A 455,134-nucleotide genomic window follows, 5' to 3' on the forward strand; every position below is an offset into this window, starting at 1 on the left:
CTTTGGCCGAGACCGTCAGCGCCCTGGCGCTGAGCTACGCCGACCTGGGCCTGGCGCCGCCCTCCTTCACCCCCATCGCCGCCGACGCCCTGCCCGACCGGGTGCGCCCGCGCCTGGACCATGTCGACGGCATGACGGCGGCCCTCGCCCGCCACGCGGGATGCGCGGTCAGCGTCAACGTCCAGGCCCGCACCCGGGACCAGGCCCCGGGCCTGGACCGTCTGCGCCGCCGGGTCATCCTGGCGGCCCAAGCCGACGGCAGGCCCTTGGCCCTGGGCCTGCTGAGTGTCGACCTGTTGGCCCTGCCCCCGTCCGTGGCGGCGGAGGCGCTGGCGGAGAAGACGCCCTTCGGCACGCTGCTGGCCAATGCCGGCCTGCCCTTCCTCAGCCGCCCCCAGCTGTTCTTCCAGTTGGCCGCCGACGCCACGCTGGCCCGTTTCCTGGGTGGGACGGAGGGGGCGCCGCTCTACGGCCGCCTGGCCCACCTGGCCCTCACCCTGCCCGGCGTCGAACGCCCCGCTGAACGCCCTGCGGCCCGGGTGGTGGAGATCCTGCGGCCCTGATTACAGCAAGGCCGGCAGTTCCCGCCGCAGCAACCCCAGGACCACCCTTACCCTGGCCCCGCCTCCAGCTGGCGCCGGGCTATTACGACTGACGCAAAAAACCGGCGATCAGGCCGGCGATGGCCGCCGGCGCGTCCTCCAGGCAGTAATGGCCGACGCCGGGCAGGCGGTGGATGGGCGCGCTGGGAAACAACTCGCTGAACAGCGGCAGGAAATGGTCGGCCTGAAGTGTGCCGTCGCCTCTCCCCAGATGGCCAGCGCCGGCCGGGCGCGGATGGCGCGGACGGCCGCCGCGTCCGGCACCTCGAAACGGTGCATGCCGGTGGCGAAGCCTTTGGCCCAGCCGATGGCGCCCAGGCAATCCGCCGGCCTGGCAAAGGGCGCGCCATAGGCCGCCAGCCAGGCATCGGTGATGATGCTGTGGTCCTCGAAGCCGTTGAGTTTCAGCGTGCTGAGGATGGTGTAGCCCAACTGGCCCAGCACCGTTTCCAGACTGCCGTCCGCCTGCGCCTTGAGTATCCACTGGAACCAGGGCGCCGTCGCGGCATTGGCCAGCAGCCGGTCAACCTGGTCGGCCTGGCCGAAGGACACGGGGCCGTTGGTCGAGATCACCCGCTTGATGCGATCCGGATGGCGGGCGGCCAGTCCCATGCCCATCGGCCCGCCGAAGTCATGCAGCACCAGGGTGATGTCGCGCAGATCCAGTGCCAGGACGAAGCGCTCCAGGTTGTCGATATGGTCCTGCAGCCAATAGCTGCGATCCGGCGGCGTGGCGCTTTTGCCGAAGCCCATATGGTCGGGCACCACCACGCGATACGTGGGGCTCAATGCCCTGATCAGGTGGCGGAACAGGTAGCCCCAGGTGGGTTCCCCATGCAGGCACAGCACCACCTCGCCCTTCCCCTCATCCACATAGTGCATGGGAAAGCCGGGGGCGTCGGTGACATGGGGGGTGAAGGGAAAGGTGCCGTCGAAGGTGGCGTCGGCGGGGATCATCGTGGTCTCCAAATTGGTTTCAAATTAAAACCAATCGAGACGTACCGCTTGAGGTTTTAATTTGCAACCGTTATATCCAGGCCGTCATCGGCATGAGGGGGAGACCGCCATGGTCAAGCGCACCAGCCACCAGGACTCGCTGTGCGGCGTCGCCCGGCCGCTGGACGCCATCGGCGACGGCTGGTCGCTGCTGATCATCCGCGACGCCTTCGACGGCCTGCGCCGCTTCGGGGAATTCCAGAAGAATTTGGGCTTGGCCAAGAACATCCTGGCCGCCCGCCTGCGCACCCTGCTAGCCCACGGCATCCTGCAGGCGGTGCCCGCATCCGATGGCGGTGCCCACCAGGACTATGTGCTGACGGCCAAGGGGCGCGGCCTCTTCCCCGTGCTGGTAGCCCTGCGCCAATGGGGCGAGGACCATTTCTTCAGGGCCGATGAGCCGCATGTGCGCCTGCTGGACAAGCGCACCGGACTACCCTTGCGCCGCATGGCCCCACTGGCCCAGGACGGCACCCCGCTGGCACCGGAAGACACCGTGGTGCGCTTTCCGGTGGAAAATCCTTAAACCCTGCATCGCTTCTGCAAAAAAGCCCGCTTAAGCTGGCGGCAACGATGAGGCGATGGGGTGGTTATGGCGACGGACGGCACAATGGCGGCGAGCGCACAGGCGGCGAGCGCGTCCCAAACGTTTTCCTCACCCGCCTGATGGTGGCCCTAATCCAGGCGGTGGGGCTTTACCTGCTGGCGGAGGCGGCGACCAAACCGGCGACCTGGCCCGCGACCGTGCCCGACCTGTTCACGCCCCTGGTCATGGTCGTGTCCCTGGTCCCCCTGCTGATCCTGCTGGGGGTGGGCCAGATCGCCCGGCGGCCGCTGGCGCTTTGGATCCTGGTCGCGACCGTGATCGTCGCCGGCCTCGGCTATCATGCCGCGGCGCGCTTGCAAAGTTCCCTGCCCGCGACAGGTATGTCCCAACTGCTCGGAAGCCACTTCGATTTGATGTACGTGGCCGGCGGTCTGTTTATCGCCCATACCTTGGTGGTGGACGCCATCATCGAGCGGCGTTGGCGCCCCAGCTATCCGCGCCATTTTGACACCGCCTGGAAGCAAGGGGTGCAGGCCGCCCTGACCGTGGTGTTCGTGGCTGTGTTCTGGGGAGTGCTTTATCTCGGCGCCGGCCTGTTCAATCTGCTGAAGATCACCTTCTTCGAGCGGCTGATCCAACACGACTGGTTCGCCATCCCCGCCACCACCCTGGCCATCGCCGGCGCCGTGCACATCACCGATGTGCAGCCCGCCCTGATCCGGGGTGCGCGCGCCCTGGCGCTCACCCTATTCTCCTGGTTGCTGCCGCTGCTGGTGATCATCGTCGTGGGTTTCCTTGGCAGCCTGCCCTTCCTGTCCCTGCAACCGTTATGGCAGACCCATTTCGCCACCCGTCTGCTCATCATGGCGGCGATACTGCTGATCTTCCTGATCAACTGCTGCTACCAGGATGGTGCGATGGAGCGCACCACCATCGCCGCCAAGCGCTGGGCCGGCACCGTGGGAGCGCTCGCGCTGCTGCCCCTGGTGGCGCTGGCCGCCTGGGGGCTGGGCTTGCGGGTCGGACAATACGGCTGGAGCGTGCAGCGCGTGGTGGCGGCGGCCTTCATCCTGGTCCTGGCCGTCTACACCGCCGGCTACGTCCTCGCCGTGGTGCGCGCGCCCAATCCACGCGGAGCCCAGTGGCTGCGTTTGCTGGAGATCACCAACCATGTCTCCGCCCATTTGGTATTGATCCTGCTGCTGGCCCTGCTGACGCCTGTCGCCGATCCCGCCCGGCTGATGGTGGCCGACCAGATGGCCCGCCTGCGGGCAGGCATCCTGCCCCCTGAGAAACTGGATCTGGTCGCCTTACGCTACGATGGTGCCCGTTGGGGCCAGGCGGCGGTGGAATCCTTGCGCACCGCGACCGACAGCCGCTGGAGCGCGGACCAACAGGCGACCTTGCATGCCAACGCTACCACCGTGCTGAGCAAGCAAAACCGCTACCAAACGCAGGCACCCCTACAGCAACCACGATCACCGGCCGACCTGATACGCACCCTGAAGGTCTATCCAGCGGGACGGCCCCTGCCCCCGGGATTCGTGGATGCTTACTTGGCAAGCGATCGCGCACGAAATGGCAATGGATGCACCCCCGCCGATAAAGAGCCCTGCAACGCTTTCCTGATCACGCTGCGGCCGGATCTGCCGGAAGCGATCATCATGCAGGACAGCAACTTCAGCGGCGTGCTGTATCAGCAGGATGAAGCCGGCGCTTGGCATCTCACCGGCCATCTCGACCTCGGCTCTTGGCCCGGCTGCGCGGCCGTGCGCGACGCCCTGCAGAAAGGCCAGATTACCACGACGCCGCACGCCTGGCCGGACCTCATCGCCGGCGGCGTCCGGCTGACCATCATGCCACCGAACGACCATTGCCCGGGGGAGCGGCCATAAAGGCCGAGCCCCTGGCCCCCCCGTCGCCGGCCCGCTTTTTGAATAAGGGACGGAAACCGAGGAGGCAACGCTGCGCAATATCGACTTCAGCTCCTGGCAGAACGTCATCGTCACCCTGCCGGGCCTGGCGCTGGTCACCCTGATCGGCGTGGGCATCCGGCTGGTGGGTTCGAATCCCACCCCATCCGCAACCTTCCATTTCCACGCCTCTCTATCCAGCCACCGTCGCGGAACATGCGGTGGCTCTCCAGGCCGTGGGCATTATATATCGGCGAGTTGCCCCTCATAACGCAGCGACCAATCCCGCAGCGCCGCGAACGTGGGCATGAGATCGACGCCGGCCTGGGACAGTTCATACTCCACGCGCGGCGGGACTTCGGCATGAGCATGGCGGATCACGATGCCATTTCGCTCAAGGTCGCGTAGCTGCTCGGTCAGCATGTGCTGCGTGATGCCCGGCAGCATGCGACGCAGTTCGCCAAACCGGCGTGGACCGATGATGAGACTGCACACGATCTCGATTTTCCACTTGCCGGTGATCGCCCGGATCGCGCGCTGGAAGCGCATGACGTCGATCGGCTCCGGCCCTGTGCATCCATCGCAGTCGTCCCCGTAGCTGCGTGGTCCAATAGTCTGTTTTTCCATACTAAGTCCTGAAATCCATCCTACTTGCCCTCCTGATGTTAGCACTCGAAATTCGTGTTCAGCGAAGCATCGGAAGGCAAGGCTAATAATATGGGCGTTGTATTGGTGACAGGTGGATCAGGATTTGTGGCAAGCCATGTGATTCTGAAACTCCTGAGCGATGGTCATGAGGTTCGTACGACGGTGCGCAGCGGCAGCCGGGAGCGGCTGGTGCGGGAGATGCTCCGAAACGGTGGGCAAGAGCCCGATGATCAGCTCCGGTTTTTCGAGGCTGATCTCACGCGGGACGAAGGATGGGCCACGGCGGTAGCCGATTGCGACTATGTGCTCCATGTCGCATCCCCTTTCCCGAGCGGAGTGCCAAAGGACGAAAACGAGCTGATCGTTCCCGCCCGGGACGGCACCTTGCGCGTCCTCCGCGCCGCACGCGACGCCGGTGTGCGCCGGGTCGTGATGACCTCGTCTTTCGCTGCGGTCGGCTACGGCAGACAGCATCGGGCGGGCGCATACACTGAAGAGGACTGGACCGAACCCGACGCGCCGAACCCACCCTACATCAAGTCCAAGGCCATTGCCGAACGCACCGCCTGGGACTTTATGGACCGTGAAGGCGGTGCGCTGGAACTCAGCGTCATCAATCCGGTCGGCATCTTCGGCCCGGCCCTCGGCCGCGACTATTCCTCGTCGATTGCGCTGATCAAAGCGATGCTGGATGGCGCTATGCCGGGTTTGCCCGACGTGTATTTCGGCGTGGTCGATGTGCGCGACGTGGCCGATCTGCACCTGCGCGCCATGACCCACCCGCAAGCCGCCGGGCAGCGCTTCATCGGCGTCGCCGGGCCATCGCTGGCGCTGGCGGATGTGGCCGATATCCTACGTGCGCGCCTTGGACCGGCGGCAAGCCGGGTGCCGACCCGAAAGCTCCCGAGTTGGAAGGTGCGATTACTCGCACCATTCAGCAAACAGGCGCGCGCGACGGTGCCCAACCTGGGCAAGCAGCGCCAGTCCAGCAATGCCAAGGCACGGCAGATGCTGGGTTGGTCGCCGCGCTCAAGCGAGGAAGCGATACTGGCTTCCGCACGGAGCCTGATCGATCTGCAGGAGGCGTCAAAATGAGCGACGCGATGCTTGCCCCGCTCGCGGAGAGTCCCGATGAACCTCGCTGGCACCGTGCCTAAGCGGGGATGCGGACGGCATCCCGATAGGCCTTGGGCGAGTTGCCCGTCACGCGCTTGAAGGCGGTGCTGAACGCGCTCTCGGAGGTGTAGCCCAGTGATTGGCCGATGACCGCCACGGGGGTGGCGCCCTCCCGCAAGGCCCGTTCGGCGAGACGCATGCGCCATTCCGTCAGGTAGGTCAGCGGCGCCACGCCCGCGACTGCCTTGAAATGGAAGGCGAACGTCGTTCGCGACATGGCGCACGCCTTGGCGAGATCATCCAGATGCCAGGCGCGGCAGGGATCGTCATGCATCAGCCGCAGGGCCGGCGCGATGCGCGGGTCGCCCAGCGCCCGCAGCCACCCGGCCGGCATCGAACCGGCCGTCTGGAGATGGGCCCGCAGGATCTGGATGAACAGCAACTGGGCCAGTTGCGCCGACACCAGCTGCGTGCCCGGCAAATCGGCGGCCCGCCGCTCTTCAACCAGCTGGTCCAGCAGCCAGCGGAAAGCCGTCGCCTGCGGTGACGCCGCCGGCACGTGGATCCACGGCGGCAGGACATCCGCCAGCAACCGGCCACTGGCCGGGTCAAGCAGGACGTGGCCACCGATATGGGCGAAATCGCCGCCGTCGCCCAATACCCACATCGGCCCGCCGGCGCCGGAAAACAGGCGCATGGCGTCGACAGGCGCAAGGTCCGGGTCGCTGGCCAGCACGAAGGACCGCTTCGCCGACAGGAGGCCCACGTCCCCGGTTTCAAAATGAATCGGCGCCGCCTCGCCCTCAATGCGGACCCAGCACCGGCCCTTCACGATAGCGAAGAATTTAACCTTGTCGGGTGCCGGAAAGCGGATGGCCCATGAGCCACCCGCCGTGAACCCCCCGGTCACCAGCAATTCCGCCTTCGTGAATTTCAGGATGTCGGAGAAGGGGTCGGCACTCATTTCCGTACTATCGCGAAAGCAATGCGGACTTTCAAGCATTCACAGTCCGGGAACCCCACCTTACTTTCAGGACACTTCATCAAATGGCCTGCACTCGGGGAATCGATATGAACGATCAATTGGTCCTTGTGACCGGCGGAACGGGTTTCATCGCGCAGCATTGCATCCTGGCGCTGCTGAATGCCGGATATCGCGTGCGAACCACCGTCCGGTCGCTGTCACGGGAAGCCGAGGTGCGCGCCAACCTCAAAACCGGGGGGGCTGAGCCGGGGGACCGCCTCTCCTTCGTCACCGCCGATCTCACCGCCGACCAGGGCTGGGCGCAGGCCGCCGCCGGCTGCACCTACGTCCTGCATGGCGCCTCACCGACACCGACGGGTGAGCAGGTCAGCGAGCAGGATTGGATCAAGCCGGCGGTCGAGGGCAATCTGCGGGTCCTGCGCGCCGCGCGGGACGCCGGGGTCAGGCGGGTGGTGCTGACCTCCGCCTTTGGCGCGATCTGCGCCGGTCATCCACGGATGACCAGGCCGTTCAACGAGACGGACTGGAGCGACCTGACGGGTACCGTCTGGCCGTACCAGAAATCGAAGACCCTGGCCGAACGGGCGGCCTGGGATTTCATCGCGCGGGAGGGGGGCGGCCTGGAACTGTCTGCCGTGAATCCGACCGCCGTCCTCGGCCCCGTGCTGGGCGCCGATTATTCCCACTCCATCGGCCTGATCCGGAACATGATGAACGGGCAGCCCGGATGCCCGAAGCTCAATTGCGGGGTCGTCGACGTGCGGGATGTGGCGGACCTGCACCTGCGCGCCATGACCCATGCCGCCGCCAACGGCGAGCGCTTCCTGGCGATATCCGGTGAAAGCCTGTGGATGATCGATATCGCCAGGGTGCTGCGGCGGCGCCTGGGGACCGCCGCCGTCAAGGTGCCGACACGGGTGCTGCCCAACTGGCTGGTCCGCCTGATCAGCCTGAAAAATCCGGTCATGAAGGGCGCGGTCACCCTGCTGGGCGTCAACCTGAACGCCACCAGTGAAAAGGCGATACGATTGTTGGGCTGGACGCCCCGCCCCGCTGAGGAAGCCATCGTCGCGACCGCCGAAAGCCTGATCCGGCTGGGCCTGCTTCCCGGATCGAAACAGGCGGCGTAGGGGTGGAAGCGGGCCGCCCCACCCCCGCGCCCTACCCGCGTCAGTGACCGGACAGTTCCAGCCGCTCCAGGTCGCTGGTCAGGCTGGGCCCGGCGGGGCGCCAGCCCAGCACCTCGCGCGTCCAGGCGCTGGAGGCCGGCATGTCGAGGCCGGCGAACATGGCCAGCCAGCCGAAATGGGCTGGCGCCTCCTCCCCGGGGATGGATTTGACGGGCAGGCCCAGCCGGCGGCCGATGGCCGACACGATGTCGCGTATCGCCACGCCCTCCTCCGCCACCGCGTGGTACTTCGCGTTGGGCTCGGCCCGCTCCACCACCAGCCGGTACAACCGCGCGACGTCCAGCACATGGGCGGACGGCCAACGGTTCAGGCCCTCACCGACATACACGCATTCCCCCTTCTGCCGGAACATGCCGATCAAGGGGGTGATCAGACCTTGGGTGACCGGGTCGTGCACCTGTGGCAGGCGCACCACCGACACGTTGATCCCCTCCGCCGCCAGGGCGGCGGCCGCTTCCTCCGACGCGGCGCGGGGGTGGACGTTCGAGCCGACGATGGCGTTGCCCTCCTTCGCCGGCTCGCCCGGCACGGTGTTGGCGATGGGGGTGCCGGAGGTGATGACCAGGGGATGGTCGGTGCCGGCCAGGGCCGAGCCCAGGGCCCGGATCACCCGGCGGTCATCCTCGCAGTTGGCCACGAAGCGGGAGAAGTCGTGGTTGAAGGCCAGATGGATGACGCCGTCGCATTGGGCGGCCCCCCGGATGAGACTGTCCTCATCCTCCAGTGATCCCCGATGGACCTCGGCGCCGGCCGCAGCCAGGGCGGCGGCCTTCTCCTCCGAACGGCAAAGGCCCAGCACCTGATGGCCGGCCGCGATCAAGTCCTTCACCACGGCCGAACCGATGTTGCCGGTAGCACCCGTCACGAAAACACGCATGATCTGATATCCCTGTTTCAAGCGGCGAAGTACGCCGGGTGGTCGAGGTCGGCCAGCAGGCCGGGCTGTGTCGGGGCCCAGCCCAGCAGCGCCCGGGTCGCGGTGCTGGAAGCGGGGCAATCGACGGCGGCGAAGCGGGCGAACCAGCCGAAATGCTCCGCCGCCGCCGCCTCCGTGTGCGAGACGACGGGCACGCCCAGGCGCCGGCCGATGATTTCGGCGATCGCCTTGAACGCCACCCCTTCATCCGCCACGGCGTGGAAGGGGCCGCCCTCGGCCCCCCGCTCCAGCGCCAGGCGGAAGACGCGGGCCGCATCGACGCGATGCACGGCCGGCCAACGGTTCAGGCCCTCGCCCACGTAGGGGGAGACGCCCTTTTCGCGCGCCAGCTGGATCAGGCGCGGAACGAAGCCATGATCGCCGTGGCCGTGGACCGAAGGGGCCAGCCGTACGGCCGTCACCCGCACGCCGCTGGCCCTCAGCGCCGCCGCGGCCGCCTCCGGATTGCGGGGGAAGGCCTCGGACTCCGGCCGGGTTGGGGTCTGCTCCGTGGCCAGGGTCCCCGGCGCCAGCAGGGCGACACCCGAGGTGACGACCAGTGGCCGGTCGCTGCCCACCAGCACCTCGCCGATGGCGGCGATGGCGCGCCGCTCATCCGCGCCATTCTGCGCGAAGTTGGTGAAGTCGTGGTTGAAGGCCAGGTGGATGACGCCGTCGGCCTGTTCGGCGCCGCGCTTCAGGCTTTCCAGGTCTTGCAGGCTGCCATGATGAACTTCGGCGCCGGCCGCGGCCAAGGCGGCCTCCTTGTCGGGCGCGCGGCATAGGCCCAGCACCTGGTGCCCCGCCGCAATCAGGTCGGCCACCACGGCGGCGCCGACCCATCCCGTGGCACCTGTCACGAATACACGCATCTGCGTCGTCTCCAAGTTTCGCTGAAGACAACTCTCGACGCCCGCTCTATCCTGGTAAAGTAGTGACCTTATCATAGTAAAATGGCTAACAGGATGAGCGAGCCACTGACCGCCGACAGTCCGGGTGACAACAAGCTGGGTGACTACCTGCGCGACCGGCGCACCAAGCTGGACCCCGCCGCCCTGGGCTTCCCGGCAGAGCGACGGCGCACCGCCGGCCTGCGGCGGGAGGAAGTGGCCCAGCGCGCCAACATCAGCCCCACCTGGTATACTTGGCTCGAGCAAGGCCGGGGCGGCGCCCCTTCCGCCGATGTGCTGGACCGCATCGCCCGCGCCCTGATGCTGACGGAGGCGGAGCGGGAGCATCTGTTCCTGCTGGGCCTGGGCCGCCCGCCCGAGGTGCGTTATCGCCGAAACGACAGCGTAACGCCCCGCCTGCAACGCGTGCTGAACGCGCTGGACCCCAGCCCCGCCCTGATCCGCACGGCCACCTGGGATGTGGTGGCCTGGAACCGGGCGGCCACCGTCATGCTGACGGATTACGGCGCGCTGCCGCCGGAGCGGCGCAACATCCTGCGCATCCTTTTCCTGGACCCGCGCGCCCGCGCCGTGCAGTACGACTGGGAAAGCGTGGCGCGTTTCGTCCTGGGCGCCTTCCGTATCGACGCCGCACGGGCGGGCGCCGCCGCCGAGGTGGAGCCGCTGGTGGAGGAACTGTGCCGCCTCAGCCCCGAGTTCGCCACCCTGTGGCGCGAGAATGGGGTTGTCAGCGCGCCGCATGAGGCGGTGAAGCACATCCGCCATCCCGTCATCGGCCCCCTCGCCTTCGAATACACGGCCTTTGCGGTGGATGGCCGGACGGACCTCACCATGACGGTCTACAACCCCGCCACGGCGGAGGACGCCCAGCGCATCCAATCGCTGATGCGGTCGTGATCACGCCGTCTCGGCCGTCCGCGCCCCGCGGAGGTTGAACGATAGGACGACCCCCACGCCCGCCGCGGCCGCCCCCACCAGGAAAACGCCGCCATAGCCAGCCCGGTCCGCCAAGAACCCGACCAGGGGGCCCGTCAGCCCGTAGGCCAGATCCTGGAAGGCGGTGAAGCCGCCCAGGGCCGTGCCGCGCAGGTGGGGCGGCACCAGGTGCGCCACCTCCCGCCCCATCGAGGGGAAGATCATGGAGCAACCCAGGCCGGTCATGAAAGCGCCGGCCAGGGCCAGGGCGGGGCCGTGCGCCCCCCACACCAGGATCTGGCCCGCCGCCTCGACGGCCAGCGAGCCGGTGGCCACCAGCAGGCCGCCGACGCGGTCGGGCAGATGGCCGAACAGCACGCGCATCAGGACGAAACCGCCACCGAAGGCCGTGAGGCCCAGGCCGGCATGGTCCCACATCCGGCTTAGGAAATAGAGGGCGAAGAAGGCGCCGATGGCGGCGAAGCCGATGCCCTGCAGGCAGACGATCAGCCCGTGCGGCCAGATGCGGCCCATGACGCTGAGGAAGGACGGCCGGACGGCGTGCGGATGCGGGGCGACGCCGGCCATGGGCTGGATCGCCACCAGCCCCAGACAGGGCAATGCAGCGCTGACCGCCATGGCGCCGGCGAAACCGGCACGGTCCAGCAGCGCCAGGCCGACAGGCCCACCCACGGCCAGCGCACCGTAGATGGCAGCACCGACAAGGGACAGGACCTTGCCCGTGCGCTGGGGACCGGCGATGCCGATCCCCCAGGCGACGACGCCAACCCCGGCGAAACTTTCCCCCAGGCCCAGCAGCACACGGCCGGCCAACAGGATCAGGAAGGCCGCCACCGGCCTGTGCTGCAGCAGGCCCGCGCCCAGGGACACCAGGCCGCCAGCCGCATAAAGGAGCAGGCCGCGCGCCACGGCCGCCTTGGCGCCCCGCCGGTCGGACAGGCCGCCCGCCGGCCCCCGGCTGAGGATGGCGGTGAGGAAGGTCATGCCGGTGCCGAGGCCGGCCCAGACATTGTCCAGGCCCAACGGCCCGGTGACATAGACGGGCACGGCCGGCAAGGGAATGGCGACACAGAGGTAGGAGAGGAATAGGACAGCGATCAGCAGCAGCAAGCGGCCCTGCGACGGGTCACGCGATGAAATGGATACCATGGGAATGCTCCGGGCTTTTGCCCCGGCCGGCGGCGCGTGCAAGGCAACGCACGCGCCCGCCCGGTCGGGGCGGTCGGTGCGTTGGTTGACGTTGAACGCTTACGGCCGCCTTGGGAGCGGCATCGGAATGGGCACGTCGCCGTGCCGTGGAGAAAATACGACGACTTCGTCACATTCCCTAGTCGCATTGGCGGCGCGCCCTAAACCTCCCCAGACAACCTGTTGTTTCCACTATTGAAAATGCTTCCACCGCACGGCTTCCCGATGCCCTGCCACACCTGTTACGCGGCTGGTGTTCAGCTTTTCGGAACGGACCCCTGAGCTTCTGCCTCAGGGGAGGCCCTACCCAAGCATCATCACGACGGTCCCTCATCAAAAATATCAAAAAATCTTCATATGTCATTATTATACAACGATATTTTTCATTCTTCTCATTCAATTCCTGAAGCACCCAAGGCCACCCGTCGACTGATGCCGATGGCTTCCAGGAAAGCGGGATCGTGGCTGACAACCAGCAGGGCGCCGTCATAGGCGCGCAAGCCCGCCTCCACCACCTCGATGGCGTCGATGTCCAGGTGGTTGGTGGGCTCGTCCAGAATCAACAAGGGTGGCGGCACCTCGCCCCCGAGCACGCAGGCGAGACCGGCACGCATCAACTCGCCGCCACTAAGGCTGGCCACCCCTTGCAAGGCGGCGTCAGCCCGGAAACGGAACCGAGCCAGGGCGGCACGGCAGATGTTCTCGGTGGCGCCGGGGTTCAGGCGGCGGAAGTTTTCCAGGATGGACGTGGCCGGATCCAGCACGCTGACCCGCTGATCCAGCAGGGCCAGGTCGGTATGGAGGCGCACGCCGCCGGACCACGGCGCCAGACGGCCGGTCAGCACCGCCAGCAGGGTGCTCTTGCCCGAGCCGTTAGGGCCCTCGACGGCCACCCGCTCCGGTCCCGTCACCGACAGGGACAAGCCATCCAGGACGGGGCGCCCCTCCGCATAGCCCGCCGTCACCTCCTCCAACGCCAGCACCACCTTCTGGGCCGGCAAGCGGGTGGAAGCCAGGGTGATGGACAGGGGCTGCAGCACCTCGATGCGGGCGCGGGCGGCGGCCGCGGCGTTCGCCGCCTGCCCGCCCCGGGCATCGGCCAGGCGGGCGCCGGCCCCGGCGCTGCGCTCGGCGTTGTCCTGCCGTTGCCCCAGCAAGATGCGCGGCATGTCGCCCTTGTCCGCCTTGCGCCGGCCGGCGCCATCGCGCCGCGCCTGGCGCTCCACCGCCTCCTGCGCCCGCCGGGCGGCATCGGCCACGCGCTTTTCCGCCTCGTCCAGGTCGTGCCGCGCCGCCGCCAGTTCCTGGGCCTTCAAGGCGCGATAGCGGCTCCAGCCCCCGCCGTAGCTTGTGGCGCCCAGGGAGGTCAGCTCGACGATAACGTCCATGCCCTCCAGCAGGGCGCGGTCATGGCTGACGACGATGGCGCCGGCCCTCCACCCGGCCAGCAACGCCGCCACGACGGCGCGGCCCTCGGCATCCAGGTTGTTGGTGGGCTCATCCAGCAGCAGGAAGTCCGGTTCGGCGAAGACCAGGGCGGCCAGCGCCACCCGCGTCCGCTGGCCGCCCGACAAGGTCGCCAGCGGCGTCTCGGGCGTCACGTCCAGGGCCAGGCGGGCCAACGCCGCCGCCAGCCGGGTCTCCAGGGTCCAGTCGGCCTCCGCCAACTCCTCCACGGTCGCGATACCCTGCTCCGCCCGCCGCAGCAGCGCCAGGCCGTCGGCCACGCCGAACAGGTCGGCCACCGCCTCATCGGCGCGCAGGTGCGCGCCTTGCCGCAACAGACCCAGCGTGCCCGACACGGTGACGGTACCACCCTGCGGCGGTGCCGCCCCGGCGATCAGCGCCAGTAATGTGGATTTGCCCACGCCATTACGCCCGACAATGCCGGTGCGCTGCGGCCCGAAACTGAGGGAAAGGCGGGAAAAAGCGGGCGCCCGTCAGGCGTGGCCCAGTTGAGATCGGCAAGCGTGATGGTGGCAGGCATGATGGATATCCCCGAAGACGGAACAAAGGCTCGTCGTGTTCGGGCGGAAATCCATGAAGCACCATCCAGCTGGTTTGCACTGGCCGCGAGTATGGGGATGTTGACGCGCCCATACAAGGTGCCAGGCCGTGCGATGCCACACCGGGCCTTGTGATATCCCCGAGATGGGATTATACGTCCCGCTCCAGGCCCTTTCGCCTGTCCGATCAGGAGTAAATGGATTGCTGGCCCACATGCCCTTCACAGGCGCGGCCGGCGGCATCCGCTCCCTTCCGTAAGGTCGCCTCGCATCTGAGGCGGCGATGCGGTGGGGCCTTGGATGCGCCGCCCGCAGCCCGAACCAAACGGATGGACCGTGACGCGCGTGTCGCCTTTGCGCCGACGCGCGCAGATCGCACGAGCGGACTTTGATGAACGAATGGACGATGGTCCGGAGCATGGCGCTCCGGATCGGCGTGGTGGGCGATGAACGCCTTCGCCGCGCCCTGGACGGTTGGGCTGATGCCCATGCCGAATGGCTCAACCTGGGTGACATGCGCGACTGGGCTTCAGCCCTGGCGGCGCTGGACGGCGCGCGGGACCCTGAATCCCAATCGCATGCCTTGGCCATCGTGGGCGTGCTGGCGTCAACCCTGGCGCTGGACACTTTCGATACCGCCCTGCTGCGCCTGCTGGTGGCGGTGGATCGCCTATCGCACGCCGCCGCTTTGGCCGAGGTGTGGAGCGAGCATGGCCGCGACTTGCCCGCCCTGCTGGGCGAAGCGGCTGGCGCGGCCTCCGCTGATGCCGACCGCGCCGTGCGCCGCAGCGCCGCGCTACGGCTGGGCCTCGCCAGCTTTCGCGCCAATCGCCGGGGCGTGATCGAGGTCCAACTGCGCTGGTCTCTGGAAAAGCTGCTGGATCGCGCCACCGCCGATCGCGCCTCCGTGATCGCGACCCTGATCGGCCCGCATCAGGAGGCGCGGCTGGCGCTGGCCGATTTCGCCCACGTCGCCGATACCGCCTTCCTGGTGCGCTTGCTGATGGGGGCCTGCCGTGACCGGGCGGCGGGCGTCAACATTCTGATCCATGGGCCGCCTGGTACCGGCAAAAGCGAACTGGCGCGTACCCTCGCCCAGGCGGCGGGCGTGGCCCTGTATGGCGTGGGCGAAGCCGACGACGACGGCGATGAGCCCAACCGTTGGGAACGCGTCTGCGCGCTGCAATTGGCACAGCGCATCATCGCCCCGGCGGGCGCCGTCGCGCTGTTGTTTGACGAGATGGAGGATCTGATCGGCGACGCCAGGCCATCGGACGGGGATTGGATGGCGGGGCGCCAGGGCAGCAAGGTCTTCATCAATCGCCTGCTGGAAACCAACGAAGTACCAGTGATCTGGACGACCAACGCGCTGGGCAACGTCGACGCGGCGATCTTGCGACGCATGAGCTTCGTCCTCAAACTCGACCTGCCCACCCCCAATGCGGCACGGCGAATGCTGAAGCGGATCGCCATGGAGGAAGGGGTCACCGCATCCTCAAGGCTGGAAGCCCTGTTGGACATGGCGCCCGAGACCGCCACCATTCTGCGCGTGGCGGCACGGGCGACGCGGTTGGCCGGCGAGGTCGAAGACGCCATTCGCCCCGCCACCGCGTTGGTGCGCGCCTTGCGGGGCGGCGAGGTGCCGGCGGCGGATGCGGAGCAGGTGGATCTCGATCTGTTCGAAAGCACCGTGCCGCTCTCGCCACTATTGGCGCGGCTGGGGGAAAATGCGGGCAACGGGGGTGAGGATCTGGATGTGTCGCTGCTGCTGACAGGGCCGCCGGGCACGGGCAAGACCGCGTTGGCGCATCATTTGGCCCGCGCGCTCGACCGCCCCTTGGTGGTCAAGCGCGCCTCCGATCTGCTGTCGCGCTGGGTGGGCGGTACCGAAGCGGCCATCGCCAGAGCCTTCGGCGAAGCGCGCGAGCGTGGCCATGTGCTGCTGTTCGATGAGGTGGATTCGCTGCTGTTCGATCGCGGCAGCGCGACCAATAGCTGGGAGGCGGGCCAGGTCAATGAAATGCTGACCTGGCTGGACCGTCATCCCCTGCCGGTGATCGCCGCCACCAACCACGCCCATCGGCTGGACACCGCCGCGCTGCGCCGCTTCGTGTTTAAGATCGACCTGGCGCCGCTGGGGCCGTCGCGCGCGGCCATGGCCTTCCAACGTTTCTTCGGCATGCCGTCCCCCGCCGGCATCGCGGAGCTGGGGCATCTCACGCCGGGTGATTTCGCGGCGGTGAGGCGGCAACTCCGCCACCACCCCGCCCGCGACGCCGACGACCTGCTTCAACGCCTGTCGAGCGAGGGCGCCTGGCGCCCCGCGCGGGCGAAAATGGGGTTTTGAAGGGACGTTGGCGGATGGGGTGGGATTCGAACCCACGGTGAGTTGCCCCACGGCGGTTTTCAAGACCGCTGCCTTAAACCACTCGGCCACCCATCCGTCTTCTTCGCCAATGGCTTATCGGACATCCCCCAGCCGAAGCGAGAGATTTTCCCATCCGATTCCCACCGGCGGCCCGGGGCCTGGGGGCACCGGAAGGCCCATCGTCTAGCATTCCCTCGCGGCCCGCGTCCACACGGTTGCGCGGCGTATCGGCATTATTCCTCGCCGGTGGTCCGCCATACCCGCACCAGGTTGCAGCACTCCTGCGCCAGCTGGGCGCGCCGCATTGGTTCGGCTGACAGCGCCGATGGGAACAGGTGCGCCACGGCCGGCGTGACATCCACGTCCAGAGCCAGGACCACCCGCTGCCCCGGCGTGGGGTTCTCGACCTGGTGGGGTAGGGAGAAGTCGCCCGCCCAGCCTTGCCCGGGGGGATAGGCCACCGCCTCGTGCCCGATCCAGGTGACGGCGGCCGGCGGCACGGCGATGGGAATGAGGATGCGCGCCTCCTCCAGGTGGAGGGCCTGGCCATCGTAATGCCATTTTAGAATCTCCCCCGGTCCCTGCCGCAGCAGGTGGCAGGCCCGCACCCGCCAGTCCACGCGCGCCAGCAGCGCGGCGACGGACGGCATCATGGCCAATCCGGGCATCACCACCGGCGCGGCATCCAGGCACCGGTCCAGCAGCGGCACGGACGTCCAACCGTTGGTGCCGCCGAAACTGCCGCGCGCCTCGGCCGGCAAATCCCGGTCCAAGGTGGCGAAGTCCGCCTGAAGCGCGGCCACGTCCATCGCCATGTTCAATGGACCGTGCAGTGCCAGCCCGCTGTCGCGCGTCAATTCCTGCCAAGGATGCAAGCCCGCCCCCGTCCCTTACGCCCGTGCGCCACGTTCCTGTTTAGCGGGTAAGCCGCCCGCCCGCCATGAGACAGGTCATCCGCCGGCACACCCCCGCGCCAGGCGATTTCCCCCTCGCGCCCCACACCGGGGCCGGGTACAAGCGGATCAGGCAGTTGCATACAATATCGGGAGCGAGACATGTCGGATATCAGCCGCCGCGCGTTGCTGGCGGGCGCCTCGGCCGTGGCCACCAGCCTGGCCCTGCCCTTCCCCGTCTGGGCCGCGGAGGCCACCCCTGCACCGGGCGACCCGGCGGCGGAAAAGCTGCTGGCCGGCATCGCCGAGCGGCTGCTGGCGGAATATCCGGAAAACGCCACGGCCCTCGGCATCGACAAGGACGCGCGCGCGGCGCTGCACGGCCGCTTGACCGACCGCTCCGCCGCTGCCGACCGCGCCCGCGCCGCCTGGGCGGGCGAGACGCTGAAGACCTTGCGGGCGGTCGACCGCGCCACCCTGTCCGCCCCCCAGGCCCTGAACGTGGACGTGACCGAGGAGGCCTTCCGCACCGCCATCGAGGGCTGGCGCTTCCCCTTCGGCGATGTGGGCACGCTGTCCGGCCAGAACAGCTTCCGCAACACCCCCTACTCGGTGACGCCCCTGGGCGGCGCCTATGTCGACATCCCCACCTTCCTCGACACCCAGCACGCGGTGGAGACCGCCGCCGACGCCGACGCCTATCTGGCCCGGGTGGAGGCCTATGCCGGCGAGTTGGCGGCCGAGGCCGAGCGCCTGGACCATGACCGCGGCGTGGGCATGGTGGCGCCGGACTTCGTGCTGGACATCATGCTGGGCCAGATGGTGCCGGCGCGGGCCGAACCCGTCGCCCAATGGGGCTTGGTGGAGTCGCTGCGCCAGCGCGCCGCCAAGGCCAGGCTGCCGGAACGCTACGCCAAGGAGGTGGAGGCGCTGTGCGCCGCCAAGGTGGCGCCGGCCCTGGACAAGCAGATCGCCGCGTTGAAGGCCCAGCGCGCCATGGCGGTGGCGGAGCCCGGGGTGTGGCAGCGGCCGCAGGGGGAGGAGTACTACGCCTGGGCGCTGAAGGCCGGCACCACCACCACCCGCACGGCGGAGGAGATGCACGCCCAGGGGCGGGAGCAGATCGCCCAGATCCAGGCGGAGATGGACACCCTGCTGAAGGCCCAGGGCCTGAGCCAAGGCACGGTGGGGGAGCGCATGACCGCGCTGAGCAAACGCCCGGACCTGCTGTTCGCCAACGACGATTCCGGCCGGGCCAAGCTGCTGGAATACCTGAACGGCCGCATCGCCGACATCCGCACCCGCCTGCCCCGCGCCTTCGCCACCCTGGTGCAGGGCAAGCTGGTCATCCGCCGCGTGCCGCCCGCCATCCAGGACGGTGCCCCCAACGGCTACGCCTCGGCCGGCAGCATCGACGGCAGCGTGCCCGGCTATTACTACATCAACCTCAAGGACACGGGCATCTGGCCACGCTATTCCCTGCCCACGCTGTGCTATCACGAGGGTATTCCCGGTCACATCTGGCAGGGCGAGTACGCCAACCAACTGCCCCTGATCCGCACCCACCTGGCCTTCAACGCCTATTCCGAGGGCTGGGCGCTATACGCCGAGCAGCTGGGCAACGAACTGGGCGCCTATGACGGCGACCCGCTGGGCAAGTTGGGCTTCCTGCAGTCCATCGGCTTCCGTGCCTGCCGCCTGGTGGTGGACACCGGCATCCACGCCAAGCGCTGGGGCTTCCAGCAGGCGCTGGACTGGTTCCACGCCAACACCGGCATGCCGGTGGCCCAGTTGCGCAGCGAGCTGAACCGCTACTGCGCCATGCCGGGCCAGGCCTGCGGCTACAAGATGGGCCACAACCAGATCAACATGCTGCGCAAGAAGGCCGAGGGCGCCCTGGGCCAGCGCTTCGACCTCAAGCGTTTCGACGACGCCCTGGTGCTGTCGGGCAACGTGCCCCTGACCCTGCTGGAACGCATCATCGACCAGCACATCGCGGCGATGAAAGGCTGAGGCTGGACGGGCGGCGGCTGGAGAAACCTGGCCGCCGTCCCAGCTAGGCACGCCATTGGCTCAAGTCACACGCACATGACCAAAGAACGAGCCGTGGGTGATTGAAAAAGTGATCCGAATAAGGGCTTCCTAGTCAGATTTATTGACGTCACGCACAAGATACAGATCCATGCAAATCTGAAAATAGTATCCAAGTATGGCCATGCGCGATCTGGCCGCCGTCTCATAATCCCCCGCTATTTCGACGTCATCCATCTCCATGACATGAGAGAGCATATCGTTCATGCTCATTTCCCTTGGATCGCACGTCCCTAGCGCACCTAACGCCCTCAACAGATCCTGATTGGCCCGACGATAGTCTTGGTGCCCGAACGACATTCTAGCCCAACTCCAGTACTGCATGATCCGCTTAAACTGGGCCGGATCTATCGTGGGAATGGTGGGATCATCTCCCCGATGTGCGTCCCCGTCAGCGCTGCAGCTTGGCCCACCGCCACCTGCCGACGCGCCGCCCGTTGGCTGGCAGATAAGGGGCAGGGCCATGATAGCAGACCACAAGGCTGCTTTAGCGGACTTCCGGATAGATGCGGCGCAAGACGCCATGATCACCCTCATAATAAGCAAGACCATAGTTTTTGGCAGCCTCAACATTCGCTATCCTATTGGCTGTATCACTAGGATATCCAAGCTCATTCATCAAATATTTTACTCTGTCATCTTGATATTTTATCACATTTTCATAACTATCAGATCGGCGCGTCTGTTTTGTTTTTAGGAACATGAACTGTTTGTCGCCACTTTGAACAAGGGAGAAATTGATCGGGTTGTCGAGAAGAACCTGCGTATCGCCGCCGCTGAATGATACCCCCACCCTTCCATCGTCATACGGGTGGGTATGGGTTGTTCCGAGAAGGCTGTAATGTGTCGGGTCCTTGACCTGAAGGTCTGGCCTGAAATCCCGACAAGTGACACCCTTCCCGTCCTTGTTCTGAAATTCCAGTGCTCCATCTTGCCGGGCCACCACAGTGGCGCCGTGCTCCCTGACCTTTTCGCCTGTTTCTAAACACCGCGGCGCATTTGGCTGTGACAGAGGCGCCAAGCTTTCCTGCCAAAGCGAATTGTTCGCCTGCTCAATGTCATCGGCGAATCTGAACACCGGCGGGGCGTGATACGGGTTCGCTGGAATGGCGAAATCGGACGCGGTCGAAACAGGCGGAAGCGCCTGTGCTTTGGGAATGTCCGCGTCCCTCTTCTTCGGCTTGGTTGCCGCTTCCCGCCCGCTCGACGCGGCTGGCTTTGCCTCGACCGGCCCACCCGCCTCCCGCTCCCCACCCTCGCCGTCCGCCCAGCGCCCATGCCAGTCGCGGGGTTGGTCGGGGCTGTACTTCGCCAGATTGTCATTGGCCCGGGCAAGGCGAACGGCGGCATCCCAGTCCAGTTCCGGCAGGCGCAAGTGCACCGCACGGATCATGGCCTGAACCAGGTCGCCCCGGTTCAGCGCGTCGGCGATCTTAACCAAACTGGGCAGCACGGCGGCGTGCGGCCCGATGCCGGCATAGGCACGCTTCAGGAGAACCGACACCTCCGCCACCGGGCGGGCCTGGAAGCCGCCGGCGCCCTTGGCCAGCAGGGGCACACCGGCCAGGGCGAGACCTTCCGCCGTGCAACTGACGCCCAGGCCACCCGGGCCGTTGCTCAGGCGGTACCGACGTTGCCAACCATCCATGCTCGCTCTCCCGGTTGATGGAAAAGCATCGTATGTTCCTATTTTGTTCATGTCAACCAGTGCGCGAGCGGACCGGAGAAAAACCGCCCGTCACGCCGCCGGTGGCAGCGCCATCTCCGCAGCCGCTTTGGCACGGATGGCATCGGACATCTCGGTCAGGAAGCGGCGGTCGCGCGCCTTCCTTTCCAGGATGACGAACTCCAGGGCGCCCAGGGACGGCAGGCGGGGATCGGGCGCACAGGCCTGCACGCCGGCCGGCAGCAAGCGGCTGGAATGGGCCATCATGCCCACCCCCATGGACGTGGCCGCCGCCAGGCCGTTCAGGTCGCCGCTGGTGCAGGCGATGCGCCAGGGCACGGCCGCCCGCTCCAGCGCCGTCAGGGCCATGAAACGGGTGATGCTGGGCGGTGGGTACAGCACCAGTTGCGCCTCGTCATGGCGAAACACCGGCTCCGCCGTGGCCGAGGCCCACACCACCTGGTCGCGGAACACCAGTTCCCCCGGTCGCCGTCCGGCCAGCGCTTGCACAGCACCATGTCCAGGGCGCCGTCGTCGAACATCTCCGTCAGCGTGCGGCTGAGGGCGATGGTGAAGTCCAAATCCACCTCGGGATGGCCGGCCATGAAGCAGCGGATGATGTCGCGCACCCAGCCCATGGCCAGATCCTCGCAGGCGCCGAAACGGAACAGCTGGCGCTTGGTCGACTGGGTGAAATGGCGCTTCGCCCGCTCGTTCACCTCCAGGATGGAACGGGCGAATTCCAGCATGGCGCGGCCATGCTCGGTCAGGGCGTTGGAATGGGTGTCGCGCTGGAACAGGCGCTGGCCGGCGAACTGCTCCAACCGCTTCACATGCTCACTGACGCTGGATTGCGACAGGCCCAGCTGGCGCCCCGCCTCCGAAAAGCTCTTCACCTCGGTGATTGCGACAAATGTACGCAGGTGAAGGGGGTCCAGCATGGCGCCTCATCGGGATTTTCGATCACCGTTATCTAATCATCAGAATTCCGATTTACCGCTCCCAAGTCAATAGTGAGGTCGCGAATACAAATCATCGCCTGGCGAATACCGGGCGTATGGTAACGGGAGGATATTGATGTCTACGAACCGGCGCGGTTTTCTGGGCGCCGCGGCCTTGGGCGCCAGCGGCATGGTGACGTTCCGCAGCGTGGCGGAGGCGGCGGACAAGTTCATGGCCAAACCCGGCGACGGCGGCTTCGGCCGCAACGCCGTGCCCCTGCCCCCGGGCGACACCGTGGCCTACCACGACCCGCAGGACGTGGGCGCCATGCCCGACTTCAAGTTCTCGCTGGACGGCAACAAGCCCAAGGTGACGACGGGCGGCTGGGCCAAAGAGGCCACCGTCCACCAGTTCCCCATATCCAAGGGCATCGCCGGCGTGCACATGTTCCTGCAGCCCGGCGCCTCGCGCGAGTTGCACTGGCACGCCATCGCGGCGGAATGGGCCTTTGTCATCGAGGGCCGCTGCCAGACGGTGGTGATCGATCCCTCCGGCGCCAGCGAGATCAACAATTTCGAGCCGGGCGACCTGTGGTACTTCGCCAAGGGTCACGGCCATTCCATCCAGTGCATCGGCGATAAGCCCTGCCACTTCATTCTGTCCTTCGACAACGGCGCCTTTTCCGAGCACGGCACCTTTTCCATCACCGACTGGGTGGACGTGACGCCCAAGGAAATGCTGGCCCTGAATTTCGGTCTGCCCAAGGACGTGTTCGACGCCTTCCCCAAGGGCGAGACCTACATCCAGTCCGGCCCCATCGTGCACGCGGCCGATGCGTTGGAGGCCCCCTGGCCCAAGGAATCCACCCACAAGTTCCGCCTGCTGAAGGACCCCAAGGCGGCGCGCGACTTCGACGGCGGCACCTTCCGCCTGGCTACGGTGGATGAGTTCCCCGCCTCCCACACCATGTCGGGCGGCTACATGACCCTGAAGCCCGGCGGCATCCGCAAGCTGCACTGGAACGTCAACGCCAACGAATGGCACTACTACCTGCGCGGCCGGGCCCAGGTGGCCCTGTTCGGCTCCGGCGGGCGCGGCAAGGTGGCGGAGTTCGGCCCCGGCGACGTCGCCTACATCCCCATGGGCTTCGGCCACGCCATCCAGAACGTGGGCACCGAGGACGTGGAGATGATCCAGACCTGGGACAACGGCAAGTTCGAGGAGATCGACCTGGACAAATGGGTCCAGTCCAGCCCGCGCTACCTGCTGTCCAACAACTTCACCGGCGTGCCGGACAAGACGCTGGGCCGCATGAAGCAGACCTGAGGATCGCGAGCGTTACGGGACCATGTAAGGCGGTGCGGTTCCGATGGAGCCGCACCTTCTTCTTTGGAATAGATGGCAACAAACAAAAATCCCGCGTCTCAAGCGCATCCGACTTCCTCGGAGAATACAAACCAGCGGCCGAACGCTTTTATTGTCCAAGAATGCCCACTACAATTCCATGATCCAACGCTAATTATTGCGACATTCCACATAGGCATAATGACAAAATTCGCAAAAATAAGAGGATATGGCGAACATTTTCTTGGGTTATCTAGAAATTCCACAGCACACTGCACATATCCATTTTCTTTCATTTCACTATATCTGTGGATGATCAATTTTGGATAGTGCTTCTTGAAGTATTCATTCACCTGATCATTGGCATCCGTTTCATTTATTTCCAGGTAAAAATCACCTTCTCCGACGCCGTCGCCATCACCAAGATAACTCCAAAGGGCGCTCAAAGATGAGCGCTCAAGATCAATGGGATACACCATTGGGGAGAACCGCCACATAATAAACAAGCAGAGGAGCAGAGATAGAGACAGACCTGCCACGATCCTGCACACGGGTATGCGTCTCATTACGTCAACGGCCCGCATTGCCACCCCCCATATGCTTGAGGGCATAGCTGTCCGCGCAGCACTCATTGTTCTTACATTGTCCGCCCTGTTGTTGATGCCCCCATTCGTGCAAAATGGTGAATCTCATTGTCTGTTCAGGTGTGGTTTTCCCGAGTCCAGGAATGTAAGTAGGCGCGGCCGCCGTTCGGAAAATTTGGCTGTAATTGCCCTTGGTGTATCCGCCAACGATTTTTCCATTATGCTCATCCGCGTCTTTTTTCGCTTCCTTCAGGGTGGAAAAAGGCAAGGCGCGATCCTCTGGCCGCAGAGAGCCAAACTGTGGAACTAATTCAAAATTGGGAAGTATTTTGTCCTCGAGGAATCCCTGCGTCGGCAAAAGCCCTTCATCCTGTAATTTCTTATATTCCTGGTTGAAAATCTCCTTCGCCTTACCCGGTGAGAGCAGATCTTTCTCTTGCACACTCAAAACGCCGCAAGCATGCGTCGCCGCTTGTGTCTGAGTGTTGGTCCGCAACGCGAAACCCGCTTGAGGCTTCGCCGCTCCCCCGCTGTCGGTCCAACACCCGTCACAGTCACGGGGCTGGTCGGGGCTGTACTTCGCCAGATTATCGTTGGCCCGCGCCAGACGAACAGCGGCGTCCCAGTCCAACTCCGGCAGGCGCAGGTGTACGGCGCGGATCATGGCCTGGGCCAGGTCGCCCCGGTTCAGGGCGCAAGCAATCTTGGTGAGGCCGGGCAAGACGGCGGTCCCCGGCTCCGCGCCGGCATAGGCGCGCTTCAGCAAGGTTTCCACGTCCGCCGCCGGGCGGACGTGGAAACCGCCGGCGCCCTTGGCCATTAAGGGGACACCGGCCAGGGCCAGGCCCTCGGCCGTGCAACTGACACCCAGGCCGCCCGGGCCGCCCGGGCCGTTGCTCAGGCGATACCGACGCTGCCAACCATCCATGCTCGCTCTCCCTGTTGCTGGAAGAGCAGCCTACGTTCTGTTTTTGTTCTTGTCAATCTAAAGGAGAAGGAGGCGGCTGTTCTCGCGTGTCGCCCCCTCTCCTCCTCCCGACGTTCCCCGCCCTGGAGCCGGGCTTATTTGCCCGCCGCGAACAGGTTCAGACCCAGCGCCTCGGCGATGGATTGCGCCGCCAGCTGGCCGCGCACGCTGTTGCCGGCGGCGTCCAGGCGGGAGGAATAGATTCCAATGGCCAGCTTGCCGGGCGCCACTGCCAGGATGCCGCCGCCCACGCCACTCTTGCCCGGCATGCCCACCTTGAACAGCCACTCGCCCGAGGTGTTGTAGAGGCCGGCGGTGGCCATGACGGCTAGCACGCGGGCGCTGGTGGCCGGGTCCACCACCGCCTTATGGCTCACCGGATTGGTGCCGCCGTTGGCCAGCGTGGCGCCCATGGTGGCCAGGTCCACGGCGCTGACGTTGTAGGAGCATTCGCGGGTGTAGAGGTCCACCGTCGCCGCCGGATCGGCGTACAGGTGGTCATAGCTTTGCAGCAGCAGGGCGATGGCCTGGTTGTGCTGGTTGCCCGCCATTTCCGACTGGTAGACGTCCTGGTTCAGGGCCAGCGACCGCCCGGCGAAGGCGGAGGCCGTGTCCAGCACCGTCTTCCAGCGGGCGGTCAGATCGGCGCCGGGCACCAGGCTGGCGGCGGCGATGGCGCCGGCGTTGACCAGGGGATTGCCGGCCGGCGGGCTGCCCGTCAGCTTGTCGTTGTTCAGCTCGATGGCCAGGACGGAGTTGAAGGGCTGGCCCGTGGCGTTCACGCCGATCTTGGCCATCACCGCGTCCGGTCCCTGGTCCTTCAGCACGCGGGCCAGCGTGAAGACCTTGGCGATCGATTCCACGGGGAACTCCTGGCCCGCGTCGCCGGCCTTGAACACCCGGCCGTCCGCCGTGACCACGGCGATACCGAACAGCTTGGGATCGGCCTTGGCGAGATAGGGGATGTAGCTGGCGTTCTCCCCCTCCATCACGCCTTTGAACTTGGCGTAGGCTTGGTCCACCGCCTGCTGGATGGCCTTGTCGCCGGGCGGCGCCTCGCGCGCCGGCGCGGCGCCGGTGCCAAGCAAGGTCAGCGACAGCGCGACGGCGGCGCCCCAGGCGCGCGCCCGCTGGGTCAAACCGGACTTCATCAAATGATCCCCCTCGTTCAGGCTGGCCGGCGTGCCGGCGCCGGTGTTTGGCGTCACTGTAGCGGGGGCGCCCGTCCGCCAAGAAGCCTTAATCGTGGGCGCATGAATCTTGGCCACATGATCTTGGCCGCATACTGGCATCCGCCCTTCCCCCTGGCCGTCCCGGCGGCTAGAACGGTGGCGGAATGATGCGTACTTCCGGGTGGCGCGGGGCGGTTGGTGTATCAGGAGGGTCGTTGGGTTGATCGTCGGCATCGATTTGGGCACCACCAATTCCGCGGTGGCCGTCTGGCGGGACGGCAAGGCGGAACTGATCCCCAACAGCCTGGGCCACCGGCTGACCCCCTCGGCCGTCAGCCTGGATGACCAGGGCACGGTGCTGGTGGGCCTGCCGGCGCGCGAACGCCAGGCCACCCACCCAACCCTGACCGCCACCGCGTTCAAGCGCCTGATGGGCTCGCAGCGCGTCACCCGCCTGGGGAAGCGCGATTTCCTGCCGGAGGAGCTGTCGGCCCTGGTGCTGAAGGCCCTGAAGGCCGACGCGGAGGCCTGGCTGGGCCAACCGGTGACCGAGGCCGTCATCACCGTGCCCGCCTATTTCAACGACAAGCAGCGCAAGGCCACGCGCCGGGCGGGCGAGCTGGCCGGCCTGAAGGTGGAACGGCTGCTGAACGAGCCCACGGCGGCGGCGCTGGCCTACGGCATCCACCAGCTGGAAGCGGAGACGCAGTTCCTGGTGTTCGACCTGGGCGGCGGCACCTTCGACGTGTCCATCCTGGAGATCTTCGAGGGCGTGATCGAGGTGCGGGCCACCAGCGGCGACAATCGCCTGGGCGGCGAGGACTTCAACGAGCTGATCGTGGACGACCTGCGCCAGCGTTTCGCCGCCGACTGGGGCCGCGACACGCGTGACAGCGATGCCCTGTACCAGCGCCTGCGCGCCGCCGCCGAACGCGCCCGCCGCGCCTTGAGCGAGCAGGCCGCCACGCCGGTGCGCGTGGTGTGGAAGGACAAGACCTATGAGTACGAGCTGACGGCGGAGGCCTTCGAGGCCAAGGCCGAAGGCCTGTTGAACCGCCTGCGCGAGCCGGTGCTGCGCGCGCTGCGCGACGGCCAACTGGAGGCGCGGTCGCTGCGCGAGATCGTGCTGGTGGGCGGGGCCACGCGCATGCCGGCGGTGCGCCGCGCCGTCACCCGCATGTTTGGCCGCTTCCCCGCCCATTCCGTGCACCCGGACGAGGCGGTGGCGCTGGGCGCCGCCGTCCAGGCCGGCCTGAAGGGCCGCGACGCCGCCCTGAACGAAGTGGTCATCACCGACGTCTGCCCCTATTCCCTGGGCGTGGACGTGGCGGAGCGCAACCCCGACGGCAGCCTGCGCACCGGCATCTTCTCCCCCATCCTGGAGCGCAACACCGTCATCCCCGCCAGCCGGGTCAGCAGCTTCCACACCCTGCAGGCCAACCAGAAGGCGGTGACCTTCACCATCTACCAGGGGGAGTCGCGCGACGTTCAGGACAACGTCGCCCTGGGTCAGGTCAGCATCCCCGTGCCGCCCCGCCCGGCCGGGGCCGTCAAGGTGGACTGCCGCTTCACCTACGACATCAATGGCCTGCTGGAGGTGGACGTCCACGTCCCGGAGACGGGGGAGCAGCGCAATCTGGTCATCACCGACGAGGAGGCCGCCAAGCCGGATGACCTGGAGGCCCGGCGCCAGGCGCTGGCGGCCCTGAAGGTCCACCCGCGCGACACCGAGGCCAACCGCGCCGTCCTGGCCCGCGCCAACCGCTGTTACGAGGACTTCCTGGGCGACAAGCGCGCCTATGTCGCCCACCTGCTGGCCCAGTTCGAAGGCATCCTGGAAGGCCAGGAGCCCCGCGCAATCGAGGCCGCCCGCCAATCCCTGAGCGAGGCGCTGGACCAGCTGGAAGGCGAGACCTACCTGTGAGCCCTTGGGACATCCTGGCGCTGGAGCCCACCGGCGACCAACTGGCCATCCGCCGCGCCTATGCCCGGCGCCTGAAGGTCACCAACCCGGAAGATGATCCGGACGGCTTCCAGGCGCTGCGCCAGGCCTATGAGCAGGCCCTGCTGCACGCCCGCCGGCAGGTGCCGGACGAAAGCCTGGCGCCGGTGGGGGGACGCCGGTGGAGGAGACGGCGGAGGCGCCGGCCCCCGCCGAGGTGACCGCTGAACCACCTCCGGCGGACGAGCCCCCCGCGGAACCCTCGGTGGATGAGGACGTCATCCGCCATGTGGCGCTGTGCAACCACCTGGGCAACCTCCTGTCCGCTCCGGCGCCCGCCGACCGGGCCGCGCTCAAGGACGCCCTGGCGGCCGTGCTGGCTTCCCCCGCCCTCACCCATATCGATGTGCAGAACGGGACGGAGGACTGGCTGGCCCGGCTGCTGCTGTCCACCGCACCCCGGTCCGACGCGCTGGTCCCCGTCGCCAGCGCCCATTTCCGCTGGGATGCGGCCAAGGCCGGCACGCAGACGCCGCTGCTGGCCGCCGTGCAGAAGCGGGGGCGCGACCTGGCCTTCCTGGCCAGGCTGCAGGGCCGGGACCACGCCTATGCCACGGCCTACCGCTTGCTGCAGGCGCCACCCAACCGGTACAGCCCGCGCCTGCGCCTGACCCTGCCGGACCTAGCCAAGGACGTGCGTGGCCTGATCACCCTGATCCGCAACGACTACCCCTCGCTGCGGGCCAATTTCGACCCAGAGGTGCTGGCGGCGTGGGAGGCCTATCTGGCGGCCGAGCCGGTCGGCGCCGGCCTGGCGTGGCTGCTGCTGGCCACGCCCCTGTTCCTGGCGGCATACGTGTCTCTGCAGGCCGGCCTGTCGCCGGAGGAGTTGGCGGCCTGGCCTGTGGGATTCCTGCTGATACCGCCCCTGCTGGCCGCCGCCGGCCTGGCCTACCGGCTGGGCGTGCGCATGCCGGCGCAATGGCTGCGGCGGCGCTGGGCCCGGGACGCCGGCCCGGCGGCCCGCCTGGGCTGGGCCCCGCTCAGCCTGGCGCTGATCCCCCTGTCATTGGTCCTGCCGCCGTCCGTCGGCATCCCCGTCGCAGCGGCGGCGGCCACCCTGGCCCTGTGGTGGGCCGGCCTGTTCCAGATGGTTTACGCCAACGACAACAGCCGCCAGGCGGTGCGCATCCTGCTGGCCAACAGCATCCCGCTGGTGTTCTGGCTGTTCTGGATCGGTTCCTTGCTGCCCCCGGCGCTGGTGCCGGCCTTCGCCGTTGCCGTCGCGGGCGCGCTGCTGGCCACCAGCATCGGCGCCGGCCTGCTGACCCGCTGGTGGTATGCCGAGGTCGGGCAGCCCCGGCGGCGCCGGGGCCTGATGGGCCTGGCGCTGGCCGGTGCCGTCACCATGGGCCTGCTGTTCGCCGCCGACACGACACCCGGCCTGTTGCCTTGGGCCGTTGCCGCCGTGACCCTGGTGCAGATCCTGGAGCGGGTGCCCGCCCTGGCCCTGTCGGGCGAGGCCGCCAAACGGCGTTACTACGCCATCTGGGGCACGGGCGTGGTGTTGCGGGTCGCCCACTCCATGGCCGGCGCGGTGACCACCCATGACGTCTTCCTGATCGGTGGCCTGGTGCTGATGGCCAGCGTGCTGGGCATGATCGCCTACCAGCTGAAACGCCCCCAGGCCGCCTGATCCGCTCGGCTGTTTCAGTCCTTCAGCGAGGCGCCCAGCCGGTCCATCAGGAAGCCGGTGCCGTGCTCGCGGGAGCCGTTGTCCTCATAGCCGTCCAGGAAGGCCCCCTGCTCGGTGATCTTCAGGGTGGTGCGGCCCTCGCCCGCCGGCGTCAGTTCCATGGTCGCCAGCGAGACGGAGATCTTCCGCGCGTCCAGATGCATGACATAGCTGTAGACGATGCGCTCGTTGGGGATGATGTCCAGGTAGTGGGCGTCGAAGGTGGAGGTGACGCCCCCCTGCCAGCGGCCCTTGGCCCGTTCCGTGCCGCCCACGCGGAAGTCCATGGTGCGCTCCAGCAATTCCCACTGGCCGGGATCGCCGCCGAACCACTTGGACTTGGCCTCCATATCCGACAGGGCGCGCCACACCCGGGCCGCCGGCGCGTCGTAGGTGCGCTGCAGGCTGAAGATGGCATGGACGGCGGAGCGCTGGGTGGGCTGCTCCCCCGTGCGGCCATCCATATGGGCGGTGTGCCTCGCCAGCTTGTCCAGGGTCTGGGACCAGCCCTCCGGCGCGCCGCCGATGGCGGCCAGCATCGCGGGATCGTAGACGGTGTAGGTCTGCACGATGTCCAACCGGGTGCCGCCCAGGGCGTCGGCGAAAGTCACCTCCGTCCAGGCGGTGAACAGCGCCTTGCCATTGCCGTCATCCACGCGCAGATCCAGCACCAGCCGGTCGGTGGGCGTGACCTCGGCGAAGCTGCCGCGCGTCCAGTGCCGCATGCCATCCGGGGCCTGCATGCACACCTCGAACGCACCCCCCACCCGCATCTCGACGGTGGCGTGGGGCACGATGAAATGCTCCGGCGCGAACCAATGTTTCACATGCTCCGCCGTGCTCCACGCCTTGAACACCGTCTCGCGCAGCGCCGGAATGGTGCGGGAGATGCACACCGGCTCGGGCCGCAGCACGTCGGCCGTCTCAACTTGGGTCATGATTCCTCTCCGTCTTCGTCTTTTAGCGTTTCGAGATACTGGCCCAGCCGATCCAGGCGACTGACCCATTCCATGCGCCGCTGATTGATCCATTGCTCCGCCAGGCTCAGCTGGGCGGCATCTATCCGGCAGGTCCGCACCCGCCCCACCTTTTCCGAGCGCACCAGGCCGGAACTCTCCAGCACGGCCAGATGCTGCATGACCGCCGGCAGGGACATTTGCAGCGGCTGCGCCAGCTCACTGACCGACGCCGGCCCGCGCACCAGCCGCTCCACCAAGGCGCGGCGGGTGGGGTCGGCAAGCGCCTGGAAGGTGAGGTCGAGGGGGGACGGTTGGTTAAGCATATGCTTTAGTAACGCGACGCAGATACTTAAGCAAGGGGTTTAGTGTCTAGGTGGCGAATTGAGGTGGGAAGCTTCCGAGATAGGAGCACTCAACCATTGAAGGCGGCGCATCACGGCGAGACATATCTAAAGCTCACCGCCATTTCCCATTTACGTCGCGACAAAAATGATCCATATTTATGTCGCGACGTAAATTGAGGTGTATCATGAATGGCTGGAAACGGTATCAGATGGGCCTGCATGGCGTTGGCCCGAATTGGGTGAGATTCTTTGGCGATGGTCTGAGCGGAACCGCATTCGAGGACTCGAATGCCGAAGGGCGCTTTGCTTGGTATGTAGCCGATAGTACTCGGCAGGGGATGAAGACGTTTAGGCATGGGCTCGCCCATAGCGTCGATGAGGCAAAGCTCGCAGCCGACGCCGCCGTCCTGGATAGGAAGCGTGGCCGGGCAGCCGCTGTGGAAGGCGAACAGACAAGCAGCACTGACCGGAACCGGCGGCGAGTTGACCGGCTATTGGCCTCGGAAACCTTGGCCCGCGGCCTAGTTGATGATCTCACCAATTTTCACAAAGAACTCGTGACAGCTGGCGATCTCAAAACGGCGGATCGAGTTGCAGCCTCGATACGGCGTGCAGCACTGGGCGCCCTGGCAGACTACATGCGGCGCACTGCGGCGTTTCGAGTTCGGTCAGGCGCCAACATGGCGTCGCCTGAAAGCATGAAAGCCGAGGAGGAGTTTGTTTTGGATATCGCGGACCAGCTCGATCAGATGGCAGACGATCCCCAAGCTACCGAACAGCTTTTCGAAGCGCTCACGGACAAGCTCCGCCAGTTGGGCGTGTTTCCTGATGGTGATCTGAATTCGGCCGTAGTGAACGGATTCTTCCTGGAGAGCCTTACAAAATCATCCGAATAGGCCTGGGACCATTTGACCGGCACTCCGACTATCTGACAGTCGCTGGTCGATAAACATAAACCCCGGCGGTGGCCCGCGCATGAAAAAGGGCCGGCGGCATGCGCCCCCGGCCCCTATCGTGTCCAGCCAACCCCAGCGGGGGAGCTTACTTGCCTTCCGGCGCCAGGCCTCGGTTCTGCAGCATGGGCCCGATGTCCGGGTCCTTGCCGTAGAAGGCGCGGAACATGGGGCCATAGTCCTCGGTGTGGCCCTTGGACAGGATCATCTGGCGGAAGCGCTCACCGTTCTCGCGCGTCAGGCCGCCATGGTCCTTGAACCAGGCGTAGCTGTCGTCATCCAGCATCTCCGTCCACAGGTAGGCGTAGTAGCCGGCGGCGTAGCCGTTGCCCCAGATGTGCAGGAAATAGCTGGAGCGGTAGCGCGGCGGCACATCGTCCACATCCAGGCCGGTCTTGGCCAGGGCGTCCTTCTCGAAGGCGTCCACGTCCTGCTTGGGCGCGTCGGCCGGCAGGCTGTGCCATTCCAGGTCCAGCAGGGCGGCGGCGACAAGCTCGCCCAGGGCGTAGCCCTGGTTGAAGGTGGCGGCCTTCTTGATCTTCTCCACCAGTTCGGCCGGCATGGCCTCGCCCGTCTGGTAATTCTTGGCGTAGTGGGCCAGGACCTTGGGGTCCAGCGCCCAGTGCTCGTTGAACTGCGACGGGAACTCGACGAAGTCGCGCGCCACGTTGGTGCCCGACAGCGTCTCATAGGTCTGGTTGGCGAACAGGCCGTGCAGGGCATGGCCGAATTCGTGGAACATGGTGGTGACGTCGCTGAAGCTGATCAGCGCCGGCTGGCCCGGGGCGGGTTTGGTGAAGTTGCAGACGTTGTAGACCACGGGCTTGGTGCCCAGCAGCTTGGACTGCTGGACGAAGTTGGACATCCAGGCCCCGCCCGACTTGTTGTCGCGCTTGAAGTAGTCGAAATACATCAGGCCCAATGCCGAGCCATCCTTGTCGATCACGTCGTAGACCAGCACGTCGGGCTGGTAGACGGGGATGTCGGTGCGGCGCTTGAAGGTCAGGCCGTACAGCTGGTTGGCGGCGTAGAACACGCCCTCCTCCAGCACGGTGTGGAGTTCGAAATAGGGCTTCAGCGCGCCCTCGTCCAGGTCGTACTTGGCCTTGCGCACCTGCTCGGCGTACTTGTCCCAGTCCCAGGGCTTCAGGGCGAAATCCTGGCCGTCCTTCTTGATCTGGTCCTGGATCTCCGCCGCCTCACGCTTCTGTTCCGCCGCCAGCGCCGGCACCATGCCCTTCATGAAGCCTTCCGCCGCCTCCGGCGTCACCGCCATCTGGTCGGCCAGGACGTAAGCCGCGTAGTTGGGGAAGCCCAGCAGCTTGGCCTTCCGCGCCCGCAGGTTGGCGATGTCGGAGATGGTGGCGCGGGTGTCGTTGGCGTCGCCCTTCTCGGCGCGGGTCCAGCCGCGCTCGAACAGGGCCTGGCGCGTGGCCCGGTCGTCGAGGGAGGACAGCGCCGGCTGCTGCGTGGTGTTCTGCAGCGGCACCAGGTACTTGCCCTCCAGCTTGCGGCCCTTGGCGGCCTCGGCGGCGGCGGCGATGGCGCCATCGCCCATGCCGGCCAGCTTGGCCTTGTCATCCACCACCAGGCCGCCGGCCTTGGCCGCCGCCACCAGCTTCTGCTGGAAGGCGGTCTCCAGCGACGACAGCTTGGTGTTGAGCGCGCGCAGCTTGACCTTGTCGGCGTCGCTCAGCTTGGCGCCGGCACGGATGAACTGCTGGTAATAGACCTTCAGCAGCTGGGCCTGCTCCGGGTTCAGGCCCAGGCGGTCACGCGCGTCGTACAGCGTCTTGACCCGCTGGAACAGCTTCGCGTTCAGGTAGATGGCGTCATTGTGCTGCGCCAGCAGGGGCGACACCGTGGTCTGCACCTTGTCCAGCGCGTCGTTGGTGTTGGCCTGCACCACGCCGAAGAAGACCTGGCTGACCCGGTCCAGCATGCGGCCGGATTTCTCCATCTCCACCAGGGTGTTGTCGAAGGTGGGGGCCGCCGGGTTGTCGGCGATCTTCTTGATCTCGGCCAGCTGGATCTTCATGCCCTGCTTGAAGGCGGGCAGGTAGTCGCTGTCCTTGATGAGGTCGAAGCGGGGCGCTTCGAGCGGCAGGGTGCTGGCGGTGGCGAAGGGATTGGCGCCGGGCGTGGCCGGCTTCGCCGCCAGCGCCGGGGCGGCGGCGAGCGTCGCGAGCGCCAGCGCGCCCACGGTTCCAAGCAGAACGGTACGTGTCATCGGGATCCCCTGACAGTCTCTTGTTTCGTTTCCCCGCCCATCGACGTCCGCCGATCGACGGGGTGGCCAGGCGGATCCCCCCGCAGGGTCCCGCCGAAGGGGGAGGTTGTATCACGTCTGGTGAAGGATCGTTGCCCCTTCCGTACCGGCACGGGGCCGGAACGTGCGGCATTTTCCGCGTCTGGACGGCCCCACGCCCCATCACGGGTGCATGCGGGCGCCCTTGGTGACCTTGTCCACCAGCTTCTTGTCGGCACGGATGCCGATGCCCACCACCCGCGCGTCCTCCGGCCCGAAGTCGGCGAAGACGGCGCGGTTGGCGGCGTCGTGGCCGGTGCTGAACATCTCCTCGATATACAGCGAGGCGCGCAGGCCCCGCTCCAGGGTGCGGCGGTGGATGGCGGCCATCGTCCCCGCGTCCGCCGCCAGCACGATGACCGGCTGCACCGACAGCGGATTGTAGACGGTGCCGGAACGGTCACGGTAGGCTTCGCCGATGATCTCCGGACATTGGGCGACGATGCCGCTGGTCAGGAAGGCGGTGACGTTCAGCGCCTGCCAGGCGGCCAGGTCTTCGCGCAGGACGAGGGCGATTTTGGTGTCGAACATCAAGACAGGATCCTTGTGGCCGGAGAAGGCCCCGACTGTGGCGGGCGCCCCCGGCCCCGGTCTTGGACGTTCGTGCGGGCCGACCGGCGGCGGTGTGGCTGACGGCATCACCGCCGCGCCCGCCTTCCCGGGCATCGAGCGCATCGAAGCGCGCTTTCATGGGGACGCCTTCAGTCCCCATCGCCATGACACCTATGGCCTGGGCGTCACCCTGCACGGCGTCCAGACCTTCCACTACCGGGGCCAGCGGCGCTACAGCCAGCCCGGCAACGTCATCATCCTGCACCCGGATGAGGAGCATGACGGCGGCGCCGGCACCGACGAGACGCTGCGCTACCGCATGCTGTACCTGGAGCCGTCGTTGTTGCGCCGCTGCCTGGACGCCGACGGCCAGTCGGGTGACGCCCTGCCCTTCGTCGGACAACCGGTACTGGCGGATGCCGAGTTGCGCCAGATTCTGCTGCCGGCGCTCAGTTCCCTGGATGAGGGGCTGGAGGATTTGGCGGTGAACGACCTGCTGGTCCGTCTGGCCGGCGCCCTGGCGCGCCACGCCGGCGCCAAGGCCAGGCGCCTGGGCCTGCTGGCCCAGCGCCAGGCCCATCAGGCGCGCGATTATCTCGAGGCCAACGCCCTCAACGCCGTCCGTTCGGAGGATTTGGAGGCGGTGACCGGCCTGGACCGCTATGCCCTGGCCCGCCACTTCCGCGCCCTGTTCGCCACCAGCCCGCACCGCTTCCTGGTGATGCGCCGGCTGCAGCACGCCCGCCGCATGATCACGGAGGGGGAGCCCTTGGCCGATGTGGCGGCCGCCACCGGCTTCGCCGACCAGAGCCACCTGAACCGCCATTTCAAGAAGGCCTACGGCATGACGCCGGGGCGCTGGGCCATCCTGGTCGGGCCAACGGAGCCAGGCCCGCGGATGCGGGCGCCCGGGAACTGAGGGCTCAGCCAACGGACAGCAGCGGCGCGGCGGGGCCCCAAACCGGCGTATCCTTGTCCTTCAACCGCCGCCCCTGATCCAGCAGGCGCTGGACGGCCGGCGTCATGATCAGGTCGAACCGGGACCGCGGGTGTAGCGGGTGGCCGACAGGGTGGCGGACACAGCGCTGATCTTCGTGTCCATGAAGCCGGTTGCCCGCATCCAGGCGCGCACCGGGGCCTCGCCGAAGGTGGTCTTGGGGCCCTTGCCGTGGATGATCCACAGGGCGTCCCCGGCCGGCAGGCTGGCGTGCGCCGCCACCGCCCGCTCCAGATCGGCCGCGTTTTCCACCATCGCCAGCGCCAGGCGGGCCTCCGCCGGGGTGGCGGCAACCGCCCCCTCCAACGCCTCCACCAAGGCGGGGTCGTCCACCCTGCCGATGACCAGGACGGGCGCCGCCGGGCCCACGCCCAGCTTCTGCGCCAGACTGGGCGGCGGGGTGGTCAGTTTCTTGGCCCAGCGGGCGGCGGCGACACCCAGGGTCAGGATCAGCCGGCCATCCGGCGTGGCCAGAACCAGATCATCGCCCTCGACCGCCACGGCGGTAATCGCAGCCAGCGGCAAGGTGCGCCGCACTTCACCGCGCAGGATCAGTTCCCGGCTTTCCAGCAGGGCCTTCACCTCACCGGCGCCACCGTTCCAGGTGGCGTGACAGACAGCCTCAAGTCCCATGACAAGCCCCCGTTTGGTCGGCGGCGGAACGGCTCAGCGCTGGGCCGTCGCCAGTTTGATCGCCAGCCCGACGAAGACCAGGCCGGCGACGCGGTTCAGGATGGTTTGCGCGTTGCTGGACCGGGCCAGCCAGCGGTTCAAGCCGCCCGCCAGAACGGCGATGGTGGAGAAGCACACCAGCGCCACGGCGGCGAACACGGCCCCCAGCAGGAAGATTTGCGCGGTGACGCCGCCCCGCTCGGGCGACGCGAACTGCGGCAGGAAGGCAAGGAAGAAGATGGCCACCTTGGGGTTGGTCACGTTCATGACGATGCCCCGGCCATAAAGGGCAAGGGGGCGTTGCGCCCCGCCTTGGCGCCGCCCAGCGCCTCCGGCGACGCGCGGAAGGACTTGTAGGCCAGGTACAGCAGGTAGGCGGCACCGGCGGCCTTCAGCAGGGTGAAGGCCAACTGCGACTGCTGGAAGATGACGGCCACGCCCAGCGCCACGGCGGTCGTGTGCACCACCAGGCCGGTGCACAGGCCCAGCGTCACCATCACCCCGGCCCGCCAGCCCCGCGCCGCCGACAGGGTCAGCACGAACAGATTATCCGGCCCCGGCACGAAGGCCAGGATGGCGGCGGCCGTGATGAAGGTGAGCAGGATTTCCAAGGGCAGCATGGGCGCGATCTCAAGGTCTTGGCGGAAAAAGTGTTCAATCACCGATCCTTCCAGACTTTTACCGTCCCGGCCACTGTCCTTATCGCGTCCGGCCGGTATACTGCCCGGACCTTACCCGCATCGAGAGCCGCCTTGCCCGCTCCTCCCCACCTGACGGTCTGGTACAACACCAAATGCCCCGTCTGTAACGCGGGCATCGACTGGCAGACCAACCGCCTGGTACGGGCCGCCCGCGCCGGTGTCATCGCCTTCCGCGACATCAATCTTGAGCCGGAGGCGCTGGCCCGCTTCGGCGCGGATGTGGAGGCCGTGCGCCGCCGCCTGCACGGGACCGACGCCGACGGCCGCCTGCTGGTGGGTGCGGACTGCGCCATCGCCATCTGGCGCCACACGCCGGGCGACGCCTGGCTGGCCACCCTGCTGGGCAACCGCGTGATCCGCCCCCTCACCCGCCTCGCCTACGACCGCTTCGCCGATGTGCTGTACGCCTGGAACCGGCGCAAGGGGCACTGGTGACCGGTTCGGGTCATCCTTCGACGCTGTTGTCGGCCACCCACTGGCGAAACGCGCTTTCCGACAAGTCGCCAGCAGCGACGGACTGAATCATATCGGTGGCTTCCCGCTCGCTCACGTCCAAGAAAAGTCCATTCAGGATCAAGGTGGTTCCCAACGCGACGAAGCCGGCGCGTTTGTTGCCATCGACGAAGGGGTGGTTGCGCAGAATACTGACGCATACCGCCGCCGCCAGATCGAACACCGTGACCGGGTTCTCGGCATACGCGACGATTTGATGGGCGCGGGCCAGTGACGCCTCCAGCGCCCCACGATCCCGCAGGCCCGGCGCGCCGCCGTGTTCCGCCAGCAGTTCCGTGTGCAGGTCAATGATCGCTTCGATAGGCGGGAAAACAAGTCCCGTCACTTGGCCAGCACCGCCATGGCGCGGCGGTACCGGGTGGAAAATGCCCGGCCAGCCTCCATGGCTTTGCTGTAATCGTCGCTGGACTTGGCGATCTCAATGCGCCCGTCGCGCACTGACAGCGTGACCTCATCACCCCGATCCAGGCGCGCCTCCGTCAGCACATCGCGGGGGATGGTGATGCCCGTTGAGTTTCCAACCTTGGTCAACTTGGTGGTGTGCATGGGCGCGCTCCTTACATCGCCGCACACTATGTAATAACAAATGTTCCTACGTCAATGTCCCCATTACTTGGCTACTCCGCCGCCTGCACCGCCGGCAGCGGCGCCGGTTCCAGCGTCACGGCCACACCGCTCAGCACAGCGTTGCCGGACAGCGGGTCGCGCAGGATCTCGTCCAGCAGGGCGTTCAGGTTGGCGCCCGGGCGCTGGCTGGCCAGGCCCAGGCGGGCGCCGTCGGCGTCGTGGCCCCAGCCGTGGGGCAGGCTGACGACGCCGGGCATCATGTCGGCGCTGACGGCAACCTGCACCTCAATGGCCCGGCCGGCGCGGGACAGGCGAGCCCTGCCGCCGTGCACCACGCCGTGGCGGCGGGCGTCGTCCGGGTGCACCAGCACCGTGCAGCGGAACGGTCCCTTGGCCAGGATGGGCAGGTTGTGCATCCAGCTGTTGTTGGAGCGCAGGTCGCGTCGTCCGATGATGACCAGATCCGGTGCCGGCTGGTCCAGCGCCGCCACGGCGCGGGCCAGGTCCGCCACCAGGATGGCGGGCGCCAGCTCGATGCGGCCGCTGGGGGTGCGCAGCACCTCCGGAATGCGGGGCTGCAGGGCGCCCAGGTCGATGCCGCCGACGCTGTCCGATACGGCGGCCAAGGTCAGGCCACTCGGCTTGCGGCCGAAGCCGTCGCCATAGGGGCCCGCGCGCAGCGCCAGGTCCAGCAGGCGCTCTGGCCCCGTCCAGCGCGAGACGGCGGCCAGGACGGCAGCGGCATGGTCGCCCGCCCAGCGCGCCACCTCCGCCGCCACCATGGCATCATCCAGGGCCGCCGGGTCGGCATCGGCCCCCTTGCCTTCCGCGATGGCCGCCAGCTTCAGCAGCACCTGCCATTCCGCCAAAACGCCCTCGCCCCGGGGAAGCAGAGCCGGGCTGTAGCGGGCGTGGTTGCGGTAGGACAGCTGGGGGAAGGCGACGTCGTAGTGGCTGTCCTGGAAGGGCGACACGCCGGGCAGGACGACGTCGGCATGCCGCGTCGTCTCGTTCAGGTAGATGTCGACACTGACCATCAGGTCCAGCTGGTCCAGCGCCCGGGCCAGGCGGTCGCCGTTGGGGGATGACAGCACGGGATTGCCGGCCACTGTGAACAGGGCCCGTACCTGGCCCTCGCCCGGCGTCTCGATCTCCTCCGCCAGGCAGCCCACGGGCAGCTCGCCATACACCTCCGGCGCGTTCGACACACGGGAGCGGCGGCGGCCCAGCGGCACGCCGCGCCCCGTGCCGCCCTTCCCCACCGTGTTGGCGGCGAAGGCGGCTGCCTTGGGGAACAGGGCGCCGCCCGGCGCGTCCAAATTGCCGGTCAGGACGTTGACGGCGTCCACCAGCCAGCTGGCCAGGGTGCCGAAAGCCTGGGTGCAGGTGCCGATGCGGCCGTACAGCACCGCCGGCACCGAGCCCGCCAGGTCCCGCGCCAGGCCGCGGATGGTGTCGGCGGGGATGGCGGTGTGGGCGGCGGCCCGTTCCGGGGTGAATGGGGCGATGGCGGCGCGCAGTTCCTCAACACCCGTCACGTGGTCCGCCAGGCGGTCCAGCCGCACCAGCTTCTCCTCGAACAGGATGTGGACCAGGGCCGCCAGCAGGAAGACGTCGCTACCCGGGCGGATGAAGTGATGCTCATCGGCCAGGGCCGCCGTCTCCGTCCGCCGTGGGTCTATCACCACCAGCCGGCCGCCCCGCGCCTTAAGGTCCAGCGCCTTGCCCCGGAAGTCGGGCACCGTCCACAGGCTGCCGTTGGACGCCATGGGGTTGCCGCCCAGGATGACCATCAGCTTGGTGCGCTCGATATCCGGCACGGGAATGCTCAGCCAATGGCCGAACATCAGGCCGCTGGACAACTGCTTGGGCATCTGGTCCAGGGTGGAGGCGGAATAGATGTTGCGCGTCCCCAGCGCCCGCGCCAGCACCGGCGTGTACAGCAGCAGGCCCATCTTGTGGGCGGCGGGGTTACCGATGTAGGTCGCCGCCGCATCGCGGCCGTGGGTTTCCAGCAGGGGCGTCAGCCGCCGCTCGATCTCGGCGAAGGCTTCCTCATACGTCGCCTCGACGAAGCGGCCGTCGCGCTTGATCAGCGGCGTGCGCAGCCGGTCGGGATCCTCGTGCAAATCCTTGAGCGCGACACCCTTGGGGCAGATGTAGCCGTGGCTGAAAACATCGGCGTCATGCCCCCGGATGCGGGTGACGGCGCCGTCCACCAGCGTGACCTCCAGGCCGCAGCACGCCTCGCACAGCGGGCAGATGCGGTGGGCGATGGTTTCAGTACCAGTCACGGGCGGGCCTCCCAAGTTTATTGTGGCCCAACTATCGCGGGTGCAAGGGGCGGCTGTCCAGTATGGACGCTAGCGGTCGCTAGCCCGTCCCTCAGCCGTCCATCCATTCCGGCGCGTACTGCACCATGCCCTCCACGCCGCTCAGGCCATCCGGCGTCAGCGCCAGGACCATGCAGTTCCGCGCCGGCACCGTGAAGGGCACGGCGATGGCATGGTCCGCCATGGGCCGGTAGCCGAAGCGGGGATAATACTCCGGGATGCCGACCAGGACGACGGAGCCATAGCCCAAATCCCACGCCCGCTGGTGCGCCGCCCTCACCAGGCGACCACCCACGCCCCGCCCCTGCCATTCCGGCACGACCGACAGGGGCGCCAGGGCCAAGGTCGGAGTGGAGCCTCGGGCCCCGCATATGGCAGCCCGGGTCAGCAAGATGTGCCCCACCACCCGGCCGTCCTCCTCCGCCAGCAGCGACAGCGCCGGTATCCAGGCGGCGCTGCCGCGCAGGCGGGCGATCATCAGATGCTCACGATGATCGCTGTGGGGCACGTCGGCGTAGGCCCGCCGCACCGCCGCCGCGATGGCGGCGGCGTCATCCGGGCCCTCCTGCCTGACGGTCAGCGCCATGCCCCGCGCCAGCCTTACGGCGCCAACGAGGCCGTGGCGCTGATCTCCACCAGCAGGTCGGGGGAGATCAGGGGCCCCACCTGCACGATGGTGGTGGCGGGCTTGGCCCCGCCGAAGACGGCGCCGTGGGCGCGACCCACATCCTGCCAGGTGGCCATGTCGGTCAGGTAGATGCGGGTCTCCACCACATGCTCGGGCCCGGCGCCCAGCTCGGCCAGGGCGGCCACGATGCGCTCCAGGATCACCTTGGCCTGGCCGCCGGCATCGCCGGGGTGGAAGGCCTTGCCGTCCGGGCCGCCGCTGGCGGTGGTGCCGGACACGAAAATCAGGTCGCCGGCCTTGACCGCCCGCGAATAGCCGATGGCCTCGCCCCACGCGGACGCCACCTCAACCTTCTGCCTACCCATGCTCTCAGTCCCCCATCATTCGCCGGACTTGTGCCCGCGCAGTTTAATTACGCCGACACCATAGCGGCTGTTGGTTTGTTATCCAGAGACGGGAAAGCAGGGCTGGTCCGCTTCAGGGATCCAACGGATCGCCGGCGTCCAGCGCCAGGGCCGACAGGGTGGGCAGATAGGCCACGTCGAAGGGCGACACCCGCTCCAGCCCGATGAAGGGGACATAGCCCAGGTCCTCCTGGTTGCGGGTGGCGAAGCGGTCCTCGGTGATGTAGCCGCTCTGCCCCAGGTCAGTAACCACCAGGGCCTTGCGGTCCATGGGCATGCCATAGCGATAGATCAGGCGGTCGGCGTTGCGCAGGTTGGTGGTGGTGTGGCGGGCGTGCGGCTCCACCAGGATGGCGTCGGCCGGTATGTCATAGTCCTGGACCAGGGCCTTCTTCATTTCCAGCGCCTCATTATATGGGGTCTGGTTGGGGTGGACGTTGCCGCCGCTGACGATGATGACCGGCGCCTTCCCGTCATGCCAGCGCTTGGCCGCCAGTTGCACCCGCAGCAGGCCGGGGGCGGACAGGGGCACGCCCGCCGTCTCCGGCCCATAGCCCGGCACCACCAGTGCCGTGTAGGGATACTTGGCCCAGTTGACGGTCTTCAGGTGCGCCACCGCCGCCTTGTTCTCCCCCGCTTCCATGGGTTCGAACCGGCCGGCCTCGTCCCGCCGGTTGATCTGCAGCAGCAGCAGGGCGAAGGCCTCCGTCGGCTCGAAGAATGGGTTGTCGTCGGCCAGGCCGTCCGCCAGGACGGAAGCCGCGCTCTTCACCAGCGTGCCATAGGCGGGGGCGGCCACGTCATAGGCGGGGCCGTCGATGGCGGGACCGCGCGGCTTCTCTCCGCCGCCATAGACCGCCAGGATGCGGTGGGCGGTGGCGGCGGCCTGGGTCCAAGTGCGGACCACCACGTCGGGATCCTGGCCCGGCGCGGCCGGATAGAGGCCGCTGGCGTCCAGCGCGGCCGTCAGCCGCCGGGCGGCGTCGGGGCGGGCCTTCAGGGCGGCGGTCAACGCTTGGCCGGCCGCAGCCACCTCCGCGTCCGACCAGTCGAAGCCGCGCACGTAGCAGCCGGTGTCGCCGCCGCAGTCCTCCACCGCCCTCCGCGCCCGGGCGCGACGCTCCGCCGCCAGGCGGCTCAGCTCCGGCGCGGTCGCCACGGCGGCCAGCGCCTGCGGATCACGGGACAGCAGGCTCAAGCCGTAGAAAAGCTTGTCGCGCAACGGCTGCTTATAGACCAAGGGCTTGGGCACCGGAACCGGGGGCTCCGCCGCGCGCGCCGCTCCCGTCACCCCGATACCGGTCATCACCACAATCGCCGCCACCCGCGCCCAGCACCGCATATTCCCGCGCCCTCGGTCCGTTAAAGGGACGACACCCTACACGGGAACGGCGCCGCTTGCATGACGATGCGCGCCCGCCGCCCCCCGTGTCCAAAGTCCTAGCCGCATCGGGTCGTTGCGTGCGGTGGAACCTCACCGTCATAGTGCGCGACACTTGACTATCGCCCGACCAGGAACCCCGACCGCCTTGCCCGCCCCGCCCCGCCTCACGGTCCTGCTCCTGGCCCTGGTCCTCGCGGCCCTGCTACCGCCCCTGGCGGGCGCCTGGGCGGCGAAGCCCAAGCCCGCCAAGGCGCGGGCCGATACGGAGGAGACGGTACCCACCGTCCGCCTGCCGGACACGGCCCGCCCCCTGCGCTATCGCCTGAACCTCGCCATCGACCCGGACCAGAGCGAATATTCCGGACAGGTTGAGATCAGGATCGCGCTGACCAAGGCGGTGGACCATATCTGGCTGAACGGCCGCGATCTGGACATGGCCTCGGCCGAGGTGGTGACGGCGGCGGGGGAACACCTGCCCGCCACCTGGGACCAGGTGACGCCGGACGGGGTGGCCCGCATGGGTTTCCCCCGCCCGCTGCCGCCGCAGACCCTGACCCTGCGATTCGCCTACACCGCCTCCTTCGACCCCTCGCTGGACGGTCTCTACCGTGTCAGTGAGAAAGGGCTGAACTACGCCTTCAGTCAGTTCGAGGCCATCAGCGCCCGCCAGGCCTGGCCCTGCTTCGACGAACCGCGCTTCAAGACGCCCTACGACATCAGCCTGACGGTGAAGGCGGGGGACGAGGCGGTGACGAACACCCTGCCCGTGCGCGAAGAGGCGCTGCCCGGCGGCAGCCGGCGCCTGACCTTCGCGCCCACCCGGCCCCTGCCCACTTACCTGCTGGCCTTCGCCGTGGGGCCGCTGGACATCGTGAAGGGCCCGACCATTCCGCCCAGCGGCGCCCGGCGCAAGCCCATCCCCCTGCGCGGCGTGGCCCTCCACGGCAAGGGCCCGCGCCTGGCCTATGCCCTGTCGGTCACGCCGGGCCTGTTCCTGACGATGGAACGCTACTTCGGCATCCCCTACGCCTACGGGAAGCTGGACCTGATCGCGGCTCCCGACTTCGACGCCGTGGGCATGGAGAACGCTGGCACCATCCTCTACAGCGAGCAGCGCCTGCTCGTGCCGGCGGACGACACGGTGGACGCCCGCCGCCGATTCCTGGTGCTGCACGCCCATGAGATCGCCCACCAATGGTTCGGCGACCTGGTGACGCCGGCGGGCTGGGACGACATCTGGCTGAACGAGGCGTTCGCGAGTTGGCTGGCGCCCAAGGCGGTGGACGCCTGGCAGCCCCGCATGCTGACCGCCCGCGTGGTGGAGCAGGAGGCGCTGGAGGCCATGGATCTGGACTCCCTGGGTTCCACCCGCACCATCCACCAGCCCATCACCACCACCAGCGACATCGAAACCGCCTTCGACAACATCACCTACCGCAAGGGGGCTGGCGTGCTGTCCATGGTGGAGGGCTATATCGGCCCCGCCGCCTTCCGCAAGGCGGTGACCACCCATCTGCGGCGCCACATCGATGGCGTCGCCACGGCCCAGGATTTCTTCGGCGCCTTGGCGGACACGGTGCGCGACCCCGTTCTGGTCGATTCCCTGCGTTCCTATATCAACATTCCGGGCGTACCCCGCCTGTCGCTGGGCTGGACCTGCCCGCGCACCGGGCTGCAGGTCTTGACGGCCCAGCGCCGATACCGGCCCTTGGGCTCCGACGCCGCCACGGCGGCGCACTGGACCCTGCCCCTGTGCGTGCGGCCGGGCGCGGCCGGCCCCTCCACCTGCATGATGGTGACGGCGGCGCGCCAGGCCTTCCCCCTTAGCCAGTCCGCCTGCCCGGCGGCGCTGATCCCCAACGCCACCGGCAGCGGCTATTTCCGCCTGTCGCTGACGACCGAGCATTGGCGCCGGCTGCTGGCCGTGCTGCCGCGCCTCCCGGCGGCGGAGCAGCTGGCCCTGCTGGAAAGCCTATGGGGGGAGGTCGCGGCCGGCCACCAGCCCCAGTCGCTGTACCTCACGGCCGCCGTCAGCCTGGCCACCGTGCCGGCGTGGGACGTGGCCTCCGCCCCCTTTCCCCGGCTGAAGCAGTTGCTGGAACAGGCGCCGACCGACAGCGATCGGGCCGCCCTCCGCCTGTTCCTGCTGCAGGCCTGGCGGCCGGTGCTGGCCCGCGTGGGCCTGACGCCGGGCAAGCTGGACCGGGTGGCGCCGGAAAACACGGCCCTGCTGCGCGACCGGCTGGTGGCGTTCCTGGCGCTGGAGCTGCGCGACGAGGATGTGCGGGCTCGCCTGCTGGCCCTGATGCGGGCGCCCGACGCCCAGCCGCCGGCGGAGACGGGACCCCAGGCGCCGGCGGAGGTGCGGGCGACGGGCATGGCGGTCATGGCCCAGGAGCTGGGCCGTCCCTACGTCAGCGGTCTGGTCGACCAACTGCGATCCTCCACCGACGCGGAGGGTCGGGAAATGGCGCTGGACGCCCTGAACCGCGTGACCGACCCCACCCTGGCGGCGGAGGTGCGCGACATGGTGTTCGTGCCCTGGCTGAAGCTGAACGAGGTCAACATGCTGATTCGCGGCCAGGGGCGGGAATCCAGCCATGTGCCCGCCTATTGGGCCTGGGTGCAGGCCAACATGGCCCACCTGCGCGCCCGCGGCTCCTCCGCCACCCTGGGCGCGCTGACCCTGCCGCTGGAAGGGCTGTGCAGCGCCACGGCGGCGGATCAGGTGGAGGCCTTTTTTCGCCCCATGGCCAGCGAGCTGGAGGGCGGCGGGCGCACCGTGGACCAGGCGGTGGAGCGCATCCGCCTGTGCGCCGCCCAACGGGCGGGCCCCCCGCCGTCGTCGGAAACGCAAACACCGACGCAAAGGCAATAACCCCTAAAGTTTAGTCCCGAAAGTTTCGGTCATCTGGCTGAATTGTTTAGGCCCATGGCTTGCTGTACCTACTGAAGGAACAGTGCTGAAATGGGCTCCGCTGGCCCTTGGCATTCGAGGGCACGCGTGGGGCGCACGCCGGGGGGCGGCTTCCACGAGGCATCGCGTTAGGGATGACCAATCAGGGGAAGCATGAGTCAGGTAGAAATCAGCCGGGACGCCGACAACGGCGATGACGCCGCGGTCCGTTTGATGATTGTCGAAGACGACGCCCTGGTGGCCTTGGGCATCCGCCTGACGGTCGAGGATTTGGGCTATTACGTCTGCGGCATCGCCGCGTCCGAACCCGAGGCCATCGCGCTGGCCGCCAGCAGCCATCCCGACTTGGCGCTGATGGACATCCGCCTGAAAGGCACGGTCGACGGAATCGACACCGCCCGACAACTCAGGAACGAATTCAGCCTGCGATCGGTCTTCCTATCGGCCTACACGGACGAGCAGACCATGGCCCGGGCCAGCCTGACCTATCCATTGGGCTTCGTGCAAAAGCCATATTCCGCAGGACAGTTGAAGTCGGCCCTGGACTTGGCGTTGCGGCGGCTTGCCGCACCCAAGGACTAGACGGAAATCCCCGTTGAGTGGCGCCCGCCCCCGGGTCAAAAAGGCTTAGGACGAATTCCTGCTTGGAATGACGTCCGGACTGGCGTGTTATCAAGGCGGTAGCGTTCCGTCGTGGTTAACGCGCTGGCAGGGTTTCACGCATTGGCCGGCCGCATTGCCTTAATTCCGCCGGAAGATGCTGCAAAATCATTGTCGTGGTCCGGGAGCCTCGGGCCACGACGTCAAGACGTGCGGAACCAATCCGCGCGTAAAGACGCATAGAAGGAGAGGAATATGCGCTTTAAAGCCCTGATGCTCGCCCCGGTTCTGTTGGTTGGCCTGGCTGCCTGCGACAAGCACGACGCCCCGGCCCCTGCCAAGACCGAAGCCCCGGCTGCCGCCCCCGCGGCGCCCGCCGCCGAACCCCCGGCCACCCCCGCCCCGGCTGACAACTCCGCCACCCCGGCGCCGGCCCCGTCCGACGCCACCCCGGCCCCCGCCACGCCGGAGCCCTCCACGACCGAACCCCCGAAGGGCAACTAACCACTTCGTCGGGGCTTTGGCCTAGCGTTTGCGGGCCCGTTCCTCATCGGAGCGGGCCCGTTTTCGTTTGCCTCAGGCGCCGCCGGGGCATCCGCCCCTTGGCGATCCTCGCTGCGCCCTGCGGTACTCGCTGCGGCGGCCCCAGTCGGGGCCTTGGGTGCTTTTGCTGGGGGGCTTTTGCTGGGAGTGCTTTTGCTGCCCGGGAGTTAAATCACTCCACATCAACCGGGCGGGGACGGCCGTCCTCGCCGATGGCGACGTAGGTGAAGACGCCCTCCGTCACCTGCACCGCCTCGCCCGTGGCGCCCCGGCGCACCCAGGTGTCGATGCGCACGCGGATGGAGGTGCGCCCCACCGCCAGGATCTCGGTATAGCAGTTCAGTTCATCGCCCACCGCCACCGGGCGGTAGAACTTCATGGCCTCGATCCCCACCGTCGCCACTTTGCCCCGCGCCCGGCGCACGGCCTTGGCGGCGCCCGCCAAGTCCATCTGCGACAGCACCCAGCCGCCGAAGATGTCGCCGTTGGCGTTGGTGTCCGCCGGCATGGCGAAGGTGCGCAGCGCCGGCGCCGTGGAGAAATCGGGGGCGGGGGGCTGATCGTTCATGGGTCCGTGCTCCAGGCCGGACACCCCTGATTTGGGAGGGTGCCGCGTCCATCCTTACAAAATGTGGTGGTTATCGGGGCTGTTCCGCCGCCCCGGTCCTTGAACTGCGGCGACGCCCACTCCTATAATGGGGTATGAGCGACCTGTTTCAGAATACCGCCCGCAAGCAAGACAGCTATTCCGCCCAGGACATCGAGGTCCTGGAGGGGCTGGAGCCTGTCCGCCGCCGCCCTGGCATGTACATCGGCGGCACGGACGAACGCGCCCTGCACCATCTGGTGGCCGAGGTGCTGGACAACGCCATGGACGAGGCGGTGGCCGGCCACGCCACCCGCATCGACCTGGAACTGGCGGCCGACGGCACCGTGTCCGTCCGCGACAACGGCCGCGGCATCCCGGTGGACGACCATCCGAAATATCCGGGCAAGTCGGCGCTGGAGGTCATCCTCACCACCCTGCATTCCGGCGGCAAGTTCAGCGGCAAGGTCTACGCCACCTCCGGCGGCCTGCACGGCGTGGGCCTGTCCGTCGTCACCGCGCTGACCGACCAGCTGACGGTGGAGGTGGCGCGCGACCGCACGCTCTACACGCAAAGCTACAGCCGGGGCGTGCCCCTGACGCCGCTGGTGAACGCCGGCCCGGTCAACAACCGGCGCGGCACCCTGGTGCGCTTCCACCCCGACGCCCAGATCTTCGGCGAGGGCGCGCACTTCAAGGCGGAGCGGCTGTACCGCATGGCGCGGTCCAAGGCCTATCTGTTCCGGGGCGTGGAAATCCGGTGGAGCTGCGATCCCTCGCTGCTGGCCGACGACAGCCCCATCCCGGCGGCCGAAACCCTGCACTTCCCCAACGGGCTGCTGGACTATCTGGTCTCGGCCCTGAAGGACCGGCGCACGGTGACCCCCACCGCCTTCGCCGGCCAGGCCGATTTCCCCAACCAGGCCGGCCGCGTGGAGTGGGCCGTGGCCTGGCCCGAGGATGACGAGGGCTTCAGCCACACCTACTGCAACACCATCCCCACCCCCCAGGGCGGCACCCATGACCAGGGCCTGCGCCAGGCGCTGACGCGCGGCCTGAAGGGCTATGGCGAGCTGGTGGGCAACCGCAAGGGCCCGTCCCTGACGGCCGAGGATGTGGTGGACGGCGCCACCATTCTGCTGTCCGTCTTCATCCGCGACCCGCAATTCCAGGGCCAGACCAAGGAAAAGCTGGTGAGCGCCGAGGCCGTGCGCCTGACCGAGGCGGCCATCAAGGACCATTTCGACCACTGGCTGTCGGCCGCCCCCGACGCCGCCAAGGTGCTGTTGGACCGTCTGGTGGAAAAGGCGGAGGAGCGGGCGCGGCGCCGCGCCGCCAAGGACATGGCGCGCAAGGCCCCCACCCGCCGCCTGCGCCTGCCCGGCAAGCTGGCCGACTGCTCGCGCCAGAGTTCCGAAGGCACCGAGATCTTCATCGTCGAGGGTGACAGCGCCGGCGGCAGCGCCAAGCAGGCGCGCAACCGCGAGACCCAGGCCATCCTGCCCCTGCGCGGCAAGATCCTGAACGTGGCCTCCGCCAGCACCGACAAGCTGCGCGGCAACCAGGAACTGAGCGACCTGGTGCAGGCCCTGGGCTGCGGTGCCGGCAAGGAGTTCTCGGCCGATCGGCTGCGCTATGAGCGCATCGTCATCATGACGGACGCGGACGTCGACGGCGCCCACATCGCCTCGCTGCTGATGACCTTCTTCTACCGTGAGATGCCGTCGCTGATCGAGAACGGCAACCTGTTCCTCGCCCTGCCGCCCCTGTACCGCCTGTCCCAGGGCAGCAATGTCCGCTACGCCCGCGACGACGCCCACAAGGACGAGCTGCTGGCCAGCGTGTTCAAGGCCAACCAGAAGGTGGAGATCAGCCGCTTCAAGGGCCTGGGCGAGATGCAGCCCAGCCAGCTGAAGGAAACCACCATGGACCCGGCCCGCCGCACCCTGCTGCGCGTGACCGTGCCGGACGTCCGCGACCCGGAGCAGAAGGACGACGCGGAGAACACGGCCAGCCTGGTGGAAAGCCTGATGGGCCGCAAGCCGGAGCTGCGCTTCAAATTCATCCAGGAAAACGCCAAGTTCGCGCAGGATCTCGACGTTTAAGCGCCGGCTGAAAGCTTAGGCGGACGCTCGGACGGAAGTCGCCGTCCGGGCGTTTTGGTTTTCAGCCTGTGGAGGATTGGCGGCCCTCAGACATCGCGGGGAGCCGCCCAACCGTCAGGACTTCCAGGAGCTGAGCAGCACGCTGTCGCTGGCCCCGGTGTGAGAGGTGCTGAACAAATTGGTGATGCTTGCGCTGGATAGCGTGACGCCGTCGCTGGCCTTGATCGTGGCGACCTGATGATCATAGGTCCCACCAGGACTCTGAAGGAACCAGTCCTTCAATGTCACGTCCTGGGTTCCATTAACTTGATCAATAATCAGGTCATTGCCCGACTGCTGCAGCCAGACTTGATCATGGGTCACAAACAGATCCAGTTCACCGCTGGGGCCGACGCCGTTGGTGGAAAGGGCAACGGAGGTGTTGGCGCCTACGGTGGAGATGACCTCATTCTTACCACTTACCGTCGCGCCAACGCCCGCGTAGAGCGTGATGGTATTGTTATCCCCGTTGACCGCCGTCTGTGAGCCGCCCACAAAGACAGAGCCATTGCTGATATTGGCGGTGTTGTTGGCACCACTGATCCAGAGTCCGTCACCAGAACCCGTAGCCGCCAGAACGTTATTGCCGCCATCCACACCGAAATTGTCATTGCTCCCCAACGTCACATGGTTGCTGGACCCATTCAGTCCGACCCGTGAATGATCCTCCATGATCAACATGCCGTTGGACAAGGTAACGGCATTGGCATCCGCATACTCCCCCTCACCAGTGACGTGTAGCGTATTGCCGGACACCATGCTGACGCTGTTGCCACTGCCATTCAGCGTGGTGACAGAGCTGCTAGCGGACACCGTGACAGCAAGGTTATTGCTGTTAATTTGGGTTTTGGCGCTATCGCTTGCGACAATGACCGTGTCATTAGTGCCGGTGATCCAAAATCCATTGCCGGAGCCCGTGGCAGTCAAAGTGTTGTTGTCACCCGACACACCGATATTGTTATTGGTCTGCAACTCCACATGGTTACCGGAGCCCGTGAAATTGACACGCGCGTCCGCAATCAAAACGAGGCTGCCGCTACCGCTGATAAAGGATACGGCATTGGCCGTATTGGCTTTGCCGCCCCCAGTGACCTTCAGCGTGCTGCCGGACGCCATGCTGACGCTGTTGCCATTGCCATTGAGCGTCAGACTTGCGCTGGTGGAGGACAGCGTAATGGTCGCGCTGTTGCCCGTAATCTGCGTCCCGGTTCCAGTGATCCAAAATCCATTGCCGGAGCCCGTGGCGGTCAGCGCGTTGTTGTCACCTGCCACACCGATATTGTTATTGGTCTGCAACTCCACGTGGTTGCCGGAGCCCGTGAAATTGACACGCGCGTCCGCAATCAAAACGAGGCTGCCGCTACCGCTGACAAATGATACGTCATTGGCCGTATTGGCTTTGCCGCCCCCAATGACCTTCAACGTGCTATCGGACGCCATGCTGACGCTGTTGCCATTGCCATTGAGCGTCAGACTTGCACTGGTGGAGGACAGCGTAATGGTCGCGCTGTTGCCCGTAATCTGCGTCCCGGTTCCAGTGATCCAAATCCCATCGCCGGTCCCGGTGGCAATCAGGGTGTTGTTATTCCCCCCTATGCCTATATTGTCACTGGCGCCCAACGTCACATGGTTGCCGTCACCCGCCAGACTGACCCGGGCATCCACGGCCAAGGTAACGGTACCGCTGACAAGGTTCACCATATTGGCGGCTTTGCCTTTGCCGCCACCGTTAATTGTCACTGCACTGCCGGATGTCATACTGACGGTGTTACCGCTACCGGTGATCCAAAATCCATCGCCGCTGCCCGTGGCGATCAGCGTGTTGTTGTCACCTGTCACACCGAGGTTGTCATTGCTGCCCGAGGTCACATGGTTGCCGGAGCCCGTAAGATTGGCCCGCGCATCCACAGTCAGAACGACGCTGCCGCTGGAAAGCGTCACCTCATTGGCCGTGTTCTGATAGCCACCCCCGGCAATCGTAATGTTGGCGCCATTTGCCGCGCTGACTGAGTTGCCACTACCAGAGAGGGTAGCCGACTGGCCGGCGCCCAGAGTAATGGTGTCGGTGCCACCATTTACGATCACACTGCTGATGCCGATGAGGCTATCTGACAGGGACGAACCCGAGGCTGTCGCATAGCCGCTGGCCAAATTGATGTTCATATTGCTAGCGGTGTAGCTAGCCACCGCCGTCCCGCCCGCGGCCCATAGCGTGCTGCCGGTCCCAGTGCCCACCAGGGTGGCGCTGCCACCGGTGCTCTTCAGCGTCGCGCTGCCGTTGGTCGCGATCAGCGTGTTATTGGTGCCGCTGGAGATCGCGACATCCGCGCTGCTGTTCAGGGTCACGCTGTCATTCGATCCCGTCACGGTAATCGTGGTGTGATCGGCCCGAACATTGACCGCGCTATTGCTGATGCTAATGGTTTCCGTGATGCTGGTCGCTGAAATCGACGATGAGACCACCACGGACGCGCTGCTGTTATTCGTGCTTTTAACCGTGTCGCCACTGGCGCCCAGGATGATAGTATCGCCCGTGGCCTGAACGTCGATGACGCAGCTGGCAGTGTTGATCGTTTCCATGCTGCTGATGGCGGTGACGACGACCGACGCGCTGTTGCCGGTCGTGCTCTTCACCGTGTTGCCGCCACCGCTCAAGATCACCGTGGCGCCCGACGTCTGGACGTCCACCACGCTGTTGGTGATGTTGATTGTTTGGCTGCTATTGATGGTCGTGATAGCAATCGACGCGGCGTTGCCCGTGGTGCTCTTCACCGTGTCGCCGCTGGCACCCAGGATGATGGTATCGCCCGTGGCCTGAACGTCGATGACGCTGCTGGCGGTGTTGATCGTCTCGGTGCTGCTGGCCGCCGTGATGACAACCGACGCGCTCTTCCCGGTCGTGCTTTTCACGGTGCTGCCGGCACCGCCCACGATAATGGTATCGCCCATGGCCTGAACGTCGATGACGCTACTGGCGGTGTTGATCGTTTCGGTGCTGCTGATGGCGGTGACGATGACCGACGCGCTGTTGCCGCTCGTGCTCTTCACCGTGTTGCCGGTGCCGCCCAAGGTCACCGTGGCGCCTGACGCCTGAACGTCCACCGTGCTGTTGGTGATGTTGATCGTCTGGCTGCTGTTGATGGTCGTGACAGCAATCGACGCGGCATTCCCCGTGGTGCTCTTCACCGTGTCGCCGCTGGCACCCAGGATGATGGTATCGCCCGTGGCCTGAACGTCGATGACGCTGCTGGAGGTGTTGATCGTCTCGGTGCTGCTGGCCGCCGTGATGACAACCGACGCGCTCTTCCCGGTCGTGCTTTTCACGGTGCTGCCGGCGCCACCCATGACGATGGTATCGCCCGCGACCTGAACGTCGATGACACTGCTGGCGGTATTAATCGTCTCCGTGCTGCTGGCAGCCGTGACGACAACCGAAGCGCTGTTGCTGGTCGTGCTCTTCACCGTGTTGCCAGCGCCACTCAAGGTCACCGTGGCGCCCGATGTCTGGACGTCCACCGCACTGTTGGTGATGTTGATCGTCTGGCTGCTGTTGATGGTCGTGATAGCGATCGACGCGGCGTTGCCTGTCGTGCTTTTCACCGTATCTCCGGCGGCACCCAGAATGATCGTGTCCCCGCTGGCGCGCACGTCAATCATGCTGCTGGCGGTATTGATCGTTTCGGTGCTGCTGATGGCCGTAATCGTAATGGTCGCGCTATTGCCAGTGCTGCTGCTTATTGTACTCCCCCCACCACCCAAGGTGATGGTATCCCCGCTGGTGCGCACGTCGATCGTGCTGCTGGCGGCGTTGATCGTCTGGGTGCTGTTGACCGCCGTGACCGAGACACTCGCACTGCCGGTGCCGCTGATGATGTTGCCGGAACCGGTCAGGGTTATGACGTCGCCGCTTCCGGCGATGGACAGCGAGGCGCTACCGCCGGCCACGATGATATCGTTGTTGCCCAAGGCCTGAAGGCTGCTGATGCCCACCAAGGTATCGTAGATGGAGGCCCCAGCCAGGGTCGCCTTGCCCGTCGTCAGATCGATCGACGCGCCATCGCCGGTGTAACGGACGGAGGTGCCGGCCGTTCCGGTCAAACTAGCTCCGCCGCCGCTGCCCACCAGGACGGAGGTGCCCGCCGAGGCGATCAGGGTGGCGTTGCCGTTGGCGGTCACCGTGTTGCCAGTGCCGGAAATCGTGGCTTTGGCACCCGCGCTCACGCCGACCGTGGCGCTGGTGCCGACAATGGCGACGTTGCCCGTGGTCACGGCCAGCGTCTCACTGGTGGCCTTGAAGGCGCCTGAGCCGCCAACATTGACCTGGGTGCTCCCATAGCCACTCAGGGTGGCATTGGCCCCATTACCCAAAAGGACGGTGCCGGCATCATTGACAACCAGAGTCCCTCCGCTGTTCACGATGGTGGCGCCGCCGCTGACCGAGGTTCCTGAAGTGGCATAGCCGACGCGGATGGTGTCCGCCGTGGAGCCGCTGCTGGCGATGGTGACGGTGCTGGTGGCGCCCCCGTCCCCCGTCGTCACATAGATGGCGTCGCCGCTGGCGAAAACCTGTTGGTTGGCGCCACTGACGAAGAGGGTGCTGGCCGCCGTGACGTAAATGCTGCTGCCGCTGCCACCCACGGCCTCAATGAGGCTGCTGGTACCGCCGTATGTCACGGTGGCATTGGCTGCGGTGATTTTGTTGGGCCCACCGCTGGTGGTCAGGTAAGAACCCGCATTCACAACAATGTTGTTGCCCGAGCCACTGACCGTCGCCTCAGCCCGTACAGCACCGGAGGCCGCCGCCAGCGTGATCCCGTTGGCGTTGCCGGTCAATGTGTTGCCGGAAGTTCCGGCAGCCAATGTCACAAAATCCCCAGATCCCGTCAGGGTGTCGTTATTGCCCGTTACATAATTACTATTGCTTCCATCCAAAGCGACAATAGCATTACTCTGCGTAATATTATTCGTCATGACAAACACCATCTTTTATGGTAGAAATTCAAGATCTTATTGGAAGAAGCGCCCCAACCCGGAGGCCTGACCTTACATCTCCAGGATCCGTGTCCGCAGGGTCAGCTCCAGCGAGGCGCGGTCGAAGACGTGGTCCCAGTCGCCCTCGGCGCGGGGACGGAACAGGCGCATGGTCGGGTACCAGGGGCAGTCCGTGCGATCCAGCAACCACAGCCAGTGGGCGACGTCGCCCAGCAGGACCCACACCTCCTTGCCCAGGGCGCCGGTCAGGTGGGCGACGGCGCTGTCGGTCATGATGACCAGGTCCATCTGTTCCACGAAGGCGGCGGTGTCGGCGAAATCGCCCAGGTGGGGGGCCAGGTCGATGATGGGTCCGCCCCGGGGCAACTCGCCCAGCGCCTTCTCCGGCGTCCCCTTCTGCAGGCTGTAGAGCTGGACACCCGGCAGGGCGAAGGCCTGGAAGAAGCGCATCAGGGGCTGGGCCCGTTCATGGTTGCGCTTGAAGCTGGTGTTGCCCGACCATACGACGCCAACCCGGAGGCGGCCATCGCGTGGCCCCAGTATCTGGGCAGCCTTGCCCCGGCGGTCCGCCGGCGCCCGCAGATAGGGCTGCGCCGGGATGGTGGCCAGGTCCTGGGTGAACAGGCCGGGCAGGCTGCACCAATGGGCATGGAGATCGGCCTCGGGCAGCGGCTCGCCCCAGGGGATCAGGCGATCCGCGATCCCCAGATCCGCCAGCAGGGGAATGAGCTCCCGCTGGCACTCAACGGTTAGTTCACCGCCCAACGCCTTCACACGGGACAGGTAACGCGCCGCCCATAGCGTGTCGCCGAACCCTTGTTCACAGAGCAGCAGCAAGCGCCGGCCGGCGTAGGGCCGCCCATCCCACTTGGTGCTGGCCAGGTCACGGCCGGGGACCTGGCCACTGATCAGCCGCACCTCATAATCAGGCCAGGCTTGGCGATAGTTGGCGAGATAGAGATAGCTGCGCCCCCGGTCCCAGCGCGCCTTGTGGAATTCCGGATTGAGTTCCAGCGCGCGACTGAAGGCCATGACAGCCTCGCCATGATTGCCAGCCTCAGCCAGCGAGGTCCCTAAATTGTGATGGAGAAGCACGTCGTTCGGCGCCAGCTCGATGGCCCTGCGGTGGGCGTTCACCGCGCTCTCCAGGTATTTCAGCTTGGTCAAGGCATTGCCCAGATTGGTCCAGATACCCGACCCGCGCGGGTTGGCCGCCACGGCGTCGCGATAGCACCACAGTGCGTCCAGGTGACGCTCCATCTGGGCGAACATGACGCCCCGGGCGTTCAACAGGTCGGCGTTGCCGGGGTCGCGGCGCAGGGCGCCCTGGAGAAGTTCCTCCGCCTCGGCGTACTTCGCCTGCTCATGCAGGACGGTCGACCGGCGCAGGACCTCGGCACTTGTGGGAGACAAGGTGACTAGACCGGTTGCCGACACGGGAATCTCTCCACCACTGAGGGACCAACTCGTCGCGCAGCCGCAGAAAGCGTGTTGGATACACGGACCTCACCCAGTGGGCGCGGAATCACAGCACGTCCTAGTGCCCCGCATACTCGAGAGCCGCCTCATCTAAGAAGGTTCCGCACCGGCCCGCAAATTATTTTTGCGAGTATTTTTCCAACAATCACATAACTTTTCTTGCACTTATATAATGAACACTGATATGGGCCGCCCAGGCGCGGCATGGGCTTTCATCCGCCATGCTTGGCGCATCCAACAAAAAAGGCCGCATCGCTGCGGCCTTTTTCGGGCGGACCAGGGTGAGCGACCACGCTGCTAGCCCAGCGCCGCCCGGTACCCCGGAAATCGGAGAGGGAATGGCTTAGTGGCCGTGGCCGCCGTGACCGTGGTCGTCATGGCCGTGGCCGCCGTGCCCATGGTGGGCATTCGCTTCGGCCGGCTTCACGGCGGCGATGGACAACGCGGCGAGCAGGCTGAGGCCGAGGAAAGCAGCGATGCCGATGGTGACCATGATGTCGTCCTTTAAAGCAAGGTGGCCAAATCGAATGGCGCTAGGTCATGGGACGGTTGCGCCGACAACGGAAGCCTAGACCAGTTTTCTCAAGATGCGCAACCGGCCAGGTGACAAAGCGGTGTCATCTCCTGAGATGATGGGGCGTCCGGCGGCTAAAACAAGGGTCGTTGGGGCCACAGCAAACGTCCCGGCGGTGCGTCACGCCGTCCGCAGCCATTCCCGCAAGAGGCTTGTCGTCTCTCCCGGCCGTTCCATGGGCGGCAGGTGGCCGCACCGATCCAGCACCGCCAGGCGGGCGCCGGGAATGATCCCGGCCATCTCCTCGGCGCACTCCAGGGGCGTCACCTGGTCCTCCCGCCCCACCGCCACCAGGGTGGGGCAGTGGATGGAGGCCAGGTCGCCCCGGCTGTCGGGCCTGCCCAGGATGGCGGTCTGCTGCCGGATGAAGGCGTCGCGGCCCACCCGGTCGGCCATGGCCATGACCTCGCCGGCGATGGCGGGATCGGCCTGGTGGTCGGGATGCAGCAGTTGCGGCAGCAGGCGCGGCGTCACCCCCTGGAACCTGCCCGTCCTGGCCAGCGCCAGCAGCCCCTGGCGCCGGCGGCGCTGCTCCGGGCCGTCCGGCCGGGCGGAGGTGTCGATCAGGGCCAGACGCTCCACCCGGTGACCGGCTTGCCGCATGATCTCCAGCGCCACGTAACCACCCATGGACAAGGCCGCCAGGCTGAAACGCGCGGGCGCGTCGGTCAGCACGCCGGCGGCCAGTTCCACCATCGACTCGGCCCCCGTCAGATCGGGCACCCTCACCTCGACCTGGCCGGCCAGGTCGCGCATCTGGTGGCGCCACAGGGCCGCGTCGCACAGCAAACCGGGCAACAGGATCAGAACCGGCTTCCCTCCCACCCCGGAAAGGGGCCCGGAAGGTGACACAACAGTTGACATTAAAGGAAATCCTTGCCCTTGCGGGCTGGAATTGATATCGAACGCGCGACCCTAGACCATGCCGCGACTTCCGCCAAGTCGCGCATGGTTCCGGTATGGGCGGCGCCGGGCCGCCGTGTGCAGGCCCGGACGCGGTCCCGATCCCGTTGACGACGGGTTTGGCGCGGGATGGCGGCCCCGCCGGCCTGACGCCTGGTTCAAGGGGGGCGCGGCAGTCCTGCCGGGTCCCGTCCTTTTAACGACGCACACCATACAGATACAAGGTCGCATGCTTTTCTCGGAAATTGGGCTAGGCCCGGAAGTCCTTCGCGCGGTTGAAGACGCGGGCTATAGCCAGCCGACCCCGATTCAGGAAAAGGCGATCCCCTGGGTGCTGCAGGGTCGCGACGTGCTGGGCTGCGCCCAGACCGGCACCGGCAAGACGGCGTCGTTCACCCTGCCCATGATCGACATCCTGGCATCGGGCCGTGCCCGCGCCCGCATGCCGCGCTCGCTGATCCTGGAGCCGACGCGCGAGCTGGCGGCCCAGGTGGCCGAGAACTTCGAGGTCTACGGCAAGTACCATAAGCTGAACATGGCGCTGCTGATCGGCGGCGAATCCTTCGGCGACCAGATCAAGAAGCTGGAGCGTGGCGTTGACGTCCTGATCGCCACCCCCGGCCGCATGATGGACCTGTTCGACCGCGGCAACATCCTGCTGTCGGACATCAAGATCCTGGTGATCGACGAAGCCGACCGCATGCTGGACATGGGCTTCATCCCGGACATCGAGCGCATCGTCGGCCTGCTGCCCAAGATGCGCCAGACGTTGTTCTTCTCGGCCACCATGCCACCGGAGATCCGCCGCCTCGCCGACGCCTTCCTGATGAACCCGCGCGAGATCACGGTGGCCCCGCCGGCCTCCCCCGCCGCCACGGTCACCCAGGCGGTGGCGATGGTGCGGGGCGAGGACAAGCGCGAGGCCCTGCGCCACCTGCTGCGGACGGAGGACGTGAAGAACGCCTTCATCTTCTGCAACCGCAAGCGTGACGTCGCCCTCCTGCACCAATCGCTGACCAAGCACGGCTTCAACGCCGGCGCGCTGCATGGGGACATGGTGCAGTCCAAGCGCACCGAGACGCTGGAGCAGTTCCGCCAGGGTGAAATCTCGCTGCTGTGCTGCAGCGACGTGGCCGCCCGCGGTATCGACATCGCCGGCGTCAGCCATGTGTTCAATTTCGACGTGCCCCACCACGCCGACGACTACGTCCACCGCATCGGCCGCACCGGCCGCGCCGGCAAGACCGGCCGCGCCTTCATGCTGGCGACGCCCGACGACAGCCGCACGCTGGGCGCCATCGAAAAGCTGATCGGCCGGGAAATCCCGCGCATCATGATCGATGGCCTGGAGACCCCGGACATGTCCGAGGGCGAGAGCGACGGCGGACGCCGCCGTCGCGGCGGCCGAAGCGATGGCGCCGCCAAGGGTGGCAGCCGTCGCCGTGGTGGCAGCCGGACGGACGCCGCCCCCGAAGCCGCGCGCGAGGCTCAGGCCGATGCCACGCCCGTGGCGGAGGAGACGGTGGAGGCTCGCCGGCCGGAGCGCCAGGAGCGGCCCGAGCGTCAGGACCGTCCGGATCGTGGCGGTCGTGATCGCGACCGCAACCGGAACCGTGATAACCGGAGCGAGGCCCCCCGCGAAGGCAATCGGGGGGACAGCGGCCGCAACGACACGCGTCCCCCGCGCCAGGACGACCGGGGCGAGCCGCGCCGCCGCTGGCGTGACGAGGATGACGGCCCGACGGTGGTCGGCTTCGGCGACGACGTGCCGGCGTTCATGCTGCGCGTGGCCCGTCCCGTGGCCCGCGCCGTCCCGCCGGAAACTTTTGACGGTTCCGACACGCCCGAGGCGTGACGGAGCGAACGCCGGAGGCTTGGAAGCACCCCATGCAGACCATCTTCGTGCAGATCAAGTGCGAGCTGGGCAAGGCGTACGACGTGGCCAATTCGGCCGTCGAGACCTTGGAAGAGGTTTCCGAGGTCCATTCCATCTCCGGTCAGTACGACCTGATGATGAAGTGCTATCTGGGTGACGAGGCCGACATCGGCCATTTCGTCACCCAGCGCCTGCAGACCCTCCCCGGCGTCAAGGACACCTTCACCATCATCACCTTCAAGGCCTTCACCTGACCCCTCCGCCAGCCCCTTCGCGGGGCTGGTGCCTCAGCGGCCTTTCCCAGGGTGGCGTTTCTGGGCCAGGCGCCGACGATATCGGGGGATGAACCCGTGGAACGGGCCAGCCGTGTTGACTTGGCCCACGGCATGGGCAAGAAGGTGATCCATGAAGCGGAGCAAGGACATCGGCCACATGGCCCGGAACGGCGGCATCTCCACCCTCGCCCAATGCGAGCACCTGGGCGAGTTGATGGGGAGTGCGGCCCGTTGATCCCCCGTCCCCTGACTCAAGGGCGCCCCACGGCCGCCACGCGCCGGCATGCCGCCATCACCGCCGCCCTGATGGTGGGGCTGATGTCCAGCACGGCCCTGGCGCAACAGCAGCCCGCCCCTTCTTCCGCCACGCCCCCCGCCGGGCCCCAGGCGGCTCCGGCCGCCACGCCTCCCGCCCCGCCGGCGGCGCCGAAGAAGGACCAGCCGCCCGTCCTGCTGGAGGCGGACCAGGTCGACACCGACAACGAGCTGGGCATCACCACCGCGACCGGCAACGTGCAGCTGTCGCAGGGCGGCCACGTCGTGCTGGCCGACACCATCAGCTATAGCGAGCGCTCCAACGTCATCACCGCCAGCGGTCACGTCGTCATGATCCAGCCGGACGGCGAGGTGATGTTCGGCGACTATGCGGAATTGACCGAAGACCAGAAGCAGGCCTTCGTCGACCAATCGCGCATGCTGTTGCAGGACAACAGTCGCCTGGCGGGTTACCAGGCGGAGCGCATCGACGGCCGCTACACCCGCGTCACCCGTGGCACCTACAGCCCCTGCAAGCTGTGCGAGGACGATCCGACGCGGCCCCCCACCTGGCAGATCCGCGCCAAGCAGGTGACGCACGACAACGCGTCGCACGACATCTACTTTCGTGACGCCACCATCGAGGTGGCGGGCGTGCCCATCACCTACATGCCCGCCTTTTCCATGCCCGACCCCACGGTGGACCGGCGCAGCGGCTTCCTGACGCCCACCATCGGCTACAACAGCAATTTGGGCACGTTCGCCCGGGTGAAGTATTATTACGACATCTCGCCGGACAAGGATCTGCTGTTCGACCTGACGCCCAGCGCCAATGACGGCCTGCTGATCGGTACCAAGTACCGCGAGCGCTTCACCAACGGCTATCTCGAGCTGCAGGGCGCCGCGACCTACGCGGAGAACACCCAGAACTCCAGCAACGGCATCATCAGCCCCAAGGAATTGCGCGGCTGGGTGCAGGGCGTCGGGCGGTTCGACATCGATGACTCCTGGCGCTGGGGCTTCGACCTGAACCGCGTCACGGACGACAATTTCCTGCTGCGCTACAGCTACAGCTCCGAACAGCTGCTGACCAGCCGCCTCTACACCGAGCATTTCGCCGGCCGCGACTATTTCAACGCCGGCATCTACGGCTTCCAGGATCTGCGCCCGTCCAACACGCTGGAAGAGCCGGTGGCCCTGCCGCTGGTCACCTACAGCGCCCTGGGCGAGCCGGGCGAGACGCTGGGCGGTCGCTGGTCCTACGACGCGCAGTACCTGGACCTGTGGCGTGAACAGGGCGTGCGCTCGCGCCGGGCCTCGCAGGTGGCGGGCTGGCAGGGCGATTACACCAACAGCCTGGGCATGGTCACCACCGTGAACGCCCTGTTACGCACCGACGCCTACGCCATCGGGAACCTGAAGGACGCCGCCAACGGCGGCCCCAGGGATGATTTCACCCGCGTCCGCATCTTCCCCCAGGGCCAGATCATGACCCGCCTGCCCTTCGTGCGCGAGGACGGCACGGTGTCGGAGATGATCGAGCCCATCGTGGCCTTCACCGCGGCCCCTAATTATCATAACAGCCGCGACCTGCCGAACGAGGACAGCGAGGACATCGAGTTCGATTCCACCAACCTGTTCCGGCTCAGCCGCTATCCCGGCGTCGACCTTCTGGATGGCGGCCAGCGCGTGACCTACGGTGTCCGCGCCGGCGTCTACGGCAATGGCGGCGGCAGCAGCACCCTGTTCTTCGGCCAGAGCTACCGCCTGCAGCACAACACCGACTTCGCCGTCAATTCGGGCCTGTACAGCCGCCAGTCCGACTATGTCGGTCGCCTGGAGATGACCCCCAGCCCGTGGATGGACCTCAGCTACGGCTTCCGCCTGGATCCGACCACCGGCGCCCAGCGCATGCACGACTTCACCGGGTCGTTCGGTCCGTCCATCTTCCGTGTGTCGGGCAGCTACCTCTACATCAACAAGCTCGAACTGCAGAACGGCACCACCGCCGACACCACCGCCAACCTGCAGGAAGTCAGCGGCGGCGTGACCTCGTCCTTCCTGAAGTACTATACGGTGGGCATTTCCACCCGGTACAACCTGGCCGAAGGCGGCGGCCCTGTGTCCACCAGCCTGACCACCACCTACCAGGATGACTGCTACACCTTCTCGCTGATCATGGAGCGCGATTACGCCCAGCGCGTCGGCCTGGCGTCAGGCAACCGCATTTACTTCCGCATGATCTTCAACAAGCTGGGCATGTTCGTCAGCCCCGCCTTCACCGGCACCTCACATTAGTTTTGCAGGTAACTCGGTTACGGGGCCTATACTCCCCCATCGCGACCAGGCGGCGCCCCAGGCAGAAGGGGCCCGCCGCCGATACCCGAGGAAGAACCCCATGCCCGCTTCCCTGCTGAACCGCCGCGCCCTGTGCCGGGGCCTTGCCATCGCCGCCGTGGCCGTCGCGGGCCTCGCGACGACCCGTCCCGTCGATGCCGCCGGCGCCCCCTCCACGTCGAGCTTGCCTAGTTCCGCCGCGGGCTCGGCCTACGATTACAAGTTCACCTCCATCGACGGTGATCCGCTGCCACTCAGCCAGTTCAGAGGCAAGGCCATCCTGGTGGTGAACACCGCCTCGCTCTGCGGCTTCACCCCGCAGTACAAGGGCCTGGAAGCCCTCTACACCGCCTACAAGGACAAGGGCCTGGTGGTGCTGGGCGTGCCCGCCAACGACTTCCACGACCAGGAGCCGGGCAGCAACCAGGAGATCAAGCATTTCTGCGACGCCAATTTCGCCGTCGACTTCCCCATGACGGAGAAGGAAACGGTGACCGGCGACAAGGCCCACCCCTTCTACAAGTGGGTCAGCGCCGCCAAGGGCGCGCCGAAGTGGAACTTCCACAAGTACCTGATCAGCCCGGAAGGCGCGCTGATCGCCGCCTTCCCCAGCAAGGTGGAACCGGAATCGCCGGAATTGAAGGCCGCCGTCGACGCGGCCCTTCCCCACAGCAGCTAAAGGGGCGCCACCGGGCCGGCCACCGCCCCGGCCATCGGCCCGCCCACGAGCCCGGATTGCGTATAGGCCGACAGCCGCTTGAGTTTGGGAAGCGGCCCCGCTAGGGTCAGGCCCGGGAGACGTCGTTTCCCGGGCTTACTAATTCCTTGTTCTCCCTGACCTATCTGCTGGGTGTTGGCGCCACCATGAGTTATGGCCTCTATGATCACAGCCGCCGGGCCCGCCGCCGCTTCTGGGGGCGTCTGGGCAAGTTCCTGCTGCTGGCCGGTGTCGTCGGCGTGGCCTGCGCCTTCAGTTACGAGGTGGGCCAGGAACAGCTGATCCGGCGGGAACAGAGCTTGCAGACGCAATTGAGCCAGGCTCAGTCCGCCAAGGAGGAGACGGAGCGCAAGGTCGCCCAGCTGCAGGCGGCGCTGCAGACCGCCGAGGTGCGCGTCAGCGAGCTGCAGGTGCGCTATGACCGCGACGTGCCCACGGGCGACCTGGGCCGGCTGAAGGACCTGCTGGCCAAGAAGATGGTGGAGGGCGTGGACGCCGGCCGCCTGGCCTTGATCATCGAGCAGACGGGCACACCCCGGTCCTGCGGTAAGGCGGAAACCAAGCGCTTCGTCCTATCGACCTCGCTGTACAAGGGTCCCAACACCTCGGCCGGCTTCGCCGATGGCGCCATCACCGTCTCTGGCGAAGGCGCCACCTCGCGCAGCCCGGACGGCGCGCCGCAGTCCTGGTTCGATCCGGCCAAGCCGGTGACCCTGAAGTTCACCGACAAGAACGGCAAGGAAACCCAGACCACGGGCATGCTGCCGCTGCAGCATTCGGTGATCATCGACGACACCGAATACCGCTTCAAGATCAGCCCCGGCTCACGCTCCTTCGTGGATGTGGTGGGCGACCATTGCCCGTTTCCCTGAATGAGCGGGCAAAGCCCACATCGCTGACTTGGGTTTTGCCTCTTCACGGGCGCCTTTCCGGCGCGCCGGTGGCCGACAGGTCGCCGGCGTCCAGTTCCAGGTCCAGGTCGACCGGATAACCGCCGTAGAATCCCGATTCACGCCGCGCAGCAGCAGGCGGGCGCGGGGATCGGTCAGGATGGGTCCCTTGGGCTCCAGCGTCAGCGCCTGATAGTCGTAATCGGCCAGCGCCCGGGTCACCAGCGCCACCTTGCCGTTGCGGTCGGGGTTCAGCACCACCGGCACGCCGGCGCCGGTGGGGTCGCCCCCATAGGCGTCAGGATAGCCGATGTGGCCGGGCGCCTCCGCCTGCAGACCGCCATAGGCCAGCACCGGCGCCATGCCGTCGAAGCGTCCCAGCAGGCGACCGCTCAACTTCCCCTGCAGACGATATCCCGCCGCCGTCCACGCCGGCAGCGCCTGGGCCAGGTCCACCTCCGCCACCGTGGCGCTGAAGCCACCGCCCTCATCCGGGGCCAAGTGCACATGGCCTCCGGCCCAAGCCAAGTCGCCGCCCTGCAGCAGGACCCGGCCATCCGCCAGCTGGAAATCCATTCCCACATCCGCCACCGCGAGGGCGGCCCGCACGGCCTTGGCCTCGATATGCTGTGACGGCGGGCTGTGCAGCGGGACCAGCCCGTCCAACACCACCGCTCCCTTGAGGCCGTCGATGGCCAGTGTCGGACCGACAAGGTTGACGGATTCCGCCCGCACCTCCCCCGACCCGGTCAGACGCCCCTGGTCCCAGGATAGGCGGGCCCGGCCCGCCACCGTGCCCAGTCCCTGGATTGGTCCCGCCAAGCCGGCACCGGGCAGCAAGCGGGTGAGGTCTGGCACGTTGGACAGGGTCAACGGTTCCAGCACCGCCGCCGCCTCCCCCCGTTTTTCCGCCCCGATCCAATGGCCGCTGAGCCCCAGGATCAGGGGAGTGCCCAGTCCCCGAGCCTGGCCGGCCAGGGTCATGGTGGCGGCCGGGTCGCCGGACAGTGTGACGGCCAGCGCCAGGGGCGGCAGCACCGTGCCCTGCACACGGCCGCCATCCAGGGTGATCTGCCAGGGATTGGCACGGTTGGCGTGATCGAAGCCGGCGGACAGATGGGCGCCTTCCAGCGTGCCGCCCAGCAGCACCGGCGCCTCCACCGACGCGGCGGAAGCCTCCAGGGCGCCCAGCCCTCCGGCATCCCAGTCGGCGGTGACGTGCAGGCCGGTGGTGCCCCCGGCGATCAACGGGGTGGCTGCCGGGCCCAGGCGCCCCACCAGGGCGCCCTGCGCCTCGGCATGCCCCCGGCGTTCCTTGCCCCAGCCGCCGCGCCAGGTCACGGCGAAGCGGCCATCGGCGCCAGGGTCCCAGCCCAGGCTGACCGGCGTTCCCCGCCCGTCCCGCAAACGCCCGCCCAGCTGCGCCGGGCGGGTCAGGTCCAGATGCCAGGCGCCGTCGCCCTCCGACTTCAGGGTTCCGCCGCCATTGAGGAAAGCCGCCATCAGCGGCAGCTCCGGCGCCGTCAGGTCCTCCGCCGTCACGGTCACGGCCAGGGTGCCGGCATCGGCGGCGCCGGCCACGGTCAACAGGCCTTCTCCGGTCCAGTCCCCGGCCCCCCGGACCCGCAGGGTCACCCCCCAGGGGGCGGTCGTCATGGCGGCCTGCGTGCCGGTCCAGGGCTCGGCGCCCTCCAAGGCCAGGTGCGCGTTGGGCGTCTCGGCGGTGGCGCTCACGCTCCAGCTTCCCCCGTCCCCTTGCGCGGCCATATGGGCCGAAAGGGGGCCGGGCCAATCGCGCACGCGCAAGTCCTTCACCGTCACTTCCGCCTTGGCCGTGCCCTTGGCCCCAGCCACCAGGGTGGCTGACACCATGGGGGTGGCGCCTGGGGCCGCGTCCAATCGCAGCGCGGGGCCCGCCGCCGTCTTGGCCAGGTTGATGGTGACGGCCAGCGACGGCCAGCCGGCCGCCGGTTCCATCACCGCCTGCCCCTGCCAGGCGCCGACTTCCGCCGCGTCTTCCGTCTTGTGGTCCAGTGTGGCATGCAGGGCCAAGGGCAGCGACCAGTCGCGGTGGATCAGCTGGACCGAACCGATATCCACATGATCGATGGGCAGGTCGATCAGTCGGGTCAGTGCTGGGCCGTTCAGATGGCCCATGTCCAGGCTGATGCCGGTCAAGGCCAGACGCGCGGGCTCCCCCCAAGGCAGCAGGCCGGCGAAGGTCACCAGCGCCGTGTCGGCCTCCAGCCCGGGTTGCAGGCGCACGCCCGCCTCCAGCCAGCCCCAGCCGGCATGCCGCACCGTCACCTGGGCGTCGGGAAAACCGGCCCCGGCCAGGGCCGCTTTCAAGCGCTGTTCCGCCGTGCCTGGCAAAATCAGCCGCCCGGCCAGGATCATCCCCGTGATGGCAAGGATCACCGGCACCAAGCCCCATAGCCAGCGCATCCCCAGCGGCGGCAACCGTCCAGGAAACGGGACCGGCACGCGCCACAGGCGAAGCGGCCTGGCGCGCTTGGCCTTGGGACCCCGCAGGTCGGGAGGCCGCATTCCGGGCGGCGGCCGTAACGGCGGCATGGACATGGGGTGTACAGATCCCTTCCCGGCCCCGGCGGCACCCGGAACCGTGGTGGAGAGTGGCAAGACCGGCGGCGGACCACAAGCGGCACCACAGCCCCCTGTGTGCGGCAGGAAGGTCCGGCCCCCGACGCTTCACCGCCCCCTCATGCAAACGGCTTGCCGGTTTTGATCATCCCTCCCACGAATTTTGCCGCAGGCGGGGGGCGGCTGCGCCACAAGGGCGGTTCAAATCGGCCGGCGGGGGCGCTATGGTCCGCCGACCGGCAAAGCCGGATACGGACGCGCCCACCACAAGAACGAGCTTCCCAAAATGGATCTTGAGAACACCCTGTATCTCGACCTGCCGGCCGGCCGCGTCGTCATCGCGCTCCGCCCTGACCTCGCCCCCAACCACGTCGCCCGCATCAAGGAACTGGCCCGCGACGGCTTCTACGACGGCCTGAACTTCCACCGCGTCATCGAGGGCTTCATGGCCCAGGGCGGCTGCCCCCTCGGCGACGGCACCGGCGGTTCGGGCAAGAAGCTGAAGGCGGAATTCTCGGCCGAGCCGCACGTGCGCGGCGTCTGCTCCATGGCCCGCGCCATGAACCCGGACAGCGCCGACAGCCAGTTCTTCATCTGCTTCGATGACGCCACCTTCCTGGACCGCCAGTACACCGTCTGGGGCAAGGTCACCGAGGGCATGGAATTCGTCGACGCCCTGAAGAAGGGCAGCCGCCGCGACAACGGCAGCGTCACCGACCCCGACAAGATCGTGAAGATGCAGGTCGCGGCCGACGCCGCCTGACCCTGACATCCCGCGTTCCGGTTCAAGTTCGACCGCCCGCCCCCTAGGGGGCGGGCGGTCGCTTTTCGGGCTGGGGCAAGGTCAGGGGGTAAAAACGGCCACCCGGGACGGGTTTGGCCCCCCTGGTCCGGCAGAAACTGCCGCGAGGGGAACCCCCTGCCACCCTTGCCTACCCCCTTCCGAGCTAAGCGATTGATTTTAATCGATCTCGAATGTTGGCACGCCCCCTGCATATAGGGAGGCGACTAACAAGCGGCCGGCATCGACCGGTAGCGACGTTCGAGGCGAAAATGGAAAACCCGATTTACGTGGCGCTGTCCCGTCAGGAGGCGCTGTCCCGGCAGCTGGATGTGGTGGCGAACAACATCGCCAACATGAACACGACGGGCTACAAGCAGCAGCGCATGCTGTTCCAGGAATACCTGGAGAAGCCGGCCCGCGGCGAACGGGTCTCCTTCGTCCAGGACTATGGCCTGATGCGTGACACCCGCGCCGGCGCCCTGCAGGTGACCAACAACACCCTGGACCTGGCGCTGAAGGGCGATGGGTACTTCACGGTGGAGACGTTGTCCGGCCCGCGCTACACCCGCGCCGGCAATTTCCAGCTGAACGACCGCCGTGAGATCGTGGACCAGAACGGCCTGCCCGTGCTGGACACCAACGACAACCGCATCACCGTCCCCGACGGCACCACCGACCTGAAGATCCAGGGCGACGGTACTGTGATGGCCGACCGCGCCCAGCTGGGCAAGCTGAAGATCGTCAGCTTCGACGACCAACAGCAGATGCAGACCCTGGGCGGCGGCCTGATGACCACCACCCAGACGCCACGCCCATCGGCCAACCCGCAGCTGACGCAGGGCGCGGTCGAAGCCTCCAACGTGCAGGCCATCGTCGAATCCACCGTGATGATCGACGTGCTGCGCCAATACCAGATGACCCAGAAGCTGGTGGACGAGGAACACGATCGCATCCGCAACGCGATCACCCACCTCGCCAAAGCCCAATAACGCCCCCGTGACGCCGAAGAAGTAGGAGAAACAGATCATGCGCAGCCTCTCCATCGCCGCCACGGGCATGCAGGCCCAGCAGACCAACGTCGAAGTCATCTCGAACAACATCGCGAACATGACGACGACCGGATTCAAGCGGCAGCGCGCCGAATTCCAGGACCTGCTCTACCAGAACATGCGGCGCGTCGGTTCCAACTCGTCAGACGCCGGCACCATCGTCCCCACCGGCATCCAGATCGGCGCCGGCGTGAAGACGGCGGCCGTGTACCGCATCAACGAGCAGGGCAACATCACCACCACCGGCAACAGCCTGGACCTGGCCATCAACGGCAACGGCTTCTTCCAGGTGACGCTGCCCAGCGGCCAGATCGCCTACACCCGCGCCGGTTCCTTCTCGCTGAACGCCAACAGCCAGGTCGTCACCTCCGACGGCTATCTGCTGAACCCCGGCTTCACCCTTCCCCAGAACGCGGTGGACATCTCGGTGGACGCCTCGGGCCAGGTGCAGGCCAAGATCGACGGCCAGGTGAACCCGGCCATCGTCGGCCAGCTGACCCTGGCGAACTTTCCCAACGCGGCCGGCCTGGAAGCCATCGGTGACAACCTGCTGCTGGAAACCCCGGCCTCGGGCCAACCGGTCACCGCCGTCCCCGGCTCCACCGGCTTCGGCCGCATCACCCAGAACGCGCTGGAAACCTCCAACGTCAACGTCGTGACCGAGATCACCAACCTGATCCAGGCGCAGCGCGCCTACGAGATGAACTCGCGCGTCGTGACCACGACGGACCAGATGCTGCAGTCCATCACGAACATGAAGTGACGGCGGCGGGAAGCGGAGAACAGTCATGAAAGCCTTGGCCACCATCCTGCTGGGCACCAGCATCCTGTTCAGCGCCGGCGCCGCCGTGGCCGCCGACCTGCACGGCGACGTGGACGTCAACGCCGACACCATCCACCTGGGCGACCTGTTCGACGCGCTGGGCCCCAACCAGGCCACCATCGTCATCGGCCAGGCCCCGGCGCCCGGCCACCGCATCACCTACGACGCCTCGGTGCTGGACCGCATCGCCGCCGCGAATGGTGTGAATTGGAAGTCCACCGGCAATGAACGGGTGATCGTCAGCCGCCCGTCGGTGGATGTCACCGCCGACCAGATCCAGGCCGCCTTCACCAAGGCTCTGGCCGACGCCGGCGCGCCGGCCGGCATGGAAGTGCAGCTGGACAACCCCGGCACCGTCCTGCGCCTGCCGGCCAACAGCGACAGCAGCATCGGCTTCGCCAACGTGAACTACGACGCGGCCCGCGGCCGCGCCACCGGCGACCTGGTGATCCCCGCCAAGGGCGAGCCCGTCATCCGCCAGAGCTTCGGCGCCCGTGTGGCCGTCATGGTCACCCTGCCGGTGCTGAACCGCCGCGTCGCCCCGGGCGAGACCATCGCCGCCAGCGACGTGGAATGGAGCAAGGTGCCGCGCACCCGCATCAGCGGCGACGTGGTGACCGAGGCCCGCGACCTGATCGGCCTGACCGTGCGCCACGGCGCCAGCCCCTACCAGCCGGTGCGCATCGATGAGGTGCGGGCGCCGGTGGTGGTCACCCGCGGCGCCCTGGTCACCATGATGCTGCAGTCGGGCAACATGACCCTGACGGTCCAGGGCCGCGCCCAGACCGAAGGCGGCATCAACGAGATCATCCGCGTCACCAACACCGCCAGCAACCGGACCATCGACGCCCGCGTCGCCGGTCCCGATCTTGTCATGGTGCAGCCCACGGCCCAGGCCCCCCAGGCGCAGTTCAACACCGCCGCCCGCGCCACCCGCACCGCCCTGAATTGAGGAGAGACATCATGCCTGTGCCTTCCACCATCCGTGCTCTCCTCATCGCCACCGTCGCCACCGTGGCGCTCAGCGGCTGCGGCGCCGTCGACCGCATCAACAACATCGGCAAGGCGCCGGACATGAGCACCCTGTCCGATCCCACGGCGCAGAAGGGCTATCAGCCGGTGCGCATGCCCATGCCCACCCCGCCGGTGCTGGAGCGTCAGGCCAACTCGCTGTGGCGCCCGGGTGCCCGCGCCTTCTTCAAGGACCAGCGCGCCAGCCAGACCGGCGACATCCTGACCATCGCCATCTCCATCAACGACAGCGCCGACGTCTCCAACGAGACCAAGCGGTCCCGCGCCAATTCCGACAGCATGGGCATCCCCAACTTCTTCGGCCTGGAGGCGCAGATCCCCAAGGTGCTGAATTCCGCCACCTCGGCCTCCAGCCTGGTGTCCACCACCAGCGCCAAGGCCTCGGACGGCAAGGGCACGGTCGCCCGGTCCGAAAAGATCGACCTGAAGATCGCCGCCCTGATCACCCAGGTCCTGCCCAACGGCAACCTGGTCATCCAGGGCAAGCAGGAAGTGCGCGTGAACTACGAACTGCGCGAGCTGACCATCCAGGGCATCATCCGGCCCGAGGACATCGACAACACCAACGCCATCTCGTACGAGAAGATCGCCGAAGCCCGCATCTCCTACGGCGGCCGAGGCCAGATCACCGACGTGCAGCAGGAACGCTACGGCCAGCAGTTGCTGGATGTCCTCCTACCCTTCTGATGACCCTCTGACCATCATCCCCGACAAGCGGCCTGGCGGTGCCCCCGCCGCCGGGCTTCCCTCCACCCGGCCGGCGCGGCCGACACGAAATCGTCCGAGTTCCATTTTCACCTGTTAGTCCCCCCCGTGTCCACGGGGCCTCTGTGGACCTTTGTTGACCTCGAACAAACTAAAAAGGGCCGGTGTCGCGTGCACCGGCCCTTCTTTTATCCAGGGACTGGCTGGTCGATCAGGATCAACGGGCCAGGACGCGCGCGGCCTCCTTGGTCCGTCCCACCGCCTGGCCCACCTGCTGATTGGCGGCCGATATGCTGGACAGGCTGCGGGTCACCGTTTCGACGGCACCGGCCGTCCTCTGCATGTTCGACGACATGTCACGGGTGACGGCGCTTTGCTCCTCCACGGCGCTGGCGGTCGACGTCACGAACTCCCGCACCGCGCTTATGGAGTGGCGGATGGCATCCAGGGAAGCGACCACGTCGCTGGACACGGCCTGCATGCCCTCGATCTCCTCCGAGATCTTTTGAGTGGCCTTGGCGGACTGGTCGGCCAGATTCTTGACCTCCGTCGCCACCACGGCGAATCCCTTGCCGGCGTCCCCCGCCCGCGCGGCCTCGATGGTGGCGTTCAACGCCAGCAAATTGATCTGGCCGGCAATGGTGCGGATGACGTCCACCACCCCCTCCATGGATTTGGCGACCGCCGCCAGACGTTGGGTCGCCGTGTCGGCACGCACCGCCAGCTCGGCGGTATTTTCAGTCGCCGACCGGGACTGGGTCATGCTCTGCGCGATTTCCCGGATGGAGGCGGCCAACTCCTCCGCGCTCGATGCCATCGTCTGCACCACACCGGACGTTTCGCCTGCGGCTTGGGCGGCGTCCTCCGACTGCCGCGTCGACTGCGTCACGGCCTGATCGATCTCACCGAAGTTTCGGTCGATGAGGATCTTCAGGTCAGCCATCGTCTGGATCTGCGAAGTGATGTCGGTCGCATACTTCACCACTTTGAATGGCTTGCCGTTAAGGTCGAGAATGGGATTGTAGGACGCTTCGATCCAGATCTCCTTCCCGCCTTTGCCGAGACGTTTGAATTGCGCCGCACGGAATTCACCGCGCCGCAAATCCCGCCAGAAGGCTTGGTAGGCGCCACTGTCCCGCATCTCCGGTTCAACGAATAAACTGTGGTGGCACCCCCGTATTTCATCGAGGGAATACCCCATGGTCCGAAGGAAATTCCCATTCGCGGTCAGGATGGTGCCATCCATCGCGAACTCGATGACCGCCAATGATTTGTTGATCGCCTCGACCTGACCACGCATGTCCACGTATTCCATCTTCCGCGCCGTCACATCGGTAGCGAATTTGACCACCTTGAAAGGACGTCCCCTCCGGTCGCAGATCGGGTTGTAGCTCGCCTCGATCCAGACTTCCTTTCCACCCTTGCCAATGCGCTTGAATTGCGCCGCCTGGAATTCGCCCCTTCGCAGGGCATCCCAAAACTGCGCGTACTCGGCGCTTTCCTTGATCAAGGGCTCCACGAACAGGCTGTGATGCCGGCCTTTGATCTCGCCCCAGGCATAGCCCATGACTGTCAGGAAATTGGCGTTGGCCGCCAGGATCGTGCCATCGAGGGCGAACTCAATGATGGCCTGGGACTTGTCCAAGGCCGCCAACTTCCCGGCCATTTCACGGGTGCGACGCGTTTCGAACATCGGGCCTCTCCACATATTTATGGCTGATCTGGCGGCTTCAGAGGCGTATAGCCGTCGTGAATATTTTATAGCCGCGCTCACGGGCAAAAATTTGAAGCAAAATTCGTTAATGATCCGTTGATCTTATTTAATAAATGACGATAAAAAGGTTATATATCGGCCCGACCGCGCCTATGTTACAATGTTTTATATTTCTATTTCGGTTTATACAAATTTGGCAATGCGGCATTTTATTCTATATTATTTCGGGTATTTTGCTTGTTTATACCTGACATGATTTGGCAAACAGCGCCATATCTTTAGCTCATCAGGTTAGGTTGACCACCGCTGAGTGGCTTGATCGACGTGCCGATGATATGAGTTGGTCCTGGTTGCATGCACCACCAGCCACCTGGATGCGAGGACGTTAGGACGTTGGCCACCGACCACGCGGATACCGAAACGGCGTCCCTACCGCTGTCCAATCATCTGTCCCTCAACACGTCGAAGGCTGACGAGGCTGTGGCGTTCGTTGAAAGCCGCCTTTCCGTGACGGCCCTGCGGGGCCCCTCGTCCACCGCGGCGGGCCACACCCGGATCAGTCATTGTCATCTGCCTGGAAGCGACCTTTGGTATTGCGCCTACGGCTTCCCGGTCACCCTGGGCTTCCCCGAAGGGGCGTATTTGAGGCTGCAAATACCTTGGACAGGACGTGGTTTGACCAGCACAAACGGTAGCGATGTCGCGCTTGCCCCCACCATGGCCTGCGTCTCCTCCGCCGACGCCAAGATCGACTTCCATCAAGGTTTCCAGCAATTCGCCTGGCGCGTGCCCATCGCCGGCCTGACACGCAAGCTGGCGAGCCTTACTGGCGAGGCAATTAGCGGCCCCCTGCGTTTTGAGGCCGCGCTGGACCTCAGGGCGCCGAAGGGGCGCGCTTTGAAAGAGATCTTTTCCAGTTTGGCCAGCGCCGCGAACAATTTACCGGGGCCAGGCGGTCGCCTGGTCCTGACCGAGCTGGAACAGGCGTTGACAACCGCGTTGCTGGTCACCGGCGTCCATAGCCACCGCCACATCCTGGAAGGTCCCGTCCAAGGGATCGCTCCCTGGCAAGTGCGGCGCGCGGAAGACTTTATCCAAGCCCACGCCGAAGAGCCGCTGACAATCGAGGACATCGTCGCGGTGACGGGGGCAAGCGCGCGTAGCGTCTTTCGCGCCTTCGCCCAATGCCGCGGCTATTCACCCATGGAGTTTGTGAAGCGCACCCGGCTTCAGAAGGCGCGGCGCTTGGCCGAGAGCGGGCAACCGGCACTGACGGTAACCGACATCGCCCTCTCATGCGGCTACGGCGACCTGAGCCGCTTCAGCAAGGACTTCCTGAACGCCTTTGGCGAGCCCCCCTCCACCGTCTTGCGCCGCCATCGCGGGCCGGCTGGAAGATGACGCGGCCACCTCTGAACGGCCGCGCCTCGTTGGAGCTTCGACCACCCGCGCCCCCGTGCGGGTGGTCGAATAGATCGGCCTGAACGCCAGTGGCGGGAATGCGCGGCGGCTTCAAAGGCCTGCTGTAAACTGCGTCAATCGTCGCGCTGCGTGCGCTCCATCCGCTCATGCCGCTCCTGGGCCTCCACCGACAGGGTGGCGATGGGGCGGGCCTCCAGGCGGCGGACGCCGATGGGCTCCCCCGTCTCTTCGCAATAACCGTACTCGCCGAGTTCGATTCGTTCGATGGCCTCGTCGATCTTGCTGATCAGCTTGCGCTCACGGTCCCGCGTGCGCAGTTCCAGGGAACGGTCGGTTTCCGCCGAGGCGCGGTCGGCGATGTCCGGTTCCTGAATGCCGCCATCCTGCAGATTGACCAGGGTTTCGGTGGACTCTTTCAAAAGCTCCGCGCGCCATTGCAGCAGCTTCTGACGGAAATACTCCGTCATCACGGGGCTCATGTACGGCTCATCCTCGGACGGGCGGTAATCCGGGGGAAGTATCGGAGACGACATATGTTTTAGTCCGAATCCAGTGTGATCGAGACGGCGCGGAGTATAGGGAGACGGAACGCAACCCGCAATACTGTGCGCAGCACCGGCACACGTTGTTTAAGTCACTGAAACGGATGGTAATTGTGCATCCTCTCACCCAAAGCGAGAGGGCGACCCGCCATTCGGGTTAAGGGCATAAGCATATAAGAATAGGAGGGGCGCCCAGGCCGGGGCGCGGGCTTCAGCGCGAGGCCGATTCGAACTTGGCCAGTTCCACCTGCGCCCGCAGGTCGATCTCATCGAGCACTTCCTGCAGGCGGGGATCGCCCACGGTCTCACGCCGGCTCTGCACCATACGCACCAGGTCCTGCAGCCGTTCGCGCGGAAAGGTGCCGGCCAGCAGGCCCAACCGCAACTCGTCCAGCTTGTCCAGCAAGGTCTCCGCCCGCTGGCGGGCCTTGCGCTTGGAGTTCAGCGCGTCGTCGACTTCCTGCAGGGCCAGCAGCGGCGTGATGGCCATGGCGGTCTGCGCGCCGGTCACGGACTTCGCGCCCTCATCACCCTCGCCTTCCGACACCTGGGTGCGGAAGCTGTCGCCGCCGGCCCGTTGCGTTTTGCGCGTCTGGCTGGAGGGAAGGGAGGAACCGGGACCTTGGATCTTCATATCGTGCCGCCACCGCAATCTGGGCCAGCCGCCCGGAACACCCGGACCATGTCACCCGTCCCCGCCCGGACAAGAACCGGAAAAGGGGGCGATTCCGCCGGTTTGGCGGGCCTGCGGCCTGTCTTATTGTTACCATCCGCAGGGAAGACGCGCATAGGGCAATTTTTGCCGGGGATATTCGGCCGCCCATGGCCTTAACCGCGGGCCGACGGCCCTTGTTCCGGCGGCGGCACCTGGGAAACCGGCGGATTTGGGCGCATGCTGCGGTTGGCACGAAGTTCGCTAGAGGACCGGCATCTGTTGCAGGGAGTATCCCCCCGTGTTCACGAACGCCCACCTCCGTTCCGCCACCGCCCTGGGCCGCGTCCTCAAGCGCGCCACTGTCGTGATGGCCGCCGTCCTGGCCCTGGGCGCCGCCCAGCCGGCCGGCGCCCAGTCGCGCCTGAAGGACATCGTGGATGTGGAAGGCGTGCGCGATAACGTGCTGGTGGGCTACGGCCTGGTCGTCGGCTTGAACGGCACGGGCGACACCATCAACAACGCGCCGTTCACGCAGCAGAGCCTGTACGGCATGCTGGAGCGCCTGGGCGTGAACATCCGCGGCACCACGCTGACCACCAAGAACGTGGCGGCGGTGATGGTGACCGCCACCCTGCCCCCCTTCGCGGCGCAGGGCACCCGCATCGACGTCCAGGTCGGCACACTGGGCGACGCCAAGAGTTTGCAGGGCGGCATCCTGGTGGGCACGCCCCTGCTGGCGCCCGACGGTGACGTCTACGCCGTGGCACAGGGTCCCGTGGCCATTTCCGGCTTCACCGCGCAAGGTGCCGCCGCCAGCGTCACGCGTGGCGTCCCCACCGCCGGCCGCATCGCCGCCGGCGCCCTGGTGGAACGCACGGTCGACTTCCGGATGTCCGACATGCAGGCCCTGCACCTGGCCCTGCACAACCCCGACTTCACCACCGCCAAGCGCATCGCCGACGCCATCAACGCCGCCATCGGCATGGGTACCGCCATGGCCATGGACCCATCCAACGTGACGGTCAACGTACCGGCCGGCCGCAAGACCGATCTGGTGGGCTTCATGCGCGACATCGAGCAACTGAAGGTGGCCCCCGACAACCCCGCCACCGTGGTCATCGACGAGGCGTCGGGCGTGATCGTGATGGGCGAGAACGTCCGCATCAACACCGTCGCCATCGCCCAGGGCAACCTGACCATCAAGATCACCGAGACGCCGCAGGTGTCCCAGCCCGGCCCTTTGAGCAACGGCACCACCACCACCGTGCCCCGGACCAACATCCAGGTGGACGATGGACAAGGCAAGAAGCTGGCCATCCTGCCCTCCGGCGTGTCCCTGCAGGATCTGGTGCAGAGCCTGAACGCCCTGGGCGTCAGCCCCCGCGACATGATCTCCATCCTGCAGTCGATCAAGGCCGCCGGCGCCCTGCAGGCCGAACTGAAGGTGATGTGATGAGCGACGACGTGAAGCTGTCGCCCCCCGGCTACGATGCCAAGGCGCTCATGGACGCAAAGGGGACGCCCAAGCCGCAGGCCGGCCCCGGAAGCGGCATGAAGGACGACGCGGCCATCGAGAAGGCGGCCAAGGAGTTTGAATCCGTCTTCATCAGCCAGATGCTGCAGCACATGTGGGAAGGCGTCAAAGTCGACGAGAACTTCGGCGGCGGCCACGCGGAGGAGATGTTCCGCGGCATGATGATCGAAGAGCAGGCCAAAGCCATCACCAAGGGCGGCGGCCTGGGCATCGCCGACGAGATCAAGAAGGAAATGATGCGCATGCAGGAGAAGGCCGCCGGCGCCGACCCGCTGCATCGTTCCCAGAACGCCGCCGCACCGAAGAACGCCTACGCCCAGGCGCAGGCCTCGCTGGCCCAGCACATGCCGCTGGACGCCGCCAGCGCCCCCGACGCCGCATCGGATGACACGCCATGACCCCCGCCATGCCCTCCAGCGACGCCCCGTCCCCGCCGTCTCCCGTCCTGGCCAGCCCCGCCGAAGCCCGCGCCCTGTCGCTGATCGCCGCCATGGAGCGGCTGATGGCGCTGTACCAGGAAGAGACGGCGCTTCTGAAGAAGCGCGACATCAAGGCCATGCTGGCCCTGGTGGAGCGCAAGCACCTGCTGACCAAAAGCTACGAGGACGCCGTGCGCGTCATCAGCCTGGATATGGCGGGATTGCGCGCCCTTGATCCGGATCTGAAGGCGCGCATGAAAAGCCTGGCCGAACTGTTCCACAAGGAATCCATGGAGAACGCGACCACGCTGCGCGCCGCGGCGGCCGTGGCACAATCCGTGGTGAACATCATGGTCAACACCATCAACAAGCAGCGCAACCAGGAACAGGGCTACGTCGCCAAGCACGGCGCCGCGCGGCCGGCCGGCTATCGCCGGGCCGGCATCCCGCCCCTGGCCGTGAACCAGTGCCTCTGATCCCACACCTTTAGCATTCATCTCCGCCCATCGCCGGGCCTCAGCCCCCCGCCCTGGCTCCCGCGCCGGTGGCGGGCGCCGGCGCGTGGGCGCCACCCCTTCGGGCGGCAGATTCTGCCCCCTGCGGCAAGAAGCTCCCACCCCCGGCGGCCTTCTTCCCCACCGACCAGTCGCCCCCGACGGAAACCCTTGGAAAAGCTGGGCCCCGAGTAATCCAGGTCCTGGCACGTCGATTGCTTTCCCAGGCGATGGGCACCTTTGCCCGACATCGTCCCCGCCGTCCGGCGTAGGCCCGAGGAAGCGACACATGACCGGTTTCCAGTCCGTTCAGAGCCTGTTCCCTACCCAGGGGAATTCCGCGTCCGGGATTCTGGGCAACGGAGCGGGCGCGAACGGTGGCGGTGCGACGGACCTGTTCACCCAGCTGCTGAGCGGCATGGTCGACACCAACACGGCCACCAGCCAATCCGTGGGCCAGAACAGCGCCTTCCTCAGCGGTGGTCAGAGCGCGGACGCGGTCTCCCCCTTCGCGACCTCCACGCTGCCCTTTGCCTCCACCAAGGGTGCGGCGACCGCCAAGAGCGGCCTGGTTCCGGCCAGCGCCACCACCGGCACCGCCGTGACGGCGCTGATGACCGGCATCACCGCCAACTCGCCGTCAGCCCTGCAGCCCGCAACCGGCTGGACGCAGACCCATTGGTCGGCCAAGGCCACCGTGGCCGACATGGCCGACAGCGCCACCGACGACCGGGGGGCCATCGCCCCCCGACGCAGGATGGCGCGGCCGCCGACACCGCGCTGGCGACGCTGGCCGCCGCCATGGGCGCGCAGCAACAGCCCACCCCGCCCGCCCCGGCCGCGCCCGCCGCCGGCCAGGCCCAGCCCGATACGGCCAAGGCCACGGACGCGACGGCCACCGTGGCGCCGGGCGCGACCCTGTCGGCCGCCGGCCAGACAGCGGCTGCCCGGATCGCCGCCACCCAGGCCGATACCAGCCAGGCCTCTGCCACCCAGGTCTCTGCCGCTCCGGCCGGCGCGACGCGAGCCGGCCCGACTCAGACCGACATCCCTCAAGCCAACGCCGCCCAGACGGGGATGGCCCTGGCCGGCATGACCCCGGTCAATGAGCCCACCGCCGCCGACACGGCGCTGGCGGCCCAGGCCCTGGCCGCGCAAGCGGCCATCCAGGCGACCCCGGCCGCTCCCACCAAGGGCAGCGCCGCCGCCGCCGCGGCCACCAGCCTGGCCGTCGCCGACCAGAAGGCCGCCGCGCTGGCCGCAGGCGCGCCGTCGCCCTCCCCCCGGACACCCGCGCCCACCCCGGCGACCGATGTCGCGGCCCAGGCCGCCATGGTCCAGTCCGGCCAGGGCGGCAAGACCCAGGCCGGCACCGCCGCCGATGCCACCGCGCTGGCCGCCACGGCGGCCGTCACCGTCGCGGCGGATGGCGCCGCCAAGGCGGGCAAGACCGATGGCGTCGCTGCCTCCGGCTCCGGTCTCAAGACCGGCACGCCCAAAGGGGGCGCCAAGGGCGACGTGGCGAAGCAGCAGGGCGCCACCGTGACCGCCACAACCACGTCCGACCAGAAGTCCGGGACCGCCACGGCCGACCAGGCGCGCCGGCAGGCGGGCGACAGCGCCACCGACGACAATGGCAGCAACGGCATCCTGGCCGCGCCGGCCAACGACGGCATGATCTACGCCGACGCCCATGCCGCCGCCGCGGCCCCCCTGGCCAAGGTGGGCGATGCCGCCACGCCGGCGACCACGGCGCCCATGGCGGCCTTGGCCAACGCCGCCACCAGCGCCGTATCCGGCAGCCCCGCGACCTCGGCCCAGGCCACCCTGCAGGCCCTGCTGCAACAGCAGCAGGCCGGCCGGACCAACACCGCCAGCAACGGCCTGCTGACCACGACGGAGAATGGCCTGCTGCCGGCCGCGGCGGACACGGGCGGCGGCGCGGCCTCGGCCAGCGACGCGGCGTTGAACGCCAGCGGCTTCATGGGCCTGGTCGACGGCCAGCACACCTTCCCCACCGGCTTCGCCGCCCAGATGGCCGGCACCGGCCAGGCGGCCCGCCCGGCGCAGTACCCGCCGGTGCTGCAGCAGGTGACCATGGGCTTCCAGAAGGCCGCCAGCAACGGCATGGACAGCGTCACCATCCAGCTGACCCCGGACGACATGGGCAGCATCGACGTGAAGCTGGACTTCCACAAGGACGGCAAGGTGCGGGCCAGCGTGACGGCGGACAACGCCAAGACACTGGATCTGCTGCAGCGCAATTCCGACGACCTGAAGACCGCCCTTCAGGACGCCGGGCTGCAGACCGACAACGACAGCCTGTCCTTCAACCTGAAGGACGACAGCCAGGCCCAGCAGCAGCAGGAACGCCGCGGCGGGCAGAACGGCACCCAATTCTCCATGGACGACACGGCCGCCCCTGAGGAGGCCGCGTCAGAAGACACCATCATCCCGTCGCTCGGCCGCGTCGACGTGCGGATCTGACGATAGATTTGAGGGAGTAGCGATCATGACCGATGCCGTCAGCGGTTCCAGCAACAACACCACGCCCACCTCGTCCGGCACCAAGACCAGCAACCCGCTGAGCGACCTGACGAACAACTACACGACGTTCCTGACGCTGCTGACCACGCAGTTGAAGAACCAGGACCCGACGTCGCCCATGGACACCAACCAGATGACCTCGCAGCTGGTGCAGATGAGCTCGGTCGAGCAGCAGATCGAAGCCAACAACCAGCTGAAGTCCATCCAGTCGACGCTGGCCGGGGGCCAGTCCAGCCAGGCGCTCAACTACCTGGGCAAGTATGTGGAGATGGAAGGCGACAAGTTCCCGCTGCAGAACAGCACCGCCAACGTCTCCGTCACCTATGGCGGCACCGCCGCCACCGCCACCATGTCGGTCTATGACAGCAGCGGCGCGCTGGTCAGCACCACCAACGTGGCGGGCGCCGCCGGCACCCACAACTATTCCTGGGACGGCAAGGACAGCTCCGGCAAGGTTCTGCCGGACGGCACCTACAGCGTGAAGGTCAGCGCCTTCGACAGTAGCGGCAAGGCCGTGAACACCACCGTGAAGGTGGCTGGCAAGGTGACCGGCGTTGACATGTCCGGCACCACCCCCACCCTGCAGATGGGTGACATGACCGTGAACATGAGCGATGTCACCACCGTGCTGGCGGGTGCGTAGGCGCGAAATGAGCTGCCCGAAAGTGATAGGGCTGTTCAGTTCTTCTTAACGCCCCCGCCCTTATGGTGCTGCAGGCCCTGGTGGACTCCAGGGTCCTCAGGCACCGTATGAGGTAAGGCATGTCGGCACACGAAGCCGGACGCGGCCCCCGCGCGCTGTTGAACGGGGGGATGGGTCGCAACACGGCCAAGGCCGCCGGGCAGGGCAGAGCCTTGACCCTGGACGACCTTCCGCCACCCGATACCAAGCGGTGGGTGATGCGGCGCAAGGCGCAGGTGGTGGACGGGGTACGCGGCGGCCTGCTGACCATGCAGGAGGCCTGCGCGCGCTACACCCTATCGGAGGAGGAGTTCCTGTCCTGGCAGCGGCTGATCGACGCGCACGGGCCCCGGGCCCTGCGCACCACCCGCCTACAGGACTACCGCCGTGGCATGAGCCACGACGACGACCAGGACCCCCTGGCCGCCGTGGGCTGAGCCGCCTTCCCGGGGCGCCCTTTCCAGTCGCCCCTTCCGCCCATTCCGACGCTTTCGTCAGTCTGGCTTGAGGCTGTCGGCGATCATGTGCAGGCCCTCGCCGCGCAGGGTCTGCTGGCGCTGGATCAGCCGGCGCGCCGCCAGGGCCTGTTCCACGACCTCCCCCCCGACGATGGCGCCATTGGCCGTCAGCGCCACGGCGACCCGGGTGAGTTCGCCGCCCTCGCTCTTGGGATCATGGCGGTTCAGCGGATGATCGCTGGCCAACTCGGTGCTCAGCCATTCCAGCAGCACTTCCCGCCCCTCGGGCAACCGGTCGTCGGCCAGCAGCCGCGCCAACAGCCCCATGGGCGTGGGCACCTTGCTTTCCGCCTCGGCCTTCGCCGCCATGGCGGACGGGTCGCGCAACAGGTCGATCAGCGCGATCAGGAAATCGGACAGGCAGCGCTGGTTGCCGAACAGGTCCTGGATGACATCGGAGAAACGCAGAAGGTCGGCGGCGATGCCACCCAGCATCTCCTGCAATCGCCACGGCGTTTCCGGCGTCGCCAGCCGCATCACCTCCTCCAGCTTGCCACCCAGGGTGCGGATGCCCGCCAGGCGCACGGTCAGCAGGCTGTAGAAGGCGTGGTCGTGGCCTTCCGGCCCCACCAGCCGTTCCACCGCGGCACTGAGCTCCGCCGCGCCGCCGTTCAGGGGCACGGACCATTTGCGGCTGTTCGCCTGGAAGTCGCGGGCCCTCTGGGCGACGACGTCGACATAGCGGTCCAGGTCGGCGATACGGGCACGGGTATTCTGGCCCGTCACCTTGGACTGTACCGTGGCCGCCTTGTGCAGGGCCGCCTGCAGCATGGCGCCGGTGTCCTGCAACCGACGGAGGTGGGTGGCACCATGCAACAACTCTGTCGGGCTGATCTGCTGGCGCGTCAGGTAATCCCGCAGGATCAGCGCGATGGCGCGGCGCGACTGGCGGCCGTACAGATCCTCCGGCGCTGAGCAGAGTGGCGTGCCATCCGGCGCCTCGCGCAGCACGGCGGGCTTCACCACCTCGGGCGCGGTCTTCTCGAACACCAGGGTGCCGGTGGGAAAGGCGTTCATGACCGTGCGTACGGCCATGACGCGCACAGCCTTCAGCTTGCCCTGGGCTAGCCGGCGATTGGCCTCGGTCACCGCTATTTCCTCGGTATCGCCAATGAAAAGGATGGTCCAGCGGCCCTCTTCCAGGCCCATCAGCTCAAACTTGCAGCTGCGGAATTTCAATCCCATGTCCCAACCCTGCGTCCCCAGCCTCGCGACCCGGTGGCCCGGAATCGGCTCCCAACCACACTATAGGCGATCCCCCCATCGCCAGAAGGAAATAGAAAGCCGGCTTCCCAGCCTTTATCCCAACAAAAAAGGGAAGCGGATGACCGCTCCCCTCCTTGCGACAGGCAATCAATGCGAAGAACTTGGCGCGATCCCGTCAGTCGAACGGGTTGTCGCTGCCCTTGCGCAACAGAAAGCGCAGGGGAACCGCTGGCAGCTTGAACGTCTCGCGCAGGCCGTTGATCAGATACCGCGTGTAGTGCTCCGGAATTTCCACCGGTCGGCTGCTGAACAGGGCGAAGGTCGGCGGTCGCGCCTTCACCTGGGTCATGTAGCGGATCTTCAGGCGGCGGCCATCCACCAGAGGCGGCGGGTGGGATTCCAGCATGCCCTGCAGCCAGCGGTTCAGCTGGGCCGTCGGGATACGGCGGTTCCATAGGCGGTAAACCTCGAACGCCGCGTCCAGCAGGACGTCCAGCTTCTGCTGCTTCAGGGCTGAAATGGTGATGGTGGGGATGCCCCGCACCTGCGGCAGCGAGGTTTCCAGCCGGTCGCTCAGCTGCTGCAGGGCCTCGGCGCGGTTGGCCACCGCGTCCCACTTGTTGACGGCGATGACCAGGCCGCGGCCTTCCTCGATCACCTGGCGGGCAATGGTCAGATCCTGCTTGTCCAGGATGGCGTCGGCATCCAGCACCAACACCACCACGTGGGCCATGCGCACGACCCGCAGGGTGTCGGCCACCGCCAGCTTTTCCAGCTTGTCTTCCACGCGGGCGCGGCGGCGCAGTCCGGCGGTGTCGACCAGCTTCACCGGGCGGTCACGCCAGGTCCACTCCGCGGCGATGGCGTCGCGGGTCATGCCGGCCTCGGGGCCGGTCAGCACGCGCTCCTCCCCCAGCAGGCTGTTCAGCAGGGTGGACTTACCCACGTTGGGCCGGCCGACGATGGCCAGTTGCAGGGGCTTGGCGTTGTCCCGGGCCTCGGCCGCCTCGTCGTCCAGGGGGCCCTCGGCCTCCTCCTGCTCTTCCTCCGGCTCGTCGGGGGGCAGGTAGGGGGTCAGGGCCTCCACCAGATCGGCCATGCCCTCGCCATGCTCGGCGGACAGCGGCACGGGATCGCCCAGGCCCAGCTCATAGCACTCCATGAGCCCGGGCTTGCCCGCGTTGCCCTCGCACTTGTTGGCGACCAGGATGATGGGCGTCTTGCCCTTGCGCAGCCAGGCGGCGAAATGCCGGTCCATCGGCGTGATGCCGGCCCGGGCGTCCACGATGAAGAGGCCGACGTCGGCCCGCTCGATCGCGCGTTCCGTCTGGCGGCGCATGCGCGCCTCCAGGCTGTCGTCGAACGCCTCTTCCAGGCCGGCGGTGTCCACCACCGTCAGCTCGATGCCGGCCAGATGGCCATCGGCGGATCGCCAGTCCCGGGTGACGCCCGGGGTATCGTCGACAATGGCCAGCTTCTTACCGGCAAGTCGATTGAACAGAGTCGACTTGCCGACATTGGGCCGGCCGATGATAGCGACCGTCAAGCGGCGGGGACTCGCCATAACCAAAACGCCTTATCGATACGCGAAGAGATCGCCGTCGTCCGTCAGCACAAACAGGGTGTTGTTGACCACAATGGGGGCCACGCTGATGGGGTCGTCGAACTCAATCTTGTTGAGGATGTCGCCGTTGGTGGGCGACGCTTCCACAACCTGCCCCAGGCTGTTGGCCATAATCAAGCGTCCACCGGCCGCGATAGGGCCAACCCAGTTAATCGGATCCTTGCGCTTCTCCGGGTTTTCCCAGCGTTCCAGCTGCTTGATCCAGCGGACGCGGCCCGTGTCGCGGGTCAAGGCCACCAGCTGGGCCTCGTTGTTCAGGACGAAGACCCAGTCGCCGACGACGGCGGGCTGGTTCTGGCCGCCCACGTCCTGTTCCCAGACGTGCTGGCCGGTGCGCTGGTCGATGGCGACCATGCGGCCGGAATAGCTGACGGCATAGACTTGGCCGCGATCCACCACCGGCAGGCCCTTGATGTCCGCCAGGTTGGCCAGGTTGGCGCCGCGGCGCGAGGACGCCAGGTTGTCGCTCCACGCCGGATGGCCGTTGTCGACGCGCAGCGCGTACAGCTCGCCCGAGGAATAGGGGATGATGGTGACGTCGTTCTCGACCGCCGCGCTGGCGCCACCCAGCAGGGCCGCGGGCTCGGGGAAACCGGCGTGCGTCCACTGCAGCACGCGGTTGTTGGAGGCCAGGACGATGCACTGGTTGTCGATGGTCACGACGAACACGCGGCCGCCGGCCACGGTGGGGCCGGAACGGATGGGGGCGGCGATGCGCTGGCGCCACGCGACCTTGCCGTCCTTGGGATCGACCTTGATGGCCTCGCCGTAGCCGGTGGTGACGAACACGGCGCCATCCCCCACGGCGACGCCGCCGCCCATGGCCGACCCTTCCTGGTCTGGCCGCTTCATCTCGCTTTCCCAAACCTTCTTGCCGGTGGCCTCATCGAAGGCGTGCAGCACGAAGTCCGTATCCAGCAGATACACCTTGCCATCGGCGACCACAGGCCCGTCCAGCAGGCGGTTGTCGCTGGAGGACCCCTCGATGCTGACCTTCCAGGCCTCTTTCAGGGTCTTGGGCAGCGTGACGTGGCCCGGATTATGGGCCGCGTTGCCGCCGGGCTGGGCCCAGTCGGCGTTGGTCACCGCGTCCGGCAGCGTCACCTGCTTGGACTGGGCCTGGCTGTCCGGCTCGATCTGCTGGTCCAACTGCAGCACCGAGATGCGGTTGCCGGCCAGCTTTTCCTTCGGCTTGTTGTCATCGCCGAAACCCAGCCAGTCGAACATGCCGCAGCCGGTCAGCAGCATGCAGGCCACCAGCGCGGTGCTGAGGCCGACGGCGCGGCGGACGCGCATGGGGCGGCCGCCGGTGAGGCGCACGGGCGCGATCCGGGCGGCGGGGGCGCGGACGGCAACCTCGGCGGAGGGCAGGCCGGTGACGGCGGTCTTGTTGGTCATTTCTGCTCGGCGTAGAGGGCGACGAGATCGGCGGCGCGGGCGCGGACGCCCTGGGGTGCGGCCGGATCGGCGGACAGGGACTGGAAAATCTCCCTGGCCTTGGCCAGGTCGTTGGCACGCAGATACAGCAAGCCCGACAGCTCCTGCGCGGTGTAACGCCAGGGACCCTTGGTCAGGCCCGAGATGCGGGACTGCAACTGCGCCGGATTGCCGGTGTCCACCTGCTGCATCACGGCCAGGATCTGGGCCAGGTCGCGGAACAGGGGGTCGTTGTCGGCGCTGCCGGCGATCTGGTCATAGATGGCGATGGCGCCGGCGGCATCGCCGCTGGCGGCCTTCAGCCCGGCTTCCTGCAGGCGGGCCAGGGTGGCCGGCGCGCCGCCCAGCTTGGGCGTCACCGCCGCCAGGGCGGCCAGCGCGTCCTTGGCGTTGCCGCTCTCGATCGCGGGGGACACCTTTTCCGTGGCGGAGATCAGGGCGCTGGTGCGCTCGACCGCCTGGCGGGTGCGGTACTGGTCCCAGGCCACGTAGGCGGCCGTACCGGCCAGGATGGCCACAGCCCCCGCCAGCAGGTAAGGCCCCACCTGGCGCCACAGTTTTTCCAGTCGTTCACGGCGAAGGTCGTCATCGACCTCGCGAAAAATATCGCTCATCAGCTCACTCTTCGACACCGAGGCCGGCACCATAACAGCAATCCGCGCCGATACCAGAGGGGCGCGTGACGGTCAAGGAAAGTCCGGATCGAATGTAGCCCATTCCCCCTGGCGTCCCCCGCCCGCCGTACCCTGAAGGCAAGCGTCGTTGCCCCACCGATTGCGGCCGGGCGGGCAGCATAGATTAAATCAACCGCCCTTGGCACGGCCGGAGAGGCCGTTTCCTATCGGTCGGATGTTTTTGCCGCGCGAAATATTCGCCCCCTGTGGATAAGTCTGTGGAGCGACACACGGAAAAACGTCCCTCCCCTGTCCGAAAGAGCAAGACACGGCGGGGCGGCGCCCTAGGAATAGTGCCCAAGCCCAATGGACAGCCAGGGGTGGTGGCTGGACGAGCAGCCCGATTCTCCTGCCCGAAAGGTGGATAATCCCCCTCCCAAGGGAATAGGCGCAGCAAAGACTGGCGATCCCCGCCGCGTCGCGGTAATGAGCCTGGGCCTCCACCGGGGGCGACCGTCCTTGCCACCACGCCTGATCCATAGCCGCCATGACCGATACCGCGCGCCGCATCGTCGGCCTTATCGCCACCGAACTTTCCGCCCGCCCCGAACAGGTGGCGGCGGCGGTCGCCCTGTTGGACGAAGGCTCGACCGTGCCCTTCATCGCCCGCTACCGCAAGGAGGCGACCGGCGGCCTGGATGATACGCAACTGCGCACCCTGGATGAACGCCTGCGCTACCTGCGTGAGATGGAGGAGCGGCGCGCCACCATCCTCAAGTCCATCGAGGAGCAGGGCAAGCTGACGCCCGAGCTGCAGACCCAGATCGCCACCGCCGACACCAAGACGCGGCTGGAGGATCTGTACCTGCCCTACAAGCCCAAGCGCCGGACCAAGGCCATGATCGCGCGGGAAGCGGGGCTGGAACCGCTGGCCGACCTGCTGCTGAACGACCCGTCGCACGACCCGGAGGCCGGCGCCGCCGCCTTCGTGGATGCCGAGAAGGGTGTGGCCGACACCAAGGCGGCCCTGGACGGCGCCCGCGCCATCCTGGTGGAGCGCATGGGCGAGAACGCGGAACTGCTGGGCTTCCTGCGCGGCTATTGCCAGGAACACGGCCGCGTCGTCTCCACCGTCGTGGAGGGCAAGGCCGAGGAAGGCGCCAAGTTCTCCGACTATTTCGACAAGGCGGAGCCGCTGGCCGGCCTGCCCTCGCATCGCGCGCTGGCCCTGTTCCGCGGCCGCGCCGGCGGCATCCTGGACCTGGCCATGAAGGTGGGCGAGGATCCGGCACCGGGCCAGCAGCACCCCTGCGAGGCGGCCATCGCCAACCAATTCGGCATCCAGGATCAGGGCCGACCTGCCGACCGCTGGCTGCTGGACACCTGCCGCTGGGCCTGGCGCACCAAGATCGCCCTGCACCTGGAACTGGATCTTATGGGCACGGTGCGCGACCGGGCGGAAGATGAGGCCATCGCCGTCTTCGGCCGCAATCTAAAGGGCCTGCTGCTGGCCCCGCCCGCCGGCCAGCGCGCCACCCTGGGGCTGGACCCGGGCATCCGCACCGGTGTGAAGGTCGCCGTGGTGGACGCCACCGGCAAGCTGCTGGAGACCACCACCATCTATCCGCACGAGCCGCGCCGCGACTGGGCGGGCTCGGTCGCCACGCTGGCGGCCCTGGCCGGCCGGCACAATGTCGGCCTGATCGCCATCGGCAACGGCACGGCGTCGCGCGAGACGGACAAGCTGGCCGCGGACGTCATGGCCCAGTTCCCGCAGCTGAAGCTGACCAAGATCATGGTGTCGGAGGCCGGCGCCTCTGTCTATTCCGCCTCGGAAGTGGCGGCCAAGGAGTTCCCCAACCTGGACGTCAGCCTGCGGGGCGCCGTCTCCATCGCGCGCCGCCTGCAGGACCCGCTGGCGGAACTGGTGAAGATCGACCCCAAGTCCATCGGGGTCGGCCAGTACCAGCACGATGTCAGCCCCACCAAGCTGGCCCGCACCCTGGACGCCGTGGTCGAGGACTGCGTGAACGGCGTGGGCGTGGACCTCAACACCGCGTCGGTGCCCCTGCTGGCCCGCGTGTCGGGCCTGAGCGACAGCATCGCCCGCAACATCGTCGACTACCGCGACACGCACGGCGCCTTCCGCAACCGCCGCCAGCTGCTGGACGTGTCGCGCCTGGGCCCCAAGGCCTTCGAACAGGCGGCGGGCTTCCTGCGCATCCGCGACGGCGACACCGCCCTGGACGGCTCGGCCGTGCACCCGGAATCCTACGCCGTGGTGGAGCGCATCCTGGCCAAGACAGGCCGCACCCTGGCCACCTTGATCGGCGACGTCCCCTTCCTGCGCAGCCTAGACCCGGCGGACTATGCCGACGATCGTTTCGGTATCCCAACAGTCGAGGATATCCTCAAAGAACTGGAGAAGCCCGGTCGCGACCCGCGCCCCGAATTCAAGACGGCCGCCTTCAAGGAGGGCGTTGAGGAACTGAAGGACCTCCAGCCCGGCATGGTGCTGGAGGGCGTGGTCACCAACGTCACCGCCTTCGGCGCCTTCGTCGACGTGGGCGTGCACCAGGACGGCCTGGTCCACATCAGCCAGTTGGCCGGCAAGTTCGTGAAGGACCCGCACGCCGTCGTCACCGCCGGCGACATCGTCAAGGTCAAGGTGCTGGAAGTGGACCTGAAGCGCCGCCGGGTGGCCCTGACCATGCGGCTGGAGGAGCAGGCGGCGCGCCCTGCCGGCAATGGCCCCCGCCAGGACGACGCCCGCCCCGGGAACCGCAACGACAACCGCGCCCCGGGCGGCAACCGTGCCCAGAACAGCCCCCAAAGCGGCCCCAAGGGCGGTGACCGCGACCGCAAGCCCGGCGGCGCCCCCCGACCCAACCAAGGTGGTGGTGGCAAGGCCCAGGAGTTGCGCGGCGGCAGCTTCGGCAATGCTTTCGGCGGCGCCCTGGCCGACGCCTTCGCCCGCGCCCGCAAGGACAAGTAAGCAAGAGACCGGCCAGGCATAAAGCAGCCGCATGGGGCCAATCCTCATGCGGCTGTAGCCCGCGATCACGGCCGCCGGACCTTTTCGGGCAGCGCCAGCGGCCTGAAGCAAAGGACAGGGCACGGGCGCGGATGCGCCCGCGCGGCGCTTGAGGGCCCCTTCAACGCTTATAAATCAGCTTGGCGCGGGCCAGGGCCAGGGACTTGGTCAGGGCCTGGCCCAGCTCACCGCCATCGCCCTTGATGTCGTCGCGCACCACCACATGCATGGCATCGATGTGCAGGCCCACCACGGTCAGCAGCGCGTCCGTGGGGTTTTCCAGATCCACCAGGAAGTGGTTCATGGAATTGGCGAAGTCGGACAGCAGATTGTAACCGAAGGTCCGGCCCAGGGTCATGATGCCGTCGGAAATCTTATAAACCTTGCGCAGGTGCTGGACCCGATGGTCCGCGTCGCGCTTGGCCTGTTCGAAGGCGGCCTGCAGCGTGGTCAGGTCGATGCGGGTCTGGGCCTGATGCGCCTCGGCCATGCGGGCGACGTGGCGGCCGGCGCGCTCGATGGCGGCCGGGTCGATCTGCCCGGGCTTGCCCGCCGCCCCGCCAACCTTGGCGCGCAACTTGTTCGGCAACTCGATGATCTCGACCACCCGGGTGCCCTTCCCGGGCAGGCCTTTATCGGACTTGTCCGTCATTCCCGTCCCTCCTGTAAGGGATCACAACTTTCCAAGGACCGGTCGGCATATCCCACCATTGGTGTTAATCCACAGTTTCCGATGAGGCGGGCGCTGCTTCCGCTCCGACGGCGCCATCGGTCCCGGCGTCCAACCCGTCCCGGGGGGCGCCTCCCCGGCCGCGACCTGGGGCACGGCCTGGCCGACAGGTGGAAGCGCCTCTTCCTCAAGGGGCGCCTGGGGCCCGTCAAGGGTCACGCGATGGCCGGCCATGACACGGCGGTCCTCCCCATCATAAGGCAAGGTCTGCCGCCGCCGGTCGGGCCCGATATAGCCGGGCGCCCGAATGAAGGGCCGGGGCTTGTCAACGATGGCCACCAGACGCGAGGCGACGTTAGCCACCGACATGGGCTTGGCCAGGTATTCGGTGACGCCGCCATCGCGCGCCATGCGCACGGCGTTCTCGTCCGCCTCGCCGCTCATCATGATGTAGGGGATGAACTTCAGCTTATCGTGGTCGTGCTCGCGCACCCACTTCAGCAGCTCCAATCCGTCCACCGGGGCCATGAGGTGATCGGCGAAGACGATGTCGATGTCGCTGGCCCCCTGGATCTGGGTGGACACATCCAGGATGGCGGTGGCCTCCTCGCCACTCTCCGCCTGAAGCACACGGCCGACGCCCAGGCCACGCAGCACCGTGACCAGGATGGTACGCACAAAGCGGTTGTCGTCGGCCACCAGGACGCTCAACCCGTCCAGGCGGTAGTATTTTCCGGACTTTGCTGATGCCATATCGCTGATGCCAGCCGGCCCCTGTTGGGCCGTCAGTGTAGCCCCTTCCGTCGCCCCGCGCGCGGGTTAATGCGGCAGGCACCATACCGCGCGCCACGCCGGATCTTAACCCTATCCCCTTGCACAGTCCGGCGTGCGCGCCGTTCGCGCGCAGTTAACGGTTTGGTGACGAGCCGCGTCCTATGGTTCCCACATCCCCGGATGGCCCCGCCGCACGCGGTCCCCACACCGGGCAGGTGTTGATAAGGAGCGCCAGTCCCATGTCCCGGCCTATCCCCCAGAACAATCTCATCGAACGCACGTCCGTCCTGACCTACACGTTGATGGAACAGCTGCACGACGTGCTGAACACTCCCAGCGCTCCGGACGATGTGACCCTGGGCATGCTGATGGGCCTATCCATGTTCCTGGATGATCAGATCGGCCCTTTCCGCATGACTCAGCTGCTGCAGGCGGCGCCGGACATCATCCTGCGCACCGACGCCCACGTCACCCGCGACCAGATCGACCGGTTCCTGCCGGTTCTGCGCGCCTTCGGCGACAAGCTGGCGGCCCTCACCCCGGAAACCGTGGCCGAGCCCACGACCAGCCTGTCCTGACCGCCAGCCGCATACGCGGCCTTTTCACCAGACGGTGCCACGCTTATTTGTAGAAGAGGTCACCGCCCCCCTTCGACCGCCGCCCTGAAGCGCGGCAGCCATGGTTGAACGCAGATGCTTTCGCAGTTGGATAACGCCCACCCCGCCCTGTTCCTGGTCTTCGCCTGCGTGGCCGTGCTGGCCGCCGCCGGCATGACCGTCGGCTATGTCTGGCGCCGCCTGGGCCGGCTGGCCGTGCGCCAGTCCAACCTGGCCCGCACCGCCTCGGATCACCTGACCCGGCTGCAGCGCGACCTGACGGACTTGGCCGGCCAGGTCGAGCGGCTGGGCGAATTCAACCAGCGCCTGACGGAAGAGGTGGACATGCTGCGCCATCGCCTGGCCGACGGCGGGTATGAACCGCAGGACCAGTATCCCCGGGTTCTGCATTGAGCGGCGGCGGCCCCACGGCCGCCCCCTTCGATCCCGTCCGCGAACGGGAAATCCGCCGCTGGCATGACAGCGGCCAGGCCTGGGACCGCTGGGCCGACAGCATGGCCGATCCGGCCGACCGGCTGAACCGGCCGCTGCTGGCCGCGCTCGCCCTTCAGCCCCACCACGTCCTTCTCGATCTCGCCAGCGGTGCCGGTGAACCGGCGATCACCGCCGCCAAGAGCATGGGGCCGGCCCAGGGTTCCGAAGGCGGCCGCGTGCTGGCCAGCGACCTGGTCCCGGCCATGCTGGCTGGCGCCCGCCGGCGCGGCGCCGGTATCGACGCCCTGTCCTTCTTGGCGGCCGACATGACCGCCCTGCCCCTGGGGTCCGCCAGCGTGGACCGGATCAGCTGCCGCTTCGGATTGATGTTCGTGCCGGACGCCCTGGGTGCGGCGGCGGAGATGCGCCGGGTCCTGCGCCCCGGTGGCATCGCGGCCCTGCTGTGCTGGGGCCCGCAGGCCGACAACACCCTGTTCCGTCTGTTGGATGACGTGCTGGGCGGCGTGCCGGAGCTGGCGGCGCTGTTCCGCTTCGCCGAGGAAGGCACCCTGGGCCGCTTGTTCCTGGATGCCGGCTTCAGCGGCGTGTCGGAAACCTCGCTGGAGCAATCGGTCCTGGCCGACGCCGCCAAGCCCTTCTGGCGCCCCACCCTGGACATGGCCTTCACGCCGGCCCTGGCCCGGCTGCCGGCGCAAGACCGCGCGACCTTGGAGGATCGCATCACCGCCGCCGTGGCGCATGAGACAGGAGCGGACGGGAAAATGCCCGTCCATCTCCACGCCCGGCTGCTGGTAGCCCACAAATAGGGCGGTCAGGACCGCGGCGACGCCCCGTCCTGGGGCTGCACAGACGGTTCTACCGCCGGCTCCTCCCCCGCCCCTTCCGGCGCCCCCTCGGGCGCCGCAACACCCTCCGTCTCCTCCGGCCCGGCGCCCACCAGCAATTCCGCCTGCGCCATCAGGCGCTGGTACTGGCGCACGCTGAAGGGCAGCGTTACGAGGTAACCGACGCCCAGGATCAGCAATGTGGTCCAGGGCGCGCTGACCACGCCGGCCGCCAGCAGCACCAAGCCCAGGAAGATGAAGACGACGTAGCGCGGGTGGATGCGCAGGCCCTTCAGCGAGAAGGTGGGGATGGCGCTGATCATCAGCGCCGCCATGCCCACGGTCCACACCACGACGAAGGCCGGGTGGCCCACGACCGCGCGCCCCATCTCGAAACTGGCGACGATGGGGATCAGGGCCAGGCCGGCGCCGGCCGGGGCCGGCACACCGGTGAAGTAATTGTAGGCCCATACCGGCTTCTGCGCGGCCGAGCCCAGGGCGGTGTTGAACCGGGCCAGGCGCAGCGCGGCGCAGGCCCCGAACAGCAGGCAGGCGATCCAGCCGAAGCTGCGCGCCTCGTTCAAGCCCCACATGTACAGGATCATGGCGGGAGCCACGCCGAAGCTGACCACGTCGGACAGGCTGTCCAATTCCGCCCCGAACTTGCTCTGCGCGTTCAGCAGCCGGGCGATGCGGCCGTCCAGCGCGTCCAGCACGGCCGCCACCACGATGGCGACGACCGCGTGTTCCCAGCGCTGTTCGGTGGCGAAGCGGATGCCCGTCATGCCGGCCGACAGGGCCAGCACCGTCAGCATGTTGGGCAGCAGCTTGTTGATGGTGAGGCCGCCCAGGCGCGGCGGCCGGATGGCCCGCCGCCGCCGTCCCAGCGCGCCCCCGCCCACCCTGGGGGACGCTGCGCCATCAGCGCACCACGCCCTGGCGCTGCGGCTCCGCACTGGTCAGGTCGGCCAGGATGGTCTCGCCCCCCAGGGCCTTCTGGCCCACGACCACCAGGGGCTGCACGCCGTCCGGCAGGTAGACGTCGGTGCGGCTGCCGAAGCGGATCAGGCCGTAGCGTTCCCCGGTCGACACGCTCTGCCCCGGCTTCAGGGTGCAGATGATGCGCCGGGCCACCAGGCCCGCGATCTGCACGAAGGCGATCTCACGGCCGTCGGGCATGGCCAGGCGGATGCTCATGCGTTCGTTCAGGTCGCTGGCCTTGTCCAGGGCGGCGTTCAGGAACTTGCCCGGATGGTATTCGGCGCGGGTCACCGTGCCCTCGATGGGCGTGCGGTTGATGTGCACGTTGAACACGTTCAGGAAAATGCTGATGCGGGTCAGCGGCTCGGGCCCCATGCCCAGCTCGGGCGGGGGCACCGCCTTGGTGATCATCTGCACCAAGCCGTCGGCCGGGCTGACCATCAGGCCGGGACGGGTGGGGACCACACGGTCGGGATCGCGGAAGAAGTAGGCGCACCAGGCCGTCAGGATCACGCCGATCCAGCCCAGGAAGGTAGAGAGCCAGAACAGGATGAGGGTGACCACGGCGAAGCCCAGGATGAAGGGCCAACCGGCGCGGTTGATCGGCACGATGACGGTGCTGAGAGCGGACATTTGCACTTTCCAAAAGGCAGGGCCCCAGACAGGCCCCGAACGGCGGGCCCCAGGGACATAGGTGGATGGGCGCAGTGTAGACAGGGCCGTCCCGGATTTTAAGTGCCATTGCATGTCCTTCGGGTTAAGGCCGGTCGTGTCTTGGCTGTTCAAGGCCTTTTTTGGCAGTACCTCCAGTTCCATGGCTGCTCACACCGCTCCACCCTGTGAACTATGACAGGTTGCCTACCGGTCTCTTCCTCAAGGGCGGATACCCTTTCACGTCGGTTTGCGGAAAAATGTAGCCAATCTGGGTCAGCCTCCGGCGACGGCGCGTCCTGGTGACTTTCGTGACGTTGAAGGTTGTTGTCCCGTGCGTGCCGAACAGACAATCGATCGGGAATTGACCCAGCGGTCCTCCACGGCCCGCCATCCCCGGTATCGCATTGTGGTCGTCGAGGATGAGGCGCTGATCGCCCTTGGCCTTCAGCAGATCCTGCTGCAGCAGGGCCATGAGGTCTGCGCCCTGGCCGCATCGGTGGATGAGGCGGTGGAAGCGGTGGACAACCACCGTCCCGACCTGGTGCTGATGGACGTCATGCTGCGCGGCGGCGATGACGGGGTGGAAGCGGCGGAGCGCATCTGGAAGCGCTTCGGCATCCGGAGCCTGTTCACCAGCGCCGTCGACGCCAACACCCTGCGCAGCCGCGTGCCCTCGGTTTCGCTGGGCTTCATCACCAAGCCCTACCGGCCGGAAGACTTCCAGCGCAGCCTGGAAGCCTTAAGTTTGGCCTGAAGCCCGCCCCTCACGCGTCAGCGAGCCCCCATGGTGGGCGGCGTCCTCCAAGTGGGGGTCATTCCCGCCCCACGACATGCAACGGACTGAAGCAGCCGTAGATCAGCCGCTTGGCGTCGAACGGCATGTCACCCGGAATATCAAAGCGCGGGTCGTCGTGCATCTTGGCCTCGACGGCGTCCAGGGTTTCCTTGTCCGGCCACACCTGCCAGGAAAAGACGATCTTCTCCCCCGGCTGGGCCGCGACCGCCCGGCGCATGTCGGTCTGTTTGCCGTCGGGAACGTTGTCCTCCCACGACTCCACGACCTCCAGGCAGCCATATTCCTTGAATAGCGCCGCGCTGTTCTCCGACCAGGCGCGGTAGGCGTCCTTTTTGTCCCCAGGCACGGGTATCACGATGCCGACGATGTACATGGTCCAGCCCTTCCCTTCGGATGAGACGCGGACCCGCATCATAGCAAAGCGTCGCTAGGGGTGGCAGCGGGCACGGCCGCGCGCTATGACGGCACCATGCCGCCCATCGACCAGACCGCCCTTCCCATCGATGCCGTGCTGCCGGACCTGCTGCGGGTCCTGGCCGGCACGCCCAACGCCGTGCTGCAGGCCGCCCCCGGCGCCGGCAAGACCACGCGCGTGCCCCTGGCCCTGCTGGACCAGCCCTGGCTGGCCGGCCGGAAGATCATCATGCTGGAACCCCGGCGCCTGGCCGCCCGCGCCGCCGCCAAGCGCATGGCCGACACCCTGGGTGAGACGGTGGGCGGGACGGTGGGCTACCGCGTCCGCCTGGATACCCGCGTCGGCCCCGCCACCCGCATCGAGGTGGTGACGGAAGGCCTCTTCCTGCGCCGGTTGCAGGGCGACCCGTCGCTGGACGGCGTGGGCGCCGTGCTGTTCGACGAGTTCCATGAGCGCAGCCTGGACGCCGACCTGGCCCTGGCCTTCTGCCTGCAGGCCCAGGGCCTGCTGCGTGAGGATTTGCGCCTGCTGGTCATGTCCGCCACCCTGGACGGTGCCGCCGTGGCCAGGCTGTTGGCCAAGGGGGAAGAGGACGCCGCGCCCATGGTGACCAGCGAGGGCCGCGCGTTCCCGGTGGAGACCCGCTGGGTGGAGCCCGCCGCCACCGACCGGCTGGAGACGGCCGTGGCCCGCGTGGTCAAGCGCGCGTTGATGGAGGAAGCGGGCAGCGCCCTGGTCTTCCTGCCCGGCACCGGTGAAATCCGCCGCACGGAAAAGGCCCTGGCCGACCTGGGCCTGCCGCGCGACGCCGTGATCGCCCCCCTCTACGGCGACCTGGCGCTGGACCAGCAGGAGGCCGCCATCCGCCCGGCGCCGGCCGGCCAGCGCAAGGTGGTGCTGGCCACCGCCATCGCCGAAACCAGCCTGACCATCGACGGCATCCGCATCGTGGTCGACGCCGGCCAGGCCCGCCTGGGCCGCTTCGATCCCGGCAGCGGCATGAACCGGCTGGAGACCACCCGCGTTTCCCGCGCGTCCGCCGACCAGCGCCGGGGCCGCGCCGGCCGCTTGCAGCCGGGCATCTGCTATCGGCTATGGAGCGAGCAGGCCGACCGGGCGCTGGTCCCCTATGCCCCGCCGGAAATCCTGCGCGCCGACTTGGCGCCCCTGGCGCTGGAGCTGGCGGCCTGGGGCGTGGACGACGTGAGCGTCCTGCCCTGGCTGGACCTGCCGCCGCCGGCTCCCCTGGCCCAGGCCCGCACCCTGCTGGGCCAGTTGGGTGCCCTGGACGACGCGGCCAGGATCACTTCCCACGGCCGGCGCATGGCCACGCTGGGCATGCATCCCCGCCTGGCCCACATGGTGCTGGTGGGCATGGATCTGGGCTTGGGCGCCGCGGCCGCCCATCTGGCGGCCCTGCTGGAGGAGCGGGATCCCCTGCGTGGCATTTCCCGGGACGCCGACCTGCGCCGCCGGCTGGATTTGCTGTCCGGCCAGGACGATGGGGCCGCCGATCGCAATGCCTTGCGCCAGATCCGGGAAAGCGCCCGCCAGACCATGCGCCAGTTGCGCATCACCGACCGGTCGTTCACGGGTGAGGATGCCGGCCGCCTGCTGGCGCTGGCCTACCCCGACCGCCTGGCGCAGAAACGCCCCGGCGGCCAGGGCCAGTACCGCCTGGCCAACGGCAAGGGCGCTGCGCTGGACAGCGCCGACGCCCTGTCGCGCCAGGACTGGCTGGCGGTGGGCGACTTGGACGGCGACGCGCGCGAGGCCCGCATCTACCTGGCCGCCCCCATCACACGGGAGGAGATCGAGGAGGTTTACGCCGACCGCGTCGTGACGGAGGAACTGGTGAGCTGGGATGGTCGGGAACAGGCCGTGCTGGCCCGCCGCCGCCGCCGCCTGTTCGGCCTAGTGCTGAAGGATGAGGCGCTGAGCCAGCCTTCGGGCGAGGCCATGGCCGCCGCCATGATGGCCGGCATTCGCGAGATGGGCCTGGCGGTCCTGCCCTGGACCAAGGCGTTGGAGGCGTGGCGGGAGCGCGTGCGCTTCCTGCACCGCTCCGGCGCCGCGGGCGCCTGGCCCGACCTGTCGGACGAGGCGCTGCTGGCCGACATGGAGACTTGGCTCGCCCCCTACCTGCCCGGCATCAGCCGCGTGGGCCACCTGCCGCGCCTGGACCTGCACGGCGCGCTGACCGGCATGCTGGACTGGGCCCAGGGCCAGGAGTTGGAGCGCCAGGCGCCCACCCACATCGACGTGCCCAGCGGATCGCGCCTGCCCATCGACTACTCCGGCGAAATCCCCACCTTGGCGGTGCGCCTGCAGGAGCTGTTCGGCCTGCCGCAGACGCCGACGGTGGCGGGCGTGCCGGTGCTGCTGCACCTGCTGTCGCCCGCCCATCGCCCCATCCAGGTCACCCGCGACCTGGCCTCCTTCTGGGCCAACACCTACCGGGACGTGAAGAAGGATCTGGCGGGCCGCTACCCCCGCCACTACTGGCCCGACAACCCGCTGGAAGCGGAGCCGACGGCGCGGGCGAAGCGGCGGGGAACCTGAGGTCCCGCCATTAGTCGGGAGTCCAGGAGTCCACCACGGCCCGGGCCACATCGGCGATGAAGGCGTCCGCCTTCTCACGGGGGCCCTGCACGCTGGCGACATAGACCGCCACGGCATAACGGCCGCCATCCGGCGCGGTCATCAGGCCCACGTCGTTGTTGGCCAGGGTCACGCCTTCGACAGAAGGTCCCGCCCCCGGCTTGTGCGCCACCGTCCAGCCGGCGCCCAGGCCGGCCTTCAGGCGGTGGGGCTGGGTGGTGGTATGGTCCAGGACGTCCAGCAGGCGGCGGGTGCCGGCGGGGCTCAGCAGCTCGCCCTTGTCCAGCCGGTCCAGCAGCAAGGCCATGGCGGCCGGCTTGGCCGTGTCACGGGGATCGTTCAGGTAGGCCTCGCGCTTGGCGAGACGGGTGGCGGCCGGTACGGAATCGGCCGCGGCCTGGAACGCCGCCGGCTCGACATAGGCGTCCTTCCAGGTCAGGCCCAGGATGTCGCTTTGCAGATGGCGCTCATCCCGGTCCACCCGGATGCCATCCAGGCCCCGGGCCGTCAGGGCCGCCTGCACCACCGCCGGCCCGCCGATCAGGCGCAGCATCGTGTCGGCGGCGATGTTGTCGCTGTCAGCCACCATGCGGGCCATCAGGTCGTCCAGGGTGGTGGTCCAGCCGGCGGGCGTAATGTTCTTGGCCAGCGGCTGCCAGTAGACGGAACGGTCCTTGGGGTAGAGCGTGACCTTTTGCGTCAGGTCCATGCGTCCGTGATCCACCAGGTCCAGCAGGGCGATGGCCACGGTCAGCTTGAACACGCTCTGCTCCGGAAAGCGCTCCTGCGCCCTCACCCCCACCTCGGCGCCGGTGGCGCCATCGCGCACGGCGACGCCGGCGCGGCCGGGGAAGTCGTGGGTCAGCCGGTCCAGGCGCGCCTGAAGCGCCGGCATATCCAGGGAACCGGCGCCGGCGGGCGCCGTGCAGGCAAGGCTAAGCACAGCGGCGGCGCAGGCCGCGCGCAGCATGGCAATCAGCATCCAGGTGGTCCCCATCCGATGTTGGCCGCCAAGGACTGGCGGCCACGGAGCGATGCCCGCAAACCGTGGTCGAGGCGTGGCCCGTCAGACCTTCGTGGTCAGGTCGGTCAGCTTGCTCAGCAGATAATCCAGGTCGTCGCTGGCCATTTCCTCGAACTGGGTGAGGATGCGTTCCAGCATCTTGCGGCGATGGCGCTCCACGTCATGCTCGCCGCCATCGAATTCCGTCTCGCTGGCGACGTCCAGCGCCACCTTGATGGCCGGGTAGATCGACTGGGGCATGCCCGTGCGATCGAACAGCGCCTTCATGCCCAGCTTGCCGGCGTCATGGATCAGCATGCGGGCGTTGGGCGTGGGAATGCGGGCCAGCTGGGCCAGCGCCACCTCGAAGAAGGCCACGTCGCCCATGCACAGCGACCGCAGCAGCAGCGACGGCGACAAGCGGCCGTTGCGATAGAGCTGCTCCACCAGCGTTTCCAGCTGGGCGTCGGTCGCGACGCCCACCAGCTCGTACGTCGCCTTCTCGCGGCCCTGCAGGACGATGTCGCTGGCGACGTCGGCCGGCAGCTCGTGCCGTTCCACCAGCCGCTCGCGCAGCTGTTCCGACACCATGGTCACCAGCCGCTCGGCGATGGTGACCGGCAGACTGCCTCGCTCGATCAGGGGGGCGTGGACGGCGTCGCTCTTGGGGAAGCGGTTCAGCACGCGGGTCAGCGCCACTTCCGTCACCTTGGCGGCCTCATTGGCCATCAGGGTGGCGACGGCGGTCTCGGCGCCATTGTCCACCAGCGCGTCGGCCACGCCCTCCGACACGTCGGGACGCTTGGCCACGGCCGATTGTTTGGCTTCCGAACCGGTCTTGATCAGCTCGATCAGGTCGGCGTCGGTCAACACCGACGACAGTTCGATGAAGGGCAGCGATACCTCTTCCACATCGCGCGCCAATTGCAGGGCGACGTCGCGGGGTATCGCGGGATAGGTCTTCAGGCTCTCCGACAGGGCGGAACGGACGCGCACGGCGGCGTCGCGGGCCATCAAGCGCACGATGTCCTCGGCCAGGGCCCGTTCCGAGGGGGAGAGCTGATCGGCGCCGAACTGGGCGGCAACCTTGGTGGCCATTTCGGCCCGGGTCGTGGCGGACGGATCGGCCAGAAGCCGTTGCACGTCCTCATGCGTCAAGGTCTCGGACATTGGCAGGGCAACCCGCTCCCTTCGATACCGACCGGTCACCTGGCTTGTCATCCCCACCCAGGGCCGTCACACGCCGCCGGACCGGGGGTACCAGGTTTCACCACCATTAAGATCCCCGACGCACGTCGGGTGACCATTGCCCATTAATAATACAGCCTTCCCCGTCTTGGCCAACGCCATTTGGGTGATATTCCCTGCCGGCCGCCCAAGGCTGCTACGCGGGATCCGCCATGGGGGATTGCTGACGGTTGCGCCGGCGCAACGCCCGCTCCAGTTCCTGGATGCGGCCCTCCACGTCGACCATCCGTTCCGACGTCACCTCCAGCGCGCGGTCGTCATAGACGTAACTACCGGGGTGCTCCGCCTGCCAGTGGCCGACAACCGCATCCCTCTCTTGCAAAAGTTCAACGATTTCATCGCGATACAGGCTGACCAGGGCGGTGATCCAACAATTCAGCGGCCAGGACGGCCGGGCGTGGTCGACCTGGAAACCGTCCAGCATGCGCACGACGTCGGCCGCGGCGTACCAGGTTTCGCCCGTCACCCAGCGGTTGGTGGTGAACAGCCGCGTCACCCGGCCCATGCCGTTGACGGAAATCCCCACCAGATGGCTAAGCGCCGCGTTGCCGTCGGGGTCGGGCCGGAGATCGGGCAAGGGCGCCGGCGCCACGCCCTCCGGCATGCCCAGGGGCCGCATAAACGTGTGAAAGTGCCCCACCTCCTCCCCAACCAGTTCCAACTCCGGGTGGGCATGGAAGTAGAATTGGGCGTGGTATTCGCTGTCGTAAACGTCGCCCGGCGGGTGGTGGTGCCAGGCCTCCAGCGGCGGGGTGGCGTCGCGCAGGACCTCGCTCAGCACCGTGTCGCCCGTCTTGGCCAAGGCCCGCGTGCACAAGCTGACCTCGCGCGCGGCGTCGACCAGCCGGACCAGCGTCTCATACGGCAGGCCATCGACAACGGAACTGCCGCGCGCGGGGCCCCGGAGGAAGGGCATGGCCGTCCCCTTCCCTTAAACGCCGCCGCCCGCGCGCCGCCCAGGCTGCAGGGCCCATTCGGCGACCTGCCGGGCCAGCGTGTGGAAAGCCTCGTCATAGGCCGCCAGCACGGCGGGGAAACCCGTGGACTTGGCCGGCATCCGGATTTCGAAGCCCTGGCTTTCCTGGATGGTGCGGCGTGGCAGCGTCACCATCTTGCACTGGACACGGACATGCACGGTGGGCACGTCCTCCACCGTCGCGTGGGGATACTCCGCCTGGAAATCACGGACGTCGGTCAGCAGGACATAGTCGGCGCGCAGGCCGGAGCCTTCTCGTCCCACGCCCGAGACACGGCCGGAATACTCGAAGGACTCGATCAACAGGCCCTGCACCATCTCCGGCATCGGGTCCTGCCACTCGGCATCGAAATAACCGAAGTCCCCCTCCAGGCGGCTCAACGCGATCCGCGTGGTGTTCAGCACCGACGTGGTGGTGGGCACCCCCACCAGCAGTTGCCAGCCCACCGGCGGCGCCGGCGAGAACTCGCGCGCGGCCGTCAGCCGCACCACGTGCGGCGGGCTGTCGAACACGGAACAGGCGGGCAGCGACCCCAGCGCCAGGCCGCCACCCATCACCCCCATCCCGCGCGCCAGCAGGCGGCGGCGGCTCATCGCACCCTTGTGGGTCCCCCTCATTTCACCTCCACCCCACGCTGCCGGCCACCGAACAGGAAGCCGGACGGATCGTTCTCGATGCGGTTGGTCACCCGCGACAGGTTGTTGCTGAGCGTGCGCAGGTCACCGATCAGCTGGGTCAGGTCGTAAAGGCCGCTGGAGGTGAAGTCGCGAATGGGGCCGCAATTCTCCTCCACCATGCCGCGCAGCTGTTCCACCGTCTGGTTCAGGTTGCGGGTCAGGACCTTCACGTCCTCCGCCGACTGGTTCAGGTTGCCGCTGATACGCTTGGCGTCGCTGCCCACCGTGGTCACGGTGGTGCGGGTGTCGACCAGCAGCGCCTCGGTCTGCTTGCTGATCTCGCGCACGCTGCCGCGCAGCTCGTTCACCAGGTGGCCGGCATCCTGCACCGTGCCGTTGGCCGCGCCGGCGGTGGAGGCCAGGTTGGCCAGCATGGAGGCGAAGGCCTTCTGGTTGTCGGGCGTCATGAAGCCCGCCAAGCTATCCGACAGCTTGATCAGGTTTTCCAGCAGGTGCGGCGCCTCCTGCAACAGCGAGGCGATGTTGCTGGGGCGCGACGGGATGACGGGCACGTCCACGTCGTTCTGCGTCTCACGCAGCAGCGGCGCCTCCTGGCTGCCGCCGGCGATCTCGACATAGACGCCGCCGGTCACGCCCACCGGTTCCAGCGAGGCCACGGCGTCGGACTTGATGGGGGTGTCCTTCGGCACCTCCACCTTCACCTCGATGCGTTCCACGTTGCCGGGATCGATGCGGATGTCGGTGACCCGGCCCACGGCCACGCCGCGATAGCGCACGGGGCTGCCCGCCACCAGGCCGGTGACGGAGCCGGAGAAATAGATGCGGTAAGGGGTCGACGCCTTGTCGAACTGGACCTTGGCCAGCCAGACGATGGCGATGAACAGGGCCGCCGTCAGTGCCAGGATGAACCCGCCGACGAGCGCGTAGCTGGCGCGCGTTTCCATGTGAATTCAGCCCCTAACTGCTCAGCTCTTCACGGCCGCGCGGCCGCGCGGTCCATGGAAGTAGTCATGGATCCAGGGATGCGTGTCCGCCAGCAACATGTCAATGGTTCCCACCCTCATCTTACGGTCGACCAGCACCGCGATGCGATCGCAAATGGCATAAAGGCTGTCCAAATCATGGGTAACCATGACGACGGTCAGGCCCAAGCTGCGCTGTAATGTCCCGATCAGCTCATCGAAGGCGGCGGCGCCGATGGGGTCCAGGCCGGCCGTTGGCTCATCCAGGAACAGGATTTCCGGATCCAGCGCCAGGGCGCGGGCCAGGCCGGCGCGCTTGCGCATGCCGCCCGAAAGCTGGGACGGGTATTTGGAGCAGCTGTCCGGCGGCAGGCCCACCATGGAAATCTTGATGCGGGCCAGTTCCTGGATCAGGCAGTCCTCAAGATCCGTGTGTTCCTTCAACGCCACCATGACGTTCTCCGCCACGGTCATGGAGCTGAACAGGGCGCCGTCCTGGAACAGCACGCCCCAGCGGCTCTGGATAGTGCGACGGGCGGCGCTGTCGGCCGTCCACATGTTGGTGCCCAGCACCTCCACCCGGCCGGCGGTGGGGCGCAACAGGCCGATGATCTCCTTGAGCAGCACCGACTTGCCGGTGCCCGAGCCGCCGACCACGCCCATGACCTCGCCCCGGCGCACGTCCAGGTCCACGCCGTCGTGCACCGTCTGGCGGCCGAAGCGCGTGACCAGGCCCCGCACCTGGATGACCGGCGCGACGTTGTCTCCCACCGGGTCTCCCACCGGGCCGCCCCCCTCTGAGTTGCCAAGGCTCATCGGCGCCTCTCAGATCTTGAGATAGGAGAAGAGGATGGAGAACAGCGCGTCGAGCACGATCACCAGGAAGATGGATTCGACCACCGAGCGGGTGGTCAGCTTGCCCACGCTTTCGGCGCTGCCGGTCACGTTCAGGCCCTCGAAACAGCCGACCAGCGAGATGACCATGGCGAAGACCGGCGCCTTGATCAGGCCCACCAGCATGGTGGTCGGGCTGACGGCCACCTGCAACTGCCGCAGGAACTGGCCCAGCGTGATGTCCAGGGTGCCGTAGGACATGACGGCGCCGCCGAACAGCCCCACCACATCAGCGTAGAAGCTGACCAGCGGCAGGGCCACGAACAGGGCCGCCAGGCGGGGCAGCACCAGCATCTCGATGGGATCCAGCCCCAGCACCTGCATGGCGTCCACCTCCTGGTTCACCTTCATGGTGCCGATTTGCGCGGTGAAGGCGGAACCGGAGCGGCCGGCGACGATGATGGAGGTGATCAGCACCCCCAGTTCGCGCAGGATGCCGATGCCCAACAGGTTGACGACGAAGATTTCAGCACCGAATCGGCGCAGCTGGTCGGCGCTCTGATAGGCCAGCACGACGCCGATCAGGAAGGTCAGCAGGCCGATGATGGGCAGGGCGTTCAGGCCCACCTGCTCCAGATGAAAGAAGAAGGCTGTCCAGCGGAAACGGCGCGGATCGCGGGCCACGCGGGCGATGGTGATGAACACCAGCCCGAAGAAGCTCAGCAACTGGAACGCGTCCTGGGCCAGGCTGAAGGCGCCCTTGCCCACCCGTTCCAGCAAATCATGGAAAGGCCGATGCGGCGTGGTGACCTCGGGATGGCGCACCACGGCGCGGCGCACGTCGCGCAGCAGGGTGCACTGGGCCATCGTCGCACCGACCACGGCCACCGTCTCCCCCTCCGCGCGCAGGCGTTCGATCAGGCGATCCAGCACCAGGGCGCCGGCGGTGTCCATGCCCGACAGGCCGGAGAGGTCCAGCAGCACCTGGCCCGGCTTGCGCTCCGGCTTCAGGCGCGTCAGCGCCATGTCCAGGCGCTCCGCCCCCGCCAGGTCCCAACGGCCAAGGGCGGCCAGCAACCAATGGTCGCCGTCCCATGCCGTCTTGATCACGCCGCCGCCTGCCGCCGCCATCTCGCCCCTTCGCCGGCCCGCCCCTTTACTGGGCCGGCCCCTGCCGGCCCCCGCCCCCATCCTGACAGGGGCGCCGGGCGGCCTTGCTCGTCCTTCACTTGACAGAAAGGCCCGCTGCGGGTCAACAGCAGCGGCCGCGAGATGCCCATCCGGACCATCCGGACGGGGCGGCGCGGCTTGGCGCTGGCATGCCGGACCAGCCTCCCCTATGATTTCGCGCCCCGGCACCGGGGCGCATCCGTTTTCCCCGAGGCCTTCCCCCATGGACCTGAAAAGCCACATCCGCGGCGTCCCGGACTATCCCAAGCCCGGTATCCTGTTCTACGACATCTCGCCGCTGCTGGCCCATTCCGATGCCTGGGCGGTCGCCATGGGCCGCATGGCGCGGTTGATCCAGGAGACGGGCGTCGACTTCCTGGTGGGCATCGAGTCCCGCGGCTTCCTGATGGCCGCCCCCCTGGCGCTGAAGCTGGGCTTGGGCTTCGCCATGGTGCGCAAGAAGGGCAAGCTGCCGGGCGACGTGGTCCGCCACTCCTACGATCTGGAGTACGGCAGCGACACGGTGGAAATCCAGGCCGACCTGGTGAAGCCCGGTCAGCGCGTGGTGGTGGTGGACGACCTGCTGGCCACCGGCGGCACCATGAGCGCCGCCATCAAGCTGCTGCGTGACGTGGGCGCCGACGTGCGCGCCGCCGGCTTCCTGATCGAGCTGGACTTCCTGGAAGGCCGCAAAAAGCTGGATGTGCCTGTTTTGTCGCTGCTGAACTACGACAAATAGTTGGTTTAGTTCGCCCTCGTCGGGCGCGGCCATCCGGCCGCTTCGCTTCCTCGCTGCGCCCCCCTTTACACTAACTGGGCGGTGCTCGGCATCCGGCGGACGCGGTCGCGTCCTACAACGGCATGAGTTAAAGCTCATGCCGTTGACTGGGACTCATCGGTTTGCGGCCTCGCTGTCGTGCCAGCGCCGGAGCGCCAGGCGCTGCATCAGCGACAGCAGGGCGAAGATCGCGATGCCCAGCAGGGACAAGAGCGCCAGGGCCGCGAACATGCGCGGGGTGTTCAAACGGTTGCTGGCATCCACGATGCGCCAGGCCAGGCCGCTGCCCGTCCCCGAGCCCGCCACGAATTCCGCCACCACCGCGCCGATGAGCGCCAGCCCGCCCGAGATCTTCATGCCGGCCAGCAGGTAAGGCAAGGCCGAGGGCAGCTCCAGCCGCCACAGCACCTGCCATTTGCTGGCGCCATAGAGGCGGAACAGGTCGCGCAGGCCCGTGTCGGCGGAGCGCAGGCCCAGGGTGGTGTTGCCCAGGATGGGAAAGAAGGCGACGATCCACGCCAGGATCAGCTGCGCCAGATCCACCCGCTCATACCCCACCCAGACCAGCAGCAGGGGCGCTATGGCCATTACCGGCGTCACCTGCAGAATGACGGCGTAGGGATAGAGGGCGGAGGCCAGCAGCGGCGACCGGGTGAACAGGATGGCCAGCGCCACCCCGCCCGTCACCGCCAGGGCGAAGGCCTGCAAGGTCACGGTCAGCGTGAACCACAGCGACAGGCCCAGCGTCTCAGGATCAGCCAGCAGAGCCGCCACCACGGCGCTGGGGGGCGGCAGGACGAAGGCAGGCACGGCCAGCAGGCGCACCAACCCCTCCCACCCCGCCAGGACGATCACACCCAGGATGACCGGCGCCAAGCGGCGCAGCGCGCTCATGCCGCCCCCCGCATGGCGTCGGCCAGAGCCAGGGATACCGTGCGGCACGCGGCGGCGTATCGGGCGTTGGTGCGCAGGGACTCGTCCCGGGGATAGGGCAGATCCAGCGGGATGTCGGCATGGATGCGTCCCGGCCGGGGGGCCATGACGATGGCGCGGTTGGCCAGGTACACGCCTTCATAGACGCTGTGGGTCACGAACATGGCGGTGAAGCGCTGCTCCCGCCACAGGGCCAGCAGGTCGTCGTTCAGCTTCTGACGGGTGATCTCATCCAGCGCCGCGAACGGCTCATCCATCAGCAGCAGGCGCGGACGGGTGACCAAGGCGCGGGCGATGGCGGCGCGCATCTTCATGCCGCCCGACAGTTCGCGGGGATAGGCCTGGGCGAAATCGGCCAGCCCCACCTGGGCCAGCAGGGCGCTGACGCGGGCGTCGGCCACGGCGCGCGGCACCTTGGCCAGATCCAGCGGCAGGCGGACATTGTCCTGGATGCGGGCCCAAGGCATGAGTGTCGGCTCTTGAAAGACCATGCCAATACCACCGGCGGCGGGTGGCTGGGACCAGGTGATGCGGCCGGCCGTGGGCGCCACCAGGCCGGCCACATGGCGCAGGATGGTGCTCTTGCCGCAGCCGCTGGCCCCGACGATGGCCAGGAATTCCCCGTCACCCACGGCCAGCGAGATGTCGGTCAGCGCCAACGTCCCGTTGGGATAGCGCTTGGTCACGCCCTGCAGTTCCAGGAAGGGTGCCGGCCCCTGCCCCATCATGTGATCCCGTCTCCAGCCGATGCGGCTTTAACCTTTACCCATGCCGAGAGCGGCGCGCCACCCTTGCTAGACCGGCCGGGGTAGCCGATCATGGTAAAAGCCTTCTGTCACGGGCGGGTTGAATGGGGCGGCGAATCCCGCTACCTGATAAGGGTGGGTGGATGGGCCGCCGGTCTGGCCCCCGCCTTGTTCGTTCCCAAGGAGATCCTGGTGACCCTGCCGATCCGCTTCGACGACGAAGAACCCGACGCCCCCGAGTCCGCTCCGGAAGGCGGCAAGGAGGAGAAGTCCAAAGGCGCGCCCTTCTCCCCCGTGGCCCAAAGCCTGTTCAAGAGCCGCACCATCCTGCTTTTCGGTGAGATCAACCAGAAGATCGCCGAGAGCACGGTCGCCCAGCTGCTCGCCATGGCGGCCGAGAGCGACGACCCCATCCGCCTGGTGATCAACTCCCAAGGCGGCCATGTCGAAAGCGGCGACAGCATCCACGACGTGCTGCAGTTCATCCGCCCGCGCGTCCTGGTCCTGGGCACCGGCTGGGTGGCCAGCGCCGGCGCGCACATCTTCCTGGGTGCGGCCAAGGAAAACCGCTACTGCCTGCCCAACACCCGCTTCCTGATCCATCAGCCGATGGGCGGCACCGGCGGCCAGGCCACCGACATCGCCATCGAGGCGCGCGAGATCGTGAAGATGCGCAAGCGTCTGAACAGCATCATCGCCCGCGAGACCGGCCAGCCGCTCGAGAAGATCGAGCAGGACACGGATCGTAACTTCTGGATGTCGGCGGAAGAGGCCAAGGACTATGGCATCGTCACCCACATCATCAGCAAGGCCGACGATCTGAAGTAAACCCTTGAGCTTCAGAGGCCCGATGCCTTGAGACGTCGATAAAAGCCGCCTTCGCCCCCCGGCGCCGGCGGCTTTTTCTTGGCCCCGATTTCCGGGTCTGGAGTTCCGCGCATGTCCGACACCGCCGCCTTCCCCCTATTTTATCCCACCTACCAGCCCTTCACGGGGGAACGGTGGGAGCTGCGGCTGGCGGCATTGGTCATCTGCCCCGGCTATTGGTCGGGACCGCGCATGGTGGAAAACATGGCGGCGCTGATCCGCCACGACAGCGGCAATACCCGCGCCTGGATGTCGATGACGCCCATGGAAACGGAAAGCCAGGAAATCGGCTGCCAGCTGGCCAGTGGTCGTACGGTGGTGATGGGCATGGGCATGGGCTGGGCCGCCGCCAACGCCGCCCTGAACCCCGCCGTCACCGCCGTCACGGTGGTCGAGTTCGACGCGGAAGTGCTGACGGCGGTGGAACAGTCCGGCATCTTCCGCCAACTGCCGCCCGAGGCCGCCGCCAAGATCACCATCCACCAGGGCGACGCCCACACCTGGACGCCGGTGGACGGCCGGCCCTTCGACACCCTGCTGGCCGACATCTGGCTGCCGCTGCATGGCCTGGACCGTGAGGCCCAGGTGCGGACCATGGCCGCCAACACCGGCGCCACCCGGATCTATTTCTGGGGCCAGGAGATGAACATGGCCTGGCGTCTGAAGGAGCTGGGCCTGCTGGTGGACGCCGCCGGCATCGCCCGCGTGGTGGCGGAATGGGGCCTGCCTCTGCTGGGCCCCGACCAGCCCAACTATGCGGAACGGGCGGCGGCGGCGGCCGAACGCTGGCTGCGCGCGCCCGAATAAACCTAAAGCGAAAGGTCATCCCGTGGCGTCATGGCTCCTGCTGCAACGCAGCATGACAGCGCTTACCTATTTTCGGCGATGCTAGGGGCATCCAGACAGCGCCCGCCGATCCGGAGTGGTTCCAGTGCCCTTGCCCCTGCTCGCCCTCGCCATCGCCTCCTTCGGTATCGGCACGACCGAGTTCGTGATCATGGGCATGCTGCCGGACTTGGCGCAGGACCTGCGCGTCACCATCCCGCAGGCCGGCATGCTGGTCACCGCCTATGCCTTGAGCGTGGTGGTGGGCGCCCCCATCCTGGCGGTATCGACCGCGCGGCTGCCGCGCAAGAGCGCGCTGATCGGCCTGATGGGCATCTTCATCTTCGGCAACTTCTGCTGCGCCGTGGCGCCCACGTACGGACTGCTGATGACAGCGCGCATCATCACCGCCCTGTCGCACGGCACCTTCTTCGGCATTGGCGCCGTGGTGGCGGCCGGCCTGGTGCCGCGACACAAGCGGGGCCAGGCCATATCCCTGATGTTTTCCGGCCTGACGCTGGCCAACGTGCTGGGCGTGCCCCTGGGTACGGCGCTGGGCCATGAGCTGGGCTGGCGCGCCACCTTCTGGGCCGTGGTCGCCATCGGCGTCATCGCCGCCGCCGCCCTGACCCTGTGGCTGCCGCGCGGCCTGCCCGGCAGCAGCGGCGGCAGCCTGCTGGGCGAGTTCCGCGTGCTGGGCCGCCCCCAGGTCGCCATGGCCATGATGATCAGCGTCATCTCCTCCGCCAGTCTGTTCAGCGTGCTGACCTACATCACCCCGCTGCTGGAGCGTGTCACGGGCTTCACCCCCGACCAGGTCACCTATGTCCTGCTGCTGTTCGGCGTGGGCCTGACGGTGGGCAACCTGGTGGGCGGACGCCTGGCCGACTGGAAGATGATGCCCGTGGTCATGACCACCTTCGGCATCATCACCCTGATCCTGGTGGCCTTGGTGTGGACCAGCGCCACGCCCCTGGGCGTGGTGCCCACCCTGGTGCTGTGGGGCATCGCCGCCTTTTCCGTCGGCTCCCCCTTGCAGATGCGGGTGGTGGATCAGGCGCGCGGCGCGCCCAACCTGGCGTCCACCCTGAACCAAGGCGCCTTCAACATGGGCAACGCGCTCGGCGCCTGGTTCGGCGGCATCGCCATCGACCATGGCGTCGCCTACGGCCATCTACCCTGGCTGGGCGCCGGCCTGGCCGTCTGTGCCCTCAGCCTGACCGCCATCGCCGCCGCCACGGACAAGGGCGGCACGCGTGCGGATGGCGTGCAGGACGACGACGCCTGCCCCGGCTTCGCGCATTGACGTCGCTTCGGTAAAAAATTTTAGCCCCGCCTGGAATAATCCACCGGCGGCGGCGTCAATGGGGGGTGCGGCCCCCTTGGGGGCCCGTTTCCATGGCCGAAAGGGACCCCGCCCATGCCTGGCTACCGAGTTCAGGACATCCTCAGCCGCCGCAGCCTGGTGTCGCTGCTGGCCATCGCCGCCGTCGCGGGCGGGGCCACCGCCGCCTTCGCCTATGCTGGCGGTTGGCTCGACCCTGGCCGGCTGCAGCCCGCCAAGATCGTGAACGCGCTGGAGGGCCATGACGGCAAACACGAGGGCTTCCGCCGCGCCCATGCCAAAGGCCTGTGCGTGGTCGGCCATTTCGAGGGCAACGGCCAGGGCCTGACGCTCAGCAAGGCCAGCCTGTTCCGCCAAGCCACCACCCCGGTCATCGGCCGCTTCTCGCTGGCCGGCGGCGTGCCCAACGCCGGTGACGGCCGCGTCACCTTCCATAGCCTGGCGCTGAAGTTCGACCTGCCGCGGGGCGAGCAGTGGCGCATGGCGCTGAACCATGTGCCCGTCTTCCCCGTAGCCACGCCGCAGGCCTTCCTGGACTTCCAGCTGGCGACCACGCCCGACCCCGCCACCGGCAAGCCCGACCCGGCCAAGGTGCAGGCCTATATGGCCCAGCATCCGGAGACCAAGGCCTTCGCCGACTATATGGCCAAGGCGCCCCTGCCCTCCAGCCTCGCCAATGCCAACTACAACAGCGTCAACGCCTTCCGCTTCACCAACGACCAGGGCCAGACCCGGCTGGCGCGCTGGATCTTCACGCCCGAGGCCGCGTTCGAGGAGCTGGACAAGACCACGCTGGCCGATCGGCCGCGCGACTTCCTGTTCGACGAGGTGGCCGGCCGCCTGGCCCAAGGCCCGCTGGTCTGGCACCTGTCCATCATCCTGCCCAATGCCGGCGACCCCACCGACGACGCCACCAAACCCTGGCCGGACGACCGCCAGCGGGTGGAGGTGGGCACCCTGACCATCGACCGGGCGGTGACCGAGGAGGACGGCCCCTGCCGCGACGTGAACTTCGACCCCACCATCCTGCCGGCGGGCGTGGCGCCCTCCGACGATCCGCTGCTGGCCACACGCTCCTCCGTCTACGCCGTGGGCTACACCCGCCGCACGGGTGAGCCGGCGGCGGCCAGCGCGCTTGCCGCCGACAAGGCTTTCCCCGCCCCTGCTTCCAGCCAGCCCGCCGCGAAGGAGTCCGCGCAATGAAGTCGACCACGTTCAGCGCCGCCGCCCGGCTGTTGCACTGGCTGATGGCCGTCCTGATCATCGCCATGCTGTTCATCGGCGTGGGCATGGTCTCCACCGTCGGGGTTAGCCACAACTGGCTGGTGCCGCTGCACAAGTCGGTGGGCGCCACCCTGCTGCTGCTGGTGCTGATCCGCCTGGTCGTGCGCGCCACGAAGGGCACGCCCCCCCTGCCGGTCGACATGCCGGCGCCGCAGAAGGCCATCGCCCACCTGTCGCACCTGGTGCTGTATGCCCTGATGATCGCCCTGCCGCTGGTGGGCTGGTCCATGCTGTCGGCCGGCGGCTATCCCATCACCGTCTGGGGTGCTGTGCACCTGCCGCCGCTGCTGTCGCCGGACAGGGGACTGTACGCGTCCTTGCGCCACCTGCACACCTACCTGGCGTACGCCTTGTTCCTCACCGTGATCGCCCACTTGTCCGCCGCCTTGATGCATGCCTTCATTTTCAAGGATGGCGTGTTCCAGAGCATGGCGGCTTGGCGCACCCGTCGCTGACGGCGGAACCCGGGAACCAAGGGGCGCGGGCCATGAAGGACATGATGCTGCTGATCGAGCCGCAGATCCCGCCGCTGCGGCGCTACGCCCGGGCGCTGGTGAAGGATCACGCCACGGCCGACGACCTGGTGCAGGACTGTCTGGAACGGGCCATCACCCGCTGGCACCAGCGGCGGGAGGATGGTGACGCCCGCACCTGGCTGTTCACCATCCTGCACAACCTGGCCGTCAGCCACATGCGTCAGAACCGGAGGCGCGGCGGCCATGTCACCCTGGACGACGGGGTGGACGAGGCCATGATCGCCCGACCGGCCACACAGGAGGACGCGCTGCACCACGCGGACGTGATGCAGGCCCTGCAAACCCTGCCCGAGGAGCAGCGCAGCGTGCTGCTGCTGGTGTCGGTGGAAGACCTGACCTATGCCGAGGCGGCGCGGGTGCTGGACATTCCCATCGGCACCGTCATGTCCCGCCTGGCCCGGGCGCGGGAGAAGCTGTTGCAGAAGATGGAAGGGACATCGGCCCCGGCACCCCCGAAAGGCGCCACCATCCATCGGCCCGTTTTTGGCGCTGGAATTTTCAGGAGAGTGAAATGAAGGCCGGCCGCCCCATCACCGAGGAAGACTTTCAGGCCTATGTCGACCACGCCTTGGACGAACAGCGCCGGGCGGAGGTGGAGGAGTACCTGTCCACCCGCCCCGACGCCGCCCGGCGCGTGGCCGCCTATACCGCCCAGGGCGAGGCCTTGCGCGCGGCCCTGGCCCCCACCGCGGAGGAGCCGGTGCCTGACCGGTTGAACCTGGCCCGCCTGATAGAGGCGCGACAGCGCCGGCAGGCGCGCTCCTGGCAGTCGGGCCCCTGGCGCAATATCGCCGCCGCCGTGGCGCTGGTGCTGGTGGGCGGGGCCGGCGGCTGGTCCATGCATGGCATGACCGTCGGCAAGGCGTCGATGAACCCGGAAAACATGCTGACGCAGGAGGCCATGGACAACTACCGCGTCTATGCCGCCGACGCGGTGCGGCCGGTGGAGATGCACGCCGGCGAGCAGGAACAACTGCTGCGCTGGGTGTCGCAGCGGCTGGACCGCAAGGTGGCCGTGCCCGACCTGTCGGCCTCCGGCTATCGCTTCATGGGCGGCCGCCTGGTTGCCACCGCCCATGGGCCGGGCGCCATGTTCTTCTACGACGACAGCAGCGGCAACCGCATCGCCATGCTGGTGCGGCCCATGAAGCACGATGGCGACGCCCCCATGACGGAGCACCAGAAGGACGAGGTGGGGGGCGTCACCTGGTGCAACCGCGGCATGGGCTACAGCCTGGTGGCCGACGCCTCCGCCCAGGCGCTGCACCCCCTGGCGGATGAGGCGCGACGGCAGCTGCGCACCAAGATTTGAGCTTTCGCGGGAATGGTGGCGAACCAAACGCCACCTTCGTGCTTGTACAGATCGGTTAGTGGACCGCAACGGCAACCATACGGTTGCTGTTTCCGTCTCGGCAGGCTATAAAACAGCAACCAGGAGGTTGCGCAAATGTCCGATCATATTCGCAAGCATATCGAGCTGAAGGCCCCCATCGAACGGGTGTGGCGGGCCCTGACGGATCATGAGGAGTTCGGCACCTGGTTCCGGGTGAAGCTGGACGGGCCCTTCGTCCCGGGGCGGGAGGCGACGGGCCTGATCACCCACCCCGGCTATGAGCATGTGAAGTGGCGGGCCACCGTGGTGCGGATGGAGAAACCGCACCTGTTCTCCTACACTTGGCATCCCTATGCCGTGGATCCGGAGAAGGACTACTCGGGCGAAACACCGACCCTGGTGGAATTCAAGCTGGAGGAACGCCTTGGGGACGACGGGACGGACGGCACCTTGCTGACCATCACCGAAAGCGGCTTCGACACCCTGCCCGACAACCGCCGGGTGGAGGCGCTGCGCATGAACGAGGGCGGCTGGACGGCCCAGGCCCACAACATCCGCGCCCACATCGAGGGGCCGCTGAATGACTGAGGCCGTCGCGGCGGCCAATCCCGCCGCCGTCTTCGCCGCCTTGGGCGATCCCACCCGCCTGTCCCTGCTGTCCCGGCTCAGCGATGGGCACGCGCGGTCCATCGCCGCCCTGTCGGCCGATACCACCCTGACCCGCCAGGCGGTGACCAAGCATCTGCATGTGCTGCAGGATGCCGGCCTGGTGGCCAGCGTGCGGGTGGGCCGGGAAAGCCGCTTCGCCTTCCGTCCGGAACCGGTGGCGGCGGCGCGCGGTTATCTCGACACCGTGTCGGCGCAATGGGACGACGCCCTGTCCCGCCTGCGCGCCTTCGTGGAAGGCTGACCTACAGCGCCGCCCAGAAGGCCTCGGCGGTAGCGGAGCGGTGGCGTGTGGGGCGGAACAGGCGGATCTCCACCTCGATGGCGAACGCGTCGGCACCGGCGTCCACCAGGCGGCCCGCCGCCAGGTCGTCCACCACCAGGGAAGCCGGCAGCCAGGCCAAGCCCTGGCCTTGCCGCGCCATGGTCTGCAAGGTGGCCGCCAAGGGCGCCGCGAACACCGGCGCCAGCGCCAACAGATCTCCATGCGTCGCCGTCAAGATGCGGGCTAGGCCAGAGGCCTCGCTGTAGGCCAGCAAAGGCACCGCCGCTTCACCCGGCAACGTCCAGCGGGGCGTGCCCGTGGCGTCGGGCGCGCAGACGGGCACCAGCCGGTCGGTCCCCACCACCCGGCTGTCGAAGGCGCCGGGCGTCAGGCCTGTGGGAACGCCCGGCCGGGTGTGGCACAGCAGGAAATCGGCGTCACCCGCCAGCAGGATGCGCTCGCAGGCCGCCATGGTGTCAGACATCAAACTCAAGGTGCCCAGGCTTCCCAGGTCCGCCATCGACCGGATCCAGCCGGGGAAAAAGGTGAAGGACAGGGCATGGGTGGCGGCGATGGCCAGGGCCGTCCCCTCCCGCCCCGCGGCCTTCAGGGCGTCGCGCCGCATCTGGTGCAGGTCGCGCGTCAGGCCGGCCGCCTGGGCGTGCACCACCTCCCCCGCCGCGGTCAGGGACAGGCCCTGGGGTGCGCGCACCACCAGGGGGACGCCCACCCACTGCTCCAGCGCCTGGATGCGGCGGCTGAAGGCCGGCTGGGTGACGTTGCGGGCCATCGCCGCGCGGGAGAAATTGCGCCGCTCCGCCAGGGCCAGCAAATCCTCCAGCCAGGTGAGTTCCATGGATGATGCCGATCCTGCATGGGGAGAACCACTCTTGGCATTGGCCAAGCGACTCCATCAGAGCTTATCTCATCGAAGGATTTCAGCAAAATCGAGCACCGTCAGGATCAGGGGAGTGATGCTGAATGCGCATCGTTGACGTTCGTGAGATCACCCAGCCGATCGCGTCGCCCATCCGCAACGCCTACATCGACTTCAGCAAGATGACGACCAGCCTGGTGGCGGTGGTCACCGACGTGGTGCGCGACGGCCGGCCAGTGATCGGCTATGGCTTCAACTCCAATGGCCGCTACGGCCAGGGCGGCCTGATCCGGGAGCGGTTCCGCGACCGCATCCTGCAGGCCGACCCCGCCAGCCTGCGGGATGACACCCGCGACAACATCGACCCGGCCAAGGTCTGGGCCGCGATGATGACCAATGAAAAGCCGGGCGGGCACGGCGAGCGCTCCGTCGCCGTGGGCACGGTGGACATGGCGGTGTGGGACGCCGTGGCCAAGATCGAGGGCAAGCCCCTGTTCCGGCTGCTGGCCGAGCGGCACGGGCGCGTGGCCGCCCCCCGCGTCTTCGTCTACGCCGCCGGCGGTTATTATTATCCCGGCAAGGACACCACCGCGCTGCGCGCCGAGATGCGCGGCTATGTCGACCGTGGCTACACCGTCGTGAAGATGAAGATCGGCGGCGCCTCCATCGCGGAGGACCGCGCGCGCATCGAGGCGGTGCTGGCGGAGATCGGGTCGCAGGCCCAGTTGGCCGTGGACGCCAACGGCCGCTTCGACCTGGAGACCGCCATCGCCTACGCCAAGATGCTGCGGGACTATCCGCTGTTCTGGTACGAAGAGGCGGGCGACCCGCTGGACTACAGCCTGCAAGCAGCATTGTCGGAGTTCTACCCCGGCGCCATGGCGACGGGGGAGAACCTGTTCTCCCACCAGGATGCGCGCAACCTGCTGCGCCACGGCGGCATGCGGCCTGATCGCGACTGGTTGCAGTTCGACTGCGCCCTATCCTACGGCTTGGTGGAATACCTGCGCACGCTGGACGTTCTGGCGCAGTTCGGCTGGTCGCCGTCGCGCTGCATCCCCCACGGCGGGCACCAAATGTCGCTGATGATCGCGGCCGGCCTGGGCCTGGGCGGCAATGAAAGCTACCCCGACCTGTTCCAGCCCTATGGCGGCTTCCCCGATGGCGTGCGGGTGGAGGATGGGCATGTGGTGCTGCCTGAACTCCCGGGCATCGGCTTCGAGGGCAAGTCCGACCTGATCACGGTGATGCGCGGGCTGGCGGCCTGACCCCAGCATCCCGGAGGAAGGCCGGCCAGGGCGGCGAAAGCCCTGGCCGGCCCCCCTTTTTCGGGCGCCCTCAAAAAAAGTTCAAAAAATGTTGGGGGGCCGGGAATAAAGCCCGTCGGCCGGCGTCTTATTGGCATCCCCAGCGCGGGAAAGACCAAACTCCCTCAACGCGATGCCAAATTAAAGGAGCTTAGGCCATGAACACCCGGACTCTGTCTGCGTCGATCAAGACCACCGTCGCCGCCGCCCTGATGGGCGCCGCCGCCTGCGCCGCCCCCGCCTTCGCCACGCCGGCGGCCGCCCCGCAAGCCGCCACCATCCAGCACACCTGCGAACAGACCCTAGGCCTGACCGTCAACGACAGCGGCTACGCCGCCTGCGTCGCCGCCTTGACCCAGGCGAGCGCCGCCAGCACCCAGCCCCAGACCCCCGCCAACATCGCCTGCGCCGACGTGGGCCTGGCCCCGGGCGGCGCCGACTACGGCCGTTGCGTCGCCAACCTGGATGGTGCCCTGACCCAAGCCCAGCTGTCCGCCAACTGAGCTTCCGCCGGCGCCTGAGGCCGGCGACCTTTTAAAAATCCGCCCTTGAAACCCGACCCTTTCAACATGGAGTAAAGGCCATGAACACCTGGACTTTGCCGATGTTTATTAAAACCGGCGTTGTCGCCGCCCTGATGGGTGCGGTCGCCGTCACCGCCCCGGCCTTCGCCGCTGCCCCGCTGACGGTCACCGTCACGGCCGTCAACGCCGCCACCGTCCAGCACGCCTGTCAGACGACCCTGGGCTTGACCGTCAACAACACCGATTACACCGCCTGCGTCGCCACGCTGACCCAAGCCGTGGCCGCCACCCTGCCCCAGGCCCAGCACCCCTCGCCCACCGGCAGCGCCTGCGCCGAAGTGGGCCTCGCGCCCGGCACCAACGACTTCGAGCGTTGTGTCGCCAACCTGGACGGCGTCCTGAACCAGGTCCTGCTGGCCCCGAACTGACCGCCTCCTTCGGCCCGGCGCCCATCGCAGGGGCGCGGGCCGCCGGCCCTCACATCAGCACGTGGCCCTTGGGCCGCGGCAGGGGCGGCAGATCCGTCTCGCCCAGCGCTTCCCGCAGGTTGATCTCCATGGTGTCGGCCAGCGCCTCGATGGGCAGGGCGTTGGGCCGGGCTCCGAACGGTTCCTCCAGCTCATCCCCCAGGGCGTCCAGGCCGAAGAAGGTGTAGGCGACCAGCCCGGTGATGAAGGGCGTGCCCCAATGCAGCACGTCGGCGAAACCGAAAGGCAGCAGGAAGCAGAACAGATAGGCCGTGCGATGCAGCAGCAGGGTATAGCCAAAGGGCACCGGCGTGTTGCGGATGCGCTCACACGCCGCCAACACCGCCGACAGGCGGCCCAGCGTCCCTTCCAGTACCGTGTACTGGATGTCGGTGACATGGCCGCCGGCCAGCAGCTCCGCCAGCGCCTGCCCCATCTGGCGCAGCAGGAAATCAGGCCGGTTGCGGCTGGCCTCGAAGCCCGCCAACTGTCCGGCCGACAGGAAGCGGCGGGGCTTGGTCGCGTCGCCGCCCGGCCGCAGATGGCAGACGAGGGCGTGGCCGAAGGCCATGGCCAGGCGCAGCAGCTGGCGCCGCGCGGCCCCCGGCTCGCCGCCCCGATCCAGCATCAGCGTCTGCCGGCCCAGGTCGCGCACGGCATAAAGCAGCTGCCCCCAATCCTTGCGCGCTTCCCACCAGCGGTCGTAGCAGGCGTTGTTGCGGAAGCCCAGAAACACCGACAGGGCGATGCCCAGCAGGGCGAAGGGCGCACCGTTGAACGCGGGCGCCCAGCCAGGATGGGCGATGCGCGCCCACACCACGCCCACCGACAGCACGAAGATGACCAACACCTGCGGCAGGATGCGCAGGACGATGGAGCCACGCAGGATGAAGAACAGCCGCAGCAGGCCGGGCCGGTCCCGGACGATCATGATGAAAGCTTCCGTCTGACAAAGACCGCCGGCCTCGTGAGGTTAAGGAGACCGGCGGCGTTCCGGACGATGCGCCCGCCGCCGCCCCAAATCCAAACGCAAAATCAGGCGGCTGCCATCCGCTTGAAGACCTCGGCCTTCACGTCCGGCGCCGTTGTGGCGCAAAAGTAAAAATACGGCCGAATTCTACAAGTATTCACAAAAATAACATCGTCGATTGTTCTATAAACAACTGATTTATTCAATCCAGAAAAGCCCCATACCCCTACAAAAGATACACACGCCGTTGGTGCGTCAAACACTCACGTCCCCAGCCTTGAAGGAGATCATGCTATGTTGAAGTCTTCCGTCGCCATCGTGGCCGCCCTATTCGCCTTGGCCGCCCAGCCGGTCCTGGCCGCCGACGCCATGCCGACCGTCACCGTGCATCCGTCCATAGACCGCGCCTGCCAGGACGCCCTGCACGTCAGCCCCGCCGACACCCAGTACGCCGCCTGCGTCGCCAGCCTGACGCAGACCCTGTCGATGACCAAGAAGATGCATGAGCAGCGCAGCCAGACCGCCTGCGGGGAAGCCGGCCTGACCGCCGGCACGGAAGCCTACGACCGTTGCGTCACCAACCTGAGTGGGGCGCTGCAGCAGGCCCAGACGACCGTCAATTGATGAGCGACCGCACCCACGCCGCAGCCGCCACCCTCAGGGGCGCGGCTGCTGCTGGGTGATGCAATGGATGCCGCCGCCGCCGCGCACGATGTCCAGCGCCGGGACCTGCACGATCTGGCGATCGGGATAGAGGCGGCTGAACAGCTTGGCGGCCTCCGCATCCATGGGGTCTTCGAAGGCGGGCAGGACCACGCCGCCGTTGGCCAGGTAGAAGTTGGTGTAGGATAGGGTCAGGCGCACGCCCGCCTGTTCCTGGCGCGCCGGCGTGCGCAGGGTGACGATGTCCAACTCCCGTCCCTGGGCGTCGGTCGCCATGGACAGCCGCTCGATATTGTCCTGGAAGGTGTCGAAGTTGGGATCGTCGGGATCGTCCGTGGTCATGGCCAGCACCAGGCCCGGACGGATGAAGCAGGCGATCTCGTCGATGTGGCCGTCGGTCTCGTCCTGCTCATACCCCCGGCCCAGCCAGATGACCTGGCGAATCCCCAAAAAGTCGCGCAAGTGCCCCTCGATCTCCCCCCGCGTCAGGCCGGGGTTGCGGTTGGGGTTCAGCAGGCATTCCTCGGTGGTGAGCAGCGTGCCCTCGCCATCCACATGGAAGGAACCGCCCTCCATGATCAGCGGCGCCTTGAAGCGGGGAAGTCCCAAGCCCTTCAGGATTTCCGCCGCCACCTGGGTATCGGCCTCGAAATCATCGTAGTTGCGGCCCCAGGCGTTGAAATCCCAGTCCACCCCGCCGATGCTGTCCTTGCCGTCGATGACGAAACTGGGGCCGTTGTCGCGGATCCAGCTGTCGGACAGCGGCACCGGGATGACGCTGACCGGCGCGCCCGAGCACAGGATGGAGGCGTCGGCCACCTCCCCCGGCGGGGCCACGATGGTCACCGGTTCGAACTGCGCGATGGCCTTGGCCACGGCGGCATAGGCCCGGCGGGCGGCGTCCAGCCCGTTGGGGAAGGTCTCCGCCCGGTTGGGCCAGGCCATCCAGCAGCGGTCGTGCGGATGCCACTCACCGGGCATGACGAAGCCCGCCGCAGCGGGGGAACCGGGGGTGTAGGTCATGGCGTCCGATCCTCCACCGCCCCGGATCGGGGCGGTTGCAAAGAATAGTATTCCGCCTGGGCTACAGGCTGGCAATCAGCGCTTTGGATGAGAGGGTTAGACCCGTCCCGCCTGGCTTTCCTCACGCTCGCGGATGCGGGCGCGGCGGGCCTCAAGGAAACCCGCCAGGCCGATGCCGGTGGCGACCACCGCCACCACGATGGTGGCCAGCGCGTTGATCTCCGGCTTCAGGCCCAGACGGATGGAGGAGAAGACGATCATCGGCAGGGTGGTGGAACCCGGGCCGGAGACGAAGCTGGTGATGACCAGATCGTCCAGCGACAGGGTGAAGGCCAGCAGCCAGCCCGAGACGATGGCGGGCGCGATGATGGGCAGGGTGATGACGAAGAACACCTTGGCCGGCCGCGCGCCCAGATCCATCGCCGCCTCTTCCAGCGAGGCGTCCATGCTGACCAGGCGCGACTGGATGACCACGGCCACGAAGGACATGGTGAAGGTGATGTGCGCCAGGATGATGGTCAGCACGCCGCGTCCCGCCGGCCAGCCGATCAGCTGCTCCGCGCTGACGAACAGCAGCAGCAGCGCCAGGCCCATGATGACCTCGGGCATGACCAGGGGGGCGGAGATCATGCCGGCGAACAGGGCACGGCCGCGGAAGGCGCCGAAGCGGGCCAGCATCAGCCCCGCCAGCGTGCCCAGCACCACGGCGCCGCAGGCGGTGGCGAAGGCGATGCGCAAGGACAGCCACGCCGCCTCCAGCATCTGCCCGTCCTGGATAAGCTCGTGGTACCAGCGCAGAGAGGCACCGGTCCACACCGTCAACGAGCGGTTGTCGTTGAAGGAATAGACCACGAGAAGGACGATGGGCAGGTACAGGAAGGCCAGGCCCACGCCCAGCAGCACCATCGGCAGGCGGGACTTTTTCATCGGGCGGCTCCCTTGTCCTGCTCGCGGCCCTGGAAGTGCTGGAAGATCATGATGGGGCCCACCAGGAAGGCCAGCAGGGCGATGGCGACCGCCGAGGCCGAGGGCCAGTCACGGCTGTTGAAGAACAGGTTCCACAGCTCACGCCCGATCATGAGCGTATCGGACCCGCCCAGCAGCGAGGGGATGACGAACTCACCCACCGCCGGGATGAACACCAGCAGCGAGCCCGCCACGATGCCCGGCAGCGACAGCGGCAGGGTGATGGTCAGGAACGCCTTCCAGGGCTTGGCACCCAGGTCGGCCGCCGCCTCCAGCAGCGTGTGGTCCATCTTCTCCAGCGTCGCGTACAGCGGCAGGATCATGAACGGCAGGTAGGAATAGGTGATGCCGATATAGACCGCGAGGTCCGTGTACAGGATCTTCAGAGGTTCATGGATGATGCCAAGGCTGAGCAGCAGGTTGTTCAGCAGCCCCTCATCCTTCAAGATGCTCATCCACGCGTAGACGCGGATGAGGAAGCTGGTCCAGAACGGCAGGATGATCAGCATCAGCAGCGGCCCGCGCCGCTTCTCGGGCGCCGTGGCGATGGCGTAGGCCATGGGGTAGCCGATGAAGAGGCAGCACAGCGTCGAGACGAAGGCGATCTTCAGCGAGTTCAGATAGGCCAGCACGTACAGGTCGTCGTCGAACAGCGCCTGGAAGCCGCTGAAGCGGATGTGCACGTCCAGCCCGCCGTCCACCCACTCGATCAGCTTGGTGAAGGGCGGAATGCCCACCGCCGGTTCCGCCACGCTGATCTTGAGCACGATCAGGAAGGGGATGAAGAAGAACAGGACCAGCCAGGCGTAGGGGCCCAGGATCACGCCACCCCGGCCGGTGAGGCCCAGGCGTCGGGTGGCGCGCAGCACGCGGTCCTTAAGGGTGCGCGGCGCCACGGACGGCGGGACGGCGGACGGCTGCGGTGCGGCGGAAGGCGGAGGTACGGCCAAGGCGGGTCCCCTCCCCTCAGTCCGTCAAGACGACGCCGGCGAACGGGCGCCAGCTCAGCCAGACCTCATCGTCCCAGGTGATGGGCAGCTCGGTGCGGCGGGTCACGTTGGGCGCCGTCGCCCGCACGCGCTTACCGGAGGCCAAGTCGATCTGGTAGATGGAGATGTCGCCCAGATAGGCGATCTCGCGCACCACGCCGCGCGTGACGTTGCGGCCGCCGTCGGCCTCCGCCGGCTTTTCCTTGGTGATGCTGACCTTCTCCGGCCGGATGGCGACCCAGCAGTGGCTGCCCGCGGCCAGATGGGCGGTGTGGGTGACATAGAGGTCGCAGCCAGCCTCCGCCGAGCGGATGAGGGAGTGGTCAGGCTCCGACTCCACGATGTTGCCCTCGAACATGTTCACCGACCCGATGAACTCCGCCGTGAAGCGGCTGTTGGGGTATTCGTAGATCTCGGTGGGCGTGCCCACCTGGGCGATGGCGCCATGGTCCATGACCGCGATGCGGGTGGACATGGTCATGGCCTCCTCCTGGTCGTGGGTCACAACCACGAAGGTGACGCCCAGCTTTTCCTGGATGTTCACCAGCTCGAACTGGGTCTGCTCGCGCAGGCGTTTGTCCAGGGCGCCCAACGGCTCATCCAGCAGCAGCAGCTTGGGCTTCTTGACCAGGGAGCGGGCCAGCGCCACGCGCTGCCGCTGGCCGCCGGACAGTTGGTGCGGCTTGCGCTTGGCGAAGGGGGTGAGCTTCACCAGTTCCAGCATCTCCGCCACGCGGGTGCGGATTTCATCCTTGGGCACACCGTCCTGGCGCAGGCCGAAGGCCACGTTGTTCTCCACCGTCATGTGGGGGAACAGGGCGTAGGACTGGAACATCATGTTGACCGGTCGGTCGTAGGGCGGGATGCCCGCCATGTCGACGCCGTCGATGAAGATGCGGCCCTCGGTCGGCTGCTCGAACCCCGCCAGCATGCGCAGCAGCGTCGTCTTGCCCGACCCCGACCCACCCAGCAGCGAGAAGAACTCCCCCCGGTAGATCGACAGGCTGACATTGTCCACGGCCGTGAAGTCGCCGAAGCGCTTCGTCACCTTCTCGATCCGGATGTACGGCTTGGCGGCCGGATCATGCCAGGGCTCGAACTTGAGGGCCGGGCTTTTGCCGGCGGGGCCGGCGGCGGCCGGCCGGGGGCGAGGGTCGGGGGCGTCGGACATGAGGCGGCGGATCACGATGCTGGAAGTGGGCCCGATGGCGGACGTCCGATAGGCGCTTCCTGAATGAGGGAACCGCCTGCCCGGAATAGCGTTCCGAACCTGCTGAATGCCAGGGCGCGCCCCCGCTGTCCATAGGAACTATGGGGTCCGCGGCCCTGGGCCGCGCGTTTTTTCGCAGGTGCGATTTCGCGCAAAAATGCCAAGGATGCGAGAGCGCCGAAGGCTCAAGAGAAAGGGGCGCCCCGACGGGCGGCGCCCCTGTTCCCTTGGCCCCCGGAAACCGGCTCAGCGGCCGGTCTTGACGCGGGTCCAGGTGCGGTTGCGCTCCTGCTCCGCCCGCTGGGCCAACTGCTTGATGGTGAACAGCTTGTCCATCACGTCCTTGGGCGGGTAGATGCGGGGGTTGTCCTTGATCTCCGGCTTCAGCAGGGGCAGCGAGGCCGGCACGGCGTTGGCGTAGGAGACGGCGTTGCTGATGCCCGCCATCACCTTGGGGTCCAGCATGTAGTTGATGTAGGCGTAGGCCTCGGCGACGTTCGGCGCCCCGGCCGGAATGGCCAGGGTGTCGAACCACAGCTGGGCGCCTTCCTTGGGGATGGCGTAGTCGATCCTGACCTTGCCGCCGGAGCGGGCCTGGGCCTGCAGCACGTCGCCGGAATAGCCGATGGCGACACAGGCGTCGCCGCTGGCCAGCGGGTCGATGACGGAGGGGACGAAGGTCTTGATGTACGGGCGGATGCTGGACATCAGCTCGCCCGCCTTCTTCACGTCGTCCGACTTCTCGCTGCTGGGCGGCAGGCCGAGATAGTTCAGGACGGAGGGCAGGATGTCGGCCGGGCTGTCCAGCACGACGATGCCGCAGCTGGCCAGCTTCTTGGCGCTTTCCGGATCGAACACCTGCTTCCAACTGTCGATGGTGGCGGTGCCCAAGGCGGCCTTCACCTTGTCCGGGTTGTAGCCGATGCCGACGGTCCCCCACTGGTAGATGGCGGCGTACTCGTTGCCCGGGTCCACCTCCGCCAGGCGGGCCATCAGGACGGGGTCCAGGTTCTTCAGGTTGGGGATCTTGGACTTGTCCAGCTTCTGCACCGCCTGCGCCTGGATGAACTTGCGCAGGGTGGGCTGGGCCGTGGGGACAATGACGTCGTAGCCGGAATTGCCCGTCAGCAGCTTGGCTTCCAGCGTCTCCAGGTCGGTGTAGACGTCGTACTTGGTCTGGATGCCGGTGGCCTTGGTGAAATCGGCCAGCGTGGTTTCGCCGATATAGTCGGTCCAGTTATAGACGTGGACCGTCTTGCTCTGTGCCCAGGCGGCACCGGTCACCGCCACCACCAATCCCGCCAGCAGCGGCACCAGCTTCTTTTTCATCCACGTCCCCGTTCTTGGAAATCGGCCGGGCCCCATCGGACATCCCGTTGCAGGCCCTGGTCGGCGGCATTTGCACCCCATGCGACAGGCCCTGTCAAGCAGCGGGGACGGCCTGTCGCCTATTTGTACTACACCCTGTGAGCAGGCTAGTGCCCCATGGGACAAGCTGCGGAAAATACTGGCCCCTTTGGGGATCTCGGCGGCGATCAGGTCGGCGTGCCCCGCGCCGCGATCTCCCGCGTTTCAGGCGTGAGCGGCCGCGCCTCCTTGCCGGCCTGGAACAGGGGCATGGGCTTGGGCTCCTTGGGCCGGAACTGGTTGAAGCCGGTCAGTTTGCCGCTGGCCTGTTCCAAGGCCACACGCTCCTGATCACGCCGCCGCACCTCATCCGCCGTCTCGCGCGCTTCTTCCTCGGACAACCCCAGGAACTCCAGCGCGCCCTGGCCGAAGGCTAGCGCCAATTCCAGGGTTTCGCGCACCTGCAGGTCCACGCCTGCCGCGATCAGGTGCAGGGTGTGGCGGCGGTCGTAGGCGCGCACCAGCAGGCCGGCGTGGGGGAAGCTCGACTTCACCAGGTCCACGATCTTGTTGGCGGTGTCCTTGCCGTCCACGCACACCGCCACCGCCCGGGCCCGCCCGGCGCCGGACGCGTGCAGCACGTCCAGGTTGGTGCCGTCGCCGTAATAGATCTGGAAGCCGAAGCTGGCGGCCGCCTGGATCATCTCCACATCCGTGTCGATGATGGTGACATCCAGTCCGCGCGCCAGCAGCGTCTGGCTGACCACCTGGCCGAAACGGCCGAAGCCGATGATCAGCACCGCGCCGTCGAGGCCATCCGGCCGCGCCAGGCCGGCGGTGTCCGGCGCCGGTTCGGGCAGCAGGCTCCACACCAGGCGCACGGTCATGGGCGTCAGCACCATGGACAGGATGACCGTGGCGGTCATGACGGCATTGACCTGCCCGTCCAGCACGCCGACGCCCATGCCAGCGCCGTAGAGCACGAAGGCGAACTCACCCCCTTGCGCGAACAGGGTGGTGCGCTGGATGGACTCCCGGCCATCGGCGCCGGAGATGCGGGCCACGGCATAGATGCCGGCCGCCTTGGTGACGACGCAGCCCGCCAGCACCAGCAGCACCATGCGCCACTCCGCCGCCACCACGGAGAGATCCAGCGACATGCCCACCGCCATGAAGAACAGGCCCAGCAGCAGGCCGCGGAAGGGCTCGATATCCGCCTCCAGCTGATGGCGGAAGCCGGAGCCGGACAGCAGCACCCCGGCCAGGAAGGCGCCCATGGCCATGGACAGGCCGCTGCTTTCCATCAGCAGGGCCGCCCCCAGCACCACGGCCAGCGCCGCCGCCGTCATCGCCTCACGCACCCGGGACCCGGCCAGCAGGCCGAACAGCGGGTTCAGCACCCAGCGCCCGGCGACGATGACCACGGCCACGGCGGCGGCGGCCACCGCCACGCCCACCCAGCTGCCGCGCAGATCGTGGCTGGCCTCCGGCGCCAGGAGCGCCACGACGGCCAGCAGCGGCACCACCGACAAATCCTCCAGCAGCAGGATGGACATGGCGCGCTGGCCGAAGGGGGTCGACATCTCCCCCTTCTCCTCCAGCGTCTGGATGATGGCGGCGGTGGAGGATTGGGCGAAGCCCATGGCGGCGACGAAGGCCACCGCGGGCGGAAAGCCGGCCAGCACGCCGGCGATGGTCATGAGCGCGCCGCAGACGGCCGCCTGCGCCACGCCCAGGCCGAAGATCTGGCGCCGCAGGGTCCACAGCTTGGCCGGCCGCATCTCCAGCCCGATGAGGAACAGGAACATGACGACGCCCAGCTCGGCGAAGTGCAGCACCGCCGCCGGATCGGCCAGGATGCGGAAGCCGAAGGGGCCGATGGCCAGGCCGGCGGCCAGATACCCCAGGATGGAGCCGAAGCCCAGCCGCTTGAACAACGGCGCGGCCACCACGCCGGCGCCCAGCACGGCCACGATCTGCATCAGGTCGACGCCGGACGACGTGTCGGTCACGCGGGATACCCCCAAGCTTGCCCCAAAAAGGTCCCCGCCCGAATGGTTCGGGGCCCGATGGCTGGACCCTAACAAGGATGCGACGCACCCAGCAAGGAAAGGGGCAGCAGGGATGGGCGGGGCCACCACCCCGCCCGCCCCTTCCTAGCGGAAGTAATGCGGCAGGAAGCGTGAGGCGCCGGTGATGATGGGGCCCGCACCCTCGCGGACGCACAGGCCGGCGGCCTCGTCCCCTACCATCCAGGCGCCCAGCACGACATGCCGCCCGCCGTCGCGGGCGAGATCCACCGCGCGCTGGTACACCACTGGCCCCTGGCCGTAGGCGCCGGCGGTGCGCACCACCACCCGTCCGTCGCGCACCAGGCGGATGTTGGCGCCCTCTCGCGCCTGCATGGGCTTGGCGATCCAATCGGGCCCCACGGCCTCGGCGGAAAAACCGGCCGGCAGCAGATTGGGGTGGCCAGGGAACAGATCCCACAGCACGGTCAGGATGGCCTTGTGCGACAGCAGCATCTTCCACGGCGGCTCCACCACCATCAGGTTGGCGGTCGGGAGGTGGGCGCCGAAGCGTTCCGCCGCCAGCCATTCCCAGGGGTAGAGCTTGAACCACAGCGCCAGCGGTCGGCGCGCCTCGTCGACGAAGCGCGCCGTGTCCCGGTCCCAGCCCATCTGGGTGATGGGCAGGTGGGCGGAGTCCAGACCCGCCTGGCGCGCCGTGTCCACCAGATACTCCACCGTCCGCAATTCCTCCTCATAGTCGGCGTAGGACGACAGGTGGACGGACGCGCCCGGCGGCAGACGCCCACCGATGTCCCGCCAGCGCGCGATCAGTCGTTCATGGATGGAATTGAACTGGTCGGCGTCAGGCAGGACGTCGCGCAGCCAGAACCATTGCACCACCGCGGATTCGATCAGGGTGGTGGGTGTGTCGGCGTTGTATTCCAGCATCTTGGGCTCAGCCAGTTCTTCCCGGTCCGGGTTGAAAGCCAGGTCGAAGCGGCCATAGAGGGCAGGATCGCCCCGCCGCCAACTGTCGATGACATAGGCGCGGTAGGCCGAGCTGAGGCCGAAGCGGTCCATCAGGCGCGGGGTCGCCACCACCGCCGCCACCGCCCGCAGGCACAGCTGGTGCAGCGTGTTGGTCGCAGCCTCCAGCCTATCAATTTCCCCTACGGTGAAGGCGTAGGCGGCGGACTCGTCCCACCACAGGCCGTCAGCCTCGCTGCCAGGTAGCAGGCCCAATGAATGATAGGTCAGGCCCTGGGATTCGATGCGGGCGATCCAGTCGGGCCGGGGGGTGAAGCGGACGCGTTCCACGGCTATGACCCCCTTATTCGCCACCCCCGCCGCCGTGACCGCCGCCCTCACCGCCACCGCCATGGGCGGCGGCGCTTTCGCCGAAGCCGCCGGTTTCAACGCCGCCGGACTTGGAACCGGCGACATAGCTCGCGCCCCCACCATGGCCACCGCCGCCACCGGAGCGGCAGTCCGCCTGCTGGTTCGCCTGGCAATCCTGATCGTGCTTTGAATCACACCCGCTCAACGACAGCGTCGTCGCGGCGGCCAGGGCCGCCAACGTGATGTGGTGACTGCGTTTCATGGATTTGGTTCCCAAAGGGTTGGCACCGGGGGTGCACCCGATCAGTCGGCTCCACTCTGAAAGCCCCTACTCCACGGGGGCATCCCCGCGCAGCGAAGGGTGCGCCGGCGCCGGTCCCGGCACCAATGGCGCCGCAACATGTCAGGCCATGCATAATTGTGCGAGACAGCGGTTTGGACGCGCGTGCCGGGTGGCGCGCGCACCGCCCCTTGACGCTGCGGCGCCCATGACGCACATGGCATTCCCATTCCTGTCCCACCCGGTGCCCATCCCATGCCCTGGCGTCCCATGACGGTGGCCGACCTGCCCCCCGTCTTTACCCTGGCCTGCGCCATCCATGTCGACTTCTTCGAAGCGCTGGAGGTCATGGCCGACAAGCTGGCGGCCTATCCCGCCGGCTGCCTGACGCTGGAAACGGCCAATGGGGACATCTCCGGCTATGCGGTCAGCCACCCTTATGCGCGGGGGCGGGTGCCCACGCTGAACCATCCACTGGGCGGCCTGCCGGCGGACGCTGACATCTATTACATCCACGACATCGCCATCGACACCGCCGCCCGCGGCCAGCGTCATGCCGAGGCGGTGGTGGAACTGCTGGCGGCGCGTGCACGCGCTGCCGGCTTCCGCGAAATGCGGCTGCTGTCCGTCAATAATTCGGGGACCTTCTGGTCGCGGCGTGGGTTTGGTCGCGTGCACGATGAACTAGTTGACGTGTCATCTTACGGGCAGGACGCCACTTATATGCGACGGTTTCTTTAAATAATTCGCCCACTGCGCGATGGCAACGATGTCAATATAGCAACGGTGCCTTGCCTAAGGTCCGGGTATAGCCAGCTGTTAGAGCGGCGGCATTAAGCCGCACCCCTTTCCTGGTTGGTGGTAACCGATGTCATTCCTGAAATCGCTGCGCGGCATCAGCGGCCGCATCCTGCTCATCCCCCTGCTGGCCGTCATCGCGCTGGCGGCGCTGGGTGCCGTCACTGTCGTCACCTCCAGCCGGACCCTGATGGAGGAGCGGCAGGCCCGCGCCCGCGTGGCGGTGGAGGCCGCGATATCGCAAATCCAGACCTTGGAAGCCAAGGCCAAGGGCGGGGAATTGCCTGAGGACAAGGCCAAGGAACTGGCCTTGGACCTGGCCCGCGCGTTCCGCTACGACGGCGACCACTACCTGATCATCCACGATGACACGGGCCTGACGCTGGCCAGCGGGCAAAGCCGCGCGCTGGAAGGCAAGCGCAACATGGACAGCGTCGACGCCAACGGGGTCCACTACGCCCAGGACCAGCTGCAGCGCGCCAAGGAGGGCGGCGGGTTCAGCTATTACGTCTGGCCGCCCAAGACGGGCGCGCCGCCGGCGCCCAAGGCCACCTACAACAAGCTGACCAGCGGCTGGGGCTGGGTCGTATCCTCCGGCATCTACATCGACGACGTGGACGCGGCCGCCCGGGCCAGTGGTTATCGCACCGCCGGCACGGTGGGGCTGCTGGCGCTGGCGACCTTCGGCCTGGCCCTGTGGCTCAGCCGGGGCATCACCGGCCCCCTGCTGCGCCTGACCAACACCACCAACCGCCTTGCCGACGGCGATCTCAGCGTCACCGTGCCGGGCACCAGCCGCACGGATGAGATCGGCACCCTTGCCCAAGCGGTCAACGTGCTGCGCGACCGTTCGGCCGAGGCCGTGCACCTGCGCGAGCGCCAGGAAGGAATGAAGGAAGAGGCGGAGCGGGAGCGCAAGGCCGCCCTGGCCCGCCTGGCCGACGAGTTCGAGGGCAGCGTGAAGACGGTGGTGGACGGCATCGCCGCCGCCACGACCGAGATGGCGGCCAGCGCAGACGCGGCCACAACGGCCGCCGCCCGAGCGGAAGACCAGACCACCTCGGCCGCCGCCGCCGCGGAGCAGACCAGCGCCAATGTCGCCACCGTGGCCGCCGCGACGGATGAGTTGAGTGCCTCCATCCATGAGATCGCCCGCCAGATCACCCAGTCGTCGGAGATCGCGGCCGGCGCCGTGGCCGAAGTCGGCCGCACCAGCACCGCCATGGGCGACCTGGCGGCCTCGGCCGCGCGGGTGGGCGATATCGTGGCGCTGATCACCGGCATCGCCGGGCAGACCAACCTGCTGGCGCTGAACGCCACCATCGAGGCGGCGCGGGCGGGTGAGGCTGGCAAGGGCTTCGCCGTGGTGGCGTCGGAGGTGAAGAACCTCGCGACCCAGACCGCCAAGGCGACGGAGGAAATCCAGGCCAAGGTGGCGGAAATCCAGGGCATGACGGACGCCGCCGTGGACGCCATCGCCGGCATCGGCCAGACCGTGAACCGCATGAACGAGATCACCGCCGCCGTGGCTGCGGCCGTGGAGGAACAGGGTGCCGCCACGGCGGAGATCGCCGGCAACGTCCAGCAGGCTGCCACCGGCACACAGCAGGTCTCCGGCAACGTGACCGCCGCCCGCCAGGCGGTGACCGAAACCGGCCAAGTCGCCCACACCGTGCGCACCGCCGCCGGCGAACTGTCGGTGGAAGCCGAGCGCCTGCGCGGCCAAGTGCACGGATTCCTGGCCAATATCCGCTAAGTCACCCGGGACAAATCCAGGGGCACCTGCCCCTGGTGGCCCGCGACTGCGGGCGCCGGAGATTTCCGGGGAGCGTCAGCGGACCGGAAGTCGAGGATGGCAAGCCGGCGGATGCCGGCGCCCGCAGGGCATCAAACATTGAGCAATAAATTCTCCCGCTCCCAGCTGGAGATCACCTGCTGGTAGGCGGCGTCCTCGGCTTGTTTCACCGCCGTGACGCAGGCGACGAAGCGCTCGCCGAAAATCTCCCGCAAGGGACGGCTGGCGTTCAGCTTGGCCAGGGCGTCGCCCTGGTGGCGGGGCAAGGTGAAGGCCAGGCGATGGGCGGTGCCCTTCACCGGCTCCGTGGGTTCCAGTTCCTGCACCATACCCAGATAGCCGCAGGCCAGACTGGCGGCGATGGCGAGGTAGGGGTTGGCGTCGGCGCCGGCCACGCGGTTTTCCACCCGGCGGGCCTCCGGCTGGCTCAAGGGCACGCGGAAACCGGTGGTGCGGTTGTCCCGCCCCCAATGGACGTTGATGGGCGCGTCCGACCCCTGCACCAGCCGGCGATAGCTGTTCACGTTGGGCGCCAGCAGGGGCATGGCGCTGGGCAGGTATTTCTGCAGGCCGGCGATGTGGCTCATGAACAGGGGCGTGTCGCCGCCGTCCGGATGGCCGAACAGGTTGCGGCCCGTTTCCGCGTCCACCAGCGACTGATGGATGTGCATGGCGCTGCCCGGCTCGTTCTGCATGGGCTTGGCCATGAAGGTGGCGTAGATGCCGTGGCGGATGGCCGCCTCGCGCACCGTGCGTTTGAACAGGAAAACCTGGTCGGCCAGACTCAGCGCGTCGCCGTGGTTGAAGTTGATCTCGATCTGGGCGGCGCCGGCCTCATGGCTCATGGTGTCGACGTCGATGTCCTGCTGCTCGCAGTAATCGTAGACCGCCTCGAAAATCGGATCGAACTCGTTGACCGCGTCGATGCCGAAGGCCTGGCGCCCGCTCTCCTGCCGGCCGGAGCGGCCGACGGGCGGGATCAGGGGATAGTCCGGGTCCTTGTTCACCGCCACCAGGAAGAATTCCAGCTCCGGCGCCACCAGCGGCTTCCAGCCGCGTTCCGCATATAGCTCCAGCACGCGCTTCAGCACCCAGCGCGGGCTGATGTCCACGCTGGCGCCGTCGGCATAGACGCAATCGCAGATGACGGCGGCGGTGGGCGCCTCATACCAGGGAACGAAGCGCACGCTGCCGGGGTCGGGCAGCATGTAGACGTCGGAGTTCTCCGGGTTGGTGACGCTGTTGGGCGGCGTGTCGCCCGTCACGGTCTGGATGAACACGCTTTCGGGCAGGCGCAAGCCGCGATCCCGCAGGATGCGCAGGAACTTTTCCGCCGGGACGATCTTGCCCCGGGCGATGCCCGACAGGTCGGGCACCAGGCACTCCACCTCGGTGATGCGGTTGCTGCGGATGAATTCTTCCAGGACGGCCATGGGGTCGTACACCTCGATATCGGGGATGGGAACGCCGCTCTCGGGGCGATCCGAACCGGACAAAATCGACAGGGACCGTCCCATCATATCGGGGCGGGAATGCGGCATGGCAGCGGCCAAAGCTGGCGGGGACCCTAGCGCTTGCGGCCTAGGCCGGGTGCCCCGGAAGGACAGGGCCGGCGTGCCGGCGGGGTGACACCGCCCCCGCCCGGTGGTATGTGCGGACAAGACCCCTTCCCCACGGACCGCCTGCCGCGATGACCCTTCCTACCACTCCACGGGCGTTGACCTTCCTGACACTGGCCGGCCTTGCGGCCCTGCTGGTCCATCTGGTGCTCGACCCCACCCTGGACCTGACCATCGCCGGCTGGTTCTGGTCGGCGCAGGGCGGCTTCGTCTGGCGGACGGACCCGGTGGCCAATGTGCTGCACGAGGCGGTGCAGGTGGGCGCCCGGGTGATGGCCGGCGCGCTGGTGCTGGGAACGGCCTGGACCGCCTGGCGCCGCCGGCCGCTGCTGGGGGCGGATGCGCGCGCCTGGGGCTTCCTGCTGCTGTCGCTGGCCATCGGGCCCGGCCTCCTCGGCAATGCCGTGCTGAAGGACCATTGGCACCGCGCCCGCCCCGTCCAGGTGGTGGAGTTTGGCGGGACCGCCCCCTTCACCCCGCCCGTGCTGCCGGCGCCCAAAGCCAATTGCGGCCGTAATTGCTCCTTCGTGTCAGGGGACGCCGTGCTGGCCTTCTTCCTGCACAGCTTCGCCTATACCGCGCGGCGGCGGCAGCGCCTGTGGCTCTATGGCGGGCTGGGCGTCGGGGCCGGCGCCGGCCTGCTGCGCATCGGCATGGGCGGCCACTTCTTCAGCGACGTGATGTATGCCGGCCTGCTGACCGTCTTGACCAGCGCCCTGCTGTATGCCGCCGTCAACGGCCGCAAGGCCACGCTGGCGCTGTGGTGCCGCTGGCTGCCCGGCTGAGATGAGCACCTCATGGCCCGAAAGCTGGTACGTCCATTCCGCCCCGCCCGGCCCGGCGGCCCCGGCCCTGGCCGGCGACACGGATTGCGACGCCTGCGTCGTCGGCGCCGGCTATACCGGCCTGTCCGCCGCGCTGACCCTGGCGGAGCGCGGCTACGACGTGGTGGTGGTGGAGGCGGAACGGGCGGGCTGGGGCGCCTCCGGCCGCAACGGCGGCCAGTTGATCAGCGGCTACAACAAGCCCGTCAGCGGCATCGCGCGGCTGAGCGGCACCGCTGACGCCCGGCGCCTGTGGGACCTGGCGGAGGAGGCCAAGGCCCTGCTGGTCCGCCGGGTGGAACGGCATGGCATCGACTGCGCCCTGCGCTGGGGCTACATCAACGCCGCCGCCAAGCCCCACCACCGCGCTGATTTGCTGACCCAGCTGCGCGACGCCGAAGCCGTGGGATACGACCGCCTGCGCCTGGTGGAGGGCGCGGCGTTGCGCGCCCTGCTGGCCAGCCCGTGCTACGGGGCGGGGCTGGAGGATGCGGGCAGCGGCCACCTGCATCCGCTGGCCTACGCCCAGGGCCTGGCCCGCGCCGCGCGGGAGGCCGGGGCGCGCCTCTACGAAAACACGCCTGCGCTGGCCATCACCACCGGCGCCCCCGCGGTGGTGACGACGCCGCATGGCCGCGTGCGGTCCCGCTTCCTGGTGCTGGCCGGCAACGCCTACCTGGGCGACCTGGCGCCGACGCTGACGCGCACCCTGGTGCCCATCCTCACCTACATGCTGGCGACGGCCCCCCTCGGCGCGGAGCGGGCGGCGGCCCTGCTGCCGGGCGATCACGCGGTATCGGACACCAACGTCGGCCTGCACTATTTCCGCCGCAGCGCCGATCACCGCCTGCTGTTCGGCGGCGGGGTCAACTTCGCCAACCGGGCGGCGCCGGACGCAAAGGCCAAGCTGACGCGCCGCCTGCATCACTGCTTTCCGCAGTTGGCGGGCGTGGACATCGACCACTTCTGGCACGGGAGCGTGGGCATGACCGTCAGCCGCCTGCCCCAGCTGGGCCGCCTGTCGCCCACCACGTATTACGCCCATGGCTACAGCGGCCACGGCGTCGCCCTGACCGGCATCTGCGGCCACTTGCTGGCGGAGGCCATCATGGGCCAGGCCGAACGCTACGACGTGTTCGCCCGCCTGCCCCAGCAAACCTTCGTGGGCCCGCCCTGGCGCGTCCCGCTGCTGAGGCTGGCCGGCCTCTGGTACCGACTGCGGGACTTGCTCTGACGTTCAGGGAACAGGGTGGCCAGACCTGCCGGCGTTTGAGACATCAGAAAAACGGCAGCTCGGCCTCCTCGGGCTCCTGCAGCGGTGCCTTGGGCATTTCCGACAAGGGGATGTCGAAGGTGACGACGTCGGCCGGGATGCCGATCAGCAGCAGCGGGCATGGGTTGCCCACGCCCCGGTGCACCCGGTCCTCCAGCTTACGCCAATGGGTGGTGGCCGCCCCATACTTGTCCTGGCAGAAGGAAGCCGCCCAGGCCTCGGCGAAGGACGGGGCGCCGCCGGACATGCGACGGGCCACGTCCTCCTGCTGGCGGGTGGTTGGGCGCAGTCCCAGGGCCAGCACGTCGGCGTCGCAGGTCAGGCTGCGGCTTTGGGCGAAGCGGCGCACCACGGGCACCATCTCATCCTGCAGGCTGCGGCCGCGGGTCACGATGACGCCCACCGAGATGACACCCTCCGCATGCAGGCGCTTGAAGTTCTCCAGGTCCCGGTCGAAGAACGGATCCTTGTTGTTCCATTCGATCTCCAGCGCGACGACGCCCACCCCGGGCACGTCGCGGACATGGTCGACCTCGTGGCTGATGGACTCGCGGCGCTTGCCGTTCACTCGCTTCTCGATGGTGAAGTGCGCCTTCTCCCAGCCATGCTCGGCCAGGGAGCGGCGCAGGCGCTGGGTGATCTTGGCCTCCCCGCCGCCGGAACCGACGATTTCGGTGACGGGGATGGAGAGGGCGCCAATGACGGCGTCCAGCTCGGCCATGGCGTCGGGGAAGTCCACGCCCAGGATGGCCCGGGCGTGGGAATGGAACTCAACCTGGAAGCCGCGCTGAAGCAGGGTTGGAAACATCTGGCAGGAACGTCCGCTGGCGAAAACCGAGGCCGGGACCCTACCCGATCCAGGGGCGCTGTCGATACCGGATCGAACACGTCCCTTTCCCGTGTCCAAGCGCCCTCCCACAATGCCGGCCCGCAATCCCGGCGGCAATCGGCGCCGTGGATACGTCGGTAGGCATCTATCTCCATTGGCCATACCGCTTCCGGCCCCGGACTGTCCAGGAGATGCGTAGTGCCGCGCGGTGGGCGTCGTCTAAGGTCTGCCGCGCGAACAGGGCCGTGCGGGCAACTCGGGAACACGACCCGCCGAGCGCGAGGCCCCTTCCCTGGTCGCTGAGGTGAAGGTGACGCCAGGATGATCATGCCTGATCCGTTCAACCAGGAAATGACCTGAGAGGCGATTGTGAGCGCGCAGCAAGATTTCACAACAACTCTGCAATTGAACTCCGCCGGTGACATGGACAAGGCCGAAGACTGGATCCGGGCCAATATTCGAGGTCGCTGGGCGGTTGAATTCCTCGGCATGGAAGAGAAACTGGATCCGGGCCTGAACCGCCGCTCCCAAGTCTTGCATGTTTCCTTCCGTTTCGGCCTGCGGGAGGATCTGGACCGGTTCAAGCGCGACTATGCTGGTATTAAGACGCCGGGCGCGTCGGCCGGCGCCAAGCGCCCCGCCGGGAAAACCGCCGCGGTGGCAAAGCCCAAGAACAAAGGGCTTTTCGCGTGGCTGCGTTCGTGACCACGCACCCCTGACCCATCCGATTATCGCTTCCTTTCTAATCGGAAAGACCTATTTTCCCAGCGCTGCGGGTCTCTAAATTCCCAAGGGATTCATGCTTCTGATCACTTCCCTCCCGACCCCTTCGGGAGTAGCGCTAAGGGACGTTGATGACTGGCCATCCACTTGTCGGCCGATGGCTGATTCAGCGGCCAGTGCGGGATTAGGAAAAACTGCCTGCCTAATGGAGTAGGCATATACCCCGCCAATCCTTTTTCGCACTTGCAGCAGAGTATCGGATGATGTCAGGATCGCGTCAGATGTTTAGAAATACACACCCGCATCTGCAATTCCAGTGTCTCCGTCACGCGCTGTTAATCGCCCATAAACAATCAACCGCAGGCTGGAGCCATGCGTAAATTAAAAGAAACTTTCAGGCTGCCGCTTGTTTTTGATCGGCGCTTCCTTGCATACTTTCATGACATTTTGGTTGCCGGGGTTTCGTTTATTGTCTCGCTATACCTGCGGGTTGGGGATGGTATCACCCATTATACCCAAGCCCTGGTTCCCGGCGTCGCCCTCTTCACTGTAATCGCCGCGGCCGCCTACCGCCTGTTCGGCATGAACTCAGGCGTCTGGCGCTACGCTTCGTTGCGCGATCTGATGGCCATCGCCAGGGCCGTCACCACCACCATCCTGGTTTTCCTGCTGTTGATGTTCCTGGTGACCCGGCTGGACGCCTTGCCGCGTTCCGTCCCCCTCATCAACTGGTTCGTGCTGGTGGTGCTGCTGGGGGGACCGCGCCTGCTGTACCGCCTGGCCAAGGACCGCCGCTTGGCCGGCATCCTGGAGAGCAACGCCCGCGACCGCATCCCCGTGCTGCTGGTCGGCGCCGGCGACGAGGCCGAGATTTTCATCCGTGCCATGGCCACCGACCGTGACGCCGCCTACCGCGTCGTCGGCATCCTGGACGACAAGGGTGGCCGCATCGGCCGAGAGATTCACGGCGTGAAGGTGCTGGGCCGCCTAGCTGAGCTGTCGTCCGTGGTCGGTGACCTGGCCGCTGGTGGCCAGTGCCCCCGCCGCCTGATCCTGACCCGTCCCCGCGCCCGACTGTCGGGCACCAGGCTGGGCGCGCTGGTGGAAAAGTGCGAGGCGCTGAACCTGGTGCTGGCCCGCCTGCCCGACCTCACCGACTTCCGCGACGCCGTGAACGAGGGGCCCATGACGGTGCGCCCCATCGTCATCGAGGACTTGCTGGGTCGCCCCCAGGTCGCCCTGGACAAGGGCGCCATCGACGGCCTGGTGGCCGGCCGCACCGTGCTGGTCACGGGTGCCGGCGGCACCATCGGGTCGGAACTGACCCGCCAGATCGCGCAGCTGAAGCCGCGCCGCCTGATCCTGCTGGATCATGGCGAGTTCAATCTCTACTCCATCGAGATGGAGATGCGGGAGAATTGCCCGGACCTGGACTGCCGCGCGGTGCTGGCCAACGTCCGCGACCGCAACCGCCTCATGGACGTCTTCCATGAGGAGAAGCCGGAACTGGTGTTCCACGCCGCCGCCCTGAAGCACGTGCCGATGGTGGAGCTGAACCCGGTCGAAGGCGTGCTGACCAACGTCATGGGCACCCGCAACGTCGCCGACGCCGCCATCGCCGCGGGCGCGGCCGCCATGGTGCTGATCTCCACCGACAAGGCGGTGCGCTCCACCAACGTCATGGGTGCCACCAAGCGCATCGCCGAATGCTATTGCCAGGCCCTGGACATCGTCGCGTCCAGCGGCGCCGGCAAGGGCTGGCAGACCCGTTTCATGACCGTGCGTTTCGGCAATGTGCTGGGCTCCACCGGCTCGGTGGTGCCGCTGTTCAGCCGCCAGCTGCGTGCCGGCGGCCCGCTGACCGTGACCCATCCCGAGGTCTGCCGCTACTTCATGACGGTGCGCGAGGCGGTGGAACTCGTGCTGCAGGCCTCCGCCTACGGCATGAACGCCGGCCGGGATGATCGTGGCCGCATCTTCGTGCTGGACATGGGCCAACCGGTGAAGATCGTCGACTTGGCTCGCCAGATGATCCGCTTGGCGGGACTGCGGCCGGATAAGGACATCAAGATCACCTTCACCGGCCTGCGTCCCGGCGAAAAGCTGTACGAAGAGATGTTCGCCGCCGCCGAACCGCCGGAGCAGACCTCGGCCGAGGGCGTGCTGGTGGCGTCTCCCCGCGCGGTGGACCTGGCCATCCTGCGCCGCTCGCTGGATGAGTTGGACGCGGCCTGCGCCACCGCCGACGCCGTCCGCCTGCAAGCCCTGCTGCACCATATCGTGCCCGACTACAGCCAGTTGGACCCGGTCCCCCTGCCGTCGGAAACCGTGCTGCCGCACCAAGCGTAATGCACGGCGGTTTGGAAGAAGCGAAGGCCCGGAAACGCCAAGTTCCGGGCCTTTTGCCTTTTCCAGGCGCCCAGCGGTCGCAAAGCCACAGTGGCCCCGACCGGAGGCCGCCGGGCGCCCGAGGAAAACGGCGTCAGGGCACCCGGGCGAAGCGCACCGGCGCGTCCGACCAGTCCACCAGGACGATGGCGTAAGGACTGGTCAGGCTGCCCGTGGCGGTGTTGCGTGAGGATTGGTCGAACTCGTGATATTCAACCACCAGGCGGTCGCGCATGCCCTCCCGGTGCTCCACCCGGGTGTTGACCACCTCCACCCCGGCGCCCGAGGAGTTGCGGGACCCGAGGAAGACCCCCAGCGCCATCAGCCGTTCCGGCAGGGTGCCGGGGATGCGCATGCCCACCAAGTCCCACAGCGACTGCCATTCGGCGGCGTTGCGGGCAACCAGATACGTTGTGCTCTGCGCCCGGCTGAGCGCGCCGTGCCATTCGCCCCGGCCCACGAGGCTGGGGGAGACGGCGGGCGGCAGCGCGTTATCGTCAGGCGGCGGCTCGCCACCCAGCCACGCCATGCTGCTGGAACACCCGGTCAAGACGGCACTCATGCCCAGGGCCAAGCCCAGGGCGGCCCAGCGGCGCGCCGGCGCCGCATGGCGACGACGGTGCGCATCCCCCGCCCGGCCGTCACGGCGGGCGGAAACCTCGATCCGGGAACCCTCCCGGTGGATGGGCCGGGGCCGGATCATGCCACCCGGGGTAGAACGGCTTCCACCAGCGTCGCCCAGTAGCTGGCGCCCAGCGGCAGAACATCGTCGTTGAAATCATAGCGCGGATTGTGCAGGGAGCAGCCCAGCGCGCTGCCGCCCTGCCCCAGCCACACGTAAGAACCGGGGCGGGCGTTCAGCATGTAGGCGAAATCCTCCGCCCCCATGCTGGGGCCCATGTCGCCCAGCACGTTCTCCGCCCCCGCCACCTTGGCGGCCACGGCGGCGGCGATGACCGAGGGCTCGGCGTGGTTGATGGTGGGTGGGTAGCCCAGGTGGTAGACCAGCTCGCCCGTGGCGCCGAACACCGGCGGCAGGGTCTGCACCAGGTTGCGCAGGCCGTCTTCCAGCTGCTGGCGGATTTCCGGCGTCAGCGCGCGGACGGTCCCGGCCAGCCTCACCTCGTTGGGGATGATGTTGAAGGCCGTGCCGGCGTGGATGCGGGTGATGCTGACCACGCCGCATTCGACGGGCGAGAGGGTGCGGCTGACCAGGGTCTGCGCCGCGACCACCAGCTGGGCCGCCACCACCACCGGGTCCACCCCCAGGTGCGGCTGGGCGGCGTGGCCGCCGCGCCCGTGGATGGTGATCTCGAACCGGTCGGCGCCGGCCATGACCGGGCCGGGGCGCACGCCCATCTTGCCCGGCGGCAGTTCGGGCCAATTATGCATGCCGAAGACCATGTCGCAGGGGAACCGGTCGAACAGCCCCTCCTCCACCATGCGCTTGCCACCGCCGGCCCCTTCCTCGGCCGGCTGGAAGATGAAGTTCACGGTGCCGGAGAAGTTGCGGGTTTCCGCCAGGTAGCGGGCGGCGCCCAGCAGCATGGTGGTGTGGCCGTCGTGGCCGCAGGCATGCATCTTCCCCGCCACCTTGGAGGCGTGGGCGAAGGTGTTCTCCTCCTGCATGGGAAGGGCGTCCATGTCGGCGCGCAGGCCGATGGTCTTGCCGGTATCACGGCCCTCGCCCTGCAGCACACCCACCAGACCGGTGCCCGCCAGGCCCCGATGCACCTCGATCCCGAATTCGCTCAGCTTCTCGGCCACGAAGGCGGAGGTCCGCGTCTCTTCGAACGCCACCTCGGGGTTTTCGTGGATGTGATGCCGCCAGGCCGTCATGTCGGCGTGGAAATCGGCGATGCGGTTCTGAATGGCCATAACGGGGTCTCGGAGGCACGCGAAGGCGAAGCGCACAACGGAAAATGAAACGCGAAAGGCCCCGCCCCAACGGGACGGTGCCAACCGCGCGGGCTTGATTAACGCATCATAGCCATGCCTGGGGGGTGGCCGCCAGGGCTTTGCCCGTCTCTTGACGCGCCCTCGGCCCCATGGGACGTCCGACAGCCCCGGGCGTCCCGCGGCGAAGGCATTGGCCCCGCCTGCCAGCCTGTGCTGTTTTACCGCGCCCGCTTCCAGCGGGGCCATTCTACCGTGCCGCTTCCAGCGGCAGGTGCAGGATGACCCTCAAGCCACCCTCCGCCCGGTTCTCAAGCCGGATTTCGCCACCGTGGGCGCGGACCACGTCGTTGGCGACGGACAGGCCCAGGCCCGTGCCGCCGGTGTCGCGGGACCGTGACGCCTCCAGCCGGTAGAAGGGACGGAAGACGTTGTCCCATTCCGCCTCCGGGATGCCGGGCCCCTGGTCGGTGACGGAGACGGCCACCGTCTCCCCCATCACCGCCACGGCCACATCGGCGCTGGCGCCATATTTCAAGGCGTTTTCCACCACGTTGGTGAAAGCGCGCTTCAGCGCCGTGCGGCGGCCGACCACGCGCACCGGGCCCGGCGCCGGACTGAAGCCCACGGGCTTGCCGGCGTCACGATAATCCTCGGCCGCGCGGGATAGCAGCAGGTTGAGGTCCAGGGGCTCCAGCGTCTCCTGCGCCGCCTCGTCCCGGGCGAAGGCCAGCGTGGCGCCGATCATCGACTCCATCTCGCCCAGATCCTCCAGCATCTTCTCGCGCACGCCGTCGTCGTCCACGAACTCGGCGCGCAGGCGCATGCGGGTCAGCGGCGTCCGCAGGTCGTGCGACACGGCGGCCAGCATGCGCGTGCGGTCCTCCACGAAGGCGCGCAGGCGGCGCTGCATCTTGTTGAAGGCGGCGGCGGCCAGCCGCACCTCACGCGGGCCGGTCTCATCCAGCGAGGGGGCGTTCATGTCCACGCCCAGCCGGTCGGCGGCGGCCGCGAAGCGGCGCAACGGCCGGGTGGTGAAGCCCAGCACCCAGGCGGACAGCAGGATGGCCACGGCGGCGCTGCCGGCCAGCGAGGCCAGGAAGCCCGGTTCCGACAGGGCATCAGCCCCGGCCATGGGGATGTGCACGTTCAGCCAGCTGCCATCGGCCAGCTGGTGGCTGGCCATGACGTACTTAGGTTCCGGCGGGGGGGTGGTGATCGTGCCGAAGGGCGGCAGGGCGATCATGTCCGTGTGACGGGGCCCGGGTGGATTCACCTTGGGCTTCTCATACACGTCCAGCGACACGTCCTGGGTGGTGCCGGCGACGTTGACCTTGAAATTGCCGTCGCGCAGACCCGCCAGCATCTTGTCACGGATGTCGGCCGGCTGATGGTCCACCACGCCGGCGATGCTGGCCAGGCAGCCGGCCAACTGCCCGCTCTGCGCCGCGGCCACGGCCTCGGCCCGGTCGGTGCGGTAAAGCCCCAGCGCGATGGCCTGGCTCAGCAGGATGCCGCCGACCAGCACGGCGAAGATGGAATATGACATGCGGTCGGTGACGGCCCTCATGGCGTGCCGACCTCGGCGGAGAAGATGTAGCCGCCGGACCGCACCGTCTTGATGATGGCGGGGTCGGCGGGATCGGTCTCGATCTTGCGGCGCAGGCGGCTGATCTGCACGTCGATGGACCGGTCGAAGGGGCCGGCGGCGCGGCCGCGGGTGATTTCCAGCAGGTCGTCGCGCGACAGCACGCGGCGCGGCCGCTGCACCAGGGCCAGCAGCAGCTCATACTCCCCGGCGGTCAGCGCGATCTCCTCCCCCGAGGCGGCGCTCAGGCGGCGCTGGGCGGGATCCAGCATATAGCCGGCGAAGCTGAAGGCCCCCGCCGCCGGGCTGCCCCCCACGTTGGCCGCCTGTGACCGGCGCAGCACCGCCTTGATGCGCGCCACCAGCTCACGGGGGTTGAAGGGTTTGGGCAGATAGTCGTCGGCCCCGATCTCCAGGCCCAGGATGCGGTCGGCATCCTCGCCCATGGCGGACAGCATGACCACCGGCGGGCCGGATTCCGCGCGGATGGCGCGGCAGAGGGCCAAGCCGTCCTCGCCGGGCAGCATCAGGTCCAGGACGATCAGGTCGATGTTCCGGTCGGCCAGGAATTTGCGCATCTCCTGCCCGTCGCGGGCGGCGGTGACGCGGTAGCCGTGACGCGTCAGGTAGCGGGTCAGCAGGTCGCGGATTTCCCGGTCGTCATCGACCACCAGCAGATGAATGTTCTCAGACATCTCTCGTCCCATATGCGGGCCCGAACCCAACCGATGGGCAATGCCTCCAAGAGGCGCTTCCCAAAGGGCGTATCCGGGCATGGACAACTGTACCGGCAATCCCCGCCGCGTCCGACGGTGATGTTGTAACGACACTGTAAATGCCCGCAAGGCCGGTTACGCATTGTTTCATTCGACCCGCCTGGCGGAAATCTCGGCGAAACAGGGCCATGGTCAGATGGGACCGTCAACGAAAACAGGAAAGCCTGAGGCCCCCGGGGAAGCCGAACTTCGCCAAACCCCACCCCGGTGGCCCCGCTAAAAGCCCCAACCGAGGAGAACCACCATGAACCGCTTCGCCGCCCTGATGACCGCCACCGCCCTGCTGGTGGGCGCCGCCGCCCCAGCCTTCGCCGACGACGCCATGGTCAGCAGCTCTGATGCCCGCAAGGCCGTCCAGGCCTATCTGCAGGCCCATGACAAGGCCAACCTGCGTGTCGGCAGCGCCACCCGCAAGGACGAGTACTACAACGTCCCCGTCGTCACCGCCGAAGGCATCCCCGTGAAGTCCTTCCGCGTCGACGCCGCCAGCGGCAAGGTCCTGGACCGCTAACCGTCCCCCCTTTTGCGAGAGGGCCGCCGCCGGCCCTCCGCGCCGATGCGAGGCCGGTGGTGGTGGCGCCCCTTCCCCACCGCCGGTTCGAAACGGGATGGCCTGATGGTCGTGTGGCCATCCCTGATCGCACCCGGCGGACGGCGAACGCGTAGCGCCGTCCGCCGGTTTCCCCTCCGGCCAACGGTTCCCGCTTTCCCCCTGCCTCCCAATTCGGAGACGCCCCCCATGAAAAGCCGACGCGGGCCCCTGCTCACGCTGACGGACGGCGGCGAAGGCGGCTCCCTGCAACAACGCCTGTTCGACCGCCTGCGGCACGCCATCGCCACCGGCGTCGTGGCGCCCGGCGAGCGCCTGCCCTCCACCCGCACCCTGGCCCGCGACATGGGGCTGTCACGCAACACCGCCGTGGCCGCCATCGAGCGCCTGACGGCCGAGGGTTATCTAGAATCCCGGGTGGGTTCCGGCACCTTCGTGGTAGAGAACCTGCCCCCCGATTACGCTCCCACCGAGGTTCGGGCCCCCGCCCCGCGCGCCCAAGGCTCGGCGCCGGCGGACGCGGCCCTGCCATCGCCCACCCTGCCCTTCCGCCCCGGCATCGCCGCCGGTGACCAACTGGACATCGAAGCCTGGCGCCGGGTGCTCAGCCGTTCCTGGCGCAGCCTGTCGACCCGCGCGCTGGAGCGGGACAGCGCGCCCGGCTGGCGCCCTCTGCGCGTGGCGCTGGCCAGCTTCCTGGAGGCCAGTCGCGGCCTGCGCTGCCATCCCGACCAGGTCCTGATCCTGCCCGGCCGCGCCGCCGCCTTGGACCTGGCCGTCGGCCTGGCCGCCAGCCCGGGCGACCGGGTGTGGACCGAGGACCCCGGCTGCCCCCTGACGCAAGCGCTGGTGCGCCGCCTGGGCATGAGGCCCGTGCCCGTGCCGGCCGATGCCGACGGGCTGGACCCGGCCAAGGGCGAGGCGCTGGCGCCGGACGCCCGGCTGGCCGTGGTCACCGCCAACTGCCAGATGCCGCTGGGCACGGTCATGAGCCTGGAACGCCGCCAGGCCCTGCTGGACTGGGCCGCGCGCGCCGACGCCCACATCATCGAGGATGACGGCGACGGCGGCTTCACCTTCGAGACCCGCCCGCCGGCCACCCTCATGAGCCTGGACCGCACCGCCCAACGGAACGGCCGGGTCCTGCATGTCGGCGGTTTCGAGCGCATCCTCTACCCGGGCCTGCGCATCGCCTATCTGGTGGTGCCGGACAACCTGCTGGATCGGGCGCTGGAGATGCGCGCCCTGTTCGAACTGCACGCCCCCGTGGTGGAGCAGAGCGCCCTGGCCGAATTCATCGATGAAGGCCATCTGGCCTCACACCTGCGCCGCGCCCGGCTGACCTACCAGGAACGTCGGGAGACGCTGATCGACGCCGCCCGGCGCCTGTGGGCCGGCGCCCTGACCCTGACGCCCGCGGCCGCCGGCCTGCAGATGGCGGCCAGGTTGACCGACGGGCTGACGCTGAAGACGATGCCCGGCCTGTCCCCTCATCTGGCGCCCGATATGGCCCTGCGCCAGGCCGCCCGCGCCCGATCCATCGACGTGACGCCGCTCAGCAGCTTCCATGCCGACCGTGGCGGCACCCAGGGCCTGGTCCTGGGCTACGCCGCCTTCCCCCCGCCCCTGATCCTGAAGGCGGCGCAGCGGTTGGCGGAGACGCTGGAGGCGCATGCCAGCGGCACCGCCTGCGCCTATTGATTACCCATCATCCCGCTCCATGGAAAATATCGTTGCGGCCGCCTGGCTGGGCGATGTCCGACCAAAGACGGATTGCTTGGGCAATTTGTCCAGCGCATCCGGGCTTTTCACCCCGGGATTTCGGGGTTAAGGTCCATTTGCCCGCCGAATTGATCAACATCAAAGCTGATGGCTCCAGTCCACTGGCATGGTACATCTGCTCGGTCGCGGCCTGCCGGCACTTGCCAGCGGTGATTTCGCTGCCCACTATGTGAGGACAGCGAACCCATGGTCGGTGTGGTTGACGTGTCGACCGGTAGCTTGCCGCCGGTCTTCTAGGATTAGAGGACCGCTCCACGAAGGAGCCATCGGACAGATGGATTACGAAGCCTTTTTCCGCTCCCAGATCGATGGCCTTCGCCGCGAGGGCCGCTATCGCGTGTTCGCTGATCTGGAACGCCGCGTGGGTGAGTTTCCGATCGCCTCCTACTACCCATCCCCGGATGAGCCGCCGCGCGACGTGACCGTGTGGTGCAGCAACGACTATCTGGGCCAGGGCCAGAACCCGGTGGTGCTGGCGGCCATGCGCGAGGCGCTGGCCAAGTCCGGCGCCGGCGCCGGCGGCACCCGCAACATCTCCGGCACCAATCACTACCATGTGTTGCTGGAGCGGGAGCTGGCGGACCTGCACCGCAAGGAAGCCGCGCTGCTGTTCACCTCGGGCTACATCTCCAACGAGGCGTCGCTGTCGACGCTGCCCAAGCTGCTGCCCAACTGCGTCGTCTTCTCCGACGCGCTGAACCACGCCTCGATGATCGAGGGCATCCGGCACAGCGGCGCCGAGAAGCACATCTTCCGCCATAACGACCCCGAACATCTGGACCAGTTGCTGAGCCGCTATCCGGCCGACCGCCCCAAGCTGGTGGCGTTCGAGAGCGTCTATTCCATGGACGGCGACATCGCCCCCATCGCCGAAATCTGCGACGTGGCCGACAAGCACGGCGCCATGACCTATCTGGATGAGGTCCACGCCGTGGGCATGTACGGCCCCCGGGGCGCCGGCGTGGCCGAGCGGGACGGCGTGCTGGACCGCCTGACGGTCATCGAGGGCACGCTGGGCAAGGCCTTCGGCCTGATGGGCGGCTATATCACCGGTTCGGCCGCCCTGGTCGACTGCGTGCGCAGCTTCGCCTCCAGCTTCATCTTCACCACCTCCATCGCGCCGGTCATCGCCGCCGGCGCCGCCGCCTCCGTCCGCTACCTGAAGGAGCATGACGAGCTGCGCGTGCTGCACCAGGAACGGGCGGCCACGCTGAAGCGTCTGCTGACGGAGGCCGGGCTGCCGGTCATGCCGTCGGTCAGCCATATCGTGCCGGTGCTGGTGGGCGACCCGCGCCTGTGCAAGCAGGCCAGCGACGATTTGCTGACCAGGCACGACATCTACGTCCAGCCCATCAACTACCCCACCGTGCCCCGTGGCACGGAGCGGCTGCGCATAACGCCCACGCCTTTCCACGACGACCATCACATGGCCCGCCTGGTGGACGCCTTGCTGGACGTGTGGAGCCGGCTGGAACTGCGCAAGGCGGCATGAGGCCAGCCTGCCGAATGAAAGGCCGCCCACCCGGGCGGCCTTTTTCATTGAAACTCATGAACCGATACCAATGCACTGGAGCGCCGCGACGGTCCGCGTCTTGCGCTCCAACGTGCCCGCGGGCTAAATCCACGGGATATGTTTGAGGGGCGCCATGGTTGAGCAGACCGATTTCGACGATCTTGTTGAACAGCTCAAGGTCGAGTTCCGCGACGACGTCCATGATCGCCTGGGCGCGCTGTATGAGACGCTGAAGGCCGTTTCGCTGGGCCGTATCCCCACCGCCGACGGGCTGCTGGCCATCCGCCGTGACGCCCACAGCCTGCGCGGCTCCGGCACCTCCTTCGGCTTCCCCCTGGTCAGCCTGATCGCCCAGCGCCTGGAGGCCTATCTGACAGGTCTGAAGGATCTGACGGAAAATCAGATCGTCGACCTGCACACTTTCGCCGACCGCATCGCCGAGGCGGCGGACCGTGACGACACGCCGGACCTGGCGGCCACCAACGCCGTCATCCGCGCCCTGCCCTCGCGCTATGAGTTCGACATCGCCGACGTGGAAGTCCACGACGTCGACATCATGCTGGTCAGCCCCAACAAGATCGTGGCCCGCCGGGTGGCGGCGGAACTGGCGGCCTGCGGCTTCAAGGTCAACACCCTGGCCGACCCCATCGAGGCGCTGGCCGTGGCCGTGCGTGTGCCGCCGGACATGATCATCGCGTCCGCCGTCATGGACGGGCTGGGCGGGGTGGACCTGATCCGCGCGCTGAAGGCCATCTCCCTCACCGAGGGGGTGCCCATGGCCTTGCTGACCAGCCTGGACGCCGCCAGCCTGAAGGGCGTGCCCGGCGAGGTGGCGACGGTGCGGCTGGGCCCCAGCTTCGGCGACGACATCGCCGCCGCCATCACCCATTTCAACCTGGGCTGAGGCGGTCCACCCCCAGACGCGCCGCGCCGGTGGAAGAGGCCTTGCCGCCAATGGCCTCTTCACACCGGCCAAAGCCGGGCATGCTTCATCCGCCCGGGAAGGATGCCGTCAAGACCTGATGAATGAGAGCAGATCGGGGTTGAGGACATCCGCATGTGTGGTCAGCATGCCATGGGGGTAGCCCGGATAGGTCTTCAGCGACCCGTTCTTGAGCAGATCGACCGCGCGCGGCACGGAACTCGCGAAGGGGACGACCTGATCGGCCTCGCCATGCATCACCAGCACCGGCACGGTGATCTTCTTGAGGTCTTCGGTATAATCCTCCAGCCAAGTGTCGACAGTCGCGTAGTGGGCCAGCGCACCGCCGGCCATGCCCTGGCGCCACCAGTTCGCGATGATCGCCTCCGAGGGCTCGGCCCCGTCAAGGTTGTAACCGTAGAACGGATTCTCAGGAACGAACCGGTAGAACTGCGACCGGTTGCCCAGCACGCCCGCGCGGATCGCTTCGAACCACTCCGGCGGCTGACCGGATGGGTTGTCCTCGCTCCGGTACATGTTCGGCGTCAGGGAAGCGACCAGTACCGCCTTCGCGACGCGCTGCGGGTGGCGGGCGACATAGCGAGCCACCTCACCGCCGCCTGTGGAGTGGCCAATGTGGATCGCGTCGCGCAGGTTGAGGTGCTCGGTCAGGGCCGCGAGGTCGGCGACCCAGTGGTCCATGTCGTTGCCGGTGCTCGGCTGGTCGGACCGGCCGTGGCCACGCCGGTCGTGGGCGATCACCCGATAGCCGTGGCGAAGGAAGAAGGTCATCTGGGCGTCCCAATCGTCCGCCGTAAGCGGCCAGCCGTGGCTGAAAACGATCGGCTGGCCTGAGCCCCAATCCTTGTAGAAGATGGTTACGTCGTCCGTGGTGGTAATGGTCGGCATCAAAGTCTCTCCCTCTGCGTTGTTAAACATTACCTTGAAGATTCGAGCCATCAGCCAGATGCCGTGGCGGAACACTTGGTGGGTTTGGGTGTCGTCGCCATTTTTCCTTCTCCGTCTCAATCACAGTGTGAGTTCTGACTTCGGGGCGAGCGTAAATGGCCCTTCCGCCGGCGACAAAGACCTTGTACGTTCAAGCTATGCCTCGAAAGCATAGCGGGGGATTCGATGGAACTGCGGCATCTCCGGTATTTCGTCGCCGTTGCGGAGGAAGGCGGCCTGCTGACCGCCGCCCAGCGGCGGCTGAACACCTCGCAGCCGTCCCTGAGCCGGCAAATTCGCGACCTGGAAGCGGAGGTCGGCGTGACGCTGCTGGAGCGGCAGGCGCGCGGCGTGACACTGACCCCCGCAGGGCGCGTTTTTCTCGATCATGCGCGGCTGGCGCTTCTGCAGGTCGAGGCTGCGACCGACGCCGCCCGCCGGATAGCCCAGCCTCAGAGGCCGGCGCTTGCCATGGGATTCATGGTCGGGCTGGAGGTCACATGGCTGCCCCACCTGCTACGCATCATCCGCGAGGAAGCGCCGGAGACCGAGGTCACCCTGTGCAGCCTGTCCTCCCCCGAACTCGCCCTCGCCCTGATGCGCGGGAAGCTGGATATGGCCTTCCTTCGCCCAGAGAAACAACGCCTGGGCCTGTCCTTCAAATTATTGGCGAAGGAACCTCTGATCGTCGTGCTGCCGGCAGGTCATCATCTGGCGTCGCGGAAAAAGATTCGGCCGCAAGAGCTTGCCCGTGAGATTTACGTCAGCTCGTCGAGAACGTCTCCGGTATTGCAGTCCGTGATTGAGGATTACGCGGCAGGGGTCGGAATCACCCTCAAGCCGAAGTATGAGGGCGAAAACATTTCGTCGGCGATGTCGCTCGTCGCGTCCACGGGTGGGGTCACCCTGGTCCCGCTTTACGCGCAGAACATCCTGAGTCCGAATGTTGTCGCCAGAGCGCTCGAGGGGGAACCGCCGACCGTCGATCTCACCTTGGGATACAACGAGGCGAATTCATCGCCCTTGCTCCGTCGACTGCTGTCCCGCACGGATGAATTGGTCGAAGGTGTCCGGAATCAGAGCATAATCCGGTACGTTGAAACCCCTTCGTAAACCCCATGCGAGGACTTGGGTGACCCGGTCCCGACCTCGGGGTCAGACGCCACCGTCCATCATGGCGGGACCGGCGCCGCGCAGCCAGGCCAGCGCCTTGCCCCGGTCGCCGAACACAGCCTCCGCCAGGGCCAGCACGCCAGCGGTGCGGAAGGCTTGCTCGCTGGCCTCCATCGCTGACAGGCCAGGCGGCCGGCGCGGCCTGGGCATCAGCCGGCCCTGGTGGGCGGCGGTGGCATGATAACGACGGACGGCATGATCGGTTCGCGGTGACGGCTTGGTCATGGAGAATCCTCCGCCAGGTCACGGTGTTTATGCGCGGGGGACGCCCAGACGGCTTATCGATGCCGCGTCCCCACGCGAAATGGTCAACGCGCCTCCCATTATGCTACGCGCGACCCGGCTGACCATGACTTAAATCAGTCCGTCCGGCAACCCGTCCCGGCTCACCCTATCTCGTCGAGGTACTGCCGGGAGAGACGGACATAGTGCGGGACGGTCAGGGGCAACGTGGCCTTGTCCTGCTCCGTCAGGGGGCGCAGCAGGCGCGCCGGGCTGCCGCCCCACAATTCCCCCGCCTTGACCCGCTTGCCCGGCGTGACCAGGGCGCCGGCGGCCACCATGGCGCCGCTTTCCACCACAGCGCCGTCCATGACGCAGGCTTTCATGCCGATGAAGGCGCCATCCTCAATGACGCAGCCGTGCAGCAGGGCCATGTGGCCCACCGTCACGTCATCGCCGAGGACGGTGGCGAAGCGCTGGTGGGTGCAGTGGACGGTGGTGCCGTCCTGGATGTTGGTGCGCTTGCCGATGCGGATCTGGTTCACGTCGCCGCGCACGACCACGTTGTACCACAGGCTGGCCTCCTCCCCGATCTCCACGTCGCCGATGACGACGGCGTTGGCCAGGAAGGCGCTGGCGTGGATGCGGGGCAGCACGCCCTTGTAGGGCAGCACCGTGGGCCGCACGGTGGTCAAAGCTTGGCTAACGTCAGTCATCGTAAGCTCCCGCACACAAGACAGGAAAAGGCCCGGACAACGCGCCCGGGCCCTTCATACATAAGGCCGTTCCCCGATCACGGGAAGCCGATCACGGGAACAGGGGCGCCTGTTCCAGGCCGCGATCCTCGGGATAGCCCATCATCAGGTTCATGTTCTGGATGGCTTGGCCCGAGGCGCCCTTCACCAGGTTGTCGATGACCGACAGCAGGATGGCGCGGCCGGGGACGCGGTCGGGGAAGACGCCGATCAGGCAGTGGTTGCTGCCCTTCACGTGGCGGGTCTGCGGCGCCACGCCGGCGGGCAGCACGCGCACGAAGGTCTCACCCTTGTAGGCCGCCACCAGGGCGGCGCGCAGATCGTCCGCCGTCTTACCCGGCGCCAGCTTCACATAGATGCTGGAATGGATGCCACGGCTCATGGGCATCAGGTGGGGCGTGAAGTTCAGCACCACCGGCTTGCCGGCGGCCTCGCTGACACCCTGCTCGATCTCCGGCGCGTGGCGGTGGCCGGCGACGCCGTAGGCGTGCACGCCCTCCGCCACCTCACCGTACAGGTTGGCCTGTTTGGCGTCACGGCCGGCGCCGGACACGCCCGACTTGGCGTCGATGATGATGTCGTCGGCCAGGATCAGGCCCTGGCGCAGCAGCGGCAGCAGCGGCAGCTGCGACGCCGTCGGGTAGCAGCCGGGGTTGGCCACCAGGCGCGCGGCCTTCACCGCCGCGCGGTTGGCCTCCACCAGGCCGTACACCGCCTCGGCTTGCAGCTCCGGCGCCTTGTGGGCGTGGCCATACCAGGTGGCGTAGGTCTCGACGTCGTGCAGGCGGAAGTCGGCGGACAGGTCCACCACCTTCAGGCGCGACGGCAGGCTGGCGATGACCTCCTGCGTCGTGCCGTGCGGCAGGGCGCAGAACACGAAGTCGACGCCGTCCCAGTCCACCTGGTCGATCTTCACCAGGTCCGGCAGATCATATCCGCCCAGGTGCGGGAAGACCTCGGTCAAGGGCTTGCCGGCCTGTCGCTCCGCCGTCAGGGCCACCAGGCGGACGTCGGGATGACGGACCAGCAGGCGGACCAGTTCGGCGCCGGTGTAACCGGAAGCACCGAGGATGGCGACGCGCAGGGCGGTGGACATGGGATGTGCTCTCCTGAAAGCGGACGGGTGGGACGGTGGCTGTAAGGCCACATAATCAATCGCACCCGATACTGCAACCAAGGGCACCACATGGCCAAGGACACCTCGTCCCCTCAGCCATGCGTTATTGTCCGCCTCCCCTGATCAAAGCGTCGTCAAAGCGTCACGCCGGCCTTTTTCAGGGCCTGCTGCATCATGTTCATGCTGTCCTCGTTCATGCGGAACTGGATGCGCACGACGCCATCCACGATGCTGGCCACACGGCCGGGGATGGCGTGGTCGCCCAGGCCGCCCACCAGCAGGTCGTCGCCGGGCTTGTTGGCCATCTGGCCGATGCGGGCGGACAAGCCGGCGGCCGACAGGTCGATGGTGCGGCCCGGATAGGTGGGGCCCGGCTTGCCCGTGGCCATGCACTGCACGCTGATGGGCAGGTCGGCGGGAATGCGTTCGAACTGGCGGCGGTCTCCCGCCCGCTCCATGGCGCCCAGGAACTCCTCCACCTCCATCTGCAGCTGTTCCGCCTGGTTGGACAGCTCACCCGCCGCGGCGTGCAGCTGGCTGGAGGCGCTGAGGGTGAACTGGGCGCTTTCCTCCACCGTGTTCATGTTGCCCGCCACCTCCGCCGTGCGGGCCGCCGCCTCCTGCACGTTGCGGCTGATCTCCGTCGTCGCCGCCCCCTGCTCGGTGACGGCCGAGGCGATGGTGGCGGAGTTGCCGCCCATCTGCTCGATGACGTCGGTGATGTAGGTGATGATGGACACGGCGTCGGCCGCGGCCGTCTGCACCGCCATGGCGCGGCTGGCGATGTCCTCCGTCGCCTTGGCCGTCTGCCCGGCCAGCGACTTGACCTCATGCGCCACGACGGCGAAGCCCTTGCCGGCCTCACCCGCCCGCGCCGCCTCGATGGTGGCGTTCAAGGCCAGCAGGTTGGTCTGGCCGGCGATGTCGTTGATCAGTTGCACCACCGTCTGCACGCCGGCCGCCACCTCCGACAGCTCCGCCATCACGGTGCTGGCCTTGCGCGCCTCTTCCACCGCGCGGGCGGTGGTGGCGGCGGTGAATTCCACCTGGCGGCCGATTTCCGAACTGGAAACCGTCAGCTCCTCCGTCGCGGCGGCCACGGTCTGGGCGTTCTGGTTGGCGGCGGTGGCGCCGGTGGCCACGGTCACCGCCAGGCCGCTGGTGATCTCCGCCTGTTCGCGCAGACCGCCGGAGGTCGCCTCCAGCTCCGTCGCGGCGGCGGCGACCGAGCGCAGCTTGCCCGCCACCATGGCCTTGAAGTCGCGCACCAGCACCTCCAGCGCGTCATGCCGGCGCTGCTGCGCCTCACGCGCCGCCGCCTGCTCCTCTTCCAGCCGGCGGTTGGCCAGGGCGTTGTCGCGGAACACCTGCAGCGCGCGGGCCATCTCGCCCAGCTCGTTGGGCGCCTCCGTGCCGGTGATGGTGACGGTCAGGTCGCCCTGGGCCAGCCGGCGCATGTCGCCCGTCAGTTCCCCCAGGCTGCGCGACAGGCTGCGGGCGATGAGGAAGGACAGCGATCCCACCAGCAGCAGGGCGATGACACCCTCCACCACGCCGCCCGCGACCAGCGCGCGGCCTTGCGCCTGCACGTCGTCCAGATAGACGCCGGAGCCCAGGACCCAGCCCCAAGCCGGCACCAGGGTGACGTAGGACAGCTTGTCCACCGGCTCCGTCTGGCCCGGGCGCGGCCATTTGTAGGGCACGAAACCCTGGCCCTGCGGCCCCGTCGCCATGGCGACGAAGTCGCGGAACATGTAGGTCCCGGCGGGGTCCTTGAAGTCGGTCATGTCCTTGCCCTCCAGATCCGGACGGCTCGGATTCATGACCAGGACACCCTTGGTGTCGTTCACGAAGACGTATTCGCCGGCGAAGCGCACGGCCCTGAGGGCCGCCAGCGCCGCCGCCTGGGCGTCGGCCTTGGGCAGGGCGCCCTGCTTTTCCTTCTGGATGTAGGCTTCGACGATGGTCTGCGCGGCCCCCACCGCGTCCCGCGCCATGTCGCGGCGATCTTCGTAGAGCTGCATGCGCTGCTGCGCCACGCCGATGCCGATGTAGACCAGGGCCGCCAGCACGGCGACGCCCACCAGGACCCAAAGCCGCTGATTGATCGTCCGGTCATTGAACCAGCGCATCTATCAGACCCCCTTCAATAGATGTACATCCATACGATGCTTATTCTTGATGGAATATCTGAGGCGCCGCCGTTCTTCAACCGTCGGCCGGTTACGCTTTCGCTGGGGCGTCAGACGAGTGGACGCGCAGGCCGAGGCCTGGAAAATCAACCATCAATCAACGACCGGGTATTACACCGCCGCCTCAAAAGCCGAGACATATTAACCGGCCGTGAATCCGCCCCCCGCCCCGGAGGCCGGCCAGCACAGGCAAATGGCGGCTGTTCCTGTTCTTATGGAATGTCTATGAAACTAGCCTTGAGGTTAGCTTTTATCCAAATTAAAGTGGTTCGGTATATCCAGGTTGGATAAGGCGGCGTCGGATCAATACTCGCGCACCCCCGGGTGCAGGCGGCCCTAGAACGGGGCGCCATCCCCAGGGTCAAAGTACTTCCGTTGTTTCCATAAAGGGCGCGGCGGGGGGTTGAAGACCCACGTGGCTGTGGGTGCGCCCAGAAGGGGCGTGGTGGTGCCGAGTGTGAAGCATCTCAAAGAGATGTGATCGGAGAGGGTGATGGTTTCGTCTATCGGTACTGTACCGCCATCGCAGATCGCGGCCTATTCGACGGCGGCTATTCAGGCCCTGACCACGCAAGACGTTGCGGCCCTTACCACTGCCCAGATCGCTGTTCTTTCCAGCACGCAGGTCACGGCCTTCACGGCCAGCCAGATGGTGTTCAGCGCCCAGCAGCTGCAGGCGTTCAGCGATGAGGACATCGCCGCCTTCAGCCCCGCCGATCTCGAGGCGCTGAAGTCCAACCAGATCCAGGCCCTGACCTCCAGCCAGGTGGAGGCCATCACCGTCAGCCAGCTGGCCGGCCTGTCCACCGCCGCCATCCGCGATTTCAGCCGCGCCCAGGTGGGCTACCTGACCACCGGCCAGCTGAACGCCTTGTCCACCAGCCAGATCCAGGCCATCAGCACGGCGCAGGTGCCTGGGTTGACGGCCGACCAGATTTCGGGCCTCAGCACGGCCAACCTGTCGGCGCTCAGCAGCAGCCAGGTGGCGCTGCTGACCACCGCCGAGGTCCGGGCGCTGACCACCGATCAGCTGAACGCCCTGACCACCGCGGACATGCGGGAATTCTCCGGCATACAGTTGGCGGCACTCAGCACCGACCAGGTGGCGGCGCTCAGCACCCGCAACCTCGCGGCCCTGACCGCCACCCAGATCTTGAACCTGACGGCAGCCCAGGTTAACGTCTTCACCACCGGCCAGATGGCGGGCCTGACCACCCAGCAGGTGTCGACGCTGACCGCCAATCAGCTACGCGTCCTGGACAGCGGCCAGCTGAACGCGCTGAACACCGCCGACATCCGCGCCCTGACCACGGCGCAGATTTCCGTCCTGACCACGGACCAGGTGGCCGGCCTCAGCATCAGCAACCTGTCGGCGCTCAACAGCGCCCAGGTGACCAGGCTGACCAGCGCCCAGCTGCGGGCGCTGACCACCACCCAGCTGAACGGCCTGACCTCCGCCGACGTGCGGGAACTGTCCCCGTCGCAGATCCAGCAGCTGACCACCGACCAGGTCAGCGGGCTGAGCACGGCGGGCCTCTCGGCGCTGACGACCAGCCAGGCCCAGCAGCTGTCGGCGGCACAGCTGCGCGCGCTCAGCACCGATCAATTGAACGCCCTCGGCACCGCGGACGTGCGCCTGTTCACCGGGCTGCAGCTGACGGCCCTGACCACCGACCAGATGGCCGGCCTGTCCACCGCCAACCTGGCGGCGCTGAACGCCAGCCAGGTGGTGCAGTTGTCGACGGCGCAGGTCGGCGCCCTGACCTCCAGCCAGGTGCAGGCCCTGTCCACGGCGCAACTGGCGGCCCTGAGCACGGGGCAGATCCGGGCGCTGGACACCGACAACGTGGCCGCCCTGACCACGGCCCAGGTCTCGTATCTGACGTCCACCCAAATCCGCGCGCTCAGCACGGACCAGGTGAACGCCCTGCCCACGGCCGATTTCCAGGCATTGACCTCCAGCCAGCTGGCGGCGCTGACCACGGCGCAACTGGCCAACCTGGAAACCGACAGCCTGGCCGCGCTGTCCACCACCCAGGTGACGCAGTTGGCCGTCACCCAGGTCAAGGGCTTGACCAGTGATCAGCTGAACGCGCTGGGCACCGCCGACATCCGCGCCCTGACCACGGCGCAGATCGCCAACCTGACGACCGACCAGGTCAGCAACCTGACCACGCCCAACGTGGCGGCACTGTCCTCCACCCAAGTGGCGCAACTGACGTCGGCGCAGATCAAGGTGCTGACCACCGACCAGCTGGGCGCCCTGCCCTCCGCCGACGTCCGCGCCCTGACCTCAGGCCAGCTGCGGGCGCTGACCACCGACCAGCTGTCGGCGCTGAGCGGCAGCGCCATATCGGGCTTCACCACCACGCAGCTGAACGGTTTCACCTCCGACCAGCTGTCGGCCCTGACCACCGACCAGATGGCGGGCCTGACCACCCAGCAGGTGGCGGGCTTCGGCTCCGCCCAGGTCCGGGGCCTGACCAGCGACCAGTTGAACGCCTTCACCACCGCCGACATCGCGGCGCTGACCACGGCGCAGCTGTCGGCGCTGAGCACCGGCCAGCTGTCCAACCTGACCACTGTGAACGTGGCGGCCCTGACCAGCGTCCAGGTCTCGCGCCTGACCAGCACGCAGCTGAAGTCGCTGACCACCGACCAGATCAACGCCTTCGGCACGGCCGACGCCCGGGCGTTGACCTCCACCCAGCTGAAGGCGCTGACCACCGACCAGGTCGCGGGCCTCAGCACCGCCAACCTGGCCGCCCTGACCTCCGCCCAGATCGCGAGCCTGACAATCGACCAAGTGGGCGCGCTCAGCACCAGCCAAGTGGCGAACCTGGCCACCAACCAGGTGACGGGCCTGTCCAGCCTGCAGCTGAAGGCGCTCAACAGCGATCAGATCAACGCGCTCAGCACCGGCGACGTGCGCGTCCTGGCCACCGCCCTGACCGCAGCGCTGACCACCGACCAGGTGGCGGGCCTGAACACCGACAGCCTGGCGGCGCTCAGCACCGCGCAGGTGGCCGCGCTGTCCAGCGGCCAAGTCCGGGCCCTGGACAGCGACCAGCTGAACGCCCTGTCCACGGCCGACATCCGCGCCTTGACCACCGCCCAGATCGGGGTGCTGACCACCGACCAGCTGTCCACCCTCAGTACCGCCACCCTATCCGCCCTCAGCAGCACGCAGATCAACCGCCTGTCGGCCGCTCAGGTGCGATCGCTGGGCAGCGACCAGCTGAACGCGCTGAACAGCGCCGATCTGCGGGAATTCACTTCCACCCAGATCGGACAGCTGACCACCGACCAGCTGTCGGGCCTGACCACGGCCAGCCTATCCAGCCTTTCCAGCACGCAAATGCTGGGCCTGACCACGACCCAGGTGACGGCGCTCACCACCGACCAGGTGGCGGGCCTGTCCACCAGCCAGGTTGCGGGCCTGACCACCGTCCAGGTGCAGGCGCTGAACAGCGACCAGCTGAACGCGCTGCCCACCGCCGATATCCGCGCCCTGTCCACCGCCCAGATCGGGGTGCTCAGCACCCTCCAGATCACCAACCTGGGCACCGACGCCCTGACCGCCCTGTCCACGACCCAGGTCGCGCGCCTTACCAGCGCGCAGTTGCGGACGCTGAACAGCGACCAGCTGGGCGCCCTGTCCACCGCCGACGTACGGGCGCTCAGCAGTACGCAACTGGCGGCCCTGACCACGGACCAACTGTCGACCCTCAGCACCGCCAACCTGTCGGCGCTCAGCAGCGCCCAAGTCGTGGGCCTGTCCAGTGCCCAACTGCGGGCGCTGACCAGCGACCAGTTGAACGCGCTGTCCACCGCCGATGTCCGGGAATTCACCTCGGCCCAGATCGGGCAGCTGACGACCGACCAGATTTCCACACTGTCCTCGGACACGCTGTCGGCGCTCGGCACCAACCAGGTGGCCGGCCTGTCCAGCACGCAGCTGCGCGCATTCACCAGCGACCAGCTGAATTCCCTGGGCACCGCCGACATACGGGAGTTCAGCTCGGCCCAGCTGGCCACCCTGACGACCGACCAGATCTCCGCCCTCGGCACCGGCGCCGTGGCGGCGCTGTCGACCACCCAGCTGGCCGGCCTGGGCACGGCCCAGGTGGGGTCGCTGACCACCGACCAGGTGGGCGCGCTCACCACCCTGCAGGTGTCCAAGCTCAGCACCGCTCAGTTCCGGGCGCTCAGCAGCGACCAGCTGAACGCGCTGAACAGCGCCGACGTGCGCATCCTGACCACGGCGCAGGTGGGCGCGCTGACCAGCGACCAGCTGTTGTCCTTCAGCAGCGACACGATGGCCGCCCTCAGCACCGCCCAGGTGGCCAGCTTGTCGGCCGGCATTCTGAACGCGCTGACCAGCGACCAGTTGAACGCGCTGAACACGGCCGACATCCGCGCCCTGACCACCGCCCAGGTGGCGGCCCTGAGCACCGGCCAACTCGCCACGCTCAGCACCGACAACACCGCGGCCCTCACCACCGCCCAGGTGGCCAAGCTCTCGACCGCCCAGGTGGGTGCGCTGACCAGCGACCAGCTGAACGCGCTGTCCACCACCGACGTGCGGACGCTCAGCAGCGCGCAGCTGCGGGCGCTGAGCACGGACCAGATCGCCGCGCTGAACTCCACCAACCTGTCAGCCCTCGGCAGCGCCCAGGTCACTAGCCTGTCCAGTACCCAGGTCCGGGCGCTGACCAGCGACCAGCTGAACACCCTGACCACCGCCGACATCCGCGAGTTCTCATCGGCCCAGGTGGCGCAGCTGACCACGGACCAGGTATCGGCCCTGGCCACCGCCAACCTGTCGGCGCTGACGACCCAGCAGCTGGCAGGGCTCGGCACCGATCAGCTGGCGACGCTGACCAGTGACCAGGTCACGGGCCTGACGACCCAGCAGGTGGCGGGTCTCAGCACCAGCCAAGTGCGGTCGCTGACCACCGACCAGCTGAGCGCCTTCTCCACCGCCGACGTGCGCGCGCTGACCACGGCCCAGCTGGCGGTGCTGTCGTCCGACCAGTTGGCGGCCCTCGGCACCACCGCCACCAGCGTGCTGACCACCGCCCAGGTGGCGCAGCTGACCACGGCGCAGGTCCGCGCCCTGACCAGCGATCAGCTGAACGCCCTGTCCACGGCGGACATCCGCGCGCTGACGACCGCACAGGTCGCGATTTTGACCACCGACCAGCTGTCGACCTTGAGCTCCACCAACCTGTCGGCGCTCAGCAGCACGCAGGTGGGCAAGCTGTCCAGCGCCCAGGTGCAGGCGCTGACCACCGATCAGCTGAACACCCTGACCACCGCCGACCTGCGGGAATTCACGTCGGCCCAGCTGGGGGTGCTGACTAGCGACCAGGTGTCCAACCTCAGCTCCACCAACCTGTCGGCCCTGACCAGCAACCAGGTGGTGGGTTTCACCAGCGCCCAGGTGCAGGCGCTGACCACCGATCAGCTGAACGCGCTGTCGACCGCCGACATTCGGGAGTTCACCTCGTCCCAGGTGGGCACCCTGACCACCGATCAGCTGGCGGGCCTTTCCACCGGCGTGGTGACGGCCCTCAGCACCACCCAGCTGGCCGGCCTGACCACCGCGCAGCTCGGGGCCGTCACCAGCGACCAGGTGGCGGTGCTGTCCACGCTGCAGGTGGCGAACCTGGCCACCGCCCAGGTGCGGGCGCTGAACAGCGACCAGCTGGGCGCGCTGAACAGCGCCGACGTGCGCGCCCTGACCTCCGGCCAGCTGGCGGCCCTCTCGACCGACCAGATCATCACCCTCGGCACCGGCACGGTCGCGGCACTCAGCACCCTGCAGGTGACACGCCTGTCCACAGCGCAGGTGCAGGCGCTGAACAGCGATCAGCTGAACGCCCTGACCACCGCCGACATCCGCGCGCTGACCTCCACCCAGGTTGCGGCGCTGACGACGGAGCAGCTGTCCACCCTAGGTTCGGATAACCTGTCGGCGCTGGGCAGCGCCCAGATCAACAGACTGTCCAGCATCCAAATCCAGGCGCTGAACAGCGACCAGTTGAACGCCCTGACCACCGCCGACATGCGGGAATTCACGTCGGCCCAGCTGTCGGCCCTGACCACCAACCAGCTGTCCAACCTCAGCTCCGACAACCTGTCGGCCCTGGCCAGCGCCCAGGTGGTGGGCCTGACCAGCGCCCAGGTGCGTATTCTGACCACCGACCAGCTGGGCGCCTTGACCTCCGCCGATATGCGCGAGTTCACCTCCACCCAGGTGCAGGCCCTGACGACGGAGCAGATCGCGGGCCTCAGCACGGCGGCGGTCTCCGCCCTGACGACGACGGAACTGGGCGGCCTGACCTCGGGGCAGCTGACGGCGCTGACCACCGACCAGGTGGCCGCCCTCAACACCCTGCAGGTGTCCAAGCTTTCCACCGACCAGATCCAGGCGCTGAACAGCGACCAGCTGAACGCGTTGAACAGCGCCGACGTGCGCGCCCTGACCACAGCGCAGCTGCTGGCGCTGACCACCAGCCAGGTGTCCACGTTGGGCAGCGACACGGTGGCGGCCCTCAGCACCCTGCAGGTGGGCAAGCTCTCCACCGACCAGGTGCGGGCGCTGACCAGCGACCAGCTGAACGCGCTGACCACGGCCGATGTGCGGGCCCTGACCTCCACCCAGGTGGCGGTGCTGACGACGGACCAGCTGTCCACCCTCAGCTCCACCAACTTGTCGGCGCTCGGCAGCGCCCAGATCAACAAGCTGTCCAGCACCCAGGTGCAGGCCCTGACCAGCGACCAGCTGGACGCGCTGACCACGGCCGACATGCGGGAGTTCACCTCCACCCAGCTGTCCGCCCTGACGACGGACCAGCTGTCCAACCTGACCTCCACCAACCTGAACGCCCTGGCCAGCAACCAGATCGTGGGCCTGACCAGCAGCCAGGTGCGGGCCATCGGCAGTGACCAGCTGAACACGCTGACGACATCCGACATCCGCGAGTTCACCTCGGCTCAGCTGTCGGCGCTGAACACGGACCAGCTGTCCAACCTCACCACCGGCAACTTCTCGGCCCTCACCACCACGCAGCTGGCGGGCCTGACGGGCGCGCAGATATCGGCCCTGACCACCGATCAGACCCGCGCCCTCAGCACCTTGCAGGTGGCCAAGCTCAGCACGATGCAGACCCAGGCGCTGACCAGCGACCAGCTGAACACCCTGGGCAGCGCGGACGTGCGGGCGCTGACCACGGCGCAGCTGGCGACCCTCACCACCGACCAGCTGTCCAAACTGGGCACGAACCCGGTGTCGGCCCTCAGCAGCGCCCAAGTCGCCACGTTGTCGACCGACCAAATTCAAATCCTGAACAGCGACCAGCTGAACGCGCTGACCACGGCCGATGTACGCAACCTGACCACCGCCCAGGTCGCGGCTCTGTCCACCGCCCAGCTGGCCGCCCTGGGCTCGGATAATCTCTCCGCACTCGGCAGTATGCAGATCGCCCGGCTGTCCAGCGACCAGCTGCGGGCGCTGACCAGCGACCAGCTGAACGCCCTGACCACCGCCGACATGCGGGAGTTCACGTCGGCCCAGCTGGCGACGCTGACCACCAGCCAGTTGACGGCCCTCACCACCGACAACTTCACGGCGCTGACCACCGCCCAGCTGGGTGGACTCGGCAGCGCCCAGGTGGCGGCGCTGACGACGGACCAGACCGGGGCCCTCAGCACGCTGCAGGTGGCGAAACTGACCACCACGCAGGTGCAGGCGCTGACCAGCGACCAGCTGAACACGCTGAACAGCGCCGACGTGCGCGCGCTGACCACCGCGCAGTTGGGCGCGCTCAGCACCGGCCAGCTGTCCAGCTTGGGCAGCGACACCGTGGCCGCCCTCACCACCCAGCAGGTGGCGAAGCTGACCACCGATCAGGTGCGGGTGCTGAACACCGACCAGCTGAACGCGCTCAACACCGCCGATATCCGCGCGCTCACGACAGCGCAGCTGCAGGCGCTCAGCACCGGCCAGCTGTCCAGCCTGAACACCGACAGCACGGCGGCGCTGACCAGCGCCCAGGTGTCCAGGCTGACCAGCGACCAGATCGCGGCGCTGACCACCGACCAGCTGAACGCGCTCGACACGGCCGACATCCGCGCCCTGAACACGGCCCAGGTCACCGCCCTGACCACGGCGCAGCTGGCGGCGCTGAGCACCGACAACGCCGGCGCGCTGACCAGCGCCCAGGTCTCCAAGCTCGGCACCGACCAGGTCCGGGCACTGACCAGCGACCAGTTGAACGCCCTCACCACCATCGACATCCGCACCCTGGCCACGGCACAGGTGGCGGCCCTGACCACCGACCAGCTGTCGGCGCTGGGCACCGCCAACCTGGCGGCGCTGAGCACCGCCCAGCTGGGCGTGCTGACCACCGATGAGGTGCAGGTCCTGACCACCGACCAGCTGCCGGGACTGACCACCCAGCAGGTGGCGGGCCTGAGCACCGCGCAGCTGCGGGCGCTGGGCAGCCACCAGCTGAACGCGCTCACCACCGCCGAGGTTCGGGCGCTGAACAGCCAGCAGGTGGCGGCCCTGACCACCGACCAGGTGTCGACGCTCAGCACGGACAATGTGGCGGCGCTCACCAGCGCCCAAGTGATCCGCCTGACCACCGACCAGGTACGGGCGCTGACCACCGATCAGCTGAACGCGCTGACCACCCTGGACGTTCGGTCACTGACCACGGCCCAGATCACGGTGTTGGGCACGGCCCAGCTGTCGGCGTTGAACAGCGGCAGCGTGGCGGCCCTGACCACCGCCCAGGTGGCGAAGCTCACCACCGACCAAGTGGGGGCGTTGACCACCGACCAGCTGAACGCGCTGACCACCGCGGACGTACGGGCCCTGTCAACGGCGCAGCTCAACAGCCTATCGACCGACCAGGTGGTGGCGCTGAACACCGGCAGCGTGGCGGCGCTGTCCAGCACACAGGTATCCCAGCTGGGCACCGGACAGATCCATGTGCTGACCAGCGATCAGCTGGTGGCCCTGCCCACCGCCGACATCCGCAGCCTGACCTCGGCCCAGATCGGAGCGCTGACCACCGATCAGCTGGCCAACCTGGGCACGGCCAACCTGGCCGCCTTCACCACCGGCCAGCTGGTGGGCCTGACCAGCGACCAGTTGAACGCGCTGACCACCGACCAGCTGGGAGCACTGACCACGGCCCAGGTGACGGGCCTGAGCACCTCCCAGATCCAGACCCTGACGACGGCCCAGCTGAACGCCCTGGCGACGGCCGACGTGCGGGTGCTGAACACCGCCCAGGTGGCTGCCCTGACGACGGACCAGCTGTCGGCGCTGAACAGCGACAGCGTGGCGGCGCTGACCAGCAGCCAAGTGTCCAGGCTGACTACCGACCAGGTGCGGGCGCTGAACAGCGATCAGCTGAATGCCTTGCCCTCCGCCGACCTGCGCGCCTTGACCACGGCCCAGATCCGGGTGCTGGGCACGGCGCAGCTGGATGGTCTGACCACGGACGCGGTGCAGCAACTGACCACCACCCAGGTCGCGGCGCTGGCGACCAGCCAGCTGGCGGGCCTGACAACCGGGAACCTGTCGGCCCTGACCTCCGCCCAGGTGCAGCGGCTGTCCAGCGCCCAGGTCCAGGCGCTGACCACGGCCCAAGTGCACGCGCTGACCACCGACGACGTGCGGGAGTTCAGCACCAGCCAGGTCGCGGCCCTGACCACCGCCCAGGCGCGGGCGCTGACCACCGATCAGCTGTCCACCATGGGCCAGAGGCTGGCCCTGGCCGTCACCGGCGCTCAGGTCGCCGCCTTCTCCAGTGACCAGGTGAACGCCTGGATGAACAGCATCCTGGGCACCTCCGGCTAAGCCGCGTGCCAGGTAAAGGGGGCATCATTCCGCCAGCGGTATGATGCCCGCCCCTCTTTTCCCATGACATTTGGATAGTCGCGCGCCGCCGTGGGATACCCTCGTCGCGCCCGTCTTTTGATGACGCGAAAAGAAACGGCCGCCCCGGGTGGGGCGGCCGCTCTTGCACTCTCTGCCTTTGAAATCAGGCTCAGGCGGCCTTGCCGCTCTTCGCGATGATTTCGTCGGCCACGTTCTTCGGCACCGGGTCGTAGTGCGAGAACTCCATGGTGTAGGAGCCGCGACCCGAGGTCATGCCGCGCAGCTGACCGATGTAACCGAACATTTCGGACAGCGGCACGTGGGATTCGACGGCGATGTTGTGGCCACGCTCCAGCTGGCCCAGCACCGTGCCGCGACGACGGTTGATGTCGCCGATCACGTCGCCCAGGTAGTCGTCCGGAACCACCACTTCGACCTTCATCACCGGCTCCAGCAGGATCGGACCAGCGGTCCGGATGCCTTCGCGGAAGCAGGCCTTGGCGGCGATTTCGAACGTCAGGGCGTTCGAGTTCACTTCGTGGTACTTACCGTCCAGCAGGGTGGCTTCGAAGTCCACGGTCGGGTAGCCGGCGAGGACGCCGTCTTCCTTCTGGACTTCCAGGCCCTTGCCCACCGACGGGATGTATTCGCGCGGCACGGTGCCGCCGACGACCTTGTCGACGAAGCTGAAGCCGGCGCCGCGTTCCTTCGGCTCGAAGCGGACCTTCACTTCGGCGAACTGGCCCGAACCACCGGTCTGCTTCTTGTGGGTGTAGGTGTACTCGACGGTCTTGGTGATCGTCTCGCGGTAGGCCACCTGCGGACGGCCCATCACACCTTCCACGCCGAACTCGGTACGCATGCGGTCGAGCGTCACTTCCAGGTGCAGCTCACCCATGCCGCGCAGCAGGGTCTGGCCGGTGTCGCGGTCCGTTTCCAGGCGCAGGGACGGATCGGCGCGGACCATCTTGCCGATGGCGGCGCCGAACTTGTCCTGGTCGGCACGATTCTTCGGCTCCACCGACACACTGATGACGGGGTCGGGGAAGCGCATGCGCTCCAGCACCACCGGGGCGGTGGCATCGCACAGGGTGTCACCGGTATCCGTCTCGGCCAGCGAGACGAAGGCCACGATGTCGCCCGCGCGGGCTTCTTCCAGGTCGTTCGCCTCCTTGGCGAACATTTCCACGATACGGCCGATGCGCTCACGCTTGCCGCGGGTGGTGTTCAGCAGGGAAGTGCCCTTGGAAACGACGCCCGAGTAGACGCGCACGAAGGTCAGCGAACCGTACTTGTCGTTGATGACCTTGAAGGCCAGGCCGGCGAAGGGCTCGTCGTCCGACGACTTGCGCTCGCCGTTCGGGTTGCCGTCCGGGTCCACGGTCTTGATGGCCTCGACGTCCGTCGGCGACGGCAGGAAGGCGACGACCGCGTCCAGCAGCTGCTGCACGCCCTTGTTCTTGTACGAGGAACCGCACAGAACCGGGGTGAAGTCGCCCTTCAGGGTGCCGAGACGCAGGCATTCCTTCAGCACGGCGGGGGACGGCTCTTCACCGGACTCCAGGTACTGCTCCATGGCCGCGTCGTCCTGCATCAGGCAGGTGTCGATCAGCTCGGCGCGGTACTCGCCAACCTTGCTCAGCAGCTCACGGTCGTAGGCATTGGTGATCTTCAGCTTGTCGGCCAGGTCGTCGGTGACGTCCCAGATCTCCCACTGGCTGTCCTTTTCCTCGGAGAACCAGACGTAAGCCTTCATCTCGACGAGGTCGATCATGCCCTGGAAGTTGTCTTCCGAGCCCAGCGGCAGCTGGATGACAGCCGGGGTGGCGCCCAAGCGCTTGCGGATCATGTCCACGCAGCGGCTGAAGCTGGCGCCGGAACGGTCCATCTTGTTGACGTAGCACATACGCGGAACGTTGTAGTTGTCCGCCAGGCGCCAGTTGGTCTCGGTCTGGGGCTCCACACCGGCCACACCGTCGAACACCACCACGGCGCCGTCGAGCACGCGCAGGGAACGGTTCACCTCGATGGTGAAGTCCACGTGGCCTGGGGTGTCGATCAGGTTGATCTTCTTGTCCTTCCAGAAGCAGGACACGGCAGCGGACTGAATGGTGATGCCGCGCTTCTGTTCCTGTTCCAGATAGTCGGTCGTGGTCGACGACTTCAGGTCCTTGGTGTCATGAATGTCGACGATCGTGTGCTTGCGACCCGTGTAGTACAGGATGCGCTCAGTGGTCGTCGTCTTGCCGGCATCGACGTGGGCGATGATGCCGATGTTGCGAATGTCGTCCAGCGGTGTGCTGCGGGGCATTAGAGGGCTCCGTCGTCCAACGTCCGGTGCAAAAGAATGAAGCCGGCGCGGGGGATGTTCAAAAACGAGCGCGGGCCCTGAAAGGACCCGCATGAAAAAAGGCCGGGGGGTCGACGGCACGCCGCAATACCTCCCGGGCGGGCGGATATCTAGCGCGTTCCGCCACCTTTTCCAAGGGCTCATGCGGCATGTCACCCCTGAGCAGCAGAGATTCAGGCGCATGGCGGGGGCCCTTTTCCCGCGTCCCGCCCAATTCCCCGCGGCGCCCCGGCGGATCAGGCCGGGATACGGTCCCGATCCGGCAAGGCATAGGGCCAAAGTACCCCCCGGCGCGCGAAATCCTGACCGAATGCCCCCTTGGTGATCGCGCGCGAACGGCGTGGAATTGATCTTCGGCATTGGGCGGCCCCACCCCCGTGGGCCACCACCCCGACTATCCGCAATGGGTGCCTCCATAGAGGCAATATATTAACGATTGGGCGGCAAGCCTGTCTGTCAGCCGCACCCATGACCCGGGTGCCCCCGGACGGCAAGACGAAAGCGGATGATCCTGGACCTCAACGCCCCCGCCGACAGAACCGCTCACGGCGGCGCCGGCAGAACCTATCCGCAGGAAACCGCCCGGCCCGCCCCGGACGCGACCATCACCGACGCGCACGCCGTCGGTGCCGACATCCCCATACCACCTGACGACACCCGCGCCAGCCCCTTGCACGGCCTGTCCATTCCCCGCCGCCTGTTCCTGGCCTTCACGCTGCTGTTCGTCCTGGCGGCTGCTTTCAGCCTGTGGGGCATGCGCAAGATCGACGTCATCGTCGCCACCACGCGCGACAGCCAACAGGCCTTGGCCGTCATCCAGGCGGTGGAGACGGTGCGCACCGCCATGCTGGACCAGGAGACGGGCCTGCGCGGCTACATCGTGGCGGGCGACCCCACCTTCTTGGAACCGGCCCGCCAGGCCATGCAGTCGCAGGAAAGCCGCCTGGCCCGGCTGGAAGCGCTGACCCAAGGCCAGACCGAGCAGCAGCGGCGGGTGGACGCCCTGCGCGCCGAGGTGCGCGATTGGCAGAACGGTTATGCCAACCCCACCCTGGCCATGGCGGGGGACCCGGCCACCCGGGCGCTGAGCCGCGACCAGGCCCGCGCCTTGGGCGGCAAGCGTGCCATGGACGCGGTGCGCACCACGCTGGACGCCATCGCGACGGCGGAGCGCGAAATGCTGGACCAGGATCTGGTGCGCCAACGGAACGCGCAATCGGAAGGCTTGCGAGGCATCCTGGTGGGCAGCCTGCTGATCGTCGCCACCGCCATCGGCATCTGGGTGTTGCTGTCGCGCAGCCTGGTGCTGCCCATCGTGGCCCTGACCACGGCGTTGCGCGGCATCGCCCGGGGCGACCTCACGGTAGCCATCAGCGGTGCGGGCCGCGGTGACGAGTTGGGCACCATGGCCCGTGCCCTGCAATCACTGAAAGAGCAGAAGCAGGCGCGCGAACGCCAGCGGGCGGAACGCCAGGCCCTGGAGCGCCGCATGCTGGCCACCGTCCAGGAAAGCCGTGAGCGGCTGGACAGCATCCTGAACAGTCTGGGGGACGGCGTCCTGACCATCAACGAGACGGGCGTCATCCTGTCCGCCAACCGCGCCGCCTCCGCCATGCTGGGCCGCGACGTGCGCCAGCTGCTGGGCCTTCAGGTGGACGATTTCCTGACCCTGCCCAGCCTCGTGGGCGCCAGCGCCGCCGCCAGCGCCGTGCTGGAAAAGGCGGCCGGCACCCTGTGGCTACCCTTGGCGCTGGAGGGCAACAGCCCCCGGGAGGTGGAGGTGCGGGGCGGGGAACGCCGCTTCCCGGCGGAATTGACCGTCACCACCACACAGCTGGAGGACCATCCGCTTTACACCCTGGTGCTGCGCGACATCACGCACCGCAAGGAGGTGGAGCGCATGAAGGACGCCTTCATCTCCACCGTCAGCCACGAGTTGCGCACGCCGCTGACCTCCATCCACGGATCCATCCGCCTGGCCCTGGGTATGCCCGATGCCCTGTCCGTCCAGGCGCAGAACCTGCTGCGCATCGCCGGCCGCAACAGCGAGCGGCTGATCGCCATCGTCAACGACCTGCTGGATATCGAGCGCATCGAATCCGGCACCCTGGACCTGAAGGCCGATAGGCTGGATCTGTCGGAACTGGCGGCCGAGACGGTGGCGACGTTGCGCCCCATGGCGGAGGAGCACACGGTCACCCTGCGCTATACCACCAGCGGCCCCCTGCCGGTGGTGGGCGACCCGCGGCGCCTGCGCCAGGTGCTGGCCAACCTGATCTCCAACGCCATCAAATATTCCAACCCGGGCGGCGCCGTCACCGTGCTGGGCGGGGCGGAGGAAGGCCGCGTCCGCCTGTCCGTGCACGACAACGGCCCCGGCGTGCCCGACTGGTTCAAGCCCCGCCTGTTTCAGAAGTTCGCCCAGGCGGACTCATCGGACAGCCGGCAAAAGGGCGGCAACGGCCTGGGCCTGTCCATCGTCAAGGCCATCGTGGAGCGTCATGGAGGCCATGTGACCTTGAACAGCCACCCGGGCGACACGGAATTCGTGCTGACGCTGCCGTCCGGGCGCCCCGGCGCCCGGTCCGACGCTCCCACCGCCGCCCCCTCTGTCGCCCCCTCTGCCGCCCCATCGGCCGCTGGCATCCGCCTGCCCTCTTGAGCGGCCCCTTTGGCGGTTGGAAACCGAACTCCATTTGCGCCCGCCCGCCCTGGCGGCTACCCTGGTGTGGATCGTAGCGCCCCCGGGTTATCCACCGCCCCAAGACCATCGCACCCAAGTCCATCGCACAAGATCCACGCGAGGCAGCATGGCCGAGTCACTGAACCGCATCCTCTACGTCGATGACGAGCCCGATATCCGGGCCATCGTCGAACTCAGCCTGCGCCATGTCGGCGGCTTTGATGTGCGGATGGCGGAATCCGGCGCCCGCGCCCTGGAAATCCTGGACGGCTGGGCGCCGCAGCTGATCCTGCTGGATGCCATGATGCCGGGCATGGACGGCCCCGCCACGCTGGCCGCCATCCGCCAACGCCCGGCCCTGGCCGCCGTGCCCATCGCCTTCATGACGGCCAAGGTGCAGCCGTCGGAGGTCGAGCGGTTCAAGGAACTGGGCGCCGTTGGCGTCATCGCCAAGCCCTTCGACCCCATAGGCCTGCCCAACACCGTGCGTGAACTATGGGGCGGCGCCGGTCCGACATGACCCGGGACACTCCGCCCACCATGCCCACCCTGCCGGCGGAGCTGCTGGCGCGGGTGCAGAAAATCCGTCAGGACTTCATGGCGGGCCTGCCGAACCGCCTGGCGCAAATCCGCCACGCGGCCGAGACGTTGGAAGGCCTGGATGGCGATGACGCCGCCACCGCCCGCGCCGATCTGGCGCGCCATGCCCATTCCCTGGCCGGCTCCGGCGCGACCTTCGGCTTGCCGGACCTGAGCGTCGCCGCCCGCGCGCTGGAGGGCGTGGTCAACCAGACGGGCGCCATCGCCCCACCGGCGCTGCGGGCCGCCATCGACGAACTGGAACAGGCCGTCCCGTCCACCATCCCTGCGGCATCGGCCGCAGTCCTGCCCATAGTCCCCACCCCGTCCACCGAGGCGCCCTGCCGCGCCGTCTACTTGTTGCAGGCCGATGGCGCCGGGGCGGAGGATTTGGCTGACATCCTGGCCGCCTACGGCTACGAGCTGAGCGTCTTCCCCGACGCGCCGGCCCTGGCCGCCGCCGTGGCCAAGGCGGTGCCGGAGGCGGTCATCCTGGACGTAAATCCGCACGACATGGTGCCCGGTGCCGCCCAGGTGACGGACGCCAAGGGGCGCAAGATACCAGCCGTGGCCCTGTCCTCCGCCACCGGCTTCGCCGCGCGGCTGGCGGCGGCGCGGGCCGGCTGCGACGCTTATGTGGTGAAGCCGCCGGACGCCAACGCCCTGGTCGACCATCTCGACCGCCTGACGGAACGCGATCCCGACCAGCCGCTGCGCATCCTCATCGTGGACGACGACGCCACGCTGGGCGCCTATTACGAGATGGCGCTGCAGTCCACCGGCATGCACACGCGGCTGGTGACCGACCCGCTGCAGGCGGTTGAAGCGCTGTATGACCATAACGCCGACCTGATGGTCACCGACCTCATCATGCCCCAATGCACGGGCTTCGAGCTGGCGTCGGTGCTGCGCCAGTACGACGGCCTGCTGGCCCTGCCCATCGTCTTCCTGACGGCGGACCTGGATGCGGAGACGTACCGTTCCGCCGTGCGCACGGGCGTCGACGCCTATCTGACCAAGCCCGTCGACCTGGGCGACCTGTCGGAAACCGTGCGCGCACGCGCGCGCCGCGCGCGCCAACTGAAGGCGCTGATGGTGCGTGACGGCCTGACCGGCGCCTACAACCATCCCATGATCCAGGATTTGCTGGTGACCGAGGTGGCGCGCGCCCAGCGCGACGGGACGGAGCTGTCCTTCGCCATGCTGGACATCGACCATTTCAAGAAGGTCAACGACCGTTACGGCCACGGTGCCGGCGACCGCGTCATCAAGGGCCTGTCCCGCCTGTTGCAGCAACGGCTGCGGCGCAGCGACATGATCGGGCGCTACGGCGGTGAGGAGTTCGCCGTGCTGATGCCCCGGACATCACCCAAGGACGCGGCGGACCGGCTGAACGTGCTGCGCCAGCAGTTCAGCGAAATCCCCTATGTGCACGGCGACACCCAGTTCCAGGTGACCTTCTCCGGCGGCGTGGTGGGGCTGAAGCCTGGGCTGGACGCCAAGGCCCTGAACCTGGCGGCCGACGCCGCGCTGTATCGCGCGAAGAACGCTGGCCGCGACAGGATCGAACTGGGGTAAACCCAGAGGTATGAGCATTTCACTCATGCCTTTTAGGATGCGACCGCGTCCGCCGGATGCCGAGCCCTGCAGGGCGCAGCGAGGATAGTCAAGCCAGCGGATGCTGGCGCCGGCGCTTGGGGAATACTTAACGGACAGGCGCGGTGACGACCTTGGCCGTCGTGCTGACCGCCGTGCCGGCCACATCGGCCGCCGTGCCCACGGCCGTGCCGGCGGCATCGACCACGACGCAGCCGCTGAGGGCGCCCAGCGCCAAGCCCAGCACCAGCACGCTTCTGCCCACCCGGTAAATCTTTCCCTGGAAGAACGACACGCCCGACATGGCGGAACCCCTTGGCTAATCTGGTTCCCCGCCTCACGGGGGAAACCGGGGGGCCGGCCGCCGGCCCCCTTCGCTTTATACGGAAGCAAAGGGCGGGCCAGGGTGGTCTCTCTTAGGCTATGCCGTCTGGGGCGGTCATGTCGAAGCCCAGCGGCGTGACCGACACCAGGCCATGCTTCAAGGCGCCGGCATCGGTGTCCGGGCCCAGGATGGGCATGTGACGGCGAAAGGCCATCCAGTAATAGGTGCCGCCGCGCATGTCGGCGCGCGGTTCGACGTCGATGCGGTCCAGGGTGCCCCGGCTCTGCCGCGTCAGCACCACGTCGCCCACGTCGGCCGCGTCCACGTCGGGAAAATTCACGTTCAGCACGGCGTTGGCGGCGACACGCAGGCCCAGCGCATGGTCCAGGGACCGGGCGAAGACGGCCCGCGCCGTGTCCCAGCGCACCGGCGTCCCCCTGGCGAAGGCCTGGCTGAAGGCGATGGCCGGAACGCCAAGCAGGCGCGCCGTCAGGGCCGCCGCCACGGTGCCGGAATACGGCACCTCATCCCCCACATTGGCGCCCCGGTTGATGCCCGACAGCACGATGTCCGGCGGATTGTCCTTCAGCAGATGGCGCAGGCCGAAGATGGCGCAGTCGCTGGGCGTGCCCGTCAGGGCGTAGCGGCGTTCCCCCCGCTCCTCCACCCGCAGGGGCGTGGTCAGGGTGACGGCACGGGACATGCCGCTCTGATCCTTCTCCGGCGCCACCACCCAGACCTCCTCCGCCGCCTCCGCCACCAGCTCGGCCAGCAGGGCCAGACCCGGCGCGTTGATGCCGTCGTCGTTGGTGAGCAGGACGCGGCCCAGGCGGCGGGCGGGTGGAACGGTCGTCATGAATCTGGCCTCTGGAGCGGTGGAACCCTATAGATACGGGCGCACCTTTCCGGGCGGCGGCGCGGATGGCAAGCCGCAATGTGGCGCCCCCGTCCCCTTCGGCCGCTTTTCCCATTCAATTCTTCAGGAACCTGGGACCATGTCCGACGACCGGCTGTCCACCGCCCTCTGGGTCCAGTTGCACCTGCGCCGTTGCGCCGCCGACAGCATCCCCGTCTACGTCCTGCGCAAGGGCGAGGCGGAGAGCGGGCTGATCCTGCTGAAGGTCGTCATCCCCTTCCAGGGCGCCAAGGTCTACACCCAGAGCCGCGACATCGACGGTAGGCTGGGCTGGTTCCCGGGGCTGAATGGCGCCCAGGTGCCGGAATCGGAGGCCGACGCCTTCATCGAACGCGCCACCCGCCGCGACCCCGACCTGTGGGTGATCGAGGTGGAAAGCCGCGACGGGTCCCACCCGTTCGAGGGCAAGGTCATCTGAGTTACAGCAGGCAGGCGCCCGGCCACTGGGGCCTCAGGGTCCAGCTGTACTCGACCATAGGCGCCCCGGCGGTGGGAAAACTGAACAGCCGCGGCCTGCCCTCGCGCTCCACCACGATATTCACGGTCGGCCCTACGATCACGTTGGCTGCACTATGAGCCACGCGCGGGGTGACGCCGGTGAAAGAAACGATGGCGTCGCCCTCCTTCAAGCCGGCACGAGCGGCGGCGGAGTCCGGCGCCAGGCCGGTCACCGTATAGGGCGCCACCAGGAAGCTGTCTTCGGACATGCCCAACTCTGGCCGGGGATGCGTGGCGGCATGCCGGGTGAAGCAGGCGCCAAACGCACCCTCGGGTGGCACGATCAACTCCCCCCGCAGCATGCGGTCGAAATCCCCCTCACCGGCGGCACCCAGCTCCTTCCGCAACAAGGCACGCCACGCGCCCTGATCATAGGACAGTCCTGGACCGGCGGCGTTCCAGCATCGCCAGCACCAGGTTGTCCAGCGACCGGCGGCCGCCCGACTTGGCACGGATCTGGGCGTCCAGGTTGGTGAAGTACAGAAAGCCGCGGTTATACGGCACCACCTGGGCCTCACCCCCGGCCCAGCGCTGCCTGCCCACCTCGGCATAGGGCGTGGTCACCAGGGGGCTGGAATAATAGGCGTTGGTCATGACACCGATTTCGCGCGCGACCTCCACGATGTGTACCAGGCCCTCACGCAGCGGCAGGCGCACCTTGTAGAACTCCGCCAGTCCCTCGCCGTACCAGGCGTTGGCGCTGCTGTCGCCCTCCAGCATGCCCACGAAGTGATGGACCATCTCGTGGGTGAACATGATGCGACGGGCCGCATCGTCCAGGGCGCCAACACCGTATTCCAGCATGAAGCCACCCCGGGCGGCACCGCCGCCGTCACGGGGCCGCAGATAGGGCCGCATCAGCAGGGTGTAGGGCTTCGCCTCCGCGTCCTGGAAGAAACGCTGCAGGACGGTGAAGGATTTGCGCGACCAGTCGACCATGGTGTCGGCCCTGAACGGTGGCGTGCCGATCCAATAAGCCTGGAACGGCGAATCCGGGGTGGTCAACCCATGGACCCGGCCCACCAGGAAGAAGGTGGAATAGACCTCCATGGGCGCCACCCGGGCGGTGTAGTCGCCGCCGCCAGCGGTCGAAACGACGGCCCCGCCCGGCACGCCGGTCATGTCCCAAGCCAGATGGACGTCCACCTGCGGCGCCTGCAAGGGCATGAGCAAGAAGGAAAAATAGGCGCCGCCGACACCGCCGTCGATCCCGCGCAAGTCATAGGACGGGCCGAGCTTGCGCGGGGTCAGCGCGGGCGTGACCTTCGCCACATAGGTGACGGTAACGGGCCCGGTGATGGCGCGCAGCGGCGTAAAGCTGCGCATCTGCAAGGGCATACCCGGCGGCGGCTGATCCACACCCATGCGGATGGGCAGCAGGCCGGCGGCATCAGCGAACACCACCTCCTCGGCGGTATAGGCCTGGCCCGGGGTCAGGGCGATGCGCGCCGGAACGGAGACCAGGGGCCGGTCCGGCCCGCCTTCCAGCCCCGTCAGCGTTTCGGTCACCCGCACGGTGGTGACGCTGCCGTCGGACACGACGGGAATGAGCTTCACGTCCACCTGGGGCAAAGACTGCGCCGGGGCGGGCACCGCTCCGCACATGAGACTGCCCACCGCGATAAGCGCCCTACCCGTCCGCCGCATCATGCCCTCCGTTTGAGTTGCAATCAGCCTAGGGCAATCTCCCCGGATTCATTTTGCGACTTGGCCGGGTTTCCAAACGGGCACGCATTGTTTATGCGCCCACCCTACTCCGCCGCGTTGGCCCGGCCGTCGGTGTTGGCGGGGACCAGGCGGCGGGCGGCGCGGCGGGCCTTACCGCGATGCAGCTGCCGGTCGATCCAGCGGCTGAAATCCTCCATGTAGAGGTACAGCACCGGGGTGATGTAGAGCGTCAGCATCTGCGACACCACCAGGCCGCCGACCACGGCCACACCCAGGGGCTGGCGCAGCTCGGCGCTGGCGCCGGAGGCGAGCGCTATGGGCAGCGTGCCCATGAGGGCAGCCATGGTGGTCATCATGATGGGGCGGAAGCGCAGCAGGCAGGCGCGGTAGATGGCGTCCTGCGGCGCAGCACCCTCGCGCCGGGCCTCCAGCGCGAAGTCGATCATCATGATCGCGTTCTTCTTCACGATGCCGATCAGCATCAGCACGCCGATGATGGCGATGACGCTGAGGTCGAAGCCGAACAGCATGAGCGAGCCCACCGCCCCCACCGCCGCCGATGGCAGGCCGGACAGGATGGTCAGCGGGTGGATGAAGCTTTCATACAGCACGCCCAGAACGACGTAGATGACCAGCACCGCCGTCAGCAGCAGCAGGCCCTGGTTGGCCAGCGCCTGCTGGAACACCTGGGCCGTACCCTGGAAACTGCCGGAAATGCTGTCCGGCATGCCGATGTCGCGCTGCACGCCCTCGATGGCCGTCACGGCGGCCCCCAGCGAGACGCCAGGCGTCAGGTTGAACGACAGGGTGACGGCCGGCAGCTGCCCCTGGTGGTTCACGCTGATGGGGCCGGAGGTGCGGTCGATGCGGGCCACGGCGCCCAGGGGGATCAGCTTGCCGCTGTCGGAACGGATGTAGATGCGGTTCAGCACATCCGCCGACTTCTGCGCCTCCGGCGACAGCTCCAGGATCACCTCGTAATCGTTGGTCGGCGTATAGATGGTGGAGATCTGGCGCGTGCCGAAGGCGCTGTAGAGGCTGGAACGCAGGTTTTCCGCCGTCAGGCCCAACATATAGGCCTTGTCCAGGTCGATATGGATGGAGGCGTTCTGGCCGGACAGCTGCAGGTCGCTGGTCACGTCCTGCAACTGCGGCATCTGCGCCATCTTCTGCATCAGCCGGTCCGACCATTGGTACAGCTGCGGCTGGTCCAGGCCCTGCAGCGTGTACTGGTACAGGCTCTTGGACTGGCGGCCGGAGACGTTCAGGTTCTGCACCGGCTGGAAGAAGACGTTGATGCCGGGGATGTCGGCCACGTCCCGGCGTAAACTCTGCAGCACCGCCTCCATCTTGGGGCGGTGGGCGCGGTCCTTCAGCGACATGAAGACACGGCCGGCGTTGGTGACGTTGCCGCCGCCGCCAACGGAGGAGATGAAGGTCTCGACATAGGGGTTCTTGGCCACCGCCGCCGCCACCTGCTGCTGCAGGGCGATCATGGCGTCGAAGGAGATGTCCTGGCGGGCTTCCGTCTGGGCGAAGATCTGACCGTTGTCCTCGGTGGGGAAGAAGCCCTTCTGCACCTGCTGGAACAGCACCACGGTGCCTACCAGGGTGGCGAAGAACACGGCCACCACCACGCGGCGGTGGGCCAGGCACCAGGTCAGGGTGCGGTCATAGCCCCTGAGCCACGCTTGAAACCCCGCCTCCGTCACCCGCTCGAACCGGTTGGGCTTGGCATGGTGGTCATGGTTGATGAAGCGGCTGCACAGCATGGGCGTCAGCGTCAGCGACGTGATGGCCGAGGCCGCGATGGCCAGGGTCACGGTCACGGCGAACTCATGGAACAGCCGGCCCACCACGCCGCCCATCATGAAGATGGGGATGAACACCGCCACCAGCGACAGGGTGATGGACACGATGGTGAAGCCGATTTCCCGGCTGCCCTTCACCGCCGCCTCGAACGGGCTCATGCCCTCCTCGATGTAGCGGACGATGTTCTCCAGCATGACGATGGCGTCGTCCACCACCAGCCCCACCGACAGGGTCAGCGCCAGGAGCGAGATGTTGTCGATGGAAAAGCCGAAGGCCTTCATGGCGCCGGCGGCGCCGATGAGGGAAATGGGCACGGCGATGCCGGGGATCAGCGTGGCGCTGACCTTGCGCAGGAACAGGAAGATGACCATGACCACCAGCCCGATGGTCAGGATCAGCGTGAACTGCACATCCTCCACCGCCGCGCGGATGGACAAGGATCGGTCAATCAGCACGCTGATGTTGATGGACGGCGGCAGGCTGGCCTTGAAGGTGGGGATGACCCGCTTCACGGCGTCCACCACCTCCACCGTGTTGGCGTCCGGCTGGCGCTGGATGGCCAGGACGATGGTGCGGGTGCCGTTGAACCAGCTGGCGGTCCGGTCGTTCTCCACCCCGTCGATGACGCTGGCAACGTCGCCCAGGCGCACCGGGGCGCCGTTGCGGGTGGCGATGACCAGGTGGGAGAAGCTCTGGGCGTCGAACAGCTGGGTGTTGGTCTCCAGGATCAACTGCTGGGCCGAGCCGGAGACGACACCGACGGGAGAGCTGGAATTGGCGGCGACGATGGCGTTCTGCACCTCGTCCACGCCGATGCCGCGGGCGGTCAGCGCCTCCGGGTTCAGGCGGATGCGCACCGCGAACTTCTGCGCCCCCCAGACCTGCACCTGCGCCACGCCGCTGAGGGTGGACAGGGCGGGGCTCAGCAGGGTTTCGGCATATTCGTCCACCTGGCTCAGCGGCAGGGTGGCGCTGCTGAGCGCGAGCAGCAGCACCGGCTGGTCGGCTGGGTTCACCTTGCGGTAGCTGGGCGGGGTCGTCATTTCGATGGGCAGGCGCCGCTGCACCCGCGACAGGGCCGCCTGCACGTCCAGGGCGGCACTGTCGATGTCGCGGTCGAGATTGAACTGGATGTTGACGTTGGTGCTGCCCTGGACGCTGCTGGAGGTGATGCTTTCGATGCCGGCGATGGTGGAGAACTCACGCTCCAGCTGGATGGCGACGGAGGACGCCATGGTGTCCGGGCTGGCGCCCGGCAGGCTGGCCGACACGCTGATGACGGGGAAGTCCACGCGCGGCAGGGCCGCAACAGGCAGGTATTTATAGGCCAGCACACCGCTGAGGATCAGGGCCGCCGTCAGCAGGACGGTCATCACTGGCCGGCGGATGCAAAGCTCAGAAATGTTCACGTGCGCGCCTTTCCGCTGGCCTGCGCGGCGCCTGCGCTGGGATTGGCGCTGTCTGCCTCGACCCCGCCCCCTTGGGTGGCCGGGCGTTCCACGATCTTGGCACCAGGCACCAGGCGCAGCTGGCCTTCGACCACCACCCGCTCACCCGCCTCGACACCGCTGGCGATGACGGCGCCCTGCTCGGCAAAGCGCCCCACCGTCACCGGGCGCATGTCCACCGTGTCGTCGGCCTTGACCACGAACACGTAAGGGCCGGCCTGACCGCGCTGTACCGCCACCGCCGGCACGGACAGCACGTCGGCCTCCATGCCCAGGTGCAGGGTGACGTCCACGAACTGGCCCGGCCACAGGGCACGGTCCTTGTTGTCGTACAGGCCCTTCAGCTGAATGGTGCCGGACTGGGCGTCCACGCTGTTGTCGATGAAGACCAGGCGGCCCGTGGCGGCGACCAGGCCGTCGGCGGTCTTGGCCGAGACCAGGGGCGGCCGGCCGGACCGCAGGGCCTGGCGCACCGCCGTCACATGCTTCTCCGGCACGGTGAAGGCGACGTTGATGGGCGCCACCTGCACCAGGGTGGTGAGGGTGGAGCCGCTGTCGCTGCCCTTCACCAGGTTGCCGGGGCGCAGCTGGATGCTGCCCACCACCCCGTCGATGGGGGAGCGGATTTCGGTGAAGGCCACGGTCAGGCGCGCCTGATCCACCGCCGCCTGGTCGGCCAGCACCGTGGCCTCCTGCGCCTTGGCGGTGGCCGACGCCTGCTCGTTCTGCTGCAGGGAGACGGCACCCCGCGCGAACAGGTCGGCGTTGCGCTTGGCGTCGGACCTGCGCCTGGCCCAGGTTGGCCTGGTCACGGGCCAGGTTGGCCTCCGCCTGCATCAGGGCGGCCTTGGCCGGGCGCTGGTCCAGCAGGAACAGCAGGTCACCGGACTTGACCTCCTGCCCCTCCTCCACCTTCGCTGCCATCAGCTGGCTGTCGATGCGGGCGCGCACCTGCACGGTGGAGATGGGCTGCACCGTGCCCACGGCGGCCACATCGATGGGCATGGCGCCGCGCCGTACGCGCGCCGTCACCACCGGCACCGGATCACTGTTGTTAGTGCCAGGACCACGCTTGCCCGGCGCGGCCGAGGCCTCCGCCCCAATCCCGGATGCCCCCGCCCCGGGCGCCCCGGACTTGGCGGCCCACACGCGGTAACCGCCGTAGCCGGCGACCAGGACCAGGGCCAGCGCGGCGGCGGCCGTGCGACGATTCATCGGGACTTCTCCGGGAGCGAACGGGTACAGGCGACATCGGGACCGGTGGCATCATGGGGCAAAACGGTGACAGTTGCCTTAACGCGGCTGAAAACTGCCTTAACGCGGCTGAAAACCACGCCAGCCGCCGCCCGTCGGACGGCGGGCATCACGCCCAACCCTATCAGCCCACCCGTCGGCATCTGCGACCCAACCCCACGCCTCGTCCGCACAACCGCCAGCCCCCGGGCCCCATACCCAAGCAGGCAAAACGTCGCGGATCCCGGTTTTGCAGTCTTATAGGATATACATCGGCCCCAGGCATTATCCTTAAAGTCTGAGGCCCACCCCAGGGCGTGAAGCGGCCTGCACAGGCGACGGGACAAGGGGTGCCCGGCGCCGTCCCCTTTGGCGGGACATACCGCCCATCTCCGGCCACGGCGCGTTCATGCCTTCGCAGCCTGCGACGGATAGGGTACACCGGCGCCGTTTTCCCACATTTCCGCATTCAAAGACCTGAGGAGGCTTCTGAAACGATGCGCCGTCTGCTGCTGCTGTCCACCATCCTGGCGGGTTCGCCCGTCCTCTCGGCTTCGGCCGCCCTGGCCGCAGACGTTTCGTCCTCCTATACCGCCGACCATACCACCGGCCGACATACCGACGACCCCCATACCACCGGCGGGCAGACACCCGCCTCCGTGGCCCCCGCCGCTGACAGCGATTCCCCGCTGGACCAGATCATCGTCACCGCCACCCGCCGGGCCGAGGCCCTGCGCGACGTGCCCGCCAGCGTGTCCACCGTGTCGCGCGACGAGTTCGAACAGAAGGGCGTGCTGTTCATCGGCGACGAACTGACGGACCTGCCGGGCGTGCTGGTGTCCAAGAACGACATGGGCACCTACACCTCGATCACCCTGCGCGGCGTGCCCAGCAAGGTGCACAACGACACGCTGGTGGTGATGATGGACGGCATCCCCTACGTCACCGGGGATGACGAGGTCGACCTGGAACAGCTGCCCTACGCCGCGGTGGGCCGGGTGGACGTGGTGCGCGGCCCCATGTCGGCCCTGTACGGCCGGGGCGCCATCAGCGGCACCATCAACTACCTGACCCGCGAAGTCACCGACGAGACCAAGGGCGAGGTCACCCTGCAGGCCGGCAGCGACGGCTGGCTGCACGGCGACGCCCTGCTGCAGACGCCCACCGTGAAGGGCGGCGCCCTGCTGCTGGATGTGGGGCATGAGCGGGGCGACGGCTGGCGCGACCGCACCGGCCGCAACGAGACCAACCTGTTCCTGAAGCACCAGCTGGACATGGGTGACGCCGGCCGCCTGACCGTCACCGCCACCTGGGTGGACACCCGCCAACAGCTGGCTGGCGAGCTGCCGGTGGACAGCCGGGGTGAGCTGGTCGCCCTGCCGGGCGGCCGCGAGGCCAACTGGAACGAGGACAACGCCGGTTTCTACAAGCGCATGGCCACGGCCACGGCGACGTACGAGCGTGACCTGGCCGAGGGCCTGGTGGCCACCACCAAGCTGCACGTCCGCCAGGCCCTGACCTCCGCCCTGCAGGGCTTCGCCAACGAGTACGATCCCAACGCCGGCTCGGTCACCTTCACCGGCTTCCGTGTGGACGGCAACACCATCACCGGCTACGGCGAGCAGCAGCTGTCCTGGACCCACGGGCCCTGGCAGGTGCTGGGCGGCGTCAGCGCGGAGCAGGTGCGCGCCCATCATACCGAGCATTGGACCGGCCAGCTGGACGACACCTACTACTACGGTGAACAGCGCAGCATCCTGACCGGCCAAAACATCGACACGGATGAGTGGGTGACGGACACCCAGCTGAACGCCTATGGCCGCGAGCGCGCCTACGCCGCCTATCTGCAGGTGGACCGGACCTTCGGGCCCGTCACCCTGGACGTTGGCGGCCGCTATGACTACTTCGAGCGCCATGTCGTCTATGGCGACACCACCAGCGGCGGGCCCAACGGCACCATCACGCCGGGCGGCAACGCCTATGACGACAACGCCCACTTCAGCCCCAAGGCGTCGGTCACCTGGAAGGTGACGCCGGAGGTCAGCGCCTATGTCGCCTACGGCCAGGGCTTCTCCGCCGCCTTCGGGCCGCTGTGGTCCTTCCGCACCCGCCAGACCGGCCTGAACCCGGAACTGGCGGACAATGTGGAGGCCGGCGTGAAGGGCGACGCCTTCGGCGGCCTGCTGTCGGGCGGCGTCACCGTCTATCGCTTGCAGCGCCATGACCTGCTGCAGGTGGTGGAGGTCAATGGCGTGCCGCAGACCTTCAACACCGGGGAACAGTTGTCCCAAGGCGTGGAACTGGCGGGCAGCGCCAAGCTGGACGCCCTGGTGCCCCACCTGTCGGCCGACGTCACCTACGGCTATACCGAGGCCTACTGGCTGGACGACCGCTTCGTGGAAAGCGACACGCTGATCCAGCGCGACTTCACCGGCAAGCGGGTGCAGGGCGTGCCCCGGCATACGGGCAGCATCGCCCTGAACCAGGGCATCCCGGCCTGGGGCCTATCGGGCAAGCTGTGGGTGGAGATGTTCGGCGACTACGCCTACGACAGCCAGAACAGCCGCATCAGCGGCGGTTACGCCCTGTGGAACACCACCTGGACGTGGACGCCGCCGCATCAGGACACCGTGGATTTGAGCCTGACGGTGCGCAACCTGTTCGACCGCAAAGTGAACCTGATCGAGGCCGACGACAACGGCCCGCTGGGCGCCTTCCCCCAGCCGCCGCGCCAAGTCCTGGGCACGGTCAAGGTGCGGTTCTAGGCAGCCAAGTCCTACACAACATTCAAAGACCGGCGCGCGGGACCCTTCTCGCGCGCCGTTCCTTTATGGCCATCGGCCTAACCGTGTGATCAGGCTTCCCGTCATCCTGAAAAGCCGTAGCCTGTGCATGACGCTTCCCGACGCGACGGATGGCCATGACAAGCAGCATCGCCCTGTACTTCCCCATGCTGGTCCTGTTCCTGTTCACCCTGCTGGTGGGCCTGCGGCTGTTCATCATGCGGGTGCGGGCGGTGAGGCGGGGGAATGTTCGGCTGTCCTACTTCCGCAATTTCACGGCGGGCACCCAGACGGACGGCTGCGCCACAGCCCAGCGCGCCTTCAACAACCTGCTGGAGGTGCCGCCGCTGTTCTACGTCATCTGCGTGGTGCTGATGGTGCTGCGCCAGGGCGACCATCTCTATGAGGCGCTGGCCTGGATCTTCGTGGCGCTGCGGATCATCCAGAGCGCCATCCACCTGACCTACAACAACGTGCTGCACCGGGCGGCGGTGTTCATCGTATCCATGGCCGTGCTGGCGGCGATGTGGGTGCGGTTGGGCCTGACGCTGCTGACCTTTCCCGCCTGACGCTCAGCGATTGGGCCGGACGCGCCAGTAGAGGTAGGAGCGGACCCACGCGATGGCGGCGACGGTCATGACCACGCTGAAGGTCAGGCTGGGGCCGCGCAGGACGCCGGGCGGCAGGAACACGGCCAACACCATCAACACCAGGCCGCCGATAACGGACAGCCAGCCGCCGAAGCGATGGGTCCTGTCCCAAACCCATTCGTCGGCCCGCGTCCAGGGCGTGCGGATGCCGAGCAGATGATTGGGGCGCACCTTGCCCAGGACGTTGCCCACAACCGCCATGGACATGCCCAGGGCGAAGGCGTGCAGGCGCCGCATGTCCACCGAATGGCCCAGGGCGGTCGCGATCAGGCCGAGGTGGGTCACCATAAGCACGCCCAGCACGGACAGGCGCGCGGTGTGCCAGGCGGTGGCCGACCGCTCCAGATTCTCCGTCAGCGGCATGATGCGCGCCAGCAGGGGCAGCGCCACCGACAGGGCCACGGCCATCAGCGGCCCGATGCCGAGCGCCCAGGGAGCGTGGGCGTAGTGGTTGGGCTGGCCCGATGCGTCGAAGTGGATGGGCAGCATGACCTCCCCACCCACCCGCCACAGCGTGTAGAGGCTTGCCGCCACCATGACGGCGATCCCCTGGACAGTGATGATCCAACAAGCGCGCGCGGACATGGATTTACTTTCCCCGCTGGCCCAGGCCACCCGCGGGATGGGCGCGGCTATCGGCCCGGGACTCCCCCTGCCCTATCCCCATGCTGTCCATGAGGCCCGACAGCGCCTCTTCCAGCACCGACAGGTTCAGGCGGTAGTAGATGGTGGTGCCCTGGCGGTCCTGGTCCACCAGGTCGGCCTCGCGCAGCACGGCGAAATGGCCGGACAGGGTGGGCTTGGCCAGGTCGAAATGACGGGCGATGTCGCCGGCCGACAAGGGGCCTTCGCGCAGCAATTGAAGGATGCGGCGGCGGCTGGGATCGGCCAGGGCTTTAAAGACGCGATTCATGATGTCGCTATTTAGCTAATTACCAAATTAAAGTCAAGGCCATCCCCTGAGGGCCCGTTGAACTGTTGCATTTTGCAGTTTTTGCCCCTGAAGGGGCTCTTGTTGAATGCAACACTTTGCGAACTAGCAAAATGCGTGACGCAAATGACACACTTTGCGGTGTGTAGGAAATTTTTGCCGACCACCCCCTATTTCAGCCCCTGAACATTCCCAGAATCCTGGCAAACGCGGAGTCGACGCTATAGACTCCCTTGTGATTTTTCGGTGACCGCCGGCCCGGGAGCGGACCTTGGAAAACCTGTTGCAGACCCTGCGTAATCTGGGGCCGGTGCGGCTGGGCGCCATCGGTGGCGTCGCGCTGCTGATCCTGGCCCTGTTCGGCTTCCTGCTGTTCAACGGCTCCTCGCCAAACATGGCCCTGCTGTACAGCGACCTGTCGCCCAGCGACGGCGGCGCCATCGTGCAGCAGCTGGACCAGATGCAGCCCAAGGTGCCCTACCAGGTCAGTCAGGACAGCACCCGCATCGAGGTGCCGGCCGACCAGGTGGGCCGCGTCCGCATGCTGATGGCCCAGCAGGGCCTGCCCACCGGCGGCAACGTCGGCTACGAAATCTTCAACCAGGCGGAAAGCCTGGGCACCACCAGCTTCATGCAGTCCGTCCAGCAGCTGCGCGCGCTGGAGGGGGAGCTGTCGCGCACGGTGAACACCCTGGCCCCGGTGCAGCAGTCGCGCATCCACCTGGTGCTGCCCAAGCGTGAGCTTTTCAGCCGTGAGACGCAGAAGGCCACGGCCAGCGTCGTCCTGCGCCTGCGCCCCGGCCAGCAGTTGAAGAAGGAACAGGTCGCCAGCATCCAGCACCTGATCGCGGCCTCGGTGCCGGGATTGCAGCCCGACATGGTGTCGGTGGTGGATGACAAGGGCAACTTGCTGGCCCGGGGCATGGGCTCCGACAGCAAGGAAGCCATGATGGCGACGGCGGAGGAAAAGCGCCTCGCCTACCAGCAGCGCCTGACCGACAAGGTCGAGGAGATCGTGGGCCGCACCGTGGGCATGGGCAAGGTGCGCGCCGAGGTGACGGTCGACATGGATTTCGACCGCATCACGACGAACAGCGAGATCTTCGACCCCGACAGCCAGGTCGTGCGCTCCACCGAGACCAACAACGAGAACTCGGAAGACATCAACAAGGAGGGGCAGGACCCGGTGACGGTGGCGAACAACCTGCCCTCCGCCAACGCCGAGAACACCACCAACGGCTCCTCCAGCTCCAAGACCACCAAGACCAACGAGCGCATCAATTACGAGATCAGCAAGACCGTGAAGGTCCATGAGCGCGAGGCCGGCCAGGTGCGCCGCCTGTCGGTCGCCGTGCTGGTCGACGGCAATTACCTGCCGGATGACAAGGGTGTCGCCCAGTACCAGCCGCGCTCGGATGACGAACTGCAGAAACTGGGGTCCCTGGTCAAATCATCCATCGGCTTCGACGGGTCGCGCGGCGACACGGTGGACGTGATCAGCATGAAGTTCGCCACCCCCGAGGGCGAGCTGGAGGCCAAGGAAGAGACGCTGTTCGGCCTGCCCAAGCAGGACGTGTTCCGCATCGCCGAGACCATCGTGCTGGCCATTGTCGCCATCCTGGTCATCCTGCTGGTCATCCGGCCGCTGGTGGCCCGCGCCCTGGACCGCACGCCGCAGCTGGATGAGGAGCCGGACCTGCTGTCCGACAGCGGCGGCGTGCCCCAGCTGGCCGGCCCCGGCGGCGGCGCCCTGGCCCGCGAACTGGCGCTGGAGGCGGCGCAGGCCAACGAGGAACTGGAACAGATGATCGACATCAACCGGGTCGACGGCCGCGTGCGCGCGTCCTCGCTGCGCAAGGTGGGCGAAATCGTCGAGAAGCACCCGGAAGAGGCCGTGTCCATCATCCGGAACTGGCTGTACCAGGAAAATTGAGCGCGGACGTAGCCGATGACCAACATCCGCAGGTTCCTGTTCGACAATTCCTTCGATCCCGAAGGCCGCCGCGTCGAGGTGCCGGAGGAACAGCTTCCGCCCGTGCCGGAGCCGGCGCCGGAACCGCCGCCCCCGCCACCGCCACCGCCGGAACCGACCTTCAGCCTGGCCGATCTGCAGCAGCAGGTGCGCATGGCGCGCGAGGCCGCCTACGCGCAAGGCCACGCCGAAGGCATGGCCGCCGGGGCCGACCAGTCGGCCCTGGCGCTGGCCAACGTGCTGGCCCAGTTGCAGGGCAGCGTCGGGCAGCTGATCCAGGCGGAGGCGCAGGGCCGGGCGCAACGGTCGCAGAACGCCATCCGCATGGCGCTGGCCATCGTGCGCAAGCTGTTCCCCGCCATGGTCAAGCGCCACGGTCTGGTGGAGGTGGAGGCCTCGGTCAACGCCTTCCTGGCGGAACTTTCGGACGAGCCGCGGCTGCTGGTCCGTGTGCATGAGAACTGGCTGGCCCCCATCAAGGAGAAGATCGAGGACATGGCCGCGCGCCAGGGCTTCGCCGGCTCCGTCGCCGTGGTGGCCGACCCGCGGGCCGGGGAGCTGGACTGCAAGGCCGACTGGGGCGACGGCGGCGCCGAGCGCGACGTGGCGGCCCTGTGGGCCGAGATCGACCGCATCGCCGGCAACCTGGGCCGCCCCCTGGAAGATGGCCGCGAGGCGGCGGAATGAGCGTATAGGCCGTGATAGGCCACCATGGTATGGGCCAGTGTTGTTAGGATGCGTGACCGGGCGGCGCCCCGGCGGTGAGAAACGAGGGAAACGATGAGCCTGGACGATTTCGACGGCCAAGCAGGCATGGACGCGGATGGCGCCCCTATCGTGAAGGACCTGGAGGCCGTCTACGACATCCCGGTTCAGATTTCCGCCGTGCTGGGCAAATGCACCATGCAGGTGAGCCAGCTGCTGAAGCTGGGTCGCGGCGCGGTGGTGGAACTGGACCGCAAGGTGGGCGAGGCCATCGACATCTACGTCAACAACCGCTTGGTGGCGCGCGGCGAGGTGGTGGTGGTGGAAGACCGCCTGGGCGTGACCATGACGGAAATCATCAAGTCCGAACGCACCTGATCCCTATAGTCGAGAAACGAGACACCGTTGAACAGCCGCCCCCCCTCCCCGACCTTGCGCGCCGCCGGCACCGCTGCCGGCCGGACGGCTGCGGCCGCCCCGGCGCCGGAGGCGGCGAACGAGGCCAAGGGGCCGGCCCATCCCATGGGCCCCCAGGCGCCGACGCCGGCCCCCCTGCCGGAGCCGGTGCGGGTGCGCCACGGGCTGGATCTGACCACGGTGCTGGGCCTGGCGGCCGGCTTCGCGCTGGTGTTCTCGGCCTTGGCCTTTGGCGGGCATGCGCGGGCCTTCATCAACGTGCCCTCGCTCATGATCGTGGTGGGCGGCACCATCGCCGTCACCATCGTGTCCTTCGCGCGGGAGGATTTGGCGGCCTGCCGGCGACAGCTGACGCGGGCCCTGATGCGGCCGGTGGCCGACATCGCCGACGTCTCCGGCTATGTCCTGCAGATGGCGGAGGCGGCGCGGCGCAACGGTCCCCTGACCCTGCAGCCGTTGATGAAGGACAAGGGGGTCGAGCCCCTGCAGGCCCGCGCCATCGAGCTGGTGGTGGACGGCATCGCGGCGGAGGATGTGGAGCGCATCCTGCGCACAGAGATCGAGGCGCAACAGGCCCGATCCCGCCATGGCGCCGCCGTGCTGCGCCGCGCCTCGGAAGTGGCGCCGGCCATGGGCCTGATCGGTACCCTGGTGGGCTTGGTGCAGATGTTGGGCAACCTGCAGGACCCGGCGGCCATCGGCCCGGCCATGGCCATCGCCCTGCTGACGACCTTCTACGGCGCGCTGGTGGGCAACATGGCCCTGGCGCCGCTGGCCGGAAAGCTGGAACGCAACACCGACGCCCAGGCCATCGTGGACACGCTGTTCATGCTGGGCGCCATCTCCATCGCCCGGCAGGAAAATCCGCGCCGGCTGGAGATGATGATGAACACGGTTCTGCCGCCGGAGCTGCGGCTGAACCATTACGATTGATGCTTGGACGACGGCCGCGCCCCGGGTGGGGCGGCCTGGTTTGAAAGGGTTGTGAGCGATGCGGTTGCTGATCGTAGGAACGCTGGAAGGCTACATCACGGCGGCGGGCAAGATCGCGCTCCAGAAGGGCGCGAAGGTCGCCCACACCGACAGCATAGGCGGCGCGCTCAACGCCCTGCGCGGCGGCCAGGGCGCCGACCTGGTGATGATCGACGTCAAGCTGGACGTCGCCATGCTGATCGAGGCGCTGAAGGCCGAACGCATCACCGTGCCGGTGGTGGCCTGCGGTGTCGCGACCGACGCGCAGGCGGCGGTGAAGGCCATCCGCGCCGGCGCCAAGGAATACATCCCCCTGCCCCCGGACGCGCAGCTGATCGCCGCGGTGCTGGAGGCGGTGGCGGAGGAGAGCCACGCCATCGTCAGCCGCGATCCCTCCATGGGTGGCGTGCTGCGCCTGGCCGACCAGATCGCCCCCAGCGACGCCAGCGTGCTGATCACCGGCGAGTCCGGCACCGGCAAGGAACTGATGGCCCGCTACATCCACCGCAAGAGCCGCCGGGCCAACGCGGTGTTCGTGTCCGTCAACTGCGCCGCCATCCCGGAAAACCTGCTGGAATCGGAACTGTTCGGCCATGAGAAGGGCGCCTTCACCGGCGCCGTGGCGCGCCGCGTGGGCAAGTTCGAGGAAGCCAACGGCGGCACGCTGCTGCTGGACGAAATCTCGGAGATGGACATCCGCCTTCAGGCCAAGCTGCTGCGCGCCATCCAGGAACGGGAGATCGACCGGGTGGGTGGGACCCAGCCGGTGAAGGTGGACATCCGCGTGCTGGCCACCAGCAACCGCTTCCTGGAGGAGGAGGTGCGGGCCGGCCGTTTCCGCGAGGACTTGTTCTTCCGCCTGAACGTGGTGAACCTGGCCCTGCCGCCCCTGCGCGAACGCCCGGCGGACATCGCCATCCTGTCCCAGCACTTCGCCACCAAATATTCCGAGGCCAACGGCCTGCCGGAACGCAGGGTAAGCCCGGAGGCGCTGGCCATGCTGCAGGCCCATCGCTTCCGCGGCAACGTGCGTGAGCTGGAGAACACCATGCACCGCGCCGTGCTGCTGTCGCGCGGGACGGAGATCGGCACCGACGCCATCCTGCTGACCGGCGCGGAACCGGCGGCGCCGGCGCAAGGCTACAGCGCGGTGGCCCCGGTGGCCGCCCGCGCCACCGCCGTCGCCCAACCCCCGACCGCCCCGGCTGGCGAGCCCGGCGCCTCGGGCACCGCCGGCCTGGTGGGGCGCAGCGTGGCGGACGTGGAGCGCGACCTGATCATCGACACGCTCAGCCATTGCCTGGGCAACCGGACGCATGCCGCCAACATCCTGGGCATCTCCATCCGCACCCTGCGCAACAAGCTGAAGCAGTACAGCGACGAGGGCGTGGCCGTGCCGCCGCCGGCGGGTGGCGAGCTGGACCGGGCGGCGATGTAAGGCGAGGGAACGGACACCTGACAGGCACCGGGAAGAGAGACCATGGCTGACCAGACCGCGGCCTCCGGCGGCAACATGCTGCAGTCCCTGTTCGGCAACGCGCGGACGGCCGGTCCGGCACTGCTGAAGCGGACGGAGATTCTGTTCGCGCTGGGCATCGTGACCATCCTGGTCATGCTGGTCATCCCGCTGCCCACCTTCCTGCTGGATTTCGGCCTCGCCGTCTCCTTCACCTTCTCCGTCCTCATCCTGATGACGGTGCTCAGCATCCAGAAGCCGCTGGAGATGAGCTCCTTCCCCACCATCCTGCTGGTGTCCACCATGTTGCGCCTGGCGCTGAACATGGCGTCCACCCGCCTGATCCTGGGCCACGGACATGAAGGCACCCAGGCCGCCGGCCACGTCATCCAGGCGTTCGGCGGCTTCATCATGGGCGGCAATTTCATCATCGGCGTGACGGTGTTCGCCATCCTGGTGATGGTGAACTTCACCGTCATCACCAAGGGTTCCGGCCGTATCGCCGAAGTGGCGGCGCGCTTCACCCTGGACGGCATGCCCGGCAAGCAGATGGCCATCGACGCCGACCTGTCGGCCGGCCTGATCGACGAGGGCGAGGCCAAGAAGCGCCGGCGCGAACTGGAAGAGGAAAGCCAGTTCTTCGGCGCCATGGACGGCGCGTCCAAGTTCGTGCGCGGCGACGCCGTGGCCGGCATGGTCATCACCTTCATCAACGTCGTCGTCGGCATGATCATCGGCGTCGGCCAGAAGAACATGTCGTTCCTGAAGGCGGGCGCCACCTACACCCAGCTGACCATCGGCGACGGCCTGGTCAGCCAGATCCCGGCGCTGATCGTCTCGCTGGCCGCCGGTCTCATGGTGTCGAAGTCGGGCCAGACGGGCTCGGCCGACAAGGCGCTGTTCGGGCAGCTGAGCTTCTACCCCTCGGCCATGGGCCTCAGCGCCTTCCTGCTGTGCGCCCTGGCCTTGCTGCCGGGCCTGCCCTTCCTGCCCTTCGTCTCGCTGGCCATCGCCCTGTTCGCCGGCGCCTATTACCTGCCGCGCCTGCGGAAAGCACGGACGGACCAGATGGTGGGGGCGGAGGCGGGCGGCGCGCCCGGTGGCCCGGCCGGTCCCGGCGGCGCGCCCCTGCCGGCACCGGAGGAGCCCATCTCCTCCGCCCTGGCTATCGACCTCATCCGCCTGGAACTGGGGTACGGCCTGCTGTCGCTGATCAACACCGACGCCGGCCACCGCCTGACCGACCAGATCAAAGGCCTGCGCCGCCAGCTGGCCAGCGAGATCGGCATCATCATGCCGGCCGTGCGCATCCAGGACAATCTGCAGCTACCACCCAACAGCTACGTCATCCGCATCAAGGAGATCGAGGCCGGCCGCGGCGACGTGCGCCCCAACATGCTGCTCTGCATGGACCCGCGTGGCGAGCCCATCCAGCTGCCGGGCGAGGTGACGACGGAGCCGACCTTCGGCCTGCCCGCCATGTGGATCGAGCCGGCCTATCGCGAAGAGGCGCTGTTCAAGGGCTTCACCGTGGTGGACCCGCCCACCGTGCTGACCACCCACCTGACCGAGGTGGTGCGCGACAACATGGCGGATCTGCTGTCCTACGCCGAAACCCAGAAGCTGCTGGATGAGCTGAACAAGGAACAGCAGAAGCTGGTGGCCGACGTCATCCCCGGCCAGATCGGCGTGGGCGCGCTGCAGCGCGTCCTGCAAAGCCTGCTGGCCGAGCGCATCTCCATCCGCGACCTGCCGGCCATCCTGGAGGGCGTGTCGGAGGCGACGGGCTACACCCGCAACATCACCCAGATCACGGAGCATGTGCGCGCCCGCCTGTCGCGCCAAATCTCCGACAGCCATACCAACGACCAGGGCTACATCCCCCTCATCACCCTGTCACCGGAGTGGGAGCAGGCCTTCGCCGAATCCGTCGTGGGCGAAGGCGACGAGCGCAACCTGGCCATGGCGCCGTCGCGCCTGCAGCAATTCATCACCGCCGTGCGCCAGACCTACGACCGCCACGCCATGATGGGGGAATTGCCGGTGCTGCTGACCAGCCCGGGCATACGGCCCTTCGTCCGTTCCATCATCGAGCGGTTCCGGCCGGCCACCGCCGTCATGTCGCAGAACGAAATCCATCCCAAGGCCAAGATCAAGACCTTGGGACAAGTGTAAGAGCCGCAGGGGCGGCCGGGGGTATAGAAATAGCGGGGCGGCGGCAGGACGAAGCGGTCTTCCGCCCGGATGATGTGGGGCGTCACCGAACATGGCTAACGCAAAATTAAGCAAGCGCGGTGTAAATGACACGGCGGGCCGGAAGCTGCGCCCGCACGCCCTTATCGCTGATGCAACGGTCCGAATAAGATGCCATCCTTGGGTCCTTGACGTATTTGTCCTTTTGACGGCAGACAAGCCGGGTTAATGCCCGCATACGCGCAAATGACCTGGCGCAGCGCCCATCATGGGGTGCCGCGCCAGGATGGCCGAACCGGGAAGCGTTCGGCCGCTTCGGCGCAGGGTTGAGGTTGGGGTTTCAGATGCCGTGGGCGGCGGGTGCAGCCGCGGCGGTTCCGGTGGCAGGGTCCCGCGGGGGTGGGTCCCTGTGGGGAGGTGGAGTGGATATGGCCCCTAGGGCAGGACAATCATGCGGCTGAAGTCCTTTCATGCCCCAACCATGGGCGAGGCGATGCGCCTTGTCCGGGAGGTGCTGGGGGATGACGCCATCATCGTCGCCACCCGCGAGGAAGAGGGCGTCGGCGTCCGGGTGACGGCGGCGGTGGAGGAGTCCATCCCCGTTCCGGGCATGCCCGCCATCAACGACCGCTATCCCGACCCGCTGGCCCCCGACCCCGCCGACCAGGTGACGGACATCCTGTTCCGCCACGGCCTGCCGGCCGACCTGAACCAGCGGCTGATGGATAGCATCGCCGATTTCGACGCCAAGGACGCCCAGACCTTGCTGGCCGCCGCCCTGGAGTCCGTCTTCACCTTCCAGCCCCTGCCCGAGGGCCGCTTCCCCAAGCCCCTGATGCTGGTGGGCCCGCCCGGCGCGGGCAAGACGCTGACGGTGGCCAAGCTGTGCGCCCGCGCGGCCCTGAAGGGGCGGCCGGTGGGTGTCATCTCCACCGACACGGTGCGTGCCGGCGGCATCGACCAGCTGGCCGCCTTCACCCGCGTGTTGAAGCTGCGGCTGATGACGGTGGAGGATCCGTTGGCCCTGGCCGACGCGCTGGATGTGCAGCGGGGGGCGGAGCAGGTGCTGGTCGACAGCGCCGGCCGCAATCCCTACAGCCAGGCCGACCTGAACGACCTGCGCGATTTCCTGGTGGCCGCCGACATCGAGCCGGTGCTGGTGCTGCCCGCCGGCTTGGACCCGGTGGAGGCGTCGGAGATGGCCCGCGCCTTCCGCGCCCTGGGGGCCCGCCGCCTGCTGACCACCCGCCTGGACATGGCCCGGCGGCTGGGCAGCATGCTGACCGCCGCGCACGAGGCCGGCCTGGCCCTGTGCGACGCCAGCACCAGTCCGCGCGCGGCCGAAGGCCTGACACCCCTCTCACCCACATCGCTCGCCCGCCTGATGATGCCCGGCTCTGAAACCAGCGAACGCCGCGCCAAGCAAACGGGGACCCACGCATGAACGACCTTCTTTCCCCGACCGGCGCTCCGGCGGCCCTCGCCACCGCTGACAACGTCATGCCCCTGCGGCGCCAGAACATCCTGGCCGTGGCCAGCGGCAAGGGCGGCGTGGGCAAGACCTTCTTCTCCGTCACGCTGGCCCACGCGCTGGCGCGCAGCGGCAAGCGTATCCTGCTGTTCGACGGCGACCTGGGCCTGGCCAACGTGGACATCCAGCTGGGCCTGATGCCCAAGCGCGACCTGGGCCAGGTGATCGACGGCATGGTGACCCTGCAGGGGGCGGCCCAGCGCTTCCCTGAAGGCGGGTTCGACATCATCGCCGGCCGCAGCGGCTCCGGCAGCCTGGCCAACCTGCCACCGGCGCGGCTGACGCAGTTGCGCACCGAACTGGCGGACGTGGCCAAGAGCTATGACTGGGTGGTGATCGACCTGGGTGCGGGCGTGGACCGTATGGTGCGCACCTTCTCCGGCCCGGCCGGCACCACCCTGGTGGTGACGACGGACGAGCCCACCTCCATCACCGACGCCTATGCCTTCCTGAAGCTCAGCTACCAGGCCAACCCCATGGCCGACCTGCGGGTGGTCATCAACATGGCCGACAGCAAGGCGCTGGGCGAGAAGACGTACGAGAAGCTGCTGACCGTCTGTCAGCGCTATCTGAAGATGTCGCCCAAGCTGGGCGGCATCGTGCGGCGTGACGCCAAGGTGCGTGAGGCCATCCGCAACCAGTCGCCCCTGTTCATGCGCTTCCCCACCTCCGATGCCGCCCATGACATCGAGATGGTGGCCAACCGCCTGAACCAAGGGGGCTGATCCGGCGTGGCCCCCGGCTGGACGGCGCTGATCGGACTGGGGCCGCCCCCTGAGGAGCGGAGTGAGGGACGGAGCCTTCGGCCATGAGCGGCGTCCAGACCCCGTCCATCATCACCCAGACGGCCGGTGCCGGGGCCGGCGCGGCCCCCACGGTCCTGGGCCAGGTGACGGTGACCCAACTGCCGGACAAGCTGACCGGCCTGGCCCGGGCCCTGGCCATCAGCGGCATGGTCACGGAGCAGCAGGGCGACCAGGCCACCCTGCGCACCGCCGCCGGCGACGTGCAGGTCCGCACCGAAACATCCCTGCCCACCGACCGCCCCGTCACCCTGCAAATCCCGGCGCAGACCACAGGCGCCGCCCTGACCGCCACCGTGGTGGCGCAGGCGGCGACGCAAGCCGCGGCCCAGGCCGGCGGCGGTGGCCAAGCCGCTTCGGCGACGCAGACCCCGCCGGCGCTCCTCCCCCAGGTCCTCAACCCCGCCGCCAGCCTGCCGGCCCTGCAGGTGGGCACCACCCTGGCCGCCGTCCTGCTGAACCCCGCGCCCGCCGCCAATACCGGTACGCCCGGGCCTGACACCCCGGCGCCGGTGTCCGACATCAACCAGGGCCAGGGGCTGGGCCTGATCGTCGGCGCCCGGGGCGACACCGGCGACCAGCCCGACCTGACGGACGATTCCCCGCAGCAACCGCCCAGCCAGCCGGCGCTCACCCCATCATCCTCCACTTCCGCCACCGCCCCGGCCAGCGGCGGCACCGCCCCACCGCAGGCGCCTCCCTCGGACACCGGTGCCGGTGACGCGACCACAACCGGCACCGGTCAGCCGTCATCCGCCCCCCCACCCTGGACGCGCCCGCCACCAGCGACGGCAAAGCCCCCTCGGTGCCCACGGGCGCGCCCACTCCCGCGCCGGCCACCGGCTCGCTGGCGGAACCGCCGTTCGCGCAGACATCGATCGGCACGCCGGGCGCCGGCGCCTATCCGCCCTCGCTGGCCGACTTGTTGCCCGACATCGCACCACCGCCTTCCTCGGCACCCCAGGCACCGCCACTCGCCGGCGCCGGCGCCGGCGCCGGCGCACCAGCCCCGACACCTGATGCCCGGCCGTCACCAGGCCCATCCTCAGCCCAGCCCGCCCTGACGACGGCCACCGCGCCGGCAACGGCGGACACCGCCGCGCCAAGCGGCAACCCACCCCCCACGCCGGCCGCCGGGGCGCCCCCCTTCCCACACCGTCGCCACAGCCCGCCACGCCGGTGGCCGCCCAACCGGCGGCGTCTCCGCCGCTCAGCCGTGCCGCCACCCTGCTGGCGACCTTGAGCGTGCCGGAATTCCTGCCCGACCTGGGGACGTCCAAGGCATCGCCCACCCAATCCGGTGGTCCGGCACCGCGATCCGGCACCGCTCCATCCCCCAGCGCCGTGCCCCCGGTGGCGGACGAGGCGCCCTTCGTCAGCGGCGGCCTGTTCCTGAGCGCGACGCGGCCTGGTTTCGTGCGCACCGGCTTGCCCTCCGGCACCGCCGGCCCCTTTTCGCCCCTGCCCGCCGGCATGCTGACGCAAGGTCAGCCAGCCACGACACCAGCGGAGGCGCCCACCCCAAGCACCCCCGCACTCCAAACCACGGTCACCCAGACCGTGGCCCCCCAAGCCGCCCCCGTCGCGGCGGCCCCCCTCGCCAGCCTCCTGGCCCAAACCACGACGGCACCCACTGGGCAACCGCAGGCGCCACGGCCGCCGGCCGGCGCCCCAGCCCCGGTCCTGGCCGTACCGGCCGGCCAGGCCGGACCGTCGGCGGCCATGGGCGGGGGCGTCCCGGCCTCGCCCTTGGGCGCGCCATCGCAGCCCATAGGCATGGCGCCCGCCGCGCCCCTGTTGCCCGGCGCCCTGACGCCGCAGGCCGCGGCGGCGCCCGGCACCCCGGCGGCGGCCGGCGCCTACGCGTCGCCCCTGCACACCCCCGCCGGCCCCAGCCCGGGGCAGACGCTCAGCTTCACCCTGCTGTCCGTGCAGCGGCCGGGCATGGCCGTGGAAACCGCCGCCGACGCCGAGCCTGGCATCCTGCCGCCCGAGGACCCGGCGGCCCCCTCGCCTTCCGCCAGCCCGACGCGGCCCGGCGCCCTGCCGCCCCTCACCGGCACGGTGGTCGGGCTGACCCGTGCCGGCCAGCCGGTGGTGGAGACGCCCCGCGGCACCTTCCTGCTGCAGGCCCGCACCGATCTGCCCGTGGGCACCAAGGTACACCTGGCCCCCGCCGCCGCCCCGGCGCCGGAACTGGACACCGCGCCGCCACCCATCGACCCGGCGCGGGGCCGCGACTGGCCGGCCCTGCGCGAGGCGCTGTCGGTCATCGCCGCCAGCGACCCGGCCCTGGCGCACCAGTTGATCAACAGCGTCCTGCCCCGCCCCACGCCACAGCTGACCAAGACCCTGGTGATCTTCCTGGCGGCCCTGCGCGGCGGCGACGCCAGCGGCTGGCTGGGGTCGGAGGCCATGTCGACGCTGAGCAAGGCGGGGCGCGGCCGCCTGTCCGCCCGCCTGTCGGATGATTTCAACAGCATCGCCACCCAGGCGGCGGAACCCAACAAGGACGGCTGGCGCACCTACGCCGTGCCCTTCGGCGATGAGGTCGGCCGCCTCCAGGTGCACGTCCGCGCCATCAACGAGGAAGAGGGCGAGGAGGAGGGAGGCCCCGCCCGCGCGGCCCGTAACCGCCCGCTGCGCCGCTTCCTGATCGACCTGCAGCTGTCGCAGCTGGGCCCCATGCAGCTGGATGGCCTGATCTGGACGGGCCGCTTCGATCTGGTGATCCGCACCCGCCAACTGCTGCCCGGCAGCCTTACGCGGGAACTGCACGGCATCTACAGCAACAGCCTGGCGGCCGTGGGCTACAGCGGCGGGCTAGCCTTCCAGACCGGCGCCCATGGCTGGATCGATCACGCCGCCAACACGGCCGGTGGCGGCGTGGTCTCCGCCACGCGTATTTAGCGCCCCCTTGTTTCAATCTCCCCGCCGTCCCACCTTGGTTAACGCCCTCGGACGTGAACAAGCGGGACCTGCCCCATGGACAACCAGCCCACCCTCACCCTGAACGACGGCCGCGCCATGCCCCAGCTGGGCCTGGGCGTCTGGCAGACCCCGGACAGCCAAGCCGCCCCCGTGGTGGGTGCCGCGCTGGAGGCCGGGTACCGGCTGGTGGACACCGCCGCCATCTACGGCAATGAGGCCGGCGTGGGCCGGGGCCTGCGCGGCACCGGCATCACCGCCCGCAGCCTATTCGTGACCACCAAGCTATGGAACGACAGCCACGGCACGGAGGCGCCGGTGGCGGCGCTGGACCAAAGCCTGTCGCGGCTGGGCCTGCCCGCCGTGGACCTCTATCTCATCCACTGGCCGACGCCGGCCCGCGCCCGCTATCTGGAAACGTGGCGGGCGCTGATCGCCCTGCGGGAAATGGGCAAGGCCCGCTCCATCGGCGTATCCAACTTCACCGCCCCGCAGCTGGCCCAGTTGATCGAGGAAACGGGCGTGATGCCGGCCGTGAACCAGGTCGAACTGCATCCCCGGTTCCAGCAGCGTGAGCTGCGCGCCTTCCATGAGGAACACGGCATCGTCACCCAGTCGTGGAGCCCGTTGGGCCAGGGCAAGCTGCTGGATCACCCGGTGCTGGTGGAGATGGCGCGCAAGCATGAACGGACGGTGGCGCAGATCATCATCCGCTGGCACCTGGACCTGGGCCTGGGTGTCATCCCCAAGTCCGCCACCCCCCACCGCATCCGCGAGAACATCGCCGTCTTCGACTTCCGCCTGGATGAGGCGGACAAGGCCCGCATCGCCGGCCTGGACGACCCGCGCGGCCGCCTGGGCCCGCACCCCGATGATTTCAACTGAAAGCTATTCGGCGAAGGGCAGCTCCGGCCCCGACAGGTAGGTCGAGACGGTGTCGGAGACCTTGACCTGCCCCCGGCCGGAGCGGTCCAGGTCCCAGGTGTAGGTCTTGCCGTCCGCCGTGGTCAGCGTGCCCTTGGCGAAGCACTGGGTCCAATCCAGCTCCTCCCGCCAGGCATGCTCCGTCACCTCCTTGGCCTTGGCGAACCAGCGCGTGGCCGCCTTGTCGCTCAGATGGAAACGGGCGCACCTCTCCCTGGTCTCGTCGCCGTCCAGCTTTTCCTGCCAGATGCCGGCCTGCTCGACATGCACCCGCGTGATGATGAAGGAGGTGGGCTTGGCCTGGGCCGAGGCCTGCGCGACCAGCAGCGCGAACAAGACGGCAAACGCCCGCCGCATCATTCCTCCCCCATCCCGCCCTCTTCCTGCTGGCGCAAGTGGCGCTGGGCGGCGACCTCATCCAGCATCATGGCCTCCTTGCGGGCCAGTTCCGCCTTCTCCTTGCGGATGCGCTCCTCCTCCGCCAGTTCGAAGCGCTTCAGCTCCTGGAAGGCCTGGGCCAGGTCATCCTCCGCCCGCCGCATGGCGATCATCAACTGCTGGCGCGCCGTCTCCATGGCGTTGCGGCGCAGCTTGATCTGGGGAAGGTAGCTGGCGAACGCCATCGCCATGTCGACGGAGGTGCCGGACAGCTGGCGCTCCATCTCCACCTGCGCCTCGAACTGCTGACGTTCCAGGGTCAGCCGATCCTCCTGGTCACGCAGTTGGGTCAGGTAGCGCCGCTTGTCGTCCACTTGGTTCTTGTGCAGCCGGATCAGGGCCTTCAGGCTTTTCATGGGTTAGGGTGATCCCGGTTCGGCTCAGACGGGCCAGCTGGCGCCGTTCAGGATGGCCTGCAGCTGCGCGTAACCGGTGGCGAGGTCGCTGCGTTCATGCCGGCCCTGGCGCAGGAATCCCTCGATATGGGGGTTCAGCTCGATGGCGCGATCCACCTGCGGGTCGCTGCCCCGGCGATAGGCGCCCAGGCGGATCATCTCCTCCATGTCGCTGTAGGAGGACATCAGCCGGCGGGCGGCGATGACCAGCGCGTTCTCCTCATCCGTGTTGCAGTCCGGCATGGTGCGCGAGACGCTGCGCAGGATGTTGATGGCGGGATAGCGCCCGCGCTCGCCGATGCGGCGTTCCATGACGATGTGGCCGTCCAGGATGCCGCGCACGGCGTCGGCGATGGGCTCGTTATGGTCGTCGCCGTCCACCAGCACGGTGAACAGGCCGGTGATGGTGCCGTCGCCCGCCCCCGGCCCCGCCCGTTCCAGCAGGCGCGGCAGCTCGGCGAACACCGTGGGCGGATAGCCCTTGGTGGTGGGCGGCTCGCCGGCGGACAGGCCGATCTCGCGCTGGGCCATGGCGAAGCGGGTGACGCTGTCCATCATGCACAGCACGTCCTGGCCCTGATCGCGGAAATGCTCCGCCACCGCGAAGGTCATGTAGGCGGCCTGGCGGCGCATCAGCGGCGGCTCGTCGCTGGTGGCCACCACCACCACGCTGCGCGACAGGCCTTCCTCGCCCAGGTCGTCCTCGATGAACTCCTGCACCTCGCGGCCGCGTTCGCCGATCAGACCGATGACGGTGACGGAGGCGGCTGTGTAGCGCGCCAGCATGGACATCAGCACCGACTTGCCCACGCCGGAACCGGCGAAGATGCCCATGCGCTGTCCGCGGCAGCAGGACAGGAAGGTGTTGATGGAGCGCACGCCCAGGTCGATCTTCTCCCCCACCCGCTTGCGGGTGCTGGCTTGGGGCGGGGCCGCCTTGATGGGGTTGCCCACAGGGCCCAGAGGCAGGGGCCCCTTGCCGTCCAGCGGTTCGCCCAGGGCGTTGATCACCCGCCCCAGCCAAGCCGGCGTGGGGTGGATCTCGGGCTGGCCCTCGCTCACCTCGGCACGGCAGCCCAGGCCGATGTCCTCCAGCGTGCCATAGGGCAGCAGCAGGGCCTTGCCGTTGCGGAAGCCCACCACCTCGCACGGCACGGGCCGTCCCCCGCGCGAGATGACGCGGCACCGTCCGCCGATGGACAGGCGGCGTTCCACGCCGCCCACCTCCACCAGCATGCCCAGCACCGACGTGACCCGTCCGAAGATCTTGAAGGGGGCGAGCGCCTCGATCTCGGGGATCAGGATGTTGGGGTCGTACATCATCGCCTGCCTCTCACGCCCAAAAACCGCTGTTATCAAGCCACTACGCCCCGAACCGCTCCGGCCGGCGAGCCTGTTCCGGAGGGGTGCCCACAACGGGTGGGATAGCTAAAGGATAGCCTTACCCGCGTAGCATAATGCCGCGGCATCTGTTAACCTAGTCGGCAGTTAACCTCCCCGCTCCCTTGAGACTACACCCCTTTCAAGGAAGACGCCCATGAGAGTACTGGTCGTAGAAGACGATCCGTCGATGGCCAAGAGCATTCAATTGATGCTCAAATCCGAAGGGTTCATCGTTGACATAACCGATCTTGGCGAAGACGGCCTGGAGATCGGCAAGCTGTATGACTACGACATCATCATCCTGGATCTGATGCTGCCCGACATCGACGGGTACGAGGTGCTGCGGCGCCTGCGCTCGGCCCGGGTGACCACGCCCATCCTGATCCTCTCCGGCCTGACGGAGCTGGACGCCAAGCTGAAGGGCCTGGGCTTCGGTGCCGACGACTACTTGACCAAGCCCTTCGACAAGCGCGAACTGTTGGCCCGCATGCAGGCCATCGTCCGCCGCAGCAAGGGTCATTCGGAAAGCGTCATCCGCACCGGCGCGCTGACCGTGAACCTCGACACCCGCTCGGTCGAGGTGGCGGGCCAGCCCCTGCACCTGACGGGCAAGGAATACGGCATCCTGGAGCTGCTGTCCCTGCGCAAGGGCACCACCCTGACCAAGGAGATGTTCCTGAACCATCTCTATGGCGGCATGGATGAGCCGGAACTGAAGATCATCGACGTCTTCGTCTGCAAGCTGCGCAAGAAGCTGGCGCAGGCGACGGATGGCGGCAACTACATCGAAACCGTCTGGGGCCGCGGCTACGTCCTGCGCGATCCCAACGAAGCCCGGCAGCAGGCCGCCGCCAGTTAGCCCGCTAACGGTTCCAAATTCCAAAAGGCCGCGTGCCGCCTGACCAGGCCACGCGGCCTTGTTTTTTGATCGGCCGCATGAGCTTTAGCTTATGCCGTAGACCGCGACCGCGGTCGCCGGAACTTTCCGGAAAGCGTAGCGGACTGGAAAGTGAGGATAGCCAAGGCCACGGACATGGCCGCCCGGCGCTTGAGGGCGCACTAAACACTCGGCAGCTTGTGAAAGCCCGTCGCGCCCGGATCGGTGCCGGGCGACGCGTCCACATTGGTCACCCGAGCATGGGTCGGGCCCCGGCGGCATCGGGTCACCATGTCGGCCACGGCGGTGGACGCGCCGGCGAACAGGGCTTCCACCGTGCCGTCGTTCCGGTTCCGCACCCACCCGTCCAAGCCCAGTTCCAGCGCCTGCTCCACCGTCCAGTTGCGGTAGAAGACGCCCTGGACCCGGCCGCGCAGGATGACATGGATGGCTATGCGGTCAGCAGGCTCGACCATCACCGGCTCCATCGGCGAAGTATCAAAGTGGTCAAGGATATAGCGCCACCGGCCGTCCGGTGCCAACGGTCGGGGCGATGTCCGGTTCCGATACGGCAACGGCGGGATGGACAAGGCTGGTCGGCCTTCGGCATCATCGCCGGCGACGGCCTGACGGGCCTGCAACCAAGTGGGGAAGGAAGCGATGCGGCGCGCGGTACTGGAATGGGGTCGCTTCATCCTGATTTGGGGCGTCTGCGTCCTGTCGTTCCGGGCCTTCGCCTTCGGCAGCTATTACGTCCCGTCGGAAAGCATGCTGCCGACCCTGGCGGTGGGCGATCATTTCATCGCCGCCAAATACGCCTACGGCTACAGCCGCCATTCGCCGGACATCACCCTGCCGGAAGGCTTCATTCCCACCGCCGATGGCCGCCTGCTGGCTCACCTGCCCCAGCGGGGCGACATCGTCGTGCTGAAGCCGGAAGGGGCGCCGGAGGCCCTGGTGAAGCGGGTCATCGGCCTGCCGGGCGACACGGTGCAGATCGCCCATGGGCGGCTGGTGCTGAACGGCCAGGTGATCAGCCGGCATGAGACGGGCGCCTACGATTATCGCGACGATCACGGCCGTACCGTGCATGTGACGGAATATGTGGAGGACCTGCCGGCCACCGACGGCAGCCTGGCCCGCCACGCCGTCCTGCAGCGCAGCGATGAAGGTCCGGCCGACAACACCGGCGTCTACACCGTGCCCGCCGGCCATGTCTTCCTGATGGGTGACAATCGCGACAACAGTCAGGACAGCCGCTTTCCCTATCCCGACCTGGGGTTCGTGCCGCTGGACCGGGTGATCGCCCGAGCGCAGTTCACCGCCTACACCAACCACTTCTGCAAGGCCGAGGGCGACCTGACCTGCCCCGGCGGCGACTGGACCAGCCGCTTCGGCCGTGGCCTGAAGCCCTGACCCCTCCCCCCTTTTTCAGGAACCGCCTGCCCCCATGGCCAAGCCTCCCAAGCCGCCAGCCGGCCCCACCATCCCCGCCGAGGAACTGTTCGCCCAGGGGGTGGAGCACCAGAACCAGGGCCGCTGGGCGGAAGCGGAGGCCGTGTACCGCGAGGTCGCCCGCATGCTGCCGCGGGCCTCGGCCGTGCACTGGAACCTGGGCACCGTGCGCAAGCACCTGGGCCAGTGGAAAGAGGCGCTGGACGCCTTCCGCAAAGCCGTCAGCCTGGACCCGACCTGGCGCGGCCGTGATTTCAACATCGGCCTCTGCCATCAGAAGCTGGGCCACACCAACGAGGCGGCGGAGAGCTTCGCCCGCGCCGTGGCGGCGGAACCGGACGATCCCATCAACCGCTTCAACCTGGCGGCGGCCTTGCGCGACCTGGGCCGCCTGGCCGAGGCGGTGGTGCACACCGAGACGGCGCTGGAGCTGAAGCCGGACTTCATCGAGGCGGAACTGCAACTGGCCAAGCTGCGCACCGCCCTGACGCCGCGCTGGCATGTGCCGATGATGAACGACGTCGAGCGCAACGCGGCCTATGAGGCGGCCCTCACCGCCGCCGTGCGCCCCGGCGACATCGTGTTGGAGATCGGCACCGGCTCCGGCCTCTTGGCCATGATGGCCGCCCGCGCCGGCGCCGCCCACGTCTATACCTGCGAGGCCGATCCCACCATCGCCGAAACGGCGCGCGCCATCATCGCCGCCAACGGCTATGCCGATCGCGTCACCGTCATCGCCAAACCGTCGGGCACGGTGACGGTGGGCAAGGATCTGCCGCGCCCGGCCGACCTGCTGGTCTCCGAGATCCTGTCCAGCGACCTGCTGTCGGAGCGGGTGCTGCCGGCGGTGCGCGACGCCAAGGACCGGCTGCTGACGCCCGAGGCGCGAATCATCCCCCAGGCCGGCGGCGTGCGCGCCCTGCTGGCCGAAAGCCGGGTGATGGAGCGCAGCTTCTTCGTGGAGGAGGCCTGCGGCTTCAACCTCGGCGACTTCAACCGCCTGGCCCCCCGTGCCGTCCGCCTGGACCGCATCGTGCCCTTCAAGCCGCTGTCCGCCCCCGTGCAGGCCCTGACCGTGGACCTGGCCGATCCCCGGCCGGGACAAAGCTGGCGCAGCAGCCAAGCCGTGCCGGTGACCGCCGATGGCCGCTGCGTCGGCCTGCTGCAATGGATATGGCTGAGGCTGTGGGACGGCGTGGAGTTCGAGAACAGCCCCCTCACGCCCGCCGAGGCGTCGGGCTGGCAACCCGGCCTCTACCTGCCTCGCCACCCACTGGACCTGATGGCGGGCGAGATGGTGGAGATCAACGCCTTCCACGACGGCCATAACGTCTGGCTCAGCCTCAAGCGCTGACGGGAGTCAAATCACCAGGTGTCCGCGCCGGTTGGCGATGCCGATGGTGGCGTGGGTGCCAGACACGGGAAAGTCTTTCTTGTCACGATGCCCCAAATGGTGGAAGAAATCCCCAGAACAACGCGATTAAGGGGAGCGATTTACGATGGGAGCATTCGAGACGGCGACGGCGCGGCGGTCCTTGCTAAAAGGGCTGGGCGCCCTGGCGGTGGGAGCCAGTCTGCCAGCCAAGGCGCAGCAGTTGCTGGCAGACCCCGGCATAGAACTGCATCCTCTGCCCCGTGTGGTCAGCAAGGGGGCCTGGTCCGACCTGGCGCGGGCCATGAAGGGCGACTTGGTCTTGCCCAATGACGCTTATTTCAGCAACTACTCCCAGGTTAACAACCTGTCCTATTCCCAGCGTCCGGCGGCCATCGCCCGCTGCGAGACCGACGCGGACGTGAGTGCCTGCCTGAAATGGGCACAGAACACCAACACGCCCTTCGCCGTGCGGTCCGGTGGTCACAACTACGCCGGCTTCTCCACCACCTCCGGTCTGCTGGTCGACATGTCGCCCATGGCCAAGATCAAGGCGGACGGCGACCGCGTCATCATCGGCGGCGGCGCCATCAACGTGGCGGTCTACCGGGCGCTCGAGCGCATGGGCCGCACTATCACCCACGGCCGGTGTGAAGGCGTGGGCGCCGCCGGTTTCCTGCTGGGCGGCGGCATCGGCTTCAACATGCGACTTTACGGCATCGGGTCGGATCTGCTGCGCTCCACCGACCTGATACTGGCCAATGGCGAGAAGGTGACGGCCAGCGCCACCGAGCACGCCAAGCTGTTGTGGGCCTGCCAAGGCGGCGGCGGCGGCAATTTCGGCGTTAACACCAGCTTCACCCTCCAGACCTTCCCGGTCAGCACCGTCACGGTGTTCATCCTGAACTGGAGCAAAAACCAGGAACGGGTGTTGTATGACCTGCTGCACCGCCTGCAAGAGGCGCCCCCCGGCTTTGGCTGCAAAATCTCCGTCACCCCCCCGACGCCGGAGCAGCGGGCCCAGGGCGACGACATCGTCATCTCCGTCATGGGACAGGCTCACCGGGGCACTCCCCCCTTGAAGGAGTTGTTCGGCACCCTGCTGGAACAGGCGGATCCGAAGCGCAAGATTGAAATCGACGTGCCCTATTGGGAGGCGCAGGACATTTTGGCGGAAGAGGCCTTCCCCTATTTTTACCGGGAGCAGTCCGTCTTCCTGAAGACGGAGAACCTGACAGAAAAGGCGGTGGCCGATATGATCGCCACGGCCCGGGCCATGCCCGGCACCAGCCTGCCGTCTTCCTTCAAGTTCTTCCAGGTGGGCGGGGAAGTGAATAAGCTGAAGCCCACCGACACGGCCTTTGTCCACCGCGGTTTCGACTGGCTGTTCTCCAGCGAGGTCAACTGGTGGGAACTGCGCGATCCGCCCAGCCTGGTGTCGGACAACCTAGTCTGGCAGCAGCAGTTCTATGACAAGGTGCGCCGGCTCACCCCCTTGGGGGGCGCGTACCAGAACTTCCCGGACCCGGCGCTGAGGGATTGGCAAGGCGCCTATTACGCGGAGAACTACCGGGACCTGCAGAAGGTGAAGGCGGAAGTCGACCCGGGTTCGCTGTTCACCTTCGCCCAGGCGATCAAGCCGGCCTGATCCAGGGCAAAGCATCCCGGACACGGCGCCAGGGGAACGGAGTGCCCATACCCCTGGCGCCGCCCGAAGGCGGAACTACTCAATCATCCAGCATGCCGGCCAACTTCAGGGCCACGCCCATGTCGCCCTGGACCTTCAGCTTGCCGAAGGTGAAGGCCAGGGTGGGGCTGAGCTTGCCTTCGCTGAGCTTCACGAAGTCGGCCAGCGAGATCTTCAGGGTGGTGTTCACATCCACCGGGTCGCGCGACACGGTGGGCACCTTGGTCGCGTCCAGGAACAGCGCCCCGTCGGTGCCGAAGTCGAACTTCACCTTGGCGCCCAAGCCGGTGAACTGGGAAAGCGAGGCGCGCATCTTGGCTTCAAGCTGATCGAAGGTCATGGGGGAACGGGTCCTTGATATGCGGGGCCGAGCGGTTGTTGCACTGCATATAAGGGGGCGCCGCGCGCCCAGTTCCAATGTTTTCTGCCGCCCCCCGGCTCAGGCCTTCAGGAATCCCAGGTAACGCAAACTGGCAGCCAGATCGGCCTTCAGCGATGCGCGCCGGTCCTTGGCCTCATCATCCTCGCCCCACTGCTCGATTTGGAACGACTCGTCGAGTTCGGCCAGCTCGAAGGCCTGGTCGGCGTCGATACGGCCTTCAAACAGGGCCAGGCCCAGCACCAGCGACCCGGTCAGGGCCACGGCGTTCTGCACACCGGTCAACTGCCAGTCGTCCAGTTCCTCCAGCGCGCGCTTCAGCGCGTTCAGCGCCGACGGATCCTGGGCGCGGTGCATGATGCCGGTGGTGGTCTGCAGCAGGGCGTCGTAGCGCAACGCCGCCCAGTCCAACAGCGGCTGCCAGGCGCGGGACTGCCGCTCCGCCAGCTTGGCGGGCTCCGCCGCGCGATAGCACAACAGGTCGGTGCCGCCATAGGCGGCCGCCCCGTCCAGGATGGTGGCGCGCTGCGGCCCCACCCGGTCGACGCAAGTGGAGGCCAGCTGCATCATGGGCATGGCATCCGGCACGACGGTGTCGCCCTGGGCGTCCCACTCCGCCGCCACCGCCCGGGCCAGCGCTTCGGTCGGCAGCACCAGGTCGGCCTTCGCCGGCGACTTCAGGATGCGCGCGTCCAGCCGCACCTGCCAGCCACCATGCGTGCCGGGCACCACGGCCACCGTCTTGTAAATCCGCTTCATCAGATCGTTCCTAGCTCAGGCCGACACCAGGGCGGCCACCGCCGCCGGCACCTCGGCATAGTCGTGACAGACGCGGGCGGCGCCGGCCGCCAGCAAGCTCTTCGGCGCGTGATAGCCCCAGGCCACGCCCAGCGCGGCGGCCCCGGCGTTGCGCGCCATTTGCATGTCATAGCTGGTGTCGCCGATGACCACGGTGGTCGCCGGGTCGGCGCCGGCCTCCGCCATCGCCCGCAGGGCCATGTCCGGCGAGGGCTTGCCCTGGGCGCGGTCCGCCGTCTGCAAGGTGACAAAGCGACCGTTCAGGCCGTGATGCTCCAGCGTGGCGACCAGGCCCCGGTGCGACTTGCCGGTGGCGATGCCCAGCAGAAAGCCCGCCGCCTCCAGCGCGTCCAAGGCCGCCACCAGGCCGGGATAGAGCGGCTCTTGCGCGATGCCCTTGGCCCGGTTCGCAAAGAACGCGTCCTTATAGGCGGCGACGATGCCGGCCACGGCGCCCGCCCCCACCCCTTCGGGCAGCAGGCCCAGCACGGCAACCTCCAGCGACAGCCCCACCTGCCGCCGCACCGCCTCATCGGGCGGCGGTGTCAGCCCCTGACTGGCGAAGCCCGCGGCCATGGCGGCGATGATGGCGTGCTGGCTGTCCACCAGCGTCCCGTCGCAGTCGAACAGGGCCAGGCGGTTGAAGCCCGACATGATCACGCCCCCAGGATCACGCGTAACTGGCGAACGGGTCGCCATCATTCATGTCGAAACCGAAATAGTCCCAGGTCTTGGCCATGTGCGGCGGCAGGTTGGCCGTCACGTCGATGGGCTTGCCGCCGCGCGGATTGGGAATGATGATGCGGCGGGCGTGCAGGTGCAGCTGACGCGGCAGCTCGGCGCCGCCGGCCAGGAAGGCCTCCTGCCCCGCGTACTTGCCATCCCCCAGGATGGGCGTGCCGATGGCCACCATGTGGGCGCGCAGTTGGTGGGTGCGGCCGGTCAGCGGCCATAGGGCCACGAAGGCGGCGTGCCGGTGCGCGTTCTCGATCACCTGATACAGGGTGACGGCGCGCGCGCCCTCATCCTCGTCCACCGCCATGCGCTCGCCGCGCGTGCCGGCTTCCTTGGCCAGGGCGGCGTCGATCTTGCCCTGGTGCTGCTTGGGCACGCCGACAGTGACGGCCCAGTAGTATTTGCGCGCCTCCTTGCCCCGGAAATATCCAGCCAAGCGCGTGGCGGCGAAACTGGTGCGGGCCAGCACGAGGCAGCCGCTGGTATCCTTGTCCAGGCGGTGGACCAGCTTGGGCCGCTCCTTCCCGTCGAAGGTCAGCACGTCCAGCATGGCGTCCAAATGCTTGTTCTGGCCGGTACCGCCCTGCACCGCCAGGCCGGCGGGCTTGTTCAGCACGATGACGTCGCCGTCGCGATACAGCACCGCGTCGCGCAGGGCCTTCACTTCCTTGTCCGACAAGACCGGCCGTTCCTTGCGCGTCACGGCGCCCGGCGCCAGGGGCGCCAGGTCGGGCATGGGGGGAATGCGCACGGACTGCCCAGCCTCCAGGCGCGTGGCGCCCTTGACGCGGCCGCCGTCCACCCGCACCTGGCCGGTGCGCAGCAGCTTTTCCAGCTGGATATGGCTCAGCGCCGGGAAATGCCGCTTGAACCAGCGGTCCAGACGCATCTCCGCCTCATCGGCGGTCACGGTCCGCGTCTCGACCTTACGGCCACCCTCATCACTCATGACATCACCGCACGTACCAGGGCCATGCCCACAAAAAGACCGCCGACGCCGACCACCAGCGTCGCCATGAAATACAGCATCGTCACCGGCCAATCCCCTCGCGACACCAGCGTGCCGATGTCCAGCGAGAAGGAGGAGAAGGTGGTGAACCCGCCCAATACGCCCACCGCCAGGAAGGCGCGCAGCTCCGGCGAGGGATGCCACACCCGGCCCGCAGCCTCCGCCAGCACACCCATGAGCACGGAGCCCGCAACGTTCACGAACAGCGTGCCCCAGGGGAAATCCAGCCCCAGCCAGCGCCCCAGCCACACCTGCGACAGATAGCGCAGCACCGAGCCCAAGGCGCCGCCCACGGCGACGACGATAACCTGGTTCATCCCCGACCCCCGAAGGCGGCGGCCCCGCCAATGGCGATGTCGCCACCCGACATATCGCCGGTGACGCCAAAAATCCATCCTTCGCGCCGCGCCGTGCCGGTGTCCAGCCCCTTGGGCGTCCAGACATCGTCGAAGGACGCCCAACGCATCATGCCGGCGGCGGCGATCATGGCATCCCCGGCGTGGTCGTCAAAGGCCGCCGGCACCCCCACCCCCGCATGGCAGCCAACCTTGGCCAGCGCCGCCGCCATGTCGGCCCAATCGCAAATCTTGGCCAGGCCGTGCGCACGGCGCCGGAACAGGGTGGGATAGATCTCCGTGACCGCCGACCGGGCGGCGCCATCCGGCCCGGTCAGCGCTTCCGACGGCCACACCGCCAGCGCGTCGCCCAGGCTCCCCTTCAGGTGGCGCAGCGAGCGCATGCCGGCCAGCGAGGCCTTGCCCACCTGCTTGGACGCCGCCGCCAGGTTGAAGACGGAAACGGGGGTGCCCACGCCGGTGCGGGCGGCCACCAGCTCCACCCGGCGGCGCTTGCCCCCACCCTCCGCGTCCGTCCAGTGCGCCGGCCGCCGCCCCGCCAGCCAGAAACTGGGGCCCAGGCGCGGGTCGGCCAGCGCCGGGGTGCCGCAGAAGTCATCGGCGCCAGGGCCGTCCCCAGCGGCCTCGTCCACCACGTCCCATAGGCCCATCATGTCGTCCACATCACCGGCGCGGCCGTCGAGGTATCCCATGCCCGGCACATAGGGCAGGGAAAAGCCGCAGTCGATGCCCACCAGGGCGCGGGCGCCGGCGCGGTGATGGTCCGCCAGGCGCCCAGCCACCCAATCCATGGCCTGGCGGCGGGTCCAATGCCGCCCGGGCGGCGGCACCAGGTGGACCGCCGCCTCATCCGGCCGGACACGGGCGATGGCGATACCCCGGGCGGGCAAGGCGCCGGTCCAATCGATACCGATATACTCATCAAAGACCGGCACCAGCGTCTCCTAATCCCTTGGGCGGCCAGGCCCTAGGCCTCTCGCGGTACCGCGAGGCGGCGGGCGGACGCTTTTCAACCACCCTACCCTTGCCCTGTCTGCAACGGACGCGCGCATGGCGGTCAGGCAGGCAACAGTTGGCAGGGCGGTCCCACGTGGTAAGCTATATGACCGTCGCTGCGGAGTTTTTCCCGTGTTCGCCCGTAATTGGCTTTCTTCCGCCCGTTCGCTGCCCCCACTGCTGGGCACGGCGGCGCTCGCCCTGACGGTTCTCGCCGCCCCCGCCCTGGCCCAGACGACCCAGCAGCCCGCCGCCGCGTCAGCGCCGCAGGCCGACGCGCCCAAGGCCGGCCTGGACAAGAACGGCCTGCCCACCTCGGTGGTCAAGGTGGCGGCGCCGCCCAAGGACCCGGACGCGGTGGAGCCGCCGCGCACCGACGGCCCCATCGACGACATCATCATCACCGCCCCCCAGTTCGGCAACCGGGAGGAGGTCGAGGCCTTCCACAAGGCGGAGTTCGAGCGCCTGGACAAGATTTATGGCAAGCACGAGGAAAAGCGCAGCCGAGGCGACACCCTGACCAAGGCGCCGGAAGCCAACACCGGAACCACCCGCGACGGGCCGATCACCTTAGACCGTTAACGGACGCATCCGCGCCCGTTCTCCTCGATTTCCAGTCCGCTACACTCCCCGGAATCTCCGGCGGTCGCGGTCGCGGCCTACGGCGGCGCAAAGTGCGCCGCCACGTTTGTGTGGACTACACCAGCACGATGTCGCTGATGTCGCGGCCCTGCACATGGGCCAGGGCGGCCATGGCCAGGGTGTGGTCCTCGCGCTGGGGCAGGCCGGAGACGGTCAACGCGCCGATGCAGCCCGCCCCCTTCACCACCAGCGGCACCGCGCCGCCATGGGTGGCATAGTCCCGATGCGGCAGCCCACTCTTGATCTCCAGCGTCGTGCCTTGCTGCGCGAGGGAGATGCCGATGGCGTAGGAGCTGCGGGCGAAGTGCAGGGCCGTGGCGCGCTTGCGCCGCACCCAGTCGTCATGGTCCGGCGTGGCCGGCCCCACCGCCAGGCGCAGCATCTGCTGCCGGTGCAGCGACACATCCACCACCAGCGCCCCGCCCCGCTCCAGCCCCGCCTGCCGCAGCCATAGGCCCAACGCCCAAGCCTCGTCCTGCCCGAATTGCTCGAACACCAGCCGCTGCTCCTGCAAAGCGATGCGGCGCAGGTCTTCTTCGTGGAACATGGGACGGACCTTTCGTGAGCGGTCGGCGGCGACGTCGCAAGGTAACCACCCTTCGTCCGACGCGCAGCCCCCTCATTGCTCGACCACGATGGTGACCCGGCGATTGGCCGCCCGGTCGCGCACATCCAACGGCTTGGTATTGGCATAGCCCACGGCCCGCAGGCGGGCGGGGTCGACGCCGTTGGCGATCAGTTCCCGCACCACGGCGCTGGCGCGGGCGGACGACAGCTCCCAATTGGTGGGGAAGCGGGCGGTGGATATGGCCACGTCGTCGGTGTGACCTTCGACCGTGATGATCCCCGTCAGCGTCCCCAGACCCCGGGCCACCGTTGCCAGCAGCCGCCGGCCCGACGGCGCCAGATCAGCCCTGCCCGAGGCGAACAGGATGCGGTCCTTGATGGCGATGGTCAGCTTCCGATCCGCGAGGATGACATCGAGATTGGCCCCTTGGCCAGCCGCTTCCAGTTGGGTCAACAGCGCCTGGGCGGCCGGCGTCAGGATGACACCGCCGCCGTGCGCGGCATCGGCCGGGCCGGTCCCCGGCGCTTCATCGCCCACGGCGCTTTCCTGAAGCGCCAAGGCGGGTACAACCACCGGGGTGGCGCTTTCGCGGGTGACCGTCGGGGATCCGTCGCCCTCCGGCTTGGCGGACAGCCGCCCCTTCATGCCCAGGATCGCCACCATCCCCAGGAAGACGACCATCAGCAGCGTGACCATGTCCATGTAGCTGATGACCCATTCCTCCGACTCCTCCGCCGGAGGCGGCAGGGTGGCGAACTTGGTGGGGTTTGGCCGCCGGGTTGGGCCAGAGGGCGTGACTCCGGGCTTGCCGGCTTCACGCCCTGATCGTTCGAGGCGCCAGAGGTCCGTCATCATGTCCATTGCAGGCTGGAATTCGGGGATTGGCGTCGGCGCGTCCCGGCCGGCCCCGCCCCACGCGGAGTGCTGATGTCGAGGTTGAAATCAATCCTCTGAAAATCATGACTGCCAGTGTAGCGTGACCCAAAAAAACATAATTGATTCAGATCATCCCAGAGATTTTGAACGATAATGTACAATAACAATCGCGCAAGACTGAAGGATGCGCAGGCACGTCAGACACGGGAAAGGCCTATCATGGCCACGAATACGTCAAATATACTGGCGGAGATTGCCAGTATTACACAGAATAAGCAGCAGGGTTGCGCCGCCTTGCTCGATCTGTCGGGGATCGTGGACGCCTACGAACCAATCATTCACAGAATTGTTGATGCGGAACTAAAGGCGGTCATAGCCCCTTTGGGTCAGGCCGTTCGTATTAGTACTTACGTAGTAGGTTCGTACGGCTGGCTTCTTGTTGGCGATGCGGCGAGTGATGAGACGTTGCTGGCCGCGACCAACCGCGTCTGTCAGGTGTTCGCCACCGCGCAGCAGGGAAAGGTTGACGTGCACTGGTTCGACCTGCCCCGCGAAACGAAGCCGCTGGTCGCCTGCCTGCGCATCCTGATGGGGGACAGGTCCCTGGTCTCGCCCTCTCCCGCCACGGACGAGGTGATCGCCCTGCTGCGTGTCGAACGCGGCCTCCACAGCGCCGACCTGTCGTCCCTGATCCGTCGGCAGGCCGTCTACAGGATTGACGAGGACGGCACCTCGCTGGAACCCGTCATGCTGGAACAGACGGTGGATCTGTCGGCGCTGGAGCGCCTGTTCGGCGTGACCATCGTCGGCTCTCCATGGATGCACGCCCGCGTGACCGAAATTTTGGACCGCCGGATGCTGCATCACCTGCTGCGGGACGACACCTTCCCCCGGCTTCCCATCGCCATCAAGTTCCATGCCGGCAGTGTGCGTCAGGGAGATTTCGCCGTTCTGCTGGATGAACTGCCCGCCCACTGGCATGCCCGGCTTGCCATTGAACTGCCGTACGCGGAGTGGCTTGTGGCGCCAGACGCGGTGGAGGAGGCCCTGCAGGTCGGCCGGCGCCGTCAGTGCATGATGGTGCTGGATCATGTCCCGGTCGAGCGTGCCGCCGAGGTCCCCCTGCCGCCGGACGTCCTGCTGCGGCTGATGCCGGGGGCGGGACCGGCGACAGCGGACGCGGCGGCCCTTCGTCCGCATGCGCTGCCGACCACCGCCACGCTGCGCCAGCTGATCCGCACCCTGGGCGCCGACCGCTGCATCCTGACCCATTGCGACAGCCTGGCCCTGGTCCACCACGCGCTGGATGCGGGCTTCCGCATGCTGCAGGGCCAAGCCGTCGCGGACTTCGCGGAGATGCGGCAACAGGTGCCGCCATCGCCGGCGACAACAGCCGGCACGGCGGCGATGGAAGGTGAAGCGGAACCGGAGGCGGCCCAAGATCAAGCTGTTCCGGCAAAGGGACCATGGTCCCGCCTTCTGCGGTGGTTGCGCCCGACCGATGGGGCAACCGCGGAGGAAGGGCCGGCCGAACCGGATGTAACCAAAGAGATGTGACCGGCACCGCTAGCATGCCTGCGCCCTTGGAGATATCACTAGGGTATGGCACCCGAGGCACCCAGGACCCGGAGTATGCGCACCGTCGGGGAGGTCCTGGCGGTGGCGCTGGAGCATCACCGGGCCGGCCGCCTGGCGGAAGCCAGCGCGCTCTATTCCTCGCTGCTGGCGCAGGAGCCGGAGCAGCCGGACGCCCTGCATCTGCTGGGGGTCGCCACCGCCCAAACGGGACAGGCGGCGGAGGCCGAATCCCTCATCGCGCGGGCCATCGCGCTGCGTCCCGGCATCGCCGATTTCCACGCCAACCACGCCCAGGTGCTGGACACGCTGGGCCGCACGGATGCGGCGCTGACCGCCTACACTCAGGCCCTGCGCCTGAACCCCAGCCATGCCGACGCCCTGCGCAACATGGCCCGCCTGCTGGCCCGGCTGGAACAGCTGTCGGCGGCCGCCGACGCCCTGCGCGCCTGCGTGGAACGCGCGCCCGACGATCTGCCCACGGTGACGGAACTGGCGCGCCTGTGCGAACGGCTGGGCCGGGGAGGCGAGGCGGAAACCTGGTACCGCCATGTCCTGGCGCGCGATCCCTTCAACATCCTGGCCCTGAACAACCTGGGGGAGCTGAAACGCCGGGCCGGTGACGCGGCCGAGGCCGTCAGCCTGCTGTCCCGCGCCGTCAGCGCCGCCCCCGACGCCCCCCTGCCCCGCTGCGCCCTGGCCAACACCCTGACCAGCCTGTTCCGCTTCGAAGAGGCGGAAGCCCACCTGGCGGAGGCGACGCGCCGCCGACCGGATGCCCCGCTGCCCCACCGCGACCTGGGCGTCCTGCTGCGCCTGCTGGGCCGGTCGGAGGAGGCGCTGGCCGCCTTCCAGGTGGCCGCCACCCTGGCGCCCCAGGATCCGGTGGCCAATTTCGGCGTGGCCCTGTGCCTGCTGCGCCTGGGACGTTATCGCGAGGGCTTCGAGCACTACCGCTGGCGCTGGCCCTCCGCTGCCAAGCCGCCCCGGCACCAGGGCCTGCCGGCCTGGTCAACCGGCGCATCCATGGGTACCCCGGCCGGCCTGCGCCTGCTGGTGTGGCATGAGCAAGGGGTGGGCGACACGCTGATGTGCCTGCGCTTCCTGCCCCAGTTGACCGCGGCCGGCGCCCGCCTGACCATCGAGGTGCCGGCCGGCCTAGCCCCACTGGTGGCGGCTCAGGGCTATGGCGCCGTGGTGGTGGACGCGCAGACGCCAGCGCCGGGTGCGGCCTCTACGGCACCCCTGCCCTGGGATGCACAGGTGCCCATGATGGACCTGCCCGGCCGCTTCTGCCCCGAACCCGCCGCCGTACCCTGGACCGGCCCCTATCTGAAGGCCGACCCCGGCCGCAAGCTGCGCTGGGCGCAGATGCTGGGTCCCAAGCGGGGCCTGCGCGTCGGCCTGTTCTGGCAGGGCAATCCGGACTTCCCCGACGACCACTGGCGCTCGCCCGGCCTCGCCCCCTTGCTGCCGCTGCTGGACGTGCCGGGCGTGGAGTTCATCAGCCTGCAGATGGGCCCGGCCAAGGCCGCCCTGACCGCCCCGGCCGTTCCCCCGGGCCGCATCCGCGACGCCGCCGCCTCCATCCGCGACTGGGCCGACACCGCCGCCCTGGTGGCCGGGCTGGACATGGTCATCGGCTCCGACAGCGCCTGCATCCACCTGGCGGGCGCCCTGGAGGTGCCGGCCTTCCTGCTGCTGTCCCCCACCACCGACTGGCGCTGGCACGACAGGGGCGACACCAGCCCCTGGTACCCATCCCTGCGCCTGTTCCGGCAGACGCGCCTGGGCGATTGGACGGCGCCGGTGGCCGCGGTGAAGGCGGCGCTGGAAGAACGGCTGGCGGCCCACTGACCGGCTGGCTTAGGGGCCACCCCGTGGCACCTTCAGCTGCTTCGGCGCCTCATCATCGGCCGGGGATTCGCCATTGTCCTCATCCAAGATCTTGGTCACCAGCACATGGACATCCCAGCGGTGGATGATCCACCATTTGCCAAAAACCTTGATCAGGATGCGTTCGCCCGATCCGTTGTGGAAGGTGTAACGAACCTGGGCGAGGTGCCAGAGGGGTATTTCGAACCGGGTCACATCGACAAGCGGCTGCGGCCCTTCACCATCGAAGGCATCCCGGTAGCCCTCGGCACACCTCCGGTCGCGCTTTGATGTCGGGGGACAGGATAGGATGGAGAAGCCGGGCTGCCGCGCCCGCACCTCCCGCAACAGGTCGTCAGGAAAAATACGCCCATCCAGGGAAACATAGACGGGCTGGCGGGCGCCGAAGCCGGTCAAGGCGTCCGCCAGCCCGTCCACCATCGCGACGAAGATGGGTAACTTTTCGTCCTCTGTCGTCTGCTGATCCAGCTCTGCCGCCTTCCACAGCAGCACTAGCAGGACGACAGCAGTCGCCACCGACAGGCATAGCCACAACGCGATCCGTAATAGCCAGCGCAGCACTCATATCTCCCGCAACCCTTGCGCGATCATCGCACGGGCCGCGCCCACCCGGGAAGCGCCAGCTTCCCCGCCAGCAATGCCGCATTGCACACACCAATGCTGCATCTGCGAACGAGTTTGAGGTACCGTTGCCCTGGCCACCCGTTCGCCTACTTGAGTTTCCATGTCCCACGCCCACACGGTGCCCACCGACCGCTCCTCCCCGCTCGCCCGGCTCGCGCGCTGGCTGCAGGCGCGGTCGTTCGCGCTGACGCCGGAGCAGATTGGCATCACTGAGGGTCTGCGCGCCGCCACGGCGGTGGCGCTGATGGTCACGCTGGCGCTGTACCTGGACCAGCCCATCCTGTCGTGGGCGGCCTTTGCCGCCTTCTGGGCTTGCCTGGCTGACCCCGGCGGGCCTTTCGGCGTACGGCTGCGGGCTATGGGCGGATTCGCCCTGATCGGCACGGCCATGGCGGGGGCCGTCAGCGCGGTGGCAGCGCTGGGGCACGGCTGGGCGGCGGCGGCCCTGTTCGTCGCCCTGTTCATCTGCTGCCTCAGCCGCGTCTACGGCCCGGCCGCCACCCAGGTGGGCGTGCTGGCCTGCTGCGTCGCCGTGGTGGCGGTGGGCTATCCCATGGCGCCGCTGGACGCCCTGCGTCTGTCCGGCGTCTTCCTGGCCGGCAGCGGCTGGGCCGTGGCTCTATGCCTGGTGTTGTGGCGCATCCACCCCTACGCCCCCGCGCGCCGCGCCGTCGCCGCCATCTATTCCGAACTGGGTGACATGACGGCCGAACTGCTGGCTCTGCACGCCAGCGGCGCCACCCAGGACGCGCGCTGGAAGGCGCATGCCGCCGAGCATCGCCGCGCGGTGCGCGACACGATAGAGCGGGCGCGCGCCGCCGTGGGCCGCTTCTCCGCCGGGCGCGGCAACGGGCGCGACATCCGCCGCGCCCTGCTGGCCGCCATCGAGGTGGGGGAGCGTATCTTCGCCGGCCTGATCGCCCTGGGCTATGACCTGGAACCACACGCCGCCGGCACGCCCACCGACGCCGATACCCTGCCCCTGCGCCAGCTGCGTGCCGCGCTCAACCGCACCAGCCGCCAGGTGATGCGGTCGGAGCCCGACGGCGCCCTGGTGGCCTATGAGGCGGAGGTGCTGGACCGCGTCGCCCGGCCGGCGCACGACCTGGTGGGCCGCGTGGCCCAGGTCTGCGCCCAGGCCCTGGCCGACCTGACGCGCGCCTGGGCGCCGCCGGTGGACGACGGCGCGCTGGCCACCGTGCCCGAAAATGACGAGACGCCGCGCCGGCGCCTGACCCCGGCCCGCGCCCTGCGCCTGGCCCTGGCGCCCTCCTCCCCATCGCGCGGCATGCCCTGCGCGTCGCCCTGGTGGTGACGGCCACCTACGCCGTCACGGCCTATCTCGACGTCGCCTACGCCTACTGGGCCACCATGGCGGCGGTGGTGGTGATGCAGCCGCAGGCGGCCACCACCTGGCCGCGTACCCTGGAGCGCGTGGTGGGCAGCGTCATCGGCGGGGCGGCGGCCGCCTTCCTGGCCGTGGCCTTGCCCACGCCCCTCGCGCTGCTGGCCGCCATCTTCCCCCTGGCCGCCGCCACCATCGCGCTGCGCTCCGTCAGCTACAGCCTGTTCGTCACTTTCCTGACGCCGCTGTTCGTCCTGGTCGCCGACCTACTGCACCCCGGCCTGAACGCCCACGGCGAGGGCATCGCCCTGGCCCGCGCCTTCAACAACACGCTGGGCAGCGTTATCGGCTTGGCCGGCTGCCTCGTCCTGTGGCCGGAGCGGGAGCCCAAGGGCTTCCCCCACCGCCTGGCGGCGGCGGTGGAGGCCAACATGCGCTACGCCACCCTGGTGGTGCGGGCGGGCCACACGCCCTATGCCGAGATCGACGCCGCCCGCCGGGCCGCCGGCCTGGCCAGCACGGCGGCCGAGGTGACGCGCCAGCGCATGGTGCTGGAGGGCCGCCGCCGCAAGGCGCATCTGGATGAGGCCGCCGCCCTGCTGGAAACCCTGCGCCGCCTCGCGGGGGCTGCCACCGTCGCCTGGCTGGACGAGCGCACCATCCCCGGCCCGCCCGACGCCCGGCGCATCGGCTACTGCGAGGCGGCCACGATGCGCCTGGGCGCCCTGGTGCGCGGCGTGCCGACGGATGATAGCGCCTTGGCGCGCGAGGGCGAACCGCCGGACGACATCGCCCGCGCCGTCACCCACGTCGTGCAGGCGGCCAAGGACTACGCCCGCGCCATGGCGCCGGACAGGGCATAGCCCGGTCCTATAGCTATACTTACACGCTCTTCAGGAACGGGATCAGGTTCTTGAAGTAGAACTCCTGGTCGTCCCACATGCACAGGTGGCTGCCCTGCGGGCAGATGACGGAGCGGGCGTTGGGCATCAGCGTCGCCATGCGCTTCATGTCTTCCGGATCCATCTCGTCATGGGTGGCGCCGATGGTCAGGGTCTTCACCTTGATTTGGGATAGCTGATCCCAACGCTCCCAATCCTTCAGGTTGCCCGTCACCTCCAGCTCACTCTTTCCCTGCATCTGGTTGTAGATGGTGAGGTTGGCGTGGCGGAAGGCGCGGGTGACAGGCTCCGGCCAGGGGTCAAGACGGCAGATCATCTGGGGATACATCTCCTCCATCATGATCTTCTCGTACGCTGGGTCGTCATAGGCCTGCTTCGCCTCCAGCTCCCGGATCAGCTTCTGGGAATCGGGCTTCATCAGGCTGCGCAGGGCGTTGACGCGCTTTAGGTAGGCCTGGATGCCGGCCGCCATGTTGGAAATGACCAGACCCTTCAGGTGTCGCTGATATTTCAGGGCGTAGTCGATGGCCAGGATGCCACCCCAGGAATGGCCGTACAGCACGAATTGGTCCAGGCCCAATCCCTGGCGTACCTCCTCCACCTCCTCCACGAAGCGCGGCAGGGTCCACAGGCTGGTATCGTCCGGCTGGTCGGAATTGTTCGAGCCCAGCTGGTCGTAATAGTACATCTCGATCCCGGCCTCGGGCAGGAAGGACTCCATCGCCTCAAGGTATTCGTGGGAAAAGCCGGGGCCGCCGTGCAGCAGCAGCACCTTCACGGCGCCGCTGCCGATCTTCTTGGTCCAGACCTTGTACTTGCCCCCCGCCACCGGGATCATGCGGATGCCGGCCACGCGAATGCCGGGCGGGTTGAGGGGAGCGGCGGGGGCGGCCTCGGCCAGGGAAGGCGTCATCGGGGCGGTCGCGGCGGCCAGAACGGCGGCGGCCGACAGGAACTGTCTGCGGTCCATGAAATCCTCAATAGGAAGGGGCGCTCGGCATGCCGGCGCGCGTTCCGCGATAGAGGTGCCCGAAGGCCACCTGTCCCCGCAAATGATTTCAAGGGCATAGCCCATCAGGGCAGGCCTCAGCCCTCCCTGCCGCCCTCGGCCGCCCGTTGGCGCAGCTTGGCCCAGTAGTCCTGGCGCTTCTTGATCTCGCGTTCGAAGCCGCGCTCCACCGGCTGATAGAACTCCCGCCGCGCCATGCCATCGGGGAAATAATTCTGGCCGGAAAAACCATCGGCCGTGTCGTGGTCGTAGTTGTAGCCCTTGCCGTAGCCCAGGTCCTTCATCAGGCGGGTGGGCGCGTTCAGGATGTGCATGGGCGGCATCAGGCTGCCGGTCTCCTTGGCCGCCCGCTGGGCCTGCTTGATGGCCATGTAGGCGGCGTTGGATTTGGGGGCGGTGCCCAGGTAGATGACGCACTGGGCGATGGCCAATTCCCCCTCCGGGCTGCCCAGGCGCTCATAGGCGTCCCAGGCGGCAAGGGCGATGGTCAGGGCCTGGGGATCGGCCATGCCGATATCCTCGCTGGCGAAGCGCACCAGGCGACGGGCGATGTAGCGCGGATCCTCGCCCCCCGCCAGCATGCGGGAATACCAGTAGAGGGCGGCGTCGGTATCCGAGCCGCGCAACGACTTGTGCAGGGCGCTGATGAGGTTGTAGTGCCCCTCCTGCGCCTTGTCGTAGAGGGGCATGCGCCGCTGCACCGCCACGGTCAGGGCGTTGGTGTCCAGCGGGTCCTCCCCCGGACGCACCACGGCGTAAATCTCCTCCACCAAATTCAGGAAATAGCGGCCGTCGCCATCGGCCATGGCCTTCAGCGCCGCCCGCGCATCCTCGGTCAGCGGCAGGGCGCGCTCCTCCTCCGCCTCCGCCCGGCCGATCAGCTTCTCCAGCGCCTCCTCCCCCAGCCGGTTCAGGACAAAGACCTGGGCGCGGGACAGCAAGGCGGCGTTCAGCTCGAACGACGGGTTCTCCGTCGTGGCGCCCACCAGCGTGACGGTGCCATCCTCGACATAGGGCAGGAAGCCGTCCTGCTGGGAGCGGTTGAAGCGGTGGATCTCATCAATGAACAACAGGGTGCCCTGGCCCGCCTGGCGGCGCTGCTTGGCCGCCTCGAACACCTTGCGCAGGTCGGCCACGCCGGAGAACACGGCGGACAAGGGTTCGAACGCCAGGGTGGTGGCCTGGGCCAGCAGGCGGGCGATAGTGGTCTTGCCGCAGCCCGGCGGGCCCCACAGCACCATGGAGCTGAGACGGTGGGCCGCCACCATGCGGCCGATGGGCCCCTTGGGGCCCAGCAGATGCTCCTGCCCCACCACCTGGTCCAGCGCGGTCGGCCGCAGCCGATCGGCCAGCGGGCGCGGCGCCTCCGCCTCGAACAGGGAACCCGATCCGCTCTTCACCATGACGTCCATACACCCCGGATACAAACCCGGAACACCATGCCAGAGCGGGGGGCGGCTTGGCATCGTCCTTTTGACCGGGGCGGGACCTGTATGCCGACGTTTCCATGAATGACGCGGCGGGAAACCGCGTCAGCCGCCAAAGCCCTCAGCCCCCGACGCTCAGCGTCAGCACCTGGTCGCCGCGCCGCACGGCCAAGTCCCAGCGGCGCTGGGGCTGGTTCACCATGCGCTTCAGATCGGCCACGCGGGTGATGGGCTGGCCGTTCACCTTCACCACCACGTCACCCGGCTGGAAGCCGAGGGCTTGCGCGGTGGTGCCCGGCTGCACCTTCAGCACGATGACGCCGTCGGAATTGCCGGCGTAGCCGACCTCTTCCGCGAGCGCCGGGTTGATGTTGGCGACGGTGGTGCCGGCGAAGGGCTGGCGGCCGTCCAGCGCCGTCTCATCCCGGGGCGGGTCTTCCGGCGGGCCGATCAGTTTCACCGGCAGCTTCGTTTCCGCACCCTTGCGGATCACGGTCAGGGTCGCGTTCCCACCCACGGGCAGCAGCGCGATGCGGTAACGCAGGCTTTCGGGATCATCGACCAGATGGCCATTCACCGCCGTCACGACGTCGCCCACCTTCACGCCCGCCTGCTCCAGCGGACCCTTCGGGTTCAATTGGTTGATCAGCACCCCCTGGGGCCGGGGCAGGCCCAGGTTGGTGGCCAGTTCCTGCGTCACCGGCTGGCCGCTGGCGCCCATCCACGGCCGGACCAGCTTGCCCCCACCCTCCACCGCCGTGACGACGGAGCGCACCATGTCCGCCGGGATGGCGAAGCCGATGCCGACCGAGCCGCCGCTGCGCGAATAGATCGCCGAATTGATGCCGGCCAGCTTGCCGTCCATGGTGATCAGCGCGCCGCCGGAATTGCCCGGGTTGATGGCGGCATCGGTCTGGATGAAGAAGTTGAAGTCCGACACCCCCACGCCCGTGCGGGCCAGTGCCGAGACGATGCCGCTGGTGACCGTCTGGCCCACGCCGAAGGGATTGCCGATGGCCAGCACCAGGTCGCCGACCTGGATGCTGTCGCTGTCGCCCAACTCCAGGGTGGGCAGCTTCTCGCCCTTGGTGTCGATGCGCAGGACGGCCAAATCCACCTTCTCGTCCGCGCTCATGACCTTAGCGGGAAACTCTCGCCGGTCGGCCAGCACCACGGTGATCTGGTCGGCGTCCTTGATGACATGGTCGTTGGTGACGATCAGGCCGTCGGGCCGGATGATGACGCCGGAGCCCAGCGAGGACTCCACCCGCTCCCGCGGGACGCCGCGGAAGGCGTCACCGAAGAACTGGCGGAAAAATGGATCCTCCATGAAGGGGGACACGCGCTGCTTGATGACACGGCGGCTGTAGATGTTGACCACGGCCGGCGCCGCCCGCTTCACCAGCGGGGCGTAGCTGAGCGTGATCTGCTCCCGGCTCTGCGGCGCCTGCTGGGCCAGGGCCGGCGGCGTCAAGGCCAGGCCGGCGGCGACAGCCACCAGGGCGCAACGGGAGACCATGCGGCGGAACGGCGTTTCAAGCGTCACGGGGAAAAACTCTCACGGCTGATCGAAACGAGGGGACTGGGGTGAAATAGGGTTCAGCCCGGGTCGCCGCAACGGTTCAGACAGGATTTCAGGTCGCGCTGGCACATGCCGTTGTTCAGCTCGGGCGTATGATCGCTCTGCCCGGCCTTGGTGTCGCCGCACACCTGGCTGTCGCGGTTGCAGCGGGCCACGCAGGCCGCGTGGGTGTCCAGCTTGCCCTCGCGCTGTGACGGCAGCGCCATGCAGCCGGTCAGCCCCGCCAACAGCAGGCCGGCCACAGCCGCCTTGATCCCCCAAATACGCACCGGTTCATCCTCCTGTCCGCGCGGGTGGCGCGCCTGTCGCGCCGGCGATGGACGGGCCGCAGGATGCGCGATTTGCTGCCCGCCCGTCGAGAGTGGAAAACGCCATCATCCCCGCCCAGCCCTGCCTTACACGACAGGCCCCCAACCAGCCCGCCGGTGGGGTAATGAAAAAGGGCGGACCCTCGCGGATCCGCCCCTTCCCTTACCATTCCGGAAGTGGAACAGCCTAAACTCAGGCCGCTTCTTCCTCGGTCTCCGTCACCTGGACCGAACCGCTGTCCTGGCCCTTGGCGGAGACGTCGCGGTCCACCAGCTCGATGACGGCCATGGCGGCCATGTCACCGTAGCGGAAGCCGGCCTTCAGGACGCGGGTGTAGCCACCCTGACGGTCCTTGTAGCGCTCGGCGATGGTGGTGAACAGCTTGTCGACCATGGCGTTGTCGCGCAGTTCCGCGAACGCCAGGCGACGGTTGGCGAGGCCGCCCTTCTTGCCCAGCGTGATCAGCTTCTCGACGATCGGCCGCAGGTCCTTGGCCTTCGGCAGGGTCGTCTTGATCTGCTCGTGCTTAATCAGGGCATTGGCCATGTTGGAGAACATGGCCAGACGGTGGGTAGAGGTCTTGCTGAACTTACGCCCGGAAACGCCGTGACGCATGGTGCTTCTCCTTTCATGTCCGGGTGTCGGATGCCGACACCTATGACGATCCCCGAAACGCCCGCCTGTGCCCGTAAGGGGCGCTGGCCGGTACGGCGGGGGTGGGCCCTATGCCCTGTACTCCGCACCCGGCCGTAACCGGATGCGGAGAACCTCACATCAAGCTCAGTACGGCTCTTCCAGACGCTTGGCCAGGTCCTCGATGTTCTCGGGCGGCCAGTTCGGGATTTCCATGCCGAGGTGCAGGCCCATCTGGGACAGCACTTCCTTGATCTCGTTCAGCGACTTGCGGCCGAAGTTCGGGGTGCGGAGCATTTCCGCCTCCGTCTTCTGCACCAGGTCGCCGATGTAGACGATGTTGTCGTTCTTCAGGCAGTTGGCCGAACGGACCGACAGTTCCAGCTCGTCCACCTTGCGCAGCAGGTTCTTGTTGAACGGCACCTCGTCGGACTTCTCCGACGCGGTGACGGCCTGCGGCTCCTCGAAGTTGATGAACAGCTGCAGCTGGTCCTGCAGGATGCGGGCGGCGATGGCCACGGCATCCTCGGGCGTCACCGCGCCGTTGGTCTCGATCGACAGCGACAGCTTGTCATAGTCGGTGCGCTGGCCCAGGCGGGTGTTCTCCACCTTGTACGCCACCTTGCGGATGGGGCTGTACAGGGCGTCGATCGGGATCAGGCCGATGGGGGCGTCTTCCGGACGGTTCTGGCTGGCGGGGACGTAGCCCTTGCCCTTCTCGACCGTCAGTTCCATGTTCAGGCGGGCGCCGGCGTCCAGGGTGCAGATCACCAGGTCGGGGTCCATCACCTCGATGTCGCCCGTCACCTCGATCATGCCGGCGGTGACTTCCTTGGGGCCTTCGGCGCGCAGGCGCAGCCGCTTCGGGCCCTCGCCCTCCATCTTCAGACCCATGTTCTTGATGTTCAGAACGATGTCGGTCACGTCCTCGCGGACGCCGGGGATGGAGGAGAATTCGTGCAGGACGCCATCAATGTGGATGGCGGTGACCGCCGCCCCCTGAAGGGACGACAGCAGGACGCGGCGCAGGGCGTTGCCCAGGGTCAGGCCAAAGCCACGCTCCAGCGGGCCGGCGACGATCGTGGCCTCACGGCGCGGATCGGCACCGACGTTCACGTCGAGCTTGCTGGGCTTTTCCAGGGTCTGCCAGTTCTTCTGAATCACGGGTAGTTGCCTCTAATGCCATCGGGAGGACACGACACCCGGTTTCACCGCTGTCGGGTGCGGATCAGGGCGCCGGTCCTGCGACTGGCGCCCTGTCCTGAACCTGACCACCTCCCCCATGCATGGGCGATCGCGATGGCATGCGAACGCCGGTCCCGGGGCGGCGGGGAAACGCGGAAGCGTTTGGACCGGAAGCGGCCGCGAGGGCCGCCTCCGTAATCGGCAGAACGATCAGACGCGGCGCTTCTTCGGCGGGCGAACGCCGTTGTGCGGAATTGGCGTCACGTCGCGGATGGACGTGATCTGGAAACCGACCGACTGCAGGGCGCGCAGGGCGGACTCACGGCCCGAACCCGGCCCCTTCACTTCCACTTCCAGGGTACGCATGCCGTGTTCCTGGGCCTTACGGCCCGCGTCCTCGGCAGCCATCTGGGCGGCGTAGGGGGTGGATTTGCGCGAACCCTTGAAGCCCATCATGCCCGACGAGGACCAGGCGATGGTGTTGCCCTGGGCGTCGGTGATGGTGATCATGGTGTTGTTGAACGAGGCGTTCACATGCGCCACGCCCGAGGTGATGTTCTTGCGCTCGCGGCGACGAAGCCGGGCGGCAGAAGCGTTGGGCTTTGCCATTTCTTATCAGTCCTTCAGCTTACTTCTTCTTACCGGCGATCGGCTTGGCCGGGCCCTTGCGGGTGCGCGCGTTGGTGTGCGTGCGCTGACCGCGGACCGGCAGACCCTTGCGGTGACGCAGGCCGCGGTAGCAGGCCATGTCCATGAGCCGCTTGATGTTCATGGCGACAGAGCGACGCAGGTCGCCTTCGACCGAGTAGTCGCTGTCGATGACTTCGCGGATACGCAGGACTTCGTCGTCGGTCAGCTGATGCACGCGGCGCTCCAGGGGAATGCCGACCTTGCCGCAGATCTCCTTCGCCATGAAGGGACCGATGCCGTGAATGTACTGAAGGGCGATTTCCACCCGCTTCGCGGTGGGAATATTAACGCCAGCGATACGCGCCACGCGCTTTCTCCATCGTTCATGCCCGCCCCGGCGCTCACGCCCGGGCGATGCGATCTTCGTCCACACCCCGCCTGGTCACCGGTTCCCGTGGCGGGGACATCCGACGACCTTCGGGGCATCTCATCCGAAGAAAACCTGGAAACCCAGGATCTCCAAATGCACATACGAACCAACCCCGTCCCGCCACCCCAAGAGGGTGCCAGGGCCGAGAGCCGGTTTCATCCGAACCCATCCGGACCAGGGCCCAAGACGGATCGGATGCGGGAGTATACGCAGGCGCGACCGGATGTCAACCGCGCCCACGCGGGGCTTCACCGCCCAGCCATGCGGCCTGGGACTGGCGGTAAACGGAAAGGGCCACCTCCCCGTCGGAGAAGCGGCCCTTCCCTATCCTGGCATCGGCGCCAGCCTAAGGGCTCAGGCGCCGATGATGGTTTCCAGCTGGCGAGTGACCTCGTCGATCTCCGCCATGCCGTCCACCTGTTTCAGCACGCCCTTGCCCTGGTAATAGGGCAGGATGGGCGCGGTCAGCGCGTGGTATTCGGCCAGACGCTTGGTGAAGGTCTCGGCGTTGTCGTCGGCCCGGCGCTTGAACTCGGTCGAGCCGCAGATGTCGCACACGCCCGCCACCTTGGGCTGGTGGAACTTGTCGTGGTAGCCGGCACCGCATTTGGCGCAGGTGTAGCGCCCGGTCACACGCTCCACCAGGGCCGCGTCGTCCACCACCATCTCGATGATGTGGTCAAGCCTCAGGTGCTTGTCCGCCAGCATGCGGTCCAGGGCTTCGGCCTGCGGGACCGTGCGCGGGAAACCGTCAAGGATGAAGCCCTTGGCGCAATCGGGCTGGGTGATGCGGTCGGCGATCATCTGGACCATGAGCGCGTCCGGCATCAGCTTGCCCGCCCCCATGATCTCCTTGGCCTGCAACCCCAGCGGGCTGCCGCCGGCGACCAGCGCCCGCAACATGTCGCCCGTCGACAACTGCACCAACCCGAACTTCCGTTCAAGCCGCTGCGCCTGCGTTCCCTTGCCGGCGCCCGGCGGCCCCAGAAGAATCAGGTTCATCCACGCCTCCCCCTCAGCTTTGCCTTCTTGATGAGGCCTTCATATTGATGCGCCAGCAGATGCGAATGGATCTGGGCGACGGTGTCCATAGTCACCGTTACCACAATTAGCAAGCTGGTGCCGCCAAAATAAAAAGGAATAGCGTTCTTGGCCATCAACAGTTCGGGCAATAGACAAACCACCACCAGGTAGCCGGCACCCAACACCGTCAAACGGGTGAGAACAAAGTCCAGATAGTCAGCCGTGTTCTTACCCGGACGGATACCGGGGATGAAACCGCCATACTTCTTCAGATTTTCCGCCGTCTCGGTCGGGTTGAACACGACCGCGGTATAGAAGAAGCTGAAGAACACGATCAGCGCCATGTACAGCACGATGTACAGCGGCTGGCCATGGGTCACGTAGCGGGCGACGGTCTGCAGGATCTCCGGACCGGTGCCACCGGAGAAACCGGTGACGGTGGCCGGCAGCAGCAGCAGCGAGCTGGCGAAGATCGGCGGAATGACGCCCGAGGTGTTCAGCTTCAAGGGGAGGTGCGAGGCTTCGCCACCGTAGACCTTGTTGCCGACCTGGCGCTTCGGGTACTGCACGATCAGTCGGCGCTGGGCGCGTTCCATGAAGACGATGAAGAAGATCACGCCCACGGCGATGGCCAGCAGCAGGGCCAGGATGCCGAAGCCGATGGCGCCGGTGCGACCCAGTTCCAACAGCTGCATCAGCGCCTTGGGCAGTGCCGCCACGATGCCGGTGAAGATGATCAGCGAGGTGCCGTTGCCCACGCCGCGGGCGGTGATCTGCTCACCCAGCCACATCAGGAACATGGTGCCACCCACCATGGTGACCACGGTGCTGATGATGAAGAAGGGGCCGGGGTCGATCACGGTGCCGCCCTTGGCGCCCTGCAGCGCCACGGCCAGGCCGTAAGACTGGAAGATGGCCAGGATCACCGTGCCGTAGCGGGTGTACTGGTTGATCTTCTTGCGGCCCGCCTCGCCTTCCTTCTTCATGGCTTCGAGGCTGGGGATCACGGCCGTCAGCAGCTGCACGATGATGCTGGCGGAGATGTAGGGCATGATGTTGAGCGCGAAAATGCTCATGCGCTCGATGGCGCCACCCGCGAACATGTTGAACATGCCCAGGATGCCGCCCTTGGCCTGGTTGAAAACGTCGGCGAAGGCCTGGACGTTGATGCCCGGCAGGGGAATGTAGGTGCCCAGGCGGAAAACGATGAGCGCTCCCAGGGTGAACCAGAGCCGCTTCTTCAGTTCCGTGGCCTTGGCGAAGGAGCCGAAATTAAGATTAGCGGCGAGCTGCTCGGCGGCTGAAGCCATGGAATCCGTTCCTATCGAGGCGCCTCTATGGGGCGCGGCACAGACGGTATCAAAAGGACAAAAGAAAAGGGACCGTCGCCGGTCCCCCTAACGGGTCCCACCCCAGATGGGGAGACCTGCGGCAGAAAGAAAGACGGCCGGCGCCCGCTTTTAACACGAACGCCGGCCGCGCTTCCTTAATTACTCGGCGACCGCTTCGACCGCGGGCACCTTGACCGAGCCACCAGCGGCTTCCACGGCGGCGACGGCCGCGGCGGAGGCGCCGGCGACGTCGAACGCCACCTTCGTGCTGATGCTGCCCTTGGCCAGCAGGCGCACGCCGTCGCGGGACGGACGCACCAAGCCGGCGGCGACCAGCACTTCGGCGGTGATCACGTCAGCGGCGTTCAGGCGACCTTCCTCGATGGCCTTCTGCACGGTGCCGACGTTCACCACCGAATAGTCGGTGCCGAACAGGTTGTTGAAACCGCGCTTCGGCAGGCGGCGATGCAGGGGCATCTGACCGCCTTCGAAGCCGTTGATCGACACGCCGGAACGCGAGGTCTGACCCTTCACGCCACGGCCGCCGGTCTTGCCCTTGCCGGAGCCGATGCCCCGACCAACCCGGGTGGGCGCCTTGCGGGCGCCCGGGTTGTCGCGAATATCCGTAAGCTTCATGACTTTATCCCTTCAAGCCGTATCGGGAAGGCCTCAGGAGGCCTTCTCGACGCGCACGAGGTGCTGCACCTTGGCGATCATACCGCGGACGGAAGGGGTATCCTCCAGCTCGCTGGTACGGTGCAGCTTGTTGAGACCAAGACCCACCAGCGTCGCCCGCTGGTCCTTCTGGCGGCCGATCGGGCTGCCGATCTGGGTCACGATGACGGTGTTCTTCTCGCTCATCACGCGCTCTCCTTCGCCTCGGCACCAGCCTCGCGGCGGCCCAGGATATCGCTGACGCGACGGCCACGGCGGGCGGCGACGGCGCGGGGGCTGACGCACTGGGACAGGGCGTCGAAGGTCGCCTTGATCATGTTGTGCGGGTTCGACGTGCCGACCGACTTGGTCACGACGTCCTGGACGCCGAGAGCCTCGAAGATCGCGCGCATCGGACCACCGGCGATGATGCCGGTACCGGCGTCGGCGGTGCGCAGCACCACCTTGCCGGCGCCGAAGTGGCCGTGCACGTCATGATGCAGCGTCCGGCCCTCGCGGAGCGGCACGCGGATCATGGAACGCTTGGCCTGATCGGTGGCCTTGCGGATGGCTTCCGGCACTTCGCGGGCCTTACCCGAACCAACACCGACGCGACCCTTGGCGTCACCCACCACGACCAGGGCGGCGAAGCCGAAGCGACGGCCACCCTTCACCACCTTGGCGACGCGGTTAATACCAACGAGCTTTTCTACCAGCTCGCTTTCCTCACGGTCCCGGGGCGTACGATCCCGGTCCCCGCCACGCTCGCGACCGCCGCTGTTGCCGCCGTCCCTCTCGTTACGTGCCATAATCGCTACCCCTTAGAACTGCAGGCCGGCTTCGCGCGCGGCGTCGGCCAGGGCCTTGACCCGGCCATGGAACAGGTACGAACCGCGATCGAACACCACTTCCGTGATGCCGGCTTCCTTGGCCCGCTCGGCGATCAGCTTGCCGACGGCCTTGGCCGCTTCGATGTCGGCGCCAGTCTTTAGCTCCGCACGCAGGGTCTTGTCGATGGACGAGGCCGCGGCCTTGGTCTGGCCCGCCACGTCGTCGATGACCTGGGCGTAGATGTGCTGGCTGGACCGGAACACGGACAGGCGCGGACGCCCCTGCCCCAGCTTCCGGACCCGCGTGCGCACCCGCTGCTTGCGGCGCGCGCTCAGAACTTTTGCATTGCTCATGATCGTGCGCCTTACTTCTTCTTGCCTTCTTTGCGGATGATCACCTCATCCGCGTACCGGATGCCCTTGCCCTTGTAGGGCTCGGGCGGACGGTACGCGCGGATCTCAGCCGCAACCTGGCCAATCTTCTGCTTGTCGAAGCCGGTGATCGAGATGGAAGTGGGCTTGTCGCACTTCATCGTGATGCCGGCCGGGATCGGGAAGCGCACGTCATGGCTGAAGCCCAGGTTCAGGAGCAGTTCCTGACCCTGGACGGCGGCCTTGTAACCCACGCCCGTGATCTCGAGGTTCTTGGTGAAGCCGGTGTCGACACCCTTGACCATGTTGGCCAGCAGCGTGCGGGAGGTGGCCCAGTTCACGCGAGCCTTGCGGCTGTCGTTCGCGGGCTTCACCACCACAGCGCCGTTTTCCAGCGTGGCGGAGATGTCGTCAACCAGGGTCAGACTGAGCTGGCCCAGCTTGCCTTTCACGGTGACGTCCTGGCCGGTGACCTGAACGGTCACGCCGGCCGGAACGGGCACCGGATGCTTGCCGATACGAGACATGTGGCCAGCTCCTTAGAACACTTTGCAGAGGACCTCGCCGCCAACATTGGCGGCACGGGCCTCGCTGTCCGACATGACGCCACGGGGCGTCGACAGGATCGAGATGCCGAGGCCATTAAAGACCCGCGGCAGATCGGCGATCTTGGAGTAAATGCGGCGGCCGGGCTTCGACACGCGCTGCACCTGCTTAATGACAGGCTCGCCTTCGTGATACTTCAGCTCGATACGCACGCTATGGACGCCCGGACGAACCGTGTCCAGGGAGTAGCCACGGATGTAACCCTCGCGCTTCAGCACCTCCAGAACGTTGGTGCGCAGCTTCGAGGCCGGGCTGGTGACAGACTGCATGCGGGCCCGCTGTCCATTACGGATGCGGGTCAGCATATCGCCCAAGGGATCGCTCAACGCCATTTCCCGAACCTCCGATTACCAGCTGGACTTCGTCATGCCCGGGATCTGGCCGGTCGAGGCCAGGTCGCGCAGGGCAATACGAGACAGCTTAAACTTGCGGTAAAAAGCACGCGGACGACCGCTCAGCTCGCAGCGATTCCGAATACGGGTCGGGCTGGAGTTGCGCGGCAGCTCGGCGAGCTTGAGGCGGGCGGCGAACCGCTCCTCGGGCGGCAGGGTGCGATCGGACGCGATGGCCTTCAGAGCATTACGCTTGCCGGCGTACTGCTTCGCGAGGCGCTCGCGGCGCTTGTTCTTCTGAACAGAACTGGTCTTGGCCATGGGAAGCTCCTGCCGCTCAGTTCGCGAACGGCATCTGGAAGCCCTTCAGGAGGGCCTTGGCCTCCTTGTCGGTCTTCGCCGTGGTGACGATGATGATGTCCATCCCCCGGATCTCGTCCACGCGGTCGTAGTCGATTTCCGGGAAAATGATCTGCTCCTTGAGACCCATGGCGTAGTTGCCACGACCGTCGAAGCTCGTGCCCGACACGCCGCGGAAGTCGCGGACGCGCGGCAGGGCGATCGTGATCAGACGGTCCAGGAACTCGTACATGCGGTCACGGCGCAGGGTCACCTTGCAACCAATGGCCATGCCCTCGCGCAGCTTGAACTGCGCGATGGACTTGCGGGCGCGGGTCACCACCGGCTTCTGACCGGACAGGGCGGTCAGATCGGTGACGGCGGCGTTGATCTTCTTACCATCGGACGTGGCTTCGCCGACGCCCATGTTAATGATGATCTTCTCGATCCGCGGCACTTCCAGGTCGTTGGCGTAGTTGAACTCGCTCTTCAGCGAGGCGCGAACGACGGAATCGTAATGTTCTTTAAGCCTGGCAGCCATAACGCGCCTCACAGGTCGATGACTTCACCGGAAACCTTGGCAAAACGGACCTTGCGGCCGTCTTCCAGGATCCGGTAGCCGACGCGGGTCGGCTTGTTGGTCTTGGGGTCGACATGGGCGACGTTGGAGACGTCGATGAACGCCTCGAGCTCAACGATGCCACCCTGCTGGGTCGGAGTCGGACGCTGGTGCTTCTTGACCAGGTTCACGCCGCGCACCTTGACGCGGTTCTCCTTCGGCAGAACGGCGATCACCTCGCCCTGCTTGCCCTTGTCCTTGCCGGCGATGATGACGACCTTGTCGGCCTTCTTAATCTTCGACATTTACAGGACCTCCGGCGCCAGGGAGATGATCTTCATGAACTTCTTGGCGCGCAGCTCACGCGTGACCGGCCCGAAGATACGGGTCCCGATCGGCTCACCCTGCTTGTTGATGAGCACGGCCGCGTTGCGGTCGAAGCGGATGGCGGAACCGTCGGTGCGACGGATTTCCTTGGCGGTGCGAACGATGACGGCGCGGTGCACGTCACCCTTCTTCACGCGGCCCCGCGGAATGGCCTCCTTGACCGAGACGACGATGACGTCGCCAACGGCCGCGACCTTCCGCATGGAGCCGCCCAGCACCTTGATGCACTGCACCCGGCGCGCGCCGCTGTTGTCAGCGACCTCCAGGTTGGTTTGCATCTGGATCATGGTTTGGCTTCCTTAAGCAAAACAGTTAGACGGCGGCGCCCGACGGGGCGGCGCTTTCCACGACGACGGCCCACCGCTTCCGCTTGGAAATCGGACGGCACTCTTCGATCGTCACCGTGTCGCCAGCCTTATAAGCATTCTGCTCGTCATGAGCAGCATACTTCTTCGACTGCTTAATAAACTTCTTGTACACGGGGTGCATAACACGACGCTCGACCAGCACGATGACGGTCTTGTCGCCCTTGTCGCTCACAACCGTGCCCTGCAAAACACGCCGGGGCATAACGCTTCCCCCTGTCAGGACACGGGCGCAGCGGTTTCCCGCTGGCCCAGGATGGTCTTGATCCGAGCGATGTCGCGCCGAACCTGGCCGACACGCGCGGTATTCTCCAGCTGCCCGGAGGCGCGCTGGAAGCGCAAATTGAACTGCTCTTTCTTCAGCTGCAAGAGCTGGTCCTGCAACTCATCCACGCTTTTGGTGCGCAGGTCGACGGCTTTGGTCATGCCTCAGCTCCCTCACCCAGGCGGGTGATGAATCGGGTCTTAATCGGCAGCTTGGCAGCGGCCAGCTCGAAGGCGCGCTTGGCGAGGTCCGCCGGCACACCATCCAGCTCGAACATGATGCGGCCGGGGGCCACGCGGGCCGCCCAGAACTCGGGCGACCCCTTACCGGAGCCCATGCGGACTTCGGCGGGCTTGCTCGACACCGGCACGTCCGGGAAAATCCGGATCCAGACCCGGCCCTGACGCTTCATGTGACGGGTGATCGCGCGGCGGGCCGCCTCGATCTGGCGCGCGGTGATGCGCGCCGGTTCGACCGCCTTCAGGCCAAAGGCGCCGAAGTTCAGCTGGCTGCCGCCCTTGGTGGCGCCGTGGATGCGCCCCTTGTGCTGCTTGCGGTACTTAGTACGTTTCGGACTCAGCATGGCAATTGCCCTCTAGTATCCGTTCACCCTCAGCGCGCCGCGACGGGCTGCTGATCGGCGCGCTTGTCCTGGGCGAACGGATCGTGCGCCAGAATTTCGCCCTTAAACACCCACACCTTGACACCGCAGGTGCCGTAGGTGGTCTTAGCCGTGGCCGTGCCGTAATCGATCTCGGCGCGCAGCGTGTGCAGCGGCACGCGACCTTCGCGGTACCACTCCATACGAGCGATCTCAGCACCACCCAGACGGCCGCCGCAGTTGATGCGGATGCCCTGGGCGCCGAGGCGCATGGCCGACTGCACGGCGCGCTTCATGGCGCGACGGAAGGCGACGCGGCGCTCCAGCTGGCTGGCGATGTTCTCGGCGATCAGCCGGGCGTCGAGTTCCGGCTTGCGGATCTCAACGATGTTCAGGCTGACCTCGGAGCCGGTCATGCGGCCCAGATCGGTGCGCAGCTTCTCGATGTCGGCGCCCTTCTTGCCGATCACCACACCCGGACGGGCCGTGTGGATGGTGACGCGGGCCTTCTTGGCCGGCCGCTCGATGATGATGCGCGAGGCGCCGGCCGCGGCCAGCTTGCCCTGCAGGTGCTTGCGCAGGCGCAGGTCCTGGTGCAGCAGCGTGGCGTAGTCGCGGCTGGCGAACCAGCGGCTGTCCCAGGTCCGGTTGATACCGACGCGGAGCCCGATGGGGTTGACTTTCTGACCCATGTTACGCGGTCTCCCCCGTGGCTTCCTCGGCGCGCTCGCGCACCACCACGGTCAAGTTGCTGTAAGACTTCTCGACACGGGCGCCGCGACCGCGGGCCCGGGCATGGAAGCGCTTCATCACCAGGGCGCGGCCCACGGTGGCGTAAGCGACCACCAGACGGTCAACGTCCAGCTGGTGGTTGTTCTCGGCGTTGGCGATGGCCGACTGCAGGACTTTCTTCACTTCGCCGGCGATGCGGCGCTTGGAGAAGGTCAGCATGGCCAGCGCGGTGCCGGCTTCCTTGCCGCGGATCATCTGGGCGACGAGGTTCAGCTTGCGGGCACTGGACTTGATCATCCGGCCGTGCGCCGCAGCCTCGTTGTCGGCGAAAGGCCGTTCAGATTGAGGCTTGCTCATTTTACTTCCTCTTCGCCTTCTTGTCGGCCGCGTGGCCGTAGAAAGTCCGCGTCGGGGAGAACTCACCGAACTTGTGTCCGATCATGTTCTCGGTCACGAGCACCGGCAGGAACTTATGGCCGTTGTAAACGCCAAAGGTCAGACCGACGAACTGGGGCAGGATCGTGGAACGGCGCGACCAGATCTTGATGATCTCGTTGCGGCCGGACGCGCGCGCCTTCTCTGCCTTCTTCAAAAGGTAGCCGTCAATGAACGGCCCCTTCCAGACGGAACGGGTCACGGGTCCTACTCCTTACTTAGAGCGACGACGACGGATAATCAGGCCGTCCGTCTTCTTGTTGCTACGCGTCTTCTTGCCCTTGGTCGGCTTGCCCCACGGCGTGACCGGATGACGGCCACCGGAGGTACGGCCTTCACCACCACCGTGCGGGTGGTCGATCGGGTTCATGGCGACGCCACGGACGGACGGACGACGGCCCAGCCAACGGTTGCGACCGGCCTTGCCGATCACGGTGTTGGACTGGTCGGGGTTGGACACGGCGCCGATGGTGGCCATGCACTCGCCCCGGACCATGCGCAGCTCGCCCGAGGGCAGCTTCAGCTGGGCGTAACCCTGGTCGCGGCCCACCAGCTGCAGGAACGTACCGGCGGAACGGGCGATCTGCCCGCCCTTGCCCGCACGCAGCTCCACATTGTGGACGATGGTGCCGACCGGGATGTTCTTCAGCGGCATGGCGTTGCCGGGCTTCACGTCGACCTTCTCACCAGCGACGACGACGTCGCCGGCCTTCAGGCGCTGCGGAGCCAGGATGTAGGCCAGGTCGCCGTCCTGATAGCGGATCAGAGCGATGAAGGCCGTCCGGTTCGGATCGTACTCCAGACGCTCGACCGTCGCGGGGACGTCGAACTTGTTGCGCTTGAAGTCGACCAGACGGTAACGGCGCTTGTGGCCGCCGCCCATGCGACGCGCGGTGATGCGACCGGTGTTGTTACGACCGCCGGTGCCGCTCAGGCCCTCCGTCAGACGCTTGACCGGCTTGCCCTTGTACAGCTCCGAGCGGTCGACCAGCACCAGCTGACGCAGGCTCGGGGTAATGGGACGGTAAGTCTTAAGTGCCATCGTTAATGCCCTCACACGCCGGTGGTGACGTCGATCGTGTGCCCTTCGGCGAGGGTCACGATGGCCTTCTTGAAGTCGGACCGGCGAGCCACGATGCCCCGGAAGCGCTTGGTCTTGCCCTTCGAGACGATGGTGTTCACGGCCGTCACCTTGACCTTGAACAGGCCTTCGACGGCCTGCTTGATCTCGGGCTTCGTGGCATCCAGGGGCACCCGGAAGGTGACCTGGTTATGCTCGGAGCCCAGGGTGGACTTTTCGGTGATGACGGGCGCGACGATCAGGTCGTACATGCGCTCGGCGCTCACAAACGGCTTCGCGTTCTTGCTCATTTCAGGCGAGCCTCCAACTGCTCGACCGCGTTGCGGGTCAACACCAGGGTGTCGCGCCGCAGGATGTCGTACACGTTGGCGCCCTGCTCCGGCAGCACATCCACGTGGGGAATGTTGCCGGCGGCCCGGACGAAATTCTCATCCAGGTTGGCGCCGTCGATGATCAGAACCGAGCTCAGGCCCAGGGCGCCGAACTGCTCGACCAGCGCCTTCGTCTTGTGGGTCTCGGCGCGGGCGTCGTCCAGGATGACCAGCTTGCCCTCGGCGGCCTTGACCGACAGGGCGGTCTTCAGGGCCAGCTTGCGGACCTTCTTCGTCAGGTCGTGCTCATGGCTGCGCACCACCGGACCGAAGATCACCGCGCCGCCGCGGAACTGCGGCGAGCGCAGGGAGCCCTGACGGGCACGGCCGGTGCCCTTCTGCTTCCACGGCTTCTTGGTCGTGCCGGAGATCTCGGAGATCCCCTTGGTCTTGTGCGTGCCCTGACGGCGCTTGGCCAGCTGCCAGTTCACCATGCGGGCCAGCAGATCGGCGCGAGCCGGCAGGCCGAACACGGCGTCGTCCAGCTCGATCTCGCCGACTTGCTCGTTCTTCAGGTTCTTAACGGTCGTCTTCATGATGCTCAGCCCTCCTGCGCGGCAGGAGCGTCCTGCGTCGGCGCACGGAAGGCGGCCGGGAAGGGAACGCCCTCCGGCAGCTTCTTCTTCACGGCGTCCTTGACCAGGATATAACCGCCTTCGGAGCCGGGGACGGCGCCGCGGACGAGGATCAGGCCGCGCTCGACATCGACCGAGACGACCTTCAGGTTCTGGGTGGTGACCTGCTCAACGCCCAGGTGACCCGCCATCTTCTTGTTCTTGAAGGTGCGGCCGGGATCCTGGCGCTGACCGGTCGAACCGTGCGAACGGTGCGACACGGACACACCGTGCGTGGCGCGAAGGCCGCCGAAGTTCCAGCGCTTCATGCCACCGGCGAAGCCCTTACCGATGGTCGTCCCGGTGACGTCCACGAACTGGCCAGCGACGAAGTGGTCGACGGTGATCTCCGCACCGACCTCGACCAGGGCGTCCGGGGTCACCCGGAACTCCACGGTCTTCTTCTTCGGCTCCACCTTCGCCTTGGCGAAGTGGCCGCGCTCAGCCTTCGTGACGTTCTTCACCTTGGCCTTGCCCACGCCGATTTCCAGGGCGGTGTACCCGTCCCGGTCTTCGGTCTTGTGGGAGACGACCTGGCAATTGTCGACTTTCAGCACAGTCACCGGCACGTGCTCACCCTCATCCGTGAAGATGCGGGTCATGCCGAGCTTCTGCGCGATCAAACCGGATCGCATTTTAGTCTCTTCTCCTAACAGGGGACATCCTCAGGGGGAGAGGTCCCACAACTCAAACTTACAGCTTAATCTCGACGTCGACGCCGGCGGCCAGGTCGAGCTTCATCAGCGCGTCCACGGTCTGCGGGGTCGGATCGACGATGTCCAGCAGGCGCTTGTGGGTACGGATCTCGAACTGCTCACGCGACTTCTTGTCGATGTGCGGGCTGCGGTTCACCGTGAACTTCTCGACCTGGGTCGGAAGGGGGATCGAACCGCGCACCCGGGCACCGGTCCGCTTGGCCGTATTCACGATCTCGCTGGTCGACTGGTCGAGCACGCGATGATCGAACGCCTTCAGGCGGATCCGGATATTCTGGCTTTCCATCGTCCTAAACCTTGGTTGGAAGCGGTGCCGAATAGCATCGGCACCGCACACCGTCAATCAAATCAGTTGGTACTTATCAGGCGATGATCTTCGCGACCACGCCGGCGCCGACGGTGCGGCCGCCTTCGCGGATGGCGAAGCGCAGGCCTTCGTCCATGGCGATCGGGGCGATCAGCTCCACGGTGACCTGCACGTTGTCGCCCGGCATCACCATCTCGGTGCCTTCCGGCAGCGAGACCATGCCCGTCACGTCCGTGGTGCGGAAGTAGAACTGGGGACGGTAGTTGGTGAAGAACGGGGTGTGACGGCCGCCTTCTTCCTTCGTCAGGATGTAGGCCTCGGCCACGAACTTGGTGTGCGGCGTGATCGAGCCGGGCTTGGCCAGGACCTGGCCGCGCTCGACGTCCTCACGCTTCGTGCCGCGCAGCAGCGCGCCGATGTTGTCGCCAGCCTGGCCCTGGTCCAGCAGCTTGCGGAACATCTCAACGCCGGTCACGGTCGTCTTGACCGTCGCCTTCAGGCCGACGATCTCGATTTCCTCGCCCACCTTCACGATGCCGCGCTCGACACGGCCGGTCACCACGGTGCCGCGGCCCGAGATCGAGAACACGTCTTCGATCGGCATCAGGAAGGGCTTGTCAACCGGACGCTCCGGCTGCGGAATGTAGGCGTCAACCTGCTTCATCAGCTCCAGGATGGCTTCCTTGCCGATCTCGGGGCTGCGGTCTTCCAGGGCGCACAGGGCCGAGCCCTTCACGATCGGAATGTCGTCGCCAGGGAAGTCGTAGCTGCTCAGCAGCTCGCGCACTTCCAGCTCCACCAGCTCCAGCAGCTCGGGGTCGTCGACCATGTCGACCTTGTTCATGAACACCACCAGCGCCGGCACGCCGACCTGGCGCGCCAGCAGGATGTGCTCACGGGTCTGCGGCATCGGGCCGTCGGCGGCGGACACCACCAGGATCGCGCCGTCCATCTGCGCCGCGCCCGTGATCATGTTCTTCACATAGTCGGCGTGGCCGGGGCAGTCGACGTGGGCGTAGTGACGGTTCGACGTCTCGTACTCGACGTGCGCGGTCGAGATCGTGATGCCGCGCGCCTTCTCTTCCGGCGCCTTGTCAATCTGGTCGTACGCGGTGAACGTCGCGCCACCGGTCTCAGCCAGCACCTTCGTGATCGCAGCCGTCAGCGACGTCTTGCCATGGTCAACGTGACCGATCGTGCCGATGTTGCAGTGCGGCTTGGTGCGCTCGAATTTCGCCTTCGCCATGGTTACTCTTCCTTCTCTTGACTTCTGCCAGATCAGGCCATCTTGGCGCGAACGACATCCGCGATGGCAGCCGGCACCGGCTCATAGTGGTCAAATTGCATCGAGTACTGCGCCCGGCCCTGGCTCATCGAGCGCAGGTTGTTCACATACCCAAACATGTTGGCCAGCGGGACCCTGGCAATGATGACGCGCGCATTGCCCCGCTGATCCATTCCTGTCACCTGTCCCCGGCGGCTGTTCAGGTCGCCGATGACATCACCCATGTAGTCGTCGGGGGTGACCACCTCGACCGCCATCACCGGCTCCAGGAGAACGGGCTTGGCTTTCGCCATCCCTTCCTTGAACGCGGCGCGAGCGGCCTGCTCGAACACCTCGACGGAGCTGTCGACGTCGTGGAAGCCACCGTCGACCAGCTCTACCTTCAGATCGATCACCGGGAACCCGGCGATCACCCCACTGTCCTTGGCGGCATTGACGCCGCTCTGGACCCCGTGGGCGAATTCCTTGGGCAGATGGCTGCCCGCCTTGTTCTCGAACCGGAACCCGCTGCCGGGCTCGGACGGCTCGAAGGACAGCGTCACCTGGGCGTACTGCCCCATGGCGCCGACCTGCCGCTTCAGCGTGTGGGCCGCCTCCGCCTTCTGGGCGATGGTCTCCCGGTACGCCACCTGCGGCGCGCCGACGTCGGCTTCCACCCGGTATTCCCGGCGCATGCGATCGACGATGATCTCCAGGTGCAGCTCGCCCATGCCGCCGATGACGGTCTGTCCCGTCTCGGAGTCACGACCGACGCGGAAGGACGGATCCTCCGACGCCAGGCGCTGCAACGCCGTCGCCATCCGGTCGTGGTCCGCCTGGGTCTTAGGCTCGACCACCACCTCGATCACCGGCTCCGGGAACTCCATGCGTTCCAGCACCAGGGGCGCTTCCGGATCGCACAGGGTCTCACCCGTCGTCGTGTTCCGCAGACCCGCCAGGGCGACGATGTCGCCCGCGCAGGCCGCCTCGATCTCTTCCCGGGTGTTGGCGTGCATCAGCAACATCTTGCCGACGCTCTCCTTCTCACCCTTGCTCGCGTTCAGCACGCGATCGCCGACCGCCATTCGCCCCGAATAAATCCGGACGAAGGTGAGCGCGCCGACGAAAGGATCGTTCATCACCTTGAACGCCAAGCCGGCGAAGGGCGCCGCGTCGTCCGTCCGCCGGCTGACCGGTTCCCCGTCCAGCGTCACGCCGGCGACATCCGCGATGTCGAGCGGCGAGGGCAGAAAGTCGACAACGGCGTCCAGCATCGGCTGAACGCCCTTGTTCTTGAAGGCTGAACCGCACAGCACCGGCACCAGCCGCAGCGCGATCGTCCCCTTCCGGATCAGCGCCTTGAGCGCCGCGTCGTCGGGTTCCTCACCCTCGAGGTAGCGCTCCGTGGCGGCCTCATCCATCTCCACCGCCTGCTCGACCAGGCGCGCGCGGTATTCGCTCGCCTGCTCGGCCAGGGCGGCCGGAATTTCCGTCTCGAAGAACTCGGCACCCAGCGTCTCTTCCTTCCAGACGATGGCCTTGTTCTTCACCAGGTCGACGACGCCGGAGAAACCGGCTTCCGTCTTGATGGGAAGCTGCAGGACCGCCGCATTGGCGCCCAGCCGCTCCCGTATCATCTGGACGGTGCCGAAGAAGTCGGCGCCGACCCGGTCCATCTTGTTCACGAAACACATGCGCGGCACGCGGTACTTGTCCGCCTGCCGCCACACGGTTTCCGACTGGGGCTCGACCCCGGCCACAGCGTCGAACAGCGCCACCGCACCATCCAGCACCCGCAAGGACCGCTCGACCTCAATGGTGAAGTCGACATGCCCGGGGGTGTCGATGATGTTCACCCGGTGGTCACGCCAAAAGCAGGTCGTGGCCGCCGAAGTGATGGTGATGCCGCGCTCCTGCTCCTGCTCCATCCAGTCCATCGCGGCGGTGCCCTCGTGGACCTCGCCCATGCGATAGGATTTGCCGGTGTAGTACAGGATCCGCTCGGTCGTCGTCGTCTTGCCGGCATCAATGTGGGCACAGATGCCGATGTTCCGGTAACGATCGAGAGGATGGGAGCGCGCCATGATTCCTTAAGGCCTAAGCTGGTCCCAACCTTACCACCGGTAGTGCGAGAAGGCCTTGTTGGCCTCCGCCATACGGTGGGTGTCTTCACGCTTCTTCACGGCAACGCCGCGCTGGTTGGCCGCGTCCAGCAGCTCACCCGACAGGCGCTCGGTCATGGTGTTCTCCGACCGGCCGCGGGCGGCGGCGATCAGCCAACGGATGGCCAGGGCCTGGGCGCGGTCCTGACGGACCTCAACCGGCACCTGGTAGGTCGCACCGCCGACGCGGCGGGAACGCACTTCCAGGTAAGGACGGACGTTGTTCAGGGCATCGTGGAACAGCTGAATGGGATCAGCCTTCACCTTGCCCTCGATACGCTCCAAAGCGCCGTACACGATCTGCTCGGCGACGGACTTCTTACCGTCGTACATCAGGCAGTTCATGAACTTCGTCAGCACGATATCGCCATACTTGGCGTCCGGCAGGACTTCACGCTTCTCGGCGCGACGACGACGGGACATGAGATAACTCCTTACTTCGGACGCTTGGCGCCGTACTTGGACCGACGCTGGCGACGGTCCTTCACGCCCTGGGTATCCAACGAACCGCGGATGATGTGATAGCGCACGCCGGGAAGGTCCTTCACACGGCCGCCGCGGATCATCACCACGGAGTGTTCCTGCAGGTTGTGACCCTCGCCGGGGATGTAGCTGATGACCTCGTGGCCGTTGGTCAGCCGCACGCGGGCGACCTTACGCAGCGCCGAGTTCGGCTTCTTCGGGGTGGTCGTGTAGACGCGCGTGCAGACACCGCGCTTCTGGGGGCATTCCTGCAACGCCGGGACCTTGTCCCGCTCCGGCACGCCCTCACGGGACTTGCGGATCAACTGGTTGATCGTCGGCATCTACCGCTCTCGGTTCACAGTTCCAACAACAAGGCACCCAAACGCATGCCCAGAACGACGAAAGTCCCGTCACGAAGCACTGACTGGCTCCGCGCGGGCCTTGCAAACGCCGTCCGAACAAGGACTTGGGTGCGGCTATACAGATTTTCGAGGGGGTCTTTTTGAGAGACAGCGTCTAGCCCGCAAGGGCGGCCTACAGCCTGCCCCTCGAAAAATGTGGGCGGACTATATGGAGGTCGGCCCCGCCCGTCAAGCGCTCTGGACTCAAAAATCCAGGGTAAGCCGTGCGTCCAGGACAGGGGGCGGCCCCACAATTGCGGGCCCCTCCCCTGCGCGCCTGGCACGCGCTCCGGACAGCGCGGGGATGGGCAAACGGCCCCGGTGCCGCTATATACCCGGACCAGACGGGCGGCGGCACCACCAAGGTCGGACGCTCACCTTATAGTATAGTGTAAGCGCGCTTTCGAGGGGACCTCCGCCGACCGCAGGCGGCATGGGGTTGGCCTTGTTGGCGCCCTTTTGGATTCCCGAGCGCCGCCCATGAGCAAGCCCACCCTCATCACCTCCACCACGTCCCCCGCTGGCGCCCCCAAGGTCGGCATCGTCAGCCTGGGCTGCCCCAAGGCCCTGGTCGACAGCGAGCGCATCCTGACCAAGCTGCGCTCGGAAGGATATGAGGTGTCACCCAGCTACGACGACGCCGACGTGGTGCTGGTCAACACCTGCGGCTTCCTGGACAGCGCCAAGCAGGAAAGCCTGGACGCCATCGGCGAGGCCATGCGCGAGAACGGCCGTGTCATCGTCACCGGCTGCATGGGCGTGGAAGAGGGCCGCATCCGCGAGATGTACCCCAACGTGCTGGCCGTCACCGGCCCCCACCAGTATGAGCAGGTGGTGTCGGCGGTGCACGACCACCTGCCCCCGGTGCACAACCCCTACACCGACCTGGTGCCGCCCGAGGGCCTGCGCCTGACGCCCCGCCACTACGCCTATCTGAAGATTTCCGAAGGCTGCAACCACCGCTGCAGCTTCTGCATCATCCCCTCGCTGCGCGGCGACCTGGCCAGCCGGCCGGCCGGCAACGTGCTGCGCGAGGCGGAGCGCCTGGTGAACGCCGGCGTGCGCGAACTGATGGTCATCTCGCAGGACACCAGCGCCTACGGCCTGGACCTGCGCCATGCCGAGAGCGAGTTCAGGGGCCGCAAGGTCCGCGCCCACATGACCGACCTGGCCCGTGAATTGGGCGGGCTGGGCGCCTGGGTGCGCCTGCACTACGTCTACCCCTACCCGCATGTGGACGAGGTCATCCCCCTGATGGCGGAAGGCCTGGTGTTACCCTATCTGGACATCCCCTTTCAGCACGCCAGCCCCAGTGTGCTGAAGGCCATGAAGCGGCCGGCCAACCAGGAGAAGGTGCTGGACCGGATTCGCGGCTGGCGCGACGTCTGTCCCGACCTGACCATTCGCTCCACCTTCATCGTCGGTTTCCCCGGGGAAACGGAGCAGGACTTCCAGTTCCTGTTGGACTGGCTGTCGGAGGCCAAGATCGACCGGCTGGGCTGCTTCAAGTATGAGGCGGTGGAGGGCGCCCCCGCCAACGCCATCGAGGGCGCCGTGCCGGAAGAGGTGAAGGAAGAGCGCTGGAATCGCCTGATGGCGCACCAGCAGGCCATCAGCGAGGAGCGCATGCAGGCCAAGGTGGGCCGCACCATCGACGTCATCATCGACGTCATCATCGACGAGGTGGACGAGGAAGGCGCCATCGGCCGCTCCGCGGCGGATGCGCCGGAAATCGACGGCAGCGTCTTCCTGAACGGCGACACCAGCGTCGCGGTGGGCGACATCGTCCAGGTGACGGTGGAGCACGCCGAGGAATACGACCTGTGGGGCACCCGCGTGGACGCCTAAGTCCCCGCCCTTTCCCCTGTCCCACCAGTCCTTATCGAAGCGACGGGGCCGGCCAGGGATGGCCGGCCTTTTCCGTACGGGCGTGGCGACTGGGTGATTGTCCCGCTATATCCAATATCCAACTTTCGTCAGCAGGCCCGCCCAGGGTCTTGGATTCCCGGCCGGTACCCCCGTATGCTCTCGCCCCAAGCGGCGCTATCGCGGGGTAACCGCCGGCGACACGACCAAGACAATGGGGATTTGCACTTATGGGAGCCAGACTACGCACAGGGGCCACGGCGCTCTTCGCCGCGGCCCTCGCGCTCGATGTCGGGGCCACGGCAATGGGGCAGGCCAAGGACGCCGCCCCGGTGACGCCCGAGGCCTTGTCGGCCCACGTCAAAATCCTCGCCTCCGACGATTTCCAGGGCCGCAAACCGGGAACCGTGGGCGAGGAGAAGACCATCGCCTACATCCAGGACCAGTTCAAAAAGATCGGACTGAAGCCCGCAGCCGGTGCGAAGGGCTACCTTCAGGACGTGCCCATGACCGAGGTCACCAGCAAGGCCGACGGCCCCATGGTGTTCACGGCCACGGGCAAGGACGGCCAGGCCAAGAGCCTGTCGTACGAATACTTCAGCCAGATGATCGTCTGGAACCGGCAGCGCACCACCCATGCCGAGGTGAAGGACAGCGACCTGGTCTTCGTCGGCTACGGCATCACGGCGCCGGAGTTCGGCTGGGACGACTATGCCGGCGTGGACGTGAAGGGCAAGACGGTCGTCATCCTGGTGAACGACCCCGGCTTCGCCACCGGCGACCCCGCCCTGTTCGGCGGCGGCGCCATGACCTGGTATGGCCGCTGGCCCTACAAGTATGAGGAAGCGGCCCGCCATGGTGCGGCCGCAGCCATCATCGTCCACGAAACCCGCGCCGCCGGTTACCCCTGGGGCGTGGTCGCCAACAGCAACAGCGTGCCCAAGCTGACCCTGATGCCCGCCGACGGCGGGCTGCAGAGCCGGTCGGCCGTGGAAGGCTGGGTGCAGCTGGACGTGGCCAAGGAGCTGTTCGCGGCGGCTGGCCTGGACTATTCCACCCTCAAGGACAGCGCCGCCCGGCACGGCTTCAAGGCCGTGCCGATGAACGCCAGGATGTCGGTGGGCATCACCCCCGTGGTGCGCGACGTCGTCTCGCACAACGTGGTCGGCATCGTCCCCGGCGCCAAGCGGCCGGACGAGGTGGTGCTGGTCGGTGCGCACTGGGACCACCTGGGTGTGGGGCCGGCGGTCAACGGCGACACCATCTATAACGGTGCGCTGGACAACGCCACGGGCGTCGCCGGCCTGATCGAGATGGCCAAGCGCTACACCCACAGCCCCAGGCCGGACCGCACCCTGATGTTCATCGCCTACACGGCCGAGGAACAAGGCCTGCTGGGCTCGGAATACTATGCCCAGCACCCGTTGTACCCGGCGGGCAAGACAGTGGCCGGCTTCAACATGGATGGCCTGGGCGTGCTGGGTCCCGTGCATGACGTGGTCCTGGTCGGCGGCAAAAAGTCCGATCTGGAGGAACGGCTGAAGGCCTGGACCGATGCCCACGGCATGGTCGTGAATCCGGAGCCCTTCCCCGAGCGCGGCTATTACTACCGCTCCGACCACTTCAACCTGGCCAAGGTCGGCATCCCCGTCATCGACGCCGGCATGGGCATCGACAGCGTGGAGCACGGCGCGGAGTGGGGCAAGGCGAAGGAGGAGGAGTACACCCGCCTCCACTACCACCAGCCGTCCGACGAATGGTCGCCGGCCATGGACCTGCGCGGCGGCGCCGCCCAGGTCAACATGTGGTACGACATCAGCCGCGACCTGGCGTCCAGCGACGCGTGGCCCAAATGGTACGACAAGGCCGAGTTCAAGGCCGCCCGGGACAAGTCCCAAGGCAAATGAGCGTGAGGGCCGCCGGCGCCCCGGCAGAGGGTACGGCGGCCTTTTTTCAGTCGGGTTGCGACCGCCGGGCCGCAACCCCCACGCCCCCGATCCCAGGCAGGGGAATCCCAGACAGGGGACAGGAGCGATTTGAGGGGCGTCAATGGACGCGCCCCGAGCAACGACAAGGAACGCAAACACCCATGCGAACCCACAACAGACGCGCGGGCCTGCTGAAAGGCGCGGCGGCGCTGGCCCTGACGGGCGTTTTGGCGGCGGCCATGGCCGCGCCGGCGCTGGCGGCCGACACGGTCACCAAGGACGTGGCCCCGGTGACGGCCCAGGCCCTGTCCGAGCACATCCGCATCCTGGCATCCGATGAATTCCAGGGGCGCAAGCCCGGCACGGCGGGCGAGGACAAGGCCATCGCCTACATCCAGGACCAGTTCAAGAAGATCGGCCTGAAGCCCGCCGTGGACGGCAGCTATCTGCAGAACGTCCCCCTGACGGAGATTGTCAGCAAGGCCGACGGCCCCATGGTCATCACCGGCCCCAAGGCCGCGCCGCTGTCGCTGGAGTATTTCAGCGACATGATCGTCTGGACCCGCCAGCGCACCCCCCATGTCCAGGTCAAGGACAACGACATGGTGTTCGTGGGCTACGGCATCACGGCGCCGGAATTCGGCTGGGACGACTATGCCGGCGTCGATGTGCGCGGCAAGACGGTGGTCATCCTGGTCAACGACCCCGGCTATGCCACCGGCGACCCCGCCCTGTTCGGCGGCGGCGCCATGACCTGGTACGGCCGCTGGGTCTACAAGTTCGAGGAGGCGGCCCGCCACGGCGCCACCGCCGCCATCATCGTCCATGAGACGCGCGCCGCCGGCTATCCCTGGGGCGTCGTCGCCAACGGCGGCAGCATCCCCAAGCTGAGCCTGATGCCGGCCGACGGCGGGCTGAAGACCCGCTCCGCCGTGGAAGGCTGGATGCAGCTGGACCAGGCCAAGGCCGTTTTCCAGGCCGCCGGGCTGGACTTCAACACCCTGAAGGACAGCGCCGCCCGCCGAGGCTTCAAGGCCGTGCCCCTGCCCCTGAAGATGTCGGTCGGCATCACGCCGACGGAGCGCGACGTCATCTCCCACAACGTCATCGGCACCATCCCGGGCGCCAAGCACCCGGACGAGATGGTCCTGGTGGGCGCGCACTGGGATCACCTGGGCATCGGTCCGGCCATCAACGGCGACACCATCTATCACGGCGCCATGGACAACGCGTCCGGCGTCGCCGGCCTGATCGAGCTCGCCAAGCGCTATACCAAGGGCCCCAAGCCCGACCGCACCCTGCTGTTCATCGCCTACACGGCGGAAGAGCAGGGCCTGCTGGGCTCCGAGTACTATGCCCAGCATCCCCTGTTCGCGCCCAACAAGACGGTCGCGGGCTTCAACATGGACATGCTGAGCAGCGTGGGCCTGACCCGCGACATCGTGCTGGTGGGCGGGCGCAAGTCCGACCTGGAGGACAGGCTGAAGGCCTGGACCGACGCCCACATGATGGCGCTGAACCAGGAGCCCTTTCCCGAGCGCGGGTACTACTACCGCTCCGACCACTTCAACCTGGCCAAGATCGGCATCCCCGTGATCTACGCCCACAGCGGCATCGACAGCGTGGCCAACGGCGCCGAGTGGGGCAAGACCAAGGAGGACGAGTTCACCCGCCTCCACTACCACCAGCCCTCCGACAAATGGTCGCCGGACCTGGACCTCAGCGGCGGCGCCATGGAGGTCAACATGATCTATGACCTCAGCCGCCCGCTGGCCTTCGGCACCGACTGGCCGAAGTGGTACGACAAGGCGGAGTTCAAGGCCGCTCGCGACAAGTCCATGGGCAAGTAAGACAAAAAGGCCGCCCCTCGCCGGGCGGCCTTTTCCACTTATCCTCAACAACCGGGACCCCTTGCCCCCGGGAAGCAACAGTTAGGTGCCGTCCGTCGTAATGATATCTACGGTTTCCGTATCCCCCCAATTCGAACAGGCGCCCGTTCCGACCACCACGATCTTGATCTTGGATGAGAAAACAGTCAGGAGCGCAGATAATTTAGCCTGGCCAGCCGGCGATGTGGCGTCAAACGCGAAACGATAAGGAACATCCGATGACTGGCAGCCAGGAACCGAGGTTCGCGAACCACTGATATTGAAAAGGGCGGTACCGTTTTGAGTCACCCAGAAAGCACTAACAGTTCCTACTGCTTGAGAAGCGCAACAATCAGAACTGATGAGACAGCAAATGGCGATAGCAAGTTTATAGTATGTTCTCATTCTGACCCCCCATTACAACTGCTACCAACAATGTAACAGGACCGCTTCCAGCCGACATTTAAAACTAGATTTCTCTTATAGGTCGATGGGGTTAAAGCACATAATCAACTCAACCGGCGCGCGGCGCCAGCCCGGCAACCTGGGCCGTGATCTCGAACGACCGCCGCCGGGCAGTATGGTCATGGATGGCGGCGGTCACCATGATCTCATCGGCGCCGGTCTGCTGCAGGATGGCGCCCAGGCCATGGCGCACCGTCTCCGGCCCACCCACGACGGAGTAGCGCAGCGCCCGGTCGGCCCAGGCGCGCTCCTCCGGGCTCCACTCCACACCCGGCTGCGGCGGGCGCAAGGGGCCGGGGTTGCCGCGGGCCAAAGCCACGAACCGATCCTGCAGGGAGGTGAACAGCACCTCCGCCTCCTTATCCGTGTCGGCGGCGAAAACGTTGACGCCCACCATGGCGTGGGGCTTGGGATTGGCGGCGGTGGGCTTGTAGTACTGGCGGTAGACGTGCAGCGCCTCCAGCAGTTGGTCGGGCGCGAAGTGGGAGGCGAAGGCGTAGGGCAACCCCAGCTCCGCCGCCAACCGGGCGCCAAAGGTGCTGGAGCCCAGGATCCAGATCGGCACGTCCAAACCGGCGCCGGGCACGGCCCGCACCGCCTGCCCCGGCTGGGCCGGGCGGAAATAGGCCTGCAGTTCCTGCACATCGCGGGGGAAGTTGTCGCCATTGTCCGAGCGGTCGCGCCGCAGCGCCCAGGCGGTGCGCTGGTCGCTGCCCGGCGCACGGCCCAGGCCCAGGTCGATGCGGCCGGGGTAGAGGGATTCCAGTGTGCCGAACTGCTCCGCAATCACCAGCGGGGCATGGTTGGGCAGCATGATGCCGCCGGCGCCCACGCGGATGCTCTTGGTGCCGCCGGCGATGTAGCCGATGACCACCGCGGTGGCGGCGCTGGCGATGCCCGTCATGTTGTGATGCTCCGCCACCCAGAAGCGGCGGTAGCCCAGGGCCTCGGCATGACGGGCGAGATCCAGCGTGTTGCGCAGGGCCTGGGCTGCGGTGCCGCCCTCGACGATGGGGGAAAGGTCCAGAACGGACAAGGGAATGGGAAGCGACACGGGGGGACCGGCCTTTCTTCGAACCGCGACGGAACTGCCAAGGGTTACCTAAGCACGCCCGCGCGGTTTTTCGAGGTGAGGCCGGTCACAGGGGTCCGGTTCCCGTTCAAGGCCGCTGCACCGCATCCACCGCCACCTTGAACGCCGCCAGTTCCAGGGCGTCCAGGTCGCCGTCCCACAGCGACTGGTGCAGGCGCCCGCCGTCGTTGACCAGACGGTCGGACCCCACGACCACGCTGGCCGCCTTCAGGCCCGTCAGGGTGGCCAGGGTGAAGAACGGCCCCTCCTCCATCTCCACGAAGGTGGGCTTGTCCGAACCCTTGATGGCCAGCAGGTCGCGCAGGATGCTGCCTGGCTGGAAATAGTAGATGGGCATGGTGTAGCCGATGCCCCGGGCGCTGGGCAGGCCGGAGCGGGCGGCGGCGGCGCGCACCCGGGCGGTGAACTCCTGATCCGGCCGCGCCACCTGCTGCTTGGCGTCGGGCGCCAGCAGGAAGGCGCCGCCATCACGGTAGGAGCCATCCGATACGATGATCTGGCCATAGGGCACGTCCGGCGACAGCAGGCCCGCCGTGCCGACATGGATGACCCGGCGCGCCCCCAGGGCCTGCAACTCCGCCACCTGGGTGGTGATGCCGCCGGCCCCGGGCAGGCCACGCGCCACGACGAAGGGGGCCGTGCCGGCCTTGCGCACCACCCACAGGTCGGTGGGGTCGGTGAAGCCGTAGGACAAATGGGTGTAGCTGCCCTGGAAGCCCGCCTGGTCCAGGTAGCTCTCCACATCCACCCGGTGCAGCACGATGGCGTCGGCCGGGAAATCGTCCAGCTCGCCATGCACGAAGCGGTTCTTGCGCAGCCAGTCGACCTCATCGGCCGGGGTGTTCAGCCGTTCCTGATGGCCGTGGCGGGCATAGCCGTCCAGCACCCGGTAGGGGGCATCGGCCGTGCCGGCCAGCGCCAAACCCGCCCCGGCCATCACCAGGCCCGCAAGCAACGCCGCGATCCCCTTCGCCATGCCCCGTCCCCCTTCTTGGTCTTGATGGCTAAAGGGTCCGCAAAAACAAAGGGCTGCGCAATGGCCAAAACGGCCCTGGCGCAGCCCTGGTCATGAGAACTCTTTTTACTTCGGCTTGCGGAACTTGAAGACGAACTGGTCGGTGTGGCCGCGCAGCGCGGGGTCGAAGACCTTGAGCGTGTGGTTGTCCGCCGTGTTGTGCAGGGCGTCGTCCTGGCCCTCCAGCACGAAGCCTGCGGCCTCCACTTCCTTTTTCACCGTTTCGGGATCGATACGATGAAGGGTGTTGGTGTCGCGCACGCCGGAGCCGGCCTCAGCCGCATGGTCCAGCACGATGTAGACGCCGCCGGGCTTCAGCGCGTTGAAGATGGCCTTGTTCACGGCCGCCGCCGCCTCCGCGCCCATGAAGGCGTGGACGTCGTGGTAATTCTGCGAGGTCCAGACCACGTCCACCTTCTCAGGGAAGGTCAGCGCGTTCACGGGCTCGACCAGCGGCACGATGTTGCCATAGGCCTTGTCCCCGGCCAGCGCCTTCTGCCCGTCCACCGCCTTTTGCGAGCGGGTGGCGATCTCATTGGGCAGCAGGGAATAGACCCTGCCCTTGGGGCCGACCGCCTTGGCGAACAGGCGGGTGAAGTAGCCGGCGCCCGGCATGAAATCCACCACCTTGTCGCCCGCCTTCACGCCGGCGAAGGCCAGCATCTCGGCCGGCTTGCGGTCGGCGTCGCGGTCCTTGTCGGCCTGGGGCCGGTTGCTGTCGGCGACGGCGGCGGTGATCGCGGGCGATGGCACGGTGGCGGCGCTGGCGGTGAGCGCCAGGCTGGACACGGCCAGCCCGAGGGCCAGCGCGATGACGGAGACGCGAGACATTGTTCCCTTCCCTCCCTGGATGTCAGCCTTTGGCCAAGGATGGGCCCCCGATCAGGTCCCCCCCGATCAGGTCCATTGCGGCCGGCTGCCGCTAGAAAGTGCGGAGCCGGCGCCATAAATCAATCCCGCGCCTCTGAAAAAACGACGGAATTGCAACCGCCGGGTCATCGCGCCGCAGGGCAGGCGGCCGGAGGTTGGACAGTCCTGGTGGCGCTTGCCACGGCGGCCCGCCGCCGGGTGGCGGCCAGCAGCCCCAGGCCCGCGGCCATGAAACCGGCCGAGACCAGCGGCAGGGTGCCCACGCCGGCCAGGGGCTCTACCGCGCCGGCGGTGAAGGAGCCGGCGGCCATGCCGACATAGAGGGCCGACGAATTCAGGGCCAGCACCAGGCCGCGCACCTCCGGCGCCAGTTCCACCATGCGCCGCTGCTGCGAGGGCATGAACAGGTCGTTGGCCAGCGCCCACAGCACCAGCAGTGCCAGGGCCGCCCACAGCCGCGCCGGAGCGCCGGCCATGGTCAGGAACATGATGGTCAGGCCACCCAGGCTGACGGCCACCAGCCGGTCGGCGGACCACAGGTCGGCCAGCCAGCGGGCGAGATAATTGCCGGCCAGGCCCGACAGCCCCAGCACCATGAGGGCCAGCGACGTCTGCGCCGTGTCGGCGCCGAAGCGATCGCGCAGTAGCGGGTTGATCAGGGTGATGGTGGTGAACAGGCCGGCCATCTGGCAGACCATGAGGGCGACGCCCCCCGCCACCCCCGGGCGCCGCAGGACGGCCGCCAGCTGCCCCAGGCCCAGGGCATGACCCCGCCCCCGGTCCTTGACGCCCAGCGCGATGGCCAGCGCCACGCCCCAGGTCCACACGCCCAGCCCGACGAACATGGGGCGCCAGCCGATCTGTTCCCCCAGCCAGGCGGACAGCGGCAGGCCGACGACCGACGCCATGGTCATGCCGCTGAAGACGATGGCCAGGGCCCGGCCCTGCCGCTGGGGCGGCACCAGGGTGCTGCCCAGGGCCGACACCACCGGCCCGACGCAGGCGGCCCCCACGCCCGAGAGGATGCGCAAGCTCAACAGCAGGGGATAGCTGCCCACCCCGGCCGACAGCAGGGTGCTGGCGCCCAGGATGCCCAAGCCGGCCAGCAACAAGGTGCGGCGCGGCAGGTGCCCCGCCACCATCTGCACCACCGGGGCGGCGACTGCGAAGGTGGCGGCGAAGGCGGACACCATCAGCGCCACCGCACTGGGTGGCAAAGACAGCGAGGCGGCGATAGGGGGCAACGCCCCGACCACCGCCAGGGTGCCGGTGCCCATGGTGAAGTAGGCCAGCGCCAGCAGGCGCAGGGGCCAGGCGGGCCAGGGGGCGGAATCCAGATGGGCAGGGTGGGACATGGGGCAGGCCTCCTTGAGCTGCGGCGTTGCCCTGGTGAGATAATCCCGCCCGAGATATAACTGAAATCGATCATCAATATTGGACCCATAACTATGATCGATCTCAGGGGTGTGGACCTGAACCTGCTGGTCTCGCTGGACGCGCTGCTGGACCAGGCCAACGTCACCCGGGCGGCCGCGCGCCTGGGCATCAGCCAGCCGGCCCTGTCGGCGCAGCTGGCCCGCCTGCGCGACCTGTTCCACGACCCCTTGTTCGTGCCCTCGGAAACCGGCCGGGGCATGGTGGCGACCCAACGCGCCCTGGAACTGCAGGCCCCGCTGCGCGCCGCCTTGCAGGAATTGGAAACGGTGGTTCGCCGGCCGCCGGCCTTCGACCCCATGACCGCCACACGCGATTTCGCCGTCGCCGCCAGCGACAACAGCACGGTGGCGGTGGGCCTGGGCTTGATGGAACGCCTGCGCACCGTGGCGGGCTCGGGCATCCGCCTCTCCTTCCGCACCCCCAACCCGGAACGCATCCTGGGCCAGATGCAGCGGGGTGAGGTCGACCTGCTGATCGGCTCGCAGGGCACGGTGCAGGCCGGCATGATGGTGCGCCGTCTCACCGGCGAGCGTTACCTGGTGGCCCAGCGCAAGGGCCATCCGCGCGGCGCCGGGCCCCTGGACCTGGACGGTTATTGCGCCCAGGAACACATCCTGGTCTCAACCACCGGCGGCGGCTTTGTCGGCTTCGTGGATGAGGATCTGGAACGGCTGGGCCGGCAGCGGCGGGTGGCCCTGTCCATCCATCAGTTCATGCTGGCCGTGCCCATCCTGCTGGCCACGGACTATCTCTGCGTCCTGCCCAGCCGTCTGGCCCGCCGCTATGCCGAGAAGCTCGACCTGTTCGACCTGCCCCTGCCCAACCGGCGCAGTTATGACTTCCTGGCCGCCTGGCACCCCCGCCACCAGGCCGACCCCGGCCACGTCTGGCTGCGCCAGCAGGTGGCCGGGGTGGCGGAGGGGATGGGCTGCTAGAGCCGGCAGCGTGAAAGCAGACGCAGCCGGCTCTCGCTGAGTTTGTCCGCGAGCAGCTTCACGCCCAAAGATGATTCCGCCTTTGGGCAATCCGCTCTAGCCGAACGCCGGCGGCGGGAACAGGCTGGCGATGATGCGCACCGACTGTTCCGCCAGCGGGCGGTCGGGCTCGATGGTGTCGTCGTTGTAGCCGTAGTAGTCGTCCGCCCCCACCGCCTGGAAGACGAAGCCGTCGCGCCGGGGCACGAAGGACACGCCGTTGTGGAACAGGCCGTAGTGCACGTCCTCCTGCGGGATCATGCGCGCCAGCTGGCCTCGCACCGGGATGATGGAGCTGTCACTCATCAGGGCGCGGGCGCCATAGCCGGTGCAGTTCACCAGCACCTTCTGGGCCACGCCGGCGAAATCCGCCGGGGTGTGGAACTCCCGCACCTCGATGCGGCCGCCATTGGCGTGGAACTCATCCAGCAGCAGGCGGGCGTAGCTGGAGATGTTGAACACCATGTTGGTGTTGCGGCGGACAAAGCGCGCGCCGAAGGGATGCAGCCCGGCCGGCACCTCGACGGAATGCGGCGTCAGGTCGGGCAGCAGCTCATGCTGCAAGCTGTCGGCGAAGGGGGGCCGGCCGTCGGTCACCGCCTCGTGCCGCTCCCGGTTGGCCTGGTCCGAGACATTGTAGTTGTCCACCCACTCGATGGGGGTGCCGGGCAGGCCCAGCAGGCTCTGATAGGCCTGGAACGAGGTCAGGCACATGCGTGCCCACAGCGCCTTGAACTCCGGCGTGGCGTATTGTTCCAGGCAGATGCGCGAATCCGGTGACCAGACGCCGGTGGCGAAGCTGGACCGGGTGTCGGGCGGCAGGTCCTTGGCATAGATGGTGACCTTGGCGCCGGCGCGTTGCAGCTGCAGCGCCGTGGTCAGGCCGATGGCGCCACAACCGATGACGGCGATGTCGCGCTCGCCCAGGGCCATGGCCTTCTCCGTGGCGACCAGGCCCGTCCCCCAGGACAGGGACCAGCCGCTGCCGCCGTGGCCATAATGGTGGACCACCAGCTTCTGGCCGATGCGCTCCACCTCCAGCCGGGGGCCTTGCGCGCGAAAGGGACGCGTGCAGACGGTGATGCGGGTGATGCGGTCGGGCGTGGCCCGGATGGGCGTCAGCGTCAGGGGCGAGCGCGCCGCCTCCGCCTTCGTCCCGCGCCGGTCAGCCTCCACATTCACGGCGCAGCCGGCCAGCACCAGGGCGGCGCCCGCCCCCGCCAGCAGGTTGCGCCGGCCCATCCCGCTGGCCAGACCGTCCCTACGCTCAACCACCATCCCATCCCCCTGCTGATTGCGGGGCGCCGTCGCGGGCGCCGCCGCCGGAAAACGATAAGGTAAAAGATTATCCTGAGAAACCAGGACTTTGTCCGCCACGCCCGAAAACGTGGGCGCACGGCTGGCCTGGGCGCCGCCCCCATCGGCGGCGCCTTGCCATGACACGGATTGGTGGCGTTTCGAGGGCACCGGCCCGAGCGCGGAGCGCCGGCGCCGCGCGAACGCGGGGATGAGGATGCGTCCGCGCGAGGCGGCACACCTCCATAAACCCGAAAGCGGAAACGTGGTGGGCCCGGCAGGATTCGAACCTGCAACCAGACCGTTATGAGCGGCCGGCTCTAACCGTTGAGCTACAGGCCCACGCGGGCGGCACTTTGCCGGGTGCGACGGCGCCTTGCAACACCCTTCATAAATTTTTTACGACGGCGTCCAAACCGTTGGAAACGCGGCGCTATCCTTTTGATTTGATGGGTGTTGCCAGGTGAATGCCATGTTGCCGGCTCAGGACTGAGGTGCTACCTTTGCAAGGCTTGGGACGGTACCGGCATCCTTTGTCCAGGCGGCAAATGGCCGCGTTGGCCCCTGGGGTAGCGGTAACACCTGGCGAACGCGGGCTCCGACAGGGCGACCCGCACGAGGCTCCGGCCAACGGGGCCCGCAAAGCGGTTGAGTGTCGGGCCCGGGCTGGACGCCCAGGGCCGGGGGGACATATACGCGAAGGGGGGCCAGCGGCAGCAATCCGATTGAGACGTCCGACCGGACGCCCGTTACCAGGCCCCGCGGGGCCGCCAGCGGCACGGCGCCGCCACCTATCCGGCACCAACCCGGGCCAGGGGCGTGAGCGCCCGCACCGCCCCCCCCGCCGCAGTCAATACCAGAACATCCATGGGAGGAAGTCACGATGGCGAACATCGCCAGCAGCAGTACCAGTGGGGCCTCGACCGGCATGACGAGGGAGGAGCGCAAGGTCATCTTCGCCTCGTCCCTCGGCACCGTGTTCGAGTGGTATGATTTCTATCTGTACGGCGCATTGGCCACCATCATCAGCGCCCGTTTCTTCTCGGGCCTGCCGACGCAGGGCGCCAAGGACGTGTTCACGCTGCTGGGCTTCGCGGCCGGCTTCTTCGTCCGCCCCTTCGGCGCGCTGGTCTTCGGCCGGCTGGGCGACCTGGTGGGGCGCAAGTACACCTTCCTCGTCACCATCGTCATCATGGGCCTGTCGACGGCCGTCATCGGCTTCCTGCCCAGCTATGACTCGGTGGGCGTGCTATCACCCATCCTGCTGATCTCCCTGCGCCTGTTGCAGGGCCTGGCCCTGGGCGGCGAATACGGCGGTGCCGCCACCTACGTGGCGGAGCACGCCCCCCATGGCAAGCGCGGGTCCTACACCGCCTGGATCCAGATCACCGCCACCGGCGGCCTGTTCCTGTCGCTGCTGGTCATCCTGGCCTGCCGCACCAGCCTGGAAAAGGCCGACTTCGAGGCCTGGGGCTGGCGCATCCCCTTCCTGGTGTCGCTGCTGCTGCTGGCCGTGTCCCTGTGGATCCGCCTGCAGCTGGACGAGTCGCCGCTGTTCAAGAAGATGAAGGCCGAGGGCAAGACCTCGTCCTCCCCCATCCTGGAGAGCTTCGGCAACCTCTATAACCTGAAGTTCGTGCTGCTGGCCCTGTTCGGCGTCGTCGCCGGCCAGGCCGTCGTCTGGTACTGCGGCCAGTTCTACGCCCAGATCTTCCTGAAGAACACTCTGAAGATCGACCCCAACACCGCCGATACCCTGGCGGCCATCGCCCTGCTGTTCGCCACCCCCTTCTTCGTGGTGTTCGGCGCCTTGTCGGATCGGATCGGCCGCAAGAAGGTCATCCTGGCCGGCCTGGCCCTGGCCATCCTGACCTACTTCCCCATCTTCCGCGGCATCACCCACTTCGGCAACCCGGCGCTGGAGGCCGCCATGGCCGCCAGCCCGGCCACGGTGACCGCCGACCCGGCGGAATGCACCTGGCAGCTGAACGTGGCCGGGACGTCCAAGTTCACGTCCAGCTGCGACGTGGCCAAGGCCGCCCTGGTGGGCAAGAGCGTGCCCTACAGCTCGATCGACGGCGGCGCCGGTTCCGTGGCGCAGATCAAGATCGGCGACACGGTCATCGACAGCTACGACGCCAAGGCGCCGGACGCGAAGGAGAAGAAGGCCGCCTTCGACAAGGCGGTGGCCGACGCCGTGAAGGCCGCCGGCTACCCGGCCAAGGCGGATGACGCCGCCATCAACAAGCCGGCGCTGACCTTCCTGCTGTGGGTCCTGGTCATCTACGTGACCCTGGTCTACGGCCCCATCGCCGCCATGCTGGTGGAGATGTTCCCGTCGCGCATCCGCTACACCTCCATGTCCCTGCCCTACCACATCGGCAACGGCTGGTTCGGCGGCTTCCTGCCCGCCATCTCGCTGGCCATCGTGGTCACCACCGGCCAGATGTACGCCGGCCTGTGGTACCCGATCATCGTGGCGGCCATCACCTTCGTGATCGGCCTGCTGTTCGTGCGGGAAACCAAGGACACGGAAATCAGCCACGATAAGTAAGCGCCGGTTTCAGGCGCTGAATGGCGAAGGGCCCGGACATCCCCGTCCGGGCCCTTTCTTCATGGAACGGCTGAAGTGATCACGCCCGCCCGTCACACCCGCTGGCGCAAATGGCGGGAGAAGCGCAGGGGTGAGGGCACCAAGCCGCCCCAGTTTTTCAGCGATGACAGCTTGGGCGGCGACAGGGTGGCCAGGCCCTTGCCGATGGCCATCACGTTCTCGATACGCCGGTCCAGGAAGGCCCAGCTGTCGGCATGGTCCGGCGAGCGGTCGCTCAACCAATACAGTACCGTGGCGGTCTGCACCCCGGCCAGCAGGGCGCGCTTGGTGTAATGGTTGAAGTCGGTCGACTGGTCGCCGGCGGCGTACCAGACAGCGTCCACCGTGCGGTACAGCAGGCGGGCGGCCAGGCCGGCATGGGTGGGCAACGCCAGGAAGGAGCTGGCGCGCTGCACCGCCTCCGTCCACGGCGCCAACAGCTCCAGACGCACGCGCACCGCCAGGGTCACACGCGCCCGCACCTTCATCGTGGCCAGGTCCCGGCCCGCCAGTTGCGCCAGCATGGCGCGGTCGGCCCAGTCGCTGAACTGCGCCACCGCGTCGGCGACGCCGCCGGGGAACAAGGCGGCCAACTGGGCGGCCCCCATGTCGGCGTCCGCCGCCCCCTGGCGCAGCGCCGCCTCCGACCAGCCGTCGAAGGCCACATGCGGCAGCACGGCCAGCATCAGCCGGTCACGCAGGACCAGCCGCTCATCCAGGGGAGAGGTGCCGGCGGCGGTGTCGGTGTCAATGTCGGGGGCGGCCATGGGAACTATCCCTTGCAACGGGGGCGGCCGGCAGGCGGCCGCGGGGTCGGCGCCAGTATAGGTCCGCATCCCCGCCGCCTCCACCCCCTCAAAGGGACGCGCCAATCCAGGTCAACCGGGCAGCTTGGGCACCGAATCGGCGCCGAAATACTTCATCTCCTCGGTGAAGCTGAGGAAGCGCAAATCGTTCATGCGGTCCAGGTACAGCACGCCGTCCAGATGATCGCACTCATGCTGCACGACGCGGGCGTGGAAACCCCGCGCCTCGCGTTCCACCACCGATCCGTCCAGGGCCAGGCCGCGATAGCGGATATGGTTGTAACGCGGCACGGCGCCGCGCAGGCCGGGGATGGACAGGCATCCTTCCCAGCCGAACTGCGTTTCCTCCGACAGGGGCTCCACCACCGGGTTGACCAGCACCTGGACATCGAGATTTTCCCCGCCCGCCCGTTCCGCCGGAACGCGGAAGACGATGACCCGCCAGCCGACATGAACCTGGGGAGCGGCCAGGCCCACGCCGGACGAATCGACCATGGTTTCGATCATGTCCTGTGCCAATTGGCGCACCACCGCGGGTATCGGCTCTTCCACCGGCGCGGCCGGACGGCGCAGCACCGGATGTCCCATGCGGGCGATCTTCAGGATGGCCAACGTTCCCCCTTCCCCAGATCTTCCATGACTGGCGCCAGGCCCCGCGCCGGCGCGCGCCTCATGCGATATAGGTGGTACCCTTTTAGTTTCCACGGGTTTGTGGGCCCTGTCACCCCGGACCCCACCGCCTGTCCTTTAGAGGAAGCGGCGCCAAGTGATTTCAGCCCACCCCGTGCCCCATCCCCTGGGCGCATGGGGGCCCCGCGCAGGCAAGGCGGGATTCACTTCACAGGGCGGGGGGCCTGTGTTATACCACCGGCCTCCGATCGGGCTGCCTGCGCGACCGTGCGTCTTGGCTATTACCCGTTAACCCTTTACTCTGTTTGGAGTGGTGACGTCCCGTGCAAGTGCTGGTTCGTGACAACAACGTCGATCAGGCCCTCCGCGCTCTCAAGAAGAAGATGCAGCGCGAAGGCATTTTCCGCGAGATGAAGCTGCGTCGCAACTACGAGAAGCCCTCGGAGAAGCGCGCCCGTGAGAAGGCCGAGGCCATTCGCCGCGCCCGCAAGCTGCTGCGCAAGCGTCTGGAGCGCGAGGGCTACTAAGCCTCTCACGCGCTGTTAGACGCACGGACGGAGCCGCCCCTGAAGCTCAGTGGGCGGCTTTTGTCATGCCTGCGTTTTGTGTTCGCGCGGATGATTCCGCAGCGTAATTAGGACGCGGCTGCGTCCGCCGGAGCTTTCCGGGGGAGCGAAGCGGACCGGAAAGCGGGGAAGCCCAGCGGCGGATGTCCGCGCCCGGCGCCTGGGGGGCACGCAAACATCAGCGCCGTCGTGGTTCCGTCCGGGTCACGAACTCTGGCGGCTTGTTGGCCACCCAGCGAATGAAGGCGGCGATGGCGGGGTGGGCGCGCAGGGCGTCCACCGTGGCGTAAGCCCCGGCCAGGTCCCGCTCACTCAATTCGGCATGGATTTTCCGGTGACAGACCCGGTGCAGCGGCACCGTCTCCCGGCCGCCCGCACTGCGCGGCACCAGATGATGCTGTTCCACCGAGGGGCCGGGCACCAGGGGCCGACCGCAGAGGACGCAGAGGCCCGGCCGGGAATCGGGGGCCGGCCCTGTTGGCGCTTGATCGCTTCTTGCGAACTTCCGGCCCATGTCCCCACCCTGCCCGGCCCTTATCTTGAGGGCCGGGGGGAGTATAGCGCCTTAATGGCGGCGCGCGCCGTCCTCACCGAACACCACGACCGGATAGCCGTTGTAGTTCTCCGGCGCGCCATGGTCCGGCGCCGTCACGCGCAGATAGATCAGGCCCTCACCGATACCCACGCCCACCACGGGGCGGCCGGCATCCGTCAATTCCTTGAACAGGGCGCGCCCGGCCGCGGCCAGCGCATGGGAATCGGTCATCACGAATTCTCTCGTCCACATGGGCGTCACCCGCATCCTGTAAAGGCCGTTGCTGTCTGATGACGGTTCAACGCCGGACGGGGGAACACCGGGCGCAGTTTAACGGCGCGTTTTGGACCAGACCACCCCAATGTCCCGCATAGGTCTTTTTCGCCCCTGGCCTCGCAGCCCGTCCTCCCCCACCCTATCTCCCCTTGAGGCACCCACTTCGGTGACCTTCTCGGCGCCCTCGCATGGCGGTTCCTTATGGTAACCGGTGGACAATTCCACTTTCGCCTGTACACCCTGGCAATGGAGAGGGGGAGGAACGATTGGCATTAATCACTTTTGCTGCGGAGCATTGCGCGCATCGTGATGGTTCCATGCGCGTCCCCCTCCGCTTCTTCACAAAGATTACCGGATAGGTCATGGTGGCCCAGCGTCATCACCCTTCCGCGATAGAGATCTTTTTCGCGACTGAATTGAATCAAGCCGGCCCCAACCCAGCGTCATGGGGCCCAGCGATCATGGGGAGCGTAACCAATGAAAATCGGCGTACTTAAAGAACGTCGACCGGGGGAGTCGCGCGTCGCCGCCTCGCCCGAGACGGTACGGAAATTCGTCGGGCTTGGCTTCGACGTCACCATCGAGGCGGGCGCCGGCTTGGGCGCCGCCATCACCGATGACGCGTTCGCCGCCGCCGGCGCCACCATCGCACCCGACGCCGCCAGCGCCCTGGCCGACGCCGACGTGGTGCTGAAGGTGCAGCGGCCGGAACCGGAAGAGCTGGCGCTGATCAAGCGCGGCGCCAAGCTGGCCGCCATTCTCAGCCCCTACGGCGACGCCGAGCGGGTGAAGAGCTACGCCGACGCCGGCGTCGACGCCTTCGCCATGGAGTTCATTCCCCGCATCACCCGCGCGCAGAGCATGGACGTGCTGTCCAGCCAGGCCAACCTGGCTGGGTACCGTGCCGTGCTGGACGCGGCGTACGAGTTCGGCCGCGCCTTCCCCATGATGATGACGGCCGCCGGCACCGTGCCGCCGGCCCGCGCCTTCATCATGGGCGTGGGCGTGGCGGGCCTGCAGGCCATCGCCACCGCCCGCCGCCTGGGCGCCATCGTATCGGCCACCGACGTGCGTCCGGCCACCAAGGAACAGGTGCAGTCGCTGGGCGCCACCTTCGTCGCGGTGGAGGATGAGGAGTTCCAGCAGGCACAGACCGCCGGCGGCTACGCCAAGGAGATGAGCGCCGAATACCGGGCCAAGCAGGCGGCCCTGGTGGCGGAGACCATCAAGAAGCAGGACATCGTCATCACCACCGCGCTGATCCCCGGCCGCAAGGCCCCGGTTCTGGTGACCGACGCCATGCTGCGGACCATGAAGCCCGGCGCCGTGGTCGTGGACCTGGCGGTGGAACAGGGCGGCAACGTCGAGGGCAGCGAGCCCGGCAAGATCGTCGAGAAGTACGGCGTGAAGATCGTGGGCCACACCAACGTGCCCAGCCGCATCGCCGTGGACAGCAGCGCGCTCTACGCCAAGAACCTGCTGAACTTCCTCACCCCCCTGGTCGACAAGGAAGCCAAGGCGCTGAAGATCGACTGGAACGACGACATCATCAAGGGCACCGCCCTGACGCGTGACGGCGCCGTGGTCCACCCGACCTTCGCCCCGGCGGCTCCGCCGCCCGCCCCCACCCCGGCCGCCGAACCGGCCGCCGCGCCCGAGAAAGCGGAGTAAGCCCCCATGGACGCGCAAAACTACGCCAAGAACGCGGCCGATCTCGCCACCAACGCGCAGAAGCTGGCCGAGCAGGCCGCCAACGTCGCCAACCAGGCAACCCAGATCGCCACCGACCAGGCCCAGCAGGGTATGCCCTTCATCGTCACCGGCCTGACGGTCTTCGTCCTGGCCGTGTTCGTCGGCTACTACGTGGTCTGGCGGGTGACGCCGGCCCTGCACAGCCCGCTGATGAGCGTCACCAACGCCGTGTCGTCGGTCATCATCGTCGGCGCGCTGATCGCCACGGGCGCGCACCACTTCGGCTTCTCCATGGTGATGGGCTTCCTGGCCGTCATCCTGGCGTCGGTGAACATCTTCGGGGGCTTCATGGTCACCCAGCGCATGCTGGCCATGTACAAGAAAAAGGCCCCTGCCCAGGGCGCCAAGAAGTAAGGGGGCCGGACCATCATGCTGATCGCGACTTCGCTCGCCTATCTCGCGGCCGCCGTGTGCTTCATCATGGCGCTACGCGGGCTGTCCAGCCCTGAAACGGCCCGCACCGGCAACGCCTATGGCATCGCCGGCATGGCCATCGCCATCATCACCAGCCTGTTCGTGCTGCCGCAGTTCTCCGTCCTGGCGGCCGTGCTGATCATCGTCGGCATCGCCATCGGCGGTGCGACGGGCGCGCACATCGCCCGCACCATCAAGATGACCTCGCTGCCCCAGCTGGTGGCGGCCTTCCACAGCCTGGTGGGCCTGGCCGCCGTGTTCATCGCGGCCGCCGCCTTCTACGCGCCCGAGGAATACCGCATCGGCACGGACGGCGACATCCATGTCGGCTCCCTCATCGAGATGAGCCTGGGCATCGCCATCGGCGCCATCACCTTCACCGGCTCGCTGGTCGCCTTCCTGAAGCTGGACGGCCGCATGAGCGGCAAGCCCCTGGTCTTCCCCATGCAGCACCCGCTGAACGCGGCGCTGGCGGCGGGCCTGGTGCTGCTGATCCTGCTGCTGTGCACGACGCAGAGCGCCTTCTTCTTCTGGCTGATCATCCTGGTGTCGCTGGGCCTGGGCTTCCTGCTGATCCTGCCCATCGGCGGCGCCGACATGCCGGTCGTCGTGTCCATGCTGAACAGCTATTCCGGCTGGGCGGCCTGCGGCATCGGCTTCACCCTGCAGAACCCGCTGCTGATCATCACCGGCGCGCTGGTCGGCTCCTCCGGCGCCATCCTCAGCTACATCATGTGCAAGGGGATGAACCGGTCCATCTTCAACGTCATCCTGGGCGGCTTCGGCGGTGACGCCGCCGCGGGCGCCGCCGCCGGCCCGGCGGGTGACCGCAGCTTCAAGTCCGGCTCGGCCGACGACGCCGCCTTCATCATGAAGAACGCGTCCAGCGTCATCGTCGTGCCCGGCTACGGCATGGCCGTGGCCCAGGCCCAGCACGCCGTCCGCGAAATGGCGGACATCCTGAAGAAGGAAGGCGTGGACGTGAAGTACGCCATCCATCCGGTGGCGGGCCGCATGCCCGGGCACATGAACGTGCTGCTGGCCGAAGCCAACGTGCCCTATGACGAGGTGTTCGAGCTGGAGGAGATCAACCGCGATTTCGGCCAGGCGGATGTCGCCTACGTCATCGGCGCCAACGACGTCACCAATCCCGCCGCCAAGACCGACCCCAGCAGCCCCATCTACGGCATGCCCATCCTGGACGTGGAAAAGGCCAAGACCGTGCTGTTCATCAAGCGGTCCATGGGCGCCGGCTACGCCGGCGTGGAGAACGAACTGTTCTTCCGCCCCAACACCATGATGCTGTTCGGCGATGCCAAGAAGGTGACCGAGGAGATCGTGAAGGCCATGTCCGGAGGACATTGAGCCCTTTCCGGCCCAGCGCGTAAGACAAGGCCCGGCGGATCGCTCCGCCGGGCCTTTTCGTCAGCCCCTCAATCCCCAAGGCGTCAGTGCGCCTCAGCATCCGGCCAGAAGCCTCCACTCATGACCAGATCGAAAGCCCATGGGCAAGTATTGGGAAAGGTGTTCTCTGGCAGGTTGGTTTCAGCGGCGGCGGAGATCACCGCGCGCTCATAAGCGGCGGCCACGGCATCGGCAAGCTGGGCTTTTAGGCTGGGGTTGTCGGCCAGATGGTCGCGCACTTCCAGGCGCTGGGTGCGGATCGTGGCCTCCCACGACCGGCTCTGACGTTCGGGCTGATATTGCCATTTAAGAAGGTGGGCAAGCAGCACTGAGAGCCGGCTGATAAGCTCCCGCTTTTCCGTCTTGCCCATGCTCTCGATTTCCTCGGCAATGTGCACGATGTCAGCCGCCGCCAGCTTGCCGGCACGAAGCAGGGCCGCCTGCTCGTTGGCCCATGCGTAAAAATCACGCTCGTAAAGTGAGGGGGTGGAATCAGGCATTGTGCGGCCTCCAGAGGCATCACGACGGTGCTTGATGATACTATCCGGTGTCCTCTTCCACCATAGCCGCCGCTTAAGCAGCAACCCCGCTCTCCAGCACCGCCAGGGTGCGGCCCGTGGCGTCCAGGTGGGCCTGGACGCCCAGCGGCAGGGTCAGGGTCTCGTCGGTGTGGCCCAGGGCCAATCCTGAGAAGACGGGGATGCCCAGGTCGCCCAGCACCAGGTCGAACACCTCGTTCAGTCCGTAGGGCGAGGCGTCGGAGGGCTTGTCGCAGCCGGCGCAGGCGCCGACGACGATGCCGGACGCGGCCTGGAGCTTGCCGGCGTGCCGCAGGGTCCACAGCATGCGGGCGATGGCGTAAGGCGCCTCGTCCACATCCTCGACCATGAGGATGGCGCCGCGGGTGTCGATCTCCCACGGCGTGCCCATGGCGGCCATGATCATGGACAGGTTGCCACCCACCAGCCGGCCGGCGGCCTGGCCGGGCGCAACGGTGCGCAGCGGGTAATTGGGGCGGAGCGGATTACCCTCCTCCGGATTGGAGAGGGTGCCCAGGGGGTCCGGCGCGCAGACGGCGCGGCGCAGCGCCTCCAGCGAGAAGGGCGTGAACTTGGCCAGGCCCGGCATGCGGCCGTGGAAGGTGACCAACCCCGCCTTGCGCGCGATGGCCAGGTGCAGCAGCGTCGGATCGCTGAAGCCCAGGAACACCTTCGGGTTGCGGCGGATGAGGTCGTAGTCCACCCGCTCCACGATCTCACTGATGCCATAGCCGCCGCGCGCGCAGAAGACACCGCGGATGGCGGGGTCGTTGATGAAGCCGTGCAGGTCGGACAGCCGTTCCTGGACGGAAGCCTTGAAGGCCCGCGAGCGGTCGAAAAGATGCGGCGACAGCACCGGCACTAGGCCCAGGGCTTGGACGACGGCCGCCACCCGGTCGGCGACGGCGGGGTCATAGACGGCGGTGCTGAGATCCAGCACGCCCACCTTGTCACCGGGGCGCAGCATGGGCGGCTTGATCAGAGACGGTGACGGCGCCGCCTGGGCACCATCGGCCGAAGACGCGATGACGGCGGCGGTGCCCGCCGTGGCCAGAAATGAGCGCCGGTCCAAAGCCATCCCCCTGGTGATCAGGGGGTCAGCTTACCGGCTGGCAAACCAACGGCAAAGGGATGCCGGCGGCAGGGCTCCGCCGCCGGCCTCACCCTCTCAGATCGGCGCGGTGGCCTTGGCCAGCCAGGCGGCGGCATCGACCTCCAGCTGCGGGCCGATCTTCGCCGCCACGCGGGCGTGATAGGCGTTCAGCCAGGCCTTCTCCGCGTCGGTCAGCAGCGACGGCTCGATCAGGGTGCGGTCGATGGGCGCCAGGGTCAGGGACTCGAACGCCATCATGGGATGATCGCCACCGGGGATATCGGTGGCGGGCTGCACCAGCACCAGGTTCTCGATGCGGATGCCGTACTGGCCCGTCCGGTAGTAACCGGGCTCGTTCGACAGGATCATGCCCGGCACCAGGGCCACCGCGTTGGGGGCCTTGGCGATGCGGGCCAATTCCTCGTGCACCGACAGGAAGCTGCCCACGCCGTGGCCGGTGCCGTGGTCATAGTCCAGGCCCTGGGCCCACAGGAACTGACGGGCCAGGATATCGATCTGCGAGCCGGTGGTGCCCTTGGGGAAGCGCAGGGTGGCCAGCGCGATGTGCCCCTTCAGCACCAGGGTGAAGTGGCGCTTGGCCTCGGCCGGGGGCGTGCCGATGGCCACCGTGCGGGTGATGTCGGTGGTGCCGTCCAGGTATTGCCCGCCGCTGTCGATCAGGTAGACGCTGTCCTTCTCCAGCACGCGGTTGGTCTCGGGCGCCGCGCGATAGTGGACGATGGCGCCGTTGGGCCCGGCGCCGGAAATGCTGTCGAAGCTGGTGCCCCGGAACAGCGGCTGTTCCTTGCGGAACTCGAACAGCCGGTCCGACGCCTCGATCTCCGTCAGGGTGCCGGCGGCGGCGGCCTTGCTCAGCCAGTGCAGGAAACGGGTGACGGCCACACCGTCGCGGGCGTGGGCGGCACGGGTCCCAGCGATCTCGACCGTGTTCTTGGCGGCCTTGCGGAAAACGGTGGGATCGCGTTCCTTCACGACCTTGGCGCCCGCCTCGGTCAGGCGGTCGAACACCCAGGACGCGGTCCAGACGGGGTCGACCCGCACCTTGCCGCCGGTGGCGCCGATGGCCTCCAAGGCGCCGCGCAGCTCCTCCGGCTTGCGCACAGAGACCTGGTTGCCCAGGTGGACCTCCAACCCCGGCACCAGCTTGCGGCTGTCGATGAACAGGTCGACGTCGCCATCGTTGGTCAACAGGGCGTAGGATAGCGGCAGGGGCGTGTTGGGCACGTCGCCGCCGCGGATGTTCAGCAGCCAGGCGATGCCGTCCGGCTGGGTCAGCACGGCCGCCAGTTCCCCATTGCGCTTCAGCTCGGCCGCGATCTCCGCCCGCTTGTCGGCGGAGGACTGGCCGGCCTGGGCCAGGGCGTGGGCCACCACCGGCCCCAGCGGGGCGGAGGGGCGGTCATGCCAGATGGCGTCCAGCGGGTTGGTGTCGACCGCCACCAGGTCCGCCCCGACGCGGCCCAGGGCCGCCTTCATGCGATCGATCCACCCCACGGTGTGCAGCCACGGGTCATAGCCGACGCGACCGCCCTTCTTCAGCGCGCCGGCGATCCAGTCGCCATGGAAGGTCTCGGTCAGATGATGGCGCTCATAGAGGCTGGCCGACACCTGGGCCTCGGCCTGCAGGGTGTAGCGGCCGTCGACGAACACGGCGGCGCGGTCGCGCAGCACCACGGCGATGCCGGCCGAGCCGGTGAAGCCCGTGATCCAGGCCAGGCGCTCGGCGCGGGCGGGCACGTACTCGCCCTGGAACTCGTCGGCGCGGGGGATGACGAAGCCGTCCAGGTCCCGGCGCGCCAGCTCGGCGCGCAAGGCCGCCACGCGGCCGGCGATGTCGCCCGCCTGCGGCGAGGGCGGCGCCTCGATCAGGGCCTTGAGCGCCCCCAGCTGGGTCGCCAGCTCATCCGGCAGGTCGCTGCCGAACAGGGACAGGAAATGGCGGGGATCCACGTCCTCCGGCGCCGCCCGCACCCCGCGCAGCAACTCCCGCACCCCGGCCACGTCACGGTCGATGCCGGCGGCCTTCAACAGGCGGGCCAGCTCGGCATCGCCCCGGTAGGGCTCAACAACGGGATGCGGGGTATGATGGGTGCTATCCACGGGTAAGACGCCTCTCTCAAGGCCGCGAGGATCGGCGGCCGATTGATTTGGGGGACGAAGCTAGGACGCGGCAGGCCCGCGCGCAAGGACGTGTGCCCGATGGGATCCCTGACGGTACGGGCCATGCGCGAGGCCGCCCCTAAGCCCCCTTTCCGCCAGTGTAGGCGAGGCTTTTGACAGCATCAAATTTTTTGGTGGGGAAGCAGGAAAGCGTCGCGGCGGGGACCAACGCGGGGAGAAGACCCCCGCCGCGACTTACCGGCGCCGGTCGCCCGATGCCGTATCCGTCGGGCCGGCCGCCCAAGGGGGACGGCGGTGCCCAAGGCCTTTGTGATACGCTTGGCACCCCGCCCCTGTCTGCCCCGTTTACCGTCGCGTTACATGAATTTACAGGAACGAAAACGCGCGCCCATGGACGCCCGAAAAAGACGAACGCCGGCCCCTTTCGAAGCCGGCGTTCAACACCCTGAAAGAATTCACCCCGGCGTCGCCGTTCGTGACCCGGGGCGTCAGCCCTTCATCACCAGCGTGTTCCACTCGCCAATCTGGTAACGGCGCACCAGCTTCAGGCCCTGGCGACGGTGGGCGGCGATGACCAGCTTCTCCTGCCGGGCCAACAGGCCGGACAGCACGGCGACACCGCCCGGGCGCAGATTCCGGCGCAGTTGCGGCGCCATGCGGGCCAGGGGCCGCGCCAGGATGTTGGCGACGATCAGGTCATAGGGGCCCTTCTGCCGCACGATAGGGGTGCGGTAGCCATCGCCGCCGCGGCAGGTCACCAGCTTGTCCACCTTGTTCAGGCGGGCGTTTTCGGCGGCGATCATGATGGACAGGGCGTCGATATCCACCGCCGCCACCGGGGCGTGCCACAGCTTGGCGATGGCGAAGGCCAGGATGCCGGAGCCGCAGCCCATGTCCAGCGCCCGGGTGACGGGCATGGACTTGTTGAGGTCGCTCAGCGCCCGCAGGCAGCCCTGGGTGGTGGCGTGCTCACCGGAACCGAAGGCCATGGCGGCCTCGATCAGCAAGCCGATGGCGCCGGCGGGCACCGGCTTCTTGTGGTGGCTGCCATGGACGAAGAAGCGGCCGGCGCGAATGGGCGGGAAGCTGAGATAGGTCTGGGTCACCCAGTCGATGGGGGCCAGCGGCTCCACTTCGATCCGCGGCTGCGGCACGCCCAGGGCCATGGCCAGCACGGTGACGCGAGCCACCAGGCGGGACTGGTCGGGCTCGCCATGGCTGGTGCCCTCGATCAGCCAGTTGCCGCCCTCTTCCAGCTCGAAGGTGGAAACGGCGTCGACATGGCTCTCCAGCACCTGGGCGAAGTTCTGCACCACATCCTCATGCACCGTCAGTGCGACCCGCCACATGCCCGACATCACCCACACTCCCCCACAGCGCTCATGACAAAAGGTTCCGGCGGTTGCCCGCCGGAACCTGCTGTTCCTCTATAGACGCGCCGGATCCGCTTGTGAAGCGTCTCTGCTGCCGGGCTAAAGCTGACTGCTTAGTTGGGCGTCACATGGACCGCGACGATCTTTGATACACCCGCGACGCAGCCATTCACAGTAACCTGCACGCCTCGGTTCGCCAAATAGGCCGACAGTAATAAGGACTGCATGAGCTTATTGCTCGCATCGTTGGGATCGGTTGCAAACATATCGTTTCCACCACCGCAGCCCCCATTAAAGGTCGCGCCCGAAAGCTTGATCCCAACAGAGTCAGCGCCGGTTAGATTCCAAAGGTCTGAAATACGCTGGGATTGGGGATTGACCAGCGTATCCGCAGATGCGGTGGACATGCTCATCATGGCAATCACAGTCGCAATAACAACCCTTATGTTCATTTTTCCCCCAGTGCAATCCCACAAGACATCCAGCGAAGCCACCGCATACGCAAGATGCGTCAGTCCTTCTGATCCAGCAACCGTTCCATCTCGGTGATAACGGCGTCCATGCGGCGCACCAGCGCCTGGTAGGGGGCCGGCGAGGCCATGTCCAGGCCGGCCTTCCTCAGCACGTTGACCGGATAGTCCGACCCGCCGGCCTTCAGCGCCGCCAGGTAGGTGTCGCGCGCCGCCGGCCCACCGTCGCGGATCTTCTCCGTGAAATAGGCGGAGGCGGAAATGGAGGTGGCGTACTGGTAGACGTAGAAGGGCCGGTAGAAGTGGGGAATGAAGGCCCATTCCGCCGCGTACACCGGATCGATCTGCATCACACCCTGGTCGGCGCCGTGGTACTTGCGCAGCAGGCCCAGATAGATTTCCGTCATGCGCTTGCCCGACATGGGCTCGCCCTTCTCCACCGCGTCGTGCACCTGCAGTTCGAACTCGGCGAACATGGTCTGGCGGAAGAAGGTGCCGCGGATGGTCTCCAGCTCATTGCCCAGGTACAGCAGCTTCTCTTGGCGCGTCTTGGCGTTGGCCAGCATGTAGTCGGACAGCAGGAATTCGTTCGCCGTGGACGCGATCTCCGCCATGAACAGGGAATAGCCCGCCAGCTCATAGGGCTGGGTGCGGTTGGCGAAGGTGGTGTGCATGGCGTGGCCCCATTCATGGGCCAGCGTGGAGACGGAGTTGTAGTTGTCCTGATAGTTCAGGAAGACAACGGGATGCAGCCCGTAGACGCCCGTCTGGTAGGCGCCGGACTGCTTGCCCTCCTGCGGGTAAGCATGCATCCAGCGATGGGCGAAGCCGTCCGCCAGCGCCTTCTGGTAGTCGTCCCCCAGCGGCTTCACCGCCGCCAGCACCAGCTTCTCGCCCTCTTCGACGGGAAACTTGGCGTCGGACGACACCAGGGGCGGATAGATGTCGTAATAGTGCAGGTCGGGCAGGTTCAGCATGCGCTGCCGCAGCTTGAAATACCGGTGCAGCGTGGGCAGGCCCTTGTTGGCCTCCGCCACCAGGGTGCGGTAGACGCCCTCGGGAATGTCGTTGTTGGACAGCGAGGCCGCCACCGCCGACGGGTAGTGGCGCAGCTTGGACTGGATGACGTCGCCCTGCACCGTGTTGCCCAGGGTGGAGCCCATGGTGTTGGCGTATTGGCCGAACTTGGTCCAAAAGGCGTCGAACACCGCCTTGCGCACGGCGCGGTCCGGATCCTCGCGATACTTCTGGTAATTGGCCTGGGTCAGCTTCACCGACTGCCCGTTGGGAAGGGTGATGGTGGGCCAGTCGATGTCGGCGTTGGACAGCAGGTTGTAGGTGGTGCTGCTGCCGCCCAGCGCCGGCCCCAGCGCCGCCAGCACACCCTCGGCCTCGGCCCCCAGGGTATGGGGCTTCAGGCGCAGCGCGTCATGCAGGGCGAAGCCGAACTTGGCCAGCTTGGGCTCAGCCTTCAGGTAGGCGTCCACCTTGGCGGCCCCCAGCGCCTGGATCTCCGGTGACAGCCAGGCGGTGGCGGCCGAGACCTCACCCGACAGATCCTGGGCCAGGCCGTCCCGCTCCTGCGCCGGCGCGTCGCGCGTGTCGGTGCTGGCGATGGTGCTGGCGTAGGTGCCCACCTGCTCCAGCTCATGATAGACGCCGTAGATGGCCTCCAGCGCCGCCAGCGTGGCGGCGGGGCCCTTGGCCAGCGTGCCTTTGTACTTGGCCAGGCCCGGCAATTCGGCCTTGATCTTGGCCCGCGCCGCGTCCCAGTCCGCCGGCGACTTGTAGTAGTCGCTCAGGTCCCAGATGTATTTGGGATCGACCTTGGGATCGTCGGCGGCGCGCGCCGGCAGGGTCAGCGTCAGCAGGGAAACGGTGGACGCCGCCGCCAGGACGGCGCGGCGCAGGTTGGCGTGGCGTGCAGTGGTTTTGCCCGACATCAAGCGGAGCCCCCGATGTTCATTGCCCGAGTTGATGGGCGGGGCCCCCCAAAAAAGCGCCCCGCTGGTTGCGGCTTTATATCAGGCACTTGCCGTCAAGGCGCGCGGCGGTTTGTAACCCGCGCGTAACCGCACGGCCCCGTCTCCTTGAACACCCCCTGGTACCTGTCCATGCGCCTGTACCGCCAGTCGGCGCCAGGCGACTGGCCCGCCGTGAGAGTGCCGCTGGACACGCCTTAGTCTGTGGGCCCCATTCAGTCGCCGGGTGGGGTATCGGCCTGGGCCGCCCACTCCCGGTACTCGCGCTGCTGCCTCTCCCCCGCCTCATCGAACAGGAAGGGCAGATAGGCGTAGCGGCGGCCCTGGGTGACGGGCAGGGCCTCATGCAGCAGGCTGCAGGAAAAGACCACGGCACCGCCGGTGGGGGCGCGGTAGGTGCGGGGACCGAATTCGGGGAAGCGCAATTCCCCGCCTTCATAGTCTTCCGTGTTCAGGTTCAGGGTGACGGCGAAGCGGCGGTGGGCCGTACCGGCGGAGGTGTTGTCACGATGCGGCCGGAAGTAGCCGCCCTCCTCCGCGTCATAACAGGCCACGACATGGCGCTCCATGCGCGTGGCCTCGAAGGCGAAGGCCTGGCGCACCTGGGGCAGCAGGCGGCGCGCGATACGCTGGGTCGCGGCCTGGCACAGCGCCTCCTCCTTCATGAAATAGTCGCGGCGGCGCTTGCGCGTATAGTCGTAAACCCCCACCAGCCGGCCGTCGACCTCATTCATCACCCCGGAATCCAGGCCGCCGTGATGCTGATGCAGGGCGATCAGCAGGCGGCAGAAGTCCGGCTCGAACACCCGGGGCACCACCAGCACGGGCGCCTGCACCTCCATGCCGCTGTGCAGGGCCGGAGGCGGCAGGGCCACCACCGCCGCCATCACCCGTTCCGCCTCGGCCGCGGGTGCCGCCATCAACACCCGCAAGGTGGGATCCAGCAGCAGCCAGAAGCCGGTATGGCCGCCCCCCGCGTCGACGGCGCCATAGCCCCGGCTGAGGCTGGCGTCATAGTCCAGGAAATAGCGGATGCCGGGCAGTTGCGGCGTGACGCGGCCGGCGGCATCGTCACCGGCGTCGGTGGTGACACCGAAGAAGCACACCCGGTCGTCATCGAACAGGGCGCGGTTCGCGGCCACGGCGCGCAACATGTCCGCCCCCGCCCCTTCCCCAGCCGACGCGAAGAAGCCCAGCAGCACATGGCGGCCAGCCACGGTGTCCAGCGCGAAGCGCGGGTGGGTATGGGTGGGGCCGTTGAACCACGGCACGGGCTCGCCACAAGCGAACCGCTCCCAAGGACCTGTTGCCGACATCGCTGACCTGACTTCTAACCGCGCCTCGTGATGGCCACCATAGTAGCAACCCGCCCCCTGGCCGCCAGGGGGCGTTATGGCCCCCCAAATCAGCCTGCCGTCACCGCCACCGCCAGATAGGCCCCCAGCACCAGGCGCATCTCCGCGATCAAGGCTGCCGCCTCCCCCTCCTGCGCCAATTCCGGGATGGCCTTCATCAGATGCAGCAGCATGACGGACACGATGGCGGCCCGGTCGGCCGACAGCGACGGGGCGTGGGCCGACAGCACGCCGGCGAGGCGGCCGCGGATGACCCCGCGCAGATATTGCCGCCGGTTGTCGCCGTCCACCCGGGCGTCCATCAGCACCTTCAGCGCCGTGCGCTCGCTTTTCAGCGCCATCATGAGGTCCAGCAACGCGTCGGCCAGTTCGCCCGCCGTCAGGTCCCGCGCCTGGGCGGCGATGGCGTCCAGCCCCGCCCCCGCCCGCTCGCCATAGCGGCGCAGCAGCGCCTCGGCCAGCGCCTCCTTGGATGGGAAGAAACGGTAGAGGGAGCCGATGGCCGTGTTGGACCGCGATGCGATTTCCGTCATCGTGGCGGCATCGTAGCCCTTTTCCGCGAATACCAGGGTGGCCGCGTCCAGCAAGGCGGCCACGCGCTGCCGTCCGCGCGCCCGTTTGGGCGCCCGCCCCGTGCCGGAATCCGAATTGGCCGCGAGATCGGTCGCTGTTGACTTTTGCGAGGCCATCCTCAACTATCCATTATGCGAGACCATCCTCGCATAACACGGGCCGCCGCCGCCGTCACCTCCTCACCTGGGCGCCACGCCGAGCCCACCACCCTGAAACGGGAGGAACCGCATGAGGACCACCCTGGACAGCGGCCTGCCACCTTTTCCCCTGGAACGCGGCCTCGGCGCCCAGCCGGCCTCCCCCAGAGGCCACTGGCTGGGCCGTCTGTTGCGCGGCCTGCGCGCCGGCGACGTCCGCCTGGTCATCAATCATCCGCTGGTCAAGGACGCGCCGGCCAGCCTGCGTCTGGGCAGCCCTGCCTTCGCCGACGGCGGCGCCATCCCACGCCACCATGCCGGCAGCGGCGTGGGCGACAACCTGTCGCCGGCGCTCACCTGGATGGGCGTGCCCGCCGGCACGGCGGCCCTGGCCCTGGTGATGCAGGACCCGGACGCGCCCTTGCCACGGCCGGCGACCCACCTGCTGGCCACCGCCATCGCGCCCCGGCGCAAAAGTTTCGAGGAGGGGGAGCTGTGCCCCCAGGTGGGCAACGGCGTCACCCTGGGCCGGGGTCTGTTCGGGCGCGTCGGCTACGCCGGCCCGCGCCCGGTGCGGGGTCACGGCCCGCACCGCTACGTTTTCCAACTGCTGGCCCTGGAACACCCGCTGGCCCTGCCGGATCTGCCCAGCCTGGCCGACCTGCTGGCGGCCCTGACACCCCAGACCGTGCTGGCCTGGGGCGCCCTGACAGGCGTCTACGAACGGATGTAGTCCCCGGGTCGCCGGAACCGCTTGGGGCATCAGCGCTTGGTCAGGTCCATGGTCCAGCCGGGCGACGCCTCAGGGAATTTGATCGTCGTGCCTGGGGGCGCCGCTTCGAAATCCCGCACCGCTTGCCGGTAGGCCTCGTGCACGTCTTGTTTGGGTTGGTAGAGCCAGTCACGGCAAACACCGATCAAGCACAGGGGAAGCAGAAGCAGCGCGACCCAACGCAACCACGTGCCCCCCTGGGCAGCCAACACCACCAGCCCGGTGAACCACACCATCATCGGCAAGAAGAAATAACGGCCGTAAATACCGGGCAGGTCCATCATTCCCCACTGCTCGACGCCCGAAGGCCCCACCGGCGCGACCAAGCCTGCCGCCAGCGTGAGCACGCCGAACGCCAGGAACTGGCGGAACACGGCCGGTCCCCGCCGGAAAGCCATCGCGAGCATCGCCAGGGCCAGCGGCACGACCACCCAGGCCACCACGGATTGCCGCCAGAGCGGCAGGTCCCGCAAATCCCAAATGGTCCGGGCGCCCAAGATCCCAGCGAGGAAAAGCTGATCGGCCAGCATCCGCGCCAAGCGGGTGAAGCCGACGCCCAAGGGCAAGGTCTCCCGCGCGACGGTCAGCAGGCCCCACACGACGTAAACCACCTGGACCAGGGCCACCGCGCACACCAACGCGGCCTTCAGCCGTTCTTCCCGGCGCCGATCCGCCGGCGGGCGCAAACCCCGCCATAGGGCCACCGGCGCCAGGAAGATGGAAAACGGCCCGGTCAACGCTGAAACCATCAATCCGGTATAATGGGCCGCCCGGCCCAGCCATCCAGCCGGCGGGGTCAACACCAGCAGCAGGAACAGCACCAGAGACAGATGCCATTGCGTATTGGTGAGGTTGAGGTGGATCTCCTGCGAATTCGGTATCCCGACATAAAACAGGATCAGCGCCGCCCGTGCCCAAGGTGAGGGGACGATCTCCGCCCCGCGATGGAGAAGCACGGCCACCGGCAGCATCTGCGCGATCGCGCCCCCCACCAGGAACCAACCGGGCAGCCATGCCAGCGGCAGGGCCAGCCCCAGCATGGCGATCAGGTGCTGGTAGAGGTTCTGGTAGCCGGCATGGGGCATGAACAGGGCCGCGAGGCCATGATCATAGACGTCCTTGAACCACACCATCCCATCTTCCGCCCACAAGGCGGGATGGACCACCCAGGACCGGTCGCGTGTCAGCATCGCCGCGGTCAACACCAGCAGCACCAGCGCGTCCCGCAACCAGGACCGGTCGGCGGCCGGCGTCCCGTCGGCCCGAATGCTCTGAACGATGGTCATCGCCCCACCTGAAACGTGAGGCGCCAAACTAGAGCAGATCGCGTGAGGACGGAATCACCTTGGAGCGTGACTCCCCTCGCCCCAAACCGAACTTCCAATTCGGCGCAGTCCGCTCCCGTGAAACGCCCCCGCGGCGAAAGCCTGGCGCCGCCGCCTTACCCCGCCTGGTCCGCCGGCACGACGAAGCTGTCCATGACCTTCTTCGTGCCGGAATGCTCGAAGTAGATCTCCAGCTTGTCGTTCTCCACCGCCTTGACCACGCCATAGCCGAACTTCTGGTGGAAGACGCGGGCCCCGGGGCGGAAGGGGGCGTCGGGGCGGGCGCGCGGGGTGACGTCCAACGCCGTGCCCTCGATCAGGCGGCTGGTGCGGTTGCCGGCGGGCGCCTGGCGTCCCATGCGGTTGAAGCTGTCGCTGAAACTGTCGCTGCGGGCCCCCCAGGACGACCCGCCCCGGCCATAGCCGCCATCGCCACCAGCCATCCCTTGCCCCCAATGGCCTGAGGTCAGGCCGGGATCGTTCTCCACCGCGATGTGCTCATCGGGCAGTTCCCCGATGAAGCGTGACGGCAGGCTGGTGGACCAAGTGCCGTGGATGCGGCGGTTGGCGGCATGGCTGATGTAGACGCGCTTGCGGCCCCGGGTGATGCCGACATAGGCCAGGCGCCGTTCCTCCTCCAACCCCGCGATGCCGTTCTCATCCAGGGTGCGTTGGCTGGGGAACACGCCCTCCTCCCAGCCGGGCAGGAAGACCACGTCGAACTCCAGGCCCTTGGCGCCATGTAGGGTCATGAGCGAGACCTGGGCTGAATCCACCGTCTCGGCGTTCTCCGTCACCAGGCTGACGTGCTCCAGGAAGCCCAGCAGGTTTTCGAACTCGCCCATGGCGTTGACGAGTTCCTTCAGGTTTTCCAGGCGACCCGGCGCCTCGGGCGTCTTGTCCTCCTGCCACATGCGGGTGTAGCCGCTTTCGTCCAGGATGGACTGGGCCAGGTCGGTGTGGCGCACCGTCTCGATCTGGGACCGCCAGCGGGCGAAATCCTCCACCAGGCCGCGCAGGGTGGACCGCACCTTGGGCTTCAGCTCATCCGTCCCGGTCAGGCGCCAGGTGGCCTCCAGCAGCGGCACGCCCAGCACCCGGCTGGTCTGGTACAGCTGCTGGATGGTGGCGGGGCCGATGCCGCGCTTGGGCGTGTTGATGATGCGCTCGAACGCCAGATCGTCCGCTGGCTGGGCCACCACGCGCAGGTAGGCCATGGCGTCGCGGATTTCCAGGCGCTCGTAGAAGCGCTGGCCGCCCACCACGCGGTAGGGCAGCCCCAGGGTGATGAAGCGCTCCTCGAACTCGCGGGTCTGGAAGCCGGCGCGCACCAGCACGGCCATCTGGTCCAGGCCCATGCCCTTGCGCTGCAGGTTCTCCACCTCGTCGCCCACCCAGCGGGCCTCGCTGTCGGCGTCCCACAGGCCGCGCAGGCGCACCTTCTCCCCGCCCTCGGCCTCGGTCCACAGGGTCTTGCCCAAGCGGCCCTGGTTGTGCGCGATGACGCCGGCGGCGGCGCCCAGGATATGGCCGGTGGAGCGGTAGTTCTGTTCCAGGCGGATGACCTTGGCGCCGGGGAAGTCCTGCTCGAACCGCAGGATGTTGCCCACCTCCGCCCCGCGCCAGCCGTAGATGGACTGGTCGTCGTCGCCGACGCAGCAGATGTTGTGATGCCCCTGGGCCAGCAGGCGCAGCCACAGGTACTGCGCCACGTTGGTGTCCTGGTACTCGTCCACCAGGATGTAGCGGAAGCGGCGGTGATAATCCGCCAGCACGTCCGAATGGGCCTGGAACAGGGTGATGTTGTGCATCAGGAGGTCGCCGAAGTCGCAGGCGTTCAGCGTGCGCAGGCGTTCCTGGTACTGGCGGTAGAGCGTCAGCACCTTGCCGCCGGCGGCCTCGCCCGCGTCCTCCGGACGCAGGCGGTCGGGCGGCAGGGCACGGTCCTTCCACCGCTCGATGACCGACAGCAGCAGGCGGGCGGGCCATTTTTTGCTGTCCACCCCCTCCGCCTCCATCAGCTGCTTCAGCAGGCGCAGCTGGTCGTCGGTGTCCAGGATGGTGAAGCTGGAGGTCAGGCCCACCAGCTCGGCATGGCGACGCAGGATGCGCGCGGCCAGGGCGTGGAAGGTGCCCATCCACCAGCCCTCGGTATCCGTACCCATCAGGGCGCCCACGCGCTCCCGCATTTCGCGCGCCGCCTTGTTGGTGAAGGTGACGGCCAGGATGTTCCAGGGGCTGACGCGCCGGGTCATCAGCAGATGGGCCAGGCGGGTGGTCAGGGCCCGGGTTTTCCCCGTGCCGGCGCCGGCCAGCACCAGGACGGGACCATCCAGCGATTCCACCGCCTCACGCTGCGCCGGGTTGAGCGCGTCGAGATAGGCCGGCGACCATCCTGCGGGCCCCGTGGGCGGCATGGGGGGCGGCGGAGCCGGCGCGGGACGCGGCGCCATCATGGGCGCGGCGGCAGGCGGCACCGGCTCCGCCTTCTGCGGTTCGGCGGGCTTGGGGGCGGGCGGGTCCAGACGGGAAAACAGATCGGTCATGATGGGAACATATATAGCACAAGGCCCCTTTCGTCTGCCCCCGCGATGGCCTTTTACCCGCCCTCCCCGTTCCGCCTCCCCTTTCGCCAGAGGCGCCCCTCCCCTAAAGGCCGGGCACCTATCCCGTTGCACAAGAGGTTCATATGGTGGAAAGATAATGATCAACGTGATGAAGCCGTTCGCATGGTTCCACGCCCCTCTGGGCGGCGGCCGGCGAAGCGGGGAGTGAACCGATGAACCTGCGCTTGAACGACACCAAGACGCTGCAAGCGATTGGCATCCTGGCTGATGTCCTGGATGACCTGTCCGGACCGGAGCGGCTGGAATGCCTGATGGCGGCCAACGCCCTGCGCCAGGTTCTGGAAACCCGGTCGGAGAACGCGCTGGTCTTCGCCCGCGAGGCATTTGAGTCGCTGGAGCCGGACGTGCGGCACCAGATCCACACCGACGCCACCGAGGCCGCCATCAAGGTGGTGGCCGCCGCCCGCGCCCAGGGCACCCTGCGCGCCAGCCGCGACCGCAAGTCCACCGGCAGCCCCTTCCTGGACGCCATCAACGCCGGCGGCATGAAGACCGAGCGCAAGTGGTGAGGCGCTGAAGGCATCTTCACCCTCCCCATTGGCTTGTAAAAACTAGGTCGCGACTGCGGCGGCCGCAGATTTCCGGGAAGCGTCAGCGGACTGGAAATCGAGGATGAGGCAAGCGGGCGGATGCCCGCGCCCGCCGTTTGGGGGACTCAAACAAAAGCCGCTTCGGTTTCCACATGGGCGCGAACCTGGTTGCGACCTTCGTGCTTAGCCACATACAGCGCCTCGTCCGCCCGCTGGACGAAACGGCCTAGCAACTCGCCGGGCTCATATAGCGCCACCCCCACCGACAGGGTGATGTTGCCGATGGCGGCGCCCGAGGTGCGCTTGACGATGCGGCGGTTGGCGATGGTGGCCCGCGTCTTCTCGGCGAAAGCCAGCGCCTCGTCCAACGAGCTTTCCGGCATGATGATGGCGAATTCCTCACCGCCGAAACGGGCGGCGGTATCGCGGCCGCGCACCGAGTCCTTCAGGGTGCGTCCCACCAGCTTCAGGACCTGGTCGCCCACGACATGGCCGTGGTTGTCATTGAATTTCTTAAAGAAATCGATGTCGATCATCAGCAGGCACAAAGGCCGGCCATCTTCCATCGCGGTGGCGGCGGCCTCACGCAGGGCCTGATCGAACTGCTTGCGGTTGGCCAAGTCGGTCAGCGCGTCCGTCATGGCCTCGCGCCGCACCGTGTCCAGATCGCGACGCATGGTTTCCAGCTGCTGCGCGCTGTCGCTCAACTGGGTCTGCAGGAACTGGTTGCGCACGGCCACGCGCTGGGCCTGTTCCGTCATGGCTCGGATGACGCCGCGCAACTGGTCCAGGGTATCCGACAGGTCGACCTGACCCTGGAACACCTTGAGCGCCGCACCGAAATTGCCCACGTCGTTGCCGGCCGAGGCCACGGCGCCAGTGACGCCGGCCAGGGCCTCCGTCAACTTGACGCCGATCTCCTGGATGGCCTGAATCTCGTCATCGGCGGCGAAGAACTTGTGATAGAGGTCGGCGCAGCGCGCCTCGGAAAACGGCAGGCCGTTGCTGGCGATGATGTCCACCGCCCGGGTCAGGTCGGGATAGCGGCCGCTGTAATAGGCGTACCAGACGGTGAAGTTGTGCGGATGCGGCGCCACCGCCTCGGCGCGCATGCGCTCCATCGCCCGTTGGGCAAGGTGGCCGGCAGCCTGGGATCCTTCCGCGAACAGCACGTGCTCTCCCTACGCCATCTGGTCCGGGGCGGGTTCCACGGCCCGGTCTTGCGCATTGAGCGGCATTCGGCTCCCTACCCTTATGGGTGGGCTTTTCCAGGCGACCGCCCGCCGCCCCTACCCCGTAAGAATAAGTCACAAAACGGCGAAGATGGAAACGAGGGAAAATCGGAAAGAGTTCCCTTATCCGAAATTGTTCGTTGTCCTCATAGCTGTCCCCAAAAAGGGGCACGCTCGAAAAAGCGTGTGTCGGGGCACAAAGAAACAGGCCCGCGCCTGAGGTGCCTCCCCCGCGCGGGCCACGAATACAGAGGCGACTCTTGAAGAGGCGCCCGCCAACCTTATCAGGCGGAGGTGATCGCCCGCTCGACCAGTTGGCCCAAGTGCTGGGTGCGCTTGGTCAGGCTCTGCAGCACGGCGGAGATTTCCGCGGTGGCGGCGGCGGTCTGGCCCGACAGGTTCTTCACTTCGCCGGCGACGACCGCGAAGCCCTTGCCGGCCTCGCCCGCGCGGGCGGCTTCAATGGTGGCGTTCAGGGCCAGCAGGTTGGTCTGCTTGGCGATGGCGTCAATCTGCTGGGCGACGGTGCCCACCTTTTCGATCTCGGCGCGCAGGCCTTCCAGTTCCCGGCTGATTTCCTGGAGGGCGGAGGACAACTCGGTCTTCGACAGACTGGTGGGCGTGGAGCTCATCGATGGCACCTGAGGTTGATTGGGTGTCGCTGGATGGTGGGCCGGAATGGTGGCCGGGTGTCCCCTGCCGGGACGGCCAACCCGGTGCTTTCTAATACCACAGAAGAACAGGGGTCGTGACGCACAAAATCGGCTCTTGCGTATATGGCTGGATTTATTTGGTTCGTTTTCGAAATGATATCGGCGCGCAGCGGTGAAGCATTAGAAAAGCCGCCCCAGGCTGGTCCCGGGGCGGCTTCGCTCACCACGAAAATGTAACGTCAGGTTCAGAAGCGCAGGGCTTTGGCGCGAACCACGCTGGGCAGGCCCTGGATACGTTCCAACAGCCCGTCCTTCACCTCCTGGTCGACCGACACCAGGGCGATGGCGTTGGCCCCCGCCTCGGTGCGGCCCAGGTGGAAGGTGGCGATGTTCACGCCGGCATCGCCCAGGGTGGTGCCCAGCTTGCCGATGAAGCCGGGCTTGTCCTCGTTGCGGATGAACAGCATGTGCTCGCTCAGCTCCGCCTCGATCGGCACCTCCTCGATCTGCACGATGCGGGGCTTCTCGCCGCCGAACAGGGTGCCGGCCACGGTGCGGGTGGCCCGCTCGGTCTGCACCACCACGCGGATCAGGGTCTGGTAGTCGGCGGCGTCATCGCGCTTGGTCTCCGCCACCTTGATATCCCGCTCGCGGGCGATGACGGGGGCGTTGACCATGTTGACCGAGGCCAGCAGGGGCGACAGCAGGCCCATGAGGACGATGGCGGTCAGCGGACGGGTGTTCAGGTCCGCGACCTGGCCCTCATACTCCACCGTCACCGACTTCAGGCCGGTCTCGGTGATCTGGCCGGCGAAGCCGCCCAGCTGCTCGGCCAGCTTCATGTAGGGCTTCAGCTTGGGCGCGTCCTCGGCCGAGACCGAGGGCATGTTCAGCGCGTTGACCACGGCGCCGGTGACCAGGAAGTCGGACATCTGCTCGGCCACCTGCAGGGCGACGTTCTCCTGCGCCTCTGTGGTGGAGGCGCCCAGGTGCGGCGTGCAGATGATCTTCTCATTGCCGAACAGGATGCTTTCCTTGGCCGGCTCTTCCGCGAACACGTCCAGCGCGGCACCGGCGACATGGCCGCTGTCCAGCGCCGCCTTCAGGTCGGCCTCGACGATCAGGCCGCCGCGGGCGCAGTTGATGATGCGCACGCCCGGCTTGGTCTTGGCCAGGGCCTTGGCGTCCAGGACGTTGCGGGTGGCGTCGGTCAGCGGCGTGTGCAGGGTGATGAAGTCGGCGCGGCGCAGCAGCTCGTCCAGTTCCACCTTCTCCACGCCCAGATCCTGGGCGCGCTCGGCCGACAGGAAGGGGTCGAAGGCGACGACGCGCATCTTCAGCCCCACGGCCCGGTCGGCGACGATGGAGCCGATGTTGCCGCAGCCGATGACGCCCAGGGTCTTGCCGTACAGCTCGACGCCCATGAAGCGGTTCTTTTCCCACTTGCCGGCATGGGTGGAAGTGTTGGCGGCCGGGATCTCACGGGCCAGCGCGAACATCATGGCGATGGCGTGTTCGGCCGTGGTGATGGAATTGCCGAACGGGGTGTTCATGACCACCACGCCGCTGGCGGTCGCGGCGGGCACGTCCACATTGTCGACACCGATGCCGGCGCGGCCGACCACCTTCAGGTTGGTGGCGACGGCCAGGACTTCCTTGGTGACCTTGGTCGACGAGCGGATGGCCAGGCCATCATACTTGCCGATGATGGCCTTCAGCTCATCCGGCTTCAGGCCGGTGATGACGTCGACCTCGACGCCGCGCTCCTTGAAAATCTCGACGGCGCGGGGGCTCAGGCTGTCCGAAATGAGAACCTTGGGCATGGCTCTGCGATCCTTCTAGAGGATGGGCCGGCGCCGCCGCTGGAAAAAGTCCAGCTGTGGGGCGGCGCCTGGCCGTATGTCAGGAATAGGCGTGTAAGACGCTGAGGCGGCTCAGGCGATCAGCTCGGCCGCGACCGTGGCGTAGGCCCAGTCGATCCAGGGCAGCAGGGCCTGGATGTCCGACCGCTCCACCGTGGCGCCGCCCCAAATGCGCAGGCCCGGGGGGCGTCGCGGTAGGCGCCGGCGTCCAGCGCCACGCCTTCCTTTTCCAGCAGGGCGGCGACCTTCTTCGCCACCTCGGCCTGCACTTCCGCCGTCTGGGTCGCCAGTTTCGGGTCGGCGAACTTCAGGCAGATGGAGGTGCAGGAGCGGGTGGCGGGCACCTCGGCCAGGAAGGCCGCGGTGGTGCCGGCGGCGACCCAGTCGGCCACGGCCGCCAGGTTGCTTTCGGACCGTTCGATCAAGCCCTTCAGGCCACCCACGGACTCGGCCCAGCGCAGGCCGTCCAGGGCATCTTCCACCGCCAGCATGGATGGGGTGTTGATGGTCTCGCCCTTGAAGATGCCTTCGACGATCTTGCCGTCCTTGGTCATGCGGAAGATTTTGGGCAGCGGCCAGGCCGGCTTGTAGCTTTCCAGGCGGGCGACGGCGCGGGGGCTCAGCACCAGCATGCCGTGCGCGGCCTCGCCACCCAGCACCTTCTGCCAGGACCAGGTGACCACATCCAGCTTGTCCCAGGGCAGGTCCATGGCGAACGCGGCGGAGGTCGCGTCGCAGATGGCCAGGCCTTCGCGGTCGGCGGCGATCCACTCACCGTCCGGCACGCGCACGCCGGAAGTGGTGCCGTTCCAGGTGAAGACCACGTCGTTCTTGAAATCGACCTGCGCCAGGTCGGGCAGCTTGCCGTAGCCGGCGGTGAAGGTGCGCGCGTCGGCCAGCTTTAGCTGCTTCACGACGTCGGTCACCCAATCCTTGCCGAAGCTTTCCCAGGCGACCATGTCGACGCCACGGGCGCCCAGCAGGGACCACAGGGCCATTTCCACGGCGCCGGTGTCGGAGGCCGGGACGATACCGATGCGGTAGTCGGCCGGGATGTTCAGCAGGGCGCGGCTGCGGTCAATGACCTCCTGCAGCTTGGCCTTGCCGGGCTTGGACCGGTGCGAGCGCCCCACCAGGGCGCCCTTCAAGGCTTCCAGCGTCCAACCCGGACGCTTGGCGCAAGGACCAGAGGAGAAATTCGGATTCGACGGCCGGCTCTCGGGCTTCGGCGGTACGGTCATGATGCTATTCCTTGCAGAATAGTTGCGCCTCGTTGGGGAGGCGTGTCCCGCCGCGGACCTTATGGGCGCCGGGCAAGAACGTCAATCATGACGACATGGCGGCGACACATTGCTGCCATGCCAGAACGCGTCACGAAACATCCTTTCGGACAGTGCGCCGATCCATCACCGGCATGAGCTGCGCTCAGGCCGCCGTGGGACGCGATGGCGACCACCGGAGATTGAGGGATAAGAAATCAGGCCGCCGCGTGGGGGATCAGGGCCGGGGGAACCAAACGGCTCGCGGCCAAATTCTCACACAGCTTGAAATAGTTGTCCCGCCGCTCCGTCGCGCTCTCGAATCGCTCCAGGTAGTTCAGGATGAACTCCGGACGGCGCAAGGCCGTGGTCAGCGTCTCGCTGGCGAAGGTGCGGGCCCTGCCCTCGGGCAGCCCGCCGCAGGTGTTGATCAGGGCCAGCATGCGGTCGGCGAAGCCCATGGCCTGGTTGCCGACGATCTCCGTCCGCACCGTCTCGAACAGGGCGCTGTCCAGGATGTCCAGCATCTCACGCTTGGGACCGTCGGGCAGGCCGGCGTTCTGGATGCGGTCGAACAGCTCGCTCAGCGGCTGGATGATGTCCATGCGCCGATTCTGGCAGCCCATGTCCCAGACGATGTCGTCCGGCACGATGAGGGAGCGCAGATAGGGCGCCAACTTGGCCTTGGCCTGGCGGCCCGGCGCCATGTTCACCAGGCTCAGGATCAGGTTGATCTTGGAATAAGTGCCGCGGGCCAGGGCCATCACGTCCGACATGCCTTCCGGCTGGATCAGCTTGTCGGCGCGCAGCGCGATGGCTTCCTGGATTTCCTCGTCATTCACCAGGTTGGGCGCCGTGACCTTCAGGTGGTCCTGGATGCGCACCAGGGCGCGCAGCTCATCCTGGATGTTGCGCTCGCCATGGAAGGGCAGGCGGGCATGCAGGTGGCGCAGCAGGCCCAGGCGCAGTTCCGCCAGCGTGCGGGGCAGGACGCCCTGGGCCAGCAGTTCCGACAGGGTGATGACACCCGGCAAATGGCTGCCGGCGTCGTCCATCTGCACCTTGCCCAGCTTGCCGACGTAGAGGTTGATGGCGTTCAGCACTAGCTCGATGCGGTCGGCCTCCTTCCCCACCAGCTCACGCAGGGCCAGGGAGGAACCCATGATCTCGGCGGCGATGCTGTCGATGATGCGCATCTCGCGCACCGTCAGCTCGGGGCTGAACAGGCGGAACAGCCGGTCCAGCTTTTCCATCCAGGTCTTGCAGCCGGCCAGGTAGGCGGCGGTGGCGCGGTAGAGGCCGGGGATGGGGTCGGCCCCGCCGGCGGCCAGCTTGTCCGACAACGCCTTCAGGCCGCCTGGCGCCAGCGGCGGCACGGGATTGCCCTTGGCCTTGGCTTGCAGACGGCTGAGGCCGTCGTCCACCATGGCCATCAGTTCCTTCATGCGCGACACGGCGCTCTGCTGGCTGCCACGCACCTGCTGGCTGGCCAGGCGCTGCAGCGCGCCCTGGACCAGGGTGCCGGCGTTGTCCAGCGCCCGGGCCGCCGCCTCGTAATACAGCACCTCCAGCGGTGTCACCCGGACATCATCCAGATAGCGGGCGAACAGGCCGCGGATGACCTGGCGCTGGACGTCGCCGGTGAAATCCTCAGCCTTGTCGCACCAGGAGGCGTCACGGCCGGGGTTGGCGATCTGCAGCGGATCGGTTTCGGACACCCCCGGGCGCAGGCGCTTGCGCACGGTGATGTGGCTCTTGAAATCGTGGTCCAGATAATCGCGGCGGCGAACGATGCGCACGCCATCGACCTCCTTGCGGTCGACCAGCAGGGCGGCCGCCGGCTCGATCTGCCGCAGGTCAGGCCCTTCCTTGACCAGAAGCCACTGGTCATTGTGCAGGCTGTGCAGCTCGAACGCGGTTTTCACCGCTCCGACCAGTTGCTGTTGCCTCTCCACCGGGACCCTGGCTCCAACGAATAGCTCGGCGCGGCCGTATGATTAATACAGCTTAAACGCCTGAGTTTATGAATGCGTCGCGTATCATCCCGCATCCACGGGGCCGGGTAAACGGCTATGTCCGCAACCACCCCTTCCGTAACTGGCATGCCAGCGAAAACGGCGGCATTTCGCACCCCGTGGTCGGGCTTACCTGGAGCGGAAGGGTCAAACCGCTGGTTGGGGGCAGACCAACCATCGCCATACCCCTTCCGACTCCAAAGCGTTCGGCATCCTCCTCAAAAGGGAGGTGCGTGATCAATCGGCTGAACGGCATAGACCGGTGGCGCGCCAAGTGGGAAACGGCGTGCGGGGAACAGCGCCGCAGTCGTCAGACGTGGATGTGCCCTTCCAGGAACAGCACCGCGTCGCCGCCGATGCGCACGCGCTCGCCCTCCAGCCGGCAGGTCAGTTCCCCGCCCCGCCGCGACACCTGACGGGCCGACAGCCGGTCGGTGCCCAAGTGCCGCGCCCAATAGGGGATGAGGGTGCAGTGGGCGGAACCCGTCACCGGATCCTCCGGCACCCCCTTCGCCGGCGCGAAGAAGCGGGAAACGAAGTCCACACCCGGCTCATCCCCGGGCGCGGTGACGATCACGGCGAAGCGGTCGATGCCCATCAGGCCCGCCATGTCCGGCGTCAGGGCCCGAACGGCGGCGGCATCGTCGTAGACGACCAGATAGTCGCGGGCCGCCAGGATGGTGGTCGGGGCCGGGCCGCCCAGAGCCGCCGCCAGTCCCCCGTGCACCCGTTCCGGCTCTTGCGGCGGGCGGGCGGGAAAATCCAGGGTCAGCTTCCCCTCCTCCCGCGCCACGGTCAGCAGGCCGGCCCTCTGGGTGCGGAACGCCACCCGCTCCGTCCCAGGATACAGGATGTTCATCATCAAATGGGCGGTGGCCAGCGTGGCATGGCCGCACAAGTCCACCTCCACCGCCGGGGTGAACCAGCGCAGGCCCCAGGCGCCCTTATCTTCCGGGCCGGGCGGCACGAAGAAGGCGGTTTCCGACAGATTGTTCTCCATGGCGATGGCCTGCAGCACCGTGTCCGGCAGCCAGGCGTCCAGCGGCACCACGGCGGCGGGGTTGCCGCCGAACACGGCGCTGGTGAAGGCATCGATCTGATAGATGGGCAGGCGCATGGCGGGAACCTTCTCCGGCAGGTGGCAATGACATTGTCGCCGCATGAAGGCGGATGACAATGGGGACAATTCCGGAATAAAACAGGGACATGCCTCCTTCAATGCCGATATTGTCGCCATGACAATGACCGAAAAACAGCCGCACTGGCTGCCCGACATCACCCAGCGCCCGGGCCCCCGCTACCGCGCCATCGCGGCCGCCCTGCAGGACGACATCGGCAGCGGCGCCCTGCCCATCGGCGCCAAGCTGCCCACCCACCGCGATCTCGCCTGGCGCCTGGGCGTCACCGTTGGCACCGTCACCCGCGCCTATGCGGAAGCCGAGCGCAGCGGCCTGATCGGGGGGAGGTCGGACGCGGCACCTTCGTGCGCGACCCCCGGCCGGCGGAGGCGCCGGTGGACAACACCGGCATCATCGACCTGTCGGTCAACGCCCTGGCCCAGCACACCAATGAGGAACGGCTGCGCCAGGCCCTGCTGGGCTTGGCGGCACGTAACGACTTGTCGGGCCTGATGCGCTATCCGCCCGTGAACGGCAGCGCGCGCCACCGCCAGGCGGGGGCCGCGTGGATCGCCCAGACCACCCGCCTGGCCGTCGATCCGGCCCTGGTCCTGCCCACGGCCGGCGGGCAGAACGCCATGCACCTGGCGTTGGCCGCCGTGACCCGGCCCGGCGGCAGCCTGTTGGTGGAGCAGTTGTCCTACCCGGCGGTGAAGCCGCTGGCGGGGCTGCTGGACCTGCGGCTGGTGCCGGTGGCCATGGATGGCGAGGGCCTGGTGCCCGACGCGCTGGAGCAGGCGGCGCGCGCCCATGGCGCCCATGCCCTGTACTGCATGCCCCGGCTGCACAACCCCACGACGGTGACGCAGGGGCTCGAGCGCCGCCAGGCGGTCATGGCGGCCTGCCGACGGGCGGGTATCCTGGTGGTGGAGGACGATGTCTATGGTTTCCTGGCGGACGATCCAGGCCCCCCGCCCCTGGCGGCGCTGGAACCGGAGCGGGTGCTGTTCCTGACCAGCCTGTCGAAGAACCTGATGCCGGGCCTGCGCACCGGCTTCCTGCTGTGCCCACCGCCGCTGATGGACCGGGTGCGCACCCTGCTGCGCGCCACGCTGCTGGGTGTCAACCCTTTGGGTGCCGAACTGGCGGCGGAGTTCATCCTGTCCGGCGCGGCCCTGGAGAGCGCCAGCCAGCGCCGCGCCCTGGTGGCGGAGCGCCAGGCCCAGGCCCGCCGCCTGCTGCCCGGTGCCGCCTCCGACCCCGCCTGCCCGCATCTGTGGCTGCCCCTGCCCGAACCCTGGCGGCGCGAGGATTTCGCCCGCGCGCTGCTGAGCCGGGGTGTGCGCGTCACGCCGGCCGACGCCTTCGCCGTGGCCCGGGGGACACGCCCCACGCCGTGCGCGTCTGCATCGGCGGGGTGGAGCGGGTGGATGTGCTGGAACAGGGGCTGCGCACCCTGGCGGGCCTGCTCGCCGAACCCGCCGCCATGGGGGAGAGTTTTGTCTAGGGAAACGGCCTGACCGTATGCGTGTGGTTCAGCGGGCCGTGGCCCCTGCCGAAGCCGGGGGCGGTGCGGATGGCCTCCTGCACATAGGCGTGCGCCCGGGCCACCGCGCCGGGTGCATCCAGGCCCTGGGCCAGACCGCAGGCGATGGCCGACGCCAGGGTGCAGCCGGTGCCATGGGTGTGCACGCTATCGACACGGGGAGCGCTGTAGCTGTGTTCCCCGCCCCGGGTCACGAGCAGATCGGTCACCACCGGGCCGGCGCGATGCCCGCCCTTGACCAGCACGGCGCGGGCGCCGAAATCCAACAGGCGGTCGGCCGCGCGGCGCATGCCGTCCAGGCTGTCCCCCTCGAAACTTTCAAGAGGCAGGCCCGTCAGGGCGGCGGCCTCCACCGTGTTGGGGGTCAGCAGCGTGGTGATGGGCAGCAGATGCTCGATGGCCACCGACAGGGCGCGATCCTCCAGCAGGCGCTGACCGCCCTTGGCCGCCATGACCGGGTCGACCACCAGGGCGGGCACGCCCACCTCGCTCAGCACCTCGGCCACCGTCTCGATCACCTCGGCGGAGGCCAGCATGCCGGTCTTGACCGCGTCGACGCCGATGTCGGCCAGGCACAAGCGCATCTGCAGGGCGATGAAGTCCGGCGGGACGGACATGACCGCCTGGACGCCATGGGTGTCTTGCGCCGTCAGGGCCGTCACCGCCGTCATGGCGTAGCCGTCCAGCGCCGTCACCGCCTTGATGTCCGCCTGGATGCCGGCGCCGCCACCGCTGTCGGATCCGGCGACGATCAGGACGCGGCCGCGCATGGGCTTATTCCGCGACCTTGGAGGCCGGCGCAGGGGCGACGTCCCTGATGGCGGCGACGATGTCGTCCACCACCGCGGTCACCAGGCCCTGGTCATCGCCCTCAGCCATGACACGAATCAGCGGCTCGGTGCCCGACTTGCGGATCAGCACCCGACCGGTGGCGCCCAGCCGTGCCTCGCCCGCGCGGATCGCATCCTGCACCCTGGATGCGGCCAGGGGCGTGGACCCGCCCGCCGGTTCGAAGCGCACGTTCTTCAGCACCTGGGGCAGCGCCTGGAAGACCCGCAGCACGTCCGACGCCGGCTTGCCCGACTGCTGGATGACGGCCAGCACCTGCAAGGCCGCCACCAGGCCATCGCCCGTGGTGCCGTGGTCGGACAGGACGATATGGCCGGATTGTTCGCCACCGATATTGAAGCCATGCTCGCGCATGTGCTCCACGACGTAGCGGTCCCCCACCGGCGTACGGGCCAAGCTCAGGCCCCGGCCCTTCAGGTGCAGTTCCAGGCCCAGGTTGGACATGACGGTGGCCACCACGCCGCCGCCGCGCAGGGTGCCGGCATCGGCGCTGGCGCAGCCGATCAGGGCCATGACCTGGTCGCCGTCGATCTGCGCGCCCGTCTCATCCGCCAGGATCAGGCGGTCGGCGTCGCCATCCAAGGCGATGCCCAGATGGGCGCCATGGGCCACCACGGCGTCGCGCATGGCCTTGGGCGCCGTGGCGCCGCAGTCCTTGTTGATGTTGAAGCCGTCCGGCGCCACGGCCACCGGGATGACCTCGGCCCCCAGTTCCCACAGCACCTTGGGCGCCACCTTGTAGGCGGCGCCGTTGGCGCAATCGACCACGATCTTCAGTCCGTCCAGGCGCAGGCCGCGCGGAAAAGTGGCCTTCGCCTGCTCGATATAGCGGCCGATGGCGTCGTCCAGGCGCTGGGCGCGACCCAGGTCCTTGGCACCGGCCAGATCCCCGGCGAAGCCTTCCACCATACGCGCCTCGATGGCGGCCTCCACCTCGTCGGACAGCTTGTAGCCATCCGGGCCGAACAGCTTGATGCCGTTGTCGTAATAAGGATTGTGGGAGGCGGAGATCATGACGCCCATGTCGGCGCGCAGCGACCGCGTCAGCATGGCCACCGCCGGCGTGGGCATGGGGCCCACCAGCGTCACGTCCATGCCCATGGAGACGAAGCCGGCCACCAGCGCCGGTTCCAGCATATAGCCCGACAGGCGAGTGTCCTTGCCGATGACCACCAGGTGGCGGTGGTTGCCGCGGCGGAACTGCAGGGCGGCCGCCATGGCCACCTTCAGGGCCGTCTCCGCCGTCATGGGCTCGGTGTTGGCCGTGCCCCGGATGCCGTCGGTACCAAAGAGTTTACGCGCCATCGTCTTTCACGCCGCCGTCAAAAGTCTAAACATTGTGGCCATGCAGCGCCTGCCACAGGGCCCGCGCCTGCACCGTCTCCGCCACATCGTGCACCCGCAGGATATGCGCGCCCCGGTCCAGGCAGGCAAGACCGCCGGCCAGCGATCCGGCCATCCGGTCCTTCGGCGCTTCCCCCCGCGACAGGGCGGCCAGGAATTGCTTGCGCGAGAGGCCCACCAGCAGGGCGCAGCCGGTGCCATGATACAGCGCCGTGTGGCGCAGAATGTCCAGATTATGCTCCGCCGTCTTGCCGAAGCCGATGCCGGGATCGACGGCGATGCGGTCGCGCGGGATGCCGGCCGCGACACACGCCTCCACCCGCGCCAGCAGGTAATCCATCACATCCAGGGCGGCATCGGCGTAGCGCGGCGCCAGCTGCATGGTGCGGGGGTCGCCCCGCATGTGCATCAGCACCACGGGACAGCCGCGCGCCGCCACCAGGGCCAGGCTGTCGGGATCACCCTCCAGCGCGCTGATGTCATTGATGATGCGGGCGCCGGCATCCAGCGCCGCCGCCATGACCCGGGCATGGCGGGTATCGACGGAGATGACCGCCCCCCCGCCGCCAGCGCCTGGATGACGGGCACGACGCGCGCGACCTCTTCCTCCGGCGAGACCGGAGTCGCCCCCGGGCGGGTGCTCTCCCCCCGATGTCCAAGATGTCAGCGCCCGCTTCCATCAGGGCCCGGCCATGGGCGATGGCGGCATCGGCGGCGACGAAATCGCCGCCGTCGGAGAAGCTGTCGGGCGTGACGTTGACGATGCCCATGACCAGCGGGCGGGCAAGCTCAAGGCCCGCGAAGGCCGGGCGGGGTGCGGACAAGGTGGCCAGGCGCCGCTGCACCTCCGCCACCAGCCCCATACCTTCCGCCCAAGCCAGAAGACCGGGCCCATCCAGGATACCGCGTACCACCTGCCCCTCCCGCCGCACCGCCACCTCCACCCCGGTATAGGCCAGGGCCGTCCCTGCCAGCGGACGGCCGGCGGCGGCATGGGGACCGGACAGCAGGCTCACGGGCGTCAGGTACAGATCGCGCGAAGCGATGGGACCGGTGGGCAAATGGGAAGGATGGGAGTGCATGGGGCAATCGCGTGCGGTCTCGCGGAAATGAGCGATCCTAGTCCCCTGCTCGCGTCCCCGTCACCCACCCTGGCGGCAGCCCTGCCCCACGGCGGGTCGCCTCCGGAAAGCAAAACCCCCGGCGCCTGGGGGCGACCGGGGGTCTGGCGAAGGATTCAGGCCTGGATCAGGTTCCGGGCTGCGGCTCCGGCGAGAAAGGACCGGGCTCCGCGCTGGTGGCGCCACCAGTGGTCGGCACCGATGTACGGCGGCCAACGCCGCGCGGCGGCACCTTGGGCGGCTCCGTCGATTCGGGACGCACGATGCTCTCGCCCCGGAGCAGGGCCCGGACCTCGTCACCCGACAGCGTCTCGTATTCCAGCAGGGCGTTGGAAACGTTGTGCAGGTCGTCCATGTGCTCCGTCAGGATGCGACGGGCATGGCCCTCGGCCTCCTCGATGATGCGGCGGATTTCCTCATCGATCAGCTGGGAGGTGGCCTCGGAGATGTTCTGCTGCTGGGTCACGGAATGGCCCAGGAACACTTCCTGCTCATTGGCGTTGTAGCGCACCCGGCCCAGCCGCGCGCTCATGCCGAACTCCGTCACCATGCGGCGGGCCATGTTGGTGGCCTGCTGGATGTCGTTGCCGGCGCCGGTCGTCACCTGCTCCGCCCCGAAGATCAGCTCTTCCGCCACGCGGCCGCCGAACATCATGGCCAGCTTGGATTCCAGCTCGATCTTGGAATAGGCGTACTTGTCCCGCTCAGGCAGGCTCATGGTCACGCCCAGGGCGCGGCCGCGCGGCACGATGGTGACCTTATGCAGCGGGTCGCTTTCCGGCATGAACAGGCCCACCAGGGCGTGACCGGCCTCGTGATAGGCGGTCAGCTTCTTTTCCCGGTCGGTCATGACCATGGACCGGCGCTCCGCGCCCATCATGACCTTGTCCTTGGCGGCCTCGAACTCACCCATGCCCACCACGCGGCGGCCGGCGCGCGCGGCCAGCAGGGCCGCCTCGTTCACCAGGTTGGACAGGTCGGCGCCGGAGAAGCCGGGGGTGCCACGGGCGATGGTACGGGCGTCCACGTCGGGGGCCAGCGGCACCTTGCGCATGTGGACCTTCAGGATCTTCTCACGGCCCTGCACGTCGGGGTTGGGCACCACCACCTGGCGGTCGAAGCGGCCGGGGCGTAGCAGGGCCGGGTCCAGCACGTCGGGGCGGTTGGTGGCGGCGATGAGGATGACGCCCTCGTTCGCCTCGAAGCCATCCATCTCGACCAGTAGTTGGTTCAGGGTTTGCTCACGCTCGTCGTTGCCGCCGCCCAGGCCGGCGCCACGGTGGCGGCCGACGGCGTCGATCTCGTCGATGAAGATGATGCAGGGGGCGTTCTTCTTGCCCTGTTCGAACATGTCGCGCACACGGGACGCGCCCACGCCGACGAACATTTCCACGAAGTCGGAGCCGGAGATGGTGAAGAAGGGCACGTTGGCCTCACCCGCGACGGCGCGGGCCGTCAGCGTCTTGCCGGTGCCCGGCGGGCCCACCAGCAGCACGCCCTTCGGAATCTTGCCGCCCAGCCGCTGGAACTTCTGCGGGTCCTTCAGGAACTCCACGATCTCTTCCAGTTCCTGCTTGGCCTCGTCGATGCCGGCCACGTCGTCGAAGGTGACGCGGCCCACCTTCTCGGTCAGCAGACGGGCGCGGCTCTTGCCGAAGCCCATGGCCTTGCCGCCGCCGGACTGCATCTGGCGCATGAAGAAGATCCACACGCCGATCAAGACCAGCATGGGCAGCCAGGAGATGATGATGCTGAACAGCGTCGGGTTGCCGCTGTCGTCCGGCACCGCGGTGATCTTCACGTTCTTGTCGGCCAGACGGGTCACCAGGTTGCTTTCCGGGGGCACGTAGGTCGAGAAGGTACGGTTGTCGCGGTAATGGCCGGTGACCTGCGGCCCCTTGATCGTCACGTCGGCGACGGTGCCGCGATCAACCTCTTCCAGCAGTTCGCTGAAGGGGATGCTGGCCTGCGTCGTCCGGTTGGTGGAAGTCTGGAAAAGGTTGAACAGAACGAACAGCAGGACGCCGATAAAAGCCCACAGCGCCAAATTTTTACCGAAGTTGTTCACGTCTCTCAGCCTTTCCTCGACCAACCGCGCCCTGCCACCCGGCCCGCATGGCCGGTTTCAATGGCGGGGGTCGCAGCCCACCCGGCGGATTTCGCACATCTCACACGGAGATCCACCGGGACCGTTTCCATTAGATAATGACGCGGGCGTCAGAGACAACTGCCATCACGTCTAGACCACCTTCCGTAGGCGGCAAAAACGGGGGAGGCGCCAGGGGCGACAGCGGGTGGAACGCCAGACGGGGCAAGGCGCCCACCCCCGCCGTGGTGTTCCCAGATGCCGAAAGCGGCCCCACGCCCCAGCCGAGATGTGGCACCGCCAGCAAGGTCGCGCCCCGCCACAGGGCCGGCAGGGTGGGCCACACCGCCTTGGGAATCCGGGTGAGCGCCGGCAGTTCCAGGGTCGCCAGCCGGCGGGCGTCGGTGACCCCCAGGGCGCCCATGGTCAGGTCATCTGCGGCATGGGCGCCCGCCTGGAAACGTCCGTCCCAGCGCCCCCCCGCCGGGGTCAGCGGCACCGGTGGCGCCATGCGTCCCGCCTGACGCAACAACAACAGGCGGCGGCCGTCCCCCGCACCCGCCAGCCGCCGCGCCTGGGCGCCGGCCAGGGTCAGCGCCAAGGCGCCAGCCTCGGGTGCCCACAAGCCGGGCAAAGCCGCCAGCAGACGCTCCGCCCCCTGCGTCGGCGGCAGATAGGGCTGCCCGCCCACGGCCGCCGCCAGGCCGGCCAGCAGGCGCAAGGCCACGGGCCTGGGCAGCGTCCACAGGGCGTCCGCATCCACGACGGCATAGCCTTCGGGCGCCAGCAGCACATGGCGGGCCACGGCATCGGCCAGGCCGAACTCCAGCGCCGCTCGCGCGCGGCCGGCCTGCGCCGCCTGGGCCAGCAGATCGCCCAACGGCACGCCCTGGCGCCGCAGCCGGCCCCGGGCATAGCGCTCCATGAGGTTGGAAGGGTCGTCGATCCAGGGCTGGCCGAAAGCCCGGCAGGTCGCGCCAAGGTCGGCGCGGCTGACGGTCAGCAGGGGGCGCAGCAGGCGCACATCGGCCAGGGCGCGGGCGGCGGCCATCCCGGCCAGGCCCTCCACCCCGCTGCCACCGGCCTGGCGCAGGGCCACGGTCTCGGCCTGGTCTTCCCGGTGGTGGGCCAGGCACAGGTGCAGGATGCCGCGTGCCCGGCAGGCGGCGGTCAGCAGGTCGTAGCGCGCCTGGCGCGCCGCCGCCTGCAGGCCGGTCGCGGGCTTGGCGCCCCCCCAGGTGAGGATGGTGTGGAAAATGCCGCGATCGGCCAGCCAGCGGCCGACCCGCGCCGCCTCCGCCGCCGACTCCGGCCGCAGGGCGTGATCGACGGTCAGGGCCTCGACCCGGCCGCCACGGGCGCGCGCCCAGCGGTCGGCCAGCAGGGTCAGCGCCAAACTGTCGCGGCCGCCGGAGACGCCGACGGCCAGGGTGGGGGCGGTCTCAAACGGGCCCAGCGGCGCCAAAAGGCGGGCAAACCGGGCGTCGTCGATCGCCATACCTCGCGACTCGCCTGGCTCCATGAATGGTGTGGGGGACGCCCGGCCGTCGCCCATGGCGCCCCCCATCCCGCTACTTGCAGCCCAGGCGGTTCTTCTGGTCCTCGCCCCGGCGCTTCAGCGTGGGGGCGGCGTCCTTGTCGGCATCCAGCTGCTTCAGCACCACACAGGCGCTGGCCTTGTCGCCCAGGCCGTCCAGGGACAGGGCCAGCTTCAGCAGATAGTCCGCGCCCTTGTTGCTCTTCGGGTACTTCTTGTAGCCGTCACCGAAGGCCACCGCGGCGGACTTGTAGTTGCCCCGCATGTAGAAGGTCTCCCCCAGCCAGTACTGGGCGTTGGAGGCCAGCGGGCTATCGGGGTTCTGCTTCAGGAACTGGGTGAAGGCCTTTTCCGCATTGGGCGCGTCGCCCTGGCGCAGCAGGTTGAAGGCGTAATCGTACTGCTCTTGCGCCGGGCCGGCCGGCAGGGTGCCGGCGGAGTCGGCCGGGGCCGGGGCCGGGGCCGGGGCGCCGCCCTTGTTCCCGCCCGGCGGTGGCACCGGGCCGGAATCGGTGCCCGGAAGCGGCGGCTTGCCCCCGCCCCGCACATCGGGCGGCGGGGCGCCGGCATCGCCGCCGCCGCTGGCCGCGGCGCCCAGGCCGATGCCGGCCTTGTCCTCCAGCTTCTGCAGGCGCAGGTCGATGTCGGCCGACAGCTTGTCCAACCGGTCCTTGATCTGGCTGACTTGGTAGGCCAACTCCTCATACTTGCCGGTCTGCTGCTGCGTCTGGGTCTCCATCTGCAGCTTGAGCACCTCGATCTCGCCGGCCGCGGCCGAGCCGCCGCCGGGCGTGCCGGTCATGGGGCCCGAAGGCTTCACGCCGTTGCGGTAGACGTCGCGCGACAAGGTCTGCACGTCCGTCTCCAGCCGGGACAGGCGGTTCAACAGGTCCTGCATATCGCGGCTTTGCGCCCGGGCCGGACCTGAGGTCAGCAGCGGGGCGGCGACCAGGGCGGCGAAGCCCAGCACGGCGGTGCGGCGCAGCGCGATCCGCCACCAGCGGCTGCCGCGGATTTGCGGACGGGGGGAAATCGGGGACGACAGCGACGGCGTCATGGATCGGTTCCGGGGAAGGATCAGCGGGGAACGGGCGACAAGCTTGGCAAGGGCTAGGCGGCCCGCCAAGCGCGACCTTAGCGCGGGCCCCGCCCGCCCGGAAGAGGCGTCCGGGGGCCGCGCTACCTCAAAAGCAGTATTGCTCTGCCCAAAGGTAATATTCGCCAAATAAAAAGGCGCCGTCCGACCTCGCGGGTCGAACGGCGCCCTTTAACTGGCTACCCGTGCGGGGCAGATCAGTTGATGACCGTCACGCCGCGACGGTTCTGCGCCCAGGCGGCCTCGTTGGAACCGAGGACGGCGGGACGCTCCTTGCCGTAGCTGATCACCTGCACGCGGGCCAGGTCAACGCCGGTGGCGGTCAGGTAGTTCTTCACGGCGTTGGCGCGGCGCTCACCCAGGGCGAGGTTGTACTCGCGGGTGCCGCGCTCGTCAGCGTGGCCTTCGATCGTGATGGTGACCGAACCCCACTTCTTCAGCCAGGCGGCCTGCTTATCCAGGGTCGCGGTGGCTTCCGGGGTCAGGTCGAACTTGTCGTAACCGAAGAACACGCGGTCACCAACGTTGACCACGAAGTCTTCCTTGGAACCCGGGACCGGGCCGGTCGGCTTGGCGGCCGGCGGCGTGGTGGTGGTGGTGGCGGTACCGCCGGTGGCGACTTCGGCCTTCTTCTCCGGGGTGGAGGAGCAAGCGGCCACCAGGGCCAGAGCAGCACACAGGCTCAGATATTTCATGCGCATAGTTTGAGACCCCCTACGGACAACTTTAAAGTGGGATTGCTATTATCGCGACCGCGATCTCGATTGAAGTGAGGTGGCGGCGGCAGCTGTCAAGCCGCCACCGCCACTTATTCCCGTCTCTGTAGACCGACAAGTCTTACGTCGCTCTTGCGCTGCGAAAGTACTGTGGCCCTATCACGGAATCAAGGGCGACCAAGCGGGGTCCGAGGCATCCGTAGGCGTTAGCATCTGCCGTTCGTTGCGTCCCGTGAGATCGATGGAGTAGAGGCGGACCTGGCGCTGACGGCCGCCCTCACCCGTCGGCTTTTCCTTAAAATACATGAGGACACGGCCGTTGGGCGCCCACGTCGGGCCCTCAACCAGGTAGCCGGTGCTCAATTCGCGCTCACCGGAACCGTCGGGACGGATCACGCCGATCGAGAACCGGCCACCGTTGATCCGTGTGAAGGCGATGAGGTCACCACGGGGCGACCATACCGGGGTGCCATACTTTCCGGCACCGAAAGTAATGCGTTGAACATTCGTGCCGTCAGCATTCATCGTATAGATCTGTTGACTTCCGCCTCTGTCGGACTCGAAAGTAATTTTACTTCCGTCAGGCGAGAAGGACGGCGCGGTATCAATGGCCGGATTGTCGGTCAGGCGGGTCTGGCGACGGGTGCGCAGGTCCAGCAGGTAGATGTCGGTGTTGCCGTTCTGGGCCAAGCTCATGATGACCTTGTTGCCGTCGGGCGAGAAACGCGGGGCGAAGGTCATGCCCGGAAAGTCACCCAAAACTTCCTGCCGGCCGGTGTCCACGTTGAAGATGTACACCCTAGGCCTGTTGTTGAAGTAACTCAGGTATGTAATTTCCTGAGCCGTGGGCGAGAAACGCGGCGTTAACACCAGCACCCGGCCATCGGTCAGATACAGGTTATTCTCGCCATCCTGGTCCATGATGGCCAGGCGCTTCTGCCGCGCCGTCGCCGGACCTGATTCGGCGATGTAGACGATGCGGGTGTCGAAGTAGCCGTCCTCGCCCGTGATGCGCTTATAGATGGCGTCGGCGATGATGTGGGCGATGCGGCGCCAGCCATCAGGTTGGGTGAAGTAGGCCAGGCCGGTCAGCTGCTGCTGCGCCAGCACGTCGAACAGGCGGAACTCCACCTTCAGCCGGCCATCGGGCTGCACGCTGGCGGTGCCACTGACCAGGGCCTGGGCGTTGATGACCTTCCAGTCGCCGTAGCGCGGCAGGCCATTGGCCAGCTGGTCCGGCGTCTGGATGAAGGCGCGGTGGTCCAGGGGACGGAACAGGCCGGAGCGTTCCAGGTCGGCCTCGACCACGTTGGCGATCTGCGCGCCCACCGCCTCGCCATAGAATTGGGTGACGGCGATGGGCAGCGGTTGGACATTGCCCACAGTGATATCGAGATGCAGCTCGGCCTTGGCCTGAACCGCGACCGCCATGATCATCACGGCAGCCAGGGCGATGGCGCGCCGTAGGGCGGTTAGCGTCTGTCGCGTGGTCATCAGAACATGTCCTTCGGGCTGAACGTGAACACGATGGACCCGGCCCCGCCGTACTTTTCCTTGGGCAGGCGCAAGGTCGAACACTGATCCTTCTGCAGCGCGCGGAGGGTGCTCTCCACGAAGCTGCGGTACGTGGGGTTGGACAGCGAGCCGTTGCCGGACACGTAGTCCACCTTGGTGACGCGCATGGAACTGTCGAAGGTGACGCGGATGTCGGCGCTCATCTTGTCCACATCCTTGCCACCAGCCGGCACGGCCCAGCATCCCGCCAATTGCGAGCGCAGGGCGTCCTGTTCTGACGCCGAAAGATGGTCGGATTGAGGCTGAGCCACCGAGGTCTGCTGTGTCTTCGGTGTGTCTTTCGCCGGCGTGTCCTTCGCCGTCTCCTTGGGCTTGTCTTCCTTCAGCTTGTCCACGTTCTTCAGGATGCTGTCCAGGGACGGCGTATCCTTCTTCGGCGGCTCAGGCTTCTTGGGTTCGGGCTTGGGGGGTTCCGGCTTCGGCACTGGCTTGGGCTGTTCCAGCTCCACCGTCTTCTGCTCTTCCACCTTGGGCACCTCCATCTTCTTGATGGGCAGGGCCTCGGGCTCCGGCGGGGGCGGCGGCGCGGGGGTGGGCTTAGGCGGCTCCGGCTTCGGCGGTTCGGGCGGGGTCGGCTTTTCCGGCACCGTTTCCGGTGGCGGCGGAGTCGGCTCGGCCTCGGCCTGCTGCTGCGGCGGGGTGGGTGGGGTCGGGTCGGGCTGCGGCTCGGGCGCCCTGGGCGCCGGCGGCTGCGGCGTCTCCGGCGGCTTGACCGACGTGTTGGTCAGCTCGCTGATGTCCATCTCCACCGCCACAGGCTCCGACATGACCAGCGGTTCGCTTTTCAGCAAAGGCAGGCCAAGGATCGCCAGCAGCAGCAGCGCGACATGCAGGACGACTGAAAAGATGATGGCCGGACGCATGGGATCGGTCTGGCTTCCTGCTAATGACGGGCCGGGGTGTCAGGCAGTTGCGCGATCAGCGACACCTTCTTGTAGCCGGCGCTGCTGATCGCCCCCATGACCTCGACGATGCGGCCATAGGCCAGGGACTTGTCGCCCCGCACGAAGATGCGGGCGTCGGCGTTGTTCTGGCTGATGGCCTCCAGACGCGGCACCAGGTCGGTCAGGTCCGTCTTGGTCTCGTTCAGGTAGACGTCGCCATTGTCGCGGATGGACACGACCAGCGGCTCGTCCTGGCCCGGGATGGCCTTGGCGTTTGTCTTGGGCAGGTCGACCGGCACGCCCACGGTCAGCAAGGGCGCCGTCACCATGAAGATGATGAGCAGCACCAGCATCACGTCCACCATGGGCGTGACGTTGATGTCGGCCATGGGGCGCGCGCGGCGGCGCCCCCGGCCCGTGGACTGCTTTCCCGACAGCGACGCGCCCATGTCAGCCCCGCTCTTCCAGGTGGCGCTGCAGGATGGCGCTGAATTCTGTCACGAATGAGTCCAGCCGGTCGCCGAAGCGGGCGATGTCGGAGGAGAACTTGTTGTAGGCGATGCTGGCCGGGATGGCCGCCACCAGGCCCAGGGCCGTGGCGAACAGCGCCTCGGCGATGGAGGGGGCCACGACCGCCAAGCTGGTGTTGCCGGCCGCCGCGATGCTGGTGAAGCTGTGCATGATGCCCCACACCGTGCCCAGCAGGCCGACGAAGGGGGCATTGGACCCGACGGTGGCCAGCACGGTGATGTAGCGTTCCGTCTGCGCCATCTCGCGGCTGACGGTCACGGACATCACGCGCTCGATGCGCTGGGCCAGGTTGGCGCGCATGGCGCCGGAGGAGGTCAGCCCGCGCTCGTTGGCGTGGCGCCATTCGCGCATGCCGGCGGCGAAGGTGGCGGACAGCGGGTCGCTGGGGGCCTTGCCCACCTCCTCATACAACTGGTCCAGCGAGCCGCCGGACCAGAACTGCTCCTCGAAATCGGCGGCGGCGGCCTTCATGCGGCGCAGCTTGACCGACTTGTCGAAGATGATGGCCCACACCCAGACCGAGGCCGCCAGCAGCCCCAGCATGATGGCCTTGACCAGCCAGTTGGCCGTCATGAACAGGCTGAGGGCCGACAGGTCCGCCGTCGGATTGGCGCCCAGGGCCACGAAATTCATGATCAGATGCTGCATCGCCACTCTCACTCTTCGGACGGGGCGTCCGCCGACGCGCCGTCACCCTTCGAATTGATCTTTTCGCCGTTGCCCCGACCTACCCCCAAACGGGCGAAGGCCTGCGCCACCGGCGTTGGGACCCGCACCGCCCGGCCTTGGGCGTTGATGCAGGCCAGTTTCAGGCTCAGCCGGACCAGGGTCTGGTCCTCCCCCGTCACCGTATCCGGGGTCGCCGCGCCGGGCGGCACAATGCCACCACTTTGTGGCCGGTATATGGTCTGTTCCGCTAAAACCGTTGCACCGGTGACACTGGTGATGCGGCTGCGCACCAGAAGTGTGTCCTCCAGCCGCGCCGGGGCCAGAAAGTCCATGGTGCAGCGGCGCACGGCGAAAGCGACGCCGGTCGCCGCCACCTGTTCCGCATGCGGCACCCCCAGCACGCGCAGCATCTCCGTCCGCGCCCGCTCGGCATAGCGCAGGTAGTTGGCGTGGTAGACGATGCCGCCGGCATCCGTGTCCTCGTAATAGACACGGACGGGGAAGTGGTGGACGTCGCCCACCATATGGCCGGAGAGATGGCCCCCAAGCAGGTCAAGGGCCTCAGACATCCAGCCCCTCCTCCGCGTCCGGCCCTTCCACGTCCATGGGCCCCAGCAGGTCCAGCTGGCGCGCCGGGGTGGCCACGGGGGCGGGCAGGCCCAGATAGCGATAGCCCATGTCGGTCAGCAGGCGGCCACGCGGCGTGCGCTGCAGCAGGCCCTGCTGGATCAGATAGGGCTCGATCACCTCTTCCAGCACGTCGCGCTGTTCCGACAAGGCGGCCGCCAGCGTCTCCACCCCCACCGGGCCGCCACCGTAATTGTTGGCGATGCAATTGAGATAGCGCCGGTCCATGGCGTCGAAGCCCAGGCGATCGACCTCCAGCCGGGTCAGGGCGATGTCGGCCGCGCGGGCGTCGATCTCGGTGGCGCCGGCCACGGCGGCGAAGTCGCGCACCCGTCGCAGCAGGCGTCCGGCCACGCGCGGCGTGCCGCGTGAGCGGCGCGCGATCTCCAGCGCCCCTTCCGGCAGCAGCGTCATGTCCAGCAGGCGGGCGGCACGGCCGACGATCAGCTGCAGCTCCTCCGGCTCATAGAACTGCATGCGCAGGGGAATGCCGAATCGCTCCCGCAAGGGGCGGGTGATGAGGCCGGATCGGGTGGTGGCGCCCACCAGGGTGAAGGGCGGCAGGTCGATGCGGACGGAACGCGCGGCCGGCCCCTCGCCAATGATGAGGTCCAGGTGGAAATCCTCCATGGCCGGGTAGAGGATTTCCTCCACCGCCGGAGACAGGCGGTGGATCTCGTCGATGAACAGCACGTCATGCGGCTGCAGGTTGGTCAGCAGGGCCGCCAGATCGCCGGCCTTGGCGATGACCGGGCCGGAAGTGGCGCGGAACCCGGCCCCCATCTCCTTCGCCACGATCTGGGCCAGCGTGGTCTTGCCCAGGCCGGGCGGGCCGAACAGCAGCACATGGTCCAGCGACTCGCCCCGTGAGCGGGCGGCCTGGATGAAGATGGACAGGTTCTCGCGCACTTGGCGTTGGCCGGTGAAATCGGCCAGGGACAATGGACGCAGCGACACGTCCTGCCCATCCCCCGCGGCCCGTTCGCGGCTCACCAAACGGTCCGACTCCGGGCCGCTCATGCGCTCAGTTCCTTGAGGCCGGCACGAATCAGTTCGGAAACACCGGCCTCAGGCCCCAGACGGGTGGCGCAAGTGGTGACGGCGGCGAAGGCCTCCAGCCGCTTGTAGCCCAGGTTGACCAGGGCGGAAACGGCGTCGGCCACGGCGCCGTTGGCGGCGGGGGCCGCCGCCGCATCCGTCTTGCCGGCCGGCGTGCCAGCCAAGGTGGGGGTCAGCGCCAGGGCCGGCACCTTGTCCTTCAGCTCGCTGATCATGCGGGTGGCCAGCTTCGGCCCCACGCCGTCGGCCTGTGTCAGCGCTGTCTTGTCCTGGGCCATCAGGGCCTGGGCGATCTGCTCCGGCGACAGCACGGACAGCACGGCCAGGGCGACGCGGGCGCCCACCCCCTGCACCGTGGTCAGCAGGCGGAACCAGTCCCGCTCCGCCACGTCGGCGAAGGCGAACAGCTGCATCTTGTCTTCCGACACCCACATCTCGGTCAGGACCGAGACGGCCTCCCCCACCCCGCCCAGGCGGCGCAAGGTGCGGGAGGAGGCGGAGACGAGATAGCCCACCCCACCCACGTCGATGATGGCCCAGTCCAGGCCGGTGCTGTCCAAAAGACCTTTTAGTTTCGCGATCATCGCGCCGCCCCCGCCATGATGCCGCCTATCAGGCGCCGGGTCTGGCTGTGGTGGGCGTGGCAGATGGCGACGGCCAAGGCGTCGGCCGCGTCCGCCTTGGACAGCTGGAAGCCCGGCAGCAGCATGCGCACCATGGCCTGCACCTGCGTCTTGTCGGCATGCCCCGCGCCCACCACCGACTTCTTCACCAGGTTGGGCGGGTATTCCGACACGGACAGCCCCTCCCGCGCCGGGGCCAGCAGGGCGATGCCCCGCGCCTGCCCCAGCTTCAGGGTGGAGACGGGGTTCTTGTTCACGAAGGTCTCTTCCACCGCCGCCTCGTCCGGCGTCCAAGTCCGGATGACGTCCTGCAGGCCTTCGTACAGGGTGACGAGACGGCGGGCCAAGTCGTCCCGGTCGTCGGAGTGCACGACCCCGTCGGCGACATGCGTCAACCGGTTGCCCGAGACGTCGATGACGCCCCAGCCCATGTTGCGCAAGCCCGGATCAAGGCCCAGCACGCGGATCGACCGATCCCCCATGGCCGCCGTCCCCCTTCCCGTCCGGCTTAGCCCAGCTTCTCCAGAAGCTCCGGCGACAGCTCGAAGTTGCCGATGACGTTCTGCACATCGTCGCTGTCGTCCAGCACGTCCAGCAGCTTCAGCAGGCTCTGCGCCGCGTCTTCCGACGGGGCCACCGTGTTCAGCGGCTGCCAGGTCAGCTTGGCGCCTTCGGGCGCGCCGAACTTGGCTTCCAGCGCGTCGCGCACCTCGCCCAGGCTATCGACACCGGTGATGATGGAGTGGCTCTCCCCATCGCTGCTGACATCGTCGGCGCCCGCCTCGATGGCGGCTTCCAGCACGGTGTCGGCATCCGCCACGCTGGCCGGATAGGTGACCAGGCCGATGCGGTTGAACATGAAGCTGACCGAGTTGGTCTCGCCCAACGTGCCGCCGTGCTTGGAGAAGGCGGAGCGCACTTCCGAGGCGGTGCGGTTGCGGTTGTCGGTCAGCGCCTCGACGATCAGGGCGACGCCTCCGGGGCCGTAGCCCTCGTACCGCACCTCATCATAATTGGTGTCGTCGCCGGCGCCGGGCGTGCCCTGCTTGATGGCGCGGTCGATGCGGTCGCGCGGCATGTTCTGCACGCGGGCGGCCTGGATGGCGGCGCGCAGGCGCGGGTTGTGCCCCGGGTCGGGCAGGCCCGCCTTGGCGGCCACGGTGATTTCACGCGCAAGCTTGTTGAACAGCTTGGACCGCTTGACGTCCTGGGCGCCCTTGCGGTGCATGATGTTCTTGAACTGTGAATGTCCAGCCATGGGACCCTGAACTCTATATGGGGTTGAGCGGGGGTATATCCGGGCAGCTTGTACCACATGTTGTGGCATCAGGCACGCCCAGGGACAGGCCTGGGGGCGAAGCTTGCCACAGGCTTGTCACAGGACCGTGCTTTCCGTCCGAGTTACGGCCGCTTTATGGCGGAATTCCGGCGACGCCGCCAAGGAGGTTTCTGCAATGCTAACCGGAAAGGCGGCGGGCGACGGGGCGAAAGTGCGGCCGACTCAGGCCAGCTTGGGGGCCAGCTTAGGCATGGCCTGCGACAGGCGGCCGCCCACGCGCACCGCCTCGGCCCGCACGGCCAGGCCGGTGCGATCGTCCGTTTCCACGAAGACACCGCAGACGCTGACGGTGGCGTCGTTCTCCGCCGGGGTCAGGCGGTCGGTCGGCAGCTTGCGCGTCAGGCGCAGCACCGCCGCCTCCTTCTTCATGCCGATGACGCTGTCATAGTCGCCGCACATGCCGGCGTCGGTCTGGTAGGCGGTGCGGCCGTTCAGGATCTGGGTGTCGGCCGTGGGCGTGTGGGTGTGGGTGCCCACCACCAGAGTGACGCGGCCGTCGCAGAAATGGCCCATGGCCATCTTTTCCGACGAGGCCTCGCCATGCACGTCGATGACGATGGCGTCGGCGGCGTTCGGGCCCAGGCGGTAGGTGCGCAGCACCTTCTCCACCGCGGCGAAGGGATCGTCCAGGGCATCCATGAACAGGCGGGCCATGACGTTGACCACCAGCACCTTGCGCCGGCCGTCACGGGTGGGCAGCAGCGAGGCGCCGCGACCGGGCGTGCCCTCGGGGTAGTTCAGGGGGCGCAACACGTTGGGCAGGCGGTCGATCTGGCCCACCAGTTCCTTCTGGTCCCAGACATGGTTGCCGGTGGTCAGGCAGTCGACCCCGGCGACGAAGAATTCCTGCGCGATCTTCTCGGTGATGCCGAAGCCGCCGGCCGCGTTTTCACCGTTCACGATGACGAAGTCCAGGGACAGCGCCTTGCGCAAGTCCGGCAAGTGCCGCAACACGCCGTCACGGCCGCTGCGGCCCACCACGTCACCCAGGAACAACAGACGCATGACCCAACCCCAGATGAAAACCAATGCTAGCGCTTGCGCCGCTGCCCGGCCCGAACGGCGTAGCGCTCGGTGACGATCCAATCCAAGCCCTGGTCATGCGCGTCGCAGGGCACCTTGTCCAGTTCCTGATCGGCGAAGGCGATGCCCACCGCCTGGATGGCATGCTCGCGCCGCAGCAGAGCCAGGGTGCGGTCGTAGAAGCCGGCGCCATAGCCCAGGCGCCGCCCCCGGCGGTCGAAGGCCAGCAGCGGCACCAGCACCACGTCGGGCACCACGCCGCCGCCACCGGGTGCCGCCTCTTCCATCGGCGCCGGCACGCCCATCTTGTCGGGCGACAGCAGCGTGCCGGGCAGCCAACGGCGGAACAGCAAGGGTTGGCCCTTGGCCTGGCAGACGGGCAACGCCGCCTTCACCCCGGCGGCGACCACGCGGTGCATCAGCGGTCGCGGGTCGATCTCATCCCCCACGGGCCAATAGAAGGCGATGGTGAGGCCCACCGGGGCCAGGCCGTCGGTGATCTGGGGCAGCGCGCCCAGGAAATTGTCGGCCAGCGCCTTGGAGGCCGCGGCGCGGTCCAGCTCCAGCTCCGCGCGCGCCCGGCGGGCCGAGACCCGCACCGCCTTCTTGGCGGCGCGTGCCGCCTCCTCCGTCAGCAGGGCCGCCGGGCCTGTGGCCGGCGCCGCGGCACCAGGGGCTGGGGAAGCGTCATGGGTACGGGAGGCGGTGGCGGTCACGGGCGGATAAGGCCCTCGTAAGGACAGGCCCGGCATCAAGCGGGGCGGGAGGGGAAAGAGGGTCTGGAAGGAGCCGCGACGGCCGATGGACAAGCGTATCCTCCACGGCCTGCCAAGGCAGGTGGGAGCCATATGTCCGACACCACGGCGTCGGCAGGGACAGCCCCCTAGAGGATTGGGTATCGGCCCTGGGGATAATGCGTCCTGTCGAGCCGCGCAGCCCCCTTCCAGACGATTAATTTAGGAGCGATCGAGCCGCGCCGCAATGTCTTCGATGCGCTTGGCCAGGCTGTCGACGGCCGCGATGACGCTATCGTCCTCTGCGCGGGGCGCAGGGGTCGCTTCCTGCACCGGGGCCGGCACGGGCCGGCGCGGGCCGCCCAGCTCGGCGCGCAGGTCGAAAATCTCGTCCGCCAGCATGAGGGCCGTCAGCACCAGCAGCTGCGTCTCGCTGCCGCCGGAAGCGTCGTGCGCCACCTCGCGCAGGCGGGCGTCAACATAAGAGCCAAGCTCGCGCAGGCGCTGCTCCTGGCCATCGTCGCAGGCCAGGCCATAAGGGCGTCCATTCAGGATGATGTCCACGCGGGCCATCTTCTAATCAGTCCTCCAGCACCGCACGCAACTGGCCGATGGTCCGGTCCAGCCGCTCCGACAAGGCCGCGGTCGCTGCCTTGGCCCCCTGCTCCCGCCCTTCCGCCGCCGCCAGCGCCCGTTCCAGCTGGGCGATGCGGGCCTTGGCCGCCCCATCGACATCACTGGAAACGACCGCGGGCTGCGCCAGGCGTCGTTCCAGCGCCCCGTCCAGCACAAGGACGGCGGCATCCAGACGTTCCAGCGCGGTCTTCAGGCGTTCCATGGGACGAGACGGGTCCGATAGCCAATGGAAGGGAGGTCGGGTGCAAATAAGATGGATAAGCTCTGGCGTCGAATAAAGAAAGAAAGCGGTCGAGACCAGCGAAAAAAACCGCGCGGACAGATGATTAGGCCCCGGCGCACGGGCGACCGGATCTCGAATGGGAAAGCCCGGCGGGAAAGGCCCGCTGGATACAGGCGTTAACGCTGGCCGCGCTTGCAGTTTTCGGAGGGCCCCGGACCTTGACGCGGCAGGCGGTGGCGGTCATGGTGCCGCCCGCCCCTCGCGCCTGGACTGTGCGCGCACGACGCCCTTAAAGAAGGCGGTGCGGCGGCGCAACTCATCGGGAGCATCGGGCCCTGGATCGTCTCCCGGGAATGCCCTTCCCGTGGCGGTCGTCCCGGTTGAATCCGCCGGAGCAGGCGCCCTGTCGGCTGCCCTTCCGGCCTTCTGAGCACAGCGCATCCGCTTGATGAAAGGCCCTCTGCCCATGTCGTCCCAGCCCGCAACCGGAGATGCCGTCGGGGCCGTTCCCCACAAGGATCTCGCCACCGCCATCCGCGTCCTGGCCATGGACGCCGTGGAAGCGGCCAAGTCGGGCCACCCCGGCATGCCCATGGGCATGGCCGATGTCGCCACCGTGCTGTTCACCCAGTTCCTGAAGTTCGATCCCAAGCGCCCCGACTGGGCCGACCGCGACCGCTTCGTGCTGTCGGCCGGCCACGGCTCCATGCTGATCTACGCGCTGCTCTACCTCACGGGGTATGAGGACATCGACCTTGAGCAGATCAAGAAGTTCCGCCAGCTGGGCGCCCGCACCGCCGGCCACCCGGAATACGGCATGGCCCGCGGGATCGAGATGACCACGGGCCCGCTGGGCCAGGGCATCGCCACCGCCGTGGGTATGGCCCTGGCGGAGCGTCACCTGAACGCCCGCTTCGGCGACGTCCTGGTCGACCACCACACCTATGTCATCGCCGGCGACGGCTGCCTACAGGAAGGCGTCAGCCATGAGGCCGCGTCGCTGGCCGGCCACCTGGGCCTGGACCGCCTGATCGTCCTGTGGGACGACAACAGCATCTCCATCGACGGCCCCACCAACCTGTCCTTGTCCGAGGACGTGAAGGCCCGCTTCGTCGCCTATGGCTGGGACGTGCAGGCCGTGGACGGCCATGACCCGGTGGCGGTCGCGGCAGCCATCGCCCAGGCCAAAACCACCAGCACCCCGTCGCTGATCGCCTGCCGCACCACCATCGGCCTGGGCGCCCCGACCAAGGCCGGCAAGAACTCCAGCCACGGCTCGCCCCTGGGGGCGGCCGAGATCGCCGGCGCCCGCGCCGCCTACGGCTGGGAGCATGGCCCCTTCGAAATCCCGGCCCCCATCCTGAACGCCTGGCGCCAATACGGCGCCCGGGGTGCCGCCGCCGCCGGCGCTTGGGACCAGCGCCTGGCCGCCGCCGACAACAGCCTGGGCGCCGCCTTCAAGGCCGCCCAGTCGGGTGACGCGCCGGCCGAGCTGGACGCCGTCATCGCCGCCTTCAAGCGCGCCACCAGCGAGGCCCGCCCCAGCGTGGCCACCCGCCAGGCCTCGGGCAACGTGCTGGACGCCATCTTCGACGTGGTGCCGGAACTGATCAGCGGCTCCGCCGACCTGACCGGGTCCAACAACACCCGCACCAAGGGTGTCGTCAGCCTGCAGCGCGACAAGTACGAGGGCCGCTACATCCACTATGGCGTGCGTGAGCACGCCATGGCCGCCGCCATGAACGGCATGGCCCTGCACGGCGGCCTGATCCCGCTGAGCGGCACCTTCCTATGCTTCGCCGACTACAGCCGCCCGGCCATCCGCCTGGGCGCCCTGATGAAGCAGCGCGTGGTGCATGTCATGACCCACGACAGCATCGGCCTGGGCGAGGACGGCCCCACCCACCAGCCGGTGGAGCATATGGCGGCCCTGCGCGCCATCCCCAACCTGCTGGTCTTCCGCCCCGCCGACCAGGTGGAGACGGCGGAGTGCTGGCAGCTGGCGCTGCGGTCCAAGACCCGCCCGTCGGTCCTGGCGCTGACCCGCCAGAACCTGGCCACCCTGCGCACCGAGCACACCGACGAGAACCTGACCGCCAAGGGCGCCTACGTCCTGCGCGAGGCTGAAGGCGGGGTGGCCAAGGTGGTGCTGCTGGCCACCGGCTCGGAAGTGGAGATCGCCGTGCAGGCACGCGATGTGCTGCAGGCCGAGGGCGTGCCCACGCGCGTCGTCTCCATGCCCAGCTGGGAGCTGTTCGTGGAACAAGGCGAGGCCTACCGAGCCCGGGTGCTGGGCGGTGACGACGTGGTCCGCGTCGGCGTCGAAGCCATGGTGCGCATGGGCTGGGACCGCTGGATCGGCCCCAAGGGCGGTTTCGTCGGCATGCCCGGCTTCGGCGAGTCGGGGCCGTACAAGGAGCTGTACCACCACTTCGGCATCACCGTCGACGGCGTGGTCGCGGCCGCCAAGGCCCGTCTCTGAGGTGAGTACCCAAGGCGGGGCTCCGACAACCAAACCGGGGCCCCCGCTTTGACACGAGCGTCCGGATGAGACGTCCCACTATGGTAGGCCTGCCATGCAAGCCCCATAGCGCCTAAAACGACGGCGTGACGTTTACCATCTTCAAGGTTTCAGCATAGCCGGCCCGATCCCTGGGGCGGTTCAACGATGTCGGAGGAAGACACATGGCTGTTCGTGTTGCCATCAACGGGTTCGGGCGCATCGGCCGTCTGGTGCTGCGCGCCATTTACGAAAGCGGCCGCAAGGACGTCGAGGTGGTCGCCATCAACGACCTGGCCGACGCCAAGACCAACGCCCACCTGCTGAAGTACGACAGCGTGCACGGCCGCTTCCCCGGCACGGTCGAGGTGGTGGACGGCAACCTGGTGGTCAACGGCCACACGATCAAGGTCGTGCAGGAACGCGATCCGACCAAGCTGCCCTGGGGCGACCTGGACATCGACGTGGCCATGGAATGCTCGGGCATCTTCACCTCGCGGGAAGGCGCCTCCAAGCACCTGGCCGCCGGCGCCAAGAAGGTGCTGATCTCCGCCCCCGGCACGGATGAGGACATCACCGTCGTCTATGGCGTGAACCACGACAAGCTGACGGCGGAACACAAGATCGTCTCCAACGCCAGCTGCACCACCAACTGCCTGGCTCCGGTGGCCTACGTGCTGAACAATGCCATCGGCATCGAGCACGGCTTCATGACCACCATCCACAGCTACACCGGCGACCAGAACACGGTCGACACGATGCACAAGGACCTGCATCGCGCCCGCGCCGCGGCCCTGAACATCATCCCGACCTCCACCGGCGCCGCCAAGGCCGTGGGCAAGGTGCTGCCGGAGCTGAAGGGCAAGCTGGACGGCACCTCGCTGCGCGTCCCCACCCCCAACGTCTCGGTCGTGGACTTCAAGTTCGTGGCCAAGAAGGCCACCACGGTCGAGGAAGTCTCGGCCGCCATCAAGGCCGCCGCTTCCGAGGGCCCGCTGAAGGGCATCCTGGGCGTCTATGCCGAACCGCTGGTGTCCACCGACTTCAACCACGACCCGCACTCGTCCATCTTCGCGCTGAACGAGACCAAGGTCATCGACGGCACCTTCGTGCGCATCATGACCTGGTACGATAACGAGTGGGGCTTCTCCAACCGCATGAGCGACACCGCCGTCGCCCTGCACAAGGTTGGCTGATCCCAATCGGGATCGAGTAGGATGAAGGGCGCTGCGGCCATGCCGCGGCGCCCTTTTCCTTTCAGGATTTGCACCGCCGTGAGCCCCCCCATCCGCGTCCTGCGCCTGGACGACGCCCGCGCCGCCTTGGCGGCGGCCGCCGGCGCGCCCGTCCGCCTGGTCAGCGCGCCGGACGCGGGCGGCGCGCTGGGCGCCGGCGGCTGGCGCGCCCTGCTGGACGTCCTCGCGGCCGAGTTCCCAGGGGCGCCCTTGGTGGCCGTGCTGGATTGCGGCGCCGCCGCCGGCCATGCGCTGGCCGCCATGGCGCTGGGCATCCCCGACATCGCCTTTTCCGGCGACCCGGCCGCCGCCGCGCGCCTAGCCGACATCGCCAGCGGACAGGGCGCACGGCTGCACCCGCCGGAACCGGTTGAAGCCCTGGACCTTCGCGGCCTGCGCGACCCGGTGGCGGCCTGCCGCGCCTGGCTGGCACAGCCCTAACCTTCACCCTTCAGGATTAGGCAACCATTATTGTAATTCACCAATATTGAGCAAATTCACTTTCTGTTAAGTGTCGATCTATTAAATATGGCGCTGATACCAGCCCATGTTCCCCAGGACATGCTTAGTCATAAGCCTGGCGATCCATCATCAATCGACCTGTCCAGAAAGCTTGATCGCGTGTACATCTAGCAATCTGGCGGATGATTTGGGGTTTCCGGGAACCGTTGTGCGGCAATTACGACAAATCCTGACTATATTCTTGGTCGCGCCGCTGATGGTCGGCGGTGGCGCCGCCAGGGCGGCGGCCACAGGGTGGGAGCGGCTGCACGCCACCCTTTTCAGCAACGTCGGCCGCGAGTCCGGCCTGCCGCATCCCATCGCCATGGCCCTGGCGCAGGACAGCGACGGCTTCGTCTGGGTGGGCACCCAGGGCGGCCTGTCCCGCTATGACGGCTACCGCTTCCGCACCTTCCTGCACCAGGACGGCGTGCCAGGCAGCCTTCCCGGCAATGTCATCACCGCCCTGGTTCCCGCCACCGCCGGCCGGCTGTGGGTATCCACCGCCACCGGCAATGTCGCGCGCTACGACCCCGCCACCGGCCAGTTCCAGGATCTTCCCGAGCCGGCGGGCCAGCCGGCGCGCGGCGGCGTGCTGAGCATGGTCGGCGACGGTGACGACGGCATCTGGGTCGGCACCAACGCGGGGCTGGAGCATGTGGACGCCGCTGGCGCGGTGACGCGGGAGGCGCATCGCGACGGGGACCCCACCTCCGCCCCCAGTGACCGCATCCGCGCCCTGCTGCGCACCCGTGACGGCACCCTGTGGATCAGCACCGTCACCGGCCTGATGCGCCGGGCGACCGGGGCCAGCGCCTTCACGCCCGTTCCCCTGACGGACGCCCATGGCCAAGGAGTGACGGACGAGGTCGTCGCCCTGACCCAGGACAGTGCCGGACGGGTGTGGTTCGCCACCGTGCGCTCCGGCCTGGGCCGCGTCCTGCCCGGCCCCTCGGACGTCTCCATCGACCCACCCGCCGCTGGTGCATGGGGCCCCGCCCGACTGGTGCCGGAGGCCAGCCCCCAGGCGCTGGGTGGCCCGCTGGTGTTCTGCCTGACCGAGGGCCGGCCGGGCGAGGTCTGGGTGGGGCGGGTGGCCGGCGGCATCACGATCATCGACGCCGCCACCGGCGCGTTACGCACCCTGCGCCACAATCCGTTGGCGCCCACCAGCATCGCCGACGACAGCGTCCACGCCCTGATGCGCGATCGCACGGGCATGCTATGGGCCGCCACCAACCTCGGCGTCAGCCGCACCGACCTGCGCATCGACGCCGTCGACACCCTGTTGCCGGACCCCAGCGCCGGCGGCCTGCCGGACGCCAACGTCCTGGGCATCACCACCACGCCGGATGGCCGGGCCTGGATGGGGTTCAAGGACCATGGGGCCGCCCTGCTGGACCCAGCCGCCGGCACGGTCACGCCGCTGCCGAACGTCGCCTCCCTGCCCCCGGGCGGCGTGGTCAGCATCACCGGCGCCCTGGACGGCGGCGTCTGGCTGGGGGCTGGCGCGGGGCGGGCCCTATTCCGCCACGATCCCAGCACCGGCGCCCTGGAGCAGCACCCCTTCCCCGGCCAGGTCGTCAGCCCCATGATCTACGGCCTGGCGGAGGGCGACGCCCTGTGGTTCGGCGCCGGCCCCCTGGTGCGTTACGCGCCCACGACGGGAAAGGCCACGGTGTTCCGGCACGCCGCCGACGACCCGGCTTCGCTGGTCGATGACAGCGTCAACGTCATGCTGCCGGACGGCGCCGGCGGCCTGTGGGTGGGCACCCGACACGGCCTGGACCGCATGGAGGGGACCACCGGCGCCTTCGGCCATTATCTGCACGACCCGGCCGCCCCCCACTCCCTGCCGGCGGATCTGATCACCACGCTGCTGATGGATCGCCATGGCCGATTGTGGCTGGGGACGCTGGGGGGTGGCATCGGCGTGCTGGAACAGCCAGCGGGGCCCGATCACCCCCGGGGCGTCTTCCGGCGCCTGACCATGGCCGACGGCCTGCCCAACGACAATATCGGCACCCTGCTGATGGACGGCAGCGGCCGGGTGTGGGCCAGCACGGCCGACGGCCTGGCCGTCATCGACCCCGAAACCTGGGCCGCGCGGGCGCTGGGCCGGGCCGACGGCGTCGCCATCCCCGCTTATTGGATTCATTCCGGCGCCGCCCTGCCCGACGGCAGCCTGATCTTCGGCGGCGGCGGCGGCGCGACGGTGGTGCATCCGGATCGCTACAAGCCAAAAACCGAGCGGCCCCCCGTAGTGATCACCGCCGTGCGCGTCGCCGGCCGGCCGGTGCCCGTCGGAACCATGGCGGCGCCTGTACCCCTCCGCCTCGCCCCCGGCGACCGTAGCGTGGAGATCTCCTTCGCCGCCCTGGACTACTCCGCACCGGAGGACATCCGCTATGCCTACACGCTGAGCGGCTTCGACGAGAGTTGGACGGATGCCGACACCACCCAGCGCGTGGCGGCCTATACCAACCTGCCGCCGGGTCGTTACAGCCTGCTGATCAAGGCGGGCAACCGGGCGGGCGACTGGTCCGCGCCCGTGACGCTGTCCATCGAGGTGCTGCCGGCCTGGTGGCAGACGCTGTGGGCCAAGCTGGCCGCCGTCGCGCTGGCGCTGGGCGGCGTCGTGGCCCTGGTGCAGGCCCGTACCACCTATTTGCGCCGCCGCCGCGCCGTGCTGGAGGCGCAGGTGGCCCGCCAGACCCGGGATCTGCTGGCCGCGAACGAGCGCCTGAAGGATCTGGCCAACCGCGACCCGCTGACGGAAATCCACAACCGCCGCCACTTCATGGAACTGGCGGAGGCGGCGCTGGTCCTGGCCCGGCCGACCGGGACGCCCGCCGCCCTGCTGATGATGGACATCGACCACTTCAAGCAGGTCAACGACACCCTGGGCCACAGCGCGGGCGATGAGGTGCTGTTGGCCGTGGTGGCCCGCATCCGCGCCCTGCTGCGCAAGACCGACGTCTTCGCCCGCCTGGGCGGTGAGGAATTGGCCCTGTTCATGCCCGACGCGGACGAGGATGCGGCGCTGGCGGTGGCCGAGCGGCTGCGCCGGGCCGTGGGCGACACGCCCTATGACATCGAGGGAGCCGGCGTCATCGCCGTGACGGTCAGCATCGGCGTGGCGGCAGGCGTCCCCACCCTGCCGTTGAAGGAACTGCTGGACCGGGCGGACCACGGCCTGTACGCCGCCAAACGGGCTGGCCGCGACCGGGTGGCGGCTTATGTCGATGGCAACCGGCAATAACGCGGCGCGCGGCCCCAGCAAAATCACTAGTCGCCCGTCGCTTTTGGCGGAAATCTGCCATGATCTCGCCCCGACCTTGGGGCAGATTGCCAAGCACCCGATGCTGGGATATCAACCCGGCATCACGCGTACAATAAACACAAACATTTCAAAACAAACTCGGGGATACCGTAACCATGAAGCTGACCCGCCGCGTTAAGGAAATCCTTTCCTGGTACGAGAGCGACAATCCCGGCACCAAGGCCAACCTGGCCCGTATCCTGATGGAAGGCCGCCTGGGCGGCACCGGCAAGATGGTCATCCTGCCCGTCGACCAGGGCTTTGAGCATGGCCCCGCCCGCAGCTTCGCGCCCAACCCGCCGGCCTACGACCCGCACTATCATTTCCAGCTGGCCATCGACGCCGGCCTGAACGCCTACGCCGCCCCCCTGGGCATGCTGGAGCAGGGCGCCGCCACCTTCGCGGGCGCCATCCCCACCATCCTGAAGATGAACAGCTCCAACAGCCTGTCGCGCGGCGGCGACGCACCGGACCAGGCGGTGACCGCCACCGTGGCCGACGCCCTGCGCCTGGGCTGCTCCGCCATCGGCTTCACCATCTACCCCGGCTCCGACGCCATGTTCGACCAGTTCGAGGAGTTCCGCGAACTGTCGGCCGAGGCCAAGGCCTGCGGCCTGGCCACCGTGCTGTGGTCCTACCCGCGTGGCGGCGACCTTGACAAGGACGCGGAGTTGGCGATCGACATCAGCACCTACGCCGCCCACATGGCGGCGCTGCTGGGCGCCCACATCATCAAGGTGAAGCTGGCCACCGACCACCTGGGCAACAAGGAGTCCAAGAAGGTCTACGAGGCCAAGGGCATCGCCCGGTCGACCCAGGCCGAGCGCGTGGCCGACGTCATGCGCTCCGCCTTCAACGGCAAGCGCCTGGTGGTCTTCTCCGGCGGTGCGGCCAAGGGTGAGGACGCGGTGTTCGACGACGCCCGCGCCATTCGCGACGGCGGCGGCAATGGCTCCATCATCGGCCGCAACAGCTTCCAGCGCAGCCGTGAGGACGCGCTGGCCCTGCTGGACCGGATCGTTCGCATCTACCAGGGCAAGGAATAAGTTTTTGAAGGCTGATTGCCGTCTGTACCTGGTGACGCCGCCGGCCCTGGAGCCGGCGGCGTTCGCCGTAGACCTGGCCGCGGCCCTGGACGCGGGCGACGTCGCCTGCGTCCAGCTGCGCCTGAAGGATGTGGACGACGACACCGTGCGTCGCGCCATCGACGTGCTGCGCCCAATCGCGCAAAGCCGCGAGGTGGCCTTCATCCTGAACGACCACCCCCGCCTGGCCCGCGAGACGGGCTGCGACGGCGTACACGTCGGCCAGGCCGACACGCCCTACCGCGAGGCGCGCAAGATCATGGGCGCCGACGCCATCGTCGGCGTCACCTGCCACGACAGCCGGCACCTGGCCATGGTGGCGGGCGAGGACGGGGCGGATTACGTCGCCTTCGGCGCCTTCTTCCCCACCGGCACCAAGGAGACGGAGCATCGGGCCACGCCCGACCTGCTGACCTGGTGGCAGGAGATGATGGAAATCCCCTGCGTCGCCATCGGCGGCATCACGCCGGAGAATTGCGGCGACCTGGTGCGCGCCGGCGCCGACTTCCTGGCCGTGGTCTCCTCCGTCTGGCGTCACCCGGAGGGGCCGGGTGCTGCGGTGCGGGCCTTCAACAAGGCCATCGCGGAAGCGTGACGTGACGCATACCCGGCGCCTACAGCGCCGGGATCACATCGGTCTTGGAAAAGTCATCGCCAACGAAAAGCAGCGGCAGGTTGCGTTCCCACGCCAGGGCATAGGCGTAACAATCGCCCATGTTCAGCCCCGCCGGGTGGACGCCCTTCCCCCAGCGATCATAGGCATCGGCGACACGGCGCGCCTCATTCGCGGTGATCGGAACCACGGTCATTGCCTGACGGCCAGCCAGGAGTTCCAACAGATCTCCAAGCCCTTTACGCCGCGCAACGATCAACGCCTCCGCCAGAGTTCCCGCGCTGATGAACATTTGATCGGCACGCTCCAGGCAAGCTTCGCATTCATCCGCCCGAGGACCATCCCGGATGATTTCGATCAACGCTGAACTATCCACCACGATGGATATCATCCGGGCAGGCCATCCTCATCGTAGAGAAAATCCTGACTCCTGGCGGCATCGAATGCTTCTCCGCTTGAACGGCGCCGGGCTTCTTTCAATATTTCGCGCAGGAAGGCGTTACGCCGTTCCTTTTCCACCTGCCATTCCGCTTCTGACAATTGCGCAGTGACATCAGCTTCCTCTCGCGTGACGTAGTCGGCGATCGCGTCCGCAGCTAAAGCCGACTGCCCCCGCCGGGTCACAGTCGCGAGTTGGCTCAAGCGCGCCGTAACATCGGAAGGAAGCTCGACCACCAGTGTCGCATTACGTGCCATACCCCACTCCCGCCACTATCGTTGCCCATGGAGCAACTCCACTATACGCCAGCCCCGCCCCCGAGTCGAATCACCTCACGGCAGCACCACCGGCGCCCACAGCACGTCGTCGATGCCGGCGGCGTTGGTGGCCAGCATGACCAGGCGGTCGAAGCCCAGCGCGATGCCGGCGCAGTCGGGCAGGCCGAACTCCAGGGCCGCCAGGAAATCGGCGTCGATGGGATAGCGCTCGCCATACAGTGCCTGCTTCAAATCCATATCGGCCTCGAAACGAGCCTTTTGAAGGGCGGCGTCCGTCAGCTCCCCGAAGGCGTTGGCCAGTTCCACGCCACAGGCGTACAGCTCGAACCGCTCGGCCACGCGGCCATCTTCCGGCTTGGGACGCGACAGCGCGGCCATGGAGACGGGATAGTCGGTCAGGAAGGTCGGCCGGCCCATGCCCAGGTGTGGCTCGATGCGGTCCAGGCTGATGCGGAAGAACAAATCCTCCCAACTGTCGCCGTCATGGGCGTGGATGCCCACGGCCTCGGCCGCCTGGGCCAGCAGGGTCACGTCGGGCCGGGCGGGGTCTGGCGCCGTCGCCAGCAGATCAATGCCGACATGGCGCTGGAACGCCTCCTGCACCGTCAGCACCTCCCACGCCGCGGCCGGGTCGCAGGTGAGGTCGCCCCGGCGCAGGGTGTCGACGCCGGCGGCGGCGCACAGCGCCCGGGTCAGGCCGATGCAGTCGTCCATCAGGTCGCGGTAGCCGGCCCCCACCCGGTACCACTCCAGCATGGTGAATTCCGGGCTGTGTGTGGGGGAGCGCTCGCCGTTCCTGTAGACATGCGCCAGCTGGAAGATGCGCGGCAGGCCCGCCACCAGCAGCTTCTTCATGGTGAATTCCGGACTGGTGTGCAGGCGCAGGGTCAGCCGGTCGTCCGGGTGACCGCCCACCAATTCGGTGGCGAAGGCCATCAGGTGCGGCTCCAACCCCGGGGACACCTGCAGGGCGGGCGTCTCCACCTCCTCAAAGCCCTCATCCTCGAACCAGCGGCGCAGGGCGCGGGTCATGGCGCCGCGCGCCTTGAGATTGGCGGCCCGCCGGGCCATGCGGTCGGGATGCCACCAGGGCCGGGTGGGGGTCTTCATGGCTGGTGGTCCTTCCACGACAAGCGATATGCTGGGCGGCATACCGTTCCAACCCGCCGCTGTCGAGTCCCCCTTGGTGAAGCCTGCCCCCTCCCCCCGCTGAAAGCCAGGCCCCCAACATCACCTTGCGCTGGGAGGGGGCCCGCATCAGCGAATGGAACGCCCTGCTGAAACGGGTGCCGCGCAGCAGCCTGACCCAATGCTTCGGCTACGCCACCGCCATGATGACGGTGGAGGGCTGGAAGCCGCGCCTGGGCATCTTCGAGCGGGACGGCCAGCCCATCGGCTTGGTGCTGGTGTTGGAGAAGCGGCTGGCCCGAGCCGTCCGCGTCGCCAAGATCCACCGGGGTCCCCTGCTGGTGCCGGAGGCACAGGACTGGGGCATCGTGGGCGTGGCCTACCGGCTGCTGCGCCAGGCCTACCCCACCGCCCTGCTGCATTGGCCCAGCGTCATCGCCGAGCTGCCGGCCGGCCCCCTGGCCGCCACAGCGCTGACCTGGGCCGGCTGGCGCCATCAGCCGGGCCCGGGCTATCGCACCATCTGGCTGAACCTGACGCCGGACGAAGCGAGCTTGCGCGCCGGGCTGGACCCCAAATGGCGCAACAAGCTGCGCCAGGGCGAGAAGTCGGGCCTGGTGGTGGAGGTGGACCGCGACGGCGCCACCCTGCCCTGGCTATTGGAAAAGCATGAGGCGAGCCGTAAGGAGCGCAAATACCGCGCCGCCGGCAGTAAGCTGCTGACCCGCCTACGCACCGCCATGCACAAGGACGGCGACGTGCTGGTCCTGCGCGCCCTGTTGGACGGCGAGCCGGTGGCGGGCGTGCTGATCTTCGGCCACGGCGTGGCCGGGACCTACCAAGTGGGATGGAGCGGCCCGGAAGGCCGCCGCACCCGTGCCCACCACCTGCTGCTGTGGCGGGCCTGCCTGGAACTGAAGGCCCAAGGCCGCGTCGCCTTCGACCTGGGCGGCCTGACGCCCGACGTGGAGGGCATCAACACCTTTAAGCGCGGCCTGGGCGGGGAAGAGGTGGAGTTGGCGGGCGTGTGGAACTGAGCCGGCTGCCCGCCGTCACATTGTCAGCACGATGCGGAACTTCGCCTCATTGCGCATCATGCGGTCATAGGCCGGGCGGGCGTCCCGCCCTCCACCGTCATCGCGTCGGTGTGGCAGATGCCGCAGGCCTCCACCCGGATACGGACTTGGCCGGGGCCGGGATACCTGCACCGCCCTGTACGTCTTCGTCGTCATGGAAGGAATCCTGCTTACAGCGTGAACCGGGTGGCGATACCCCGTTCCAGGGGCGTCAGGCGGCCGGCGACGCCCAAGGTGGAAAAGGTGGCGGCCAGCTGGGCGGCGCTTTCCTTGAAATGCACCCAGCCCTCGTTATGGACGGCGACCAGGGCGGACTCGGGGAAGGCCCGCGCCGCCTCCAACGCGTCGTTGCTGTCCATGGTCATGTGGAAACGGCCACGCGGCTCGGCGGCACCGGTGAACAGCATCACCACCTTGGGCGTGAACCGATGCGCGACCTCAGCCGTGCCCTCATACCAAACGGTGTCGCCCGTGACGTAGAGGGCGTCACCCGGCCGTTCCACCCCCAGTAGAAAGCCGGCCACATCGCCGGAAATGGGCTCGATTCCCACGGGACCGTGCCGCGCCGGCGTGGCGGTGATGAACAGGCGCCGGCCATCGTCACCCCACAGTTCGCGGGTCTCGAACGGCGCCAATCCCACCGCGTTGCCATCCAACCGATGGGCGCCGGCCGGGGTGGTGTAAGTGATGGGCACGGTGGGCAGCAGGGCGCGACCGCTGTTGTCCAGATTGTCGAAATGCTGATCGTGGCTGAGCAGCACGGCATCCAGTGGACCGATCTCGGCCGGCGACAGGGCCGGACCCGACGTCTTCTCGAAGCGCACCGGCGTTTCGCGATACAGGCCCGGCGGATCGAACGTGGGGTCGGTCAGCAAGCGGAAGCCGCCGACCTCGATCAGGGTGGTGGGGCCCCCGATCAAGGTCAGCATCAAGCCGGAAGGGGTCATCGCGGGGTCTCCTCTGTAATCGCGCGGCACGAGGCAGAGGTAGGCGGTCGCGGCCTGCGAGAAAATTCGCTAGTTTCTCACAATGGCTGATCAAATTCGCACAGCGCCCGATTGGGAAGACGTCCGCGTCTTCATCGCCCTTGCCCGCCACGGCAGCCTGTCGGCGGCGGCGCGCGCCCTGTCCGTCAATCACGCCACGGTGGCGCGCCGCGTCGCGGCCCTGGAACAGGCGCTGGGCGAGCGGTTGGTGGAACGGCGGCCGGATGGCTATGCGCTGAGCCAGGCTGGCCAGCGGGCCCTGATCGCCGCCACCGATATGGAAACGGCCGCGGCCACCCTGGGCCGGGGCGATGCCGAGGCGGGCCCCCGGGGGCTGGTGCGCATCAACACCACGCCGGGCTTGGCCCAAGGCTTCCTGGTGGACCGTCTCGCCAGCCTGCCGGCGCGATATACCAGCCTGGATGTCGAGGTGGCCGCCAATATTCGTGCTGTGAGCCTGGAGCGGCGGGAGACCGACATCGCCCTGCGCCTGGCGCGCCCGCAGGATGGCGACGTCATCGCCCGGCCCATGGTGGCCGTGGCCTTCGGCTTTTATGCCACGGAAGATTGGTGCCGGCGGCTGGCTGAGGGAGCGCCCCCCACCTTCGTCGGCTTCGACGAGACCAACCGCCATCTGCCGGAGGCGCTCTGGCTGGCGCGGCACTTTCCGCGCGCCCGCGTCGCCGTGCGCGTCGGCAACCAGTTCGCGCAGGCCGCCGCCGCCCGTGCCGGCGCCGGTATCGCGCTGCTGCCGCATGTCAACGGCCGCATGGCACCCGGCCTGGTGCTCTGCCCTTTGGGCCCGCCGCCGCCGGCGCGCACCCTATGGCTGGTCACGCGCCGTCAGGACGACAGGGAACCGGCCATCCGCACGGTGACCGATTTCCTCATCAACCTGTTCAAAGAGGAACAGGCGCTGTTTGAAGATTAGCGCTAGCGCTGGTCCAGCTTCAGCTCGATGCGGCGGTTGCGGGCACGGACGTCGGGGGTGTCGCCCGGTTCCAGCGGCTGGAACTCGCCGAAGCCGGTGGAGGCCAGGCGCTCCGGCGCGACACCCTGCTGGATCAGGAACTTCACCACCGCCGTGGCGCGGGCTGACGACAGTTCCCAGTTGCTGGCGAAGGCGGGGGTGTGGATGGGCACGGCATCGGTATGGCCGTCCACGCGCAGGATCCAGTTCAGATCCTTGGGAAATTTCTTGGAGATGTCCAGCAGCGTCTTGGCCAGGCTGGCCAGCTGCTTGCGGCCCCGGTCGCCCAGCTCAGCACTGCCGCTGTCGAACAGCACCTCGGACTGGAAGACGAAGCGGTCGCCGACGATGCGGATGTCCGGCCGGTCGCCCAGCACCTCGCGCAGCTTGCCGAAGAATTCGGAGCGGTAGCGGGCCAGTTCCGCCACCTTGCCGGCCAGGGCGGCGTTCAGCCGTTTGCCCAGGTCAACGATCTGGACCTGTTGCTCCTTGTCCTTCTGCTCAGACGCCGCCAGCGCGGCGTTCAGCTGCGCCAGTTGCTGGCGGAGCGCCGCCAGCTGCTGGTTCAGCAGGTCGACCTGCGCCTTGGCCTGGGCGCTGACGTTCTTCTCGTTGTCCAGTTCCGCCTGCTTGGCGCCGGCGGCATCGGTCAGGGCCTGCACCTGGGTGGCCAGGTCGTCCTTGGCCTTGCCGGCCGCGTCGAGGTCCGCCTGCAACTGGGTGTTCTTGGTCAGCGACGCCTGCAGCTGCTCCGTCAGGGTCGCCATCTCGGCGGCCAGCTTGGCCTTGTCCGCCTGTTCCATGGCCAATTGGTCGGCCAGCAGCGCGATGCGGCTGGTCAGCTGGGCCAGCGCCTCATCCTTGCCGTGCAGGAGGGAGGTGAGCGCGAACTGTGACAGCACGAACACCATCAGCAGGAAGACGATGACCATGACCAGGGAGGACAGGGCGTCCACCCAACCGGGCCAGATGTCGAGATGGCGGCGCGAGGCCCGCCGGCCGATGCCCGCCATGGCTTAGCGCTCCGCCCCTTCGCCCAGCGCCGCGATGGTGCGGGTCAGGATCTTGATCTCGGTACGGATTTCCTGGGTGGACTGGACACGGCCGGTGGCCACCTCCTCCACCAGGCGGGCGAGGTAGAGGTCCAGGTTGCGCAAGTGGGCGCGGCTGGCATCGTCCAGACCGCCGCCCAAAGACCCCGCTTGTCCCAACTGGTCCGCCAGGCGCTGCAGCACGGGCCGCATCTCCATCTGGCCTTCCGCCAGGCGCACCATCAGCTGCTGTTCCGCCTTCATCTGGTCCGACAGGGTGGCCAGCCGTTCCGTCAGCGCCACCAGGTGGTTGTTGGCGTTGCGCCGGTTGTCCTCCCCCTGCGCCATGGTGTACTGCAGCTTCTCGATATTCTCGGCGGTGGTCTCCAGCAGGGCCTGGATGTAGGCCGGCACCGGCTGGTCGCCCACCTCCACCAGGCCGCCGCCGCCGATGCGGGTGGATCCGGCCAGCCAATCCTCCAGATCCATATAGAAGCGGTTCTGCGCCTGCCCGGCCTGCAATTCCAGGAAGCCCAGCACCAGGGAGCCGGCCAGGCCGAACAGGCTGGCGCTGAAGGCCGTGCCCATGCCGGCCAGGGGGGCGGCCAGGCCCTGCTGCAGTTCCGAGAAGATGGCGACCGCGTCACCATTGCCCATCTTCAGGCCGGAGATCACGCCGCCGATGGTGGAGACGGTCTGCAGCAGGCCCCAGAAGGTGCCCAGCAACCCTAAGAAGATCATGAGGCCGATGAGATAGCGGCTGATCTCCCGGCTTTCGTCCAGGCGGGCGCTGACGCCGTCCAGCAGGGACCGGGTGGCGATGGCCGACAGGGTCAGCCGGCTGCCGCCCATCCCCGCCGTGCCGCCCCGGCCGCGATCCCCCAGCATGTGGGCCATGGGGGCGAGCAGACGCGGCTGGGTGGAGGAGGCGCCGCCGCCGCGGAAGGTCTCCAACCATTCCACCTCCGGCCGCAGCAGCAGCGCCTGGCGGAAGATGTAGATGATGCCGATGGCCAGCGCCCCCAGGATCAGGCCGTTCAGGGCGGGATTGGCCATGAAGAACCGCTCCACCTGCGGGTAGAGCACCCCCATCACCGCGGCGATGGCCGCCAGGAACACACACATGCGGAAAAGATAGGGGGTGGGGCGCGACACGTTTTTTCCTTTATCGCTATCGCGGCTTGTCCCGGGACCGGCTGCCACCGTCCCGGACCGCTTGGAGCAGGCTCAGTGGATGAAGTTCAGCTCCACCCGGTCGAACGCTTCGGCGGGCAGGTCCGACCCCTTCCCGGCGCCGCGCACGGCGTCCTTGTCGTCCTGGTCGCCGTTGACGGAGCCCATGGCGTAGATCACCAGGCGCTCCTTGGCCACGCCCAGGGCCATCAGACGATCCCGCACGGCCATGGCCCGGAACAAGGACAGGCGCCTGGCCGCGGCCTCCCGGTCCAGGGCCGGCAGGGGCGCGAAACCCCGTATCTCCAGCCGGCGGTTGGGGTCCTGCCCCAGGCGGCCGGCGATGGCCACCAGCGCCGCTTCCTGCTTCTTGTCCAAGGCGGAGGAGCCGGCGGCGAAGGGCACGGTCTGGTGATCGGCTTGGGTGGCCGGCGTGCCCTTGTCCACCTTGGTCGTGCCGCGCGGCCGGATGGCGGTGGTGGGCGCGGGGGCGGCCCCATCCGGTTCCGCGGCGTGGCCGGGCACGGGCGTCGCCTCCGGCTTGGTCAAGGCCTTGGGCATGTCCGGCACCGGCACCACCTTGGGCGTGGGGGCCGCCGGGGCCCGGCCGACGGTCGGCACCCCCAAATCGCCGGAGCCCGGCGGAGTGATGGCCTTGCCGGACTGGCTGTCCGTGGCTTGCCCCGGGATGGCGGGCGCCGGCGGCGGCTTGGGCGCCTTTTGCTTGGGCGGTTTCGGCTTGGCCGCCGCCGGCGGCGCGTCCTGCTGCGGATCCGCCTGGCGGGCCGCCGGAGGGGTGTCCGTCTGCGTCTGGGCGTGAACCGGCGTCGCCAATAATGCAGCGGCCAGAGCAACCATGGCGGGTGTGGAATACATCTTGAAACGACGCATGCGAGTGACGACTTTCAGCAGGCTGACTAGACCTTGGAAATGTGGCCGATCCATGTTCGGCGCAACCTTTTTATCACCGCCTGGTCCCGCGCGCGCTGTTTCGCAACCCTGCTCATACCCGCCATTCGCGCCCCTCGGTGAGGCTTGACGGATGCCCAAGATTTAGAATAGTTCTAATTTATCGATTAACGCTGACGCCTATCCTGAAGGCCAGGCCCAAATCAGACCCCCGGCCAGGAGCCCACCCCATGTTGCCCCAGTCGCAAACCGCCGCCGCCGCTTCCGCCCACGCCTTCTCCTTCCAGCGCCTGGGTGGCAAGGGCGCCGTCCCGCTGGCCGCCTATGCCGGACAGCCGGTGCTGGTCGTCAACACCGCCAGCAACTGCCGCTTCACCAACCAGTATGAGGATCTGCAGGCGCTGCACGCCAAGTACGGCCCGCGCGGCCTGGTGGTGCTGGGCGTGCCATCCAACGATTTCGGCAAGCAGGAACCGGGATCGGCCTCGGAGATCGGCGCCTTCTGCCAGCGCAATTACGGCGTGGAGTTCACCATGGCCGACAAGGAAGTGGTGATCGGCGCCGAAGCGCACCCCTTCTTCAGCTGGCTGGTCGACGTGGCGGGCGAGGACGCCGCCCCGCGCTGGAACTTCCACAAGTACCTGCTGGGCAAGGACGGCCGCCTGGTGCGCTATTGGTCCTCGGTCTTCCGCCCGTCCAACGAAGCCATCATCCAGGCGGTGGAACTGGCGCTGGCTTGATCGCTTGCCCCCCAGGCGCCAGCGCAGTCGCGGCTATTGAAAAAGAAGGAACGTTCGGTTTGAGAACGCCCCCGGTGCCAGCGGCCCGGGGGCGTTTGGCTGTCAGAAGCGGTAACCCACCGCTGCGAACGCGCGGGCGCTGGTGGCGGCATAGGTCACCGGGCTATCGGTCGCATCGCCCAGCAGGCGCTTCACCGTGACGTCACCGGTCACGAACCAATGGTCGGTGACGCGATACCGGGCCAGGGCGCCGGCGCTGACGTCCTTGAAGCCCGACCCGGCGCTGTAGGCGGCGAAGCCGCTGGCGGCGGCCTGGGCCGGGGTGACGCCGAAATAGGCTTGCATATAGCTGTCGCTGGCCCAGCTCACGCCGACATGGGGCGTCAGGGTCAGGCGCTCGGCCAGCTTGAGCGGCAGGCCGACGCCACCGGTCAACACCACGCCGTCATTCTGGTCCCCGGTATACTTCACGGCGGACAGGTCAAGGCTGAGCCGTCCCAACTGATAGGCGCCGAAGACCTTGAAGCCCAGGGACTTGTCCACGTCGCCCATGCCCTTCAACCGGTCGTCCCCGTAGTTGAAGAGGCCGTTGCCCTTGCTGTCGTTGCGGCCGGGGTCGAAGGTCAGGCCGGCGCCAATGCGGAAATCGCCGTGATGCCAGTAGGCGCTGAGCCCCTCCGGCCCCATGGTGAGCATGTCGTTATAGCGGACGCTGACCAGCGGCATGGGCACCGCCTGGTAGCGGTCGCTGCCTTCGTATGTCGGGCGCACGGCCACGCCGCCGCCGACGGTGATGTCCCACACCGGCGGCTGTTGCCGCGACTGGGTGGAGGGCTGGTCGTCCGCCAGGGCGGGGGCGGCAAGCAAGGTGAAAGCGGACGTCAGGAGGGCGGAGGCGGCAAAAGGGATTTGGCGAGGAAACATGGGCGCTTGGCCTCTCACAGGGAAAACGGCGTCCAGCGGCGGCCCCCAACTGCGCCGACCGCCGGGACGCGCGGATCGTGCCTTCCCAATCTTGGTGGTTGATGTCGTGTTTGCTGCGGCGGCGGCACATTGTGTCCGGCCTGAAACAATCAGCCGGGACGACGGACACAGGGCGCGGGGGAGGCGCGTGCTAGCATGCGGCCATGATCCTGACGCCGCCCCCATCCCCCACCCTGCTGATCGTCGACGACGATGAGGACATCCTGTCCCTGCTGACGCTGTTCTTCCGCAAGCATGGCTACACCGTTCTGGTGGCGGAAAACGGGGCGGCCATGGCCCAGGCATTGGCGGGCGGCATGGTGGATCTGGTGATCCTGGACATCATGCTGCCCGGGGAGGACGGCTTCAGCCTCTGCCGTAGCTTGCGCGCCACCTCGCGCGTGCCCGTCATCATGCTGACCGCCATGGCGGACCATACCGACCGGGTGGTGGGGTTGGAGATCGGCGCCGACGATTATCTGACCAAACCGTTCGATGCCCGGGAGCTATTGGCGCGGGTCAAGGCGGTGCTGCGGCGGACAGGCGAGGCCAGTGGCCGGATGCCGGCGGACGCCCGACCCTACCTCAGCTTCGCCGGATGGCGGCTGGATGTGGCGCGGCGGGAGCTGCGTTCCGCCGACGGCACGCTGGTCCTGCTGTCGGGCGGGGAATTCGACCTGCTGCTGGCCTTTGTCGAACACCCTCAGCGCGTGCTGACGCGCGACCAGCTGCTGGACCTGGCGCGCGGCCTGTCGCACGCCGCCTATGACCGCAGCATCGACGTCCAGGTCAGCCGCCTGCGCCACAAGCTGGAGGACGACCCCAAGAACCCGGCTCTGATCCGGACGGTGCGCAACGGCGGTTATGTCTTCACCCCCGTGGTGAAGCACCAATGAGATGGGCGGCCCGATTCCTGCCCTACCGGCCGCAGGACACCATCGCCCGGCGCTTCGCGCTGACCATCATGGCGGCGGTGACCAGCGCGGCGGTGCTGAGTGGCATGGTCGTCAGTTTCGCCGGCGCCTGGCTGCAGCCGCCCGCCAATGACGCCGGGCTGGCGCAGGCGGCCATCAGCATCACCCACGCCATAGATGTCGCCCCACCGGCGCTGCGGCCCGCCCTGGCCGCCGCCACGACCACACGAATTTACCGTGTCGAATGGCACGCGGTGGACGATCCCCTGGCTGCAATGCTGCGCCAGAGGGCCGGCCTGAATGATCTTCAGGAGCCGTTGGCGTGGCTGGCGGACCTGAACCCCCGGTCCCTCATGTTCGCGGCGACGGCGGACAGCCCGGCGGCGGCGCACCTGCATCACGACTTCTTGTCCGACCCCCATCCCAGGTTCCTGGCGATACGGCTAAAGGACGACAGCTGGCTCATCTACGCGCACACCCACCGTGGCCGCGACACCATCGTCCGCGCCCTGCGTGTCGGCATCGTCCTGACCTTCCTGCTGCTGTCGGCGGCCCTGGTGTCGCTGGTCGCGGCCCGGCAACTGTCACGGCCCATCGAGCGTATCGCCGAGGCCGCCCGGCAGTTCGGCACCAACCCGCAGGCCCCGCCGATTGAGGAAACGGGCCCACGGGAGTTGCGCGGTGTCATCCGCGCCTTCAACGCCATGCAGGGGCAGATCCAGAAGTTCGTCGGTTATCGCACCGCCATGCTGGCCGCCATCTCGCACGATTTGCGCACGCCGTTGACCCGCATGCGGCTGCGTGGCGAGTTCGTGGAGGATGTGGAGCAGCAGGCGCGGCTGTTCCGTGACGTGGATGAGATGCAGGCCATGGTGGACGGCGCCCTGGCCTTTTTCCGCGACGACGCGAATGAGGAGGCGGTGACCGCCTTCGACCTGGGCGGGCTGCTGACCATCATCGCCGACGAATATGCCGACCAGGGTGTGGCGGTCGCCTACGCGGGCCCCAGCCACGCCGTCTATCGCGGCCGCCCCTTCGCGCTGAAACGGGCCATCACCAACCTGGTCGAGAACGCGGTGAGGCACGCCACCCCGCCGTCGGTGACGCTGGAAGACCCGCCCGGATCGATGGCCATCATCGTGCGGGACGACGGCCCCGGCATCCCCGAGGACGCGCTGGAGCAGGTGTTCAGCCCCTTCTTCCGCCTGGACCGCTCCCGCAACCGGGTGACGGGCGGCGTGGGACTGGGCCTGACGGCGGCCCTGGCCATCGTGCGCGGCCACGGCGGCGACATCACCCTGACCAACCGGCCCGAGGGCGGGTTGGAGGCGCGGGTGACGTTACCGGTCACCTGACCCGTCCGCCTGAAACGACAATCGGCCCGGACGCTGACGCCCGGGCCGATCGCGAAAACCGGACAAAACCGACGATGCTCAGCTGGCGGCCTTCTTCTTGCCGGCGTTGCGCAGCAGGGTGCCCAGCGGCAGGTGCAGGTGCGAATTGGCGGCCAGCACGCTGGCGCCGCTCTGCGGCAGCTTGCCGCCGCCGATTTCGGTGGCGAAGCCGCCGGCCTCGGTCACCATCAGCAGGCCGGCGGCCACGTCCCAGGGCTTCAGGCTGGTCTCGAAGAAGCCGTCGAAGCGGCCGGCGGCGACATAGGCCAGGTCCAGGGCGGCGGCACCCAGGCGACGGACGCCGGCCACCTCGCCCATCACGGCCTGCAGCTGCGGCAGGTAGGCGGCATGGTCGCCATGGCCCTTGAAGGGAATGCCGGTGGCGATCAGGGCATCGGGCAGGTTGCGGCGGGCGGAAACGCGCAGGCGGGTGTGGTTGAGGAAGGCGCCGGCGCCCTTTTCCGCCCAGAACATCTCGTCATGCACCGGCTCGTACACCACGCCGGCGACGATCTCGCCCTCCTTCTCCAACGCGATGGTGATGGCCCAGTGCGGCAGGCCGTGCAGGAAGTTGGTGGTGCCGTCCAGCGGGTCGACGATCCAGCGGTGTGACGGGTCGCTGCCGGCGACGGCGCCCGTCTCCTCCAGCAGGAAGCCGAAGCTGGGACGGGCCTTGGCCAGTTCCTCGCGGATGATGTTTTCCGACTTGCGGTCGGCGGCGGACACGAAGTCCGCCGGGCCCTTGCGGGAAACCTGCAGCTGCTCCACCTCGCCGAAGTCGCGCACCAGGGCGCGGCCCGCCTTCTCGGCGGCTTTGGTCATGACGTTGAGGATAGCGGAACGGGCGGCCATGGGGTGTCCCTTTTGATCTCATCACAAGGCGGGTCCCCGGGGGACCGCCCTACCATAAAAGCCGAGAGCGAATTCCACCGGAAGGCGGAATTCGCTCTGGCAACGAACCAGCCACCCGAAGGCGGCAGCGGGAAGGAGGCTTAGTCCTTCGCGCGTTCCATGTATTCGCCCTCGGCGGTGCTGACCACCACGCGGGTGCCGGCCTCGATATGCGGCGGAACCAGGATGCGCACGCCGTTCTCCAGCAGCGCCGGCTTGTACGAGGAAGAGGCCGTCTGGCCCTTCACCACCGGGTCGGCCTCGGTGATCATCAGGGTCACGGTCTGCGGCAGCTCGACCGACAGGGGCGCGCCCTCGAAGGTCTGCACCGTCACTTCCATGCCGTCGGTCAGGAAGACCTTACCGTCGCCGACGACATCGCCGGGGATGGAGACCTGCTCGAAGGTTTCCTTGTCCATGAAGGTGTAGCTGTCGCCCTCTTCGGCGAACAGGAAGGTCATCTCATGTTCGTCCAGGCGAGCACGCTCCACGCTTTCCTGGGTGCGGAAGCGCTCGATCGTCTTGGTGCCCGTGCGCACGTCCTTCATCTCGATCTGGATGAAAGCGCCGCCCTTGCCGGGCTGCACGATCTGCGTCTTCACGACCACCCACAGCTTGCCGTTATTCTCCATAACGTGGCCGGGGCGCATGGTGTTGGCGTTAACCTTCATGGTGCTTCAACTTTAACCTGGGTGTTTGCGAGCGGCGGGGACCCTAGCAGCTTGTTGCCAGCCGGACAAGATCAGCCGGAATTCCCAAGGCGCATGGCCCTTCGGCGTTATCCCAGCGAAACCCCTGTGGAATGCCCGCCCCCGCCGGCCGGACATGGAAAGAGGCCCGGCGGGTCGAAACCGGCCGGGCCTGGAAGGGTACGGGATGGGAAACAGGGGATGAGGGGAACCACAGGGACCAAGAAACGACTGAGACCAGCCTTACGGCTTGATCAAGGCGCCGACGGCGGCACCGCCGGCGGCACCGATGGCGGCACCCGCCAGGACGGGCCCGCCGACGATGGCGGTCAGGGCGGCACCGCCCGCGGCGCCGATGGCGCCACCGGACAGCGCGCGCTGCTGGCGGGCGTTCAGGCCGGAACAGCCGGCCAGCAGGGACCCGGCGACAACGACGATGACGGCTTTCTTCAACATGATGGCCTCACTGCTTCCAAAGCCGGGGCGGAACCAGGCAGGGCTCCGCCCCGGGGCCGGGCTTGATGCCGGCTAGATCATTGGCGTCAAGGGGTTGGGGTTAGGGGATTAGCGGATGGGAATGACCACGTTCAGGCCAGCCGACGGATAGTAGACCGGGGGCGGGGGCGGCGGGGCGTAGTACACCGGGGGCGGGACGTACACCGGGCGGGGCGGGCCATAGTAGTACGGCGGCGCCACGTAGACCCGCGGACGGTAATAGTCGTGGTAGCGGTAGTAGTCGCGGTGGTGATGGCCCCAATACTCGTCGGCGTTCGCCTTGGTCGCGGTCAGGCCGGATGATGCGGCGACCCCGACCACGACCAGTGCGGCAACCGCGGCAAAGCGCTTCACCTTCGCCAGACGCAGGAAATCGCTCGTCATGATCTTACCTCCAAAAAGGGGGATGCTCGCTTGTCGGCTCAGGCCGTCGTCGGCTTCCCATGGCTCGTATCCTGGAGGCGGATGTTGACGATTTAAGGGCGATGTTTGCCTTAATGCGACCGTAATTGTAAATCGGCCGGGAACTTTAAGCGCTCAGCCAATTCATAAATGAAAACAGCGGTTTGTGGTCAGTGCACCACCTGACCCGCGCCGCGGCCGCGCGGATCGGACGCGGTTTCCAGATCCGTGCCAATCACGCGCACGGCCTCCACATCGCCCATGTTCCAACCCTGGTTCACCAGCGTGTAGCCCATGGCCTTCAGCTTGTCGGCCTCCGGGCCCGTCAGCGGGGCGTAGGGGTCGTAATAGATGGTGTCCTTGGGCAGCAGCTGGTGGTGCACCCGCTGGGCCGCCACCGCCGCCTGCAAGGGCATGTGGAAGTCATAGACGTCGCTCATCACCTGGAAGACGCCGGTGAAGATGCGGGAACCGCCGGGCGTGCCCAGCACCAGGCTGACCTTGCCGTCACGGGTCACGATGGTGGGGGTCATCGAGGACAGCATGCGCTTGCCCGGCTGGATGGCGTTGGCGTCCTTGCCCACCACGCCGAAGCCGTTGGGCACGCCCGGCTTGGCGCTGAAGTCGTCCATCTCGTCATTCATCAGGAAGCCGGCACCCTCCACCACCTCGCCGTTCCCGAACTCGAAATTCAGGGTGTAGGTGTTGGCGACGGCGTTGCCCCACTTGTCGACGACGGAGAAGTGCGTGGTCTCGTTGGGCTCCAGCCCCGGCTTCACGTCGGGCGTGGGGGAAATGGCGCTCGGGTTGATCTCCCCGGCCCGCCTGGCCAGGTAGTCGTCGCTGATCAGCTTGTCCACCGGCACCTTGTAGAAGTCCGGATCGCCCAGGTATTCGGCGCGATCCGCGAACACCCGCTTCTCGATCTCCGCCAGCAGGTGGATGTACTTGGCGGAATTCAGCGGCACGTCCTTGAAGTCCGCGGCGCGCAGCTCCTTCATCTTCAAGAGCTGCGCCAGCGCCTCCCCGCCCGAGCTGGGCGGCGGGGCGGTGTAGACGACGTTGCCCTGCCAGGTGAACTGGATGGGTTCGCGCCACTTGGCCTTGTAGTCCGCCAGGTCCTGCGCCGTGATCAGGCCACCGTCCTTCTTCATCTGCGCGACCAGCAGCTGCGCCGTCTTGCCGGTGTAGAACTCCTTGGGCCCGTCCTTGGCGATGCGCTTCAGCGTCTCGGCCAGTTCCGGCTGGGTGAAGATCTTGCCCGGCTCCATCTTCCCGAAGTACTGGGCGAAGTTGGTGCCCGCGAACTGCGCCATCATGTCGGTGCGGTAGGCGATGATCTTGTCGGACGGCAGGAAGCCCTTCTCCGCCAGGGTGATGGCCGGTTGGATGACCCGGGCCCAGGGCAGCGTGCCGAAGCGGTGGTGCGCCTCCCACAGGCCCATGACGGTGCCGGGCACGCCGGCGGCCTTGGCGCCCACCAGGCTGAGCTTGGGGATCACATTGCCCTGGGCATCCAGGTACATGGTACGGGTGGCCGCCTTGGGCGCCACCTCGCGGTAGTCGACGAAGTAGGGCTTGCCGTCGACGAACAGGGTCATGAAGCCGCCGCCGCCGATGTTGCCGGCCTCGGGGTAGGTCACGGCCAGGGCGAAAGCGGTGGCCACGGCCGCGTCCACGGCGTTGCCGCCGGCCTTGAGGATCTCCGCTCCGGCGCCCGTGCCGAAGGTGTCGGCCGAGGCCACGGCACCGCCCGACAGCAGGGCGGCCGGCGCGGTCGCCGTCTCCTTGGCCTGAACCTGCGGCAGGACGGCGAACACCGCAAACGCGGCCAGCGCCCCGCTTATGGAATTAAGCACCCCACGACGCGTGATGCCCTTCGCCAACCGCCCCTTGCCACCCTGCCAGGACCCCATCGGTCACCCCTCTGTTTCCATCGTTGTCCGCCTGTGGAAGCGGAAGCGATCAGCATGCCCAGGTCGCCCGCGAAAGATAAGATGATTTTGCGCTGCGGTAGGATGAGCGGAGCTTGACGATTTTCCCAGATATGGGAAATATTCCCGATATGGAACAGACACCCGACCTTTTCGACCAGCGTCTGGCCGACCGCCTCGCCAGCCTGCGCCTGGAACGCGGCTGGACCCTGGAGGCGTTGGCGGAACGCAGCGGCATCAGCCGCGCCACCCTGTCCCGACTGGAGCGAGGGGAAACCAGCCCCACCGCCGCTTTGCTGGGGCGGCTGTGCACCGCCTACGAACGGCCCATGTCCCGCCTGCTGGCGGAGGTGGAGGCCGATCCGCAGCAGTTCATACCCCGCGAGTCCCAGCCCGTCTGGACCGATCCGGAGACGGGCTTCCGGCGCCAGGGCATCTCCCCGCCCGCCAGCGGCTACATGACCGAAATGGTGGAGGGCACGCTGCCGCCCGGTGCCGTCATCGCCTATCAGGCGCCGCCGGTGGCGGGGCTGGAGCATCATCTTTGGATGCTGGAAGGCCGGCTGGAGCTGACGCTCGACGGCATCCCCCATGCGCTGTCGGCCGGGGACGCGCTGCGCTATCGCCTGACGGGCGGCAGCCGCTTCCACTGCCCAGGCCCTCAAGCCGCGCGCTACGTCATCGCCATCACCCGCCCCTGAGAAACCCCCGAGCCACCATGACCCCCCTGGCCATCCGCGAAATCCCCACCGCCGAGCTGGACGTCCTGACCCCGGCGCTGGCCGGCATCCTGCACGCCTGCGTCCTGGCCGGGGCCAGCGTCGGCTTCATCCTGCCCTTCGCCGAGGAAGAGGCCGCCGCCTTCTGGCAAGGCTTGAGGCCAGGCCTGGAAACGGGCGGGCGGCGCCTGCTGGGCGCCTGGTCGGGGGGCAGGCTGGTGGGCACGGTACAACTGTTGCTGGCCGGCCCGCCCAACGGCCGCCACCGGGCGGAGGTGGCCAAGATGCTGGTCCATCCCGACGCCCGCCAACGCGGCATCGGCCGGGCGTTGATGACCGCCGTGGAGGCGCTGGCGCGGGCGGAGGGCCGCACCCTGCTGCTGCTGGACACCGGCAGTGACGAGGGCCGGGCGCTGTACCGTTCCGTCGGGTTCCGGACCGTGGGCGACATCCCGGGCTATGCCATCCATGTCGACGGCTCGGCCCTGGCCACGACCATCCTCTACAAGCATTTAACAGTATCACCATCGGAGAATTACGGCGCCTGACCGGCGCCCCTCCCGCCAATTATCCGCCGCCGCCAGTAAAAAATGTTGCGCCCACAGCATTTTCACCCCCGCGCCCCCCGCCCCCGCCTTGCCGCCCCTGCGCACTGGGGTTAAGGTCGCAGCCGGTCCCGGCAGGGCGGACCCGCGCCAAAGCCGGCGCGGGAACCGGCCCGAAGCACGCCGGGCAGCCATGGATAGGGGCGGTTAAGGCGGCAATGGGTTTCACGCTGGCAGTCGGCACATTCCTACAGCATTTGATCAACGGCCTGACCCTGGGCGCCATCTATGGACTGATCGCCATCGGCTACACCATGGTGTACGGCATCATCCGCATGATCAATTTCGCCCATGGCGAGATTTACATGATCGGCGCCTTCATCGCCGTCACCACCTTCACCCTGCTGCTGGGGGCGGGCGTGACCTCGGTGCCACTGGCCCTGGTCATCGTGCTGGCCATCTCCTGCACCTTCACCGCCGCCTATGGCTGGACCATCGAGCGCGTGGCCTATCGCCCGCTGCGCACGGCGCCCAAGCTGGCGCCCTTCATCTCCGCCATCGGCATGTCCATCCTGCTGCAGAACTTCGTCATGCTGACCCAGGGGGCGCGATCGAAGTCGCTGCCCCCGGTCATGACGGGCGGCGTCACCCTGTGGCACGACGGCGACTTCAGCCTGGGCCTGACCAACATCCAGATGTTCATCATCCTGCTGACCGTGGCGCTGATGGCCGGGTTCACCCTGGTCATCAACCGCACCGCCCTGGGCCGCGCCCAGCGGGCGTGTGAACAGGACCGGACCATGGCGGCCTTGCTGGGCATCAACGTCGACCGCACCATCTCCCTCACCTTCGTGCTGGGGGCCGGGCTGGCGGCGGTGGCCGGCGTCATGGTCACGCTCTATTATGGCGTCATCGACTTCTACATCGGCTTCCTGGCCGGCATGAAGGCCTTCACCGCCGCCGTGCTGGGCGGCATCGGCAGCCTGCCGGGCGCCATGCTGGGCGGTTTGCTGATCGGCCTGATCGAGGCCTTCTTCTCCGGCTACGTCTCCAGCGCCTACAAGGACGTGGCGGCGTTCTCCATCCTGATCCTGGTGCTGGTGGTCCGCCCCTCGGGCCTGCTGGGCCGTCCTGACATCGAGAAGGTGTGAGGCCATGGCCGCACCCGCGAGCACCCCGATTCCCTTCGTGCACCGTCTGCGTGAGGCCGTCATCGCCGGCCTGGTCGCCATGGCGCTGGCCGTGCCCTTCCTGGGCCTGCGCACCGTCAACCTGGACCAGGGCCTGGTGGTGCAGGCCAACCTGGCCTATGTGCCCCTGGCCGGTGCCATCGTCTTCCTGGGCCGGCTGATCCTCGGCCTGCTGGCGGCACCGCTGGCCAAGTCCGCGGCCCCCCTGGTGGCGTGGCGCCTGCCGGCGGCCGCCCAGCGCCTGCGCCCTTGGGGCGGGCCGCTGCTGATCCTGGCCGCCGTCGCCCTGCCCTTCCTGCCCTTCGCCAACCGCTATGTCATCGACCTGGGCACAACGGCGCTGATCTACATCCTGCTGGCGACGGGCCTGAACATCACGGTCGGCCTGGCCGGCTTGCTGGACCTGGGCTTCGCCGCCTTCTACGCCATCGGCGCCTATACCTGCGCCCTGACCACCACGCAGCTGCACTGGGGCTTCTGGCCGGCGCTGGCGGCGGGCGGCCTGGCGTCCAGCCTGTTCGCCGTGGTCCTGTCCCTGCCCATCCTGCGGCTGCGCGGCGATTACCTCGCCATCGTCACCCTGGGCTTTGGTGAGATCACCCGTATCGTCATCCTGAACTGGCAGGGCCTGACCGGCGGACCTAACGGCGTCTCCGGCATCGCCCGCCCCACCCTGTTCGGCCTGACCTTCGACCGGCGCGCGCCGGCCGGCGGCCACACCTTCAGCGAGGTGACGGGCATTGCCTACGCCCCGGAACATCGGCTGATCTTCCTCTACCTGGTCATTCTGGCGCTGACCGCGCTGGCGGCCTACACCGTGGCCCGACTGCGCCGCCTGCCCATCGGCCGCGCCTGGGAAGCGTTGCGCGAGGATGAGATCGCCTGCCGCTCCCTGGGCATCAACCCCACCATGGTGAAGGTTTCCGCCTATGCCACCGGCGCCCTGATGGGTGGCCTGGCCGGCTGTTTCTTCGCCGCCCGCCAGGGCTTCGTCAGCCCGGAAAGCTTCGGCTTCATGGAGTCGGCCACCATCCTGGCCATCGTCGTGCTGGGCGGCATGGGCAGCCAGGCGGGCGTGATCATCGCCGCCTTGTTCATCGTCGTGCTGCCGGAATTGGCGCGCGGTTTCGCCGACTACCGCATGCTGGCCTTCGGCCTGGCCATGATCCTGATCATGATCTGGAAGCCCGGCGGCCTGCTGTCCGGCCGGCTGCCGACCATCCGGCTGTCCACCGCCAAGCCCAAGCCCGTGGCGGAGGCCGCCTGAAATGACCGAACCCCTTTTTGGTGCGCCCCTTCTTGATGTTCAGGGCCTCACCATGCAATTCGGCGGCCTGCTGGCTGTGGACGGCGTGGACCTGACGGCGGAAAGCAACCGCATCACCGCCTTGATCGGACCCAACGGCGCGGGCAAGACCACCATCTTCAACTGCCTGACCGGCTTCTACAAACCCACAGCCGGCCGGCTGCTGCTGCGCCACCCGACCCGGGGGCCCATCGAGTTGCAAAAGCTGAAGGGCTATGGCGTCGCTCGCACCGGCGTCGTCCGCACCTTCCAGAACATCCGCCTGTTCCCCAGCATGACGGTGCTGGAAAACCTGCTGGTGGCCCAGCACCAGGCGCTGATGCCCAGGTCCGTCTTCTCCCTGGCCGGCCTGCTGAACCTGAAGGGCTGGCGCGCCGCGGAAGAGGCGGCGGTGGACACCGCCCGCGACTGGCTGCGCCGGCTGGACCTGCTGGCCGTGGCGGATGAGGCGGCGGGCAACCTGTCCTACGGCATGCAGCGCCGGGTGGAGATCGCCCGCGCCATGAGCACCAACCCGCTGCTGCTGTGCCTGGACGAACCGGCCGCCGGCCTGAACCCGCGCGAAACCCGCGCGTTGGCTGAGCTGCTGGCCGGCATCCGCGCCGAACACGGCATCGGCATCCTGCTGATCGAACATGACATGGGCCTGGTCATGGATATCTCCGACCACATCTTCGTCGTCGACCATGGCGCCCGCATCGCCGCCGGCACGCCCGCCGAAATCCGCAATGACGAGCGGGTGATCAAGGCCTATCTGGGCGAGCCCGACGCCGATGACGTCGCGACCGCCGGCGGGGGCGCGCACTGATGGCCGGCCCGCTGCTGCAACTGTCCGACGTCCACGCCAGCTACGGTCCCGTGCACGCCCTGCGCGGCGTCAATGTCACGGTGAACGAGGGGGAGATCGTCACCCTGATCGGCGCCAATGGTGCCGGCAAGTCCACCCTGCTGATGACCATTTGCGGCAACCCGAAGCCGACGCAGGGGCGGATCCTGTTCCAGGACAGAAGCCTGGTGGGCATCCCCCCGCACCTGATCGCGACCCAAGGCATCGCCCAGGTGCCGGAGGGGCGGCGCATCTTCCCGCGCATGACGGTGCTGGAGAACCTGCAGCTGGGCGCCACCCTGGCCGATCCCGCCCATTTCGCCGAGGACCTGGCCACCTGCTACGGCCTGTTCCCCATCCTGGAGAAGCGCCAGGCCCAGCGCGCCGGCACCCTGTCGGGCGGGGAGCAGCAGATGCTGGCCATCTCCCGCGCGCTGATGAGCCGCCCGCGCATGCTGCTGCTGGACGAGCCCTCGCTGGGCCTCGCCCCCCTCATCATCCGCCAGATCTTCCAGGTCATCGAACAGCTGAACCGGGAGCGCGGCATGACCATCCTGCTGGTGGAGCAGAACGCCTATCACGCCCTGAAGCTGGCTCACCGCGCCTATGTCCTGGCCTCGGGCGAGGTGGTGCTGACGGGCTCAGGGCGCGAACTGCTGGCCAACGAACAGGTACGCGCGGCTTATCTGGAGGGCGGGGCGCACTGAATAGGAAGGGAAGCGCCATGAGCATCACTAGGCCATTCTTGAAGGTCGTTCTTTCTGTCGTCGCCATTCTTGCGCTCACAACAAGCCACAGGAACGCCCGTGCTGAGACTTGGAGCAAGGATGGTCTTACAGTCACCCTGCCCAGCGGCTATTCCCGGGGCACAAGCCGGATGATGGATTCATTTAAAGGCGATGACGGCACCTTAATTACTCTGAATGTCATAGACGATGCGGCGGAAAAGGGTGAGCCGCCGGAGGTCGCCGTGAAGAACCTTCACGACGGGGCATACCTCATGACAATCCCCATGCTCATTCACGGCAAGAATATCGTTTCTCCGATCGCGGAGGAAACACTCCCTGACAAGTCCTTTGTCATCTCCGTTGGCACTGAGCAGCAACTCGGTGGCCGCCAACTCTTTGACTTATTTTTTCTTATCATTAGCCCTGACGGCAGGGGGGACTGGTCATGGTCTACGGACCTGGTTCCGCTTCAGAGCAAATGGAAAAATTCAGGCAGATGGTTGTTAGTGTCCAGTGGACTAACTAATAACTTTAGTCACTCCGCCGCGTCGCCGATTCCCTTGGCCGCGTCGAACTGCAAGGCCGCGAGGCGGGCGTAGAGACCGCCCTGGCGGATCAGGTCCTCATGCCGGCCGCTGGCGACGATCCTGCCCTTGTCCAGGACGATGATGCGGTCGGCGTTCAGCACGGTGGCCAGGCGGTGGGCGATGATGAGGGTGGTGCGGTCCTTCATCAGGGTTTCCAGCGCCAGTTGCACCCCGCGTTCGCTCTCCGCGTCCAGGGCCGACGTGGCCTCGTCCAGCAGCAGGATCTTCGGATTGCGCAGGATGGCGCGGGCGATGGCGATGCGCTGGCGCTGGCCGCCGGACAGGCGCACGCCCTTCTCACCCAGATAGGTTCCCAGGCCCTCGGGCAGCGCCTCCAGGAAGTCCAGCGCATGGGCGGCGCGGGCGGCGGCGCGCACCTCCTCATCGGTCGCCTCGGGCCGGCCATAGCGGATGTTCTCCCACGCGTTGGTGGAGAAGATCACCGCCTCCTGCGGGACGATGCCTAAGCGGGCGCGCACATCGGCCGGGGTGGCGGTGCGCACGTCCACGCCGTCCACCAGCACACGGCCGTCCTGGGGGTCGTAGAAGCGCAGCAGCAGCTGGAACAGGGTGGTCTTGCCCGCCCCGCTGGGGCCGACGATGGCCACGGTCTCGCCCGGCGCCACCGTCAGGTCCAAGCCCTCCAGCGCGGCATAGTCGGAGCGGGAGGGATAGTGGAAGCGCACGCCCTCGAACGCCACGGTGCCGATGGCGGGCGTGGGCAGCGCCACCGGGTTGGGTGGGGCCACGATGTCCGGCTTGGTCTCCAGCAAATCCACCAGCCGCTCCATGGCGCCGGCGGCGCGCTGCAGTTCGCCCGTAACCTCGGAGATGGCGCCAACGGCGCCGGCCACCAGCACGGAATAGAAGATGAAGGCGGAGAGCTGGCCGGCGGAGATGCGGCCCGCCAGCACGTCGTGCCCGCCAATCCACAGGATGACGCCGATGGCCCCCATGACCAGGGAGATGATGATCATGGCCATCAGCGCCCGCACACGGATGCGGCGCACGGCGGTGGTGAAGGCGTCCTCAACCCGGGCGCCGAACCGCGCCGTTTCGATGGCCTCATGCCCGAAGGCCTGGACGATGCGGATGCCGCCCAGCGTCTCATCCACCTGGGCACCCACGTCGGCCACGCGGTCCTGGCTGGCCTTGCTGAGCTTGCGCAGGGACCGGCCCAGGATGACGATGGGCAGCACCACCAGGGGCACGACGATCAGCACCAGGGCCGTCAGCTTGGCGCTGGTGATGGCCAGCATGATCAGGCCGCCCATCAGCATCAGCGCGTTGCGCAGCGCGATGGAAACGGTGGACCCCACGACGGTCTGCAGCAGGGTGGTGTCCGTGGTCAGGCGCGACAGCACCTCACCCGTGCGGGTCGATTCGAAGAATCCGGGCGACAGGGTCACCAGATGGTCGAAAACCGCCCGGCGGATGTCGGCCACCACGCGTTCCCCCACCCAGGAAACCAGGGAGAACCGGACATAGGTGGACCCGGCCAGCACCAGGATGACGCCCAGCATGACCAGCAGCGCGTGGTCCAGCAGCTGCGGATTGCTGGTGACGAAGCCTTGGTCCACCACCGCCTGAAGCCCGCGGCCCATGCCGATGGTGGTGGCCGCCGCCAGCAGCAGGGCGATGCCCGCCCCCACCGAATGCCACACGTAGGGCCGCACGAAGGGCAGCAGGAAGGCCAAGGGCCGCAGGGACTTACGGCCCGGGGCGGGTGTCGTGGCGGCGTCGGTCACCGGCGATGTTCCCAATCTGTCTGAACGGGGCGCACGGTTCCCATTATTCAAGCCACCCCGAACAATCAGCTTGGTCCCGTGCGCGTGATGGCTTAGGTAATGCGTCGGCGGCCGTGGGGCAACCATCGCCAACCCTTTCCTTCACCGCCGCGTGGCGTCAGCCATGCGCGGTTGTGGTGTCCGCGCGCATGAGAAGCGCACGATCGGGTGTTGATCCCGAGGGTGGTTTTGGCTATAAGCCCGGCTTCGCATTTCGAGATTTTGTTTTGGGACTTGGGCGATCATGAAAGCTGACATTCACCCGGACTACCATGAGATCACCGTCGTCATGACCGACGGCACCTCGTTCAAGACCCGGAGCACCATGGGCAAGGCCGGCGACACGCTGCGCCTGGACATCGACCCGAAGTCGCACCCGGCGTGGACGGGCGTGCAGAAGCTGGTCGACACCGGCGGCCAGATCGCCAAGTTCAACCGCCGCTTCTCGGGCCTGGGCCTGAAGTAAGCCGCGGGCGGCCCACGCCGCACGCCGCTCACGCTTTCAAGAAAGGGCGTCCCATCCGGGGCGCTCTTTTTTGCTGCTCACGCGCCGCCCCTGCCTTAAGCCGGAAGTGCCCCCAGGCCTGCGACCGCAGGCCCCGGAGTGAGCAACCGCAGGGCGGAACAAGGATAGCGAAAGGCCCGATGGGCCTGCCGGCGCCTGAGGAACCAGCGTCAGGCCACGCTGCGCCGGTATTGGTCTTCCAGGCGCTCGGCGCGCATATAGAGGCTGTGGCTGCGTTGCAGCAGGGAGCGCAGGCCAGGCGGCAATTCAGCATTGTCGGGGCCCGACGGGTCGCTGCAGATGGCGCCGCCGGACAGGGCGAACTGTTCCCCCAGCACCTGGTCGGCCGTCAGCTCATGGGCATGCAGGGCTTTAAGCGCCAGCAGCCAGGCCATGACCTGGGTCAGGCGGCTGGTGACGCGCAACAATTCGTAGCTGATCTGCAATCGGACCTGGGGCGGCAGTCCCCGCTGGTCCTTGGCTTCCTGGAAGGCCACGTAGTTGCGTGCCTCAACCAGGAGGGCCATCGTCTCCTCGTACGTCCGGTCGAAAAAGGCATTGGACTCGAGCAACGAGGAACCTTTCTCCGGGCTGGTCCTGGATGCCGAATGGGGTGATCCCATGGGCGTAACCCGGGCACGGACGACAACTGTAGGGTCGAAACGCCCACGCCCGCAATACGCGGCGGGCCGGGGTCACCTTCTGGTCACAGACGGTGACGCTTCAGGGTGCCGCGAAAGGCTTAAATCTTCGGAAATAAGGCGCGGGATTTCCAAGGCGCGTCACCTCGAGTTTTCCAGGGCCGGCCCCCTATTGAAATCCAGGAAGGGCGTTCACAGATGAAACTGCGTCGGCGGGAATGCCCTGGAGGGGTTCCTGGAGCCGGCATGAAGCCCCACCCGCAGGGACGGCCAGGATGGCGCCCAGGGGCCGGGGTGATCGCTCTACCGGAGGATTATCATGCGCAGTTACGACCTGTCCCCGCTGTTCCGCTCCACCGTCGGCTTCGACCGCCTGACCCGCCTGATGGAGTTGGCGCTGAAGACCGAGGACCAGGGCAACGCCTACCCGCCCTACAACATCGAAAAGCGCGGGGACGACGACTATCGCATCACCATGGCGGTCGCCGGCTTCAGCCAGGAAGAGATCGACATCGTGACGCAGGAGAACGCGCTGACGGTGATCGGCAAGTCCCGCAAGGATGAGACGCCGGCCCAGCAGACCCAGTACCTGCACCGGGGCATCGCCGCCCGCGCCTTTGAGCGGCGCTTCCAGTTGGCGGAGCACATCCGGGTGACGGGTGCGGCGTTGGAGAACGGCCTGCTGCACATCGACCTGGTGCGCGAGGTGCCGGAGACGGCCAAGCCCCGCCATATCCCCATCGCCAACCTGGGCCAGGCCTCGACCGCCTTGCCTACCGGGCAGGCGGCCAACTAAGGCTCCGCAAGAGTTGGGCCTGGATGGGCGACCGTCCAGGCCCGCCTTCCAAGTATCGCATCTTCTCAGGTGCCGCGTTTTCAAAGTGTAAAAATGGAAAGGGCCGCAGCTATTGCGCTGCGGCCCTTTCACATTCCCAGCGGCGCCGGTTTTCCGGCTGCCTGATTTTGCCCGCCCGTTCAACCCGTACCAAACTTCGAAACGGACGGTATGCAGGGCACGCGGGCCAGTCAACCCACTTCGGCAATGAAGACCGCAGATCAGTCAACGCACCGTCACAATTTTGCCACATGGGAGGTACCCCAATACGGCAGGTGCGGGTCGACACCTTATTGATTCCAAACAGATTTGCGTCCGAACCCAGCGGCGGCGAGGGCCGCCCCGATCTCCTCCAGAATAGCCGGATCGTCAATGGTGGCGGGCATGGCCCAGGCCTCCTGGTCGGCGATCTTCTGCATGGTCGCCCGCAGGATTTTTCCTGACCTGGTCTTGGGCAGCCGGTCCACCACCAAGGCCTGGCGGAAGGCCGCCACGGGGCCGATGATCTCACGCACCCGCTGGACCACCTCGGCCACGATGGTCCCGTGCGGCCGGGTCACCCCGGCCTTCAGCACGAGGAAGCCCAGGGGCAGCTGACCCTTCAACGCGTCATGCACGCCGATGACGGCGCACTCCGCCACGTCGGGATGGCCGGCCAGCACCTCTTCCATGGCGCCGGTGGACAGGCGGTGACCCGCCACGTTGATGATGTCATCGGTGCGAGCCATGATGAACAGGTAGCCGTCCTCGTCGACATAGCCGGCGTCCGAGGTGTGGTAGAAGCCCGGATATTCGGAGAGGTAGCCGCGGATGAAGCGCTCCTCCGCGTTCCACAGGGTGGGCAGGGCGCCAGGCGGCAACGGCAGACGCATGGTGACGGCCCCCAGTGTGCCCGGCGGCACCTCATGCCCCTGCCCGTCCAGCACCCGCACGTCCCAGCCCGGCAACGGCCGGGCGACGGAGCCGTGCTTCACCGGCATCAGCCCTAGGCCCACCGGGTTGCCCGCGACGGGCCAGCCGGTTTCCGTCTGCCACCAATTGTCGATGACCGGCACCTTCAGGTGGGTTTCGGCCCAACGCAGGGTATCGCTGTCCGACCGCTCGCCCGCCAGGTAGAGCTGACGGAAGTGGCTGAGGTCGAAATTCCTGAGCAGCAGCCCCTCCGGATCCTCGCGCTTGATGGCGCGGAAGGCGGTCGGGGCGGTGAACAGCATGCTCACCTTGTGCTGGCTGATCACCCGCCAGTAAGCGCTGGCATCCGGCGTGCCCACGGGCTTGCCCTCGTACAGCACGGTGGTGGCGCCGTGCAGCAGGGGGCCATAGACGATATAGCTGTGCCCGACCACCCAGCCCACATCGCTGGCGGCCCAGAACACCTCCCCCGGTTTCAGGCCGTAGAAGTTTTCCATGGTCCACTTCAGGGCCACGGCATGGCCGCCATTGTCGCGCACCACGCCCTTGGGCTGGCCCGTGGTGCCGGAGGTGTAGAGGATGTACAGCGGGTCGGTGGCGGCCACCGGCACGCAATCGTGCGGTTCAGCGCCCTCGATCTCCGTCCAGTCGATGTCGCGACCCGGTGTCAGGGGCGCCACCTCCTGCGGCCGCTGCAGGATGATGCAGCGGGCCGGCTTGTGGGCGGCCTGGTCGATGGCGCTGTCCAGCAGGGGCTTGTAGGGGATGACGCGCGCGCCCTCGATGCCGCAGGAGGCGGAGACCACCACCTTGGGCTTGGCATCGTCCAGACGGGTGGCCAGTTCGCGTGCGGCGAAGCCGCCGAAGACGACGGAATGGATGGCGCCCAGCCGGGCGCAGGCCAGCATGGCGATGACAGCCTCGGCCACCATGGGCATGTAGAGGATAACCCGATCGCCCTTCCCCACCCCTTGCGCCGCCAGCAGGCCGGCGAAGCGCGCCGTCAGGTCCAGCAGCTCGCCGTAGGTGTATGCAGCCACGGTGTTGGTGACGGGCCGGTCATGGATCAGCGCCACCTGGTCGCCCCGCCCCGCCGCCACATGCCGGTCCAGCGCGTTCCAGCAGGTGTTCAGCTGCCCGCCGGAGAACCAGCGGAACAGGGGCGCGCGGCTGTCGTCCAGCACATGATCCCACGGACGGATCCAGTCGATGGCCCGCGCGGCCTCACCCCAGAAACCCTCGGGATCATCCAGGGACCGGTTGTACACTTCCGCATAGCGTCCGCTCATCCGTTTACCCCCCCTTTTGGGACCGTTGGTCCCCTTTTATCGCTTCGGCGCCACGATCCTCCCAGGTCGCGACAGGGGCGACCATGAGGCAGATCAACGGCATGCCCTCATCCTACCGGGTCGGACGGCGGGGCCAAGCCTCAACCGTCCCAACCACCCGAAAGGACAGGGCGGGCGGGGTGCAGGCGGCATAACGCCGCCGGGCATTCGAGATAGGGTAGTGGCGCTGATGGGTTTGAAAGCGGGGGAGATTTGGCTGGACGGTGTAGCCGGCCCCGCCACCCCCGTCGTCGGAGCGCGAAAACCAGGCCTGCGGCGTAGGGTGGTGCCCCGATCGGGAGAGGCCTCAGATGAACGCCCGCTCCGCCGCGAAGCTGCTTTCGCGGCCCACCCGGTCGTAGCAGCGGGTGAGCCAATCCTCCGCCGCCGCCCGGCCCATGTCCCGCAGCTCGGTCAGGAAGCCCCAGTCGGCGTTCAGCTTGCTGGAGACGCCCAGGTCGGCCATGGCGGCCCCCGGCTCCACCAGGTGCAGGTAGACGGGACGCACACCAGCCTCCGCCGGGTCGATGCCGTGGTCCGCGCACAGGCGGTTCACCAGCTCCAGCGACTTCAGTTCACGCAGCAGGGTGGCGTTGAAGCCGATCTCGCTCATGCGGTCGACGATGGCGCTGGGCGCCGTGGGAACGGTGGGGCGCTGCAGCGGGGTCACCTGCACCACCAGGATGTCGGTGGCCTGGCAGTGGTGCAGCAAGGGATGGAGTGTGGGATTGCCCATGTAGCCGCCGTCCCAGTACGGCTCCCCCTCGACCTCCACCGCCTGGAACAGGATGGGCACGCAGGCCGAGGCCAGCAGCGCCTCAATGGACAGGTCCTGGCCCTTGAACACCCGCAACTGGCCACGATTGACGTTGGTGGCGCTGACGAACAGGCGCACCGTGTCGGATCGACGCAGCACATCGAAGTCGATCAGGCCGTCCAGCACATCGCGCATGGGATTGAGCCCCAGCGGGTTGAACTGATAGGGCGACATCATGCGCACCATCATGTCCAGTCCGGCGTAGATCGGCGAATGGTCCAGGTTGCGCCGCCCCGCCCCGCCCGTCATCCAATCCAGCCACGTGGGCTGCAGCGGGCCGGCGGCGGAGCTTTTGGCCATGCGCCGCCACAGCCGGTGCAGCAGGGCGCGCGCCTCCTCCGCCCCGCCGGTCAGCAGGCCATAGGCCAGCAGGGCGCCGTTGACGGCGCCGGCGCTGGTGCCGCTGATGCCCTCGACGTCCAGCCGGCCATCTTCCAGCAAGCGGTCCAGCACGCCCCAGGTGAAGGCCCCGTGGGAGCCGCCCCCCTGCAGCGCCAGATTGACGGAGCGCCGCGCCGGCGCCGCGCTGGCGGGACGTTCCGCCGGTGCGGGGGACACCGGTGTCGCCCGCCGCCGCCGCTTGGCCACATCGCCCGCAAAACCGTCCATACCGCCCTGACCCTCGAAGAAAATCGGCCCGGCGTCCAAGGCGAAGCACAGAATTCGCCGGCCCCGGGTCCAACATGGTTAACAACTGCCTGGGCTTGTCGATAAAATGCCGCCCAATTCGTGAGGCAATTCATACCTCGATACGGGTGGCGGAACAAACCCATCTTGAACAATGCTGAACCTGGGTTAAGGTTAGGTTAGTGACTTGGGACGCAAGGATCATCCGGGCCTACCCGGCGAGGGCCATCCTCGACGATCAGGCGTTCCCGAGCGTCATGACGAAGGAAAGACGGCCGTGGGCGACGTAGTCAACCTGAACCGGTTCCGCAAGCAGAAGGCCAAGGAAGAACGGGCGGCCAAGGCGGCCGAGAACCGCGTCGTCCATGGCCGCACCAAGGCCGAGCGCACGGTCGACCAGCAGCGCCAGGACCGCCAGGAAGCGGATATGGCGGGGAAGAAGCTGGGACCCGCGGACGGCGAGGACTAGGGCGGGAAACGCTAGCCGGCCCCATGCGTTCCCGGTCCACGACAAGCCGGACATTGGCGCGCTGTGACCGCCAGTTCAGGTGTTGGTGGCAGAGGGTCTGAAGAAATTGATCGTGTTGCCGTCGGGGTCGCGGAACAGCATGGAGCGGTTGCCCCAAGGCATGTCCTTGGGCTGCTGTAGCCAGTCCGTCACCAGGACGTCGATACGGTCGCGTTCCCGATCGACATCATCGACCTGAAATTCCAGGATCGCCGATTGGTTGGAACCGGTGACCCAATCCCCGCCATGCATGAATTCGCAAGCCCTCCGGCTGACCAGCGCAAGGATCGCGCCCCCCGGGCGGAACTCCACATAATCGCCATTACCGGCCGACGGCGTCGCCAGCAGCTTCTCGTAGAACCCCGCGAGTTTGGGAACGTCTTCGGTGACAAGGCGCGTGTAGGCGAACTTCATGGGGGCATCCTTTCCACTTGCGGCGCCATACCGGGGTGTCGATAGTGAACGTCATCGTTCTTATGCTACGCTACGGTAGCGTACTGTTACCTGTCAAGGGAGGAAGGAGTCCCATGTCGGGACCAACGCAGATCACGGATAAACGGGTTGAACGCTCCAAAGCGAAAGTGCTGGCTGAAACCTACCGGCAGCTGGTGCAGAGCGGCATCGCCGGCGTGAGTATTGACGAAATTTCCCGCATCTCGGGGATTTCAAAGACGACCATTTATCGCCACTGGCCATCACGGTCGGCCTTGCTGATCGATGCCTGTTCCCGTCTGGGGGGCGCTCCCGTCGCGCCTGATACCGGCGGCCTGCGAAGCGATGCGCGGGCCCTGCTCTCCCATCTCGCCCATCAGCTGCGGACGGCAAACTGGAGTTCCGTTTATCCGTCGATCATCGATGCCGCGGAGCGCGATGCCGAGATTTGCGCCATGCAGGCGGCGCTACACAAGGCCTTCATGGCGCCGTTCGAGGCCGTCATAGAACGCGCCAAGGCCAAAGGAGAGATCCCTCGGGATCGCGTCACAAGCGATATCGTCGCCCTGCTGGCAGGGCCCTTCTTCTTCCGCCGCTGGTTCGCGAAGGAGGAGATGGACGACCATTTCATCGACGCCGTCATCGATGCCGCGATCCGATAACAGCGGCCGACAGCGCCGGCCGCGTCACCGCGGCCGGTTCACGTGCCCCATCTTGCGGCCGGGGCGGGCCTCCGCCTTGCCGTAAAGGTGCAGGCGGGCGCCGGGTTCGGCCAGCAGCTCATGCCACTGGTCGGCGTCGTCGCCGATCAGGTTCTTCATCATGCAGGGCGCCATGATGTCGGTCGCGCCCAGCGGCAGGCCGCAGACGGCGCGCACCAGCTGTTCGAACTGGCTGGTGGCGCAGAAATCCATGGTCCAGTGACCGGAGTTATGCGGCCGGGGCGCCACCTCGTTCACCAGCACCTGACCGTCCGGCGTCACGAACATCTCCACCGCCAACAGGCCGACGACGCCCAGCGCCTCCGTCAGCGTCCGGGCGATGCGCGCGGCCTCAGCCGCGACCGCCGGGGTCACGGCCGCCGGCACCAGCGTCTCATCCAGGATGCCCTTGGCGTGGCGGTTCTCCACCACCGGGAAGGCGGCCATGACGCCATCGGCACGGCGCGCGACGATGACCGAAACCTCACAGGCGAAGGTGACGAAACCCTCCAGCACGGCGCTGTCGGTGCGCAACGCCTCCCAGGCGGCGGCCAGGTCGCTGTCGGGCCCCAGGCGCACCTGGCCCTTGCCGTCATAACCCATGCGGGCGGACTTGAGGATGGACGGCGTGCCCAGGTCGGCCACGGCGGCACGCAGGGAATCGACGCCGGTCACCGACCGGAAGGGCGCGGTGCCGATGCCAAGCGTGTTGGCGAAGGTCTTTTCTTCCAGCCGGTCCTGGGCGACGGCCAGGACATGGGCGCCGGGGAAGGTCGGCACGCGGGCGGCCAGGAAATCGATGGTGGCCGTGGGGATGTTCTCCCACTCCAGCGTCACCACGTCGACGGCCTGGGCGAAAGCCTCCAGTGCCGCCCAGTCATCGAAGGCCGCCAGGGTTTCCACCGACACCACCTGGGCGCAGGGGCTGTCCCGATCCGGCCCGAAGGCGTGGGTGCGGTAGCCCAGGTTGGCGGCGGCCAGCGCCGTCATGCGGCCCAGCTGTCCGTTGCCCAGCATGCCGATGGTCGAACCGGGCGGGACGACCCTCAAACCTTCAGTGCTCATGCCTCGTCCCGGGGTTCCAGGGCCACGCGTTCGGTCTGGGCGGCGCGCCAGGCGTCCAGGGCGTCGGCCAGGCGCTGGTCGCTCAGCGCCAGCACGGCGGCGGCCAGCAAGGCGGCGTTGATGGCGCCGGCCTTGCCGATGGCCAGGGTGCCCACCGGGATGCCGCCGGGCATCTGCGCGATGGACAGCAGGCTGTCCATGCCCTTCAGCGCGTGGCTTTCCACCGGCACGCCGAACACGGGCAGCGGCGTCATGGCGGCCGCCATGCCCGGCAGGTGCGCGGCACCACCGGCGCCGGCGACGATGACCTTCAGGCCGCGGCCACGGGCCGTGGTGGCGTAGTCGACCAGGCGATGGGGGGTACGATGGGCGGAGACGATGCGCGTCTCGAACGGGACGCCCAATTCCTCAAGCACGGCGGCGCCGTGGCGCATGGTGGCCCAGTCGGACTGGCTGCCCATGATGATGCCGACCAGCGGCGCGCTTTCAGGCTTCTGGCTCACCGGTGTTGCTCCCCCCGGGCTAAAAGGAAGCGCCGGATTATAGGAGCGGAAAGCGGCCACGCAAGTGCCGGCACCGCATGCCGGCCACGCCCGGACGGGGCCTGTCCAGGATGGGAAATGACATCAAGCGATGATGTCGGGCAGCAGTTCGCTCTCCAGGCGCGCGATCAAGTCCTTGAGCAGCAGCTTGCGCTTCTTCAGTCGCTGAATCTGAAGCTGATCCACCGGGTACTGGCCCGTCAGGCGGGTGATGATGTCGTCGAGGTCACGATGCTCCACCCGAAGCGTCGCCAGCTTCTCCTTCAGGGTGTGTTGTTCAGTCATCCGTGCCTTTTAGCGTTCGCCAATCTCGATCACCGGGCGATCTATACCAGAAATCCGGCGGTAGGGGTGCTGCCTTTCGGCATGCCTCTCGGCGATTGCGGACAGATCCGGTTTTCCTCAAACTCAAGTCTCGATCATCATTTCGATTAAGGGGATGGACACGGCCATGAGCAGCGGCAAGCGCATCGGCATCCTGACCAGCGGCGGTGATTGCGCCGGCCTGAACGCCGTCATCCGCGCCGTGGTCCACCGCGCCGTCACGACCTACAGCTGGCAGGTGCTGGGTATCGAGGAAGGCACCCACGGCCTGCTGGACAGGCCGGTGCGCCACCGCGTGCTGCTGCCCTCCCAGGTGGACGGCACCATCCTGCGCCAGGGCGGCACCGTGCTGGGCACCACCAATAAGGGCGACCCCTTCGCCTATCCCATGCTTGACGGGACGAAGAAGGACCGGTCGCAGGAAATCATCAGCGGCTGCAAGGAACTGGGCCTGGACGCGCTGATCGGCATCGGCGGCGACGGCAGCCTGGCCATCCTGCGCCGTCTGGCGCAAGAGGGCGGCCTGAACCTGGTGGGCATCCCCAAGACCATCGACAACGATCTGGGCCTGACCGAAGTCTCGGTCGGCTACGACACCGCCGTGGCCGTGGCGACGGAGGCGTTGGACCGCCTGCAGCCCACCGCCGCCAGCCATGCCCGCGTCATGGTGCTGGAGGTCATGGGACGCGATGCCGGCCACATCGCCCTGGCGGCCGGCATCGCCGGCGGCGCGGACGTCATCCTGCTGCCGGAAATCCCCTGGACGGTGGACGGCGTGGCCAACCGCATCCGCCAGATTCGCGCCCAGGGCCGCAACTTCGCCCTGGTGGTGGTGTCCGAAGCGGCCAACCTGCCCGGCGGCGGCAAGGCCCGCCAGGAGTTCACCGACGGCCAGAAGCGTTACGGCGGCATCGGCAGCTACATCGGCCACCTGATCGCGGAGGCGACGGGGGCGGAGACGCGCGTCACCGTGCTGGGCCATGTGCAGCGCGGCGGGTCGCCCAACCCCCGCGACCGGCTGATCGCGTCGGCCTTCGGCGTGCATGCCGTGGATTTGATCGCGCACGGGAAATACGACCGCATGGTGGCCTGGTCCAACCGCAAAGTCATCGACGTGCCCATCGCCGACGCCATCAAGGCCTATGCGGCGGTGGAAGTGGACGGCACCCTGGTGCGCACCGCCCGGGGCCTGGGCATCTATGTGGGCGAACCCCTTGCCTGATTTCTGGCCTTACGCCCTGGACGCCTACGCCCGGCCCGGCGTGGCCGACATCTGCCTGGAGGCGCAGGACGCTCACGGCGCCGACGTGCCCCTGCTGCTGTGGGGCGCCTGGGCCGCGGCCCGGGGCCGCGCCCTGAGCCACGGTGACGTGGCCGCGGCGCGGGTCGCCACCGCCCATTGGCGCGCGCCCATCATCGAGCCCCTGCGCCAGGCCCGCCGCGCGCTGAAAGCCCTGGCGGCCGGCGCCTGCGAGAACGAGGCCCTGCGCCAGGCGGTCAAGAAGGCGGAGCTGGAGGCCGAGCGGCTGTACATGGCGGCGTTGGAACAGGTGGCCGCCGGCTGGCCGGCGCCCGCGCCGCCCTGCTCCCAAGCCTTGCGCGACAATCTGGCGCGTCTGCTGCCGCCCGGAGCCGCCCCGGTTACAGAGCGGTTACATAAGGCGCTCTCCTGACCGCGCGACGCCTATGGTACTGTCGCCCCCATCAAATCATTTCGCCCGGCATCAAATTTTCGGGCGTCCTTGATTTTGACCCCTTCGGGGTCCCTGGCCTGGTCGCCGTGGGCAGCGGCACCGGCCGGAAAGGGGACACCGCGGGGCCCAACGACAACAACAGACGATGGATCACATGTCCGGGGTACGCAGCCTTTCCACATCGGCCGCACTGGCCGCCCTGATCGCCGCCGCCGGCTTGGCCGGCTGCCAATCCACCGACACCAAGGCGCCGGCACCGCCGGCCTCCGCCGCCCAGCCGGCGCCGCCCACCCAGGGGGCCAGCACCCCGGCCGCCCCCGGCCTGCCGGTGGTGGATAACGACGTCAGCCCCTGCGAGAACTTCTTCCTGCACGCCTGCAGCGTGTGGAACAAGCGCAACCCCATCCCGGCCGACCAGCCGCGCTGGGGCACCTTCAACAAGCTGGCCGACGACAATTTGGCCCTGCTGCACGACGAGTTGGAGAAGCTGGCGGCCCATCCGACGCCCGAAAGCCAACGGGTCGCCGACTTCTACGCCGCCTGCATGGACGAGAAGGGTATCGAGGCGCGGGGCTTGGCGCCGCTGCAGCCGCTGCTGGGCCGCATCAACGGGCTGAAGGGCAAGAAGGGACTGACCGGCCTGCTGATCGACCTGCACATCGCGGGCGTCAACGCCTTCCACCGCGTGGGCCAGCAGCAGGACTACAAGGACGCGACCCAGGTCATCGCCGGCGTCTACCAGGGCGGCCTGGGCCTGCCGGACAAGCCGTATTATTTCCGCGACGACGAGAAGTCCAAGCAGCAGCGCGCCGCTTATGTCGCCCACATCCAGAAGATGATGGAGCTGGCGGGCCTACCCGACGCGGCCGCCAAGGCCCAGACGGTCATGGGCATCGAGACGCGCCTGGCCGACGCCTCGCTGGACCGCGTCGCCATGCGCGAGCCGGAGAACCGGTATCACATCAAGACCTTCGCCGCGTTGCGGACGCTGGACCCGGCCATCGACTGGACGGCCTACATCCACGGCGCCGGCGTGAAGCCGCCGGCCACGCTGAACGTCAGCAATCCCGACTACATGAAGCGGGAAAACGAGCTGATCCACAGCCTGAGCCTGGCCGACATCAAGACCTACCTGACGTGGCGCACCCTCAGCGCCTATGCCAACTGGCTGCCCGACGCCTTCGTGCAGGAGAACTTCAATTTCTATGAGCGCACCATGCGCGGCGCCAAGGAGATGAAGCCCCGGTGGAAGCGCTGCGTCAGCGCCACCGACACCGCCCTGGGCGAGGATTTGGGCAAGTACTTCGTCGCCCGCGCCTTCGGGCCGGAGAAGAAGGCCCGCATGCTGCAGATGGTGGCGGACATCCGCAAGTCGCTGGATGAGACCTTCCCCACCCTGACTTGGATGAGCAAGGAGACCCAAGCCAAGGCGCACGCCAAGCTGGACGCCTTCACCGCCAAGATCGGCTACCCCGACAAGTGGCGGGACTACAGCGCCCTGACGGTCAGCCGGGGCGACGCCCTGGGCAACGCCCTGCGGGCCGAGTTGTTCGAGTTCCACTACGACATGGCCAAGATCGGCAAGCCGGTGGACAAGGGTGAGTGGGGCATGACCCCGCCCACCGTCAACGCCTACTATTCCTCCACCCACAACGACATCAACTTCCCGGCCGGCATCCTGCAGCCGCCCTTCTTCGACAGCGCGGCCGACGATGCCGTGAACTACGGCGCCATCGGCGTGGTCATCGGCCATGAGATCAGCCACGGCTTCGACGACCAGGGCCGCAAGTTCGACGGCGACGGCAACCTTAAGGACTGGTGGACGGCCGACGACGCGGAGAAGTTCAAGACCCGCGCCCAGTGCCTGGTTGACCAGTACGGCGGTTATGTCGCCGACGGCGACGTGAAGGAGAACGGCAAGCTGAAGCTGGGTGAGAACACCGCCGACAACGGCGGCATCCGTGTCGCCTACCGCGCCCTGATGGAACGGCTGGGGACGAAGAAGGATGAGAAGATCGGCGGCCTGACGGCGGCCCAGCGCTTCTTCTACGGCTTCGCCCAGGTCTGGTGCGGCGAGGCGCGTCCGGAGTACCGGCGCCTTCAGGCCCAGACCGACCCGCATTCCCTGGGGGAATACCGGGTGAACGGCACCCTCTCGAACATGAAGGAGTTCGCGGAGGCGTTCAACTGCAAGCCCACCGACAAGATGGTGGCGGGCGAAAAGGCCTGCCGCGTCTGGTGACGGGCGTCTGACAGGGGCGCCGGTGCCACCCACCGGCGCCCCCTTTCATTTCAAAAAACATAACGAAGGTGGAGCATCCACATGAGCAAGCCTATCGCGGGGATTCTGAACCGGGCGGCCCCCATCGCCTTGGCGACCGCCCTGGTGGCGCTGCCTCTCGCGGCCCGGGCCGCCGACGCGCCCAAGAAGGCGTCCGCCACCGAGGCGGCCCTGCCCCAGGTCGACGACTTGGTCGATCCCTGCCAGAACTTCTATCAGTACGCCTGCGGCCCGTGGATCAAGGCCAACCCCATCCCCAGCGACCAGTCGCGGTGGGGCAGCTTCAACGCCCTGCATGAGCGCAACCAGCAGATCCTGAAGACCGCGCTGGAAGACGTCGTCGCCCATCCCAACGCCGACAACCAGCGCGTGGGTGACTTCTATGCCGCCTGCATGGACCAGGCCGGGGCGGACGCCAAGGGCGCCGCTCCCATCCAGCCGCTGCTGGACAAGATCAAGGCCCTGCCGGGCAAGGAGCAGCTGCCGGCCCTGGTGGCCGCCCTGCACGACGTGGGCGTGGATGTGCTTTTCAGCTTCGGCTCGCAGGCGGACTTCCAGGACGCCCGCCAGGACATCGCCGTGATCGACCAGGGCGGCCTGGGCCTGCCCAACCGCGACTATTACGTGCGTGAAGGCGCCAAGTTCGACGGCATCCGCCAGGCCTATGTCGAGCATGTGTCGCGCACCTTCCAGCTGCTGGGCGACGCCCCGGCGGCGGCCGACGCCAAGGCCCAGGTGGTGATGCGCATCGAGACGGATCTGGCCAAGGCCTCACTGAGCCTGGCCGACCGCAACGACCCGCAGAAGGTGAACCACAAGGAGCCGGTGGCCACCCTGTCCACCCTGGCCCCCGGCTTCGGCTGGGCCGACTATTTCAAGGCCAGCGGCGCGCCGGCGTTCCAAACCCTGAACGTGACGGAACCCGACTTCTTCAAGGCGCTGCAGACCGTGCTGGCCGGCGCATCGGCCGACGACGTGAAGACCTACCTGTCCTGGCATGTGGCCCATGCCTTCTCCAGCCGCCTGTCCCAGGCCTTCGTGGATGAGCGGTTCAGCTTCTATTCCAAGAAGCTACGGGGCGTGGAGCAGAACCTGCCCCGCTGGAAGCGCTGCGTCATGGAGACGGACAACGCGCTGGGTGAGGATCTGGGCAAGTATTATGTGAAGACGGCGTTCGGCGCCGGCCAGAAGGCCAAGATGCTGACCATGGTGAAGAACCTGAAGGCGGCATATTCGGTGGACATCGACCAGCTGGACTGGATGAGCGCCGAAACCAAGAAGCGCGCGCACGAGAAGCTGGACGCCATCGTCGACAAGATCGGCTACCCCGACAAGTGGCGCGACTATTCCTCGGTCGTGGCCAAGAAGGACGATCTGGTGGGCAACGTGGAACGCGCCACGGAATTCGAGACCAGGCGCCAGCTGGCCAAGATCGGCAAGCCGCACGACCGGGCGGAATGGCTGATGAGCCCGCCGACCGTGAACGCCTATTACGACCCGACCGAGAACGACATCAACTTCCCGGCCGGCATCCTGCAGCCGCCCTTCTACTTCGCGGGCGCCGATGACGCCATCAACTACGGCGCCATCGGCGCGGTCATCGGCCATGAGATGACCCACGGCTTCGACGACCAGGGCCGCCAGTACGACAAGGACGGCAACCTGAAGGACTGGTGGACGGCCGACGACGCCAAGAAGTTCGAGGCCCGCGCCCAGTGCGTGGTGGATGAGTACGACGGCTTCGTCGCCATCGACGACGTGCACCTGAACGGCAAGGCCACGCTGGGTGAGAACCTGGCCGACAATGGCGGCCACGCCATCGCGCTGAAGGCCCTGATGGCCACCCTGAAGGGCAAGGCCGCCAAGAAGGAAGGCCAATTCACCACCGAGCAGAAGTTCTTCCTGGGCTATGCCCAGGTGTGGTGCAGCAACCAGCGCGACGACGCCAAGCGCGACCAGGCCATCACCGACGTCCATTCCCTGTCGGAGTACCGGGTGAACGGCGTCGTCTCCAACAATCCCGAGTTCGCCAAGGCGTTCAACTGCAAGGCCGACGCCCCCATGAACCGCGGCGCCAAGGCCTGCAAGGTCTGGTAAGCGGCCGGGGTCCCCGTGGCTTCCCCGGAAGCCACGGGCCGAGTCTCAAAGGAAGAGCCCCGCCGGCCTGCGCTGGCGGGGCTTCTTCATGGCTGGGTGGCGGTCACGGCCGAATCGCGCTCAAGTCGCAAGAAATCCCAAAACCGCAAAACAAAAACCGCGCCTTCATTCAGGCGCGGTTTTTGGTTCCGATGGCCGGCGAACCGGCCACGGGGCAGAAACGCTTTATTAGCCCTGGCGGGCCTTGAAGCGCGGGTTCTGCTTGTTGATGACGTACACGCGACCCTTGCGGCGGATGACGCGGCAAGCCTTGTGGCGGGTCTTCATCGACTTGAGGGAGTTCACGATCTTCATGATTTGGACTCGGGCACTTGGATTGGATCACGGTTCGAGGCCGGGAAAATAGTAAGGGCCGGCCCCGCTGTCAACCTGAGTCATATCGTAAAATCGATCAGCTGATATCCGCCGGCTTCAACACATAGAAGCGGTAGAGGCGGATGCCGGCGTCCAGCACCGCCACGCGGCGGGCCCACAGTTCCACCTCCTCCACCACCGCGATCTTGGTCTCGTGATCCATGCTGTGCTGTTCCAGGTGCGCCACCAGCCCCTGGATGGCGGTCAGGATCAAGCTGCGGTGCAGGTCGGACAGATCCTCGGTGATGCGGATGTCCAGGTTGCGCTGCTGCAGGCCCTGGGCGTACTGGTCCACCGTCCAGGGATGCGGCTCCACCGGCTCATGGTCCAGCCATCCCTTGAAGATGGGGCCGCTGGCCTTGGCCTTGTCCAGGACGTAGTCGGTGAACAGGAAATGGCCGCGCGGCTTCAGCGCCGCCTCCACCGCGTCCAGCAGGCCGTCCTTGTTGCGGACGGTATAGAAGCCTTCCTTGGCGAACACCGCGTCCACGCGCTTGGGCCAGGAGAAGGTTTCCGGGTCGAAGGGCTGGATGGGCGCCTGGCGGGCCATGCCGGCCTTGTGCGAGCGGAACATACCGGCCTCGGCCAGCACGGGGTTGGATTCCAGGCCCGTCACCCAGGCGCCGAATTGCGAGGCCATGCTGCGCGTGGACCCGCCCAGGCCCGCGGCGAGGTCGAGCACGCTCATGGCCGGGTTCAGGCCCAGGGGCTTCACCAGGGTGGGAATGTGTTCGTTGCCGCCGGGGGTGGCGTAGCCGTCGCCCCAAATCTTTTCCGCCACCTGCACGCGGGTGGCCGTCCACAGGGGCTTGCCGGAGCGGTTCAGGGTGCGCCGATCGGTGGCGGACTGCGGCGACTGCCTGGCCGAACCGCCCAGGGCGCCACCGGCCGACTGTTCCTCATCGGCACGCGGACGGCGGCTGAGCAGCGCAGCCAGGTCGTAGCCTTCCCACCAAGCGACGAAGCGATCCTTCAGGGTCGCTTGCGGCAAGGTCGCCGGTGGCGGCGCCGCACCCTTGGAGCCCTGCTGGGCAGACATGCGTGGAACCAGCCCCGTGGAACATTAACGCGGAAACATATTGTACAGGCATTGCGTGACGGTTGAAATGGCCATGCTGAAACGCGCGCGCGACCTGTTGACACCTGGACCAGGGCGGGAATTGGCCCCCCCATGCCGGCCATACGTCGTCCGCGCCGCGAATACGCTACGCTATCAGTATCTTGCGTCGCATACTTGTCCTTCGCCCCCGTATCCCACCCGCCACACCAGATAGGACCATGACCGAGTCGGATCTCAACCGGGTGCTGCTCGTCGAGGACACCGCCCCCCTGGCCCGGGTCTACACCGAATACCTGCACAGCGAGGGGTACGAGGTGGAACACCAGGAGACGGGGACCCAGGCGCTGGAAAGCCTGCGCCTGCGTCCGCCGGGCGCCCTGGTGCTGGACCTGAAGCTGCCGGACATCGACGGGCTGGAGGTGCTGCGCGCCGCGCGGGAAAGCCACCCCGACCTGCCGGTCATCGTGGTGACGGCGCACGGCTCCATCAGCGTGGCGGTGGAGGCCATGCGCGACGGCGCCTTCGATTTCCTGGTGAAGCCCTTCACCGCCGCCCGCCTGATCGTCACCGTGCGCAACGCGCTGGAACGCCGGCGGCTGACCCGCATCGTCGCCCACTACCGGCGGGAACTGGACCGGGGCAGCTTCCATTCCTTCGTTGGCGCCTCCACCCCGATGCAGACGGTCTACCGCTTGATCGAAAGCGTGGCGCCCAGCCGGGCCAGCGTCTTCCTGACGGGGGAGAGCGGCACCGGGAAGGAGCTGGCGGCCGACGCCATCCACCGCTGCAGCCCCCGTCGCGACCGTCCCTTCATCGCCATCAACTGCGCCGCCATTCCCAAGGACCTGCTGGAAAGCGAGATCTTCGGCCATGTGAAGGGCGCCTTCACCGGGGCGGTCGGCGACCGCGCCGGGGCGGCCCGCCAGGCCGACGGCGGCACCCTGTTCCTGGACGAGGTGTGCGAGATGCCGATGGAGCTGCAGGCCAAGATCCTGCGCTTCGTCCAGACCGGCACCTTCCAGCCGGTGGGCGGCACGCAGGTGGAGAAGGTGGACGTCCGCTTCATCTCCGCCACCAACCGCGCCCCCCTGGCCGAGGTGGCGGCCGGCCGCTTTCGCGAGGACCTCTACTACCGCCTTCACGTGGTGCCCATCCATCTGCCCCCCTTGCGCGAACGGGAAGGGGACGTCTGCCTGATCGCCCGTCACTTCCTGGCCGACATGGCGAAGGAGGAGGGCAAGGCCTTCGAGCGGCTGGATGAAGAGGCCGAGTCGGCACTGATGGCCTATGATTTTCCCGGCAACGTGCGGCAGTTGCAAAACATCCTGCGCAACGTCGTCGTCCTGAACGATGGCACGGCCGTCACCCGCGCCATGCTTCCGGAACCGCTGCGCAGCGCCACCGCCAACGCGGCGTCCAACCGCCGGACCCCGCAGAATTCCTCCGCCCCGCCGGCCCCGGACCCGGCGCCGGCCACCCCCGCGCCCGGCCCGCCGGCCCCCGATCCCATGGCCACCGCGACCGAGATCGTGCCCCTGTGGCAACTGGAGAAGCAGGCAATTCAACGTGCGCTTGCGCTGACGGGCGACGACGTGCCCCGAGCCGCGGCGCTGTTGGAAATCAGTCCGTCGACCATTTATCGCAAGCTTCAGCAGTGGAAAATTAAGATCACGGGCTGATCAAAGGAAGACCCCTACATCTGGGGGCTGGAGGCCAACATCGCCACCCGTTATTGCGACCTATTCAGGTTGATGCCGCAATTGCGCCCGGCGGCGGCCAGCTACCCCCTAAATGACTTGGACGTATGGCATCGCATGGCTGGTGCAGTCCCGTTTTTTTCGGTATAAGCTCGCACACAGGAGAGAATCCTGCGCAGCCAGATCCGGCTTGGGAGGGGCGCGTGTTAGGGCCTTTCCTTGCGACCGGTGCCCCCGGCCAAGCACTTTATCGACTACATTCGAGTTCAAATCACATGTATGAGCGCCGTTCTCCGCAGAGCCCGCAGATCACCCGCCGGGGCGTCAACGCCACCGTCAAATGGTACAACCCCACGAAAGGTTTTGGTTTCGTGACCCTGTCCGACGGGTCGCCGGACGCCTTCTTGCACGCTTCCGTCGTGCAGGCCTTCGGCCATGACAGCCTGGCGGACGGCACCACCATCAATTGCGACCTGTCCCAGGGCCAGAAGGGCCCGCAGGTCGCCGCCATCCACAGCGTGGATGAGTTCGACCGCCACCCCCGGTGGCGGCGGCGGCATGGGCGGCGGCATGGGCGGCGGTCGCCGCGACAGCTTCGGTGGTGGCGCTCCGCGCCGCGCCGGTGGCTGGGAAGCCAGCGGCCCGACCGAGACCGTTGAAGGCACTGTGAAGTTCTACAGCGCCGACAAGGGCTTCGGCTTCGTGACCCCCGATGGCGGCGGAAAGGACGTGTTCGTCCACATCACCGCGCTGGAGCGTTCGGGCGTGCGCGCCCTGGCGCCGGAGCAGCGGGTGCGCCTGACGACCAGCATGGGTCAGAAGGGTCCGCAGGCCAATCGCGTGGAAGTCCTCTGATCCATCCGATCTGGTAGAACGGGATTGACGGCGCCGGGAAACCCCGGCGCCGAATTTCCTGTTCCCTGACAGACGGATTCGTCCTCGACCCGCTGGCACCCGTTGGTGACGCCCTTTTGGGGAATAGCCGGGCGCTAGCGTTGGGGAGCTTAATTCGCGGGCCGGAGACACGGAACGCGCCGTCCAGCAGGGCGGCGCGTTTTGTTTTGGCGGCATGGTAGCGGTAGCAAGGCGCGACGCCATGACGCCCCCGCCCCTGACCGCCTGTCCCCTGTTCCCTGGCCGGCGACGCCATGCCATTGTTGCGGCATGCATAAAAAGCCCTGGCAGCCCGCCCCCGCCCCTATCCGCCGTCCGTTGACCGCCATCCTCCTGGCCGGCGTGCTGGCCCTCGTGCCCTTGGCGACTGGTGGCCCGGCCCATGCGCAAGGCGGCGATCCGGAACTGGCCTCCCCCTTCACGCCTCGGCCGATGGTGCGGAGCAAGTCCGACATGGTGGTGGCCGCCAACCCGCTGGCGGTGGAGGCCGGCCACGCCATGCTGCGCCAGGGCGGAAGCGCCGTTGACGCGGCGATCGCCGTGCAGCTGGTGCTGGGCCTGGTGGAGCCGCAATCCTCCGGCCTGGGCGGCGGCGGTTACATGCTGATCTGGGACCCCAAGGCCAAGAAGCTGGTCTCGCTGGACGGGCGGGAGACGGCGCCTGCGGGATCGACCGCCGATCGCTTCGTCGGTCCCGATGGCCGGCCCATGCCCCTGCTGCGCGCCTTCGATGGCGGCCGCGCCGTCGGCACGCCCGGCATCCCGGCCCTGCTGGCCGAGGCGCACAAGCGCTATGGCAAGCTGCCCTGGGCCACCTTGTTCCAGCCGGCCATCCAGCTGGCGCGCGACGGCTTCGTCGTCAGCCCGCGGCTGGCCCTGTTGCTGAAGGGCCTGACGCCGCAACTGAAGGACCGGCCCGACATGCTGGCCCTGTTCTTCCACCCCGGCGCGGACGGCGCCTTGACACCCCTGCAGGCGGGGGAGACCTTCCGCAACCCGGCCATGGCCCACACGCTGGAGGTGTTGGCCGCCCAGGGGCCCGACGCCTACTACCATGGCGTCCTGGGACAGGACCTGGCCAAGCATCTGGCCGACAGCGCCCTTCCGTCTAACACGCCCGGGGGGGCTCCGGCCCTGGTCACCGCCCAGGACCTGGCCGCTTACAAGGTGGAGGAACGCGCCCCCCTCTGCACACCCTACCGCCAATGGAAGGTGTGCAGCATGGGGCCCAGCAGCTCCGGCGGCATCGCCATCGTGGAGATGCTGGGCCTGCTGGAACATTTCGACATGAAGGGCCTGGGCAAGGACTCCCCCACCGCCTGGCACCTGATGGTGGAGGCCAGCCGCCTGGCCTATGCCGATCGCGACCTCTATGTCGGCGACCCGGCCTTCATCACCGTGCCTAGCGGCTTGCTGGACAAGGGCTACTTGGCCGAGCGTGCCCGGCTGATCGACCCGGCGCACGCGGCCCAGGGCCCGGTGGCCGCCGGTGTGCCGCCGCAGCGTCAGGGCGCGCTCTACGGCCCCGGCTGGCAAGCGGACATCCCGTCGACCTCGCACATGTCCTTGATGGACGGCAGCGGCATGGCCGTGTCCTTCACCACCTCGGTCGAATTCGCCTTCGGCTCCGGCATGGCCGTGGACGGCTATGTGCTGAACAACCAGCTGACCGACTTCTCCTTCATCCCCACCAGCCCCGGCACCGGCCTGCCCGTGGCCAACGCCGTGGCGGCGGGCAAGCGTCCCCGCTCCTCCATGGCACCCACCATCGTCTTCGACCAGGCGGGCAAGCCCGTGCTGCTGGTGGGCTCACCCGGGGGGCCGGCCATCATCGGCTATGTCGCGGAAACCATCATCGCGGCGTTGGACTGGGGCTTGGATGCGCAGGAGGCCGTCAGCCTGCCGCGCATCGTGAACCGCAACGGCACCACCGCCTTGGAAAACGGCCCGTGGGCGCCCCCCCTGAAGGCCGGCCTGGAAGCCCTGGGCCAGACGGTGGAGCTGAAGTCCATGCCCAGCGGCCTGCATGTCATCAAGCGCACCGCCGCCGGCCTGGAAGGTGGCGTCGATCCCCGCCGCGAGGGTCTCGCGGCGGGGGACTGAAGCGCCGCCGCCATTTTCACTTTCTGACTAGGCCGTGACTGCGGCCGCCGGAGCGAACACCGAAGGGCGCAGCGAGGACAAGGCAAGCGGGCGCGTGCCCGCGCCCGCCGCCTGAGGGAACCGGTATTGAATCTCAAGCCGCCGTGCGGGCGGCCTGGGCCATGATGTCGTTGGCGGTGGGCACCCGGCCCATGCCGGACTTCGCGCGCTTGGCCGCCATGGGCAGGATGGGGGCGGCGATGCCGCTGCCGCCCTCAGCCGCGCGGCGCACGCTACGTGCCACCTTGCTGTAGGCGCCGGTCTCGATCTGGCGGATGCGTTCCTTGCTGACGCCATAGTGCTGCGCCAGCCGTTCCAGCGTCACCGGTTCGTCCGCCAGGTTGCGGGAGATGAAGATGTGACGTTCCCGGTCGCCCAGGGACTTCAAGGCGTCCAGCATCAGACCCTTGCGCTGGCGCAGCTCGCTGCCCTCGGCCAGGCGGCTTTCCACCAATTCGGCGTCGTCGGCCAGCAGATCCATGGCCTCCTGCTCGTTATCCTCCCCCATGGACACGTTCAGGGAGGCGACGGGGGTGGCGAAGCGGTGCTCCATCTCGCGCACCTCCTCCACCGTGGCGTCCATCTCAACCGCGATGCGCTCGGCCTCCTCGTCCGTCATCATGCGGTCGTGGACGCCCAGGCGGCGCTGGGCCTGGCGCAGGTTGAAGAACAGGCGCTTCAGGGCCGCGGTGTTGCCGCCCTTCAGCATGGACCAGTTGTGCAGGACGTAGGACTGCACCTCCGCCCGGATCCACCACAGGGCGTAGGTGGCCAGACGGAAGCCGCGCGACGGGTCGAAGCGCTGCACCGCCTTCACCAGGCCGATGTTGGCCTCCGACACCAGGTCGCCCACGGGCAGGCCGGAGCGGGCGTAGCGGGAGGCGATCTTGATGGCCAGGCGCATATGGCTGTGCACCAGTTCATCGGCGGCGCGCTGGTCCTGCTTGGCGGTCCAGCGCTGGGCAAGCTCAAGCTCACGCTCGGGCGACAGCATGGGATAGCGGTTGGCCTGGGCCGTGTAGGCCCGCAGCAGGTCGACCAACTCAGAAGAGAATGAACCCATCGCCCGTCCCCTTTCAGTACCGTCCTGGCCGCATATCGGCGCCGGACTTGGCCCAGAGTGAGGTGGTGGACGGCAGCAAATCCGACGCGCCCCGTTCACCACGCTGTCATCTTTTGCCGGGACATCTAAAGATTGGGTTAACAGCCTTGAACAAGCACGCGGCGTGCCCAACGCCTTTTCCAACCGCCGCCGCGAACGGATGGTTCCGCGGTCCAACGGGCCTTGCCCGGGGGGCCGCCCTGCGGCAGCATCCCGGGATAAGCAATTACTAACCCCGGGGCCGGAAGCCGTGAGGTGCCGCCGCCGGGGACACCTTGGGAGATGAGACGATGAGTCAAGCCGCGGTCCTGGTGGAGGATGGGAACGGGGTGCGCACCCTGGTGCTGAACCGGCCGGAGAAGCGCAACGCCCTGACCGGCGCCATGTATTCGGCCTTGGCCGAGGCGCTGACCGGCGCCGCCACGGACGATGCCCTGGGGGCCGTGCTGATCCAGGGGTCGGGCGGCAGCTTCACCGCCGGCAACGATCTGGCGGACTTCCTGGCCGGCCCCGCGCTGTCAGCCGACACCCCGGTGATGCGCTTCCTGCGCGCGCTGGCCACCTTCCCCAAGCCCGTGGTGGCGGCGGTGGAAGGTCACGCGGTGGGCGTGGGCACCACCATGCTGATGCATTGCGACCTGGTCTATGCCGCGCCCACCGCCCATTTCGCCATGCCCTTCGTCAGCCTGGGTCTGGTACCGGAGGCGGGGTCGAGCGTGCTGGCCGCCCGCCTGCTGGGCCATCCCCGCGCCGCCGCCATGCTGATGGCGGGCGAGGCGCTGACGCCCGACGCGGCGGAAGCGGCGGGCCTGATCAACGCCGTCATCCCCACCGAGACGCTGTACGAACATGCGGCCGCCAAGGCGGCGGCGTTGGCGGCCAAGCCGCGCACCGCCATGGCCAACACCAAGGCCCTGATGCGCCACGACACGCCCCAGGTGCTGGAGGCCATGGCGCGCGAGGCCACCCTGTTCGCGCAGGCGCTGACCAGCCCCGAGGCCAAGGCCGCCTTCCAGGCCTTCCTGTCCAAGGGCAGATGACAGGGCGGGCCCCGCCCGTGCCTCTTTGGAGACACGGGCGGCAAAACCGGAGCCACGGCCCGGCGCCAGAAACACAAAAGCCGCGCCCGGCTGCCCGTCGCGGCTTCAACGTACTGATTTCACTGTGGAAGGATGGTGGGCGCGACAGGGATTGAACCTGTGACCCCTACCATGTCAAGGTAGTGCTCTCCCGCTGAGCTACGCGCCCATCCTTCGAAATCCGCCGATTTTCGCGGGGCCCCGTTGCCGGGGTCATCGGCGTGGGCGGCTGTGTAGCATCGCCCGAACCGGCTGGCAACCCTTCTGTTTCATCAAAACGAAAATTTCTTCCGCGCACCCTGGGAGGGCCCAGGCGGCAACTCCCGCATGGGAACGCGGGCCGGTCGGGTGAGGCGCCCCGGTCCACATGAGAGGGGATTCGATAGGAGTGACCGGCTCACGGCATCGCGTCCCGGGAGCAGGAAAGCGATTGACATTAATGTAGGCGCCTACATTATTGACACATGAAACGTCGAGACATACTGGCCAGCGCTACCCTGATATCCGGCCTCGTGTCCGTTCGTAGCAGCGGCCAACCGATCGGCGGCTCGGCTATCATGCAGCCTGACACCAACTCCCAGTTCGCACCGGGAAAGGAAGGCTATTTACTCCTGGCGCGTTGCATCGAGCGCATCGTTCGGGCCGCGGCTAAGCGCGAGCATCCGGTGTTTCCATGGGCGTGACGCGCCATCGCGCGGGCTTCCGCCTGCTGGCTCTGCCGCTGCTGGGTTTGATGCTTACCGCCTCCTCGCCGGCCATCCCGCCATGGGGGTTCGATCTCGGCGGGATGGACCGGTCGATAAAGCCGGGCGACGACTTCGATCGATACTCCAGCGGGGCCTGGAAGCAGGCGACGCCGATCCCGCCTGACCGAAGTGCCTGGGGGCCGTTCGCGATGCTCCGCGCCAAGGCGGAGAATGACGTCAAGGCGATCGTCGATGACATTGCCGGGCGACCGCAACCAGCCGGTTCGATCGAACGCAAGATCGCCGACACCTACAGCGCCTATCTCGACACCAAGGCGATCGAGGCGGCGGGATTGGCGCCCGCCAGAGCGGACCTCGCGCTGATCGCCACGGCCCGCTCGCATAAGGATGTCGCGCGGCTGATGGGGCATCCCGAACTTGGGCTCGGCGGCCCGGTGTCGCTCACCCCTTGGCCGGATGCCGCGAACCCCGACCGCTACGCGATCAACATCGTCCAGTCGGGGCTCAGTCTTCCCGACCGCGACTTTTATCTGAAAACGGACACGCGATCTGTCGAAGTGCGTGCCAAGTTCCAATCCCACGTCGCGCGGATGCTGGCGCTCTGTCATTATCCGAACCCGGAGGCTGCGGCCGACGCCGTGCTGGCGCTCGAGACCGCGATCGCGCAGGCGCAGTGGACACGCGGGAAACGCGCCGATCGCGACCTGACCTATCACCCCAAGTCGCGCGCCGCGCTCAAGGCCTTCGCGCCGGATTATCCGTGGGATGCGACACTCGCCGCGCTCGGGATACCCCGCCAGGACTTTTACGTCCTCAAGGAGGATACCGCGATCCGCGACCTGGCCAGGCTTTTCCGCCGAACGCCAGTCGCCACGTGGCGCGCCTACATGACGTTTCATTATCTGAACGGCATGGCCGACGTGCTTCCCGCGGCGTTCGACGACCTGTCGTTCGACTTCAACGGGCGGGTGCTTTCCGGCCTGCCCCAGAAGCGGGAGCGCTGGAAGCGCGCCACGGTCGCGCTCAACGCGGCCCTCGGCGAGGCTGTCGGCCAACTCTATGTCCAGCACCATTTCACGCCCGATGCCAAGGCGCAGATCATGGCGCTCGTCGAAAATCTGCGGACCGCGTTCCGCGTGCGGGTCGAGCGGCTCGACTGGATGTCCGCCGGCACGAAGCGGGCCGCGCTGGCGAAGCTTGCGGCGATTCGTGTGAAAGTGGGATACCCCGACAGCTGGCGCGACTATGCGACGCTGGAGGTTCGCGCGGGCGATCCTCTCGGCAACCGGAAGCGTGCGCTGCTCTGGGACTGGAAGCGACGGACTGCACGCCTGGGGCAGCCGACCGATCGCGACGAATGGGGAATGACTCCACAGAACGTCAACGCCTACTCCAACAGCTTCTTCAACGAGATCGTCTTTCCCGCCGCTATCCTGCAGCCGCCCTATTTCGACTCCGCCGCCGACCCCGCAGTGAACTACGGCGGCATCGGCGGCGTGATCGGTCACGAGATGAGCCATGCGTTCGACGATCAGGGCGCGAAGACCGACGCAAAAGGCGCCCAGCGCGACTGGTGGGACAATGCCGACGCCACTCGGTTCAAGACGCTGACCTCCCGCCTTGCCGAGCAATATTCGCGTTATGAGCCCATCCCGGGCATTCACCTGAATGGCCAGACGACGCTGAGCGAGAATATCGGCGACCTTGGCGGCCTCAACGTCGCGCTGGAAGCCTATCATATCGCGCTCAAAGGAAAGCCCCCGCCGATCCTCGACGGCACCACCGGCGATCAGCGCGTCTTCCTGTCGTGGGCGCAGACCTACCGGGAGAACATCCGCGATGAGGCGCTCAGGGCCGCTCTCGCATCAGATCCCCATAGCCCCTCAATGTTCAGGGTAAATGGCATCGTCCGGAACATCGATGCCTGGTACGACGCGTTCGGCGTTAAACCTGGAGATCGTCTCTACCTTGATGCCGCAGACCGTGTGCATATCTGGTAGCGGCGTAGCCGTGGTCACGTTCCAACGGCACCCATAGGCGTCCGCCGATTATCGCACACTGCCGGCTGTCAGTTCTGGCGGCGGCCAACCACGTCAAGTTAGCGCGTATGGGTGACCAGCCCCCCTTCCCAGCCGCACCGGCGGTGGCGAGTGAGCGGCCATGGCGCGGCATACCCGGCCGTATCGCCAGCCAAGCGCGAAACAGTCCGCGTCACCTGGAATGCAAGAAACGATTCATCGAGGTTCCACCCACCGGGGCCCCGGAAGGGATGTCGGCCCCGGAAATAAAGAAGGGCCGCGCCTATCGGCACGGCCCTGAGTTTAGGGAGGAAACGCCCAAGAAGTGCGTTACGACAGAACCACAATCGCGGCCATGTCGCACTGCACAATATGCCGATCGAGGCCCGGTTGATCAAGCGGAAAATGCATCGTCGCCGAAGAATCTTGATTATTCAGTCCATTGTCTACGCCCGATGAAAGTCGGCTTACCTCGACCGTTGTGCGACGCAACACATTGATTCAGGAGAAGATCATGTAATTGCGTTACATCGGGAGGAGTGCTCCCGCCCCAATTTTCTTACACCAACGATATTGACAGCGCTGTCTCCGCCACGCTCTAAGTCGGGAGCGAAAAACGCGCGCGGGTGGGCTGTCCGCCCGGGCGCGCTCCCTATCTGTATAATGGGGTAGCGAAACCCCCACGGCCGCGCACAAGGCGATGGGATGATTGAACCGGGAAGGAAACGGAAAAGGAAGGCGTCACCAATGCAGGGCCTCTCGCTCTTGGCGGACATCGGCGGCACCAACGCCCGGTTTGCCCTCTCCGAGTCCTCGGAATCGGCGCCGCATGACGCCCACGCCGCCAGCATCTCCGGCGTGCGCATCCTGCCCTGCGCCGACTACCCCTCGCTGGAGGCGGCGGCGGAGGCCTATCTGGCCCTGGAGGCGCCGGGCGCCCGGCCCAAGCAGGCCGCCATCGCCCTGGCGGGCCCTGTGACCGGCGATCGCATCCGCATGACCAACCTGCCGTGGGAATTCTCGATCGACGGCGTGCGCCGCTCGCTCTCGCTGGACCGGCTGGAGGTCGTCAACGACTTCACCGCCGTCGCCCTGTCCATTCCCGCCCTGAGCCCCGACGACCGGGCGCAGGTGGGGGACGGCGCGCCCGTAGCGGACGCGCCCATCGCCGTCCTGGGCCCGGGCAGCGGCCTGGGCGTCTCCTCCCTGATCCCGCGCAAGCGCAGCAACGGCCAGCCGGGCTGGACCGCGCTGGCGACCGAGGGCGGCCATGTCACCATGGCGCCCGTGAACGACCGCGAATCGGCCATCCTGGCCGTGCTGCGCAAGCAGTTCGACCACGTCTCGGCGGAGCGGGTGCTGTCCGGCCCGGGCCTGGTGAACCTGTATGAAGCCGTGTGCCTGGCTGACGGCAAGGAACCGGCGCGCCTGACCGCCGCCCAGGTCACGGCGGCGGCCACCACCCACGCGGGCGACCCGGCCTGCGTGGAGGCGCTGGAGACCTTCTGCGGCATGCTCGGCACTGTGGCCGGCAACCTGGCCCTGTCCATCGGCGCGCGCGGCGGCGTCTACATCGCCGGCGGCATCGCGCCCCGCATCCTGTCCTTCTTCACCCATAGCCGCTTCCGCAAGCGTTTCGTGGAAAAGGGCCGCATGCGCGACTACCTGGGCCCCATCCCGACATACGTGGTGACCCACCCGCTGCCGGCCTTCCTGGGCCTGACGGCAAAGCTGGACGGTTAAAAAGAAAAGAGCGCCACGGACCCCACGGCGCTCTTTTCTTTTAGGCTCCGGAAGCCCCTTCACCCGATCTCGGTGTCCTCGGGCGGCGCCTCGCCCCAGCGGCGCAGGCGGCCGCCGTCGATGTCGAACAGGTCCAGGATGCGGCCGACGGCGTGGTCCACCAGTTCATCCACGCTGTCCGGCCGGATGTACATCGCCGGGACCGGCGGGGCGATGATGGCGCCCATCTCGGCCAGGGCCGTCAGGCTGCGCAGGTGTCCCAGGTGCAGGGGCGTTTCCCGCACCATCAGCACCAGGCGCCGCCGTTCCTTCAACACGACGTCCGCCGCCCGCGTCAGCAGGCTGGACGTCACGCCGGTGGCGATCTCGCTCATGGTGCGGATGGAACAGGGGACGACGACCATGCCCAGGGTACGGAAGCTGCCGCTGGAGATGGCGGCGCCCACGTCGGCGATGGCATGGTTGACGTCCGCCAGCGCCCGCACGTCGGCGGGCTTCAGATCCGTTTCATGCGCCAGCGTCATCTCCGCCGACCGGCTCATCACCAGGTGGGTCTCGATGGGCAGGGGCCGCAGCGTTTCCAGCAGGCGCACGCCATAACGCACGCCGGAGGCGCCGCTGATGCCGACGATGAGGCGGGAGGGGGCGTTGGTCATGATGCTGGGATGTAGCGCCGGCCCGGCGCCGCCGTCCACCGGAATTGTTTTGGATAAATCGACGGCGCTCGGGACGAACCCGCCATTATTTCCCGATCGCGAAGGGTCATGTCACGACGGCGGGCTAAAAGCGGCGCCCTTGCGGACCTATGTTCATGGCGTGCCGGTTAACCATCGGCCGCGGCCTCTCCCCCCATAGTCCCCTCCCAAGCCATCAAGGCATCCCCTGAAGGAACGGGTTCAATCATGACCACAACTCCCGATCTTTTCGCGCCCGCCCATATCGGCGCCATTCCCGTCGCCAACCGCATCGCCATGGCGCCCCTGACGCGGGCCCGCGCCGGCATGGACGGGGTGCACACGCCGCTGGCCGTGGACTATTACCGCCAGCGCGCCACCGCCGGCCTGATCATCACCGAGGCCACCAACATCTCGCGCCAGGGGCGCGGTTACGCCTACACGCCCGGCATCTACACGCCCGAACACGTGACGGCGTGGAAAGCGGTGACGGACGCCGTGCACCAGGCCGGCGGCCATATCGTGCTGCAACTGTGGCATGTGGGCCGCATCTCCCACGCCAGCCTGCAGGAGGGCGGGGCCGCCCCGGTGGCGCCCAGCGCCCTGCAGGCGGGCGGCGAGACCTATATCGAGGGCGGTTTCGCCCAGCCCTCCCCGCCCCGCGCCCTGGAAACGGCGGAGATCGCCGGCATCATCGACGACTACCGCAACGCCGCCCGCAACGCCAAGGCCGCCGGCTTCGACGGGGTCGAGGTGCACTCGGCCAACAACTACCTGCTGGAGCAGTTCATTCGCGACAGCACCAACCACCGCACCGACCGCTATGGTGGCAGCGTGGAGAACCGTACCCGCCTGACGGTGGAGGTGGCCCAGGCCGTGGCCGAGATCTGGGGGCCGAACCGCGTGGGCGTGCGCCTGTCGCCCATCACCCAGGCGGCGGGCAACACCCCGCTGGACAGCGACCCCAATGGCACCTACGGCTTCCTGGCGGAGCGGCTGGGTGAATTGAACCTGGCCTACCTGCACTGTGTGGAAGGCCAGACGCGCGGCCCCAATGGCGCCCAGAACTTCGACTTCCAGTCCCTGCGCAAGAAGTTCGGGGGTGGCTACATCGCTAACAACGGCTATGACCGCGACCTCGCGGCCCGCACCATCGCCGAGGGGCGGGCCGACATGGTCGCCTTCGGCCGGCCCTTCATCGCCAACCCCGACCTGGTGCATCGCCTGAAAACCGGCGCGCCCCTGGCCCAGGCCCCGCAGGAAGCCTTCTACGGCGGCGGCGCCAAGGGCTACACGGACTGGCCGAGTGCTGCTTGATGCCGTTTGCCTCAAACCGGCATGACATCCTCATGCCGGTGGGGTGGGCGCGAAAGGAAAAAGGGCGGCCTCGCTTGGGGCCGCCCTTTTCATTCACTTGAAGAAAGGGATCAGAGGATCAATCCTCGATCTCCTCGTGTTCCTCATCCTCCAGGGCCGCCTGCTCAGCAGCCAAGGCGCGGTCCTCGGCGGTTTCCAGCAGGGTGGTGGTCTCCAGCTCCGGCTCCGGCAGGCCACGGCGGGCGCGCGACAGCGCCGCCTCCAGCTCACGCTGGCTGCACAGGCCCAGCAGCACGGGGCTGCGCGGCTTGATGTTGCTGGTGTTCCAGTGGGTCTTGTCGCGCACCGCGGCGATGGTCGGCTTGGTGGTGCCGATCAGGCGGGAAATGGCGGCGTCCGACAGTTCCGGATGGTTCTTCAGCAGCCAGGCGATGCCGTCGGGCTTGTCGCCGCGCTTGGTCACCGGGGTGTAGCGCGGGCCCTTGGCGCGCGCGATCGGCTGCGGCAGGTCGTGGATGCGAATCTGCAGCTTCAGGTCCGGGTTCTTCTCGCAGCGCTCGATCTCATCCTTGGTCAACTCGCCGTTGCCCACCGGATCGCGCCCGACCATGCCGATCGCCACCTCGCCATCGGCGATGGCCTGCACTTCAAGCGAGTGCATGCCGCAGAATTCGGCGATCTGCTCAAAGGACAGCGCGGTGTTCTCAACCAACCAGACCGCGGTCGCCTTCGGCATCAAGGGCAGTGCCATGCTTCCTCCTAACCCGTGGCGGAACGTCCCGCCAACACGCATCAAAACCCGTGAACAAGGTCGCGAAAAGCAATATCCGCCCGTCGCGCGGGCTGAAGGCCCCACGCAGCCGGACGGAAAACTGTGACGCGTACATGAGCTATATAGAGGCACGCGACGGGCGAGGCCACGCCTTTTTATGGTCCCCGCCCCACTTGTCGCGGGCTGGTCGCGGCCTTAAACCGTCAGAATGATTTTGCCGACATGGGCGCTGCTTTCCATCAGCGCGTGCGCGGCCGCCGCGTCGTCCAGGGCGAAGGTTTTGTAAATGACCGGGCGGACCCGCCCTTGCGCCAGCAGCGGCCACACCTTTTCCCGCAGGCTGGCGGCGATGCCGGCCTTCTCCTCCACCGTGCGCGGCCGCAGGGTGGACCCGGTTAGGACCAAGCGCTTGGTCATCACCGGGGTCATGTTCAGCGTCACCTTGGCCCCGCGCAGGAAGGCGATGGTGACGTGGCGGCCCTGGTCGGCCAGGGCGTCGATGTTGCGTGGCACATAGTCGCCGCCCACCATGTCCAGGATGACGTCCACGCCCCGCCCGCCGGTGGCCTCCCTGACCACGGCGACGAAATCCTCCGCCTTGTAGTCGATGCCGCGGTCGGCGCCGATCTCCTCACAAGCCTTGGCCTTGTCCGGGCCACCGGCGGTGGCGAAGACACGGGCGCCGAAGGCCTTGGCCAACTGGATGGCCGTGGTGCCGATGCCGCTGGTGCCGCCATGGACCAGGAAGCTTTCCCCCGCCGCCAGCCGGCCTCGGTCGAAGACGTTGGTCCAGACGGTGAAGAAGGTTTCCGGCAGGGCTGCCGCCTCCACCATACTGTAGCCCACCGGCACGGGCAGGCACTGGCCGGCCGGCGCCACGGCGTGGTCGGCATAGCCGCCACCGTTGACCAAGGCGCAGACCGCGTCGCCCACGGTCCAGCCCGCCACTCCTTCGCCCAGTCCTGCCACGGTGCCCGCCACTTCCAGGCCCGGCAGGTCGGACGCGCCGGGCGGCGGCGGGTAGTGGCCGGCGCGCTGCAGGCAGTCCGGCCGGTTGACGCCGGCGGCGGCCACCCGGATCAGGATCTGACCCGGGCCCGGCCGCGGCGTCGGCCGCTCGATGGGCTTCAGGACCTCGGGACCGCCGGGTTGGGTGATGGCGATGGCGCGCATGGCTTCCAGGATCTCCGCTTCTTACATCCGGCGGGGGATGGCTCCTCGCCGCTTGGGGTCTTGCACCATGTAGGCCCCCGGCGGCACAGTGACAACCGACACGCTGGAGGGCCAGCCCTCCACAGGATAAGGCAGCCGCCCCATGGACACCGACGACATCGCCCCGCCGCCGAGCCGCCCCAGCAGCTTCCTGGACATCGCCCGCCTGTCGGTGGGGGAACTGCGCGAATACCGCAACAGCCTGGAGGCTGAGATCGCGCGGGTGGACGACGCCATCAAAGCCAAGCAAGCCTCGCTGAACGCCGCCGCCGCGTTCTTCAAAAGCTAGACGGGAACGGCCTCGAACGTGGCCGTGTCCAGGGTGAAGGTGCCGTCGGCCTCGATGGCGAAATGGCGCGTCACGGTGTCGGCCATGCGCCCCTGCAAGGAGCGGATGGCCGCGACATGACTGTCCGGCGGGTCCATGCGCGCGATCCAGCTGGTGAACTCCAGGCGCAGGCGCCGCTGCGTCACGCGGCCCACCTCGAACCGCGCGCCAGCCAGCGCCGCCCGCCATTCCGCCACCGAGTAATTGCGCACGTGCGATGGGTCGCGCAGCAGCTCGGTCGACTGCAGGAAGGTGTCCAGCAGCGGGTGGCCGGGCGTCACCACGTCCATGAAGACGGCGATGCCGCCCGGCTTCATCCCCCGCCGCGCCTCCCTTAAGCCCGCCGCCAGGTCCGGCCAGTGGTGGGCGCTGTAGCGGCTGAAGACGGCGCAGAACTGGGCATCACCTGCCGGCACGGCGTCGGCACGGCCCACCCGCGTCTCGACATTGGTCAGGCCGCGCCGCCCGGCCTCCGCCGCCACGGCGGCCAGCATGTCGGGCGACAGGTCGCAGGCAACCACTTGGCCCACGTACGGCGCCACGGTGAAGGCGACATGCCCGCCGCCACATCCCAGGTCCAGCGCCGTCTTATAGCCCTTGCCCGCCACCAGGTCGGCCAGTTGGCGCAAATCCTCACCTTGGGCGTGGACGGCGCTGGCGACATAGGCGGCGGCCTGCGGCCCGAATTGGCCAGCCACCAGCGATTCCTGGTCGCGGCCCACGGATGTGTCGCGGCCCACGGATGTTTGGCCAAGCGTTTGAGGCGCGTGCTGGGTGGTCATTCCCTACTCCGTTTCTTGGTCAAAGCTGCCCCGATTCGGCGGGGTGGAGCGCCAGGGTGACAGAACTTTAAACTGGTACCAGATCCAGGTTTGTACTGGTATAAATCGCTACCACCTTACCTTAAAGGCCCGCGCCCATGGACATCCTGGACACCTCGAAACGGCGCGAGCTGGGGGAGTTCGTGCGGGCGCAACGCGAACGGCTGGCACCGGCGGCCCTGGGCCTGGCGCCCGGGCCCCGCCGCCGCACGCCCGGCCTGCGGCGAGAGGAGCTGGCGCAGCTGAGCGGCGTCAGCGTCACCTGGTACACTTGGATCGAGCAGGGCCGCGACGTCTCCATCTCCCCCGGCGCCCTGGCACGCCTGGCGGTGGCCCTGCGCCTGTCGGCGGCGGAGCGCGCCTATCTGTTCGACCTGGCAGGCAAGCGCGACCCGGACGGGGCCGCCGCCGGGGATGACGTGCCGGTGCCGGCAGCGCTGGACGCCCTGGTCCGGGGCATCCCACACCCGGCCTATCTGCTGGACCGGCAATGGAACGCCCTGGCCTGGAACGCGGCGGCGGCCCGCCTGTTCATCGGCTGGCTGGATCACGGCGAGGATCGCAATCAACTGCGCTACCTGTTCCTGGCCCCCGCCGCCCAGGCCCTGATCCCAGACTGGGCGGAACGGGCGCGGCGCGTGGTGGCGGAGTTCCGCGTGGACTACAGCCACCACCTGAATGACCCCGGCATGCGGGCCCTGGTGGTGGACCTCAGCCAGCGCAGCCCCCTGTTCACCGACCTCTGGCACACCCACGCCGTCACCGCCCGCGCCGGTGGCGAGCGCGCCTTCCACCACCCCACCGACGGCCCCCTGCGCTATGAGCAGCTGACCTTCACCTTGGCGGGGCAGACGGATGTGAAGCTGGTGACGCTGGTGCCAGTCGGGTGATCAGGCGGGGATTCGCCCCTTCACCCACAGCAGCGCCGCGACGCGCAGCGCGCTGGACAGGTTGCCGTCGCGGTTGCCGTCGATCTCCTCCACCAGGGCGTTGATCGACAGGCTGCGGGCCACGGCCATGTCCTTCAGCGTTTCCCAGAACGGTTCCTCCAGCGTGACACTGGTGGGGTGGCCGGCGATCAGGACGGAACGCTTGCGCAGGGTCATGCGGTGGCTCGCTGATGCTCGGTCACGGCGTCGACCACGGCCCGGGTCAGGAAGGCCAAGTCGTCGGCGTCCATGGTGTAGGACGGGGTGAGGTAGACGACGCGGCCGAAGGGCCGCACCCAGACGCCCCGGTCGATCAGGCGCCGCTTCAGGCCGTTCATGTCGGCGATGCGCTCCAGCTCCACCACGCCGATGGCGCCCAGGGTGCGCACGTCCGTCACGCCGGGCAGGTCACGGCACGGCTCCAGGCCCGCCGCCAGACCCTGGGAGATCGCGGTCACCTGATCCAGCCTGGGTTCGCTCTCGAACAGGTCGAGGGAGGCGTTGGCGGCGGCGCAGGCCAGGGGGTTGGCCATATAGGTGGGGCCGTGCATCAGGGCCGCCTGTGCGTTGTCCGACCAGAATGCCTGAAACACCCGGTCGCTGGCCACGGTGGCGGCCAGGGCCATGGTGCCGCCGGTCAGGGCCTTGGACAAGGTGAGGATGTCCGGCACCACGCCGGCGGCCTCACACGCGACCATCGTGCCGGTACGGCCGAAGCCGGTAAAGATCTCATCGAAGATCAGCAGCAGGCCGTGGCGGTCAGCGGCGGCACGCAGGGTGCGCAGCACCTGAGCGTCATGGAACAGCATGCCGCCCGCCCCCTGGACCAGCGGTTCCACCAGGATGGCGGACAGGGTGTGGGCGTGGGCGGCCAAGTCGCGCTCGAACCGCGCCGTGCTCTCCTCATCCACCGGCAGGTCCAGGATGAGATGTTCGGGCAGCAGGCCTGAGAACAGGCTGTGCATGCCCTCTTCCGGGTCGCACACCGCCATGGTGGCGATGGTGTCGCCGTGATAGCCGCCGCGGAACGCCGCCAGTTTGGTGCGGCCGGGCACGCCCCGGTTCAGCCAGTACTGCGTCGCCATCTTCATGGCGATCTCGACGGAGACGGAGCCGCTGTCGCAGAAGAAGACGCGGTTGAGGTCGCCCGGCAGCATGGCAGCCAGGCGGGCGGCCAGGGTATAGGCCGGTTCATGCGCCAGGCCGCCGAACATGACGTGCGGCATGCGCGCCATCTGTTCGGCCACCTTTTCGCGGATGTGGGGGGGATTGTAACCGTGGCAGGCCGTCCACCAGCTGGCCACCCCGTCCACCAACCGCCGGCCATCGGCCAAGGTCAGGCGCACCCCCTCCGTCGCCACCACGGGCAGGGGCGGCAAGGCCGTCTTCATCTGGGTGTAGGGCAGCCAGATGTGCTGGCCGCCCCGCTGAAACCAATCGTTCCGGTCAGGAAACGATCCATGTGTGCCCATGATCAGTGGCCACACGCCCCGGAGCAGGCATCCGCGGCGTGGTGGGCGTGATCCTCATCGGCGCTGCCCTCTTCCACCGCATCCATGGTGGTCATGCCCAGGCGTGCCAGCAGCTGCTTGTCATGGTCGGCCACCGGGTTGGCGGTGGTCAGCAACTTCGGCCCATAGAAGATGGAGTTGGCGCCGGCCAGGAAGCACAGGGCCTGGGTCTCGTCGCTCATGCCCTCGCGGCCAGCCGACAGACGCACCATGGAGGCCGGCATGGTGATGCGGGCCACGGCGATGGTGCGCACGAAATCGATGGCGTCCAGCGCGTCCTTGCCGCCCAGGGGCGTGCCATCCACCTTCATCAGCATGTTGATCGGCACGCTTTCGGGATGCTGCGGCAAGGTGGCCAGCGTGTGGATCATGCCCACGCGGTCCGGTCAGATCCTCACCCATGCCGACGATGCCGCCGCAGCAGACGTTGATGCCGGCCTCACGCACGTTGGCCAGGGTGTCCAGCCGGTCCTGGTAGGTGCGGGTGGTGATGACGTTGCCGTAGTACTCGGGCGAGGTGTCGATGTTGTGGTTGTAGTAGTCCAGGCCCGCCTGCTTCAGGCGCAGGGCCTGGCCGGCGTTCAGCATGCCCAGCGTGACGCAGGATTCCATGCCCAGCGCCTTCACGCCCTCGACCATGGCGCAGACCAATTCCAGGTCTTGGTCCTTGGGCGACCGCCAGGCGGCCCCCATGCAGAAGCGGCTGGCCCCGGCATCCTTGGCGGCCTTGGCCTCCGCCAGCACCTTCTGCACCTCCATGAGCTTGGACGCCTTCAGGCCCGTCTCATGGTGCGCGCTCTGCGAGCAGTAGCCGCAATCCTCCGGGCAACCGCCCGTCTTGATGGACAGCAAGGTCGAGATTTGGACCTGGGTGGGGTCGAAGCGGCGGCGGTGGACGGCGGCGGCCTGGAACACCAGCTCGGTGAAGGGCATGTCGAACAGCGCCTGGATCTCGGCGCGCGTCCAATCGGTGCGCACGTCGTCGCTCTCCAGGGCCGGGGTGCCCCTATTGTCTGTAAAGGCGGCGGCGGGGCGGCTGATGTCGATGGCGGTCACGGGTGCGTTTCCTTGGGAATACCGGGGGCGATACCGGGGCCGGGCCGAAGCTCAAGGCCAGCCCGCACCTAACGGCAGCGGCGGAGACCGGTCAAGAAAAACCGGGGCGGCGCCTGCTGCCGGGGGATCTCGGGGAAACTTGGTGAGAGCCGACATGCCGTGCGCGACAGATGATTGCGCGACAGCGCTAGACCAGCGCCTTGAACACCGTTTCAAGAATTGAGATCACGATCTGGCCGACGATCTCGAACAGCCAGGACCAATCGTTCAGGCGTTCCGCCAAACGGGGCTCTTCCTCAGCCAAAGGTGACCCCTCTTCACGCCCGCGCATCAAAACAGGGTGAGCAACAGCCCAAGCGCATCCGTAGGCTGAGATGGGCACGGAATTTGACGCCCGCAACCCAGGCGCCGCACTTTCGCACGCGTATCGCGGACTCTTGCGGCTAAGCTCCGGCCGACTTCTTCAATGAATGGCGCGCCCATGCAGTCCCTGACCGAATTCGCCGAGGCCAAGCTGGCCGAGATGGACGCCGCCTCGCTGCGCCGCCGGCTGGTGGACAGCGACCGCGATGGCGAGGGCGGTCTGTGGATCACCTGCGGCGGCCGGCGCCTGCTGTCCTTCTCCTGCAACGACTACCTGAACCTGGCCCACGACCCCCGGGTGAAGGCGGCCGCCGTGGCGGCGGTGGAACGGTACGGCGTGGGGGCCGCCGCCTCGCGCCTGGTCACCGGCAACCACCCGCTCTACACCGTGCTGGAGCAGAAGCTGGCGTCCTTGAAGGGGACGGAGGCGGCCTGCGTCTTCGGCTCCGGCTATCTGGCCAACGCCGGCATCATCCCCACCTTTGTGGGGCCAAAAGATCTGGTGGTGGTGGATGAACTGGCGCACGCCTGCATCTGGGCCGGCGCCAAGCTGTCAGGCGCCACCCTGCGCATCTTCCGTCATAACGATGTGGACCATGCCGCCCAGGTGCTGGCCACCTACCGGCCGCGCCATGGCCGCGCCCTGCTGGTGACGGACGGCGTCTTTTCCATGGACGGGGATCTCGCCCCCCTGCCCGCCCTGGCCAGCCTGTGCGCGCAGCACGACACCTGGCTGATGACCGACGACGCCCACGGCATCGGCGTGTTGGCGCAGGGCCGGGGCTCCAGCTTCGCCTTCGGCGACAAGCCGCAGGTACCCCTGCAGATGGGCACCTTGAGCAAGGCGGTGGGCGGCTATGGCGGCTATCTCTGCGGCGACAGGGCCGTCATCGACCTGGTGAAGACCCGCGCCCGCACCCTGATCTATTCCACCGGCCTGCCGCCCGCCACGGTGGCCGGCGCCATCGCCTCCCTGGACATCATCCAGGGTGATCCCGATCTGTGCGCCCTGCCCCTGGCCAAGGCCCGGCGTTTCACCGCCCTGTTGAACCTGCCCGCCGCCGAAAGCCCCATCGTGCCCATCGTGCTGGGCGCCGCCGAGGTCACCTTGCAGGCCCAGCGCCTGCTGGAGGAGGAGGGCCTGCTGGTCGCCGCCATTCGCCCACCCACCGTGCCGGCCGGCACCGCCCGCCTGCGCGTCACCTTCACCGCCCGCACACCGGACGCGGAGATCGAGCGCCTGGCTGGCCTGATCCGCGATCGCGTGCTGCCGCTCAAGAGTGTCGAGAACCCCGAATGACCGTCCCCGCCTTCTTCGTCACCGCCACCGGCACCGACATCGGCAAGACCTTCGTCACCGCTGGCCTGGTACGCTGCCTGCGCGCCAGGGGCATCGCCGCCACCGCCCTGAAACCCGTGGTCAGCGGGATCGATCTGGAGGATGCCGCCAGCCTGGCAGCCAGCGACCCCGCCCAGCTGCTGGCCGCCATGGGCCGGCCGGTGACCCCGGCCGAGGTGGCGCGCATCAGCCCGCACCGCTACGCCGCGCCGCTCTCGCCCGACATGGCGGCCGCGCGCGAGGGCCGACCGCTGGACGTGGACGGCATGATCGAATGGTGCCGGGAAAAGGCGGCCTTCGCCGCCGCTCCGCTGTTCGTGGAGGGCGTGGGCGGCGCCATGGTGCCGCTGGACGACAGCCGCACGGTGCTGGACTGGATGGTGGCGCTGGACCTGCCCCTGCTGCTGGTCACCGGCAGCTATCTCGGCACCCTCAGCCACACCCTGACCGCCCTGGACGTGCTGGCTCGTCGGGGCCTGACCGTCGCCGCCGTCGTCGTCAGCGCCACCCCCGGCGCCACCGTGCCCATGACCGAGACACTTGCCACCCTCGCCCGCTTCGCCCCCGGCATCCCCTTGACGGCGGTGCCAAGGGTGGAACGGGTGGAAGAGGTGGACACGGCATTCGATGCGCTGCTGGCGGCGCTAGGACTGTAAAGCCTTGCGGCTTACGAGACTCCTCACAGGTATTGATGGCACTATCGGCGGCATGTCAGCTGACGATGAAAAAGTCACCACCCCATCCCAAACGCGCCTGGACCGTGAAGCGATTGCAGCAGTGGTAATGCGTGTGCAGCAGTTGGCCAAGCAATACGGGACACCTGACCGCAGCTTGGCCGATGAATTGATCGCCGAGCGTCGGGTGGACGCTGAGCAAGGATGAGCCTCAGCTCAGCGCCGTCTCCGCCCTGATCTCACGGATCAGGTTTTCCATGCGGCGCAGCAGGGCTTCGGCCACCTTCAACGGCACGACCACCACGTCGTCCTCGGCATCGAAACCGCCCTGGCGGCGGATGACGATCTCATCGCGGGGGTTGGCGTAGACCGCCACGGCGGTGGCCATGTCGGCCACGATGCTGGTCTGATCCAGATGCCCCCATTGAAACGCGCCGGCCATATCGTCCTCCATCGCTGAGTCCGCGAAAGAACAAATTAAGAACAATCAAGGCATAAATCAGGAACCGTAGCAAGAGGAATTTAGCTCTCCTTGCCCGATCCCGGATCTCAGCTGGGATGGATCATGTCCTCAGGCTTCACCCAGGCGTCGAACTCCGCCTCGGTCAGGAAGCCCAAGGCCAGGCCGGCGGCCTTCAGGGTGGTGCCTTCGGCGTGGGCCTTCTTGGCGATCTTGGCGGCCTTGTCATAGCCGATGTGCGGGTTCAGGGCCGTCACCAGCATCAGGCTTTCGTGCAGCGACTTGGCGATGCGGTCCTCGTTCGCCGTGATGCCCACCACGCAGTTGTCGGTGAAGCTGACGGCGGCGTCGGCCAGCAGGCGGATCGACTGGGCCACGTTGTAGATGATGACGGGCTTGAAGACGTTCAGCTCGAAATGGCCGGTGGCGCCGGCGATGGTCACCGTGGTGTGGTTGCCCATCACCTGGGCGCACACCATGGTCATGGCCTCCGACTGCGTGGGGTTGACCTTGCCGGGCATGATGGAACTGCCGGGCTCGTTCTCCGGCAGGCTCAGCTCCCCGATGCCGCAGCGGGGGCCGGAGCCCAGCAGGCGGATGTCGTTCGCCACCTTCATGAGCGAGGCCGCCAGGGTGTTGAGCACGCCCGACACCTCCACCAGGCTGTCATGCGTCGCCAGCGCCTCGAACTTGTTGGGGGCGGTGACGAAGGGCAGGCCGGTCAGGTCCGCCACCTCGGCCGCGAAGGCGGCATCAAAGCCCTTCTTGGCGTTCAGGCCCGTGCCCACCGCCGTGCCGCCCTGGGCCAGGCGCAGCAGCGCCGGCAGCGCCCCCTTCACCCGCTCCACCCCATAGGCCAGCTGCTGGGCGTAGCCGGAGAATTCCTGGCCCAGGGTCAGGGGTGTGGCGTCCTGCAGATGGGTGCGGCCGATCTTGACGATGCCCTTGAACGCGTCAGCCTTGGCGGCCAGGGCGTCGCGCAGATGCTCCAGCGCCGGCACCAGGGTGCGGTGCAGTTCCACCGCCGCCGCGATGTGCATGGCGGTGGGGAAGCTGTCGTTGGACGACTGGCCCCGGTTCACATGGTCGTTGGGGTGCACCGGCTTCTTGGACCCCATCTCCCCGCCCAGCAATTCGATGGCACGGTTGGAGATGACCTCGTTGGCGTTCATGTTGGTCTGGGTACCGGAACCGGTCTGCCACACCACCAGGGGGAAGTGGTCGTCCAGCTTGCCGGCCGCCACCTCCGCCGCCGCCTGGATGATGGCGCGGCCCAGCGCCTCGTCCAGTTCGCCCAGCTTCACATTGGCCTGGGCCGCCGCCTGCTTCTGGATGCCCAGGGCGTGGACCAGGGCCGGCGGCATGCGCTCCCCCCGATCTTGAAGTTGCCCAGGGACCGCTGGGTCTGGGCGCCCCAGTAGCGGTCGGACGGCACCTCCAACGGGCCGAAGCTGTCGGTCTCGGTGCGGGTGCCCTGTTTGGCTTCAAGGGTCATTTCGATGCTCTCCAGGCTGGTGAGGGGCGGAGTTTACCCAAATCCCCTCGGACCCCGCCATGTCAGCGCTTGTCGAGGATGTTGCCTATGGCGCCAAACACACCCCCCTCTTCCCGGGTTCCCACCAGGGAGGAGGCCAGCATGCGGCCGGCCAGGCGGGAGAAGGGCAGGCTTTGCAGCCACACCTTGCCGGGGCCGCGCAGGCGGGCGAAGAACAGGCCCTCGCCACCGAACAGCATGGACTTGATGCCGCCCACCTGCTCGACATCGAAATCGATGTCGGCGGTCATGGCGGCCAGGCAGCCCGTGTCCACGTGGATGACCTCCCCCGGCTGCAACGTGCGTTCCACCAGCGTGCCGCCCATGTGGATGAAGACGATCCCGTCGCCTTCCAGCTTCTGCATGATGAAACCGTCGCCGCCGAACAGGCCGGTCAGGATGCGGCGCTGGAAGTAGATGCCGATGGCGACACCGCGCGCCGCCGCCAGGAAGCTGTCCTTGTGGCAGATCAGGCGCCCGCCGTAGTCCGACAGCTTCAGGGCCGAGATGGTGCCGGGATAGGGGGCGGAGAAGGCCACCGTGCCCGGACCGCTGCCACGCTGGGTGAAGACGGTGGTGAAGAGGGTGGAGCCGGAGAGCACCCGCTTGCCCGCCCCCCACAGCTGGTCCAGCACGCTGCCGCCGTCGCGGCTGGAACCGTCACCGAAGATGGTGTTCATGTCCACGCTGGCGTCCTTGTACAGCAGGGCGCCTGCCTCGGCGATGGCGCTGTCGCCGGGTGCCAGGCTCACCGACACATACTGCATCTCATGGCCGTGGATGGTGTAGTCCAGGGCGCTGGCCGGGCCGGGCGGCGGCGGGGTGAAGGGATTGCCGCCACCGGCGAAGGCGCCCCAGATGCCGCCACCACCCGGCGGGGGCGGGGGCGGCGGGGATGAGGCGGTGCCGCCATACAGCTCCGCCACCTGGCCCACGGGCAGCCAGTCGGTGAAACCCTCCCGCCAGCAATGGGCGCCCGGATTGGCGCGGGCGAAGTTGCGCGCCGCCGCGTCATCCAGGGGCCCCGCCTGCTGCTGGCCGTTGTGGAAGAACCATTCCGTCATGGCACCGCACCCCTTTTCTATTCAACCAGGCCGTTCGTGTCCCCCGCGAGCCGGCCCTTGGTATCGCCCCCTTTTACCAAGATGGTGCCACCCTCACCAGCGCTGGCCCCATTCCCGCCCGGCCATCTGGCCCCCTTTGCCGCAGGTTCGCGGCGTGACGGCGCCTTTGGGAATATTCCACCGGCCTGGGCGTCTTTCCAATAGGGCCGGCCCCGCACCGGTCCTTCCCTGCTTGAAGGACGCGCACATCATGATCACGGTCGGTTCGGGGCATTGGCGGGAATGGATGGGGCAGCTATGGTGCGGCCCGGCCCCCCGCTTCCGGTGGGGCCGGCTGTGGCCGAGGCTGAAAGCGATGAGCATCTGGGGCAAGGTGGTGGGGGGTGTCGCGGGCTTTGCCATTGGCGGCCCGCTGGGCGCGTTGCTGGGCGTGGCCGCCGGCCATGCCGCCGATGCCTGGGCGTCGCAGCCGTCAGCACCCCCGGGTGCGGACGGCCAGCCGGACCAAACCCGCAGCATGGCCTTCACCATCGGCGTCATCGTGCTGGGCGCCAAGATGGCCAAGGCAGACGGCGTCGTGCACCGGGCGGAAATCGACGCCTTCAAGCGCGTGTTCCAGATCCCGGCGGAGGAGGCGCGGAACGTCGGCCGCATCTTCGACCTGGCCAAGCGCGACAGCGCCGGGTTCGAGCCCTATGCCCGGCAGCTGGCCGGCATGTTCCGTGACCGGCCGACCGTGCTGGAGGATTTGCTGGGCTGTCTGTTCCACATCGCGTCGGCCGACGGCAGCCTGCACCCGGCGGAGCTGACCTTCCTGGCCGACGTCGCCCGCATCTTCGGCATTTCCGAGGCGACGTTCGAAGGCATCCGCCGCATCCACGGCGGTGCCGCCTGCGGGTATGAGGACCCGATGGACGACCCCTACGCCGTCCTGGGCGTCGCCCGTACCGCCAGCGATGCGGAAATCAAGCTGGCCTGGCGCCAGGCCTTGCGCGACAACCATCCCGACACCGTCATGGCCCAGGGCCTGCCGGCGGAGTTCGTGGACGTCGCCACGAGCAAGACGGCCGCGCTGAACGCCGCCTACGACAAGATCCAGAGCCAGCGGGCCGGTGCGCCCGCCGGCCCGCACCAGTAACCCCGCATCCCCCCAGTAACCCGTACCCTAGAGCTTATCGCTTCCATGGCCCCCACCCCGCCCATCGTCGCCCTGAAGAACGCCCACATCACCCTGGGCGCCACCATTCTGTTCGAGGGCGTGGACGTCGCCATCGGCCGTGGGGATAAGATCGCCCTGGTCGGCCGCAACGGCAGCGGCAAGTCCACCCTGCTGAAGGCCCTGGCCGGCGTCGTCGACCTGGACAAGGGCGAACGCTACATCCAGCCGGGTGCCCGCATCGGCTACCTGCATCAGGAACCGGACTTCAGCGGCCACGCCACGGTGGCGGACTTCGTCAGCGCCGGCCTGGTGGAGGACGCGCCCTACCGCGTGCAGGCGGTGCTGGATGAGCTGAACCTGCCCGGCGACCGCGCGGCCGCCACCCTGTCGGGTGGTGAGGCGCGCCGCGCCGCCATCGCCCAGGCCCTGGTCAGCGACCCCGACGTGCTGCTGATGGACGAACCGACCAACCACCTGGACCTGCCCACCATCGAATATCTGGAAAAAGCGCTGCAGGCCTTCCGCGGCGGGCTGCTGCTGATCAGCCACGACCGCGCCTTCCTGAATACCCTGGCGCGCAAGACCATGTGGCTGGACCGGGGCACCATGCGTGAGACGGAACGCCCCTTCGCCGAGTTTGAAGCCTGGCGGGACGAGGTGTTCGCGGCCGAGGATTTGGCCTACGCCAAGCTGGACCGCAAGATCGCGGTGGAGATGAAATGGCTGCGCGAGGGCATCAGCGCCCGGCGCACCCGCAACATGGGCCGCGTTCGGGCCTTGCAGGGCCTGCGCAAGGAGCGGGCGGACCGCAACCGCCAGGGTCAAGTGAAGCTGGCGGTGTCGGACGCCGAGAACTCAGGCCGGCTGGTGATCGAGGCGACCAACGTCGCCAAGAGCTTCCAGGATGCGGAAGGCAACACCCGCGTCATCGCCCGCGACTTCTCCACCCGCATCCTGCGCGGCGACCGGGTGGGCCTGATCGGCCCCAACGGTGCGGGCAAGACCACCATCCTGAAGATGCTGATGGGCGAACTGGCGCCGGACAGCGGCACCATCCGCCGGGGCACCAACCTGGAAACGGTGGTGTTCGACCAGCGCCGCGCCCAGTTGGACCCCAACCAGACCATCCGCCAGGTGCTGCTGCCCTTCGGCGGCGACAGCGTGGTGGTGGGCGGCACGCCCCGCCATGTCGCCTCCTACATGCGGGACTTCCTGTTCGACGGCGGCATGCTGGAACAGCCGACCCGGGCGCTTTCCGGTGGGGAGCGCAACCGCCTACTGCTGGCCAAGCTGTTCGCCCAGCCCAGCAACCTGATGGTGCTGGACGAACCGACCAACGACCTGGACATGGACACGCTGGACCTGCTGGAAGAGGTGCTGAGCGACTATCCCGGCACGCTGCTGCTGGTCAGCCACGACCGTGACTTCCTGGACCGGCTGGTCACCTCCACCATCGCGGTGGAGGGCAATGGCGTGGTGGCGGAATATGCCGGCGGCTACAGCGACTATCTGGTGCAGCGCCCGGCCCGCACCCCGGCCACCGGTGCCGCGGCCAAGACGGCAGAAACACCCAAGGCGGCGGAGGCCCCGAAGGCCAAGCGCAAGCTGGGCTACAAGGAACAGCGCGAGCTGGACCAGCTGCCGCCCCTGATGGACAAGCTGGGCGACCAGGTGAAGAAGCTGGAGGCCAAGCTGGCCGACGCCACCCTCTACACCCGAGACCCCGCCGCCTTCCAGAAGGCCTCGTCCGACCTGGACAAGGCCCACCAGGACCTGGCCACGGCCGAGGAACGCTGGCTGGAACTGGAAGCGCTGAAGGAGGAACTGGAGAGCGGCGCGTGAGGCCGCTGGACGTCCTGCGCGCGCTGGCCGTCGTGGCCATCTGGGGTATCAACTTCTCCGTTTCCAAGTTCGCGTTGCGCCAGTTCCATCCCATCACCGCCATGGCCATCCGCTTCACCCTGGTGGCCCTGGTGCTGGTGCCCTGGCGGCGGTTGCCTTGGGCCCAGGCGCGGCCCGTGCTGGCCTATTCCTTCGTGCTGGGGGGCCTGCACTTCCCCCTGGTGTTCAGCGGGCTGATGGGATGCAGCGCCGCCGCCGCCTCCGTCGCCATCCAGCTGCAGGTGCCCTTCGCCTCGCTCATGGCGGCGGTGTTCTTCAAGGACAGGCTGGGTTGGCGGCGCGCGGCCGGGATGGTGGCGGCCATCGCCGGCGTCGGCATCATCGCCTATCATCCCGGCGGTACGGATGATCCCGCCCATCTGGGCCTGGTGGTGCTGGCCGCCGCGGCCTTCGCCTTTTCCAGCATCCAGCTGAAATGGATGCCGGCCATGGATCCCTATACGCTGAACGGCTACATGGCCCTGTTCGCCATGCCTCAACTGGTGCTGATGTCCGCCCTGCTCGAGGACGGGCAATGGGCGGCCATCCAGACGGCGCCGCCGGCTGCCTGGGCCTCCATCCTGTTCATGGGACTGGTCTCCACCATCCTGGCCTATGTGCTGTGGTTCCCGCTGATGCAGCGCTACGCTGTGAACCAGACCATGCCCTTCATGCTGCTGGTGCCGGTGTTCGGCGTGGCCGGCGGCGTCATCCTGCTGGGTGAGCCCTTGTCCTGGCACCTGGCGGCGGGCACGCTGGTGACCATCGCCGGCGTGGGCGTGGTGCTGCTGCGCCGCCCCCGCCTGGTGACGGCCCGAACGGCGAGTTGAGGACCATGGCCTTCCGTGACCGCCCCTCCCCCAACCACAGCCACCGGCCGGAGGGAGCCAGCGTCGACATCCTGGTGCTGCACTACACCGGCATGGTGTCGGCCGAGGCCGCCCTGGACCGCTTGTGCGACCCGGCGGCGGAGGTCAGCGCCCACTATGTGGTGGAGGAGGACGGCACCGTCTGGCGGCTGGTGGATGAGAACCGCCGCGCCTGGCACGCCGGTCGGGGCGCCTGGGGCGACGTCCAGGACGTCAACAGCCGCTCCATCGGGGTGGAGATCGTCAACCCGGGGCACGAGTACGGCTACCGTCCCTTCCCCGCCGCCCAGATGCGGGCCGTGGCCGACCTGTGCCGAGGCGTCCTAGCCCGTCACCCCATACCGCCGGGCAACGTCATCGCCCATTCCGACATGGCGCCCGCCCGCAAGCAGGACCCTGGCGAGCTGTTCGGCTGGCAGGGCTTGGCCGATGCCGGCATCGGGCTGTGGCCGGAGAGGGGGCCCCATGGGACGGCATGGGACGGAAGCGATGACCAGGTGGCCACCTTGCTGGCGCGCCTGGGCTACGACCTCACGATCGCATCCTTCGCCGAGACGCTGACCGCCTTCCAGCGCCATTGGCATGTGGAGGCGCTGGGCCGACCGGCGGACGCCGAGACCGTGCGCCGGCTGCATAGCCTGATCGCTCAAGCCGGTCGCTGATCGGCGCTTGCATCCCCAAGGCGATGCGCCTAGGGTCGCCGCCTGCCAGACGGCCGGATGGCCGCCTTCCGGCAATGGCGAAAGCCGTCGGGGGGAGGAAAGTCCGGGCTCCACGGAAGAACGGTGCCAGGTAACGCCTGGCGGGGGCGACCCTAGGGAAAGTGCCACAGAAAGCAAACCGCCCGCCGCCATCCCTTCGGGGATCGGGGGCCGGCAAGGGTGAAAGGGTGCGGTAAGAGCGCACCGCGCCCCTGGCAACAGGGGCGGCACGGTAAACCCCACCGGGAGCAAGATCGAATAGGGGCGGCACGGCCGGGCAACCGGCCAAAGCATCTTCCGAGCCGCCGCCCGGGTAGGTCGCGCGAGGCGCCTGGCGACAGGCGTCCCAGATGAATGGCCATCCCACGGCCGCCGCCCCTTCACGGGGGGACGGGCCGGAGGACAGAACCCGGCTTACAGGCCGTCTGGCAGACTTCCTGATTTTCCAGCTATGAGACGCCGTCGTCCTTCACCGCCCAGCGACCCCTGGGCGAAACCCATACCTTGGTGTGATGCCGCACCGGCCCCCGGCGGATTATAGTTAATGCGCCCTTGGGAGAGCGGGTGGCCATGGCGGACACGGCAAGCGACCTGGCGATGGTCCACATCATCGACGACGACGAGTCGTTGCGGTGCGCCCTGGAACGCATGTTCCGCTCCGTCAGCCTGGAGGCGCGCGCCTACCCCACGGCCCGCGCCTTTCTCGACGCCCCCCTGCCCGACCTGCCCGGTTGCCTCATCCTCGACGTCCGCTTGCCAGGTATCAACGGCCTGGACCTGCAGAGCCAGCTGGCCGAGATGGGTATCCAGCTGCCGGTGGTGCTGATCACCGGCCATGGCGACATCCCCATGTCGGTGCGCGCCATGAAGGCGGGAGCGGTGGATTTCCTGCCCAAGCCCTTCCGCGACCAGGACATGCTGGACGCCGTCGCCGCCGCCATAGACCGCGACCGCAAGCGGCGGGCGGCGGCGGGCGACACCGTCCGGGTACGGGATCGATTTGCCACCCTGTCGCCGCGTGAACGGCAGGTGATGATGCTGGTGACCACCGGCAAGCTGAACAAGCAGGTCGCCGCCGACCTCTGCCTCAGCGAGGTCACGGTGAAAATCCACCGCGGTGCCGCCATGCGCAAGATGGGCGCCCGCAGCTATGCCGACCTGGTGCGCATGGCCGACCTCCTGCGGGCCAGCCTCACTCCGCAGCCTTCACTAACACCAGAGTATTATTCAGGGCCGAGCGGGATCATGCGATAGTTATTCATCGAAACTATACTGTCTGCTTGGCTAATGACTGAAATGATGAAAGATGACCCCAAGTCAGCCAAGGCATTGATCTCCATCGTTGAAGATGATCCGTCCCTACAGACCGCACTTGTCCGCCTTGTTCGATCGCTGGGTTATAATGCTCGTGGCTTTTTGTCGGCGGAAGACTTTCTGGCGGCGGATGTGATGGCAGATTGTTCTTGCGTCATCACGGATGTTCAGATGCCGGGCATGAACGGAATTGACCTGGCCGGCGTGATCACCAGGCACAACAACGCCGTCCCGGTCATCGTCATCACCGCGCGGCCCGATAACGATCTGGAGCAAGCGGCCCGCGCCCAAGGCGCCGCCTGCTTCCTCAAGAAGCCGGTCGACACCCAGCAGTTGGTCCGGTGTCTCGAGCGCGCCCTGGCGGAATGAGGCCTGGCCCCACTGTGCCAAGACCACCTGCGCAACACCCTTTACTTGCGGACCATGGCGCCTTTGCCCAAAAGGCGATAATAATGGTATGCGCCCGCACCGAACAGCCTTTATAGTCGTGCTGGGGCCGCCGCACGCACTTTTCAGGCACATCGTTTCCGGTGAAGGGTGAGCATGACCACGACCATTGGCCGTGAGTAAGGAATGGCGCTTTCCGATACGGCGCCGCGCGGCCTTCCCTTGATCATCACTCGGCTGGATGAGCTGACGCAGTTTCAGCGATTGGCCGTTCTCTGGGGCTTCGGCGGCGCCATTCTGGGTGTCGTGACCTGGGGATCGTTCTTGCTGGATCTGAATTTCACGACGGTGGCCTCCCTTTTCTTGGTGATCATCGTCCTGCTGTCGCTGCTGGACAGCTTCGCCTCTTCCGCCTTCTTCTCCATCCTTTCCATCCTGTGCCTGAATTATTTCTTCGTTCAGCCGCTCTACACGCTGAACGTCACCGACGCGCAGGACATCGCCGCCCTGTTCGCCTTCCTGGCCAGTTCCCTCGCCGTCACCAGCCTGGTGCGGCGGCTGCGCCACCTGGCGGAAGTGCAGCGCGGGCAGGCCCAGCTGCTGGAACTGACGACCGACGCCATCATCGTGCGCGGACTGGATGGCGCCATCCTCTATTGGAACAAAGGCGCCCAGAACCTGTACGGCTGGCGCCGCGAGGATGCCCTGGGCAAGACCGTCGACACGCTGCTGCGCACGGCCTTGCCTGCCCGGGCCACGGACATCGACGGGATCCTGCTGGGCACCGGGCATTGGGAAGGGGAACTGGTCCACACCACCCGGGAGGGGGAGCAGGTCATCGTCTCTTCGCGCTGGTCGGTGCAGCGGGACCGGCGCGGCGCTCCCATGGGGGTGCTGGAAAGCCATACCGACGTCACCGCGCGCAAGCGGGCGGACGACGCGCTGCGCCGCAGCGAGGCCGCCTATCTGGCTGAGGCGCAGAAGCTGAGCCACACCGGCAGCTTCGGCTGGAACGTCACCACCGGCGACCTGCACTGGTCGGACGAGACCTTCCGCATCTTCGGCTATGATCGAGAGACACCGGTGTCGATGGACAGGGTGATGCAACGGGTGCACCCCGACGACATCGCCATGGTCGGCGCCATCCTGGCCGGAGCGGCGGACGGCCGGGGCTTTGACATCGAACACCGGCTGCTGCTGCCCGGTGGCACAGTCAAGCACGTGCGCGCCGTGGCCCACAAGGCGCCCAACGGGCAGGACGCCCTGCATTACATCGGCGCCATCTCCGACGTCACCGCCACCAAGGAGGCGTACATGGCGCGGGTGACGGCGCAGGAGAAGCTGAACAGCGTGCAGGCGGATTTCGCCCACGCCTCGCGCGTGTCGGTGCTGGGTGAGCTGACGGCCTCCATCGCCCATGAGATCAACCAACCCCTGGCCGCCATCGCCGCCAATGGCGACGTGGGCCTGCGCTGGCTGGGCCGTCCTGAGCCGGACATGGCTGAGCTGCGCGAGCTGATGGAGGCCATCGTCTTCGACGCGCGGCGCGCCGCCGCCATCATCGCCCGCGTCCGGGCCATGGCCGCCCGTAAGGCGCCGGAGCATACCCTGCTGGCGCTGAACGACGTGGTGGCCGAGGCGCTGCTGTTCCTGCGCCATGAGGTGCTGACGCGCACCGTGACCGTGGTCCAGCATCTGGCGGACGACATGCCCCGAGTGCTGGGCGACCGCACGCAACTGCAGCAGGTCATCGTCAATCTGGCCGTCAACGCCATGCAAGCCATGGTCCAGGCCGAAAGCCCGGAGCGGCGCATCACCATCACCACCACGGCGCCCGACCCGCTGACCGTGCGCTGCACGGTCGAGGACAGCGGTCCCGGCATCCAGCCGGAGCATGTGGTCCGCCTGTTCGAGAGCTTCTTCACCACCAAGCAGGGCGGCATGGGCATGGGCCTGCCCATCTGCCGGTCCATCATCGAGGCCCACGGCGGGCGTATCACCATCGACACGGCGACGGCGGAGGGCGGGGAGCAAGCGGGCGCCCGCTTCGCCTTCACCTTGCCCGCCGCCACGCCGCCCGCCTCCTAGGCGCCGGGGTTGATGGCCTGCGCCGGGATGCCATGGGGGTGCCGGCCCCCGCCGCACCACCTCGGCGATTAATTCCGGCGCATGCTTGGCGGAGACGTAGGGTCCGCCAGTGGGCCCGGGTGAAGAGCCCACCCAGGGAGGAGGTGAAGACCGCCTTGCCCTTCTTGTCCTGGGATACCCACTTCCGGACGGCGCCCTGGGGCAGGATCAACGGCAGGAAGACGTTGGACGCTACCGCCATGCACCCGACCGGCGCCGTCGCCCGGTTCCGGTGGTTATCGCGATCTTGCGGCTTTCGCGGCGGGGCGGGTGGGCCGGCATGGGAAAACGCCCCACAAATCCCGTGACTCCGGCCGCCCATGGGTCGGCATGGGATTTTCGGCCCGATTGCGGCGACGGATGGGAATTCATGGGAAAGGGTCGTGGAATGGCTTTTGCCAGCTATATATGGCGACCTATGACCTTTTCCTTACCATATTTGGTGGCCACCCTTGACTGACGAGTACTTGGGCTCAAAGCCGGCCCCCGAATAACCAAGGTGGCTCATCCAAAAGATTTCGCCGCCTTTCCACTAACAGTCTCCCTGCCCACACCCTTATCCACAGGATAGGTACCCCCTATCCGATGGCTATTAAATTCGGCGGGAATCCACGAATATATGGCGATGGGACCTACCCGTTCGATTTAGAGGCGGGGGAAAGAAGAACGTTTTCCACAACTATGGAAAAACGCCATGTGCACAAGCATTGAGCCTAGTCATCCCATTGACGCCCATAACTTCCCATGCTACCCCATATGGACCCAAAAACAGGGCGCGCAGGCCTATCCGGTTTTACCCGGACGGGCGACGCATTCTGCGACTGGGACTGGTGCCGGATCGGGTGGGGCGCGGAGGCGCTGGAGACGCGGGGATCGATGGGCTTGTTCCTGTCCACATATGTGAACAAGGTCGACAAGAAGGGTCGGGTTTCAGTCCCGTCTTCCTTCCGCGGCGTCCTTGGTGGACAGACGGAGCTGATCGTCTTCCGGTCCCTGCAGGCCAACGCCATCGATGCCTGCAGCGTCGACTATATGGATCGCCTGTCCGAGGCGCTGGACAATCCCAACATGCCCGACGACATGCGCGACCTGATCGAGACCACGGTGTTCGGCGGGTCCGTCCGCCTGGCCCTGGACCCTGAGGGCCGCATCGTCCTGCCGGAAAACTTCCTGGCCTTCGCCGGCATCACCGAAGGTGCCGCCTTCGTCGGCCGCCGCCACACCTTCCAGATTTGGGATCCTGACGCCCTGTCCGCCCATGAGGCCGCCAGCCGCGACCGCAGCCGCGCCCAGAACATCTCGCTGTCCACCATCCTGGCCCGCACCAACTCGGTCCTGGCGGCCGGATCCAACGGTGGGGGTGCGCAGTGAGCGGGACCGTCACCCAGAGCGAGGGCGCACAGGTCCACATCTCCGTCCTGCTGGCCGAGGTGCTGGCGGCCCTGGCCGTGCGCGACGGCGGCGTTTATGTCGACGGTACCTTTGGCGCCGGCGGCTACACCCGCGCCATCCTGGAAGCGGCGGATTGCCAAGTCATCGGCATCGACCGCGACCCCGCCGCCATCAAGCGAGCGGAGCCCCTGCTGGCCCGTTTCCCCGGCCGTCTGCGCATCATCGGGGGCCGGTTTGGCGACATGGCCGAGCTGCTGGCCGCCCACGGCATCGGCCCGGTGGACGGCGTGGCGCTGGACATCGGCGTCTCCTCTCCCCAGATCGACGATCCGGCGCGGGGATTCTCCTTCCGCTTCGACGGCCCGCTGGACATGCGCATGAGCTTGAGCGGCCCCACCGCCGCCGACGTGGTCAACGACTACGCCGAAGCCGACATCGCCAACATCCTGTGGCGGCTGGGCGAGGAGCGCCTGTCCCGCCGCGTGGCCCGGGCCATCGTGGCCGCCCGCGCCACATCCCGAATCGAGACCACGGCGCAGCTGGCGGACATCATCCGCGGCGTGGTTCCCCGGTCCAAGAAGGACGGCATCGACCCCGCCACCCGCAGCTTCCAGGCCCTGCGCCTGCACGTGAATGATGAGCTGGGGGAGCTGGACCGTGGCCTGGCCGGGGCCGAACGGGTGCTGGCGCCCGGCGGCCACCTGGCGGTCGTCTCCTTCCATTCCCTGGAAGACCGGCGGGTGAAGGACTTCCTGCGCCAGCGCAGCGGGTCGGAGGGCGCGCCGTCGCGCCACATGCCGGCCGCCCACAGCGGCCCCGCCCCCACCTTCCGTCTTCTGGGGCGCAGCGGGGTTACCCCGAGCGAACCTGAACTTCGCCACAATCCGCGCGCCCGATCCGCTCGGTTGCGCGCCGCCGAACGCACCGACGCCCCCGCCTGGCCCATGGGAGAAGCAGCATGATAGGCAAGTCCACGCTCGTCTGGCTGTGCCTCGCCACCGTCGCCAGCGGCATCCTCTATCACACCAGCTACCGCGTGCAGGAGGAGCAGGAGCACCTGGCCTCCCTCAACCGGCAGATCGCGCAGGAGCAGCAGTCCATCCAGGTGCTGCGCGCCGAATGGGCCTACCTGAACGATCCCACCCGGCTGGAGCGCCTGGCGACCGAGCATTCCACCCTGCGCCCCACCAAGGCGGAGCAGATGGTGGCCCTGGCCGCCGTGCCGGTGAAGCCGGAGGCGCCCGCCCCGGTCCCCGGCGCGCCGACGGACCAGGCGAAGCCCGTCCCGGCGCCGGAGTCCACCTACGTCGCCAGCGCGGCGCCGGCCGCCTCCGCCGTGCAGGTCGCCGTCGCCCAGGCCGCCCCGGCGCCCGCACCCAAGGCCCAGGTCGTGGCGCTGAAGGCGCCGGACGTGCAGGCGTCCGCCCCGGTGAAGACCACCGGCGGCAAGCCGGCCCCCACCGTGAAGGCGGCGAGGCAGCCGGAGCGGGTGGATAGCATCGGCGCCCTGATGGCCAGCCTGGACGCCGCCGACAAGGCTGGCGGCAAGGTCACCCTCGCCTCCGCCTCCGGCAGCGCCGCCAAGCCCAAGACCAAGCCCATCCTGATGGCGGAGCAGACCTTGAGCGCCAAGCTGGGGGCCGCCCGATGAGTGATGCGCCCTTTTCCTTGACCGGGTTCGACATCGCGGGCATGGAGCGCATCCAGGCCCCCAGGTCGGAAGGCAGGGTCCGCCTGAACAACCCCACCAGCCACGCCTTGGAACAGGGCCGGTCGCGCCTTCTGGTGACGGCCGCCCTGTTCGCGTTGGTGCTGGGCGCCATCGGCGTGCGCCTGGCCGATACCATGGTGTTCAGCCGCGAGGCGGAACCACCGGTGGCGGAGAACACCACCGCCCGCCCCCTGCCCGTCACCCGGGCGGAGATCACCGACCGCAACGGCGTGTTGCTGGCGACCTCGCTGGCCACCGCGTCCGCCTACGCCGACCCCAAGCTGGTGATCGACGCGGAGGAGGCCGCCCGCAAGCTGGTGGCCACCCTGCCGGACCTCGACTACCGCCAGGTGCTGAAGGACCTGAAGGGCGACAAGCGCTTCGTCTGGATCAAGCGCAACCTGACGCCCCGCCAGGAATTCGAGGTCAACAAGCTGGGCATCCCCGGCGTGTTCTTCCAGCAGGAGGAGCACCGCATCTACCCGCAGGGCAGCCTGACCGCCCACCTGATCGGCCTGACCGGCATCGACAACAACGGCCTGATGGGCATCGAGCAGTCGTTCGACAAGCGCCTGCGCGAACAGGCGGAGCCGCTGCGCCTGTCGGTCGACGTGCGCCTGCAGCACATCGTGCGCAAGGAAATCACCCAGGCCATCCAGGACTTCAACGCCATTGGCGGCGCCGGCCTGATCATGGACATCAAGACGGGCGAAATCCTGTCCATGGTCAGCCTGCCCGACTTCGATCCCCAGAACCCGGGAGAGATGCACGAGGAGTTGAAGTTCAACCGCGCCACCCTGGGCGTCTATGAGATGGGGTCGGTGTTCAAGATCCTGAACACCGCCATCGCCTTGGAAACGGGCACGGTGAAGCTGCACGAGACCTTCGACACCAGCCATCCGCTGAAGATCGGCCGCTTCACCATCCATGATGACGAGCCGGTCAATTACTGGATGGACGTGGTCGACATCTTCCGCAAGTCGTCCAACATCGGCTCCGCCAAGATGGCGGAGAAGTTCGGCATCGACGTGCAGCGGGAATACATGGGCCGTTTCGGCATGCTGAAGGCCCCGTCACTGGAGATTCCCGAGGTCGGCGGCCCCCTGGTGCCCAACCCCTGGCGCCCCACCACCCTGCTGACGGTCGCCTTCGGCCACGGCATCTCCGTCAGCCCCATCCAGATGTCCTCGGCCGTGGCCGCCGTGGTCGACGGCGGCATCATGCGCCCCGCCACCCTGCTGAAGCGCGACCCCAGCGCCGAGATCCCCGAAACCCGGGTGATCTCGCCCCAGACCTCGGCCATCCTGCGCAAGCTGATGCGCCTGGTGGTGACCGAGGGCACGGGCAAGACCGCCTTCGGCACCGGTGACCTGAAGGCGGCGGACACGCTGGACTATCTGGTGGGCGGCAAGACCGGCACCGCCGAGAAGGTCAGCGGCAAGGGCTACGCCCACAAGTCGCTGCGCACCTCCTTCGCCGGCGCCTTCCCCATGAACGATCCGCGTTATGTGGTGTTCGTCATGGTGGACGAGCCGCACGGCAACAAGAAGAGCTTCGGTTTCGCCACCGCCGGCTGGGTCGCGGCCCCCGCGGTCCAGCGCATCGTCTGGCAGGCCGCACCCCTGCTGGGGGTGAAGCCGGTGGTCCGCAACGATCCCGAGATTCTGCAGGCCATGGCCATCAATTAACCAGCCCCCCCTGAAACCCACACGACAGGGCACCGTAAGGTGGGGGTCGACCGATGCCGGGCAGCGCGCTATCAACCCGCCCCGGCATCACGTGTGAGAGGGACCCTTGCGTCTGACCGATCTGATGGCATCGCGCACCGAAATCGCCGTATCGGCGCTGGCCCTGGAACGGGACCCCGAGATCACCGGCCTGACCGCCGACAGCCGCGCGGTCAAGCCGGGCATGCTCTTCGCCGCCATGCCGGGCAGCGCCCGCGACGGGCGGGACTTCATTCCCCAGGCGGTGGCCGCCGGCGCCGTGGCCGTGCTGGCGCCCAAGGGCACCAAGCTGCCTGAAAACCTGCCTCATCCCGTCAGCCTGATCGAGGACGCCAATCCCCGCCGGCGCTTCGCCCTGCTGGCGGCGGCCTTCTACAAGCGCCAGCCCGCCACCATCGCCGCCGTCACCGGCACCAACGGCAAGACCTCCACCGCGCAGTTCACCCGCCAGCTGTGGTCGCTGCAGGGGCACCAGGCCGGCGCCATGGGCACCCTGGGCCTGATCGCCCCTGGCTTCCCGCGCGAAGACAGCCTGACCACGCCCGACCCGGTGGCCCTGCATAGCACCCTGTCGCGCCTGGCCGAGGGCGGCATCACCCACCTGGCGATGGAGGCCAGCAGCCACGGCCTGGACCAGTTCCGCCTGGACGGCGTGCTGGTCACCGTGGGCGGCTTCACCAACCTGACCCGCGACCACCTGGATTACCACGGCACCATGGAGGCCTACTTCAAGGCCAAGGCCATGCTGTTCGACCGGGTGATGCCGCGCGGCGCCACCGCCGTGGTGAACGCCGACATCCCGGAGTTCCAGGCCCTGGCCGACCTGGTGCGCACCCGCAAGCAGACCTTGATCGGCTTTGGCGAGCGAGGCCGTGAGCTGGCGGTGACGGCCCTGCGCGCCCTGCCCCAGGGCCAGGCCCTGACCCTGGAGGTCATGGGCACCCGCCACGACATCGTCTTGCCGCTGGTGGGCCGCTTCCAGGTATGGAACGCCCTGTGCGCGCTGGGCATGGTCATCGGCAGCGGTGCGGAGCCGCAGGCCACCGCAGGCCTGCTGTCGCAGCTGGATGGCGTGCGCGGCCGGCTGGAACTGGTGGCGACGCTGGACAATGGCGCCGCCGTTTATGTCGACTACGCCCACACGCCCGACGGGCTGGAGACGGTGCTGAACAGCCTCCGGCCCCATGCCGAGGGCCGCCTGTCCGTCGTCTTCGGCTGCGGCGGCGATCGTGACCGGGGCAAGCGCCCCATGATGGGCGCCATCGCCGCCCGCCTGGCCGACCGCGTCATCGTCACCGACGACAACCCCCGCACCGAGATTCCCGGCGCCATCCGGGCCGAGGTTCTGGCCGGCTGCCCCGGCGCCACCGAGGTGGACGACCGCGCCGCCGCCATCGCGCTGGCCATCGGCGAGTTGAAGGCCGGTGACGTGCTGGTCATCGCCGGCAAGGGGCATGAGCAGGGCCAGATCGTGGGCAAGGAGGTGCGTCCCTTCGACGACGCCGCGGTCGCCCGCAGCGTTCTGGGCCTGTCTGGGGGTACGGCATGACCGCTGCCACGCCGACCAAGACCGTGCTGTGGACGGCGGCCGATGCCGCCGCCGCAGCGAACGGCCGCGCCCAGGGGGCCGACTGGGCCGCCACCGGCGTGTCCATCAACACCCGCACCCTGGCCCCCGGCGACCTGTTCGTGGCGCTGAAGGGCCCCAACTTCGACGGCCACGCCTTCGTCGACGTGGCCTTGCGGCGTGGCGCCGCCGCCTGCCTGGTGAGCCATGTGCCGGACGGCCTTGCGGCCGACGCCCCCCTGCTGGTGGTCGAGGACACGCTGGCGGCATTGGAGGACCTGGGCCGGGTGGCGCGGCTGAACACCGCAGCCAAGATCATTGCCGTCACCGGCTCGGTGGGCAAGACCAGCACCAAGGAATTCCTGCGCGCCGCCCTCGGCGCGCTGGGCCCCACCTTCGCCACCGAAGGCAACCTGAACAACCATTTGGGCCTGCCCCTGTCGCTGGCCAGCCTGCCGGCCGACGTGCGCTATGGCGTGTTCGAGCTGGGCATGAACCACGCGGGTGAGATCGGCCCCCTGTCGCGCATGGCGCGGCCGGACATCGCCATCATCACCACGGTGGAAGCGGTGCACCTGGAATTCTTCGCCTCCGTCGAAGCCATCGCCGACGCCAAGGCCGAGATTTTCGAGGGCATGTCCCGCCAGGGCACGGCCATCCTGAACCGCGACAACCCCCAGTACGCCCGCCTGCTGGCCGCCGCCCGCACCCAGGGCATCGGCCAGGTGCTGAGCTTCGGCGCCACCGCCGGGGCGGACGCCCGCCTGATCGACCTGGACCTGGGCCCCACCGGCAGCGACGTCACGGCCGAGGTCCAAGGTCAGGTGGTGCGCTACACCCTGGCCGTGCCCGGCCGCCACCAGGCGCTGAACAGCCTGGCCGTCCTGCTGGCCGTGTCGGCCGCCGGCGGCGACGTCGCCACTGCCGCCCGGGCGCTGGCCACCTTGCCCCCAGTCAAGGGCCGGGGCGTGCGCCAGGCCATTCCCCTGCCGGGGGGCGGCAGCCTGACCCTGGTGGACGAAAGTTACAACGCCAGCCCCGTGTCGGTGGCGGCCTCGGCATCCGTGCTGGGCCACACCCAGCCGGGTCCCGGCGGCCGCCGCCTGGCGGTGCTGGGCGACATGCTGGAACTGGGCGCTGAATTGCCCAAGCTGCACGCGGGCCTGGCCGACGCCCTGGTGGCCGCCGACGTGCACCTGGTCTTCACCTGCGGCCCCAACATGCGCCACCTGTTCGACCGCCTGCCGGCCGAGCGCCGGGGCGCCCACGCCGAGGACAGCGCCGCGTTGGCGCCCCTGGTGGGGGCCGCCGTGCGCGCCAATGACGTCGTCATGGTCAAGGGGTCCGCCGGCAGCCGCATGGCGCTGGTGGTCGACGCCCTGAAAGCCCTTGACTATCCACCCCCTCCTCCTTCCTCCGCCGTCTCCGGGAGCTAAGACCCGTCCCATGTTGTTCAACCTGCTGTTCCCGCTGGCCGACGACTTCCAGCTTTTCAACCTATTCCGGTACATCACGTTCCGGACGGGCGGGGCCATGCTGACGGCGCTGATCATCAGTTTCCTCATCGGCCCGGGCGTCATCCGCTGGCTGAAATCCATGCAGGGATCGGGGCAGCCCATCCGCACCGATGGGCCGGAAACGCACCTGAAGAAGAAGGGCACGCCCACCATGGGCGGCCTGATGATCATGATCTCGGTCCTGATCTCCACCGTGCTGTGGGTGGACGTGACCAACGCCTACACCTGGATCGTGCTGCTGGTGACGGTGGGCTTCGGCCTGGTCGGCTTCGGCGACGACTTCCTGAAGCTGACCAAGCGCAACACCAAGGGCCTGTCCGGTCGGGGCAAGATGGTGGCCATGATCGCGGTCTCCGGTGTGGCCACCGCCTGGTACCTGCATGTGGCGCAGAGCCCGCTGGACACCAGCCTGGCCGTGCCCTTCCTCAAGGACGTGCTGATCCCCCTGGGTTTCCTGTTCGGCCCCTGGGCGGTGTTCGTCATCGTCGGCTCCAGCCACTCCGTCAACCTGACGGACGGCCTGGACGGCCTGGCGATCGTGCCCATCATGATCGCCGCCGCCAGCTTCGGCCTGATCGCCTACCTGTCGGGCAACGCCGTCTTCGCCAACTACCTGCAGATCCATCACGTGCCCGGCACGGGTGAATTGGCGGTGTTCTGCGGCGCCCTGGTGGGCGCCGGCCTGGGCTTCCTGTGGTTCAACGCCCCGCCGGCCATGGTGTTCATGGGCGACACGGGCTCGCTGGCCATGGGCGGCGCGCTCGGCACCGTCGCCGTCATCACCAAGCATGAGCTGGTGCTGGCCATCATCGGCGGCCTGTTCGTGCTGGAGACCGTGTCGGTCATCGTGCAGGTCGCCAGCTTCAAGATGACGGGCAAGCGGGTGTTCCGCATGGCGCCGCTGCACCACCACTTCGAGAAGAAGGGCTGGTCGGAACCCACCGTCGTCATCCGCTTCTGGATCATCGCCGTCATCCTGGCCCTGGCCGGCCTGTCCACCCTGAAGCTGCGTTAAGCCCCGCCCATGTCCCAGCCCATCCTCCTCCCCCCTTCAAAGGCCGCCGCGTGGCGGTGATGGGCTTGGCGCGTTCCGGCCTGGCGGCGGCGCGCGTGCTGTCCGCCAGCGGGGCGGAGGTGCTGGCCTGGGACGATGGCGCCGGGGGTCAGAAGGCGGCGGATGCCGCCGGCATCCCCCTGACCAACCTGCATGAGGCGGACCTTACGGGTGTCGCCGCCCTGGTGCTGTCGCCCGGCATCCCCCACACCTTCCCGGCGCCGCACCCGGTGGCAGCCCGCGCCAAGGCCGCCGGGGTGCCCATCATCGGCGACGTGGAGCTGCTGCGCCTGGCCCAGCCGGACGCGGCCTACGTCGGCATCACCGGCACCAACGGCAAGTCCACCACCACCGCCCTGACCGGCCACATCCTGGCCCATGCCGGCCGCACCCTGGCCGTGGGCGGCAACCTGGGCATTCCCGTCCTGACCTTCCCGGCACTGGGTGAGGGCGACGTCTATGTGCTGGAGATGTCCAGCTATCAGCTGGAACTGACGCCCTCCCTGGGCTTCGACGCCGCGGTGCTGCTGAACATCACGCCCGACCATTTGGACCGCCACGGCGGCATGGACGGCTACATCGCCGCCAAGCGCCTGATCTTTCAGCCGGGTGCCCGCGACCCGTCCAAGCCCCTGCCCGTCGCCATCCTGGGCGTCGATGAGCCCAACACCGCCGCCATGGCCGACAGCCTGGAGATGGAAGGCGGCCGCAAGGTCGTGCGCATCTCATCGGAACGCGTGGTCCCGGGCGGCGTGCACGCGGCGGACGGCGTGCTGGTGGACGATACCGAGGGCCAGGCCCAAGCCGTGGTCGACCTGCGCCAGTGCCCAGCCCTGCCCGGCCGCCACAACTGGCAGAACGCCTGCGCCGCCTACGCCGCCACCCGCGCCGTGGGCGTGGCGCCCGAGGTGATCGCCGAGGCGATGCGCACCTTCCCCGGCCTGGTGCATCGCCAGCAGACCATCGCCACCCTCGATGGCATCCGCTTCGTCAACGACAGCAAGGCCACCAACGCCGACGCGGCGTCCAAGGCCCTGGGCTGCTACGAGGACATGTACTGGATCGTGGGCGGCAAGGCCAAGGAGGGCGGCCTTTCCGGCCTGGAACCCTTCATGGGCCGGGTGCGGCACGCCTTCCTGATCGGCGAGGCGACCGAGGAATTCGCCCCCTGGCTGGAGGGCAAGGTCAGCTATGGCCGCTACGGCACGCTGGACCAGGCGGTGCCCGCCGCCTACGCCATGGCCAGGGAAGCCGGTAGCGGCACGGTGCTGCTGTCGCCCGCCTGCGCCAGCTTTGACCAGTATCCCAATTTCGAGGTGCGGGGCGACGCCTTCGTCCGCATCGTGCGCCAGTTGGAAGCAGGGGAGGACGGGACGCCATGATCACGTTGTCGCGTACCGACCAATCCGTCATCGGCCGCTGGTGGTGGACCGTCGACCGCTGGACCCTGGCCACCGTCTTCCTCATCGCCACCATCGGCGTGGTGCTGATCCAGGCCGCCAGCCCGCCGGTGGCGGAGCGCATCGGCCTGGATAACTTCCACTTCATCCAGCATCACGTGATGATGCTGATCCCCACCCTGATCGTCATGGTGGGCGTGTCGCTGCTGTCGCCCAAGGGTGTGCGGCGCATGGCCATGATCATGTTCCTGCTGTCGCTGGTGGGGGTGGCCCTGACCCTGGTGTCGGGGGTGCAGATCAAGGGCGCCACGCGCTGGATCCACCTGCCCGGCCTGTCCGTCCAGCCCTCGGAATTCATCAAGCCCGCCTTCGCCGTGGTCGCCGCCTGGCTGTTCGCCCAGGCCCGGCACACCAACAACGTGGTCTATTTCGGCGTCTGCATCCTCTTCTACCTGATGATCGTGGCCCTGCTGCTGATGCAGCCCGACCTGGGCATGACCTTCGTGGTCAGCGCCGTGTGGTTCGGCCAGTTCTTCATCGCCGGCCTGCCCATCCTGCTGGTGGCGGTGCTGGTGGTGTGCGGCCTGTCCGGCCTGGTGGGCGCCTACTTCCTGTTCCCGCATGTGCAGAGCCGCGTGAACCGCTTCCTGGATCCCGCCGCCGGCGACAACTACCAGGTCCAGCGCGCGCTGGACGCCTTCCAGCACGGCGGCCTGTGGGGCACCGGCCCCGGCCAGGGCACCGTCAAGATGACCATTCCCGACGCCCACGCCGACTTCATCTTCGCCGTGGCGGGGGAGGAACTGGGCATGCTGTGGTGCCTGTTCATCGTGCTGCTGTTCGGCGTGGTGGTGATGCGCAGCTTCGCCCGCGCCTATGGCGAACAGAGCCTGTTCGTCATGCTGGGCTCGGCGGGGCTGGCCATGCAGTTCGGCCTGCAGGCCTGCATCAACATGGCCTCCAGCCTGCACATGATGCCGACCAAGGGCATGACCCTGCCCTTCATCAGCTATGGCGGCTCATCCCTGATCGCGCTGGGCATCGGCGTCGGCATGCTGCTGGCCCTGACCCGCAAGCGCTTCGGCCAGGGGGACCTGCCGTGACGCAGCAGCAGCCCCCCATTGGCCCGATCGTCCTCGCGGCCGGCGGCACCGGCGGCCACCTGTTCCCGGCGGAGGCGCTGGCGCGTAGCCTGCGCGCCCGGGGCCTGCCCGTCGTGCTGGTGACCGACACGCGCGGCCATGCCTTCGGCGAGGGCCTGGCCGACATCCCCGTGCACCGGGTCAGCGCCGGCACGCCCGGCCGGGGACTGGTGTCCAAGGCGCGCACGGCCCTGTCCCTGTTGGCGGGCACGGTGCAGGCCCGCCGCATTCTGAAGGATTTGAAGCCCGCCGCCGTGGTGGGCTTCGGCGGCTACCCCTCCGTCCCCACGGTGTTCGCGGCCCAGCGCCTGGGCCTGCCGGTCGTGCTGCATGAACAGAACGCCGTGATGGGCCGGGCCAACAAGATGCTGGCCGGCGGCGCGCGTCTGATCGCGACGTCCTTCCCCCAGGTCAGCGGCCTGCCCCGCCACGTCGCCAGCGTGCGCACCGGCAACCCGGTGCGCCCGGCCATCCTGGACCTGGCCAACCGGCCCTACACGGCACCCACTGGCACCCTGTCCATCCTGGTGACAGGCGGCAGCCAGGGCGCCTCCGTCTTCAGCGCCATCCTGCCCGCCGCCGTCGCCCGCCTGTCCCAGGAACACCGCCTGCGCCTGCGCATTGTGCAGCAGGCCCGGCCGGAGACGATGGAGCAGGCGCGGGAGGGGTACGCCGGCCTGGGCGTGGACGTGGAACTGGCCCCCTTCTTTCGGGATATGGCCGGCCGGCTGGACGCCTGCCACCTGGCCATCTGTCGTTCCGGTGCCGGAACGGTGGCGGAATTGGCGGTCGCGGGCCGCCCCGCCATCCTGGTCCCCTACCCCCAAGCCATGGACGACCACCAGACCGCCAACGCCAAGGCCCTGGTCGAGGCCGGCGGCGCCTGGCTGATGCCGCACGCCCAGTTCACGGCCGAGGCCCTGGCCGAGCGCCTGGGCGCCTTCCTCGACGATCCGGCCCCGCTGGTCCTGGCGGCCGCCGGCTCCCGTTCCTTCGCCATTCCGGACGCGGCGGATCGCCTGGCCGACGCGGTGCTGCATGTCGCCAACGGCGGGAGGGACGCATGACCACTCCCCGGAAGACGGGCTTCCATCCGACGTCGCCCTTCGCCTATGGTCCCGCCGCCCCGGGCAGGACCCGGACGCATTCCCCCTATCGCAGCGGAGACGGCCAATGAGGGCGATGCCCCTGTCCATCGGCACCATTCATTTCGTGGGCATCGGCGGCATCGGCATGTCCGGCATCGCCGAGGTGCTGCACAACCTCGGCTATTCCGTCCAGGGCAGCGACCTGACCGACAACTACAACGTCAAGCGCCTGCGCGACCTGGGCATTCCCGTGTCCATCGGCCAGCGGGCGGAGAATTTGGGCGACGCCGCCGTCGTCTGCATCTCCTCCGCCGTGAAGCGCGACAACCCCGAGGTCACGGCCGCCCGCGCCGCCTTGATCCCCGTGGTGCGGCGCGCCGAGATGCTGGCGGAGCTGATGCGACTGAAATGGTCGGTGGCCATCGCCGGCACCCACGGCAAGACCACCACCACCTCGCTGGTGTCGGCCTTGCTGGACGGCGCCGGCTTCGACCCCACCATCATCAACGGCGGCATCATCAACGCGCTCGGCACCAACGCCAAGCTGGGCTCCGGCGACTGGATGGTGGTCGAGGCGGACGAAAGCGACGGCACCTTCACCAAGCTGCCGTCCACCATCGCCGTCGTCACCAACATCGATCCCGAGCACCTGGATTTCTACGGCACCTTCGACAAGGCGCGCGAGGCCTTCGACCAGTTCGTGCAGAACATCCCGTTCTACGGTTTCGCGGCGCTGTGCATCGACCATCCCGAGGTGCAGGCCCTGATCAGCCGGGTGGACCGCCGCATCGTCACCTATGGCTTCAATCCCCAGGCCGACCTACGCGCCGCCAACCTGCAGACCACGGTGCAGGGCGCCTTCTACGACGTCGTCGTCTCCGACCGCGTGGCGGGGGAGGAGCGGACCATCACCGGCCTGCATCTGCCCATGTACGGCCTGCACAACGTCCAGAACTCCCTGGCCGCCATCGCCGTCGCCCTGAACATGGGGATCAACGACGACAGCATCCGCCAGAGCCTGGCCAAGTTCAGCGGCGTGAAGCGCCGTTTCACCAAGACCGGCGAGAGCAACGGCGTCGTCGTCATCGATGATTACGGCCACCACCCGGTGGAAATCGCCGCCGTGCTGAGTGCCGCCCGCACCGCCGGCAACGGCCGCACCATCGCCGTGGTCCAGCCCCACCGCTACACCCGGCTGCAGAGCCTGTTCGAGGAATTCTGCACCTGTTTCAACGACGCCGACGCCGTGATCGTCGCCGACGTCTATGCCGCCGGCGAGACGCCCATCCCCGGCGTCACCAAGGAGGCGCTGGTCGACGGCCTGCGCACCCACGGCCACCGCCACGCCCTGCCCCTGCCCTCGCCCGAGGCGCTGCCGTCCATGATCCGCGACATGGCGCGGCCGGGCGATCTGGTGGTCTGCCTGGGCGCCGGCAGCATCACAACCTGGGCCAACGCCCTGCCGGCGGAGTTGGACCGCCTGTTCGGCACCGCAATTCCCGGTTCGCGCAACGGGGGGAGCCACGGCTGATGATGGCGGGGCGGCGCGTCACGGATGAGATGGAGAGCCGGGGCACGGTCCTGCTGCACCGCCTGCCGTCCGTGCGCGGCCGCCTGACGCCCGACGCCCCGCTGGGTCCCCTGACCTGGTTCCGCGTGGGCGGCCCGGCCGACGTGCTGTTCCGCCCGGCGGACGAGGACGACCTGGCCCAATTCCTGGCCGGCTGCCCGGCCGACGTGCCGGTCACCGTCATCGGTGTCGCCAGCAACCTGCTGGTCCGTGACGGCGGCGTGCGCGGCGTGGTCATCCGCCTGGGCGGCAGCTTCGCCCAGGTCTCCGTCGAGGATAATCTGGTCCACGCCGGCGCCGGTGCCCTGGACCTGACCGTGGCGCAGACGGCGCAAGCGACCGGCCTGTCGGGGCTGGAGTTCCTGTCCGGCATCCCGGGCACCATCGGCGGCGCCATCCGCATGAACGGCGGCGCCTATGGCGGGGAGACGGTGGACGTGATCGAGACGGCCGTGGGCATCGACCGCCAGGGCCGCCGCCGTGTTTACAGCCGGGATGACCTGCACCTGACCTATCGCCACTGCGGCGTGCCCGAGGACGTCATCTTCACCGCCGCCACCCTGCGCGGGACAGCCGGGGACAAGGCCGCCATCCAGGCCCGCATGGAGGAGATCGCGGCGGCCCGCGCCGCCAGCCAGCCCGTGCGGGCCCGCACGGGCGGCTCCACCTTCGCCAATCCGCCGGGCGAGAAGGCCTGGGCCCTGGTGGACAAGGCCGGTTGCCGCGGCCTGGTGGTCGGCGGCGCCCAGATGTCGGAAAAGCACGCCAATTTCATGCTGAACCTGGGCGACGCCACCGCGGCCGATATCGAGGCCCTGGGCGAGGAAGTGCGGCGCCGCGTTCTGGAGACTTCGGGCATCACCCTGCGCTGGGAAATACGCCGCATCGGGGTGCCTTTGGACAAGGGTTGAGCCGCCCGCGAATCAGTCCTGAGCGGGTGCCGCAATCGCTAAAGGCCGAGTCGATTTTCGACCCGTCCGGAGGACATAGGGAAGGACTACGGGTAGTTATACCCCGGTTGCACCGGCCTGGACATTTCAACGCTATAGCTAGCGGTTTTCAAAAAGAGGCGCCAAGAAACTCACAAAATGTTGCGTTTCCCAGCGGTTCTGCAAAGGTGGGCTATCCTCTAGGGATTGTGTCGCCTGGCTGAACCGCCTCAGCCGATAGGGAGCCGTTTGATGAGTGGTCACCAGCCTAAGCATGTCACCGTCCTGATGGGCGGGTGGTCTGCCGAGCGCGAGGTATCGCTTGTCAGCGGCGCGTCCATCGTCACGGCCCTGGAATCCAAGGGCTACGTCGTACGCGCGGTGGATGTGCAGCGCGACCTGGCCGGCCTGCTGGCGGCGCTGACGCCCAAGCCCGACGTCATCTTCAACGCCCTGCACGGCCGGGGCGGCGAGGACGGCATGATCCAGGGTGTGCTGGAATATCTGGGCGTGCCCTACACCCATTCCGGCGTCATGGCCTCCGCCGTCGCCATGGACAAGGCCATGACCAAGCGCGTGCTGGGCACCGTGGGCATGCCCATCGCCGAAGACGTCATCGCCACCCGCGAGGCAGTGCTGGCCGGCCACGTCATGGAACCGCCCTACGTCATCAAGCCGGTGGACGAGGGCTCCAGCGTCGGCGTGCGCATCGTGCGCGCCGGCCACAACGGCCCCGCCATCGAGGCGGAGCACTGGGTCTATGGCGACACCGTCATGGTGGAGAAGTTCATCCCCGGCCGCGAGCTGACCGTGGGCGTGGTGGGCGACCGCGCCTTGACCGTGACCGAGATCGTGGCCAGCACCGAGTTCTTCGACTACACGGCCAAATACACCGAGGGCCACGCCGTCCACGTCTGCCCGGCCCAGATTCCGGCAGAGGTGGCGGAGGAAGCCAAGCGCCTGGCCCTGCTGGCCCACCAGACCCTGGGCTGCAGCGGCGTCAGCCGCAGCGACTTCCGCTGGGACGACGGCAAGCCCGGCGTCACCGGCCTCTGCTTCCTGGAGACCAACACCCAGCCGGGCTTCACGCCCCTGTCGCTGCTGCCGGAACAGGCGGCCTACGTTGGCCTCAGCTACGCCGACCTGTGCGGCTGGATTGTGGAGCACGCGGCATGCCACGGGTGACCCATCCCTCCAGCCCCGGGTTGTTCCCCGAGGGCGACAGCCCGCGCAGCCGCATCGCATATGAGACGCGGCGGACGACGCAGAAGGCCGCCCAGGCCGCCAACCGCCGCCGCGCCGTGCCGCGCTGGCAGCAGTTCCTGGGCCGCCGGGCCACCGTCATCGTGCCGCTGGCCCTGGTCGGCGGCCTTGTGCTTTGGGGCTGGGCCAGTGGCAAGCTGGCCGCGGCCGGCAACGCGGTGGACGCCGCCTTCCTGGACATCACCGCGCGCGGCGGCCTGCAGGTACAGGAGGTGCTGGTCAAGGGCCGCAAGGAAACCGACGGCGCCCAGGTGCTGGCAGCCCTCGGGGTGGAGCGCGGGTCGCCCATCCTGGGCTTCGACCCGCACGCCGCGCGCAAGCAGCTGGAGCAGATCCCCTGGATCGCCAGCGCCCGCATCGAGCGGCGCCTGCCCGACACCCTGTTCGTCGTGCTGACGGAACGCCAGCCCATGGCCATCTGGCAGCACGAGCAGAAGCTGGCCCTGGTGGATGCCGAGGGCACGGTGCTGACCGACCATAACCTGGACCACTTTCCTAACCTGCCCATCCTGGTGGGTGAGGGTGCCCCCAAGCAGGGTCGCGCCCTGCTGGCGGCGCTGGCGTCCGAGCCCACCATCCAGTCGCGCGTCGACGCCGCCGTGCTGGTGGGCGCCCGCCGCTGGGATTTGCACCTGAAGGGCGGCCTGGAAGTGCGTCTGCCGGAAGTGAACTACGAGGCGGCCGTGCACCAGCTGGCCGCGCTTGAGGCGTCGGACAAGATTTTGGAGCGCGACGTGGTCGCCATCGACCTGCGGGTGCCGGACCGGCTTGTTGTCCAATCCTCGCCCGCCGCGATCGCGGCCAAGGCGGCGGCGAAGGCCGCGGACAAGAAGCGCCAGGCGGCGGCGAAAAAGAACTGAGGCGGACCAGACCATGGCATTCACCGTAACCGGCCGGTCCAAGCCCAAGCGCGTGGCGCGCGGGGGCACCATCGCCGCCCTCGACGTGGGCAGCAGCAAGGTCGTGTGCTTCATCGCCCGGGTGGAGGAGCCCGGTTCCATCCGCGTGGTCGGCATCGGCCACCAGGTGTCACGCGGCGTGCGCGCCGGCGCCATCGTGGACATGGAGGCGGCGGAGACCGCCATCGGCACAGCCGTGCACGCGGCCGAGACCATGGCCGGTGAGCAGATCCGCGAGGTGCTGGTGGGCCTGTCCGGCGGGCAGCCGGAAAGCCAGACCCTGACGGTGGAGACGGGCATCTCCGGTTCCGAGATCACCGACCACGACCTGCGCCGCGCCCTGGCCCATGCCCGCAACCTGAACGTCTCGGCGGATGCGGAGCTGATCCATTCCATCCCCGTGGGCTATACGGTGGACGGGTCCAGCGGCATCCGCGACCCGCGCGGCATGGTGGGCGAGCGGCTGGGCGTGCGCCTGCACGTGGTGACGGCCGCCGCCGGCCCCGTGCGCAACCTGAATTCCTGCGTCGGCCGTTGCCACCTGGGCGTGGAAGGCTTCGTCATGTCCCCCTTCGCCGCAGGCCTGTCCTGCCTGGTCGAGGATGAGATGGACCTGGGCGTCACCCTGATCGACATGGGCGGCGGCACGACCAGCATCTCCGTCTTCTTCGACGGCAAGATGGTGTGGACGGACAGCGTGCCCATCGGTGGCAGCCACGTCACCAGCGACATCGCCCGCGGCCTGACCACGCCGCTGGCCCATGCCGAGCGGTTGAAGACCCTGTACGGCAGCGCCCTGCCCGCCCCGTCGGACGAGCGCGAGATCATCGATGTGCCGCAGATCGGGGAGGAGGACCGGGCCCAGGCCCACCACGTTCCCAAATCCCTGCTGGTCGGCATCATCCAGCCCCGGCTGGAGGAAGTGTTCGAGTTCGTGCGCGGCCGCCTGGATGCCTCCGGCTTCGCCAAGCTGGCCGGCCGCCGCGTGGTGTTGACCGGCGGCGCCAGCCAGCTGCCCGGCATGCGTGAGCTGGCCCAGCAGGTGCTGGACAAGCAGGTGCGCCTCGGCCGCCCCTTGCGTATTGGCGGCTTGGCGGAATCCGTGGGCGGTCCCGCTTTCTCCGCCGCCGCCGGCCTGCTGGCCTACGCCGTGCAGCAACATGCCGAGGCCCCGGCCCTGGCCCCCTTGATGGAGCCCAGCGGCGGCGGCTGGCTGGGTCGCATGGGCAATTGGCTGAGAGACAACCTATGACCTTGGCGATGACCCCGGCCATCTCGTTGCAGAAATTCAGGCCGCCGCCATCGCGTCAGCGATGTACCGGCCGAAGACCAAGCTCGATCCAAGACCTAACCGCACCGTATTCCGGACGCTCCGCAGAGGGGACAACGCCATGACCATCAAAGTCACCATTCCGCCGGTGGAAGTGCTGACCCGCCCGCGCATCACCGTGTTCGGTGTCGGCGGCGCCGGCGGCAACGCCGTCAACAACATGATCCGCTCCAACCTGGAAGGGGTGGAGTTCGTGGTCGCCAACACCGACGCGCAGGCGCTGACCGGCAGCGAGGCCACCAAGCGCCTGCAGCTGGGCAGCACCATCACCCGCGGTCTGGGCGCCGGTTCGCGCCCCGACGTGGGCCGCGCCGCCGCCGAGGAGCAGTTGGAGGAGATCCTCTCCTACCTGGAGGGCACCAACATGTGCTTCATCACCGCCGGCATGGGCGGTGGCACGGGCACGGGTGCCGCCCCGGTGATCGCGCGCGCCGCGCGGGAACAGGGCATCCTGACCGTGGGCGTGGTGACCAAGCCCTTCCATTTCGAAGGCGCGCACCGCATGCGCATCGCCGAGCAGGGTATCAACGAGCTGGCCGGCTATGTCGATACGCTGATCATCATTCCCAACCAGAACCTGTTCCGGGTGGCGAATGAGAAGACCACGTTCGCCGACGCCTTCAAGATGGCCGACGACGTGCTGCACTCCGGTGTGCGCGGCGTGACCGACCTGATGGTCATGCCTGGCCTGATCAACCTGGACTTCGCCGATATCCGCACCGTGATGACGGAGATGGGCAAGGCCATGATGGGCACGGGCGAGGCCACCGGGGAGCGCCGGGCCGTGGAGGCCGCCGAGGCCGCCATCAGCAACCCGCTGCTGGACGACGTGTCGATGAAGGGCGCCCGCGGCGTCCTGATCAACATCACCGGCGGCTACGACATGACCCTGTTCGAGGTGGACGAGGCGGCCAATCGCATCCGCGACGAGGTCGATCCCGACGCCAACATCATCTTCGGCTCCACCTTCGACGCCCAGCTGGACGGCAAGATGCGCGTCTCCGTGGTGGCGACGGGCATCGAGACCCTGGCCGGCCAGCAGCCGCGCCAGCAGGCGGCCGCCCCGCAGCTGTCGGTGGTCAGCACCAACGCCGTGCGCCGTGCGCCCGCCCCGGCGGCCACGCCCTCGGTCAGCACGCCCGTCCGCCCGGCCGGCGCCAGCTACCACGCCGCCCTGACCCCCGCGCCGGTGGCGCCGACGGCCGCCGCCCCGGCGGTTCCGGCCCCCGTGGCCGCCCCGCAGGTGCCGCAGCCTGCACCCCAGATGGCCGTGCCCGCCCCGGCGCCCTTCGCCCCGGCGGTCGAGCCGGCCCCCGCCCCCGTGGCGGCGGCCCCGGCCGTCGAGGTGGCGCCGGAACCGGCGGCCGAGCAGCCCGCCCCCCGGACGGAGGTGCCGATGCGCGCCCCCGCCCCGGGACCCCTGCGCGGCGAGCGCAGCGGTGGCGGCTTCATCCCGCCACGCCCGGCCGACGCCGGCCCGCGCCTGGGCGCGCCCAACCCCGAGCGCTACACCCCGCCACAGGCGGAGCCGCGCAAGAAGGGCATTTTCCAGCGCATGTTCGGCTTCGGTGGTGACGAACAGGCCCCGGCCCCGCAGGTCCAGCACCCGCAGCCGGCGCCGCGCCAGCCCGCCCCCGCCGCGCATTACGCCCCACAGCAGCACGCGCCTCAGGTTCACCAGCAGCCGGTACCGCAGCATGCCCCGGCCCCGCAGGCGGCCCCCCGCCAGCAGCCGGCCGTGCATCAGGAGCCCGGGCTGGGCCGCGCCCCGGGCGAGGACAGCTCGCTGGACATCCCGGCGTTCCTGCGTCGCCAAGCGAACTGATGCTGGTGAATTGCGGGCAGGCGTGTGACTGACGTCACTGCATCGCATCATGTGAAGGGCCGCTTCCCACGGGAAAGCGGCCCTTTTCATTTGCGGCGGAAAAAAGGCGAATTTGCATTTGTGCTCAAGTAGATACGCATGGCTTCACGTAACATTCGGTAACAAAGAGTGATTTGAAGCCTGGCGCCTCCATTGTTACTTAGGCAGCGTGACGTTCGGCTTTGGATGCACCGCAACACGCGGTTAAACACCGGGGCCAGCGTCACAGCCCAAGGCGGCAAGGCGGCTGGGTCGATCATTCGACCGCAAGCCGGACCGGTCGCCGGACGTGGATGGCAGGCCCGCACATCGCGATTGAGGTGGTCACGGTTGGACCGCCCCGCCCGCCTCCCCCCGTCCGAACGCAAAGTCCCCGGTGGATATAACCCTGGGGCGCACGTGATGCAGGAAAGGCCTTGGCCCATCCGTATCACGGCCGAATAAGGAAGTTGGAACCGTGTACGCCGATCGTGAACCCACCACCGCCGCCCGCCAGCAGACGCTGAAGGCCCCCATCAACTGCACCGGTGTCGGTCTGCATTCCGGCCTACCCGTTGCCATGACGATGCGCCCGGCGCCGGTGAACACCGGCATCGTCTTCCGTCGGGTGGATCTGTTGCGCGGTGGTGCCACCGACGCCCAGGCGGCCGTGCCGGCCCGTTGGGACGCGGTGGTCGACACCCGCCTGTGCACGGTCGTCGCCAACGCCACCGGCGCCACGGTGGGCACGGTTGAGCATGTCATGTCCGCTCTGCGCGGCTGTGGCATCGACAACCTGTTCATCGACCTGGACGGGGCCGAGGTTCCCATCATGGACGGCAGCGCCGCCCCCTTCGTCTTTCTGATCGAGTGCGCCGGCATCATCCAGCAGGAGGCGGCCCGCCGCGTCATCCGCGTGCTGCGCCCCGTGTCGGTGGTGGAGGGCGAGAAGGTCGCCACCCTGACCCCGGCCTCGGGCTCCAGCTTCGCGTTCGAGATCGACTTCGCCAGCGCCGCCGTCCGCCGTCAGGAAGGGTTCGTCCGCCTGGAAGCCGACAGCTTCAAGGATGAGGTGGCCGAGGCCCGCACCTTCGGCTTCCTGCAGGAAGTGGACATGCTGCGCCGCGCCGGCCTGGCCCGGGGCGGTTCCATGGACAACGCCATCGTCATCGACGGTGACCGCGTCCTGAACGAGGGCGGCCTGCGCTTCGATGACGAATTCGTGCGCCACAAGATCCTGGACGCCGTGGGCGACCTGTACATGGCGGGCCACGCCATCGTCGGCCACTACTCCGGCATCCGGTCCGGCCACGCGCTGAACAACAAGCTGCTGCACGCCCTGTTCGCCGACGCCTCCGCCTACGAGATTGTCGAGGAAATGGACGCCGCCTTCGTCCCGGCTTGGGAGCAGCCGCTGCTGGCCACCGCCTGATACTTGAATACCTGATACTCGAATGGACGAATCACGCCGCCGTCCGTCCGGCCAACAAGCACCAAAAACCAAACAAACACCAATCACTGAGCCTCAAACGAAAAGGCCTTCTTCCCCATCCGGGAAGAAGGCCTTTTCCGTTTCCGGCCGGGAATCCCGGCCGTCGGGTCTGGACAGTATTGGCGCCTCACAGCATGGCGTTGATGCACAGGGCCATGACGGCGGCGACGGACAGCATGCCGGCGGCCTCGACGAAGGCGGACAGGCGGGCGGCAAAACCGGTGGTGACGGCGGTCTCGGTGGCGGTGACGGTGGTCATGATCTTAATCCCCTTCTGAATGATGATCGCTGGTCGGGCGATGGTCGGTTGGCAGGAAACGTGGGTGGGCCGGGTGGGTTTACAGCATGGCGTTGATGCTGGCGGCGATCAGCAGGGCCACGGCCATCATGGCCACGCCCTCGACGGCGGCGGTGTCGGGCAACACCTTGAAAAAGCGGAAGGAAGCGGTGCGGCTGGAAGCGGCGAAGGCGGTCATTTCTTTCTCCATCAGGATCGTTGGTCGGTGATGTCCCTATAAGAGCAAGGGCCGTGCCAACTCATCAAAATGGCGGAAATCCTGGGGTGCGGGCCTTCACGCACCACCGCCTCGCCATCACACCGCCAGAATTTGGCCGCAATGACGATTTAGTGTTGAAATGAGTCATTCTATACTGTGCGACGGTGAACACTGTCCGTTTGCGTACATCATCCCCCTGTCCGCTGACGTACGGTTTAAGGCGGGGGCGCCGAGCGCTGTCACGGGTAAGCTGTCTGATCCGAAGGCCGCGCGGGAACCGCCGTGATGAATACCAAGCGCTCCATGATCAAGCTCACCATTCCCACCGACCCGACCGACTGGCACGGCGTCGCCATGGAGCATGTCTGGGCCACGCCTTTGGTGGCGATCTCTACGTCCTGGAGAACTCCCCGGGCAGCGCCTATGGCCTGAGCTATCAGGACATCGTCGTCGCTCAGCCAGAGGATGGCCTGCTGCTATTCCGGCGCGTCCATGCCCGCCAGGGCCATTCCACCTATCGCATTCGCCTGGCCCAGAAGACGACGATTTAGGACTTCCTGCGTCATTGGCAAGCCATCCAGGCGCTGGGCTGCACCTTTGAAGGCGAGGTCGGTGGGCGGGGATACATCGTCGATATTCCCCCAGCCACAGATGCGCATGCCGCCTACGCCCTGATGATGGAGGGCGAGGACCGGGGCATCTGGATTTTTGAAGAGGCTCACTACGGCGGCCCTGAAGCGTAGTGTCCCAAAAGCGAAAGGCCCTCTTACCCATTCGGGAAGAAGGCCTTTTCGGTTGTGCCGGAACCCCGGCCGGCGCGCCCCATTCACGGCAGGGCGCGCGGATCGATCAGCTTGGCGTCACAGCATGGCGTTGATGCACAGGGCCATGACGGCGGCGACGGACAGCATGCCGGCGGTCTCGACGAAGGTGGACAGGCGGGCGGCGAAACCGGTGGTGACGGCGGCCTCGGTGGCGGTGACGGTGGTCATGATCTTAAATCCCCTTCTGAATGATGATCGCTGGTCGGGCGATGGTCGGTTGGCAGGAACGTGGGTGGGCCGGGTCGGCTTACAGCATGGCGTTGATGCTGGCGGCGATCAGCAGGGCCACGGCCATCATGGCCACGCCCTCGACGACGGCGGTGTCGGGCAACACCTTGAAAAAGCGGAAGGAAGTGGTGCGGCTGGAAGCGGCGAAGGCGGTCATTTCTCTCTCCATCAGGATCGTTGGTCGGTGATGTTCCTATAAGAGCAAGGGGCGTGCCAACTCGTCGAAATGGCGGAAATCCTGGAGTTTGGGTCTTCACGCGCCACCGCCGCGCCATCGCGCCACCAGAATTTGGTCGCAATGGCGACTTAGTGTTGGAATGAGCGATTATGTTCCGCACGGTGGCGAACACTGTCCGTTTACGGACACGCGCCGCTGTACGCTGGCGCACGGCCACGCCAGAACGCCACGCCTCCCTTGAGTGGAGGTCGCCACCTTGGATGCGCCACCAAGGACCGTCGCGACGAACACCAAGGGCTCCATGGTCAAGCTCAGCCCCCACCGAGCCGGCCGGCCGGCACGGCGTCGCCATGGAGCATGTCTGGGCCACTTCCTTGCAGGGCGATCTTCACGTACTCGAGATCTCTTCGGGCGGCGCCTACGGCCTGCCCCCCGACATGGAACGCCCCGAAAAGCGAAAGGCCCTCTTCCCCGCGAGGGAAGAAGGCCTTTTCGGTTGTGCCGGCGATCCGGCCAGCGCCGCTCCCCTTATGACGCACAGGAGCGGCGCGCGTATCCCTGGGGACGTTCACAGCATGGCGTTGATGCACAGCGCGATGACGGCGGCGACGGCCAGCATGCCAGCGGTTTCGACCACGGCGGCAGCCCGGGGCAGGACGGCGCTCAGGCGGTCGGCGAAGCTGGTGGCGTTGCTGTTCGGGGCGCTGACGGTCCGGGTGGTCATGATTGCGTATCCCTATCTTCGTTCAATGTGTCTGGATCAAAGCATCGTGTTCACGCTGACGCTGATCACCAGCGCCACGGCCAGCATGGCGACGGTCTCGACCATCTCGGTGCTGGGCAGATACTTGAAGAAGCGGAAGGAAGCGGTACGGGGCGCGGCATTGAAGGACGACATCTTGATCTCCATCGGAGGGTGGTGGGCTGATGCCTCCTCTATCAGCAAGGGGTGTGCCAACCGCCGAAAGCCGCGGAATTCCGTCGTTCTTGGTTAAGGGTTTATAGGTCGTTGACCAGACGGCGCCACTAATTGGCCGCATTCGCCACATTTGGCGAATATGACCACCATCTCAGCGTCCGGAATTGCCCACTGTCCGTTTGCGGACAGGCGGAACCGTTCATCGCCGGACAGCGAGCCGCTGTCGACAGTCGCCGTCAGCCGCCGAACCACACCTTGGTGTCGAGATAGCGCGACGCCAGGAAACGATAGAGACGGCCGATCTCCAGCATCGCCTCATCCTTCGCGGGGTCCAGGGCCTTCCAGCGCTGGGGAAGGTCTTCCCAGGCCAGGGTTTCGAAGTGCAGGTTGTCCCGATGCCGGCGCAGCATGGCGACCGTGCCCTCGAACTGCTTCAGCGCCGCCACGGCCTCGCCCGTGCCGGCCTCCACCTCATCGAACCAGGCACGGTACTTCTCCACCGGCACCTTCAGCAGCGACTGGATGCGACGCAGCTGGTGGTCCAGCTCACGGTCGCCACGGGCCAGCTTCTGCATCTCGCGCAGCTTGCGGCCGATATCGAACACCGGCTTGAAATACTCCCGCAGCGCCTCCAGGAAAGCCAGCTCGTTGGCCAGCACCTCCACCCTGTCCACCACCTCCTGCTTGCGCTCCACGGCCACACCGACCAGGGCGGCGATCTCGGCCGCCTGTTCGCGCATGCGGCGCTTGGCCTCCTCGCTCTCATCCAGGGTGGCGGTCGCGTCGGCGCGGGCGCCGGCGATGGCCTTCAGCAGCGACCCGCCGATCTTGATGAAGGCCAGATCGCGGTGGCGGGACTCGATGGTCCAGGACGCCGTGCCATCCACGATTTCCGACGGGATGCGGTCACCATTCTGGATGATGCGCACGAAGCGCAGGCTCTGCGCGACCATGCCCAGGAGCTGACCGTCGCCGCTTTCCGGGGAGATGGAGAACATCTGCGCCACTTGGCGCAGGGGGATGGCGCCCCGGGCGTCGCCCAGGTCGACCTGCAGCACCGGCTCGCCGTGACTGAGCGCGAAAAAGGAATTGGGCAGGCACAACGCCGGATGCGCGAAGTTGAATTCCGTGACGCTGGGCTTGGCCGTCTTGTCGGGCATGGCGGTGAATAGAGTGTCCTGGAAAGGCGACTTAATAAAGTATCTAGCGGTTGACCTGCCGTACATCCACCCCCGAACGCGGCCGGGTGTCGATGCAAAAATGCCCCGCCGACCCCATCCTATCCACCCGTGTAGGATAGGCGCGCTGGGGACTGGGGTTCCCGCAGGGACGATTTTTAGGAAATTTCGCCGTTTGGTCGACAATGTGCCGCTTGGCGACGGGCGGCTGACCCGTGCTATAACACGCCGTCGCGCATCCCGCCGCCTATTCCGCTCCGAGAAGATGCCCTTGTCCTCCCTTCGCATTGCCTTGTCGCCCCGCCACCTCCGCCTTCTGGCCCCGCTCGCCCTCCTGGCCGTCGCGGCGTGCTCCAGCGAGGAGAAGGAAGCGCCCTACATCGAACGCCCGGTGGAGCAGATCTACTCCGAGGCCGGCAACGCCATCGATCGCGGCGAATACCAGAAGGCGGCCCTGCTGTTCGGCGCCGTGGAACAGCAGCACCCCTATTCCACCTGGGCCATGCGCGCCGAGCTGATGGCGGCCTACGCCTATTACCAGGCCAACAAGTATGATGAGGCCGTCGGCTCGCTGGACCGCTTCATCAGCCTGCACCCCGGCAACCCCAACGTCGCCTATGCCTATTATCTGAAGGGCCTCTGCTATTACGAGCAGATCTCCGACGTGCGGCGCGACCAGACACCGACCGTGCAGTCGCTGAAGGCCTTGGAAGAGGTCATCCGCCGCTTCCCCTCAAGCCCCTACGCCCGCGACGCCAAGCTGAAGATCGACCTGACCCGCGACCACCTGGCGGGCAAGGAGATGGACGTCGGCCGCTATTACCAGAGCGTGAGCCTGAACCTGGCCGCCATGAAGCGCTTCCGCCAGGTGGTGGACCAGTACCAGAGCACCAGCCACGTCCCGGAGGCCCTGCACCGCCTGGTGGAGGTCTACCTGTCGCTGGGCATGCTGGACGAGGCGCGCAAGGCCGCCGCCGTGCTGGGCTACAACTACCCGGGCAGCGACTGGTACCAGAATACCTACGACCTGGTGAAGGATCTGCCCAAGCCGCGCGTCATCCCCGTCAACCTGGCGGCCAAGGCCCCGGCCGACGGGCCCACGGCCACCCCGGCCGCCGGCCCCCGCGTCGATGCGCCCGTCGCGGCCCCCGAGGGCCAGACGGCGCCGGCGGCGGACAAGCCCGACGCCAAGCCGGCCGACCTGAAGCCCGCCGACCAGAAGGCGGACGACAAGGGCGAGAAGCCCCGCCAGGAAAGCAAGGACCGTGGCTTCTTGGGTTGGCTTTTCGGCGATTAAGCCCTAGAAAAATCATATCCCGACAGCGGGGCTCCGGATCGGCCGCAGACCTGTCCGGGGCCCTTGTCGTCTGGAGTGTATCGTCCCGAGGCTCGCAAAACCGGGTGAGTGCCATGCTGGCGTCCCTCTCGATCCGTGACGTGGTCCTGATCGAACGGCTGAACCTGTCGTTCGGCCAAGGCTTGTGCGTGCTGACCGGTGAGACCGGCGCCGGCAAGTCCATCCTGCTGGACGCCTTGGGCCTTGCCTTGGGCGGCCGTGGTGACAGCGGGCTGGTGCGCCATGGCGCCGAGCAGGCCACGGTGGTGGCCGAGTTTGATCTGGGCGCGCGGCGCGACGATCACCCCGCCCTGGCCCTGCTGCGCGAACAGGACCTGGATGCCGACACCACCCTGGTCCTGCGGCGCACCGTCACCACCGACGGCCGGTCCCGCGCCTTCATCAACGACCAGCCGGTGGGTGTGGCCCTGCTGCGCCGCGTGGGCGAGACGCTGGTGGAGGTGCACGGCCAGTTCGACACCCACGGCCTGCTGAATCCCCTGACCCACCGGGACCTGCTGGACGATTATGCCGGCTTGGGGTCCAAGCGCGCCCAGTTGTCGGGCCTTTACCGCGCCTGGCAGGCGGCTGAGACGGCCCGGGCCGATGCCGACCGCGAGGCCGCCCGCGCACGCGAGGAAGAGGAATACGTCCGCCACGCGCTGTCGGAGCTGGACGCGCTGGACCCCAAGGACAACGAGGAAGAGGCGCTGGCCGAAAGGCGCGCCGTCATGATGCACCGGGAAAAGCTGGTAGAGGCGCTGACGGGCGCCGCCGGCGAGATCTCCGGCGAGCGGGGGGCCCAACGCGCCATCGCCAACGCCTTGCGCCATCTGACCCGCGTGGCCGACAAGGCCGCCGGCCAGCTGGACCCGCTGATCGCCGTCCTGGACCAGGCCGCCGCCGAGATCGGGGAGGCGGCCCGCAGCCTGCAGGTCATGGCCGGCGACATGGACCATGACGGCGCCAGCCTGGAAAAGCTGGAGGAGCGGCTGTTCGCCCTGCGCGCCTGCGCCCGCAAGCACGGCATCGCCGTCACCGGCCTGGCGACGTTGCGCGCCGACTTCGCCCGCCGCCTGTCGTTGATCGAGGACCAGGGCGACCTGCTGACCCGCCTGGCCAAGGAAGCGGCGGAGGCCAAACAGGCCTACGCCGCCGCCGCCTCATCCCTGACGGAGGAGCGGCGCCGTGTCGCCGGCAAGCTGGACAGGGCCGTCATGGCCGAACTGGCGCCCCTGAAGCTGGAGAAGGCCCGCTTCGTCACCGCCGTGGAGGCGGTGGGCGAGGCCGATTGGGGCCCCGGCGGGAGCGATCGCGTGGCCTTCACCGTCGCCACCAATCCCGGCGCCCCGCCGGGCCCCCTGGCCAAGATCGCGTCCGGCGGCGAACTCGCCCGCTTCATGCTGGCGCTGAAGGTCATTCTGGCCCAGGTCGGCACCGTGCCCACCCTGGTGTTCGACGAGGTCGACACCGGCATCGGCGGCGCCGTGGCCGATGCGGTCGGTGAACGCCTGGCCCGTCTGGGCCGTGGCTTGCAGGTGCTGGTGGTGACCCACAGCCCGCAGGTGGCGGCGCGCGGCCAGCAGCACCTGAACGTGCGCAAGCGCGTGGCGGGTGGCAAGACCACGACCGACGTGGTCATCCTGTCGTCCGAGGAACGGCGGGAGGAGATCGCCCGCATGCTGTCGGGCGCCGAGATCACCGCCGCCGCGCGCGCCGCCGCGTCCGAACTGATGGCCGCCGGCTGAGCCCGTCGTCTTCCCCCCTCCGCTTTCGCCTGAGTACATGCCATGGCCGCCAAGCAAGCCGTCGACGCCTTGACCCTAGAGGATGCCCGGGCGGAACACGCCCGGCTGGTGGCCGAAATCGGCCATCACCGCGCCCTCTATTACCAGAAGGACGCGCCGGAAATATCCGACGCCGACTACGATGCGCTGGAGAGGCGCCTGACGGCCATCGAGGCCCGTTTCCCCGAACTGGCCGGCGCCGACAGCCCCACGGTCACGGTGGGGGCGGCCCCCGCCGCCGGCTTCGGCAAGGTGAGGCACACGGTGCCCATGCTGTCGCTGGGCAACGCCTTCGAGGACGAGGACGTCACCGACTTCGTGGCCAGCATCCGCCGCTTCCTGGTGCTGGACGAGGGAGCACCCTTGGACTTCGTGGCCGAGCCCAAGATCGACGGCCTGTCCCTGTCCATCCGCTATGAGGACGGGCAGCTGGTGCAAGCCGCCACGCGCGGCGACGGCGCGGAGGGCGAGGACGTCACCGCCAACGTGCGCACCATCGACGACATCCCCAACACGCTCAAAGGCAAGGCGCCGGCGGTGCTGGAGGTGCGCGGCGAGGTCTATATGCGGCGCGAGGATTTCCTGGCGCTGAACAAGGCGCAGGCGGAGAAGGGCGAGAAGGTCTTCGCCAACCCGCGCAACGCCGCCGCCGGCAGCCTTCGCCAGCTGGACGCCGGCATCACGGCGGATCGGCCCCTGCGCTTCTTCGCCTATACCTGGGGTGAGCTGTCGGAGCCGCTGGGCGCCACCCAGTCGGAAAGCCGCCGGCGTCTGGCCGAGCTGGGTTTCACCATCAGCGAGCCATCCAGGCTGTGCCGCGCGGCCGATGAGTTGCTGGCGTACTACCGCGACATCGGCGCCCAGCGCGCCACGCTGCCCTTCGACATCGACGGCGTGGTTTACAAGGTGGATCGGCTGGATCTGCAGGAACGCCTGGGCTTCCGCACCCGCACGCCGCGCTGGGCCACCGCCCACAAGTATCCGGCTGAAAAGGCGCAGACCCTGCTGAAGGCCATCAGCATCCAAGTGGGCCGCACCGGTGCCCTGACGCCGGTGGCGGAGCTGGAACCCATCACCGTGGGGGGCGTGGTCGTCTCGCGCGCCACCCTGCATAACGAGGACGAGATCCGCCGCAAGGACGTGCGCGTGGGCGACACGGTCATCGTCCAGCGCGCCGGCGACGTCATTCCGCAGATCGTCGGCGTCGTCCCCACCCTGCGCCCCGCCGACAGCCAGCCCTTCGAATTTCCCACCCACTGCCCCGCCTGCGGCAGCCTGGCCGTGCGCTCCACCGCCGAGAAGGCCGACGTGGCGGCGGAAACGGCCGCGGTGGAAAGCGGCACGCCGGAAGATGGCGCCACGCCCGATGGCACAGAGGCGCCCACCCCGGAAGAAGCGGTGGCCGAGCCCGATGGCGTGGTACGCCGCTGCACCGGCGGCCTGATCTGCCCCGCCCAGGCGGTGGAGCGCCTGATCCATTTCACCAGCCGCCTGGCCTTCGACATCGAAGGCCTGGGCATCGAGCGCATGCGCCTGTTCTTCAACCAGGACCGCATCCGCGAGCCGGCCGACATCTTCACCTTGGAGAAGCGCGAGAGCGAACGGCTGGACCGCATCGTCACCATGACCGGCTTCGGCAAGAAGTCAGTGGAGAAGCTGTTCGCCGCCATCGAGGCCCGCCGCACCATCGGCCTTGACCGCCTGATCTACGCCCTGGGCATCCGCCAGGTCGGCGAGGCCACGGCCAAGCTGCTGGCCCGCCACTACCTGACGGTGGAACACTGGCGGGATGCCATGATCAAGGCGGCGGAGGAGCGGGCTGACCAACCGACCGAGCGCAAGCCCGAGCTGGTGGGCGAGGCCTATGCCGAGCTGTGCGCCATCGAGCAGATCGGCGTGGGTGTGGCCGACGACATGATGGCCTTCTTCCGGGAAGAGCATAACCGCGCCCTGCTGGACCGCCTGCTGGCCCAGATCACCGTTGAGACCTACCAGCGCCCCACCACCACCGGGTCGCCCGTCGTGGGCAAGACCGTGGTCTTCACCGGCACGCTGGAAACCATGGGCCGCAGCGAGGCCAAGGCCAAGGCCGAGAGCCTGGGCGCCAAGGTCGCGGGCTCGGTCAGCGCCAAGACCGACTATGTCGTCGTCGGCGCCGACGCCGGGTCCAAGGCCACCAAGGCCCGCGAGTTGGGCCTGACCCTCCTGACGGAACAGGAATGGGTGGACCTGATCAGCGGCAAGGCGGCCGCGCCGGAATAATGGCGAAATCCACCACCCGCCTGGCGTGAATGGCGATTAAATCGCCATTCACATTGGACAATCCCCGGCATGGTCCAGGAATCCTGCGGGTTCCGGGACTGGCACACCCCTTGCGTTAAAGGCCGTAACCGGTCCGGTACGATGGGCCGGACCGATCCGGAAGCCCCGCCCGCCGCTGGCGCTTCCCGCCTTTTCGTCAGGGAGACCCCGCTTATGTTCCGCATGCCCCACCGCCTGGCCACCCTGTCCCTGGCACCGCTGGCCGCCGCCCCCCTGACCGCCGCGATCATCGCCTTTACTGCGGCCCCGGCCTACGCCGGCACCATCGGCCCGCAGACCCTGCATGGCCGCACGCTGGAGCTGGAAGGCCTGGTGGCCAATGTCGAGATCACAGTGTCGTCCTCCGCCAAGGAGATCACCGTCACCGCCACCGGCGACGACGACCAGGTGAACCGCCTATCCTTCCACAGCGAGGGCGACAAGGCCAAGGTGGAGCAGGAGCACCGCCACCACGAGCATTACAGCGACCGCGACTTCATGAAGGTCAGCGTCACCCTGCCCGCTGGCACCAGCCTGGCGATCGAGGATTTCGTCGGTGACCTGACCGCGGGCGACCTGAACGCCGACCTGGCGATCGAGGATCTGCATTCCGGTTCCGTCACGGTCGGGCGGGTGCAGTCCGCCGCCCTGGACGTGACCGGCAGCGGCAACATCAGCGTGGGCGACATCGCCAAGGCCGTCTCGGTGGAGATCAAGGGCTCCGGCAAGGTGCGCACCGGCAAGACCAATGGCGAGGTGTCGCTGGAAATCAGCGGCTCCGGCAATGTCGACATGGCCTCGGTCAACGGCGCCGTCTCGGCGGAAATCCACGGCAGCGGCAACGTCACCATCCATGCCGGCAAGGCCGATCCGCTGTCGGTGGACATCGCCGGCTCGGGCGACTTCACCATGGACGGCGTCGCCGCCAACCAGTCCATCAGCCAGCACGGCTCCGGCCAGGTGCGCATCCGCAACGCCGGGCACTGAGCCTCGTCCCATCCCCGGGGTGGCGCTGCGCGGGGCAGCCCCACCCCATCAGGAAGCCCGCCGGGAAACCGGCGGGCTTTCGTCTTTGGCGCCAAGGGCCTAAGGTCGGCTTCCGCATACATGGCCACCCGGGAACCCCGCCGATGAAATACCTGCACACCATGGTCCGCGTCACCGACCTGGACGCCTCGCTGGACTTCTACGTCAACAAGCTGGGGCTGGAACTGGTGCGCCGCCGCGACTACGAGAAGGGCCGTTTCACCCTGGTCTACCTGGCGGCCCCGGGCTCACCGGAGTCGGAGGTGGAGCTGACCTGGAACTGGGATCCGGAGGTCTATACCGGCGGCCGCAACTTCGGCCACCTGGCCTTCGCCGTGGACGACATCTACGCCACCTGCCAGCGGCTGATGGACGCGGGCGTCACCATCAACCGCCCGCCGCGTGACGGCCACATGGCCTTCGTCCGCTCCCCCGACCAGATCTCCATCGAACTGCTGCAAGCCGGCGACGCCCTGCCCCCGCAGGAACCCTGGGCCTCCATGCCCAACACCGGCAGTTGGTAAGTCAAGCCCCCGGGCCGGCCCGCAGCGCATGGTTGCGGGGCCGGCCGGTTCATTCTATCCCTAACCCCATGCTGCTGCTGATCGTCCTGGCTGTGATGGGGGTGGGCCTGGCCCTGGCGCTTATCGCCTGGCTGGCCACGCGCGGCCCATCCGAAGCCGAGATCTTCCGCCGCTTCGACGCGCTGGAAGGCTTCACCATCACCGAACGCCACGCCCATGAGGGCACCGGCATCGCCGCCGACGAGGCGCGCGGCCGCGTGGCCGTCATCGGTAAGGGCCTGGACAAGCGGCCGCCCGTGCTGCTGGCCGCCAAGGACCTGGCGGCCTGGCGCTACCAGGCCAAGGACCAGCATTTCGAGATGACGCTGAAGACGCGGCGCTTCCCTCAGCCGCTGGTCGTCAGCTTCCGCAAGCGCGCCACCGCCGACGAATGGTTGAAGATTTTCCGCAACATCGTCGAGGAACGCTGACCTGTCCCACGGCATCGCCCGTACGGAAGTGCGAGACTCCGGCACCCCATACGTCTTAAGGTCATCTTCAGGCGGTTGTACCGCCCGCAGTCCTGAACGCCCCGCGACCTAAAGGTTGGCATGACGCCCCCACCGTCCTCCGAGGCACCGTCGTCGTCCCGCACCCTGGCACAGTTCGGGAACGCATCGCCCGTCACCGGCGGCGCATCGCGGGATGGGGGACCCCAGGCATCGGATGCGGGGCCGGGCACCCCGGCGGAGGGCAGGCCCACGCCGCGCAAGAAGGTGCGCCTGCCGCTGCGCAAGCGCCTGTCCTACAAGCAGGCGCGCAACACCGCCCTGCTGACCCTGGCGCTGGGCATCATCCTCAATACCGCCCAGATCACCTACGACCTGTTCAACGTCGAGCAGCAAACCGACCAGCTGGTGCAGCAGGTGCTGAGCACCGCGCGCCAGCCGGCGGCGGAGGCGGCCTACGCCTTCGACCAAGCGCTGGCGGAACGGGTGCTGACGGGCCTGTTCGAATACCGCCCCCTGTACCACGCCGTGATCTATGAGGATTTCGGCAACCAGCTGGCCGCCAAGGACCGGCCGGAAACCGAAGGCGGCCTGAAGTGGCTGGCGGAGATCCTGCTGCCGCAGGAAAAGACCTTCTCCATCCAGCTGGTCATCGAGCGCCACCACCAGAACGTGGGCGTGCTGAAGGTCAGCGTCGACCGCTACCTGATCGCCCTGGATTTCTTCCGCCGCTCCGCCATCGTGCTGGGCGTGGGTCTGGTGTGGACGGTGGCGCTGGCCCTGATCCTGGTGGTGGTCTTCTACATCTCGCTGTCCAAGCCCTTCCTGCGGCTGACGCGTGGCATCGCCGCCGTGGACGCCCGCCGTCCGGCGGACCTGCTGCTGACCGTGCCGCCGCAGCACGCGGATGACGAGCTGGGCCTGCTGGCCAGCACCACCAACGAGCTGCTGCTGGAATTCGACCGGGCGCTGGTGGAGCGCGAGCGGGTGGAGGCCCGCCTGCGCGAGCGTGAGACCCATCTGTCCGGCATCATGGACAACGTGGCCGACGGCATCATCACCCTGGATGAGGATTTGCGGGTCGCCACCATGAACCGCGCCGCCCACCAGCTGTTCGGGTACGAGCCGGGCCAGGCCGCGGGCCAGCCCTTCGTCAGCTTCATCGCCGATGAGGACTGGCCGCGCGTGTCGACGGAGCTGATGACCAGCCTGCGCCGCCAGGGCGGCAGCCACGGCGGGGAACAGCGGTCGGAGGTGCAGGGCCGTCGGCGCGACGGCACCGTCTTCGCCATGGCCTTCGGCGTCAGCCAGATGCGCGTGGGCGCCCGCCGCACCGCCATTTGCGTCATCCAGGACATCACCCAGCGCAAGCGGTCGGAGCGGGCCGTGCGCGAGAGCGAGGAGCGGCTGAAGCAGGCCGTCAGCGCCACCCGATCCGGCGTGTTCGACGCCGACTTCGCCACTGGCCTGACGTGGTGGAGCCCCGAGTTCCTGGAAATGCTGGGCTATCCCGGCGGCGCCAGCCCCTGGCATGACAAGCCGCTGGAGGCCCTGCTGCATCCCGATGACGCGCCCGCCACCATGGGCACCATCGAGCGCTACCTGTCGGGCGAGAGCGGCGATTACCTGAGCGTCTTCCGCCTGCGCAAGAACGACGGCGGCTGGCTGTGGATCGAGGCGCGCGGCCTGGCCATCCGGGATGAGCGGGGACGCCCCCTGCGCTTCACCGGCACCATGACCGACGTGACCGACCGCAAGCGCTTCGAGGAACAGCTGCTGTACGTCAGCACCCACGATCCGCTGACGGGCCTGGCCAACCGCACCCTGCTGCAGGACCGCCTGCAGCACGCCATCGCCCACGGCGCCCGCAAGGGCACCTCCGTCGCCGTGCTGGTCATGGACCTGGACCGGTTCAAGCTGGTGAACGACAGCCTGGGCAGCCAGGTGGGCGACAAGCTGCTGCGCGCGCTGGGCCAGCGCCTGGTGTCCTGCGTGCGCGCCGCCGACACGGTGGGCCGCATGGGCGCCGACGAGTTCATGGTGATCGCCGAGGATCTGCCGGAACCGCAGGTGGCCGCCCGCATCGCCGAGGCCATCCTGGTGGGCCTGACCCGACCCTTCGCCATCGACGGCCAGCAGCTGTTCATCACCACCTCCATCGGCATCAGCCTGTTCCCGGGCGACGCGTCGGACACCGACGCCCTGCTGCGCGACGCCGCCACCGCCATGGACAACGCCAAGGCCGCGGGCGGCAACAGCTACCAGTTCTTCACCCCCCGCATGAACGAGGAGGCGGTGGCGCGGCTGTCCATGGAGCACGCGCTGCGCGAGGCCCTGGACCTCAACCAGTTCACCCTGCACTACCAGCCCAAGATCGATCTGGAGACGCTGCAGCCCGTGGGGACGGAGGCGCTGATCCGCTGGCACCATCCGGAGATGGGGCCCGTTTCCCCGCCCGCTTCATCCCCATGGCGGAGGAGAACGGCCTGATCGTCCCTATCGGCGAATGGGTCATGCGTACCGCCCTGGCCCAGATCCGCGCCTGGCAGGAACAGGGGCTCCAGCCCCTGCCGGTGGCCGTCAACGTCTCCGTCCGCCAGGTCTCCTCGGGCCAGTTCGCCGAGCGGGTGCGCCAGCTGCTGCAGGAGTACGCCGTGGGGCCGGAGTTCCTGGAGCTGGAGATCACCGAGACCGCGATGATGTCCAACTTGGCCTATATCGCCGACACGCTGGCGGAGCTGCGGTCCCACGGCATCTCCATCGCCATCGACGACTTCGGCACGGGCTATTCCTCGCTGTCCTACCTGCGGCGCCTGCCCATCACCACGCTGAAGATCGACCGGTCCTTCGTGTCGGAGGCGACCTCCAACACCGACACGGCCGCCATCGCCGCCACCATCATCGCCATGGGCCGGCAGCTGGGCCTGACCGTGGTGGCGGAGGGAATCGAGACCCAAGAGCAGCTGGACTTCCTGCGTCGGCACCAGTGCGACCAGCTTCAGGGCTTCTTCTTCTCAAAACCGCGCCCGGCGGACGATTTCTGCAAAACTTTTTTGAAGCCGACAAAGATGCAGGCGGTCGCGTCCTGAACCCGGCTTGACGCCTACTGGCAACCCGGCAAACACCTCTTCGGAACCCCCTGAATCCGAGTTGAATGGCGTTGCAGATTTGCCCTATCCGGCGCGGAATCCCTTGATCCTGTTCATCAATGCTTGACGGCAACGCCTGGAAAACCGAGGCTTGGCGCAGAGAGGCTGGACGCGAGTCCCAGGCAGGAATGCCAGGAATGGTCGCGTCTTAAAAAAAACGTACAGGGAGGAAAGACGCATGGTGGCGAACGTCTTTGGGAAGTCGTGCCTGAAATCTCGTATTCTGGCGGGCGTGAGCGTCGCGGCGCTGGGTACATCGCTGTTTGCCTCAACGCCGGCGCGCGCCCTGGACTTCAACAGTGGCGACCTTCAGGGCAGCTTCAACACCACCTTGACCTTCGGCGGCCTGATCCGCGTTCAGGAGCGCGACAAGAACCTGGTGGGCAAGGCCAACGGCGGCAACGCCTCCTCCATCAACCAGGACAACGGCGACCTGAACTATGGCACCGGCCTGGTGTCGGCCACCGGCCGCATGACCAACGAACTGAAGCTGGACTACGACAACATCGGCTTCTTCGGACGCGCGACCTTCTTCTACGACCCGATCAACAACGACGCCAACAGCACCTCGGGCGCCCGCACCGGCGCCTTCACGCTGAGCTCCACCGCCCGCGACCAGTCGGCGGCCTACGCCCGCCTGCTGGACGCCTACGCCTATGGCAACTTCGACCTGGGTGGCGGCACCTCGCTCAGCATGCGCGTCGGCAACCAGGTGCTGAGCTGGGGTGAAAGCACCTTCATCCCCAACGGCATCAACGCCATCAACCCGGTCGACGTCTCCGCCCTGCACCAGCCGGGCACGGAACTGAAGGAAGTCTTCCTGCCGGTGCCGATGATCAGCGCCAATCTGGGCCTGACCAACAACCTCAGCGTGGAAGCCTTCTACCAGTTCAAGTGGGAGAAGACGCTGCTGGATCCGGCCGGCACCTATTTCAGCAGCGACGACGCGCTGTCGCCGGGCGCCCGCTACCTGTCCCTGCCCTTCGGCAACCCGCTGGCCGCCGACAGCCCGCTGCAGCACGCCATCGAGACCAACGGCACGGTCAAGAACCCCATCCTGGGCCAGGTGACGCCCATCGCGCCCTTCGGCACCAACGTGCCACGCCTGAACGACCACAACGGCCGCGACGACGGCCAGTTCGGCTTCGGCATCCATTATTCCGTGCCGGAACTGGACGATACCGACTTCGGCCTGTTCTTCATGAAGTACAACAACCGGGTGCCGGACCTGTCGGTCAAGGTGGGCAGCTTCGGGGACTTCGCATCCAACCCGGAGACGTTCAGCAACCACAGCGGCTACTTCGCCGACTACGTCAACGACATCAAGATGTATGGCGTCAGCTTCAGCACCAGTGTTGAAGGCGTCGCCATCCAGGGTGAGTACTCGTACCGCCAGGGCCAGCCCCTGCAGTACGACGCCGTGGACGTCCTGCAGGCCATGCTGGCCGCCCCGTCGGTCTTCGGCTTCATCCAGACCGGCAGCCAGCAGGGTGCCGCCCTGGGCGCCCAGCAGGGTGCCGCCGCCGGCGCCGCGCAGGGCCTGGCCGCCGCCACCGCCGCCTACCAGACGGCCGTGAACCAGGTGCTGTCGGTCGCCGCCCCGGCGCTGGTCGGCACCAACTTCACAGCACTGCCGGCCCCGGTCCAGGCCACCGTCCAGGCCGCCATCGCCGCCCGTGGCGGCCCGGCCTCGCTGGCCGCGGCCCAGGCCGCGGGCCAGGCCCAGGGTGCCGCCGCCGGCGCCAAGGCCGGTGCCACCGCCGGCGCCACGCAGGGCGCGCAGCAGGCCGCCACGGCCGCCGCCCACATCTTCAACACCAACGCGCTGATCCAGCGCCTGGGCGGCATCCAGGGCACGACGACGGCGCAGATCGAGCAGAGCGCGTCGCGCCTGTTCGGCACCACCATCCAGGGCTATGGTCGCTACGACATCAGCCAGGTCCAGATGACCTTCACCAAGGACCTGCCGCCCATGATAGGCGCCAACCAGGTCATCCTGGTGGGCGAAGTGGGCGCCGACTTCGTGCACAACATGCCGGACGGCGTGCATTTCAGCGGCACGGGCACCAACGTGGGCGGCAACGCCAACTTCCTGGGCCTGGGCGGCATGGAGAGCGTGGCCACCAGCGGCTTCGGCACCGAGTTCTCATGGGGCTACCGCCTCGTCGCCCGCTTCGACTACCTCAACGCCATCGCCGGCATCAACCTGATGCCCCGCATCGTGTGGGAGCATGACGTGCACGGCACCACGCCGCTGCCCGTGGGCACCTTCATCGATGGCCGCAAGGCCGTGTCGGTGGGTCTGACCGCCACCTTCCTGGACAAGTGGTCGGCCGACGTGAACTACACCAACTTCTTCGGCGGTGGTGACTTCAACCTCATCAACGATCGTGACTTCATCAGCTTCAGCCTGAAATACTCCTTCTAATCCTGCCCCCTCGTCACGGGGCCGCCGGATATCCCCCGACGGCCCCGTGACAGGGTCAGCATCCCCTTCCCGGTTTTATGGGCGCCGGCCGCCGAGAGGCGGCCCGCGACTTGAATGATGAAATGCCGCCCCCTCGCCGCCCGGCTTACCGCCGGTGCCCTGTCCCTGGCCCTGGCCTCCAGCCTTGCCCCCGGGGACAACCTCCGGGCGAGGGAGGTGGCGGCGGGCGACAGCCCTGCGTCGTCCACCATCGCGGCCACCCCACAGCTAACCAAGGAAGCCAGAGGGCCCGCCACCCCCATCCCGGCGTTGATCGCGCCCCTGGCCTCCCGCTCGCTGCTGTTGGCCGCGGCCCTGGCCGGCAACCGCCTGGTGGCGGTGGGGGAACGCGGGCATATCCTGCTGTCCGACGACAATGGCCACAGCTGGCGTCAGGCGCCAGCCCCGGCCAACGCCACCCTGACCGGCGTGCGCTTCATCGACGCCAGGCAGGGCTGGGCCGTGGGCCACGACGCCACCATCCTGCACACCGCCGACGGCGGCGAAAGCTGGACGCTGCAGAACTTCGCGCCCGATTGGGAACAGCCCCTGATGGATGTGCTGTTCGACGACGCCGACCACGGCATCGCGGTGGGCGCCTACGGCCTGTTCCTGGAGACGGCCGACGGCGGCAAGACCTGGACCAAGCGCCGCATCACCGATGACGACCTGCACCTGAACGCCATCTTCGCCACCGGCGGCGACACCCGCATGGTGGTGGGGGAGGCCGGCGGCGTCTACACCAGCGCCGACAAAGGCCACACCTGGACCAAGCGCGTCCTGCCCTATGAGGGTTCGCTGTTCAGCGGCGTGGCGGTGGACGACAGGACCGTGGTGGTCTTTGGCCTGCAGGGCCACGCCTTCCGCTCCACCGACGGCGGCCAGAATTGGCAGACCATAGACACCGGCACCAAGGCCGGCCTGATGGGTGGCGTCGCCACCCCCGACGGCCATGTCGTCCTGGTGGGCGCGTTGGGCACGGTGCTGAGCAGCAGCGATGGCGGCGCCAGCTTCAAGCTGACCTACCGCCCCGACCGCCTGGGCCTGGCCGACGCGGTGCGCGACGCCGATGGCGGTCTGATCCTGCTGGGCGATGAGGGTCCCAAGCTGGTGGGCGCGCTACCCTGACCGCCCCGCCCCGCCGGATCGCTTTTCCAGTTCCCCCGTTTCCCCCGAGTGCCCGATGACGTCCCTGCCCCGCTTCCTCGACGCCCTGATCTTCCGCCACCGGCAGGTGGTGCTGGTGCTGTTCGCGCTGGCCACGGCCTTCTTCGCCTGGCAGGCCAGCCACCTGGCGGTGGACACGGCCTATGAGAAGCAGCTGCCGCAAGAACACCCCTACATGAAGACCTTCCTGCAGTATCAGAAGGAATTCGGCGGGGCCAACCGGGTCATGGTGGCGCTGAGCGTCCGGAAGGGCGACATCTACACGCCGGAGTTCTTCACCAAGCTGAAGCAGGTGACGGACGAAGTGTTCTTCATTCCCGGCGTGGACCGGGCCAGCGTCACTTCCCTCTTCACCCCCAACGTCCGCTTCATCGAGATCGTGGAGGATGGGTTCAGCGGCGGCAACGTCATCCCGGCGGAGTTCAAGGCCACGCCGGACTGGCTGAATGTGGTGCGCGGCAACGTGCTGAAGTCGGGCCAGGTGGGGCGCCTGGTGGCGGAGGACTTCACCGCCGCCCTGGTCAGCATCCAGCTGCTGGACCGCGATCCTAGCACCGGCGCCAAGCTGAACTACATGGACGTGGCCAAGAAGCTGGAGGCCATCCGGGCCAAATACGCCGACGACGCCGTGGACATCCACATCATCGGCTTCGCCAAGGCCATGGGCGACGTGGCCGACGGCACGGTGGGCGTCATCGGCTTCTTCGGCGTCGCCTTCGTCATCACCGCCATCCTGGTCTATGTCTACGGCCGGTCCTTCCGCATGACCGCCGTGCTGCTGGCCCTGTCGGTCGTCACCGTCATCTGGCAGCTGGGCTTGCTGGTGCTGATGGGCCTGGCCATGGACCCCATGTCCATCCTGGTGCCCTTCCTGGTGTTCGCCATCGCCATCAGCCACGGCGTGCAGAACGTGGGCACCATCACGCAGGAGATCGGCAAGGGCGCCGACGCCTTTTCCGCCGCCCGCATCAGCTTCCAGCGTCTGCTGGTGCCTGGCGCCAGCGCCCTGGTGGCCGACGCCATCGCCTTCCTGACCATCCGCATCGTCAAGATCCAGATGATCCAGGAACTGGCGCTGTCGGCCTCCGTCGGCATGGTCATCATCGTCGTCACCCACCTGATGATCCTGCCGGTGGCCCTGTCCTTCCTGCCGCTGGGCGACAGCTACCGGCGCCGCGTCTCCGGCCAGGTGGACCGCTTCGACGCGGTGTGGAAGGTCTTCACCGTCTTCGCCCGGCCCAAGGGCGCCATCCCCGCCCTGATGATCGGACTGGCCGTGTTCGCCTGGGCGCATCACGAGTTCGGCCGCCGCGTCATCGGCGATGCCGAGGCCGGGGTGCCGGAGCTGTGGCCGGACAGCCGCTACAACAAGGACGCCGACTTCATCGCCGCCCACTTCGCCATCGGCGTGGACATCATCCAGGTCATCGCCGAGGCGCCGGCCAACGGCTGCATCGACTACGCCGTCGCGTCCCAGGTGGACGACTTCGCCTGGCGGATCCGCAATGTGGAAGGGGTGCAGTCCACCCTGTCGCTGCCCCAGGTCATGAAGACCGTCAACATGGGCTGGAACGAGGGCAACCTGAACTGGCGGGTGTTGCCCCGCAACAGCCAGGTGCTGGTGCGCGCCGTCTCGCCCGTCGAGACCTCCACCGGCCTGTTGAACGCCGACTGCTCCGTCATGCCCATCATGGTCTTCACCAAGGACCACCGGGCGGAAACCATCGATCGCGTGGTCAAGGCGGTGGAGACCTACAACAAGGCCAACGGCACGGACGCCAAGGATAAGGGCCCCATCCACTTCCGCCTGGCCACGGGCAATGTCGGCGTCATGGCCGCCACCAACCAGGCGGTGACCACGGCCGAGACGCCCATGCTGCTGTGGGTCTACGGCACCGTGCTGGTGTTCTGCGCCCTCACCTTCCGTTCCGTCGTCGGCACCATCGCCACCGTGCTGCCGCTGGTGGTCGTCTCGGTGCTGTGCGACGCGCTGATGGCCGAGCTGAAGATCGGCCTGAAGACCAGCACCTTGCCCGTCACCGCGCTGGGCGTGGGCATCGGCGTGGATTACGGCCTCTACATCTTCAACCGCCTGCAGTCCTACCTGAAGCACGGCCTGGGCTTCGCCGAGGCCTATTACAAGACCCTGCAGGAAACGGGCAGCTCCATCCTGTTCACCGCGCTGACCCTGGCGGTGGGCGTTGCCACCTGGTCCTTCTCCGCCCTGAAGTTCCAGGCCAACATGGGCGAGTTGCTGACCTTCGTCTTCATCGCCAACATGTTGGGCGCCATCATCCTGCTGCCCGCCATCGCCGCCACCCTCTACCGCCTGTTCCCCCGCCTGTTCGAGGGCGAGGTCAAGCGGGCACAGAAGCGGACCTTCGCGGCGCATTAGTCATTCGTTTGCCTCAAGCGCCGACGGGGGCTTTTTCTCTGATCAAAGCGGGCTATTGCGCCTTGGGCTGGGCCGCCTCCCATTCCGGGTCGACGGTGCCGCCGTCGAAGATGAAGCGCCAGGGGGCGTCCTTTCCGGCGCGGCGCCAGACGGTGACGTAGCGCACGGGCGGGCGCTCCACCACCGTGCCGTCGGGCTTCTTGAGGCGGGAACGGGCCTTGCCCCAGCTGTAGCCCAGGGTGCCGTCGGAGGAGATGGCGGCATCCTCCGGGGCCCATTCCAGCTCCAGCCCGGCGGGGAACAGCGTGGCCAGGGCCGCCCGATCCACCTTGGCCTGGGGATGGTTCAGCAAGGTGACCTCATCGGCGGCATAAGCCTGGAAGGCGGCGCCCACGCCCACCTCCTGCGCCTTGACGGCGAAGGCGCGGTCGGCATCCAGGATGGACTGGGCCGGATTGGCAGGCGATGGCATGCCGGGGCTGGGCAGCGGGCCGGCGCCCACCAGCAGGGGAGCCGCCAGCACGCAGGCGGCCAAGCCCAAAGGAAAACGCGAACGGGCCATGATGATTCCCTCCCTCACGTTGCTTTTGTTGACGCCAGGGTAGCAACAAAAGAGGCGCGGGAATATCCCGCGCCCCCAGTCAACCAAATGCTGTTCTTGTCGGCCCGGCGTCAGAAGCCGACGCGGATATGGCCCATGACGGCATGGTCGGTGCGGTCGCCGTTGTCGAACGTCCCTTGGTAGGAAACGGCCACATTGAAGCCGTTGGCCTGGATGGCGATTCCGCCGCCACCGTAGTAGGAGGTGCGCTTGCCGGCACCCGCGTCCGTTTCCGCCACCTGGCCACCCGGCAGGGTCGCCTGGAAGATGCGGCCAGAGTTCAGGAACTCATGCTGCACGCCGGCCTGGATCTGCGGCGCCACCACCACGTCGCCCATGACGAAGGGAATGGCCAGCTGGCCGCCCGCCTGGGCGCGGAAGCTTTCGGCGTCGAAATCCGGCACGCTCAGCGCCAGCGCGCCGGCGTCCTTTTCCGTGTAGCTGTGGATGCTGGCACGGGTGTAGCGCAGGCCCGCCGTTGGGCCCAGGGCCACGTTGCCCAGGGTGACGCTGTAGCCGCCCGACAGGCTGGCGCCATAGGTGCTGCCGTTGGGCGTGGCGTTGCCCCAGGGCTGCGGCGCGAAGCCGGTCTGACGCTGCATCTGGGTGAACTCGTCATAGCCGTAGCTGATCATGCCGTCGGCGTAGAACGCGCCCATGTTGGCCGTGGCGTAGGCCATCAGGTTGTAAGCGTGCAGCTCATCCTTGCCGAAACCGCCCTGGAAGCGCATGCGGTTGTCGCCATAGCCCAGGGCCACGCCGGTGGTGACGGTGTCCGACACCCGATAGTCGACGCCCAGGGCGCCGGTGTAGCTGTCGTAGGTGTAGGCCATCTGGCCGGCGATGGCATCGCGATCGCCGGTACCGTAGTTGCCGTAGAGGAATATGCCGACGCGGCCGTCGCGGCCCGTCGAAGTGCCGGTTCCCGTGCCGCCGCCCACGCCGGCCACGCCGGTGCCGGAACGGATGCCGTTCAGGCGGGCGCGGACGGAACCGGTCATGCCGTCATCGGCGATGAAGTTCAACTGCGTGGCCGCGACCGCCGCCTGCGGCGCCTGCAGCACGGTGGTCAGGGTGCCCGCCACATATTCCGCCAGCAGGGTGTGTCCCGTGGTGGTGGGGTGCACGTCGTCCCAGAACAGCATGGTGTTGATGTTGGCCGGGGTGCAGTAGCCCGTGGCCTTGCCACCCAGGAGGCAGGAATGGGTGGCGTCGGTGATGCCATAGGCTGACGGGTTGGCCTGGATCATGCTGAAGATGGTGTTCACGTCCACCAGGATGACCCGGGCACCGTTGGTGCCATTCAGGCTTTTTGTCAGGGCCAGCACGTCGGCGTTGTGGATGGCCGTCAGCTGGTTGGCCTGCAACGACGCATCCGCGCCCTGGGCCGAAATGGACGGGGTGTTGCCCAGGTTGGGCAGGTTGAAGATCAGGAAATTGCGGGCGCCGGCGGCGATCAGCTTGCTGGCGCCGGTGCCGATGTTGCCCACGACGGTGGCCGCCTCCGTCGCCGCGTCCACCGATGAACCGCTGGTGGCGTACTGGAAGTAGTCGTTGGCGCCGATCCACAAGGAATACAGCTGGCTGCTGGTGATGGTGGGCTTGGCCGCCAAGAACGCGTTGATCTGGTTCAGAAAATCGATGGGCCGTTCCGCCGTGGAACGGGCGCCGCCATACGCGTAGCTCTTGAACGGCACGCCACCGATCAGCGCGCCCACCTTCTCATCCCACAACGGGCCGTTGGAGAAGCGGCCGTTGTAATAGGGCGGCGGCGGGGCCAGGCCCAGGGGCACCAGATTGCCCGGGTCGCTGAGGCTGTCGCCGAAGACGATACCGGCGGAATATTGCTGCGCGTGCGCGGTGGAACCGACGAAAGACGCCATCAGCGCCACCGCCATGGCGGTGGTCGTGCGTAACATCCGGCTGGTCATGGGCTTCCTCTATCCCTTCACGGCGGCCGTTCAGGCGGCCCGCTCGTTCTTGACGCGAGGGCAGAGTCCCACGAAAGCATCCCCCGCCGTCAAGGACACAAAAGTGACAGGGCGGCGAATATCCCCGGTTGTGTCGTGACGGCAGCAGTTGGGGGACCGCAACGATCCGGCCCCACCCTTGGTGGCGGGGCCGGCACCGCAGGGCACTTACTTCAAGGCCGACAGGTAGGCAATGACGTCGACGCGATCCTGGGCGGAGGGGATGCCCGGGAACGCCATGCGGGTGCCCGGCACCAACGCCGCCGGCTTGGTCAGATAGACATCCAGCGTGGCCGCGTCCCAGGTCTTGTTGGCGGCCTTCATGGCGGGGGAGTAGTTGAAGCCGTCTTCGCTGGCGGACTTGCGGCCGACCACACCCCACAGGTTGGGACCCAGCTTGTCGGCGCCATCCTTCTCGGCGCTGTGACAGGCCTTGCAGCGCTGGAACACCTTTTCTCCCTTCACGGGGTCACCGGCCGTCTGGGCGACGGCGGTACCCGCGACGGCGATGACCAGAGCGGCGGCGACGGCGGCAATCTTCATGGAACGACCCCTGATGTTCTTCATGTGGCAGCACGCCCAGGACCATGCGGGGCCTGGCGCGAAAGTGGCGGGACGGTAGGGGGCGGCCGATGACGCTGTCAATCGGGCGGAGTGTCCCAAACCGCAAAAAGCCGGGACAAATTAGAGGGATAGCACAGCCGGAGGACGGACGGCGGGACGCCGTGCGCCACCTTGGGCTTCAGTCGTCACACTGCGGGCGTCAGTCACCCACATCCAGGGTGGGCTGGCCGCGTAGGGCACCGCCATTGAGGCGCCCCATGCGGTCGGCGGCGCGCTGGGCCGCCTGGGCACCCCGTTGCGCCAGGGTGGGCTTGGCGGGCTGCGCCAGCGGCGCCACACAGGTCCGCATCGGCCGGTTGGGCCGCAGGACCCACAGCACGGCCAGGGCCGCGACGGCGCCCACCGCCGCCGGCAGCAGGGAGACGGCGGCGGCCACCAGGCCGGAGACCACCGTCAGGTCGAACAGCATCCCGGGCCGGGCGGGCGTGACCAGATGGGCCAACAGCACGCCGGAACCGATGACCAGGACCCAGACGCCCCATTGCCGGGGCGCCGCCACGGCCAGCAGGAAGCCGGCGACGGCCAGCATCACCAGGGTGCCGTCCAGACTGGCGGAGGTCAGGTCCCACAGGCCGGCGGCGGCGCCGAAGCCCGCGGCCGTCAGGGGCAGAAAGACAGTCTTGAGCAACATGGCGACACGCTGACCCCGAGCGAGGAACATCCGTCCGGCACCCTACCCCCATTGGCAGTCGCCCTTCGGGGGAAGGCGTCCGGCGATGGTGCTATTCAACACCGGGATTGCGGCGGAAGCCGGGCAGCGCTGGGACCATGACGGGGCGATTGACGCCAAATGCCCTGCGTCGCCATGCGCCGGCCTGGCCTTGAACAAGCGCCCAGGCCACCGACGGCGGCGCCCCCCAACCCCTACAATTCCTCAGGATCCGAAGGATAGGGCTCACCACCCTTGACCACATAGCCGCGCTCGGGCGGAAAGCGCTGCAGGGTCTTGGACACGGCCAGCTTGGCGCTGGACGCCCAAACCAGATAGCGCCGCCCCATGCGCCAGGACGACACCACCATCTCCGGCGCGCCGCGCGACAGTGTCTGGAAACTGGAATGGCTGATGGTGACGGTGAAGCCGCTGTCGTTGGGCATGCGGCGCTCGTCATAGACGTACAGCAGCGCCTCGTCCGCACGGCGCGCCTCGGCCAAGCGGTCATGCTGGGTGACGCTGCTGCGCAATTCCTCCAGCTCCGCCGTCATCTTGCGCTCTTCGCGCTTCAGATCCAGGGTCAGCCTGGCCTTGTCCCGCACCGCCTGGAACAGCTCGTCCACCTGGCGGCGGCGGGCGCGGGTGTCGCGGCGCATGCGGCGGATGCGCCGGGCGGTGGAGCTGGCGACCTGGCCGGCGGCGGTCAAGCCGGCGGCGATGCCGAACAGCAAAGAGAAGCTGAGGGCCATGACGTCCTCAGCCCTGCGGGGTGGAGACGTCGGTCTCCGCCAGATGAACATCGCCTTCATCCATGCCCGGGCCATGATCTCCCGGGCTGTCTTGCGAGGGCTCGCGAATCTCGATGATGTGGAAACCCATGGAATGGGGGTAGTAGCTTTCCACCAGGGTCTTGGCGTCGCTGGCATTGGGCGCCCAGGCGTGGACGTTCTGGGTGCGCGCCCAGCTGCGCGACAGGCCCATGACCTCCTTCTGCTCCATCACGGCGCGCTGCACATGGCGGTTGATGACGGCCGCCACGAAGTGCCGGGCCGGCCGGCCGGGGCGGGTGAAGGCGTCCTCCTCCCCCAGCACGCGGATCAGCTGGTCCCGCTTGGCCTCGAGATCCGCCACGCGACGGGTGGACATATAGTTCTGCCGGCGGGCGGATTTCAGCTCATTGTCCAGGCGGGCCACGCGCGGCATGATCTTGCCGCCCCGGTCCTCGAACCTGCGGAACAGGATGTTGGCCTCCTGGAAGCGCTCATCCACCCGGTCCACCCCCTCGCTCATGTGCAGATGCTGTTCCACCAGATGCGAAATGGCCAGGGCGGCGAGGTAGGACAGCCCCGCCACCATCATAAAGATCGCCACCGCCGTCAGCAGATCGCTCATAAGCCGTTTTTATTCGGTTATGGTTGGTCAACGCCCCGCTTTAAGGCAATCCCGGAGATCGGGCCGCTGTCAAGCGATGCTGGTCCCAACCATTAGCATTACCCCCGCCGCTGCGATAGGTTTGCCGCCATGATCCCGCCCGCATCCCCCGCCCATGCCACCCCCCGGCGCCTCGACGTGTTCCTTATTCCGGCGCTCAGCGACAATTACATCCACCTGCTGCGCTGCGCCGCCACGGCCAAGGTCGCCGTCGTCGACCCGGCGGAGGCCGCCCCCGTGGTGGCGGCGCTGGAACGGCGCGGCTGGGCCCTGGACCTGATCGTCAACACCCACCACCATGGCGACCATGTCGGCGGCAATCTGGAGCTGAAGGCCCGTTACGGCGCCGCCATCGTGGGGCCCGCCGCCGATCGTGACCGCATTCCCGGCATCGATCGCGCCGTCGCCGACGGCGAGAGCTTCACCCTCGGCGACTGCCCTTTCACCGGCATCGACGTGCCCGGCCACACGCGGGGCCACATCGCCTTCCATGGGGCGGAGGATGCCGTGCTGTTCTCCGGCGATACCCTGTTCTCCATGGGCTGCGGGCGCCTGTTCGAGGGCACGCCGGACCAGATGTGGCACTCCCTCACCCGCCTGCGCGCCCTGCCGGCGGAGACCGCCGTCTATTGCGGCCACGAGTACACCGCCGGCAACGGCCGTTTCGCCCTGACGCTGGAGCCGGACAACGCCGACCTGGCGGCCCGCGTGAAGGAGGTCACGGCCCTGCGTGCCGACGACCGACCCACCCTGCCGACCACCATCGCCGTGGAGCGGGCGACCAACCCCTTCCTGCGCGCCGACCTGCCCGCGCTGGCCGCCGCCGTGGGCCTGGGCGGTCAGGACCCGGTGGCCGTCTTCGCCGAAATCCGCCGCCGGAAAGACAATTTCCGGGGGTAAAGCACCCCTGTGCTCCAGCCTCTCCCGAAAGCCTGAATCCGATGAAGCTTTTCTACAGCCAGACCTCCCCCTTCGTGCGCAAGGCGCTGATGGTCGCCCATGAGCGGGGCCTGGTTTCCCGGATCGAACTCTCGCCCACCGACGTCTGGTCGCCGGAGACGGTGGTGCCCACCCTGAACCCACTGGGCAAGATCCCCACCCTGGTGACCGACGACGGCCTGGCCCTGTTCGACAGCCCGGTCATCGCCGAATACCTGGACAGCCAGGGCACCCTGGGCCAGCCCCTGTTCCCCGCCGCCGGGCCGGAGCGCTGGCGGGCCCTGCGCCAGCAGGCCATCGCCGACGGCATATGCGACGCCGCCATCCTGCGCCGCATGGAGGGTCTGCGGCCGGAGAACCTGCGCTCGGCCAACTGGACGGACCGTCAGCGGCAGGCCATGACCCGCGCCGTCGATCTGCTGGAGGCCGAGGCCGAGCAGCTGAGGGGCCTGACCATCGGCACCCTGTCGGTCATGATCGCGCTGGCCTACCTGGACCTGCGGTGGGAGTGCGACCGCTGGCGCCAGCAGGCACCCAAGCTGGCGGTCTGGTTCGCCCAGGCCAGCGACCGCGAGAGCTTCCGCCTGACCATGCCGCCCCGGGGCTGAACCGTCATGGACGCGGAAACCATCATCGGCCTGCTGGGCCTGCAACCCCATCCCGAGGGCGGACACTATGTGGAAACGTATCGCCATGCGGCCGGCGGCGGCGGCCGGGGCGCATCGACCGCCATCTACTTCCTGTTGAAGGCGGGGGAACGGTCGCATTGGCACCGGGTGCGCGACGCGGACGAGGTGTGGCACTGGCATGCCGGGGCGCCCCTGCGCCTGTCCCTGTCAGCCAATGGCGTCACCGCCACCCACCTGATCCTGGGCGCGGATCTCGCCGCCGGCCAGCGGCCCCAGGGCGTGGTGCCGGCGGGCCAGTGGCAGGCGGCGGAGTCCTTGGGCGACTGGACCCTGGTGGGCTGCACCGTGGCCCCAGCCTTCGAGTTCCAGGCCTTCGAGATGGCGCCACCGGACTGGACGCCAGGGTCGGGTCACCCGGCCTAATGGCGGACCTGCGTAACGGCGGTTTGCAATCCGGCCGCCTTTGCCCGATAAACGCGGCCAAAGCGGCCCTTAGACCTAGAGTATTCCCATGGGATTCAATTGCGGCATCGTCGGCCTGCCCAACGTCGGCAAGTCGACCCTGTTCAACGCGCTGACCAGCACGGCGGCGGCGGAAGCGGCCAACTACCCCTTCTGCACCATCGAGCCCAATGTGGGCCGCGTCGGCGTGCCCGACCCGCGCCTGGACAAGCTGGCGGCCATCGCCAAGTCGCAGAAGACCGTCCCCACCCAGCTGGAGTTCGTGGACATCGCGGGATTGGTGCGTGGCGCCTCCAAGGGTGAAGGCCTGGGCAACCAGTTCCTGGCCAACATCCGCGAGGTGGACGCCATCGTCCACGTGCTGCGCTGCTTCGAGGATGACGACATCACCCATGTGGAAGGCTCCATCCATCCCACCCGCGACGCGGAGACGGTGGAGACCGAGCTGATGCTGGCCGACATGGACAGCCTGGAAAAGCGCCTGCCCGCCTTGCAGAAGAAGGCCAAGGGCGGCGACAAGGAATCCAAGATTTTCGCCGACCTGATCGAGCAGGCGCTGGTCGTGCTGCGCGACGGCAAGCCGGCCCGCGTGGTCCAGGTGTCGGATGAGGACCGCCCCTACTGGCGCCAGCTGCAGCTGCTGACCGCCAAGCCGGTGCTGTACGTCTGCAACGTGGAGGAGGCATCGGCCGCCACCGGCAACAGCCTGTCGGCCCGGGTGGCCGAGATGGCCAAGGCCCAGGGTGCCGTGTCCGTCGTCATCTCCGCCGCCATCGAGTCGGAACTGGCCCAGCTGAGCGATGAGGACAAGGCCGAGTACCTGTCCTCCCTGGGGCTGGAGGAGCCGGGCCTGAACCGCCTGATCCGCGCCGGGTACGGCCTCTTGAACCTGCTGACCTTCTTCACCGTCGGCCCGAAGGAAGCGCGTGCCTGGACCGTGCGCCGGGGCGCCAAGGCCCCCGAGGCCGCCGGCGTCATCCACACCGACTTCGAGCGCGGCTTCATCAAGGCCGAGACGGTGGACTTCGACAGCTACGTCGCCCTGGGCGGCGAAGCCGGCGCCAAGGATGCCGGCAAGCTGCGCATCGAAGGCAAGGAATACGTCGTCCACGACGGCGACATCTTCCATTTCCGGTTCAACGTGTGACGATACTCATCGCCTAAGAACCGAAAGGGGCGGCTGCGCTTCAGCTCAGCCGCCCCTTTCCCAATTGCGCCATCTTTTCCTGGACAAATCCGGTCCTCAGACGCCGGTCATAGCCGCCTTGAAGACGATCTGGCCCCGCCCCAGGTGCCCGTATTGAGCGTCGGTATAAACTTCGCACTTCACGGATGCGAAACCCGCTTCTGTGAAGTGATTTAGCATGTCCCAGCCAAAATCGTGAAAAACCAAGCAGCCGTCGGCCGATAGCGGGTTGCCATGGTATTGCGCCGGCAGAAGCAGGTTCAGGGCGTTGTCCCTGATCTCCGCCCGAACCTGGGACTGATCCTCATGCGTGGAGAAGGGGATGGTTGCCAGGAGATGACCGTTCGGGCGCAACACCCGCGCGCATTCGGCCAGCGCCCTGCGGTAATTCGGCACGTGCTCAAACACGTCGTTGCTGACGATCAAATCGATCGAATCCGACGGGAAGGACAGGTCCATCACATCTTCGTGGCGGATGCCGTTCACCATGGTACCGCCCACATATTCAAATCCCAGATACTCGCTGCCGTGCACGGTGAGGTCAGGATACCGAGACCGGGTCCAAGCAAAGATGGGCGTCACCTGCTCCATGAAATAGAGGGTTGAGCAACCATACTGTTCAACGTGCTGATGCACCAACTGCGCGGTCAGGCGCTGGCGGTTGTTCATTCCACAGTGCGGGCACACAACCCGTTCGCGCCAGTTCGGGATTTTCCTGCCGTCAACCTCGAAGGCGTATTGATAGTCGGTCAGCATTTCCACCGTCTGGCCGCAGCACAGACAAAAATGCCTGGTGAAAACCTGTCCAACCTCTCCCTGGGCAATCACCTCGGCTTCCACCCGGTCAGAGGCGGAAAAATCGGCGTTCGTCATGCCATCGAAGAATTCCGCGCGGTTCCGCGCCGTGAATGTCGGCTTCAACAGCATCAACCGACTGGTGTCGCGTTGAATGCCATCATGCTCTCCACTGGGGAGCTGAAGATTGTGCGCCGTTTTCCCAAGCTCTTCCCGCAAGCGGTCACGCTCCGCCCTCACGCCATCAAGATGCCGTTGCAGATCGGCAACCTTCGAGGCGGCATCGGCGGCGGTGGCCCGCAGCCTGTCCTGTTCAGCCCGCAGGTCGTTACATTCCCCAATCACGCTCTCAAGATGCCGATGCAGCTTCGCCACCTCCGAAGCGGCATCGGCGACCGCGACCCGCAGGTCGTCCCGCTCAATAACCACCCTTCCCAGAATGGGCGCCTGCTTAATGGCAAACTTAATGGCAGAAAGATATGGCACCAGCACCCCCAACCCGTTCTCCGCAAGCCTTAAGCATTGATTCTCAAGGATCATTCTAGAAACGAGAATAATTTATCACTTGCCGCTTTGCAATTTTATTGCAAAGGCCAGCGAGATTAAATCATTGAAATATTTCGACGGTAAGAATCACGGGGACTAAGTGTCCTGAACTGATGGCGTGGATGCCCTTCCCCGGCATCGGCGCCGGGATTGTCGGAGGCCGTTTGGTTTGAGTCAGGCGGCCAATGCCGGATTGTCCGTCATAGCGTGGAAGCGCGCCTCGGCTGGGGGAATGTTGCCGATGGGTCCCAAAATCCGCCGGTGGTTGAACCAACCCACCCATTCCAGAGTAGCGTACTCGACAGCCCCGAAGGATCGCCACAGCCCACGCCGATGGATCACCTCGGCCTTGTAGAGGCCATTGATGGTCTCCGTCAAGGCGTTGTAGCCGCGCTGGTCCTGCGGGCTCGTAGCTGTCGCCGATGCTGCCGACCGGGGGCTCGATCCCGGCGTCGGCCAGGCGCTCGGTGTGCTCGATGCTGACGTATTGAGCATCACGTAGACGTGGCCCTGCCAGGTGGCGACGTAGGTGAAGCCCGACAGCCACAGCATGTTCGGCCGGGGCGCATGGAACTGCCGATTGACGTGGTCCAGCGGACAGGGCGCCGCCTTGTCGCTCACCGTCGTCTTCACTGGCTTGCCCCGGACCACGCCCCGCAAACCCATGCCCCGCATCAGCCGGGCAACCGCGCAGCGCGCGACGGCGTGGCCCTCCCGCTTGAGCTGGTGCCAGACCTTGCGCACGCCATAGACGGCGAAGTTCTCGTCGAACGCCCGCCCGTACCGCGACCTTCAACGCCACATCCGCTGGGCCCGCGCCCGCAGGCGGTTCGGGCCGGAACGCCGCGACGCATGCCGGTGGTAGGTGGACGGGGCGATCGGCAACACCCAACAGATCGGCTCGACCTCGTGCACACCCCGATGCTCATCGATGAAGGCGATCATGGCTTGAACCGGCGGTCGAGGTCCGCCGCCGCAAAATACGCGCTCGCCTTGCGCAGGATTTCATTCACTTCGCCCAGTTCCCGGTTCTCCCACTCCAGCGCCTTCCGCCCTTCCGCGACATCGCTTCCGTCTCAACCTTGACGTTCGCTGTCCAGCGAGGCCATGGCGTGGGCATTGTAGCGGTCGCCGGCGGCGCTATCCTTGGGCACCGCCCGCTCGATGGCAACCAGGTCGTCGGGTGTGAGGGTCACATCCAGGGCGCCCAGCGATTCCGCCAGCCGGTCGAGGCGGCGGGCGCCGATCAGGGGAACGATGTCCTGGCCCTGGGCCAGCACCCAGGCGATGGCGATCTGGGCGACGGTGACGCCCTTTTCCGCCGCCACCCGCCGTAGTTCCTCCACCAGCGTCAGGTTGTGGTCCAGGTTGTCGCCCTGGAAGCGGGGGCTATGGGCCCGAAAATCCGCACCCTTGCCCTTGTCTTTTGTCCAATGCCCGCTGATCAAGCCACGCGACAGCACGCCATAGGCGGTGATGCCGATGCCCAGTTCCCGGCAGGTGGGCAGGATGTCCCGCTCCAACCCGCGCGAGATCAGTGAGTATTCGATCTGCAGGTCGACGATGGGGTGCACGGCCGCCGCCCGGCGCAGGGTGTCCGACCCCACCTCGGAGAGGCCGATGTGGCGGACATAGCCGGCCTTCACCAGGTCGGCGATGGCGCCCACCGTGTCCTCGATGGGCACATTGGGGTCCAGGCGGGCGGGACGGTAGATGTCGATATGGTCCACCCGCAGGCGCCGCAGGGTGTAGGACAGCGCGGTCTTCACCGCCGACGGCCGGGCGTCAAAGCCGATCCAGTTGCCGGCCGGGTCGCGCTGGGCCCCGAACTTCACGCTGATCTGCACATCGTCCCGCTTGTGGGCCCGGGTGAACCCGGCATCGGCCAGCGCGTCGCCGATCAGCATTTCGTTATGGCCCATGCCGTAGAAGTCGCCGGTATCCAGCAGGACCACGCCGGCATCCGCCGCCGCGTGCAGGGTGGCGATGCTCTCGGCCCGGTCGCTGGGGCCGTACATGTCGGACATGCCCATGCAGCCCAGGCCCAGGGCGGAGGTGGCGGGACCTTTGGCGCCTAACATACGCTGCAGCATCGTTTTTTCCTCAAGTGGCGGGAGGCTTGGTAACGGCGTCAGGCCGTTGGTGAGGTGGACTATGCCGCCGAAGGCATCGCGTGATAATCTGGGCAATCATCAATGCGCTGTTCGATATTTCGAACAATGGTGCCTCATGTCCGCCCCCAATCTCGCCGACCTGGACCTTTTCCTGGCAGTGGCCCGCCACCGCAGTTTCCGCCGCGCCGCCAAGGAACGGGGCGTGGCGCCCAGCACCCTCAGCTTGGCGCTGAAGCGGCTGGAGGAGGATCTGGGCGTACGCCTGCTGAACCGCACCACCCGCAGCGTCACGCCCACGGAGGCCGGACAGCGCCTGGTGGCACGGCTGGCGCCGGTGTTCAGCGAGGTGGCGGAATCGCTGGACGAGGTGAACAGCTTTCGCGACACGCCCACCGGCCTGCTGCGTCTGAACGTTCCCATCGTCGTGTCCTGGCTGATCCTGGCCCCCCTGGTGCCGCGCTTCCTGGCGGCCTACCCCGGCATCACGCTGGAGATCATCGAGAACAACGCCTTCGTCGATGTCTTCGCCCAGGGCTTCGACGCCGGCATCCGCTATGGCGAGGCCCTGGCCCAGGACGTGGTGGCCGTGCCCATCAGCCCGCCGCAGCGTTATGTGCTGGCGGCTTCGCCGGAGCTGATCGCGCGCGAGGGCCTGCCCGGCCATCCACACGACCTCATCGGGCGACCCTGCCTGCGCCACCGCTTCGCCGACAGCGCCGTGCAGCCCTGGGAGTTCGAGCGGGGGGACGAGGTGGTGCGCATCCAGCCCGATGGCCGCCTGGTGGGAAATGGCGTGCATATCGCCATCAGCGCGGCGGAAGCGGGCCTGGGCTGGTTCTGCACCTTCGAAGGCTTCCTGGCACCTTCGCTGGCCGCCGGGCGGCTGGTGCCGGCGCTGCAGGACTGGCTGCCCCCCTTCCCCGGCCCCTATCTCTACTACCCCAGCCGCCGTCACGTGCCGGCGCCGCTGCGCGCCTTCATCGACTTTATGAGGGCCCACTATGAGGCGGAGATGGGCGCCCGGTAGCGCGCCGGCGTCACGCCCAGGCGGCGGCGGAAGGCGCTGACGAAGGCGCTGGTGCTGCTGTAGCCGGCCTCCAGCCCGGCTTGCGTCACCGACAGGCCGGTACCCAGCAGGCTGGCCGCGTGCAGCAGGCGCAGCTGCTGGCGCCACTCGCCGAAGCGCAAGCCCGTCTCCTCCTTGAACAGGCGCTGCAGGGTGCGGGCGCTGGCGCCCACGGCGGCGCCCAACGCCTCCAGGTCCAACTCGTCCGCCGGGTCCTGGCGCAGGCGCTCGGCCAAGGCCAGGGCGCGGCGGTCGCGCGGCCAGAGAAGCGACAGGGGCAGCCGCTCCGCCGCCGCCAGACGGTCCATCAACACACCGGCCAGCCGCGCCTGGTCCACCTTGTCGGCCCGCAGCATGCCCACCGCCACCACATGCAGGATCAGCTCGCGCAGCAGCGGCGCCACGCCCAGCACCTGGCAGCCGGCGGGCATGGCGCCCGTTGCGGCGGCCAGCACCGGGGCGATGTAGAGGGTGCGCATGGCGACCCCGCCCCGCATCTCCACCGTGTGCGGCGCGCCCGGCGGCAGCCATACCGCCTGAGCGGGCGGCACCAGCCAGGCAACCCCATCCGCCACCACCCGCATGACGCCGCGCGCGGCGTACAGCAGTTGCCCCCACTCGTGCTTGTGACTGTGCAGCCGGTGGCCGTCGCTGAAGGTCAGCGCCAAGCTGCGGATGAGGAAAGGGTCGGCCATCTTGGCGCCTTTGCGACAAAGATCGTCATCCTAGCGCAAGACGGCCACAGGCCGATACGGCATCATCCGGTCATTCCCCATCACGCCCCCCAACCACGGAGGTCATCATGGCCAACCACCTGCGCTTCTTCGCCATCCATGCCGAGGATGTGGAGCGCGCCAAGGCGTTCTATGAAGCGGTGTTCGATTGGCGCATCACTCCCTGGGGGCCGCCGGGCTTCTACCTGATCCAGACCGGGGCCGAAGGCGAGAAACACGTGGGCGGCGCGCTGCAGCAGCGGCACGAGCCCGTCACCGGCACGGGCATGAAGGGCTTCGAATGCACCGTGGGTGTGGACGATCTGGACGCCATCATGGCCAAGGTCACCGCCAACGGCGGCACCATCGTCATGCAGCCCTACACCATCGACGGGGTGGGCCGCCTGATCTATCTGCATGATACGGAAGGCAACCGGGTCGGCGCCATGCAGTACGACCCGGCCTATGCGGCGGCTTTCTTTTAAGCCCTCAAACGGCGGGCGGTCGCAGCCTGTGGACGCCTAGGTGTCGCCAGATCACCAGCTGCTGTTGTCGCCGCCGGAGCTGCCGCTGTCGAAACTGCTGGACGAAGACCCGCCGTCGGACGAGCCGCCCCAGCCGTCGTTGGACGATGAGCTGCTGCCGGAATCGTAATCCGGATCAGGGCGGCGGTCGTTCCCGTACACCCGGTTCTCAGTGACGTTGTTGATCACCGTCTCGTGCACCACGGTGTCGCGATGGCCACCACCGGCCATCAGTTCGCCTGCCAGCACGCCGGTAAGGAAGCCGGTGCCCAGGCCCGGCTCCTGCACCACCACCGGGGCGTAGCCGGGCTGGCCATAGGCCGGCGGATAGGGCGGCGGCACCGGACCGGCGGGGGCGGGACGATAGCCGCCGCCGTAAGCGGGACTGGCCCGTCGAAAGACCAGGTAAATGGCCAGGGCGGCCAACAGCAGGCCGCCCACGACCAGGATGACGGTCAGGCCGCTGTCTCCCTCCGCGCGCGGGGGCGGTGCGGCCTGCACGGCGGTGTGGGTTGGCGGCGCGGGCTGGGCCGGGGCCGCCTGGACGGCCGGCTTCAGGAAGGATTGCTCGCGCGCCAGGTGCTGCTGGAAGGTTTCGGGGCTGCGGGCAAAGTGCAGGCTGGGGTCGATCTTGCGCGCCAGCTCCAGCTCGCCCACCGCGTCCTGATGCCGGCCTTCCAGGCCCAGCACCTCTCCCAGGTCGTAATGGGCGCGGGCGCTGTCGCCATGCTCCCGCACCACCTCGCGCAGCATGTGCTCGGCGGCCGGCAGGTCACCCGCGTCCACCGCCTTCTTCACCTGCTCAGGCGAGGGGGCCGCCCATGACGGGGTGACCCCGGCCAGCATGAGCCCCATGGCCAATCCCAGCAGTAAACCAGCCCTATTGGCCGCCTTGGCGTGTGTGGTCATGTCCCGCTCCCCGCGATGAATATCCAGACCGTTCAATATGGTAGCGGCGATCCATCGGCGGGGGTAGCACCCTCTTTGGGGTGCGGCCATCGGCCGGGGCGACAGGCCCGCCGCCAGAATCCTGCCGTTAGAAACCCGCCCCCGGTTGGTCCAGGTACTCCCGCTCCGCCGCCGTGCTGGCGCGGCCCAGGATGCCGTTGCGATGGGGGAAGCGGCCGAAGCGGCGGATGACCTCGCGGTGGCGTTCGGCATAGTCCAGGTGATGGCCGGCGCCGATGCGCTCCGCCACCAGGGCGACGCAGCAGTCCTGCAGCACAATCTCCTCCGCGTGCTCGAACGGCAGGTAGAAGAACAGGCGCCGGTCCACCGGCTGTTCCAGGTCCTGTGCGCGGGCCACCGCCCGGGTGGCCAATTCCTGCGCCCGCGCGTCGGTGGCGAAGGCCAGGGCGTCGCCCCGGAACAGGTTGCGCGGCACCTGGTCCAGCAGGATCAGCAGGGCCAGCGCCCCGTCCGAGGTATCGGCCCAGGCGTCCAGCGCCCCTTCGGCCGCGGCATGATAGCTATCGGCCAGCCGGTCACGAATGCGCGCGTCGATGTCCGCCCCGCCGCTGAACCAATCGTCCGGCGTCAGTTCCCCGAACCAGAAGGCCAGAACCGCCGCCGCCGTCACCACGCCCATGCCGCCCATCCTTGACGAATTGCCAAATCCGCAACATCGCATCCATTGCGTGTATCGTTTGCCGAAATTTCAGCTACAGTAATGACGCGGCCCTACCGGGGAACAGGCCGCGCTATCGCATGGGGGAACAATGCCTGACTCTGTCGATGTGTCCAACGCCGCGGACAGCCCGGCGCATGGTGGTTCGCACGCCTTCCGTTTCCACGGCACGGGCCGTGAGTATTTTCCGATCTGGATCGTGAACCTGCTGCTGACCATCGTCACCCTGGGCATCTATTCGCCCTGGGCCAAGGTGCGCAGCCAGCGCTATTTCCATGAGGCGACGGAGCTGGCGGGCGCCCGATTCGGCTATCATGCCCGCCCGCTGTCCATCCTGATCGGGCGCATCATCGTCCTGGTCCTGTTCGTGCCCTACGCCATCCTGGCCAAGATCCAGTCGCCCTACGCGCTGGTGTACGTCCCCGTCCTGCTGGTGGCGGGCCCTTGGATCATCGTCAAGGCGCTGCGCTTTCGCCTGCGCGTCACCTCTTACCGGGGCGTGCGCTTCAGCTTCTCGCACGAAGCGGGCGTCATGAGCGGGGCCTACATCAACTTCCTGGGCCTGCCCATCCTGGGCGGGCTGACACTGGGCCTGCTTTATCCCTACGTCCTGCATCAGCAGTACCGTTGGATGGTGGACAACAGCCGCTACGGCGCCACGCCGCTGCGCATGGCGCCTGCCGTGGGTCGCTTCTATCTGCTGAGCCTCATTCTGGCCGCGGCTCTGCTGGCGTTCGCCGCCGCGGCGTTCGCCATGCTCTATCCCTTGATGGACGCGGTGGCCAATCACCGGCCGGCGCCGGCCAGCGCGCAGATGGCCCCCTTCCTGATGTTGGTGCTGTACGCTGGGCTTTTGCTGGTGACCCTCCTGGTCGCCCTGTGGCTGGCCAAGACGGTGGTGCAGCGCCTGTCCCTGGCGGACGTCACCCTGTCTGCCGGCTGGCAACTGGGCCCGGTGCTGTGGCTGTACGTCAGCAACGGCCTGCTGCTGCTCTTCACCCTGGGGTTCGCCTACCCCTGGGTCCGCTGCCGCACTGCCCGCTATGTGCTGGAACACCTGACGGTCCACGCCCCGACGGGCCTGGACAGCTTCGTCGCCGGTGCGCAGAGCGAGGCCGGCGCTTTTGGCGACCAGGCGGCGGCCTTCTTCGACATCGACGTCGGGATCGGCTTTTGACGACCGACGCCCCACACGCCACCGGGACGGGCCGGCTGTACCGTGCCGGCCTGTCACGGGCGGAGACGGTCACCGTGCGCGCCGGCCCCCAGGGTCTGGTCCTGTCCGGCACGGACGAGCATGGGGCGCGCACGGTGCCCCGGCACACCCTGACCATTGTGCCACCCATCGGCGGCGACTATTGGCGGTTCGACTTCGCCAACGGCGACACGCTGGAGGTCATCGGCGGCGGCCCGCTGGCGGCGGCGCTGGGCCACAAACCCGGCCTGCTGTCCCGGCTGGAGGGGTCGTGGCGCCTGGCGCTGGCCAGCGTGCCCGTGCTGCTGGGCCTGGGGGCCGCCACCTGGTATTGGGGCGTGCCCCGGGCCGCCGACCTGGCGGCGGCGCACACCCCGCCCTGGGTGGAGCGCAAGCTGACCGACGCCGGGCTAAGCCTGATTTTTCAGAATGAGAAGGAGCGGACGACCGTCGACCCCGCCCGCCAGAAGCGGTTGGCCGGCATCCTGGCCAACATGGTGGGGGCGCAGGATGGCGAGGCCTACCGCCTGCATTTCCTGAACAGTCCTCTGGTCGGCCCCAACGCCTTCGCCCTGCCCGGCGGCGATATCATCGTCACCGACCAGCTGCTGAAGATTCTGGACGATGAGGAGGTGGCGGCCGTGCTGGCGCATGAGGTGGGACACGTGCGCCACCGCCACGGCCTGCGCCTGGCCTTGCGCGCCAGCGGCCTGTCCGTGCTGGCCGCCGTGGCCGTGGGCGACGCCAGCACCGCTGGCCATTTCCTGGTGGGGGCGCCCGTGCTGTTGCTGAACCTGCGCTTCACCCGCGAATTCGAGGCGGAGGCCGACGCCGACGCCCTGGCGTGGCTGTCTCACGATCCGTCGCGCAGCCCCTGCGCCTTCGCCCGGGCCCTGCGCAAGATCGTCGACAGCCCGGAGGTGAAGCAGGCCTCCGCCATTGCCGGCCACATTCCCAGCTGGCTGACGACCCACCCCATGACGGAGGAACGGCTACGCCCCTTCGACGCCGCCTGCCCCGCCAAGATCTGATCGACATCACCCCAAACAAGAAGGGCGCCCCGGTCATCCCGGAGCGCCCCTTTTTCATGCCCTGAAAGGAGGAACCGGCTTAGTGCTGGTCCGCCCACACGGCGCGCTTGGCGGCATAGAGGATGCCGGCCAGCACGATCAGGAAGATCATGACCTTCAGGCCCATCTGGTGGCGGGCTTCCAGGTTGGGCTCGGCCGCCCAGGCCAGGAAGGTCGCCACGTCCTTGGCCTGCTGCTCCACCGTGGCCTTGGTGCCGTCGGCGAAGGTCACGCCGCCGTCCGACAGGGGCGGCGGCATGGCGATGACATGGCCGGGGAAGGCCTTGTTGTAGTTGCCGCCCGACGGGACGGTGAAGCCGGCGGGGGCCGGTTCGAAGCCGGTCAGCAGGGCGACGATGTAATCCTCACCCCCCTTGCGCGCCTTCACGATCAGCGACAGGTCCGGCGGGGCCTTGCCGCCGTTGGCGGCGGCGGCGGCCTTCTCGTTGGGGAACGGGGCCTTGAAGTGGTCGGCGGGCACGCCCTTGCGGGTGAACATCTCACCCTCGTCATTGGGCCCGTCGGTCATGTCGTAGCCGGCGGCGATGGCGGTGATCTCCGCCTCGTTGTACCCCAGCGCGGCCAGGTTGCGGTACGACAGCAGGTTCATGGAATGGCAGGCGGAGCAGACTTCCTTGTAGACCTGGAAGCCGCGCTGCAGCGCCTTGCGGTCGAAGGTGCCGAAGATGTTGCTGAAACCGCGGGTGACGCCACCGTGGCTCCATTCGTTCTTCGGGTACTCCATCTCTTCGCTGGCGACCGCGGGGGCGGCCGCAGCGACGGCGACGAGACCGGCGAGGATCAGGGACCGAAGACGACGCATCAGGCTTTCTCCATCGGCTTGGCGGTAGCACCGGCGGCCGAGGCCCCACCGCCCAGGACGGGCTTGGCGATGCTGGCCGGCAGCGGCAGGGGCTTCTCGATCAGGCCGACGAACGGCAGCGACAGGAAGAAGCCGAAGTAAACGAGGGTGGCGAACTGGCCGACGTAGACCAGCGGGATTTCCAGACCGCCCAGATGCCAGGCGGCGTCGGCCGTCTGGGCGCCCACGTACATCAACAGGAAGAAGGCGACCAGGAAAGCCAGGATGCCCTTCTTGAAGATGGGACGGAAGCGGGCGCTGCGCACCGGCGAGGTGTCCAGCCAGGGCAGGATGAACAGGATGGCGATGGAGCCGAACATGGCGATGACGCCGCCCAGCTTGGCCTCGATCAGCTTCAGCCCGGTGAAGGGGATGGAGATGTCGAAGGTGATGGAGCGCAGGATCGCGTAGTAGGGCAGGAAGTACCACTCCGGCACGATGTGCGGCGGGGTCACCATCGGGTTCGCCTGGATGTAGTTGTCCGGCTCGCCGAAGAAGTTGGGGGCGTAGAAGACGAAGGCGGCGAAGATGGCCAGGTACACCACCGTGCCGAAGCTGTCCTTCACCGTGTAGTAGGGATGGAAGGGCAGCGTGTCCTGCGGGCCCTTGGGCTCGACACCCAGCGGGTTGTTGGAGCCGGTGACATGCAGCGCGGCCACATGCAGGAACACGACGGCGGCGATGACGAAGGGCAGCAGATAGTGCAGGGCGAAGAAGCGGTTCAGCGTCGGGTTGTCGACGGAGAAGCCGCCCCACAGCAGGGTCACGATGTCCTGGCCCACCAGCGGCAGGGCCGAGAACAGGTTGGTGATGACGGTAGCGCCCCAGAAGCTCATCTGCCCCCACGGCAGCACGTAGCCCATGAAAGCCGTGGCCATCATCAGCAGGAAGATCACCACGCCGATGATCCACAGCAGCTCACGCGGCTTCTTGTAGGAGCCGTAGTAGAGGCCGCGGAAGATGTGGATATAAACGGCGATGAAGAAGAACGAGGCGCCGTTCATGTGGATGTAGCGGATCAACCAGCCGAAGTTCACGTCGCGCATGATGCGCTCGACGGAGTTGAAGGCCAGGTTGGTGTTGGGCGTGTAGTGCATGGCCAGCACGATGCCGGAGACGATCATCGTCACCAGCATGATCATGGCGATGGCGCCGAAGTTCCAGAAGTAGTTGAAGTTACGCGGGGTGGGGAACACCCCGTATTCCTTCTGGATCATCGTGAAGATCGGCAGGCGCTGGTCGAGCCAGTTGACCACCGGATTCTTGAAAGAGGATGAAGGGCCGTGAGCCATTTCTCGCTCCCTGGGGGTCCGGCTTAGCCGATACGGATCGAAGTGTCGGTCTTGAACGCGTAGCTGGGCACTTCCAGGTTACGCGGCGCGGGACCCTTGCGGATGCGGCCGGATGTGTCGTAGACCGAACCATGGCAGGGGCAGAACCAACCGCCGTACTCGCCGCGGGGATCGGAATTCTTCTGCCCCAGCGGGATGCAGCCCAGGTGGGTGCAGATGCCGACGACCACCAGCCATTCCGGCTTCTTCGCGCCGGTCCGCGTCCTTCTGGGGATCGCGCAATTCGGACACGTTCACGTCCGTGGCGGACTTGATTTCCTCGGGCGTCCGGTGGCGGATGAACACCGGCTTGCCGCGCCAGGTGACGGTGATGGACTGACCCACCTGCACCGGCGCCAGGTCCACATCGGTGCTGGCCAGCGCCAGGGTGTCGGCCGCGGGGTTCAGGCTGTCGATGAAGGGCCATACGGTGACGGCGGCGCCCACGACACCGGTCGCGGCGGCAGCCAAGTATATGAAATCGCGGCGCGAGGGATCCCCGCCGCTATGAGAGCCGCTCCCCGGCCCGTGCCCGGCCGTTTGGGTCGTGTCCGCCATACCAAGCTTCTCCTCGAAGTCAGGGGGCACCTGAAAACGCCCCGGCGCCCGCCTCACAAGGGTTTCCCAATGTTCTTATATCCTTACCCAAGCGGACCAGCCTTGCGCAGGCCCACGGCGAATAAGGTTGACGGCCGGCGTCTTGTCCGGTCGCGGTAAATCCATATACATGCCGCCCAAGGCCTTGGGAAGCGTATGAATGTGCCCTCAACGCTATTCTTAGCTGCACAGGCGAAAGGTTTGGCGGCTTAAGAGCTAGTCTTTCCAATAACTTATCGGACTACCTTCCCGTGCGGATCGCTCTTTACCAACCCGACATCCCCCAGAACGCCGGCACCTTGATGCGCCTGGGCGCCTGCCTGAACGTGGGCATCGACATCATCGAACCATGCGGATTCGTTCTGGACGATAAACGCCTGCGCCGGTCGGGCATGGACTACCTGGAGGGTGTGGATCTGGTGCGCCACACCTCCTGGACCGCGTTCGAGACGCGTCGGCGGGCGAACGGTCAATCCCAGGGCGACGCAGGGCAGTCCCCCGGCCAGCACGGTGGGTCTGTTCCCCGCCTGCTGCTGCTGACCACCCGCGCCGCCTTGTGCTACACCGATTTCGTCTTCCAGCCGGACGACATCCTGCTGCTGGGCCGAGAATCGGCCGGCGTGCCGGAGGAGGTGCACGCCGCCGCCGACGCCCGCCTCGCCATTCCCTTGCGCCCAGGCCTGCGCTCGCTCAACGTCGCCATGGCCGCCGCCATGGTGGTGGGCGAGGCCATCCGCCAGCTGGACGCCTGGCCCCGCTGACCTGTTCCGGAACCTCGACCAATGACCGACATCCCCCTGTCCACCAGCCTGCTGCCCCATGAAGCCCTTGAGGGCGATGCCCCCCTGGGCGAGGAGCGCAAGGCCCGGGCGGCCACCTGGTTCCAGGATCTGCGCGACCGCATCTGCGCCGCTTTCGAGGCCATCGAGGATGAGGCGGCCGGCCTGCCCGCCTATGGCGAAGGGCAGCCGGGACGCTTTGAGCGCAAAAGCTGGGACCGCCCCGACGCGGACGGCCAGGGCGGCGGCGGCGTCATGTCGCTGATGCGCGGCCGGGTGTTCGAGAAGGTGGGCGTCAACATCTCCACCGTCCATGGCACCTTCTCCGAGGAATTCCGCGCCCAGATCCCGGGGGCGGCAGCCACCGGCCGTTTCTGGGCCAGCGGCATCAGCCTGGTGGCGCACATGCGCTCCCCCTCGTCCCCGCCGTGCACATGAACACGCGGCATCTGGTGACGGAGCAGGCCTGGTTCGGCGGCGGCGCCGACCTGACGCCCATGTTCTTGGGAACAGCCGAGACGGTGGAGGACGCGGCGACCTTCCATGCCGCCTTGCAGGCCGCCTGCGACGCGCACGGCGCCGACTACTACGCCCGCTTCAAGGAGTGGTGCGACCGCTACTTCTTCC

General features: G+C 67.7%; 421 protein-coding genes, 3 tRNA genes, 2 other RNA genes, 10 pseudogenes and 1 other annotated feature (2 of these 437 cut by a window edge). Of the genes and pseudogenes, 194 read left to right on the forward strand and 242 right to left on the reverse strand.

The genetic code is table 11. From position 1 onward, the window contains the following. Positions 1-563 carry the 3' portion of a hypothetical protein gene (locus tag UAA55_RS24360; RefSeq protein ID WP_322956023.1) on the forward strand. It extends 22 nt beyond the left edge of the window, so 563 of the gene's 585 nt are visible here — the last part of the coding sequence; the start codon falls outside the window, past its left edge; its stop codon occupies positions 561-563. 108 nt (positions 564-671) lie between these two features. On the opposite strand, the gene UAA55_RS24365 is transcribed toward UAA55_RS24360, so the two are convergent. Next, positions 672-1,559 (reverse strand): alpha/beta fold hydrolase, encoded by an 888-nt coding sequence (locus UAA55_RS24365; RefSeq protein WP_322956025.1) that lies wholly within the window; start codon positions 1,557-1,559, stop codon positions 672-674. Positions 1,560-1,668: 109 nt separating this feature from the next. Here UAA55_RS24365 and UAA55_RS24370 point away from each other — a divergent pair, with 109 nt between their 5' ends. Both UAA55_RS24370 and UAA55_RS24375 read left to right on the forward strand, forming a co-directional pair. Next, positions 1,669-2,124, forward strand: a complete 456-nt coding sequence (locus tag UAA55_RS24370; protein ID WP_322956026.1) for a winged helix-turn-helix transcriptional regulator — start codon at positions 1,669-1,671, stop codon at positions 2,122-2,124. Between the two features lie 47 nt (positions 2,125-2,171). Continuing rightward, positions 2,172-4,040: a DUF4153 domain-containing protein gene (locus UAA55_RS24375; RefSeq protein ID WP_322956027.1), complete on the forward strand. Its 1,869-nt coding sequence runs from the start codon at positions 2,172-2,174 to the stop codon at positions 4,038-4,040. 261 nt (positions 4,041-4,301) lie between these two features. Here UAA55_RS24375 and UAA55_RS24380 read toward each other — a convergent pair whose 3' ends face one another. Further along, positions 4,302-4,685: a winged helix-turn-helix transcriptional regulator gene (locus tag UAA55_RS24380; RefSeq protein WP_322956028.1), complete on the reverse strand. Its 384-nt coding sequence runs from the start codon at positions 4,683-4,685 to the stop codon at positions 4,302-4,304. A 90-nt stretch (positions 4,686-4,775) separates the two neighbouring features. On the opposite strand from UAA55_RS24380, the gene UAA55_RS24385 reads away from it, so the two are divergent. Beyond that, on the forward strand, positions 4,776-5,801 hold the full coding sequence (locus tag UAA55_RS24385; protein ID WP_322956029.1) for an SDR family oxidoreductase: 1,026 nt from the start codon (positions 4,776-4,778) through the stop codon (positions 5,799-5,801). Between the two features lie 58 nt (positions 5,802-5,859). Here the strand turns inward: UAA55_RS24385 and UAA55_RS24390 are convergent, their stop codons facing one another. Continuing rightward, a complete protein-coding gene (locus UAA55_RS24390; RefSeq protein ID WP_322956030.1) occupies positions 5,860-6,786 on the reverse strand; it encodes an AraC family transcriptional regulator in 927 nt (308 codons plus the stop codon). Between the two features lie 107 nt (positions 6,787-6,893). On the opposite strand from UAA55_RS24390, the gene UAA55_RS24395 reads away from it, so the two are divergent. Next, a complete protein-coding gene (locus UAA55_RS24395) occupies positions 6,894-7,937 on the forward strand; it encodes an SDR family oxidoreductase (RefSeq protein ID WP_322956031.1) in 1,044 nt (347 codons plus the stop codon). A 40-nt stretch (positions 7,938-7,977) separates the two neighbouring features. On the opposite strand, the gene UAA55_RS24400 is transcribed toward UAA55_RS24395, so the two are convergent. Next, positions 7,978-8,874, reverse strand: a complete 897-nt coding sequence (locus UAA55_RS24400) for an SDR family oxidoreductase (RefSeq protein ID WP_322956032.1) — start codon at positions 8,872-8,874, stop codon at positions 7,978-7,980. Between the two features lie 17 nt (positions 8,875-8,891). After that, positions 8,892-9,785 carry an SDR family oxidoreductase gene (locus tag UAA55_RS24405; protein ID WP_322956033.1) on the reverse strand — a complete coding sequence of 298 codons (894 nt, stop codon included), beginning with the start codon at positions 9,783-9,785 and terminating at the stop codon, positions 8,892-8,894. Positions 9,786-9,878: 93 nt separating this feature from the next. Here UAA55_RS24405 and UAA55_RS24410 point away from each other — a divergent pair, with 93 nt between their 5' ends. After that, positions 9,879-10,721, forward strand: coding sequence for a helix-turn-helix transcriptional regulator (locus tag UAA55_RS24410; protein ID WP_322956034.1), 843 nt, complete (start codon positions 9,879-9,881; stop codon positions 10,719-10,721). Here the strand turns inward: UAA55_RS24410 and UAA55_RS24415 are convergent, their stop codons facing one another. Continuing rightward, complete coding sequence (locus UAA55_RS24415) at positions 10,722-11,909, reverse strand: MFS transporter (RefSeq protein WP_322956035.1); 1,188 nt, start codon at positions 11,907-11,909, stop codon at positions 10,722-10,724. A 431-nt stretch (positions 11,910-12,340) separates the two neighbouring features. Further along, the gene (locus tag UAA55_RS24420; RefSeq protein WP_322956037.1) at positions 12,341-13,816 is read right to left on the reverse strand and encodes an ABC-F family ATP-binding cassette domain-containing protein; all 1,476 of its coding nucleotides are present in this window, start codon (positions 13,814-13,816) and stop codon (positions 12,341-12,343) included. Positions 13,817-14,372: 556 nt separating this feature from the next. On the opposite strand from UAA55_RS24420, the gene UAA55_RS24425 reads away from it, so the two are divergent. Next, complete coding sequence (locus UAA55_RS24425) at positions 14,373-16,301, forward strand: AAA family ATPase (protein ID WP_322956039.1); 1,929 nt, start codon at positions 14,373-14,375, stop codon at positions 16,299-16,301. Positions 16,302-16,309: 8 nt separating this feature from the next. Here the strand turns inward: UAA55_RS24425 and UAA55_RS24430 are convergent. Both UAA55_RS24430 and UAA55_RS24435 read right to left on the reverse strand, forming a co-directional pair. Further along, positions 16,310-16,397, reverse strand: a tRNA-Ser gene (locus UAA55_RS24430). A 158-nt stretch (positions 16,398-16,555) separates the two neighbouring features. After that, the gene (locus UAA55_RS24435; RefSeq protein ID WP_322956041.1) at positions 16,556-17,197 is read right to left on the reverse strand and encodes an aspartyl/asparaginyl beta-hydroxylase domain-containing protein; all 642 of its coding nucleotides are present in this window, start codon (positions 17,195-17,197) and stop codon (positions 16,556-16,558) included. Between the two features lie 180 nt (positions 17,198-17,377). Between UAA55_RS24435 and UAA55_RS24440 the strand changes: the two genes are divergently transcribed. After that, complete coding sequence (locus UAA55_RS24440; protein ID WP_322956042.1) at positions 17,378-19,228, forward strand: DUF885 domain-containing protein; 1,851 nt, start codon at positions 17,378-17,380, stop codon at positions 19,226-19,228. 565 nt (positions 19,229-19,793) lie between these two features. On the opposite strand, the gene UAA55_RS24445 is transcribed toward UAA55_RS24440, so the two are convergent. The 3 genes from UAA55_RS24445 to UAA55_RS24455 all read right to left on the reverse strand — a co-directional run bounded on the left by UAA55_RS24445 (position 19,794) and on the right by UAA55_RS24455 (position 21,913). After that, on the reverse strand, positions 19,794-20,954 hold the full coding sequence (locus UAA55_RS24445) for a hypothetical protein (protein WP_322956043.1): 1,161 nt from the start codon (positions 20,952-20,954) through the stop codon (positions 19,794-19,796). 90 nt (positions 20,955-21,044) lie between these two features. Then, positions 21,045-21,374, reverse strand: a complete 330-nt coding sequence (locus UAA55_RS24450; protein WP_322956044.1) for a type 2 periplasmic-binding domain-containing protein — start codon at positions 21,372-21,374, stop codon at positions 21,045-21,047. After that, positions 21,332-21,913, reverse strand: a complete 582-nt coding sequence (locus UAA55_RS24455) for a LysR family transcriptional regulator (protein WP_322956045.1) — start codon at positions 21,911-21,913, stop codon at positions 21,332-21,334. The genes UAA55_RS24450 and UAA55_RS24455 overlap by 43 nt, the downstream gene beginning before the upstream one ends. 136 nt (positions 21,914-22,049) lie before the next feature. Between UAA55_RS24455 and UAA55_RS24460 the strand changes: the two genes are divergently transcribed. Then, positions 22,050-23,240, forward strand: coding sequence for a cupin domain-containing protein (locus tag UAA55_RS24460; RefSeq protein WP_322956046.1), 1,191 nt, complete (start codon positions 22,050-22,052; stop codon positions 23,238-23,240). 98 nt (positions 23,241-23,338) lie between these two features. Here the strand turns inward: UAA55_RS24460 and UAA55_RS24465 are convergent, their stop codons facing one another. From UAA55_RS24465 to glsA, 3 genes are all read right to left on the reverse strand, one after another. After that, positions 23,339-23,737, reverse strand: a complete 399-nt coding sequence (locus UAA55_RS24465) for a hypothetical protein (RefSeq protein ID WP_322956047.1) — start codon at positions 23,735-23,737, stop codon at positions 23,339-23,341. 91 nt (positions 23,738-23,828) lie between these two features. Beyond that, entirely contained in the window at positions 23,829-24,770 is a 942-nt protein-coding gene (locus tag UAA55_RS24470; RefSeq protein WP_322956048.1) for a hypothetical protein, read from the reverse strand. Between the two features lie 134 nt (positions 24,771-24,904). Continuing rightward, positions 24,905-25,960, reverse strand: a complete 1,056-nt coding sequence (glsA, locus tag UAA55_RS24475) for a glutaminase A (RefSeq protein ID WP_322956049.1) — start codon at positions 25,958-25,960, stop codon at positions 24,905-24,907. 241 nt (positions 25,961-26,201) lie between these two features. On the opposite strand from glsA, the gene UAA55_RS24480 reads away from it, so the two are divergent. Genes UAA55_RS24480 through UAA55_RS24490 form a run of 3 tightly spaced genes read left to right on the forward strand, consistent with a single transcriptional unit; the run spans position 26,202 to position 29,619 of the window. Further along, positions 26,202-27,905, forward strand: a complete 1,704-nt coding sequence (locus UAA55_RS24480) for an Hsp70 family protein (protein ID WP_322956050.1) — start codon at positions 26,202-26,204, stop codon at positions 27,903-27,905. Continuing rightward, entirely contained in the window at positions 27,902-28,144 is a 243-nt protein-coding gene (locus tag UAA55_RS24485) for a J domain-containing protein (RefSeq protein ID WP_322956051.1), read from the forward strand. The genes UAA55_RS24480 and UAA55_RS24485 overlap by 4 nt, the downstream gene beginning before the upstream one ends. After that, positions 28,105-29,619 (forward strand): hypothetical protein, encoded by a 1,515-nt coding sequence (locus UAA55_RS24490; RefSeq protein ID WP_322956052.1) that lies wholly within the window; start codon positions 28,105-28,107, stop codon positions 29,617-29,619. The genes UAA55_RS24485 and UAA55_RS24490 overlap by 40 nt, the downstream gene beginning before the upstream one ends. Positions 29,620-29,633: 14 nt before the next feature. Here UAA55_RS24490 and UAA55_RS24495 read toward each other — a convergent pair whose 3' ends face one another. Both UAA55_RS24495 and UAA55_RS24500 read right to left on the reverse strand, forming a co-directional pair. Further along, complete coding sequence (locus tag UAA55_RS24495) at positions 29,634-30,596, reverse strand: SRPBCC family protein (protein WP_322956054.1); 963 nt, start codon at positions 30,594-30,596, stop codon at positions 29,634-29,636. Continuing rightward, positions 30,593-30,940 (reverse strand): ArsR/SmtB family transcription factor, encoded by a 348-nt coding sequence (locus tag UAA55_RS24500; RefSeq protein WP_322956056.1) that lies wholly within the window; start codon positions 30,938-30,940, stop codon positions 30,593-30,595. Before UAA55_RS24500 ends, UAA55_RS24495 begins: the two co-directional genes overlap by 4 nt. 230 nt (positions 30,941-31,170) lie before the next feature. Here UAA55_RS24500 and UAA55_RS24505 point away from each other — a divergent pair, with 230 nt between their 5' ends. After that, positions 31,171-31,857 (forward strand): hypothetical protein, encoded by a 687-nt coding sequence (locus tag UAA55_RS24505; RefSeq protein ID WP_322956057.1) that lies wholly within the window; start codon positions 31,171-31,173, stop codon positions 31,855-31,857. 145 nt (positions 31,858-32,002) lie between these two features. On the opposite strand, the gene dcp is transcribed toward UAA55_RS24505, so the two are convergent. Together dcp and UAA55_RS24515 are read right to left on the reverse strand one after the other, a co-directional pair. Further along, complete coding sequence (gene dcp / locus UAA55_RS24510) at positions 32,003-34,144, reverse strand: peptidyl-dipeptidase Dcp (protein WP_322956058.1); 2,142 nt, start codon at positions 34,142-34,144, stop codon at positions 32,003-32,005. Between the two features lie 201 nt (positions 34,145-34,345). Beyond that, complete coding sequence (locus UAA55_RS24515; RefSeq protein WP_322956059.1) at positions 34,346-34,753, reverse strand: DUF2000 family protein; 408 nt, start codon at positions 34,751-34,753, stop codon at positions 34,346-34,348. A 94-nt stretch (positions 34,754-34,847) separates the two neighbouring features. On the opposite strand from UAA55_RS24515, the gene UAA55_RS24520 reads away from it, so the two are divergent. Further along, positions 34,848-35,693 carry an AraC family transcriptional regulator gene (locus UAA55_RS24520; protein ID WP_322956060.1) on the forward strand — a complete coding sequence of 282 codons (846 nt, stop codon included), beginning with the start codon at positions 34,848-34,850 and terminating at the stop codon, positions 35,691-35,693. Positions 35,694-35,801: 108 nt separating this feature from the next. On the opposite strand, the gene UAA55_RS24525 is transcribed toward UAA55_RS24520, so the two are convergent. The 3 genes from UAA55_RS24525 to UAA55_RS24535 are packed head-to-tail and all read right to left on the reverse strand — an operon-like array spanning position 35,802 to position 37,063. Continuing rightward, positions 35,802-36,404 carry a hypothetical protein gene (locus UAA55_RS24525; protein ID WP_322956061.1) on the reverse strand — a complete coding sequence of 201 codons (603 nt, stop codon included), beginning with the start codon at positions 36,402-36,404 and terminating at the stop codon, positions 35,802-35,804. A gap of 33 nt (positions 36,405-36,437) precedes the next feature. Then, a complete protein-coding gene (locus UAA55_RS24530) occupies positions 36,438-36,710 on the reverse strand; it encodes a LysE family translocator (protein ID WP_322956062.1) in 273 nt (90 codons plus the stop codon). Continuing rightward, the gene (locus UAA55_RS24535) at positions 36,707-37,063 is read right to left on the reverse strand and encodes a LysE family translocator (protein ID WP_322956064.1); all 357 of its coding nucleotides are present in this window, start codon (positions 37,061-37,063) and stop codon (positions 36,707-36,709) included. Before UAA55_RS24535 ends, UAA55_RS24530 begins: the two co-directional genes overlap by 4 nt. A 132-nt stretch (positions 37,064-37,195) precedes the next feature. On the opposite strand from UAA55_RS24535, the gene UAA55_RS24540 reads away from it, so the two are divergent. Further along, positions 37,196-37,579 carry a thiol-disulfide oxidoreductase DCC family protein gene (locus UAA55_RS24540; RefSeq protein ID WP_322956066.1) on the forward strand — a complete coding sequence of 128 codons (384 nt, stop codon included), beginning with the start codon at positions 37,196-37,198 and terminating at the stop codon, positions 37,577-37,579. 10 nt (positions 37,580-37,589) lie between these two features. On the opposite strand, the gene UAA55_RS24545 is transcribed toward UAA55_RS24540, so the two are convergent. The 6 genes from UAA55_RS24545 to UAA55_RS24570 form a co-directional block, all read right to left on the reverse strand. After that, positions 37,590-37,982 (reverse strand): type II toxin-antitoxin system death-on-curing family toxin, encoded by a 393-nt coding sequence (locus UAA55_RS24545; RefSeq protein ID WP_322956068.1) that lies wholly within the window; start codon positions 37,980-37,982, stop codon positions 37,590-37,592. Next, positions 37,979-38,203 (reverse strand): AbrB/MazE/SpoVT family DNA-binding domain-containing protein, encoded by a 225-nt coding sequence (locus tag UAA55_RS24550; RefSeq protein WP_088871631.1) that lies wholly within the window; start codon positions 38,201-38,203, stop codon positions 37,979-37,981. Before UAA55_RS24550 ends, UAA55_RS24545 begins: the two co-directional genes overlap by 4 nt. Before the next feature lie 71 nt (positions 38,204-38,274). Continuing rightward, entirely contained in the window at positions 38,275-40,518 is a 2,244-nt protein-coding gene (locus UAA55_RS24555; RefSeq protein WP_322956070.1) for a molybdopterin-dependent oxidoreductase, read from the reverse strand. A gap of 91 nt (positions 40,519-40,609) precedes the next feature. Then, positions 40,610-41,143 carry a GNAT family N-acetyltransferase gene (locus UAA55_RS24560; protein WP_322956072.1) on the reverse strand — a complete coding sequence of 178 codons (534 nt, stop codon included), beginning with the start codon at positions 41,141-41,143 and terminating at the stop codon, positions 40,610-40,612. A 14-nt stretch (positions 41,144-41,157) separates the two neighbouring features. Beyond that, entirely contained in the window at positions 41,158-41,550 is a 393-nt protein-coding gene (locus UAA55_RS24565; RefSeq protein WP_004272210.1) for a RidA family protein, read from the reverse strand. 112 nt (positions 41,551-41,662) lie between these two features. Continuing rightward, positions 41,663-42,895 (reverse strand): YdcF family protein, encoded by a 1,233-nt coding sequence (locus UAA55_RS24570; RefSeq protein ID WP_322956074.1) that lies wholly within the window; start codon positions 42,893-42,895, stop codon positions 41,663-41,665. A 223-nt stretch (positions 42,896-43,118) separates the two neighbouring features. Here UAA55_RS24570 and UAA55_RS24575 point away from each other — a divergent pair, with 223 nt between their 5' ends. The 3 genes from UAA55_RS24575 (at position 43,119) to UAA55_RS24585 (ending at position 46,994) form a co-directional block, all read left to right on the forward strand. Next, positions 43,119-45,851 (forward strand): M1 family metallopeptidase, encoded by a 2,733-nt coding sequence (locus tag UAA55_RS24575; RefSeq protein ID WP_322956076.1) that lies wholly within the window; start codon positions 43,119-43,121, stop codon positions 45,849-45,851. Between the two features lie 192 nt (positions 45,852-46,043). Beyond that, entirely contained in the window at positions 46,044-46,472 is a 429-nt protein-coding gene (locus tag UAA55_RS24580) for a response regulator (RefSeq protein ID WP_322956077.1), read from the forward strand. 273 nt (positions 46,473-46,745) lie between these two features. Continuing rightward, on the forward strand, positions 46,746-46,994 hold the full coding sequence (locus UAA55_RS24585) for a hypothetical protein (protein WP_322956078.1): 249 nt from the start codon (positions 46,746-46,748) through the stop codon (positions 46,992-46,994). A gap of 211 nt (positions 46,995-47,205) precedes the next feature. Here the strand turns inward: UAA55_RS24585 and UAA55_RS24590 are convergent, their stop codons facing one another. Beyond that, positions 47,206-47,601 carry an acyl-CoA thioesterase gene (locus tag UAA55_RS24590; RefSeq protein WP_322956079.1) on the reverse strand — a complete coding sequence of 132 codons (396 nt, stop codon included), beginning with the start codon at positions 47,599-47,601 and terminating at the stop codon, positions 47,206-47,208. 134 nt (positions 47,602-47,735) lie between these two features. On the opposite strand from UAA55_RS24590, the gene parE reads away from it, so the two are divergent. Then, positions 47,736-49,724 carry a DNA topoisomerase IV subunit B gene (parE, locus tag UAA55_RS24595; RefSeq protein ID WP_322956080.1) on the forward strand — a complete coding sequence of 663 codons (1,989 nt, stop codon included), beginning with the start codon at positions 47,736-47,738 and terminating at the stop codon, positions 49,722-49,724. Between the two features lie 114 nt (positions 49,725-49,838). Here parE and UAA55_RS24600 read toward each other — a convergent pair whose 3' ends face one another. From UAA55_RS24600 to UAA55_RS24615, 4 genes are all read right to left on the reverse strand, one after another. Beyond that, positions 49,839-54,734 (reverse strand): beta strand repeat-containing protein, encoded by a 4,896-nt coding sequence (locus UAA55_RS24600; RefSeq protein WP_322956081.1) that lies wholly within the window; start codon positions 54,732-54,734, stop codon positions 49,839-49,841. Positions 54,735-54,806: 72 nt separating this feature from the next. Further along, positions 54,807-56,192 (reverse strand): tetratricopeptide repeat protein, encoded by a 1,386-nt coding sequence (locus UAA55_RS24605; protein ID WP_322956082.1) that lies wholly within the window; start codon positions 56,190-56,192, stop codon positions 54,807-54,809. A 385-nt stretch (positions 56,193-56,577) separates the two neighbouring features. After that, positions 56,578-56,727, reverse strand: a complete 150-nt coding sequence (locus tag UAA55_RS24610; RefSeq protein ID WP_157999429.1) for a hypothetical protein — start codon at positions 56,725-56,727, stop codon at positions 56,578-56,580. A gap of 201 nt (positions 56,728-56,928) precedes the next feature. After that, positions 56,929-57,606: an alpha/beta fold hydrolase gene (locus UAA55_RS24615; RefSeq protein WP_322956084.1), complete on the reverse strand. Its 678-nt coding sequence runs from the start codon at positions 57,604-57,606 to the stop codon at positions 56,929-56,931. Positions 57,607-57,940: 334 nt separating this feature from the next. Between UAA55_RS24615 and UAA55_RS24620 the strand changes: the two genes are divergently transcribed. The 5 genes from UAA55_RS24620 (at position 57,941) to UAA55_RS24640 (ending at position 64,044) form a co-directional block, all read left to right on the forward strand. Beyond that, positions 57,941-59,566: a DEAD/DEAH box helicase gene (locus UAA55_RS24620; protein WP_322956086.1), complete on the forward strand. Its 1,626-nt coding sequence runs from the start codon at positions 57,941-57,943 to the stop codon at positions 59,564-59,566. Between the two features lie 32 nt (positions 59,567-59,598). Further along, positions 59,599-59,841 carry an Lrp/AsnC ligand binding domain-containing protein gene (locus tag UAA55_RS24625; protein ID WP_322956088.1) on the forward strand — a complete coding sequence of 81 codons (243 nt, stop codon included), beginning with the start codon at positions 59,599-59,601 and terminating at the stop codon, positions 59,839-59,841. 252 nt (positions 59,842-60,093) lie between these two features. Then, positions 60,094-62,415 carry an LPS-assembly protein LptD gene (locus tag UAA55_RS24630; RefSeq protein ID WP_322956090.1) on the forward strand — a complete coding sequence of 774 codons (2,322 nt, stop codon included), beginning with the start codon at positions 60,094-60,096 and terminating at the stop codon, positions 62,413-62,415. Between the two features lie 100 nt (positions 62,416-62,515). Next, positions 62,516-63,133 (forward strand): glutathione peroxidase, encoded by a 618-nt coding sequence (locus UAA55_RS24635; RefSeq protein WP_322956091.1) that lies wholly within the window; start codon positions 62,516-62,518, stop codon positions 63,131-63,133. 146 nt (positions 63,134-63,279) lie between these two features. Next, the gene (locus UAA55_RS24640; protein WP_322956092.1) at positions 63,280-64,044 is read left to right on the forward strand and encodes a hypothetical protein; all 765 of its coding nucleotides are present in this window, start codon (positions 63,280-63,282) and stop codon (positions 64,042-64,044) included. Here the strand turns inward: UAA55_RS24640 and UAA55_RS24645 are convergent. Continuing rightward, the gene (locus UAA55_RS24645; RefSeq protein ID WP_322956093.1) at positions 63,997-66,486 is read right to left on the reverse strand and encodes an intermembrane phospholipid transport protein YdbH family protein; all 2,490 of its coding nucleotides are present in this window, start codon (positions 66,484-66,486) and stop codon (positions 63,997-63,999) included. The genes UAA55_RS24640 and UAA55_RS24645 overlap by 48 nt on opposite strands. Positions 66,487-66,949: 463 nt before the next feature. On the opposite strand from UAA55_RS24645, the gene UAA55_RS24650 reads away from it, so the two are divergent. From UAA55_RS24650 to flgH, 5 genes are all read left to right on the forward strand, one after another. Further along, complete coding sequence (locus UAA55_RS24650; protein ID WP_322956094.1) at positions 66,950-67,426, forward strand: peptidylprolyl isomerase; 477 nt, start codon at positions 66,950-66,952, stop codon at positions 67,424-67,426. A 290-nt stretch (positions 67,427-67,716) separates the two neighbouring features. Continuing rightward, positions 67,717-68,436, forward strand: a complete 720-nt coding sequence (gene flgF / locus UAA55_RS24655) for a flagellar basal-body rod protein FlgF (protein ID WP_322956095.1) — start codon at positions 67,717-67,719, stop codon at positions 68,434-68,436. 37 nt (positions 68,437-68,473) lie between these two features. After that, entirely contained in the window at positions 68,474-69,259 is a 786-nt protein-coding gene (gene flgG, locus UAA55_RS24660) for a flagellar basal-body rod protein FlgG (RefSeq protein WP_004272664.1), read from the forward strand. Positions 69,260-69,284: 25 nt separating this feature from the next. Then, a complete protein-coding gene (flgA, locus tag UAA55_RS24665; RefSeq protein WP_322956097.1) occupies positions 69,285-70,271 on the forward strand; it encodes a flagellar basal body P-ring formation chaperone FlgA in 987 nt (328 codons plus the stop codon). A gap of 11 nt (positions 70,272-70,282) precedes the next feature. Continuing rightward, a complete protein-coding gene (flgH, locus tag UAA55_RS24670; RefSeq protein WP_322956099.1) occupies positions 70,283-71,038 on the forward strand; it encodes a flagellar basal body L-ring protein FlgH in 756 nt (251 codons plus the stop codon). Between the two features lie 235 nt (positions 71,039-71,273). Here the strand turns inward: flgH and UAA55_RS24675 are convergent, their stop codons facing one another. After that, positions 71,274-72,749: a methyl-accepting chemotaxis protein gene (locus tag UAA55_RS24675; RefSeq protein WP_322956101.1), complete on the reverse strand. Its 1,476-nt coding sequence runs from the start codon at positions 72,747-72,749 to the stop codon at positions 71,274-71,276. Between the two features lie 414 nt (positions 72,750-73,163). On the opposite strand from UAA55_RS24675, the gene UAA55_RS24680 reads away from it, so the two are divergent. Beyond that, complete coding sequence (locus UAA55_RS24680; RefSeq protein WP_322956103.1) at positions 73,164-74,171, forward strand: AraC family transcriptional regulator; 1,008 nt, start codon at positions 73,164-73,166, stop codon at positions 74,169-74,171. Between the two features lie 134 nt (positions 74,172-74,305). Here UAA55_RS24680 and dksA read toward each other — a convergent pair whose 3' ends face one another. Together dksA and UAA55_RS24690 are read right to left on the reverse strand one after the other, a co-directional pair. Then, the gene (gene dksA, locus UAA55_RS24685; RefSeq protein WP_004272667.1) at positions 74,306-74,725 is read right to left on the reverse strand and encodes an RNA polymerase-binding protein DksA; all 420 of its coding nucleotides are present in this window, start codon (positions 74,723-74,725) and stop codon (positions 74,306-74,308) included. A 220-nt stretch (positions 74,726-74,945) separates the two neighbouring features. Then, positions 74,946-75,368 carry a flagellar assembly protein FliX gene (locus tag UAA55_RS24690; protein WP_322956104.1) on the reverse strand — a complete coding sequence of 141 codons (423 nt, stop codon included), beginning with the start codon at positions 75,366-75,368 and terminating at the stop codon, positions 74,946-74,948. 388 nt (positions 75,369-75,756) lie between these two features. On the opposite strand from UAA55_RS24690, the gene UAA55_RS24695 reads away from it, so the two are divergent. From UAA55_RS24695 to UAA55_RS24705, 3 genes are read left to right on the forward strand one after another with little or no spacing between them, the layout of a single operon-like run. Continuing rightward, positions 75,757-76,842 (forward strand): flagellar basal body P-ring protein FlgI, encoded by a 1,086-nt coding sequence (locus UAA55_RS24695; protein ID WP_322957755.1) that lies wholly within the window; start codon positions 75,757-75,759, stop codon positions 76,840-76,842. Next, positions 76,842-77,321 (forward strand): rod-binding protein, encoded by a 480-nt coding sequence (locus tag UAA55_RS24700; RefSeq protein ID WP_322956106.1) that lies wholly within the window; start codon positions 76,842-76,844, stop codon positions 77,319-77,321. Before UAA55_RS24695 ends, UAA55_RS24700 begins: the two co-directional genes overlap by 1 nt. Then, positions 77,318-77,818 (forward strand): hypothetical protein, encoded by a 501-nt coding sequence (locus tag UAA55_RS24705; protein WP_322956107.1) that lies wholly within the window; start codon positions 77,318-77,320, stop codon positions 77,816-77,818. Before UAA55_RS24700 ends, UAA55_RS24705 begins: the two co-directional genes overlap by 4 nt. A gap of 501 nt (positions 77,819-78,319) precedes the next feature. Here UAA55_RS24705 and UAA55_RS24710 read toward each other — a convergent pair. Next, the gene (locus tag UAA55_RS24710; RefSeq protein ID WP_322956110.1) at positions 78,320-78,652 is read right to left on the reverse strand and encodes a hypothetical protein; all 333 of its coding nucleotides are present in this window, start codon (positions 78,650-78,652) and stop codon (positions 78,320-78,322) included. On the opposite strand from UAA55_RS24710, the gene UAA55_RS24715 reads away from it, so the two are divergent. The 3 genes from UAA55_RS24715 (at position 78,638) to sciP (ending at position 81,502) form a co-directional block, all read left to right on the forward strand. Beyond that, positions 78,638-80,323, forward strand: coding sequence for a flagellar hook-length control protein FliK (locus UAA55_RS24715; protein WP_322956111.1), 1,686 nt, complete (start codon positions 78,638-78,640; stop codon positions 80,321-80,323). The genes UAA55_RS24710 and UAA55_RS24715 overlap by 15 nt on opposite strands. Before the next feature lie 25 nt (positions 80,324-80,348). Continuing rightward, the gene (locus tag UAA55_RS24720) at positions 80,349-81,026 is read left to right on the forward strand and encodes a flagellar hook assembly protein FlgD (protein ID WP_322956112.1); all 678 of its coding nucleotides are present in this window, start codon (positions 80,349-80,351) and stop codon (positions 81,024-81,026) included. A 119-nt stretch (positions 81,027-81,145) separates the two neighbouring features. Further along, the gene (gene sciP / locus UAA55_RS24725) at positions 81,146-81,502 is read left to right on the forward strand and encodes a CtrA inhibitor SciP (protein WP_463667852.1); all 357 of its coding nucleotides are present in this window, start codon (positions 81,146-81,148) and stop codon (positions 81,500-81,502) included. Positions 81,503-81,559: 57 nt separating this feature from the next. On the opposite strand, the gene UAA55_RS24730 is transcribed toward sciP, so the two are convergent. From UAA55_RS24730 to UAA55_RS24745, 4 genes are all read right to left on the reverse strand, one after another. Continuing rightward, positions 81,560-82,768 carry a hypothetical protein gene (locus UAA55_RS24730; protein WP_322956114.1) on the reverse strand — a complete coding sequence of 403 codons (1,209 nt, stop codon included), beginning with the start codon at positions 82,766-82,768 and terminating at the stop codon, positions 81,560-81,562. Between the two features lie 196 nt (positions 82,769-82,964). Beyond that, on the reverse strand, positions 82,965-84,353 hold the full coding sequence (gene der, locus UAA55_RS24735; RefSeq protein WP_322956116.1) for a ribosome biogenesis GTPase Der: 1,389 nt from the start codon (positions 84,351-84,353) through the stop codon (positions 82,965-82,967). Positions 84,354-84,365: 12 nt separating this feature from the next. Continuing rightward, positions 84,366-85,811 (reverse strand): outer membrane protein assembly factor BamB family protein, encoded by a 1,446-nt coding sequence (locus UAA55_RS24740; protein WP_322956118.1) that lies wholly within the window; start codon positions 85,809-85,811, stop codon positions 84,366-84,368. After that, the gene (locus tag UAA55_RS24745; protein WP_322956119.1) at positions 85,808-86,464 is read right to left on the reverse strand and encodes a tetratricopeptide repeat protein; all 657 of its coding nucleotides are present in this window, start codon (positions 86,462-86,464) and stop codon (positions 85,808-85,810) included. The genes UAA55_RS24740 and UAA55_RS24745 overlap by 4 nt, the downstream gene beginning before the upstream one ends. A 547-nt stretch (positions 86,465-87,011) precedes the next feature. Between UAA55_RS24745 and UAA55_RS24750 the strand changes: the two genes are divergently transcribed. Further along, positions 87,012-89,459: a Tex family protein gene (locus UAA55_RS24750; protein WP_322956120.1), complete on the forward strand. Its 2,448-nt coding sequence runs from the start codon at positions 87,012-87,014 to the stop codon at positions 89,457-89,459. A 160-nt stretch (positions 89,460-89,619) separates the two neighbouring features. On the opposite strand, the gene UAA55_RS24755 is transcribed toward UAA55_RS24750, so the two are convergent. Together UAA55_RS24755 and UAA55_RS24760 are read right to left on the reverse strand one after the other, a co-directional pair. Then, complete coding sequence (locus UAA55_RS24755; RefSeq protein ID WP_322956121.1) at positions 89,620-90,150, reverse strand: hypothetical protein; 531 nt, start codon at positions 90,148-90,150, stop codon at positions 89,620-89,622. A gap of 21 nt (positions 90,151-90,171) precedes the next feature. Further along, positions 90,172-90,921 carry a response regulator gene (locus tag UAA55_RS24760; protein WP_322956123.1) on the reverse strand — a complete coding sequence of 250 codons (750 nt, stop codon included), beginning with the start codon at positions 90,919-90,921 and terminating at the stop codon, positions 90,172-90,174. A 260-nt stretch (positions 90,922-91,181) separates the two neighbouring features. Between UAA55_RS24760 and UAA55_RS24765 the strand changes: the two genes are divergently transcribed. From UAA55_RS24765 to UAA55_RS24775, 3 genes are all read left to right on the forward strand, one after another. Further along, complete coding sequence (locus UAA55_RS24765; protein ID WP_004273698.1) at positions 91,182-91,520, forward strand: hypothetical protein; 339 nt, start codon at positions 91,182-91,184, stop codon at positions 91,518-91,520. Positions 91,521-91,634: 114 nt separating this feature from the next. Beyond that, positions 91,635-91,952, forward strand: coding sequence for a hypothetical protein (locus UAA55_RS24770; RefSeq protein WP_322956125.1), 318 nt, complete (start codon positions 91,635-91,637; stop codon positions 91,950-91,952). Further along, positions 91,949-92,800 (forward strand): class I SAM-dependent methyltransferase, encoded by an 852-nt coding sequence (locus UAA55_RS24775; protein WP_322956127.1) that lies wholly within the window; start codon positions 91,949-91,951, stop codon positions 92,798-92,800. The genes UAA55_RS24770 and UAA55_RS24775 overlap by 4 nt, the downstream gene beginning before the upstream one ends. A 5-nt stretch (positions 92,801-92,805) precedes the next feature. Here UAA55_RS24775 and pssA read toward each other — a convergent pair whose 3' ends face one another. Continuing rightward, positions 92,806-93,720 (reverse strand): CDP-diacylglycerol--serine O-phosphatidyltransferase, encoded by a 915-nt coding sequence (pssA, locus tag UAA55_RS24780; RefSeq protein ID WP_322956128.1) that lies wholly within the window; start codon positions 93,718-93,720, stop codon positions 92,806-92,808. A 19-nt stretch (positions 93,721-93,739) separates the two neighbouring features. Then, positions 93,740-94,432 carry a phosphatidylserine decarboxylase gene (locus UAA55_RS24785; RefSeq protein WP_322956129.1) on the reverse strand — a complete coding sequence of 231 codons (693 nt, stop codon included), beginning with the start codon at positions 94,430-94,432 and terminating at the stop codon, positions 93,740-93,742. A 352-nt stretch (positions 94,433-94,784) separates the two neighbouring features. Between UAA55_RS24785 and UAA55_RS24790 the strand changes: the two genes are divergently transcribed. After that, complete coding sequence (locus UAA55_RS24790; protein WP_322956130.1) at positions 94,785-95,207, forward strand: response regulator; 423 nt, start codon at positions 94,785-94,787, stop codon at positions 95,205-95,207. 58 nt (positions 95,208-95,265) lie between these two features. Here the strand turns inward: UAA55_RS24790 and UAA55_RS24795 are convergent, their stop codons facing one another. Next, a complete protein-coding gene (locus UAA55_RS24795) occupies positions 95,266-95,622 on the reverse strand; it encodes a DUF1428 domain-containing protein (protein ID WP_322956131.1) in 357 nt (118 codons plus the stop codon). 96 nt (positions 95,623-95,718) lie between these two features. On the opposite strand from UAA55_RS24795, the gene hrpB reads away from it, so the two are divergent. After that, a complete protein-coding gene (gene hrpB, locus UAA55_RS24800; protein WP_322957758.1) occupies positions 95,719-98,226 on the forward strand; it encodes an ATP-dependent helicase HrpB in 2,508 nt (835 codons plus the stop codon). A 10-nt stretch (positions 98,227-98,236) separates the two neighbouring features. On the opposite strand, the gene bla is transcribed toward hrpB, so the two are convergent. The 7 genes from bla to UAA55_RS24835 form a co-directional block, all read right to left on the reverse strand. After that, positions 98,237-99,247: a class A beta-lactamase gene (gene bla, locus UAA55_RS24805; RefSeq protein WP_322956132.1), complete on the reverse strand. Its 1,011-nt coding sequence runs from the start codon at positions 99,245-99,247 to the stop codon at positions 98,237-98,239. Positions 99,248-99,331: 84 nt separating this feature from the next. Beyond that, positions 99,332-100,438 (reverse strand): SpbR family protein, encoded by a 1,107-nt coding sequence (gene spbR, locus UAA55_RS24810; RefSeq protein ID WP_322956133.1) that lies wholly within the window; start codon positions 100,436-100,438, stop codon positions 99,332-99,334. A gap of 214 nt (positions 100,439-100,652) precedes the next feature. Further along, positions 100,653-101,432 carry a DUF6969 family protein gene (locus tag UAA55_RS24815; protein ID WP_322956135.1) on the reverse strand — a complete coding sequence of 260 codons (780 nt, stop codon included), beginning with the start codon at positions 101,430-101,432 and terminating at the stop codon, positions 100,653-100,655. Between the two features lie 15 nt (positions 101,433-101,447). After that, positions 101,448-102,110 (reverse strand): ABC-type transport auxiliary lipoprotein family protein, encoded by a 663-nt coding sequence (locus UAA55_RS24820; RefSeq protein WP_322956136.1) that lies wholly within the window; start codon positions 102,108-102,110, stop codon positions 101,448-101,450. Further along, positions 102,107-103,075, reverse strand: coding sequence for an MlaD family protein (locus UAA55_RS24825; RefSeq protein ID WP_322956138.1), 969 nt, complete (start codon positions 103,073-103,075; stop codon positions 102,107-102,109). Before UAA55_RS24825 ends, UAA55_RS24820 begins: the two co-directional genes overlap by 4 nt. 21 nt (positions 103,076-103,096) lie before the next feature. Further along, the gene (locus tag UAA55_RS24830) at positions 103,097-103,864 is read right to left on the reverse strand and encodes an ABC transporter ATP-binding protein (protein ID WP_322956140.1); all 768 of its coding nucleotides are present in this window, start codon (positions 103,862-103,864) and stop codon (positions 103,097-103,099) included. Positions 103,865-103,918: 54 nt separating this feature from the next. Next, a complete protein-coding gene (locus UAA55_RS24835; RefSeq protein WP_322956141.1) occupies positions 103,919-105,058 on the reverse strand; it encodes an MlaE family lipid ABC transporter permease subunit in 1,140 nt (379 codons plus the stop codon). Between the two features lie 262 nt (positions 105,059-105,320). On the opposite strand from UAA55_RS24835, the gene UAA55_RS24840 reads away from it, so the two are divergent. Continuing rightward, a complete protein-coding gene (locus UAA55_RS24840; RefSeq protein WP_322956143.1) occupies positions 105,321-105,836 on the forward strand; it encodes an adenine phosphoribosyltransferase in 516 nt (171 codons plus the stop codon). A gap of 153 nt (positions 105,837-105,989) precedes the next feature. On the opposite strand, the gene UAA55_RS24845 is transcribed toward UAA55_RS24840, so the two are convergent. Beyond that, positions 105,990-106,769, reverse strand: coding sequence for an ABC transporter permease (locus UAA55_RS24845; protein WP_322956145.1), 780 nt, complete (start codon positions 106,767-106,769; stop codon positions 105,990-105,992). Beyond that, entirely contained in the window at positions 106,766-107,536 is a 771-nt protein-coding gene (locus tag UAA55_RS24850; protein ID WP_322956147.1) for an ABC transporter ATP-binding protein, read from the reverse strand. Before UAA55_RS24850 ends, UAA55_RS24845 begins: the two co-directional genes overlap by 4 nt. A gap of 210 nt (positions 107,537-107,746) precedes the next feature. On the opposite strand from UAA55_RS24850, the gene UAA55_RS24855 reads away from it, so the two are divergent. The 9 genes from UAA55_RS24855 to UAA55_RS24895 all read left to right on the forward strand — a co-directional run bounded on the left by UAA55_RS24855 (position 107,747) and on the right by UAA55_RS24895 (position 114,654). After that, entirely contained in the window at positions 107,747-108,382 is a 636-nt protein-coding gene (locus UAA55_RS24855; protein WP_416235224.1) for an ATP-dependent Clp protease proteolytic subunit, read from the forward strand. A gap of 111 nt (positions 108,383-108,493) precedes the next feature. Then, complete coding sequence (locus UAA55_RS24860) at positions 108,494-109,228, forward strand: hypothetical protein (RefSeq protein ID WP_322956148.1); 735 nt, start codon at positions 108,494-108,496, stop codon at positions 109,226-109,228. A gap of 124 nt (positions 109,229-109,352) precedes the next feature. Further along, the gene (locus UAA55_RS24865; protein ID WP_322956150.1) at positions 109,353-110,552 is read left to right on the forward strand and encodes an MFS transporter; all 1,200 of its coding nucleotides are present in this window, start codon (positions 109,353-109,355) and stop codon (positions 110,550-110,552) included. A gap of 114 nt (positions 110,553-110,666) precedes the next feature. Beyond that, positions 110,667-111,794, forward strand: coding sequence for a catalase family peroxidase (locus tag UAA55_RS24870; RefSeq protein ID WP_322956151.1), 1,128 nt, complete (start codon positions 110,667-110,669; stop codon positions 111,792-111,794). Beyond that, positions 111,791-112,330 (forward strand): cytochrome b, encoded by a 540-nt coding sequence (locus UAA55_RS24875; RefSeq protein ID WP_322956152.1) that lies wholly within the window; start codon positions 111,791-111,793, stop codon positions 112,328-112,330. Before UAA55_RS24870 ends, UAA55_RS24875 begins: the two co-directional genes overlap by 4 nt. Positions 112,331-112,362: 32 nt before the next feature. Beyond that, positions 112,363-112,926, forward strand: coding sequence for a sigma-70 family RNA polymerase sigma factor (locus UAA55_RS24880; RefSeq protein ID WP_322956154.1), 564 nt, complete (start codon positions 112,363-112,365; stop codon positions 112,924-112,926). Then, a complete protein-coding gene (locus tag UAA55_RS24885; RefSeq protein ID WP_322956156.1) occupies positions 112,923-113,723 on the forward strand; it encodes an anti-sigma factor family protein in 801 nt (266 codons plus the stop codon). Before UAA55_RS24880 ends, UAA55_RS24885 begins: the two co-directional genes overlap by 4 nt. Positions 113,724-113,858: 135 nt before the next feature. Beyond that, a complete protein-coding gene (locus tag UAA55_RS24890; RefSeq protein ID WP_322956157.1) occupies positions 113,859-114,332 on the forward strand; it encodes an SRPBCC family protein in 474 nt (157 codons plus the stop codon). Next, positions 114,325-114,654, forward strand: coding sequence for an ArsR/SmtB family transcription factor (locus UAA55_RS24895; RefSeq protein WP_322956159.1), 330 nt, complete (start codon positions 114,325-114,327; stop codon positions 114,652-114,654). The genes UAA55_RS24890 and UAA55_RS24895 overlap by 8 nt, the downstream gene beginning before the upstream one ends. 1 nt (position 114,655) lies before the next feature. Here the strand turns inward: UAA55_RS24895 and UAA55_RS24900 are convergent, their stop codons facing one another. Further along, positions 114,656-115,531 carry a LysR substrate-binding domain-containing protein gene (locus tag UAA55_RS24900; RefSeq protein WP_322956160.1) on the reverse strand — a complete coding sequence of 292 codons (876 nt, stop codon included), beginning with the start codon at positions 115,529-115,531 and terminating at the stop codon, positions 114,656-114,658. 125 nt (positions 115,532-115,656) lie between these two features. Between UAA55_RS24900 and UAA55_RS24905 the strand changes: the two genes are divergently transcribed. The 3 genes from UAA55_RS24905 (at position 115,657) to UAA55_RS24915 (ending at position 117,811) form a co-directional block, all read left to right on the forward strand. After that, entirely contained in the window at positions 115,657-116,820 is a 1,164-nt protein-coding gene (locus UAA55_RS24905) for a mandelate racemase/muconate lactonizing enzyme family protein (RefSeq protein WP_322956161.1), read from the forward strand. A 197-nt stretch (positions 116,821-117,017) separates the two neighbouring features. After that, positions 117,018-117,362 carry a hypothetical protein gene (locus UAA55_RS24910; protein WP_322956162.1) on the forward strand — a complete coding sequence of 115 codons (345 nt, stop codon included), beginning with the start codon at positions 117,018-117,020 and terminating at the stop codon, positions 117,360-117,362. Between the two features lie 80 nt (positions 117,363-117,442). Further along, positions 117,443-117,811, forward strand: a complete 369-nt coding sequence (locus UAA55_RS24915) for a hypothetical protein (protein WP_322956163.1) — start codon at positions 117,443-117,445, stop codon at positions 117,809-117,811. Positions 117,812-117,860: 49 nt separating this feature from the next. Here UAA55_RS24915 and UAA55_RS24920 read toward each other — a convergent pair whose 3' ends face one another. Continuing rightward, entirely contained in the window at positions 117,861-118,781 is a 921-nt protein-coding gene (locus UAA55_RS24920; RefSeq protein WP_322956165.1) for a bestrophin family protein, read from the reverse strand. 333 nt (positions 118,782-119,114) lie between these two features. On the opposite strand from UAA55_RS24920, the gene UAA55_RS24925 reads away from it, so the two are divergent. Further along, positions 119,115-119,444, forward strand: a complete 330-nt coding sequence (locus tag UAA55_RS24925) for a hypothetical protein (protein ID WP_322956167.1) — start codon at positions 119,115-119,117, stop codon at positions 119,442-119,444. A 33-nt stretch (positions 119,445-119,477) separates the two neighbouring features. On the opposite strand, the gene UAA55_RS24930 is transcribed toward UAA55_RS24925, so the two are convergent. The 8 genes from UAA55_RS24930 to UAA55_RS24965 form a co-directional block, all read right to left on the reverse strand. After that, the gene (locus tag UAA55_RS24930; protein ID WP_322956168.1) at positions 119,478-120,506 is read right to left on the reverse strand and encodes an agmatine deiminase family protein; all 1,029 of its coding nucleotides are present in this window, start codon (positions 120,504-120,506) and stop codon (positions 119,478-119,480) included. Between the two features lie 96 nt (positions 120,507-120,602). After that, a complete protein-coding gene (locus UAA55_RS24935; protein ID WP_322956170.1) occupies positions 120,603-121,433 on the reverse strand; it encodes an ABC transporter permease subunit in 831 nt (276 codons plus the stop codon). After that, positions 121,430-122,341: an ABC transporter permease subunit gene (locus UAA55_RS24940; protein ID WP_322957760.1), complete on the reverse strand. Its 912-nt coding sequence runs from the start codon at positions 122,339-122,341 to the stop codon at positions 121,430-121,432. Before UAA55_RS24940 ends, UAA55_RS24935 begins: the two co-directional genes overlap by 4 nt. Before the next feature lie 97 nt (positions 122,342-122,438). Further along, positions 122,439-123,632 carry an ABC transporter ATP-binding protein gene (locus UAA55_RS24945; protein ID WP_322956172.1) on the reverse strand — a complete coding sequence of 398 codons (1,194 nt, stop codon included), beginning with the start codon at positions 123,630-123,632 and terminating at the stop codon, positions 122,439-122,441. A 285-nt stretch (positions 123,633-123,917) separates the two neighbouring features. Further along, entirely contained in the window at positions 123,918-125,000 is a 1,083-nt protein-coding gene (locus tag UAA55_RS24950) for a polyamine ABC transporter substrate-binding protein (RefSeq protein ID WP_322956173.1), read from the reverse strand. A 206-nt stretch (positions 125,001-125,206) separates the two neighbouring features. Beyond that, positions 125,207-127,030 carry a monovalent cation:proton antiporter-2 (CPA2) family protein gene (locus UAA55_RS24955; protein ID WP_322956174.1) on the reverse strand — a complete coding sequence of 608 codons (1,824 nt, stop codon included), beginning with the start codon at positions 127,028-127,030 and terminating at the stop codon, positions 125,207-125,209. Between the two features lie 144 nt (positions 127,031-127,174). Next, positions 127,175-128,347, reverse strand: a complete 1,173-nt coding sequence (locus tag UAA55_RS24960) for a glutathionylspermidine synthase family protein (RefSeq protein WP_322956176.1) — start codon at positions 128,345-128,347, stop codon at positions 127,175-127,177. 13 nt (positions 128,348-128,360) lie between these two features. Continuing rightward, positions 128,361-128,630, reverse strand: coding sequence for a hypothetical protein (locus UAA55_RS24965; protein ID WP_322956177.1), 270 nt, complete (start codon positions 128,628-128,630; stop codon positions 128,361-128,363). Between the two features lie 273 nt (positions 128,631-128,903). On the opposite strand from UAA55_RS24965, the gene UAA55_RS24970 reads away from it, so the two are divergent. Then, positions 128,904-129,389, forward strand: coding sequence for a GNAT family N-acetyltransferase (locus UAA55_RS24970; RefSeq protein WP_322956179.1), 486 nt, complete (start codon positions 128,904-128,906; stop codon positions 129,387-129,389). A 127-nt stretch (positions 129,390-129,516) separates the two neighbouring features. Further along, the gene (locus tag UAA55_RS24975; RefSeq protein ID WP_322956181.1) at positions 129,517-131,202 is read left to right on the forward strand and encodes a methyl-accepting chemotaxis protein; all 1,686 of its coding nucleotides are present in this window, start codon (positions 129,517-129,519) and stop codon (positions 131,200-131,202) included. 131 nt (positions 131,203-131,333) lie between these two features. Here UAA55_RS24975 and UAA55_RS24980 read toward each other — a convergent pair whose 3' ends face one another. Next, positions 131,334-132,674, reverse strand: a complete 1,341-nt coding sequence (locus UAA55_RS24980; protein ID WP_322957762.1) for a glutamine synthetase family protein — start codon at positions 132,672-132,674, stop codon at positions 131,334-131,336. A gap of 257 nt (positions 132,675-132,931) precedes the next feature. Here UAA55_RS24980 and UAA55_RS24985 point away from each other — a divergent pair, with 257 nt between their 5' ends. Together UAA55_RS24985 and UAA55_RS24990 are read left to right on the forward strand one after the other, a co-directional pair. Continuing rightward, positions 132,932-133,645 carry a phosphatase PAP2 family protein gene (locus UAA55_RS24985; protein ID WP_322956184.1) on the forward strand — a complete coding sequence of 238 codons (714 nt, stop codon included), beginning with the start codon at positions 132,932-132,934 and terminating at the stop codon, positions 133,643-133,645. A 1-nt stretch (position 133,646) separates the two neighbouring features. Beyond that, positions 133,647-134,918, forward strand: coding sequence for an NAD(P)/FAD-dependent oxidoreductase (locus tag UAA55_RS24990; protein WP_322956186.1), 1,272 nt, complete (start codon positions 133,647-133,649; stop codon positions 134,916-134,918). Positions 134,919-134,961: 43 nt separating this feature from the next. On the opposite strand, the gene UAA55_RS24995 is transcribed toward UAA55_RS24990, so the two are convergent. After that, positions 134,962-135,765, reverse strand: a complete 804-nt coding sequence (locus UAA55_RS24995) for a BglII/BstYI family type II restriction endonuclease (RefSeq protein ID WP_322956188.1) — start codon at positions 135,763-135,765, stop codon at positions 134,962-134,964. Between the two features lie 390 nt (positions 135,766-136,155). Here UAA55_RS24995 and UAA55_RS25000 point away from each other — a divergent pair, with 390 nt between their 5' ends. Continuing rightward, positions 136,156-136,491, forward strand: coding sequence for a hypothetical protein (locus UAA55_RS25000; protein ID WP_322956189.1), 336 nt, complete (start codon positions 136,156-136,158; stop codon positions 136,489-136,491). Positions 136,492-136,881: 390 nt separating this feature from the next. After that, on the forward strand, positions 136,882-138,858 hold the full coding sequence (locus tag UAA55_RS25005) for a polysaccharide biosynthesis protein (protein ID WP_322956190.1): 1,977 nt from the start codon (positions 136,882-136,884) through the stop codon (positions 138,856-138,858). A gap of 133 nt (positions 138,859-138,991) precedes the next feature. On the opposite strand, the gene UAA55_RS25010 is transcribed toward UAA55_RS25005, so the two are convergent. The 4 genes from UAA55_RS25010 to UAA55_RS25025 all read right to left on the reverse strand — a co-directional run bounded on the left by UAA55_RS25010 (position 138,992) and on the right by UAA55_RS25025 (position 143,076). Next, the gene (locus UAA55_RS25010; RefSeq protein ID WP_322956191.1) at positions 138,992-139,600 is read right to left on the reverse strand and encodes a hypothetical protein; all 609 of its coding nucleotides are present in this window, start codon (positions 139,598-139,600) and stop codon (positions 138,992-138,994) included. Beyond that, positions 139,597-140,775 (reverse strand): M20 aminoacylase family protein, encoded by a 1,179-nt coding sequence (locus UAA55_RS25015; protein ID WP_322956193.1) that lies wholly within the window; start codon positions 140,773-140,775, stop codon positions 139,597-139,599. Before UAA55_RS25015 ends, UAA55_RS25010 begins: the two co-directional genes overlap by 4 nt. 268 nt (positions 140,776-141,043) lie before the next feature. Continuing rightward, positions 141,044-142,363, reverse strand: coding sequence for an ATP-binding protein (locus UAA55_RS25020; RefSeq protein WP_322956194.1), 1,320 nt, complete (start codon positions 142,361-142,363; stop codon positions 141,044-141,046). Then, positions 142,360-143,076, reverse strand: coding sequence for a response regulator (locus tag UAA55_RS25025; RefSeq protein WP_145609170.1), 717 nt, complete (start codon positions 143,074-143,076; stop codon positions 142,360-142,362). Before UAA55_RS25025 ends, UAA55_RS25020 begins: the two co-directional genes overlap by 4 nt. A 325-nt stretch (positions 143,077-143,401) precedes the next feature. Between UAA55_RS25025 and UAA55_RS25030 the strand changes: the two genes are divergently transcribed. From UAA55_RS25030 to UAA55_RS25045, 4 genes are all read left to right on the forward strand, one after another. Then, positions 143,402-143,668, forward strand: coding sequence for a hypothetical protein (locus UAA55_RS25030; RefSeq protein WP_145751514.1), 267 nt, complete (start codon positions 143,402-143,404; stop codon positions 143,666-143,668). 228 nt (positions 143,669-143,896) lie between these two features. Further along, a complete protein-coding gene (gene pdxR / locus UAA55_RS25035) occupies positions 143,897-145,408 on the forward strand; it encodes a MocR-like pyridoxine biosynthesis transcription factor PdxR (RefSeq protein WP_322956196.1) in 1,512 nt (503 codons plus the stop codon). Positions 145,409-145,763: 355 nt separating this feature from the next. Continuing rightward, entirely contained in the window at positions 145,764-146,981 is a 1,218-nt protein-coding gene (gene hemA, locus UAA55_RS25040) for a 5-aminolevulinate synthase (protein ID WP_322956198.1), read from the forward strand. Between the two features lie 154 nt (positions 146,982-147,135). Then, positions 147,136-147,906: an Hpt domain-containing protein gene (locus tag UAA55_RS25045; RefSeq protein ID WP_040848083.1), complete on the forward strand. Its 771-nt coding sequence runs from the start codon at positions 147,136-147,138 to the stop codon at positions 147,904-147,906. Between the two features lie 108 nt (positions 147,907-148,014). Here the strand turns inward: UAA55_RS25045 and UAA55_RS25050 are convergent, their stop codons facing one another. Next, positions 148,015-148,833 carry an alpha/beta fold hydrolase gene (locus UAA55_RS25050; protein ID WP_322956201.1) on the reverse strand — a complete coding sequence of 273 codons (819 nt, stop codon included), beginning with the start codon at positions 148,831-148,833 and terminating at the stop codon, positions 148,015-148,017. Between the two features lie 225 nt (positions 148,834-149,058). Between UAA55_RS25050 and UAA55_RS25055 the strand changes: the two genes are divergently transcribed. Beyond that, entirely contained in the window at positions 149,059-149,985 is a 927-nt protein-coding gene (locus tag UAA55_RS25055; RefSeq protein ID WP_322956203.1) for a LysR family transcriptional regulator, read from the forward strand. A gap of 42 nt (positions 149,986-150,027) precedes the next feature. On the opposite strand, the gene UAA55_RS25060 is transcribed toward UAA55_RS25055, so the two are convergent. The 4 genes from UAA55_RS25060 to UAA55_RS25075 all read right to left on the reverse strand — a co-directional run bounded on the left by UAA55_RS25060 (position 150,028) and on the right by UAA55_RS25075 (position 154,271). Next, positions 150,028-150,270, reverse strand: a complete 243-nt coding sequence (locus tag UAA55_RS25060; protein WP_322956205.1) for a hypothetical protein — start codon at positions 150,268-150,270, stop codon at positions 150,028-150,030. A 161-nt stretch (positions 150,271-150,431) separates the two neighbouring features. Then, positions 150,432-150,983: a gamma carbonic anhydrase family protein gene (locus UAA55_RS25065; protein WP_322956206.1), complete on the reverse strand. Its 552-nt coding sequence runs from the start codon at positions 150,981-150,983 to the stop codon at positions 150,432-150,434. Positions 150,984-151,074: 91 nt separating this feature from the next. After that, the gene (gene argC / locus UAA55_RS25070; RefSeq protein WP_322956209.1) at positions 151,075-152,118 is read right to left on the reverse strand and encodes an N-acetyl-gamma-glutamyl-phosphate reductase; all 1,044 of its coding nucleotides are present in this window, start codon (positions 152,116-152,118) and stop codon (positions 151,075-151,077) included. A gap of 155 nt (positions 152,119-152,273) precedes the next feature. Further along, positions 152,274-154,271 (reverse strand): cache domain-containing protein, encoded by a 1,998-nt coding sequence (locus tag UAA55_RS25075; RefSeq protein ID WP_322956210.1) that lies wholly within the window; start codon positions 154,269-154,271, stop codon positions 152,274-152,276. A gap of 553 nt (positions 154,272-154,824) precedes the next feature. Here UAA55_RS25075 and UAA55_RS25080 point away from each other — a divergent pair. Further along, positions 154,825-164,211, forward strand: coding sequence for a beta strand repeat-containing protein (locus UAA55_RS25080; RefSeq protein ID WP_322956211.1), 9,387 nt, complete (start codon positions 154,825-154,827; stop codon positions 164,209-164,211). Positions 164,212-164,401: 190 nt separating this feature from the next. Here UAA55_RS25080 and fusA (UAA55_RS25085) read toward each other — a convergent pair whose 3' ends face one another. Next, entirely contained in the window at positions 164,402-166,543 is a 2,142-nt protein-coding gene (gene fusA, locus UAA55_RS25085; RefSeq protein ID WP_322956213.1) for an elongation factor G, read from the reverse strand. Between the two features lie 544 nt (positions 166,544-167,087). Between fusA (UAA55_RS25085) and UAA55_RS25090 the strand changes: the two genes are divergently transcribed. The 3 genes from UAA55_RS25090 (at position 167,088) to UAA55_RS25100 (ending at position 171,422) form a co-directional block, all read left to right on the forward strand. Next, on the forward strand, positions 167,088-169,244 hold the full coding sequence (locus tag UAA55_RS25090) for an ATP-binding protein (protein WP_322956214.1): 2,157 nt from the start codon (positions 167,088-167,090) through the stop codon (positions 169,242-169,244). Between the two features lie 148 nt (positions 169,245-169,392). Then, complete coding sequence (locus UAA55_RS25095; RefSeq protein ID WP_322956215.1) at positions 169,393-169,785, forward strand: response regulator; 393 nt, start codon at positions 169,393-169,395, stop codon at positions 169,783-169,785. After that, a complete protein-coding gene (locus tag UAA55_RS25100; protein WP_322956217.1) occupies positions 169,782-171,422 on the forward strand; it encodes a diguanylate cyclase in 1,641 nt (546 codons plus the stop codon). The genes UAA55_RS25095 and UAA55_RS25100 overlap by 4 nt, the downstream gene beginning before the upstream one ends. Positions 171,423-171,549: 127 nt before the next feature. On the opposite strand, the gene UAA55_RS25105 is transcribed toward UAA55_RS25100, so the two are convergent. Next, positions 171,550-171,744, reverse strand: a complete 195-nt coding sequence (locus UAA55_RS25105) for a hypothetical protein (RefSeq protein ID WP_322956219.1) — start codon at positions 171,742-171,744, stop codon at positions 171,550-171,552. A gap of 112 nt (positions 171,745-171,856) precedes the next feature. Then, on the reverse strand, positions 171,857-172,621 hold the full coding sequence (gene surE / locus UAA55_RS25110; RefSeq protein ID WP_322956220.1) for a 5'/3'-nucleotidase SurE: 765 nt from the start codon (positions 172,619-172,621) through the stop codon (positions 171,857-171,859). A gap of 139 nt (positions 172,622-172,760) precedes the next feature. On the opposite strand from surE, the gene UAA55_RS25115 reads away from it, so the two are divergent. Then, positions 172,761-173,099, forward strand: a complete 339-nt coding sequence (locus UAA55_RS25115) for a DUF1491 family protein (protein ID WP_088871716.1) — start codon at positions 172,761-172,763, stop codon at positions 173,097-173,099. Position 173,100: 1 nt separating this feature from the next. On the opposite strand, the gene UAA55_RS25120 is transcribed toward UAA55_RS25115, so the two are convergent. From UAA55_RS25120 to UAA55_RS25135, 4 genes are all read right to left on the reverse strand, one after another. Then, positions 173,101-173,526, reverse strand: a complete 426-nt coding sequence (locus UAA55_RS25120; protein WP_322956222.1) for a hypothetical protein — start codon at positions 173,524-173,526, stop codon at positions 173,101-173,103. Between the two features lie 22 nt (positions 173,527-173,548). Further along, a complete protein-coding gene (locus tag UAA55_RS25125) occupies positions 173,549-174,784 on the reverse strand; it encodes a hypothetical protein (protein WP_322956223.1) in 1,236 nt (411 codons plus the stop codon). 146 nt (positions 174,785-174,930) lie between these two features. Further along, on the reverse strand, positions 174,931-178,068 hold the full coding sequence (locus UAA55_RS25130; RefSeq protein WP_322956224.1) for an efflux RND transporter permease subunit: 3,138 nt from the start codon (positions 178,066-178,068) through the stop codon (positions 174,931-174,933). Continuing rightward, positions 178,065-178,919, reverse strand: coding sequence for an efflux RND transporter periplasmic adaptor subunit (locus UAA55_RS25135; RefSeq protein WP_322956227.1), 855 nt, complete (start codon positions 178,917-178,919; stop codon positions 178,065-178,067). The genes UAA55_RS25130 and UAA55_RS25135 overlap by 4 nt, the downstream gene beginning before the upstream one ends. 77 nt (positions 178,920-178,996) lie before the next feature. Between UAA55_RS25135 and UAA55_RS31490 the strand changes: the two genes are divergently transcribed. From UAA55_RS31490 to UAA55_RS25150, 3 genes are all read left to right on the forward strand, one after another. After that, complete coding sequence (locus tag UAA55_RS31490) at positions 178,997-179,263, forward strand: hypothetical protein (protein WP_322956228.1); 267 nt, start codon at positions 178,997-178,999, stop codon at positions 179,261-179,263. A gap of 574 nt (positions 179,264-179,837) precedes the next feature. Continuing rightward, positions 179,838-182,105 carry a TonB-dependent receptor gene (locus UAA55_RS25145; protein ID WP_322956229.1) on the forward strand — a complete coding sequence of 756 codons (2,268 nt, stop codon included), beginning with the start codon at positions 179,838-179,840 and terminating at the stop codon, positions 182,103-182,105. A gap of 155 nt (positions 182,106-182,260) precedes the next feature. Further along, positions 182,261-182,692, forward strand: a complete 432-nt coding sequence (locus tag UAA55_RS25150; RefSeq protein ID WP_322956230.1) for an MAPEG family protein — start codon at positions 182,261-182,263, stop codon at positions 182,690-182,692. 3 nt (positions 182,693-182,695) lie between these two features. Here UAA55_RS25150 and UAA55_RS25155 read toward each other — a convergent pair whose 3' ends face one another. Further along, entirely contained in the window at positions 182,696-183,358 is a 663-nt protein-coding gene (locus UAA55_RS25155) for an SdpI family protein (protein ID WP_322956231.1), read from the reverse strand. 4 nt (positions 183,359-183,362) lie between these two features. Beyond that, positions 183,363-183,686, reverse strand: a complete 324-nt coding sequence (locus tag UAA55_RS25160; RefSeq protein ID WP_322956232.1) for an autorepressor SdpR family transcription factor — start codon at positions 183,684-183,686, stop codon at positions 183,363-183,365. 289 nt (positions 183,687-183,975) lie between these two features. Here UAA55_RS25160 and fliF point away from each other — a divergent pair, with 289 nt between their 5' ends. The 11 genes from fliF (at position 183,976) to UAA55_RS25215 (ending at position 197,566) form a co-directional block, all read left to right on the forward strand. Continuing rightward, positions 183,976-185,637, forward strand: a complete 1,662-nt coding sequence (gene fliF, locus UAA55_RS25165) for a flagellar basal-body MS-ring/collar protein FliF (protein ID WP_322956234.1) — start codon at positions 183,976-183,978, stop codon at positions 185,635-185,637. Between the two features lie 15 nt (positions 185,638-185,652). Then, positions 185,653-186,363, forward strand: a complete 711-nt coding sequence (locus UAA55_RS25170; protein ID WP_322956236.1) for a FliH/SctL family protein — start codon at positions 185,653-185,655, stop codon at positions 186,361-186,363. Between the two features lie 93 nt (positions 186,364-186,456). After that, positions 186,457-186,759 carry a flagellar motor switch protein FliN gene (gene fliN / locus UAA55_RS25175; protein WP_004273939.1) on the forward strand — a complete coding sequence of 101 codons (303 nt, stop codon included), beginning with the start codon at positions 186,457-186,459 and terminating at the stop codon, positions 186,757-186,759. Between the two features lie 27 nt (positions 186,760-186,786). Next, entirely contained in the window at positions 186,787-187,731 is a 945-nt protein-coding gene (locus UAA55_RS25180; protein WP_322956237.1) for a motility protein A, read from the forward strand. A 58-nt stretch (positions 187,732-187,789) separates the two neighbouring features. Further along, the gene (gene flbD / locus UAA55_RS25185; protein WP_322956238.1) at positions 187,790-189,208 is read left to right on the forward strand and encodes a sigma-54-dependent transcriptional regulator FlbD; all 1,419 of its coding nucleotides are present in this window, start codon (positions 187,790-187,792) and stop codon (positions 189,206-189,208) included. A gap of 42 nt (positions 189,209-189,250) precedes the next feature. Further along, positions 189,251-191,401: a flagellar biosynthesis protein FlhA gene (flhA, locus tag UAA55_RS25190; protein WP_322956239.1), complete on the forward strand. Its 2,151-nt coding sequence runs from the start codon at positions 189,251-189,253 to the stop codon at positions 191,399-191,401. Between the two features lie 469 nt (positions 191,402-191,870). Beyond that, positions 191,871-192,863 (forward strand): flagellar biosynthesis protein FlhF, encoded by a 993-nt coding sequence (locus UAA55_RS25195; RefSeq protein ID WP_322956241.1) that lies wholly within the window; start codon positions 191,871-191,873, stop codon positions 192,861-192,863. Further along, on the forward strand, positions 192,860-193,675 hold the full coding sequence (locus UAA55_RS25200; RefSeq protein ID WP_004274049.1) for a MinD/ParA family protein: 816 nt from the start codon (positions 192,860-192,862) through the stop codon (positions 193,673-193,675). The genes UAA55_RS25195 and UAA55_RS25200 overlap by 4 nt, the downstream gene beginning before the upstream one ends. An 83-nt stretch (positions 193,676-193,758) precedes the next feature. Beyond that, complete coding sequence (locus UAA55_RS25205) at positions 193,759-194,817, forward strand: hypothetical protein (RefSeq protein WP_322956242.1); 1,059 nt, start codon at positions 193,759-193,761, stop codon at positions 194,815-194,817. 115 nt (positions 194,818-194,932) lie between these two features. Then, complete coding sequence (locus UAA55_RS25210; protein ID WP_322956244.1) at positions 194,933-196,663, forward strand: hypothetical protein; 1,731 nt, start codon at positions 194,933-194,935, stop codon at positions 196,661-196,663. A gap of 75 nt (positions 196,664-196,738) precedes the next feature. Next, entirely contained in the window at positions 196,739-197,566 is an 828-nt protein-coding gene (locus UAA55_RS25215) for an aldo/keto reductase (RefSeq protein ID WP_322956246.1), read from the forward strand. A gap of 3 nt (positions 197,567-197,569) precedes the next feature. Here UAA55_RS25215 and UAA55_RS25220 read toward each other — a convergent pair whose 3' ends face one another. From UAA55_RS25220 to fliI, 3 genes are read right to left on the reverse strand one after another with little or no spacing between them, the layout of a single operon-like run. Continuing rightward, entirely contained in the window at positions 197,570-197,965 is a 396-nt protein-coding gene (locus UAA55_RS25220; RefSeq protein ID WP_322956248.1) for a hypothetical protein, read from the reverse strand. Further along, a complete protein-coding gene (locus UAA55_RS25225) occupies positions 197,962-198,399 on the reverse strand; it encodes a flagellar FliJ family protein (RefSeq protein WP_322956250.1) in 438 nt (145 codons plus the stop codon). The genes UAA55_RS25220 and UAA55_RS25225 overlap by 4 nt, the downstream gene beginning before the upstream one ends. Positions 198,400-198,423: 24 nt before the next feature. Then, on the reverse strand, positions 198,424-199,761 hold the full coding sequence (gene fliI, locus UAA55_RS25230; RefSeq protein ID WP_322956251.1) for a flagellar protein export ATPase FliI: 1,338 nt from the start codon (positions 199,759-199,761) through the stop codon (positions 198,424-198,426). 214 nt (positions 199,762-199,975) lie between these two features. Here fliI and ctrA point away from each other — a divergent pair, with 214 nt between their 5' ends. Continuing rightward, positions 199,976-200,680, forward strand: a complete 705-nt coding sequence (ctrA, locus tag UAA55_RS25235) for a response regulator transcription factor CtrA (RefSeq protein ID WP_322956252.1) — start codon at positions 199,976-199,978, stop codon at positions 200,678-200,680. A 200-nt stretch (positions 200,681-200,880) separates the two neighbouring features. Here the strand turns inward: ctrA and UAA55_RS25240 are convergent, their stop codons facing one another. Then, positions 200,881-201,174, reverse strand: a complete 294-nt coding sequence (locus UAA55_RS25240; RefSeq protein WP_322956254.1) for an acylphosphatase — start codon at positions 201,172-201,174, stop codon at positions 200,881-200,883. Positions 201,175-201,358: 184 nt separating this feature from the next. On the opposite strand from UAA55_RS25240, the gene lepB reads away from it, so the two are divergent. The 3 genes from lepB to UAA55_RS25255 all read left to right on the forward strand — a co-directional run bounded on the left by lepB (position 201,359) and on the right by UAA55_RS25255 (position 205,173). Continuing rightward, entirely contained in the window at positions 201,359-202,114 is a 756-nt protein-coding gene (lepB, locus tag UAA55_RS25245) for a signal peptidase I (protein WP_322956256.1), read from the forward strand. 34 nt (positions 202,115-202,148) lie between these two features. Then, positions 202,149-203,507 (forward strand): tetratricopeptide repeat protein, encoded by a 1,359-nt coding sequence (locus UAA55_RS25250; protein WP_322956257.1) that lies wholly within the window; start codon positions 202,149-202,151, stop codon positions 203,505-203,507. 145 nt (positions 203,508-203,652) lie between these two features. Beyond that, entirely contained in the window at positions 203,653-205,173 is a 1,521-nt protein-coding gene (locus UAA55_RS25255; RefSeq protein WP_322956258.1) for an FAD-binding oxidoreductase, read from the forward strand. Between the two features lie 79 nt (positions 205,174-205,252). Here UAA55_RS25255 and UAA55_RS25260 read toward each other — a convergent pair whose 3' ends face one another. The 6 genes from UAA55_RS25260 to UAA55_RS25285 form a co-directional block, all read right to left on the reverse strand. Beyond that, a complete protein-coding gene (locus tag UAA55_RS25260; protein ID WP_088871739.1) occupies positions 205,253-205,552 on the reverse strand; it encodes an SCP2 sterol-binding domain-containing protein in 300 nt (99 codons plus the stop codon). A gap of 99 nt (positions 205,553-205,651) precedes the next feature. Further along, entirely contained in the window at positions 205,652-206,350 is a 699-nt protein-coding gene (locus UAA55_RS25265) for an ATP12 family chaperone protein (protein WP_322956260.1), read from the reverse strand. Positions 206,351-206,365: 15 nt separating this feature from the next. Further along, entirely contained in the window at positions 206,366-207,043 is a 678-nt protein-coding gene (locus UAA55_RS25270) for an HAD-IA family hydrolase (protein WP_322956261.1), read from the reverse strand. 16 nt (positions 207,044-207,059) lie between these two features. After that, positions 207,060-208,073: an RluA family pseudouridine synthase gene (locus UAA55_RS25275; protein WP_322956263.1), complete on the reverse strand. Its 1,014-nt coding sequence runs from the start codon at positions 208,071-208,073 to the stop codon at positions 207,060-207,062. After that, on the reverse strand, positions 208,070-208,450 hold the full coding sequence (crcB, locus tag UAA55_RS25280) for a fluoride efflux transporter CrcB (protein ID WP_145609129.1): 381 nt from the start codon (positions 208,448-208,450) through the stop codon (positions 208,070-208,072). Before crcB ends, UAA55_RS25275 begins: the two co-directional genes overlap by 4 nt. Further along, on the reverse strand, positions 208,447-209,424 hold the full coding sequence (locus tag UAA55_RS25285; RefSeq protein WP_322956267.1) for a hypothetical protein: 978 nt from the start codon (positions 209,422-209,424) through the stop codon (positions 208,447-208,449). Before UAA55_RS25285 ends, crcB begins: the two co-directional genes overlap by 4 nt. Positions 209,425-209,617: 193 nt before the next feature. Here UAA55_RS25285 and UAA55_RS25290 point away from each other — a divergent pair, with 193 nt between their 5' ends. Further along, the gene (locus UAA55_RS25290; protein ID WP_322956268.1) at positions 209,618-210,067 is read left to right on the forward strand and encodes a hypothetical protein; all 450 of its coding nucleotides are present in this window, start codon (positions 209,618-209,620) and stop codon (positions 210,065-210,067) included. A gap of 115 nt (positions 210,068-210,182) precedes the next feature. Here UAA55_RS25290 and UAA55_RS25295 read toward each other — a convergent pair whose 3' ends face one another. Further along, a complete protein-coding gene (locus UAA55_RS25295; RefSeq protein WP_322956270.1) occupies positions 210,183-210,674 on the reverse strand; it encodes a heme-degrading domain-containing protein in 492 nt (163 codons plus the stop codon). A gap of 72 nt (positions 210,675-210,746) precedes the next feature. Then, complete coding sequence (locus UAA55_RS25300) at positions 210,747-211,556, reverse strand: OmpA/MotB family protein (RefSeq protein WP_322956272.1); 810 nt, start codon at positions 211,554-211,556, stop codon at positions 210,747-210,749. 234 nt (positions 211,557-211,790) lie between these two features. On the opposite strand from UAA55_RS25300, the gene UAA55_RS25305 reads away from it, so the two are divergent. Together UAA55_RS25305 and UAA55_RS25310 are read left to right on the forward strand one after the other, a co-directional pair. Next, the gene (locus UAA55_RS25305) at positions 211,791-213,128 is read left to right on the forward strand and encodes a hypothetical protein (RefSeq protein ID WP_322956274.1); all 1,338 of its coding nucleotides are present in this window, start codon (positions 211,791-211,793) and stop codon (positions 213,126-213,128) included. Between the two features lie 75 nt (positions 213,129-213,203). Next, on the forward strand, positions 213,204-215,003 hold the full coding sequence (locus tag UAA55_RS25310) for a CHAT domain-containing protein (protein ID WP_322956276.1): 1,800 nt from the start codon (positions 213,204-213,206) through the stop codon (positions 215,001-215,003). 9 nt (positions 215,004-215,012) lie between these two features. Here the strand turns inward: UAA55_RS25310 and UAA55_RS25315 are convergent, their stop codons facing one another. Continuing rightward, entirely contained in the window at positions 215,013-215,603 is a 591-nt protein-coding gene (locus tag UAA55_RS25315) for a hypothetical protein (protein WP_322956277.1), read from the reverse strand. A 163-nt stretch (positions 215,604-215,766) separates the two neighbouring features. Between UAA55_RS25315 and UAA55_RS25320 the strand changes: the two genes are divergently transcribed. Further along, complete coding sequence (locus tag UAA55_RS25320; RefSeq protein WP_322956279.1) at positions 215,767-216,981, forward strand: FUSC family membrane protein; 1,215 nt, start codon at positions 215,767-215,769, stop codon at positions 216,979-216,981. Continuing rightward, positions 216,975-217,874, forward strand: coding sequence for an FUSC family protein (locus UAA55_RS25325; RefSeq protein WP_322956281.1), 900 nt, complete (start codon positions 216,975-216,977; stop codon positions 217,872-217,874). Before UAA55_RS25320 ends, UAA55_RS25325 begins: the two co-directional genes overlap by 7 nt. A gap of 19 nt (positions 217,875-217,893) precedes the next feature. Here UAA55_RS25325 and UAA55_RS25330 read toward each other — a convergent pair whose 3' ends face one another. The 35 genes from UAA55_RS25330 to rpsL form a co-directional block, all read right to left on the reverse strand. After that, complete coding sequence (locus tag UAA55_RS25330; protein WP_322956283.1) at positions 217,894-218,883, reverse strand: proline iminopeptidase-family hydrolase; 990 nt, start codon at positions 218,881-218,883, stop codon at positions 217,894-217,896. 116 nt (positions 218,884-218,999) lie between these two features. Beyond that, the gene (locus tag UAA55_RS25335; protein ID WP_322956284.1) at positions 219,000-220,325 is read right to left on the reverse strand and encodes a replication-associated recombination protein A; all 1,326 of its coding nucleotides are present in this window, start codon (positions 220,323-220,325) and stop codon (positions 219,000-219,002) included. A gap of 145 nt (positions 220,326-220,470) precedes the next feature. Then, the gene (locus UAA55_RS25340; RefSeq protein ID WP_322956286.1) at positions 220,471-221,895 is read right to left on the reverse strand and encodes a DegQ family serine endoprotease; all 1,425 of its coding nucleotides are present in this window, start codon (positions 221,893-221,895) and stop codon (positions 220,471-220,473) included. Between the two features lie 53 nt (positions 221,896-221,948). Beyond that, complete coding sequence (locus UAA55_RS25345) at positions 221,949-222,200, reverse strand: hypothetical protein (protein WP_322956287.1); 252 nt, start codon at positions 222,198-222,200, stop codon at positions 221,949-221,951. Positions 222,201-222,432: 232 nt separating this feature from the next. Beyond that, on the reverse strand, positions 222,433-222,855 hold the full coding sequence (gene rplQ, locus UAA55_RS25350; protein WP_322956288.1) for a 50S ribosomal protein L17: 423 nt from the start codon (positions 222,853-222,855) through the stop codon (positions 222,433-222,435). Between the two features lie 165 nt (positions 222,856-223,020). Next, positions 223,021-224,037, reverse strand: coding sequence for a DNA-directed RNA polymerase subunit alpha (locus UAA55_RS25355; RefSeq protein ID WP_040848396.1), 1,017 nt, complete (start codon positions 224,035-224,037; stop codon positions 223,021-223,023). A 231-nt stretch (positions 224,038-224,268) separates the two neighbouring features. Then, complete coding sequence (gene rpsK / locus UAA55_RS25360; RefSeq protein ID WP_004273656.1) at positions 224,269-224,667, reverse strand: 30S ribosomal protein S11; 399 nt, start codon at positions 224,665-224,667, stop codon at positions 224,269-224,271. A 19-nt stretch (positions 224,668-224,686) separates the two neighbouring features. Next, positions 224,687-225,055 (reverse strand): 30S ribosomal protein S13, encoded by a 369-nt coding sequence (rpsM, locus tag UAA55_RS25365; RefSeq protein ID WP_004273657.1) that lies wholly within the window; start codon positions 225,053-225,055, stop codon positions 224,687-224,689. Between the two features lie 417 nt (positions 225,056-225,472). Further along, the gene (locus tag UAA55_RS25370) at positions 225,473-226,120 is read right to left on the reverse strand and encodes an adenylate kinase (protein ID WP_322956291.1); all 648 of its coding nucleotides are present in this window, start codon (positions 226,118-226,120) and stop codon (positions 225,473-225,475) included. After that, on the reverse strand, positions 226,117-227,451 hold the full coding sequence (gene secY / locus UAA55_RS25375; protein ID WP_322916202.1) for a preprotein translocase subunit SecY: 1,335 nt from the start codon (positions 227,449-227,451) through the stop codon (positions 226,117-226,119). The genes UAA55_RS25370 and secY overlap by 4 nt, the downstream gene beginning before the upstream one ends. A 180-nt stretch (positions 227,452-227,631) precedes the next feature. After that, complete coding sequence (gene rplO / locus UAA55_RS25380) at positions 227,632-228,108, reverse strand: 50S ribosomal protein L15 (RefSeq protein WP_322956292.1); 477 nt, start codon at positions 228,106-228,108, stop codon at positions 227,632-227,634. A gap of 33 nt (positions 228,109-228,141) precedes the next feature. Then, the gene (gene rpmD, locus UAA55_RS25385; protein ID WP_040848399.1) at positions 228,142-228,333 is read right to left on the reverse strand and encodes a 50S ribosomal protein L30; all 192 of its coding nucleotides are present in this window, start codon (positions 228,331-228,333) and stop codon (positions 228,142-228,144) included. Further along, positions 228,333-228,935, reverse strand: coding sequence for a 30S ribosomal protein S5 (rpsE, locus tag UAA55_RS25390; RefSeq protein ID WP_040848400.1), 603 nt, complete (start codon positions 228,933-228,935; stop codon positions 228,333-228,335). Before rpsE ends, rpmD begins: the two co-directional genes overlap by 1 nt. A 12-nt stretch (positions 228,936-228,947) precedes the next feature. Next, positions 228,948-229,310 (reverse strand): 50S ribosomal protein L18, encoded by a 363-nt coding sequence (gene rplR, locus UAA55_RS25395; protein WP_088871756.1) that lies wholly within the window; start codon positions 229,308-229,310, stop codon positions 228,948-228,950. Between the two features lie 11 nt (positions 229,311-229,321). After that, positions 229,322-229,855 carry a 50S ribosomal protein L6 gene (rplF, locus tag UAA55_RS25400; protein ID WP_004273659.1) on the reverse strand — a complete coding sequence of 178 codons (534 nt, stop codon included), beginning with the start codon at positions 229,853-229,855 and terminating at the stop codon, positions 229,322-229,324. 12 nt (positions 229,856-229,867) lie between these two features. Further along, positions 229,868-230,266 (reverse strand): 30S ribosomal protein S8, encoded by a 399-nt coding sequence (rpsH, locus tag UAA55_RS25405; protein ID WP_004273660.1) that lies wholly within the window; start codon positions 230,264-230,266, stop codon positions 229,868-229,870. Positions 230,267-230,281: 15 nt separating this feature from the next. After that, positions 230,282-230,587 carry a 30S ribosomal protein S14 gene (gene rpsN, locus UAA55_RS25410; RefSeq protein ID WP_004273661.1) on the reverse strand — a complete coding sequence of 102 codons (306 nt, stop codon included), beginning with the start codon at positions 230,585-230,587 and terminating at the stop codon, positions 230,282-230,284. A 16-nt stretch (positions 230,588-230,603) separates the two neighbouring features. Beyond that, positions 230,604-231,146: a 50S ribosomal protein L5 gene (gene rplE / locus UAA55_RS25415; RefSeq protein WP_040848402.1), complete on the reverse strand. Its 543-nt coding sequence runs from the start codon at positions 231,144-231,146 to the stop codon at positions 230,604-230,606. An 8-nt stretch (positions 231,147-231,154) separates the two neighbouring features. Next, entirely contained in the window at positions 231,155-231,469 is a 315-nt protein-coding gene (rplX, locus tag UAA55_RS25420; RefSeq protein ID WP_040848403.1) for a 50S ribosomal protein L24, read from the reverse strand. Beyond that, on the reverse strand, positions 231,470-231,838 hold the full coding sequence (gene rplN / locus UAA55_RS25425; protein WP_004273662.1) for a 50S ribosomal protein L14: 369 nt from the start codon (positions 231,836-231,838) through the stop codon (positions 231,470-231,472). A gap of 25 nt (positions 231,839-231,863) precedes the next feature. Next, complete coding sequence (gene rpsQ, locus UAA55_RS25430) at positions 231,864-232,121, reverse strand: 30S ribosomal protein S17 (RefSeq protein ID WP_004273663.1); 258 nt, start codon at positions 232,119-232,121, stop codon at positions 231,864-231,866. Between the two features lie 14 nt (positions 232,122-232,135). Further along, positions 232,136-232,342, reverse strand: a complete 207-nt coding sequence (gene rpmC, locus UAA55_RS25435; RefSeq protein WP_040848404.1) for a 50S ribosomal protein L29 — start codon at positions 232,340-232,342, stop codon at positions 232,136-232,138. Continuing rightward, positions 232,339-232,764, reverse strand: a complete 426-nt coding sequence (rplP, locus tag UAA55_RS25440) for a 50S ribosomal protein L16 (RefSeq protein ID WP_040848405.1) — start codon at positions 232,762-232,764, stop codon at positions 232,339-232,341. The genes rpmC and rplP overlap by 4 nt, the downstream gene beginning before the upstream one ends. A gap of 29 nt (positions 232,765-232,793) precedes the next feature. Then, a complete protein-coding gene (rpsC, locus tag UAA55_RS25445) occupies positions 232,794-233,474 on the reverse strand; it encodes a 30S ribosomal protein S3 (protein ID WP_040848406.1) in 681 nt (226 codons plus the stop codon). A 1-nt stretch (position 233,475) separates the two neighbouring features. Then, positions 233,476-233,871: a 50S ribosomal protein L22 gene (gene rplV, locus UAA55_RS25450; protein ID WP_004273664.1), complete on the reverse strand. Its 396-nt coding sequence runs from the start codon at positions 233,869-233,871 to the stop codon at positions 233,476-233,478. 1 nt (position 233,872) lies between these two features. After that, the gene (gene rpsS / locus UAA55_RS25455) at positions 233,873-234,151 is read right to left on the reverse strand and encodes a 30S ribosomal protein S19 (protein WP_004273665.1); all 279 of its coding nucleotides are present in this window, start codon (positions 234,149-234,151) and stop codon (positions 233,873-233,875) included. A 12-nt stretch (positions 234,152-234,163) separates the two neighbouring features. Continuing rightward, positions 234,164-234,991: a 50S ribosomal protein L2 gene (rplB, locus tag UAA55_RS25460; protein ID WP_040848407.1), complete on the reverse strand. Its 828-nt coding sequence runs from the start codon at positions 234,989-234,991 to the stop codon at positions 234,164-234,166. 11 nt (positions 234,992-235,002) lie between these two features. Continuing rightward, positions 235,003-235,320 (reverse strand): 50S ribosomal protein L23, encoded by a 318-nt coding sequence (locus tag UAA55_RS25465; RefSeq protein ID WP_088871757.1) that lies wholly within the window; start codon positions 235,318-235,320, stop codon positions 235,003-235,005. Continuing rightward, positions 235,317-235,937 (reverse strand): 50S ribosomal protein L4, encoded by a 621-nt coding sequence (gene rplD, locus UAA55_RS25470; protein ID WP_145609111.1) that lies wholly within the window; start codon positions 235,935-235,937, stop codon positions 235,317-235,319. The genes UAA55_RS25465 and rplD overlap by 4 nt, the downstream gene beginning before the upstream one ends. A gap of 5 nt (positions 235,938-235,942) precedes the next feature. Continuing rightward, on the reverse strand, positions 235,943-236,650 hold the full coding sequence (gene rplC / locus UAA55_RS25475; protein WP_040848410.1) for a 50S ribosomal protein L3: 708 nt from the start codon (positions 236,648-236,650) through the stop codon (positions 235,943-235,945). Positions 236,651-236,708: 58 nt separating this feature from the next. Beyond that, positions 236,709-237,017, reverse strand: a complete 309-nt coding sequence (gene rpsJ / locus UAA55_RS25480; protein ID WP_322956293.1) for a 30S ribosomal protein S10 — start codon at positions 237,015-237,017, stop codon at positions 236,709-236,711. A gap of 76 nt (positions 237,018-237,093) precedes the next feature. Beyond that, positions 237,094-238,284 (reverse strand): elongation factor Tu, encoded by a 1,191-nt coding sequence (gene tuf, locus UAA55_RS25485; protein WP_277907214.1) that lies wholly within the window; start codon positions 238,282-238,284, stop codon positions 237,094-237,096. 32 nt (positions 238,285-238,316) lie between these two features. Next, positions 238,317-240,386: an elongation factor G gene (gene fusA, locus UAA55_RS25490; protein ID WP_322956295.1), complete on the reverse strand. Its 2,070-nt coding sequence runs from the start codon at positions 240,384-240,386 to the stop codon at positions 238,317-238,319. 30 nt (positions 240,387-240,416) lie between these two features. After that, complete coding sequence (rpsG, locus tag UAA55_RS25495; protein ID WP_004274237.1) at positions 240,417-240,887, reverse strand: 30S ribosomal protein S7; 471 nt, start codon at positions 240,885-240,887, stop codon at positions 240,417-240,419. A gap of 11 nt (positions 240,888-240,898) precedes the next feature. Continuing rightward, positions 240,899-241,270 carry a 30S ribosomal protein S12 gene (gene rpsL / locus UAA55_RS25500; protein ID WP_004274236.1) on the reverse strand — a complete coding sequence of 124 codons (372 nt, stop codon included), beginning with the start codon at positions 241,268-241,270 and terminating at the stop codon, positions 240,899-240,901. 540 nt (positions 241,271-241,810) lie between these two features. On the opposite strand from rpsL, the gene rimO reads away from it, so the two are divergent. The 3 genes from rimO (at position 241,811) to UAA55_RS25515 (ending at position 246,974) form a co-directional block, all read left to right on the forward strand. Then, on the forward strand, positions 241,811-243,178 hold the full coding sequence (gene rimO / locus UAA55_RS25505; RefSeq protein ID WP_322956297.1) for a 30S ribosomal protein S12 methylthiotransferase RimO: 1,368 nt from the start codon (positions 241,811-241,813) through the stop codon (positions 243,176-243,178). A gap of 248 nt (positions 243,179-243,426) precedes the next feature. Then, positions 243,427-245,103 (forward strand): M28 family peptidase, encoded by a 1,677-nt coding sequence (locus UAA55_RS25510; RefSeq protein WP_322956298.1) that lies wholly within the window; start codon positions 243,427-243,429, stop codon positions 245,101-245,103. A 182-nt stretch (positions 245,104-245,285) separates the two neighbouring features. Then, positions 245,286-246,974 carry a M28 family metallopeptidase gene (locus UAA55_RS25515; protein ID WP_322956300.1) on the forward strand — a complete coding sequence of 563 codons (1,689 nt, stop codon included), beginning with the start codon at positions 245,286-245,288 and terminating at the stop codon, positions 246,972-246,974. A 532-nt stretch (positions 246,975-247,506) separates the two neighbouring features. On the opposite strand, the gene UAA55_RS25520 is transcribed toward UAA55_RS25515, so the two are convergent. The 4 genes from UAA55_RS25520 to UAA55_RS25535 all read right to left on the reverse strand — a co-directional run bounded on the left by UAA55_RS25520 (position 247,507) and on the right by UAA55_RS25535 (position 251,790). Next, entirely contained in the window at positions 247,507-248,511 is a 1,005-nt protein-coding gene (locus UAA55_RS25520) for an LLM class flavin-dependent oxidoreductase (RefSeq protein ID WP_322956301.1), read from the reverse strand. A gap of 106 nt (positions 248,512-248,617) precedes the next feature. Beyond that, entirely contained in the window at positions 248,618-249,526 is a 909-nt protein-coding gene (locus UAA55_RS25525; protein ID WP_322956302.1) for a phosphorylase family protein, read from the reverse strand. Positions 249,527-249,631: 105 nt separating this feature from the next. Then, positions 249,632-250,396, reverse strand: coding sequence for a class I SAM-dependent methyltransferase (locus tag UAA55_RS25530; protein ID WP_322956303.1), 765 nt, complete (start codon positions 250,394-250,396; stop codon positions 249,632-249,634). A 164-nt stretch (positions 250,397-250,560) separates the two neighbouring features. Then, positions 250,561-251,790 carry an MFS transporter gene (locus UAA55_RS25535; RefSeq protein WP_322956305.1) on the reverse strand — a complete coding sequence of 410 codons (1,230 nt, stop codon included), beginning with the start codon at positions 251,788-251,790 and terminating at the stop codon, positions 250,561-250,563. A gap of 93 nt (positions 251,791-251,883) precedes the next feature. On the opposite strand from UAA55_RS25535, the gene UAA55_RS25540 reads away from it, so the two are divergent. Beyond that, entirely contained in the window at positions 251,884-252,807 is a 924-nt protein-coding gene (locus UAA55_RS25540; RefSeq protein ID WP_322956307.1) for a LysR family transcriptional regulator, read from the forward strand. 96 nt (positions 252,808-252,903) lie between these two features. Here UAA55_RS25540 and UAA55_RS25545 read toward each other — a convergent pair whose 3' ends face one another. Further along, complete coding sequence (locus UAA55_RS25545) at positions 252,904-254,124, reverse strand: FAD-dependent oxidoreductase (protein ID WP_322956309.1); 1,221 nt, start codon at positions 254,122-254,124, stop codon at positions 252,904-252,906. A 284-nt stretch (positions 254,125-254,408) separates the two neighbouring features. Next, positions 254,409-254,484, reverse strand: a tRNA-Ile gene (locus UAA55_RS25550). A gap of 541 nt (positions 254,485-255,025) precedes the next feature. Between UAA55_RS25550 and UAA55_RS25555 the strand changes: the two genes are divergently transcribed. Next, positions 255,026-256,696 carry an MFS transporter gene (locus UAA55_RS25555; RefSeq protein WP_322956310.1) on the forward strand — a complete coding sequence of 557 codons (1,671 nt, stop codon included), beginning with the start codon at positions 255,026-255,028 and terminating at the stop codon, positions 256,694-256,696. 92 nt (positions 256,697-256,788) lie between these two features. On the opposite strand, the gene UAA55_RS25560 is transcribed toward UAA55_RS25555, so the two are convergent. Together UAA55_RS25560 and def are read right to left on the reverse strand one after the other, a co-directional pair. Beyond that, on the reverse strand, positions 256,789-257,502 hold the full coding sequence (locus UAA55_RS25560; RefSeq protein ID WP_322956311.1) for a COQ9 family protein: 714 nt from the start codon (positions 257,500-257,502) through the stop codon (positions 256,789-256,791). A gap of 111 nt (positions 257,503-257,613) precedes the next feature. Beyond that, positions 257,614-258,153: a peptide deformylase gene (def, locus tag UAA55_RS25565; protein WP_322956312.1), complete on the reverse strand. Its 540-nt coding sequence runs from the start codon at positions 258,151-258,153 to the stop codon at positions 257,614-257,616. A 341-nt stretch (positions 258,154-258,494) separates the two neighbouring features. Here def and rpsU point away from each other — a divergent pair, with 341 nt between their 5' ends. After that, entirely contained in the window at positions 258,495-258,698 is a 204-nt protein-coding gene (gene rpsU / locus UAA55_RS25570; protein ID WP_012567245.1) for a 30S ribosomal protein S21, read from the forward strand. A gap of 217 nt (positions 258,699-258,915) precedes the next feature. Here the strand turns inward: rpsU and UAA55_RS25575 are convergent, their stop codons facing one another. Beyond that, on the reverse strand, positions 258,916-259,251 hold the full coding sequence (locus UAA55_RS25575; RefSeq protein ID WP_322956313.1) for an HNH endonuclease signature motif containing protein: 336 nt from the start codon (positions 259,249-259,251) through the stop codon (positions 258,916-258,918). A gap of 51 nt (positions 259,252-259,302) precedes the next feature. After that, the gene (locus UAA55_RS25580) at positions 259,303-259,503 is read right to left on the reverse strand and encodes a hypothetical protein (protein ID WP_322956315.1); all 201 of its coding nucleotides are present in this window, start codon (positions 259,501-259,503) and stop codon (positions 259,303-259,305) included. A 522-nt stretch (positions 259,504-260,025) separates the two neighbouring features. Here UAA55_RS25580 and UAA55_RS25585 point away from each other — a divergent pair. From UAA55_RS25585 to UAA55_RS25595, 3 genes are read left to right on the forward strand one after another with little or no spacing between them, the layout of a single operon-like run. Then, positions 260,026-261,219, forward strand: a complete 1,194-nt coding sequence (locus UAA55_RS25585) for a Re/Si-specific NAD(P)(+) transhydrogenase subunit alpha (RefSeq protein WP_322956316.1) — start codon at positions 260,026-260,028, stop codon at positions 261,217-261,219. Between the two features lie 6 nt (positions 261,220-261,225). Then, positions 261,226-261,654, forward strand: a complete 429-nt coding sequence (locus tag UAA55_RS25590) for an NAD(P) transhydrogenase subunit alpha part 2 (protein WP_040848625.1) — start codon at positions 261,226-261,228, stop codon at positions 261,652-261,654. A 15-nt stretch (positions 261,655-261,669) separates the two neighbouring features. Next, positions 261,670-263,079: an NAD(P)(+) transhydrogenase (Re/Si-specific) subunit beta gene (locus tag UAA55_RS25595; protein ID WP_322956317.1), complete on the forward strand. Its 1,410-nt coding sequence runs from the start codon at positions 261,670-261,672 to the stop codon at positions 263,077-263,079. Between the two features lie 83 nt (positions 263,080-263,162). Here the strand turns inward: UAA55_RS25595 and UAA55_RS25600 are convergent, their stop codons facing one another. From UAA55_RS25600 to UAA55_RS25635, 8 genes are all read right to left on the reverse strand, one after another. Next, positions 263,163-263,618, reverse strand: coding sequence for a DUF29 domain-containing protein (locus UAA55_RS25600; RefSeq protein WP_322956318.1), 456 nt, complete (start codon positions 263,616-263,618; stop codon positions 263,163-263,165). A 73-nt stretch (positions 263,619-263,691) separates the two neighbouring features. After that, positions 263,692-264,729: a S66 peptidase family protein gene (locus tag UAA55_RS25605; protein WP_322956319.1), complete on the reverse strand. Its 1,038-nt coding sequence runs from the start codon at positions 264,727-264,729 to the stop codon at positions 263,692-263,694. A gap of 96 nt (positions 264,730-264,825) precedes the next feature. Continuing rightward, positions 264,826-266,871 carry an aminopeptidase P family protein gene (locus UAA55_RS25610; RefSeq protein WP_322956321.1) on the reverse strand — a complete coding sequence of 682 codons (2,046 nt, stop codon included), beginning with the start codon at positions 266,869-266,871 and terminating at the stop codon, positions 264,826-264,828. 509 nt (positions 266,872-267,380) lie between these two features. Continuing rightward, on the reverse strand, positions 267,381-268,250 hold the full coding sequence (locus UAA55_RS25615; RefSeq protein WP_322956323.1) for a 50S ribosomal protein L11 methyltransferase: 870 nt from the start codon (positions 268,248-268,250) through the stop codon (positions 267,381-267,383). Positions 268,251-268,378: 128 nt separating this feature from the next. Further along, the gene (locus UAA55_RS25620; protein WP_322956325.1) at positions 268,379-268,717 is read right to left on the reverse strand and encodes a hypothetical protein; all 339 of its coding nucleotides are present in this window, start codon (positions 268,715-268,717) and stop codon (positions 268,379-268,381) included. Positions 268,718-268,776: 59 nt separating this feature from the next. Continuing rightward, entirely contained in the window at positions 268,777-270,678 is a 1,902-nt protein-coding gene (gene pepF / locus UAA55_RS25625) for an oligoendopeptidase F (RefSeq protein WP_322956327.1), read from the reverse strand. 254 nt (positions 270,679-270,932) lie between these two features. After that, the gene (locus UAA55_RS25630) at positions 270,933-271,988 is read right to left on the reverse strand and encodes a 2OG-Fe(II) oxygenase family protein (RefSeq protein ID WP_322956328.1); all 1,056 of its coding nucleotides are present in this window, start codon (positions 271,986-271,988) and stop codon (positions 270,933-270,935) included. A 134-nt stretch (positions 271,989-272,122) separates the two neighbouring features. After that, on the reverse strand, positions 272,123-272,761 hold the full coding sequence (locus UAA55_RS25635) for a TetR/AcrR family transcriptional regulator (RefSeq protein WP_322956329.1): 639 nt from the start codon (positions 272,759-272,761) through the stop codon (positions 272,123-272,125). A 112-nt stretch (positions 272,762-272,873) separates the two neighbouring features. Between UAA55_RS25635 and UAA55_RS25640 the strand changes: the two genes are divergently transcribed. After that, positions 272,874-273,515 carry a YbhB/YbcL family Raf kinase inhibitor-like protein gene (locus UAA55_RS25640; RefSeq protein WP_322956330.1) on the forward strand — a complete coding sequence of 214 codons (642 nt, stop codon included), beginning with the start codon at positions 272,874-272,876 and terminating at the stop codon, positions 273,513-273,515. 29 nt (positions 273,516-273,544) lie between these two features. Here UAA55_RS25640 and UAA55_RS25645 read toward each other — a convergent pair whose 3' ends face one another. Further along, on the reverse strand, positions 273,545-274,840 hold the full coding sequence (locus tag UAA55_RS25645) for a hypothetical protein (RefSeq protein WP_322956331.1): 1,296 nt from the start codon (positions 274,838-274,840) through the stop codon (positions 273,545-273,547). A 155-nt stretch (positions 274,841-274,995) separates the two neighbouring features. Further along, positions 274,996-277,335 carry an ATP-dependent helicase gene (locus tag UAA55_RS25650; RefSeq protein ID WP_416235244.1) on the reverse strand — a complete coding sequence of 780 codons (2,340 nt, stop codon included), beginning with the start codon at positions 277,333-277,335 and terminating at the stop codon, positions 274,996-274,998. A 323-nt stretch (positions 277,336-277,658) separates the two neighbouring features. Between UAA55_RS25650 and UAA55_RS25655 the strand changes: the two genes are divergently transcribed. Next, on the forward strand, positions 277,659-278,015 hold the full coding sequence (locus tag UAA55_RS25655) for a hypothetical protein (protein ID WP_322956332.1): 357 nt from the start codon (positions 277,659-277,661) through the stop codon (positions 278,013-278,015). Positions 278,016-278,161: 146 nt separating this feature from the next. On the opposite strand, the gene UAA55_RS25660 is transcribed toward UAA55_RS25655, so the two are convergent. The 6 genes and pseudogenes from UAA55_RS25660 to UAA55_RS25685 all read right to left on the reverse strand — a co-directional run bounded on the left by UAA55_RS25660 (position 278,162) and on the right by UAA55_RS25685 (position 286,174). Further along, positions 278,162-279,208, reverse strand: a complete 1,047-nt coding sequence (locus tag UAA55_RS25660; protein ID WP_322956334.1) for a GGDEF domain-containing protein — start codon at positions 279,206-279,208, stop codon at positions 278,162-278,164. A gap of 344 nt (positions 279,209-279,552) precedes the next feature. Further along, complete coding sequence (locus UAA55_RS25665; protein WP_004273812.1) at positions 279,553-279,900, reverse strand: methyl-accepting chemotaxis protein; 348 nt, start codon at positions 279,898-279,900, stop codon at positions 279,553-279,555. Positions 279,901-280,166: 266 nt separating this feature from the next. Further along, positions 280,167-281,744, reverse strand: coding sequence for a phosphoglycerate dehydrogenase (serA, locus tag UAA55_RS25670; protein ID WP_322956335.1), 1,578 nt, complete (start codon positions 281,742-281,744; stop codon positions 280,167-280,169). 111 nt (positions 281,745-281,855) lie between these two features. Next, positions 281,856-283,024: pseudogene (locus tag UAA55_RS25675) on the reverse strand (phosphoserine transaminase). A 236-nt stretch (positions 283,025-283,260) separates the two neighbouring features. Further along, positions 283,261-284,967 (reverse strand): hypothetical protein, encoded by a 1,707-nt coding sequence (locus tag UAA55_RS25680; RefSeq protein WP_322956336.1) that lies wholly within the window; start codon positions 284,965-284,967, stop codon positions 283,261-283,263. 400 nt (positions 284,968-285,367) lie between these two features. After that, positions 285,368-286,174 carry a PhzF family phenazine biosynthesis protein gene (locus UAA55_RS25685; RefSeq protein ID WP_322956338.1) on the reverse strand — a complete coding sequence of 269 codons (807 nt, stop codon included), beginning with the start codon at positions 286,172-286,174 and terminating at the stop codon, positions 285,368-285,370. 124 nt (positions 286,175-286,298) lie between these two features. Between UAA55_RS25685 and UAA55_RS31400 the strand changes: the two are divergent. Next, a pseudogene (locus UAA55_RS31400) lies at positions 286,299-286,502 on the forward strand (GntR family transcriptional regulator); the annotation flags it as partial. Positions 286,503-286,540: 38 nt separating this feature from the next. After that, positions 286,541-287,695 (forward strand): aminotransferase-like domain-containing protein, encoded by a 1,155-nt coding sequence (locus UAA55_RS25690; protein WP_322956339.1) that lies wholly within the window; start codon positions 286,541-286,543, stop codon positions 287,693-287,695. Here UAA55_RS25690 and thiD read toward each other — a convergent pair. The 22 genes and pseudogenes from thiD to UAA55_RS25800 form a co-directional block, all read right to left on the reverse strand. After that, on the reverse strand, positions 287,679-288,491 hold the full coding sequence (thiD, locus tag UAA55_RS25695; protein WP_322956340.1) for a bifunctional hydroxymethylpyrimidine kinase/phosphomethylpyrimidine kinase: 813 nt from the start codon (positions 288,489-288,491) through the stop codon (positions 287,679-287,681). The genes UAA55_RS25690 and thiD overlap by 17 nt on opposite strands. Positions 288,492-288,495: 4 nt before the next feature. Next, the gene (gene glmM, locus UAA55_RS25700; protein WP_322956341.1) at positions 288,496-289,875 is read right to left on the reverse strand and encodes a phosphoglucosamine mutase; all 1,380 of its coding nucleotides are present in this window, start codon (positions 289,873-289,875) and stop codon (positions 288,496-288,498) included. Between the two features lie 25 nt (positions 289,876-289,900). Then, positions 289,901-290,434: a dihydropteroate synthase gene (folP, locus tag UAA55_RS25705; protein WP_322956342.1), complete on the reverse strand. Its 534-nt coding sequence runs from the start codon at positions 290,432-290,434 to the stop codon at positions 289,901-289,903. Further along, positions 290,323-290,996: pseudogene (locus UAA55_RS31405) on the reverse strand (dihydropteroate synthase). Before UAA55_RS31405 ends, folP begins: the two are co-directional and overlap by 112 nt. A 166-nt stretch (positions 290,997-291,162) precedes the next feature. After that, complete coding sequence (ftsH, locus tag UAA55_RS25715) at positions 291,163-293,103, reverse strand: ATP-dependent zinc metalloprotease FtsH (protein WP_322956343.1); 1,941 nt, start codon at positions 293,101-293,103, stop codon at positions 291,163-291,165. 130 nt (positions 293,104-293,233) lie between these two features. Next, positions 293,234-294,619: a tRNA lysidine(34) synthetase TilS gene (gene tilS, locus UAA55_RS25720; RefSeq protein ID WP_322956344.1), complete on the reverse strand. Its 1,386-nt coding sequence runs from the start codon at positions 294,617-294,619 to the stop codon at positions 293,234-293,236. Positions 294,620-294,692: 73 nt separating this feature from the next. Further along, positions 294,693-295,715 (reverse strand): tol-pal system protein YbgF, encoded by a 1,023-nt coding sequence (gene ybgF / locus UAA55_RS25725; RefSeq protein ID WP_322956345.1) that lies wholly within the window; start codon positions 295,713-295,715, stop codon positions 294,693-294,695. A 236-nt stretch (positions 295,716-295,951) separates the two neighbouring features. Further along, complete coding sequence (gene pal / locus UAA55_RS25730) at positions 295,952-296,455, reverse strand: peptidoglycan-associated lipoprotein Pal (RefSeq protein WP_322956346.1); 504 nt, start codon at positions 296,453-296,455, stop codon at positions 295,952-295,954. Positions 296,456-296,629: 174 nt separating this feature from the next. Next, positions 296,630-297,964 carry a Tol-Pal system beta propeller repeat protein TolB gene (gene tolB / locus UAA55_RS25735; RefSeq protein ID WP_322956347.1) on the reverse strand — a complete coding sequence of 445 codons (1,335 nt, stop codon included), beginning with the start codon at positions 297,962-297,964 and terminating at the stop codon, positions 296,630-296,632. Next, positions 297,964-298,908 (reverse strand): hypothetical protein, encoded by a 945-nt coding sequence (locus tag UAA55_RS25740; protein WP_322956348.1) that lies wholly within the window; start codon positions 298,906-298,908, stop codon positions 297,964-297,966. Before UAA55_RS25740 ends, tolB begins: the two co-directional genes overlap by 1 nt. Positions 298,909-298,928: 20 nt before the next feature. Then, positions 298,929-299,378, reverse strand: coding sequence for a protein TolR (tolR, locus tag UAA55_RS25745; RefSeq protein WP_322956350.1), 450 nt, complete (start codon positions 299,376-299,378; stop codon positions 298,929-298,931). Between the two features lies 1 nt (position 299,379). Continuing rightward, complete coding sequence (gene tolQ, locus UAA55_RS25750; protein ID WP_322956351.1) at positions 299,380-300,108, reverse strand: protein TolQ; 729 nt, start codon at positions 300,106-300,108, stop codon at positions 299,380-299,382. Positions 300,109-300,116: 8 nt separating this feature from the next. Beyond that, positions 300,117-300,698, reverse strand: a complete 582-nt coding sequence (locus UAA55_RS25755; RefSeq protein WP_322956352.1) for a YbgC/FadM family acyl-CoA thioesterase — start codon at positions 300,696-300,698, stop codon at positions 300,117-300,119. Then, the gene (ruvB, locus tag UAA55_RS25760) at positions 300,691-301,776 is read right to left on the reverse strand and encodes a Holliday junction branch migration DNA helicase RuvB (RefSeq protein ID WP_322956355.1); all 1,086 of its coding nucleotides are present in this window, start codon (positions 301,774-301,776) and stop codon (positions 300,691-300,693) included. The genes UAA55_RS25755 and ruvB overlap by 8 nt, the downstream gene beginning before the upstream one ends. Beyond that, positions 301,773-302,399, reverse strand: a complete 627-nt coding sequence (ruvA, locus tag UAA55_RS25765) for a Holliday junction branch migration protein RuvA (RefSeq protein WP_322956357.1) — start codon at positions 302,397-302,399, stop codon at positions 301,773-301,775. The genes ruvB and ruvA overlap by 4 nt, the downstream gene beginning before the upstream one ends. Beyond that, a complete protein-coding gene (gene ruvC, locus UAA55_RS25770) occupies positions 302,396-302,920 on the reverse strand; it encodes a crossover junction endodeoxyribonuclease RuvC (protein ID WP_322956359.1) in 525 nt (174 codons plus the stop codon). Before ruvC ends, ruvA begins: the two co-directional genes overlap by 4 nt. A gap of 26 nt (positions 302,921-302,946) precedes the next feature. Then, entirely contained in the window at positions 302,947-303,696 is a 750-nt protein-coding gene (locus UAA55_RS25775; RefSeq protein WP_322956360.1) for a YebC/PmpR family DNA-binding transcriptional regulator, read from the reverse strand. A gap of 243 nt (positions 303,697-303,939) precedes the next feature. After that, on the reverse strand, positions 303,940-304,782 hold the full coding sequence (locus tag UAA55_RS25780) for a TIGR00282 family metallophosphoesterase (RefSeq protein WP_322956362.1): 843 nt from the start codon (positions 304,780-304,782) through the stop codon (positions 303,940-303,942). Positions 304,783-304,808: 26 nt separating this feature from the next. Then, positions 304,809-305,516 (reverse strand): 5-formyltetrahydrofolate cyclo-ligase, encoded by a 708-nt coding sequence (locus UAA55_RS25785; RefSeq protein ID WP_322956364.1) that lies wholly within the window; start codon positions 305,514-305,516, stop codon positions 304,809-304,811. A 66-nt stretch (positions 305,517-305,582) separates the two neighbouring features. Further along, a non-coding RNA gene (gene ssrS / locus UAA55_RS25790) (6S RNA) lies at positions 305,583-305,742 on the reverse strand. 14 nt (positions 305,743-305,756) lie between these two features. Beyond that, positions 305,757-306,107 (reverse strand): cell division protein ZapA, encoded by a 351-nt coding sequence (locus UAA55_RS25795; RefSeq protein WP_145611620.1) that lies wholly within the window; start codon positions 306,105-306,107, stop codon positions 305,757-305,759. Positions 306,108-306,114: 7 nt separating this feature from the next. Further along, the gene (locus tag UAA55_RS25800) at positions 306,115-306,372 is read right to left on the reverse strand and encodes a hypothetical protein (RefSeq protein WP_322956365.1); all 258 of its coding nucleotides are present in this window, start codon (positions 306,370-306,372) and stop codon (positions 306,115-306,117) included. Between the two features lie 487 nt (positions 306,373-306,859). Here UAA55_RS25800 and tkt point away from each other — a divergent pair, with 487 nt between their 5' ends. The 6 genes from tkt (at position 306,860) to thiE (ending at position 315,631) form a co-directional block, all read left to right on the forward strand. Further along, positions 306,860-308,875 carry a transketolase gene (gene tkt / locus UAA55_RS25805; RefSeq protein WP_322956366.1) on the forward strand — a complete coding sequence of 672 codons (2,016 nt, stop codon included), beginning with the start codon at positions 306,860-306,862 and terminating at the stop codon, positions 308,873-308,875. 203 nt (positions 308,876-309,078) lie between these two features. After that, the gene (gap, locus tag UAA55_RS25810; RefSeq protein WP_322956367.1) at positions 309,079-310,089 is read left to right on the forward strand and encodes a type I glyceraldehyde-3-phosphate dehydrogenase; all 1,011 of its coding nucleotides are present in this window, start codon (positions 309,079-309,081) and stop codon (positions 310,087-310,089) included. Positions 310,090-310,167: 78 nt separating this feature from the next. Further along, positions 310,168-310,569, forward strand: a complete 402-nt coding sequence (locus tag UAA55_RS25815) for a hypothetical protein (RefSeq protein ID WP_322956368.1) — start codon at positions 310,168-310,170, stop codon at positions 310,567-310,569. Positions 310,570-310,831: 262 nt separating this feature from the next. After that, entirely contained in the window at positions 310,832-313,891 is a 3,060-nt protein-coding gene (locus UAA55_RS25820) for a ligand-binding sensor domain-containing diguanylate cyclase (protein ID WP_322956369.1), read from the forward strand. Positions 313,892-314,067: 176 nt separating this feature from the next. After that, positions 314,068-314,997: a class I fructose-bisphosphate aldolase gene (locus tag UAA55_RS25825; RefSeq protein WP_004271867.1), complete on the forward strand. Its 930-nt coding sequence runs from the start codon at positions 314,068-314,070 to the stop codon at positions 314,995-314,997. 4 nt (positions 314,998-315,001) lie between these two features. Further along, positions 315,002-315,631, forward strand: coding sequence for a thiamine phosphate synthase (gene thiE, locus UAA55_RS25830; RefSeq protein ID WP_322956370.1), 630 nt, complete (start codon positions 315,002-315,004; stop codon positions 315,629-315,631). 19 nt (positions 315,632-315,650) lie between these two features. On the opposite strand, the gene UAA55_RS25835 is transcribed toward thiE, so the two are convergent. The 3 genes from UAA55_RS25835 to epmA form a co-directional block, all read right to left on the reverse strand. Continuing rightward, on the reverse strand, positions 315,651-316,040 hold the full coding sequence (locus UAA55_RS25835; RefSeq protein WP_322956371.1) for a type II toxin-antitoxin system VapC family toxin: 390 nt from the start codon (positions 316,038-316,040) through the stop codon (positions 315,651-315,653). Next, complete coding sequence (locus UAA55_RS25840) at positions 316,037-316,345, reverse strand: hypothetical protein (protein WP_322956372.1); 309 nt, start codon at positions 316,343-316,345, stop codon at positions 316,037-316,039. The genes UAA55_RS25835 and UAA55_RS25840 overlap by 4 nt, the downstream gene beginning before the upstream one ends. A 75-nt stretch (positions 316,346-316,420) precedes the next feature. Further along, a complete protein-coding gene (epmA, locus tag UAA55_RS25845; protein ID WP_322956373.1) occupies positions 316,421-317,476 on the reverse strand; it encodes an EF-P lysine aminoacylase EpmA in 1,056 nt (351 codons plus the stop codon). Between the two features lie 125 nt (positions 317,477-317,601). Between epmA and UAA55_RS25850 the strand changes: the two genes are divergently transcribed. Next, positions 317,602-318,531: a lipid II:glycine glycyltransferase FemX gene (locus UAA55_RS25850; RefSeq protein WP_322956374.1), complete on the forward strand. Its 930-nt coding sequence runs from the start codon at positions 317,602-317,604 to the stop codon at positions 318,529-318,531. 56 nt (positions 318,532-318,587) lie between these two features. Here UAA55_RS25850 and UAA55_RS31410 read toward each other — a convergent pair. Together UAA55_RS31410 and UAA55_RS25855 are read right to left on the reverse strand one after the other, a co-directional pair. Next, positions 318,588-318,677 (reverse strand): annotated as a pseudogene (locus tag UAA55_RS31410) (hypothetical protein); the annotation flags it as partial. 63 nt (positions 318,678-318,740) lie between these two features. After that, entirely contained in the window at positions 318,741-319,517 is a 777-nt protein-coding gene (locus tag UAA55_RS25855) for an MBL fold metallo-hydrolase (RefSeq protein WP_322956376.1), read from the reverse strand. Between the two features lie 82 nt (positions 319,518-319,599). Here UAA55_RS25855 and UAA55_RS25860 point away from each other — a divergent pair, with 82 nt between their 5' ends. Further along, complete coding sequence (locus UAA55_RS25860; protein ID WP_322956377.1) at positions 319,600-320,487, forward strand: LysR family transcriptional regulator; 888 nt, start codon at positions 319,600-319,602, stop codon at positions 320,485-320,487. Between the two features lie 2 nt (positions 320,488-320,489). On the opposite strand, the gene UAA55_RS25865 is transcribed toward UAA55_RS25860, so the two are convergent. The 3 genes from UAA55_RS25865 to UAA55_RS25875 all read right to left on the reverse strand — a co-directional run bounded on the left by UAA55_RS25865 (position 320,490) and on the right by UAA55_RS25875 (position 323,621). Then, positions 320,490-321,539 carry a peptidoglycan -binding protein gene (locus UAA55_RS25865; protein ID WP_322956379.1) on the reverse strand — a complete coding sequence of 350 codons (1,050 nt, stop codon included), beginning with the start codon at positions 321,537-321,539 and terminating at the stop codon, positions 320,490-320,492. 3 nt (positions 321,540-321,542) lie between these two features. Next, entirely contained in the window at positions 321,543-322,712 is a 1,170-nt protein-coding gene (locus UAA55_RS25870; protein ID WP_322956380.1) for a flagellar motor protein MotA, read from the reverse strand. A 72-nt stretch (positions 322,713-322,784) separates the two neighbouring features. Further along, on the reverse strand, positions 322,785-323,621 hold the full coding sequence (locus tag UAA55_RS25875) for an OmpA family protein (protein WP_322956382.1): 837 nt from the start codon (positions 323,619-323,621) through the stop codon (positions 322,785-322,787). Positions 323,622-323,869: 248 nt separating this feature from the next. Here UAA55_RS25875 and UAA55_RS25880 point away from each other — a divergent pair, with 248 nt between their 5' ends. Next, on the forward strand, positions 323,870-324,379 hold the full coding sequence (locus tag UAA55_RS25880; protein ID WP_322956383.1) for a glutathione peroxidase: 510 nt from the start codon (positions 323,870-323,872) through the stop codon (positions 324,377-324,379). A gap of 102 nt (positions 324,380-324,481) precedes the next feature. Here UAA55_RS25880 and UAA55_RS25885 read toward each other — a convergent pair whose 3' ends face one another. Then, a complete protein-coding gene (locus tag UAA55_RS25885; protein ID WP_322956384.1) occupies positions 324,482-325,303 on the reverse strand; it encodes a MipA/OmpV family protein in 822 nt (273 codons plus the stop codon). A 203-nt stretch (positions 325,304-325,506) separates the two neighbouring features. Between UAA55_RS25885 and UAA55_RS25890 the strand changes: the two genes are divergently transcribed. Both UAA55_RS25890 and UAA55_RS25895 read left to right on the forward strand, forming a co-directional pair. After that, a complete protein-coding gene (locus UAA55_RS25890; RefSeq protein WP_322956385.1) occupies positions 325,507-326,238 on the forward strand; it encodes a response regulator in 732 nt (243 codons plus the stop codon). Next, complete coding sequence (locus UAA55_RS25895; protein ID WP_322956386.1) at positions 326,235-327,611, forward strand: ATP-binding protein; 1,377 nt, start codon at positions 326,235-326,237, stop codon at positions 327,609-327,611. The genes UAA55_RS25890 and UAA55_RS25895 overlap by 4 nt, the downstream gene beginning before the upstream one ends. A gap of 78 nt (positions 327,612-327,689) precedes the next feature. Here UAA55_RS25895 and UAA55_RS25900 read toward each other — a convergent pair whose 3' ends face one another. The 5 genes from UAA55_RS25900 to ggt (UAA55_RS25920) form a co-directional block, all read right to left on the reverse strand. After that, a complete protein-coding gene (locus tag UAA55_RS25900) occupies positions 327,690-328,502 on the reverse strand; it encodes an inositol monophosphatase family protein (protein ID WP_322956387.1) in 813 nt (270 codons plus the stop codon). Positions 328,503-328,642: 140 nt separating this feature from the next. Next, complete coding sequence (efp, locus tag UAA55_RS25905) at positions 328,643-329,212, reverse strand: elongation factor P (RefSeq protein ID WP_322916131.1); 570 nt, start codon at positions 329,210-329,212, stop codon at positions 328,643-328,645. Between the two features lie 261 nt (positions 329,213-329,473). Continuing rightward, on the reverse strand, positions 329,474-329,686 hold the full coding sequence (locus UAA55_RS25910) for a hypothetical protein (RefSeq protein WP_145729569.1): 213 nt from the start codon (positions 329,684-329,686) through the stop codon (positions 329,474-329,476). Between the two features lie 108 nt (positions 329,687-329,794). Further along, on the reverse strand, positions 329,795-330,109 hold the full coding sequence (locus UAA55_RS25915; protein ID WP_322956388.1) for a hypothetical protein: 315 nt from the start codon (positions 330,107-330,109) through the stop codon (positions 329,795-329,797). Positions 330,110-330,297: 188 nt separating this feature from the next. Next, positions 330,298-331,947 carry a gamma-glutamyltransferase gene (ggt, locus tag UAA55_RS25920; RefSeq protein WP_322956389.1) on the reverse strand — a complete coding sequence of 550 codons (1,650 nt, stop codon included), beginning with the start codon at positions 331,945-331,947 and terminating at the stop codon, positions 330,298-330,300. A gap of 245 nt (positions 331,948-332,192) precedes the next feature. Here ggt (UAA55_RS25920) and UAA55_RS25925 point away from each other — a divergent pair, with 245 nt between their 5' ends. From UAA55_RS25925 to UAA55_RS25955, 7 genes are all read left to right on the forward strand, one after another. Continuing rightward, complete coding sequence (locus tag UAA55_RS25925) at positions 332,193-332,762, forward strand: helix-turn-helix domain-containing protein (protein WP_322956390.1); 570 nt, start codon at positions 332,193-332,195, stop codon at positions 332,760-332,762. 17 nt (positions 332,763-332,779) lie between these two features. Further along, positions 332,780-333,328, forward strand: a complete 549-nt coding sequence (locus tag UAA55_RS25930) for a GNAT family N-acetyltransferase (RefSeq protein ID WP_322956391.1) — start codon at positions 332,780-332,782, stop codon at positions 333,326-333,328. Positions 333,329-333,543: 215 nt separating this feature from the next. Further along, entirely contained in the window at positions 333,544-334,476 is a 933-nt protein-coding gene (locus tag UAA55_RS25935; RefSeq protein WP_004273582.1) for an ABC transporter permease subunit, read from the forward strand. 4 nt (positions 334,477-334,480) lie between these two features. Further along, the gene (gene livM / locus UAA55_RS25940; RefSeq protein WP_322956392.1) at positions 334,481-335,782 is read left to right on the forward strand and encodes a high-affinity branched-chain amino acid ABC transporter permease LivM; all 1,302 of its coding nucleotides are present in this window, start codon (positions 334,481-334,483) and stop codon (positions 335,780-335,782) included. 1 nt (position 335,783) lies between these two features. Continuing rightward, positions 335,784-336,629: an ATP-binding cassette domain-containing protein gene (locus UAA55_RS25945; protein ID WP_322956393.1), complete on the forward strand. Its 846-nt coding sequence runs from the start codon at positions 335,784-335,786 to the stop codon at positions 336,627-336,629. Further along, entirely contained in the window at positions 336,629-337,354 is a 726-nt protein-coding gene (locus tag UAA55_RS25950; RefSeq protein WP_322956394.1) for an ABC transporter ATP-binding protein, read from the forward strand. Before UAA55_RS25945 ends, UAA55_RS25950 begins: the two co-directional genes overlap by 1 nt. Before the next feature lie 17 nt (positions 337,355-337,371). Then, positions 337,372-337,974, forward strand: coding sequence for a hypothetical protein (locus tag UAA55_RS25955; protein ID WP_322956395.1), 603 nt, complete (start codon positions 337,372-337,374; stop codon positions 337,972-337,974). On the opposite strand, the gene UAA55_RS25960 is transcribed toward UAA55_RS25955, so the two are convergent. After that, the gene (locus UAA55_RS25960) at positions 337,911-339,710 is read right to left on the reverse strand and encodes an ABC transporter transmembrane domain-containing protein (RefSeq protein ID WP_322956396.1); all 1,800 of its coding nucleotides are present in this window, start codon (positions 339,708-339,710) and stop codon (positions 337,911-337,913) included. The two genes, UAA55_RS25955 and UAA55_RS25960, sit on opposite strands and share 64 nt — an antisense overlap. A 283-nt stretch (positions 339,711-339,993) precedes the next feature. Between UAA55_RS25960 and rpmE the strand changes: the two genes are divergently transcribed. Further along, positions 339,994-340,215 (forward strand): 50S ribosomal protein L31, encoded by a 222-nt coding sequence (rpmE, locus tag UAA55_RS25965; RefSeq protein WP_040848326.1) that lies wholly within the window; start codon positions 339,994-339,996, stop codon positions 340,213-340,215. Between the two features lie 209 nt (positions 340,216-340,424). On the opposite strand, the gene UAA55_RS25970 is transcribed toward rpmE, so the two are convergent. Further along, positions 340,425-340,877 (reverse strand): DUF1465 family protein, encoded by a 453-nt coding sequence (locus UAA55_RS25970; RefSeq protein ID WP_322956397.1) that lies wholly within the window; start codon positions 340,875-340,877, stop codon positions 340,425-340,427. Positions 340,878-341,214: 337 nt separating this feature from the next. Here UAA55_RS25970 and UAA55_RS25975 point away from each other — a divergent pair, with 337 nt between their 5' ends. After that, on the forward strand, positions 341,215-341,691 hold the full coding sequence (locus tag UAA55_RS25975; protein ID WP_322956398.1) for an Hsp20 family protein: 477 nt from the start codon (positions 341,215-341,217) through the stop codon (positions 341,689-341,691). A gap of 329 nt (positions 341,692-342,020) precedes the next feature. Here the strand turns inward: UAA55_RS25975 and UAA55_RS25980 are convergent, their stop codons facing one another. Together UAA55_RS25980 and UAA55_RS25985 are read right to left on the reverse strand one after the other, a co-directional pair. After that, the gene (locus tag UAA55_RS25980; protein WP_322956399.1) at positions 342,021-343,931 is read right to left on the reverse strand and encodes a propionyl-CoA synthetase; all 1,911 of its coding nucleotides are present in this window, start codon (positions 343,929-343,931) and stop codon (positions 342,021-342,023) included. Positions 343,932-344,277: 346 nt separating this feature from the next. Next, a complete protein-coding gene (locus UAA55_RS25985; protein ID WP_322956400.1) occupies positions 344,278-345,396 on the reverse strand; it encodes a patatin-like phospholipase family protein in 1,119 nt (372 codons plus the stop codon). A gap of 295 nt (positions 345,397-345,691) precedes the next feature. Here UAA55_RS25985 and UAA55_RS25990 point away from each other — a divergent pair, with 295 nt between their 5' ends. Next, positions 345,692-345,883: a DUF4169 family protein gene (locus UAA55_RS25990; protein WP_322956401.1), complete on the forward strand. Its 192-nt coding sequence runs from the start codon at positions 345,692-345,694 to the stop codon at positions 345,881-345,883. Positions 345,884-345,958: 75 nt separating this feature from the next. Here the strand turns inward: UAA55_RS25990 and UAA55_RS25995 are convergent, their stop codons facing one another. Next, positions 345,959-346,336, reverse strand: coding sequence for a VOC family protein (locus UAA55_RS25995; RefSeq protein ID WP_322956403.1), 378 nt, complete (start codon positions 346,334-346,336; stop codon positions 345,959-345,961). Positions 346,337-346,449: 113 nt separating this feature from the next. Between UAA55_RS25995 and UAA55_RS26000 the strand changes: the two genes are divergently transcribed. After that, positions 346,450-347,016 carry a TetR/AcrR family transcriptional regulator gene (locus UAA55_RS26000; RefSeq protein WP_322956405.1) on the forward strand — a complete coding sequence of 189 codons (567 nt, stop codon included), beginning with the start codon at positions 346,450-346,452 and terminating at the stop codon, positions 347,014-347,016. A 24-nt stretch (positions 347,017-347,040) separates the two neighbouring features. Here the strand turns inward: UAA55_RS26000 and UAA55_RS26005 are convergent, their stop codons facing one another. From UAA55_RS26005 to UAA55_RS26015, 3 genes are all read right to left on the reverse strand, one after another. Then, positions 347,041-348,120 carry a 5-(carboxyamino)imidazole ribonucleotide synthase gene (locus UAA55_RS26005; RefSeq protein WP_322956407.1) on the reverse strand — a complete coding sequence of 360 codons (1,080 nt, stop codon included), beginning with the start codon at positions 348,118-348,120 and terminating at the stop codon, positions 347,041-347,043. Then, positions 348,117-348,581, reverse strand: coding sequence for a 5-(carboxyamino)imidazole ribonucleotide mutase (gene purE / locus UAA55_RS26010; protein WP_322957766.1), 465 nt, complete (start codon positions 348,579-348,581; stop codon positions 348,117-348,119). Before purE ends, UAA55_RS26005 begins: the two co-directional genes overlap by 4 nt. A gap of 165 nt (positions 348,582-348,746) precedes the next feature. Further along, positions 348,747-348,947 (reverse strand): YdcH family protein, encoded by a 201-nt coding sequence (locus tag UAA55_RS26015; protein WP_322956408.1) that lies wholly within the window; start codon positions 348,945-348,947, stop codon positions 348,747-348,749. Positions 348,948-349,113: 166 nt separating this feature from the next. Here UAA55_RS26015 and UAA55_RS26020 point away from each other — a divergent pair, with 166 nt between their 5' ends. From UAA55_RS26020 to UAA55_RS26035, 4 genes are all read left to right on the forward strand, one after another. Continuing rightward, a complete protein-coding gene (locus UAA55_RS26020) occupies positions 349,114-350,208 on the forward strand; it encodes an ATP-dependent 6-phosphofructokinase (protein WP_322956411.1) in 1,095 nt (364 codons plus the stop codon). Further along, the gene (locus UAA55_RS26025) at positions 350,201-350,659 is read left to right on the forward strand and encodes a TIGR02444 family protein (RefSeq protein WP_322956412.1); all 459 of its coding nucleotides are present in this window, start codon (positions 350,201-350,203) and stop codon (positions 350,657-350,659) included. Before UAA55_RS26020 ends, UAA55_RS26025 begins: the two co-directional genes overlap by 8 nt. 175 nt (positions 350,660-350,834) lie before the next feature. Beyond that, positions 350,835-352,922, forward strand: coding sequence for a M13 family metallopeptidase (locus UAA55_RS26030; protein ID WP_322956414.1), 2,088 nt, complete (start codon positions 350,835-350,837; stop codon positions 352,920-352,922). An 81-nt stretch (positions 352,923-353,003) separates the two neighbouring features. Continuing rightward, complete coding sequence (locus UAA55_RS26035; protein ID WP_322956415.1) at positions 353,004-355,058, forward strand: M13 family metallopeptidase; 2,055 nt, start codon at positions 353,004-353,006, stop codon at positions 355,056-355,058. A 228-nt stretch (positions 355,059-355,286) separates the two neighbouring features. Here the strand turns inward: UAA55_RS26035 and ykgO are convergent, their stop codons facing one another. Together ykgO and UAA55_RS26045 are read right to left on the reverse strand one after the other, a co-directional pair. Next, the gene (gene ykgO / locus UAA55_RS26040; protein ID WP_012973122.1) at positions 355,287-355,412 is read right to left on the reverse strand and encodes a type B 50S ribosomal protein L36; all 126 of its coding nucleotides are present in this window, start codon (positions 355,410-355,412) and stop codon (positions 355,287-355,289) included. A gap of 97 nt (positions 355,413-355,509) precedes the next feature. Continuing rightward, the gene (locus tag UAA55_RS26045; RefSeq protein WP_322956416.1) at positions 355,510-356,511 is read right to left on the reverse strand and encodes a methyltransferase domain-containing protein; all 1,002 of its coding nucleotides are present in this window, start codon (positions 356,509-356,511) and stop codon (positions 355,510-355,512) included. A 239-nt stretch (positions 356,512-356,750) separates the two neighbouring features. Between UAA55_RS26045 and UAA55_RS26050 the strand changes: the two genes are divergently transcribed. From UAA55_RS26050 to ggt (UAA55_RS26065), 4 genes are all read left to right on the forward strand, one after another. Next, on the forward strand, positions 356,751-358,211 hold the full coding sequence (locus tag UAA55_RS26050) for a sigma-54-dependent transcriptional regulator (protein ID WP_322956417.1): 1,461 nt from the start codon (positions 356,751-356,753) through the stop codon (positions 358,209-358,211). Positions 358,212-358,504: 293 nt separating this feature from the next. Next, positions 358,505-358,888, forward strand: a complete 384-nt coding sequence (locus tag UAA55_RS26055) for a cold-shock protein (RefSeq protein ID WP_322956418.1) — start codon at positions 358,505-358,507, stop codon at positions 358,886-358,888. Positions 358,889-358,895: 7 nt separating this feature from the next. After that, positions 358,896-359,084: a cold-shock protein gene (locus UAA55_RS26060; RefSeq protein WP_322956419.1), complete on the forward strand. Its 189-nt coding sequence runs from the start codon at positions 358,896-358,898 to the stop codon at positions 359,082-359,084. Between the two features lie 309 nt (positions 359,085-359,393). Next, entirely contained in the window at positions 359,394-361,226 is a 1,833-nt protein-coding gene (ggt, locus tag UAA55_RS26065) for a gamma-glutamyltransferase (RefSeq protein WP_322956420.1), read from the forward strand. Between the two features lie 133 nt (positions 361,227-361,359). On the opposite strand, the gene UAA55_RS26070 is transcribed toward ggt (UAA55_RS26065), so the two are convergent. Beyond that, the gene (locus UAA55_RS26070) at positions 361,360-362,328 is read right to left on the reverse strand and encodes an RNA polymerase factor sigma-32 (protein WP_322956422.1); all 969 of its coding nucleotides are present in this window, start codon (positions 362,326-362,328) and stop codon (positions 361,360-361,362) included. Positions 362,329-362,657: 329 nt separating this feature from the next. On the opposite strand from UAA55_RS26070, the gene UAA55_RS26075 reads away from it, so the two are divergent. After that, positions 362,658-363,407 (forward strand): enoyl-CoA hydratase-related protein, encoded by a 750-nt coding sequence (locus tag UAA55_RS26075; protein ID WP_322956424.1) that lies wholly within the window; start codon positions 362,658-362,660, stop codon positions 363,405-363,407. 133 nt (positions 363,408-363,540) lie between these two features. On the opposite strand, the gene UAA55_RS26080 is transcribed toward UAA55_RS26075, so the two are convergent. Beyond that, a tRNA-Val gene (locus UAA55_RS26080) sits at positions 363,541-363,615 on the reverse strand. 504 nt (positions 363,616-364,119) lie between these two features. Between UAA55_RS26080 and UAA55_RS26085 the strand changes: the two genes are divergently transcribed. Further along, positions 364,120-366,153, forward strand: coding sequence for a M13 family metallopeptidase (locus tag UAA55_RS26085; RefSeq protein ID WP_322956425.1), 2,034 nt, complete (start codon positions 364,120-364,122; stop codon positions 366,151-366,153). A 765-nt stretch (positions 366,154-366,918) separates the two neighbouring features. Continuing rightward, complete coding sequence (locus tag UAA55_RS26090; RefSeq protein WP_322956427.1) at positions 366,919-367,914, forward strand: glucokinase; 996 nt, start codon at positions 366,919-366,921, stop codon at positions 367,912-367,914. A gap of 59 nt (positions 367,915-367,973) precedes the next feature. Here UAA55_RS26090 and UAA55_RS26095 read toward each other — a convergent pair whose 3' ends face one another. Continuing rightward, entirely contained in the window at positions 367,974-368,570 is a 597-nt protein-coding gene (locus tag UAA55_RS26095; RefSeq protein WP_322956428.1) for a UbiX family flavin prenyltransferase, read from the reverse strand. Between the two features lie 246 nt (positions 368,571-368,816). Here UAA55_RS26095 and UAA55_RS26100 point away from each other — a divergent pair, with 246 nt between their 5' ends. Beyond that, entirely contained in the window at positions 368,817-369,905 is a 1,089-nt protein-coding gene (locus tag UAA55_RS26100) for an alkene reductase (RefSeq protein WP_322956429.1), read from the forward strand. Positions 369,906-370,023: 118 nt separating this feature from the next. Here the strand turns inward: UAA55_RS26100 and UAA55_RS26105 are convergent, their stop codons facing one another. Continuing rightward, positions 370,024-370,656: a DUF1013 domain-containing protein gene (locus tag UAA55_RS26105; protein ID WP_145617282.1), complete on the reverse strand. Its 633-nt coding sequence runs from the start codon at positions 370,654-370,656 to the stop codon at positions 370,024-370,026. A gap of 216 nt (positions 370,657-370,872) precedes the next feature. Then, positions 370,873-371,850, reverse strand: coding sequence for an NAD(P)H-quinone oxidoreductase (locus tag UAA55_RS26110; protein WP_322956431.1), 978 nt, complete (start codon positions 371,848-371,850; stop codon positions 370,873-370,875). Positions 371,851-371,992: 142 nt separating this feature from the next. Here UAA55_RS26110 and UAA55_RS26115 point away from each other — a divergent pair, with 142 nt between their 5' ends. Then, positions 371,993-372,178, forward strand: coding sequence for a DUF1192 domain-containing protein (locus UAA55_RS26115; RefSeq protein WP_040847295.1), 186 nt, complete (start codon positions 371,993-371,995; stop codon positions 372,176-372,178). Here the strand turns inward: UAA55_RS26115 and UAA55_RS26120 are convergent. Then, on the reverse strand, positions 372,175-372,999 hold the full coding sequence (locus tag UAA55_RS26120) for a class I SAM-dependent methyltransferase (RefSeq protein WP_322956433.1): 825 nt from the start codon (positions 372,997-372,999) through the stop codon (positions 372,175-372,177). The two genes, UAA55_RS26115 and UAA55_RS26120, sit on opposite strands and share 4 nt — an antisense overlap. 137 nt (positions 373,000-373,136) lie before the next feature. Here UAA55_RS26120 and UAA55_RS26125 point away from each other — a divergent pair, with 137 nt between their 5' ends. Further along, entirely contained in the window at positions 373,137-373,928 is a 792-nt protein-coding gene (locus UAA55_RS26125; RefSeq protein WP_322956435.1) for a helix-turn-helix transcriptional regulator, read from the forward strand. On the opposite strand, the gene UAA55_RS26130 is transcribed toward UAA55_RS26125, so the two are convergent. The 4 genes and pseudogenes from UAA55_RS26130 to UAA55_RS31420 form a co-directional block, all read right to left on the reverse strand. Continuing rightward, the gene (locus tag UAA55_RS26130) at positions 373,929-374,144 is read right to left on the reverse strand and encodes a ribbon-helix-helix domain-containing protein (RefSeq protein ID WP_322956437.1); all 216 of its coding nucleotides are present in this window, start codon (positions 374,142-374,144) and stop codon (positions 373,929-373,931) included. Beyond that, on the reverse strand, positions 374,141-375,439 hold the full coding sequence (locus UAA55_RS26135) for an adenosylmethionine--8-amino-7-oxononanoate transaminase (RefSeq protein WP_322956438.1): 1,299 nt from the start codon (positions 375,437-375,439) through the stop codon (positions 374,141-374,143). The genes UAA55_RS26130 and UAA55_RS26135 overlap by 4 nt, the downstream gene beginning before the upstream one ends. A 2-nt stretch (positions 375,440-375,441) precedes the next feature. Then, on the reverse strand, positions 375,442-375,849 hold the full coding sequence (locus UAA55_RS31415; RefSeq protein WP_416235225.1) for a biotin synthase BioB: 408 nt from the start codon (positions 375,847-375,849) through the stop codon (positions 375,442-375,444). A gap of 79 nt (positions 375,850-375,928) precedes the next feature. Continuing rightward, a pseudogene (locus UAA55_RS31420) lies at positions 375,929-376,411 on the reverse strand (radical SAM protein); the annotation flags it as partial. Between the two features lie 604 nt (positions 376,412-377,015). On the opposite strand from UAA55_RS31420, the gene UAA55_RS26145 reads away from it, so the two are divergent. From UAA55_RS26145 to UAA55_RS26155, 3 genes are read left to right on the forward strand one after another with little or no spacing between them, the layout of a single operon-like run. Further along, positions 377,016-378,197: an aminotransferase class I/II-fold pyridoxal phosphate-dependent enzyme gene (locus UAA55_RS26145; RefSeq protein WP_322956439.1), complete on the forward strand. Its 1,182-nt coding sequence runs from the start codon at positions 377,016-377,018 to the stop codon at positions 378,195-378,197. Further along, positions 378,194-378,892 carry a dethiobiotin synthase gene (bioD, locus tag UAA55_RS26150; protein ID WP_322956440.1) on the forward strand — a complete coding sequence of 233 codons (699 nt, stop codon included), beginning with the start codon at positions 378,194-378,196 and terminating at the stop codon, positions 378,890-378,892. Before UAA55_RS26145 ends, bioD begins: the two co-directional genes overlap by 4 nt. Before the next feature lie 52 nt (positions 378,893-378,944). Further along, positions 378,945-379,118 carry a hypothetical protein gene (locus UAA55_RS26155; protein WP_322956442.1) on the forward strand — a complete coding sequence of 58 codons (174 nt, stop codon included), beginning with the start codon at positions 378,945-378,947 and terminating at the stop codon, positions 379,116-379,118. A gap of 3 nt (positions 379,119-379,121) precedes the next feature. On the opposite strand, the gene UAA55_RS26160 is transcribed toward UAA55_RS26155, so the two are convergent. The 3 genes and pseudogenes from UAA55_RS26160 to UAA55_RS26170 all read right to left on the reverse strand — a co-directional run bounded on the left by UAA55_RS26160 (position 379,122) and on the right by UAA55_RS26170 (position 381,968). Beyond that, positions 379,122-379,352 carry a hypothetical protein gene (locus tag UAA55_RS26160; RefSeq protein WP_145611522.1) on the reverse strand — a complete coding sequence of 77 codons (231 nt, stop codon included), beginning with the start codon at positions 379,350-379,352 and terminating at the stop codon, positions 379,122-379,124. A gap of 107 nt (positions 379,353-379,459) precedes the next feature. Further along, positions 379,460-380,865, reverse strand: a pseudogene (fumC, locus tag UAA55_RS26165) (class II fumarate hydratase). Between the two features lie 62 nt (positions 380,866-380,927). Continuing rightward, positions 380,928-381,968 (reverse strand): AIM24 family protein, encoded by a 1,041-nt coding sequence (locus UAA55_RS26170; protein ID WP_416235226.1) that lies wholly within the window; start codon positions 381,966-381,968, stop codon positions 380,928-380,930. A gap of 355 nt (positions 381,969-382,323) precedes the next feature. Here UAA55_RS26170 and UAA55_RS26180 point away from each other — a divergent pair, with 355 nt between their 5' ends. The 25 genes from UAA55_RS26180 to lpxC all read left to right on the forward strand — a co-directional run bounded on the left by UAA55_RS26180 (position 382,324) and on the right by lpxC (position 412,270). Beyond that, complete coding sequence (locus UAA55_RS26180; protein WP_322956443.1) at positions 382,324-383,106, forward strand: TerB family tellurite resistance protein; 783 nt, start codon at positions 382,324-382,326, stop codon at positions 383,104-383,106. A gap of 45 nt (positions 383,107-383,151) precedes the next feature. After that, the gene (locus tag UAA55_RS26185) at positions 383,152-384,969 is read left to right on the forward strand and encodes an ATP-binding cassette domain-containing protein (RefSeq protein WP_322956444.1); all 1,818 of its coding nucleotides are present in this window, start codon (positions 383,152-383,154) and stop codon (positions 384,967-384,969) included. Continuing rightward, a complete protein-coding gene (locus UAA55_RS26190) occupies positions 384,966-385,838 on the forward strand; it encodes a DMT family transporter (protein ID WP_322956445.1) in 873 nt (290 codons plus the stop codon). Before UAA55_RS26185 ends, UAA55_RS26190 begins: the two co-directional genes overlap by 4 nt. 5 nt (positions 385,839-385,843) lie before the next feature. Further along, positions 385,844-386,539: an N-acetylmuramoyl-L-alanine amidase gene (locus UAA55_RS26195; RefSeq protein ID WP_322956446.1), complete on the forward strand. Its 696-nt coding sequence runs from the start codon at positions 385,844-385,846 to the stop codon at positions 386,537-386,539. A gap of 45 nt (positions 386,540-386,584) precedes the next feature. Then, positions 386,585-387,011, forward strand: an RNA gene (gene rnpB / locus UAA55_RS26200) — RNase P RNA component class A. Positions 387,012-387,148: 137 nt separating this feature from the next. Next, positions 387,149-387,832, forward strand: coding sequence for a response regulator transcription factor (locus tag UAA55_RS26205; protein WP_322956447.1), 684 nt, complete (start codon positions 387,149-387,151; stop codon positions 387,830-387,832). Positions 387,833-387,874: 42 nt separating this feature from the next. After that, positions 387,875-388,261 (forward strand): response regulator transcription factor, encoded by a 387-nt coding sequence (locus tag UAA55_RS26210; protein ID WP_322956448.1) that lies wholly within the window; start codon positions 387,875-387,877, stop codon positions 388,259-388,261. Positions 388,262-388,465: 204 nt separating this feature from the next. Continuing rightward, a complete protein-coding gene (locus UAA55_RS26215; protein WP_322956449.1) occupies positions 388,466-390,367 on the forward strand; it encodes an ATP-binding protein in 1,902 nt (633 codons plus the stop codon). A 915-nt stretch (positions 390,368-391,282) separates the two neighbouring features. Beyond that, complete coding sequence (locus tag UAA55_RS26220) at positions 391,283-391,777, forward strand: division/cell wall cluster transcriptional repressor MraZ (protein ID WP_088871857.1); 495 nt, start codon at positions 391,283-391,285, stop codon at positions 391,775-391,777. Beyond that, positions 391,774-392,760 (forward strand): 16S rRNA (cytosine(1402)-N(4))-methyltransferase RsmH, encoded by a 987-nt coding sequence (gene rsmH / locus UAA55_RS26225; protein ID WP_322956450.1) that lies wholly within the window; start codon positions 391,774-391,776, stop codon positions 392,758-392,760. The genes UAA55_RS26220 and rsmH overlap by 4 nt, the downstream gene beginning before the upstream one ends. Continuing rightward, a complete protein-coding gene (gene ftsL / locus UAA55_RS26230) occupies positions 392,757-393,449 on the forward strand; it encodes a cell division protein FtsL (RefSeq protein ID WP_322956451.1) in 693 nt (230 codons plus the stop codon). The genes rsmH and ftsL overlap by 4 nt, the downstream gene beginning before the upstream one ends. Further along, positions 393,446-395,197: a peptidoglycan D,D-transpeptidase FtsI family protein gene (locus UAA55_RS26235; RefSeq protein WP_322956452.1), complete on the forward strand. Its 1,752-nt coding sequence runs from the start codon at positions 393,446-393,448 to the stop codon at positions 395,195-395,197. Before ftsL ends, UAA55_RS26235 begins: the two co-directional genes overlap by 4 nt. A gap of 106 nt (positions 395,198-395,303) precedes the next feature. Next, positions 395,304-396,785 (forward strand): UDP-N-acetylmuramoyl-L-alanyl-D-glutamate--2,6-diaminopimelate ligase, encoded by a 1,482-nt coding sequence (locus UAA55_RS26240; protein ID WP_322956453.1) that lies wholly within the window; start codon positions 395,304-395,306, stop codon positions 396,783-396,785. Beyond that, positions 396,782-398,239 (forward strand): UDP-N-acetylmuramoylalanyl-D-glutamyl-2,6-diaminopimelate--D-alanyl-D-alanine ligase, encoded by a 1,458-nt coding sequence (locus tag UAA55_RS26245; protein ID WP_322956454.1) that lies wholly within the window; start codon positions 396,782-396,784, stop codon positions 398,237-398,239. Before UAA55_RS26240 ends, UAA55_RS26245 begins: the two co-directional genes overlap by 4 nt. Before the next feature lie 13 nt (positions 398,240-398,252). Next, positions 398,253-399,335 carry a phospho-N-acetylmuramoyl-pentapeptide-transferase gene (mraY, locus tag UAA55_RS26250; protein WP_416235246.1) on the forward strand — a complete coding sequence of 361 codons (1,083 nt, stop codon included), beginning with the start codon at positions 398,253-398,255 and terminating at the stop codon, positions 399,333-399,335. 59 nt (positions 399,336-399,394) lie between these two features. Then, positions 399,395-400,756, forward strand: a complete 1,362-nt coding sequence (gene murD, locus UAA55_RS26255) for a UDP-N-acetylmuramoyl-L-alanine--D-glutamate ligase (RefSeq protein ID WP_322956456.1) — start codon at positions 399,395-399,397, stop codon at positions 400,754-400,756. Further along, complete coding sequence (locus tag UAA55_RS26260; RefSeq protein ID WP_322956457.1) at positions 400,753-401,877, forward strand: FtsW/RodA/SpoVE family cell cycle protein; 1,125 nt, start codon at positions 400,753-400,755, stop codon at positions 401,875-401,877. The genes murD and UAA55_RS26260 overlap by 4 nt, the downstream gene beginning before the upstream one ends. Beyond that, positions 401,874-402,983, forward strand: coding sequence for an undecaprenyldiphospho-muramoylpentapeptide beta-N-acetylglucosaminyltransferase (gene murG, locus UAA55_RS26265; protein WP_322956458.1), 1,110 nt, complete (start codon positions 401,874-401,876; stop codon positions 402,981-402,983). The genes UAA55_RS26260 and murG overlap by 4 nt, the downstream gene beginning before the upstream one ends. A gap of 106 nt (positions 402,984-403,089) precedes the next feature. Next, entirely contained in the window at positions 403,090-404,535 is a 1,446-nt protein-coding gene (gene murC / locus UAA55_RS26270) for a UDP-N-acetylmuramate--L-alanine ligase (RefSeq protein WP_322956459.1), read from the forward strand. 2 nt (positions 404,536-404,537) lie between these two features. Further along, entirely contained in the window at positions 404,538-405,485 is a 948-nt protein-coding gene (gene murB, locus UAA55_RS26275) for a UDP-N-acetylmuramate dehydrogenase (protein WP_322957768.1), read from the forward strand. A gap of 270 nt (positions 405,486-405,755) precedes the next feature. Further along, positions 405,756-406,688 (forward strand): D-alanine--D-alanine ligase, encoded by a 933-nt coding sequence (locus UAA55_RS26280; protein WP_322956460.1) that lies wholly within the window; start codon positions 405,756-405,758, stop codon positions 406,686-406,688. Further along, complete coding sequence (locus tag UAA55_RS26285; RefSeq protein ID WP_322956461.1) at positions 406,676-407,626, forward strand: cell division protein FtsQ/DivIB; 951 nt, start codon at positions 406,676-406,678, stop codon at positions 407,624-407,626. Before UAA55_RS26280 ends, UAA55_RS26285 begins: the two co-directional genes overlap by 13 nt. Positions 407,627-407,639: 13 nt before the next feature. Then, entirely contained in the window at positions 407,640-408,917 is a 1,278-nt protein-coding gene (ftsA, locus tag UAA55_RS26290; RefSeq protein WP_145611491.1) for a cell division protein FtsA, read from the forward strand. A gap of 139 nt (positions 408,918-409,056) precedes the next feature. Further along, positions 409,057-410,820 (forward strand): cell division protein FtsZ, encoded by a 1,764-nt coding sequence (gene ftsZ, locus UAA55_RS26295; RefSeq protein WP_322956462.1) that lies wholly within the window; start codon positions 409,057-409,059, stop codon positions 410,818-410,820. A 496-nt stretch (positions 410,821-411,316) separates the two neighbouring features. Further along, positions 411,317-412,270, forward strand: a complete 954-nt coding sequence (gene lpxC, locus UAA55_RS26300) for a UDP-3-O-acyl-N-acetylglucosamine deacetylase (protein WP_322956464.1) — start codon at positions 411,317-411,319, stop codon at positions 412,268-412,270. Between the two features lie 187 nt (positions 412,271-412,457). On the opposite strand, the gene UAA55_RS26305 is transcribed toward lpxC, so the two are convergent. Next, positions 412,458-412,589: a hypothetical protein gene (locus UAA55_RS26305; protein ID WP_276328575.1), complete on the reverse strand. Its 132-nt coding sequence runs from the start codon at positions 412,587-412,589 to the stop codon at positions 412,458-412,460. Between the two features lie 79 nt (positions 412,590-412,668). Continuing rightward, positions 412,669-412,806 (reverse strand): hypothetical protein, encoded by a 138-nt coding sequence (locus UAA55_RS26310; protein ID WP_186291146.1) that lies wholly within the window; start codon positions 412,804-412,806, stop codon positions 412,669-412,671. A 306-nt stretch (positions 412,807-413,112) separates the two neighbouring features. Here UAA55_RS26310 and UAA55_RS26315 point away from each other — a divergent pair, with 306 nt between their 5' ends. Together UAA55_RS26315 and UAA55_RS31425 are read left to right on the forward strand one after the other, a co-directional pair. Then, the gene (locus tag UAA55_RS26315) at positions 413,113-413,259 is read left to right on the forward strand and encodes a hypothetical protein (protein WP_322956467.1); all 147 of its coding nucleotides are present in this window, start codon (positions 413,113-413,115) and stop codon (positions 413,257-413,259) included. Continuing rightward, a complete protein-coding gene (locus UAA55_RS31425; protein ID WP_416235247.1) occupies positions 413,193-413,378 on the forward strand; it encodes a DUF4265 domain-containing protein in 186 nt (61 codons plus the stop codon). Before UAA55_RS26315 ends, UAA55_RS31425 begins: the two co-directional genes overlap by 67 nt. On the opposite strand, the gene UAA55_RS26320 is transcribed toward UAA55_RS31425, so the two are convergent. From UAA55_RS26320 to UAA55_RS26345, 6 genes are all read right to left on the reverse strand, one after another. Then, a complete protein-coding gene (locus UAA55_RS26320) occupies positions 413,304-413,549 on the reverse strand; it encodes a hypothetical protein (RefSeq protein WP_322956468.1) in 246 nt (81 codons plus the stop codon). The two genes, UAA55_RS31425 and UAA55_RS26320, sit on opposite strands and share 75 nt — an antisense overlap. A 138-nt stretch (positions 413,550-413,687) precedes the next feature. Beyond that, the gene (locus UAA55_RS26325) at positions 413,688-413,819 is read right to left on the reverse strand and encodes a hypothetical protein (protein WP_322956470.1); all 132 of its coding nucleotides are present in this window, start codon (positions 413,817-413,819) and stop codon (positions 413,688-413,690) included. Positions 413,820-413,898: 79 nt separating this feature from the next. Then, complete coding sequence (locus UAA55_RS26330; protein ID WP_322956471.1) at positions 413,899-414,036, reverse strand: hypothetical protein; 138 nt, start codon at positions 414,034-414,036, stop codon at positions 413,899-413,901. Positions 414,037-414,625: 589 nt separating this feature from the next. Continuing rightward, positions 414,626-414,781 carry a hypothetical protein gene (locus UAA55_RS26335; protein ID WP_322956473.1) on the reverse strand — a complete coding sequence of 52 codons (156 nt, stop codon included), beginning with the start codon at positions 414,779-414,781 and terminating at the stop codon, positions 414,626-414,628. Positions 414,782-414,817: 36 nt separating this feature from the next. Then, complete coding sequence (locus tag UAA55_RS26340) at positions 414,818-414,955, reverse strand: hypothetical protein (protein WP_157999494.1); 138 nt, start codon at positions 414,953-414,955, stop codon at positions 414,818-414,820. Positions 414,956-415,212: 257 nt separating this feature from the next. Beyond that, entirely contained in the window at positions 415,213-416,136 is a 924-nt protein-coding gene (locus UAA55_RS26345) for a hypothetical protein (protein ID WP_322956476.1), read from the reverse strand. A 289-nt stretch (positions 416,137-416,425) separates the two neighbouring features. Here UAA55_RS26345 and UAA55_RS26350 point away from each other — a divergent pair, with 289 nt between their 5' ends. The 10 genes and pseudogenes from UAA55_RS26350 to UAA55_RS26395 all read left to right on the forward strand — a co-directional run bounded on the left by UAA55_RS26350 (position 416,426) and on the right by UAA55_RS26395 (position 432,794). Then, positions 416,426-417,451 carry an outer membrane protein assembly factor BamD gene (locus tag UAA55_RS26350; RefSeq protein ID WP_416235227.1) on the forward strand — a complete coding sequence of 342 codons (1,026 nt, stop codon included), beginning with the start codon at positions 416,426-416,428 and terminating at the stop codon, positions 417,449-417,451. 113 nt (positions 417,452-417,564) lie between these two features. Continuing rightward, positions 417,565-419,238 (forward strand): DNA repair protein RecN, encoded by a 1,674-nt coding sequence (gene recN, locus UAA55_RS26355; protein WP_322956480.1) that lies wholly within the window; start codon positions 417,565-417,567, stop codon positions 419,236-419,238. A gap of 42 nt (positions 419,239-419,280) precedes the next feature. After that, a complete protein-coding gene (ligA, locus tag UAA55_RS26360) occupies positions 419,281-421,539 on the forward strand; it encodes an NAD-dependent DNA ligase LigA (protein WP_322956482.1) in 2,259 nt (752 codons plus the stop codon). Positions 421,540-421,752: 213 nt separating this feature from the next. Further along, on the forward strand, positions 421,753-422,565 hold the full coding sequence (locus UAA55_RS26365; RefSeq protein WP_322956484.1) for a GIN domain-containing protein: 813 nt from the start codon (positions 421,753-421,755) through the stop codon (positions 422,563-422,565). A 143-nt stretch (positions 422,566-422,708) separates the two neighbouring features. Continuing rightward, positions 422,709-423,128 (forward strand): VOC family protein, encoded by a 420-nt coding sequence (locus tag UAA55_RS26370; RefSeq protein WP_040844566.1) that lies wholly within the window; start codon positions 422,709-422,711, stop codon positions 423,126-423,128. 68 nt (positions 423,129-423,196) lie between these two features. After that, positions 423,197-423,598 (forward strand): hypothetical protein, encoded by a 402-nt coding sequence (locus UAA55_RS26375; protein WP_322956487.1) that lies wholly within the window; start codon positions 423,197-423,199, stop codon positions 423,596-423,598. A gap of 1,050 nt (positions 423,599-424,648) precedes the next feature. Next, positions 424,649-426,705 (forward strand): annotated as a pseudogene (locus UAA55_RS26380) (putative bifunctional diguanylate cyclase/phosphodiesterase). Positions 426,706-426,943: 238 nt separating this feature from the next. Further along, complete coding sequence (locus UAA55_RS26385; RefSeq protein ID WP_322956489.1) at positions 426,944-429,193, forward strand: DUF1302 domain-containing protein; 2,250 nt, start codon at positions 426,944-426,946, stop codon at positions 429,191-429,193. 114 nt (positions 429,194-429,307) lie between these two features. Next, on the forward strand, positions 429,308-430,360 hold the full coding sequence (locus UAA55_RS26390) for a WD40/YVTN/BNR-like repeat-containing protein (protein ID WP_322956491.1): 1,053 nt from the start codon (positions 429,308-429,310) through the stop codon (positions 430,358-430,360). 55 nt (positions 430,361-430,415) lie between these two features. Further along, on the forward strand, positions 430,416-432,794 hold the full coding sequence (locus tag UAA55_RS26395) for an efflux RND transporter permease subunit (RefSeq protein ID WP_322956493.1): 2,379 nt from the start codon (positions 430,416-430,418) through the stop codon (positions 432,792-432,794). A gap of 52 nt (positions 432,795-432,846) precedes the next feature. On the opposite strand, the gene UAA55_RS26400 is transcribed toward UAA55_RS26395, so the two are convergent. The 6 genes from UAA55_RS26400 to UAA55_RS26425 form a co-directional block, all read right to left on the reverse strand. Beyond that, on the reverse strand, positions 432,847-433,356 hold the full coding sequence (locus tag UAA55_RS26400) for a hypothetical protein (protein ID WP_322956496.1): 510 nt from the start codon (positions 433,354-433,356) through the stop codon (positions 432,847-432,849). A 110-nt stretch (positions 433,357-433,466) separates the two neighbouring features. Then, on the reverse strand, positions 433,467-435,326 hold the full coding sequence (locus UAA55_RS26405) for an autotransporter domain-containing protein (RefSeq protein WP_322956498.1): 1,860 nt from the start codon (positions 435,324-435,326) through the stop codon (positions 433,467-433,469). A 207-nt stretch (positions 435,327-435,533) separates the two neighbouring features. After that, on the reverse strand, positions 435,534-435,908 hold the full coding sequence (locus UAA55_RS26410; RefSeq protein ID WP_322956500.1) for a c-type cytochrome: 375 nt from the start codon (positions 435,906-435,908) through the stop codon (positions 435,534-435,536). 220 nt (positions 435,909-436,128) lie between these two features. After that, the gene (locus UAA55_RS26415) at positions 436,129-436,620 is read right to left on the reverse strand and encodes a hypothetical protein (protein ID WP_322956502.1); all 492 of its coding nucleotides are present in this window, start codon (positions 436,618-436,620) and stop codon (positions 436,129-436,131) included. Between the two features lie 233 nt (positions 436,621-436,853). Beyond that, positions 436,854-437,390 carry a hypothetical protein gene (locus UAA55_RS26420; RefSeq protein ID WP_322956504.1) on the reverse strand — a complete coding sequence of 179 codons (537 nt, stop codon included), beginning with the start codon at positions 437,388-437,390 and terminating at the stop codon, positions 436,854-436,856. A gap of 7 nt (positions 437,391-437,397) precedes the next feature. Further along, positions 437,398-438,033, reverse strand: coding sequence for a hypothetical protein (locus UAA55_RS26425; protein ID WP_322956506.1), 636 nt, complete (start codon positions 438,031-438,033; stop codon positions 437,398-437,400). A gap of 129 nt (positions 438,034-438,162) precedes the next feature. Here UAA55_RS26425 and gloB point away from each other — a divergent pair, with 129 nt between their 5' ends. The 4 genes from gloB to ychF all read left to right on the forward strand — a co-directional run bounded on the left by gloB (position 438,163) and on the right by ychF (position 441,249). Continuing rightward, a complete protein-coding gene (gloB, locus tag UAA55_RS26430) occupies positions 438,163-438,972 on the forward strand; it encodes a hydroxyacylglutathione hydrolase (RefSeq protein WP_322956508.1) in 810 nt (269 codons plus the stop codon). 41 nt (positions 438,973-439,013) lie between these two features. Beyond that, entirely contained in the window at positions 439,014-439,619 is a 606-nt protein-coding gene (locus tag UAA55_RS26435; RefSeq protein WP_322956510.1) for a glutathione S-transferase N-terminal domain-containing protein, read from the forward strand. 6 nt (positions 439,620-439,625) lie between these two features. Next, positions 439,626-440,063 carry a cupin domain-containing protein gene (locus UAA55_RS26440; RefSeq protein ID WP_322956512.1) on the forward strand — a complete coding sequence of 146 codons (438 nt, stop codon included), beginning with the start codon at positions 439,626-439,628 and terminating at the stop codon, positions 440,061-440,063. 88 nt (positions 440,064-440,151) lie between these two features. Beyond that, a complete protein-coding gene (gene ychF / locus UAA55_RS26445; protein WP_322956515.1) occupies positions 440,152-441,249 on the forward strand; it encodes a redox-regulated ATPase YchF in 1,098 nt (365 codons plus the stop codon). Positions 441,250-441,345: 96 nt separating this feature from the next. On the opposite strand, the gene UAA55_RS26450 is transcribed toward ychF, so the two are convergent. From UAA55_RS26450 to UAA55_RS26460, 3 genes and pseudogenes are all read right to left on the reverse strand, one after another. Continuing rightward, complete coding sequence (locus tag UAA55_RS26450; protein ID WP_322957770.1) at positions 441,346-442,575, reverse strand: methyltransferase domain-containing protein; 1,230 nt, start codon at positions 442,573-442,575, stop codon at positions 441,346-441,348. 228 nt (positions 442,576-442,803) lie between these two features. Continuing rightward, positions 442,804-443,678, reverse strand: a pseudogene (locus tag UAA55_RS26455) (IS3 family transposase); the annotation flags it as partial. Then, positions 443,500-443,616: a sequence feature (AL1L pseudoknot), on the reverse strand. (Overlaps the previous pseudogene by 117 nt.) Positions 443,679-443,705: 27 nt before the next feature. Beyond that, positions 443,706-444,722, reverse strand: coding sequence for an aldo/keto reductase (locus UAA55_RS26460; protein ID WP_322956517.1), 1,017 nt, complete (start codon positions 444,720-444,722; stop codon positions 443,706-443,708). Positions 444,723-444,858: 136 nt separating this feature from the next. Here UAA55_RS26460 and UAA55_RS26465 point away from each other — a divergent pair, with 136 nt between their 5' ends. Next, positions 444,859-445,770 carry a LysR family transcriptional regulator gene (locus UAA55_RS26465; RefSeq protein ID WP_322956519.1) on the forward strand — a complete coding sequence of 304 codons (912 nt, stop codon included), beginning with the start codon at positions 444,859-444,861 and terminating at the stop codon, positions 445,768-445,770. On the opposite strand, the gene UAA55_RS26470 is transcribed toward UAA55_RS26465, so the two are convergent. Next, on the reverse strand, positions 445,743-446,504 hold the full coding sequence (locus UAA55_RS26470; protein ID WP_322956521.1) for an AraC family transcriptional regulator: 762 nt from the start codon (positions 446,502-446,504) through the stop codon (positions 445,743-445,745). The genes UAA55_RS26465 and UAA55_RS26470 overlap by 28 nt on opposite strands. A 107-nt stretch (positions 446,505-446,611) precedes the next feature. Here UAA55_RS26470 and UAA55_RS26475 point away from each other — a divergent pair, with 107 nt between their 5' ends. Further along, a complete protein-coding gene (locus UAA55_RS26475) occupies positions 446,612-447,007 on the forward strand; it encodes a VOC family protein (protein ID WP_322956523.1) in 396 nt (131 codons plus the stop codon). A 51-nt stretch (positions 447,008-447,058) separates the two neighbouring features. Here UAA55_RS26475 and UAA55_RS26480 read toward each other — a convergent pair whose 3' ends face one another. Then, positions 447,059-447,955 carry a tetratricopeptide repeat protein gene (locus UAA55_RS26480; RefSeq protein WP_322956525.1) on the reverse strand — a complete coding sequence of 299 codons (897 nt, stop codon included), beginning with the start codon at positions 447,953-447,955 and terminating at the stop codon, positions 447,059-447,061. A 127-nt stretch (positions 447,956-448,082) separates the two neighbouring features. After that, on the reverse strand, positions 448,083-448,634 hold the full coding sequence (locus tag UAA55_RS26485) for a DUF924 family protein (RefSeq protein WP_322956527.1): 552 nt from the start codon (positions 448,632-448,634) through the stop codon (positions 448,083-448,085). 130 nt (positions 448,635-448,764) lie between these two features. On the opposite strand from UAA55_RS26485, the gene UAA55_RS26490 reads away from it, so the two are divergent. Together UAA55_RS26490 and UAA55_RS26495 are read left to right on the forward strand one after the other, a co-directional pair. Beyond that, positions 448,765-449,850, forward strand: a complete 1,086-nt coding sequence (locus UAA55_RS26490) for a YjgN family protein (RefSeq protein ID WP_322956529.1) — start codon at positions 448,765-448,767, stop codon at positions 449,848-449,850. After that, the gene (locus UAA55_RS26495; RefSeq protein ID WP_322956531.1) at positions 449,847-450,899 is read left to right on the forward strand and encodes a M48 family metallopeptidase; all 1,053 of its coding nucleotides are present in this window, start codon (positions 449,847-449,849) and stop codon (positions 450,897-450,899) included. The genes UAA55_RS26490 and UAA55_RS26495 overlap by 4 nt, the downstream gene beginning before the upstream one ends. Positions 450,900-450,978: 79 nt before the next feature. Here UAA55_RS26495 and UAA55_RS26500 read toward each other — a convergent pair whose 3' ends face one another. The 3 genes and pseudogenes from UAA55_RS26500 to petA form a co-directional block, all read right to left on the reverse strand. Then, on the reverse strand, positions 450,979-451,761 hold the full coding sequence (locus UAA55_RS26500; protein WP_322956533.1) for a cytochrome c1: 783 nt from the start codon (positions 451,759-451,761) through the stop codon (positions 450,979-450,981). Further along, positions 451,761-453,092, reverse strand: coding sequence for a cytochrome b (locus tag UAA55_RS26505; RefSeq protein ID WP_322956535.1), 1,332 nt, complete (start codon positions 453,090-453,092; stop codon positions 451,761-451,763). Before UAA55_RS26505 ends, UAA55_RS26500 begins: the two co-directional genes overlap by 1 nt. A gap of 23 nt (positions 453,093-453,115) precedes the next feature. Beyond that, positions 453,116-453,689: pseudogene (petA, locus tag UAA55_RS26510) on the reverse strand (ubiquinol-cytochrome c reductase iron-sulfur subunit). Positions 453,690-453,979: 290 nt separating this feature from the next. Between petA and UAA55_RS26515 the strand changes: the two are divergent. Both UAA55_RS26515 and hemF read left to right on the forward strand, forming a co-directional pair. Further along, positions 453,980-454,489, forward strand: a complete 510-nt coding sequence (locus UAA55_RS26515) for a tRNA (cytidine(34)-2'-O)-methyltransferase (protein ID WP_322956537.1) — start codon at positions 453,980-453,982, stop codon at positions 454,487-454,489. 21 nt (positions 454,490-454,510) lie between these two features. Next, positions 454,511-455,134: pseudogene (hemF, locus tag UAA55_RS26520) on the forward strand (oxygen-dependent coproporphyrinogen oxidase); it runs 311 nt beyond the window's last position.

It is taken from the genome of Nitrospirillum guanabarense (genome assembly GCF_034653355.1).
GTDB lineage: Bacteria > Pseudomonadota > Alphaproteobacteria > Azospirillales > Azospirillaceae > Nitrospirillum.

Excerpts from the sequence above, each read along its gene's own strand:
- UAA55_RS24365 (WP_322956025.1), bottom strand. The coding sequence starts at position 1,559 with ATGATCCCCGCCGACGCCACCTTCGACGGCACCTTTCCCTTCACCCCC.
- UAA55_RS24370 (WP_322956026.1), top strand. The coding sequence starts at position 1,669 with ATGGTCAAGCGCACCAGCCACCAGGACTCGCTGTGCGGCGTCGCCCGG.
- UAA55_RS24375 (WP_322956027.1), top strand. The coding sequence starts at position 2,172 with ATGAGGCGATGGGGTGGTTATGGCGACGGACGGCACAATGGCGGCGAG.
- UAA55_RS24380 (WP_322956028.1), bottom strand. The coding sequence starts at position 4,685 with ATGGAAAAACAGACTATTGGACCACGCAGCTACGGGGACGACTGCGAT.
- UAA55_RS24385 (WP_322956029.1), top strand. The coding sequence starts at position 4,776 with ATGGGCGTTGTATTGGTGACAGGTGGATCAGGATTTGTGGCAAGCCAT.
- UAA55_RS24390 (WP_322956030.1), bottom strand. The coding sequence starts at position 6,786 with ATGAGTGCCGACCCCTTCTCCGACATCCTGAAATTCACGAAGGCGGAA.
- UAA55_RS24395 (WP_322956031.1), top strand. The coding sequence starts at position 6,894 with ATGAACGATCAATTGGTCCTTGTGACCGGCGGAACGGGTTTCATCGCG.
- UAA55_RS24400 (WP_322956032.1), bottom strand. The coding sequence starts at position 8,874 with ATGCGTGTTTTCGTGACGGGTGCTACCGGCAACATCGGTTCGGCCGTG.
- UAA55_RS24405 (WP_322956033.1), bottom strand. The coding sequence starts at position 9,785 with ATGCGTGTATTCGTGACAGGTGCCACGGGATGGGTCGGCGCCGCCGTG.
- UAA55_RS24410 (WP_322956034.1), top strand. The coding sequence starts at position 9,879 with ATGAGCGAGCCACTGACCGCCGACAGTCCGGGTGACAACAAGCTGGGT.
- UAA55_RS24415 (WP_322956035.1), bottom strand. The coding sequence starts at position 11,909 with ATGGTATCCATTTCATCGCGTGACCCGTCGCAGGGCCGCTTGCTGCTG.
- UAA55_RS24425 (WP_322956039.1), top strand. The coding sequence starts at position 14,373 with ATGGCGCTCCGGATCGGCGTGGTGGGCGATGAACGCCTTCGCCGCGCC.
- UAA55_RS24440 (WP_322956042.1), top strand. The coding sequence starts at position 17,378 with ATGTCGGATATCAGCCGCCGCGCGTTGCTGGCGGGCGCCTCGGCCGTG.
- UAA55_RS24445 (WP_322956043.1), bottom strand. The coding sequence starts at position 20,954 with ATGGATGGTTGGCAACGTCGGTACCGCCTGAGCAACGGCCCGGGTGGC.
- UAA55_RS24455 (WP_322956045.1), bottom strand. The coding sequence starts at position 21,913 with ATGCTGGACCCCCTTCACCTGCGTACATTTGTCGCAATCACCGAGGTG.
- UAA55_RS24460 (WP_322956046.1), top strand. The coding sequence starts at position 22,050 with ATGTCTACGAACCGGCGCGGTTTTCTGGGCGCCGCGGCCTTGGGCGCC.
- UAA55_RS24465 (WP_322956047.1), bottom strand. The coding sequence starts at position 23,737 with ATGGTGTATCCCATTGATCTTGAGCGCTCATCTTTGAGCGCCCTTTGG.
- UAA55_RS24470 (WP_322956048.1), bottom strand. The coding sequence starts at position 24,770 with ATGGATGGTTGGCAGCGTCGGTATCGCCTGAGCAACGGCCCGGGCGGC.
- glsA (WP_322956049.1), bottom strand. The coding sequence starts at position 25,960 with ATGAAGTCCGGTTTGACCCAGCGGGCGCGCGCCTGGGGCGCCGCCGTC.
- UAA55_RS24495 (WP_322956054.1), bottom strand. The coding sequence starts at position 30,596 with ATGACCCAAGTTGAGACGGCCGACGTGCTGCGGCCCGAGCCGGTGTGC.
- UAA55_RS24500 (WP_322956056.1), bottom strand. The coding sequence starts at position 30,940 with ATGCTTAACCAACCGTCCCCCCTCGACCTCACCTTCCAGGCGCTTGCC.
- UAA55_RS24505 (WP_322956057.1), top strand. The coding sequence starts at position 31,171 with ATGGGCCTGCATGGCGTTGGCCCGAATTGGGTGAGATTCTTTGGCGAT.
- dcp (WP_322956058.1), bottom strand. The coding sequence starts at position 34,144 with ATGACACGTACCGTTCTGCTTGGAACCGTGGGCGCGCTGGCGCTCGCG.
- UAA55_RS24515 (WP_322956059.1), bottom strand. The coding sequence starts at position 34,753 with ATGTTCGACACCAAAATCGCCCTCGTCCTGCGCGAAGACCTGGCCGCC.
- UAA55_RS24525 (WP_322956061.1), bottom strand. The coding sequence starts at position 36,404 with ATGGGACTTGAGGCTGTCTGTCACGCCACCTGGAACGGTGGCGCCGGT.
- UAA55_RS24530 (WP_322956062.1), bottom strand. The coding sequence starts at position 36,710 with ATGAACGTGACCAACCCCAAGGTGGCCATCTTCTTCCTTGCCTTCCTG.
- UAA55_RS24535 (WP_322956064.1), bottom strand. The coding sequence starts at position 37,063 with ATGCTGCCCTTGGAAATCCTGCTCACCTTCATCACGGCCGCCGCCATC.
- UAA55_RS24550 (WP_088871631.1), bottom strand. The coding sequence starts at position 38,203 with ATGCACACCACCAAGTTGACCAAGGTTGGAAACTCAACGGGCATCACC.
- UAA55_RS24560 (WP_322956072.1), bottom strand. The coding sequence starts at position 41,143 with ATGGCGCTGACCGTCAGGCAGGAGGGCCCGGATGACGCCGCCGCCATC.
- UAA55_RS24565 (WP_004272210.1), bottom strand. The coding sequence starts at position 41,550 with ATGGGTAGGCAGAAGGTTGAGGTGGCGTCCGCGTGGGGCGAGGCCATC.
- UAA55_RS24570 (WP_322956074.1), bottom strand. The coding sequence starts at position 42,895 with ATGACCGGTATCGGGGTGACGGGAGCGGCGCGCGCGGCGGAGCCCCCG.
- UAA55_RS24580 (WP_322956077.1), top strand. The coding sequence starts at position 46,044 with ATGAGTCAGGTAGAAATCAGCCGGGACGCCGACAACGGCGATGACGCC.
- UAA55_RS24585 (WP_322956078.1), top strand. The coding sequence starts at position 46,746 with ATGCGCTTTAAAGCCCTGATGCTCGCCCCGGTTCTGTTGGTTGGCCTG.
- UAA55_RS24590 (WP_322956079.1), bottom strand. The coding sequence starts at position 47,601 with ATGAACGATCAGCCCCCCGCCCCCGATTTCTCCACGGCGCCGGCGCTG.
- parE (WP_322956080.1), top strand. The coding sequence starts at position 47,736 with ATGAGCGACCTGTTTCAGAATACCGCCCGCAAGCAAGACAGCTATTCC.
- UAA55_RS24600 (WP_322956081.1), bottom strand. The coding sequence starts at position 54,734 with ATGACGAATAATATTACGCAGAGTAATGCTATTGTCGCTTTGGATGGA.
- UAA55_RS24610 (WP_157999429.1), bottom strand. The coding sequence starts at position 56,727 with ATGGTCACCATCGGCATCGCTGCTTTCCTCGGCCTCAGCCTGCTCGCC.
- UAA55_RS24620 (WP_322956086.1), top strand. The coding sequence starts at position 57,941 with ATGCTTTTCTCGGAAATTGGGCTAGGCCCGGAAGTCCTTCGCGCGGTT.
- UAA55_RS24625 (WP_322956088.1), top strand. The coding sequence starts at position 59,599 with ATGCAGACCATCTTCGTGCAGATCAAGTGCGAGCTGGGCAAGGCGTAC.
- UAA55_RS24635 (WP_322956091.1), top strand. The coding sequence starts at position 62,516 with ATGCCCGCTTCCCTGCTGAACCGCCGCGCCCTGTGCCGGGGCCTTGCC.
- UAA55_RS24650 (WP_322956094.1), top strand. The coding sequence starts at position 66,950 with ATGGATCTTGAGAACACCCTGTATCTCGACCTGCCGGCCGGCCGCGTC.
- flgF (WP_322956095.1), top strand. The coding sequence starts at position 67,717 with ATGGAAAACCCGATTTACGTGGCGCTGTCCCGTCAGGAGGCGCTGTCC.
- flgG (WP_004272664.1), top strand. The coding sequence starts at position 68,474 with ATGCGCAGCCTCTCCATCGCCGCCACGGGCATGCAGGCCCAGCAGACC.
- flgA (WP_322956097.1), top strand. The coding sequence starts at position 69,285 with ATGAAAGCCTTGGCCACCATCCTGCTGGGCACCAGCATCCTGTTCAGC.
- flgH (WP_322956099.1), top strand. The coding sequence starts at position 70,283 with ATGCCTGTGCCTTCCACCATCCGTGCTCTCCTCATCGCCACCGTCGCC.
- UAA55_RS24675 (WP_322956101.1), bottom strand. The coding sequence starts at position 72,749 with ATGTTCGAAACGCGTCGCACCCGTGAAATGGCCGGGAAGTTGGCGGCC.
- dksA (WP_004272667.1), bottom strand. The coding sequence starts at position 74,725 with ATGTCGTCTCCGATACTTCCCCCGGATTACCGCCCGTCCGAGGATGAG.
- UAA55_RS24690 (WP_322956104.1), bottom strand. The coding sequence starts at position 75,368 with ATGAAGATCCAAGGTCCCGGTTCCTCCCTTCCCTCCAGCCAGACGCGC.
- UAA55_RS24695 (WP_322957755.1), top strand. The coding sequence starts at position 75,757 with ATGGCCGCCGTCCTGGCCCTGGGCGCCGCCCAGCCGGCCGGCGCCCAG.
- UAA55_RS24700 (WP_322956106.1), top strand. The coding sequence starts at position 76,842 with ATGAGCGACGACGTGAAGCTGTCGCCCCCCGGCTACGATGCCAAGGCG.
- UAA55_RS24705 (WP_322956107.1), top strand. The coding sequence starts at position 77,318 with ATGACCCCCGCCATGCCCTCCAGCGACGCCCCGTCCCCGCCGTCTCCC.
- UAA55_RS24715 (WP_322956111.1), top strand. The coding sequence starts at position 78,638 with ATGGGCGCGCAGCAACAGCCCACCCCGCCCGCCCCGGCCGCGCCCGCC.
- UAA55_RS24720 (WP_322956112.1), top strand. The coding sequence starts at position 80,349 with ATGACCGATGCCGTCAGCGGTTCCAGCAACAACACCACGCCCACCTCG.
- sciP (WP_463667852.1), top strand. The coding sequence starts at position 81,146 with ATGTCGGCACACGAAGCCGGACGCGGCCCCCGCGCGCTGTTGAACGGG.
- UAA55_RS24730 (WP_322956114.1), bottom strand. The coding sequence starts at position 82,768 with ATGGGATTGAAATTCCGCAGCTGCAAGTTTGAGCTGATGGGCCTGGAA.
- der (WP_322956116.1), bottom strand. The coding sequence starts at position 84,353 with ATGGCGAGTCCCCGCCGCTTGACGGTCGCTATCATCGGCCGGCCCAAT.
- UAA55_RS24740 (WP_322956118.1), bottom strand. The coding sequence starts at position 85,811 with ATGACCAACAAGACCGCCGTCACCGGCCTGCCCTCCGCCGAGGTTGCC.
- UAA55_RS24745 (WP_322956119.1), bottom strand. The coding sequence starts at position 86,464 with ATGAGCGATATTTTTCGCGAGGTCGATGACGACCTTCGCCGTGAACGA.
- UAA55_RS24750 (WP_322956120.1), top strand. The coding sequence starts at position 87,012 with ATGACCGATACCGCGCGCCGCATCGTCGGCCTTATCGCCACCGAACTT.
- UAA55_RS24755 (WP_322956121.1), bottom strand. The coding sequence starts at position 90,150 with ATGACGGACAAGTCCGATAAAGGCCTGCCCGGGAAGGGCACCCGGGTG.
- UAA55_RS24760 (WP_322956123.1), bottom strand. The coding sequence starts at position 90,921 with ATGGCATCAGCAAAGTCCGGAAAATACTACCGCCTGGACGGGTTGAGC.
- UAA55_RS24765 (WP_004273698.1), top strand. The coding sequence starts at position 91,182 with ATGTCCCGGCCTATCCCCCAGAACAATCTCATCGAACGCACGTCCGTC.
- UAA55_RS24770 (WP_322956125.1), top strand. The coding sequence starts at position 91,635 with ATGCTTTCGCAGTTGGATAACGCCCACCCCGCCCTGTTCCTGGTCTTC.
- UAA55_RS24785 (WP_322956129.1), bottom strand. The coding sequence starts at position 94,432 with ATGTCCGCTCTCAGCACCGTCATCGTGCCGATCAACCGCGCCGGTTGG.
- UAA55_RS24795 (WP_322956131.1), bottom strand. The coding sequence starts at position 95,622 with ATGTACATCGTCGGCATCGTGATACCCGTGCCTGGGGACAAAAAGGAC.
- hrpB (WP_322957758.1), top strand. The coding sequence starts at position 95,719 with ATGCCGCCCATCGACCAGACCGCCCTTCCCATCGATGCCGTGCTGCCG.
- bla (WP_322956132.1), bottom strand. The coding sequence starts at position 99,247 with ATGCTGATTGCCATGCTGCGCGCGGCCTGCGCCGCCGCTGTGCTTAGC.
- spbR (WP_322956133.1), bottom strand. The coding sequence starts at position 100,438 with ATGTCCGAGACCTTGACGCATGAGGACGTGCAACGGCTTCTGGCCGAT.
- UAA55_RS24815 (WP_322956135.1), bottom strand. The coding sequence starts at position 101,432 with ATGCCCTTCCTCCGGGGCCCCGCGCGCGGCAGTTCCGTTGTCGATGGC.
- UAA55_RS24820 (WP_322956136.1), bottom strand. The coding sequence starts at position 102,110 with ATGAGGGGGACCCACAAGGGTGCGATGAGCCGCCGCCGCCTGCTGGCG.
- UAA55_RS24825 (WP_322956138.1), bottom strand. The coding sequence starts at position 103,075 with ATGGAAACGCGCGCCAGCTACGCGCTCGTCGGCGGGTTCATCCTGGCA.
- UAA55_RS24835 (WP_322956141.1), bottom strand. The coding sequence starts at position 105,058 with ATGGCGGCGGCAGGCGGCGGCGTGATCAAGACGGCATGGGACGGCGAC.
- UAA55_RS24840 (WP_322956143.1), top strand. The coding sequence starts at position 105,321 with ATGGACCTGAAAAGCCACATCCGCGGCGTCCCGGACTATCCCAAGCCC.
- UAA55_RS24845 (WP_322956145.1), bottom strand. The coding sequence starts at position 106,769 with ATGAGCGCGCTGCGCCGCTTGGCGCCGGTCATCCTGGGTGTGATCGTC.
- UAA55_RS24850 (WP_322956147.1), bottom strand. The coding sequence starts at position 107,536 with ATGATGGGGCAGGGGCCGGCACCCTTCCTGGAACTGCAGGGCGTGACC.
- UAA55_RS24860 (WP_322956148.1), top strand. The coding sequence starts at position 108,494 with ATGTCCGACACCGCCGCCTTCCCCCTATTTTATCCCACCTACCAGCCC.
- UAA55_RS24870 (WP_322956151.1), top strand. The coding sequence starts at position 110,667 with ATGCCTGGCTACCGAGTTCAGGACATCCTCAGCCGCCGCAGCCTGGTG.
- UAA55_RS24875 (WP_322956152.1), top strand. The coding sequence starts at position 111,791 with ATGAAGTCGACCACGTTCAGCGCCGCCGCCCGGCTGTTGCACTGGCTG.
- UAA55_RS24880 (WP_322956154.1), top strand. The coding sequence starts at position 112,363 with ATGAAGGACATGATGCTGCTGATCGAGCCGCAGATCCCGCCGCTGCGG.
- UAA55_RS24885 (WP_322956156.1), top strand. The coding sequence starts at position 112,923 with ATGAAGGCCGGCCGCCCCATCACCGAGGAAGACTTTCAGGCCTATGTC.
- UAA55_RS24890 (WP_322956157.1), top strand. The coding sequence starts at position 113,859 with ATGTCCGATCATATTCGCAAGCATATCGAGCTGAAGGCCCCCATCGAA.
- UAA55_RS24895 (WP_322956159.1), top strand. The coding sequence starts at position 114,325 with ATGACTGAGGCCGTCGCGGCGGCCAATCCCGCCGCCGTCTTCGCCGCC.
- UAA55_RS24900 (WP_322956160.1), bottom strand. The coding sequence starts at position 115,531 with ATGGAACTCACCTGGCTGGAGGATTTGCTGGCCCTGGCGGAGCGGCGC.
- UAA55_RS24905 (WP_322956161.1), top strand. The coding sequence starts at position 115,657 with ATGCGCATCGTTGACGTTCGTGAGATCACCCAGCCGATCGCGTCGCCC.
- UAA55_RS24910 (WP_322956162.1), top strand. The coding sequence starts at position 117,018 with ATGAACACCCGGACTCTGTCTGCGTCGATCAAGACCACCGTCGCCGCC.
- UAA55_RS24915 (WP_322956163.1), top strand. The coding sequence starts at position 117,443 with ATGAACACCTGGACTTTGCCGATGTTTATTAAAACCGGCGTTGTCGCC.
- UAA55_RS24920 (WP_322956165.1), bottom strand. The coding sequence starts at position 118,781 with ATGATCGTCCGGGACCGGCCCGGCCTGCTGCGGCTGTTCTTCATCCTG.
- UAA55_RS24925 (WP_322956167.1), top strand. The coding sequence starts at position 119,115 with ATGTTGAAGTCTTCCGTCGCCATCGTGGCCGCCCTATTCGCCTTGGCC.
- UAA55_RS24930 (WP_322956168.1), bottom strand. The coding sequence starts at position 120,506 with ATGACCTACACCCCCGGTTCCCCCGCTGCGGCGGGCTTCGTCATGCCC.
- UAA55_RS24935 (WP_322956170.1), bottom strand. The coding sequence starts at position 121,433 with ATGAAAAAGTCCCGCCTGCCGATGGTGCTGCTGGGCGTGGGCCTGGCC.
- UAA55_RS24945 (WP_322956172.1), bottom strand. The coding sequence starts at position 123,632 with ATGTCCGACGCCCCCGACCCTCGCCCCCGGCCGGCCGCCGCCGGCCCC.
- UAA55_RS24950 (WP_322956173.1), bottom strand. The coding sequence starts at position 125,000 with ATGAAAAAGAAGCTGGTGCCGCTGCTGGCGGGATTGGTGGTGGCGGTG.
- UAA55_RS24965 (WP_322956177.1), bottom strand. The coding sequence starts at position 128,630 with ATGAAACGCAGTCACCACATCACGTTGGCGGCCCTGGCCGCCGCGACG.
- UAA55_RS24970 (WP_322956179.1), top strand. The coding sequence starts at position 128,904 with ATGCCCTGGCGTCCCATGACGGTGGCCGACCTGCCCCCCGTCTTTACC.
- UAA55_RS24975 (WP_322956181.1), top strand. The coding sequence starts at position 129,517 with ATGTCATTCCTGAAATCGCTGCGCGGCATCAGCGGCCGCATCCTGCTC.
- UAA55_RS24980 (WP_322957762.1), bottom strand. The coding sequence starts at position 132,674 with ATGGCCGTCCTGGAAGAATTCATCCGCAGCAACCGCATCACCGAGGTG.
- UAA55_RS24985 (WP_322956184.1), top strand. The coding sequence starts at position 132,932 with ATGACCCTTCCTACCACTCCACGGGCGTTGACCTTCCTGACACTGGCC.
- UAA55_RS24990 (WP_322956186.1), top strand. The coding sequence starts at position 133,647 with ATGAGCACCTCATGGCCCGAAAGCTGGTACGTCCATTCCGCCCCGCCC.
- UAA55_RS24995 (WP_322956188.1), bottom strand. The coding sequence starts at position 135,765 with ATGTTTCCAACCCTGCTTCAGCGCGGCTTCCAGGTTGAGTTCCATTCC.
- UAA55_RS25005 (WP_322956190.1), top strand. The coding sequence starts at position 136,882 with ATGCGTAAATTAAAAGAAACTTTCAGGCTGCCGCTTGTTTTTGATCGG.
- UAA55_RS25010 (WP_322956191.1), bottom strand. The coding sequence starts at position 139,600 with ATGATCCGGCCCCGGCCCATCCACCGGGAGGGTTCCCGGATCGAGGTT.
- UAA55_RS25015 (WP_322956193.1), bottom strand. The coding sequence starts at position 140,775 with ATGGCCATTCAGAACCGCATCGCCGATTTCCACGCCGACATGACGGCC.
- UAA55_RS25020 (WP_322956194.1), bottom strand. The coding sequence starts at position 142,363 with ATGAGGGCCGTCACCGACCGCATGTCATATTCCATCTTCGCCGTGCTG.
- UAA55_RS25025 (WP_145609170.1), bottom strand. The coding sequence starts at position 143,076 with ATGTCTGAGAACATTCATCTGCTGGTGGTCGATGACGACCGGGAAATC.
- UAA55_RS25030 (WP_145751514.1), top strand. The coding sequence starts at position 143,402 with ATGAACCGCTTCGCCGCCCTGATGACCGCCACCGCCCTGCTGGTGGGC.
- pdxR (WP_322956196.1), top strand. The coding sequence starts at position 143,897 with ATGAAAAGCCGACGCGGGCCCCTGCTCACGCTGACGGACGGCGGCGAA.
- hemA (WP_322956198.1), top strand. The coding sequence starts at position 145,764 with ATGGATTACGAAGCCTTTTTCCGCTCCCAGATCGATGGCCTTCGCCGC.
- UAA55_RS25045 (WP_040848083.1), top strand. The coding sequence starts at position 147,136 with ATGGTTGAGCAGACCGATTTCGACGATCTTGTTGAACAGCTCAAGGTC.
- UAA55_RS25050 (WP_322956201.1), bottom strand. The coding sequence starts at position 148,833 with ATGCCGACCATTACCACCACGGACGACGTAACCATCTTCTACAAGGAT.
- UAA55_RS25055 (WP_322956203.1), top strand. The coding sequence starts at position 149,059 with ATGGAACTGCGGCATCTCCGGTATTTCGTCGCCGTTGCGGAGGAAGGC.
- UAA55_RS25060 (WP_322956205.1), bottom strand. The coding sequence starts at position 150,270 with ATGACCAAGCCGTCACCGCGAACCGATCATGCCGTCCGTCGTTATCAT.
- UAA55_RS25065 (WP_322956206.1), bottom strand. The coding sequence starts at position 150,983 with ATGACTGACGTTAGCCAAGCTTTGACCACCGTGCGGCCCACGGTGCTG.
- argC (WP_322956209.1), bottom strand. The coding sequence starts at position 152,118 with ATGTCCACCGCCCTGCGCGTCGCCATCCTCGGTGCTTCCGGTTACACC.
- UAA55_RS25075 (WP_322956210.1), bottom strand. The coding sequence starts at position 154,271 with ATGCGCTGGTTCAATGACCGGACGATCAATCAGCGGCTTTGGGTCCTG.
- UAA55_RS25080 (WP_322956211.1), top strand. The coding sequence starts at position 154,825 with ATGGTTTCGTCTATCGGTACTGTACCGCCATCGCAGATCGCGGCCTAT.
- fusA (WP_322956213.1), bottom strand. The coding sequence starts at position 166,543 with ATGCCCCGCAGCACACCGCTGGACGACATTCGCAACATCGGCATCATC.
- UAA55_RS25090 (WP_322956214.1), top strand. The coding sequence starts at position 167,088 with ATGATCCTGGACCTCAACGCCCCCGCCGACAGAACCGCTCACGGCGGC.
- UAA55_RS25095 (WP_322956215.1), top strand. The coding sequence starts at position 169,393 with ATGGCCGAGTCACTGAACCGCATCCTCTACGTCGATGACGAGCCCGAT.
- UAA55_RS25100 (WP_322956217.1), top strand. The coding sequence starts at position 169,782 with ATGACCCGGGACACTCCGCCCACCATGCCCACCCTGCCGGCGGAGCTG.
- UAA55_RS25105 (WP_322956219.1), bottom strand. The coding sequence starts at position 171,744 with ATGTCGGGCGTGTCGTTCTTCCAGGGAAAGATTTACCGGGTGGGCAGA.
- surE (WP_322956220.1), bottom strand. The coding sequence starts at position 172,621 with ATGACGACCGTTCCACCCGCCCGCCGCCTGGGCCGCGTCCTGCTCACC.
- UAA55_RS25115 (WP_088871716.1), top strand. The coding sequence starts at position 172,761 with ATGTCCGACGACCGGCTGTCCACCGCCCTCTGGGTCCAGTTGCACCTG.
- UAA55_RS25125 (WP_322956223.1), bottom strand. The coding sequence starts at position 174,784 with ATGTGCGGAGCGGTGCCCGCCCCGGCGCAGTCTTTGCCCCAGGTGGAC.
- UAA55_RS25145 (WP_322956229.1), top strand. The coding sequence starts at position 179,838 with ATGCGCCGTCTGCTGCTGCTGTCCACCATCCTGGCGGGTTCGCCCGTC.
- UAA55_RS25150 (WP_322956230.1), top strand. The coding sequence starts at position 182,261 with ATGACAAGCAGCATCGCCCTGTACTTCCCCATGCTGGTCCTGTTCCTG.
- UAA55_RS25155 (WP_322956231.1), bottom strand. The coding sequence starts at position 183,358 with ATGTCCGCGCGCGCTTGTTGGATCATCACTGTCCAGGGGATCGCCGTC.
- UAA55_RS25160 (WP_322956232.1), bottom strand. The coding sequence starts at position 183,686 with ATGAATCGCGTCTTTAAAGCCCTGGCCGATCCCAGCCGCCGCCGCATC.
- UAA55_RS25170 (WP_322956236.1), top strand. The coding sequence starts at position 185,653 with ATGACCAACATCCGCAGGTTCCTGTTCGACAATTCCTTCGATCCCGAA.
- fliN (WP_004273939.1), top strand. The coding sequence starts at position 186,457 with ATGAGCCTGGACGATTTCGACGGCCAAGCAGGCATGGACGCGGATGGC.
- flbD (WP_322956238.1), top strand. The coding sequence starts at position 187,790 with ATGCGGTTGCTGATCGTAGGAACGCTGGAAGGCTACATCACGGCGGCG.
- flhA (WP_322956239.1), top strand. The coding sequence starts at position 189,251 with ATGGCTGACCAGACCGCGGCCTCCGGCGGCAACATGCTGCAGTCCCTG.
- UAA55_RS25195 (WP_322956241.1), top strand. The coding sequence starts at position 191,871 with ATGCGGCTGAAGTCCTTTCATGCCCCAACCATGGGCGAGGCGATGCGC.
- UAA55_RS25200 (WP_004274049.1), top strand. The coding sequence starts at position 192,860 with ATGAACGACCTTCTTTCCCCGACCGGCGCTCCGGCGGCCCTCGCCACC.
- UAA55_RS25205 (WP_322956242.1), top strand. The coding sequence starts at position 193,759 with ATGAGCGGCGTCCAGACCCCGTCCATCATCACCCAGACGGCCGGTGCC.
- UAA55_RS25215 (WP_322956246.1), top strand. The coding sequence starts at position 196,739 with ATGGACAACCAGCCCACCCTCACCCTGAACGACGGCCGCGCCATGCCC.
- UAA55_RS25220 (WP_322956248.1), bottom strand. The coding sequence starts at position 197,965 with ATGATGCGGCGGGCGTTTGCCGTCTTGTTCGCGCTGCTGGTCGCGCAG.
- UAA55_RS25225 (WP_322956250.1), bottom strand. The coding sequence starts at position 198,399 with ATGAAAAGCCTGAAGGCCCTGATCCGGCTGCACAAGAACCAAGTGGAC.
- fliI (WP_322956251.1), bottom strand. The coding sequence starts at position 199,761 with ATGATGTACGACCCCAACATCCTGATCCCCGAGATCGAGGCGCTCGCC.
- ctrA (WP_322956252.1), top strand. The coding sequence starts at position 199,976 with ATGAGAGTACTGGTCGTAGAAGACGATCCGTCGATGGCCAAGAGCATT.
- UAA55_RS25240 (WP_322956254.1), bottom strand. The coding sequence starts at position 201,174 with ATGGTCGAGCCTGCTGACCGCATAGCCATCCATGTCATCCTGCGCGGC.
- lepB (WP_322956256.1), top strand. The coding sequence starts at position 201,359 with ATGCGGCGCGCGGTACTGGAATGGGGTCGCTTCATCCTGATTTGGGGC.
- UAA55_RS25250 (WP_322956257.1), top strand. The coding sequence starts at position 202,149 with ATGGCCAAGCCTCCCAAGCCGCCAGCCGGCCCCACCATCCCCGCCGAG.
- UAA55_RS25255 (WP_322956258.1), top strand. The coding sequence starts at position 203,653 with ATGGGAGCATTCGAGACGGCGACGGCGCGGCGGTCCTTGCTAAAAGGG.
- UAA55_RS25260 (WP_088871739.1), bottom strand. The coding sequence starts at position 205,552 with ATGACCTTCGATCAGCTTGAAGCCAAGATGCGCGCCTCGCTTTCCCAG.
- UAA55_RS25265 (WP_322956260.1), bottom strand. The coding sequence starts at position 206,350 with ATGAAGCGGATTTACAAGACGGTGGCCGTGGTGCCCGGCACGCATGGT.
- UAA55_RS25270 (WP_322956261.1), bottom strand. The coding sequence starts at position 207,043 with ATGTCGGGCTTCAACCGCCTGGCCCTGTTCGACTGCGACGGGACGCTG.
- UAA55_RS25275 (WP_322956263.1), bottom strand. The coding sequence starts at position 208,073 with ATGAGTGATGAGGGTGGCCGTAAGGTCGAGACGCGGACCGTGACCGCC.
- crcB (WP_145609129.1), bottom strand. The coding sequence starts at position 208,450 with ATGAACCAGGTTATCGTCGTCGCCGTGGGCGGCGCCTTGGGCTCGGTG.
- UAA55_RS25295 (WP_322956270.1), bottom strand. The coding sequence starts at position 210,674 with ATGTTCCACGAAGAAGACCTGCGCCGCATCGCTTTGCAGGAGCAGCGG.
- UAA55_RS25300 (WP_322956272.1), bottom strand. The coding sequence starts at position 211,556 with ATGGACATGATGACGGACCTCTGGCGCCTCGAACGATCAGGGCGTGAA.
- UAA55_RS25305 (WP_322956274.1), top strand. The coding sequence starts at position 211,791 with ATGGCCACGAATACGTCAAATATACTGGCGGAGATTGCCAGTATTACA.
- UAA55_RS25310 (WP_322956276.1), top strand. The coding sequence starts at position 213,204 with ATGCGCACCGTCGGGGAGGTCCTGGCGGTGGCGCTGGAGCATCACCGG.
- UAA55_RS25320 (WP_322956279.1), top strand. The coding sequence starts at position 215,767 with ATGTCCCACGCCCACACGGTGCCCACCGACCGCTCCTCCCCGCTCGCC.
- UAA55_RS25330 (WP_322956283.1), bottom strand. The coding sequence starts at position 218,883 with ATGGACCGCAGACAGTTCCTGTCGGCCGCCGCCGTTCTGGCCGCCGCG.
- UAA55_RS25335 (WP_322956284.1), bottom strand. The coding sequence starts at position 220,325 with ATGGTGAAGAGCGGATCGGGTTCCCTGTTCGAGGCGGAGGCGCCGCGC.
- rplQ (WP_322956288.1), bottom strand. The coding sequence starts at position 222,855 with ATGCGTCACGGCGTTTCCGGGCGTAAGTTCAGCAAGACCTCTACCCAC.
- rpsK (WP_004273656.1), bottom strand. The coding sequence starts at position 224,667 with ATGGCAAAGCCCAACGCTTCTGCCGCCCGGCTTCGTCGCCGCGAGCGC.
- UAA55_RS25370 (WP_322956291.1), bottom strand. The coding sequence starts at position 226,120 with ATGAACCTGATTCTTCTGGGGCCGCCGGGCGCCGGCAAGGGAACGCAG.
- secY (WP_322916202.1), bottom strand. The coding sequence starts at position 227,451 with ATGGCTTCAGCCGCCGAGCAGCTCGCCGCTAATCTTAATTTCGGCTCC.
- rplO (WP_322956292.1), bottom strand. The coding sequence starts at position 228,108 with ATGAAGCTTACGGATATTCGCGACAACCCGGGCGCCCGCAAGGCGCCC.
- rpmD (WP_040848399.1), bottom strand. The coding sequence starts at position 228,333 with ATGAGCGAGAAGAACACCGTCATCGTGACCCAGATCGGCAGCCCGATC.
- rpsE (WP_040848400.1), bottom strand. The coding sequence starts at position 228,935 with ATGGCACGTAACGAGAGGGACGGCGGCAACAGCGGCGGTCGCGAGCGT.
- rplR (WP_088871756.1), bottom strand. The coding sequence starts at position 229,310 with ATGAGCAATGCAAAAGTTCTGAGCGCGCGCCGCAAGCAGCGGGTGCGC.
- rplF (WP_004273659.1), bottom strand. The coding sequence starts at position 229,855 with ATGTCTCGTATCGGCAAGCATCCGGTGCCCGTTCCGGCCGGCGTGACC.
- rpsH (WP_004273660.1), bottom strand. The coding sequence starts at position 230,266 with ATGGCGTTGAGCGATCCCTTGGGCGATATGCTGACCCGCATCCGTAAT.
- rpsN (WP_004273661.1), bottom strand. The coding sequence starts at position 230,587 with ATGGCCAAGACCAGTTCTGTTCAGAAGAACAAGCGCCGCGAGCGCCTC.
- rplE (WP_040848402.1), bottom strand. The coding sequence starts at position 231,146 with ATGGCTGCCAGGCTTAAAGAACATTACGATTCCGTCGTTCGCGCCTCG.
- rplX (WP_040848403.1), bottom strand. The coding sequence starts at position 231,469 with ATGTCGAAGATTAAGAAGGCCGACAAGGTCGTCATCATCGCCGGCAAG.
- rplN (WP_004273662.1), bottom strand. The coding sequence starts at position 231,838 with ATGATCCAGATGCAAACCAACCTGGAGGTCGCTGACAACAGCGGCGCG.
- rpsQ (WP_004273663.1), bottom strand. The coding sequence starts at position 232,121 with ATGCCCCGGCGTGTTTTGCAGGGCACGGTTGTGAGCGACAAGGGCGAC.
- rpmC (WP_040848404.1), bottom strand. The coding sequence starts at position 232,342 with ATGACCAAAGCCGTCGACCTGCGCACCAAAAGCGTGGATGAGTTGCAG.
- rplP (WP_040848405.1), bottom strand. The coding sequence starts at position 232,764 with ATGCTGAGTCCGAAACGTACTAAGTACCGCAAGCAGCACAAGGGGCGC.
- rpsC (WP_040848406.1), bottom strand. The coding sequence starts at position 233,474 with ATGGGTCAGAAAGTCAACCCCATCGGGCTCCGCGTCGGTATCAACCGG.
- rplV (WP_004273664.1), bottom strand. The coding sequence starts at position 233,871 with ATGAGCAAGCCTCAATCTGAACGGCCTTTCGCCGACAACGAGGCTGCG.
- rplB (WP_040848407.1), bottom strand. The coding sequence starts at position 234,991 with ATGGCACTTAAGACTTACCGTCCCATTACCCCGAGCCTGCGTCAGCTG.
- UAA55_RS25465 (WP_088871757.1), bottom strand. The coding sequence starts at position 235,320 with ATGAGCAAGAACGCGAAGCCGTTTGTGAGCGCCGAGCGCATGTACGAC.
- rplD (WP_145609111.1), bottom strand. The coding sequence starts at position 235,937 with ATGAAGACGACCGTTAAGAACCTGAAGAACGAGCAAGTCGGCGAGATC.
- rplC (WP_040848410.1), bottom strand. The coding sequence starts at position 236,650 with ATGCGATCCGGTTTGATCGCGCAGAAGCTCGGCATGACCCGCATCTTC.
- rpsJ (WP_322956293.1), bottom strand. The coding sequence starts at position 237,017 with ATGGAAAGCCAGAATATCCGGATCCGCCTGAAGGCGTTCGATCATCGC.
- tuf (WP_277907214.1), bottom strand. The coding sequence starts at position 238,284 with ATGGCGAAGGCGAAATTCGAGCGCACCAAGCCGCACTGCAACATCGGC.
- fusA (WP_322956295.1), bottom strand. The coding sequence starts at position 240,386 with ATGGCGCGCTCCCATCCTCTCGATCGTTACCGGAACATCGGCATCTGT.
- rpsG (WP_004274237.1), bottom strand. The coding sequence starts at position 240,887 with ATGTCCCGTCGTCGTCGCGCCGAGAAGCGTGAAGTCCTGCCGGACGCC.
- rpsL (WP_004274236.1), bottom strand. The coding sequence starts at position 241,270 with ATGCCGACGATCAACCAGTTGATCCGCAAGTCCCGTGAGGGCGTGCCG.
- rimO (WP_322956297.1), top strand. The coding sequence starts at position 241,811 with ATGAGCAAGCCCACCCTCATCACCTCCACCACGTCCCCCGCTGGCGCC.
- UAA55_RS25510 (WP_322956298.1), top strand. The coding sequence starts at position 243,427 with ATGGGAGCCAGACTACGCACAGGGGCCACGGCGCTCTTCGCCGCGGCC.
- UAA55_RS25515 (WP_322956300.1), top strand. The coding sequence starts at position 245,286 with ATGCGAACCCACAACAGACGCGCGGGCCTGCTGAAAGGCGCGGCGGCG.
- UAA55_RS25525 (WP_322956302.1), bottom strand. The coding sequence starts at position 249,526 with ATGGCGAAGGGGATCGCGGCGTTGCTTGCGGGCCTGGTGATGGCCGGG.
- UAA55_RS25530 (WP_322956303.1), bottom strand. The coding sequence starts at position 250,396 with ATGTCTCGCGTCTCCGTCATCGCGCTGGCCCTCGGGCTGGCCGTGTCC.
- UAA55_RS25535 (WP_322956305.1), bottom strand. The coding sequence starts at position 251,790 with ATGTCCCACCCTGCCCATCTGGATTCCGCCCCCTGGCCCGCCTGGCCC.
- UAA55_RS25540 (WP_322956307.1), top strand. The coding sequence starts at position 251,884 with ATGATCGATCTCAGGGGTGTGGACCTGAACCTGCTGGTCTCGCTGGAC.
- UAA55_RS25545 (WP_322956309.1), bottom strand. The coding sequence starts at position 254,124 with ATGGTGGTTGAGCGTAGGGACGGTCTGGCCAGCGGGATGGGCCGGCGC.
- UAA55_RS25555 (WP_322956310.1), top strand. The coding sequence starts at position 255,026 with ATGGCGAACATCGCCAGCAGCAGTACCAGTGGGGCCTCGACCGGCATG.
- UAA55_RS25560 (WP_322956311.1), bottom strand. The coding sequence starts at position 257,502 with ATGGCCGCCCCCGACATTGACACCGACACCGCCGCCGGCACCTCTCCC.
- UAA55_RS25575 (WP_322956313.1), bottom strand. The coding sequence starts at position 259,251 with ATGGGCCGGAAGTTCGCAAGAAGCGATCAAGCGCCAACAGGGCCGGCC.
- UAA55_RS25580 (WP_322956315.1), bottom strand. The coding sequence starts at position 259,503 with ATGACCGATTCCCATGCGCTGGCCGCGGCCGGGCGCGCCCTGTTCAAG.
- UAA55_RS25585 (WP_322956316.1), top strand. The coding sequence starts at position 260,026 with ATGAAAATCGGCGTACTTAAAGAACGTCGACCGGGGGAGTCGCGCGTC.
- UAA55_RS25590 (WP_040848625.1), top strand. The coding sequence starts at position 261,226 with ATGGACGCGCAAAACTACGCCAAGAACGCGGCCGATCTCGCCACCAAC.
- UAA55_RS25595 (WP_322956317.1), top strand. The coding sequence starts at position 261,670 with ATGCTGATCGCGACTTCGCTCGCCTATCTCGCGGCCGCCGTGTGCTTC.
- UAA55_RS25600 (WP_322956318.1), bottom strand. The coding sequence starts at position 263,618 with ATGCCTGATTCCACCCCCTCACTTTACGAGCGTGATTTTTACGCATGG.
- UAA55_RS25615 (WP_322956323.1), bottom strand. The coding sequence starts at position 268,250 with ATGTCGGGCATGTGGCGGGTCGCACTGACGGTGCATGAGGATGTGGTG.
- UAA55_RS25620 (WP_322956325.1), bottom strand. The coding sequence starts at position 268,717 with ATGAACATAAGGGTTGTTATTGCGACTGTGATTGCCATGATGAGCATG.
- pepF (WP_322956327.1), bottom strand. The coding sequence starts at position 270,678 with ATGTCGGGCAAAACCACTGCACGCCACGCCAACCTGCGCCGCGCCGTC.
- UAA55_RS25635 (WP_322956329.1), bottom strand. The coding sequence starts at position 272,761 with ATGGCCTCGCAAAAGTCAACAGCGACCGATCTCGCGGCCAATTCGGAT.
- UAA55_RS25640 (WP_322956330.1), top strand. The coding sequence starts at position 272,874 with ATGAGGACCACCCTGGACAGCGGCCTGCCACCTTTTCCCCTGGAACGC.
- UAA55_RS25645 (WP_322956331.1), bottom strand. The coding sequence starts at position 274,840 with ATGACCATCGTTCAGAGCATTCGGGCCGACGGGACGCCGGCCGCCGAC.
- UAA55_RS25650 (WP_416235244.1), bottom strand. The coding sequence starts at position 277,335 with ATGATGGCGCCGCGTCCCGCGCCGGCTCCGCCGCCCCCCATGCCGCCC.
- UAA55_RS25655 (WP_322956332.1), top strand. The coding sequence starts at position 277,659 with ATGAACCTGCGCTTGAACGACACCAAGACGCTGCAAGCGATTGGCATC.
- UAA55_RS25665 (WP_004273812.1), bottom strand. The coding sequence starts at position 279,900 with ATGAGCTCCACGCCCACCAGTCTGTCGAAGACCGAGTTGTCCTCCGCC.
- serA (WP_322956335.1), bottom strand. The coding sequence starts at position 281,744 with ATGCCCAAGGTTCTCATTTCGGACAGCCTGAGCCCCCGCGCCGTCGAG.
- UAA55_RS25685 (WP_322956338.1), bottom strand. The coding sequence starts at position 286,174 with ATGCGCCTGCCCATCTATCAGATCGATGCCTTCACCAGCGCCGTGTTC.
- thiD (WP_322956340.1), bottom strand. The coding sequence starts at position 288,491 with ATGCGCGGCCGCGTCCTGATCGTCGCCGGATCCGACAGCGGTGGCGGC.
- glmM (WP_322956341.1), bottom strand. The coding sequence starts at position 289,875 with ATGGCGCGTAAACTCTTTGGTACCGACGGCATCCGGGGCACGGCCAAC.
- folP (WP_322956342.1), bottom strand. The coding sequence starts at position 290,434 with ATGGCGGCGGCGCTGGATGCCGGCGCCCGCATCATCAATGACATCAGC.
- tilS (WP_322956344.1), bottom strand. The coding sequence starts at position 294,619 with ATGGCGATCGACGACGCCCGGTTTGCCCGCCTTTTGGCGCCGCTGGGC.
- ybgF (WP_322956345.1), bottom strand. The coding sequence starts at position 295,715 with ATGACGCCGTCGCTGTCGTCCCCGATTTCCCCCCGTCCGCAAATCCGC.
- pal (WP_322956346.1), bottom strand. The coding sequence starts at position 296,455 with ATGCGCATGAAATATCTGAGCCTGTGTGCTGCTCTGGCCCTGGTGGCC.
- tolB (WP_322956347.1), bottom strand. The coding sequence starts at position 297,964 with ATGACCACGCGACAGACGCTAACCGCCCTACGGCGCGCCATCGCCCTG.
- UAA55_RS25740 (WP_322956348.1), bottom strand. The coding sequence starts at position 298,908 with ATGCGTCCGGCCATCATCTTTTCAGTCGTCCTGCATGTCGCGCTGCTG.
- tolR (WP_322956350.1), bottom strand. The coding sequence starts at position 299,378 with ATGGGCGCGTCGCTGTCGGGAAAGCAGTCCACGGGCCGGGGGCGCCGC.
- tolQ (WP_322956351.1), bottom strand. The coding sequence starts at position 300,108 with ATGCAGCATCTGATCATGAATTTCGTGGCCCTGGGCGCCAATCCGACG.
- UAA55_RS25755 (WP_322956352.1), bottom strand. The coding sequence starts at position 300,698 with ATGTCTGAGGCCCTTGACCTGCTTGGGGGCCATCTCTCCGGCCATATG.
- ruvB (WP_322956355.1), bottom strand. The coding sequence starts at position 301,776 with ATGAGCGGCCCGGAGTCGGACCGTTTGGTGAGCCGCGAACGGGCCGCG.
- ruvA (WP_322956357.1), bottom strand. The coding sequence starts at position 302,399 with ATGATCGCGAAACTAAAAGGTCTTTTGGACAGCACCGGCCTGGACTGG.
- ruvC (WP_322956359.1), bottom strand. The coding sequence starts at position 302,920 with ATGGGGGATCGGTCGATCCGCGTGCTGGGCCTTGATCCGGGCTTGCGC.
- UAA55_RS25775 (WP_322956360.1), bottom strand. The coding sequence starts at position 303,696 with ATGGCTGGACATTCACAGTTCAAGAACATCATGCACCGCAAGGGCGCC.
- UAA55_RS25780 (WP_322956362.1), bottom strand. The coding sequence starts at position 304,782 with ATGCGTCTGTTGTTCCTGGGTGACGTGGTGGGCCGCAGCGGCCGTGAC.
- UAA55_RS25795 (WP_145611620.1), bottom strand. The coding sequence starts at position 306,107 with ATGGCCCGCGTGGACATCATCCTGAATGGACGCCCTTATGGCCTGGCC.
- UAA55_RS25800 (WP_322956365.1), bottom strand. The coding sequence starts at position 306,372 with ATGGAACGCCTGAAGACCGCGCTGGAACGTCTGGATGCCGCCGTCCTT.
- tkt (WP_322956366.1), top strand. The coding sequence starts at position 306,860 with ATGTCGTCCCAGCCCGCAACCGGAGATGCCGTCGGGGCCGTTCCCCAC.
- gap (WP_322956367.1), top strand. The coding sequence starts at position 309,079 with ATGGCTGTTCGTGTTGCCATCAACGGGTTCGGGCGCATCGGCCGTCTG.
- UAA55_RS25825 (WP_004271867.1), top strand. The coding sequence starts at position 314,068 with ATGAAGCTGACCCGCCGCGTTAAGGAAATCCTTTCCTGGTACGAGAGC.
- UAA55_RS25835 (WP_322956371.1), bottom strand. The coding sequence starts at position 316,040 with ATGATATCCATCGTGGTGGATAGTTCAGCGTTGATCGAAATCATCCGG.
- UAA55_RS25840 (WP_322956372.1), bottom strand. The coding sequence starts at position 316,345 with ATGGCACGTAATGCGACACTGGTGGTCGAGCTTCCTTCCGATGTTACG.
- epmA (WP_322956373.1), bottom strand. The coding sequence starts at position 317,476 with ATGAAGACCCCCACCCGGCCCTGGTGGCATCCCGACCGCATGGCCCGG.
- UAA55_RS25855 (WP_322956376.1), bottom strand. The coding sequence starts at position 319,517 with ATGACCCCTTCCGGCTTGATGCTGACCTTGATCGGGGGCCCCACCACC.
- UAA55_RS25860 (WP_322956377.1), top strand. The coding sequence starts at position 319,600 with ATGGCTGATCAAATTCGCACAGCGCCCGATTGGGAAGACGTCCGCGTC.
- UAA55_RS25865 (WP_322956379.1), bottom strand. The coding sequence starts at position 321,539 with ATGGCGGGCATCGGCCGGCGGGCCTCGCGCCGCCATCTCGACATCTGG.
- UAA55_RS25875 (WP_322956382.1), bottom strand. The coding sequence starts at position 323,621 with ATGCGTCGTTTCAAGATGTATTCCACACCCGCCATGGTTGCTCTGGCC.
- UAA55_RS25880 (WP_322956383.1), top strand. The coding sequence starts at position 323,870 with ATGTTGCCCCAGTCGCAAACCGCCGCCGCCGCTTCCGCCCACGCCTTC.
- UAA55_RS25885 (WP_322956384.1), bottom strand. The coding sequence starts at position 325,303 with ATGTTTCCTCGCCAAATCCCTTTTGCCGCCTCCGCCCTCCTGACGTCC.
- UAA55_RS25890 (WP_322956385.1), top strand. The coding sequence starts at position 325,507 with ATGATCCTGACGCCGCCCCCATCCCCCACCCTGCTGATCGTCGACGAC.
- UAA55_RS25895 (WP_322956386.1), top strand. The coding sequence starts at position 326,235 with ATGAGATGGGCGGCCCGATTCCTGCCCTACCGGCCGCAGGACACCATC.
- UAA55_RS25900 (WP_322956387.1), bottom strand. The coding sequence starts at position 328,502 with ATGGCCGCCCGTTCCGCTATCCTCAACGTCATGACCAAAGCCGCCGAG.
- efp (WP_322916131.1), bottom strand. The coding sequence starts at position 329,212 with ATGAAGGTTAACGCCAACACCATGCGCCCCGGCCACGTTATGGAGAAT.
- UAA55_RS25910 (WP_145729569.1), bottom strand. The coding sequence starts at position 329,686 with ATGTTGAAGAAAGCCGTCATCGTCGTTGTCGCCGGGTCCCTGCTGGCC.
- UAA55_RS25915 (WP_322956388.1), bottom strand. The coding sequence starts at position 330,109 with ATGACGAGCGATTTCCTGCGTCTGGCGAAGGTGAAGCGCTTTGCCGCG.
- UAA55_RS25925 (WP_322956390.1), top strand. The coding sequence starts at position 332,193 with ATGGAACAGACACCCGACCTTTTCGACCAGCGTCTGGCCGACCGCCTC.
- UAA55_RS25930 (WP_322956391.1), top strand. The coding sequence starts at position 332,780 with ATGACCCCCCTGGCCATCCGCGAAATCCCCACCGCCGAGCTGGACGTC.
- UAA55_RS25935 (WP_004273582.1), top strand. The coding sequence starts at position 333,544 with ATGGGTTTCACGCTGGCAGTCGGCACATTCCTACAGCATTTGATCAAC.
- livM (WP_322956392.1), top strand. The coding sequence starts at position 334,481 with ATGGCCGCACCCGCGAGCACCCCGATTCCCTTCGTGCACCGTCTGCGT.
- UAA55_RS25945 (WP_322956393.1), top strand. The coding sequence starts at position 335,784 with ATGACCGAACCCCTTTTTGGTGCGCCCCTTCTTGATGTTCAGGGCCTC.
- UAA55_RS25950 (WP_322956394.1), top strand. The coding sequence starts at position 336,629 with ATGGCCGGCCCGCTGCTGCAACTGTCCGACGTCCACGCCAGCTACGGT.
- UAA55_RS25955 (WP_322956395.1), top strand. The coding sequence starts at position 337,372 with ATGAGCATCACTAGGCCATTCTTGAAGGTCGTTCTTTCTGTCGTCGCC.
- rpmE (WP_040848326.1), top strand. The coding sequence starts at position 339,994 with ATGAAAGCTGACATTCACCCGGACTACCATGAGATCACCGTCGTCATG.
- UAA55_RS25970 (WP_322956397.1), bottom strand. The coding sequence starts at position 340,877 with ATGGGATCACCCCATTCGGCATCCAGGACCAGCCCGGAGAAAGGTTCC.
- UAA55_RS25975 (WP_322956398.1), top strand. The coding sequence starts at position 341,215 with ATGCGCAGTTACGACCTGTCCCCGCTGTTCCGCTCCACCGTCGGCTTC.
- UAA55_RS25980 (WP_322956399.1), bottom strand. The coding sequence starts at position 343,931 with ATGAGCGGACGCTATGCGGAAGTGTACAACCGGTCCCTGGATGATCCC.
- UAA55_RS25985 (WP_322956400.1), bottom strand. The coding sequence starts at position 345,396 with ATGGACGGTTTTGCGGGCGATGTGGCCAAGCGGCGGCGGCGGGCGACA.
- UAA55_RS25995 (WP_322956403.1), bottom strand. The coding sequence starts at position 346,336 with ATGAAGTTCGCCTACACGCGCCTTGTCACCGAAGACGTTCCCAAACTC.
- UAA55_RS26000 (WP_322956405.1), top strand. The coding sequence starts at position 346,450 with ATGTCGGGACCAACGCAGATCACGGATAAACGGGTTGAACGCTCCAAA.
- UAA55_RS26005 (WP_322956407.1), bottom strand. The coding sequence starts at position 348,120 with ATGAGCACTGAAGGTTTGAGGGTCGTCCCGCCCGGTTCGACCATCGGC.
- purE (WP_322957766.1), bottom strand. The coding sequence starts at position 348,581 with ATGGGCAGCCAGTCCGACTGGGCCACCATGCGCCACGGCGCCGCCGTG.
- UAA55_RS26015 (WP_322956408.1), bottom strand. The coding sequence starts at position 348,947 with ATGACTGAACAACACACCCTGAAGGAGAAGCTGGCGACGCTTCGGGTG.
- UAA55_RS26020 (WP_322956411.1), top strand. The coding sequence starts at position 349,114 with ATGAGCAGCGGCAAGCGCATCGGCATCCTGACCAGCGGCGGTGATTGC.
- UAA55_RS26030 (WP_322956414.1), top strand. The coding sequence starts at position 350,835 with ATGTCCGGGGTACGCAGCCTTTCCACATCGGCCGCACTGGCCGCCCTG.
- UAA55_RS26035 (WP_322956415.1), top strand. The coding sequence starts at position 353,004 with ATGAGCAAGCCTATCGCGGGGATTCTGAACCGGGCGGCCCCCATCGCC.
- ykgO (WP_012973122.1), bottom strand. The coding sequence starts at position 355,412 with ATGAAGATCGTGAACTCCCTCAAGTCGATGAAGACCCGCCACAAGGCT.
- UAA55_RS26045 (WP_322956416.1), bottom strand. The coding sequence starts at position 356,511 with ATGTCTGCCCAGCAGGGCTCCAAGGGTGCGGCGCCGCCACCGGCGACC.
- UAA55_RS26050 (WP_322956417.1), top strand. The coding sequence starts at position 356,751 with ATGACCGAGTCGGATCTCAACCGGGTGCTGCTCGTCGAGGACACCGCC.
- UAA55_RS26055 (WP_322956418.1), top strand. The coding sequence starts at position 358,505 with ATGTATGAGCGCCGTTCTCCGCAGAGCCCGCAGATCACCCGCCGGGGC.
- ggt (WP_322956420.1), top strand. The coding sequence starts at position 359,394 with ATGCATAAAAAGCCCTGGCAGCCCGCCCCCGCCCCTATCCGCCGTCCG.
- UAA55_RS26070 (WP_322956422.1), bottom strand. The coding sequence starts at position 362,328 with ATGGGTTCATTCTCTTCTGAGTTGGTCGACCTGCTGCGGGCCTACACG.
- UAA55_RS26075 (WP_322956424.1), top strand. The coding sequence starts at position 362,658 with ATGAGTCAAGCCGCGGTCCTGGTGGAGGATGGGAACGGGGTGCGCACC.
- UAA55_RS26085 (WP_322956425.1), top strand. The coding sequence starts at position 364,120 with ATGGGCGTGACGCGCCATCGCGCGGGCTTCCGCCTGCTGGCTCTGCCG.
- UAA55_RS26090 (WP_322956427.1), top strand. The coding sequence starts at position 366,919 with ATGCAGGGCCTCTCGCTCTTGGCGGACATCGGCGGCACCAACGCCCGG.
- UAA55_RS26095 (WP_322956428.1), bottom strand. The coding sequence starts at position 368,570 with ATGACCAACGCCCCCTCCCGCCTCATCGTCGGCATCAGCGGCGCCTCC.
- UAA55_RS26100 (WP_322956429.1), top strand. The coding sequence starts at position 368,817 with ATGACCACAACTCCCGATCTTTTCGCGCCCGCCCATATCGGCGCCATT.
- UAA55_RS26105 (WP_145617282.1), bottom strand. The coding sequence starts at position 370,656 with ATGGCACTGCCCTTGATGCCGAAGGCGACCGCGGTCTGGTTGGTTGAG.
- UAA55_RS26110 (WP_322956431.1), bottom strand. The coding sequence starts at position 371,850 with ATGCGCGCCATCGCCATCACCCAACCCGGCGGTCCCGAGGTCCTGAAG.
- UAA55_RS26115 (WP_040847295.1), top strand. The coding sequence starts at position 371,993 with ATGGACACCGACGACATCGCCCCGCCGCCGAGCCGCCCCAGCAGCTTC.
- UAA55_RS26120 (WP_322956433.1), bottom strand. The coding sequence starts at position 372,999 with ATGACCACCCAGCACGCGCCTCAAACGCTTGGCCAAACATCCGTGGGC.
- UAA55_RS26125 (WP_322956435.1), top strand. The coding sequence starts at position 373,137 with ATGGACATCCTGGACACCTCGAAACGGCGCGAGCTGGGGGAGTTCGTG.
- UAA55_RS26130 (WP_322956437.1), bottom strand. The coding sequence starts at position 374,144 with ATGACCCTGCGCAAGCGTTCCGTCCTGATCGCCGGCCACCCCACCAGT.
- UAA55_RS26135 (WP_322956438.1), bottom strand. The coding sequence starts at position 375,439 with ATGGGCACACATGGATCGTTTCCTGACCGGAACGATTGGTTTCAGCGG.
- UAA55_RS31415 (WP_416235225.1), bottom strand. The coding sequence starts at position 375,849 with ATGATCCACACGCTGGCCACCTTGCCGCAGCATCCCGAAAGCGTGCCG.
- UAA55_RS26145 (WP_322956439.1), top strand. The coding sequence starts at position 377,016 with ATGCAGTCCCTGACCGAATTCGCCGAGGCCAAGCTGGCCGAGATGGAC.
- bioD (WP_322956440.1), top strand. The coding sequence starts at position 378,194 with ATGACCGTCCCCGCCTTCTTCGTCACCGCCACCGGCACCGACATCGGC.
- UAA55_RS26155 (WP_322956442.1), top strand. The coding sequence starts at position 378,945 with ATGTCAGCTGACGATGAAAAAGTCACCACCCCATCCCAAACGCGCCTG.
- UAA55_RS26160 (WP_145611522.1), bottom strand. The coding sequence starts at position 379,352 with ATGGCCGGCGCGTTTCAATGGGGGCATCTGGATCAGACCAGCATCGTG.
- UAA55_RS26170 (WP_416235226.1), bottom strand. The coding sequence starts at position 381,968 with ATGACGGAATGGTTCTTCCACAACGGCCAGCAGCAGGCGGGGCCCCTG.
- UAA55_RS26180 (WP_322956443.1), top strand. The coding sequence starts at position 382,324 with ATGAGCATCTGGGGCAAGGTGGTGGGGGGTGTCGCGGGCTTTGCCATT.
- UAA55_RS26185 (WP_322956444.1), top strand. The coding sequence starts at position 383,152 with ATGGCCCCCACCCCGCCCATCGTCGCCCTGAAGAACGCCCACATCACC.
- UAA55_RS26195 (WP_322956446.1), top strand. The coding sequence starts at position 385,844 with ATGGCCTTCCGTGACCGCCCCTCCCCCAACCACAGCCACCGGCCGGAG.
- UAA55_RS26205 (WP_322956447.1), top strand. The coding sequence starts at position 387,149 with ATGGCGGACACGGCAAGCGACCTGGCGATGGTCCACATCATCGACGAC.
- UAA55_RS26210 (WP_322956448.1), top strand. The coding sequence starts at position 387,875 with ATGATGAAAGATGACCCCAAGTCAGCCAAGGCATTGATCTCCATCGTT.
- UAA55_RS26215 (WP_322956449.1), top strand. The coding sequence starts at position 388,466 with ATGGCGCTTTCCGATACGGCGCCGCGCGGCCTTCCCTTGATCATCACT.
- UAA55_RS26220 (WP_088871857.1), top strand. The coding sequence starts at position 391,283 with ATGGGCTTGTTCCTGTCCACATATGTGAACAAGGTCGACAAGAAGGGT.
- ftsL (WP_322956451.1), top strand. The coding sequence starts at position 392,757 with ATGATAGGCAAGTCCACGCTCGTCTGGCTGTGCCTCGCCACCGTCGCC.
- UAA55_RS26235 (WP_322956452.1), top strand. The coding sequence starts at position 393,446 with ATGAGTGATGCGCCCTTTTCCTTGACCGGGTTCGACATCGCGGGCATG.
- UAA55_RS26245 (WP_322956454.1), top strand. The coding sequence starts at position 396,782 with ATGACCGCTGCCACGCCGACCAAGACCGTGCTGTGGACGGCGGCCGAT.
- murD (WP_322956456.1), top strand. The coding sequence starts at position 399,395 with ATGGGCTTGGCGCGTTCCGGCCTGGCGGCGGCGCGCGTGCTGTCCGCC.
- UAA55_RS26260 (WP_322956457.1), top strand. The coding sequence starts at position 400,753 with ATGATCACGTTGTCGCGTACCGACCAATCCGTCATCGGCCGCTGGTGG.
- murC (WP_322956459.1), top strand. The coding sequence starts at position 403,090 with ATGAGGGCGATGCCCCTGTCCATCGGCACCATTCATTTCGTGGGCATC.
- murB (WP_322957768.1), top strand. The coding sequence starts at position 404,538 with ATGGCGGGGCGGCGCGTCACGGATGAGATGGAGAGCCGGGGCACGGTC.
- UAA55_RS26280 (WP_322956460.1), top strand. The coding sequence starts at position 405,756 with ATGAGTGGTCACCAGCCTAAGCATGTCACCGTCCTGATGGGCGGGTGG.
- UAA55_RS26285 (WP_322956461.1), top strand. The coding sequence starts at position 406,676 with ATGCCACGGGTGACCCATCCCTCCAGCCCCGGGTTGTTCCCCGAGGGC.
- ftsA (WP_145611491.1), top strand. The coding sequence starts at position 407,640 with ATGGCATTCACCGTAACCGGCCGGTCCAAGCCCAAGCGCGTGGCGCGC.
- ftsZ (WP_322956462.1), top strand. The coding sequence starts at position 409,057 with ATGACCATCAAAGTCACCATTCCGCCGGTGGAAGTGCTGACCCGCCCG.
- UAA55_RS26305 (WP_276328575.1), bottom strand. The coding sequence starts at position 412,589 with ATGACCACCGTCACCGCCACCGAGACCGCCGTCACCACCGGTTTTGCC.
- UAA55_RS26310 (WP_186291146.1), bottom strand. The coding sequence starts at position 412,806 with ATGACCGCCTTCGCCGCTTCCAGCCGCACCGCTTCCTTCCGCTTTTTC.
- UAA55_RS26315 (WP_322956467.1), top strand. The coding sequence starts at position 413,113 with ATGAATACCAAGCGCTCCATGATCAAGCTCACCATTCCCACCGACCCG.
- UAA55_RS26325 (WP_322956470.1), bottom strand. The coding sequence starts at position 413,819 with ATGACCACCGTCACCGCCACCGAGGCCGCCGTCACCACCGGTTTCGCC.
- UAA55_RS26330 (WP_322956471.1), bottom strand. The coding sequence starts at position 414,036 with ATGACCGCCTTCGCCGCTTCCAGCCGCACCACTTCCTTCCGCTTTTTC.
- UAA55_RS26335 (WP_322956473.1), bottom strand. The coding sequence starts at position 414,781 with ATGACCACCCGGACCGTCAGCGCCCCGAACAGCAACGCCACCAGCTTC.
- UAA55_RS26340 (WP_157999494.1), bottom strand. The coding sequence starts at position 414,955 with ATGTCGTCCTTCAATGCCGCGCCCCGTACCGCTTCCTTCCGCTTCTTC.
- UAA55_RS26345 (WP_322956476.1), bottom strand. The coding sequence starts at position 416,136 with ATGCCCGACAAGACGGCCAAGCCCAGCGTCACGGAATTCAACTTCGCG.
- recN (WP_322956480.1), top strand. The coding sequence starts at position 417,565 with ATGCTGGCGTCCCTCTCGATCCGTGACGTGGTCCTGATCGAACGGCTG.
- ligA (WP_322956482.1), top strand. The coding sequence starts at position 419,281 with ATGGCCGCCAAGCAAGCCGTCGACGCCTTGACCCTAGAGGATGCCCGG.
- UAA55_RS26365 (WP_322956484.1), top strand. The coding sequence starts at position 421,753 with ATGTTCCGCATGCCCCACCGCCTGGCCACCCTGTCCCTGGCACCGCTG.
- UAA55_RS26370 (WP_040844566.1), top strand. The coding sequence starts at position 422,709 with ATGAAATACCTGCACACCATGGTCCGCGTCACCGACCTGGACGCCTCG.
- UAA55_RS26375 (WP_322956487.1), top strand. The coding sequence starts at position 423,197 with ATGCTGCTGCTGATCGTCCTGGCTGTGATGGGGGTGGGCCTGGCCCTG.
- UAA55_RS26385 (WP_322956489.1), top strand. The coding sequence starts at position 426,944 with ATGGTGGCGAACGTCTTTGGGAAGTCGTGCCTGAAATCTCGTATTCTG.
- UAA55_RS26390 (WP_322956491.1), top strand. The coding sequence starts at position 429,308 with ATGATGAAATGCCGCCCCCTCGCCGCCCGGCTTACCGCCGGTGCCCTG.
- UAA55_RS26395 (WP_322956493.1), top strand. The coding sequence starts at position 430,416 with ATGACGTCCCTGCCCCGCTTCCTCGACGCCCTGATCTTCCGCCACCGG.
- UAA55_RS26400 (WP_322956496.1), bottom strand. The coding sequence starts at position 433,356 with ATGGCCCGTTCGCGTTTTCCTTTGGGCTTGGCCGCCTGCGTGCTGGCG.
- UAA55_RS26405 (WP_322956498.1), bottom strand. The coding sequence starts at position 435,326 with ATGACCAGCCGGATGTTACGCACGACCACCGCCATGGCGGTGGCGCTG.
- UAA55_RS26410 (WP_322956500.1), bottom strand. The coding sequence starts at position 435,908 with ATGAAGATTGCCGCCGTCGCCGCCGCTCTGGTCATCGCCGTCGCGGGT.
- UAA55_RS26415 (WP_322956502.1), bottom strand. The coding sequence starts at position 436,620 with ATGTTGCTCAAGACTGTCTTTCTGCCCCTGACGGCCGCGGGCTTCGGC.
- UAA55_RS26420 (WP_322956504.1), bottom strand. The coding sequence starts at position 437,390 with ATGGCCCTCAGCTTCTCTTTGCTGTTCGGCATCGCCGCCGGCTTGACC.
- UAA55_RS26425 (WP_322956506.1), bottom strand. The coding sequence starts at position 438,033 with ATGAGCGATCTGCTGACGGCGGTGGCGATCTTTATGATGGTGGCGGGG.
- gloB (WP_322956508.1), top strand. The coding sequence starts at position 438,163 with ATGATCCCGCCCGCATCCCCCGCCCATGCCACCCCCCGGCGCCTCGAC.
- UAA55_RS26435 (WP_322956510.1), top strand. The coding sequence starts at position 439,014 with ATGAAGCTTTTCTACAGCCAGACCTCCCCCTTCGTGCGCAAGGCGCTG.
- UAA55_RS26440 (WP_322956512.1), top strand. The coding sequence starts at position 439,626 with ATGGACGCGGAAACCATCATCGGCCTGCTGGGCCTGCAACCCCATCCC.
- ychF (WP_322956515.1), top strand. The coding sequence starts at position 440,152 with ATGGGATTCAATTGCGGCATCGTCGGCCTGCCCAACGTCGGCAAGTCG.
- UAA55_RS26460 (WP_322956517.1), bottom strand. The coding sequence starts at position 444,722 with ATGCTGCAGCGTATGTTAGGCGCCAAAGGTCCCGCCACCTCCGCCCTG.
- UAA55_RS26465 (WP_322956519.1), top strand. The coding sequence starts at position 444,859 with ATGTCCGCCCCCAATCTCGCCGACCTGGACCTTTTCCTGGCAGTGGCC.
- UAA55_RS26470 (WP_322956521.1), bottom strand. The coding sequence starts at position 446,504 with ATGGCCGACCCTTTCCTCATCCGCAGCTTGGCGCTGACCTTCAGCGAC.
- UAA55_RS26475 (WP_322956523.1), top strand. The coding sequence starts at position 446,612 with ATGGCCAACCACCTGCGCTTCTTCGCCATCCATGCCGAGGATGTGGAG.
- UAA55_RS26480 (WP_322956525.1), bottom strand. The coding sequence starts at position 447,955 with ATGACCACACACGCCAAGGCGGCCAATAGGGCTGGTTTACTGCTGGGA.
- UAA55_RS26485 (WP_322956527.1), bottom strand. The coding sequence starts at position 448,634 with ATGGGCGTGGTGACGGCGGCGGCGGTTCTGGCCTTCTGGTTCGGGGAA.
- UAA55_RS26490 (WP_322956529.1), top strand. The coding sequence starts at position 448,765 with ATGCCTGACTCTGTCGATGTGTCCAACGCCGCGGACAGCCCGGCGCAT.
- UAA55_RS26500 (WP_322956533.1), bottom strand. The coding sequence starts at position 451,761 with ATGCGTCGTCTTCGGTCCCTGATCCTCGCCGGTCTCGTCGCCGTCGCT.
- UAA55_RS26505 (WP_322956535.1), bottom strand. The coding sequence starts at position 453,092 with ATGGCTCACGGCCCTTCATCCTCTTTCAAGAATCCGGTGGTCAACTGG.